409 protein-coding genes, 10 tRNA genes, 6 pseudogenes and 2 riboswitches (2 of these 427 running past the window's edge) are annotated in these 461,373 nt (G+C 64.2%); of the genes and pseudogenes, 172 read left to right on the plus strand and 253 right to left on the minus strand.

Annotation, left to right across the window (positions count from 1 at the left end):
* The 7 genes from DSM43276_RS19380 to DSM43276_RS19410 all read right to left on the minus strand — a co-directional run.
* A protein-coding gene (locus tag DSM43276_RS19380) for an SDR family NAD(P)-dependent oxidoreductase (protein ID WP_078327950.1) crosses the window boundary here: on the minus strand, positions 1-509 show its 5' portion. It extends 412 nt beyond the left edge of the window; the window shows 509 of its 921 coding nt (coding positions 1-509); it begins with the start codon at positions 507-509; its stop codon lies beyond the left edge, outside the window.
* A gap of 123 nt (positions 510-632) precedes the next feature.
* Positions 633-1,187: a pyridoxamine 5'-phosphate oxidase family protein gene (locus tag DSM43276_RS19385; protein WP_078327951.1), complete on the minus strand. Its 555-nt coding sequence runs from the start codon at positions 1,185-1,187 to the stop codon at positions 633-635.
* A gap of 51 nt (positions 1,188-1,238) precedes the next feature.
* A complete protein-coding gene (locus tag DSM43276_RS19390) occupies positions 1,239-2,813 on the minus strand; it encodes an AMP-binding protein (protein ID WP_078327952.1) in 1,575 nt (524 codons plus the stop codon).
* A gap of 24 nt (positions 2,814-2,837) precedes the next feature.
* The gene (locus DSM43276_RS19395) at positions 2,838-3,395 is read right to left on the minus strand and encodes a type III secretion system chaperone family protein (protein WP_078327953.1); all 558 of its coding nucleotides are present in this window, start codon (positions 3,393-3,395) and stop codon (positions 2,838-2,840) included.
* Positions 3,392-4,723, minus strand: coding sequence for a D-inositol-3-phosphate glycosyltransferase (mshA, locus tag DSM43276_RS19400; RefSeq protein ID WP_078327954.1), 1,332 nt, complete (start codon positions 4,721-4,723; stop codon positions 3,392-3,394). The genes DSM43276_RS19395 and mshA overlap by 4 nt, the downstream gene beginning before the upstream one ends.
* Before the next feature lie 64 nt (positions 4,724-4,787).
* Complete coding sequence (locus DSM43276_RS19405; RefSeq protein WP_078327955.1) at positions 4,788-5,249, minus strand: SRPBCC family protein; 462 nt, start codon at positions 5,247-5,249, stop codon at positions 4,788-4,790.
* A gap of 139 nt (positions 5,250-5,388) precedes the next feature.
* Positions 5,389-6,627 (minus strand): ROK family transcriptional regulator, encoded by a 1,239-nt coding sequence (locus DSM43276_RS19410; protein ID WP_078327956.1) that lies wholly within the window; start codon positions 6,625-6,627, stop codon positions 5,389-5,391.
* A gap of 300 nt (positions 6,628-6,927) precedes the next feature.
* Here DSM43276_RS19410 and DSM43276_RS19415 point away from each other — a divergent pair, with 300 nt between their 5' ends.
* Positions 6,928-7,677, plus strand: a complete 750-nt coding sequence (locus tag DSM43276_RS19415; protein ID WP_078327957.1) for an SDR family NAD(P)-dependent oxidoreductase — start codon at positions 6,928-6,930, stop codon at positions 7,675-7,677.
* Between the two features lie 2 nt (positions 7,678-7,679).
* Here DSM43276_RS19415 and DSM43276_RS23635 read toward each other — a convergent pair.
* From DSM43276_RS23635 to DSM43276_RS19475, 13 genes are all read right to left on the minus strand, one after another.
* Positions 7,680-7,740 (minus strand) — tRNA-Thr (locus DSM43276_RS23635).
* A 12-nt stretch (positions 7,741-7,752) separates the two neighbouring features.
* Positions 7,753-7,827: transfer RNA gene (locus DSM43276_RS19420), tRNA-Arg, on the minus strand.
* A gap of 17 nt (positions 7,828-7,844) precedes the next feature.
* Positions 7,845-7,917: transfer RNA gene (locus tag DSM43276_RS19425), tRNA-Arg, on the minus strand.
* 2 nt (positions 7,918-7,919) lie between these two features.
* Positions 7,920-7,993, minus strand: a tRNA-His gene (locus DSM43276_RS19430).
* 33 nt (positions 7,994-8,026) lie between these two features.
* A tRNA-Gln gene (locus tag DSM43276_RS19435) sits at positions 8,027-8,098 on the minus strand.
* A gap of 40 nt (positions 8,099-8,138) precedes the next feature.
* Positions 8,139-8,210: transfer RNA gene (locus DSM43276_RS19440), tRNA-Asn, on the minus strand.
* Positions 8,196-8,711, minus strand: a complete 516-nt coding sequence (locus DSM43276_RS19445) for an HNH endonuclease (RefSeq protein ID WP_078327958.1) — start codon at positions 8,709-8,711, stop codon at positions 8,196-8,198. Before DSM43276_RS19445 ends, DSM43276_RS19440 begins: the two co-directional genes overlap by 15 nt.
* 41 nt (positions 8,712-8,752) lie before the next feature.
* Positions 8,753-8,829 (minus strand) — tRNA-Ile (locus DSM43276_RS19450).
* A 13-nt stretch (positions 8,830-8,842) separates the two neighbouring features.
* Positions 8,843-8,914, minus strand: a tRNA-Lys gene (locus tag DSM43276_RS19455).
* Between the two features lie 4 nt (positions 8,915-8,918).
* Positions 8,919-8,992: transfer RNA gene (locus DSM43276_RS19460), tRNA-Leu, on the minus strand.
* A gap of 435 nt (positions 8,993-9,427) precedes the next feature.
* On the minus strand, positions 9,428-10,792 hold the full coding sequence (locus tag DSM43276_RS19465) for a L,D-transpeptidase (RefSeq protein WP_078327959.1): 1,365 nt from the start codon (positions 10,790-10,792) through the stop codon (positions 9,428-9,430).
* A gap of 99 nt (positions 10,793-10,891) precedes the next feature.
* A complete protein-coding gene (locus tag DSM43276_RS19470; RefSeq protein ID WP_078327960.1) occupies positions 10,892-11,335 on the minus strand; it encodes a hypothetical protein in 444 nt (147 codons plus the stop codon).
* A gap of 84 nt (positions 11,336-11,419) precedes the next feature.
* Positions 11,420-11,854 carry a winged helix-turn-helix transcriptional regulator gene (locus DSM43276_RS19475; RefSeq protein WP_078327961.1) on the minus strand — a complete coding sequence of 145 codons (435 nt, stop codon included), beginning with the start codon at positions 11,852-11,854 and terminating at the stop codon, positions 11,420-11,422.
* Positions 11,855-11,941: 87 nt separating this feature from the next.
* Here DSM43276_RS19475 and DSM43276_RS19480 point away from each other — a divergent pair, with 87 nt between their 5' ends.
* Positions 11,942-13,180 (plus strand): MFS transporter, encoded by a 1,239-nt coding sequence (locus tag DSM43276_RS19480; RefSeq protein WP_078328030.1) that lies wholly within the window; start codon positions 11,942-11,944, stop codon positions 13,178-13,180.
* Here the strand turns inward: DSM43276_RS19480 and DSM43276_RS19485 are convergent.
* From DSM43276_RS19485 to DSM43276_RS19505, 5 genes are read right to left on the minus strand one after another with little or no spacing between them, the layout of a single operon-like run.
* Positions 13,069-14,622 (minus strand): radical SAM protein, encoded by a 1,554-nt coding sequence (locus DSM43276_RS19485; protein WP_078328029.1) that lies wholly within the window; start codon positions 14,620-14,622, stop codon positions 13,069-13,071. The genes DSM43276_RS19480 and DSM43276_RS19485 overlap by 112 nt on opposite strands.
* A gap of 11 nt (positions 14,623-14,633) precedes the next feature.
* Positions 14,634-15,089, minus strand: a complete 456-nt coding sequence (locus DSM43276_RS19490) for a hypothetical protein (protein WP_078327962.1) — start codon at positions 15,087-15,089, stop codon at positions 14,634-14,636.
* Positions 15,086-15,421 carry a hypothetical protein gene (locus DSM43276_RS19495; protein ID WP_136629125.1) on the minus strand — a complete coding sequence of 112 codons (336 nt, stop codon included), beginning with the start codon at positions 15,419-15,421 and terminating at the stop codon, positions 15,086-15,088. Before DSM43276_RS19495 ends, DSM43276_RS19490 begins: the two co-directional genes overlap by 4 nt.
* Positions 15,418-16,194, minus strand: coding sequence for a prolipoprotein diacylglyceryl transferase (locus DSM43276_RS19500; protein WP_078327964.1), 777 nt, complete (start codon positions 16,192-16,194; stop codon positions 15,418-15,420). The genes DSM43276_RS19495 and DSM43276_RS19500 overlap by 4 nt, the downstream gene beginning before the upstream one ends.
* Positions 16,195-16,254: 60 nt before the next feature.
* Entirely contained in the window at positions 16,255-17,340 is a 1,086-nt protein-coding gene (locus DSM43276_RS19505; RefSeq protein ID WP_234802936.1) for a UDP-N-acetylmuramate dehydrogenase, read from the minus strand.
* Between the two features lie 98 nt (positions 17,341-17,438).
* Here DSM43276_RS19505 and DSM43276_RS19510 point away from each other — a divergent pair, with 98 nt between their 5' ends.
* Positions 17,439-17,942 (plus strand): DUF2505 domain-containing protein, encoded by a 504-nt coding sequence (locus DSM43276_RS19510; protein WP_078328031.1) that lies wholly within the window; start codon positions 17,439-17,441, stop codon positions 17,940-17,942.
* A 10-nt stretch (positions 17,943-17,952) separates the two neighbouring features.
* Complete coding sequence (locus DSM43276_RS19515) at positions 17,953-18,468, plus strand: DUF2505 domain-containing protein (protein WP_078327966.1); 516 nt, start codon at positions 17,953-17,955, stop codon at positions 18,466-18,468.
* A gap of 27 nt (positions 18,469-18,495) precedes the next feature.
* Here DSM43276_RS19515 and DSM43276_RS19520 read toward each other — a convergent pair whose 3' ends face one another.
* The 3 genes from DSM43276_RS19520 to DSM43276_RS19530 form a co-directional block, all read right to left on the minus strand.
* On the minus strand, positions 18,496-19,947 hold the full coding sequence (locus DSM43276_RS19520; protein WP_136629126.1) for an amidase: 1,452 nt from the start codon (positions 19,945-19,947) through the stop codon (positions 18,496-18,498).
* Between the two features lie 96 nt (positions 19,948-20,043).
* Positions 20,044-21,123, minus strand: a complete 1,080-nt coding sequence (locus DSM43276_RS19525; RefSeq protein WP_078327968.1) for a hypothetical protein — start codon at positions 21,121-21,123, stop codon at positions 20,044-20,046.
* The gene (locus DSM43276_RS19530) at positions 21,120-22,448 is read right to left on the minus strand and encodes a hypothetical protein (RefSeq protein ID WP_078328032.1); all 1,329 of its coding nucleotides are present in this window, start codon (positions 22,446-22,448) and stop codon (positions 21,120-21,122) included. The genes DSM43276_RS19525 and DSM43276_RS19530 overlap by 4 nt, the downstream gene beginning before the upstream one ends.
* A gap of 68 nt (positions 22,449-22,516) precedes the next feature.
* Between DSM43276_RS19530 and DSM43276_RS19535 the strand changes: the two genes are divergently transcribed.
* On the plus strand, positions 22,517-22,954 hold the full coding sequence (locus DSM43276_RS19535; protein ID WP_078328033.1) for a hypothetical protein: 438 nt from the start codon (positions 22,517-22,519) through the stop codon (positions 22,952-22,954).
* A gap of 1 nt (position 22,955) precedes the next feature.
* On the opposite strand, the gene DSM43276_RS19540 is transcribed toward DSM43276_RS19535, so the two are convergent.
* Genes DSM43276_RS19540 through DSM43276_RS19550 form a run of 3 tightly spaced genes read right to left on the minus strand, consistent with a single transcriptional unit; the run spans position 22,956 to position 26,346 of the window.
* Entirely contained in the window at positions 22,956-24,164 is a 1,209-nt protein-coding gene (locus DSM43276_RS19540; RefSeq protein WP_078327969.1) for a CHAT domain-containing protein, read from the minus strand.
* On the minus strand, positions 24,146-25,831 hold the full coding sequence (locus DSM43276_RS19545) for a hypothetical protein (protein ID WP_078328034.1): 1,686 nt from the start codon (positions 25,829-25,831) through the stop codon (positions 24,146-24,148). Before DSM43276_RS19545 ends, DSM43276_RS19540 begins: the two co-directional genes overlap by 19 nt.
* A 56-nt stretch (positions 25,832-25,887) precedes the next feature.
* Positions 25,888-26,346, minus strand: a complete 459-nt coding sequence (locus tag DSM43276_RS19550) for a lipoprotein LpqH (protein ID WP_078304730.1) — start codon at positions 26,344-26,346, stop codon at positions 25,888-25,890.
* A 128-nt stretch (positions 26,347-26,474) separates the two neighbouring features.
* Here DSM43276_RS19550 and DSM43276_RS19555 point away from each other — a divergent pair, with 128 nt between their 5' ends.
* From DSM43276_RS19555 to DSM43276_RS19565, 3 genes are read left to right on the plus strand one after another with little or no spacing between them, the layout of a single operon-like run.
* Positions 26,475-27,263: an SAM-dependent methyltransferase gene (locus DSM43276_RS19555; RefSeq protein WP_078323261.1), complete on the plus strand. Its 789-nt coding sequence runs from the start codon at positions 26,475-26,477 to the stop codon at positions 27,261-27,263.
* A gap of 10 nt (positions 27,264-27,273) precedes the next feature.
* The gene (locus DSM43276_RS19560; RefSeq protein ID WP_078328035.1) at positions 27,274-28,062 is read left to right on the plus strand and encodes a carbon-nitrogen hydrolase family protein; all 789 of its coding nucleotides are present in this window, start codon (positions 27,274-27,276) and stop codon (positions 28,060-28,062) included.
* Positions 28,063-28,077: 15 nt separating this feature from the next.
* Positions 28,078-29,031 carry an LmeA family phospholipid-binding protein gene (locus tag DSM43276_RS19565; protein WP_078327970.1) on the plus strand — a complete coding sequence of 318 codons (954 nt, stop codon included), beginning with the start codon at positions 28,078-28,080 and terminating at the stop codon, positions 29,029-29,031.
* Here the strand turns inward: DSM43276_RS19565 and deoC are convergent.
* Positions 29,028-29,720 (minus strand): deoxyribose-phosphate aldolase, encoded by a 693-nt coding sequence (deoC, locus tag DSM43276_RS19570; RefSeq protein WP_211196738.1) that lies wholly within the window; start codon positions 29,718-29,720, stop codon positions 29,028-29,030. The genes DSM43276_RS19565 and deoC overlap by 4 nt on opposite strands.
* An 18-nt stretch (positions 29,721-29,738) precedes the next feature.
* Between deoC and DSM43276_RS19575 the strand changes: the two genes are divergently transcribed.
* Both DSM43276_RS19575 and DSM43276_RS19580 read left to right on the plus strand, forming a co-directional pair.
* Positions 29,739-30,557, plus strand: coding sequence for an isocitrate lyase/PEP mutase family protein (locus tag DSM43276_RS19575; RefSeq protein WP_078327972.1), 819 nt, complete (start codon positions 29,739-29,741; stop codon positions 30,555-30,557).
* A 70-nt stretch (positions 30,558-30,627) separates the two neighbouring features.
* Positions 30,628-31,242, plus strand: coding sequence for a GNAT family N-acetyltransferase (locus tag DSM43276_RS19580; RefSeq protein ID WP_078327973.1), 615 nt, complete (start codon positions 30,628-30,630; stop codon positions 31,240-31,242).
* Here the strand turns inward: DSM43276_RS19580 and DSM43276_RS19585 are convergent.
* The 9 genes from DSM43276_RS19585 to DSM43276_RS19625 all read right to left on the minus strand — a co-directional run bounded on the left by DSM43276_RS19585 (position 31,239) and on the right by DSM43276_RS19625 (position 38,539).
* The gene (locus DSM43276_RS19585; protein ID WP_078327974.1) at positions 31,239-32,414 is read right to left on the minus strand and encodes an acyl-CoA dehydrogenase family protein; all 1,176 of its coding nucleotides are present in this window, start codon (positions 32,412-32,414) and stop codon (positions 31,239-31,241) included. The genes DSM43276_RS19580 and DSM43276_RS19585 overlap by 4 nt on opposite strands.
* Positions 32,411-34,054, minus strand: a complete 1,644-nt coding sequence (gene mbtM, locus DSM43276_RS19590; RefSeq protein ID WP_078327975.1) for a long-chain-fatty acid--ACP ligase MbtM — start codon at positions 34,052-34,054, stop codon at positions 32,411-32,413. The genes DSM43276_RS19585 and mbtM overlap by 4 nt, the downstream gene beginning before the upstream one ends.
* A gap of 31 nt (positions 34,055-34,085) precedes the next feature.
* Positions 34,086-34,361, minus strand: a complete 276-nt coding sequence (locus DSM43276_RS19595) for an acyl carrier protein (protein WP_078327976.1) — start codon at positions 34,359-34,361, stop codon at positions 34,086-34,088.
* A gap of 200 nt (positions 34,362-34,561) precedes the next feature.
* Positions 34,562-35,023 carry a transglycosylase family protein gene (locus DSM43276_RS19600; RefSeq protein WP_078323254.1) on the minus strand — a complete coding sequence of 154 codons (462 nt, stop codon included), beginning with the start codon at positions 35,021-35,023 and terminating at the stop codon, positions 34,562-34,564.
* 356 nt (positions 35,024-35,379) lie between these two features.
* Complete coding sequence (locus DSM43276_RS19605; RefSeq protein ID WP_078327977.1) at positions 35,380-35,760, minus strand: DUF2599 domain-containing protein; 381 nt, start codon at positions 35,758-35,760, stop codon at positions 35,380-35,382.
* Complete coding sequence (locus DSM43276_RS19610) at positions 35,760-36,038, minus strand: DUF2516 family protein (RefSeq protein WP_078300852.1); 279 nt, start codon at positions 36,036-36,038, stop codon at positions 35,760-35,762. The genes DSM43276_RS19605 and DSM43276_RS19610 overlap by 1 nt, the downstream gene beginning before the upstream one ends.
* 48 nt (positions 36,039-36,086) lie before the next feature.
* Positions 36,087-36,734: a heparin-binding hemagglutinin gene (locus tag DSM43276_RS19615; RefSeq protein WP_078327978.1), complete on the minus strand. Its 648-nt coding sequence runs from the start codon at positions 36,732-36,734 to the stop codon at positions 36,087-36,089.
* A gap of 32 nt (positions 36,735-36,766) precedes the next feature.
* The gene (locus DSM43276_RS19620) at positions 36,767-37,183 is read right to left on the minus strand and encodes a helix-turn-helix domain-containing protein (RefSeq protein WP_078327979.1); all 417 of its coding nucleotides are present in this window, start codon (positions 37,181-37,183) and stop codon (positions 36,767-36,769) included.
* Between the two features lie 99 nt (positions 37,184-37,282).
* Positions 37,283-38,539, minus strand: coding sequence for a DUF445 domain-containing protein (locus DSM43276_RS19625; protein WP_412458625.1), 1,257 nt, complete (start codon positions 38,537-38,539; stop codon positions 37,283-37,285).
* A 154-nt stretch (positions 38,540-38,693) separates the two neighbouring features.
* Here DSM43276_RS19625 and DSM43276_RS19630 point away from each other — a divergent pair, with 154 nt between their 5' ends.
* Positions 38,694-39,413, plus strand: coding sequence for a TetR/AcrR family transcriptional regulator (locus tag DSM43276_RS19630; RefSeq protein ID WP_078323250.1), 720 nt, complete (start codon positions 38,694-38,696; stop codon positions 39,411-39,413).
* 25 nt (positions 39,414-39,438) lie between these two features.
* Positions 39,439-40,278: a polyphosphate kinase 2 family protein gene (locus DSM43276_RS19635; protein WP_078327980.1), complete on the plus strand. Its 840-nt coding sequence runs from the start codon at positions 39,439-39,441 to the stop codon at positions 40,276-40,278.
* Between the two features lie 25 nt (positions 40,279-40,303).
* On the opposite strand, the gene DSM43276_RS19640 is transcribed toward DSM43276_RS19635, so the two are convergent.
* Positions 40,304-41,173 (minus strand): cyclopropane mycolic acid synthase family methyltransferase, encoded by an 870-nt coding sequence (locus tag DSM43276_RS19640; protein ID WP_078327981.1) that lies wholly within the window; start codon positions 41,171-41,173, stop codon positions 40,304-40,306.
* Between the two features lie 74 nt (positions 41,174-41,247).
* The gene (locus tag DSM43276_RS19645; RefSeq protein ID WP_078327983.1) at positions 41,248-41,907 is read right to left on the minus strand and encodes a helix-turn-helix domain-containing protein; all 660 of its coding nucleotides are present in this window, start codon (positions 41,905-41,907) and stop codon (positions 41,248-41,250) included.
* A gap of 260 nt (positions 41,908-42,167) precedes the next feature.
* On the opposite strand from DSM43276_RS19645, the gene DSM43276_RS19650 reads away from it, so the two are divergent.
* Genes DSM43276_RS19650 through DSM43276_RS19665 form a run of 4 tightly spaced genes read left to right on the plus strand, consistent with a single transcriptional unit; the run spans position 42,168 to position 47,144 of the window.
* The gene (locus tag DSM43276_RS19650) at positions 42,168-43,721 is read left to right on the plus strand and encodes an amino acid permease (protein ID WP_078327984.1); all 1,554 of its coding nucleotides are present in this window, start codon (positions 42,168-42,170) and stop codon (positions 43,719-43,721) included.
* Positions 43,718-44,551, plus strand: a complete 834-nt coding sequence (locus DSM43276_RS19655; protein ID WP_078327986.1) for an urea amidolyase associated protein UAAP1 — start codon at positions 43,718-43,720, stop codon at positions 44,549-44,551. The genes DSM43276_RS19650 and DSM43276_RS19655 overlap by 4 nt, the downstream gene beginning before the upstream one ends.
* Positions 44,548-45,156: an urea amidolyase associated protein UAAP2 gene (locus DSM43276_RS19660; RefSeq protein ID WP_078327987.1), complete on the plus strand. Its 609-nt coding sequence runs from the start codon at positions 44,548-44,550 to the stop codon at positions 45,154-45,156. The genes DSM43276_RS19655 and DSM43276_RS19660 overlap by 4 nt, the downstream gene beginning before the upstream one ends.
* Before the next feature lie 26 nt (positions 45,157-45,182).
* Complete coding sequence (locus DSM43276_RS19665) at positions 45,183-47,144, plus strand: 5-oxoprolinase/urea amidolyase family protein (protein WP_234802937.1); 1,962 nt, start codon at positions 45,183-45,185, stop codon at positions 47,142-47,144.
* A 219-nt stretch (positions 47,145-47,363) separates the two neighbouring features.
* Here the strand turns inward: DSM43276_RS19665 and DSM43276_RS19670 are convergent, their stop codons facing one another.
* From DSM43276_RS19670 to DSM43276_RS19685, 4 genes are all read right to left on the minus strand, one after another.
* Positions 47,364-48,233: a 3-hydroxybutyryl-CoA dehydrogenase gene (locus DSM43276_RS19670; RefSeq protein ID WP_078327989.1), complete on the minus strand. Its 870-nt coding sequence runs from the start codon at positions 48,231-48,233 to the stop codon at positions 47,364-47,366.
* 212 nt (positions 48,234-48,445) lie between these two features.
* Entirely contained in the window at positions 48,446-49,738 is a 1,293-nt protein-coding gene (aceA, locus tag DSM43276_RS19675; RefSeq protein ID WP_078327990.1) for an isocitrate lyase, read from the minus strand.
* 283 nt (positions 49,739-50,021) lie between these two features.
* On the minus strand, positions 50,022-50,840 hold the full coding sequence (locus DSM43276_RS19680; protein WP_078327991.1) for an acyl-[acyl-carrier-protein] thioesterase: 819 nt from the start codon (positions 50,838-50,840) through the stop codon (positions 50,022-50,024).
* Positions 50,841-50,915: 75 nt separating this feature from the next.
* Positions 50,916-51,608 carry a hypothetical protein gene (locus DSM43276_RS19685; protein WP_157896007.1) on the minus strand — a complete coding sequence of 231 codons (693 nt, stop codon included), beginning with the start codon at positions 51,606-51,608 and terminating at the stop codon, positions 50,916-50,918.
* A gap of 383 nt (positions 51,609-51,991) precedes the next feature.
* Between DSM43276_RS19685 and DSM43276_RS19690 the strand changes: the two genes are divergently transcribed.
* Positions 51,992-52,894, plus strand: coding sequence for a CPBP family intramembrane glutamic endopeptidase (locus DSM43276_RS19690; protein WP_136629128.1), 903 nt, complete (start codon positions 51,992-51,994; stop codon positions 52,892-52,894).
* On the opposite strand, the gene DSM43276_RS19695 is transcribed toward DSM43276_RS19690, so the two are convergent.
* Positions 52,808-54,190 carry an MFS transporter gene (locus DSM43276_RS19695; RefSeq protein ID WP_078328039.1) on the minus strand — a complete coding sequence of 461 codons (1,383 nt, stop codon included), beginning with the start codon at positions 54,188-54,190 and terminating at the stop codon, positions 52,808-52,810. The genes DSM43276_RS19690 and DSM43276_RS19695 overlap by 87 nt on opposite strands.
* Before the next feature lie 28 nt (positions 54,191-54,218).
* On the opposite strand from DSM43276_RS19695, the gene DSM43276_RS19700 reads away from it, so the two are divergent.
* Entirely contained in the window at positions 54,219-55,166 is a 948-nt protein-coding gene (locus DSM43276_RS19700) for a GlxA family transcriptional regulator (protein ID WP_078328040.1), read from the plus strand.
* Positions 55,167-55,171: 5 nt separating this feature from the next.
* On the opposite strand, the gene DSM43276_RS19705 is transcribed toward DSM43276_RS19700, so the two are convergent.
* From DSM43276_RS19705 to mtf2, 6 genes are all read right to left on the minus strand, one after another.
* Positions 55,172-55,975, minus strand: coding sequence for a GAP family protein (locus DSM43276_RS19705; RefSeq protein WP_078328041.1), 804 nt, complete (start codon positions 55,973-55,975; stop codon positions 55,172-55,174).
* Between the two features lie 166 nt (positions 55,976-56,141).
* Positions 56,142-63,872, minus strand: a complete 7,731-nt coding sequence (locus DSM43276_RS19710; RefSeq protein WP_078328042.1) for a non-ribosomal peptide synthetase — start codon at positions 63,870-63,872, stop codon at positions 56,142-56,144.
* Positions 63,869-74,254: a non-ribosomal peptide synthetase gene (locus DSM43276_RS19715; RefSeq protein ID WP_078328043.1), complete on the minus strand. Its 10,386-nt coding sequence runs from the start codon at positions 74,252-74,254 to the stop codon at positions 63,869-63,871. Before DSM43276_RS19715 ends, DSM43276_RS19710 begins: the two co-directional genes overlap by 4 nt.
* A 23-nt stretch (positions 74,255-74,277) precedes the next feature.
* Positions 74,278-74,508 carry an MbtH family protein gene (locus tag DSM43276_RS19720; RefSeq protein ID WP_005062145.1) on the minus strand — a complete coding sequence of 77 codons (231 nt, stop codon included), beginning with the start codon at positions 74,506-74,508 and terminating at the stop codon, positions 74,278-74,280.
* A gap of 938 nt (positions 74,509-75,446) precedes the next feature.
* Complete coding sequence (locus tag DSM43276_RS19730; protein WP_078290307.1) at positions 75,447-75,692, minus strand: hypothetical protein; 246 nt, start codon at positions 75,690-75,692, stop codon at positions 75,447-75,449.
* Positions 75,693-75,766: 74 nt separating this feature from the next.
* A complete protein-coding gene (gene mtf2 / locus DSM43276_RS19735) occupies positions 75,767-76,546 on the minus strand; it encodes a fatty-acid O-methyltransferase Mtf2 (protein ID WP_078328131.1) in 780 nt (259 codons plus the stop codon).
* Positions 76,547-76,726: 180 nt separating this feature from the next.
* Here mtf2 and DSM43276_RS19740 point away from each other — a divergent pair, with 180 nt between their 5' ends.
* Positions 76,727-77,980: a glycosyltransferase gene (locus DSM43276_RS19740; protein ID WP_078328044.1), complete on the plus strand. Its 1,254-nt coding sequence runs from the start codon at positions 76,727-76,729 to the stop codon at positions 77,978-77,980.
* A 9-nt stretch (positions 77,981-77,989) separates the two neighbouring features.
* On the opposite strand, the gene DSM43276_RS19745 is transcribed toward DSM43276_RS19740, so the two are convergent.
* The 8 genes from DSM43276_RS19745 to DSM43276_RS19780 all read right to left on the minus strand — a co-directional run bounded on the left by DSM43276_RS19745 (position 77,990) and on the right by DSM43276_RS19780 (position 87,050).
* Positions 77,990-78,778, minus strand: a complete 789-nt coding sequence (locus DSM43276_RS19745; protein WP_078308001.1) for a TylF/MycF/NovP-related O-methyltransferase — start codon at positions 78,776-78,778, stop codon at positions 77,990-77,992.
* Between the two features lie 114 nt (positions 78,779-78,892).
* Positions 78,893-80,017, minus strand: a complete 1,125-nt coding sequence (locus DSM43276_RS19750; RefSeq protein WP_078328132.1) for an acyltransferase family protein — start codon at positions 80,015-80,017, stop codon at positions 78,893-78,895.
* Positions 80,014-81,282 carry a glycosyltransferase gene (locus DSM43276_RS19755; RefSeq protein WP_078328045.1) on the minus strand — a complete coding sequence of 423 codons (1,269 nt, stop codon included), beginning with the start codon at positions 81,280-81,282 and terminating at the stop codon, positions 80,014-80,016. Before DSM43276_RS19755 ends, DSM43276_RS19750 begins: the two co-directional genes overlap by 4 nt.
* Before the next feature lie 50 nt (positions 81,283-81,332).
* Entirely contained in the window at positions 81,333-82,133 is an 801-nt protein-coding gene (locus DSM43276_RS19760; RefSeq protein WP_078328046.1) for a TylF/MycF/NovP-related O-methyltransferase, read from the minus strand.
* Between the two features lie 220 nt (positions 82,134-82,353).
* Positions 82,354-83,088 carry a class I SAM-dependent methyltransferase gene (locus tag DSM43276_RS19765; RefSeq protein ID WP_078328133.1) on the minus strand — a complete coding sequence of 245 codons (735 nt, stop codon included), beginning with the start codon at positions 83,086-83,088 and terminating at the stop codon, positions 82,354-82,356.
* A 190-nt stretch (positions 83,089-83,278) separates the two neighbouring features.
* Positions 83,279-84,412, minus strand: coding sequence for an acyltransferase family protein (locus tag DSM43276_RS19770; RefSeq protein ID WP_078328047.1), 1,134 nt, complete (start codon positions 84,410-84,412; stop codon positions 83,279-83,281).
* A gap of 164 nt (positions 84,413-84,576) precedes the next feature.
* The gene (locus DSM43276_RS19775; protein ID WP_078328134.1) at positions 84,577-85,650 is read right to left on the minus strand and encodes an NAD-dependent epimerase/dehydratase family protein; all 1,074 of its coding nucleotides are present in this window, start codon (positions 85,648-85,650) and stop codon (positions 84,577-84,579) included.
* Positions 85,651-85,790: 140 nt separating this feature from the next.
* Positions 85,791-87,050 (minus strand): glycosyltransferase, encoded by a 1,260-nt coding sequence (locus DSM43276_RS19780; RefSeq protein WP_169053072.1) that lies wholly within the window; start codon positions 87,048-87,050, stop codon positions 85,791-85,793.
* Between the two features lie 464 nt (positions 87,051-87,514).
* Between DSM43276_RS19780 and rfbA the strand changes: the two genes are divergently transcribed.
* Positions 87,515-88,381 carry a glucose-1-phosphate thymidylyltransferase RfbA gene (gene rfbA / locus DSM43276_RS19785; RefSeq protein WP_078323228.1) on the plus strand — a complete coding sequence of 289 codons (867 nt, stop codon included), beginning with the start codon at positions 87,515-87,517 and terminating at the stop codon, positions 88,379-88,381.
* A gap of 137 nt (positions 88,382-88,518) precedes the next feature.
* Positions 88,519-88,857 carry a hemophore-related protein gene (locus DSM43276_RS19790; protein ID WP_078328135.1) on the plus strand — a complete coding sequence of 113 codons (339 nt, stop codon included), beginning with the start codon at positions 88,519-88,521 and terminating at the stop codon, positions 88,855-88,857.
* A 98-nt stretch (positions 88,858-88,955) separates the two neighbouring features.
* Here the strand turns inward: DSM43276_RS19790 and DSM43276_RS19795 are convergent, their stop codons facing one another.
* The 3 genes from DSM43276_RS19795 to DSM43276_RS19805 are packed head-to-tail and all read right to left on the minus strand — an operon-like array spanning position 88,956 to position 95,205.
* A complete protein-coding gene (locus tag DSM43276_RS19795) occupies positions 88,956-91,901 on the minus strand; it encodes an MMPL/RND family transporter (protein WP_211196739.1) in 2,946 nt (981 codons plus the stop codon).
* A gap of 11 nt (positions 91,902-91,912) precedes the next feature.
* Complete coding sequence (locus tag DSM43276_RS19800; protein WP_078328050.1) at positions 91,913-94,792, minus strand: MMPL/RND family transporter; 2,880 nt, start codon at positions 94,790-94,792, stop codon at positions 91,913-91,915.
* Positions 94,789-95,205 (minus strand): MmpS family transport accessory protein, encoded by a 417-nt coding sequence (locus DSM43276_RS19805; RefSeq protein ID WP_099051349.1) that lies wholly within the window; start codon positions 95,203-95,205, stop codon positions 94,789-94,791. The genes DSM43276_RS19800 and DSM43276_RS19805 overlap by 4 nt, the downstream gene beginning before the upstream one ends.
* A 538-nt stretch (positions 95,206-95,743) precedes the next feature.
* Between DSM43276_RS19805 and ramB the strand changes: the two genes are divergently transcribed.
* Positions 95,744-97,174, plus strand: a complete 1,431-nt coding sequence (ramB, locus tag DSM43276_RS19810; protein ID WP_078328051.1) for an acetate metabolism transcriptional regulator RamB — start codon at positions 95,744-95,746, stop codon at positions 97,172-97,174.
* Entirely contained in the window at positions 97,171-97,737 is a 567-nt protein-coding gene (locus DSM43276_RS19815; RefSeq protein WP_078328052.1) for a carboxymuconolactone decarboxylase family protein, read from the plus strand. Before ramB ends, DSM43276_RS19815 begins: the two co-directional genes overlap by 4 nt.
* Before the next feature lie 17 nt (positions 97,738-97,754).
* On the opposite strand, the gene DSM43276_RS19820 is transcribed toward DSM43276_RS19815, so the two are convergent.
* Both DSM43276_RS19820 and DSM43276_RS19825 read right to left on the minus strand, forming a co-directional pair.
* Entirely contained in the window at positions 97,755-98,744 is a 990-nt protein-coding gene (locus tag DSM43276_RS19820) for an aldo/keto reductase (RefSeq protein ID WP_078328053.1), read from the minus strand.
* A gap of 1 nt (position 98,745) precedes the next feature.
* Positions 98,746-99,165 carry a MerR family transcriptional regulator gene (locus tag DSM43276_RS19825; protein ID WP_078323223.1) on the minus strand — a complete coding sequence of 140 codons (420 nt, stop codon included), beginning with the start codon at positions 99,163-99,165 and terminating at the stop codon, positions 98,746-98,748.
* Between the two features lie 231 nt (positions 99,166-99,396).
* On the opposite strand from DSM43276_RS19825, the gene DSM43276_RS19830 reads away from it, so the two are divergent.
* Genes DSM43276_RS19830 through DSM43276_RS19845 form a run of 4 tightly spaced genes read left to right on the plus strand, consistent with a single transcriptional unit; the run spans position 99,397 to position 104,772 of the window.
* A complete protein-coding gene (locus DSM43276_RS19830; RefSeq protein ID WP_078328054.1) occupies positions 99,397-100,938 on the plus strand; it encodes an APC family permease in 1,542 nt (513 codons plus the stop codon).
* Positions 100,935-102,194 carry an acyl-CoA dehydrogenase family protein gene (locus DSM43276_RS19835; protein WP_078328055.1) on the plus strand — a complete coding sequence of 420 codons (1,260 nt, stop codon included), beginning with the start codon at positions 100,935-100,937 and terminating at the stop codon, positions 102,192-102,194. Before DSM43276_RS19830 ends, DSM43276_RS19835 begins: the two co-directional genes overlap by 4 nt.
* Entirely contained in the window at positions 102,191-103,372 is a 1,182-nt protein-coding gene (locus DSM43276_RS19840) for a GNAT family N-acetyltransferase (protein ID WP_078328056.1), read from the plus strand. The genes DSM43276_RS19835 and DSM43276_RS19840 overlap by 4 nt, the downstream gene beginning before the upstream one ends.
* A gap of 41 nt (positions 103,373-103,413) precedes the next feature.
* A complete protein-coding gene (locus DSM43276_RS19845; RefSeq protein WP_078328057.1) occupies positions 103,414-104,772 on the plus strand; it encodes an NtaA/DmoA family FMN-dependent monooxygenase in 1,359 nt (452 codons plus the stop codon).
* Here the strand turns inward: DSM43276_RS19845 and DSM43276_RS19850 are convergent.
* The 5 genes from DSM43276_RS19850 to DSM43276_RS19870 are packed head-to-tail and all read right to left on the minus strand — an operon-like array spanning position 104,769 to position 108,969.
* The gene (locus DSM43276_RS19850; protein ID WP_078328058.1) at positions 104,769-105,269 is read right to left on the minus strand and encodes a beta-class carbonic anhydrase; all 501 of its coding nucleotides are present in this window, start codon (positions 105,267-105,269) and stop codon (positions 104,769-104,771) included. The two genes, DSM43276_RS19845 and DSM43276_RS19850, sit on opposite strands and share 4 nt — an antisense overlap.
* A 31-nt stretch (positions 105,270-105,300) precedes the next feature.
* Complete coding sequence (locus tag DSM43276_RS19855; protein ID WP_078328059.1) at positions 105,301-106,440, minus strand: SMI1/KNR4 family protein; 1,140 nt, start codon at positions 106,438-106,440, stop codon at positions 105,301-105,303.
* 54 nt (positions 106,441-106,494) lie between these two features.
* Positions 106,495-107,898 carry a dihydrolipoyl dehydrogenase gene (lpdA, locus tag DSM43276_RS19860; protein ID WP_078328136.1) on the minus strand — a complete coding sequence of 468 codons (1,404 nt, stop codon included), beginning with the start codon at positions 107,896-107,898 and terminating at the stop codon, positions 106,495-106,497.
* Positions 107,899-107,936: 38 nt separating this feature from the next.
* Positions 107,937-108,698, minus strand: a complete 762-nt coding sequence (locus DSM43276_RS19865; protein ID WP_078328060.1) for a hypothetical protein — start codon at positions 108,696-108,698, stop codon at positions 107,937-107,939.
* Positions 108,691-108,969 (minus strand): putative holin, encoded by a 279-nt coding sequence (locus DSM43276_RS19870; protein ID WP_109555898.1) that lies wholly within the window; start codon positions 108,967-108,969, stop codon positions 108,691-108,693. The genes DSM43276_RS19865 and DSM43276_RS19870 overlap by 8 nt, the downstream gene beginning before the upstream one ends.
* A gap of 78 nt (positions 108,970-109,047) precedes the next feature.
* On the opposite strand from DSM43276_RS19870, the gene DSM43276_RS19875 reads away from it, so the two are divergent.
* From DSM43276_RS19875 to DSM43276_RS19885, 3 genes are all read left to right on the plus strand, one after another.
* Positions 109,048-111,084, plus strand: coding sequence for a prolyl oligopeptidase family serine peptidase (locus tag DSM43276_RS19875; RefSeq protein ID WP_078328061.1), 2,037 nt, complete (start codon positions 109,048-109,050; stop codon positions 111,082-111,084).
* Between the two features lie 59 nt (positions 111,085-111,143).
* Positions 111,144-111,581, plus strand: coding sequence for a PNPOx family protein (locus DSM43276_RS19880; protein WP_078323213.1), 438 nt, complete (start codon positions 111,144-111,146; stop codon positions 111,579-111,581).
* Between the two features lie 450 nt (positions 111,582-112,031).
* Entirely contained in the window at positions 112,032-112,223 is a 192-nt protein-coding gene (locus DSM43276_RS19885) for a hypothetical protein (RefSeq protein ID WP_078323212.1), read from the plus strand.
* Between the two features lie 8 nt (positions 112,224-112,231).
* Here DSM43276_RS19885 and DSM43276_RS19890 read toward each other — a convergent pair whose 3' ends face one another.
* From DSM43276_RS19890 to DSM43276_RS19910, 5 genes are read right to left on the minus strand one after another with little or no spacing between them, the layout of a single operon-like run.
* Positions 112,232-113,068, minus strand: coding sequence for a hypothetical protein (locus DSM43276_RS19890; RefSeq protein ID WP_078328062.1), 837 nt, complete (start codon positions 113,066-113,068; stop codon positions 112,232-112,234).
* Positions 113,069-113,078: 10 nt separating this feature from the next.
* On the minus strand, positions 113,079-113,945 hold the full coding sequence (gene ppk2, locus DSM43276_RS19895) for a polyphosphate kinase 2 (protein WP_078328063.1): 867 nt from the start codon (positions 113,943-113,945) through the stop codon (positions 113,079-113,081).
* Positions 113,946-114,003: 58 nt separating this feature from the next.
* Positions 114,004-115,533: an aldehyde dehydrogenase family protein gene (locus DSM43276_RS19900; protein WP_078328064.1), complete on the minus strand. Its 1,530-nt coding sequence runs from the start codon at positions 115,531-115,533 to the stop codon at positions 114,004-114,006.
* A 38-nt stretch (positions 115,534-115,571) separates the two neighbouring features.
* On the minus strand, positions 115,572-116,102 hold the full coding sequence (locus tag DSM43276_RS19905; protein WP_078328065.1) for a mycothiol transferase: 531 nt from the start codon (positions 116,100-116,102) through the stop codon (positions 115,572-115,574).
* The gene (locus DSM43276_RS19910; RefSeq protein ID WP_078328066.1) at positions 116,099-117,292 is read right to left on the minus strand and encodes an MFS transporter; all 1,194 of its coding nucleotides are present in this window, start codon (positions 117,290-117,292) and stop codon (positions 116,099-116,101) included. Before DSM43276_RS19910 ends, DSM43276_RS19905 begins: the two co-directional genes overlap by 4 nt.
* Positions 117,293-117,489: 197 nt before the next feature.
* On the opposite strand from DSM43276_RS19910, the gene DSM43276_RS19915 reads away from it, so the two are divergent.
* From DSM43276_RS19915 to DSM43276_RS19925, 3 genes are all read left to right on the plus strand, one after another.
* On the plus strand, positions 117,490-117,828 hold the full coding sequence (locus DSM43276_RS19915; protein ID WP_078328067.1) for an ArsR/SmtB family transcription factor: 339 nt from the start codon (positions 117,490-117,492) through the stop codon (positions 117,826-117,828).
* Positions 117,829-117,886: 58 nt separating this feature from the next.
* A complete protein-coding gene (locus DSM43276_RS19920) occupies positions 117,887-118,330 on the plus strand; it encodes an SRPBCC family protein (protein WP_078328138.1) in 444 nt (147 codons plus the stop codon).
* Between the two features lie 229 nt (positions 118,331-118,559).
* On the plus strand, positions 118,560-120,173 hold the full coding sequence (locus tag DSM43276_RS19925; RefSeq protein WP_078328068.1) for a PE-PPE domain-containing protein: 1,614 nt from the start codon (positions 118,560-118,562) through the stop codon (positions 120,171-120,173).
* Positions 120,174-120,296: 123 nt separating this feature from the next.
* Here the strand turns inward: DSM43276_RS19925 and DSM43276_RS19930 are convergent, their stop codons facing one another.
* Complete coding sequence (locus tag DSM43276_RS19930) at positions 120,297-120,653, minus strand: cupin domain-containing protein (protein WP_078328069.1); 357 nt, start codon at positions 120,651-120,653, stop codon at positions 120,297-120,299.
* 76 nt (positions 120,654-120,729) lie between these two features.
* Between DSM43276_RS19930 and DSM43276_RS19935 the strand changes: the two genes are divergently transcribed.
* Entirely contained in the window at positions 120,730-120,894 is a 165-nt protein-coding gene (locus tag DSM43276_RS19935) for a hypothetical protein (RefSeq protein ID WP_109555886.1), read from the plus strand.
* Positions 120,895-120,933: 39 nt separating this feature from the next.
* Positions 120,934-122,445: an alpha,alpha-trehalose-phosphate synthase (UDP-forming) gene (locus DSM43276_RS19940; protein ID WP_078328070.1), complete on the plus strand. Its 1,512-nt coding sequence runs from the start codon at positions 120,934-120,936 to the stop codon at positions 122,443-122,445.
* Here the strand turns inward: DSM43276_RS19940 and DSM43276_RS19945 are convergent.
* The 12 genes from DSM43276_RS19945 to DSM43276_RS20000 form a co-directional block, all read right to left on the minus strand.
* On the minus strand, positions 122,442-122,945 hold the full coding sequence (locus DSM43276_RS19945; protein ID WP_078328071.1) for a mammalian cell entry protein: 504 nt from the start codon (positions 122,943-122,945) through the stop codon (positions 122,442-122,444). The two genes, DSM43276_RS19940 and DSM43276_RS19945, sit on opposite strands and share 4 nt — an antisense overlap.
* Positions 122,924-123,640: a mammalian cell entry protein gene (locus DSM43276_RS19950; RefSeq protein WP_078328072.1), complete on the minus strand. Its 717-nt coding sequence runs from the start codon at positions 123,638-123,640 to the stop codon at positions 122,924-122,926. The genes DSM43276_RS19945 and DSM43276_RS19950 overlap by 22 nt, the downstream gene beginning before the upstream one ends.
* Positions 123,637-125,166 (minus strand): MCE family protein, encoded by a 1,530-nt coding sequence (locus tag DSM43276_RS19955; protein WP_078328073.1) that lies wholly within the window; start codon positions 125,164-125,166, stop codon positions 123,637-123,639. The genes DSM43276_RS19950 and DSM43276_RS19955 overlap by 4 nt, the downstream gene beginning before the upstream one ends.
* Positions 125,166-126,374, minus strand: coding sequence for an MCE family protein (locus DSM43276_RS19960; RefSeq protein WP_412458626.1), 1,209 nt, complete (start codon positions 126,372-126,374; stop codon positions 125,166-125,168). The genes DSM43276_RS19955 and DSM43276_RS19960 overlap by 1 nt, the downstream gene beginning before the upstream one ends.
* Entirely contained in the window at positions 126,371-127,777 is a 1,407-nt protein-coding gene (locus DSM43276_RS19965) for an MCE family protein (protein ID WP_078328075.1), read from the minus strand. The genes DSM43276_RS19960 and DSM43276_RS19965 overlap by 4 nt, the downstream gene beginning before the upstream one ends.
* On the minus strand, positions 127,774-128,832 hold the full coding sequence (locus DSM43276_RS19970) for an MCE family protein (protein WP_078328076.1): 1,059 nt from the start codon (positions 128,830-128,832) through the stop codon (positions 127,774-127,776). The genes DSM43276_RS19965 and DSM43276_RS19970 overlap by 4 nt, the downstream gene beginning before the upstream one ends.
* A complete protein-coding gene (locus tag DSM43276_RS19975; protein WP_078328077.1) occupies positions 128,825-129,859 on the minus strand; it encodes an MCE family protein in 1,035 nt (344 codons plus the stop codon). Before DSM43276_RS19975 ends, DSM43276_RS19970 begins: the two co-directional genes overlap by 8 nt.
* Positions 129,859-131,058: an MCE family protein gene (locus DSM43276_RS19980; RefSeq protein WP_078328078.1), complete on the minus strand. Its 1,200-nt coding sequence runs from the start codon at positions 131,056-131,058 to the stop codon at positions 129,859-129,861. Before DSM43276_RS19980 ends, DSM43276_RS19975 begins: the two co-directional genes overlap by 1 nt.
* A 7-nt stretch (positions 131,059-131,065) precedes the next feature.
* Positions 131,066-131,872, minus strand: coding sequence for an MlaE family ABC transporter permease (locus DSM43276_RS19985; RefSeq protein ID WP_078290273.1), 807 nt, complete (start codon positions 131,870-131,872; stop codon positions 131,066-131,068).
* A 53-nt stretch (positions 131,873-131,925) separates the two neighbouring features.
* Positions 131,926-132,693, minus strand: coding sequence for an MlaE family ABC transporter permease (locus DSM43276_RS19990; protein WP_078290254.1), 768 nt, complete (start codon positions 132,691-132,693; stop codon positions 131,926-131,928).
* Between the two features lie 236 nt (positions 132,694-132,929).
* The gene (locus tag DSM43276_RS19995; RefSeq protein WP_078328079.1) at positions 132,930-133,835 is read right to left on the minus strand and encodes a 3-oxoacyl-ACP reductase; all 906 of its coding nucleotides are present in this window, start codon (positions 133,833-133,835) and stop codon (positions 132,930-132,932) included.
* 94 nt (positions 133,836-133,929) lie between these two features.
* Positions 133,930-134,121 carry a ferredoxin gene (locus tag DSM43276_RS20000; protein ID WP_005062259.1) on the minus strand — a complete coding sequence of 64 codons (192 nt, stop codon included), beginning with the start codon at positions 134,119-134,121 and terminating at the stop codon, positions 133,930-133,932.
* 251 nt (positions 134,122-134,372) lie between these two features.
* On the opposite strand from DSM43276_RS20000, the gene DSM43276_RS20005 reads away from it, so the two are divergent.
* From DSM43276_RS20005 to DSM43276_RS20020, 4 genes are all read left to right on the plus strand, one after another.
* The gene (locus DSM43276_RS20005; protein WP_078328080.1) at positions 134,373-135,551 is read left to right on the plus strand and encodes an acyl-CoA dehydrogenase family protein; all 1,179 of its coding nucleotides are present in this window, start codon (positions 134,373-134,375) and stop codon (positions 135,549-135,551) included.
* Positions 135,552-135,567: 16 nt separating this feature from the next.
* The gene (locus DSM43276_RS20010) at positions 135,568-136,665 is read left to right on the plus strand and encodes an acyl-CoA dehydrogenase family protein (RefSeq protein ID WP_078328081.1); all 1,098 of its coding nucleotides are present in this window, start codon (positions 135,568-135,570) and stop codon (positions 136,663-136,665) included.
* A 9-nt stretch (positions 136,666-136,674) separates the two neighbouring features.
* On the plus strand, positions 136,675-138,216 hold the full coding sequence (locus tag DSM43276_RS20015) for a long-chain-fatty-acid--CoA ligase (RefSeq protein ID WP_078328082.1): 1,542 nt from the start codon (positions 136,675-136,677) through the stop codon (positions 138,214-138,216).
* A 96-nt stretch (positions 138,217-138,312) separates the two neighbouring features.
* Positions 138,313-139,170 carry a DUF559 domain-containing protein gene (locus DSM43276_RS20020; RefSeq protein WP_078328083.1) on the plus strand — a complete coding sequence of 286 codons (858 nt, stop codon included), beginning with the start codon at positions 138,313-138,315 and terminating at the stop codon, positions 139,168-139,170.
* Between the two features lie 106 nt (positions 139,171-139,276).
* Here DSM43276_RS20020 and DSM43276_RS20025 read toward each other — a convergent pair whose 3' ends face one another.
* A complete protein-coding gene (locus tag DSM43276_RS20025) occupies positions 139,277-140,392 on the minus strand; it encodes an NAD(P)H-dependent flavin oxidoreductase (protein WP_078323185.1) in 1,116 nt (371 codons plus the stop codon).
* A gap of 36 nt (positions 140,393-140,428) precedes the next feature.
* Positions 140,429-142,090: an acyl-CoA synthetase gene (locus tag DSM43276_RS20030; protein ID WP_078328084.1), complete on the minus strand. Its 1,662-nt coding sequence runs from the start codon at positions 142,088-142,090 to the stop codon at positions 140,429-140,431.
* 81 nt (positions 142,091-142,171) lie between these two features.
* Here DSM43276_RS20030 and DSM43276_RS20035 point away from each other — a divergent pair, with 81 nt between their 5' ends.
* Positions 142,172-142,981 carry a crotonase/enoyl-CoA hydratase family protein gene (locus tag DSM43276_RS20035; protein ID WP_078323183.1) on the plus strand — a complete coding sequence of 270 codons (810 nt, stop codon included), beginning with the start codon at positions 142,172-142,174 and terminating at the stop codon, positions 142,979-142,981.
* A gap of 32 nt (positions 142,982-143,013) precedes the next feature.
* Positions 143,014-143,631: an LON peptidase substrate-binding domain-containing protein gene (locus DSM43276_RS20040; protein WP_078328085.1), complete on the plus strand. Its 618-nt coding sequence runs from the start codon at positions 143,014-143,016 to the stop codon at positions 143,629-143,631.
* 3 nt (positions 143,632-143,634) lie between these two features.
* On the opposite strand, the gene DSM43276_RS20045 is transcribed toward DSM43276_RS20040, so the two are convergent.
* Positions 143,635-144,666 (minus strand): LLM class F420-dependent oxidoreductase, encoded by a 1,032-nt coding sequence (locus DSM43276_RS20045; RefSeq protein WP_078324024.1) that lies wholly within the window; start codon positions 144,664-144,666, stop codon positions 143,635-143,637.
* 77 nt (positions 144,667-144,743) lie between these two features.
* On the opposite strand from DSM43276_RS20045, the gene DSM43276_RS20050 reads away from it, so the two are divergent.
* The 4 genes from DSM43276_RS20050 to DSM43276_RS20065 are packed head-to-tail and all read left to right on the plus strand — an operon-like array spanning position 144,744 to position 148,397.
* Positions 144,744-145,733: a Zn-ribbon domain-containing OB-fold protein gene (locus DSM43276_RS20050; protein WP_109555888.1), complete on the plus strand. Its 990-nt coding sequence runs from the start codon at positions 144,744-144,746 to the stop codon at positions 145,731-145,733.
* Entirely contained in the window at positions 145,733-146,800 is a 1,068-nt protein-coding gene (locus DSM43276_RS20055) for a thiolase domain-containing protein (RefSeq protein WP_078328087.1), read from the plus strand. The genes DSM43276_RS20050 and DSM43276_RS20055 overlap by 1 nt, the downstream gene beginning before the upstream one ends.
* Before the next feature lie 2 nt (positions 146,801-146,802).
* Positions 146,803-147,999, plus strand: a complete 1,197-nt coding sequence (locus DSM43276_RS20060; RefSeq protein ID WP_109555889.1) for a thiolase domain-containing protein — start codon at positions 146,803-146,805, stop codon at positions 147,997-147,999.
* Positions 147,996-148,397, plus strand: a complete 402-nt coding sequence (locus tag DSM43276_RS20065) for a nuclear transport factor 2 family protein (protein ID WP_078328089.1) — start codon at positions 147,996-147,998, stop codon at positions 148,395-148,397. The genes DSM43276_RS20060 and DSM43276_RS20065 overlap by 4 nt, the downstream gene beginning before the upstream one ends.
* A gap of 62 nt (positions 148,398-148,459) precedes the next feature.
* Here the strand turns inward: DSM43276_RS20065 and DSM43276_RS20070 are convergent, their stop codons facing one another.
* On the minus strand, positions 148,460-149,806 hold the full coding sequence (locus tag DSM43276_RS20070; RefSeq protein ID WP_078328090.1) for an FAD-dependent oxidoreductase: 1,347 nt from the start codon (positions 149,804-149,806) through the stop codon (positions 148,460-148,462).
* Between the two features lie 122 nt (positions 149,807-149,928).
* On the opposite strand from DSM43276_RS20070, the gene DSM43276_RS20075 reads away from it, so the two are divergent.
* Complete coding sequence (locus DSM43276_RS20075) at positions 149,929-150,417, plus strand: nitroreductase family deazaflavin-dependent oxidoreductase (protein WP_078328091.1); 489 nt, start codon at positions 149,929-149,931, stop codon at positions 150,415-150,417.
* A 6-nt stretch (positions 150,418-150,423) separates the two neighbouring features.
* On the opposite strand, the gene DSM43276_RS20080 is transcribed toward DSM43276_RS20075, so the two are convergent.
* The gene (locus tag DSM43276_RS20080; protein ID WP_078290238.1) at positions 150,424-150,945 is read right to left on the minus strand and encodes a gamma carbonic anhydrase family protein; all 522 of its coding nucleotides are present in this window, start codon (positions 150,943-150,945) and stop codon (positions 150,424-150,426) included.
* Positions 150,946-151,086: 141 nt separating this feature from the next.
* Here DSM43276_RS20080 and DSM43276_RS20085 point away from each other — a divergent pair, with 141 nt between their 5' ends.
* On the plus strand, positions 151,087-152,286 hold the full coding sequence (locus DSM43276_RS20085) for a 3-ketosteroid-9-alpha-monooxygenase, oxygenase component (RefSeq protein ID WP_078328139.1): 1,200 nt from the start codon (positions 151,087-151,089) through the stop codon (positions 152,284-152,286).
* A 52-nt stretch (positions 152,287-152,338) separates the two neighbouring features.
* Positions 152,339-152,776: a hypothetical protein gene (locus tag DSM43276_RS20090; RefSeq protein WP_078328140.1), complete on the plus strand. Its 438-nt coding sequence runs from the start codon at positions 152,339-152,341 to the stop codon at positions 152,774-152,776.
* A 1-nt stretch (position 152,777) separates the two neighbouring features.
* On the opposite strand, the gene dtd is transcribed toward DSM43276_RS20090, so the two are convergent.
* The 5 genes and pseudogenes from dtd to DSM43276_RS20115 form a co-directional block, all read right to left on the minus strand.
* Positions 152,778-153,209, minus strand: a complete 432-nt coding sequence (dtd, locus tag DSM43276_RS20095; RefSeq protein ID WP_078328092.1) for a D-aminoacyl-tRNA deacylase — start codon at positions 153,207-153,209, stop codon at positions 152,778-152,780.
* Between the two features lies 1 nt (position 153,210).
* Positions 153,211-154,513: pseudogene (locus DSM43276_RS20100) on the minus strand (FAD/NAD(P)-binding protein).
* 61 nt (positions 154,514-154,574) lie between these two features.
* Entirely contained in the window at positions 154,575-155,750 is a 1,176-nt protein-coding gene (locus tag DSM43276_RS20105) for a sulfotransferase family protein (protein ID WP_078328093.1), read from the minus strand.
* A gap of 16 nt (positions 155,751-155,766) precedes the next feature.
* On the minus strand, positions 155,767-156,552 hold the full coding sequence (locus DSM43276_RS20110; protein ID WP_078328094.1) for an SDR family oxidoreductase: 786 nt from the start codon (positions 156,550-156,552) through the stop codon (positions 155,767-155,769).
* Positions 156,552-157,724: a DUF1214 domain-containing protein gene (locus tag DSM43276_RS20115; RefSeq protein WP_078328095.1), complete on the minus strand. Its 1,173-nt coding sequence runs from the start codon at positions 157,722-157,724 to the stop codon at positions 156,552-156,554. Before DSM43276_RS20115 ends, DSM43276_RS20110 begins: the two co-directional genes overlap by 1 nt.
* A 119-nt stretch (positions 157,725-157,843) precedes the next feature.
* Here DSM43276_RS20115 and DSM43276_RS20120 point away from each other — a divergent pair, with 119 nt between their 5' ends.
* The 3 genes from DSM43276_RS20120 to cysC all read left to right on the plus strand — a co-directional run bounded on the left by DSM43276_RS20120 (position 157,844) and on the right by cysC (position 161,783).
* Entirely contained in the window at positions 157,844-158,755 is a 912-nt protein-coding gene (locus tag DSM43276_RS20120; protein WP_078328096.1) for an IclR family transcriptional regulator, read from the plus strand.
* A 173-nt stretch (positions 158,756-158,928) separates the two neighbouring features.
* Positions 158,929-159,882 (plus strand): sulfate adenylyltransferase subunit CysD, encoded by a 954-nt coding sequence (cysD, locus tag DSM43276_RS20125; protein WP_078328097.1) that lies wholly within the window; start codon positions 158,929-158,931, stop codon positions 159,880-159,882.
* On the plus strand, positions 159,882-161,783 hold the full coding sequence (gene cysC / locus DSM43276_RS20130) for an adenylyl-sulfate kinase (RefSeq protein ID WP_078328098.1): 1,902 nt from the start codon (positions 159,882-159,884) through the stop codon (positions 161,781-161,783). Before cysD ends, cysC begins: the two co-directional genes overlap by 1 nt.
* Here cysC and DSM43276_RS20135 read toward each other — a convergent pair.
* The 4 genes from DSM43276_RS20135 to DSM43276_RS20150 form a co-directional block, all read right to left on the minus strand.
* Positions 161,780-162,901, minus strand: a complete 1,122-nt coding sequence (locus tag DSM43276_RS20135) for a glutamate--cysteine ligase (RefSeq protein ID WP_078328099.1) — start codon at positions 162,899-162,901, stop codon at positions 161,780-161,782. The genes cysC and DSM43276_RS20135 overlap by 4 nt on opposite strands.
* An 8-nt stretch (positions 162,902-162,909) precedes the next feature.
* The gene (gene sodC, locus DSM43276_RS20140) at positions 162,910-163,629 is read right to left on the minus strand and encodes a superoxide dismutase[Cu-Zn] (RefSeq protein WP_078328100.1); all 720 of its coding nucleotides are present in this window, start codon (positions 163,627-163,629) and stop codon (positions 162,910-162,912) included.
* A gap of 63 nt (positions 163,630-163,692) precedes the next feature.
* Positions 163,693-164,157 (minus strand): LytR C-terminal domain-containing protein, encoded by a 465-nt coding sequence (locus tag DSM43276_RS20145; RefSeq protein ID WP_078328101.1) that lies wholly within the window; start codon positions 164,155-164,157, stop codon positions 163,693-163,695.
* Between the two features lie 61 nt (positions 164,158-164,218).
* A complete protein-coding gene (locus DSM43276_RS20150) occupies positions 164,219-164,566 on the minus strand; it encodes a DUF3263 domain-containing protein (protein ID WP_078301118.1) in 348 nt (115 codons plus the stop codon).
* A gap of 177 nt (positions 164,567-164,743) precedes the next feature.
* On the opposite strand from DSM43276_RS20150, the gene DSM43276_RS20155 reads away from it, so the two are divergent.
* The 3 genes from DSM43276_RS20155 to DSM43276_RS20165 are packed head-to-tail and all read left to right on the plus strand — an operon-like array spanning position 164,744 to position 167,061.
* A complete protein-coding gene (locus DSM43276_RS20155; RefSeq protein WP_078328102.1) occupies positions 164,744-165,337 on the plus strand; it encodes a peptide deformylase in 594 nt (197 codons plus the stop codon).
* Between the two features lie 14 nt (positions 165,338-165,351).
* Positions 165,352-166,251, plus strand: coding sequence for an N-acetylglutamate synthase, CG3035 family (locus DSM43276_RS20160; protein WP_109555892.1), 900 nt, complete (start codon positions 165,352-165,354; stop codon positions 166,249-166,251).
* 9 nt (positions 166,252-166,260) lie between these two features.
* Complete coding sequence (locus DSM43276_RS20165) at positions 166,261-167,061, plus strand: exodeoxyribonuclease III (RefSeq protein ID WP_078328103.1); 801 nt, start codon at positions 166,261-166,263, stop codon at positions 167,059-167,061.
* A gap of 167 nt (positions 167,062-167,228) precedes the next feature.
* Here DSM43276_RS20165 and DSM43276_RS20170 read toward each other — a convergent pair whose 3' ends face one another.
* Entirely contained in the window at positions 167,229-170,657 is a 3,429-nt protein-coding gene (locus DSM43276_RS20170) for a nucleotide-binding protein (protein WP_078328142.1), read from the minus strand.
* 208 nt (positions 170,658-170,865) lie between these two features.
* Between DSM43276_RS20170 and DSM43276_RS20175 the strand changes: the two genes are divergently transcribed.
* The 4 genes from DSM43276_RS20175 (at position 170,866) to DSM43276_RS20190 (ending at position 173,487) form a co-directional block, all read left to right on the plus strand.
* Entirely contained in the window at positions 170,866-171,630 is a 765-nt protein-coding gene (locus tag DSM43276_RS20175; RefSeq protein WP_078328104.1) for a DUF5336 domain-containing protein, read from the plus strand.
* 166 nt (positions 171,631-171,796) lie between these two features.
* Positions 171,797-172,096, plus strand: coding sequence for a hypothetical protein (locus DSM43276_RS20180; protein ID WP_078328105.1), 300 nt, complete (start codon positions 171,797-171,799; stop codon positions 172,094-172,096).
* Between the two features lie 38 nt (positions 172,097-172,134).
* Entirely contained in the window at positions 172,135-172,449 is a 315-nt protein-coding gene (locus tag DSM43276_RS20185; RefSeq protein ID WP_078328106.1) for a hypothetical protein, read from the plus strand.
* Positions 172,450-172,677: 228 nt separating this feature from the next.
* Positions 172,678-173,487: a DUF6585 family protein gene (locus tag DSM43276_RS20190; protein ID WP_078328107.1), complete on the plus strand. Its 810-nt coding sequence runs from the start codon at positions 172,678-172,680 to the stop codon at positions 173,485-173,487.
* 169 nt (positions 173,488-173,656) lie between these two features.
* Here DSM43276_RS20190 and DSM43276_RS20195 read toward each other — a convergent pair whose 3' ends face one another.
* From DSM43276_RS20195 to DSM43276_RS20240, 10 genes are all read right to left on the minus strand, one after another.
* Entirely contained in the window at positions 173,657-174,388 is a 732-nt protein-coding gene (locus DSM43276_RS20195) for a hypothetical protein (RefSeq protein ID WP_078328108.1), read from the minus strand.
* 100 nt (positions 174,389-174,488) lie between these two features.
* Positions 174,489-175,652 carry a hypothetical protein gene (locus DSM43276_RS20200; protein WP_136629130.1) on the minus strand — a complete coding sequence of 388 codons (1,164 nt, stop codon included), beginning with the start codon at positions 175,650-175,652 and terminating at the stop codon, positions 174,489-174,491.
* A complete protein-coding gene (locus DSM43276_RS20205; protein WP_078328110.1) occupies positions 175,649-176,368 on the minus strand; it encodes a glycohydrolase toxin TNT-related protein in 720 nt (239 codons plus the stop codon). Before DSM43276_RS20205 ends, DSM43276_RS20200 begins: the two co-directional genes overlap by 4 nt.
* Positions 176,365-177,576, minus strand: coding sequence for a hypothetical protein (locus DSM43276_RS20210; protein WP_136629131.1), 1,212 nt, complete (start codon positions 177,574-177,576; stop codon positions 176,365-176,367). The genes DSM43276_RS20205 and DSM43276_RS20210 overlap by 4 nt, the downstream gene beginning before the upstream one ends.
* A gap of 254 nt (positions 177,577-177,830) precedes the next feature.
* A complete protein-coding gene (locus DSM43276_RS20215; RefSeq protein ID WP_157896008.1) occupies positions 177,831-178,595 on the minus strand; it encodes a sensor domain-containing protein in 765 nt (254 codons plus the stop codon).
* Between the two features lie 606 nt (positions 178,596-179,201).
* Positions 179,202-179,765, minus strand: coding sequence for a hypothetical protein (locus tag DSM43276_RS20220; protein WP_157896009.1), 564 nt, complete (start codon positions 179,763-179,765; stop codon positions 179,202-179,204).
* Between the two features lie 11 nt (positions 179,766-179,776).
* A complete protein-coding gene (locus tag DSM43276_RS20225) occupies positions 179,777-185,479 on the minus strand; it encodes a putative adhesin (protein ID WP_157896010.1) in 5,703 nt (1,900 codons plus the stop codon).
* Positions 185,480-185,571: 92 nt separating this feature from the next.
* The gene (locus DSM43276_RS20230) at positions 185,572-185,859 is read right to left on the minus strand and encodes a hypothetical protein (RefSeq protein ID WP_078328115.1); all 288 of its coding nucleotides are present in this window, start codon (positions 185,857-185,859) and stop codon (positions 185,572-185,574) included.
* A gap of 108 nt (positions 185,860-185,967) precedes the next feature.
* Positions 185,968-186,477: a YbaB/EbfC family nucleoid-associated protein gene (locus tag DSM43276_RS20235; RefSeq protein ID WP_078328116.1), complete on the minus strand. Its 510-nt coding sequence runs from the start codon at positions 186,475-186,477 to the stop codon at positions 185,968-185,970.
* A gap of 28 nt (positions 186,478-186,505) precedes the next feature.
* Positions 186,506-186,769 (minus strand): hypothetical protein, encoded by a 264-nt coding sequence (locus DSM43276_RS20240; RefSeq protein ID WP_078328117.1) that lies wholly within the window; start codon positions 186,767-186,769, stop codon positions 186,506-186,508.
* Positions 186,770-187,128: 359 nt separating this feature from the next.
* On the opposite strand from DSM43276_RS20240, the gene DSM43276_RS20245 reads away from it, so the two are divergent.
* The 3 genes from DSM43276_RS20245 to DSM43276_RS20255 are packed head-to-tail and all read left to right on the plus strand — an operon-like array spanning position 187,129 to position 189,752.
* Positions 187,129-187,491: a hypothetical protein gene (locus DSM43276_RS20245; RefSeq protein ID WP_078328118.1), complete on the plus strand. Its 363-nt coding sequence runs from the start codon at positions 187,129-187,131 to the stop codon at positions 187,489-187,491.
* Between the two features lie 41 nt (positions 187,492-187,532).
* A complete protein-coding gene (locus DSM43276_RS20250) occupies positions 187,533-188,927 on the plus strand; it encodes a hypothetical protein (RefSeq protein ID WP_136629132.1) in 1,395 nt (464 codons plus the stop codon).
* Positions 188,928-188,963: 36 nt separating this feature from the next.
* Positions 188,964-189,752: an ESX secretion-associated protein EspG gene (locus DSM43276_RS20255; protein ID WP_078328121.1), complete on the plus strand. Its 789-nt coding sequence runs from the start codon at positions 188,964-188,966 to the stop codon at positions 189,750-189,752.
* On the opposite strand, the gene DSM43276_RS20260 is transcribed toward DSM43276_RS20255, so the two are convergent.
* The 11 genes from DSM43276_RS20260 to DSM43276_RS20310 form a co-directional block, all read right to left on the minus strand.
* Entirely contained in the window at positions 189,749-191,125 is a 1,377-nt protein-coding gene (locus DSM43276_RS20260) for a hypothetical protein (RefSeq protein WP_157896012.1), read from the minus strand. The two genes, DSM43276_RS20255 and DSM43276_RS20260, sit on opposite strands and share 4 nt — an antisense overlap.
* 151 nt (positions 191,126-191,276) lie before the next feature.
* Entirely contained in the window at positions 191,277-192,065 is a 789-nt protein-coding gene (locus tag DSM43276_RS20265; RefSeq protein ID WP_136629134.1) for a hypothetical protein, read from the minus strand.
* Between the two features lie 13 nt (positions 192,066-192,078).
* Complete coding sequence (locus DSM43276_RS20270) at positions 192,079-192,918, minus strand: hypothetical protein (RefSeq protein WP_078328124.1); 840 nt, start codon at positions 192,916-192,918, stop codon at positions 192,079-192,081.
* Positions 192,919-193,435: 517 nt separating this feature from the next.
* Positions 193,436-194,038 carry a hypothetical protein gene (locus DSM43276_RS20275; RefSeq protein WP_157896013.1) on the minus strand — a complete coding sequence of 201 codons (603 nt, stop codon included), beginning with the start codon at positions 194,036-194,038 and terminating at the stop codon, positions 193,436-193,438.
* 88 nt (positions 194,039-194,126) lie between these two features.
* On the minus strand, positions 194,127-194,939 hold the full coding sequence (locus DSM43276_RS20280) for an ESX secretion-associated protein EspG (RefSeq protein ID WP_078328126.1): 813 nt from the start codon (positions 194,937-194,939) through the stop codon (positions 194,127-194,129).
* Complete coding sequence (locus tag DSM43276_RS20285) at positions 194,936-196,024, minus strand: PPE domain-containing protein (RefSeq protein WP_078328127.1); 1,089 nt, start codon at positions 196,022-196,024, stop codon at positions 194,936-194,938. The genes DSM43276_RS20280 and DSM43276_RS20285 overlap by 4 nt, the downstream gene beginning before the upstream one ends.
* A 42-nt stretch (positions 196,025-196,066) precedes the next feature.
* Positions 196,067-196,354 carry a PE family protein gene (locus tag DSM43276_RS20290; RefSeq protein WP_078328128.1) on the minus strand — a complete coding sequence of 96 codons (288 nt, stop codon included), beginning with the start codon at positions 196,352-196,354 and terminating at the stop codon, positions 196,067-196,069.
* 41 nt (positions 196,355-196,395) lie between these two features.
* Positions 196,396-197,742 (minus strand): hypothetical protein, encoded by a 1,347-nt coding sequence (locus tag DSM43276_RS20295; RefSeq protein WP_078328129.1) that lies wholly within the window; start codon positions 197,740-197,742, stop codon positions 196,396-196,398.
* Between the two features lie 83 nt (positions 197,743-197,825).
* Entirely contained in the window at positions 197,826-198,140 is a 315-nt protein-coding gene (locus tag DSM43276_RS20300) for a hypothetical protein (RefSeq protein ID WP_057964170.1), read from the minus strand.
* An 83-nt stretch (positions 198,141-198,223) separates the two neighbouring features.
* On the minus strand, positions 198,224-198,604 hold the full coding sequence (locus tag DSM43276_RS20305; protein WP_078307834.1) for a YbaB/EbfC family nucleoid-associated protein: 381 nt from the start codon (positions 198,602-198,604) through the stop codon (positions 198,224-198,226).
* 41 nt (positions 198,605-198,645) lie between these two features.
* Complete coding sequence (locus tag DSM43276_RS20310; RefSeq protein ID WP_234879380.1) at positions 198,646-199,023, minus strand: hypothetical protein; 378 nt, start codon at positions 199,021-199,023, stop codon at positions 198,646-198,648.
* 149 nt (positions 199,024-199,172) lie between these two features.
* Between DSM43276_RS20310 and eccA the strand changes: the two genes are divergently transcribed.
* The 3 genes and pseudogenes from eccA (at position 199,173) to DSM43276_RS20325 (ending at position 202,805) form a co-directional block, all read left to right on the plus strand.
* A complete protein-coding gene (gene eccA / locus DSM43276_RS20315) occupies positions 199,173-200,987 on the plus strand; it encodes a type VII secretion AAA-ATPase EccA (RefSeq protein WP_078328143.1) in 1,815 nt (604 codons plus the stop codon).
* Between the two features lie 94 nt (positions 200,988-201,081).
* Positions 201,082-202,248, plus strand: a pseudogene (locus DSM43276_RS20320) (MinD/ParA family ATP-binding protein); the annotation flags it as partial.
* Positions 202,245-202,805 carry a hypothetical protein gene (locus DSM43276_RS20325; RefSeq protein WP_078328144.1) on the plus strand — a complete coding sequence of 187 codons (561 nt, stop codon included), beginning with the start codon at positions 202,245-202,247 and terminating at the stop codon, positions 202,803-202,805. The pseudogene DSM43276_RS20320 and the gene DSM43276_RS20325, both read left to right, overlap by 4 nt.
* A gap of 130 nt (positions 202,806-202,935) precedes the next feature.
* Here DSM43276_RS20325 and eccE read toward each other — a convergent pair whose 3' ends face one another.
* A complete protein-coding gene (eccE, locus tag DSM43276_RS20330) occupies positions 202,936-204,585 on the minus strand; it encodes a type VII secretion protein EccE (RefSeq protein ID WP_078328145.1) in 1,650 nt (549 codons plus the stop codon).
* 189 nt (positions 204,586-204,774) lie between these two features.
* On the opposite strand from eccE, the gene eccB reads away from it, so the two are divergent.
* Positions 204,775-206,280: a type VII secretion protein EccB gene (gene eccB / locus DSM43276_RS20335; RefSeq protein ID WP_078328146.1), complete on the plus strand. Its 1,506-nt coding sequence runs from the start codon at positions 204,775-204,777 to the stop codon at positions 206,278-206,280.
* Between the two features lie 3 nt (positions 206,281-206,283).
* Here the strand turns inward: eccB and eccD (DSM43276_RS20340) are convergent, their stop codons facing one another.
* Positions 206,284-207,777 (minus strand): type VII secretion integral membrane protein EccD, encoded by a 1,494-nt coding sequence (gene eccD, locus DSM43276_RS20340; protein WP_078328147.1) that lies wholly within the window; start codon positions 207,775-207,777, stop codon positions 206,284-206,286.
* A gap of 116 nt (positions 207,778-207,893) precedes the next feature.
* Between eccD (DSM43276_RS20340) and eccCa the strand changes: the two genes are divergently transcribed.
* The 3 genes from eccCa to mycP are packed head-to-tail and all read left to right on the plus strand — an operon-like array spanning position 207,894 to position 214,866.
* Positions 207,894-211,928: a type VII secretion protein EccCa gene (gene eccCa / locus DSM43276_RS20345; RefSeq protein WP_169053074.1), complete on the plus strand. Its 4,035-nt coding sequence runs from the start codon at positions 207,894-207,896 to the stop codon at positions 211,926-211,928.
* On the plus strand, positions 211,925-213,424 hold the full coding sequence (gene eccD, locus DSM43276_RS20350; RefSeq protein WP_078328149.1) for a type VII secretion integral membrane protein EccD: 1,500 nt from the start codon (positions 211,925-211,927) through the stop codon (positions 213,422-213,424). Before eccCa ends, eccD (DSM43276_RS20350) begins: the two co-directional genes overlap by 4 nt.
* On the plus strand, positions 213,421-214,866 hold the full coding sequence (gene mycP / locus DSM43276_RS20355; RefSeq protein ID WP_078328246.1) for a type VII secretion-associated serine protease mycosin: 1,446 nt from the start codon (positions 213,421-213,423) through the stop codon (positions 214,864-214,866). The genes eccD (DSM43276_RS20350) and mycP overlap by 4 nt, the downstream gene beginning before the upstream one ends.
* A 165-nt stretch (positions 214,867-215,031) precedes the next feature.
* Here the strand turns inward: mycP and DSM43276_RS20360 are convergent, their stop codons facing one another.
* Both DSM43276_RS20360 and DSM43276_RS20365 read right to left on the minus strand, forming a co-directional pair.
* Entirely contained in the window at positions 215,032-215,844 is an 813-nt protein-coding gene (locus DSM43276_RS20360) for an SDR family NAD(P)-dependent oxidoreductase (RefSeq protein WP_078328150.1), read from the minus strand.
* Positions 215,738-216,541 (minus strand): 2OG-Fe(II) oxygenase, encoded by an 804-nt coding sequence (locus tag DSM43276_RS20365; protein ID WP_234802941.1) that lies wholly within the window; start codon positions 216,539-216,541, stop codon positions 215,738-215,740. Before DSM43276_RS20365 ends, DSM43276_RS20360 begins: the two co-directional genes overlap by 107 nt.
* 46 nt (positions 216,542-216,587) lie before the next feature.
* Between DSM43276_RS20365 and DSM43276_RS20370 the strand changes: the two are divergent.
* From DSM43276_RS20370 to DSM43276_RS20385, 4 genes and pseudogenes are all read left to right on the plus strand, one after another.
* Positions 216,588-216,776 (plus strand): annotated as a pseudogene (locus DSM43276_RS20370) (exodeoxyribonuclease III); the annotation flags it as partial.
* 82 nt (positions 216,777-216,858) lie between these two features.
* Complete coding sequence (locus DSM43276_RS20375; RefSeq protein ID WP_078328152.1) at positions 216,859-217,557, plus strand: hypothetical protein; 699 nt, start codon at positions 216,859-216,861, stop codon at positions 217,555-217,557.
* Positions 217,554-218,162: a hypothetical protein gene (locus DSM43276_RS20380; protein ID WP_136629136.1), complete on the plus strand. Its 609-nt coding sequence runs from the start codon at positions 217,554-217,556 to the stop codon at positions 218,160-218,162. The genes DSM43276_RS20375 and DSM43276_RS20380 overlap by 4 nt, the downstream gene beginning before the upstream one ends.
* A complete protein-coding gene (locus DSM43276_RS20385; protein ID WP_078328154.1) occupies positions 218,162-218,719 on the plus strand; it encodes a hypothetical protein in 558 nt (185 codons plus the stop codon). Before DSM43276_RS20380 ends, DSM43276_RS20385 begins: the two co-directional genes overlap by 1 nt.
* On the opposite strand, the gene DSM43276_RS20390 is transcribed toward DSM43276_RS20385, so the two are convergent.
* Positions 218,689-220,002, minus strand: coding sequence for a hypothetical protein (locus tag DSM43276_RS20390; RefSeq protein WP_078328155.1), 1,314 nt, complete (start codon positions 220,000-220,002; stop codon positions 218,689-218,691). The two genes, DSM43276_RS20385 and DSM43276_RS20390, sit on opposite strands and share 31 nt — an antisense overlap.
* 232 nt (positions 220,003-220,234) lie before the next feature.
* On the opposite strand from DSM43276_RS20390, the gene DSM43276_RS20395 reads away from it, so the two are divergent.
* Positions 220,235-221,467, plus strand: a complete 1,233-nt coding sequence (locus DSM43276_RS20395; protein WP_078328156.1) for a DUF7373 family lipoprotein — start codon at positions 220,235-220,237, stop codon at positions 221,465-221,467.
* Positions 221,468-221,482: 15 nt separating this feature from the next.
* Here DSM43276_RS20395 and DSM43276_RS20400 read toward each other — a convergent pair whose 3' ends face one another.
* The gene (locus DSM43276_RS20400; RefSeq protein ID WP_078328157.1) at positions 221,483-223,225 is read right to left on the minus strand and encodes an MFS transporter; all 1,743 of its coding nucleotides are present in this window, start codon (positions 223,223-223,225) and stop codon (positions 221,483-221,485) included.
* A 246-nt stretch (positions 223,226-223,471) separates the two neighbouring features.
* Positions 223,472-223,580: riboswitch (TPP riboswitch) on the plus strand.
* On the opposite strand from DSM43276_RS20400, the gene thiC reads away from it, so the two are divergent.
* The 3 genes from thiC to DSM43276_RS20415 all read left to right on the plus strand — a co-directional run bounded on the left by thiC (position 223,572) and on the right by DSM43276_RS20415 (position 226,712).
* Positions 223,572-225,212 carry a phosphomethylpyrimidine synthase ThiC gene (thiC, locus tag DSM43276_RS20405; protein WP_078328247.1) on the plus strand — a complete coding sequence of 547 codons (1,641 nt, stop codon included), beginning with the start codon at positions 223,572-223,574 and terminating at the stop codon, positions 225,210-225,212. It overlaps the preceding riboswitch by 9 nt.
* A gap of 2 nt (positions 225,213-225,214) precedes the next feature.
* Positions 225,215-226,045: a bifunctional hydroxymethylpyrimidine kinase/phosphomethylpyrimidine kinase gene (gene thiD / locus DSM43276_RS20410; RefSeq protein ID WP_109555902.1), complete on the plus strand. Its 831-nt coding sequence runs from the start codon at positions 225,215-225,217 to the stop codon at positions 226,043-226,045.
* 31 nt (positions 226,046-226,076) lie between these two features.
* Positions 226,077-226,712 carry an alpha/beta hydrolase family protein gene (locus DSM43276_RS20415; RefSeq protein WP_078328158.1) on the plus strand — a complete coding sequence of 212 codons (636 nt, stop codon included), beginning with the start codon at positions 226,077-226,079 and terminating at the stop codon, positions 226,710-226,712.
* 6 nt (positions 226,713-226,718) lie between these two features.
* Here the strand turns inward: DSM43276_RS20415 and DSM43276_RS20420 are convergent, their stop codons facing one another.
* Both DSM43276_RS20420 and DSM43276_RS20425 read right to left on the minus strand, forming a co-directional pair.
* Positions 226,719-227,339, minus strand: coding sequence for a TetR/AcrR family transcriptional regulator (locus DSM43276_RS20420; protein WP_078328159.1), 621 nt, complete (start codon positions 227,337-227,339; stop codon positions 226,719-226,721).
* A 106-nt stretch (positions 227,340-227,445) separates the two neighbouring features.
* Positions 227,446-228,963: a PucR family transcriptional regulator gene (locus DSM43276_RS20425; RefSeq protein WP_078328160.1), complete on the minus strand. Its 1,518-nt coding sequence runs from the start codon at positions 228,961-228,963 to the stop codon at positions 227,446-227,448.
* 158 nt (positions 228,964-229,121) lie between these two features.
* Between DSM43276_RS20425 and DSM43276_RS20430 the strand changes: the two genes are divergently transcribed.
* The 6 genes from DSM43276_RS20430 (at position 229,122) to DSM43276_RS20455 (ending at position 237,850) form a co-directional block, all read left to right on the plus strand.
* On the plus strand, positions 229,122-230,558 hold the full coding sequence (locus DSM43276_RS20430; protein WP_078328161.1) for a gamma-aminobutyraldehyde dehydrogenase: 1,437 nt from the start codon (positions 229,122-229,124) through the stop codon (positions 230,556-230,558).
* A 2-nt stretch (positions 230,559-230,560) separates the two neighbouring features.
* On the plus strand, positions 230,561-232,504 hold the full coding sequence (locus tag DSM43276_RS20435; protein ID WP_078328162.1) for a primary-amine oxidase: 1,944 nt from the start codon (positions 230,561-230,563) through the stop codon (positions 232,502-232,504).
* 2 nt (positions 232,505-232,506) lie between these two features.
* Complete coding sequence (locus DSM43276_RS20440; protein ID WP_078328163.1) at positions 232,507-233,397, plus strand: universal stress protein; 891 nt, start codon at positions 232,507-232,509, stop codon at positions 233,395-233,397.
* Positions 233,390-234,931 carry an APC family permease gene (locus tag DSM43276_RS20445; protein WP_078328164.1) on the plus strand — a complete coding sequence of 514 codons (1,542 nt, stop codon included), beginning with the start codon at positions 233,390-233,392 and terminating at the stop codon, positions 234,929-234,931. Before DSM43276_RS20440 ends, DSM43276_RS20445 begins: the two co-directional genes overlap by 8 nt.
* Before the next feature lie 118 nt (positions 234,932-235,049).
* Positions 235,050-236,396: a 4-aminobutyrate--2-oxoglutarate transaminase gene (gene gabT, locus DSM43276_RS20450; RefSeq protein ID WP_078328165.1), complete on the plus strand. Its 1,347-nt coding sequence runs from the start codon at positions 235,050-235,052 to the stop codon at positions 236,394-236,396.
* Positions 236,396-237,850, plus strand: coding sequence for an NAD-dependent succinate-semialdehyde dehydrogenase (locus tag DSM43276_RS20455; RefSeq protein WP_078328166.1), 1,455 nt, complete (start codon positions 236,396-236,398; stop codon positions 237,848-237,850). Before gabT ends, DSM43276_RS20455 begins: the two co-directional genes overlap by 1 nt.
* Before the next feature lies 1 nt (position 237,851).
* Here the strand turns inward: DSM43276_RS20455 and DSM43276_RS20460 are convergent, their stop codons facing one another.
* Complete coding sequence (locus tag DSM43276_RS20460; protein ID WP_078328167.1) at positions 237,852-238,802, minus strand: TauD/TfdA dioxygenase family protein; 951 nt, start codon at positions 238,800-238,802, stop codon at positions 237,852-237,854.
* Positions 238,803-238,897: 95 nt separating this feature from the next.
* Between DSM43276_RS20460 and DSM43276_RS20465 the strand changes: the two genes are divergently transcribed.
* Positions 238,898-239,614: an NUDIX hydrolase gene (locus DSM43276_RS20465; RefSeq protein WP_078328168.1), complete on the plus strand. Its 717-nt coding sequence runs from the start codon at positions 238,898-238,900 to the stop codon at positions 239,612-239,614.
* A gap of 9 nt (positions 239,615-239,623) precedes the next feature.
* On the opposite strand, the gene DSM43276_RS20470 is transcribed toward DSM43276_RS20465, so the two are convergent.
* The 8 genes from DSM43276_RS20470 to thiO form a co-directional block, all read right to left on the minus strand.
* The gene (locus DSM43276_RS20470; RefSeq protein WP_078328249.1) at positions 239,624-240,019 is read right to left on the minus strand and encodes a hypothetical protein; all 396 of its coding nucleotides are present in this window, start codon (positions 240,017-240,019) and stop codon (positions 239,624-239,626) included.
* Positions 240,020-240,058: 39 nt separating this feature from the next.
* Positions 240,059-241,558, minus strand: a complete 1,500-nt coding sequence (locus DSM43276_RS20475) for a M28 family metallopeptidase (protein WP_078328169.1) — start codon at positions 241,556-241,558, stop codon at positions 240,059-240,061.
* Positions 241,559-241,760: 202 nt separating this feature from the next.
* Positions 241,761-243,260, minus strand: coding sequence for a M28 family metallopeptidase (locus DSM43276_RS20480; RefSeq protein WP_078328170.1), 1,500 nt, complete (start codon positions 243,258-243,260; stop codon positions 241,761-241,763).
* A 20-nt stretch (positions 243,261-243,280) separates the two neighbouring features.
* A complete protein-coding gene (locus DSM43276_RS20485) occupies positions 243,281-244,033 on the minus strand; it encodes an ABC transporter (RefSeq protein ID WP_078328171.1) in 753 nt (250 codons plus the stop codon).
* On the minus strand, positions 244,033-245,007 hold the full coding sequence (locus tag DSM43276_RS20490; protein WP_078328172.1) for an ABC transporter ATP-binding protein: 975 nt from the start codon (positions 245,005-245,007) through the stop codon (positions 244,033-244,035). Before DSM43276_RS20490 ends, DSM43276_RS20485 begins: the two co-directional genes overlap by 1 nt.
* A 17-nt stretch (positions 245,008-245,024) precedes the next feature.
* Positions 245,025-245,747 (minus strand): thiazole synthase, encoded by a 723-nt coding sequence (gene thiG, locus DSM43276_RS20495; RefSeq protein WP_234802945.1) that lies wholly within the window; start codon positions 245,745-245,747, stop codon positions 245,025-245,027.
* A 65-nt stretch (positions 245,748-245,812) separates the two neighbouring features.
* Positions 245,813-246,010, minus strand: coding sequence for a sulfur carrier protein ThiS (thiS, locus tag DSM43276_RS20500; RefSeq protein WP_078328174.1), 198 nt, complete (start codon positions 246,008-246,010; stop codon positions 245,813-245,815).
* Positions 246,007-247,068: a glycine oxidase ThiO gene (thiO, locus tag DSM43276_RS20505; protein ID WP_078328250.1), complete on the minus strand. Its 1,062-nt coding sequence runs from the start codon at positions 247,066-247,068 to the stop codon at positions 246,007-246,009. Before thiO ends, thiS begins: the two co-directional genes overlap by 4 nt.
* Positions 247,066-247,181: riboswitch (TPP riboswitch) on the minus strand. It overlaps the preceding gene by 3 nt.
* Before the next feature lie 24 nt (positions 247,182-247,205).
* Here thiO and thiE point away from each other — a divergent pair.
* The gene (gene thiE, locus DSM43276_RS20510) at positions 247,206-247,880 is read left to right on the plus strand and encodes a thiamine phosphate synthase (protein WP_078328175.1); all 675 of its coding nucleotides are present in this window, start codon (positions 247,206-247,208) and stop codon (positions 247,878-247,880) included.
* Positions 247,881-247,884: 4 nt separating this feature from the next.
* Here the strand turns inward: thiE and DSM43276_RS20515 are convergent, their stop codons facing one another.
* Both DSM43276_RS20515 and DSM43276_RS20520 read right to left on the minus strand, forming a co-directional pair.
* Positions 247,885-248,250 (minus strand): hypothetical protein, encoded by a 366-nt coding sequence (locus DSM43276_RS20515; protein ID WP_078328176.1) that lies wholly within the window; start codon positions 248,248-248,250, stop codon positions 247,885-247,887.
* A gap of 9 nt (positions 248,251-248,259) precedes the next feature.
* Positions 248,260-248,799 (minus strand): NUDIX domain-containing protein, encoded by a 540-nt coding sequence (locus tag DSM43276_RS20520; protein WP_078328251.1) that lies wholly within the window; start codon positions 248,797-248,799, stop codon positions 248,260-248,262.
* 77 nt (positions 248,800-248,876) lie between these two features.
* Here DSM43276_RS20520 and DSM43276_RS20525 point away from each other — a divergent pair, with 77 nt between their 5' ends.
* Genes DSM43276_RS20525 through DSM43276_RS20535 form a run of 3 tightly spaced genes read left to right on the plus strand, consistent with a single transcriptional unit; the run spans position 248,877 to position 253,479 of the window.
* On the plus strand, positions 248,877-250,205 hold the full coding sequence (locus tag DSM43276_RS20525) for a hypothetical protein (RefSeq protein WP_078323135.1): 1,329 nt from the start codon (positions 248,877-248,879) through the stop codon (positions 250,203-250,205).
* Positions 250,202-251,185, plus strand: coding sequence for a glutamate ABC transporter substrate-binding protein (locus DSM43276_RS20530; RefSeq protein ID WP_078328177.1), 984 nt, complete (start codon positions 250,202-250,204; stop codon positions 251,183-251,185). The genes DSM43276_RS20525 and DSM43276_RS20530 overlap by 4 nt, the downstream gene beginning before the upstream one ends.
* Positions 251,185-253,479 (plus strand): serine/threonine-protein kinase PknG, encoded by a 2,295-nt coding sequence (locus tag DSM43276_RS20535; RefSeq protein WP_078328178.1) that lies wholly within the window; start codon positions 251,185-251,187, stop codon positions 253,477-253,479. The genes DSM43276_RS20530 and DSM43276_RS20535 overlap by 1 nt, the downstream gene beginning before the upstream one ends.
* On the opposite strand, the gene DSM43276_RS20540 is transcribed toward DSM43276_RS20535, so the two are convergent.
* From DSM43276_RS20540 to fgd, 5 genes are read right to left on the minus strand one after another with little or no spacing between them, the layout of a single operon-like run.
* On the minus strand, positions 253,468-254,619 hold the full coding sequence (locus DSM43276_RS20540) for an acetate kinase (protein WP_078328179.1): 1,152 nt from the start codon (positions 254,617-254,619) through the stop codon (positions 253,468-253,470). The genes DSM43276_RS20535 and DSM43276_RS20540 overlap by 12 nt on opposite strands.
* Positions 254,616-256,703, minus strand: a complete 2,088-nt coding sequence (gene pta / locus DSM43276_RS20545; protein WP_078328180.1) for a phosphate acetyltransferase — start codon at positions 256,701-256,703, stop codon at positions 254,616-254,618. The genes DSM43276_RS20540 and pta overlap by 4 nt, the downstream gene beginning before the upstream one ends.
* On the minus strand, positions 256,700-259,693 hold the full coding sequence (locus DSM43276_RS20550; RefSeq protein ID WP_078328181.1) for an alpha-mannosidase: 2,994 nt from the start codon (positions 259,691-259,693) through the stop codon (positions 256,700-256,702). The genes pta and DSM43276_RS20550 overlap by 4 nt, the downstream gene beginning before the upstream one ends.
* A 30-nt stretch (positions 259,694-259,723) precedes the next feature.
* On the minus strand, positions 259,724-260,074 hold the full coding sequence (locus DSM43276_RS20555; protein WP_078323129.1) for a nitroreductase/quinone reductase family protein: 351 nt from the start codon (positions 260,072-260,074) through the stop codon (positions 259,724-259,726).
* A 60-nt stretch (positions 260,075-260,134) separates the two neighbouring features.
* A complete protein-coding gene (fgd, locus tag DSM43276_RS20560) occupies positions 260,135-261,148 on the minus strand; it encodes a glucose-6-phosphate dehydrogenase (coenzyme-F420) (RefSeq protein ID WP_078328182.1) in 1,014 nt (337 codons plus the stop codon).
* A 134-nt stretch (positions 261,149-261,282) separates the two neighbouring features.
* Between fgd and DSM43276_RS20565 the strand changes: the two genes are divergently transcribed.
* Entirely contained in the window at positions 261,283-262,014 is a 732-nt protein-coding gene (locus DSM43276_RS20565) for an MBL fold metallo-hydrolase (RefSeq protein WP_078328183.1), read from the plus strand.
* On the opposite strand, the gene DSM43276_RS20570 is transcribed toward DSM43276_RS20565, so the two are convergent.
* From DSM43276_RS20570 to DSM43276_RS20580, 3 genes are read right to left on the minus strand one after another with little or no spacing between them, the layout of a single operon-like run.
* Positions 261,976-263,334 (minus strand): NtaA/DmoA family FMN-dependent monooxygenase, encoded by a 1,359-nt coding sequence (locus tag DSM43276_RS20570; RefSeq protein WP_412458628.1) that lies wholly within the window; start codon positions 263,332-263,334, stop codon positions 261,976-261,978. The genes DSM43276_RS20565 and DSM43276_RS20570 overlap by 39 nt on opposite strands.
* The gene (locus DSM43276_RS20575) at positions 263,319-264,431 is read right to left on the minus strand and encodes an LLM class flavin-dependent oxidoreductase (protein ID WP_078328185.1); all 1,113 of its coding nucleotides are present in this window, start codon (positions 264,429-264,431) and stop codon (positions 263,319-263,321) included. The genes DSM43276_RS20570 and DSM43276_RS20575 overlap by 16 nt, the downstream gene beginning before the upstream one ends.
* Positions 264,428-265,468, minus strand: a complete 1,041-nt coding sequence (locus DSM43276_RS20580) for an LLM class flavin-dependent oxidoreductase (protein ID WP_078328186.1) — start codon at positions 265,466-265,468, stop codon at positions 264,428-264,430. The genes DSM43276_RS20575 and DSM43276_RS20580 overlap by 4 nt, the downstream gene beginning before the upstream one ends.
* Positions 265,469-265,586: 118 nt before the next feature.
* On the opposite strand from DSM43276_RS20580, the gene DSM43276_RS20585 reads away from it, so the two are divergent.
* The gene (locus DSM43276_RS20585; RefSeq protein ID WP_078328187.1) at positions 265,587-267,497 is read left to right on the plus strand and encodes an HNH endonuclease signature motif containing protein; all 1,911 of its coding nucleotides are present in this window, start codon (positions 265,587-265,589) and stop codon (positions 267,495-267,497) included.
* On the opposite strand, the gene DSM43276_RS20590 is transcribed toward DSM43276_RS20585, so the two are convergent.
* From DSM43276_RS20590 to DSM43276_RS20605, 4 genes are read right to left on the minus strand one after another with little or no spacing between them, the layout of a single operon-like run.
* Complete coding sequence (locus tag DSM43276_RS20590) at positions 267,494-267,982, minus strand: GNAT family N-acetyltransferase (protein ID WP_078328188.1); 489 nt, start codon at positions 267,980-267,982, stop codon at positions 267,494-267,496. The genes DSM43276_RS20585 and DSM43276_RS20590 overlap by 4 nt on opposite strands.
* Before the next feature lies 1 nt (position 267,983).
* On the minus strand, positions 267,984-268,886 hold the full coding sequence (locus DSM43276_RS20595) for an ABC transporter substrate-binding protein (protein ID WP_078328252.1): 903 nt from the start codon (positions 268,884-268,886) through the stop codon (positions 267,984-267,986).
* A gap of 26 nt (positions 268,887-268,912) precedes the next feature.
* Positions 268,913-269,674, minus strand: a complete 762-nt coding sequence (locus DSM43276_RS20600) for an amino acid ABC transporter ATP-binding protein (protein ID WP_078328189.1) — start codon at positions 269,672-269,674, stop codon at positions 268,913-268,915.
* Entirely contained in the window at positions 269,671-270,552 is an 882-nt protein-coding gene (locus tag DSM43276_RS20605; RefSeq protein WP_078328190.1) for an amino acid ABC transporter permease, read from the minus strand. Before DSM43276_RS20605 ends, DSM43276_RS20600 begins: the two co-directional genes overlap by 4 nt.
* A gap of 123 nt (positions 270,553-270,675) precedes the next feature.
* Between DSM43276_RS20605 and DSM43276_RS20610 the strand changes: the two genes are divergently transcribed.
* A complete protein-coding gene (locus DSM43276_RS20610; RefSeq protein ID WP_078328191.1) occupies positions 270,676-271,071 on the plus strand; it encodes a PPOX class F420-dependent oxidoreductase in 396 nt (131 codons plus the stop codon).
* Here DSM43276_RS20610 and DSM43276_RS20615 read toward each other — a convergent pair.
* A complete protein-coding gene (locus tag DSM43276_RS20615) occupies positions 271,068-271,688 on the minus strand; it encodes a TetR/AcrR family transcriptional regulator (RefSeq protein ID WP_078328192.1) in 621 nt (206 codons plus the stop codon). The two genes, DSM43276_RS20610 and DSM43276_RS20615, sit on opposite strands and share 4 nt — an antisense overlap.
* A gap of 96 nt (positions 271,689-271,784) precedes the next feature.
* Between DSM43276_RS20615 and DSM43276_RS20620 the strand changes: the two genes are divergently transcribed.
* Positions 271,785-273,290: a carotenoid oxygenase family protein gene (locus DSM43276_RS20620; RefSeq protein ID WP_078328193.1), complete on the plus strand. Its 1,506-nt coding sequence runs from the start codon at positions 271,785-271,787 to the stop codon at positions 273,288-273,290.
* Here the strand turns inward: DSM43276_RS20620 and DSM43276_RS24115 are convergent.
* Genes DSM43276_RS24115 through DSM43276_RS20645 form a run of 5 tightly spaced genes read right to left on the minus strand, consistent with a single transcriptional unit; the run spans position 273,279 to position 277,166 of the window.
* Positions 273,279-273,836, minus strand: coding sequence for an NUDIX hydrolase (locus tag DSM43276_RS24115; RefSeq protein ID WP_078328194.1), 558 nt, complete (start codon positions 273,834-273,836; stop codon positions 273,279-273,281). The genes DSM43276_RS20620 and DSM43276_RS24115 overlap by 12 nt on opposite strands.
* Complete coding sequence (locus tag DSM43276_RS20630; protein WP_136629137.1) at positions 273,727-274,410, minus strand: hypothetical protein; 684 nt, start codon at positions 274,408-274,410, stop codon at positions 273,727-273,729. The genes DSM43276_RS24115 and DSM43276_RS20630 overlap by 110 nt, the downstream gene beginning before the upstream one ends.
* A gap of 32 nt (positions 274,411-274,442) precedes the next feature.
* Complete coding sequence (locus DSM43276_RS20635; RefSeq protein WP_136629138.1) at positions 274,443-275,387, minus strand: hypothetical protein; 945 nt, start codon at positions 275,385-275,387, stop codon at positions 274,443-274,445.
* On the minus strand, positions 275,384-275,614 hold the full coding sequence (locus tag DSM43276_RS20640) for a ferredoxin (protein WP_078328196.1): 231 nt from the start codon (positions 275,612-275,614) through the stop codon (positions 275,384-275,386). Before DSM43276_RS20640 ends, DSM43276_RS20635 begins: the two co-directional genes overlap by 4 nt.
* 1 nt (position 275,615) lies before the next feature.
* Positions 275,616-277,166, minus strand: coding sequence for a cytochrome P450 (locus DSM43276_RS20645; RefSeq protein WP_078328197.1), 1,551 nt, complete (start codon positions 277,164-277,166; stop codon positions 275,616-275,618).
* A gap of 127 nt (positions 277,167-277,293) precedes the next feature.
* Between DSM43276_RS20645 and DSM43276_RS20650 the strand changes: the two genes are divergently transcribed.
* Positions 277,294-277,920 (plus strand): TetR/AcrR family transcriptional regulator, encoded by a 627-nt coding sequence (locus DSM43276_RS20650; RefSeq protein ID WP_078328198.1) that lies wholly within the window; start codon positions 277,294-277,296, stop codon positions 277,918-277,920.
* Between the two features lie 38 nt (positions 277,921-277,958).
* On the opposite strand, the gene DSM43276_RS20655 is transcribed toward DSM43276_RS20650, so the two are convergent.
* The 7 genes from DSM43276_RS20655 to DSM43276_RS20685 all read right to left on the minus strand — a co-directional run bounded on the left by DSM43276_RS20655 (position 277,959) and on the right by DSM43276_RS20685 (position 285,385).
* On the minus strand, positions 277,959-280,952 hold the full coding sequence (locus DSM43276_RS20655; RefSeq protein WP_078328199.1) for an MMPL/RND family transporter: 2,994 nt from the start codon (positions 280,950-280,952) through the stop codon (positions 277,959-277,961).
* Between the two features lie 10 nt (positions 280,953-280,962).
* Positions 280,963-281,436 carry a hypothetical protein gene (locus tag DSM43276_RS20660; RefSeq protein WP_078328200.1) on the minus strand — a complete coding sequence of 158 codons (474 nt, stop codon included), beginning with the start codon at positions 281,434-281,436 and terminating at the stop codon, positions 280,963-280,965.
* A 62-nt stretch (positions 281,437-281,498) separates the two neighbouring features.
* A complete protein-coding gene (locus DSM43276_RS20665) occupies positions 281,499-282,731 on the minus strand; it encodes an O-succinylhomoserine sulfhydrylase (protein WP_078328201.1) in 1,233 nt (410 codons plus the stop codon).
* Entirely contained in the window at positions 282,728-283,153 is a 426-nt protein-coding gene (locus tag DSM43276_RS20670; protein ID WP_078328202.1) for a rhodanese-like domain-containing protein, read from the minus strand. The genes DSM43276_RS20665 and DSM43276_RS20670 overlap by 4 nt, the downstream gene beginning before the upstream one ends.
* A gap of 11 nt (positions 283,154-283,164) precedes the next feature.
* Complete coding sequence (locus DSM43276_RS20675; RefSeq protein ID WP_078328203.1) at positions 283,165-283,617, minus strand: Rv0361 family membrane protein; 453 nt, start codon at positions 283,615-283,617, stop codon at positions 283,165-283,167.
* Complete coding sequence (purT, locus tag DSM43276_RS20680) at positions 283,614-284,996, minus strand: formate-dependent phosphoribosylglycinamide formyltransferase (protein ID WP_078328204.1); 1,383 nt, start codon at positions 284,994-284,996, stop codon at positions 283,614-283,616. Before purT ends, DSM43276_RS20675 begins: the two co-directional genes overlap by 4 nt.
* A gap of 71 nt (positions 284,997-285,067) precedes the next feature.
* Entirely contained in the window at positions 285,068-285,385 is a 318-nt protein-coding gene (locus DSM43276_RS20685; RefSeq protein ID WP_078328205.1) for a UBP-type zinc finger domain-containing protein, read from the minus strand.
* A gap of 60 nt (positions 285,386-285,445) precedes the next feature.
* On the opposite strand from DSM43276_RS20685, the gene DSM43276_RS20690 reads away from it, so the two are divergent.
* Positions 285,446-287,026, plus strand: a complete 1,581-nt coding sequence (locus DSM43276_RS20690) for a Na+/H+ antiporter (protein ID WP_078328206.1) — start codon at positions 285,446-285,448, stop codon at positions 287,024-287,026.
* 4 nt (positions 287,027-287,030) lie between these two features.
* Here the strand turns inward: DSM43276_RS20690 and DSM43276_RS20695 are convergent, their stop codons facing one another.
* Both DSM43276_RS20695 and DSM43276_RS20700 read right to left on the minus strand, forming a co-directional pair.
* Positions 287,031-287,693 carry a PaaI family thioesterase gene (locus tag DSM43276_RS20695; RefSeq protein ID WP_078328207.1) on the minus strand — a complete coding sequence of 221 codons (663 nt, stop codon included), beginning with the start codon at positions 287,691-287,693 and terminating at the stop codon, positions 287,031-287,033.
* The gene (locus tag DSM43276_RS20700) at positions 287,690-288,985 is read right to left on the minus strand and encodes an adenylosuccinate synthase (protein ID WP_078328208.1); all 1,296 of its coding nucleotides are present in this window, start codon (positions 288,983-288,985) and stop codon (positions 287,690-287,692) included. The genes DSM43276_RS20695 and DSM43276_RS20700 overlap by 4 nt, the downstream gene beginning before the upstream one ends.
* 169 nt (positions 288,986-289,154) lie before the next feature.
* Between DSM43276_RS20700 and DSM43276_RS20705 the strand changes: the two genes are divergently transcribed.
* Positions 289,155-289,826 (plus strand): peptidase M50, encoded by a 672-nt coding sequence (locus tag DSM43276_RS20705; protein WP_078328253.1) that lies wholly within the window; start codon positions 289,155-289,157, stop codon positions 289,824-289,826.
* A 9-nt stretch (positions 289,827-289,835) separates the two neighbouring features.
* Positions 289,836-290,600, plus strand: coding sequence for a site-2 protease family protein (locus DSM43276_RS20710; protein ID WP_078328209.1), 765 nt, complete (start codon positions 289,836-289,838; stop codon positions 290,598-290,600).
* A gap of 90 nt (positions 290,601-290,690) precedes the next feature.
* Here DSM43276_RS20710 and DSM43276_RS20715 read toward each other — a convergent pair whose 3' ends face one another.
* The gene (locus tag DSM43276_RS20715) at positions 290,691-291,119 is read right to left on the minus strand and encodes a DUF3151 domain-containing protein (RefSeq protein WP_078324013.1); all 429 of its coding nucleotides are present in this window, start codon (positions 291,117-291,119) and stop codon (positions 290,691-290,693) included.
* A 104-nt stretch (positions 291,120-291,223) separates the two neighbouring features.
* Here DSM43276_RS20715 and DSM43276_RS20720 point away from each other — a divergent pair, with 104 nt between their 5' ends.
* Positions 291,224-292,003 (plus strand): Rv0361 family membrane protein, encoded by a 780-nt coding sequence (locus tag DSM43276_RS20720; RefSeq protein ID WP_078328210.1) that lies wholly within the window; start codon positions 291,224-291,226, stop codon positions 292,001-292,003.
* Here DSM43276_RS20720 and DSM43276_RS23640 read toward each other — a convergent pair.
* The 3 genes from DSM43276_RS23640 to fbaA all read right to left on the minus strand — a co-directional run bounded on the left by DSM43276_RS23640 (position 292,000) and on the right by fbaA (position 304,030).
* A complete protein-coding gene (locus DSM43276_RS23640) occupies positions 292,000-302,070 on the minus strand; it encodes a hypothetical protein (RefSeq protein ID WP_078328211.1) in 10,071 nt (3,356 codons plus the stop codon). The genes DSM43276_RS20720 and DSM43276_RS23640 overlap by 4 nt on opposite strands.
* Positions 302,071-302,425: 355 nt before the next feature.
* Positions 302,426-302,920, minus strand: a complete 495-nt coding sequence (locus DSM43276_RS20745; RefSeq protein WP_234802943.1) for a hypothetical protein — start codon at positions 302,918-302,920, stop codon at positions 302,426-302,428.
* Between the two features lie 51 nt (positions 302,921-302,971).
* Positions 302,972-304,030 (minus strand): class II fructose-bisphosphate aldolase, encoded by a 1,059-nt coding sequence (fbaA, locus tag DSM43276_RS20750; RefSeq protein ID WP_109555904.1) that lies wholly within the window; start codon positions 304,028-304,030, stop codon positions 302,972-302,974.
* Between the two features lie 119 nt (positions 304,031-304,149).
* Between fbaA and DSM43276_RS20755 the strand changes: the two genes are divergently transcribed.
* Together DSM43276_RS20755 and DSM43276_RS20760 are read left to right on the plus strand one after the other, a co-directional pair.
* Positions 304,150-304,809, plus strand: a complete 660-nt coding sequence (locus tag DSM43276_RS20755) for a DedA family protein (protein ID WP_078328256.1) — start codon at positions 304,150-304,152, stop codon at positions 304,807-304,809.
* 102 nt (positions 304,810-304,911) lie between these two features.
* Positions 304,912-305,376: a hypothetical protein gene (locus DSM43276_RS20760; protein ID WP_136629139.1), complete on the plus strand. Its 465-nt coding sequence runs from the start codon at positions 304,912-304,914 to the stop codon at positions 305,374-305,376.
* Positions 305,377-305,423: 47 nt separating this feature from the next.
* Here the strand turns inward: DSM43276_RS20760 and DSM43276_RS20765 are convergent, their stop codons facing one another.
* Genes DSM43276_RS20765 through DSM43276_RS20790 form a run of 6 tightly spaced genes read right to left on the minus strand, consistent with a single transcriptional unit; the run spans position 305,424 to position 309,885 of the window.
* The gene (locus DSM43276_RS20765) at positions 305,424-305,855 is read right to left on the minus strand and encodes an acyl-CoA thioesterase (protein WP_078328213.1); all 432 of its coding nucleotides are present in this window, start codon (positions 305,853-305,855) and stop codon (positions 305,424-305,426) included.
* Position 305,856: 1 nt separating this feature from the next.
* Complete coding sequence (locus DSM43276_RS20770; RefSeq protein ID WP_078328214.1) at positions 305,857-306,954, minus strand: glycoside hydrolase family 76 protein; 1,098 nt, start codon at positions 306,952-306,954, stop codon at positions 305,857-305,859.
* Between the two features lie 32 nt (positions 306,955-306,986).
* Entirely contained in the window at positions 306,987-307,670 is a 684-nt protein-coding gene (locus tag DSM43276_RS20775; RefSeq protein WP_078328215.1) for a TrmH family RNA methyltransferase, read from the minus strand.
* A complete protein-coding gene (locus tag DSM43276_RS20780; protein ID WP_078328216.1) occupies positions 307,663-308,565 on the minus strand; it encodes a hypothetical protein in 903 nt (300 codons plus the stop codon). The genes DSM43276_RS20775 and DSM43276_RS20780 overlap by 8 nt, the downstream gene beginning before the upstream one ends.
* On the minus strand, positions 308,562-309,134 hold the full coding sequence (gene pyrE, locus DSM43276_RS20785) for an orotate phosphoribosyltransferase (RefSeq protein ID WP_078328217.1): 573 nt from the start codon (positions 309,132-309,134) through the stop codon (positions 308,562-308,564). The genes DSM43276_RS20780 and pyrE overlap by 4 nt, the downstream gene beginning before the upstream one ends.
* Positions 309,121-309,885: an SDR family NAD(P)-dependent oxidoreductase gene (locus tag DSM43276_RS20790; RefSeq protein ID WP_078328218.1), complete on the minus strand. Its 765-nt coding sequence runs from the start codon at positions 309,883-309,885 to the stop codon at positions 309,121-309,123. The genes pyrE and DSM43276_RS20790 overlap by 14 nt, the downstream gene beginning before the upstream one ends.
* Positions 309,886-310,092: 207 nt before the next feature.
* Between DSM43276_RS20790 and DSM43276_RS20795 the strand changes: the two genes are divergently transcribed.
* Positions 310,093-310,560 carry an MmpS family transport accessory protein gene (locus tag DSM43276_RS20795; RefSeq protein ID WP_078328219.1) on the plus strand — a complete coding sequence of 156 codons (468 nt, stop codon included), beginning with the start codon at positions 310,093-310,095 and terminating at the stop codon, positions 310,558-310,560.
* Positions 310,560-313,358, plus strand: coding sequence for an MMPL/RND family transporter (locus tag DSM43276_RS20800; protein WP_078328220.1), 2,799 nt, complete (start codon positions 310,560-310,562; stop codon positions 313,356-313,358). The genes DSM43276_RS20795 and DSM43276_RS20800 overlap by 1 nt, the downstream gene beginning before the upstream one ends.
* On the opposite strand, the gene ttfA is transcribed toward DSM43276_RS20800, so the two are convergent.
* The 6 genes from ttfA to DSM43276_RS23645 all read right to left on the minus strand — a co-directional run bounded on the left by ttfA (position 313,355) and on the right by DSM43276_RS23645 (position 319,206).
* Entirely contained in the window at positions 313,355-314,089 is a 735-nt protein-coding gene (gene ttfA / locus DSM43276_RS20805) for a trehalose monomycolate transport factor TtfA (RefSeq protein ID WP_078328221.1), read from the minus strand. The two genes, DSM43276_RS20800 and ttfA, sit on opposite strands and share 4 nt — an antisense overlap.
* Positions 314,090-314,256: 167 nt before the next feature.
* On the minus strand, positions 314,257-316,803 hold the full coding sequence (gene clpB / locus DSM43276_RS20810; RefSeq protein WP_078328222.1) for an ATP-dependent chaperone ClpB: 2,547 nt from the start codon (positions 316,801-316,803) through the stop codon (positions 314,257-314,259).
* Positions 316,804-316,945: 142 nt separating this feature from the next.
* Positions 316,946-317,863 (minus strand): SRPBCC family protein, encoded by a 918-nt coding sequence (locus DSM43276_RS20815; RefSeq protein ID WP_078328223.1) that lies wholly within the window; start codon positions 317,861-317,863, stop codon positions 316,946-316,948.
* 39 nt (positions 317,864-317,902) lie between these two features.
* Entirely contained in the window at positions 317,903-318,439 is a 537-nt protein-coding gene (locus DSM43276_RS20820; RefSeq protein ID WP_078328224.1) for an SRPBCC family protein, read from the minus strand.
* A 37-nt stretch (positions 318,440-318,476) separates the two neighbouring features.
* Positions 318,477-318,986 (minus strand): SRPBCC family protein, encoded by a 510-nt coding sequence (locus DSM43276_RS20825; protein WP_234802944.1) that lies wholly within the window; start codon positions 318,984-318,986, stop codon positions 318,477-318,479.
* A 70-nt stretch (positions 318,987-319,056) separates the two neighbouring features.
* Complete coding sequence (locus DSM43276_RS23645; protein WP_157896016.1) at positions 319,057-319,206, minus strand: TetR/AcrR family transcriptional regulator; 150 nt, start codon at positions 319,204-319,206, stop codon at positions 319,057-319,059.
* A gap of 346 nt (positions 319,207-319,552) precedes the next feature.
* Here DSM43276_RS23645 and DSM43276_RS20830 point away from each other — a divergent pair, with 346 nt between their 5' ends.
* A complete protein-coding gene (locus DSM43276_RS20830) occupies positions 319,553-320,707 on the plus strand; it encodes an FAD-binding oxidoreductase (RefSeq protein ID WP_078328225.1) in 1,155 nt (384 codons plus the stop codon).
* Here the strand turns inward: DSM43276_RS20830 and DSM43276_RS20835 are convergent.
* From DSM43276_RS20835 to dnaK, 4 genes are read right to left on the minus strand one after another with little or no spacing between them, the layout of a single operon-like run.
* On the minus strand, positions 320,704-321,096 hold the full coding sequence (locus tag DSM43276_RS20835) for a heat shock protein transcriptional repressor HspR (protein ID WP_078328226.1): 393 nt from the start codon (positions 321,094-321,096) through the stop codon (positions 320,704-320,706). The genes DSM43276_RS20830 and DSM43276_RS20835 overlap by 4 nt on opposite strands.
* Positions 321,093-322,280: a molecular chaperone DnaJ gene (gene dnaJ / locus DSM43276_RS20840; RefSeq protein ID WP_078326054.1), complete on the minus strand. Its 1,188-nt coding sequence runs from the start codon at positions 322,278-322,280 to the stop codon at positions 321,093-321,095. The genes DSM43276_RS20835 and dnaJ overlap by 4 nt, the downstream gene beginning before the upstream one ends.
* Before the next feature lie 45 nt (positions 322,281-322,325).
* The gene (grpE, locus tag DSM43276_RS20845; protein WP_078328227.1) at positions 322,326-323,048 is read right to left on the minus strand and encodes a nucleotide exchange factor GrpE; all 723 of its coding nucleotides are present in this window, start codon (positions 323,046-323,048) and stop codon (positions 322,326-322,328) included.
* Complete coding sequence (gene dnaK, locus DSM43276_RS20850) at positions 323,045-324,913, minus strand: molecular chaperone DnaK (protein WP_078326052.1); 1,869 nt, start codon at positions 324,911-324,913, stop codon at positions 323,045-323,047. The genes grpE and dnaK overlap by 4 nt, the downstream gene beginning before the upstream one ends.
* Positions 324,914-325,142: 229 nt before the next feature.
* Here dnaK and DSM43276_RS20855 point away from each other — a divergent pair.
* Positions 325,143-325,860: pseudogene (locus DSM43276_RS20855) on the plus strand (oxygen-binding di-iron domain-containing protein).
* Between the two features lies 1 nt (position 325,861).
* Here the strand turns inward: DSM43276_RS20855 and DSM43276_RS20860 are convergent.
* Together DSM43276_RS20860 and DSM43276_RS20865 are read right to left on the minus strand one after the other, a co-directional pair.
* Positions 325,862-326,713 (minus strand): cytochrome c biogenesis CcdA family protein, encoded by an 852-nt coding sequence (locus tag DSM43276_RS20860; RefSeq protein ID WP_078328228.1) that lies wholly within the window; start codon positions 326,711-326,713, stop codon positions 325,862-325,864.
* Between the two features lie 15 nt (positions 326,714-326,728).
* The gene (locus tag DSM43276_RS20865; RefSeq protein ID WP_078328229.1) at positions 326,729-327,220 is read right to left on the minus strand and encodes a redoxin domain-containing protein; all 492 of its coding nucleotides are present in this window, start codon (positions 327,218-327,220) and stop codon (positions 326,729-326,731) included.
* A gap of 139 nt (positions 327,221-327,359) precedes the next feature.
* On the opposite strand from DSM43276_RS20865, the gene DSM43276_RS20870 reads away from it, so the two are divergent.
* From DSM43276_RS20870 to DSM43276_RS20880, 3 genes are read left to right on the plus strand one after another with little or no spacing between them, the layout of a single operon-like run.
* The gene (locus DSM43276_RS20870) at positions 327,360-328,295 is read left to right on the plus strand and encodes an LLM class F420-dependent oxidoreductase (protein ID WP_078328230.1); all 936 of its coding nucleotides are present in this window, start codon (positions 327,360-327,362) and stop codon (positions 328,293-328,295) included.
* Positions 328,296-328,320: 25 nt separating this feature from the next.
* The gene (locus DSM43276_RS20875) at positions 328,321-328,800 is read left to right on the plus strand and encodes a hypothetical protein (protein WP_078328231.1); all 480 of its coding nucleotides are present in this window, start codon (positions 328,321-328,323) and stop codon (positions 328,798-328,800) included.
* Between the two features lie 57 nt (positions 328,801-328,857).
* Entirely contained in the window at positions 328,858-329,334 is a 477-nt protein-coding gene (locus DSM43276_RS20880; protein WP_078328232.1) for a hypothetical protein, read from the plus strand.
* On the opposite strand, the gene DSM43276_RS20885 is transcribed toward DSM43276_RS20880, so the two are convergent.
* From DSM43276_RS20885 to DSM43276_RS20910, 6 genes are all read right to left on the minus strand, one after another.
* Entirely contained in the window at positions 329,328-329,711 is a 384-nt protein-coding gene (locus DSM43276_RS20885) for a hypothetical protein (protein ID WP_078328233.1), read from the minus strand. The two genes, DSM43276_RS20880 and DSM43276_RS20885, sit on opposite strands and share 7 nt — an antisense overlap.
* Before the next feature lie 77 nt (positions 329,712-329,788).
* Positions 329,789-330,442 carry a hypothetical protein gene (locus DSM43276_RS20890; RefSeq protein WP_078328234.1) on the minus strand — a complete coding sequence of 218 codons (654 nt, stop codon included), beginning with the start codon at positions 330,440-330,442 and terminating at the stop codon, positions 329,789-329,791.
* A gap of 19 nt (positions 330,443-330,461) precedes the next feature.
* The gene (locus DSM43276_RS20895) at positions 330,462-331,118 is read right to left on the minus strand and encodes a hypothetical protein (protein WP_078328235.1); all 657 of its coding nucleotides are present in this window, start codon (positions 331,116-331,118) and stop codon (positions 330,462-330,464) included.
* A 4-nt stretch (positions 331,119-331,122) separates the two neighbouring features.
* A complete protein-coding gene (locus tag DSM43276_RS20900) occupies positions 331,123-332,625 on the minus strand; it encodes a dynamin family protein (protein ID WP_078328236.1) in 1,503 nt (500 codons plus the stop codon).
* The gene (locus tag DSM43276_RS20905; RefSeq protein WP_078328237.1) at positions 332,622-334,481 is read right to left on the minus strand and encodes a dynamin family protein; all 1,860 of its coding nucleotides are present in this window, start codon (positions 334,479-334,481) and stop codon (positions 332,622-332,624) included. Before DSM43276_RS20905 ends, DSM43276_RS20900 begins: the two co-directional genes overlap by 4 nt.
* A 125-nt stretch (positions 334,482-334,606) precedes the next feature.
* Positions 334,607-335,818 carry an IniB N-terminal domain-containing protein gene (locus tag DSM43276_RS20910; protein ID WP_078328238.1) on the minus strand — a complete coding sequence of 404 codons (1,212 nt, stop codon included), beginning with the start codon at positions 335,816-335,818 and terminating at the stop codon, positions 334,607-334,609.
* A gap of 341 nt (positions 335,819-336,159) precedes the next feature.
* Between DSM43276_RS20910 and DSM43276_RS20915 the strand changes: the two genes are divergently transcribed.
* From DSM43276_RS20915 to DSM43276_RS20935, 5 genes are read left to right on the plus strand one after another with little or no spacing between them, the layout of a single operon-like run.
* A complete protein-coding gene (locus DSM43276_RS20915) occupies positions 336,160-336,849 on the plus strand; it encodes a DsbA family protein (RefSeq protein WP_078328239.1) in 690 nt (229 codons plus the stop codon).
* Entirely contained in the window at positions 336,846-337,727 is an 882-nt protein-coding gene (locus tag DSM43276_RS20920; RefSeq protein ID WP_078328240.1) for a cytochrome c biogenesis CcdA family protein, read from the plus strand. Before DSM43276_RS20915 ends, DSM43276_RS20920 begins: the two co-directional genes overlap by 4 nt.
* A 17-nt stretch (positions 337,728-337,744) precedes the next feature.
* On the plus strand, positions 337,745-338,107 hold the full coding sequence (locus DSM43276_RS20925; RefSeq protein WP_078299665.1) for a BlaI/MecI/CopY family transcriptional regulator: 363 nt from the start codon (positions 337,745-337,747) through the stop codon (positions 338,105-338,107).
* Positions 338,104-339,027, plus strand: coding sequence for a M56 family metallopeptidase (locus tag DSM43276_RS20930; protein ID WP_078328241.1), 924 nt, complete (start codon positions 338,104-338,106; stop codon positions 339,025-339,027). The genes DSM43276_RS20925 and DSM43276_RS20930 overlap by 4 nt, the downstream gene beginning before the upstream one ends.
* Positions 339,028-339,074: 47 nt before the next feature.
* A complete protein-coding gene (locus tag DSM43276_RS20935; RefSeq protein WP_078328242.1) occupies positions 339,075-339,500 on the plus strand; it encodes a DoxX family protein in 426 nt (141 codons plus the stop codon).
* On the opposite strand, the gene DSM43276_RS20940 is transcribed toward DSM43276_RS20935, so the two are convergent.
* Positions 339,497-340,141 carry an Rv0340 family IniB-related protein gene (locus tag DSM43276_RS20940; protein ID WP_078328243.1) on the minus strand — a complete coding sequence of 215 codons (645 nt, stop codon included), beginning with the start codon at positions 340,139-340,141 and terminating at the stop codon, positions 339,497-339,499. The two genes, DSM43276_RS20935 and DSM43276_RS20940, sit on opposite strands and share 4 nt — an antisense overlap.
* A 180-nt stretch (positions 340,142-340,321) precedes the next feature.
* Between DSM43276_RS20940 and DSM43276_RS20945 the strand changes: the two genes are divergently transcribed.
* The 4 genes from DSM43276_RS20945 (at position 340,322) to DSM43276_RS20960 (ending at position 349,182) form a co-directional block, all read left to right on the plus strand.
* Positions 340,322-342,169, plus strand: coding sequence for an Hsp70 family protein (locus tag DSM43276_RS20945; protein ID WP_136629140.1), 1,848 nt, complete (start codon positions 340,322-340,324; stop codon positions 342,167-342,169).
* Positions 342,170-342,231: 62 nt separating this feature from the next.
* Positions 342,232-344,640, plus strand: coding sequence for an isoniazid response ATPase/transcriptional regulator IniR (gene iniR, locus DSM43276_RS20950; RefSeq protein WP_211196782.1), 2,409 nt, complete (start codon positions 342,232-342,234; stop codon positions 344,638-344,640).
* Positions 344,641-344,801: 161 nt separating this feature from the next.
* On the plus strand, positions 344,802-347,864 hold the full coding sequence (locus DSM43276_RS20955; protein ID WP_136629141.1) for a (Fe-S)-binding protein: 3,063 nt from the start codon (positions 344,802-344,804) through the stop codon (positions 347,862-347,864).
* A 7-nt stretch (positions 347,865-347,871) separates the two neighbouring features.
* Positions 347,872-349,182 carry a pyridoxal phosphate-dependent aminotransferase gene (locus DSM43276_RS20960; protein ID WP_136629142.1) on the plus strand — a complete coding sequence of 437 codons (1,311 nt, stop codon included), beginning with the start codon at positions 347,872-347,874 and terminating at the stop codon, positions 349,180-349,182.
* A 17-nt stretch (positions 349,183-349,199) separates the two neighbouring features.
* On the opposite strand, the gene DSM43276_RS20965 is transcribed toward DSM43276_RS20960, so the two are convergent.
* The 5 genes from DSM43276_RS20965 to DSM43276_RS20985 form a co-directional block, all read right to left on the minus strand.
* Positions 349,200-350,543, minus strand: a complete 1,344-nt coding sequence (locus DSM43276_RS20965; RefSeq protein ID WP_078328259.1) for a UDP-glucose dehydrogenase family protein — start codon at positions 350,541-350,543, stop codon at positions 349,200-349,202.
* Between the two features lie 97 nt (positions 350,544-350,640).
* On the minus strand, positions 350,641-352,377 hold the full coding sequence (locus DSM43276_RS20970) for a DUF7159 family protein (RefSeq protein ID WP_136629143.1): 1,737 nt from the start codon (positions 352,375-352,377) through the stop codon (positions 350,641-350,643).
* A 117-nt stretch (positions 352,378-352,494) separates the two neighbouring features.
* Positions 352,495-353,064, minus strand: coding sequence for a dCTP deaminase (gene dcd / locus DSM43276_RS20975; RefSeq protein WP_078326030.1), 570 nt, complete (start codon positions 353,062-353,064; stop codon positions 352,495-352,497).
* 51 nt (positions 353,065-353,115) lie between these two features.
* Positions 353,116-353,796 carry a L,D-transpeptidase family protein gene (locus tag DSM43276_RS20980; protein ID WP_109555910.1) on the minus strand — a complete coding sequence of 227 codons (681 nt, stop codon included), beginning with the start codon at positions 353,794-353,796 and terminating at the stop codon, positions 353,116-353,118.
* Positions 353,797-353,839: 43 nt separating this feature from the next.
* The gene (locus DSM43276_RS20985) at positions 353,840-354,472 is read right to left on the minus strand and encodes a L,D-transpeptidase family protein (RefSeq protein WP_412458631.1); all 633 of its coding nucleotides are present in this window, start codon (positions 354,470-354,472) and stop codon (positions 353,840-353,842) included.
* A 98-nt stretch (positions 354,473-354,570) separates the two neighbouring features.
* Between DSM43276_RS20985 and DSM43276_RS20990 the strand changes: the two genes are divergently transcribed.
* The gene (locus DSM43276_RS20990) at positions 354,571-355,470 is read left to right on the plus strand and encodes an alpha/beta fold hydrolase (protein ID WP_078328262.1); all 900 of its coding nucleotides are present in this window, start codon (positions 354,571-354,573) and stop codon (positions 355,468-355,470) included.
* Here the strand turns inward: DSM43276_RS20990 and DSM43276_RS20995 are convergent.
* Entirely contained in the window at positions 355,463-355,882 is a 420-nt protein-coding gene (locus DSM43276_RS20995) for an MmpS family transport accessory protein (protein WP_078293142.1), read from the minus strand. The two genes, DSM43276_RS20990 and DSM43276_RS20995, sit on opposite strands and share 8 nt — an antisense overlap.
* A 77-nt stretch (positions 355,883-355,959) precedes the next feature.
* On the opposite strand from DSM43276_RS20995, the gene DSM43276_RS21000 reads away from it, so the two are divergent.
* From DSM43276_RS21000 to DSM43276_RS21010, 3 genes are all read left to right on the plus strand, one after another.
* A complete protein-coding gene (locus DSM43276_RS21000; protein WP_078328263.1) occupies positions 355,960-357,387 on the plus strand; it encodes a DoxX family protein in 1,428 nt (475 codons plus the stop codon).
* A gap of 17 nt (positions 357,388-357,404) precedes the next feature.
* Positions 357,405-358,283: a formylglycine-generating enzyme family protein gene (locus DSM43276_RS21005; protein WP_078328264.1), complete on the plus strand. Its 879-nt coding sequence runs from the start codon at positions 357,405-357,407 to the stop codon at positions 358,281-358,283.
* Positions 358,284-358,411: 128 nt separating this feature from the next.
* Positions 358,412-359,215: a transglutaminase-like domain-containing protein gene (locus tag DSM43276_RS21010; protein ID WP_078328265.1), complete on the plus strand. Its 804-nt coding sequence runs from the start codon at positions 358,412-358,414 to the stop codon at positions 359,213-359,215.
* 31 nt (positions 359,216-359,246) lie between these two features.
* Here the strand turns inward: DSM43276_RS21010 and DSM43276_RS21015 are convergent, their stop codons facing one another.
* A complete protein-coding gene (locus DSM43276_RS21015; RefSeq protein ID WP_078307379.1) occupies positions 359,247-359,459 on the minus strand; it encodes a CsbD family protein in 213 nt (70 codons plus the stop codon).
* 347 nt (positions 359,460-359,806) lie between these two features.
* Between DSM43276_RS21015 and DSM43276_RS21020 the strand changes: the two genes are divergently transcribed.
* Entirely contained in the window at positions 359,807-362,314 is a 2,508-nt protein-coding gene (locus tag DSM43276_RS21020; RefSeq protein WP_078328266.1) for an arylsulfatase, read from the plus strand.
* Here DSM43276_RS21020 and DSM43276_RS21025 read toward each other — a convergent pair.
* From DSM43276_RS21025 to DSM43276_RS21050, 6 genes are all read right to left on the minus strand, one after another.
* A complete protein-coding gene (locus DSM43276_RS21025; protein WP_078328267.1) occupies positions 362,311-362,583 on the minus strand; it encodes a DUF2218 domain-containing protein in 273 nt (90 codons plus the stop codon). The genes DSM43276_RS21020 and DSM43276_RS21025 overlap by 4 nt on opposite strands.
* Before the next feature lie 32 nt (positions 362,584-362,615).
* Positions 362,616-365,225 (minus strand): LuxR C-terminal-related transcriptional regulator, encoded by a 2,610-nt coding sequence (locus tag DSM43276_RS21030; protein WP_078328268.1) that lies wholly within the window; start codon positions 365,223-365,225, stop codon positions 362,616-362,618.
* A gap of 57 nt (positions 365,226-365,282) precedes the next feature.
* Positions 365,283-366,560 carry a S1C family serine protease gene (locus tag DSM43276_RS21035; RefSeq protein ID WP_078328346.1) on the minus strand — a complete coding sequence of 426 codons (1,278 nt, stop codon included), beginning with the start codon at positions 366,558-366,560 and terminating at the stop codon, positions 365,283-365,285.
* A 636-nt stretch (positions 366,561-367,196) separates the two neighbouring features.
* Positions 367,197-368,285: an MlaD family protein gene (locus DSM43276_RS21040; protein WP_109555913.1), complete on the minus strand. Its 1,089-nt coding sequence runs from the start codon at positions 368,283-368,285 to the stop codon at positions 367,197-367,199.
* 303 nt (positions 368,286-368,588) lie between these two features.
* Positions 368,589-371,489, minus strand: a complete 2,901-nt coding sequence (locus DSM43276_RS21045; RefSeq protein WP_078328270.1) for an MMPL/RND family transporter — start codon at positions 371,487-371,489, stop codon at positions 368,589-368,591.
* Positions 371,486-371,917: an MmpS family transport accessory protein gene (locus DSM43276_RS21050; RefSeq protein ID WP_078328347.1), complete on the minus strand. Its 432-nt coding sequence runs from the start codon at positions 371,915-371,917 to the stop codon at positions 371,486-371,488. Before DSM43276_RS21050 ends, DSM43276_RS21045 begins: the two co-directional genes overlap by 4 nt.
* Positions 371,918-372,072: 155 nt before the next feature.
* On the opposite strand from DSM43276_RS21050, the gene DSM43276_RS21055 reads away from it, so the two are divergent.
* On the plus strand, positions 372,073-372,741 hold the full coding sequence (locus tag DSM43276_RS21055) for a TetR/AcrR family transcriptional regulator (protein ID WP_078328271.1): 669 nt from the start codon (positions 372,073-372,075) through the stop codon (positions 372,739-372,741).
* A gap of 20 nt (positions 372,742-372,761) precedes the next feature.
* Here DSM43276_RS21055 and DSM43276_RS21060 read toward each other — a convergent pair whose 3' ends face one another.
* Positions 372,762-373,916 carry a serine hydrolase domain-containing protein gene (locus DSM43276_RS21060; protein WP_234802948.1) on the minus strand — a complete coding sequence of 385 codons (1,155 nt, stop codon included), beginning with the start codon at positions 373,914-373,916 and terminating at the stop codon, positions 372,762-372,764.
* A gap of 209 nt (positions 373,917-374,125) precedes the next feature.
* Between DSM43276_RS21060 and DSM43276_RS21065 the strand changes: the two genes are divergently transcribed.
* From DSM43276_RS21065 to DSM43276_RS21080, 4 genes are all read left to right on the plus strand, one after another.
* The gene (locus tag DSM43276_RS21065; RefSeq protein WP_157896019.1) at positions 374,126-374,737 is read left to right on the plus strand and encodes a TetR/AcrR family transcriptional regulator; all 612 of its coding nucleotides are present in this window, start codon (positions 374,126-374,128) and stop codon (positions 374,735-374,737) included.
* 93 nt (positions 374,738-374,830) lie between these two features.
* Positions 374,831-375,277, plus strand: a complete 447-nt coding sequence (locus tag DSM43276_RS21070; protein ID WP_078328274.1) for a DUF3887 domain-containing protein — start codon at positions 374,831-374,833, stop codon at positions 375,275-375,277.
* A 228-nt stretch (positions 375,278-375,505) separates the two neighbouring features.
* A tRNA-Gly gene (locus DSM43276_RS21075) sits at positions 375,506-375,579 on the plus strand.
* A gap of 338 nt (positions 375,580-375,917) precedes the next feature.
* Positions 375,918-376,436 (plus strand): hypothetical protein, encoded by a 519-nt coding sequence (locus DSM43276_RS21080; RefSeq protein WP_211196740.1) that lies wholly within the window; start codon positions 375,918-375,920, stop codon positions 376,434-376,436.
* 130 nt (positions 376,437-376,566) lie between these two features.
* Here the strand turns inward: DSM43276_RS21080 and DSM43276_RS21085 are convergent, their stop codons facing one another.
* Positions 376,567-376,932 (minus strand): hypothetical protein, encoded by a 366-nt coding sequence (locus DSM43276_RS21085; protein ID WP_234802949.1) that lies wholly within the window; start codon positions 376,930-376,932, stop codon positions 376,567-376,569.
* A 151-nt stretch (positions 376,933-377,083) separates the two neighbouring features.
* On the opposite strand from DSM43276_RS21085, the gene DSM43276_RS21090 reads away from it, so the two are divergent.
* Positions 377,084-377,815 carry an LpqN/LpqT family lipoprotein gene (locus tag DSM43276_RS21090; RefSeq protein WP_078328276.1) on the plus strand — a complete coding sequence of 244 codons (732 nt, stop codon included), beginning with the start codon at positions 377,084-377,086 and terminating at the stop codon, positions 377,813-377,815.
* A 3-nt stretch (positions 377,816-377,818) separates the two neighbouring features.
* Here the strand turns inward: DSM43276_RS21090 and DSM43276_RS21095 are convergent, their stop codons facing one another.
* The 6 genes from DSM43276_RS21095 to DSM43276_RS21120 form a co-directional block, all read right to left on the minus strand.
* Positions 377,819-380,872: an ATP-binding protein gene (locus DSM43276_RS21095; RefSeq protein ID WP_078328277.1), complete on the minus strand. Its 3,054-nt coding sequence runs from the start codon at positions 380,870-380,872 to the stop codon at positions 377,819-377,821.
* Between the two features lie 124 nt (positions 380,873-380,996).
* On the minus strand, positions 380,997-382,346 hold the full coding sequence (locus DSM43276_RS21100; protein WP_234802951.1) for a neutral zinc metallopeptidase: 1,350 nt from the start codon (positions 382,344-382,346) through the stop codon (positions 380,997-380,999).
* A gap of 39 nt (positions 382,347-382,385) precedes the next feature.
* Positions 382,386-382,922 (minus strand): anti-apoptotic protein, encoded by a 537-nt coding sequence (locus tag DSM43276_RS21105; protein WP_078328278.1) that lies wholly within the window; start codon positions 382,920-382,922, stop codon positions 382,386-382,388.
* Between the two features lie 158 nt (positions 382,923-383,080).
* Positions 383,081-384,067 (minus strand): GNAT family N-acetyltransferase, encoded by a 987-nt coding sequence (locus DSM43276_RS21110; protein WP_234802956.1) that lies wholly within the window; start codon positions 384,065-384,067, stop codon positions 383,081-383,083.
* A 113-nt stretch (positions 384,068-384,180) separates the two neighbouring features.
* A complete protein-coding gene (locus tag DSM43276_RS21115; RefSeq protein ID WP_078328280.1) occupies positions 384,181-385,260 on the minus strand; it encodes a hypothetical protein in 1,080 nt (359 codons plus the stop codon).
* A gap of 105 nt (positions 385,261-385,365) precedes the next feature.
* Positions 385,366-385,776: a DUF6188 family protein gene (locus DSM43276_RS21120; RefSeq protein ID WP_078328281.1), complete on the minus strand. Its 411-nt coding sequence runs from the start codon at positions 385,774-385,776 to the stop codon at positions 385,366-385,368.
* A 261-nt stretch (positions 385,777-386,037) separates the two neighbouring features.
* On the opposite strand from DSM43276_RS21120, the gene DSM43276_RS21125 reads away from it, so the two are divergent.
* Positions 386,038-387,222, plus strand: coding sequence for an alpha/beta hydrolase family protein (locus DSM43276_RS21125; protein ID WP_078328282.1), 1,185 nt, complete (start codon positions 386,038-386,040; stop codon positions 387,220-387,222).
* Here DSM43276_RS21125 and DSM43276_RS21130 read toward each other — a convergent pair.
* From DSM43276_RS21130 to DSM43276_RS21140, 3 genes are all read right to left on the minus strand, one after another.
* Positions 387,219-388,121, minus strand: a complete 903-nt coding sequence (locus DSM43276_RS21130) for a class I SAM-dependent methyltransferase (RefSeq protein ID WP_078328283.1) — start codon at positions 388,119-388,121, stop codon at positions 387,219-387,221. The genes DSM43276_RS21125 and DSM43276_RS21130 overlap by 4 nt on opposite strands.
* Positions 388,122-388,183: 62 nt before the next feature.
* Positions 388,184-389,707, minus strand: a complete 1,524-nt coding sequence (locus tag DSM43276_RS21135; RefSeq protein ID WP_234802952.1) for a sugar transferase — start codon at positions 389,705-389,707, stop codon at positions 388,184-388,186.
* Positions 389,708-390,330: 623 nt separating this feature from the next.
* Positions 390,331-391,128: an oxygenase MpaB family protein gene (locus DSM43276_RS21140; RefSeq protein ID WP_234802957.1), complete on the minus strand. Its 798-nt coding sequence runs from the start codon at positions 391,126-391,128 to the stop codon at positions 390,331-390,333.
* 208 nt (positions 391,129-391,336) lie between these two features.
* Here DSM43276_RS21140 and DSM43276_RS21145 point away from each other — a divergent pair, with 208 nt between their 5' ends.
* Complete coding sequence (locus DSM43276_RS21145) at positions 391,337-391,939, plus strand: TetR/AcrR family transcriptional regulator (protein ID WP_078328351.1); 603 nt, start codon at positions 391,337-391,339, stop codon at positions 391,937-391,939.
* Here DSM43276_RS21145 and DSM43276_RS21150 read toward each other — a convergent pair.
* The gene (locus DSM43276_RS21150) at positions 391,929-392,510 is read right to left on the minus strand and encodes a VOC family protein (RefSeq protein ID WP_078326141.1); all 582 of its coding nucleotides are present in this window, start codon (positions 392,508-392,510) and stop codon (positions 391,929-391,931) included. The genes DSM43276_RS21145 and DSM43276_RS21150 overlap by 11 nt on opposite strands.
* Before the next feature lie 118 nt (positions 392,511-392,628).
* Here DSM43276_RS21150 and DSM43276_RS21155 point away from each other — a divergent pair, with 118 nt between their 5' ends.
* The 6 genes from DSM43276_RS21155 to DSM43276_RS21180 all read left to right on the plus strand — a co-directional run bounded on the left by DSM43276_RS21155 (position 392,629) and on the right by DSM43276_RS21180 (position 399,376).
* Entirely contained in the window at positions 392,629-393,240 is a 612-nt protein-coding gene (locus DSM43276_RS21155) for a TetR/AcrR family transcriptional regulator (RefSeq protein ID WP_078328352.1), read from the plus strand.
* Complete coding sequence (locus DSM43276_RS21160; protein ID WP_078328285.1) at positions 393,241-394,365, plus strand: alpha/beta hydrolase; 1,125 nt, start codon at positions 393,241-393,243, stop codon at positions 394,363-394,365.
* A gap of 1 nt (position 394,366) precedes the next feature.
* Entirely contained in the window at positions 394,367-395,329 is a 963-nt protein-coding gene (locus DSM43276_RS21165; protein WP_078328286.1) for a 2-hydroxyacid dehydrogenase, read from the plus strand.
* A gap of 65 nt (positions 395,330-395,394) precedes the next feature.
* Positions 395,395-396,246: an SDR family oxidoreductase gene (locus DSM43276_RS21170; RefSeq protein WP_078328287.1), complete on the plus strand. Its 852-nt coding sequence runs from the start codon at positions 395,395-395,397 to the stop codon at positions 396,244-396,246.
* A 15-nt stretch (positions 396,247-396,261) separates the two neighbouring features.
* Positions 396,262-398,445: an acyl-CoA dehydrogenase family protein gene (locus tag DSM43276_RS21175; protein WP_078328288.1), complete on the plus strand. Its 2,184-nt coding sequence runs from the start codon at positions 396,262-396,264 to the stop codon at positions 398,443-398,445.
* On the plus strand, positions 398,435-399,376 hold the full coding sequence (locus DSM43276_RS21180) for an alpha/beta fold hydrolase (RefSeq protein WP_078328289.1): 942 nt from the start codon (positions 398,435-398,437) through the stop codon (positions 399,374-399,376). Before DSM43276_RS21175 ends, DSM43276_RS21180 begins: the two co-directional genes overlap by 11 nt.
* A gap of 29 nt (positions 399,377-399,405) precedes the next feature.
* Here DSM43276_RS21180 and DSM43276_RS21185 read toward each other — a convergent pair whose 3' ends face one another.
* The 3 genes from DSM43276_RS21185 to fadD2 are packed head-to-tail and all read right to left on the minus strand — an operon-like array spanning position 399,406 to position 402,821.
* Positions 399,406-399,870, minus strand: coding sequence for an SRPBCC family protein (locus DSM43276_RS21185; protein WP_078328290.1), 465 nt, complete (start codon positions 399,868-399,870; stop codon positions 399,406-399,408).
* Positions 399,871-399,899: 29 nt separating this feature from the next.
* The gene (locus DSM43276_RS21190; RefSeq protein WP_078328291.1) at positions 399,900-401,147 is read right to left on the minus strand and encodes a saccharopine dehydrogenase family protein; all 1,248 of its coding nucleotides are present in this window, start codon (positions 401,145-401,147) and stop codon (positions 399,900-399,902) included.
* A 3-nt stretch (positions 401,148-401,150) separates the two neighbouring features.
* Entirely contained in the window at positions 401,151-402,821 is a 1,671-nt protein-coding gene (gene fadD2, locus DSM43276_RS21195; protein ID WP_078328292.1) for a long-chain-fatty-acid--CoA ligase FadD2, read from the minus strand.
* A 121-nt stretch (positions 402,822-402,942) separates the two neighbouring features.
* On the opposite strand from fadD2, the gene ligD reads away from it, so the two are divergent.
* Positions 402,943-404,139: a non-homologous end-joining DNA ligase gene (gene ligD / locus DSM43276_RS21200; RefSeq protein WP_078328353.1), complete on the plus strand. Its 1,197-nt coding sequence runs from the start codon at positions 402,943-402,945 to the stop codon at positions 404,137-404,139.
* On the opposite strand, the gene DSM43276_RS21205 is transcribed toward ligD, so the two are convergent.
* The 5 genes and pseudogenes from DSM43276_RS21205 to DSM43276_RS21225 all read right to left on the minus strand — a co-directional run bounded on the left by DSM43276_RS21205 (position 404,136) and on the right by DSM43276_RS21225 (position 409,565).
* Entirely contained in the window at positions 404,136-404,531 is a 396-nt protein-coding gene (locus DSM43276_RS21205) for a hypothetical protein (RefSeq protein WP_078328354.1), read from the minus strand. The genes ligD and DSM43276_RS21205 overlap by 4 nt on opposite strands.
* Positions 404,532-404,658: 127 nt before the next feature.
* The gene (locus DSM43276_RS21210; RefSeq protein WP_078328293.1) at positions 404,659-406,542 is read right to left on the minus strand and encodes an acetoacetate--CoA ligase; all 1,884 of its coding nucleotides are present in this window, start codon (positions 406,540-406,542) and stop codon (positions 404,659-404,661) included.
* Positions 406,532-408,172 (minus strand): AMP-binding protein, encoded by a 1,641-nt coding sequence (locus DSM43276_RS21215; protein ID WP_078328294.1) that lies wholly within the window; start codon positions 408,170-408,172, stop codon positions 406,532-406,534. The genes DSM43276_RS21210 and DSM43276_RS21215 overlap by 11 nt, the downstream gene beginning before the upstream one ends.
* An 86-nt stretch (positions 408,173-408,258) precedes the next feature.
* A pseudogene (locus DSM43276_RS21220) lies at positions 408,259-409,077 on the minus strand (HpcH/HpaI aldolase/citrate lyase family protein); the annotation flags it as partial.
* Positions 409,074-409,565, minus strand: coding sequence for a MaoC family dehydratase (locus DSM43276_RS21225; RefSeq protein ID WP_211196741.1), 492 nt, complete (start codon positions 409,563-409,565; stop codon positions 409,074-409,076). The gene DSM43276_RS21225 and the pseudogene DSM43276_RS21220, both read right to left, overlap by 4 nt.
* 154 nt (positions 409,566-409,719) lie before the next feature.
* Here DSM43276_RS21225 and DSM43276_RS21230 point away from each other — a divergent pair, with 154 nt between their 5' ends.
* Positions 409,720-410,478, plus strand: coding sequence for an IclR family transcriptional regulator (locus tag DSM43276_RS21230; RefSeq protein WP_078328296.1), 759 nt, complete (start codon positions 409,720-409,722; stop codon positions 410,476-410,478).
* Here DSM43276_RS21230 and DSM43276_RS21235 read toward each other — a convergent pair.
* Positions 410,475-411,350, minus strand: a complete 876-nt coding sequence (locus DSM43276_RS21235) for a LysR family transcriptional regulator ArgP (RefSeq protein WP_078328297.1) — start codon at positions 411,348-411,350, stop codon at positions 410,475-410,477. The genes DSM43276_RS21230 and DSM43276_RS21235 overlap by 4 nt on opposite strands.
* Positions 411,351-411,421: 71 nt before the next feature.
* Here DSM43276_RS21235 and DSM43276_RS21240 point away from each other — a divergent pair, with 71 nt between their 5' ends.
* From DSM43276_RS21240 to DSM43276_RS21285, 10 genes are all read left to right on the plus strand, one after another.
* Positions 411,422-412,015, plus strand: coding sequence for a LysE/ArgO family amino acid transporter (locus DSM43276_RS21240; RefSeq protein ID WP_078328298.1), 594 nt, complete (start codon positions 411,422-411,424; stop codon positions 412,013-412,015).
* 66 nt (positions 412,016-412,081) lie between these two features.
* A complete protein-coding gene (locus DSM43276_RS21245) occupies positions 412,082-412,549 on the plus strand; it encodes a DUF4334 domain-containing protein (RefSeq protein WP_078328299.1) in 468 nt (155 codons plus the stop codon).
* Entirely contained in the window at positions 412,546-413,613 is a 1,068-nt protein-coding gene (locus tag DSM43276_RS21250) for an NAD(P)-dependent alcohol dehydrogenase (RefSeq protein WP_078328300.1), read from the plus strand. The genes DSM43276_RS21245 and DSM43276_RS21250 overlap by 4 nt, the downstream gene beginning before the upstream one ends.
* A 41-nt stretch (positions 413,614-413,654) precedes the next feature.
* Entirely contained in the window at positions 413,655-414,200 is a 546-nt protein-coding gene (locus tag DSM43276_RS21255; protein ID WP_211196783.1) for a TetR/AcrR family transcriptional regulator, read from the plus strand.
* Positions 414,201-414,269: 69 nt separating this feature from the next.
* Entirely contained in the window at positions 414,270-415,250 is a 981-nt protein-coding gene (locus tag DSM43276_RS21260; RefSeq protein WP_078328302.1) for an ABC transporter substrate-binding protein, read from the plus strand.
* Positions 415,250-415,639: a hypothetical protein gene (locus tag DSM43276_RS21265; protein ID WP_078328303.1), complete on the plus strand. Its 390-nt coding sequence runs from the start codon at positions 415,250-415,252 to the stop codon at positions 415,637-415,639. Before DSM43276_RS21260 ends, DSM43276_RS21265 begins: the two co-directional genes overlap by 1 nt.
* A 10-nt stretch (positions 415,640-415,649) precedes the next feature.
* A complete protein-coding gene (locus DSM43276_RS21270; protein WP_078325994.1) occupies positions 415,650-416,363 on the plus strand; it encodes a queuosine precursor transporter in 714 nt (237 codons plus the stop codon).
* A gap of 39 nt (positions 416,364-416,402) precedes the next feature.
* Positions 416,403-417,038, plus strand: a complete 636-nt coding sequence (locus tag DSM43276_RS21275; protein ID WP_078325993.1) for a 5-oxoprolinase subunit B family protein — start codon at positions 416,403-416,405, stop codon at positions 417,036-417,038.
* On the plus strand, positions 417,035-417,910 hold the full coding sequence (locus tag DSM43276_RS21280) for a 5-oxoprolinase subunit C family protein (RefSeq protein ID WP_078328304.1): 876 nt from the start codon (positions 417,035-417,037) through the stop codon (positions 417,908-417,910). Before DSM43276_RS21275 ends, DSM43276_RS21280 begins: the two co-directional genes overlap by 4 nt.
* A 3-nt stretch (positions 417,911-417,913) precedes the next feature.
* Complete coding sequence (locus tag DSM43276_RS21285; protein WP_109555916.1) at positions 417,914-418,483, plus strand: GNAT family N-acetyltransferase; 570 nt, start codon at positions 417,914-417,916, stop codon at positions 418,481-418,483.
* Between the two features lie 59 nt (positions 418,484-418,542).
* Here DSM43276_RS21285 and DSM43276_RS24025 read toward each other — a convergent pair.
* From DSM43276_RS24025 to DSM43276_RS21295, 3 genes and pseudogenes are all read right to left on the minus strand, one after another.
* Positions 418,543-419,103, minus strand: a pseudogene (locus DSM43276_RS24025) (VC0807 family protein); the annotation flags it as partial.
* A gap of 44 nt (positions 419,104-419,147) precedes the next feature.
* Positions 419,148-419,816, minus strand: coding sequence for a VC0807 family protein (locus DSM43276_RS21290; RefSeq protein ID WP_078328306.1), 669 nt, complete (start codon positions 419,814-419,816; stop codon positions 419,148-419,150).
* A gap of 20 nt (positions 419,817-419,836) precedes the next feature.
* Positions 419,837-420,496: a VC0807 family protein gene (locus DSM43276_RS21295; RefSeq protein ID WP_078328307.1), complete on the minus strand. Its 660-nt coding sequence runs from the start codon at positions 420,494-420,496 to the stop codon at positions 419,837-419,839.
* Positions 420,497-420,681: 185 nt separating this feature from the next.
* Here DSM43276_RS21295 and DSM43276_RS21300 point away from each other — a divergent pair, with 185 nt between their 5' ends.
* Positions 420,682-421,143 (plus strand): Hsp20/alpha crystallin family protein, encoded by a 462-nt coding sequence (locus DSM43276_RS21300; RefSeq protein WP_078328308.1) that lies wholly within the window; start codon positions 420,682-420,684, stop codon positions 421,141-421,143.
* Between the two features lie 27 nt (positions 421,144-421,170).
* Here DSM43276_RS21300 and DSM43276_RS21305 read toward each other — a convergent pair whose 3' ends face one another.
* On the minus strand, positions 421,171-422,139 hold the full coding sequence (locus DSM43276_RS21305) for an acyl-ACP desaturase (protein ID WP_078325988.1): 969 nt from the start codon (positions 422,137-422,139) through the stop codon (positions 421,171-421,173).
* 351 nt (positions 422,140-422,490) lie between these two features.
* On the opposite strand from DSM43276_RS21305, the gene DSM43276_RS21310 reads away from it, so the two are divergent.
* The 3 genes from DSM43276_RS21310 (at position 422,491) to DSM43276_RS21320 (ending at position 427,410) form a co-directional block, all read left to right on the plus strand.
* The gene (locus DSM43276_RS21310; protein WP_078328309.1) at positions 422,491-423,237 is read left to right on the plus strand and encodes a cutinase family protein; all 747 of its coding nucleotides are present in this window, start codon (positions 422,491-422,493) and stop codon (positions 423,235-423,237) included.
* 183 nt (positions 423,238-423,420) lie between these two features.
* Positions 423,421-426,606 carry a bifunctional cytochrome P450/NADPH--P450 reductase gene (locus DSM43276_RS21315; protein ID WP_078328310.1) on the plus strand — a complete coding sequence of 1,062 codons (3,186 nt, stop codon included), beginning with the start codon at positions 423,421-423,423 and terminating at the stop codon, positions 426,604-426,606.
* A 75-nt stretch (positions 426,607-426,681) separates the two neighbouring features.
* Positions 426,682-427,410: an isochorismatase family protein gene (locus tag DSM43276_RS21320; RefSeq protein ID WP_078328311.1), complete on the plus strand. Its 729-nt coding sequence runs from the start codon at positions 426,682-426,684 to the stop codon at positions 427,408-427,410.
* Between the two features lie 61 nt (positions 427,411-427,471).
* Here the strand turns inward: DSM43276_RS21320 and DSM43276_RS21325 are convergent, their stop codons facing one another.
* Positions 427,472-427,999, minus strand: coding sequence for an alkyl hydroperoxide reductase (locus tag DSM43276_RS21325; protein ID WP_030097265.1), 528 nt, complete (start codon positions 427,997-427,999; stop codon positions 427,472-427,474).
* 15 nt (positions 428,000-428,014) lie between these two features.
* Complete coding sequence (locus tag DSM43276_RS21330) at positions 428,015-428,602, minus strand: peroxiredoxin (RefSeq protein WP_046255069.1); 588 nt, start codon at positions 428,600-428,602, stop codon at positions 428,015-428,017.
* A gap of 96 nt (positions 428,603-428,698) precedes the next feature.
* Between DSM43276_RS21330 and DSM43276_RS21335 the strand changes: the two genes are divergently transcribed.
* Entirely contained in the window at positions 428,699-429,637 is a 939-nt protein-coding gene (locus DSM43276_RS21335) for a hydrogen peroxide-inducible genes activator (protein WP_078328312.1), read from the plus strand.
* Here the strand turns inward: DSM43276_RS21335 and DSM43276_RS21340 are convergent.
* From DSM43276_RS21340 to DSM43276_RS21355, 4 genes are read right to left on the minus strand one after another with little or no spacing between them, the layout of a single operon-like run.
* The gene (locus DSM43276_RS21340) at positions 429,634-430,389 is read right to left on the minus strand and encodes an isocitrate lyase/PEP mutase family protein (protein WP_078328313.1); all 756 of its coding nucleotides are present in this window, start codon (positions 430,387-430,389) and stop codon (positions 429,634-429,636) included. The genes DSM43276_RS21335 and DSM43276_RS21340 overlap by 4 nt on opposite strands.
* Before the next feature lie 29 nt (positions 430,390-430,418).
* The gene (locus DSM43276_RS21345; RefSeq protein ID WP_078328314.1) at positions 430,419-431,111 is read right to left on the minus strand and encodes a GntR family transcriptional regulator; all 693 of its coding nucleotides are present in this window, start codon (positions 431,109-431,111) and stop codon (positions 430,419-430,421) included.
* Positions 431,092-431,838, minus strand: coding sequence for a maleate cis-trans isomerase family protein (locus DSM43276_RS21350; RefSeq protein WP_078328315.1), 747 nt, complete (start codon positions 431,836-431,838; stop codon positions 431,092-431,094). The genes DSM43276_RS21345 and DSM43276_RS21350 overlap by 20 nt, the downstream gene beginning before the upstream one ends.
* Positions 431,831-432,592 carry a maleate cis-trans isomerase family protein gene (locus DSM43276_RS21355; RefSeq protein WP_078328316.1) on the minus strand — a complete coding sequence of 254 codons (762 nt, stop codon included), beginning with the start codon at positions 432,590-432,592 and terminating at the stop codon, positions 431,831-431,833. Before DSM43276_RS21355 ends, DSM43276_RS21350 begins: the two co-directional genes overlap by 8 nt.
* A 184-nt stretch (positions 432,593-432,776) precedes the next feature.
* Here DSM43276_RS21355 and DSM43276_RS21360 point away from each other — a divergent pair, with 184 nt between their 5' ends.
* The gene (locus tag DSM43276_RS21360; protein WP_234802958.1) at positions 432,777-433,691 is read left to right on the plus strand and encodes a D-2-hydroxyacid dehydrogenase; all 915 of its coding nucleotides are present in this window, start codon (positions 432,777-432,779) and stop codon (positions 433,689-433,691) included.
* The gene (locus DSM43276_RS21365) at positions 433,684-435,075 is read left to right on the plus strand and encodes an amidase (protein ID WP_078328317.1); all 1,392 of its coding nucleotides are present in this window, start codon (positions 433,684-433,686) and stop codon (positions 435,073-435,075) included. The genes DSM43276_RS21360 and DSM43276_RS21365 overlap by 8 nt, the downstream gene beginning before the upstream one ends.
* 7 nt (positions 435,076-435,082) lie before the next feature.
* Here DSM43276_RS21365 and DSM43276_RS21370 read toward each other — a convergent pair whose 3' ends face one another.
* Positions 435,083-435,577 (minus strand): DUF3830 family protein, encoded by a 495-nt coding sequence (locus DSM43276_RS21370; RefSeq protein WP_078325977.1) that lies wholly within the window; start codon positions 435,575-435,577, stop codon positions 435,083-435,085.
* Complete coding sequence (locus DSM43276_RS21375; protein ID WP_078328318.1) at positions 435,577-436,854, minus strand: aspartate aminotransferase family protein; 1,278 nt, start codon at positions 436,852-436,854, stop codon at positions 435,577-435,579. Before DSM43276_RS21375 ends, DSM43276_RS21370 begins: the two co-directional genes overlap by 1 nt.
* 66 nt (positions 436,855-436,920) lie before the next feature.
* Between DSM43276_RS21375 and DSM43276_RS21380 the strand changes: the two genes are divergently transcribed.
* The 9 genes from DSM43276_RS21380 (at position 436,921) to DSM43276_RS21420 (ending at position 444,603) form a co-directional block, all read left to right on the plus strand.
* On the plus strand, positions 436,921-438,381 hold the full coding sequence (locus DSM43276_RS21380; protein ID WP_078328319.1) for an NAD-dependent succinate-semialdehyde dehydrogenase: 1,461 nt from the start codon (positions 436,921-436,923) through the stop codon (positions 438,379-438,381).
* On the plus strand, positions 438,378-439,430 hold the full coding sequence (locus tag DSM43276_RS21385; RefSeq protein ID WP_078328320.1) for an isocitrate/isopropylmalate dehydrogenase family protein: 1,053 nt from the start codon (positions 438,378-438,380) through the stop codon (positions 439,428-439,430). The genes DSM43276_RS21380 and DSM43276_RS21385 overlap by 4 nt, the downstream gene beginning before the upstream one ends.
* A 110-nt stretch (positions 439,431-439,540) precedes the next feature.
* Positions 439,541-439,813 (plus strand): hypothetical protein, encoded by a 273-nt coding sequence (locus DSM43276_RS21390; protein ID WP_078281168.1) that lies wholly within the window; start codon positions 439,541-439,543, stop codon positions 439,811-439,813.
* Between the two features lie 28 nt (positions 439,814-439,841).
* Complete coding sequence (locus tag DSM43276_RS21395; protein ID WP_078325973.1) at positions 439,842-440,651, plus strand: hypothetical protein; 810 nt, start codon at positions 439,842-439,844, stop codon at positions 440,649-440,651.
* A 36-nt stretch (positions 440,652-440,687) separates the two neighbouring features.
* A complete protein-coding gene (locus DSM43276_RS21400) occupies positions 440,688-442,613 on the plus strand; it encodes a fumarate reductase/succinate dehydrogenase flavoprotein subunit (RefSeq protein WP_078328321.1) in 1,926 nt (641 codons plus the stop codon).
* Between the two features lies 1 nt (position 442,614).
* Positions 442,615-443,361, plus strand: a complete 747-nt coding sequence (locus tag DSM43276_RS21405; RefSeq protein ID WP_078328322.1) for a succinate dehydrogenase/fumarate reductase iron-sulfur subunit — start codon at positions 442,615-442,617, stop codon at positions 443,359-443,361.
* 24 nt (positions 443,362-443,385) lie between these two features.
* The gene (locus DSM43276_RS21410; protein WP_078328323.1) at positions 443,386-443,994 is read left to right on the plus strand and encodes an SRPBCC family protein; all 609 of its coding nucleotides are present in this window, start codon (positions 443,386-443,388) and stop codon (positions 443,992-443,994) included.
* Positions 443,995-444,068: 74 nt separating this feature from the next.
* Positions 444,069-444,224, plus strand: a complete 156-nt coding sequence (locus DSM43276_RS21415; protein ID WP_099051656.1) for a hypothetical protein — start codon at positions 444,069-444,071, stop codon at positions 444,222-444,224.
* An 82-nt stretch (positions 444,225-444,306) separates the two neighbouring features.
* Positions 444,307-444,603 carry an ArsR/SmtB family transcription factor gene (locus tag DSM43276_RS21420; RefSeq protein WP_078328324.1) on the plus strand — a complete coding sequence of 99 codons (297 nt, stop codon included), beginning with the start codon at positions 444,307-444,309 and terminating at the stop codon, positions 444,601-444,603.
* Positions 444,604-444,628: 25 nt separating this feature from the next.
* On the opposite strand, the gene DSM43276_RS21425 is transcribed toward DSM43276_RS21420, so the two are convergent.
* On the minus strand, positions 444,629-445,096 hold the full coding sequence (locus tag DSM43276_RS21425) for a winged helix-turn-helix transcriptional regulator (RefSeq protein WP_078328325.1): 468 nt from the start codon (positions 445,094-445,096) through the stop codon (positions 444,629-444,631).
* Between the two features lie 89 nt (positions 445,097-445,185).
* On the opposite strand from DSM43276_RS21425, the gene DSM43276_RS21430 reads away from it, so the two are divergent.
* Together DSM43276_RS21430 and DSM43276_RS21435 are read left to right on the plus strand one after the other, a co-directional pair.
* Positions 445,186-445,881, plus strand: a complete 696-nt coding sequence (locus DSM43276_RS21430) for an SDR family oxidoreductase (RefSeq protein WP_078328326.1) — start codon at positions 445,186-445,188, stop codon at positions 445,879-445,881.
* Positions 445,882-445,909: 28 nt separating this feature from the next.
* Positions 445,910-446,344: a tautomerase family protein gene (locus DSM43276_RS21435; protein ID WP_078328327.1), complete on the plus strand. Its 435-nt coding sequence runs from the start codon at positions 445,910-445,912 to the stop codon at positions 446,342-446,344.
* Here the strand turns inward: DSM43276_RS21435 and DSM43276_RS21440 are convergent.
* Complete coding sequence (locus DSM43276_RS21440) at positions 446,341-446,829, minus strand: flavin reductase family protein (RefSeq protein WP_078325966.1); 489 nt, start codon at positions 446,827-446,829, stop codon at positions 446,341-446,343. The genes DSM43276_RS21435 and DSM43276_RS21440 overlap by 4 nt on opposite strands.
* A 28-nt stretch (positions 446,830-446,857) precedes the next feature.
* Between DSM43276_RS21440 and DSM43276_RS21445 the strand changes: the two genes are divergently transcribed.
* Together DSM43276_RS21445 and DSM43276_RS23650 are read left to right on the plus strand one after the other, a co-directional pair.
* On the plus strand, positions 446,858-447,655 hold the full coding sequence (locus tag DSM43276_RS21445) for a crotonase/enoyl-CoA hydratase family protein (protein WP_078328328.1): 798 nt from the start codon (positions 446,858-446,860) through the stop codon (positions 447,653-447,655).
* A 6-nt stretch (positions 447,656-447,661) separates the two neighbouring features.
* Positions 447,662-448,366, plus strand: a complete 705-nt coding sequence (locus tag DSM43276_RS23650) for a hypothetical protein (RefSeq protein ID WP_078328329.1) — start codon at positions 447,662-447,664, stop codon at positions 448,364-448,366.
* Between the two features lie 45 nt (positions 448,367-448,411).
* On the opposite strand, the gene DSM43276_RS21455 is transcribed toward DSM43276_RS23650, so the two are convergent.
* Positions 448,412-448,723 carry a hypothetical protein gene (locus DSM43276_RS21455; protein ID WP_078328330.1) on the minus strand — a complete coding sequence of 104 codons (312 nt, stop codon included), beginning with the start codon at positions 448,721-448,723 and terminating at the stop codon, positions 448,412-448,414.
* Between the two features lie 88 nt (positions 448,724-448,811).
* Positions 448,812-449,777, minus strand: coding sequence for an isopenicillin N synthase family dioxygenase (locus DSM43276_RS21460; RefSeq protein ID WP_078328331.1), 966 nt, complete (start codon positions 449,775-449,777; stop codon positions 448,812-448,814).
* Between the two features lie 110 nt (positions 449,778-449,887).
* Here DSM43276_RS21460 and DSM43276_RS21465 point away from each other — a divergent pair, with 110 nt between their 5' ends.
* A complete protein-coding gene (locus tag DSM43276_RS21465) occupies positions 449,888-451,612 on the plus strand; it encodes a serine/threonine-protein kinase (RefSeq protein ID WP_078328332.1) in 1,725 nt (574 codons plus the stop codon).
* Here DSM43276_RS21465 and DSM43276_RS21470 read toward each other — a convergent pair.
* Positions 451,609-452,178 (minus strand): DinB family protein, encoded by a 570-nt coding sequence (locus DSM43276_RS21470; RefSeq protein WP_078328333.1) that lies wholly within the window; start codon positions 452,176-452,178, stop codon positions 451,609-451,611. The genes DSM43276_RS21465 and DSM43276_RS21470 overlap by 4 nt on opposite strands.
* Before the next feature lie 266 nt (positions 452,179-452,444).
* Here DSM43276_RS21470 and DSM43276_RS21475 point away from each other — a divergent pair, with 266 nt between their 5' ends.
* The 4 genes from DSM43276_RS21475 (at position 452,445) to DSM43276_RS21490 (ending at position 457,872) form a co-directional block, all read left to right on the plus strand.
* Positions 452,445-454,280, plus strand: coding sequence for an acyl-CoA dehydrogenase (locus DSM43276_RS21475; RefSeq protein ID WP_078328334.1), 1,836 nt, complete (start codon positions 452,445-452,447; stop codon positions 454,278-454,280).
* A gap of 211 nt (positions 454,281-454,491) precedes the next feature.
* Positions 454,492-455,748 (plus strand): aminotransferase class I/II-fold pyridoxal phosphate-dependent enzyme, encoded by a 1,257-nt coding sequence (locus DSM43276_RS21480; protein ID WP_078328335.1) that lies wholly within the window; start codon positions 454,492-454,494, stop codon positions 455,746-455,748.
* On the plus strand, positions 455,745-456,704 hold the full coding sequence (locus DSM43276_RS21485; protein ID WP_078328336.1) for an NAD-dependent epimerase/dehydratase family protein: 960 nt from the start codon (positions 455,745-455,747) through the stop codon (positions 456,702-456,704). Before DSM43276_RS21480 ends, DSM43276_RS21485 begins: the two co-directional genes overlap by 4 nt.
* Before the next feature lie 31 nt (positions 456,705-456,735).
* Entirely contained in the window at positions 456,736-457,872 is a 1,137-nt protein-coding gene (locus tag DSM43276_RS21490; protein ID WP_078328337.1) for an acyl-CoA dehydrogenase family protein, read from the plus strand.
* A 41-nt stretch (positions 457,873-457,913) separates the two neighbouring features.
* Here DSM43276_RS21490 and DSM43276_RS21495 read toward each other — a convergent pair whose 3' ends face one another.
* Entirely contained in the window at positions 457,914-460,109 is a 2,196-nt protein-coding gene (locus DSM43276_RS21495) for an MMPL family transporter (RefSeq protein WP_078328338.1), read from the minus strand.
* Positions 460,110-460,257: 148 nt separating this feature from the next.
* Between DSM43276_RS21495 and DSM43276_RS21500 the strand changes: the two genes are divergently transcribed.
* Positions 460,258-461,211 (plus strand): alpha/beta fold hydrolase, encoded by a 954-nt coding sequence (locus tag DSM43276_RS21500; RefSeq protein ID WP_078328339.1) that lies wholly within the window; start codon positions 460,258-460,260, stop codon positions 461,209-461,211.
* A 33-nt stretch (positions 461,212-461,244) separates the two neighbouring features.
* Positions 461,245-461,373: the start of a DUF1361 domain-containing protein gene (locus DSM43276_RS21505; protein WP_078328340.1), read on the plus strand. The gene runs 561 nt beyond the window's last position; 129 of the gene's 690 nt are visible here — the first part of the coding sequence; the start codon lies at positions 461,245-461,247; the stop codon falls past the right edge of the window.

Here is a 461,373-nt window from a genome sequence, read left to right on the forward strand (position 1 = left end):
ACGTTGTACGGACCCATCAGTGGCGCGGCCGCGAAACTGGCGGCCGACGATACATTGATGATGCCGCCGAATCCCAGCTCACGCAGCCGGGGGGTGAAAACCTGGCAACCGTAGATCATTCCCCACATGTTGATACCGATGGTGGCGTTCCAGTCGTCCATCGACACCTCGCCGATGGGTTTGCCGCCGGTACCGATACCCGCGTTGTTGATGACCAGATCAGGGGCATGCCCCAGCCAGGCGGTCGCGGTATCGGCGAGCGTGACTATCTCGTCGTACGAACTGACATCACACACGACGGGGTGCGCGTTGTCAGATCCGAGCTTGTCGGCGGTCTCCCGCGCGCTGGCCAGGTTGATATCGGCACACACCACTCGGCCGCCGCGGGCCACGATGGCCTCTGCGAAGGCGCGTCCAATACCGCTGCCCGCGCCGGTCACCACCGCGCTCGCCCCGTAGCTGACCTTTGGACGTCGGCGCGGGTAGGCTCCCGCGTCGGGTGCCGTCATTGGCATCACCCTTCGCTTGTCGCTTACGCATCACTCGTAAACGTAAACCAAGCGTGTGTCACGCCCGCCCGCTTGTCAAGGGTCCGGCGAGATTAATGTCGGGTTAGTCGTACCGCGCGAAGATTACTGCAACGCGGGCAGGCCATCAATCGAGCTGCCGTTCTTCTCCAGCGCGCTCTCCAGGGTCATCTTCTCCGCGGGCACCTTCTCGATATGCTTCTCATACACGTCTCGATGACCCACGAAATCCATCAGCGGAACCGAGTAGCCGCAGGAGTCGGACACCCGGGTGACGTCAACCAAAATGATTGAGCGCGTACCTTTTTCGAGCTTCTTGTCGAAGTGGCTACGGAGCTTCGGATAGTCGGATTCGTTGAACTGCACCACACGGGCGCGGCCGTGCAACCGGATGATGCGGCAGCGCTTGTCGAACGAGCAGAACATGAGCACGATGCGCCCGTTATCGCGCACGTGCGCGATGGTCTCCGCACCGCTGCCGAAGTAGTCCAGGTAGCCCACGTGGCGTGGCCCGAACACCGCGAAGGTCCCGGCCATCCCCTTGGGAGACACGTTGACGTGCCCTTCGGGACCGCTCGGTGCGGTGCCCACGAAGAACACCGGCTGCTCGGTCAGCCATCGAGCGAGCGTGTCGTCGATCTCCTCGTACACCTGACCCATACGGTCCAGGATGCCACTCGGGTCTGACAACCCGCCACTGGATTTCGCAGGTCAGGTGCGTGCGCGCAGGTCCTTGCGCAGGATCTTGCCCGCAGCGCTCTTGGGGATGGCGTCGATGAACTCCACCTGTCGAATCCGCTTGTGCGGAGCCACGTTCTGTTGGACGAAGGTCATGACCTCCTCATCGGTGAGGTCCTGATCGGTGCGGACCACGAACGCCTTGGGAATCTCACCGCTGGACGGGTCGGGAACGCCGATGACGGCAGCGTCGCCAATACCCGGGTGAGTCAGCAGCAACGCCTCCAACTCGGCGGGCGGCACCTGGTAGCCCTTGTACTTGATGAGCTCCTTGAGCCGGTCGACGATCGTCACCACTCCGTCGGCGCGCACGACCGCGATATCTCCGGTGTGCAGGAACCCGTCGGGTTCGATCGTCGCTGCGGTGGCCTCCTCGTTGCCGAGGTAACCGGCCATCACATTGGGGCCGCGCACCAGCAGCTCGCCGGGCGCGCTCTCGCCCTCGGCAGGAATCTCGATCTCCGCGCCGGTCTCGGTGTCGATGAGCTTGTTCTCAGAATTCGGCACCGGGATACCCACCGAGTTCAGCGGGATATCGGGCCGACCCGGTGGAATGAGGTGGCTGACGGGGCTGAGCTCGGTCATCCCGTAGCCCTGGCTGACGCGGCAATTCAGACGCGCGGCAACGGCATTGCCCAGCTGCTCGTCCAACGGGGCAGCGCCCGAGAACACCGAGCGCAGGCAGGAGACGTCGTACTTGTCGACGTCCGGGTGCTTGGCCAGCACCACCGCCACCGGCGGGGCGACAAAGACGTGGTCCACGCGGTAGTTGGCGATGGAGCCCAGGAAGGTGTCGAGCTCGAACCGGGGCAGGATCACCAGCTCGGCGCCCAGCTTGAGTTGCACGTTGAGCAGGACGACCAGACCGTAGATGTGGAAGAACGGAAGGACGGCCAGCACCCGGTCGCCTCGTTCCACCCCGTAGAGGTGCTTGGCCTGAGCGATATTGGCGACCAGGTTGTAGTGGGTGAGCATGACACCCTTGGCCTTACCGGTGGTTCCCGAGGAGTACGGCAGCACCGCCAAATGCGTTGCCGGGTCAAAGGAAATCTCCGGCGGCGCCAGATCGGGCCGCACGATATCGGCGAGCGAGAGGCGCCCCTCGACGGGGTCGACGGTGATCACGTCGACGGCATCAATACCCGCGATCTCCGCGGCCTCCAGCGCGCGCGACAGCAGCGGCGACACCGTGAAGACGAGCTGCGCCTTGGAGTCAATGAGTTGCTTGGCCAGTTCCTCGGCGGTGTACAACACGTTGACGGTGCTCGCGGTGCCGCCCGCGCGCAGGATGCCGTGCAAGACCACGGCGAAGGCCGAGCAGTTCGGCAGGAAGACCGCCGCGACGTCGCCGAGACCAAATCCGCGGGCGGCCAGACCCGCCGCCGCCGCGTCAATCTGCGCACGCAGCTCGCCAAAGGTGGTCTGCGCCCCGGAAAGCCCGTCGATGAGCGCGACACGGTCGTCGTCTCCGCTCGTGTCGCCGAACACGTACTCGTAGACAGAGCAGTCGGGAATGGAAACGTCGGGCAGAGGGCTACGGAACGTCACGCCGGACAGTCTTGCACGCCGCGTCTAGTCCGTGCCGATAGTCCTTGCCTCTTCTGGGCCTCGACTGGTCGACGGGGGTCCATCCTCGATGAGGTGCTCGAAGGCCTCAAGGTTTTTCAGCGACTCGCCCCGCGAGGTACGCCACGCCCACTCCTTCTGGATGGAGGTCTTGAACCCCAACTCCAGCAAGATGTTGAAGTCGTTGTCCACGGCCTCGAGCACCTGTCCGAGCAACCTGTCGATCTCATCGGGGGTGATCGCGGGCAGCGGCAGGCGACCCACCAGGTAGATGTCGCCCGTGTTGTCGATCGTGTACGCGACGGCATACAGCCGGCGGTTGCGTTTGAGCAGGTATCGATAGACACCCTCGATGTTCTCGTCGGGGCGGCGACAGACGAACACCTCGACGCGCACGGCGTGCTCGCCCGGGCTGAGCATCGTGGTGATCTTTTGCTTGCGCTCACCCGGCAGCTCCACGATCAGCGCGGGCTTGCCGTCCGGTCCGTGATGCTCGGTGAAGACGATCTCCCGCTCCACGAGCGTCCGCACGATGGTGGCGTAGGCGTCCCCGGCCGTGGTCATCGCCGTAGCCCCGACAGCCGACGCGACCGAAACCGCGAACGCGGCGGACGCTGCGTCAAAGGTCTTTGTGGCGCACGGTAATCAGAGATCGCATGACTGTAACTGGCCAGCAGGGCATCGGCGGTGCTGGACCAGGAGAAGCCGGCGGCATGCGCGACGGTCGCACCGCTGAGTTCAGCCCCGGTGCGCATCAACAACTGCCCGATGGCGTCCGCCCAGTCCTCGGTGCGGTGGGTCGGAACCAGCAGGCCGGTGCGTTGGTCGGCGACCGCGACCGGAAGACCCCCCACCTCGGCAGCCACCACCGGGGTCCCGCAGGCCTGGGCTTCGATGGCGACCAGCCCGAAGGACTCTGAATAGCTGGGCACCGCAACAATATCGGCCGCCCGATACACCTGGGCGAGCCGTTCTCGCGACTGCGGCGGCAGGAAGGTGACCCGGTCTGCGATCCCGAGGTCCGCAGCGAGATCCTGCAGCGCCGTCGGCTCGTCGAGACCGCTGCCGGACGGCCCACCAACGATGAGAACACGAACCCCGGGCAGCTTCGCGGCTGCACGTACCAGCAGGTCGGGGGCCTTCAGGGGCTGGATGCGTCCAACGAAGGCGACGATCCGCTCGTCGGCCCGCAGGCCCAACTCGACGCGGGCGGCCGTCTTGTCTCCAGGCGTGAACACGTCCAGGTCGACGCCGGGGTGAACGATATCGATGCGACCGGGGTCCGCACGATGTATCGAAATCAGTTGCTCGGATTCGTCTTTGGTGTTGACGATGAGCCTGTCCGCCTCGTCCACCACCTGTTGCTCCCCCACCGCGCGCAGCGCGGGCTCCGGGCGGTCCCCCTCGGCGAGCGTCTGATTCTTCACCGCGGCGAGCGTGTGCGCGGTGTGGACCAGCGGGACGCCCCAGCGGTCGCGAGCCAGCCAGCCCGCCTGACCCGAGAGCCAGTAGTGCGAGTGAACCAGGTTGTAGTAGCCGGGCTCGTGGATCGCCTCGGCGCGCAGCACCCCGGCGGTGAATGCACAGAGTTGGGTGGGCAGGTCGTACTTGTCCAGGCCTTCGAACGGGCCGGCGACAATGTTGCGCACGGTCACCCCGTCCGCAACGGCCACCACCGGCTCATCGGAGGACGCGGTGGCACGCGTGAAGATGTCGACGGCAACGCCCCGGCGGGCCAGCTGAAGGGCTGTCTGCAGCACGTAGACGTTCATGCCGCCGGCATCGCCGGTACCCGGCTGGGCCAGTGGCGAGGTGTGTACGGATAGGACGGCGATGCGGCGCGGCTTCAGCGCCGAAACCGCCCGGCGCGCGAACTCATCGCCACTAAGCACACAGCCATCTTGTCACTTACGCACAAGCTGTCGACGCGCAGTACTCCTACCAGCGGTTTGCACCTCAGCGCGACGTGATCTTCTGGCGATATCCCTCTTCCAGGATTTTGCGCAGCTTTTCGTCCGAATGCGTGATGGCCAGCGAGATGAACGGCGAGATGACCTTGCCCAGGGCGCGTCCGGCGAGCCCGCCGGGCAGCCGGTAGTCGATGTTGATCTCCAGCTCGGTCTCGTCGTCCGAAATGGGCCGGAACCGACATTCGACCTGGTTGTCGATTCCCGAGCGCGATGCGGTGGTGAACAGGGTGTCGGGATCCCACTCCGTCACCTCGATCGTCGACCGGAGTGTGGCGCCGAGGTTGATGGCGATGTCGTACTTCGCCCCCAGCCCCCGTGGCACGTCGTTGACAAATCGAACGTGCTCGATCCCGAACATCCACTCCGCCAGATGGTGCGCATCGCCGATGTAGTCGAAGGCGTATGCCATCGGCACCTTCGCGGAGGACACGTGGTGGATATGCGTCATATGCACATACCTATCACTTTTTGGCCCCGCGTCGCAGATTCGCGGCCAAAACGCCAGCAACCACCTCGCTCAGTGTGAAGCTACGGCGGAAATTCACGGGAAATCCCGCCATAGCGTCACACTCGGCGTGCCGAGAGCCCTAGGCCAGCGCCGAGGTCTCCGAGCGGCGGGCCGATGCCCGCCGCATGGCGCCCAGCGGATCGGCGAACAAGCCACCGAGGGACACCACACCGGCGCCGGCCTCCTGCACGCGGTTGCCGAACGCTGTCACACGAATATCACGCTTGGACAACGTCGATCGATCCAGGAACGCGGTCTCGACGTCGTTCATCACCTCGGGGTATTCCGTAAAGGCCTGCCCACCTACGATCACCTCGTCGGGGTTGAGGATATCGCGCAGCAGCGCCACCGACTGGCCCAATACCCGGCCACGTTCGGAAAGCAGTTGGCGCGCAGACTCATTGCCGCCGCGCGCGGCCTTGTACACCGCGCTCACCGAGACACCATCACCTGCAGGCACGATGCGTAGTCTCCGCGCGGCGGCCAGCACTGCCTCGTCACTCACGGTGGTTTCCAGCTTGCCGGTACCGCCCAGCAATTCGGAATCAACCGGCAGCGCCGCGATGGTGCCCGGGCCGCTGGACGGGCTGTGCACCCGTCCGTCGATCGCCAGCGCGAAACCGACTGTCTCACGGGTGTATACGTACAGGCTCGTCAGCGAGCGGGCCGCGAAGCGCCGCAGGCCCAGTAGCAGCTCGGCTCCGGCCATCGCGTCCACGTGCGAGGCCACCGATACCGGCAGACCCAGTGTGTCGGCGAAGACGCGGCCAACGGGGGCCTCGGTCCAGCCCAAACGCGGGTGATCCACCGTCCCGGCCGGTCCGTCGACCACACCACCAGTGGCCACCCCGATCCACAGCGGCCGACGCCGGTGCCAGCGGGCCAGGTACCGCTGCGCGCTCCCGGCCAGCGAGGCCAGTGCGGCACCCTGCGGGCCGTTTGGCGTGGGGGTTTCCACCACATCAAGGGTTCGGCCGAACAAGTCGGTCGCCACAATGCTGGTGGCCCGGGCGCCGATGTGGATGCCCAGGGTCAGGAATGGCTCATGGTTGAGCTCCACCGGCACCCGCGGACGACCGATGGCGCCGGAAACCGCCAGATCAGCACGTTCACGAAGCAGCCCGGCGTCCAGCAGCGCGGTGACCTGCCGGTTGACAGTGGCGATGGAAAGGCCTGTGACCTGGGCAATCGCATCGCGGGCCACGGGTCCGCGCACACGGGCCGCGCGGAACACCGAGGACGCGGCGCTATCGCCGATGTACAGGGCGGGGGGATGAATCTGGTGACGGGAAACAGGTCGGCGAATCGGAGAAGTCATGAGAGGGGTCCTTTGGCGGAAGGCCGGATTCAGACGAAGGCTGAAGCGCGGGCTACAGATGGCTATTGGTGTTGTGAACTGGGGCGATACCGCACCCGAGACGTCAGGAAAGACGTGCAGAAACTAGGCGCAGCGACAGACGCAGCGACAACACAGCTCGCGAGCCAGCGGCAGCCGAGAACCAATACCCGCGATCACGAAAGTGACCCGGGGTTCGGCGGCACGCTTGATGGACACAGGCGCAATTTAGCATCCCTACGAGCCGATGTCCTAGTAGGACTTCTGACTACAGTGGCGTCCATGACCAATCCCACGTTCGACGACCGGGTCGCGGTCGTTACCGGCGCCAGCTCAGGAATCGGTGCGGCAACCGCTAAATCCCTTGCCGCCCTTGGATTTCATGTTGTGGTTGCGGCTCGGCGCGAGGACCGCGTCAACGCTCTGGCCGAAGAGATCGGGGGCACCGCGGTTGTGCTCGACGTCACCGACGCCGATTCGGTTGCCGCCCTTGCGCAGAGCCTGGATCGGGTGGACGTGCTGGTGAACAACGCCGGCGGCGCGTGGGGCCTGGAAACGGTGCTCGAGGCGGACCTGGAGCACTGGCGCTGGATGTGGGAGACCAACGTGGTGGGCACCCTGCAGGTGACCCGCGCCCTGCTGCCCGCACTGATTGCCTCCGGCGACGGACTCATCGTCACCATCACCTCCATCGCCGCGCTCGATGTGTACGACGGCGGCAGTGGATACACGTCAGCCAAGCATGCACAGGCGGCGTTACACCGCACGCTGCGCGGCGAGCTTCTCGGAAAGCCCGTGCGGCTCACCGAGGTCGCACCGGGCGCGGTGGAAACCGAGTTCTCGGTGGTGCGCTTCGACGGTGACCAGGACCGGGCGGACGCGGTCTACCGGGGCATCACCCCGTTGGTCGCCGAGGACGTCGCCGAGATCATCGCGTTCGTCGCGTCGCGGCCCCCGCACGTCAATCTGGACCAGATCGTCGTCAAACCGCGAGATCAGGCCTCATCCACCCGCCGCGCGACACGCGACTGAGCCTCCGGCAGGACTCGAACCCGCTCCACCTGTTTACAAGGCAGGCGCTCTTCCCGTTGAGCTAATTCGGCATTGTGGTCCCCCCGGGAAGAATCGAACTTCCATCCTCAGCTTCGTAGGCTGTCACTCTGTCCGTTGAGCTACGGGGGTGGGGCACCGCTGTTCGGCACCCCCGGCGGGGTTCGAACCCGCAACCTCCGGTTCCGGAAACCGGTGCGCTATCCATTGCGCTACGGGGGTATTGGGGCGACCGAAGGGAGTTGAACCCTCGACTGCGGAGTCACAGACCGCTGTGTTTCCGTTACACCACTGCCGCCATGCCGATGGGATGATCCTGTTGATCGGGCCGCTGCCTCACCAGGACTCGAACCTGAACTCCCGGATTCAAAGTCCGGTGGGCTACCGATTACCCCACGAGGCACTGTTGGTGCATGCGGAGGGATGCGAACCCTGCACCCACGCTCCCCGAGCAGGATTCGAACCTGCAGTCGCGGATTAACAATCCGCTGGTTTACCGGTTAACCAACCGGGGAAAGCGCCTGTGGGACAACACCGGAAGCCGACGCATAGGTGAACCTGTCTCGTTCCTTCGGCTCGAAAGGCTCACGCGCCAGCGTCATCCCGGCTTCCTGCGGAGTGCGGTCTCCCTTGAATCCGTTGCAGGACCGACAGGCCGCAACCGTGTTGAGCCAGGAGTCCACTCCCCCGCGGCAGCGCGGCAGCACGTGATCCCACGTATCGGCCCTGGACCCGCAGTACACGCAGGTGTAGCCGTCGCGACGCAGCACTCCCGCGCGGGTCACGCGGTGACCCGACCGGTAAGGGATGTACACATACTCGCGCAGCACGATAGAAGTCGGGAGTTCGACAATCAGCGACGCACTGCGTACATGCACTGCGGGGTCGTGGGTGTCGATGGCGTACACGACTCCCTTGAGCATGAGCTTGACCGCGCGCTGCCACGGGATCAGGTGCAGTACACGGTAGTCTGCGTTGCAGAACTGCACGGTGTGATTGGGCATGAAAGTTGACATTGCCGCGTACCTCCTTTCTTTGTTGAACGGTCGTCGGCAGATGGTCGCGCGGGCAGGATTCGAACCTGCGACTTTCGGGTCATGAGCCCGCTGGACTACCGGACTGTCCTACCGCGCATCGTTTTTCGTCGTACGCCGTGGAGGTTTCGATCCCCCGTCCCCGGATTAAGAATCCGGTGCTATCCCTACTCAGCTAACGGCGCGTAGTACCCCTCCCTGGATTCGAACCAGGAACCTTCCCGCCCTGAACGGGACGCCTCTTCCAGTTGGGCCAGAGGGGCGCATGCCACCACTATAAAGTTTTCAAATAACTTGCAGCACAATGCCTTTCATATCTACCACGCTACACATCGGACCTCCCGGCCCCGTACCGCAAACAATGATGCATCGGCCATGAGCCAATGTAAACCCTATTTATCTGGGTTAATATGTTGCGCTTCAGTAGTTTTGAGCGCACTAAACTCTAGGAATGTCTAGCGACATTCCTAGCAGCGCAAACCACAAGACTAAGATGCTTATGAGAATTTCTCGCCGGCAATCGCCTGTCGCCGGATCGTTCACCCATTGCCTGGGTGCTAAGTCGCAGCGACCACGACGAAACCGCCGGCGACGCTATGCGCATCCCGGCAATCTGCTCGTCATGGAACTGTGCGGACATGGACGCGACGGTACCAGCCTCCCTCGGCTGGTACGGCATGGTTTTTCTGCGCGCGGAACTATCGGGGCGTGGTTGTCGGGGTACCCGACAGCGAGGGCGCGCCCGACGGGGTCAACGGCGCTGACGTCGGCGTCCCCGACAGCGTCGGTGCACCCGACGGGGTGAGCGGGACTGAAGTCGGGATGGACGAGGTCGACGGCGTCGACGTGATCGTCCGTTCCTTCGGATTCGGGGGGAGCGCCGACATCGATTGCCAGGTCGGCCAACTCACCACCCAATCCCACAGGTCGCCGTCGGCGTACGACAACTCGATCGTGGTGCCGGTCACCTCGACGGGATCACCGTAGATGGCGGTGCGGAAATATGACTCGGCATCACCCAACGACAAGTTGATGCAACCGTTCGTGACATTGTTACTGCCTTGCTGACCAACGGTGTTGGGATTGGCGTGGATGAACTCGCCGTTGTTCGAGATCCGGACGGCGAAACGTTCGTGAACGTTGGTGTACCCGGCCGCCGGGTTGGACATCCAGAAATCCTCGTACTTCTCGGTGACGACGTGAATTCCGCTGCGAGTCACGTTGCGCGGCAGGTCCGCCTCGCCGTAGCTGCACGGCAGGTCCAGGATGGTGCCCTCGTCGGTGGTCACCCGGATGCGGTGACTCTGCGCATCGGCATAGACAATCTGACGGCGCCCCACGCTGAAATCCAAGGACATGTCCTCGTTCCCAAACGCCCCATCCCCCAGGGGAATCCCATAGAGGTTGGCCTTCACCCCGACCTTGGTGCCGGCCTTGAAGTACTCGCGTGATCGCCAATGCACTCGGGAACCCTGCTGCTCGTCGGGCAACCAGGCCCAACCGCCTTCGGTGGGCGGGTCGCACACGATGCTCAGCGACTTCTCCGCCGCGGCCTTGTCGGCAATATGCGCATCGAACTGGATGATCACGGGAGCCGCGATCCCCACCGTCTGCCCATCGGCGAGCTGGAACTGACCGTTGACCGTCGCCGTCGGCACCAGGGTGGTGAAGGTGCCGGACACCGCAACGGCCTTGCCGTCCAGCCCTACCGCCGCGCCCTTCCAGGTGTACGTCACGTCGAATCCGAGGGGCTCGGTGGTGCGGAACCTCGTTTGGTCGCGACTGAGCGCTCCGGCGACGACCTTGCCGTCGGCGTTGACCAGCTTCACGTCCTGGAACCACCCGTTGGCTACGGTCACACTGACCGGCGCGGTCGGGTTGACCTCCTTGGCCTTGTCGTCGGGCAAGAAGGTCAGGACGGCCCCCGGTGACGGGGCATCTTGCGGCGCATTCGAGCCGACGGTCGTGCAGGCGGCAGCAACAGCGGGCACCGTCAGACCCAACATCGTGAGCGCGCGCCGTCGCGTCAGCGCATCACGGAGATCTGGTCTGGGGTACTTCACGACACCCCACGATACGGCCCGCCGCGGACAGCTTCGCCCGGCCCGACCAGGATCACACATCGGATCATCCGGGACCTGCAGTTTTGTCGGCTCTCGCGGCTAGTAGACCGGGATATCGAAGATCGCCGCGGGCGCACCGTACTGCGTACCCCAGCCTGCCCAGGCGACATCACTCGGTCCCACCCGCTTGTCGACGAGCACCCAGCCCTGCGCGTCCTGATGCAGCAGGGCTACGTATTTCTTCGACAGGACGCCGTTGGCGGAGGCTTCGGCAAAGGGCGTACCGGTGTAGTCGACGGGACCGCCGTCGGGCGCCTGCATGGCCGACCAGAGGAAGACCCAACCCTCGGCCGACTTGAGGCTACGTACATCCAAACGCACCGGCTTGCCGAGCTGGGCCGTCACGTCCGCGAGCGCCGGCGCCAGGATTGCGGCCGCTTCCGGGGACGCCGGGTCCACCGGCGTCGCACCAGGGTCAGCCGTCGCGAGCGGCGCCGCGAGCAGCCCGACCCAGACCAACAACACCAGGAATCCGATCCGCATGGGCCTCCTTCGTTCCGTGACATTCGAACGGTAGACGACCGCCACGCGCATCTGCGGAAGGCGCGAATTCTGGCTCAACCAGAACTAGACGTCGATCACGGCCGTATCTTCCGGGGTCAGTGCGCGGCCATCGGCCGCGCGCAGCTCGAAGCGTTGCACCGGACGAGATGTCTCGCGATCGACCAGGGAAACACGCGGTTCCCCGGGGGCGAAACAGAACTCGTCGCTCCACTGCCTCAGTGCCACCAAGACAGGGAACAGCCCGCGGCCCTTGTCCGTCAGTTGGTATTCATGGCGCGCCCCAGCGGGAACAACCTCGAGGATGCCGTTGTCCACCAATGTCGCCAGACGCGAAGCCAGGATGTTCTTTGCGAGCCCAAGACTCTTCTGAAACTCCCCGAACCTGCGTAGTCCGTCAAACGCGTCACGAACGATCAGCAGTGACCAGCCGTCCCCGATCTCACCCAGCGGGCGGGCCAAGGTGCAGCTGGAGTCCGCGTGACTGGCGCGACCCACCATGGACAGGCTCCTTTGGTTGCAATATGCAACCATTCATGTCAGGGTTAAACGGTTGCGAAGTGAAACCAACTCTACCGAGGGGTGTCCGTGTTGACCAGACCCGTCATCGTGTTGTTCTCGATTGCCTGCGGGCTCGCGGTGGCGACCATCTACTTCTCACAACCGCTACTGGACACCATCGGCGCGCAATTCTCCATGCCCACAGCACAAGTCGGCATCGTGCTAACCCTCACTCAGGTGGGGTACGCCATCGGCCTACTGCTGATCGTGCCGCTCGGAGATACCGTCAACCAACGCCGGCTCATCGTCGGGCAGACCGTTCTGCTGGGTGTTTCCCTCCTTGCCACGGCGATATCGCCCAATGCGTGGACATTCCTGCTCAGCGTCACCGCGGTCGGTGCGCTCGCGGTGGTGACGCAGGTGATGGTCGCCTACACGGCGGTACATGCCGCGCCAGAGCGACAGGGATGGGCCGTCGGCGTGGTCACCGGCGGCATCATCAGCGGTATTCTCTTGGCACGCACGGTATCCGGCGCCCTGTCCGATATGTTCGGCTGGCGAGCGGTGTATGTGGTGGCCGCCATCGCCGCAGTCGCGACCGCGGCGATGTTGGCGCGCGCACTGCCGCACTCCACGCGCCCGCCTCAGGGGCTGCCCTACCGGCGACTGATCGCCTCCACGCTGCGACTCCTGCGTGACGTGCCGGTGTTGCGCTCGCGGGCCATCATCGCGATGCTCATCTTCGCCGCCATCACCGTGATGTTGACGCCCATGGTGTTACCGCTGACGTCCGCCCCATATCACTTGTCGCATACCCAAGTCGGGTTGTTCGGGCTGGCCGGGGCAGCGGGTGCACTGGGCGCGTTCAAGGCCGGATCATGGTGCGACAGGGGGTGGGCCAATCGGGTTACCGGCGTGGGCCTGTCGCTGATGCTGGCCGCATGGGCATTCGCGGCGACCCTGCGCTGGACCCTGCTCGGACTGACCATCGCAGTCGTGATCATCGACTTCGGGCTGCAGTCGGTACACGTGGCGAATCAGAGCCTCATCTACCGGCTGGATACCGAACTCCGCGGCCGACTCACCGCCGCCTATATGACGTTCTATTCGATCGGCAGCGCTGTCGGCGCCATTATGTCGACCTGGGTGTACGCGGCCCACGGATGGGGCGGAGTTTGCCTGCTGGGCGCCGCGATAAGCCTGGGCGCACTGTGCTATTGGATCGGGAGCAGCACCAGCTCTGGCGTGGTGGCCGCCGCGGACACCGACAACCGCTGCCGGGAAAGTGCCGGCCATGCCTGCACGGCACAGAACGGCGCGCACTGATCCTGTGCGGCGTGCGTCGCGACATGCACACAGCACTGGGTGAGCCGCTCCTCGATCATCGTCGACATATCCATGAACGGCTTGACGGTGATCCGCACTATGCGCTCTCCGAGCATGCGCCGCAGCTTCTCCCGGCGTCCCGGTAACGCCGAGGCGGCGAGCGTCATCAACGTGGAGATTCCCAAATCACAGCTGTCACAGATGGTCTTCCACACATCGCCGATCGTCGGATGCGACAGGGAGGATTGCTCGGAAAGCAGGCCCAACAGCGACTCCTTGACCGCCAGCCGCAGCTGCTGCGGAACCTCCTGATCGGCAATACGATTGGATACCAATCCGAGGTTCTCCTTGAGACGATCGTGTCCGATAAGGGAGGTCAACGACCGCCACACTCCCGCATCATCGCGCAGCAGGTATCCCACCGAGCAGCAGTGGGGATGCGAACACGGCAGGGCCGTCAAGTCGCGCCAGGTGACAACGTCACCCGTCTGCGGGCCAAGACGTTTCAGCACACCGGTATGGGTGAGCCGTTGCATGGGGTCGATCGCGCCTGCTCGGCCCGACCCGAACTGTGGCTGTATCGAGACACCTCCCACGTAGGGCGTGTCGAGGGCCAGCCGGATGACCGCGCCGATGTCCGCGTCGTTGACACCGAGCGCCGCGGTCATGACCAATGTCGTGAAGATCTCGCTGTCCGAGAGACGTTGCACCGCCTCGGCTTTGATTCTGGTCAGATCGCCACCTCGGTGATGGCGCGAAGCGTCGGCCGACGGGCCGTCGTACTGGAGATAGACCTCCACGCGCTCACGGTGACGAGCCAGCAGCTCCAGCAGGGCATCGTCGCGGGCAATGAGAACCCCGTTGGTATTGATCAAGATTCGGGTGATCGGGCGAGCCATCAGCTCGTCGAGCAGCTGGGCAAGATTCGGGTACACGGTGGGTTCGCCGCCGCTGAGCATCAGGACGTCTAGCCGGCCGTTCTCCCGCGCAAGCCGCTGGTCGACGTTGGCGAGCACCCGTTGCACCGGTACCACACCGTGCAGGTCCGGTGAGGAATCGGCGAAGCAGGTTGGGCAGCGTAGATTGCACGCCTCGGTGATGTCGGCCAGCAGGATGCAGGTGTGCTGGGTCTGCATCTCAGGCAACCCGCGCAGATACGCCATCGGGATGGGATCGAAATTGCCTGGCGCATCCGGAACATGGGTCTTGGTGGGAGCCGTCCACTCCTCCAGGTACTCAAGGATCTCTGCGTCCTCGTCATACAGCGTGCGCACCAACCCGTGTGTGCGGCAGGCTCGTTCGAGCCACACCCGATCGTCACGGTGTGCGAGCCAGCCCGAGAGCCGTTCCACCTGCGCAAGCGAGCGCTCCGGGTTCGACTCGTGACACTGAGGACAGAAGGCGTTGACGTACCGCAGGATGCGATCCCCGCGCAGACCCATACCCGCCACGTCTACTCCAATCCGTCCAACATCGAAAGGCAGCCCACGATGAACCCCGTCATGATCGCCACCGTCGCCCACCCGATCATGAAGCCGATTCCCAGCCCACGGACCCAATCTCGGCCCCACACTGTCAACGCGAGCCCGCCACCCAGGCCAATGACGGACATCACGATGGCCACCACGGTCGCCCGGGTGTCAGGTGAAAACCCACCACTCATCGCGTTCTCCAGGACCAGAAAGGTCCCGAATGTCATCATCCAGAACACGAAGATGCCGACGAAGGTCATCCCCACCACCGTGCCATTGCTCGACTTCGGCGGCGGCCGCCGATAGGGGTAGTAACCCGGCGGATACTGCGGATAGCCCGGCGGTGGTGGGTATCCGGCGGGGCCGTACGGATGCGGGCCATATGGGTACGGCTGAGGTTGCTCACCTTCGGGCGGCGGCAGCGGCGGGGTGCTCATTGGTACAGCACCGGATTAAGCCCCGTGCAGATTCCGACCGTGAGCATGGATACCAACGCCCAGCCGACCATCAGGCCCACCCCCCAACCGCGCTTGTCGCGATCCCCCGTTCTGATGAGCACCGTGCCCACGCCAAAAGCAACCGCAATCCCCATCACCGCAACAAATCCGGGTACCGCCTCGAAGCCGGTGCCATACCTGTCGGCCAACGATCCACCGACCATCAGGGCGAGAAATCCAAACACCGCGTTACCGAAAATGAAGGAGAGTGCACCGGCGACCATTGTCGCCCCGCTCGTCCCGGGTTTGGGCTGTTCGGGTGGATAGCTCATGCCGTCGCCACCTCGGCAAGGCGCCTGCGGAACATGCCGTCGTAATACCCCGCACGGTGACCACGCCACAACCGCCACGCGGCAAGTGTCATGCCCATCAGCAGAACCCATTGCGGGCGAGTGAGATTCAGCCAAACCGTTTCGTTGGCGCGGGTGAACTCGACGAAGAACCGGAATACCGCGTACGCGGACACGTAGAGCACGAAGAGCTCACCGGGATGTGTCACACGCGGACGCAGCCACCACCACAGCACGGCGAAAGCCACCAACTGGAAGGCGATCTCGTACAGGAAGGACGGATGCATGGCCACCCCGGTCAGGCATCCCGGACAGTTCGGCCGCGTGGCCGGAGCGTGCACACCCCACGGCAGCGAGGTGGGTCGGCCCGGAGCCTCGGTGAGGTGACATCCGATCCGGCCCACGGCCATACCCAATGCCACCGCGGGGGCGAACAGATCGCCCGTCTTGGCCTGGTAACCGATAAGCCGCTTGGCCACCAAGACGCCGACGTACGCCCCCAACAGCCCGCCGATGATGCTGCGCGACCCGAACATCCACGCCTCGACAAGGCTGGGATTGTGCGCCGGGTTGAGATGTTCGATCCAGCCCGATAGCCGCATACCGATCGCGCCGCCGACCAGCGCACCCGCCACCGCGATCAGCGACTGTTCCGCGGGAGCACCCCTGCGCCGCGCTTCGCCGGCGAAGACCAGGGCGGCAACCAGCACTCCGAGCCCTACAAAGAGCCCGTGCACGCCAATTCCCAGCCCCATCGGCTCACTGTACGAGCCAGCACCGCAGATACGCAGGGCAAACGCGCGGATTACCGGAAGTTACAGCGCGCAGCCCACCAGCACCGGCTCGGGGACCAGACGGACGCCAAAGGCATCCAAGACCCCGTCGCGAACGGTACGTGCGAGCTCCAGCAAGTCGCCGGTGCTCCCTCCCCCGCGATGAGTCAGTGCCAGTGCATGTTTCGTGGACACCCGCACCGAAGACTGCGCGTTCGGATAACCCTTGACGAACCCGGCTCGCTCCACAAGCCAGCCAGCCGAGAGTTTCACCCCATCCGGGGCCGGATACTGCGGAATGGCGACATCGGGCCCTAGTCGTTCGCGGACGTGTGCCCGAACGGCGTCCAGATCATCCTCGGCAACTACAGGATTCGTAAAGAAGGAACCGACACTCCAGGTGTCGTGATCGGACTCGTCGAGCACCATGCCCTTGCGCCGGCGCAGGCCGAGCACCGCCTCGCGCACCGCCAGCGCATCGGTGCGTTCCCCGGGCTCCACCCCGAGTTCCTTGGCAAGCTCCGGGTAGCGGATCGGAGAGCTCAGACCGTCGGTGGACAAACCGAACTCGACCCCGAGCACCACGCGTGCATCGGTGCCCTTGAGAATGCTGGTGCGATAGCCGAACCCCAGCTCGCCGGGCTCATACCAACGCGCCTGTCCGGTCGTCCGGTCCAGCACCCGTACGCGCCGCAGCAGCGCGGCCACCTCGACGCCATAGGCACCCACGTTCTGCACCGGCGTGGCCCCGGCGGTGCCCGGGATTCCCGACAGGCATTCCAGTCCCCCCAGACCGGCCCGCAGCGAGAGCGCCACCACCTCGTCCCAATTGGTTCCCGCGTCCGCCCGCAACAGCGGCCCATCCACCGTCACACCGGCCGAGGCGATGTGCACCACCGTGAGGTCCGGAAGGTGGTCGGCCAACACCAGATTCGAACCGCCCGCGAGGAGCAGGGCGGGTTGGCCGTCAAGCGCGGCCAGCACGCCGGTCACCTGCGCGCTGCTCTCGCACCGAATGAGCGTGGCTGCCACCGGACCCAGCCGCAAGGTCGTCAACGCGGCAAGCGGAGCATCATCGGTCACCAGGGCGCCGAGATCCTCGATCTTCGCGCGCGTTGTTGGTGCCAGCCTTTTCGGTCTTCGCGCAAGCGGCTCATCCGCGCCCAATGGTCTTCGCGCAAGCGGCTCATCCAAGCTCACGGGCGCTAACGGTAGCCTTGCCACCCATGGCACGCTCATTTGACCTGTCAGTGGAGTATTCGGCCAGCGTCGAACAGGTCCATGCGGCCTTCGCCGATGAGGGCTACTGGAATGAACGTCTGGCCGGCTCCGGCGCCGACACCGCCACACTGGATTCCCTGAAATCCGATGGCGGCGCCCTTGAAATCGTCACCACTCAGGTGCTGCGCAGCGATCGGCTGCCGGGCATCGTGTCGCAGTTTCACCGAGGCGACCTGCGGATCGTCCGCACCGAGAAGTGGAGCGCCATCTCCGACGGTGCGTCCGAGGGAACCGTGGTGGGCTCGATACCGGGTGCACCCGTCACCCTCGCCGGTACCGCACGGCTGCACACCGGCGCCAAGGGCTCACGTCAGGACCTGAAGGTCAGCGTCGAGGTGAAGATCCCCCTGGTCGGCGGCAAGATCGAGGGCTTCGTCGGCGGAAAACTCATGGACCTGTTATCTGCCGAACAGCGATTCACCTCGGGGTGGATCGGCACCCACGGCTAACCTGGGTCCGATGTCCAGGCGTTCGGTGTTCACGGTGAATTTTCCGGCTCCGGCCGAGAAGATCTACCAGGACTTTGCGAGCCGGGACTACTGGGAAACCCTGATGTCGGCGTATGGGTGGCTCACACCGGTCTCGGAGATTCACACCCTGACGGTGACCGACCGCGGTATCGATGTGGTCATCAAACAGAATCTGCCCCGCATGTATCTGCCGCCGATCGCGCAGAAGGTGATGCTCACCGACATGATCATCACCCGGACGCAGCATTTCGACCCGTTTGATCAGGGCAAGGGGTCCGCGATGGGCAGCTACGGTGCCTCCGTGCTCGCCGGACCGGGCGCCTTCACGGGGGTCTGCACGCTGTCCGATACCGATCAGGGTTCTCAGCTGAGGCTCTCCAGCACCTGCAAGGTGTACATCCCGTTCATCGGGGGCAAGCTCGAAGACCTGATCCTGTACCACGTCAGCGACCTGTTCCGCGTGGAGGAAGGCTTCATCGCCGACTGGATCTCGAAGCACCACTAGCGGTGTTGTCTCGTGAGGTTGCCCGCACTATTTCGGAGCCTCGAAGCCGCCGATTTTCTGCTCGAGCAGTTCGGCCATCCGCAGCGGGGTGCGGTCCTCGAACATCGGACCGATGAGCTGCACCCCTACCGGCAGCCCTGCCGAGGATCGGCCCGCTGGTATTGCGGTGGCGGGCAGGCCGGGCATGGTCGCCAGGCCGGCCCAGACCAGCTGATTGACGAACGGGTGCTCGATGCCGTCGATGGTGATATGCCGTTCTTGCAGATCCAGCTCGTGATCGTGCGGGAAGGCAGGAGTCGGCGTGATCGGACACACCACCACATCGAATTCGGCGAAGAGCTGCCGCCAGCCGTGGCGATGAAGTTCGCGACGGCTGTTCGCCTCGATCCAGTCGCGGTGGCTGAACACCGGGCCGCGCAACCATGCTGTGTCGAAACCCCGGTCATCTGTATTCAGCGTGGCGGCCAGGATCCGTAGTTGGTCGTACCTCTCCACGGGATAACCTGCCGCGAGATTCGACGTGAGTAGCTCGGCATAAAGCCCTGCGGCGTCGGCCAGATCGGGCAGCAGCGGACTGTACCGTTCGACGCGGGCGCCGCCGTCGACGAGCGCGTCAAAGACGCGGTTAACGGCGGCCCGCACGGCGGATCCGGTGGGGATGAGTGGATGCTCGTCCAGGACCAAGACACGAAAGTCGCAGAGACGTTCGTGGCGGGCGGGTGGTAGAGCCACGTCGAATCCGACGCCCAAGGTGAGCGGGTCCGGCCCTGCCATCACCTCCAAAAGCAGTGCGAGGTCGCGGGCAGTGCGTGCCATGGGGCCGACCACGCTCAGATCGCGGTCGGTGGGCAACGGCGGATTGGGCGGCGGAAGATGACCGCGATTCGCCACAAGTCCGAGTGTCGGCTTGTGCGCGTAGACACCGCAGAAATGAGCGGGTGTGCGCAGTGAACCCGCGATGTCGGAGCCGATGGACAGCGCGCCGAATCCGGACGCCAGTGCGGCCGCTGATCCGCCCGAGGACCCGCCCGGCGTTCGACCGTGATCCCATGGGTTGTTGGTGGTGCCGTAGATCTCATTGAAGCTCTGCAGATCTTGGAGCATTAAGGGCACGTTGGTCTTTCCGAGCACGACGGCGCCGGCGGTCTTGATCCGCGATACCTGCACCGCGTCGTCCGTCGGCAGGTAGTTCCGGTACTGGGGCATACCCCAGGTCGTGGCCAGCCCTGCCACGTTGTAGGACTCTTTGACTGTCATCGGGATACCGAGCAGCGGCCGGTCCTCGCCGCGAGCACGCGCCTGATCGGCATCGCGCGCAGCGGCTCGCGCCCGATCGAAGTCCGGCACACAGATAGCGTTGATCACCACGTCGTCCTGCTCGATACGGGCGATTGCCTCGTCAGTCAGTGCTACTGAGGTGACCTCACCGGCACGCAACGCGATCGCGAGTCCCTCGGCCGACTCAAAACTCCATTCCATGAATCTGACGCTATCCGCCTGCCGCGGAGGACATAAAATACCGCTGAGCGCAACAGGATCGGTGTTTTCTCGCCACGATGGCCCACGACGCCAACGTCAGTAGTCCGATTCGGCGGCCAGTAACTCGGCGAGGAACGCGTCACCGGCAGGCGTGGCCAGTCGGGCGCGCGCGAATGCCCGGACCCGATCGCGCAACTCGCTCGATTCCGCGGCCTCCCCGACACCCACACTCACCCGTGCCGCCGACCAGTCGGCATTCCAGGCTTGCGCCTCATCGGCAGGCCGACCGTCGCCATCGAACACCGGCAGCACCGCACCGCCTTCGGCATCCAACGCACCGGCCCCATGAAACGCACCGCAGGACAACGAGACCGGAATACCCGCGGCCGATTCGGGGCCGGATAGCGCCGCTCGCAGCTGGGCGATTACCGTCGCGCCCTCGGCGAGCACCCTCCAGGCCAGATTGCGTTCGGCCGCGTCGAAGATCCCCGGTGGCACGTCCGACCAGGCGATGGTCGCGTCCCCCGAGGCGATCACGCCCGAGGGCCTGGACTCATCGTCCAGGCCGGCGGCCAGCGCATAGTCCTCGCGTCGCGCGGCCGTGGCGCCGTGGGCACCCCACTGGAGTTCATCATCGTCGGACAGCTCACGACACCGCGCCACCAGCGCGTCCACTCGCGGGTCGCCATACGAACCGAGCGCCGCACCGTGGGGCGCCAGCAGCTCGGCCACATCGGCGTCCAGGGTGTCGTCGGTGAAATAGTCCTCGGCAGCCGCGGTCAGCACCGCGAGCTCAGCGTCGAGCACCGGCCGGTCCAGCGCGACAATGCCGTCGCGGCGACTGGCCGGCCACCATCGCCGCAGCCAATGCCCCAACGCCAGCCGTCGCAAGGAATCTGTCGACCCGGCCAGCACGGTCACCGACTGCAGCTCGATCACCTTGGTGGGATCAGGATCACGCAGCGCCTCGATGACCGCGACGTGCCCGGCCTCACCGAGAACCCTCCACATCCAGTCGGCCCGGGCCGCGTCGGTGAAGCTGATCACCGGAGAAAGCGACGGGTCGTCAATCGGCCACGACAGCACAGCGCCACTGACCTCGAGAACGGCGACCGCACCCACCGGCGCAGGTGCCGGACCCGTTGCCCAGACACCGGATTCGTTGATCAGCTTCATGCGGTAACCTGCAATTCCAGCATGGCCTTGATCCGCTGCCGGTGGTCCAGGCTTACCGAGCGCGCCACCCCCTCCAGCAGTGACCGAAGGTCATCGACGTCAGCGCACGATTCCTGCCAGACATCGCGACCGTGCAACCTGGCCCACAACCTGCTCACGTAGGGCCGCGTGAACGCGGCGAGGTCGTCGACAACCTGTCGCTGCCGGGGATGGATGGGTTCACCGTCGGCGAGATAGCGCCGGGCATGCATCACGTAGGCCTCTTTCACCAGCCGGGCCTGAACGCGCCCGGAGAGTTCGTAACGCGTCGTCACCGAATCATCCAGTGGCCGCAGGTCCGTCGCCATCTCAACACCCGCCAGCAGGGCGGCCTGTTTGTCCTCGCTCATCAGACCCCATGGGGCGCAGGCCCGGTCGACCTCCTCGGCACACAGCAGCGGAACATCGGGCAGCTCGTCGTGGTCCAGCGCCCGGCGCAGTGTGGCCCGCACCCGATCAACGACGCTGCGATCCATCGGACGGTCGCCTTCGGTGTCTCCATCGATCGCCGGGGGTAGTTGTGGTTCGGCCGAACTCAATCCGATCTCGACAATGGACCACGGCAGCGTGGCGACCGTGCCGTGCGCGCTCGCACCCAGGTTGTACGGCGTGGCATCGGCGATCAACGCCGTCCACACCCGTTGGCGCGCAGACATCTCACGATGACTGCTGGCCGCACCGAGCACCGTGGTGAGTCCCGTGAAGAACGGGCCGGTGATGGTGTCGTCCGGCCGCACATCGCGCCAGCTCCGGTCCCGCAAGGTGGCGAGTCTGGCCACCACGTCGGGGTCATCGACATGACGGTTGAGCACCTCGATCGCCGTACGGTCCCGATCGTGGTGCAGATCGTGCAGCACAACCGTCGCGGTGCGCTGATCCTCAACCTGCGGAAAGCCTTTGGTGACGGCCAATTCGAAACACACCGGGAAGTAGAGCTCTTGGGCATTGCCCGTGGTAATGCGCTGCCTGCGCCGCTCGGCCTTGAGCATCACAAACCAGTCGGCCGTGGCCCGCAACTGCGGACCGTGCCCCACGATCAGAGCGTGCATGGCCGCGGCCACCTCGGGATCCAGCACGGGGGCCGAGAAGGCGGCATTGCTACGCAGCCTCAGCACCAGAGGGTCCAGGATCCGTTTCACGGTCCGACGCAGCGGCCCACCGTCGTCGGCACTGAGCACCTCGACACCGGAGCCGATCGCGCGCCAGGCCCGGTCGATCACGGCACGCCGCGGCACCGACGACCGCACCGTGACGGCGGCCTCGGATGTTGCCGACCCGATGCTCACCGTCACAAGGGTAATCGTTGTCGGCCGCCCAAAAGTTGGGTTCGGTAGCGGGCGGCCTGGTCGACGATATCGACATGACCACAGGACGATTTCCCACCATTGCCAGGGTCTTCGGTGGATGCGCTGCGTTGCTGTCCGGCCGCCGGAACACCTCGGAGCACCCTGGTCCGGAGGCCGACGAGCGGCTCGTCACGATCGAGGAATTCGCCGCCGAATTCGACCACGTGCTGATCCGCAAGCGGCTGCTAGCCGGGGCACAGCGCGCCGTGATCGACGGGGGCACCCGCTCGCGCGGGGTGGTCACCGGGTTGAGCGCCACCGGTTCAGGCCGCGAGATGCAACTGGACCTCATGGTGACCCGGCCGGACGGCCGCCAGTTCCCGGCGCGCGAAACTGCGGTGATACCCGCTTCCGCACTGCCGAAGATGGCACCGGGCAGCGTGATCGACGCCTACTACCGGCCTGGCGACCACAGCATCATCGCGGTCCGGGCGTGTTCCGACTGATTCAGCGGGCACCGTCGACGGCGAAACTGACCACGGCCGCCCAATGCAGCGGAGTCGCCGCGCGGTCACCGTCGCGCCAGCGCCGCAACTGAGCCCGCTGCCAGCGGTTCACCGCACGGCCCGCATCCTCGTCGCAGTGCGCCCGGTCGACCTCGGCCACTGTATCGGCCATGGGATCCGTTGTGTGTGAGCCAAATTGGCGGTAAGCCGCCGCAGTCGGCAATGACCACAGGGTCGCGGTCACCAACTGCGCACCCCCCAGGATCATCGCCGCGGCGAGCCCGGTCGCCTCATCGAAGCGGTAATCGCCTCCCGATGAGCAAGCCAACAGCGCGACTCGGGGCGGGATCGAAAGCCGCGTAGCCATCATGTCGGCCGCGGTCAGCGGACGATCCTCGGCCAGGTGCAGGGCGGCCCGTTCGGCGTGGCCTACGGCGCCCTCGGCCGCGCTGGCATGCCCGACGTAGAGCAGCCGGGCCGGGTGTTGTGCACACGCCCGGGCAAGCCAGTCCCGGTCGATATCGTTCCGGCGGAACAGGTCCACCGGCGCGCCAACCGCGGGCAGCACCCGGTGGCCGTCCATCAGCTCGCCGAAATGACGAGTCAGCACGGCCTCCGGCAAGGGACGCCCCAGCACCGAACCCAACGTCGAATCCGGGCGCTGCCCGGGGATGCGCGGGTCCAGCAGAAGCACCACCGGACCGTGCTGACGATCGCACCACCGAGCCGACGCTCGTGGCGTATGCACGATGTTCGGTGGCACGGCCATCAACACGTCGGCCAATTCCATCAATCGGAAATCCTCCGCACCCGGCATGGCCAGCTGCCCCCAGGGCACTCGGGCGAGCCGGGGGCTCGGTGTCACGAACAGCACCGCACGCGGAGATGCCACGCATTCGGACAACAGCCTCCAGCCGTCGGCTGCCACCAACTCAGAACCGAGCATGTGGGCCAGGTCGAACTCGGCATCAAGACTGGTGAAAGCCCCTGTGGTCAAGGCCCGTTCGATGGCTACGAGTGCGGTCTCCGCCCCAGAGGGATCCGGTAGCGCGGAATTCAGGGCATCGCAGGCCGTTTCCATCGCCTGCTGCTCGACGACCCAGGTGATGGTTCGCGACGGCTCCCCCACCACCCGCAGGCTGGCGTAGGTGGCTACGCCGACGTCGGCGAATCGCAGGACCAAGGTATCGGTCACGGCCACGTCGACCATTCGTCGTCGGCGGCGGTTACCTCACGGCCGTATCGCTGCCAGGCCAGCTCCCGGTAGTTGCTCATGATCTGGTCACCGGCTGGATCCATCCTCATCGGCGGCAGCGGCCCGAGACGGGTGAGCCCACCGTCTGCCTGCACCGGCGGTGCCGCGGCGACGAGCGCCAGGTCGCCGTCGACGGGAACCGCCGCAGTGGCCGTGGCCGCCCACGCTCCCGATGACGGACCTACCCGGGTATCGCCCAGCTCGGTAGTGAAGGCCCCTCGCGCGCTGTGGTATTCGATCAACTCACTGACCAGTTCGGCGTTATCCCATTCCTTCGCCACCGCGAAGGCGCCCGCGAGCAGCGGCGCCGAGACGCACCTGGCCCAGCGCATCCGCGCCCCCGCGTCGGGGATGGCATAGCGCACCGCGTCGACCGCCAGCGCCGCCGGCACCTTGAGCTCGGCGGCCCGTTGGAGCTTGGACATCCCGCGCCGGTATTCGGGACTGTCCGCACCACCGGACATCACCCCGGTCGCAGGATCCAGGCCCAAGTCGGCGAGCGCGTCGGCGCGCCAGATGTTGCCCAGCTGATCGTCGAGCCGGGCGTACTGCAGCCAGCTGTGCCGCGGATACGAGTCCAGTAGCTCCCTGGCCTGCGCCACCTTCGCGGCCGCTTCGGCAAAGTCACCACGGAGGATGGCGATCCAGCTGCGCTGTAACAGGATTCGATGAATATGCAGTGGCTTTTCGATCTCGCGCCAGTGCCGCTCGGCATGTCCCCAGCATTCGTCGGCCTCATCCAGTGCGTTCATCCGGAATCTGATCAAGCCGAAGTACAGCCAGCTGCGGGACACGTCGTGCGCCCGGACATGCTCGGCGATCGCCGGGTATGCCTGGTGGACCAGCGTTTGGGTTTCGGCGATATCGCCGTCTGCCCATCGGGCCGCGGCTCGTTCCAACTGCGCACGGGCGCAGGCCAGTTGCCAGCCCCGCGCCCCCGCGCGCGCCTCGGCCCGCCGCAGCCACGGTTCGGCGTCGTCGAGCCGGCCGGTCTCCACACAGAATCGGCCATACGAGAGCGCGCCATTGACAAACAGATGGTCGGACTCGGGGTCGCCCTCGCGCACATACTCCTCGAGTGGATCGAGAACCTCGGCCCATACCGGCACCGAGTCCGCGTACATGTCGTCATCGCACAGGCCCCGGGCAATCAAGATCCTGGCGTAACAGACGAGACCGCGGTGTTCGGCGGCCAAATCCTCGAAATCCCCGGCGGTTTCGATCAGTGCTCGCAGGCTTGCCGCGGCCCCGTCGTGGTCACCATTCGCCGCGGCCAGTCCCGCCGCGAGGAACTCAGCGCGCCGGGTGTAGCGGCAGATCAGGTGGTCGACCTCGGCATCGGACAGGGTGACCTGCGCGGCAAGATCAGGCCGCAGCCCCGAGCGGATGTCGGCGTAGGTCGCCAGGCATTCACGGATCCGCCGCACACCTTCCACCACACCGTCGTAGGCGGTGCGCACCAGGTAGATCTCGGCGAGTTGAGCCAAGACCTCGCACGCGAGATCGTCACGGTCGGCTTCCTCGGCCTGAGCCAGCAGCGACAGCAGGATTTCCTTGGCGGCCTCTTCCTTGGCGGCCAAGGCCAGGCGACGGGCCTGCTCCAGGTCGCCGATGATCGTCACCTTCGAATAGTAGGAAGCGGCGGGCGTGCTGTGCACGCCCGCCGCTTATCGAGATGTCAGCCGCAGCTCACCTTGATGGTGAACGGCTTGGTGATCATCCCGGCCATCGGGTTCTTCACATCGGCACCGGAGGCCTCTCCGGTGATGGTGTACGTCTTCCCGTCGACCTTGACATCGGCGGAGCCGACGCTGGCCCCCATGCCGCTGCTGACCGCGAGTGCGGCGCCGTCGTACACCAATCCCAGCGACTGCACCTTCGGAGGCGTCTCGTCGGTCATGACGACGCCCAGGCCCTGCTGACCGTTGACGGCGCCGCTGGCCACATTGATCTTTCCGCCCTGCTTGACGCAGGTCACGGACTTGAGGTCGAGGCCGGCCAGGTCCTTGCCGTCCACCTTGATCTCGGCATTGCTGCCCGAGCTCACCTGCGATCCACCCGGCTTGTCGGTCGAGCAGCCGACCACCACCGCTCCGGCAGCGAGGAGTCCCATGGCGCCCACGATCACTCGATTCATCATCTGTCCCTTCGTCGTCCGTCGCCCCGATGGCGCCGTCATGGCTCAAGTGAAGGCGGCCCGTGGCGCTACCGATCCCAAGAAATCCCGATTACCGCAGGCAGCGGCCGTCCAGGCACCATGGAGACGTGGCACCCTCACCCACCCCCCGACCGCACGGGACCATCACCCGTGGCACCACGGGGATCAACCGGCTGCGCCGCAGCGACCGCTGGCTGGTCCATCACCCCGATGTGCAGACGGTGCTGGCCGATGCCGCCGATCCCCTGGTGGTGGACCTGGGATACGGCGCCATGCCCACCACCACGCTGGAGCTGGCCTCGCGGCTGCGGACAGTTCGGACGGATATCCGGGTGGTGGGCCTGGAGATCGATCCGGAACGGGTGGTGCCGCCACGCGACGGGGTCCACTTCGCTCTCGGCGGGTTCGAATTGGCAGGCCACACACCGGTTCTGGTGCGTGCCTTCAATGTGTTGCGCCAGTACCCGGAATCGGAGGTGGCGCAGGCCTGGGCCGCGATGACGGCCCGGCTCGCGCCCGGCGGTCTCATCATCGAGGGCACCTGCGACGAGCTCGGCCGCCGCTGCGCGTGGTTACTGCTCGACGCGACCGGACCGCGAACCCTCACCCTGGCCTGCGACCCCTTTGGCATCGACAAGCCATCCGACCTGGCCGAACGGCTACCGAAAGCCCTTATTCACCAAAATGTTCCGGGCCAACCCATCCACGATCTACTCATCGCCGCCGACCGCTACTGGGCGGCGGCGGCCCCACACGGCGTCTTCGGCCCCCGAGTCCGCTGGCGAATGATGTTGAAATCACTGCGCGACAATGGCTTTACCGTCGAGCAACAGCGACGGCAGGTCCGTGACTGCATCTTGACTACACCGTGGGCAGCCGTCGCGCCACTGGCCTAGGGTGGAACACATGCGGATAGTGTTGGCGCAGATCAGCAGCAGTGCCGATCCCGCCGAGAACCTGGCCACCGTCGCGGCCACGGTGCGCGATGCCGCCGCACAGGGCGCCACACTGGTCGTCTTCCCGGAAGCCACCATGTGCCGGTTCGGCGTACCCCTGCGCCCCGTCGCACAGCCCGTCAACGGCCCGTGGGCCGACGGGGTCCGCACGATCGCACACGCCGCGGGCCTCACCGTTGTGGTCGGCATGTTCACCCCCTCCTCCGACGGTCGCGTCCACAACACGCTGCTGGCCACCGGCCCCAGCGCGGAGACGCACTACAACAAGATCCATCTCTACGACGCGTTCGGCTTCCGCGAATCGGCCACCGTCGCGCCCGGCGGCGAGCCGGTGCTCATCACGGTCGACGGCGTGAGCGTTGGGCTGACCACGTGCTACGACATCCGCTTCCCCGCCCTGTACACCGACCTGGCGCGTCGCGGCGCGCAGGTAATCACGGTCAGCGCCTCGTGGGCCGCCGGAACCGGCAAATGGGATCAGTGGACGCTGCTGGCGCGGGCGCGAGCAGCCGACTCGACATGCTTCATCGCCGCCGCCGACCAGGCCCTGCCCGCGCTGGAGGCGCCCGCCAACGGCTCCCCGACGGGAATCGGCGGCAGCCTGCTGGCCTCACCGACCGGCGAACTCATTGCCCAGGCCGGTCCAGAGCCGGAGCTCATCGTGGCGGACTTGAACCTGGACGCGGTCGCCGAGACCCGCAAGATCTTGCCCGTCCTTAACCCGTCCTCAGTCGAATAGGGCACAATCGCGCGGGTGACGACACCGCCTCAGCCGCCGCTCGGCCCACCCGGATCGACACCTCCCGAGCCTTCGCCGTGGCAACCGCCGTCCCAGCAGGTGCCGCCCCCGCGGCAAGAGCAGGTACCGCCCCCGCTGCCAGAGCAGCCGCCGACCCTGCAGAGCCCGGTGCCTCCGCCCCCGGTCTCCCCCCCGCCCTCAGACGCGCCGCCAGAACCTGCCGAGCCCAAGAAGGGCCGCGACTATCGATCGCTGGTACTGATCGCCGTCATCGTTGTTGCCGTGTTCGTGGCCGCTGTTCTCGGCATCGAGCTCTACGCGCGCCAGCGGACCAGCAGTGAGGTGAACGCCGCCACGTCGTGCCTGGTGCAGGACGGCGCGACCGCATCCTTCGGCCCGATGCCACTCGTCGTGCAATATCTCGGCAATCACATCGACAAGCTCACGATCAAGACCGCGGGCAATCAGATCGCGCAAGCCAAGAAGATGTCCGTCGCCATCACGGTGCGCGACATCTCGCTGAAGAAGACGGCCGACTCGCTCGGCACCATCGGACGCCTGGACGTCGAGGTGTCCTGGCCGACCGCCGGCATCACCGAGAGCGCCCGTGACCTCGTGCCGGGAATGCTCGGCTCGTTGGTGGGTGATGCCACCACCAACGAATCCACTGGCGAGGTGACGCTGAGCGCTGCCGGAGGCCTGGCCCAGATCACCACCAAGCCCGTCATCAAGGACGGCATGGTGACGCTGCAGTCCGAGAATGTCTCCGCGTTCATCGGCCTGCCGCGCGAGATCATTCAGCCGGCGCTCGACACCTTCTCCAAGGGGCTCGTCGGCGGCCAGTACCCGATGGGGCTCAAGGCTCAAGAGGTCAAGGTCACCAACGACGGCATCACGGTGAAACTGTCGAGCACCAATCAGCCCATGAAACCGGTCGAGAATCCCTGCCTGCAGAACCTCTCGTTCTAATGCGGGAAGCCGTCCAAGACGGCCCGGCTGCTCGATAGGCCGAGCCGGGTCGCACCGGCTTGGAGCATGGCCGCAGCATCCTGTGCCGTGCGGATTCCGCCGCTCGCCTTGACCTCGAGCCGACCGTCAACGGTCTCGGCCATGATGCGCACGGCCTCCACGGTCGCTCCTCCCGATGGGTGAAATCCGGTGGAGGTCTTCACAAAATCCGCTCCGGCGGCCTCGCTCACCCGACAGGCCTCACGGATCGCCTCGGCACCTGAATGTTCCAGCAACGCCGCGGACTCGATGATGACCTTGAGCGTCGCGGCCGGGATCGCCTGCCGAACAGCCTCGATATCGGCGAGCACTGCCGTGAAATCGCCTGCCACCGCGACACCCACGTCGATCACCATGTCGACCTCGGCGGCACCTGCGGCCACCGCGAGGGCGGCCTCGTGCGCCTTGACGGACGAGAGATGTTTTCCCGACGGGAATCCCGCCACCGCCGCAACAACCAGCCCGGGAGCCTCAACCGGCAGCATCGACGGCGAAACGCACACCGCGAGCACTCCGAGATCGATGGCCTCCGCGATGAGGGCTTGCACGTCCCCGGGTGTCGCTTCGGGCTTGAGCAGGGTGTGGTCGATACGTGCGGCCACCTCCCGCCGCGTGGGCCAAACCGCCGGTGTGCCTACAGAATCCGTCATGGGCGTAGCGTCCCACACATGACCTCCCAGCATGAGCGTGCGGTCGTGTTCGCAGCCCTTCACCAGTCCGGGACGTTCGTGGTCCCCAACCCGTGGGATGCCGGTTCGGCCCGAGTCCTCACCGATTGTGGCTTCCCCGCGCTGGCCACGACCAGCGCCGGGTTGGCCTTCTCCCTCGGTCGGCAGGACGGCGCCAATCTGGTCAGCCAGGCCGAGACGTTGGCCAACGCCTCCCACATCGCGGCGGCCACGCATCTGCCGGTTTCGGCCGACCTGGAGAACGGCGGCCCCACCATGGGCGACATCGCCATGACCATCCGCGAGGCGGCGGCCTCGGGGTTGGTCGGCGGGTCGATCGAGGATGCCACCGGGATTCCCAACGTCCCGATCTTCCCGCTCGCCGAAGCGGTGGATCGCATCACCGCTGCAGCGCACACGGTGCGCGATCTACCCTTTCCGTTCACGCTGACGGCCCGCGCCGAGAACTTCCTGTACGGCCGACCGGACCTCGCCGACACCATCACACGGCTGCAGGCGTACGCCGAGGCCGGCGCCGATGTGGTGTACGCGCCGGGCCTGCCCGATGCCCACGCAGTCCGCGCCCTCTGCGCGTCGGTGGATCGCCCCGTCAATCTGCTCGCCACCGGTTTCGTGCTGAATCACTCGGTCGAGGAGATCGCACAGTGGGGCGTGCGCAGGATCAGCCTCGGGTCCGCCATGGCGCGCTCTGCGCTCGGGGCGTTCGTCGACGGGGCCCGGGAGATCGCACAGCACGGCACCTTTGGATTCGCAACCCGCACCATCCCCTATGCGGAAGCCAATGCCCTGTTTCCGTGAACCTTGCGGTGCACCTACTTCTGGCCCAGGCCGCGCCACTCTTCCAGTTGGGTAGCCTATCCTTATATTTATGGAACGTCCCTGGCCAGTGCTGTACCGCCATGTCGCCCCCGACCCCTCGGTGCCCGCACCTCCGGAACCGAAGCTCGTGAGCCCATTCGGTGTGAGGCTTGTGGACCCCGATAGCGATGACACAGCGCTGATTGCCCGATGGATGCGCCTGCCGGCACTGGTCAACGGCTGGGAGCAAGACTGGCCGGATGAGCGTTGGTACGACCAGCTCAAGGCCCAGGTTGAGAGCACCTATTCGCACCCATACCTGGTGCTGTTCCGGGACGAGCCCGTCGGCTACCTGGAGTTTTATCGGGCGGCTCAAGATTCGATCGGCGAAAAGTACGACGCCGACCCATATGACCTGGGAATACATGGTGCTATCGCCAACCAGGCCATGGCCAGTAAGGGCTTCATGATCATGATCCTGCCCAAGCTGATCAAGAGCTTCTTCGAGCTGGAGCCGCGATGTAAGCGGATCATGTTCGACCCCGAACACCAGAATGTTGAGACGCGCAGGGTCTTTGAGCACATCGGCTGCACCTTCCTGGGCGAGCACGAGATGCCCAACCGCCGGATGGCGCTGTACACCACACCGCGCACCCCGGCGGATGTACCCGCCCCGCTGGCCTAAACGCCCAGGGAGCGATAGCCCTCGACATCGGGTTTCAGGGTGGCGGCGACGAACTCCCAGAGAGTCTCGTCGGTACCGCCGCCCACCCGGGCCAGTTTCATATCGCGCCACCAGCGGCCGACCGGCGTCTCGTCGGTCAGGTATCCCGAGCCGCCAAAGATGTGGAGGCACTCGGAGAGCACTTCTTCGCCGAGTCGGGCGGCGGTGACTTTCGCCGCGGCTGCGGTACGCAGGTTCATCTGCCCTGTCGCCGCGATGCCCTCAAGCGAATAGCGCATCATGTCGACCCGGGACTGCAGATCCGCAACACGCAGGCGCAATGCCTGGTGCCCTAGCAGGGTGCTGCCGAACTGCACCCGGTCCACCATGCGGGCAATGGTGATCCCGAGAGCCTTCTCGCAGAGCGCCACCACCTGAGCCGCGATGCCGAGCCGCTCATGCGACAGACCCCAGCTGATCGCGGCGAGCCCCGCACCGGGGCGGGCGATCAGCGCGTCTGCTGGAACCCACGTGTCGATATCGATCGGCGCGGTATCGAGCGGTCCCGCGCTGAGCTTCCGGTACCGCTCGTGCACCACCACCTGAGCGGTTGGCACCAGCAGCAACATGACATTGCCGTGCTTGCTGGCGGCATCTCCGTCGGCGCCGCGGGCGACAACGACGATGTGATCCGAAATCGGGCCGAGCGAGACGAATTTCTTGCTGCCCCGCACGTGGTAACCGCCGTCGACGCTGCGGACGAAGGTCTCCGAAATCTGGAGATCAGAGCCGCCGGCCTCTTCGGATGCGCCGATGCACAGCACCGCCTCACCGCGGATCGCCTGCTCGGTGATCTCACGCAGATAATCGGTCCTACCGAACCGGCGCAAGATGGAAATCGCTGAGTCGTGCAAGCTCGCGCCGATGCTGATTCCCATCGAACCGAGTCCACCCAGCGCAAAGCCCAACGAGACCAACTTCGCTACATCGGGCAGCGCTCCGGACGACCACTTGTCGGCCAGCACCCCGGTGCTACCGAAGCGCTCGATCAGCGCGCGGGGGAATCGCTCGGTCCTCTCGGCTTCGTCCACCCACGACGTCACCTCGTCATCGATGACTGAACTCAGCAGCGCGCGAAAACCTTCGATAGACAGCGGGACCACGGTCGGGTTCTCCGGGTCAGCCACGGTCATCGCAGGCCTCCACCGGTTTCGATAAGACGCTTGACCTCGAGGCGCCGCAGCTTGCCCGACGTCGTGATCGGCAGATCACCCGGAGGAACGAACACAACTTCTGAGGGGACGACCCCGCAGTCGGCGGTGACTCGCTGGACAACCTGTCTGCGCGCCGCCTCGAAGTCGGTGCCTTTGTACTCGACGGCCAGTGCAAGCCGCGGTCGGAGACCGCCTTCGTCGAGTCCTACGGCCGCAACTCTGCCTGCCCGCACCCCTTCGACCGACGCAGCTGCCCGCTCGACGTCGATGGGATACACATTGCGCCCGGCAAGAACGATCAGTTCCTTGAAGCGGCCGACGATGACCAGGTCACCGTCGTGGAAATAGCCCAGGTCGCCGGTGTTGAACCACTCGTTCCTGTCAATCGCCGGGTTGCCCAGATATCCGTTCATCATGCAGGCGCCCTTGATTTCGACCTGCCCGACTTCCCGGCCGCTGATCGCCGGTACCTCGCGCGCGGCAGGCACCACCCGGACCTCCATCCCATCGAACGCCGAGCCGACCAGTGCGTACCTGCGGGGGGCCTGGCCTCCATCCGGGGTGGCGACCAGCACGTCGTCCGACCGTGCTCCGACACCGGGCCGGGTCATGGTGACGACACACGTCCCTTCCGCCAGCCCCCAGGCCGCCACCGCCGCGCCTGGGGAAAAACCATGGGGAGTCGCCGCCGTGAGGAAGCGCTCGAAACCGTCGCAATTAATCAGCTCAGCCGCGCTGACCGCCGCACGCAGCTTGCCGAGATCGACTCCACGCTCGATCTTGTCGACGTACCGGCCGATGATGTCGTAAGCGAAGTTCGGCGCCATCAGATATGTCGCGCCGCTCTCGGTGAGCCAGTCCAGCCACCTGATCGGCGAGGCCGCAAAAGCGCTATTGGGCGCCAGCCACAGCGGCATGCCCGTCCAGAACGAAGCCAGTAGCGTGATCAGGCCCATGTCGTGGTAGAGCGGCAACCAGCTGCAGGTCAGGTCTTCCCCGGTCAACTCCGCGCGGCGCACCATGGCGCTGACGTTGCTCATGACCGCTCCCCGGGAGAGGACAGCGGTCTTGGGCGTTCCGGTGGAGCCGGAGGAGTTCTGCAGGACGGCAGGGGTGGTCTCGTCTCCGGTCTGCACGGGCGTGAACGCCTGCGGCCGGGGCCGCGCTCCGATCTGCGCCACATCCTCGATTCGGATGCTGGACTCCACCGCGCGCAGCTGCTCCAGCTCCCGACCATTGCTGTAGATCGTGCGCACCCCGATCGCCGCGCAGCGCTCCAAGGTCGTATGGGCCCAGCGGTCCAGATCCGCCCCGCGCACCAGGCCGGGAAAGAACGACACGCTCGTGCCGGCCAGCCAGGCACCCTGAACGCTGGCCACCAAGTCGACGGTGGGACTGCCGATCAGCCCTAGCGCTCCGACGGGTCCGTGTGCGTTGTCGAGCAGGTCGACGGCGACAGTCTCCGCTCGCGCATGCACCTCCGCCCAGGGAAACCGATGCCATTCCCGTGCACCATCCATAACCACCAGGTCGGCGGACGAGGTCAGCATCGCCTGGGAAACCTTCTCCGCCAATGCATTCCCCTGCACCGCAGGCACGTTCGTCGTGGGACTGCTCATGACTCTCTCGCCTTTCTCGTCCTGCGAACGTCTACTCGGCGAGCGCGCTGGTGGTTGGGGACGGGGCCGTGACCTGCCCCGCCGAAACGATGTCGACAAGGTCGCCGAAGGAATCACACACGAGTAGCTGATCTTCAGTAAGAGTGACGCCGAACTGCTCCTCGATGAGGACGAGGCCCAATGCGAATCCCACAGAGTCGAGCCCCAGGTCGTCAATCAGCAATTTGTCGCGGGTAATCTCATTCGCGCTTACTGCGAGCTCTCCCCGTAGGATCTTCTCAAGTTTCTCGGCAACTTCAGTCGACATGTTGACTGCTCTCCTTGTGGCTCAATACAGGTGGGCGCGAGGGCTCCAGCGCTCCGCAGCACCGACTATACAACTGGAATTAGGTAAGCCAAACCTACTATCCCGAGGCCTTCACCGGGTTCCCACCAGTTGTCGCGCGCGCACTCCCGTAGGCCCCCCGATCGAGGTACGAGACGGCCACAACGGGGACCCACCCCCAACTAGCCGGCGGGGGGAATCAGACCGACGACTCCGCTGCACATCTGACGGAAGTTGACGATCCCGAAAATGCTGCCACCGGGGACGAATTGGCACCCCGAACGCCCGGTCATCGGGCCGGTGCCGCCGCCGCCGCATTCCGGCCACGCCCCAAGGCCTTGCGTCTGCATAACACTCTCGGCGACGGCGATCTGCTGCTCCCGGGAAGCCTCGGCGGGATTCCCGACACCACCGTGGGATGCCCAGGTGGACGGCTTGAATTGCAGTCCGCCATAGAATCCGTTTCCCGTATTTGCGGACCAGTTTCCGCCGGATTCACATTCGGCGATCGCGTCCCAGTTCACAGAATCGGCGGAGGCGACGCTTGCGGTCATGGACAACGACATCACGAACAGCACGTTGACGATCAGACACACCGCGCGCCTGTCGCGCACCCATCGCGCCCGGTCCATGACGACCTTCATGTCACTGCACCCCGATCCTCTGTCACCGGAGAGATCACGTGATGCGTGATGTACCACCTGCCACTCCGGTCGTGATCAGATTGTGATCACTGTTGTAATCGTTACTCACGAGGTGTGCGTTACGCAAGCGGAGAATGGTAAGAAAAGTTGCCACTGCGCCGCCTGAGGCTTTAGTGATTTCTTACTTCCACCAATAACGTCGAGATAAACCGGTGGTCTCGGAGGAATTACATGTTTGTCATTTAATCGCGCAATTGATTCATGTCACAGTGCAATTTGCCCACCTATACGGCGCAGACCGCGGACCCATCACTGAGGCCCGAGATTTTGCCGCTGAGAGCCGGGCGGGTCGGGGTCTAGATCTCAGGTCCACCCGGGTTGCACTGGGACACCGTCATCAACGCCCCGTCCACCGGCGGCCGCCACGGTTCCAGGTTCCAGCTCGGCTTGTTCGGGATGAACACCCGCCCGTACCAATGGCAGTCGAACTGCATCCGCATACCGGGCGACTGCGCGTCGGGGGCCAGCGCGAGGACCTCCGCCCAGGCGACGTCTGCGCCGTCGGGTGCCTCGTATGTACGTCCCAGCGGCGTCGGGTAGATACGCAGCGTGCGCCCCAAAGATGTTGCACCCCAAGACACGTGATCAATAAGTGCGGGCTCTACGGCGGCCGCGGGCACCGCATTCGCGACCAGCAGAGCGGCCGTCAACGCAACCAGCGCCGCAACCGCGCGCATTACCGCGACTTGCCCTGCACCTCAAGCACGCGGGGACGAACATCGACGAAATACACCCCGGCCGCCACGGCGGCGATTCCGGCGGTCAACAGCTCCAACCCCGGAATCAGGGTGAGCACGGCCGCTCCGGCAAGGATGACTATCCAGGTGGTCTTGGTCTGCTTTTCTGCCGCCACAAACGCGTCCGCGGGCTGAATCGCGGCATGGACCAACCCAACGATCGCCGCGATAAGGGCGACGAGCGAGATCAGCGCGAAGACATGAAAAGTGAAAGCCACCCGATCAGCCTACGTGGCTGATCGGGTGGCTGTCAGAGCTGGAACTGCCTACTTCTGGGTGATGGTGCGAGTCGCCGCCTTCTTGGCCGGAGCCTTCTTGGCGGGCGCGGCCTTCTTGGCAGCAGCCTTGGCCGGGGCGGCCTTCTTGGCGGGCGCGGCCTTCTTGGCAGGAGCCTTCTTGGCGGGGGCCTTGGTGGCCGGAGCGGCCTTGCTCGACAGGTCGATGCCGACCAGCTTGGCGGCACGCTCACCGACGGCGCGAGTCTGGCTGGCCACGGTGCCCAGCGCCTGCTCGGTCAGCTCGGCATAGTTGCCGACCAGACCCTCGGCGCGGGTCACGTTCTCCTCGATGCCGGGGGTGCTGCGGATGCGCTCAATGGCCCCTTCACCACGCTCAGCGAGGTTGTTGTAGATGTCGGTGGCCACCTGCAGGTAGGCCTCGGCAACCTTGCGCAGCTCCTCGGGGGTGAACCGGTCGCGCAGCTCGTTGACGTCAGTGGGCAGCTCAGCCGACAGCTCGCGTAGCCGGTCGCGGGTCTCGTCCACGCGGGCACCGGCCTCAGAGGCGGCCTCTTCGGCGCGCTCCCGCAGCTTCACGACGACATCGGCGACCGCGGCCAGCGCCAGGTCACCGGCGCCGACGGCTACGTAGAACGGGGTCTTCAGGTCGTCGAACGAGGTGTTCTTCTTGGTCATGCCAGATTCCTTTCGGGGATGGGGAAAGTTATTCAGTTGTCGCCAGTAGATTCGGGGTCGGATTGAGTCAGATCCGAATTGGCTTCGGCGTTTTGCTGAACGAATGAGCCGTAGACGTCCAACAACACCTGCTTCTGTCGCTCGGTGATGACGGTATCGGCAATGATGGCGTCCCGTACCGGGCTGGCATCACTACGATCCAAAATGCCCGCACGCACGTACAACACCTCCGCCGAAACCCTTAGCGCCTTTGCGATTTGATTGAGCACCTCCGCCGACGGACGACGCAGTCCGCGTTCGATCTGACTGAGGTACGGGTTGCTTACGCCGGCCTTCTCGGCCAGCTGACGCACGGACACCTGCGCCGCCTCACGCTGCGCCCGGATGAAGCCTCCGATATCGGAAGCGGCGTTGCTCACAGCGGCGGCGAGGTCTGATTCCTGCGACATAAGAACCACCGTAAGCTGCAGTGCTAGCTATTGCAAGCACTTCTGTTAGCAATGTGGTCCACGTCACTTCAGCCCGGGAATGGCCGGGTCAGGGCCTTTTTAGAAGAGCACCTGCGCCACGGTATAGATGACCAAACCTGCCAGCGAACCCACTACGGTGCCGTTGATACGAATGAACTGCAGGTCACGGCCGACATGCAATTCGATCCGGCGACTGGCCTCCTCGGCGTCCCAACGCTCGATCGTTTCGGTGATGACGGCCGTTATCTCCGCGCCGTACTGATCCACCAGATGCCGGGCCGCACGTTCCACCCAACCGTCGACCTTGTCGCGTACAGAGTCGTCGTCGCGCAGCGTCTCCCCGATCCGCACCACGGTGTCCGCAATCCGGGTGCGTAGCTCGCTGGACGGATCGTCCACGGACTCGGTGATCATCTTCTTGGCGGCGGACCACGCTGTGGCCGCGGCGTTCTGGACTTCCGCGCGCGCCATCAACCGCGACTTGATCGCCTCGGCCTTGGCGATGGTCAGGTCGTCGTGCTGAAGATCGTCGGCGAACTCGTACAACAGCCTGTTCACGGATTGACGCAGGTCATGATCAGGATTGCGGCGCACCTTGTCCGTGAAGTCCACCAACTCGCGATAGATGCGGTCGCCCACGAAATGGTCGACGAATTTGGGTGTCCAGCCGGGCGAGTCACGCACCACCACTCGATCGATGGTGTCGCTGGCACCCAGCGCCCACTCAAAGGCACGGTCGCACAGCAGCTGGATCACCGGCGCATGCCGGTCCTCCTTGAGCACCGTCGAGAGCACCCGCCCCACCGGCGGACCCCATGTGGGTTCGGCGATCCTTCGCACGATCACGCTGTCTATGGCCTGCTGCACGTCCTCATCGCGCAGCATCTGCGCGCCGACGCGGAGCACCGTGGAGGCCTCGGCCGCGACCCGCTCGGCATGCGACCGGTCACTCATCCACTTGCCCAGCCGGCCCGCGATCTGCGCATCCCGCACCTTGGCAGTGATGACGGCCGGCGACATGAAGTTCTCCCGGACGAAGTTCCCGAGCCCTTCCCCTAGCTGATCCTTCTTGCGCTTGATGATCGCTGTATGCGGGATCTTTAGCCCAAGCGGATGCCGGAACAAGGCGGTTACAGCAAACCAGTCTGCAAGCGCACCGACCATGCCCGCCTCTGCGGCCGCTCCGACATAACCCACCCAGCCCGGCGCACCGACCGACTGCCACCAACGACAGGCCAGAAACAACACGGTGGCCGCGACCAGGAACCCCGTAGCCACGGCTTTCATTCGGCGAAGCTGCTTCTGGCGCTCCTCGTCGACGGCCGAATTACTCATCGCGAAGACGCCGCCGGATGCATTCCGCGTGCGCGGCTGATCGCTATGCTTGCCTGCCACTCCTCCATCATCCGGTATCGAGCGCGTCACGCATCCCCGAGGGCCCCGTGAAGTAGTATCGGTTACAGATAACTAAGGGAATGTGGCGATAACCGTGGCAAGTAAAACGCAGCCTGCGGCTATCAAGACTGATGGTCGCAAGCGCCGCTGGCATAAGCACAAGGTCGAACGACGCACCGAACTCGTGGACGGCACCCTCGATGCCATCAGGCACCGGGGGCGCGATATCAGCATGGATGAGATCGCCTCCGACATCGGCGTCTCCAAGACGGTGCTCTACCGGTACTTCGTCGATAAGAACGATCTGACGACCGCCGTCATGACACGGTTCGCGCAGACCACCCTCATTCCCAAGATGGCCATGGCCCTGTCGGCCCGGCTGGATGGCTACGACCTCACCCGCACCGCGATCAAGGTGTACGTCGAGACCGTGGCCGCCGAGCCCGAGATTTATCCGTTCGTCATGGCCAACAGCTCCACCAGCCGCAGCAAGGCCATCGCGGATTCCGAACGCATCATCGCCCGCATGCTCGCCCTCTCTCTGCGCCGCCAGATGTCCGAAGCGTCCATGGATACCCGCGGCGTGGAGCCATGGGCGTACATGATCGTCGGCGGCGTGCAGCTGGCCACCCACTCGTGGATGTCGCACCCTCGGATGAGCTCCGATGAACTCATCGATTACCTGACGATGATCTCCTGGAACGCGGTGCTGGGCATCGTGGGTGTAGGTGGATCCCGGGAGAAGTTCGTCGACATGCCACACCCGTCACCGGTTCCTCCTCCACCACAAGCGCGTCAAACCCACTCCGCGTAAGCCGACCTCGCTAGGGTCACAGGGCATGACCCCCAGGATCGACACGTCCGCACTGCGCTACCGACCCGGCCTGTTGTTCGCCGATGTCGATACCCGGTCCACACCCGGGTTCGACGGGTCGCGAGAGGACGGCGAAGCCCTGCAGGCCGAACTGTCCGAGCGCCTCGGGGGGCTACAAGAGATGCTGTACGCCAATGGGCGCAGCGGCGACCACCGCTCGGTGCTGCTGGTCCTGCAGGGCATGGATACCGCCGGCAAGGGAGGTATCGTCAAACATGTTGTGGGACAAGTTGATCCGCAAGGAATCGAACATGCGAGCTTCGGGGTTCCCACGGAGGAAGAACGTAAGCACCACTACCTGTGGCGCATTCGCAACGCATTGCCTGCAGGCGGGCAGCTCGGCGTCTTCGACCGTTCGCATTATGAGGACGTCCTGGTGGTGCGGGTGCACGACCTGGTGCCGCCGGAGGTCTGGGGCGCCCGCTATGACGAGATCAACGCCTTCGAGAAGGAGCTGACCGAGGCAGGGACGACAGTCCTCAAGGTCGCCCTCGTGGTATCACTCGACGAGCAGAAGGAGCGCCTCGCCGAGCGGCTGGACCGTCCGGACAAATACTGGAAGTTCAATCCCAACGACATCGACGAGCGTGCGTTCTGGTCCGCCTACCGGGACGCGTATCAAGCGGTGTTAGAGAAGACGAGCACCGAGTACGCGCCCTGGCACGTCATCCCGTGCGACCGAAAGTGGTACAGCAGGCTCGCGGTCACTGCACTTCTCGACGAAACACTGGACGGCCTAAATCTCTCGTGGCCACCCGCCGATTTCGATATCGAGGAACAGAAACGCCGCCTCGCGCAAGCGTGAGACGGCGTTGACCTGTTAAGTCTCGCTATTTGACGAGGGTGAACTGACCCACGTTGGTGATACCGCGGCGGAAGAAGTCCGCGCAACCGGTTAGGTAGCGCATGAAGCGGTCGTAAACCTCTTCGGACTGAATCCTGATGGCTTCCTCGCGGCGCTGTTCAAGATTCTGGGCCCAGATATCCAGAGTCTTCGCGTAGTGCGGCTGCAGCAAATGCGCACGCTCCAGCGTGAACCCGGAGCCAGCAGCTAGTTTCTCGATATCCTCAACCGCCGGCAACTGGCCACCGGGGAAGATCTCCTCACCGATGAACTTCATGAATTTCAAGTCACTAATGGTGAGTGGAATTCCATTTTCCCGGAAGAATTTCTGGGTGTGGGCCAGAATAGTGTGCAAAAGCATTCGACCATCATCGGGAAGAATGTCATATGCGCGTTCAAAAAAGATCGGGTACCGCTCTTGCTTGAATGCCTCGAATGCACCGATCGTGACAATTCGATCGACTTTATCGTTGAATTCTTCCCAGCCCTGCATGCGAATATCGGCGGTACGACCAGTCTCCCCGGCCACCTTCGCCAGGCGCGCGCGGCTGTACTCGCTCTGATTCTTACTCAAGGTAATACCGACGACGTTGACGTCGAACTTCCGCATGGCGCGCTCCAAGCAGGCGCCCCAACCACAGCCGATGTCCAGCAGGGTCATCCCCGGCTCGAGGTTGAGCTTGCCGAGCGCCAGGTCAAACTTCGCCAGCTGCGCCTCGGCAAGAGTCAGGTCGTCACGCTCGAAGTACGCGCAGGTGTAGCCCATGGTTTCTTCGTCAAGGAAAAGGCCATAAAATTCGTCCGAAATGTCGTATATGGACTGAGATTCCTCGTAGTACGGCTTCAGATCGGACATTTACTGCAGCACCTAATTCCCATCACATTTTGGCTACTTTGTACTGGCCCGCAGACTAGCACGGTCAACTGTGCCTATCTCTTAGGAACGGCCACCGGCCAGTCCAACTGCCCCAACAGCGCTCGAGCCGCCCCATCGACCAGTTCAGCATCCCCCGTGACCCCCAGAACGCGCAAGGTCGCATCGGCCAATGCCTCCGGAGCTATGGAATCACCGTCGGCGCGGAGCATGATCACCGACTCGACGAGCCGGAAGGGGAGGCGCTCCACCCCATGGCGGATCATCTCCGTACGGCACGCGGAGGCCGCCAGATCCTGATAGTGCGCGCGGAGCTGGTCTCGCTTGCGCCGGAACACGACGAATCGATCGGCACGCAGATCCGGTAATAGATAGAGAGCGCCCAGATTCCACCGGCTCGCCGCCAGCTGGGCGGCGTCGGCGAGCGCAAGGGCATAGAGGCGCACGACCGGAGGCTCCGGGCGATCGGCAATCAGCGCCGCGTAATGCAGCGGCTGGTCGATCGTCATCGCCAGCAGCGCATCGAGGATGTCGTCCTTGGTCTTGAAGTGGTAATAGAGCGAGGCCTGCTGCACGCCCACCGACTCGGCGATGCGCCGGGTAGTGGTTGCCGCGAACCCGTCGGTGGTGAACAACTCGGCCGAGGCATCGAGGATTTCGTCGCGCGTGGTGTTCCCCTCGCGAATGGGACTGATACGCCGCGGTCGCCCTGACATGGTGCCGACCCTTCCATGTACCCCTCGGCAACGCCCCGATTCCATCACCTGGTGAGCGTTTCGTCATCGCTCCGACATCTGCGCAACGACAATGTTACACCGCGCCCCCGTTCCGAAACGGCACTGTCACCCATGCGTACCGGTCGCCCGTCAGACTCATTACCTATCGCATGACAGATATTTCCTCCCACATAGACGTGGGTTTTTCCGACCACACAGGGCGCAAAACATGCTGCCCGAGGACCGACCAGGGAGTGCCCATGAACGCCCCAACGGCCACCCAATCCGCGGCTCGGTCCGCGGCGAGCATCGCCGGCTCCGACTCCGACGACCTTGCCGCGTTCGGCTACAAACCTCAGCTGCATCGCAGCCTTGGCAAATTCGCGTCCTTCGCGGCAGGATTCTCATTCGTCTCGATCCTGACGACAATCTTCCAGCTGTTCGCCTTCGGGTTCAGCTTCGGCGGCCCGGCCTTCTTCTGGACCTGGCCGATCGTCTTCGCCGGGCAGTACATGGTGGCTCTGAACTTCGCCGAGCTCGCCGCGCGTTATCCGATCTCCGGCGCCATCTATCAATGGTCGCGCCGACTCGGTGGAGCCGTGGTGGGCTGGTTCGCCGGCTGGTTCATGATCATCGCCCAGATTGTCACCGCGTCCGCGGCCGCGATCGCGCTGCAGGTGGTGCTGCCCACGGTCTGGACCGGATTTCAGCTGGTCGGTACCGATTCCTCGCTGACGAGTGTCAGCGGCGCGTCGAACGCCGTGCTGTTGGGATCGCTGCTGCTGGTCGTGACCACCGCCATCAACGCCGTCGGCGTCAACTGGATGTCCCGGATCAACTCCATCGGTGTCACCTGCGAAATCGTCGGCGTGATCGCCGTGGTCGGCATGCTCTTCGCCAGCGCCGAGCGCGGCCCCAGCGTGGTGCTGCACACCGGCGACGCCGGCAGCGGATATCCGTGGGCGTTCCTGGCGGCGGGGCTCATGGCCGCCTACGTGCTCGTCGGATTCGGGTCGGCCAGCGAGCTCGCCGAGGAGACCCGCAACCCGCGTCGGGTTGCCCCGCGCACCATCTTGTCCGCGATCGTGGTGTCGGCGATCGGCGGGGCACTGATGATCCTGGGCGCGCTGATGGCCGCCCCCAGCCTCACCGACGGTCAGCTGGCCACCGGCGGCCTTCCTTATGTATTGGACAGCAAGCTGGCGTCCCCGTTCGGCACCCTGCTGCTCATCGACGTCGCGATCGCGGTGTTCGTCTGCACCCTCGCCATCCAGACCGCGGCCTCCCGGCTGATGTTCTCGATGGCCCGCGATGGCAAGCTGCCGTTCTCCACAGTGCTCTCGCACGTGAACCCACGCACCGGTACACCGATCGCTCCGGCCGTGGTCGTCGGGGTCTGCTGCGTCTTGATCCTGGTGGTCAACTTCGGCAACGCCGCACTGTTTACCAGCCTGTGCAGCGTCTGTATCGCCCTGATCTACCTGGCCTACCTGATGGTCACCACGCCATTGTTGTTGCGCCGCCTAGGGATCGGCGGAAGCAAGTGGGACGCAAACGTGGGGCAGACCGATGCCGACGGGCGCAAGCTCTTCTCGCTCGGACGATTCGGGCTCCCCATCAATATCCTCGCCGTCGGCTATGGCGCCTTCATGGTCCTCAATCTGTCCTGGCCACGCTCGGCGGTTTTCGACCCGACGGGTGCACACCCCTATCTGGTGTGGATAGCCCCCATCTGCATCGCCGCGGTGCTCATCGCCGGGATCTTGGCCTATCCCCGGCGCGCCGATTCCACCACCAAGGAGACCTCCCAATGACGACCGCGACCACCAAGGGAGCGCGGGATCACGCCCGCTCGCAGGCCGGCCAGATCACCGACGCGATGCCGGTGCTCCCCGCGTCCAACTGGCCCTGGACCCCCGATGATGTCGATCCTCTGACACTCACCTGGGCCGAGACCATCCCCGGAGGCCGGTACGCCGGCAAGGTGCTCGGTCGCGGCACCCGGTTGCGGCTCACCGACGTCACCGGCTCCGCGTGCGTGAGCGTAGTGCTGCTGCGTGCCGACGCCCCATGGGAGCGACTCAACGTCGCCGACACCGTCAAGGTTCCATGGCAGGCCTATCTCGGCGCCGGGCATCCGCTGCTCTCGGATCAGGGTCGGGTGCTGGCCACCATCGTCGCCGACAGTTCCGGACATCACGACACCTTCTGCGGAACCAGTACGTTGACCGCGAACACCGCCAAATACGGTGCGGGTGATCTCTATTCAGCGAGCCCGGCCGGGCGCGAACTGTTCACGCTGGCGGCGGCCAAGCATGGGCTCGCCCTCCGCGATATCGGTCCATCGGTGTCGCTCTTCCACGGCGTCCGCGCCGAAGCCGACGGTACGCTGCGCAGCTCCGGCACCGCGGGGCCGGGGGCCGCGGTGGATCTGCTGATCCACCTACCGGTGATCGCCCTGCTGGTGAACACCGCGCATCCCCTCGACCCATCGGACACCTTTGACACCGGGCCCGTCCAGGTGCTGGCGTGGCCCGCGCTCGATGAGCTGGTCGACCTGCCCAACAAGGACCCGGAATATCAACGTGCCGTGCTCAATACCGAAGACGCCTGGGCCGCGGCACAGAATGGAGATTCCCTGTGACAAGCACGGTTCTCGACCAGGTAGTACCCGCCCGCGCACCCTGGAGCGCCGTGGTCGCCGCGGGAGATGTGTTGACCATCATCGACCTGTTGGGCAACCAGGCCGTCGACACCCTGTTGTATTCGGCGGCCGATACCGCGGTGCGCTACTCGGCGCAGGCGACCATCGCAGCACAAGGAAACCTGTTCCTGCGCAGCGGAACCGTACTGCGCGCCGAGGACGGCAGCCCGCTGATGACGATCGTCGAGGATGAGGTGGGCAGCCACGACACCATCGGCGGCGCGTGTTCCCAGGAATCGAACACCCTGCGCTACGGGCATCACACCAAACACCAACACGCATGCGTGGAGAACTTCCTGCTCGAAGGTGCCAAATGGGGCCTGGGTAAGCGAGACCTGGTGTCCAACATCAACTTCTATATGAATGTCCCGGTAGACGAGGACGGAACCCTCGGCATCGTTGACGGCCTCTCCGCACCGGGCAAGAAGATCAGGCTCCGGGCCGAGATCGACACCCTGGTGCTGGTGTCGAACTGCCCGCAGATCAACAATCCGTGCAACGGATTCGATCCCACGCCGGTGCGGATGACGGTGGAGAGCGCATGAGCACCATCTCAGTCACGGCGCCCGGCATGTTGACCACGGTGCAAGACTGGCCGGGACGCACCGGATACTGGCAGGTGGGCGTGCCCCCGTCCGGCCCGATGGACGACCTGTCATTCCGGCTGGGCAATCGTGCCGTCGGCAACCCCGAGGGCGCCCCGGGACTGGAGGCGACACTCGCCGGTCCCACACTGCATTTCACCGAAGCAACCCTGGTCTGTGTGACGGGCGCACCGGCACTGGTCACCGTCAACGGCCGACCGGTCCCCCAGTGGCGCGCCGTCACCGTTCCCGCTGAGGGCACGCTCGCCGTGGGCGCCGCCGCAGATACCGGGATGCGCATCTACGTGCTGATCGCCGGCGGGATCGAGGTTCCGCACTTCCTGGGCAGCGCCGCCACCTTCACCCTCGGCGGGTTCGGCGGTCCCGCGGGACGCGCCTTGGCCGCCGGCGACGCTCTCACTCTGGGCAGCTCTCATGACGCTGAGCCACAATGCATTCCCGGTGCGGCACAGCCGGCGATCGGTCACCATTGGGAGCTCGCGGTCACCGAGGGACCGCATGGCGCACCCGAGTTCTTCACCCGCGGCGATATCGACGAGCTGTTGTCCACGGACTACGAGGTCCACTTCAATTCCGATCGCACCGGAGTGCGCCTCATCGGACCCAAACCGCAGTGGGCACGCACCGACGGCGGCGAGGCGGGGCTACATCCGTCGAACATCCATGACAACGCGTATGCGATTGGTGCTCTGGACTTCACCGGCGATACTCCGATCTTGCTAGGCCCCGACGGCCCCAGCCTGGGCGGGTTCGTCTGCCCGGTTACGGTGGTCTCGGCCGACCGGTGGAAGCTGGGGCAGCTACGCGCGGGCGACACTCTGCGATTCGTCCGAATCGAAGCATCTCGGAGCGCCTCGCTGCGCTCGATCGGTATCGATCGCCGCGGGCACTGGCCCTCGGTGTTCTCCACCCGGGGCGATGGTGACGACGGCGTCCTGGCGTATCGGCCGACCCGAGACGACGCGCCCGCTGTGACATACCGCCGCAGCGGCGACGACAATGTCCTGGTTGAATACGGCGACCTCACACTGGATTTGGCGCTACGTGCGCGCGTCCACGCGTTACACCAACGACTGGAGGACACCCATACCTCCGGGATCGTCGATCTGACGCCGGGCATCCGGTCGCTACAGGTGCACTTCGATCCCGACAGGCTGCCCATGGGCAAGGTGCTGGGGCTGCTGGACGATATCGACGAACACCTTCCCGCTTCCGGCGAGCTCGTCGTGCCGAGTCGTCGGGTGGCCATGCCTCTTTCCTGGGACGATCCGTCCGCCCGCGAGGCCATGGAACGGTATCGCCTGGGTGTGCGCGCGGATGCCCCATGGATGCCCTGGAACATCGAATTCATCAGGCGCATCAATGGCTTGGGCACTGTTGACGAGGTGCATCGCACGGTCTACGACGCCTCGTATCTGGTGCTCGGCCTGGGCGATGTGTACCTCGGCGCGCCGGTGGCGACCCCGGTCGATCCCCGGCATCGGCTCGTCACCACCAAGTACAACCCCGCACGTACCTGGACACCGGAGAACGCTGTCGGCATCGGCGGGGCGTACCTGTGCATCTACGGCATGGAGGGCCCCGGCGGATACCAATTGGTCGGCCGGACCGTACAGGTCTGGAACCATCGGCATCCGGACAACGCCGGCGCTTTCGAACCCGGAACACCCTGGCTGCTGCGGTTCTTTGACCAGATCAGCTGGTACCCGGTGAGCGCCGAAGAGCTTCTTGAGCTACGCGATGAGCTCACCACCGGACGCGGGAGCGGCGGTGTCACGATCACTGAGGGTGAGTTCTCCATGGCGGAGTACTCGACATTCCTTGCCCAAAACGCGACGTCAATAGGCGAGTTCCGTGGCCTCCAACGCGCGGCATACGCGACGGAGCGGGAAGCATGGAGTACTGCGGGCGAATTCGCCCGGGTCTAGCAAGTGAGCGCCCCGAACCCCTCGCTCGCGAATACCGGGGCGTGTCACTTTGCTGTCTGAATTAACCACCCCTGGCGATCTTGGTCAAGAGAAATGGGCACACTGACATTTCCTGCGGCCATCAGGCGACGCTTTCGCCGAACGCGGCGAAGGCACGCCGCACGCACACAATCGGGCTGAGATTTGTGCGCACAACGTGCCCTCGCGCAGTTGGGTGGCTTATTTTGCGTTGTACTCGTAAAACCCGACACCGCTCTTCTTGCCGAGACGCCCGGCCTCGACCATCCGGAGTAACAGCGGCGGGGCCGCGTACAGCGGCTCCTTGTACTCGTCGTACATCGAGTCGGCGATGAGCTTCAAGGTGTCGAGACCAACGAGGTCCGACAGCCGCAGCGGGCCCATCGGGTGCGAAAGTCCCGCCACCACAGCCTTGTCGATGTCTTCGACTGTGGCAAAGCCGGATTCGGCCATCCGGATCGCCGCCAGCAGGTAAGGAACCAGCAAGAAATTGACCACGAAGCCGGAGCGGTCGGCGGCACGCACGACCTGCTTGCCCAGCACCTCGCTCGCGAAGGCCTCCGTGCGCGCGGCGGCCCCGGGCGTGGTGACCAGCGTCGAGATCAGCTCGACGAGCGGCAGCACGGGCACCGGGTTGAAGAAGTGCAGTCCCAGCACGCGCCCCGGATTTTTGGTTGCCGCAGCGATTTTCATGATCGGGATGCTGGAGGTGTTGGACGCGAGAACCGCGTCGGGATCGGTGATCACCTCGTCGAGCTTGGCGAAGATCGAGGCCTTGATGGACTCGTCCTCGATGACGGCCTCGACGACGAGCTGGCGATCGGAGAAGTCGGCCAGGTCAGTGGTGAACTTCAGGTTGGCGACGGCGGCATCGCGCTCACGCTCGGTGATCTTCCCGGCGGAGACGCCGCGGTCCAGTGACTTGACGATGCGGGCAGACCCCGCCTTCACCAGCTCCTCGGTGGTCTCGAAGACCAGCACGTCGACACCGGCACGTGCCGATACCTCGGCGATACCCGCGCCCATCTGTCCAGCGCCGATAACTCCTACCCGCGTGATTCCATCCGTCATCTTCGTACTACTCCCTGAACATCGTTGTTAGTTTTGGTCGTATCTGATGGTCTTCGCGCAAGCTGGGGGTACCTCCCGCTTGCGGGGGCCTCATCCATCCAGCACACAGGCCCCGCCCAACGGGATACGTGGGCGGGGCCTGTGCTGTCAACTCAGTGGGTCACACCGAGAGTCTTGACGTGGGCGCATTGCCCGGCTAGAGCAGGCGTGACTTAGTGGAACTGGCCCTCTTCGGTCGAGCCCTTCAGCGCCGCGGTCGAGGTGTTCGGGTCCACGGTGGTGGCGATCCGATCGAAGTAGCCGGCGCCGACCTCACGCTGGTGCTTGGTGGCGGTGTAACCACGGGCCTCGGCCGCGAACTCGCGCTCCTGCAGGTCGACGTAGGCCGTCATGCCCTCGCGGGCGTAGCCGTAGGCCAGGTCGAACATCGAGTAGTTCAGGGCGTGGAAGCCGGCCAGGGTGATGAACTGGAACGTGAAGCCCATGGCACCCAGTTCCTTCTGGAACTTGGCGATGGTCGAGTCGTCCAGCGCCTGCTTCCAGTTGAAGGACGGGCTGCAGTTGTAGGACAGCAGCTGGTCCGGGAACTCGGCCTTGACGGCTTCCGCGAACTTGCGGGCGACCGCGAGGTCCGGCACGCCGGTCTCCATCCAGATGAGGTCGGCGTACGGGGCGTAGGCCTTGGCACGCGCGATACAGGGCTCGATGCCCTTCTGCACGTTGTAGAAGCCCTCGGCGGTGCGCTCACCGGTGACGAAGGGCTGGTCGCGCTCGTCCACATCCGAGGTGATCAGGGTGGCGGCCTCGGCGTCGGTACGCGCGATGACGACGGTCGGGGTGTTCGCGACGTCGGCTGCCAGACGAGCCGAGGTCAGGGTGCGGACGTGCTGCTGGGTGGGGATCAGCACCTTGCCACCGAGGTGGCCGCACTTCTTCTCCGAGGCCAGCTGGTCTTCCCAGTGGGTACCGGCGGCACCCGCGGCGATCATGGCCTTCTGCAGCTCGTAGACGTTCAGCGCGCCACCGAAGCCGGCCTCACCGTCGGCGACGATCGGCACGAGCCAGTTGTCGATGCTGGTGTCGCCCTCGACGCGGGCGATCTCGTCGGCGCGCAGCAGGGCGTTGTTGATGCGGCGCACGACGGCCGGCACCGAGTTGGCCGGGTAGAGGCTCTGGTCCGGGTAGGTGTGGCCCGAGAGGTTGGCGTCGCCGGCGACCTGCCAGCCGGACAGGTAGATGGCCTTGAGGCCGGCACGGACCTGCTGCACGGCCATGTTGCCGGTCAGCGCGCCCAGCGCGTTGATGTAGGAGCCGTCGCCCTTGGTGACGCCTTCCCACAGGATTTCCGCGCCACGGCGCGCCAGGGTGTTCTCTTCGACGACGCTGCCCTGCAGCTCCTCGACCTGGGCTGCGGTGTAGTCGCGGGTGATGCCCTTCCAGCGGGGGTTGGTGTCCCAGTCCTGCTGGATTTCGGCCGCGGTGCGCGGCTTTCCGACGTTCGACATTGGTACTCCTTGCTATGACCCTGAGTTACGCGCCTCAGCGTTTTTCTGACCCTGACGGATTGTTAACGCTCAGGCACGTTCACTCTGTTGACTGTTACGACGATGTCACAGACCATATGCGCAGGTCCACCCGCTCCCAGTGCCAATTTTCGCTAGGGATTAACGGGCTTTTGCAAACTTTGCGAAGCGGCTAATCGTACGCTCGTACTGTTGCTACCGGTCGGTAACCAACAATCCCCTGTTCAGAACGCTCGTACTGTTAAACGACCGACGCCGTGTCTAGTTATCGAGCGAATATCGAGGCGAGGGCCTTCACCTCGTCGCCCACGACATATGTGAGCGTTGTAACACTGCGACCGGGGACGCCGAACGCGGTTCCGTCCTCGTAGACGTTGGTGATGATCTCGAGCTTGTCGCCGAGCGCTACCGCGGAGTCATGCTCGATGCTCACGCGATACGGGGCGGACAGCAGCTCAGGATGCCGCGAGAGATGGTCTTCCACGATGCTCCAGTAAACAGAGTTGTTCATGTGATCGAACAGGTCCATATCGGTGAATCGCACCGGGAAGTCCCGGATATCGGTCGCGGTATCCCGGCTACCGGGCTTGTTGTAGGGCTTCCACCGCAACCGGTCCACATCCGTCGTGGAGGCGACCGTAGCCAGGAAGTCGTCTTCGATACGGGCCGGCCCCTGGGTTTCACGGCTGACGTGAATCCAGAATGCCTCGGACTCCACCAGTCCCCCGTCCCGACCGTCGAGCCGCACCCGCATCTGGCACCACCGGTTGGACGTGGCCGAGCACCAACGGCGCAGCCACAGGGCCTCCCTGAACTCAATGGGCTTGATCACGTCGATCATGGTGCGGCGGACGACCCAGTGCGGGTGAGTCTCCTCGGCCTCCACCCCACGCAGGTGGTCCTGCCCGATGTCCTGAATATGCCGAGCGGCCCCGTCCAGCCGCAAACGCCCGCCGGAGTCGACGTCGGCGATGCGAACGGGCCAACGACCCTCGTAGACGTGGGGATGCGCGTGGGGCACGGGCATCATGTCTTTGTCGAGGCCGGTGCTCGGTTCGGTGCTCACGCCCCGATCATCACACATCAATCCTGCCTCGGTGCCGGATGGCGCATGCCGGAACGGCGGGTGCGGCAATACCTGCCACACCCGCCGAGACCGCTACAACCGCCCGGCGGTGAAATCCGACAACAGCTGCGGCACAGCCGAATCGAATCCCGATACATCCAGCTGACGTGGATCCGAGGGATTCGCAATCGAGTTGCTGGTACCGGTCATCCCGACCACCACCAGACGGGTGTCCAGCCCCATCTTCTGGCGGTATTCGGCGAGCGCCTGGTGCGGGTGAATGTCCCCATACCAGGTCTCGTTATCCGTGTAGAGGTGAATCGCATCGAACGCCAAGCGGTTCTTCAGCGCCCACACCATCGGCAGCGCACAGTCCGTGCCGCCCATGGGCAATCCGGCCGTGTACCTGCAGACATCGTCGAGCCGGCGCCGCGCCGTGATGTCCAGCCGCGTGATGCCCGGCTTGCGCCAGTTCGCACCGGCCGTGAAACCGATTGCCTGGTAATCGGTTTCGACATTGGCAGACACCAACGCCAGCGCAGCCGATGCCTCGCGGCAGGTCAGCGGCATTCCCGAGATCCGGCAGTCCATCGATCCCGAGATATCCAGCGCCAGCAGCACACGTCCACCGGAAGGCTCCACGGCGCCGTAGGCGGCGTAGGCGCCGTAGAACGCAGCATCCAGCGCATCCACAATCCGGGGCTCCGGAGTCCAGGTGCTGGCACCGCGGTCCGAACGCCCGGAGGCGTACGTCCGCGCGGCCACCAGGACGTTTACCGGATGCACCCGCGCCTTGCGCAGCCGCGCGGCATCATGGCTCTACCACGCTGAGCTACAGGACCCTTAAGGCCCTGACGGGATTCGAACCCGCGACCTATGAATTAACAGTTAACCGATCCACATCCGGCCCGCACCACCAATGTTCTGTTGTTAGTGCAGAACTGTACGGTCATTTCGCCTGCTGTCCAAGGGATTATTTGGCGAACTCGGCAAACCGGAAGTCAGCAAGGGCACATCACGGATGCCGGGGCGGCCCTCACAGGTTCTCATCGTCGGTCGCCTGATCCGCTCGGCGTGTCACACCGTATTTGATTGGTACCCAATCGGTCTCACGATGTTCGCAGCGTGATCTCACCACAATCCGATCGTGGTGACCATACGATCGTCTGGTGGTAACCAGCCGGCCGGACCCCGACAGCGGAGTCGCCCAGGCCCTGCTCGCAGCCGCCGGTCTGTTGTTCACGATCGCCATCGGCGGGCTCGTGATCAGTGGGCACACCATGGTCCGGTTCTCTTCGGACGAGGCCGCCGAGCCCTATCCGCTGTGGATGCCGTTGACCTCGTCCCTGATGGTGCTGCTGCTCACCCGCCTGGTGCCCATGCGCCTGGCGGCGATCGACCCGCTCGCCGACATCGGTAGAGAGCGCCTCACCCGCGAAGTGCGGGTACTGGTGTGTGCCGCCCTCGCGTTCCCCGTCCTGGTCGTCGCGGCAGCGGTCACCGAAATACCACGGGATGCCGTGTACAGCCCGATCAAGGTGTTGATGTTCCTGGTGATTCCGCTGCTGGCCTTCCGCGTCTTCCGGGGCGGTGTGCCACAGGGACCGAAGGCGCGGTGGACCTCTCCGCTGGACCGCACCCGCCTGCTGGCGCCGATAGTCCCGGTTGTCGCGTGGATCGCGTTGGCTCGACTCGGGCCCCTCGCACCGCCCGCTACCTCCCTGGCGAGCCTGCCCGATCCCGTGACCATCGCCGTGGCCTCGCTGATCACACTGCTGACGGCGGGCGTGCTCGAGGAGGTGTTCTACCGCGGGTTCCTGCAGACCCGGCTGGAATCACTGGTTGGCCGTTGGCCGGCCATCGCTACGTCGTCAGTGCTCTTCGCCGCGATGCACATCGCCTCACACGTGCGGGCCGACACCGTGGCCGTGGACCTCGCGACGATCGTGGCGGTCCAAGGAACGTTCGGCGTGATGCAGGGCTACCTATGGAGCCGGTATCGAAACATCTGGGCGCCGATAGCCATTCACATCGCCGTCAACTTGATCTACCTCGACATGCTCATCAGCTGATGACCGCTCCCGCACCGAGAGGCACATCACCGCGGCAATGACGCAGAGCCCGGCAGCGAGCCGGAATGCGTTGTCGTAGTTGCCCTGCTGGTCGCGCAGCCATCCCGCACCCGCCGCCGCGATGGCCGCCCCGATCTGATGCGAGGCGAAGACCCACCCGAACACCACGGGTGTGCGTTCACCAAAGTAGTTACGGCACAGCGCGATGGTGGGCGGCACGGTGGCCACCCAATCCAGTCCGTAGAAGATGATGAACACCCATGTAGAGGGCTCAGCGCGAGGAGAGAGCAAGGCCGGCAACAGCATCAGCGAAAGACCGCGCCCAAAGTAGTAGATACCCAACAGGATGCGCGCATCGACCCGGTCGGTGAGCCATCCGGAGAACACCGTTCCCGCGACGTCGAAGACCCCGATCAGCGCCAGCAGGCTTGCGGCCATGGTGGTCGGCATCCCGTGGTCGTGTGCCGCAGGAATGAAGTGGGTGCCGATCAATCCGTTGGTGGTCATTCCGCAGATCGCGAAACTGCCCGCCAACAGCCAGAAGACTGGTTGCCGCGCACCGATGAGCAGCCCTTCGAACGCCGCACCGAAACCCCCGGATGCAGCCCCCGGTTCGTCGGTATCGGCACCCAACGGGCCAACTCCCTTATCGGCAGGCCGGTTTCGCATGAACAGCACCACCAGCGGAACCACGGAAACTGCCGACGCAGCAACGATCACCGCGGCCCACCGCCAGCCGTACGCGCCACTCACCACCGCCACCAACGGCAGGAAGATGAGCTGGCCGGTGGCGCTGGCAGCCGTCAATATGCCCGTGACCAATCCCCGGCGCGCGATGAACCACCGGGTCGCGACGGTGGCCACGAATCCCATCGAGATCGACCCGGTACCGACACCCACCAGCACACCCCAGAGCAGCAACAACTGCCAGGACGCGGTCATGAATACGCTCAGGAAGGTGCCCGCCGCGATCAGCGTGAGCGCCACCGCCAGCACCGGACGCACTCCGAACCTGTCCATCAGCGCGGCCGCGAACGGCGCGGTCAGCCCGAACAGCGTCATGTTGATCGACATCGCCAGCCCGATGGTGCCGTGCGACCAGCCGAACTCGGAGTGCAGCGGGTCCATCAGAACGCCTGGGACGGATCGGAACCCGGCCGCGGCGAGTACCGCGACAAAGGCCACCACGGCGATGATCCAGGCGGGGTGAACCCGGCGGCGGCCGGGCGTCTTGGGCACCAGGGACTGCGTCACCTGCCCAGACTGACCGATAAGGCACCGTCCCACAATTGGCATAAATGCCAATAGGTGTAAAGATCATGCCATGGTACATACGGTGGCCGTCCTGATGCTGGAGCCGCTGATCGGGTTCGACGCGACCATTCCGTCGCTGATGTTCGGCCAGGCCGGCACCGACCGCTACCGGGTCATCACGTGCGGATTGTCCAGTGCCCCGGTCAAGACCACCTCGGGGTACGCGATCACCCCGCAGGAGGGGCCGGCCGCGCTGCGCCGTGCGGACACGGTCGTCGTCCCCGGCACCCAGTACCCGCCGGCGCGGCTTCGGGGCGAGCTGGCCGGGGAACTCCGCGCCGCACTCGACACCATCAGGCCGGGCACCCGTATCGTCTCCATCTGCACCGGGGCCTTTGTGCTGGGTGCCGCGGGACTGCTCGACGGCCGCCGCGCCACCACCCATTGGCACAAGGCGGACGATTTTCGTGCGCTGTACCCGCGCGTGCTGCTCGATGAGACGGTCCTGTTCGTCGACGACGGCGACGTTCTGACGTCGGCGGGGCTGGCCTCGGGAATCGACTTGTGCCTGCACATTATTCGACAAGACCACGGCACGACGGCGGCCAACGATGTGGCCCGGTATTGCGTGGTACCGCCGTGGAGGGAGGGCGGCCAGGCACAGTTCATCGACCGTCCGCTCCCCGAATGCACCGGGGAATCAACGGCATCCGCCCGCAACTGGGCCCTGGAGAACCTCACCGAACCGTTGACGGTGCGGCAGCTGGCCGACTATTCCCGGATGAGCATGCGGACCTTCAATCGGCGTTTCCGCGACGAGACCGGGCTCTCCCCCGGCGACTGGGTGCGGCAGCAGCGCGTCGAATGCGCACGGGCGCTCCTGGAATCACACGATCTTGCCGTGGACGAGGTGGCTCGGCGGTCGGGCCTCGGCTCGGCCGCCAATCTGCGGCATCACCTGCGCCGTGGGTTCGGCATGAGTCCTACCCACTACCGAAAAACGTTCCGGGGCAGTTGACTCGGCTAGACGATGCCTATACCCGTCAGCACTTGCCAGATCCCGACCACCGCGAAAAGGACGAGCAGCACCACTTGCCGGTGGGCAAGTGCCCAGTTGTGAATCGGTTCGAGTATCGCCTGGGTTCTCGACGGAGCGATCACGTAGCTGATGAGCGCTACCTCGAACACGGCAAGCATCGCGAAGACGAAAACCACGGCAGCGAGAATCTGTGTGCCCATCGCGGTTCCCGACCCGACGATGATGGTGTCGACCAGGAGAACCAGTGGAGGCGGAGGCATGTATCCGATGCCGAGCACCAGCGCGACCCACAGCGCCCCGTTCTCCCAGGCGCCCTTGCCGTGATGGAAAAGGCGTCGAAGCTTCGTCACCACAACGGCGATCGCACCCCTGACACGGCCAACCGACCGGGGTTCGGCCGTCGGCGTCTCCGGATCTAGTACCAAAACCGACGAATCCCCACCCGCGCCGGCGGCCACAGGCTGATTCTCTCGCTTACGCGACCGAAGACGCACCGCGATCACCACGGCCAGCACGATGCACAGCACGCCGGTTCCCAATTGGAGAGGTTTGACGGACGAGCCCGGGTCTGCCGTCGCAAGGTTCTTCGCGAAGGACGCAAAACTCGGCACCATATGCAAGGCGAAAAGCGCTATCACAAAGGACGGCACATTCACCATCAGCGCACCGACCCAGAAGGCCAGGAGGTTTTGCACCGGCCGAGGCCGCGAGATGACCACCAGGATCAGGCCGAGTAGCACCGGATTGAGTGACATCAAAAATGCCAACCCCAACAGTTCGCGCCACATATCGATAACCCTACTCTGTTTGCTCACGAATGGCAGCGCCAGCCGTGAGGCAACGAATTGCGCTGGCTACATTAGTGAGATGGCTAATCATGCGGGCAGACGACAGCCCAATTGACTTAGCCATCATGAAACAACTTGCGTTGCGACCCCGACCATTTCTCGCACGCTAAAGCAATCCCTGCAATCGCAAGTCGCTCGCATATTTGGCAATGATCTGCGCCGAGACTTGCGGAATGTCGTGACCGGAGCCAATCTTGGCCTCGCGCACCGCGGCCTGGAATCGGTCGGCCGGAGCCATGGACCCCCGCGAGGGGTCCGGCGGCTGCCCGTCCCACCCGTGATCCTGCAAGATCTTCAGCATCTGCAACACCGAGCCTTGACGTTGATGATCCGGCAAGTCGTGCAGGCCGGACTCGAAACGCGTCACCCACTCACTGAAATCGCTGATGCGTTCAATCGGGTGGCCGGCCTCGATCAACCAATCGACGTACTCGTCGATTCCGATGCCGTCGTCATGCGGGTTCATCACGTGATAGGTCTCGAATCCCGTGAATGATCCGGCGGACGAGCCGGCCGCCCGGCCGCCAAGCGTGGTGATCGCCTCGGCAACGAATTCCACGGGTAGCCCGTCGAAATGCGCGCGCTGACGATTCCCGTCATCGGCAAGTCGGTACACGGAATGGGGCGCGACGCCGGTGGCGACAATGCTCAGCACCATCCGGGCGACCGTGTCGGATGCATTCACTTGGCCCGCGTAGCTGGTGCCGACCATGATCATGCCCGAACGGAACACCGTGACCGGCAAGCCAACCTGCTCGTGGGCCTCGCGGAGCAGCACCTCGCCGGCCCACTTGCTGTTGCCATAGCCATTCGCGTAGCTCCCGTCGGAAGGCCGAATGGCGCTGATGAGCCGGATATCGGCATCCTCGATGAAGGTCGATTTTTCGATCTCTCGTCCGACGTCGGCCGTCGAGACGAACGTGTACGGCTTGAGCTTCGTGGTCAACGCGAACCGGATCAGCTCCGCCGTGCCAACCACATTGGGTCCAAACAGCTCGCTGTAGGGCAGCACGCTATTGACCAGCGCCGCGGAATCGACGATCAGGTCAACGGTGTCGGCCAGCCGCTGCCAGGTCTCGTCCTCCAGACCGAGGCCTGATTCAGCCTTGTCACCGGCGATCACCTGCAGTCGGTCAGCGGCGAGCGCTTCGTACACCCGGATCAGTTCCGCGTCGCCGCTGTCGAAGGTCCGGTCGAGTCGGCGTCGGGCATCTTCGTCGGACTTGGCACGCACCAGGCAAATTAGCGTGCCATCGACCTGTTCCAGCTCCTTGAGCCATTGCAGCACGAGGTAGCGCCCCAGGAAGCCGGTCGCTCCGGTCAGCAGCACCGTCCGCGGACGCGCATCGGCGCGCGGCAGCGTCGGAGCCGCCTGCAGCGTCGCCTCATCGATGAACTTGTCCAGCGTCAGGTCACTGGCCCTGACCTCGGAGGCACCGGGTCCATGCACCGATGCATAGGTCGGCCCGCTGCTCCCCGAGCCTGCGGCGCCGTCCAGATACGCACTCAGGCTTCGCACCGACGGCGCCTCGAACAGAGTTCTCACCGCCAGCTGAGCATCGAGCGAGGTGTTGATCGCGGCAACCACCCGCATCGCGGAGATTGAGTCCCCACCCAGATCAAAGAACGAATCGTCGGTGCCGACCCGCTCTACGCCCAGTACCTGGGCGTAGATGCCAGCGACCGTCTCCTCCAGTGCATTGGCCGGAGCGCGGTAGCGGGTCACGTCGTCGTACTCGGGCACGGGGAGGGCCCGCTTATCGAGCTTGCCGTTGACCGTCAGCGGCAACGCCTCCAGCTTGACCACCGCGGACGGCACCATGTAGGGCGGCAGTCGCTTGGCCAATGAACTGCGCAGTTCGGCGGGCTCACCGGCCCCGATGAAGTACCCGACCAGGCGCTTATCGCCGGGGCGGTCCTCGCGGGCGATCACCGCCGCCTGCTCCACCCCGTCCAGATCGGCAAGGGCTGCCTGAATCTCACCGAGCTCGATGCGGAAGCCGCGAATCTTGACCTGCTCATCGGCGCGGCCCAGATACTCAAGCTGACCGTCGGCGGCCCAGCGCACCAAGTCCCCGGTGCGATACATACGCGCCCCCGGCTCCCCGAACGGGCACGCCGTGAATCGTGAGGCGGTCAGTGCTGAGCGGCCCACATAACCGAGGCCAACACCAAGTCCGGCCACATACAACTCGCCGACCACACCCGGTGGCACCGGTCGCATCCACCTGTCCAATACGAACAGCGCGGCATCGGGTACCGGAACGCCGATCGGCACCACACCCGATCCGGCGATCAACTCACCGAACGTGGCATAGATCGTCGTCTCCGTCGGACCGTAGCCATTGATCATCACGCGTCCGGGTGCCCACTTCTCCACCACTTCGGTGGGGCAGGCTTCACCGGCGACGATCAACGTCATACCGTCCAGTCCCTCCGGCGACAACATCCCCACCGCCGAGGGGGTCTGGAACAAAACGGTGACCTTTTCACGAATCAGCAAATCGCGGAAATCATCCGGAGACCGCACCACCGAATCGGGCACGATCACCAACCGGCCACCGTGCAGCAGTGCCCCGAAGATCTCCCATACGGTGATGTCGAAGACCAGCGACCCCGCCTGCGTCCACACCTCACCCGGCCCCGTGGGCATGTGGGTGAGCGGGAACTTCAGCGCTTGAGTCACATTGCCGTGCGCGATGGCCACGCCTTTGGGGACACCCGTCGTTCCCGAGGTGTAAATCGTGTACGCGACATCATCAGGTGCCGGGGTGAGCAACGGCGCATGGCCGTAAATGGCGCCCGTGGGATCGTCTTCGGCATCGTCGAACTGGACGACCGAGACTCCGGACCCGTCGAATCGTGCGCGCAGCTCGGCGGTCGTGACGGCCGCGATGGGCGCGGCATCGGACAGCATGAACTCCAATCGCGTGTCCGGTACCGACGGATCGATGGGCAGATACGACGCCCCGGTCTTGAGAATCGCGAGGATCGCGACAATCGCCTCGTCGGAGCGGGGCATCAGGAGCGCCACCGACTCACCCGGACCGGCGCCGTAGATCGCCAAGAGATTAGCCAACCGCGTGGCGGCCTCGTCGAGCTCGCCGTAGGTCGTCGAGCGGCCCTCGAAGGTCAGCGCCACCGCCTCCGGGGCATGCGCGACCTGCTCGGCGAATGACTCCGGAATGGACAACACGGGCTCCGGTCCCCGCGCCAGAACCTTGCGATTGCCCCAGCCATCGAGCTGTTCGCGCTCACTGGTCTTCAGCACATCGAGCGACGAGAGTCGTTGCGAGGCATCGGCAACCATCGACGTCAGCACCCGCTCGAACCGCTCGAACACGGCCCCGATACCGGCCGTATCAAACTTGTCGGTATCAAACTCGACGCGAATACCCAGCTCATGACCCGGTAGCGCCATCACCGACAGGGGGTAGTGGTTGTACTCGCGGGTGACGAACTCGGTGATAGCCAGCTCTTGCACACCCGTGAACGCACTGGTGTCAATCGGGTAGCTCTCGTACAGGAACAGCGTGTCGAACAGTTGCTCGTGGCCCGTGATGTGATGGATCTCGTTGAGTGCCAGATGCTCGTGCTCGATGGTGTCGTTGTGGGCACTCTGCAACTGCCCCAACAATTCGGAGACTGTGGTGTTCGCGGTGGCGCGCGCCCGCACCGGCACCGTGTTGATGAGCAGACCCACAATGGAGTCGGACCCGGCAAGCTCTGCGGGCCGCCCCGAAACCGCCGTACCGAACGCGACGTCCTGCTGTCCGGTCACCACCATCAGCAGTTGTGCCCACGCGGCCTGTAACACCGTGCTGATCGTGGTGTGCTGCGACCGCGCAAGATCGGCAAGGGCTTTCGTGGTCTCGGCCGACACCCGATAGGACTCGACGCCCCTGGCACCCGGAGGCGCCGGCGGAGCAACGAGGGTGGGAGTGTCGAAACCGGCCAGCACCTCGCGCCAGGCCGCTCGGGCGGCGTCTTGATCCTGCTCGGCCAGCCAGCTGACGAAGTTGCGGTACGAGGATGGCGCCGGGAGCCGCTGGCCGAAGTAACCCGCGAAGATCTCCTGCAGCAGGATCGGCAACGACCAGCCGTCAATCACGACGTGGTGGAACGTCAGCACGAACCGGTGTTTGTTCCCTTCCGTGCGAATCAACGCCGCGCGCAGCGTCGGTCGATCGGCAAGGTCGCAGACCGCGGCACGCTCGGCGGCGCAGAGCCGCTGAATCTCTTCGTCGGGAGTCAGATCGTCCCCCCGAAGGTCGAGGTATCGCCATGCGATCACCGGTTCGGCGAGAATCACCTGTACCGGGTCTCCGAACTGTGTGCAGAACCGGGCCGCCAGGTTGGGATGCCGGCGGACGACGGCATGGACCGCGTCGCGGAGCCTGAGTTGGTCGACGAGACCGGTCACCGTGATATCGAGCTGCACCGCGTAGAAGTCGATTCCCGCCGCGTCGTCTTCCAGTACCCCGGCCGCGCGCGCGAATGTGGTGTGGAAGAGCAGACCCTGCTGAATGGGTGTCAGCGGGAGCACGTCAACGATGTTGTGCTGCTCGTGTAACTCATCGATCTGCTGTTGACTCAACTGTGCGGGAACGATGTCGGACGGGGTCAACCCGCCGCCGCCACCGCGGACGTACGCGCAGATCCCGGCGAGGGCCTCGAACCACAGCTGACTCAGTCGCTGCACCTGCGGCTCGGTGACCGACGAGGGCGCCCACGTCCAGCCGGCCCGCAGATGTGCGCCGGACTCGTCACCGAGTCCACCCTCCACGATTCCGGCATTGAGGTCGACCGTGTACATCAACGGCATGGACACCGAAGAAGCCACGCTGGTCGAGGTCAGGCTGTCCTCGTTGATCCGCCACAGCTCGTCGGTGAGATCCGCAGCACCGGCGCCGAGGCGACCGAGATAGTTGAATCCGATCACCGGTTCCGCCACCGCCAGGTCCACATCACGGTTCAGGTAGCGCAGCAGTCCATAGGTCAACGGATCAGGAAGCGCGCGCAATTGTTCCTTGGCGCCCTTGATGATTGGCCCCAACTCGGCAGCTCCACCGGAAACTTCCTGCCAGGACAGCCCACCGACACTCAGCGCCACCGGGTACTTGGTGGTGAACCAGCCGACGGTACGAGACAGGTCGATATCGTCCGCCAGCTCTTCGTGACGCCCATGGCCCTCGACGCCAATGCCGACCGACGCCACATTGGAATCCAGGAACTCGTTCCAGGCCAATCCGAACGCGATCAGCAGAATGTCTTGCACCCCAGCGTGAAACGCCGCCGGGACCTCACTCAGCAGCTCCCGGGTGGTCTCGGCATCGAGGGACACGGACAGAGTCTTGGCAGTCGCATAGGTGTCCAGCCCGGGTAGCACTGCGGGCAGCGCCGCGGGAACCGCCGCCACCTCTCGCCAGGCGTCTGCCGTTGCGACCACCTCGGCGGAACGCGCGTGCTCGTCGAGCAGCGAGGCCCAACGAGCGAACGAGGTCCCTCCCGTCGGCAACTCCACCGGTTGCCCGCCGCGATGCTGCGCCCAGGCAATATTCAAGTCTTCCAAGAGAATTCGCCACGAAACGCCGTCGACAGCCAGGTGGTGGATCATCAAGGCCAACTGCCGGGTGTCGGGGACCCACACCGCGCTCAGCTCAGATCCCGCGGCCGGATTCAGCCGCGCACGAGCTGCCACCAACTCCGCGTCAGACAAGGTCTCGGCAACACGCAGGCAATCACGCGCATTCACCGCACCCTTCTCCGGGACGGTCAGTGACCATGCCCCGGTGTCGGAAGCGCCGTCGTCCTCGGCACGCAACCGCAGGGTGGCATGCCGGTCCAGCAGCGCCTGTAGCACGACGACAACGTCGTCCTCCGCCACCCCGGCGGGAGCCTGCAGGACGATGGTCTGGTTGAACTGGTCGGTGGGACCTTGCACGCCGTGCAGCCAGTGCATGATCGGGGTGGCCGACAGGGGGCCGATGCCCTCGTCGACGACACCCGCCTGGCCGTCCGAGAGGGAGGCCACCGCTGCCACCCCACTGACGGACTGCTCGACGAAGATGTCACGGGGCCGGCACAACACCCCGGCCGCCCGCGCCCGCGACACCACCTGCATCGACAGAATGCTGTCACCACCGAGATCGAAGAACGACTCGTCGACGCCCACGCGATCCACTCCGAGAACCTGGGCGTAGATATCGGCCAAGATCTTCTCGATCGGCCCGGACGGTGCGCGGTAGTCGGTACCGACACTGCGGTATTCAGGTGCGGGCAGGGCGCGCTTGTCCAGCTTGCCGTTCACCGTCAACGGCAGTGTCTCCAGCACCACCACGGCGGCCGGAACCATGTACGCCGGGAGCCTTTCCGCGAGCGCGGTGCGGGCCTCGACCGGATCGGCGCTTCCCATGATGTAGCCGACGAGGCGCTTGTCGCCGGGGCGGTCCTCGCGGGCGATCACCACCGCCTGCTCGACGCCCTCCAGGCGCGCCAGCGCGGCCTGAATCTCACCCAGTTCGATGCGATAGCCGCGAATCTTCACCTGCTCATCCGCGCGGCCCAAGTACTGCAGTTGGCCGTCCTCGCCCCACTGCACCAGATCTCCGGTCCGGTACATCCGCGAGCCCGGCCCACCGAACGGGCAGGCGAGGAACCGCGACGCGGTCAATCCGGATCGGTGCGCATAACCGGGCGCGACCCCGTTACCGGCGACGTAAAGCTCGCCGACCACGCCTTCGGGTGCTGGCCTGAGCCACTTGTCCAAGACGAACAGCGCGGCCCCGGGCACCGGTGAACCGATCGGTGTCACATCCGAACCCGGCCGCAACGGCCCACTCATCGCCGCGTAGATCGTGGCCTCGGTCGGACCGTAGGCGTTGATCATCGTTCGTCCGCTGGTGGCCCACCGATCCACCAATTCGGTCGGGCAGGCCTCACCGGCGACGATGAGCGTCGTCGACTCCAGCCGTTCGGGCGATAACATCCCTGCGGCCGAAGGGGTTTGGCACAGAACGCTGACCTTCTCGCTGATCAACAGTTCGTGGAGTTCGTCCGGTGACGACGCGATCGATTCTGGCACCACCACCAGGCGGCCGCCGTGCAGCAGCGCGCCCCAGATCTCCCACACCGAAACGTCAAAGACCAACGAATGCCATTGCGACCACACGTGGCCGGGCCCGGCCGGCAGATCGGCCCGCACCGCGTCCACCAACTGCGTGACGTTGTGGTGGGTGACCGCAACCGCTTTGGGGACACCGGTAGTACCCGAGGTATAGGTCATGTACGCGAGGTCATCGGGTTCCGGCACGGAGAGCGCGGAACTGGGCTGGCCATCGATGAGGGGATCGTCGATTTCCGTCACCCGCACATCGAGTCCGTCGAATCGCGAGCTCAAGTCGGCGGTGGTGAGAATCGCTACCGGTCCCGCATCGGACACCATGAACTTGATGCGCTCGTCGGGATGGGCGGCGTCGATCGGCAGATAGGCCGCCCCGGTCTTGAGCACTGCCAACAGCCCGATGATCGCCTCGCCCGAGCGCGGAACAAGCAGCCCCACAACCTCTCCCGGGCCGGCTCCATTGCCCGCCAGCAGGTGGGCGATGCGGTTGGTGATCAGATCCAGTTCCCGATAGGTCCAGGACCTGTCCCTGCACACCAGCGCGACAGTCTCCGGCGCGCGCTCCACCTGGACTGCGAACAGCACCGGGATCGAGACGGGTTCGGCAGTAGGCTCGGTGAGCACCGCCCGGTTGCCCCACTCGTCGAGTCGGTCGTGATCGTCGTCATCGAGGAGATCCATCGACAACAAGGTCCGGGTGGGATCGGCGCTCATGAGGGCTCCTTCTTCTTCCCTTTGACATCGGACGTCATGGCCTCCAGCACGCGCTGGAACCTCTTGACCAACTTTCCAATTCGGACAGCGTTGAAGACATCGGTGTCAAATTCGACGCGAAGCCCCAGCTCGTGGCCCGGTGTGGCTTGCACCGCGAGCGGGTAATGGTTGTACTCACGATTACTGAACCCGGTGATAGACAACTCATGCACGCGCGATAGCGCTGCCGCGTCGATGGGGTAGTTCTCGTAGACGAACATGGTGTCAAACAGCTGATCATGCCCGACGGCATGATGAATCTCGTTGAGCGCCAAGTGCTGATGCTCCAGTGTGTCCCCGTACGCGCCCTGCAGCTGGTTCAACAGGTCGGCGATGGTGGTGGCCGAGGTGATGGTCGCGCGGACCGGCACCGTGTTGATCAACAGGCCCACCATCGATTCCGCCCCGACGAGATCGGTGGGCCTACCCGATACCGCGGTGCCGAACGCGACATCGGTCTGGCCGGTCAGCCACATCAGCAGCTGCGCCCATGCGGCCTGCAGCACCGTGCTGACCGTGGTGCGGCAGGAGCGAGCGAGCTCGCCGAGTGCCTGTGTGGTCTCGGCAGACACCTCGAAGGACTGAACCCCTCTTCGTCCCAGCACCATTCGCCCGGGCGGGCCCACCAAGGTCGGGGTCTCGAAACCTTCGAAGACCTTGCCCCAGGCCGCGCGTGCAGTGCTGTTGTCCTGTCCGGATAACCAGGTCACAAACCTGCGGTAGGCCACCGGTGCCGGCAGGCGTTCCCCGAAATAGCTCGCGAAGATCTCCTGCAGCAGGATCGGCTTTGACCACCCGTCGAGCACGATGTGGTGATTGGTGACCAGGAACCGGTACTGGTCCTCCCCGGTCCGGGCCAGCGCGGCCCGGAACGCCGGTTGCGCGGCCAGGTCGCAGACCGCGGCCCGCTCCGCGGCGGAAAGCCGCTCAACCCGCTGCTCGACATCAGCGCCGCCGTCCGCGTCGAGCTCGATGTACTGCCATGCCAGTTCGGGATCGGCCGGAATGAGCTGCACTGGAGCGCCGAACTCCTCGTAGAACGTGGCGACGACGTTCGGGCGACGTTTGATCGCGGTGTGCACGGCTTCCTCGAGCCGCTTCGGATCCAGCGGGCCACTCAAGGCCACATCGAGCTGCACCGCGTACAGGTCGTCACTGCCCTCCATCGCATGTGGTGCCAGATTCGAGTGGAACAGCAGCCCCTGCTGCAGCGGAGTCAACGGCAGGACATCGGCGATCTGATACTGCTCGTGCAGCTGGTCGATCTGTTGCTGGCTCAGTCGCGCCGGAACGACGTCGGACGGAGTGAGCCCGCCACCACCCGAGCGCACATGCGAGCAGATCCCGGCCAACGCGTCGAACCAGAGCCGGCTGATCCTGTCGACCTGGTCGTGGCTCAACGCCGATAGCGCCCAGGTCCACGTCGCATGCAAGCGACCGGAGTCGGGCCCGGCGCCTTCCATCACACCGGCATTGAGCTCCACGGTGTGCCCCAACGGAGTCGGTACCGACGTCGCCGCGGCAGTGATCGACACCCCGCCGGAGTCGATCCGCCACAGATCCTCGGAGAGGTCGGCTCCGCCTGCACCAAGCCGGCCCAGGTAGTTGAACCCGATCGCCGGGTCCGGTCCCGCGACGTCAACATCGGGGTTCAGGTACCGCAACAGCCCGTAAGTGAGTCCGTCGGGCAGGGCACGCAGTTGTTCCTTGGCGTCCTTGATGATGGGAGCCAGCGCGGAATCACCGGCAACCACGTGTGCCCACGACAGTTCACCCACTGCCAACGACACCGGATACTTGCTGGTGAACCAGCCGACGGTGCGCGACAGATCAATGTCTCGCTCGAGAGTTCCGCCCAGTTCTTCGTTGCGGCCATGGCCTTCCACGTCGATTCCGATCGGCGCACCACCGGAGCCGAGAAACTCGTTCCACGCCAAGGCGAAAGCGATCAGCAGGATGTCCTGGACACCAGCGTGGTACGCGGCGGGCACCTCACCCAGCAATTCCCGGGTGAGGTCAGCGTCCAGCGATACCGACAACTGTCCTGCACTGACATAGGTGTCCATCGTGGGGTGTGCCGGCGGCAACGCGGCCGGGATCGCCTCTACCTGGCCCCAGGTGTCGGCCAACGCCACCACGTCGGCCGAACGCGCGTGCTGGTCGAGCAGTGTCGCCCATCGGGCAAATGACGTTCCGCCCGACGGCAGCTCCACCGGTTGTCCACCGTGATGCTGCGCCCAAGCGATATTGATGTCTTCCAACAGAATTCGCCATGACACCGCATCCACCGCCAGGTGGTGAATGATCAGCACCAGCCTGCTGTTGCCGCGTTCCCACAGTGCGCTCAGCATCGAACCGGTAGCGGGGCTCAGGCGCGACCGCGCCTGATACAGCGCCTCGTCGGTCAACGCATCAACCGCGAGCAGGCAATCGTTCGCGTCTACCGCCCCTGTCTCTGGGACCAGAAGCGACCAATCACCGCCGGCGCCCTCGGCACGAAGCCTCAGGGTGGCGTGCCGATCCAGCAAGGCCTGCAGCACGATGACCACATCGTCGTCGGTGACTCCCTCGGGAGCTTGCAACACCACGGTCTGATTGAACTCGTCGACCTTGCCACCAAGCCCTTGCAGCCACTGGATGATTGGTGTGGCCACCACCGGACCTGTGCCCTCGTCGACGACTGCCGTCGCTCCGTCGGCGAACACTGCTACCTGCGCCAGCCGCGACACGGTCTGCTCGACGAAGATGTCGCGCGGCCGCAGCAACAGACCAGCGGCCCGGGCGCGGGCTACCACCTGCATCGACGAAATACTGTCCCCGCCAAGGTCGAAGAATGAATCGTCGACACCGATCTGTTCTACGCCGAGCACCTGGGCATAGATGCCGGCCAAGATTTCCTCTACCGCATCCTCCGGTGCCCGGTAGTGGTCGGCGTCCTGGTACTCGGGTGCGGGCAGTGCGCGAGTGTCGAGCTTGCCGTTGACCGTCAACGGCAAGGCACTCAACACCACGACGGCCGCGGGAACCATGTACGCGGGCAGCCGCTCGGCCAGCACGGAACGCACCGCTGCGGGATCCAAAGTCCCCGCGATCGATTCGGTGATGTAACCCACCAACCGCTTGTCGCCGGGCCGGTCCTCGCGTGCGATCACCGCCGCTTGGTCCACGCCGTCCACACGGGCCAGTGCCGCGTGCACCTCACCGAGTTCGATGCGGTATCCGCGGATCTTGACCTGCTTGTCGGCGCGTCCCACATACCGCAGCTGGCCGTCCTCGCCCCACTGCACCAGATCTCCGGTGCGATACATCCGCGATCCGGGCGCCCCGAATGGGCAGGCGACGAAACGTGTTGTCGTCAGGTCCGAACGTCCCAGGTAACCACTCGCCTGGCCGGACCCCGCCACATACAACTCACCGACGACACCAACCGGCACCTGGCGCAGCCAACCGTCCAAGACGAAGAAGGCGAGATGCTCCAACGGCACACCGATCGGGCTGCTGGTGCTGCCGACGTCGCCGCTGCCGATCTCCCGGAAGGAGGCGTGCACTGTCGTCTCGGTGATGCCGTACATGTTGATCATCCGCGGCAGCCCCGGGTGGCTGTCGAACCATGGCGACAGACGCTGCGGTTCAAGTGCCTCTCCGCCGAAGACCACCGTCTGCAGCTTGAGCTGCTGCCCCACTTCGGGTTGCAGCGCATCCGCGGTTTGCAACGCGTAGAAGGCCGAAGGAGTCTGACTCAGCACGCTGACTTCTTCGCTGACAAGCATGGCGTGCAGTTCTTCCGGGGAGCGCACCACCGCATCGGGCACGATGAGCAGCCGGCCGCCGTACAGCAGTGCACCCCAGATTTCCCACACGGAGTAGTCGAAGGCCAGGGAGTGGCATTGTGTCCAGACCTGGCCCAAATCTAGTTCTGCGTCCAGCGATTCCAACAATTGGGCAACGTTGCGGTGGGTAACCGCCACACCCTTCGGGGCGCCGGTGGTTCCCGAGGTGTAGATGATGTACGCGATGTCGTCCACCGCGGGGACAGGTAATGCGTTCTCCGACTGCTGATCTACGGCAGGATCATTGATATCAATAGCCGGCACCCCGGACCCGGCCAGGCGCCCCAGCAGGTCCGCCGTCGTGACCGCGGCAACCGGCGCCGCGTCCCGCAGTACGAATTCCACCCGAGAGTCGGGGTGTGCGGGGTCGATCGGCAGATACGCCGCTCCAGTCTTGAGCACGGCCAGAATCGCCGCGATCGCCTCACCGGTACGGGGAAGCAGTAGCGCCACCCGCTCACCCGGGCGGGCGCCACGGGTCACCAAATGGTTCGCCAATCTGTTGGCGCTCGCGTCCAATTCGCCATAGGTCCAAGAACGTTCACCACAGGTGATCGCGACTGCCTCCGGTGCGCGCGCGACCTGAGCGGCGAACAGTGCCGGGATCGAGGTCAACGCCAGCTCCGGACGGGTCAGCACTGCGCGGTTACCCCACGTGTCCAACCGATCGTGTTCGCCGGCATCGAGTAGGTCGATGGAAGACAACCGCGTGGTGGGGTCCGCGACCATGGCCGTCAGCACCTGCCGCAGTCTGTCCACGATGATCTCGATCGCCGCCGGTTCGAATACCTCGGTGTCGAATTCGACACGCAGGCCCAACTCTTGCCCCGGCATGGCCACGACGGACAGGGGGTAATGGTTGTATTCGCGGCTGCTGAAGTCGGTGATGGCCAGCTCTTGCACACCCAACTGCGCACCGACGTCGATCGGGTAGTTCTCGTACACGAACAGCGTGTCGAAAAGTCTGTCCAGACCGATCGCGTGGTGAATCTCGTTGAGCGCCAAGTGCTCGTGCTCGACGGTGTCGTTGTGGGTGCGTTGCAGCTGGTCCAGCAGATCGGCGACGGTGGTGGCCGCGGTGATGTTTGCGCGTACCGGCACCGTGTTGATCAACAGGCCAACCATCGAGTCGGCTCCAGCCAAGTCCGCGGGACGCCCCGACACCGCGGTGCCGAACGCCACATCGTGGTGACCGGTCAACCAGGTCAGCACTTGAGCCCACGCTGCCTGGAGCACCGTGTTGACGGTGGTGCGCTGGGCACGGGCCAGCTCCGAGAGCGAACCGGTGATGTGCTCCGGTATCCGATAGGACTCGACGCCGCGGCGACCCGCGGTAGCAAGCGAACCGACCAGCGTGGGGGTCTCGAAACCGTCGAGGGCCGCACCCCATGCCGATTGCGCCGCAACACGATCCTGCCCCGCCAACCAGGTGACGAAGTTTCGGTACGGTGCGGCCGAAGGCAGGCGCTGCCCGTAATAGGCGCCAAAGACTTCCTGCAGCAAGATCGGCAGCGACCAGCCATCAATCACGATGTGGTGAGCGGTCAGGACGAGCCGATGCCGATTTTCCGTAGGACCACCGAGCCCGGAGATGAGCGTCGCCCGGAAGACCGGCTCGGTGAAAATCCTGCAGGCCGCCGCGCGCTCTGCCGCACACAGCTGCTCAACCTGCGCATCGACATCGCCGACCAATTCAACATGCTGCCAAGCAATCACAGGATCAGCCAGGATGATCTGCAGGGGCTCCCCGTACTCCTCACTGAAGACGGCGGCCAGGTTCGGATGGCGTCGCACCACCGTGTACACCGCGGCACGCAAGCGACCCGCATCCAGCGGCCCGGTCACCGTCAGCCCCAACTGGACCGCGTAGACGTCATCACCTACGGAATCCCCAGTGGCCTCGGCAAATCCGGCCTGGAACAACAGCCCCTGCTGCAACGGGGTAAGCGGGAGCACATCGGCGACCTCGTACTGCTGCACCAGCGTGTCGATCTGCTGCTGGGTCAGGCGCGCGGGCGCCAGATCCGACGGCGTCAGGCCGCCTCCACCCGAACGCACGTGAGCGCATATCCCGCTGAGCGCCTCGAACCACAACTGGCTCAGCCGATCAGCCTGCGCATCGTCCAAAGCTGAAGGCGCCCAAGCCCAGTTGGCCCGAAGCTCCGGACCGGACTCGGTGTCCATTGTCCCGGCGTTGAGCTCCACCGAGTGGGCCAGCGGCATCGAAATCGCCGCAGCCACATCGGTCATCGACAAACTCTCGTGGCTTATCCGCCAGAAATCCTCAGAGAGCTCGGCCGCTCCCGCACCCAGGCGCCCGAGGTAGTTGAAACCGATTGTCGGCTCCGGCCCGGACAGGTCGATATCGGGGTTCAGGTAGCGTAGCAAACCATAGGTCAATCCGTCGGGCAAGGCACGCAGCTGCTCCTTGGCCGCCTTGACCACCTGTCCGAGTGCAGCCTCGCCCGCCGTCACCTGCCCCCACGACAGTTCGCCTACCGCCAATGACGCCGGGTACTTGGTGGTGAACCACCCGACCGTGCGCGACAGGTCGATGCGGCGATGAACAGCTTCGCCGATCTCCTCCTGTCGCCCGTGCCCCTCGATGTCGAGCGCGATCGGCGCTCCCCTGGTGCCAAGGAATTCATTCCAGGCCAAACCGAAGGCGATCAATAGAACATCTTGCACCCCAGCGTGAAACGCCGCAGGCACCTCGCCGAGCAGTTGTCTCGTGGTCTCGACATCCAATGACAGAGATAGTCGTCCGGCGTTGGCGTACGTGTCGGTGGCGGGCTGGACCGCGGACACTCGTGCAGGTGCAGTCAGTACCTGCTTCCATGCATCGGCGTGCTCCACCACATCCGTGGACCGCGCGTGTTCGAACAGCAGCGAGGACCAACGGGCGAAGGACGTCCCACCGGTCGGCAGCACCACATCCGCTCCACTGTGATGCTGCGCCCACGCGATATTCAAGTCTTCCAAGAGAATTCGCCACGACACTCCGTCGACAGCCAGGTGGTGAATCACCAACGCCAGCTGGCCGGCACCGGGGACCCATACCGCGCTCAGCATCGATCCGGTGGCCACATTCAGTCGAGAACGGGCCGCCACCAACGCCTTATCCGACAAGGCATCGACGACGTACAGGCAATCACGGGCCGCTATCGCGCCCGCCTCCGGGACGAACAGTGCCCACGCGCCGTCATTGTCCGTGGCGCGCAGCCGCAGCGTGGCATGCCTGTCCAGCAAAGCCTGCAACACGACAACCACGTCGTCCTCGGAAACTCCCGAAGGTGCCTGAACCACAAGTGTCTGGTTGAACTCATCGACCGCACCCGCCGAGCCCTGCACGCTGTGCAGCCAGTGCATGATCGGCGTGACTTCCACGGGTCCGAGGCCTTCGTCCACCACATCGGCTTCGCCGCCGGAGATTTCGACGATCGCGGCCAGTCGCGACACGGTCTGCTCGATGAAGACATCACGCGGCCGGCACAACACACCCGCGGCGCGGGCGCGGGCGACCACCTGCATCGACAGGATGCTGTCGCCACCCAGATCAAAGAAGGAGTCGTCGACTCCGACACGGTCAATACCGAGCACCTGGGCGTAGACACCGACCAGGATTTCCTCGACGGCAGTACCGGGTGCCCGGTAGTCAGCACCCAGACCGCCGTATTCGGGAGTCGGCAACGCGCGCGTGTCCAGTTTGTTGTTGGACGTCAGAGGCAACGCCTCAAGCACCACCACCGCCACCGGAACCATGTAGGGCGGAAGACGTTTCGCCAAGGTGCTGCGCACATCGGCGGGGCCTGCCGTCCCCGTGACATAGCCGACGAGGCGTTTGTCTCCGGGCCGGTCCTCGCGGACGATCACTGCTGCCTGGTCCACCCCATCGAGCGCACTCAACGCGGCTTGGACTTCACCGAGTTCAATGCGGTACCCACGGATCTTGACCTGCTCATCGGCCCGGCCCAGATACTGCAGCTGTCCGTCATCTCCCCACGACACCAGATCCCCGGTGCGATACATGCGTGTACCCGGCTGCCCAAAGGGGCACGCCACGAAGCGCGAGGCCGTCAGGTTGGAGCGGCCGATGTACCCGCAAGCGACACCCTCACCAGCGACATACAGTTCCCCGACGACGCCGGCCGGCACCGGTTGCATCCAGGTGTCCAACACAAAAAGCGCCGCACCGGGTACCGGCGCGCCGATCGGAACCACAGAATCCGGCGACCCTGCTTCCAGCGGGGCACTGATCGCCACGCACATCGTGGTCTCGGTCGGTCCGTAAGCGTTGATCATCACCCGGCCGGGTGCCCACCGCTCGACGACCGCCGCAGGGCACGCCTCACCCACCACGGCAAGCGCCGTGGACTCAAGGCCTTCGGGGGAAAGCATCGCCACAGCCGACGGCGTTTGCGTCAGGACGGTGACCTGTTCGGCGACCAGCACATCGTGGAAATCCGCGGGTGAGCCCGTGATCGATTCAGGTACCACCACCAGTCGGCCACCGCGCAGCAATGCGCCCCAGATCTCCCATACCGAAACATCGAACGCCAACGAATGGCAGAGCGGCCATACCCCGGGGTTCGGCAGACCGGCATCGAGCGTCACCATCAACTGGGTGACATTGTGGTGCGTGACGCCAACGCCCTTGGGGGCTCCCGTGGTGCCCGAGGTGTAGATGATGTAAGCGATGTCATCTGGACTCGCGCCGAGCCACGGAGCCGCCGGCACCGTATCGAGTGAGGTATCGGCGGCGGGATCGAGGTCGATGATGGCGAGATCAAAACCGTCCAGCCGCGCCCTGAGCCCAGCGGTGGTGATCGCGGCCACCGGTGCAGCATCACCGAGGATGTACTCCAGCCGCGACGCCGGTACCGCCGGGTCGATCGGCAGGTATGCCGCCCCGACCTTCAGCACGGCCAGTATTCCGATGACCGCCTGAGCAGAGCGGTCCGACAGCAGAACCACGCGGTCGCCGGGACCCACGCCGTGCGATACCAGCCGAACCGCCAGACTGTCGGCGGCCGCGTCGAGCTCGCGGTAGGTCAGCGTGCGGTCTGCGAAGGTCAACGCGGCAGCATCGGGATCCGCGGAGACCTGGGACGCAAACAATTCCGGAATCGACACGCGGGTACCGGCCGGACCGGTCAATGCGGCCCTGTTGCCCAGCATGTTCAGTCCGGTGAGCTCCTCGCGCAGGAGCGAGTCCAGTGAGGAAAGTCGACGCTCCGGGTCGGCGGCCATCTCCGAGAGCAGGCGCTGCAACCGAAGCGCCAGATTCGGCACTCCAAAGTTGGCGAACGGCTCCCCATCACCCGAGGAGCTGAGAAGTAGTTGGTCACTGGCTCCGATAAAGAAGAGTCCGAAGTGCCCCATGGGGCCGTGGTTGGTGTAACTCGCCGTGGCGGGCACGCCGGCGAGGTCCAAGGTGAGCCTCATGGGAATGAAATTGATGGCGACGCGATTTCCCGCCTGGCGGGGGCCCCGGAGACCGAATTCGCCGCCATCCAGAATGTGCGCGGGGAACCGTTGATGCTTCAGCAGTTCGCGAATGCGTACATCAACGTGCTGGCAGAATTCGGCGACCGTGGATTCCGGCGGAGCACTGAGCACCAGCGGCACCACGCCGGCCAGCATGCCCGGGAGCATCTTCGACTCGGGCCGAACGCGTCGGCTCACCGGAAAGTCAAGTGCCACTTCCGACCCGCTCGTAGACCATCCGCGCACCAACAACGCGCAGGCCGCCGTGATAACCGAGTACCGGCGGACACGCAAAGCCTTTGTCAAGTCTTTGATTTGACCTACTACGGCGTCATCGATCTGAACCGACGCGGACGGTGTGTAGCCCTCATGGCCCTCATGAGCATGCGGCGGACGAGGATCGAGCCCGCTGTCCGGTGGAAGGTTACGGCTCCAGTAGTTTCGATCCTCTATGTAGTCGGCGGACGCTTCGTACTCGGTCTCCAGATCGACCAGGTCCTGCAGGGTGCCGAAGTAGGCGTCGGGAATCGGATCCCCCGCGACCAGCGCGGAGTAGATCGACGCGATCCGACGGCTCACGATCGCCATACCCAAGCCGTCCAGGTTGATGTGGTGGCACAGCCCGAACATGTAGTACTCATCGTCCGCGGTCCGGATCAATGCGAATTTCAGCAGTTGGCCGGTCAACGGCATCAGTGTGCGTTGTATCGATGAGGCGATCTGGCGAGCGTGCCCCACAGGATCTTCTGAATCGCGCACGTCGTGGAAGGCCAACACGAGCTCCGAATGGTCAATCGCCTTCTGAACGATCTGACCATTGACCTCAAGGAAGGCGGCCCGCGCAGGTTCAGCTTCACAGATTGCCTGACGGACGGCCTGCTCAAGTAGAACTCGTTCTACTTTTCCTTCGATTCGAACCAAGAGGCCAAGCTGCCACTCCGCACCGACAAGACCGCTTTCCTGTGAAAGCCAGATATCCAATTGTCCGCGCGAAAGCGATAATGCCCCGTCCTCAGACTCCAACATTCGCCTACCCCCTCTCCGAAGGTTCAGCGCCCAAGACCCCCACCCTGCGCCAATCTCTCACGCAGGCTCTTCGGCCGGATATCGGTCCAGTTTTGTTCGATGTACTCCAGGCAGGCGGCACGGTCCGCTTCACCGAATACAACCCGCCAGCCATCAGGCACATCGGCAAAAGCCGGCCATAGGCTGTGCTGCTCCTCGTCGTTGACCAAGACGAAAAAGCTTCCCTTGTCATCATCGAATGGATTGATGCTCACGCTTTCTCCAGGTTGCTTCGGTGGACATCGCAAACATACGGCTGAATTTATAGCGGCGTAGCGGGTTTCACAAAGTTCTAATCTTCGCAACTTTGACACATCACGGTTCGCTGCCGCAACTAATTAGCCAAAATATCAGTATGAATGTATTTATCCAGGTCAAATACGGTTATAGAGGTCTCTATCTGTTGCGAAGATCGCGCACATGAGTATACCAAGTCTGAGCACGCCACGTAAGTCGAGCGTCACGCCACGCGCGAGAGCAATCAGGTTTCCGTGCCAACCCGCGCCCCACAGCAAAGTATGCCACCAACACTGGATACGCATGTTACCCAATATCCAAGTCGACCCCAGATCTTAATCAAGTAGCTTGAAGAAGTAGCCGAAATATCGACATCGAGAGGTTTATCGAGTTCAGGTAACAAATCGATCCATTCCGTTACATTGCGCGCCACACCACGCGCGTTACTCCCACGCGCGCTCAAAATGAACTCACGACGACCTGAATTAGGATTCATCCCGAAATCGATGACACCGAAGCCTCGCTAGCAACACAGAGCGGGGGAACAGTCAAGGCCCGGAAGTAAATGTGGTGACAAACCACTACGAATTAAGTTCTCATCTATAAGAAATACCGTAGATATCCGACATCGTTTGACCACCTCAGCGGCATCTGTCGGCGTCACAACGAATTCCACGAAAAACAATGTTATGAGCGCGTCGCCCATAACGTAACGGTCGCTGCGAAGATCGTCCATACCTGCATCCATTGGGTGGAGCACCACACGCTCACAGCATCCCTCGGCGCACATCGACAGAAGTGTGCGGAACATCCCGAAAGCCCTGCCTGGATGAAGCCTACGACCGCCAAGAAGGCGAGACGCAAAGGAACGTATCTGACAAATGATTGATACGTGCCGCAGCGTTACGAAATTAGATTAGTCATCCTGCTGTTCGGGGCGAGCGTGAGTTCCCTCGATGGGAGACGATCCAGCCGGCATCAGCATGACAAATACCGGGAGCCGCACCACCGCGCCATTGAGGATCGGCAGCCGAATCGCGACAGACACGACCTCAAGCTCCAAACGCCTACCCCGTCGAGTCTCCATCTCCAGACGCCCGGGTAACTGCCTGGGCGTGGCGAGCCAGTCCAGCCCACGCTCTATCGACTCGACGACGTTCATAATTCGACTATACCCACACGACGGAACTCACAAACGATGAAATTCCTTGTCGGAAGAGGAATCTGCCGCACCGATTACGCCTTGGTGAAGCTGTACATCCGGTACTCCACCGCCCCTCCACTGCGCAGGTCGTCGTAGGCACGCTGGGCCGGCGCAAATCTACGGACCACGCCGCGCAGGATTGTGGGCGTGGCGCGATCGATCACGTACCGCCAACGCTCCAGGTTCTTCTCCATCCCCCGTCGGACCTCGACATTGATCCCCCGCTCGGACACCATTCGCAACGGCGCGTTCGCGAGCGCCACCTTCCAACCGGCGACATCCTGAGCACTTCGCGCGTCTGCGTAAAGAAAATGGCCCCCTGGGCGGAGCACACGTGCTACCTCCGTGAGGAACACCGAGAATTGGGGGTATAGGTGGGACGACTCGATGTTGATCACCGCATCGAAGGACTGATCGGTGAATGGCAGGTTCTGCGCGTCCCCCTGCGTGAACTCCAGGCCCGGCAGATTGTGCCGCCTGCGGCAGTACTCGATCCCGTCCGGATTGAGGTCCAGCCCCGTATAGGAAGTCGGATGCAAGGTGCGTATGAGGTACGAGGCACCGCCGCCATGGCCACAACCGACCTCCAGTACCCGCCTACCATCGAGCTCCGCCTGAGTGGCGGTGCTGTGGTACAGCTGAATGGAATACCGATCGGGCTCATCGGAAGCCGACAGCGGGACACCCATTGCCGGATCCTCTTCGTAGCCGTAATTGAGGAACACGACGTTCTCTGTTTCGAGCTTACGGGTGGCATACCGGTAGATGAACTTCTGCACCCCCTGAGTGAACTGCGCGTTCAGCTTGAAGATAACCCAATCTCGCGACTTCCGAACCGGATGACTGCGCACCATAGGCGAATTATGGCAGAGTTCTGAGTTTCAGACCGGCTTATCGAACTCCGAACTGCCTTGCGACAGTTGGAGAACCAGAGATAATGACTCGGTGTTCGGGTCCACCAACGCAACAACAACTGAAGGGCCAGGAACGGAATGAAGTTTGCGCTGGCGTGCTACGGAACTCGCGGCGATGTCGAACCGTCGGTCAGCGTCGGATGCGAGCTGACCCGAAGAGGGCACGACGTTTGCCTAGCCGTCCCCCCGGACCTCATTGCTTTCGCGGAATCGGCTGGGCTGGCTGTAGTTCCTTATGGCCCGGAATTGCAGGATTTTCTGCAAGACGAGTTCCTCCGAAACTTCTGGACCCAGTTGGTACGCAATCCTGTCGGTACGCTGCGTGAACTGTGGGCACCGATCGCCCGGTACTGGAGTGACACCAGCGCGACGCTCGCCTCCGTGGCGGAAGGAGCAGATCTGCTGTCGACGGGTCTCAACTTCGAACAATCGGCCGCCAACGTCGCCGAGTACTTCGACATCCCGCTGGTGATGCTGCACCACTTCCCGATGCGACCCAATGGTCAACTGCTTCCCATGCTGCCCGCACCGCTCGTACGATCGGGCGGAATGCTGTCGGAATGGCTGCTCTGGCGCGCTACGAAAGACGCAGAAGATGCACAGCGGCGCCATCTCGGCCTGCCACCAGCAACCGGACCCTCACCACGTCGAATCGCACGCGGAGAAGCCATCGAAATCCAGGCGTACGACGCAGTTTCGGTCCCAGGACTGGCCCACGAGTGGGCGAAATGGAATGGCAAGCGGCCCTTCGTCGGAGCGCTCACGATGGGGCTCTCCACCGAAGCCGACGAGGACGTCGCGTCCTGGATCGCTGCGGGAACGCCACCGATCTGCTTTGCCACCGGCAGCATTCCGCTCGAGTCGCCGGCCGAGACGATCGAGATGATTGGTTCCGCATGCGCGGAACTGAACGAGCGGGCGCTGGTCTGCGCCGGAGGCACCGATTTCCGCGATATCAGCCACCCCGATCATGTCAAGGTCGTCGGCGCCGTCAACTACCCCGCGGTTTTCGCGGCCAGTCGGGCCGTCGTTCATCACGGCGGTTCAGGCACCACGGCCGCGAGCCTGCGGGCCGGTATCCCCACCCTGATCCTGTGGAGTACCGCCGATCAGCCGTACTGGGGAAACCAGCTCGGCAGATTGAAAGTCGGTGCTGCTCGCCGCTTCTCGGCGACTAATAGGAAGACACTGGTCGCCGACCTGCGCCGGATCCTGGCCCCGGAGTATGCAGTGGCGGCCCGCGAGCTTGCCACTGCAATGACCAGCCCCGAAGAGAGCGTCTCCAAGGCCGCCGACCTCTTCGAAGGCGCCGTCCGCCGGAAAACCCAGTGAGGAAGGCCGCTACTGCGGTGGCTTGATGATCAAACCCTGCCCCGTGGGCAGGGCGACGACGCTTACACCCAATTCGCTCGCCACCTCATCCATGGCGATGCGCTGCTCATCGCGGCCACGGTTCGCGTAGTCGTCCAAAAGCACAAAAGCGCCCGGCGACAATCGCGGCCAAAAATACCGCAACGTCTCCACTTCTGGTGGAGCACAGTTCATATCGATATGGAGAAACGCCACAGCATCGGTGTCGACCTCGGCCAGCGTCTCGGGAACGGACCCGACGATGACGCGCTGATTCTTCCATTGCGCGAAGTTCGCCTTCACGCTATCCACCGAGCTCACGTACATGCCATTTTTCACAAGCTTGTCGCTCTTTTCGAGCGCGCCTGCGCTGCGTTCACCCGCGCTGACGAAGCGCGGATCGAGACCGGCGAAAGTGTCGAGCAGGTAGAACGTCTTACCCAACTGATCCCAATCGAGGTACTCCATGATCGCGCTGCTCAAGAATCCGTAGCTGACTCCACACTCGACGAAGTCGCCCTTCACCTTGTTGGCACTGGCCGCCGCCCAGAGCCCGACATGCACCCGCCAGTGCCACTGGTACCAGTCCGTGCCACCCAGGGCACGAACACCGCGTTGATACGCACGCTGAAAGTCCGGATCATCAAGGAACGCATGACTGTTGAAACAGATCAGCGCATCGTTCGAATAGACTTTAGGTAGAAGCGTGCGCGCAAGCCAATACTCCTTGCGGACCGCCCACAGCTGGATACGGGTACGGAGCGATAGCTCATCTGCCACAGCGGAAACGATAGCATCCGCCGTCGGTATCGAGACGAGAAAGGCGCGTAGCGAATCGATTCAATCTGATCGAATAGTTATGGCTCACAAGCTGATCGATGCCAGTTCTTGTCGTCACACCGCATCACGATCAACAGGTATCGGTGGCGACTCGTCTACCGCTGCCGTCTTCTTCCGAGTCAGCCTGGACTTCAGTGAGATCGCATGCTTTTCCACCACGAACCAACTGAAGGCCGCTAGTGGCACGGTGGCCGCCGTCGCAATAGCGAAGAACAGCAATATATTCAGGCTACCCAGGCCCACGATGACCAGCAGCTGCTGTATGGGATAGGCATAGATGTACGTGCCGTACGACAGGTCGTTTCGTAGATTCAACCGTGGATTGTGAATGAGCGAGCCCGATACGATGACCGCATAGGCCAAGGGCAACGCCGCGATATCCCGATAATTTTCAAGCAGTCCAGAGGCCAGCACGATGACGACGCTGAGCGCAACAAGCGACCACCGCGCAGGGATAACGTCCTTGTACTGATTCAGCAAGGCCCCCGCCGCGAACATCACGGCGAATCGGGCCACCATCTGCGCGATGGACGTCGCGGCGAAGACCGGATACGAGAGATATGCGGTCGCACAGAGAAAAAACACGAACGCCGCCGGAACGACCCACCGTCGCTTGAGCAACCCCGCGACACCCAGCACCGCCACCGCGATGTAACAGATCATCTCGAAGACGAGCGTCCAGATCGATCCATTCCACACTCCCGGCCACGGGACACCTCGCGGCGTGCCGTCAACGCCTGCGTAGTACACGTTCAGCAGACCGTTGTTGAGGACGTACTCGATCGGCTTGTGTGAGGAGAACAAATCCGCGACCGATCCACCCTGGATGAGAACGCTGATGGGGGCGATGACGAACGCGATGATCAGTAGACACACCCACAGGCCCGGGAAAATGCGAAGGCCTCGGGCAATGGCGAAATCTCGAAGCTTGGGCTTGCGCAGCCAACTCGCGGTGATGAGGAATCCCGATACCGCGAAAAAGCCGTCTACGCCCACTTGCTCGATGAGCTGCTCAAAGGGCCGGTAGCTGATCGTTCGACCGGTGAGCGGCCAGGAATGCCAGAAGATGACACTCACCGCCAGGATCAACCGCCACGCGTTCAACGCATTGTTTCGCGGGTCGAACACCTGGCCGAGCGTCGAACCCCCGGCTTGCCGTGAGCCGCCACTCCCGCTCACGCGGAACACCGCGCGCGTGCGAACTGCTCCATGGCATCGGCTGCGGCTACCGCACTTTCACCGGGTTTGGACATTCCGTCCGCGAGCTCGCGGGCCCGGTCGACGTAGTCCGGAGCAAGGATCCGCCTCAGGTCTGCAATGAGAGATTCTCGAGTAGTGGTCGAAAAACGCCGCGTGGTACCCACTTTCAGCTTCTTAATCTGGCCACCCCAGAGCGTTTGATTGGCATCCATCGACAAGATCAACGTGGGGACCCCGGCACGCAGACTGGCCGCGGTGGTGCCCGAGCCACCGTGATGCACGACCGCCCGGCACGCCGGAAAAACCGTCGCATAGTTGACCGCCCCCACGACCTTCACGTGGTCGGGAAGCTGCGCATCGCTGAAATCGGTCCATCCGGCGCCCACCAAGGCCCGCTCACCCAGCTCCGCACACGCCGATCCGATCATTTCAAGTGCGGCAGTGGGAGATTCGACCGGCATGCTGCCGAAACCGAAAAAGATCGGCGGGGTTCCCGACGAGATCCACGACGCGACGTCCTCATCAGCTTCGGCGGTCAACGCCATGGTCAGCGAGCCGACAAACGGCCGCAAACCATCCCACTTCTTCCACTCTGCGGCCAGCCCGGGGAAACACACCTCGTCATAGCCCTGGATTTCCAGCGAGCCGCGCTCTGCGATCCGCTGAGGCGACGGTCCGGACGCCTTCGGCAGGCGGAGTTCACGCCGCTGCGCGTCTTCCACCTTCTTGTTCAGGCGCCAGGCCAGCCAATCGAAGGCCGTCATTGCCGTGCGCCCCAACCGGGACGGCAGAATGGTGACAAGCTGACCATTGGGCCGCATCGGAATGTGATGGAGCGTGACCAATGGAATGTCGTGGTACTCAGCGACATTCGCGGCCGGCTCCTGATAGCTCTGCCCTGCGAACAACACATCGGCACCCTCGGCCGCGGACATCAGCGTGGTGTTCATCTGCGCCCAGCACTCATCGCTGAGCTCCCACATCTGACGCCACATCCTCCGAATCTCCCGCACCTTCCAGAAGGTATGGAAGAAGAAGGTCCAGAAATTGCGATACACGTCCAGCCAGGTCTTCGTATCCAACCCGTAGGAGACTGTCTCCAGCCCGGCGGACTCCGTAAAGCTCATCAGGTCGGGCGGCACCGCCATGACCACGTCGTGGCCCCTGAGCTGCAACTCGCGAGCCACGACAACAGAGGGCTCGATATCACCCCGGGTTCCGTAGCTCGCCAGCACAAACTTCATCGCCTCTAACGCCTTTCGGGTATCGCGGGTTCAGTGGAGTCCGGCTGCCCTCAGTCCTTACGCCAAAACACGCCGGTACCGTCAATTTCGGCGATCTCCGCGGTTATCCCATGCTTCGTGCGGTAATCCGTGACGGCCTGTTTGCACGAGTCAAGCGCGTGGTAATCGTCGATGATGCAAAAGCCTCCGGGAGACAAACGCTCGTAAAGCCCATCGAGCGCCTGGATTGTGGATTCATAGAGGTCACCATCAAGCCGCAATACGGCGATTCGTTCAATCGGGGCATCATGCAGCGTGTCTTTGAACCAGCCGGGAACAAAACGGACCTGGTTGTCCAACAAGCCATAGCGCTGGAAATTGGCCCTGACATTCTTTTCGGTCACCGCAAGGATGGGCGCCGCAAGGTGCAGCCTATCCCCCTTGTCCGCCTTGTAATGCGCGGTATCCGGAGGAGGTACACCCTCGAACGAATCGCAGAGCCAGACGTTTCGCGTCGTGTCCCCATACGCGGCGAGAACTCCACGCATCAGGATGGACGCACCACCGCGCCATACTCCACATTCGACCAGGTCGCCAGGCACGTCATCGGCAAGTGCCGTCTCCACGCACTGCTGCAGACTGGTGAGTCGCTGCATCCCAATCATCGTCAACGCATCCGCCGGCCAGTCCAGACCCAAGTCGCGCTTGTGCGCGTCAAACGGACGCTTGCGCACGAGCACGTAGTCGCCAAATTTGAAAAAGGGGCGGTGCAGCCAGTTCCAACCCACTGGCACAAGTTCGTCAACTCCGTATCTGGTGAGATCCTGCCGAAGCAGGTTCAGATAAGCGGATCGAGTGTCGTAATCGGTCACGGTCAAGAACTGCCCCTATCTCGGAAATGCTGGTGTCCCGTCCCAGCGCTAACAATAGCCGTCTGCACGACTCCGTCGACACGTTTCGGACCGGGCTACTCCCCTTGTCGGGGCTGCATTTTCGGTGGAATCTGTCAAGAATTCTTATGCACGAATGTCGCCAAATATCTGACGCTCGCTTGCCGGCGAAGATCCCACGGCCCTGCATTGGTATTCGGTGTCATCGGAACACGGCGCGGGGCAGCCGCTTGGGCTCTTCTGCCCGGTGAATCACGACCACGGAGTCAAACACCTCGATCCGGTCGATGATGGTGGCCGCGAACGGTACCTGGACTTCCTCGAGCCGCTTGGGATGGTCCTCCATGATCTGGTAGACCGAGCTCATCTCGAGATAGTGAGCGTGCATCGAATCCATCAGCCATTTGGTGAAGTCGATGAAAGATTCGCGCTGATCGCGATAGATCGTCCAGTAGTTGGCGCAGACGTCCTCAACGATGTAAACCCCGCCGGGGCGCAGGCGCGGGAACAGATACCTGAACGACCCGATCATCTGTTTAGGAGTGTGGCCACCGTCATCGAGGACCGTGTCGAACGGCCCGAACTCGTCGACCACTGTGCCGAGAAAGTGCGCGTCAGTCTGATCACCGATCCGCACATGGATATCGCGCCCGGGGTCGTCGTGCTGCGCGGACTTGGGGCTGATGTCGAGACCCACGATGGTGGCTCGTGGCAGGTGTTCCCGCCACATCCGCAGAGATCCACCCCGATCCACCCCGATCTCCAGCATTCGCTCGGTCCGCGTGAGAGCGCCCTGGTAAATGGGCAGGTAATGACGCAGCTTGTGGACGTTGTCGGCTTTCTCGAATATCCCTCCGATCGGGGTATCGGCGGGTTCTGAGTCGTCGGCCCGCATCGAGACCGTCTTGGCTAGGTCTGGGCCCAGCGCATCAAGCATGCGACGGCGACCTCCGTAGGGATAACGCCGCGCGATGAACGGCGGTTTGCGCTGCAACGCCAGACGAAAGAGCGGCATGATCACGAGATCCTTTGCTGTCCTAGGATGTTCGAAGAACATCGCCCATTCTCAGAATCCCGAAAAGCCATGCAAATCAGCCTACCGACATGTTGATGGCGACACCTCTGTGTTAACTGTCCTCGCGCGGCGAGAGAGCTCGTTCGCGCAGTTCCGGGCTATCCGAACCGGTCGGTCCGGCCCGGGTGGCCACCGCCGCCGGATCGGTGTTCTTGCGGTTGAGGCGCGATTTGAACGCCAGTGCGCGCTTCTCGACCAGAAACCAACTGAATGCGGCGGGCACCAGCGTCGCGCCTGCCGAAACAACAAAGAAAGCAAACGGATTCAGGCTGGCCAGCCCCGCAACGGCCAGAAACTGCTGTGTCGGCGAGGCATAGATATAGACGCCGTACGACAGGTCCGTGCGTATGTTCATGCGCTTGTTCTTGATCAGCACACCCGAAACGACGACGGCATAGGCGAGCGGAAGGGCGCCGATCACCCGATAGTCGGGCAGCATGCCCGAGGCCAGAACAATCGCGATGCTCACGCCCACCAGTGACCATCGGGCGGGTATCACGTCTCGCCACTGATACAGCAGCGCGCCGGCAGAAAACATAATGGCGCTCCGCACCGCGAGCTGCGGGATTGTCCATAACCCGGGGAAGGTCAGGGGTGGCAGGAGAATTGCCGCGATCGTTGCCAGTATCAGTATCACCGGCGCTGTCCAACGGCGGCTGGCGAGCCCGAGTAACCCGAGCCCCGCAACGGCGATGTAGCACATCACCTCAAAGACCAGCGACCACAAGGATGCGTTCCAGATTCCCGGGTATGGGATATCGCGCGGCGTCCCACCCACATCGAACTGAAGCTGCACCAATGCGCTGTTCTTCAGCATGTATTCGATCGGTGCACTGGAGAACAGCAGCCTGGCGGCTGAGCCACCCTGGATCGCAACACTGAGCGGAGCGATGACAAAGGCCGTCACCGCCAGCACGACGTAGTACCCCGGCAAAATGCGGAGCGCTCGTGCGATGAAATAGTCGCGCGTGCTGGGGTTACGAAGCCAACTCGCAGTGATCAGAAACCCGGAAAGAGCAAAGAATCCGTCAACTCCGACCGAGAACAGTAGTTGGAGTATCGCCTTCGATTCCACGACGTGCCCCGTCAGTGGGAACGAGTGGAAAAGAATGACCTCGGTCGCCAAAGCGAGTCGACATGCGTTCAGCGCGTTGTTTCGCGGATCGAATACAGAACCGAGCTTCATGCGCCTCCACCACTCTTCGCCGGAAGCGTCATCGTATCGTCATCTCAGTCCGAGATCAGGCTTTCCGGTGTTTCCATATGTAGTTGGAAAACATTGTCACAACTGATGATTCATATTCATGAGGGGCGCTCTCGCCACTAGACCACGATCAGGTGACGATGTGCTCAAAAGCGATTCGGGCAGTCCTTGTCGATCCATTCGAGAAGTGCCTGCAGGCCGTCCTCAAGCGTCCACTTCGGGCTCCACGCGAGCTGTTCGATTGCCGGCTCGATATCGCAGCTCGCGGCGCGCACGTCGCCGTCTCGGAATTTCCCCACAACGGTGGGCTCGGGTGCGGCACAGATGTCGGCGACCTTGCGGGCCAGCTCGTGAATGGTTGTTGCGGTGCCAGAACCGATGTCAAGGGTGCGCCGCTCGACAGCGGGTGCATGCACCGCCGCGAAGAGCGCATCGACAACATCGTCGATAAAAACGAAATCACGGACTATCTGTCCGTCCTCGTAAACCTCCAGCGACTGTTTCCCGCGAGCCAGACGCGCGAAGAGGGTCACGATTCCGGTGTAGGAATTGGTGAGTGATTGGCCCGGTCCGTACACATTCTGCAGGCGCAAGACGCTGAGGTTGGTGTCGTGGGCGGCCGCCCACGATGCCAACAGATGTTCCTGGGCCAGTTTGGTGCCCGCATAGACGTTGGTCGGGCGGGGCTCAGTCCGACCGGCACAGCTGGGAAGCGGCTCCGACGGCTCGCCAGCAGGACCCTTCGGATCCCACTCACCGGCAAGCAATTGAGCGTGGCTGCGCGGGCGCGGATAAAAGACCTCGGCACTGGACTGCCATGCACCTTCGCCATACACCGCCCGCGACGAAGCGAGTACCAGCTGGTCGGGCACAAGTGCCGCACGGCTCAGGGCATCAAGGAGTTGGGTTGTGCCCACCACATTGACCGAACCGTGGCGCGTCGCTTCCGAAAGCGACTGCGCCGTACCCGTCTCCGCAGCCAAATGGACAACCTGCGAGGGTTCGAACAACCGCAGCACGGCGTCCCAGTCAGGGGCATGCGTGACGTCTCCGGTGAACAGCCGCACCGACGGTGGGAGGTCGATCGCCCGGCCTCTGGCGTGCACTTGTGGATGTAAGACGTCCATCACCGCGACGTCGTATCCCGCTTGGACGAGACGGTTGGATAGCGCGGATCCAATAAATCCCGCCCCACCAGAAATGAGTACAGATTTCGACAACGCCAACGCCTCCCGTTCCTTACAGAGCAGCTCGGTAACCTGCACGCACCGGTAATGCGTTCCGGGTCAATGATATCGATGGTCTACGTGTCACCGCGCGGGGTTCTTCCGGCATGGGCCGCCGCGACGGGACCACTGACCTAAGCACGGGCAGCCCTCTCCTCCAACAGGTCGGCTGCCTTGTTCACACTCTCGTACGGCTTGGACATGTGGGGAGCGATCGCCCGGGCCCGAACCGCATAGTCCGGGCTGAGGATCTCGCGCAGGTCCGAGACCAGCGTCTCACGGGTCGTGGTCGAAAAGCGCCGGGAGGCGCCCACTTTCATGCGTTTGAGCTGATTTCCCCAAAATGGCTGATCACCAACAGTCCAGAGGATCAAGGTAGGCACACCGGCGCGCAGGCTCGCCGCCGTGGTGCCCGAGCCGCCGTGGTGAACGATCGCTCGACTCACCGGAAAGACCGCCGCGTAATTCACCACTCCGACCAACTTGACGTGTGGGGAGGTGTGAACGTCGCTGAAGTCTGTCGCGCCGGCGCACACCAACGCGCGCTCCCCCAATTCTGCGCATGCTGAACTGATCATCTCGACTGTCTCCGCGGGAGATTCAACCGGGATGCTCCCCGAGGCGAAACAGATAGGTGGCGGCCCCGCGGCGATCCACGACATGACCGCATCATCGGCCTCTGTCGTCAACTCCATGGTGAGTGCACCCACGAAAGGCCTTCGTTCGCCGTACTTCGCCCATTCGTCCGCCAGTCCGCGGAAGCAAATGCTGTCGTAAGCCTGGATTTCCAGCGACCCGCGCTGGCCGATCCGCCGCGGCGAAGGGCTCGCCGCCTTGGGCAAGCCGAGCTCGCGCCGTTGCGCATCCTCCGCCTTCTTGGTCACCCGCCAGGTCAGCCAGTCATAGGCAGTCATTGTTGTACGTGTCAACGGCGGTGGTAGGACCGGAAAGAGCTGACCATTGGGGCGCCACGGCATGGTGTGCAGGGCAACCAGGGGGATCCCATAGAACTCGGCAACATTGGCGGCCGGTTCCTCATAGCCCACGCTGGTCGACAGTAGGTCCGCACCCTCTGCCACCGATACCAGGGCCTTGCTCATTTCCGACCACTGTTCGGTGACCAGTTTCAGGGCCTGCTGACACAGCGCGACCAGATCCTGGACCCTCCAAAAATGACGAGTCCACGACATCCACAAGTCGCGGTATTCATCGAGCTGAGGCCCCACATGAACGCCGTATGGCACCGCCGAGAGTCCAACAGACTCCGCGAAGCCGATCAAGTCAGGCGGAACTGCCGTGCGCACTTCGTGACCCCTGCGCTGAAGTTCCCGTCCGACAGCAACGGCAGGTTCGATATCGCCGCGCGTGCCATAACTTGCCATGGCAAATTTCATGACGGTATCGACCTCCCCGATATGTTAGGTACTCGCAGAATGGCCGTCAGTGCTGCCGGTCATTATTACCGATCTTGTGCGTCACGGATAGCCTCAGGATGATGGGCACACATGTGTCTCCAAATTCCAAAACGTCAATACAGCTACGGCCGAAAGAATTCCGTTTCACGGGTTGCCACACGTAAAATCGCTATCTCGGATGAAGTGGCAATGCAATATGGGCCGGGCCGGGTTCAGCAGATCTCACGATATCCGTATACGGCTGCGGGCGTGCCGGATCGGTCTCGACAGACTTTGTCACGACTCACCGTTCACCGAGGTCACCCGCCCGCCCCCGCCCCGCGTTTGATTCCGTCGGCATTCCTTCTTCATACGCGATAGGGTGGCCTACGGGTTGCGCCGCGGCAGCGTAGAAAATGTCGCCGCCGCAACCGAACTCGGATTGTCGTCGAGTAGGAGCACACATGCGCGGCATCATTCTCGCGGGCGGGTCGGGCACTCGCCTGCATCCGATAACGACGGGCATCAGCAAGCAGTTGCTGCCGGTGTACGACAAACCTCTGATCTATTACCCGCTATCCACGCTGATCATGGCCGGAGTCCGCGACATTCTGGTGATCACCACACCTTTTGACGCCCCGGCATTCGAGCGACTTCTCGGGGACGGCTCGGCATTCGGCATTAGCTTGAGCTATGCGGTCCAGCCCAAACCCGAGGGCCTGGCACAGGCTTTCGTGATCGGCGCCGAGCACATCGGCACCGACACGGCGATGCTTGCACTGGGCGACAATGTGTTCTATGGGCCCGGCCTGGGCACAAGCCTGCGCCGGTTCGAGAACATCAGCGGGGGAGCGATTTTCGCGTACTGGGTGGCCAACCCGTCGGCATACGGCGTGGTGGAGTTCGATGCCGCCGGGGTTCCGTTGTCCCTGGAAGAGAAGCCCGCGAATCCGAAATCCCATTACGCGGTGCCCGGCCTGTACTTCTATGACAACGACGTCATAGAGATCGCACGCTCGCTGCAGAAGTCCGCACGCGGTGAGTACGAGATCACTGAGGTCAATCAGACCTATCTGGATCAGGGACGCCTTTCCGTCGACGTGCTGCCGCGTGGAACCGCGTGGCTGGACACGGGAACCTTCGACTCACTGCTGGACGCGAGCGATTACGTACGCACCATCGAACGCCGCCAGGGCCTGAAGATTGGCGTACCGGAAGAAATTGCGTGGCGCGCCGGTTTCATCAATGACGACCAGCTCGCTGCGCGTGCCCAACAGCTACTCAAATCTGGATACGGAAGTTACCTACTTGAGCTCTTGCAGCGGAAATAGTGCGATGTTCTGGTCGGCGGTAACACAATGGATTGACGGACGTATAAATAGTCATGGGCCCTAAGTGCATCCTGGGCCTTGTTTTTCGATGAATACGTAAAGTTGATGTGGTCGGTACGAGGGAGGCAATTGAGAACATGAACAAACTGTCACTGACGAAGATTGCGGCGGCCGTTGCCGGTACCACGCTGGCGTTGACCGCCGGCGCTGGGCTCGCATCCGCGGACCCCGTTACGGACGAGATGGTGAACAGCACCTGTACATACGATCAGGCGAATGCGGCGCTACACGCGGAGAACCCTACGGCCGCAGAGTATTTTGACCAATCGCCCCCGAATCAGCAGTTCATGCAAGAGTTCCTCAGTTCACCGAAAGCCAAGCGTGTGAGCATGATCAACCAGGTCAGGGGCAATCAGGGCATCGAGTTCGTCATACCCGTCTTCCAGCAGATGGTGCGCAGCTGCCACAAATACTGAGTCTTTACCCACAAAGGCCGGGACGAGGTGAACCCTCGCCCGGCCTTTTGCGTGTACGACATTGCATCGAACACCAAAGCTGTTGAACTAGAGCGTGATTAGCCGTTGAACTTCGGCAGCTCGGTGGTCGGATCGTCATCGCCGAGTCGAGCCGCGGCGGGCGGTGCCGGGCGGGCGCCCGCGGGCTCCAGCAGAGCACTCGGCGGTCGCGGCCGTACTCGCTGCGGCCACCAGAACCACCGGCCCAGGAGCGCCGCGATGGACGGAGTCATGAACGAGCGCACGATCAGTGTGTCGAACAATAGGCCCAGCCCGATGGTGGTGCCGATCTGGCCGATGATCTGCAGATCGCTGACGACCATCGAGGCCATGGTGGCCGCGAACACCAATCCCGCTGATGTGACGACCTTTCCAGTGCCGCCCATCGCGCGGATGATGCCCGTATTCAGCCCCGCACTCAGCTCCTCTTTCATCCGAGAGACAAGCAGCAGGTTGTAGTCGGACCCCACCGCCAACAGGATGATCACGGACATCGCCAGCACCATCCAGTGCAGACTGATGCCAAGGATGTACTGCCACAGCAGCACCGACAGGCCAAAGGACGCGCCCAGCGAGAGCGCCACCGTACCGACGATCACCAGCGCCGCGATGAAGCTCCGGGTGGTAATGAGCATGATGATGAACACCAGACAGATCGCTGCGATGCCCGCGATCAGCAGGTCATAGGTCGAGCCGTCCTTCCAATCCTTCGCGGTTGACGCGGCACCGGCGAGGTAGATCTTGCCCCCCACCAGAGGTGTTCCCTTGAGCGCCTCCTCTGCCGCGTTCTGGATCTGCTCGATCCGGGTAATGCCCTCCGGCGACATCGGATCACCATTATGGGAAATGATGAACCGCACCGTCTTTCCGTCCGGCGACAGGAATGAACTCATCGCACGCTGGAAGTCGGGGTTTTTGAACACTTCTGGAGGCAGGAAGAACGAATCGTCGTTCTTGGAGGCATCGAAGGCCTGCCCCATGGCCATCACGTCATTGGTGGATTCGTCCATCGAAGCGAACTGCCCGGACATGGTGGCGTACATGGTGAGCACCGAGGTTCGCATGCTCTGCATGACCTCGATCATCTGAGGGAACTGGACGAGCAGCTGCGGCATGATGGCGTCCAGCTGATCCATGTCCTTGACCAGAACCATCAGCCCGTCGTCAAGCGCGTCGACTCCGTCCATCGCATCGAAGATCGACCTGATCGAAAAGCAGATGGGGATGTCGAAACAGTGCTTTTCCCAATAGAAGTAGTTGCGGATCGGTCGAAGGAAGTCGTCGAACAGCGCAATGCTGCCGCGCAAGTCGTCGGTGAGTTGCTGCACCTCATGCGTATGGGCCGTCATTCGGTGTGTGGTCTCGGACATCTTCTTCATCACGAGGTACGTACGCTGCATCGTCGCGATCATCTTCGACATGTCCTCGGCCTGCTGTTGCATGTCGGCGATGCGCTTCTTCTGGAATCGAGTCGCCTGAACCTGGCCGGCGCTTTGCAAGCTGAGCAAGAAGGGCACCGATGTGTTGGCGATCGGCGTTCCCTCGGGGCGGGTAATCCCCTGCACCCTCGACACCCCACGCACCTTGAAAATGGCCTTCGCCACCTTGTTCAACACCAGAAAGTCGGCAGGGTTCCGGAGATCCCGGTCGGTTTCGATCAACAACACGTCGGGCGTCAGGCGCGACTCGGAGAAGTGACGTTGTGCGGCAGCGAATCCCTGATTGGCCGGGATATCACCGGAGATGTACAGCCGATCGTTATAGCTCGTCTTGTACCCCGGCAGCGTGGATAGTCCAACCAATGCCACTGCCAACGAGGCGACCAGGATGGGTGCGGGCCAGCGGACGACTGCGGTACCCAGCGCACGCCACCGCTGAACCCGCAGCTTGCGCTTGGGTTCGAGCAGTCCGAATCGGCTGGCCACCACAATCCCCGCAGGAACCAGGGTGACCGCGACCGCGACGGCCGCCAGCATTCCGATGGCGCACGGGATTCCCATGGTTTGGAAGTAGGGCAGCCGCGTGAAATGTAGACACAGAATGGCTCCGGCGATGGTCAGTCCGGAGGCCAAGACCACGGGAGCCACGCTGCGATATGTGGTGTAGTAGGCCGTTTCCCGGTCTTCACCGGCCTGGCGGGCCTCTTGATATCGACCGAAGAAGAAGATCCCGTAATCGGTGCCGGCGGCAATGCTCAAGAAAACCAGCATGTTGACGGCGAACGTCGACAACACGAAAACATCGTGGTAGCCGAGAAACGCCACAATGCCGCGGGCCGCGGCCAATTCGACACCCACCATGATCAGCAGCAGGATCACCGTGACCACAGAGCGATAGAGGATCAACAGCAACGTGAAGATGATGACCACGGTGACCGCGGTGATCTTCAGAATCGATTTGTTGCCCGCATGCTGCATATCCGAGGCGAGCGGCGCCGCACCGGCCACATAGACCTTGACGTCGGCAGGAGCCGCAGGCGACGTCCGATTGACGATCTCGCGGATCGCGGCGACCGATTCGTCCCCCAGGGCGGTGCCTTGATTACCGACGAGATTCAACTGCACGTATGCAGCCTTCTCGTCGGGACTCTGCACACTCGAGGACGTCAGCCGATCGCCCCACAGATCCTGCACGTGCTCTACGTGTTTGGGATCGTTACGCAGCTCACGGATCAGTCCGGCGTAGTACGCATGCGCGTCCTCGCCGAGTGGCGCCTTCCCCTCGAGCACGATCATCGCGGAGCTGTCCGAGTTCGATTCGTTGAAGTCCTTGCCCATGCGCATGATGGCCTTGACCGCCGGCGCATCCTGCGGCATGAGCGACACCGACCGCGCTTCCGCGACGTTTTCCAACGCGGGGATCGCCTTGGCCCAGTCCCAACTGACCGACGCCAACGTCGTATACAGAATCAGCGCCAGCCAGCCCAGGATGATCAGGGGCGACAGGTTTCGTATTGTTCGCGCGATGAACGGCCGCGAATGCGCTGAGTTTGTCTCAGCACTCATACCCGGTCTCATCAGTTCCTCTGCAGCACGGAGCGGACGAGGCGCGGTCCCTTCCACCCGTGCACCGCACCGACCGGCCGGGGAGACACCTGCAGTGGCCACCAGAACCACCGGCCCAGGAGGGCAGCGATGGCCGGCGTCATGAACGCTCGCACAATCAAGGTGTCGAACAACAGGCCCAAGCCGATCGTGGTTCCCACCTGCCCAAGGGTGAGCAAGTCGCTGACGATCATGGAGCCCATGGTGGCCGCGAAGACCAGGCCGGCGGCGGTCACAACCTTGCCGGTACCACCCATCGCTCGGATGATGCCCGTATTGAGGCCGGCGCCCAACTCCTCTTTCATGCGCGAGACAAGCAGCAGGTTGTAGTCGGACCCCACCGCGAGCAGCACGATGACCGACATGGCCAACACCACCCAGTTGATCTGGATGCCGCAAATGTGTTGCCAGACAAGAACGGACAGACCGAACGACGCGCCCATCGACAACGCCACGGTTCCGACGATCACCAGGGCCGCGACCAAGCTCCGCGTCATCAACAACATGATGATGAAGATGAGGCACAGCGCCGCAACACCGGCGATCAAGAGATCGTATTTCGATCCGTCGACCAGCTCACTGACCCCTGCCGCCGTACCCGCCAGAGAGAGCTTGGCGTGCTCCAGCGGGGTTCCCTTGAGCGCTTCCTCCGCGGCGGTCTTGATCGGCTCCACCCGCGAAATGCCTTCGGGTGTCGCGGGATCTCCGCGCTGAGATATCAGCATGCGCGTGGACTTGCCGTCGGGCGACATGAAGATCTTCATGACCCGCTTGAAGTCCTTGTTGTTCAGAACATCCGGCGGCAGATAGAAGGAGTCATCGTTCTTCGACGCGTCGAACGCCTTGCCCATCGCCGTCGAGTTCTCGGTGGATTCATCCATCTGGGCGAAGATGCCGGACATCGTGCTGTGCATCGTCAGCATCGATTCGCGCGTGCTCTTCATGGTGTCGATCATCACGGGGAACTGCTCGAGCAGCTGCGGCATCAGCCTGTCCAGCTCGTCAAGATCGCCCACCAGAGTCTGCATCTTGTCGGTCACCTGGTCGACACCGTCGAGCGCATCGAAGATCGACCTGATCGAAAAGCAGATGGGAATGTCGAAGCAGTGCTTCTCCCAGTAGAAGTAGTTACGGATCGGCCGCCAGAAGTCTTCGAAATTCTCGATGTGGTCCCGCAGCGTGGACATATCTTTCTGAAGATCGTGCGTGGTGCTGACCATCCGGTGAGTCGTCGCCACCATCTGTTTCATCAGATCGAACATGCGCTGCATGAGCGCGATGGTCGTTCCCATGTCATCGGCCTGCTTGAGCATGTCGTCCATGCGCGCGCGCTGGAACGGCAGGCTCAATCGCTGGCTCGCATTCGACATGCTGAGCATGAAGGGCACCGACGAGTGCTCGATCTGCGTTCCCTCGGGACGCGTGATGGACTGCACGTTGGCGATGCCGGGTACTGCGAACACCGCCTTGGCCAGCCGGTTCAACACCAGCAGATCGGCGGAGTTGCGCATATCGTGATTGGCCTCGACCAACAGGATGTCGGGCGTCGACATTTTCGATTCCGGGAAGTGCCGTGAAGCGGCGACGAGTCCCTGGACCGCGGGGATGTCCTGCGGTATGTACTTCGCGTCGGTATAGCTGGGGTTGTATCCCGGCAGCGTCAAGAGCCCGATGAGCGAGATCGCCACCGTCCCGGCGAGAATCGGTCCGGGCCAGCGCACGATCGCGGTGCCCAGCCGCCGCCAGCGGCGCGTCGTCACCTGCCGCTTGGGATCGAACAGCCCGAAGCGACTACCCGCGGCGATGCAGGCCGGTACCAGGGTGAGCGCCACCGCCACCGCGACCAGGATGCCCACCGCGCCCGGGATGCCCAGCGGCTTGAAGTACGGCAGCCGGGTGAAGTGCAGACACGCGATCGCACCCGCGATGGTCAGGCCGGATGCCAGGACGACCTTGGCCACCCCGCGGTAGGCGGTGTAGTAAGCGGTCTGGCGGTCCTCGCCCGCCTGGCGCGCCTCCTGATACCGCCCGGTGAAGAAGATTCCATAGTCCGTACCTGCGGCAATACCCACAGACACCAGCAGGTTGACGACGAAGGTGGTCAGACCCACGATCCCGTGCATGCCGAGGAATGCGACGAGTCCTCGCGCAACCTGCAGCTCGATGCCGACGGTGAACAGCAAGATGATGACCGTGATGAAGGACCGGTAGAGCAGGAGCAGCATCAGGAAAATCACGCCGACACTCACCAGAGTGATGAGGACGACCGTCCGGTTTCCGCTCTCCGACATATCGGAGACGACGGCCGCGGGACCCGTGACATAGGTCTTGACCCCCGGCGGCAGCCCCGGAGTGTTCTTGACGATCTTCTGGACGGCTTCCACGGATTCGTTCGCGTCGGCCTGACCAAAGCGTCCGGTGAGATTCAATTGCACATACGCGGCTTTTCCATCAGCACTCTGGGCGGCACCCGCGGTGAGCGAGTCACCCCAAAAGTCCTGGATGTGCTGCACATGTTTCGGGTCGTCTTTCAATTGACGGACGACGGCGTCGTAATACTTGTGCGCGTCGTCGCCGAGGGGGTTCTCACCCTCGAGCACGATCACCGCGACACTCTCGGAATTGGATTCCTGGAAGACCTTCCCCATCTGCGTCATCGCTTTGACGGAGGGCGCATCCGGTGGGCTGAGGGAGACCGAATGTTCTCTTTCGACGATCTCCAGTGGCGGCACCTTGACGGTCAGCACGACAGTGATCGCAAGCCAGCCCAGGATAATGAATACCGCACCCTTGCGGATAATGGTCGCCATTATCGGCCGGTGTGATTGACCTTTGCCGCCGTCCTCGCTCATGCGGCCTTCAGCAGGCATGAGGTAAAGGCATTGGTCTGAGTACTCACCTTCTCGGACTTAACCTCATCGTCCACGATGATGCGGCAGCCGATGCTGCGACCATCTCCCTGCGCCATGATGCTTCCCACTGCGGTCGTCTTCCCGATCTCGAATTTCACCGACCACGGCAATGGGATTTTTTGAATGTACAGCGGATCGCCATTGACATCGAAATAGCTGATATCCGCCACATTTCCTGGCGATCCAAAAACCTCATACGACATCTTCTTGGGATCAAACGATTTGGCGTCACTGACATTCGTGTCGGCATACGACGGGCGGTTCTCGGAACCGAATACACCGTGGAGCCGTGACACCGTAAATCCACCGACACCAATTACCGCGAGCACCAGCAGCGGAATCCACAGACGCATCAAAAGCCGAAGAATCGTAACCCTCCTCGTCTATCGCCGCATCCGGCACCATGCTCGGACATGCCCATCCCAAATTGCAAAACGCGGAACACCTCAGCGGTGCTCCCCGGCCGTTAAAGATTAGACCATGCATGAGAGTCGCGTATGTACCCGTTGCACACCCGATATGGAATGAGTAGCACGCTATGTGGGATACATGCGTGTACAGATTTACTGCATGGCATCTTGGGCAACTCCAGTGACCCGATTTACCATTCCGCACAAATGAGTGAACAGATGGCTAATCAGCAGCTGGAGCCCCTCTTTGTGACCTCAGCGCCCAACCGCCAACCACAGTGGTGTCGGTCATAGCGAGAAGCAGCTCAGCTGGCCATGTTCGCCGGTGGCCTCCGCCGCGGTACATCCAGAAAGCAAACCAGCTTGATTGCTCGGTGACATTCGGCCTCCACTTCCCCCGCCGCGGACCGGAGCCTGGATGGATCCGCATTTTTGCCAAGACTGCGAAGTTGGAGTTCGCAAGGCGCGTAGGCTGGTCAGCGTGTCCAAAACGTATGTTGGAGGGCGCCTTCGTCAACTCCGGAGCGAACGCGGGTTCAGTCAAGCCGCGCTCGCCCAGATGCTGGAGATCTCCCCGAGCTATCTGAACCAGATCGAGCATGACGTTCGACCACTTACCGTCGCGGTATTGCTGCGTATCACCGAGGTGTTCGGTGTCGACGCGACGTTTTTCTCGTCCCAGGACGACAGCCGCCTCATCGCCGAGCTGCGCGAAGTGGTGCAGGACAAGGACCTGGACATCGACGTCGATCCCGCGGAGATCGCCGATGTGGTCGCCGGGCATCCCGCGTTGGCCCGTGCCATGGTCAACCTGCATCGGCGCTACCGGATCACCACTACGCAGTTGGCGGCGGCCACCGAAGACCGCTACACCGACGGCAGCGGCAGTGGTTCGATCACCATGCCCCATGAAGAAGTACGTGACTACTTCTATCAGCGGCACAACTATCTCCATGAGCTCGACACCGCCGCCGAAGACCTGACGGTTCGGATGCGCATGCACCGGGCGGACCTGGCCAGGGAGATCGCCGACCGGCTCACCGAGGTGCATGGCGTGCACATCGCCCGGCGCATCGATCTCGGTGAGAGCGTCCTGCACAAGTACGACCCCGGAGCCAAGACACTCGAGATCAGCAATCACCTCTCCGGCGGCCAACAGGTTTTCAAGCTGGCCACCGAGCTGGCCTATCTGGAGTACGGCGACCTCATCGACACCATGGTCGACGACGGCAAGTTCACCTCGGAGGAATCACAGAAGCTGGCGCGCCTGGGCCTGGCCAACTACTTCGCCGCTGCCACGGTCCTTCCCTACCGTCAGTTCCACGGGGTGGCCGAGGATTTCCAGTACGACATCGAACGGCTTTCCGCGTTCTACTCGGTGAGCTACGAGACCATCTGTCACCGGCTGTCCACCCTGCAGCGCCCCTCGATGCGTGGGGTCCCGTTCTCGTTCGTGCGGGTTGATCGTGCCGGAAACATGTCCAAACGTCAGTCGGCGACCGGTTTCCATTTCTCCTCCAGCGGTGGCACCTGCCCGCTGTGGAACGTCTACGAGACCTTCGGCAACCCGGGCAAGATCTTGGTCCAGGTGGCGCAGATGCCCGACGGGCGCAACTACCTGTGGGTGGCGCGCACCGTCGAACGGCGCGCGTCACGGTACGGCCAACCAGGTAAGACGTTCGCGATCGGACTGGGTTGCGAGTTACGGCACGCGCACCGCCTCGTCTATTCGGAGGGTTTGGATCTGTCCTCCGAAGGTGCGACCACGCCCATCGGCGTGGGTTGTCGTGTATGCGAGCGCGACAACTGCCCCCAGCGCGCCTTCCCGGCACTCGGGCGGGCACTGGATCTTGACGAGCATCGCAGTACGGTGTCGCCATACCTTGTTCAGCAAGAAGGAGCCCGACAGTGAGTGATGAGCCGCTTGCGCGAAGAGCAGACCGTGCCGATGGCCGTATCCCATCAGGTGGTCTGCGTGAGCTCGGACCGGTCAACTGGGTGATTGCCAAGGGCATGGCACGCGCGATCAGCGTGCCGGAGATGCACCTGGCGACCACGCTCGGGCAGACGGGCGTCCGATTCTGGCCGTGGCTGGCATACTCCGGTGCGATTCTGCGCGGCACCAAACTCTCTGCCCGCGATACCGAAGTGGTCATCCTGCGCGTGGCCCACGTACGCCAATGCGAATACGAACTACAGCACCACACCCGCATCGCCAAGAGCGCCGGTATCGATCCCGCGTATCAGGAGCGGATCTTCACCGGGGCCGGCGCCGAGGGACTCTCCGACAAGGAACGCGCACTCATCACCGGTGTTGACGAGATCCTCACCACCAGAACACTTTCCGATGCAGCGTGGGAGGGACTTTCGAAGTTCCTGGACCGCCGTCAGCTCATCGGCTTTTGCCTGCTCGTCACGCAATACGACGGCCTCGCCGCCACCATGTCGTCGTTGCGCATCCCGCTGGACCACTGACGTACCCGCGGTGTGCGCTACCGGTCCAGCAGCGCCGTGTGCTGCGCGGAGTAGCGCTCCCCGGATGCAGGTGCCAAACCATCTAGCCGGGCAAGCTGTTCCGCCGACAGCGCGGCGTCCACCGCGCCCGCGTTCTCTTCTACGCGCGCGGCCTTAGTGGTCCCGGGAATCGGCACGATGTCCTCACCGTGAGCCAGCAGCCAGGCCAGTGCAACCTGCGCCGGAGTCAGGCCGGCTTCGGCGGCGACCGCCTGCACCTGTTCGACAAGGGCCAAGTTGGCGTCGAGGTTGTCCGCGCTGAACCGCGGCAGGTTCTTGCGGAAGTCACCGTCCGAAAGCTGATTCGCCGACTGGATGGCACCCGTCAGGAAGCCCCGGCCCAGTGGTGAATACGGCACGAGCCCGATGCCCAACTCCCTCAGGGTCGGCAGCAGCTCCGACTCGACGTCGCGGGTCCACAGTGAGTACTCCGACTGCACCGCGGTGACCGGGTGTACCGCGTGTGCCCGGCGCACCGTGGCCGCAGAAGCCTCGGACAGTCCGATCCGGCGGACCTTGCCCTGGCCCACCAAATCCGCCAACACCCCTATCACCTCTTCGATGGGCACCCTGGGGTCGACGCGATGCTGGTAGTACAGGTCGATGTAATCGGTATCAAGGCGGCGCAACGAACCCTCGATCGCGACAACGATATTCGCCGGCGAGCTGTCAGGGCTGAAGAGCGCGCCGGTGCTGTGCGACACCAGCCCGAACTTGGTGGCCAGCACCACCTCATCCCTGCGGCCCGCGATGGCCTTGCCCACAAGCTCCTCGTTGGCATAGGGGCCGTAGATCTCGGCGGTGTCGATGAGGGTCACACCGAGATCCAGCGCCCGTCGCAGCGCCTCAATCGAGGCCTGCTCGTCGGGGCCCGCATCCGAACCAAGTGGCTGGTAGCCGGAGGACATCGACATGGCACCCAAGCCGATTCGCGATACCGACAGGCCACCGATCTGTGTGTATTTCATGTCAACCCTTCTTCTGTCCCACTGCGGCAGTCGGGGCGCCATTGACCGACTCGGTGTAATACGCAACCTTGAAATCGACAACCTTGAGATCTTCGGTGAGCCGCTCCATGGCGGCCATAATTCGCACACGCTGCGCGAACAGCAGCTCCAGGCGCTCGGCATGGGTCTCCTCGCCGCCCTCCAACAGCTCGATGAACCGCCGCATATCGCGCACCGGCATGCCCGTGCGACGCAACCGCAGCATCAGCTGGACACGCTCGATATCGTCGTCACTGAATCGGCGGCGACCACCACCGTCTCGCGGTACCCGGGGGAACAAACCCTCGCGCTCGAACCAGCGCAGCGCGTCGATCGACAGCCCAGTCCGTTGGGCAACGTGCGAGATGGGAAACCCTCCACGCTGCGGTTCACTTGTGCTCACAGAGCCACGGTAGAACCTGGAGTCGACTCCAGGTCAAGTGGGAGATACGCGCAGGGCGAGCCCTAAGTCATCGCAGGTACCGGCCGCGGCGTCGCAGGTGCCGTTGACACGTTCTTGATGCGACCTCACCATCGGAATATGCGCTTGGCCCCGGACTGTAGGTAGGCGTGCAATTTCGTTTGCGCGCTGCCTGTTTCAGTCCATTTTCCGCCAAGCGAAGGTATTTCCCGCATGTCCGCTCCCGCTCACCAGCTCACCGTCAACGGCAGATCCCTTCAGAACAGCGAGTCCCACGGACTCGAGCGCGACGCCGTCGGCTCCTGGGGAGTCTTCGCTCAGGGATTGGCGGCCGCAGCGCCCAGTGTCGCGGTCGCGACGGTGCCGTTTTCCCTGTTCGTGGCGGCCGGTAAGGGCGCGGCCTGGGCGGCGGTGATCGGCCTGGTGGCGGTGATCCTGATCGCCACCACCATCAGCTTCCAAGCCAAAAGGACGGTGTCCTCGGGCTCACTCGGGACATACGCCGGCAACGGACTGGGCCCCGGTGCGGCGTATGCCGCCGGTTTCAGCCTGCTCATCGGGTACATCACCTTCGCCACCACGGGGACTCTTGGCGGCGTGCTGTACTTCGAATCCTTCCTCGACGCGATCGGAATCCACTCGGAGACAACCGCGTTCAAACTCGCGCTGGTGGCAGTGGTCGTCGCGGTCGCCGTCTATCTGCCCTACCGCGGCGTGTCCATCTCGGCCAAGTATGAGCTCGTCTTCGAAATCATTGCCACCACACTTATTCTCATCATCATTGTGGCCTCGTATGTCAGCTACGGCTGGCGCATCGACACCGAGCAGTGGGCGCTGTCCAACCTCGGCAACAGCACCACCTTCATCGCGGCGGTGACCGCCGTCGGCGCGTACGCCGGGTTCGAGAGCGTCGCATCCCTGGGCGCAGAATCGCGGGACGCACACCGCACCATCGCCCGCTCATTGCTACGCGTCGTACTGATCATCGGCGTGCTGTACATCCTGGCCACCTACCCGCAGATCCTGCAGTTCCGGAACATCGACGGCGACAGCGCGATACTGCCTCAGGTCGCCACGAATTCCGATGTGGCATGGGCGATCTACCCGATAAGCCTGGCGGTGGCCATCGCGTTCGTCGTGTTCGTCACCGCAGTCATCAACTCGGCGGCGCGGGGGCTCTTCACCCTCGCCCACGAAGGAGCACTCCCGGCGACCCTCGCGCGAGTGCACCCTGTCTACAAGACCCCCGTCGCCGGCATCTTTCTCATCGGAATCATCGCGGTGGCCTTTTCCGTGACCGCCACGCTCAGCTCGGTGGGCCGCTTGGTGTTCGATGTGTACGGAAACTACGTGGCCAACTGGGGCTTCCTCACCAGTTACCTGCTCGTGGTGGTGGCCACCCCAATCTGGCTGTACCGCATCAAGGCACTTACCCCGGCCCGGCTCGCGGTATCGGCCGCAGCCACCCTGGCCATCGGGTACGTGATCTTCAGCAATTTCTATCCGGTGCCCACGTTCCCGTTCAACATCCTGCCACTCATCTTCGGTGCGATCCTGCTCGCCGGACTGTTGCGCTACTGGTATCTGCGGGCGCGACGGCCAGACGTCGCCGCCCGGATCGGCTCTATCCAAACGCTTTCCGAATCCGAGAAGCAGCGGTTGGCAGACCTCGGCATCCTTGAGGTACTCCACGAGGAACCGGCCGCCGAACCCGAGCCCGCCACGCCCAGTGATTCAGGAGTTCTCGTCAGATGACTGCCGCCACCACGTCACCAGTCCTTGCCTACCAAGGGGCCAGCGATACCGACTTCGCCGCGTGGACGCGGATCGCCGAGCGTGTCGCCAACGAGCTGGCGGCCACCACACTGGAACGAGACCGCGCCAACCAAAATCCCGTCGCCGAGATCGCGCTGCTACGCGAGCACGGCCTGCTGTCCTTCGCCACCGCCCGCGAATTCGGTGGCGCCGGAGGAAGTCTGACCCAGGCGCTACAGCTCAGCCGGATCATCGCGGCCGCCGACGGCTCCATCGGTCAACTGCTTGCCTACCACTTCTCCAACGGCGTATGGACGCACATTCTCGGGTCGCCGGCTCAGCGCGAGCACATCGCGCGCGGTGTGGGCGAGCAGGGCTGGTTCCAGGGCAGTGTCAGCAATCCACGTGACCCGGGCATCACGGTGACCCGGACAGACGAGGGCTATCGGGTCAACGGCACGCGGACATTCGCCACCGGGGTCGCGGTCGCCGACCTGATCACCGTGCTGCTCTACGAAGAGGAGCCGATCAATGCGATCATCCCCCGTGACCGAGAAGGCCTGCGGTTCAACGACGATTGGGACAACCTCGGACAACGGCTTACCGCAAGCGGCAGTGTCGAATTCGACAATGTGCTGCTCCGCCATGACGAGGTACTCACCGGCCTTGTCGAGTACGGTGACGACCGCGAGTATCGGGATGGGCTGCGGGCGTTGTTCAGCCAGCTGATCTTCGTACACCTGTACCTCGGGATCGCCGAGGGCGCACTCGCCGCCGGCGTCACCTACGTCAGAGACAAGGGCCGTCCGTGGCCCGAGGCGCACTCCACGGAGGTGACCGAGGATCCGTACCACCAGCAGCTGCTAGGGCGCCTGTCGGCCGGTATCGCCGCGGGAATCGCCCTCGGCGACGCGGTGACCAAGGAGTTCGAACAGATCCTGGCAGCCGATCGAGGGCTCACCGCGGCTCAGTGGGGCGCGGTGGCCATCCGGGTGGATCAGGCCAAGTCCGTCGCCACCGAGGTGTCCTTGGATGTGACACACAACATCTTCCAGGCCACCGGCGCTCGGTCGACAGCCAATTCGGTTGGACTGGATATTTATTGGCGCAACGCACGCACACACACCACCCACGATCCGCTGCCCTACCGCCAGCGTGAGATCGGGCGGTACCTGTTGACCGATGAGTGGCCGTCACCACGCAGCCTCACGGGCCTTGGGCGCCTCGCCGCTACAACACAGGGCAAGGGATCGTGACGGATATCCGCTTCCTACAGACCTCCGCGGAGCGTGAGGGTGCCTTCAGGGTGTTCTGGAGGGCCATGGTCGGCTTGCCTCCCCTGGGCGATATCGCGACCGACCAATTGCTGGAAGCGGGAAGATATCTAGGTGCTTTCGACGATGCGGAGCTCGTCGGCGGAGCCGATTCCTACACCAGCTGGCTCACCGTCCCCGGCGGCGCACGGGTTCCGCACGCCGCTGTCACACATATCGGTGTGCTGCCCACCCACACCCGGCGCGGAATACTCACCTCTTTGGTCACCCGGCAGCTCACCGATATCGCCGGACGTGGAGAGCTCGTCGCCAGCCTGCGCGCCTCCGAGGCGGTGATCTACCGCCGCTTCGGCTATGGGGCCGCGACCAGCAGCGCAACGTACCGCATCCAGCGACGGCGGGCAGTGGCGCACAGCCTCATTGACGCCGGGCCCATCACTTTGCTCGATACATCCTCCTCACCGGAGCAACTCGCCGCGATCTATGAACGTGCGGCGTGGACCGGGGCGGTGGCACGTCCGCCATATTGGTGGCGGCTGCACGAACTATTCGACGCCTCCGACCCGGTGAAGCCTTACGTGGTCACTCACGCCGAGGGCTATGTCAGATATCGGCCGCGGGACACTTCCGAATGGTTCGCCAGCGACACCCGGACAATATCTGTCGATGATCTTGTCGCACATAGCGATAACGCCTACCGTGCACTAGTTGGCCACCTATTGGATCTGGACCTTGTCGATGTCATCGAACTCGGCCCGCGCCCCATCGATGACCCTCTCCCCCACCTGCTGACCGACCCCCGCGCGGTGGCCGTCACCGGTGTCCGCGACGAGACCTGGCTCCGGTTGGTCGATGTCGAGGCGGCATTGGCAGCGCGCACGTACGCGGACACTGCACCCGTGGTGATCGAGGTCCGGGATGACCTGCTGCCACACAACTCGGCACGGTTCGCCATAGGTTCCGACAAGGTCCGTCGCACCCAGCACACCCCTGATGTGTCACTCGATGTCGCCGCCCTGGGGTCGATCTATCTCGGCGGCAACTCGTGGACGCAACTGGCACGTGCCGGCCTGGTATCCGCGCAGTCAACGGGGGCCATCAGCGCGGCGGACGCCCTGTTCTCCACCGGTGCACAGCCCTTCGCCGGTACCAACTTCTAGGAGAACCTGTGTCAGATGGTCTTCGCGCAAGCGGCTCATCGGTGTCTGATGGTCTTCGCGCAAGCGGCTCATCGGTGACTGACCGCCAGCTGCACCTCCTTGCCTTCGGCAACGTGCGCTCGGGCGGCGCGTGGCGACTTCCCGGCGTACGGAACGGCCCGGCCAACCAGCTCGACACGTTGGTTGCCACCGCGAGAGCAGCTGAGGCGGCCAAGTTCGACGCCATCTTCTTCGCCGACGGCCTCAACTTCGGCCCGGAGGCTACCTGGGCCCACAAGTCCACCGAGGACTTCGAACCGCTCACGGCCACCTCATACCTCGCTGCGGTCACCGACCGCCTGGGCCTGGTAGTCACCGGATCCTCGACCTTTCAACCGCCGTATCACCTGGCGCGCCAACTGCTATCGCTCGATCATCTGAGCGCGGGGCGCGCGGGATGGAACCTCGTGACGAGCTTCGCGCAGGCGGCCGCCGCCAACTTCGGCGAGCGGGGCTTCCTCCCACACGACGAGCGCTACCGACTGGCGGAAGAGACGCTTCAGGTGGTGAAGGCCCTATGGCATTCGCTCGAAACGGATGCTGTCATCGAGGACCGCGCCACGGGAATTTACAATGATGTCCACAAGATTCATGTCGCCAACCACGAAGGCGAGTTTCACAAGGTCAAGGGACCGCTCGGCGTCACACCCTCCCGCCAGGGACGTCCGGTGATCTTTCAGGCCGGATCATCCACCACCGGAAGGGCCTTCGCCGCCAAACATGCCGAGGTGGTCTTTACCGGGCAGACCGACATCGACCGCGCCAAGAACTTCTATCAACAACTCCACCGGGAAGCCCGCGCTGCCGGACGAACCACCGCCCCGTTGATCACCCCCTCCCTCGGCGTCGTCGTCGGCTCCACCGAGGCGGAGGCACATGCCGTGGAAAGCACTGTCTACGAACACTTCATCCCCGAATACCAGGCGGGGTGGCTCCTCGAAGTGGATGTCAACGTCATCGGAGCCGACCTGGACGGTCCGGTGCCGGCGTCCGCATTCCCGGAGAGCACCGAGACCCATCAAACCGCGCTGGCCGGATACAAACACCTTGCCACCGTGGGCAATCCGACGGTCCGGGAGTTCCTCTACCGTACGTTGAACGCGTTCGGTACGAGGTTTGTCGGCTCCGCTGAGCAGGTAGCCGATCAGATCGAACTGTGGTTCATCGAAGGTGCGGCCGACGGGTTCATTCTGAGCACATCGGGACTACCTGGCCAATTCGAACTATTCACCGAACAGGTCGTGCCAATCCTGGTGCGTCGCGGCATTTTCCGCGCCGAATACACCGGGTCCACATTGCGCGAGCACTTGGCCTTGCCCTGGCCGGCCCCGCAGCGCGCACCGGTCCTTCTTGCCCATTAGTCCTGGGCGAGCACCTCACGCAACGTGCCGTCCGTGACGTCGTAGACAAATCCCCGCACACTGCCTGTGCGTGGAACAAACGGGTTGGCCTTGATCCGGGCCACCGACTGTCGGACGTCCTCGTCCAGATCGGTGAAGGCCTCGGCAGACCAGGGCGGCTTGATCCCCGTCTCGTCCTGAATCGAACGCTTGAAGGCATCGTCGGTGAAGGTCAGCATGCCGCAATCGGTGTGATGGATGAGAATGATCTCCTCGGTGCCCAGCAGCCGCTGCGAGATGGCCAGTGACCGGATCTCGTCCTCGGTGATCACACCTCCCGCGTTGCGGATGACGTGAGCATCGCCCTCGTGAAGACCAAGCAGTCCATACGGATTCAGACGCGCATCCATGCACGCGACAATCGCAATCTTGCGGCCGGGAGGTAGTGGCAGATTGCCCTTGTCGAAGTTGGCCGCATAGGCCTGCGCGTTGTCCAGCAGTTCGTCAGTGGTCGACATGGCGCGAAGCTACGCGCGAGCATATATTTGGTCAACGGTTACGAGCGGTCTGATCCCAGATGTGATCGCACACCTTCAACAAGTACTCACGGACAGATCCGTGCGGCGGATGCCAACCGCCGTTCAACTCGGACATTGCATCGCGAACCAACCCACGGACCTCGCCGTCCGGCCCGACAGCAAGCAGTTCGCCGGGCGCAACAGCGAAGGGCACGGCAGAGCTCGAACCCACGATCTGGAGCACCGACGGCCGCTCGCGCGTTCGAGGTCCGAACATGGCCACGCTTTTACGTTCGAGTTCGTCATGGAACTCCTGCGCGCTGAGAATTCCTTCCCGCCAACGACTCCCGTCAAGGATCTGTTCTATGGATAACACCTCGCCGATGTAGCTGCTGGTCAATCCGTTGGCGGCCGCCAACAGTTCCCGATGTTCGGAATCCAACGCCGCACCGAGATACGATGTCAGCAAGTTCAATTCGGACTGACTGGCACCGGGACGACGCTGCGCAGGGGTCACGGACTTAACACGCGCTGTCAGCTCAGCGAGCTTAGCGACGATCTCGACCATCGTCGGTGGTGACGGGCGGATATCGCGCCCCCAGGTTCGGGCGTGGGGACCCATCTCCTGCTCGGCCAGGTACATCCCTTGCTCAAGATTCTCGTGATGTAGATAGGAGTACAGATCCGGCCACATCGTCCGCGAATCGATGTCGAGCCGGAACACACTTCCCCCTCGTGCTTCATCGGACTGCCCGGTGTAGAGATAGAGGCAGCCGGCATAGCCGTTGCCGGTATCGGCGATCGGCGCGAACTGGGTCGAATCGTCGGCGACACCCAGGTCTTCGGCGGTATCGGTCTCATCAAACCACTGCGCGATGGTGCGAGCAGTCTCATTCCAACGATCGCCGACACCAATATCGCTGGTGCCCAACAAGTTCGTACTGAAATGATAGCTCTCCCAGCCATTAGCCACACCGAGGAACTCACGGTACTGCGGATCTAACGGGCGGCCGAGCCGTTCCTCGGCATCGTGAAGTTGTTCCTCAGTAGCACCAGGATTGGGGTGGGTCACCGGATACAGACCGTCGTCCACCGAGGCATGCCGCCGCTTGTTATCGATCATTGCGTCGAGTAATTCACGCCAGGCCTGAATTCCCACCGGTTCCGCCACGTTCCCCCCTTTACCGCCCAGCAGATTACGACGGGCCCCCCAGCCCGCGACAGATCAGAAGTTGATCATGTGCCCCGCGAGTCCGTGGAACGCCTCCTGCAGCGCCTCGGACAGCGTCGGGTGCGTGTGCACGTTGCGGGTCAGTTCGTTGACCGTGAGGTCCCACTTCTGTGCGAGCGTCAGCTCGGGCAGCAGCTCGGAAACATCGGGACCGATCAGGTGTCCGCCGATCAGCTCGCCGTACTTGGCGTCGGCGATCAGCTTCACGAAACCGGTCGGGTCCGCGAGGCCGTGTGCCTTGCCGTTCGCGGTGAACGGGAACTTGGCCACCTTGACGTCGTATCCCTCGGCACGAGCTTGCTCCTCGGTGAGCCCGAAGCTGGCGACCTGCGGCTGGCAGAACGTCGCACGGGGCATCATCCGGTAGTCGCCGAGCTCCAGCGTCTCGGCGCCGGCAATGGTTTCGGCGGCGACAACACCCTGCGCCTCGGCAACGTGCGCCAGCTGCAGTTTGGAGGTGACATCACCAATGGCGTAGATGTGCGGCACGTTGGTACGCATCCGCTCGTCGATGGCGATGGCGCCGCGGTCGGTGAGCGCGACACCGGTCTTATCCAGGCCGAAGCCCTCGACGTTCGGGGCAAAACCGATGGCCTGCAACACCTTGTCGGCGACGAGCTCGCTTTCCTGCCCGTCCTTGCTGACCTTGACGCGAACGGGACCGCTGCCCCCTTCATCCTGGATCGATTCGACCTTGGTGCCCGTGAGGATCTTGACGCCCAGCTTCTTGTACTGCTTCTCGATCTCCTTGGACACCTCGGCGTCCTCATTGGGCAGTGCGCGTGGGAGGAACTCGACGATGGTGACGTCCACGCCGTAGTTCTTGAGGACGTAGGCGAACTCCATACCGATGGCGCCGGCGCCGGCGATGATGATCGATCCGGGGAGCTCGCGGGTCATGATCTGCTTCTCGTAGGTGACCACGTTCTCCGAGAGCGCGGTCCCGGGTACCAGCCGCACGCTGCTACCGGTGGCGATGATCACATTGGCGAAGGTCAGCGTCTCCGTCGAGCCATCGGCCTTTTTCACGGCGAGCGTATTGGCATCGGTGAAGGTGCCCACACCCTCGTACTCGGTGATCTTGTTCTTTTTCATCAAGAAGTGCACGCCGGCCACGCGACCCTCGGCGACCTTGCGGCTGCGGTCGAACGCGGCACCGAAATCGAAGGTGGCCTCACCACTGATGCCGAATGTCTTGGCTTCCTTGGTGAAGATGTGGGCCAGCTCCGCGTTGCGCAGCAGCGCCTTGGACGGGATACACCCGACATTGAGGCAGACCCCGCCCCAATACTTCTCCTCGACGATGGCTGTAGTCAGACCCAACTGGGCTGCGCGAATGGCCGCGACATAGCCACCGGGACCTGCTCCGAGAACGACGACGTCATAGTGTGCAGTCACGCACTCCACCCTAGTAGGACGACCTCAGGCGGGGAGCGTCAAGCCCGGTCTCGGTACTGAATACCCCAACTGCGCAGCGGTTCCGGGCACAGTGACTGCACCCCGGGCACCGAGGGTGCGGTGCACGCCACATAGCCGTACTTGACTCCGGCAGCCGCCACCGAGATCGCGGGCGCCGTCAACACGGCAAAAGCGAGGGCGACAACTATCGGGAGCGGTTCAGCCATGGCCAGCAGCAGCGCGACCACCACGCAGACAAACACCCAGATCAGCACGTAGGTGACGGCGACTGTCCGGTCGTTCGGCAGCAGAGTCTCGAACCAGTGCTGGTAGAGCAGCAGCCCGACCGCGCCGGCCGGAATCCATACCGCCAGCAACAGCAACAGCAACACCCAGCGCTTCAGGAAGGCGGGTTCCCGCTCCGCGGGTACCCGTACCGGCTTCGCCGGCTCGTCGGCGACAATCGGAACCGCGCCGGTATAGGGGTCGGGCGTCATCGATTCAGCCGAGGTGATCGGCATCGCGCCGGTGTGGTCGCTGCCAACGTCGAACGCCGCAGTCAGTGGCAACGCATCGGTGTCGATGCGGCCGGTGGTTACCAGATCTTCGTCATCCTTGAACGCCGAGAACGCGGTGAAGGTGGCGGTATCCAAACCGTCTCTGTTCCTACCGCCATCGATCGGCACGGCCAGCGGGTCGGCGAGGTCGCCCTCGACGATGCTCGGCCTCTCCGTGCCGTCCACGAGCTCGGTCTCAGCACTCGTCTTTTCGACGGTGTTTTCTGCATTTTTGTCAGACACTGTGAATCACCTGTATCGCCGCAAGAATCCCGAACCACCCGGGAGAAATCGCCAGTACGAATGCCGCCAGGGCCGTCATCCATTTACGCGTGGACGCGATCAAGATGAAGAACCCGATCAGGCTGGGTACCGCGACGACAACGCCAATGAATAGGTCGGGCCGCACTGGTTCGTGCACGATGAACACGCTAGACATCCCAGCGACAAGTCCAACTGCTATCCCCAGCAGCATCGCGCTAGCTACAACCTGCGCGCGTGGCAGTGGTATCACGAGAAAACTCCTGCTCGGTGTTCTGTCCGCCCCCGGGCCACCTTCGACCATACTGCGATCACTGGCACACTGGCTCAAATGACGTCGGCGCGCCGCTCCCCGGACCCACATCTCTGGCTCGAAGACATTGGCGGTGACGAGCCGCTGAACTGGGTGCGCGAACACAACTCGATAACAACCGGCGAGTTTTCCGGTACGCGTTTTGACGATATGCGGGCCGAGGCGCTGGCCATTCTCAATACGGATGCACAGATCCCCTATGTGCGCCGGCGGGGCGAGTACCTCTACAACTTCTGGCGCGATGCCCACAACGCCCGCGGCCTTTGGCGCCGAACCACTTTGGATCAGTACCGTCTGGAAGATCCCCAATGGGACGTCATCATCGACGTCGACGCCCTGGCGGAGACCGAAGAAGAAAACTGGGTTTGGGCTGGCGCGACCGCGCTTCGCCCCGAATTCCGCCGGGCACTGGTCAGTTTGTCGCGCGGCGGGTCGGACGCGGTGGTGGTGCGCGAATTCGATCTGGAAACAAGACAGTTCGTGCCGGACGGTTTCGTGCTGCCCGAGGCCAAGACGCAGATCGGCTGGATCGACGCGGACACCGTTTTCGTGGGCACCGATTTTGGGCCCGACAGTCTCACCGATTCGGGGTATCCCCGTCTGGTCAAACGCTGGAAGCGCGGGCAATCCCCGAACGATGCGGAGCTGGTGTTTAGCGGTGAATCCTCAGACGTGATGGTGGGTGCCAGCTTTGACGACACTCCGGGCTTTGAACGCACCCTGATCAGCCGGGCCACCGACTTCTTCAACTCCGAAGTACACGAGTTAAGCGTCGACGGAGAGCTGCTGCGCATCGACGTCCCCACCGATGCCTCGGTATCGGTACACCGCGAATGGCTCCTCGTCGAGCTCAAGTCGCCGTGGCTTGTGGATGGCACCGAGCATTCGGCCGGGACGCTGTTGGCCGCTCGCTATGCGGACTTCCTCGCCGGCGATCGCGCCGTCACCCCGGTATTCGTTCCCGATGAGCATGCGAGCCTGCATCACTACGCGTGGACCCGGGAACGGCTCACCGTCGCGATCCTGCGCGATGTGGTCAGCGAGATCCTGGTCTTCACCCCGGGCACCTGGGACTCCGAACCACTGGCCGGTGTGCCGGTCAACACCACCACGCAGATCGTCGCGGTCGATGACCTGGGCGACGAGATTTTCCTCGACACATCAGGATTCACCCAGCCGTCGACGCTGCTGCGCGGTGAAGTGGGCACAGCGAGCGCCACCCAGGCCTGGGTGTCCACCATCAAGTCGGCGCCGTCGTTCTTCGACGACGCATCCTTTGAGGTGGCCCAACACTTCGCACGATCCGACGACGGGACATCGATTCCGTATTTCGTGGTGCGCGCCAAGGGATCCGATGAGGCGGGACCAACTCTGCTCGGCGGTTATGGGGGCTTTGAGGTCGCCCGGACTCCCGGATACGACGGTGTGCTGGGCAAGCTGTGGCTGTCTCGCGGTGGCACGTACGTGCTGGCCAACATCCGCGGGGGCGGTGAGTACGGCCCCGTGTGGCACACCCAGGCCATGCGTGAGGGACGCCATCTGGTGTACGAGGACTTCGCCGCTGTCGCGCGCGATCTGGTGGCTCGGGGCATCACCACCGCGACACAGCTGGGCGCACAGGGCGGAAGCAACGGCGGCCTGCTGATGGGGGTGATGCTCACGGCATACCCAGAGCTGTTCGGCGCGTTGGTGTGCCAGGTGCCGCTGCTGGATATGCGGCGCTACCACCTGCTACTGGCCGGCGCCTCCTGGGTTGCCGAGTATGGCGACCCCGACAATCCCGACGACTGGGAGTTCATCTCCAAATACTCTCCTTACCAAAATATTTCGCCCGAGAAGCGTTATCCACCGGTTCTGGTGACCACCTCGACCCGCGATGACCGCGTTCACCCGGGGCACGCGCGCAAGATGACCGCCGCATTACAAGAGGCCGGGCAACCCGTCTGGTACTACGAGAACATCGAGGGCGGCCACGGCGGTGCGGCCAACAACGAACAGTCGGCATTCAAGGCAGCGCTGGCCATCGAGTTCCTCTGGCGCCAGCTCGCACCCTGACCTGAAATCTCAGGGCAATCCCCGATGCCGTGACACCACTCGCGACGGACAATGGCCGTATGAGCGAATCCAACACCGTTCCACCGTGGGTTAACAAGATGGTCAAGGGCCTGCTCCGCAGCCCGCTGCACCCCGTACTCAGCGGCAACATCGCGTTGTTCACCTTCACCGGCCGCAAGAGTGGCAAGGAATACAACATCGCCGCCACCTACGTACGCGATGGCGATGTGTTGACCGTCTTCACCGATAGGGCGTGGGCCAAGAACCTGCGCGACGGTCGTCCTGTCACCGCCCTGGTGCGCGGCAAGCGGCTCGATGGCACCGCCGAGTTGTCCACCGGCCCGCAGATCGCCGCGCCGCTTGCCGAGCTGCTGCAGCGGGTGCCGCGAGATGCCAAATATCACAACGTGCGCCGCAATCCGGACGGCAGCTTCAACCAATCCGATATCGACCGGGCCGCCGCCAGTGAGAGCATGGTGACCGTGCGCCTGTCATGACGTACGTCACTCCCAGTGGGAACAGTCTCGCAAATCACCTACCCGAGTCGGCCCGTCACGCGGTAACGACACACTCACACACATGCAGTTTGCTCAATATGTTTTCAGGTCCGCAAATCGCCATGAACAACTGACCACAAAACTGCAGCTCACAGGTGCTAACTACTGCAAGCACTCTCTGGAGCGATCCTTAATTTCGCAGTTCAGAGGCATACAGATATCGAGGGTTGGCCGCTCCCGCCACAGGCTCCGTTACCGAAATCGAGACCGATCCGTGACCGTGACGGGTTGTTGCCATCGAGTACGCTCGGGTAGCTTGGCAGTTAGCTGAATTATTGGCCTTGGCAAAGTTGCCCGGCAGGCCGCAGTTATTGACCGACCGTGACGTGAGCACATTGATGCGCTTGGCGAATAGTCGGTAGTTGGAGCCAGATTGCCGTGAGGTGCACGATGAGAAACGACCTGTTCATCGGGTTGAGCGAGAACGGGTGGGACCGTGCTCCGTGGGATACCGAACCGGAGTTTTCCCCCACCGAGCTGGACATCCTGTTGGATCGTCGGCTGTCCGTCAGTGACGCTGCCGAACGCGTCGGATGTGTCGAGCACGACGTGCAGCGCCTCCGCGACGCACACGCCGCCTGACGTTCACGTCAGCGCCGCAAGAGGCCGCCCACCAACCCGGCGGCCACCCCGATCACGATCACCAGGCCGCCGGCGGCCATGGTGAGGCTCAGCCAGTGGTGGGCATTGCTCACCGCCTGGGTGACCAGTCCATCGGCCACGTCGCGGAGATTGTCGGTGACGCGGTTCAACGGCCGGTCCAGATAACGGCGACCGATCTCCAGCCCGGCCCACCCAGAAGCACCCACGAGTAGTGCCGAAATACCCAGCCCGGCAAGACCCTTGGCGCGGCTGCGCACCGCCAACTGAGTCAAACCCGCGAGAACAAGGGTCAGGCCGAAGGATATCCAGACCGCAAGCTGGCCGAAGCGTGCCACCGGCACTAGTCGTCCTGGCGTCAATCCGGCCAGATTGTCCTCCGTAACCGAGACCTTCAGCGTCTCCGGCGCCTCGATGGAAAGACCTTGCGGCACCAGGCTCTTGATCATGGGAGCCACGTCGATCTGCCAGCTGCCCTGCGAATCACGCTGCGCTGAGCTCGAGTTCGTGAACAACCACTGGTGTGCCATCCGATTCACCGATGCGAAGTCGGCACCGAACTGCGGACCACTGGTGTACGCAGCGGTCAACTCCGCGACGTGAGTCTCGTTGACGCGCGAACCCTGCTTCTTACCCAGCGACACGATCTGGGTGGTGAGTTCCGCGGCGATCGCGCGCTGAACCTTCGGATCGGCCGCCGTCGGCCCCGTCAACGCCACGTAGCCGTTCTCATTGACAATCCTGGACTGTGTCCAGGCCGCCGTCACCGTGACAGCCAGTGCGGCGGTGGTGAGCAGCCACAGCAGGACCGCGAACAGGAAGCGCATCCCGTCGAGGTTAGTCCGTGAGCGCGCGTCCCAGGATCAGCGGATCGGCCTGGCCGACGACGTCGGTGTCCTTGTCGTCGTAGTCGAATTTGCCCAGGACATGCCGCATCGCGTTGACACGGGCCCGCTTCTTGTCGTTGCTCTTCACCACGATCCACGGCGCGTGATCGGTGTCGGTCAGCGAGAACATCTCTTCCTTGGCCTTGGTGTAGGCGCCCCACTTGTCCAGGGATGCCAAGTCCATCGGCGAGAGCTTCCACTGCCGCACCGGGTCAACCTGCCGGATCGCGAAACGCGTGCGCTGCTCGGCGGCCGACACCGAGAACCACAGCTTGGTGAGACTGATGCCGTCATTGACCAGCATCTGCTCGAAAAGTGGTGCCTGGTGGATGAATTCGGAATGCTGTTCGTCGGAACAGAATCCCATGACCCGTTCGACGCCGGCGCGGTTGTACCAGGACCTGTCGAAGTACACCATCTCTCCGGCCGCCGGCAGATGCGGAACATACCGCTGGAAATACCACTGGGTGCGTTCCCGCTCGGACGGCTTCTCCAGTGCGACAACCCGGGCACCACGTGGGTTGAGGTGCTCCATGAACCGCTTGATGGTGCCGCCCTTGCCCGCGGCGTCGCGCCCCTCGAAGAGGATGACGTGCCGGGCACCGGTGCGCTTGCTCCAGTTCTGCAGCTTGAGGAGCTCGATCTGCAGCAGCCGCTTCTCAAGCTCGTACTGCTGGCGGCTCATCCGCTCGTCGTACGGATAGTTTTCCCGCCAGGTATCCACCGCGACGCCGTCAGGCGCAATGAGTATCGGATCGTCGTCATCATCATCGTCGACGGTGTAGCCCTGCGCGGCGGCGGTAATCGTCTCGGTCACCAGCGGAAACTATCCCCGGCAATCGTCGCCACGATGGACGGCGAGTGAACGGCTGGTGTCAGCGACGGAAGGGGCGCAAGGCCTTGTTCGAGAGCTTGGTGAGGCTCTTGAGCGCGACCGGAGCCAACCAGCTCGGTCCGCTGTACCAGAGCGGCTCACTGGGCAGTGTCACCCGGGTGTCGACGATGGCCTCGGTGCGGCAGTACTTGAGCAGACCGCTGGCGCCCCCAAAACGCGAGCCCATCCCGGAACCCTTCCAGCCTCCATGCGGCGCGGTGAGACAGGACAGGTTCATGATCACGTCGTTGATGTTGACCGTGCCGCAATCAAGTTGCAGCGCAATACGTTCGGCACGCTTTCGGTCCTTGGACCAAACGCTGGCGGAGAGCCCGTACACACTGTCATTCGCCAGGGCGATCGCCTTGGATTCCTCGGAGAACCGCATGATCGGCAGCGTCGGGCCAAAGGTCTCCTCCCGCATGCAGTCCATCGAATGGTCCACGTCGACCAGCACGGTCGGCGCGTAGAAGGTGCCGCCCCCCGGAACCCGTGCTCCGCCGGTGAGCGCGCGAGCACCCGCCGAGACCGCTTGACGCACATGCTGGTCCACGATTTCGAGCTGATTCTCATCGATCATGGCGCCGACGCTGTGATCCAACCCGGCGCCAATCTCCAAGCTCCGCACCTCGTCGACCACCAGATCGACGAACTGCTCGTAGACCGAGTCGTGCACATACACCCGCTCGACGGATACACAGGTCTGGCCGGCGTTGAACATGGCGCCCCATACCGCTGCGTGCGCGGCGCGTTTGACGTCGGCGTCCGACAGCACCAGCATCGGGTCCTTGCCGCCGAGTTCCAGGCTGACGGGGGTGAGCCGGCGCGCGGCGCGCTCCATGATCTTCTTGCCGGTGGCCGTCGATCCGGTGAACTGGATGAAGTCGACGTTGTCGATCAGCGCCTCGCCTACCTCACGTGCGCCCTGGACGATCTCGAACACCGGCGGCGCCCCGATTTCCTCCCAGCCACGTGCGATGAGTTCGTCGGAGAGCGGCGTCCGCTCCGAGGGCTTGAGTAGCACCGAACAGCCCGCCAACAGTGCCGGAATTACATCCCAATATCCAAGTGCCACAGGGTAGTTCCAGGGTGAAATGACACCTACAACCTTACGGGGCCGCTGATGCAGCGTGATCTTCTTGGTGTTCATGGCCATCGACGACGCCGGCCGCGACTCGGGTGCCAAAAACTCCGCCGCGCGCGGCGCGTAGTACGCGATGATCGCCAGAATCGACGGAATCTCGATCCCCGCGTCGATCTTGGACTTGCCGGTCTCGGCGATCAGTTGGGCCTCGATACGGGGTGTGTTATCGGTCAGCCACTGCGCGAAGCGCGCCAGTACCTTGCCACGCCCCTCGGGGCCCAGACGTTCCCACGACGGCTGCGCCTTCGCCAGTTGCGCGGTGATTACGGGGACATCCGAGGGATTGGTCCAGTTCACCTGCCCGACAACCTGTCCATTCGCGGGATTGCGCACGTCGCGAGCGGCGTTGTGGGCGGCAGTGGCGAGATTTTCAGACGTCGTTGTCATTAGAGGAGTCTAGGCACGAGGTGACCCACGTCGCATCCCTACCGGTTGGTTGGGGCGATCCCGCGCAGGTAGGCAGCTTGGCCCAGATGCTGGGCACAGTCGTCGACGATGCTGACCAACCGGACACTCGCGGTGACCGGCGGATCCCAGTGGCTGTCCACGACGCGCGCGAGTCCGGAATCGGTAAGACTTTCGATGTAGCGCAGCGTCATCTCGTGCACGTCCCCGTAGTAGCCGCTGAGCAGATCAACCGTCGCGACGACCTTGGCCACGTCCTGCGGCGTGTGCCCGTAGCCGTTGGAGTCGGCGGGCAGGTCGAGGCCGAATCGCGGCTCCCAGCCCCGGGCGGTCCACAACGGCTCGTCCCCCGTGATGGCACAGATCTGCGCATCCTGGCATCGGGCTGAATGCCAGATCAGCCAGGCGATGCTGTTCGCATCGGGCGTGGGGCGATAGGTCAACCAGGAATCAGGAAGGCCGTCGGTCACCTCACGCACGTGTTCGATGATCCGAGTAAAGCTGTCACGCAACAGTTCCCGCGCCGATGCGGCCGCCGCTAAGTCCGTCATGGTTTGACGGTACGCCCGGGCTTGGGCACCGCCTTGGTCGCAGGTGCGGTCATCGTCAACGCGCCCGCGGCACAGCCACAGACAAGTACCGCGAAGATCGGCAGTACCAAAGCGGTATTGAGCGAGAGGGCATCGGCCACCCAACCGATGAGTGCGGGTCCGCCCAGCACCGCCACGTAACCGGTGCCGACAACCCGCGACAGCACTCGGCCCTCGTGTTGCTCGTCGATATTGCCCGCGACGGTGAATACCTGCGGGACGCCACCGGCGAGCCCGAGTCCCACCGCGGCCCAGCCCGCCAACGTCAGCGGCAGCACCGGAGAGGCGATGACGATCAGCAGCCCGACAGCCGCCAGGGCGCAACCCCACCGCAACACCGGAACCCGCCCCACCCGCTCCACGAGCTTGTCGACGGTGAACCGGCCCACCGTCATCGCGAGCATGAACACCCCGAAGGCGAACGCACCCTGAGAATGGGAGGCGCCCAGATGCTCCTGCGCGTGCAAACTGCTCCAGTCTGTTGCCGACCCCTCCGAAAGCATGAGCAAGAACGCCAGCAGGCCGAGCGTCAGCACCTGGCCCCGGCGACACGTCATGGGTGGCGGAAGCGTGTACGGCACCGTGTCCGGCGCCTCTACCTCGCCAGCCCGCAGCTTGTCGCGAAGCAGCACAGTGGCCGAGCATGCCAGCAGCGCCAGGCACAGCACGGTGACACCGAGCACCGTCTCCCAGACCTTGATGTGCAGCGCGAACGCGGCCGACCCGATTCCCGCGCCCACCACGTTGCCCACGGAGAACACCCCGTGAAATGAGGCCATGATCGGACGGCCGTGGAAACGCTCGACATCGACCGCCGCGGCGTTCATCGCGACATCGGTGACACCCACGGCGACGCCGCACAGGACCGCACCGAGGCCCGCGACCCACACGGCGTGGGCTGCCAGCGGAATGTTGACGCCGAGGGCCATCGCCGCACCGCCCGCGACCGCGATCGGACCGCTTCCGAATCGGTCGACAAGCACACCACTGAGCTGCATGCCCAGCAGCGCGCCGACCCCGAGCCCCAACACCACGAAGCCCAGCACCGTAGAAGACATCCCCGTGGCCTGCTTCATGGTCGGCAGGTGCACGGCCCAGGTGGCCACCACAAGCCCAAACGATGCGAATACACCGATTACGGCAATCCGCATCCGCAGCGGCTTCGTCAAGAAAAAGTCCTCACCTAGGGCATTGAGCCAACGACCGCGCGCCCACCACGACCTCGGCGAGCAGCACTCACCGGCACCTCTTGACCACAGTACTGATCAGCGCTACGCAAGGCCGAGTCGCCACATGACCGCCACATATATTCCTTGACATTCATATGACGCGATGGTGATATGAAGTCATGGATGCCTTCATGGTGATCGCCGATCCGACCCGACGCCGGATCATCGACACCTTGCGTGAGGGGGCGGCCGATGTCACGACCCTGATAGAACGGCTCGACCTTTCGCAGTCGCTGGTGTCCAAGCACCTCGGCGTCCTGCGCGACACCGGCACAGTTCGGGTCGAGGTCGCCGGGAAACGCCGCGTCTACCACCTGGCGGACGATCCCCTACCCGCCGTGCTGGCCTGGGTGACGCCCTATCACCGCACGTGGGCCAACGCGTTCGATCGCCTGGCGTTTCTCATGGACAACGACACGGACACCCACGACAACAAGAAAGAGGACAACCGTGACTAATCCGCTGGCCGCCACCCTCGCACCGTGCGATGACCACGAGGGCAAATGGGTCCTCACCATGTCCCGCGACTTACGCCATCCGCCGGAGAAGGTCTGGCCGTGGCTCGTTGACCCCGACAAGTTGCGCCAGTGGTCGCCCGCCATACCCGATCGCCCCTTGGATTCCGTGGGAGCCGCTCAGGTTCAGGAGACCGCCGCCGATCCGGTGCTCGACGGCGAGGTGCTCGCCGTCGACCCACCTCGCGAGCTCATCCATCGCTGGGGTCCGGACGACACCCTGCGCTGGCGAATCGAACCCACGGAGGATGGGTGCCGGCTGACCCTCGAGCATTCGATGTCCGATCGCGACAATGCCTCCGGAAATGCCGGCGGTTGGCATATCTGCCTGGACACTCTCACTCTCGCCATCAACGGGACGCCGCGCGGCCGGGTCGTCGGCCTTGATGCCATGACACATGACTGGCAAAGCCTCAATGATAGGTACGCGGCGATACTCGGCTGAGCCCTCGCAGAATTTGCGGGAACCCCTCTCGCACACCCCAGGGTCGGCCAGTTAATTTGGGTATGAATCTGCACCAAAAATGGCGGTTGAACAGGCACTACGTGCGTAGTGGCCAATATCTCCGAGTGGCCTGATCTGAGGGATTTGGGCATTGGCGAAATTGCTTTGCCCAAATTACTCTCAGGCCACCGCATTTGGCATCGGCGCCGAATGCACGGGAGGGGTCCTGATGGCTGCGCAGTATTCGGTTTTGGGGAAAAGTCACTCACTCAAGCGCTCGATAGCCACTGCGGCCGCGGTGGCGGCGACATGCACGGTTCTGGCACCGGTTGCGATGGAGTCGCGAACCATCGCCTCGACGCTCGTGTCCTATGTCATCGGAGTCGGCGGCAATAACGACGGCGCCAGCGCCAACATCCCCGCCAAGATCGGCCATAAGTTCGTCACCGGGTCCGACATCTACCAGCCAGTGTCATATCCGGGCGCCGTCTGGCCGGTCAGCGGCATCACCGCGCCCACCTTCAAGACATCGGTAACCGAAGGCAACGCCAACCTCAATGCGGCGATCGATCAGGCCCCCGCCGGACACGTCACCGTCGTCGCCTACTCCCTGGGTGCGGTGGCGGCCAACAAGTCGTATCGACAGCTCGCAGAGAACGATCCCAACGCCGACATAGATTTTGTGTTCCTGGGCAGCGCCAATACGCCGAATGGCGGAATCTTCGCCCGGTTCCCTTGGCTGAAGGTTCCGTTCGTCGACATCGAGTCCGACGGCGCCCTGGAACCCGGACCTATCAGGTCGACGGTGATCAACACCGAGTACGACACCTACGGAGACTTCCCTGCCTACTTCAATCCGCTCGCACTCGCGAATTCGATTGCGGCGATTCAGTATGCGCATCCCGACAAGTACTACGACGAGGTCGACCCTGCCTCGCTCGATGATCCCAACAAAGTGATCAAGACACAGGTCGGCAACACCACCTACTACCTGGTTCGCGCCGAACATCTCCCGCTGCTGCAACCGCTGCGCGATCTCACCAATCCGATCGGCGCGTCCTTCGTACTCGATGCCATCGAACCCACTCTGCGGCTGTTCATCGACATGGCCTACGACCGCGAGACCAGCCCAGGCACCGTCACACCGTTCAGTATCTTCACTCCGCCGAAGAACATCGTCGACGCATTCAAGAAGCTCCCCGGCGCCATCGAGGAAGGCGCCGAGAACTTCCAGAACGGACTGCCCGGTGCGGCGCCCAAGCAACCCGCACCGGCCGACAAGCCGACCAATCCACCTGTCCCCCAGGCTGATCCCGCGAAGGCCACGCCGCCCGCAGCCCGGACACCCGAGGCCCCCAAGGAAACAGTCCTCACCCTTACCACGTCCGGGCCGACCACTCCGCCGGCGCCGGCCAAGGTCACCGATCCCACCGCTATCGCGGTCAGCGCCACCACCGCGGCGACACCGGAAATCGTGAGCTCCGCCCCCGCGCTACAGCCGGAGACAAAGCCGGAAGCAACGCCGGATGAGAAGCCCACATTGACGTCCGTCAAGGACACCGCCAAGCCGAAGGACACCACGAAGCCCACCCTGCGGCTTCCGAAACTTCCCGCAGCACGGCCCGGGACGACACCGAAAACCGCGAAACTTCCGTCCATCAGAGACAGCCTCAAGTCGATTCCCGGCCTGGGCATCGGCAAGGCACCCAGCACCACCGGTGGTAGCACCGACACAAACACGAGCACCACCAAGGCGACGGGCGACACCGGAAAGACCGCTGGCTCCGGAACCGGCGACCACGCCAACTCCGGCGACAGCCACTCAGCGAGCAACGCGGCCTAACGCCGCTGTGGCCGGCCCCGCGCGATCGGTTCAGCGCCCCGGCGAGCGGAGCAGGTTCCGGGGATCGCCAGACAAATCAGCCAGATCAAAACCCGCGGGTTCCGCATGGCCCCCAGTCACACGTCAGCCCTCCGGATAGAAGAGAAAATGCACGCAACCCTGCTCGGACTGGGGAATGTGCCAGGACCGCGCAGGTGCATGCAGGAAGGTGCCCGCCGGATAGTCATTGACGCCGTCGTTGAGCACCCCGGAAACGACGTACACCTCCTCCGGCCCGGGGCTATGGTGATCTTCCCCGGCCCACACCGCTCCCGGCGCAATGGTTGTGATCAGGGCTTTCGCGCCGTTCTCGCCCTCCCAGAGCGGTTGAATACTCACCCCGGCGAACAGCTCGATCGGCTCGACGTCGGCGGCCGTTTTCCACGCGTACCCCGGAGCATGGGGACCGAACTGAGCCGGATCCCCTTGGCTGCTCGTCATGCGTGGAGCAACCCCATCCGGGGGTGTGGGCATTCCTCATGTGAGCACTCGGCGCCGCGTCGCCTAGAATGGGTGTATGCCAGCCAAGACCGAACCAGCCGCGATCGACGATATCGAGCCGCTGGCCGACGAGACTGCCCACCAGGCGCAGCGCGTCGTCGCCGCCTACGCGAACGATGCCGACGAGTGCCGCATGCTGCTCGCGATGCTGGGTATCGGGCCAACCAAGGTCGACGCGTAACTCGATACGTCTCCTCGCGATTGGTTCTGAGAAACACACATGGTGCCTCCCTCGGATGACCGATCGCCGGTAGAGGCTGTCGCGGGCACGTCCGACTTCGTCGTCGTGGCCAACCGCCTCCCGATCGACCTGGTGAAATTGCCCGACGGATCCACGACGTGGAAGCGCAGCCCTGGCGGACTCGTCACCGCGATGGAGCCGCTGCTGCGCAAGCGCCGCGGCGCCTGGGTGGGGTGGCCCGGAGTTCCCGACGTCGACGTCGACCCGGTCTCCGAGGACGACATGGTGCTGTATTCGGTGCGCCTCTCTACCGACGAGGTCGCCGAGTATTACGAGGGTTTCTCCAATGCCACCCTGTGGCCGCTCTATCACGATGTGATCGTCAAGCCGGAATATCACCGTGAGTGGTGGCAGGCCTATGTCGACGTGAACCGTAAGTTCGCGGAGGCAACGGCAGCGGTCGCCGCCGAAGGCGCGACGGTATGGGTCCAGGACTACCAGCTGCAGTTGGTACCCAAGATGCTGCGCATGCTGCGTCCGGATCTGACGATCGGTTTCTTCCTGCACATTCCGTTCCCGCCTGTGGAGCTGTTCATGCAGATGCCGTGGCGTACCGAGATCGTGGACGGCCTGCTGGGCGCCGACCTCATCGGTTTCCACCTGGCCGGCGGTGCGCAGAACTTCATGTACCTGGCGCGAAGGCTGGTGGGTGCCAGCACATCTCGCGCATCGATCGGCGTGCGCTCACGGTTCGGTGAGATCCGGGTGGGCTTCCGCACGGTGAAGGTGGGCGCCTTCCCCATCTCGATCGACTCGACGCAGCTCGACAGTGTGTCCCGCAGCAAGCAGATCCGTCAGCGCGCCAAAGAGATTCGCGCCGAGCTCGGCGGACCACGCAAGATCCTGCTGGGCGTCGACAGACTCGACTACACCAAGGGCATCGATATCCGGCTGCGCGCGTACGAGGAACTGCTCGCCGAGGGCCGCGCCAGCAGCAGCGACACCGTCTTCATCCAACTCGCGACACCCAGCCGCGAACGCGTCGACAGCTACAAGAAGATGCGTGGCGACGTGGAACAGCAGGTGGGACACATCAACGGCGAGTTCGGCGAGGTCGGACACGCGGTAGTGCACTACCTACACCGCCCGGTGCCCCGCGAGGACCTCATCGCCTTCTTCGTCGCCGCCGATGTCATGTTGGTGACACCCCTGCGCGACGGGATGAACCTGGTGGCCAAGGAGTACGTCGCGTGCCGCAGTGATCTGGGCGGCTCACTGGTGCTTTCCGAATTCACCGGAGCCGCAGCAGAATTACGTCAGTCTTATCTGGTCAATCCGCACGACATCGACGGCGTGAAGGACGGCATCGAGTCGGCGCTCAACCAGAGCCCGGAGGAAGGGCGGCGCCGGATGCGGGCGCTGCGCCGTCAGGTGCTCGCCCACGATGTGGATCGGTGGGCGCGTGCCTTCCTGGAGGCGCTAGCGACACCAGCCACCGGCGATTCCATCGCACCGGAGCAGCCCGCGGTGTTGGGCGGCGAACCCCTCTAGAGCGGCGTGATGTAGGAGATCAACCACTTGTCTCCGGAGCGCGTGTAGTCCACCTGAATCGATGACGAGTCGTACACAGGAGTGCGTGACTGGTCGGTGATGGTGCGATTCATGTACACCACCACTTGCGCCGAGTCTCTATGCGCGGCAATGATCCCGGTGCCCACGACACTGGTCTGGCTGACGATCTTGCGCTGCTTGGCCTGCGGGATGATTTCCCTGTTCGCCTTGTCTTGGAACTCACGCCGGTACTCGGGGGTCAACCCCCCGTACTGCTCGTCGAGGCTGCGCTCGACGGTCTGGTAGTCGTATCCGAAGATGCTTCCCACCTGCTTGCCGGCCTGTTTGATCAGCGTCTCACCCGCGGCCCGACTGGCGACCGTGTCGACCCTGTGCCAGTACATGCCGCCGGCCACGGCGGACAACCCGATCACGGCCAGCACCACCACCGCGACGAAAGTTCTTGTCAGCCAGCGCATCAGCTCTGTCCGTCCGGCCATCGCAGGTCATATGCGGTCATGTTGCCTTGCTGATCCTCGGCGACGATCATCCGCATACGGTACGACTTGGAGGGCTCGTTGACCCCCGAGTCGGCGTTGGTGAGCGTCACACGTGCAGAGATGAGTATCGACGCCTTCTTACTTATCTCGTCGACGCTCTCCAGGCTCGCCTTCTTGATCACCACCTCGGAACTGGTCCCGGTTTGGTGGTACAGCGCTTTGAGATTGGCGGTGTTGTCGGGGTTGAACGTGCCGCGCAGCGGACCGCTGGTGCTGTTGACGAACTGGTCGACGTTCTTGTCGATGCTGTCCTGGCTATAGGTCATCATGTTCGTCACCGTCTGCACGGCGGTATCGACGAATCGCTGATCGCGCGCGGCCATGAGGTCGTCGCGATGCTGCGCACGCCCCATGAGCGCCAGCGCCACCCCCAACGCGCCGATGAGCACTACCGCGAGCACCGCCGCCGCCCACGCGACCCCGCGCGCGTTCCCTGGCCGACGGGAGTCGGCAACGGAAGGCTCGGCCTTCGACCGCACCTCGGTGCGGCCCAAGGACACACTGATGGTCTCGGCACCGACCTCGCTGGTCGGGCCGGCCGGCCGAGCCGCCCGACGCCGGGTTGTCGGTGCGGAGCCGCCCACGCGAACAGCCTCGGGCTGCGATGGCGGAGTCGTCGTCTCTTTGTCGGTCATACCGGCTTGGGTCCCAACATCAGATCCGCCCATGTCTCCGCCTCGCTACCACGCTCCAACGCGGGCGCGTACACGCTGGGCTGATTGTTGGCATCAAGAAAAACACCGTTCTTCGGATCGTAAGCACGTGTCGCCATCGGCTCCGATTTCGCCGCCACCGGCATCACATCCCCACCGGCCGGGGGTGCTTCCGGAGCCGGTGGAGGCGGCGGGGGCAGGGTCGGAGTGCCCGGATCGGGCTCGACACCCGGCGGTATGTTCGGGAATTTATTGGGCGGCAGGATATTCCGTGGGTCCTCCACCGGGGTGCCGTACGGAGCGGGCGGGCCACGCCACGGGTTGCTACCAATCGGCACATATCCGCGCGGGTCGCGGCACAACTGAATGGTCGGCGCCCGCTTGCCGGGGAACTCCTGGCACGGGTAGTTGCGCGCACCGCGCACCGCGCTCGGATCGTTCTGGGCCGTCTTGCAATACATGTCGCTGGGCAGCTCGCGCAGGGTCTCGTCGGCCGGGGTACGCATCAGCGGCGCCGGCACGAAACCGGTCAGGCACGGCGGGGGGTCGCCCAGGTTCAGCCGGAAGTCCAACTTCGCACCCTCGTCCATCGGCGCACCACCGGCGACGGTCAACAGCGCCGAGAACAGCGCGGGCAGGATCACCAACGACTGCTCGATCGACTTGTTGTAGATGACGCCGACACGACCCAGATTCGCCAGGCTCGCCGCGAGCACCGGGAACGACGGGCGGATACCCGCGAACAGTTCGGAGGCTTCCCCGGCGGCACCCGGAGCCACCGTGAGGAACTGACGCAGTTGCGGATCGGCCTTGGCGAAATGCTCGGTCAGTGCCGCCAGACTGGAAACGGATCCACGGATGTTGTCACCACTGCGAATCTGGGCGTCCAGCAGCGGCCCCACCTGATCGATCAGCTTGGTGGTGCTGTCGTAGTTGGTGTTGGCCTCTTGGATCAGCAGCCGCGACGAGTCGATCAGCCGGGAAAGTTCCTGACCGGATCCGTTGAACGCCTTGAACGCCTCGGCCAGCACCTCCCGCAGCCGGGTGTCCGCAACGGTGTTCACGAGGCCGTCCGCCTGGCGCAGCAGGGTGGAGACGTCGGTGGGGATGGACGTGCGATCGGCACCGATGACATCGCCTTGCCGCAGGCTCCCGACAGCACCCGTCGGGGGCGGCACCAGATCCACGTACTGCTCGCCGATGGCGGACACGCTCTTGACGACGGCCCGCACATTGCCCGGCACCGTCACGTTGTCGTTGAGCCGCATCCTGGCGGTAACGCCCTCGGGGGTCAGCTCGACATTGGTGACACGACCGATCTGCACACCGCGGTAGGTCACGTTCGCGTTCTGGTACAGACCACCCGTGGCAACGAACTGTGCCTTCACATCATGGTTTCCGATGCCGAGCGCGGTGGGCACCCGCAGGTAGAAGATCGCCATCAGCGTCACGCTGATCACCGTGACGGCCGCGAAGATCATCAGCTGTATCTTGATCAGCTTTTCCATCAGCGACCACCTCCCTGCGGGGCAGCAGGAGCCGACGGTGCAGGCAGATCGAACGGGCTGGTCTCCTTGCCGTTCAGGTTGGCCATGGATCCGATGAGCCATTCCGGAGGGTTCACCACGTCGTTGAAATGCTGCATGTTCGGATCGAAGAACGATGTGGTGAACAGCGTTTCACCCAGGCGCCGAGCGGTCAGGTCAAACGTCACGAAGACGTTCAGGTAGTCGCCGCGCACCGCGTTCCGCAGATACTTGGTGCTGAACGGGAATGTGGGCAGGAGGTCAAGGCTGTCGATCAATACGTCACGGTTTTCTGCCAGTGCCCGAACCACCGGGTACAACCCCTTGAGATCAGCGACGATGTCTTCCTTGGTGGTTCGCAGCACCCGGTCGGTGATCTTCGCAAGGTTTCCCACCGATCGGAACGCCTCGATGATGTTGGCGCGATTCTCGTTGAGCACCTTCAGCGCAGGCTCGATCGAATCGATGGCGCGTCCCAGGCTTTCCTTGTGCTCGGCCAGGACGCGCGAAAACTTGTCGATGCCCTCGATGGCCGAGATGATGTCGTTCCGCTGAGAGTTCAGCGACGAGATCAGCGTGGCGAGTTTGGGCAACACCTGGGTCAGATTCCCGGTACGTCCCTTGAACAAGTTGTAGGTCTCGTCGGTGATGTCTTGTATCGCACCGAGATTGCCCTTATTGACCACGACGGACAGCGCAGACAACACCTCTTCGGTGCTGGGGTACTTGCCTGTCCGGCTCAGGGGGATGGTGGATCCGCCGACCAGCCGACCCACCGCGGGTTCCCCGGTGGGGGCGGCCAGCTCGATGTGCTGCGAGCCGAGCAGGCTGGTCTGGGCAACCTTCGCAACGGCGTTGGCCGGCAGCTGCACCTCCGGCCCCAACGACACTTTGACTCCGGCATACCAAGAACCATCTGGCTTTTGGAATGCGTCGATACCGGACACGCTGCCCACGGTCACGTCGTCCACCATGACCGGAGAGTTCTGCGGCAGCGTGGTGACATCGGGCAGCTCCACGGTGATGGTGTAGGACCGCGCGCCGTGACCGGCCGTCCCGGGCAGGTTCAGCGAGTTGAGTCCATTGAACTGGCATCCACTCGCCACGACGGCGACACCGACACCGATCGCCATGCCGCGCAGTGTGCGATGAGAGCCTCGCGCGAAGAGCGTTGAACTCAGACGACTCATCGCGGACCTCCCGGAGCAGCCGGTGGTGCGGGCTCGTCCGCGGCGGCAGGGAAGCCCGGCGGCACCGGCCCCGGCTCGGCGGGACGCAGCTCCGTGCCCGGGGGCGGCGGGGCGTTGATCTCCTCTGGCCCCAGCATCAATGCACTGAGGTCCTGCGGCGACGGCTTCGGCGGCGGCGGTGCGCCATTGGGCCGGACCCACACCAGGTCCTCGCGCGGCGCCTCGGACTTCGCCTCGGTCTCGGGGGTGTCGTAGATGATCTGTCCCTTGTACGCCGAGATCTGATTGATCGGGTGCAGCAAGATCGGGGCATAGTTGAAGGTCGCGCGGCGCAACACGGGACCCATGCGTTCACGGCAGATCTCGGCCCGCTTCAAATACTCGGTCTTGGTGCCCGTTTCGAACACACCACCGCAGATGAATTGCACCGGGTTGGCCAGGTTCGGAATCGAGAGCATGCCGTTCAACGTGCCTGCCGCGGGGTTGTAGATATTGTAAAAGTTGGCCAGGCCGTTGGGCGCGACGTGCAGGATCTGTTCGACGTCGTCGCTCTGGTCGGAGAAGATCTTCACGAAGTCGCTCAGCTTGTTCACCGAATCGATGAGCGCGGAGTTGGTGTCTCCCAGGAAACCTCGTACATCGGTGAGCGCCTGATTGAGTGCGCCCAGGGTGGCGCCGAGGTTCTCGGTGCTGGCCGCCAGGACCTTCGACACCGAGGCCAAATGCGTGCTGAATTGCACGATCTGCTCGTTGGAATTCGCCAGCGCGTCCACCAGTACCTGCAGGTTCTTGATGGTGCCGAATAGATCAGTGCGCGAGTCGCCGAGCCGCCCGGCTGCCTGCGAGAGCTCGCGCACCGCATTCCGGAACGAGTCGCCGTTACCGTCGAAGGTGCTTGCCGCCTGGTTGATGAAATCGCTTACCGGCCCCTTGGATTCACCTTGCGGTCCCAAGCTGTCGCTGAGCTTGGCCAGCTCGGTCTTGACCTCGTCCCATTCGATCGGGACGGCGGTCTTGTCCAGACCCAACGAGGCGCCGTCGGCGAGAGCCTGCCCCTCGGTGTAGGCCGGGGTCAGCTGAACGAATCTGGCAGTCACCAGATTCGGAGCCATGATGATCGCTTGCGCACCCTCGGGAACTTTGAACTTGTCCGGGAGCTCCATGGTGACCTTCACGTCACCCTCGCGCGGCTCGACGGCGCTGATGTGCCCGGCCTTCACACCGAGAATCCGAACGTCATCACCCGGGTACAGCCCGACGGCCGACGCGAAATGCCCGACGATCTTGTAGGTTCCGCGGCTGGGCCACACCCAATACAGCAAGCCACCCACGAGTGCCACAGCGAGCATCGCGTAGACACTCTTCTGAATCCAGGGTCTGAAACGGGTCTGTTGTGTTGTCATGGCGATTTCGGCCTCATGACTTGGCGTTCGCCGATAAGACCGTTCAAGTAGTCCGAGAGGCTGGCGGGCAGCTTGCCGGGCTGGAAGTAGGTGTCGAACATGACGGCGGTCAGTGTCGCGGGCGGGAAACCGTAGACGTTCACGTGGAAGCCCGGTCCCGAGGAGACGACCTCGCCCAGTGCGGTGCCGTATCCGGGTAGCCGCTTGAGCGCCTCACTGATATGAGCCTTTCGGTCCAAGAGATCGTCGAGCACGACGTTCAGCTTCTCCATGGTGGGCCGGAACTCTTGGCGGTTGTCTGCCACGAATCCACTGAGCTGCTGCGAGAGTCCCTGCACTCGATTGATCAGTTCGCTGATGGCCAGACGCCGCTCATCGAGCGCGGCGAACAGTTGATTGCCATCGGTGACAAGCTTGTTCACCTGCCCGGCGCGCTCGGAGAGAATCCCACTCACGGACTTGGCGCGGTTCAACAGCTGTTCGAGGGCAGCATCGCGGTCATTCAGCGTGCGTGAGAGCGAGGCGACTCCGTCCAGGGCACCGCGCAGCTGCGGGGTGGCATCGCGCATCGCGTCGGTGATGACTTGCAGCGACTGATCGAGCTGCGCCTTGTCTATCCCGCCCGCCGACGCGCCCAGGTCGCTCAGCGCGCTGTTGAGCGTGTACGGAGTTCTGGTGCGGCCCAAAGGGATCTCAGTAATACGGCCCGACCCGGCAGGCGTCACCGACAGCGATTTCTCACCCAACACGGTGGTGGTCCTGATAGCGGCCAGCGACTGGTCACCCAGGCGGATCGAGCGATCCACGGTGAAGTCCACGCGAACCTTGTTGCCCGCCAAGGACACATCCTTGACCTGGCCCACCTTGATGCCCGAAACGAAGACGTTACCGCCCGGCTCCAGGCCTCCAGAGTCCGCGAAGAACCCCGTGTATTGCCTGCCCTGCGGCCAGAACGGAAGACCCGTGTAGCCGAACGCGACCAGCACCAGCATCCCCACCACGGCGATACCGAAGATTCCGGTGCGTACCGGATCCTTCTCCTGGATGTCACTCATTTTTGAAGGAACACCTGCCCTTCGATGGGTCGGGCGGGCCACCGAATGGGATCAGCCAGTCGGTTCCGACGGGTCCGTTGACCTTGATGCGGATGGAGCAGTAGTAGATGTTAAAGAACGATCCGTAGGCACCAAGAGCGTTGAGCCGCAGATAGTTCTCGGCCAGGTTCTCCACAACCACATTGACGTCGGCCTTACGCTCATCCAGCCGGGTTGCCAGCTGGCGAGTCTGCTCAATGGTGCCCTTGATGTACGGGCGAGTGTCCTTGAGTACCGATTCCAGCGATGAGGCCGTCGAGGCGAGCGGGGGTAGCGCTCCGGCCACCACATCGCGCTGTTGCGCCAGGCCCGAGACGAGCTGCTGCAGCTGGTCGACGCTCGAAGAGAACTGGCTGCTCTTCGAATCGACGGTACCGAGCACGTCGTTGAGGTGGTTGATCACATCGCCGATCAGCTGATCGCGTTCGGCCAATCCCGAGGTAAACGAGGATGTATCACCGAGGAGTTGGGAGAGCGTTCCCCCTTGTCCCTGCAGGATCTGGATAAACGCGTTGCTGATCTCGTTAACCTTCGCGGCGTCAAATCCCTTGAGCACAGGCCGAAGTCCGCCGAGCAACGCATCCAGATCGAGAGCCGGCTGGGTGTGCTCCTTATCCAGCGTTCCTCCGTCGGGCAGCTTACGCAGCTCGCCAGGGCCCGACGAGATCTCCAGATACCGGTCACCGACCAGGTTCTCGTATCTGACGATCGCCCGGCTGGAGCTGTAGAGCTGATACTTCGAATCGACGTCGAAGGTGACCTCGACAGTGTTGTCCGGATTGAGCGATACGTCCTTGACGCGGCCCACCGGCACGCCGGCGATGCGGACCTTCTGGCCGGACCGCAGGTCGGATGCTGTGCTGAAGATTGCGTGATACCGCTTGCCGGAACCGAATCGGAACTCACCGAAGGTGATGATCAGACCCGCCGCCACCAGCAGCATCACCACGGTGAAGACGGCGACCTTGATCTGTGTACCGCGCACCATCAGAACTCACTTCGCTTCGCGAAGGCACCGTTGTAGAGGTACTGCAGAGTATCGGGGGCGTTGACTTGCAGCTCCTCCAACGGCTTGTACGGGATGTACGCGTTGTCGGTCACCAGGAAGGGCGATCGGTACCATGACCCGTTTTGCGCCTTGGTCGGAATGTTCGGCAGGCCACGACAGTTGGGTCCACCGGAGCCGTTCACGATCGGCAGGCTGTCCGGATAGGTGTACACCGGCGCTCCGAGTGGAAAGCTGTTGCTCAGGAACAGACCGGGCCGCACACCACCAATGAGCGGGGTGAAGGTCACCAATGCCTTGGAGATCGCCTGCAGCGTGCATGGAATCTCCGGCGAGTATCTGCCGAGCAGTGTGATGGGGGCGCGCAACCGCTGCAGCGCCGCGGTGAGGTCCTTCTCGGCAGGGGCCAGGGTTTCGTATCCGTTATTACCCAGCCCAATTGCCGCGAGCAGCGTGGCCTTGAGATCCTGCTGCTGATCCACGATGGTGCGGCTCAGTGTCGGCAGATTGTCGAGGATGCGCACGATGTTCGGCGCGGCATCACCATAGATCTGCCCCACCTGTCCGGCCTTCTGGAAATCCTGTTGCAGGGCAGGAAGTTTGGGATTCAATTGATCCAGGTAGTGGTCGAGCTCGATCAAGCCCTGTCCGAAATTGTCCCCGTTACCGCGCAACCCTTCGCCAACGGCGGTCAGGGTGGCGTTGAGGTTGACCGGGTCGATCTTTCCGAGCAGTCGGGTCAGGTTCTCGAACACTGTGTTGACTTCCAGGGCCACCGCCTCGGCGGTCACTGTCGCCCCCGGCCTCAGCGACGAGCCCGACGGCTGTTGCGGGGCAAGAAATTCCACCGATTTCGCGCCGAAGATGGTGGTGCCCGCGATGCGGACGGTGGCATTGGACGGAATCAGCCGCAGATCCTTGGCATTGACCGCGAGCTCCAGCTTTGCCTGCTCGTTGGCGTAGGAGATCGACTTGACCTTGCCGATCTGCAGTCCATGGAACTTGACCTTGCCGCCCTCCTCCATCACCAGGCCCGCGCGGGGCGAGACGACAGTGATGGCCTTGGTGTCGGCGAAGGCATCGTTGTACGCCAGGTAGGTCAACACAGTCAGCGCTACCAACACGGCGGCGAGCACCGTGCCGGCTAGCCGGACGGACCGGCGCGACGAGTCTCCTGACATGTGGTTCCTAGCCCGAGAGATTGAAGTTGCCGGACCCGCCGTAGACGGCAAGTGAGATGAACAGGGTGACAAGCACAACCACGATGAGGGAGGTACGTACGGCCTGGCCGACCGCGACACCCACGCCCACCGGGCCACCGGAGGCATTGAATCCGTAGCTGGTGTGCACCAGCATCACGACCACCGACATCACAATCGCCTGCAGGAACGACCACAGCAGGTCGGTGGGCACCAAGAAGGTGTTGAAGTAGTGGTCGTACACACCCGGGGACTGGCCGTTGATCATCACTGTGGTGGCGCGCGATGCGAAGAACGCCGCCAGCACCGACAGCGAATACAGCGGGACGATGGCGATGAGCCCGGCCACCAAGCGGGTGGACACCAGATACGAAACCGCGTGGACCGCCATCGTTTCCAGCGCGTCGATCTCCTCCGAGACGCGCATGGCGCCGAGCTGGGCGGTCGTTCCGGCACCGATCGTCGCCGCCATCGCGATGCCCGCCACCACCGGCGCGATGATGCGCACGTTCAGGAACGCGGACAGGAAGCCGGTGAGCGCCTCGATTCCGATATTGCCCAGCGAGGAGTAGCCCTGTACCGCGATGACGCCACCGGAGGCCAGGGTAAGGAAGACGGCCACGCCGACCGTGCCACCGATCATCACCAGGGCACCGGTGCCCATGGTGATCTCGGCGAGCACCCGGATCGTTTCCTTGCGGTATTTCGTCAGCGCCGCGGGGATGTAGCTCAGCGACTGCGCGTAGAAAAGTGCCTGCTCGCCGAATTTGTCGAACGAGCGTCCCAGACCACGCATATACCGAACGGTATAGGAGGTCACGGTGTGCGTCGAAAGATACGGTCCGGTCACTAGTGCTTCACCAGGACCCGCACGCCAATGGCCGTCATGACGACGTTGATGACGAACAAACAAATGAAGGCGTAAACCACGGTCTCGTTGACCGCATCGCCGACGCCCTTGGGTCCGCCCTTGACGGTGAGCCCGCGATAGCAGCCGACAAGGCCCGCGAAGATGCCGAACAGGAAGGCCTTGATCTCCGAGATCATCAGCTCGCCCAGGCCGGTCAGCACCGTCAGACCGTTGATGAAGGCGCCGGGGTTGACTCCCTGCAGGAACACCGAGAACACGTAGCCGCCGACCATGCCGATGGCACACACCAGGCCGTTCAGCAGCAGCGCGACGAACGTCGACGCCAGCACCCGCGGCACCACGAGCCGCTGGATCGGATCGATGCCCAGCACCTGCATCGCGTCGATTTCCTCGCGAATGGTGCGGGCACCCAGGTCGGCGCAGATCGCCGTGGCACCGGCGCCCGCGACAACGAGCACCGTGACCACGGGCCCGAGCTGCGTCACCGTGCCGAAGGCCGTCGCCGCACCGGACAGGTCCGCCGCACCGATCTCGCGTAGCAGGATGTTGAGCGTGAAGGCGACCAGGACCGTAAACGGGACGGCGACCAAGAGCGTCGGCAACAACGAGACCCGCGCGATGAACCACGTCTGATCCAGGAATTCCTGGCCCTGGAACGGGCGGCGGAACATGTTACGGAACGTGGCCAACGACATGGAGACGAAGCCGCCGACGGCGCGCGCCGGCGCCGCGAGCTGCTGCTTCAACCTTTGCTCCTGTCTCACACATCCCGGTACTGCCGAAGACTGGCCCCTATGATCCGGTTAACGATCGACGTGTACCTACCACGCTGTGAGGCGCATCATATTAACGAGAAAAAATTCTTAGTGTCAATTCTTGTACGGGCAGGCAAATCGCACGCCACGTCCACTTTGTCCTGCGATTTTGGTGCGATAAATAGAACTGGTTCTATTTAGTGCCGCACCGCCACCCTCGGCGTTGCTCAATCTTCGACCATCAGTGCGGTCGCGGAAAACGTGCGCTTGGGATCGTGTCCAGCAAAGAAATCAGCAAGGGCTGAATTGAGTGCTGACGGATCCCATGCGCCGGAATCCGCGGTGAACTTCGCTTCTACAGTAGGCGCCGCCAACAACGTCACGGTCGGTCCGTACACGATGAACAACTGACCGTTCACCGCCTCCGCCGCCGGCGAGGCCAGGTAGCGCACCAAAGTCACGACATGTTCAGGGGAAAGAGGATCAATCGAGTCCTCGGGTGCGTCGCCAAAAACGTCCGCGGTCATCGCCGTACGCGCGCGTGGGGCGATGGCATTGGCCCGCACCCCGTAGCGCCCGAGGGCACGCGCAGCCGACAGCGTCAGCGCGGTGATGCCGGCCTTGGCGGCGCCGTAGTTGGCCTGCCCCTCCGGCCCCAGCAGGCCGGCTTCAGACGACGTATTGATCAGGCGGCCGTACACCGGGGCTCCCGCAGTCTTCGACGCACCACGCCAGTAGGTGGCGGCGTTGCGAGTCAGCAGGAAGTGACCGCGCAAGTGCACGTGGATGACGGCGTCGAACTCCTCGTCCGACATGTTGAAGAGCATCCGGTCGCGCGTGATACCCGCGTTGTTGACCACGACATGCAGACCACCGAGCGATTCGGCGGTGGAGATCAGCTCGTCCGCGGTCGCGCGCTCACCGATGTCACCGGCGACGGTCACGCCCTTGGATCCCAGCGCGGCGATCTCGTCGAGCACATCGCTGCGCTCCAGAGCGGGCGCGATGTCGTTCACGATGACGGTCGCTCCGGATCGGGCCAGACCGATCGCCTCGGCGCGGCCGAGTCCCGCGGCGGCTCCGGTGACAATGGCGACGCGGCCACTCAGGTCGGCATCAGCAATCGCGCTCATACAAATTTCCCTTCAGTCCCATGCTTTCGACGCACCCCAACCGAGCCGGCTCCGCTCCGCCGAGCGCGGGCGGGCCGGTGATTTACGAATGCCTCTAGTCTTTGCGGATCAATGCGGCACGCGGGCACTCCGCGATCGCCTGCTCGACCAGATCTTCCTGATCGGCCGGTACTTCCTCTTGCAGGATGACGACATAGTCGTCGTCGTCGACGTCGAACACCTCCGGAGCGATGCCGAGACATACCAAGTTGCCTTCACAACGGTCAGGAACTACACCGACACGCATTGGAAACCTCTTTCCGGCGCTGTATGACGCCTCAAGGCTCGGCGAGCCGACGTCATCGTCTATTTGGGCTGTATCGCCAGACTACGACACGTGACCCACGACACAACCCGGGTAACACCAGGATCTCTGGGCTGAGTTTGTGCCGTGGCGCCGCGCCTGGACTCCCTAGACTAGAACGTGTTACAAATCTTGTGTCAACGTGGGTCACACCTGAGGGCCACGACAGCCGACGGGCAGCAGAAGGAACACACATGCATATCGCCTACACGCCCGAGCAGGAAGAGCTGCGCCGCGAGCTACGCGCATACTTCGACACACTGCTGACCCCGGAGCGGCGCGAGGCCTTGGCGTCGAATCAGGGTGAATACGGCAGCGGCAACGTCTACCGCGAGACCGTCGAGCAGATGGGTGCCGATGGCTGGCTCGCGCTGGGCTGGCCCCAGGAGTTCGGGGGCCAGGACCGTTCGGTGATGGATCAGCTGATCTTCACCGACGAGGCAGCGATCGCCGGCGCTCCGGTGCCGTTCTTGACCATCAACAGCGTCGCGCCGACGATCATGCACTACGGCTCCGACGAGCAGAAGAAGTTCTTCCTGCCGAAGATCGCCGCGGGCAAGCTGCACTTCTCCATCGGCTACTCCGAGCCGGGCGCCGGCACCGACCTCGCCTCGCTGCGTACTTCGGCCGTCCGTGACGGCGATGACTACGTCATCAATGGCCAGAAGATGTGGACCAGCCTCATCGAGTACGCCGACTACATCTGGCTCGCGGTGCGTACCAACACTGAGGTGAAGAAACACCGCGGCATTTCCATGCTCATCGTGCCCACCACCGCCGAGGGCTTCTCGTACACCAAGGTCCGCACCATGGCCGGACCCGGCACCAGCGCCACCTATTACCAGGATGTCCGGGTACCGGTGACGAGCCGAGTCGGTGAGGAGAACGCGGGCTGGAAGCTGGTGACCAACCAGCTGAATCATGAGCGGGTGGCTCTGGTTTCCTCGGCGCCGATCATCACTGCGCTGCGCGAGGTACGCGAGTGGGCACAGAACACCAAGGGCCCGGGTGGCCGGATCATCGATTCCGAGTGGGTTCAGCTGAACCTGGCCCGCGTGCATGCCAAGGTCGAGTACCTCAAGCTCATCAACTGGGAGCTGGCCTCCAACACCGATGCCGCTCCCTCCCCCGCAGACGCCTCCGCCACGAAGGTCTTCGGCACCGAGTTGGCCACCGAGGCCTACCGCCTTCTCATGGAGGTTCTCGGGACGGCGGCAACGCTGCGTCAGGACTCCCCCGGCGCGCAGCTGCGCGGCCGCGTCGAGCGGATGCACCGGGCCTGCCTGATCCTCACATTCGGCGGCGGCACCAACGAGGTTCAACGCGACATCATCGCGATGACCGCCCTCGGCCAGCCCGCCGCGACACGCTAGAAGGGACTGCACTGCAATGGATTTCTCCCTTACCGAGGCACAGACCGATCTCGCCGGTCTGACCCGCACCATCGCGTCGGCGATCAGTACGCCGGAACGTCAGAAGGAACTCGACAAGCAGGACAGCCGGTTCGACTGGCAGCTGTGGACCAAGCTGGTCGAGGCCGACATCCTGTCCACCGCGGCACCCGAGTCGGTGGGCGGCGGGGGTTTCGGCGTCCTCGAGCAGTCCTCGATCCTCGTCGAGCTGGGCCGAGAATTGGGCGCCGTGCCCTACCTCGAGTCTGTCGTACTCGCGGCCGGTGCGCTCGTGGCATTCGGTTCCGAGGTGCTGCAGAACGATTGGGCTGCACCGGCTGTCGCCGGCAAGAAGGTGCTCACCATCGCGCTCGAGGGTGAGCCGGGCGAGGGATCGGTCGCCGCCCGCACCGAAGGCGCCGGCTATGTCCTGACCGGTAATCGCGTCCTGGTGCCGTTCGGCGTCGAGGCCGACGCCTACCTGGTGCCTGCCGAGACCGAGACCGGCACCGCAGTATTTCTGGTGGCAGCCGACGACGCGGGCGTCACCCAGGAAACGTTGTACACCACCGGTAAGGACAGTTCCGCGGAGCTCATCTTGTCCGAGGTTCCCGTTCCGGCCGACCGCAAGGTCGGCGGCATCGAGGTCGTGGAGTGGCTCCGGCTGCGGGAATCTTTGGGCCACAGCGCCTATCAGCTAGGCGTGTTGGAGCGGGCCCTAGAGCTGACCGCCGATTACGCGCGCACTCGCGAGCAGTTCGGCAAGCCCATCGGCGGCTTCCAGGCAGTGGCCCAACGACTGGCCGACGGATACATCGACGTCAAGGGGCTGCGCCTCACCTTGTGGCAGGCCGCATGGCGGGTCTCGGAAGACCTACCCGCCGATGTCGACGTCGCGACCGCCAAGTTCTGGGCCTCCGATGCCGGTCACCGTGTCGCGCACACCGCGGTTCACGTACACGGCGGCGTGGGTATCGACGAGGACCATCCGGTGCATCGCTACTTCCTCGCCGCCAAGCGGGGGGAGTTCGCCTCCGGCAGCGCGACGGAGCAGCTGCGCCGCATCGGGCGCGAGCTCGCCGACACACCTGCCTAGTATCTGGTTGTGAGCACCCCGGAAGACGCAACGGTCACTCAGCTGCTGGCGAGCCTGGCCGATGTCGAGGACCGGGGGCTGCACTTCGAAGGTTCGTTCACGCCGTGGCGTGATCATGTGGCCGAAAGTCGCCGCCTGGCTTCGGTATTGCGCGCCCGGCTGGATCCTTCGAAACCCCCGCATGTCGGTGTGCTGCTGGAGAACACGCCGGCGTTCTCGTATCTGTTGGGCGCCGCGGCACTCGGCGGACTGGTACTGGTGGGCCTCAATCCCACCCGGCGCGGCAGCGCGTTGCGGCGAGACGTTGACTTGGCCGACTGTCAGCTGATACTCACCGATTCGGCGAGCGCTCCCCTGCTGGATGGAGTCGATCACATCGACATCGATTCCCTCGCTGGGCAATCCGCAGCGCCGGTGGATGTTCCCGACATTCGGCCGGATGACCTGTTCATGCTCATCTTCACTTCGGGCACCAGCGGCGACCCCAAGGCCGTCCAGATCACCCACGCCAAGGTTGCCTCTGCGGGAATCATGCTGTCCTCGCGCTTCGGCCTCGGTCCGGCGGATGTCTGTTACCTATCGATGCCGATGTTCCATTCCAACGCGGTGCTCGCGGGCTGGTCGGTTGCGCTCGCGGCGGGAGCGTCGATTGCACTGCGGCGCAGATTCTCCGCCTCGGGCTTCCTGGACGACGTCCGCAGGTACGGAGCCACATACGCCAACTACGTGGGCAAGCCCATGTCGTATGTGCTGGCGACACCGGAACAGCCCGATGACGCCGAGAACCCGTTGAAGATCATGTACGGCAACGAAGCCGCCGCTGGGGACACCGATCGATTCGCACAACGGTTCGGCGCGTTCGTTATCGACGGATTTGGTTCGACCGAGGGAGGCGTCGCACTGGGGTGGGCACCCGGTACTCCCCCGGGCGCGATCGGGCCGCTCACTCCCGACGTCCGCATCCTGGATATCGAGACCGGAGAGCCCTGCCCCCCGGCAGTTTTCGACGGTAGCGGCAAGGTGGTAAATGCCGCACAGGCCACCGGCGAGCTGGTGAACATCGCGGGACCCGGGCGATTCACCGGCTACTACAAGAACCCCGAGGCCGATGCCGAACGCATGGTCGAGGGTAAGTACCGCAGCGGCGACCTCGCCTACGCCGACGAGAACGGATATGTGTATTTCGCCGGACGCCTGGGAGACTGGCTACGCGTCGACGGCGAGAACCTGGGCACCGCCCCCATTGAGCGGGTACTACTGCGCCATCCGGACATCACCGAGGTCGCCGTCTACGGGATCCCCGACCCCACCGTGGGCGATCGGATCATGGCGGCACTGGTGGTACGCAACGGTTTCCAGCCGTCCGAACTCGGCGGATTCCTGACCGCCCAAGAGGATCTCGGCCCCAAACAATGGCCCGCACTTATCAGGGTGAGCCAGACTCTGCCACGTACCGCGACGTTCAAGGTGATCAAGCGTCAGCTGTCCGCCGAGGCGTTGGAGACCAGCGACCCGCTGTGGCGGTTGAGTGACGGGGCATATATCCCATAGCACCGCCGAGTGTGCCGATCCGGTCGAAATCTCGCCAATGTTCGACACTATCCACACACTCGAGAGGCTGTCGGTGGTCGGTGCAAGGCTGCCATTATGGGGGACGTACCGTGGCCGTTCATCAGGGATGAGGCGCTCGCGAATCATCTGATCACTGGGTACGCCCTCCGCGGATTCACCGCGCTTTACCCCGCCGTATATGTGCCGCCGAGTGCCGAAGTCACACCGCTCAAGCGAGCCGAAGCGGCATGGCTATGGTCGAGGCGCCATGGTGTGCTTGCCGGCATATCCGCGGCCGCCGTCCATGGCACAAAATGGTTGCCACCGAGCGGTCCCGCCGAACTCATCCATACCAATCGTCGTGCTCCGCAGGACATTTCGGTATGGAGCGACCGTCTGCGCCGTGACGAGCAGACGGTCATCAACGGACTGCCCGTAACCACGCCCGCACGTACCGCGTTCGACATCGGACGACGCACCACGGTTGACCTGGCAATAGAACGTCTCGACGCCTTGATGAACGCCACCGGAACGTCCGTCGCCGACATCGAGACCGTCGTGGCACGGCACCGGGGTGCGCGAGGTCTGACCAGGCTCGCTCATGTCCTCGACCTGGTAAACGGCGGCGCAGAGTCACCCTGGGAGACACGCACCAGACTCATCGTGGTGCGCGCGGGCTTTACGGCTCCACAAACTCAGCTCGTTGTGCGTAACCGATTCGGCGACTTCGTCGCCCGCCTCGATATGGGATGGAAAGACCACAAAGTGGGTATCGAGTTCGACGGTGCCCAACATTGGACGGATGCAGGCCAACGCTCCCGCGATATCGATCGCGCCAAAGAACTGGCAGACGAAGGGTGGCGCATCGTTCGCGTGAGCTCCGACATGGTGCGCCATCGTGCGGGAACGATCGTCGCCAGGGTCGCGGAAGCATTCGCCACACCGACCGCGTAAGTCGAGTGTGCCGATCCGGTCGAAATCTCGCCAATGTTCGACACTATCCGCACACTCGGCGGCCCTGGGAGGCGCGCTAGCGAGGCTCCGGGAGTGGCGCGAGAACCTACCCGCGGATCTGGTTCAGCCTGTCAACCGTGCTCTCGAAACCCGCCACCAGATCGGCCACGATGTCCGCAGCGGGCCGAATCTCATTCATCCGCCCGACGATCTGTCCCGCCGGGAAGCAGACCGTCTCCGGATCGTGTGCACGATTCATCCGCTCATGGGCCCCGCTGACGAGGATGTTCTGCAGCGGCATGGGCAGCGGCGTCGGTGCGTCCTCGGCATCCCAGGCCTGCGTCCACTTGGTCTTCAGTAGTCGCGCGGGTTTCCCGGTGTAGATGCGAGTGCGCACGGTGTCACTGGAAGTCGCCTTCAGCAGTGCCTGCTGCACGACGGACTCGCCACCAGCGGTGACGGTTCCGAGGTCATACTCGGCAGCGGTCAGCCAGATCGAGCCGGTCCAGACACCCGAGGCACCCAGCGCCAGGGCCGCGGCAGCCTGTCTGCCGCTTCCGATACCGCCCGCCGCCAGCACCGGGGCGCTGCCGTCAAGTGCGTCCACGATCTCCGGCCAGAGCACCATGGATGCCACGTCACCGGTGTGCCCACCGGCCTCATAGCCCTGGGCGACAACGATATCGACGCCGTTTTCGACATGTCTTCTGGCATGTTCGGCCTTACCCGCCAGTGCCGCGACCGGCACGCCATGTTCATGGGCCTGGTCGATGACGTCCTTCGGCGGCGACCCGAGTGCATTGGCGATCAGCTTGATCGGATGCTTGAGCGCGACCTCCACATGCGAGCGTGCCACCGAATGCAGCCAGCCCAGCACACCGGCCGACTCGCGTTCGCCCGGCAGCGGTGGCACGCCCAACTCGGCAAGCGTCTTCTCTACGAAGTCCTTGTGTCCCTGTGGAATCAGCTTGTCGATATCCACTGCCGTGCCCTCGGTGGGCACCTTGGCCGGCATCACGATGTCGACACCGTACGGCTTGCCGTCGGTGTTCTCGTCCATCCAGTTCAGGACCGCGTCCAACTCGTCGGGGTCGTTGAAGCGGACGCAACCAAGCACACCCATGCCGCCCGCGCGGCTGATGGCGGCGGCGACCTTCTCCGACGGCGTGAAACCGAATATGGGGTAACGGATTCCAAACCGCTCGCAGAGGTCGGTATGCATAGATGAGCCGCTTGCGCGAAGGCCATCAGGCATGGATCAGGCTCCCGTGTTGACGTGCTTGGTGTTCACGAGGTCTACCTTCTCGGTCTCCGAGACCTCCTTGGCCCAGCGGTAGTCGGCCTTGCCCGCGGGGTTGCGCTTGACGGTGTCCACAATCCAGACGCTGCGCGGCACCTTGTATCCGGCGATCTCCTTGCGCGCGTGGCTGTCCAGGTCCTCGAAGGTGAGCGGTACACCGTCGCGCACCGCGATCACGGCACCCACATGCTGTCCCCACTTCTCGTCGGGCACACCGACGACAACCGCGTCGAACACGGCGGGGTGGCCCTTGAGAACGCTCTCGACCTCTTCGGGGAACACCTTCTCGCCGCCGGTGTTGATGGAGACGGACCCACGGCCGAGCATCGTGACGGTGCCGTCGGCCTCCACGGTCGCCCAGTCACCCGGAATCGCGTACCGGACCCCATTGAACGTCTTGAATGTCTCGGCGGTCTTCTTCTCATCCTTGAGGTATCCGACCGGGATGTGGCCGCTCTTGGCGATGAGGCCGCGCACCCCGGAACCGGGCGCGATCGGGTTGCCTTCTTCGTCGAGAACCGTTGTGGTGGAGCTGATCTTGACGGTCGGGCCGCCGGGGTGCATCTGCCCCTTTGCCACGCTGCTCAGGCCGCCGGTGCCCGTCTCCGAGGAACCGATGGCATCGGTGATCATGCGGTTGGGCAGCAGCTCAAGGTAGCGCTCCTTGACCGTCTGCGAGAAGAGCGCGGCGCTGCTGGCCAGCACCCACAGCGAGGACAGATCGCGCGCCCGGCCCTTATCGGTGTCCAGCGCATCGATGAGCGGGCGGGCAATGGCGTCCCCGGCGAAGAACAGCATGTTGACCTTGTTCTTCTCGATGGTGTCCCACACACCGTCGGGATCGAATTCCGGTGCCAGCACCGTGGTCCGGCCGCTGAACAAGGCCATGAACGTGGCGGCCTGGGTGGCGCCGTGGATCATCGGTGGGATCGGGAACCCGATGAACGGCGCGGCCTCAGCGCCCTGCGTGGCCAGATCCCATTCACCCTCGACAACCTCCCCGGTGACGTAGTTGATGCCGCCGAACAGAGATCGGTAGATATCCTCGTGCCGCCACATCACGCCCTTGGGGAAGCCGGTGGTGCCGCCGGTGTAAATGAGGAAGATGTCGTCGGGGCTGCGCTCCTCGAAGTCGCGTTCCGGAGATCCCTGTGCGAGGGCATCCGCGAACGCGACACCGCCGTAACTGCGGAAGTCCACGCCTGCGCCGTCACTGCCGTCTTCGACGACGATCGCGGTCTTGACGTTCGGCGTGCTCGGCAGCACGTTTGCGACCTTGTCGCTGTACCGCCGCTCGTGCACCAACGCGACCATGTCCGAGTTCTCGAACAGGTAGTGCAGCTCGGACTCGACGTAGCGATAGTTGACGTTGACCGATATCGCGCGGATCTTCACGATGGCGACGAGCGCGACGACGATCTCGATACCGTTTCGGCAGTACAGGCCAACCTTGTCGCCGGGGCCGACACCCTGGCTCTGCAGGAAATGACCTAGACGGTTGGCCTGCTCCTCAAGCTCGGCGTATGTCAGCTTCCGATCGCCAGAAATGATGGCAACACGATCGGGCATAGTGTCGATTGCATGCTCGGTGAGGTCGGCAATGTTAAGGGCCATGTCCATAAATTAGAACGTGTTACATTTTTAGACAAGCCCCGGCCCCACTGAGGGGTTCCTCTTGGACGGAAACACGGAGGAAAGACCATGACCGAGACAGTGACCGAGCAGGACGCACCCCACGCTCTGGTGGAGTTACGCGACCACGTGCTGATCGTGACGATGAACCGTCCGCACGCGCGCAATGCCCTCTCGGGCGACATGCTGGAGATCATGACGCAGGCGTGGGACCGCGTCGACAATGATCCCGAGGTTCGCGTCTGCATCCTGACCGGCGCCGGCGGGTACTTCTGCGCGGGGGCCGATCTCAAGGCCATGAACAAGCGCGCCCCGGGTGATCAGTTCTCCGACGGCAGCTACGACCCCTCGGTCATCCCCGGGCTTCTCAAGGGCCGCCGCCTGACCAAGCCGCTGATCGCCGCGGTGGAGGGACCCGCGATCGCCGGCGGAACCGAGATTCTGCAGGCCACCGATATCCGCGTCGCCGGCGAGAGCGCCAAATTCGGTGTCTCCGAGGTGAAGTGGAGCTTGTACCCGATGGGGGGATCGGCAGTGCGCCTCCCCCGCCAGATCCCGTACACCGTCGCCGCCGACATTCTGCTGACCGGACGGCACATCAAAGCTCCCGAGGCCAAGGAAATCGGACTCATCGGGCATGTGGTCCCCGATGGGCAGGCACTGGAGAAGGCACTGGAGCTGGCGGCGATGATCGCGGCGAACGGACCTGTCGCCGTGCAGGCCGTGCTCAAGACCATCCGCGATTCGGAGGGCCTGCACGAGAACGAGGCGTTCAAGGCCGATACCAAGGTGGGCATCGGCGTCTTCACCAGTAACGACGCCAAAGAGGGCCCGCGCGCCTTCGCCGAGAAGCGCGCACCCAACTTCACCGGGACATAAGCCAGCACGCATAGTGTGGGCGGGTGACGCCCATGTTCCCGCTGCAGTCGGTACTGCTGCCCGGTGAGCCCCTACCGCTGCGCATCTTCGAGCCGCGCTATGTCGCTCTCGTCCGCGATGTGATGGCCGCCGACCACACCTTCGGTGTCGTTCTGATCGCCCGCGGCCGGGAGGTCGGTGGTGGAGACATCCGGCATGACGTGGGGACCGCCGCCCGGGTTCTCGACTGCGAGTCGCTCGGGGCGGAGCGTTTCGCGTTGCGCTGCGAGGGCGCACATCGGATACGAATCACCCGGTGGCTCGAGGACGATCCGTATCCGCGCGCCGAGACCGAACCCTGGCCCGACGAACTCGATGATCGGGTGCTGCCGTTGAGCGCCCTCAATGAGGTGCAGGCACGTATCGAGAACTTGCTGCGACGGGTCGCAACCGCGCAGCAGGTCCGACTCCCCCGCCGTTGGTCGATCGCCACCGGGCTGCCGAGCGGCGCAGAAAAACGGTTGTACGCATTAGCATCTCGCGTGCCCATGGGTCAGGCCGACCGGCATGCCGTGCTGGCCGCACCCACCCTGGCGACGCGGGTCACCGCACTGAACGAGGCCGTCGACACCGTCAACGCGATGCTCGACTTCCGCGAGTCCGAACGCTAGCTGCTACGTCAGCGCCGACAGTTGCTTGATGTGCTCGACGCTGCGGCAGCCGACCACCAGCATGGTGACCCCGGCGGCTTCCCACGCCTTGATCTGCTCGCGCACCTCGGCCTCGGTTCCGACGATCGTGGTGTCGAGTACCAGCTCGTCCGGAATCGCTTCGGCCGCTTTGTCCTTGCGATTGGTGCGGAACAGCTCGGTGACCTCGTCCACCACCTCGCCGTAACCCATGCGCCGATACACCTCGGCGTGGAAGTTCAGTTCCACCGCACCCATGCCTCCGATGTACAAGGCGGAGAACGGCTTCAGCTGATCGAGCACCGAGCGGCGATCGTCGGTGACGATGACCTGTGCGGTGGCGGCAATCTCGAAATCCGCACGGCCACGCCGGGCACCGGGACGTGCGAAGCCCTCATCGAGCCATTCGTTGTACATGTCGGCCAGTCGCGGCGCGTAGAACATGGGCAGCCAGCCGTCGGCGATCTCAGCGGTCAGCGCGACGTTCTTCGGGCCCTCGGCCCCGAGAAAGATGGGGATATCAGAACGCAGCGGATGCACGATCGGCTTGAGGGGCTTGCCCAGCCCGGTGGCCTTATCCCCGGTCAGCGGCAGCGGATAGTGGGGACCGTCGCTGCGCACGGGCGCCTCACGGGCCAGCACCTGCCTGATGATGTCGATGTATTCACGAGTCCGAGCTAGGGGCTTGGGGAACGGCTGTCCGTACCAGCCCTCCACCACCTGGGGTCCCGATACGCCCAGCCCAAGGATGTGGCGGCCGCCGGAGAGGTGATCCAGGGTCAGGGCCGCCATGGCGCACGCCGTCGGCGTTCGCGCCGAAAGCTGAATGACCGAGGTGCCCAGCCGGATACGACTGGTGTCCGATCCCCACCAGGCCAGCGGGGTGTACGCGTCGGAACCCCAGGCCTCGGCCGTGAAGACGGCATCGAATCCGCCCTCTTCGGCGGCGGCCACCAGTTCGGCCGCATTGTCCGGCGGAGAGGCCGACCAGTATCCCAGCTGCAATCCGAATTTCATGGCCCGACTGTAACCGGCCGGATATGCCGCGACCACCACCCTTGCGAAAAAAACTAGAACTTGTTCTACTCGGGGGTGTGACAGTCAGCCAAAGCAGCACAACCGGGCAATTGCCCCTCCTGACGGCACCCCTCGAACTGTCTTTTGATTACACCCGTTCGGTGGGACCGACCCTCTCCAAGTTCTTCACCGCCCTACGCGATCGGCAGATTGTCGGCACCCGTGGCAGTGACGGCCGGGTTCACGTACCCGCGGCCGAGTACGACCCGGTGACCTACGCGCCACTGAGCGATGTGGTGCCGGTGTCGAGCGTGGGCACGATCCAGTCCTGGTCGTGGCAGCAGGAGCCGCTGGAGGGCCAGCCGCTGGCCAAACCGTTCGCCTGGGCGCTCATCAAGCTCGACGGCGCGGACACCTCGCTGCTGCACGCTGTTGATGCGGGGGCCACGGGTTCCGCGGGAATCGAGACCGGTGCCCGCGTGCACGCGGTGTGGGCCGACGAGACGGTCGGCGCGATCACCGATATCGCCTACTTCGCACTCGGGGATCGGCCGGTTGACGTGCCGGCCCCCGCACCGGATCAGGAGCCGGTGACCATGCAGGTCACTCCCATCCGGCTCGAAGTTCAGCACATCACCTCACCCGAAGAGAGTGCCTACCTGCGCGCACTGGCCGAGGGCAAGCTGCTCGGCGGCCGCACCGGCGCGGGCGGACGGGTCTACTTCCCTGCTCGGGGTGCCGATCCCCTGACCGGTGAGCCCACCTCCGACCTGGTGCAAGTGGCCGACAAGGGCGTCGTCACCACCTTCGCGATCATCAACATCCCATTCCCCGGGCAGCGCATCAAGCCGCCGTACGTGGCCGCCTACGTACTGCTCGACGGTGCCGATATTCCGTTCCTGCACCTCGTCTACGACATCGACCCGGCGGATGTCCGCATGGGCATGCGGGTCGAGGCAGTGTGGAAACCCAAGGAGGAGTGGGGATACGGGATCGACAACATCCAGTACTTCCGCCCCACCGGTGAACCCGACGCCGACTACGAGACCTACAAGGACCGGATCTGATGAGTTCCGCTGCCCCCGCAGTAGCAGTTGTGGGCTTCGCCCATTCCCCTCACGTTCGCAGTACCGAGGCCACCACCAACGGTGTCGAGATGCTGGTGCCCTGTTTCCGGCAGATCTACGCCGACCTCGGAATCAGCAAGTCGGATATCGGTTTCTGGTGCTCCGGGTCGTCCGACTATCTGGCCGGGCGTGCCTTCTCGTTCATCTCGGCGATCGACTCGATCGGTGCGGTACCGCCGATCAACGAGTCTCATGTGGAAATGGACGCGGCGTGGGCGCTGTACGAGGCCTACATCAAGATCCTCACCGGACAGGTCGAGACCGCGCTCGTCTATGGATTCGGGAAGTCCTCCGCCGGCACTCTGCGCAGAGTCCTTGCCCTGCAAACTGATCCGTACACCGTTGCGCCGCTGTGGCCCGATTCGGTGTCCATGGCCGCACTGCAGGCGCGCCTCGGCCTGGATTCGGGCAAGTGGACCAAGGAGCAGATGGCACAGGTTGCCCTCGACGCCTTCGGCCGCGCTGCGCGGGTGGACTCCGAGGCCGCGGCATCGAGCATCGACGAGCTGCTGGCGCGAGAATATTTCGCCGATCCGCTACACAAACACGACATCGCGCCGATCTCCGATGGCGCTTCGATCATGGTGTTGGCCTCTGCGGACCGTGCCCGCGAGCTGCGCGAAAACCCCGCGTGGATCACCGGATTCGAGCATCGCATCGAGACACCGATACTCGGCGCCCGTGACCTCACGACCTCTCCGTCAACAGCCGCGTCGGCGGCCGCCGCGACCGGCGGCGATACCGGGTCGATCGAGGTGGCCGAGTTGTACGCCCCGTTCAGTCATCAGCAGCTGATCCTCGCCGAGGCCATCGGCCTCAAGGACTCCACAACCGTCAACCCCTCGGGTGGCGCGCTGGTGGCCAACCCGATGTTCTCGGCCGGGTTGGAGCGGATTGGCTTTGCCGCACAACATATCTGGAATGGTTCGGCACAGCGCGTGCTGGCTCACGCGACCAGCGGGCCAGTACTTCAGCAGAACCTGGTCGCTGTGCTGGAGGGTAAGTAATCGTGGGTGCATCAAAGAACCTCGCTGCCGTCATCGGCACCGGGCAGACCAAGTACGTCGCCAAGCGCCACGATGTCTCCATGAATGGCCTTGTCCGCGAGGCGATTGATCGAGCGATGGTCGATGCGGGTGTCGACTGGGACGATATCGACGCCGTCGTCGTGGGTAAGGCCCCCGATTTCTTCGAGGGCGTGATGATGCCCGAGCTGTTCATGGCGGACGCGATCGGCGCGACCGGAAAGCCCATGATCCGGGTGCATACCGCCGGCTCGGTCGGCGGCTCCACCGGTGTGGTGGCGGCCAGTCTGGTGCAGTCGGGCAAGTACCGGCGAGTCCTCGCGCTGGCGTGGGAAAAGCAGTCTGAGTCGAATGCCATGTGGGCGTTGTCGATTCCGGTGCCGTTCTCGGTGCCGGTGGGTGCGGGCGCGGGCGGCTACTTCGCCCCGCATGTGCGCGCATACATCGAGCGTTCCAAGGCCCCACTGGATACCGGAGCCATCGTCGCGGTGAAGGACCGGCTCAACGCGGCGAAGAATCCGCTGGCACACCTGCAGCAGCCCGATATCACCGTCGAGAAGGTGATGGCCTCGCCGATGCTGTGGGACCCGATCCGTTTCGACGAGACCTGCCCATCCTCGGACGGCGCCTGTGCGATCGTGGTGGGAGACGAAGAGACTGCCGATCGCCGTATCGCCGATGGCCATACGGTCGCCTGGGTGCACGCCACCGCGCTACGCACGGAGCCGCTCGACTACACCGGGCGTGACCGGGTGAACCCGCAAGCGGGACGTGATGCCGCGGCGGCGCTGTGGCGCGATGCGGGAATCACCAGCCCAATCGACGAGATCGACGCCGCGGAGATCTACGTGCCGTTCTCATGGTTCGAGCCGATGTGGCTGGAGAACCTGGGGTTCGCGGCCGAGGGTGAGGGCTGGAAGCTGACCCAAGCCGGCGAGACCGCCATCGGTGGCAAGATCCCCGTCAACGCCTCCGGCGGCGTGCTCTCCTCGAACCCGATTGGGGCCTCGGGCCTTATCCGGTTCGCCGAGGCCGCTATCCAGGTGATGGGCAAGGCCGGTGACCATCAGGTGCCGGACGCGAAGAAGGCATTGGGTCACGCCTACGGCGGCGGCTCGCAGTACTACTCGATGTGGGTCGTGGGGAGCGAAAAGCCCGCAAGGAATGGGAGTAAGGCATGAGCCTCGCAGATGGAGCGGGCAAGCGGTCCCGCGCAGCCGTCGACGCCCGCGACAAGCAGGCCTGGGTCGACAACTTCGCCGAGGACGGCGTGGTGCAGGATCCAGTGGGTCCATCCCCCTTCGATCCCGAGGGCAAGGGTCATCGCGGCAAGGAGGCCATTTCGGCCTTCTGGGACAACATCATCGCGCCCACCGAGAAGCTGGATTTCATCTTCGATGCCACCTATGACTGCGGCACCCATCAGGCCAACGTCGGCCGGATCGTCACCACGATGAACGGCTACCAGATGACGGCCGAGGGCGTGTTCACCTACGAGGCCAACGACGAGGGCAAGCTCGTCGTGTTGCGCGCCTATTGGGAATTCGACAAGGTCGCCGGGACCGCACGCAAGATCTAACTCCGCCGGACACACGTCAAGGCCCCCGCGCCCGCAGCGACGGAGGCCTTGACGTCTTCGCGCTAAGAGGCCTGGCGCCCGGCGCTGATCATCTCCTCGCGCGGTACCACTTTGATGCGTTCGCGACCCTGTTCCTCACCGAGGGCTACCTCGTGAGCATCGAGCCGTTCCCACTCCTCCCAGGTGGTGTAGTCAATCCCGCTTCCCCGCAGATGCGCGAAAATCGCATCGGGGTCGGAGATTTCGGCGGGTTGAATACCCGGGAGGTCTGCAAGAAGGCTGGCAATCGTCTCGGCGGCATCGGATTTGGTGTGTCCGATCAATCCCACGGGTCCGCGCTTGACCCATCCCGTGACGTAGGTCGATTCGACCGGAATTCCGTCGATATCGAGCACCCGCCCGGCATCGTGCGGGACGACCCCGGCGTGGTGGTCGAACGGCAGATCCGCCAGGTGTGAGGAGATGTACCCGACTGCGCGATAGACCGCCTGCACCGGCCAGTCAGTGTATTCCCCTGTACCCCTGACAGTTCCGTCGCCGATGAGCTCGGTGCGCTCGGTGCGCAGGGCCTCCACCCGGTCGATTCCCAGCACCGCCGCGGGTGCCTGGCACAGGTGGATGTGAATGCGATGCGGGGCGCCGGTGGGCTCCTGATCCAGGTACTTCATCATGGTGTCGACGACGAGTTTGGTGGCCTTACTGGAATTGATGGCCTGCTGGCTTCCCTCGTCGATCTCAAACCCCTCCGGATGCACGATGACGTCCACACTCGGCGAGTGCGACAGCTCGCGAAACTCCATGGGGCTGAACTTGATCTGAGCCGGACCGCGCCGCGCGAAGACATGCACATCGGTCGCCTGGTTGAGGGCCAGGCCCTGATAGACGTTGGCGGGAATCTCGGTGCCGAGCTGTTCATCGGCGGGTTTGGCCAGCATGCGCGCGATATCCAGGGCCACATTTCCGACACCCAGCACGGCGACGCTCTTGGCGTTCAGCGGCCAGTCCCGTGGAACATCGGGATGACCGTCGTACCACGAGACAAAGTCAGCGGCGCCGTAGCTTTCCGGAAGATCGATACCGGGGATCTCAAGCTCACGATCGGCGCGCGCACCGGTCGAGAAGATCACCGCGTCATAGAAGCGCCGCAGATCCGAGAGCTTGATGTCGGTGCCGTAGTGGACGTTGCCGATGAACCGAATCTCGTCACGTGCGAGCACCCGGCGCAGCGCCTTGATGATCTCCTTGATGCGGGGATGATCGGGAGCCACGCCGTAGCGCACCAGGCCATAGGGCGCGGGCAGCCGATCGAACACGTCGACCTGGGCCTGCTCATACTCCTTGGTGAGGATGTCGGCGGCGTAGATACCGGCTGGACCAGCGCCGATAACCGCGACTCGGATCTTCCTCATGCCATCCCCTTTGATTCGGACATCGATTAGGTAAGGCAAGCCTAAAAAGGATTCCGAAGAGAGTGGGACGTACGTCCCGAGATCCCGGTCACACTCCGATCGGATCTCAGTAACCTGATCACGTGGTCATCGTGTTGATCGTCGTCGCTGTTGTCCTCGTGGTGCCCCTTGCCCTGTTCGCCCTGCTCGTAGCGGGCATCCGTCTGCAGATCCGCCCGATTCTCAACGCAATCCGCCGGTTCAATCGCGCCGTAACCAACCCGAAGGTCATGTCTGCCGCCGGAACCGATGCCACCTCCACTGCCGTCATCCGGCACAACGGCAGGCGCAGCGGCCAGGCCTACGAAACGCCGGTGGAAGCCTTCGACGCCGTGGACGGCACTGTGCTGATCCTTCTGCCTTATGGGCAGTCGGCCGATTGGGTGCGCAATGTGACCACCCAGGGCGGAGCCGAGTTACTCCGGGCAGGCGAGCGGCTCGCACTGGCCAATCCGCGGGTGGTCCCCACCGCGCAGGTGCGATCGCAGCTCCCGGCCAAGGAACTGCGGATGCTGCGGGTGTTCAATGTGCCCGAATGCCTGCAGCTGACTAAGACGCCGGGGCCGGCGTAGCGGCTGTTACGTGTCCAAACCGGCCAGATAACGCGTTCCCAGCGCCTGGTACGCGGCGGGAACACCCTTGGTCAGGAACTCCGCCGCAGTGCCCGCGACGGGCCCCTTGACCTTGGCGGGCGACCCCATGACCAGCACGTCCTCGGGGATCTGCGTGCCGCCCAGCACCAACGAACCCGCGGCCACCATGCTGCGCGAGCCGATGGAGGCGCCGTCGAGCACCGTCGCGTGATTTCCGATCAGGGCGCCGTCACCCACCGTGCAGCTGTGCACCAGACACATATGAGCCACTGTCGCGCCTTCACCGATATCTACCGGCATCCCCGGGTCGCTGTGCAGCACTGACCCGTCCTGAATGTTGGCCCCCGCCCGGATCACAATCGGCGCGTAATCGGCGCGGATGACCGTGTTGAACCAGATCGAAGCACCGGCTTCCACCGTGACATCTCCGATGAGACAGGCGGTCGGCGCGACAAACGCCTCCGGGTGGACGCTCGGGCTTTTTCCGTCGAGTGAGTACAAAGGCATGCGCAGACACTAGCCAAAGCCACTATTTCCGCTTGTGGCAGGCATATTTCTTGCGCTTCGGGGGCGCAAAACTGTAACATGTTCTAGTTGAAGATGGTCGCCACAGCGACCAGCATCGAAACACTTGGAGGCAGCCCCGCCATGAGCACAGATACCGCAGGAATCGGCGTTCGCGAGATTGACGTCGGCGAACTTCCCACGCGCTATGCCCGTGGTTGGCACTGCCTCGGCGTCGCGGAGTCGTTCCGGGACGGGGAGCCGCACTCCATCGACGCGTTCGGCACCAAGCTGGTCGTCTTCGCCGATACCCAGGGCAATATCAAGGTGCTCGACGGCTACTGCCGCCACATGGGAGGCGACCTGTCCCAGGGAACCGTCAAGGGCGACAACGTCGCCTGCCCGTTCCACGATTGGCGCTGGGGCGGTGACGGCAAGTGCAAGCTTGTTCCTTACGCCAAACGCACCCCCAAGCTGGCCCGTACCCGCAGCTGGACCACCGACGTGAAAAGCGGTCTGCTGTTCGTCTGGCATGACGCCGAGGGCAACGGTCCGACGGATGACGTTGAGATTCCGGAAGTTCCGGAGTTCGCCGATGACGGCTGGACCACCTGGGACTGGAACACCATCGTCATCGAGGGTTCCAACTGCCGCGAAATCGTGGACAACGTCACCGATATGGCGCACTTCTACTACATCCACTTCGGATTCCCGACGTTCTTCAAGAACGTCTTCGAGGGCCACATCGCCTCGCAGTACCTGCGTACCGTCGGTCGTCCCGACGTGCAACTGGGCGGTTCCTCGCAGTACACCGGCGAGCAGATCCTGGATTCGGAGGCCTCGTACTTCGGGCCGTCCTTCATGATCAACTGGCTGCACAACAACTATGGCGGCTACAAGGCCGAGTCGATCCTGATCAACTGCCACTACCCCATCGACCAGAACTCGTTTGTGCTGCAGTATGGCGTCATGGTCCAGAAGCCCGAGGGCATGGACGAGAAGATGACCGGGAAGCTCTCGCGCGCCATGACCAAGGGTGTGGGACAAGGCTTCCTGCAGGACGTCGAGATCTGGAAGAACAAGACCCGCATCGACAACCCGCTGCTGGTCGAGGAGGACGGCGCCGTCTATCAGATGCGCCGCTGGTACTCGCAGTTCTACGTCAACAAGGCCGACGTCACGGCGGAGATGACGGACCGCTTCGAGCTCGAGATCGACACCACCAAGGCCAACGAGTTCTGGCACGGTGAGGTCGACGAGAACCTGAAGCGCCAAGCGGACGAAAAGGCTTCCGCAGAATCTCAAGCCGAGACCGAAGCTCCCGCCGAGGCGACGCAAAGCTAGTGCTATGACCGAAGTTTCAGAATCGACTGAGGCCAACACCAGCCCTCCCAGCGTGGAGGAGCTGGCTCAGTCGATGCTGGCACTGCATGGCGCCCACGGGGAAGACGATCACGATCATCCATCGACGGGGCGCCCGAACGGCCACTGGTCGAAGGCGCCGGCATTCGAACACGAACCGGATCGGGCCGCGCAGCTGCACGAGGCCACCGAGGGGGACAAGCAGCGGTATCTGACCTCCGGCCTACAGGAAGTCGACTGCCGGTTCTGTCATGGCTCGGTGATGGTCAAGAAACTCAGCATCAATCACACTGCTGTGCAATGGAATACCGCAGCGGCCGGGCGATGTGCCTTTTTCGCGCAGATGCGTGAGGAGGGCACCAACACGGCTCGGGTGCGCGGATGCCCGCGTTTGTCCGACAGCATCGCGCATGCCGTCGCCGAGGGTTGTCTCGATCAGATCTGCACGGCCGCCCCTCCCGGGGACGGCTGACCTACAGCTCCAACAGCACGGTCACCGGACCGTCGTTGATCAGTTCGACCTGCATGTGCGCACCGAACACCCCCGCTTCCACGTGTGCGCCGAGGTTCCGCAGGGCCTCTGCGAACGCCGTCACGATAGGTTCGGCGACACCTCCGGGCGCCGCCGCGTTCCACGCCGGACGACGCCCCTTCTTTGTGTTGGCGTACAGCGTGAATTGACTGATGACCAGTATCGGGGCACCGAGATCGGCAGCGGACTTCTCGTCGTCGAGAATGCGCAATTGCCACAGTTTTTCCGCGAGCTGCGCGGCCTTGTCGCCATCGTCGTCGTGGGTGACACCCACCAGCGCCAGCAGACCCTGACCTTCGGGGCGGATCGCGCCGACCACCGCCCCGTCCACGGACACCGACGCCGAGGCGACTCGCTGCACCAGAACACGCACGTTATGACCCTATCAGCGCTGCCAATCGTTCCGCCTGCGCCCTGATCTCCACGAATGCCGTTGTTTCCCAGAGGTTCCCGCGCCGCAGCGGCCCGAGTGTCCACATCGGCGCCACCCCCGGAAGAATCCTTCCTTCGGCGTCGGTATCCAATCCGAGGTTCAGTGGGCCGGGTTTCACCAAGCCGCCGGCAAGGAGTTGGCTCCACAATGGATCGGCGCCGGTAGTGATGTCGTATTGCGGGCCGGTGCAATTGATCACTGCGCGTACTTCCAGGACCTTCCCCGTCGACAAGGTCGCCCGGGCTCCGGTACCGGCGGCAACGGTATCCAGCAATTCCGCACGATGGATCTGCAACCCCCCGTCACCGAGGTACTGATCGACCTGGGCGGCGGTCCGCGGTGCCATCCGGTGACGGTGAATGTCCCATAGCCTGCGGTACTTTCGCAGGAATCGGGCGCGCTCATCGTCTGTCATCCCCGCCCAGAGCGCGCCGGCATGGGGACGCAGCGCATCCACGGCAACGCACGCGTCACCGCCCTGAGCGATCACATCCTGGACATAGCGCACCGAACGTTCCAGCACCTGCCCGCGATCGATAGTGAAGGCGGGGGCCGACACCGGCGAGGGCGGATCCAGTCGATGCGCTCGTGGCAGGAGCCCACTGCGTGAGATCGCGTGCACGACGCGATCGGGCCGCCGTAGCGTGCAGGCGAGATCGGCCATCGTCAGACCCGTTCCGACGAGCAGTAGATCGCCGTCTTCCGGAAGGCCGTCGAGTGCACCCGGGCGCCAGGGATCGTTCACGAACAGCGCGCTATCGCAACCACGTTGACGCCCAGTCTGTTCCGGGAGTATTCGGGCCGGCCGCCAGAACTACGGCGTCAGCCTGCACGCTGTCGCCATTGCACAGGGTGACCGTGAGCCCATGGCCGTGCACCGCCACCGCGACGGCTCGGCGATGGATACGGGTGACACGATCACCGCGCGCTCCATCGAAGGCTCTGGAGAGATAACGTCCGAACAGTCCCCGGGGAACGAAATCCTCGGGGCCCGCGCCCGTGAGGCCATTGCCGCCCAGCCAGTCCACGAAATCCAGTGGCTCGCTGGCGTCGGCGCTGAGCCTGCCCGCGGGGACATTCAGGAGATGGCGCGGATCGGTGGTGCGATAGGGAACTCCCGGCCCGGTACTCGCGTCGGGGTCGATCACGGTCAGACGTAGCGCCCGTGAATCTTTGTGCCGCAGTAAATGCAGGGCAGCCATCGTGCCGGCCGCGCCCGCCCCTACGACGGCGACATGGGTCATGGATGAGCCGCTTGCGCGAAGACCAACAACACAGGATTAGCCGCTTGCGCGAAGAACGACATCACAGCCCCGCGAAGCGCTCCATTACCGCTTCCTTGCTCAGCCCATAGTCGGCGAGCGAGTACACATGCTTGGGTGCGCGCGGGCCCCTTTGGCTTTCATCGTTCATCTTCTGCATCTCGACCAGCGCGGACGCCGACAGCTCCAGTCCGAAGTGTCGATAGATGGATTCGACGGTGCCAATCGGGTCGGAGATGAAGTCGAAGTAGTCGACATCACAGAACTGTGCCTCGTCATACTTGCTGCGCGCGGACTTGAACGACTCCAGGCCGCGGGCCCAGGTATCCAGCTGGTCGGCGCCGAGGGTGGCCCCAACGAAGGTCTCCGACCACCCCGCCGTCGCGTGCTCGTTGAGCGAGCAGACCGAGGCAATGATGGTCTCGGCCGGGCGATGTGTCTGGATGACCAACGCGTCCGGGTACACCTCCATGAGCGCATCAAGGGCGAATAGATGGCTCGGATTCTTGAGTACCCAACGCTTTTCGATGTCGTTGAGACCGATCAGCTGCAGGTTGGCCTTGTAACGCCGATATGCCGGTGTCCAGTCCTGCTGCGACAGCCACTGAGCATAGGTGGGCACGTGCGCAAGACATTCATACGACACCGCATGCACCGACTGTCGCAACAACTGCCAGCATTCCTCCACCTCGGTGGCCGACATGTAATGCAGGCCCATGAATTCCGGGTTCTCCACATGATGCTTGGAGAACTGCTCTTCCAGCTGCTGGTACACGGGGTTGGTATCCCAGGTGTCGCGTGCCGGCCGGGGCTGCGGGAAATCGGCCAGCCACATCTCCAGACCCTGGTGCATCGGGTCGGCGTTGAGGAGGCGATGCAGCGCGGTGGTGCCGGTGCGAGGCAGGCCGGTGACGAAGATGGGCCGATCGATCGCCACCTGCGCATGATCCGGATGCGCCTTGAACGCGGCTTCGCTGAGCAACCGGGCCCCCAGCGCGCCACGCAGGAAGACCCGAGACATCTTGGAGCCCAACGGGGTCAGCCCGGCCTCGCCGTGATAGGAGTCCAGCAGCACTCCGAGCGCTTCGCGATAGTTATCGACGGACCCGTCCCCGAAATCATCCAGACCGATGAGCCGGGTCGCCGACTCGTGGAGATCGTCGACGGTGCCGACGCTGGTGCGCTGTGCGTTCGATACAGCGTTCTCGTCAAAACTCATACTGATCTCCTTGTGGCTAGGCGTGGAATTCGCCGCAGTTGACATCGAGGGCCTGGCCGGTGATGCCGCTCGCCAGGTCGGACGCGAGGAAAAGCACGGCGTTAGCCACCTCGTCGGTGGTCGGCAGCCGCTTGAGATCGGAGTTCGCCGCCGTGTACTCGTAGATCTGCTCGACGGTGCCGCCGTACTTCTTGGCCTGATGTTCGAAGTAGCCCTTGAGGTTTTCACCCCACATATAACCGGGCACCACTGAATTGACCCGAATTCCTTGTGGCCCCAGTTCCGTGGCCAACGATTGGGACATGGCCAGCAGCGCTGCCTTGGCAATCTTGTAACTGCCATAGCGGATCTGCGAATGCCGGATGACCATCGAATTGATGTTGACCACCGCACCCTTCGATTGGGCGAGCGCTGCGGCCAATTCTTGCGTCAGCCGCAACGTACCGACCACGGTGAGTTCGACGCTATCGCGAATGTGTTGATAGTCCGTCTTCTCCAGGGATTTCATCGACGGAATGCTGAAGGCGTTGTTGACGAGAACATCAACGCTGCCGAAGGTTTCCGTCGCACGTTCGACAAGATTCGCGACGCTGGCCTCGTCGGTGATGTCCGTTGCCACCGTAAGGGCCGTGCGTCCGGCGGCGGTGATCTGTTCGGCGACCTCGTCGAGGCGTGATTGCGTGCGGGCCGCGAGAACGACATCCGCGCCGGCCGCGGCGAACTTGGTGGCCAATGTGGCGCCGAGACCCGGACCGATACCGGATACGACGACAACCTTGCCGGCGAAGTCGAGGAGACTCATCAGCCCAACATCCTTGCACCGATGGCCCTCTGGCGTTCAGCGATACGGCTGCGCCAGCCCTCCGTGTCGATCTGATTCAGCGCGTAGTGCGGCAATTTCGCGGAGACATCACCGGTCGCGACCACCTCCACCTTCGGGCCGTCGGCGGCCGTGAGCTGCCGATCGGCCCGCTGCCACCGGAACTGAAGGTATGCACGGCGGTGCCCCAGCGTCTCAATCCAGTTGGTGACACCGGGATTGGCATTACTCACCACCATCCGAATGTTGCCGTCCGGGTCCACCTGAGCCTGGCTGGAATTCAGCGAGGTCTGGTGGTTGATGTAGTCGAGCGAGATGTACCAGAGGCTTCCGAGCTGGAAACCCTGGTACGGCGCATCGGATTGAGGAACGGTGATAACCATGGCCTGGTCGTCCGCCAGGTCGTAGTGGCCCACCGAGGAGAACTGGGTGGCCAGACCACCGGGAGTGAGCCGCGGCTCAGTCATGGTGTTGACAGGCAGGTTGTCGTAGAACCATTTGGGGAACTGCAACCATGTCTTGACTCGGTTGACCAGCTGCTTACCCGCACTTGCATAACGCTTTTCGATCTGTTCCTTCGTCAGCGGGGCCGGCGCCGTGCCCGCGGTGTCCACCCGCGCGATGGCAAGACTGCCGCGCTGCTCACGCCAGTCGCTGTATACCTCACGCATGACCAGCTGCGCTGTCCCCGGCCCGAGCGTGAAGTAGTTGGGCCGAGACGCACTGACCGGCCCCGGGCCAAAACGGACCTCGAAGCTGCCGTCGCTCTCGATGTGGATGTCGCGATCGTCGAAGGCAATGGCGCTTCCGGGCACATTCTTGTCGGTATAGTCGCCGCCGCCGAGCACCTGGAAGCTCAAATCGGTAGTGGTGCCGCGCTTTCCGGTGACCACGTATTCGTGCTCACCGTTGACGCGGGCGCCGAAGTAGAGGGTGTCGGGGTTATCCAACCCCATCTTCGTGAACGGCCCCGTGCCGGAAAGCAGGAATGGATGATCACGGTCGGTGTGAAACGCCATGTGGGTGCAGGCCGCGATCCCCTGCGCCAGATACTGGAGCCCCTCAAGCAGATCGGCTTCGGTTTCGATGTGGGGTGCCGCGACGATCAGCTCTTCGGCCTCCGCGATCGCGGACGTGAATGCCTCGCTGTACATGGCGCTCCTGACTGGTACAAATTTGTACCGCAGTGGTAGAATTCTCTCCGACAGTAGAGTGCTGCGCCCAGGTACGTCAAGAATGCCAGGAACTGCGCAGCGACACAGGAGGTTTCAGGTTGGCCGAAGATCGAGGTAGGACGTCCCCGCCCACCGAACGCGTCATGGCCGTACTCAATTTCATGGCACAGCACCGCACCGAACGCTTCGGACTCTCCGAATTGGCACGTCGCCTCGGCCTGAGTAAGCCCACCTGCCTGGGCATCGTGACCACCCTTGCCGAATCCGGGTATCTCATCAGGGACGACCGCGACAAAACGTACAGCCTGGGCCCCGCGCTCATCCGCGTCGGCAGAGCAGCCCAGGAGTCGCTGCGCGCCAAGCCCGCGAGCCGGGATCAATTGCTCACGCTTACGCGAGAATTCGGGCATACCGCAGCGCTGTCTGCGGTGGTCAGCGACCGGGTCACCGTGCTGGAAGTGGTCAGCGACCCCGACCACCCCGTGCGGGTCGAGGTCGGCCAGAGCTATCCGTTCACCCCGCCGGTGGGCCTGATGTTCGTGCTCTGGGATACCGATGACACCATCACCTCCTGGCTGGCCAAGGACCCGACCGCGCCCGGCCGCACCGCGGATGAGCGGCTGCGCAAGGTGATCGAGGAATGCCGTGCCGATGGCTACCTTGTCGAACTACTGACACCCGCCGGCCGGCAGCTGTACTCACTCATGGCCGGGGTGCCCGGCGACATCCCCAACGAGCTACGCGCACTGCTCGGGGAGATCGTGTCGGGTATCGGCGAGCGGGTGTACCTGCGCAGCGAGAACTACACCGTGGGCTCGGGGGCAAAGGTGCGCCATCGGGTGAACGTCATGTCGGCGCCGGTCTACGACCACAACGGCAAGCAGGCGATGGTCGCGAGCCTCTATATCGGCGATGACCTCACCGATGCGGAGATCACCGCCCGGGCCAAGGCGCTCGTGCACACCGCGGACGGAATCACCGAACACATCGGCGGCATCAAGCCCGCCTGACGTCGCCCTTCACGCCCCCCTCTCTCTCCTTCCGCCGAGCGTGCGCACCACTGCGCACACTCGGCGGTTTCGTCCGTGCATCCCATTGACACCCAACGAGAACACGTTCTACTCTGGGCTGGACCGAATACGAACCGATACGGTACAGATTTGGACCGAATGGAGTTGTGGAAATGCCGACATCGCCCGATGTTCTTCGCCCAAGAGGCTCATCACCAGCCGAGTCATACGAGTTGTCGCACTTGAATGCCCTGGAAGCGGAGGCGGTCTACATATTCCGCGAAGTCGCAGCAACCTTCGAAAGGCCCGTATTGCTGTTCTCTGGCGGCAAGGATTCGGTCGTCATGCTGCACGTCGCCGCCAAGGCGTTCTGGCCATCCCCGCTGCCCTTCCCCGTCATGCACATCGACACCGGGCACAATTTCGACGAGGTCATTGCCTTCCGCGACGAAACCGTCAGCCGCTACGGCCTGCGTCTGGAGGTCGGCAGCGTGCAGGACGACATCGACTCCGGTGCGGTCGTCGAGGAGACCGGGCCGGGCGCCACTCGTAACCGTCTGCAGACCGCCACCCTGTTGCGCAGCATCAACGAGCACCGCTTCGATGCCGTGTTCGGCGGCGCGCGCCGCGACGAGGAGAAGGCTCGCGCAAAGGAACGGGTGTTCAGCTTCCGCGATGAATTCGGCCAGTGGGACCCCCGCGCACAGCGCCCGGAACTCTGGAACATCTACAACGGCCGCCACCGCAAGGGTGAGCACATCCGGGTGTTCCCGCTGTCCAACTGGACCGAGCTGGACATTTGGCAGTACATCGAATCAGAGAACATCACACTGCCTCCGCTGTACTACGCGCACAAGCGCAATGTGGTGGAGCGTGACGGAATGTTGTTGGCAGACACCAGGTTCCTTACCCTTCAACCAGGCGAGGAGCTTGTCGAGAAGTCGGTTCGGTTCCGGACCATTGGCGATGCCACCTGCACGGGAGCCGTCGAATCCGTCGCGACAACCTCCAGCGCGGTGGTGGAAGAGGTTGCCGCCACCCGTATCACAGAGCGGGGAGCCACCCGCGCCGACGATCGGATCTCCGAGGCCGGTATGGAAGACCGCAAGAAAGAGGGCTACTTCTGATGACCATCGAAACCACCGAGCCGGCCCAGGAGCTCATCCGTATCGCCACCGCGGGCAGCGTCGACGACGGCAAGTCGACCCTCATCGGCCGCCTGCTGTACGACTCGAAGTCGATCTTCGCCGATCAGCTGGCCGCCGTGGAAGCGAGTAGCAGGGCCAAGGGCGAAACACACACCAACCTTGCGCTGCTGACCGACGGCCTGCGCGCCGAACGTGAGCAGGGCATCACGATCGACGTCGCACACCGCTATTTCTCCACGCCCGTGCGTAAATTCATCATCGCCGATACCCCCGGGCACGAGCAGTACACCCGGAACATGGTGACCGGCGCATCCACCGCCGACCTGGCGATCATTCTTGTCGATGCCCGTAATGGCTTGACCCAGCAGACCCGCCGGCATGCATTCATCACCTCACTACTCGGTGTGGAGCACGTGGTGTTGTGCATCAACAAGATGGACCTGGTCGACTGGTCGCCTCAGCGATTCGACGAAATCAAAGAGGAGTTCCGCAGATTCGCCACCAAACTGGAATTGCACGACCTCACGGTCATTCCCGTGTCGGCATTGCTCGGCGACAATATCGTCACCCGGTCCACCAACACACCGTGGTATGAGGGCCCGTCGTTGTTGCATCACATTGAGCAGGTGCACATTTCGTCAGACCGCAATCTCATCGACGCACGGTTCCCCATCCAGTACGTCATCCGCCCTCAGGGCGGCGCAGCGGCACCCGGTGCCGATCGGATCACCGATCTGCACGACTTCCGGGCAGTGGCTGGAACGGTCGCCAGCGGTGTGTTCAAGCCCGGCGATGAGATCGTCGCGCTGCCATCTGGTTTCACCTCAACGGTGTCGGCGATCTGGGGCCCCGGCGGGTCCGTTGTGGACGAGGCATTTGCCGGGAGCGCAGTGAACGTGCAACTGGCCGACCAGCTGGACCTGGGCCGCGGCGACATGCTCTGCCGTCCGAACAACCGGCCACTGGTCGGAGCGCAGGTCGATGCCATGGTGTGCTGGTTCACCGATGTGTCCACACTGTCCGAGGGATCGCGATTCGTGATGCAGCACGCGAATTCGACCGTAAAGGCGGCCATCGCCGGGCTTGACTACCGGCTCGATGTGAACACCCTGCACCGCGATCAAGAGGCAAAAGAGCTGAAGCTCAATGAGATCGGACGCGTGCAGCTACGACTGCAGCGACCGATCATGTTCGACCCCTACCGGCGCAACCGGACCACGGGCAGCTTCATCCTGATCGACGAGGCCACCAACAACACGGTGGCGGCGGGCATGATCTCCGGACCGACACTGCACCAATCCAAGGTGGTCTGGCACTCCTCCGCGGTTTCGCGCGACGAGCGCTCCACCAAGGGTGGCACAATATGGATCACCGGGCTCTCCGCCTCCGGAAAGTCCACCGTGGCTGTCGAATTGGAGCGGCGGCTGGTGGCGATGGGCATCCCCGCCTATCGACTCGATGGCGACAATCTACGACACGGTCTCAACGCCGACCTCGGGTTCTCCGCGGCCGACCGCGCCGAGAACGTGCGCCGCGTCGGTGCCGTCGCCCAGATTCTTGCCGACTCCGGCGTTGTCGCGGTGGCCGCACTCATCAGTCCGTATCAGGCCGATCGGGACAAGATCCGATCCCAGCATGATGTGGCCGGGCTGCCGTTCGTCGAGGTGTTCGTCGACACCCCCGTCGAGATCTGCGAACAGCGTGACCCGAAGGGCATGTACGCCAAGGCGCGTGCCGGCGAGATCAGTGATTTCACCGGAGTCAATGCGCCCTACGAGGCTCCCGCGAAGGCCGAGTTGGTGCTGCGTCCCGACGATGAATCAGAAGGAAACCCGGAGCAGCAGGCAGCCGCAATCCTGGATTACTGGTTGTCGGTTTAGCGCTCGGGCTCCAACTCGTTGACCACAGAGTCCACTACCGCACCCAGATCGCCGTCATGCTCTTCAGCCACGCGCCGCTGGCGCTGATAAGACCCACCGTGGCGGTAGATCTCCTCCACTGCGGCCAGCTCCGTCTCGCATTCCAGCAGCCGCGCGATGGGTTGCAGCCGAGTCAGTAGATCGTCGAGGTCCTCGGTCACCAATCTCTCGTTACTGTCCTCGTCCAGGATGATGACCGCGTCGAGGCCGTAACGCGCACTGCGCCATTTGTTTTCCTGCACATGCCAGGGCGGCATGGTGGGCAGGGATTCCCCCGCCTCCAGCTTGCGATCCAAGTCCACCACCAGGCAATGAGTGAGCGCGACCAGCGCCTCAAGTTCTGCGACATTGGAAATCCCGTCGAAGATCCGAACCTCGACCGTGCCCAGCGCCGGTGAAGGTCTGATATCCCAACGGATTTCATTGAGCTGGTCGATGATTCCGGTCTTCATCTGATCATCGACGAAACCCTCAAACTGCTCCCAGGTCTGAAAGTGGAACGGCAGACCGGCGGTGGGCAGCTGCTGGAACATCATGGCCCGGTTGCTCGCGTACCCGGTATCTTGCCCCTCCCACATCGGGGAGGACGCCGACAGCGCCAAAAGGTGCGGGTAGTAGTTGAGCATCGATGTGACGATCGGCATCACCTTGTGCTTGGAGGAGACACCGACATGCACGTGCACGCCCCAGATCAGCATCTGCCGGCCCCACCATTGGGTGCGGGCGATCAGCTCGTCGTACCGCGGCGCGTCGGTGAGCTGTTGCGCCGACCAGCGGGCGAAGGGATGGGTACCGGCACAGAACAGCTCCATGCCCAGCGAGCGCACGGTCGGCCGCACCGTCGCGAGAGTTGCCTGCAGGTCTTGCATCGCTTCGGCGACCGACCCGCAGATGCCCGTCACCACCTCGATGGTGTTGCGCAGCAGCTCCTTGTGAACGTGCGGAGTCTCACCGATTGCCGCCAATACCGCGGAGGCTTCATTGGTGAGGTCCCTGGTCTGGGCGTCGACGAGCGCGAACTCCCACTCCACCCCCAGCGTGGGCCGCGGTGACCCGCGAAATTCGATCGGACGGGCCACCCTGACGGCTAGCCCGCGTCGATGAGACCGCAGGCAACACGCTTGCCCGCGTCGCCGGTCGACTTCGTGGTGTCATCGGGGCCCGCTGTGCCGTTGGCCTGGGTGTACCGCTCCGGTGGAATGTTGGCGAAGTTGTCCGCCTTCTCGTGGATGATGATCGCGGTGCCGTTGCCAGTGGTCAGATCGTCCTTGGTGAACGAGTCGGCAATGGTAACCAGCTCACCGGAGCCGTCCTTGAGGATATTCAGTGATACCAGGTCGCCGCTGGACGGATGACCGGTATATCCGGGCACATTGAAATGCCCGCCCGCGGACAGGAAGTCGCCCGGGGTGCCGCCGGCCGGCGCGGTGGAGTTGGGCTCGCACTTCTTGAAGGAGTGAATATGCAGTCCATGGAATCCCGGGGTGAGCTTGCCGTTCTCCGTGGTCTTCACCGTGATGGTGGCGTACCCGTCCTGGAAAACGAACTCCGCGGATGCCACCGGGGTGCCGTCGGCGAGCTTGAGCGTGGCATTGAGCTTTTCGCCCGACGGGATCGGCCGCTCGCCTCCTCCATGGCCGCCGTGCTCGCCCGCGGCCGACGGCGCGGTGGAACCTGTCCACACCGGAGGGGTGGTGCCGGGCGTGGTGCTGGCCGGCTGATCCGGGGAGCATCCACTCACGGACAAGGCAACGGCAGCAAGGGTTCCGGCGGCGAGAACGGCGGGCTTAACCATGGGCCTCATCATGCCATCTCTCCTACAGCGCGTAGCACCCAGTGGTAGACCTGAAGTGCTGATCCGTCAGATCAGTCAGATGGCGACAGCGACCACGACACCCGGCGGCTGTTCGACGAGCTCAGGTGCGCGCGGTACGGCTTGAACGCCCAGCACCTTGGCGATTTCGTGGGCGGCTTCTTCTTCTCCGGCAGTCTTGCCGAAGAAGACCGTCGTCACGTTCACCTCGGGCATGGGCAGGTTGCCTACTTCGGCGACCTTCCAGCCTGCGGCCGCGACCTGGTCGGCAGCGCCGCGCGCCAAGTCCGGCACTGAGGTGGTGTTGTAGACACGAACCTCGGGCTTCGGTGCGGGAGGCGGTGTCGTCGACTTAGGGGCCGCAGCGGCGCTGACCGACGTGGACGTCGAGTCCGACGATGCGGACTTATCAGATCCGAGGGCATTGAATCCGACCAGCAGGAAGATCACGCCGAGAAACAGCAGCACCATCACCATGGCACGTAGCGGCAGGCCATGGGAATCGGGTACGCGTTCGTTCATCGTGAATCCACAATACGGTTCGTGGGCGCCAGCACCTATTCAGCCGGCTACGCCGAGACCGCTATGTGACCTCAAACCCCAGGCGGCGTGCCGCGCGGGCCTTCTGACGGCTCGCACGCAGCCTGCGGAGCCGTTTGACCAGCATCGGGTCCGCTGCCAGGGCCTCGTGACGGTCCACCAGGGCATTCAACACCTGGTAGTAGCGGGTGGCCGACATGCCGAACAGCTCCTTGATGGCGTCTTCCTTGGAGCCCGCGTACTTCCACCACTGCCGTTCGAAGGCCAGGATGTCATGCTCGCGCCGGCTCAGACCGGCCGCAATCTCGACTCCGTCCGAGCCGACGGCAGGCGAGTCCTGACCAGCGTCTGCAGCCTTTGACTGCTCAGCTCGCGCCTGGGCGCCGTCCATAAAAGCTCCTGACCCAACCTGGGCGTTCGTTGTCTTGTCTGTGGATCGATCGCGTTCACTGCAACATCAAAAATTACAACACTGTGGTTCGGCGATATTTAACCACGCGCAAACCGCAACTGCGGCTAGCCAACCCCGCGCGTCGGCCGCCAATACCAAGCCGATAGCTTGCCTTCCGTGGCTATTGTTCCTATTTGCATCGTCGGCGACCCGGTGCTGCACACGCCTACCGAGCCCGTCCCGGTCGGTCCCGACGGTTCGCTGCCCGCCGATCTGCCCGAGCTGATCGCGAACATGTACGAGACCATGGACGCCGCCAATGGCGTCGGACTCGCCGCCAACCAGATCGGTGTGCCCCTGCGTCTGTTCGTCTACGACTGCGCGGACACCCGTGGCGGCGGAACCCGCCATCGCGGCGTGGTGATCAACCCCGTCCTGGAAACCTCCGCGATCCCCGAGACCATGCCCGACCCGGACGACGACGAGGAGGGCTGCCTCTCGGTGCCCGGCGAGTCCTTCCCCACCGGGCGCGCGGACTGGGCACGGGTCACCGGTCTGGACGCCGACGGCAAAGAGATCACCCTGGAGGGCAACGATCTGTTCGCGCGCATGCTGCAGCATGAGACCGGACATTTGGACGGCTTCCTCTATATAGACACGCTGATCGGGCGGAACGCCCGGGCGGCCAAGCGCGCGGTCAAGTCAAATGGATGGGGTGTGCCCGGATTGAGTTGGACGCCAGGGCAAGTCGCCGATCCATTCGGGCATTAGGACGGCACTGCACCGTGTCCCTGCCCGAACTCGGAGCGCGGGTGGCCATCCGCAGCCGGCGCCCGGCCGGTTCGGTGCCCCCGTTCACCGACACCGTCGGCGAGTTGGTGTCGACCGATCCGGCGGTGCGGATACTTCATAAATCCGGTGCGGTGGTGGATATTTCATCCGCCGACATCGTATCGGTGCGCGTGCTGCCGCCGGTTCCGGTGCTGAATCGGGACATCAGGTCGGCGCAGCGAGCCGCGGCCTTTGCGTGGCCGGGCATCGAGCACGATTGGGTGGACGGATGGTTCGTCAGAGCCTCAGGGGGACACACACATCGCGGTAACTCCGCTGTACCACTGGAGCATTCGGCATCACCACGCTCGCTCGGCGACGTGGCCGCGTGGTACTCCGAACACCGGCTGCCCACCCTGTTATGCCTGCCCGACCGGTTGATCCACCCGCCGGATGAGCTGGCCACCAGCGGCGAAACCGTGGTGATGGTGCGCGATCTCGGCGCGGCCCGGTCGGAGCCCCTTCCTTCCAAGCCATCCTCTGGTTGGCTTGCCCTGCATGGAGATAACCACCCCCTGACGGTGCAGGTGCTGACGGCGGTGGTCGACGGGATGCTGGGCTTCGCATCCGTCACCGATAACGGTCCCGCGGTCGCCATCGCGCGGGGAGCCGTCACCGAGGGCTGGCTCGGCATCTCCGCGGTGCGGGTGGCCGAGACCCATCGACGTCGCGGGCTGGCGCGGCAGGTGTGTGACGTACTGCTGGGCTGGGGTGCCGCACAGGGTGCCCGTCGTGCGTACGTCCAGGTGCGCGCCGCCAACGCCGCGGCGTTGGCGCTCTATCCGACCTTAGGTTTTGCCGAGCAGCATCGCTACCGGTATGCGCATATCGAGGCTGTCAGCATCGAAAAGTAGGGTGACGTCATGCGATTGGCCACCTGGAATGTGAACTCGATCCGTGCTCGTGCAGACAGGGTGATCTCCTGGCTGGAACGCTCCGGCACCGACGTGCTCGCCATGCAGGAGACCAAGTGCTCCGACAAGCAGTTCCCCATGCAGGCGTTCACCGATGCCGGGTACGAGGTGGCGCACGTGGGTCTTAGCCAGTGGAATGGCGTCGCCATCGCGTCCCGCGTCGGCCTGGACGATGTGACCGTGGGATTCGAGGGTCAGCCCGGATGGGCGTCCGGCGCGGATGTCGAGGAGGCCGCCGAGGCCCGCGCGATCGGCGCCACCTGCAACGGGGTACGGGTGTGGAGCCTGTACGTCCCGAACGGCCGGACGCTGGAGGATCCGCACTACCAGTACAAGCTGCGGTGGCTCTCGGCTTTGCGTGACGAGGCCGCCGGCTGGCTCGCGGCCGATCCCGCAGCACAGGTCGCGCTGGTCGGCGACTGGAACATTGCGCCCACCGACGACGACATCTGGAGCGTCGAGGCCTATCAGGGCAGCACCCATGTGTCCGAACCCGAACGCACCGCGTTCACCGCGATGAACGACGCCGGATTCGCCGATGTGGTGCGCCCGTTCACCCCCGGTCCGGGCGTCTACACATACTGGGATTACACGCAGCTGAGCTTCCCCAAGAAGCGCGGGATGCGCATCGACTTCGTCCTCGGCTCACCGGAGTTCGCCAAACGAGTCGGAGACGCCCACATCGACCGCGAGGAACGCAAAGGCAAAGGCGCGAGCGACCACGCACCCGTCGTCGTCGATCTGGACTGACACCGGCGCGACCTAACCCGCAGCGAATCCTCCCGCGTTACCGTCATGACACTGAGCGACCGAAGGGGTAGCGCATGATGCGCCGGTTCCACGTGTGCGACTGCCTCCCCCAACGGATTCAGCTGGCGCACAACGTGAGCAGTTTGCCCTGATTGACCACGAGCGAGTTACGGTCGTTCTGCGGGGCCCCGGAGTCGGCCGAAATCCTCTGAAACCGACGCCGCCAGATCGAGGTAGGCATCCATAGTCTGCTGTCGGAGCAGCCCGAAATCGATATCGGCGCCCTCGGATAGATGCGGGTCGAATGGAATCGTGTGCACCGATCGGCACCGCGACTCGAAATGCTCGTAGAGCTTGTCGATTTTCAAGTTCGCCGATCCTGGACGCGACGTGCTGAGCACCACATGCGCGCCCCGCACTAACCCCGAATAACCATGCTGCATCAGCCAGTCCAGCGTTGCCGATGCGCTCCGGGCAGCATCCATCGCGGGCGCGCTAACCAACACGATGGTGTGCGCCAGGTCGAGGACTCCCGCCATCGCCGAATGCATGATGCCGGTGCCGCAGTCGGTCAGGATGATGTTGTAGTAGTGCCGCAGAATCTCGACGGTGCGCCGATAGTCGCCCTCACTGAACACCTCCGACACCGCTGGCTCCTGTTCGCTTGCCAAAATTTCCAGCCGACTGGTAGCCATCAGCGTGTGGTTGCGAACATCGGCATAACTGTGAAGATTGGGGTCCGACAACAGGTCGCGCACAGTTGATTGCGTCGACTCGTCGCGGACTCGTTCTGCCAGAGTGCCGCGGTCGGGGTTGGCGTCGACAGCGATGACGCGATCATGTCGCACCATGGCAAGTGCCGACCCCAACCCAAGCGTGGTCGTGGTCTTGCCAACCCCACCCTTGATGGACAGCACGGCGATACGGAAGTCGCCGACGATCGGCTGCCGGATCTGTTCCTCAAGCTCCTGCCGTAGGCGATCCCGACGGGACAGACCAGGGTTGACGTGACCACCCGTGGCCATACGTACCCTGCGTCGCCAGCCGGATTGCGGTGCATTCGGATGCTGCCCCGTCAGCTCCGCTTCCTCTAGTGGCGTGGGCACTCGAAAGGCTTGCGGGGGCCGATAATTCGCCGGAGGCGCAGCTCGGTGTTCCTGCGGCGGCGGTCCAGGCGGCCCGGGATGACCGGCATCCGGACTCGGTTGATGGGCCACCCAGCCCGGCGGAGGGGGTGGAGGCTGGGGTGGACGCCACCCCGGCGGCGGAGGCTGCGGGGGACGCCACCCCGGCGGCGGAGGCTGCGGGGGACGCCACCCCGGCGGCGGAGGCTGGGGTGGACGCCACCCCGGCGGCGGTGGAGGTGGAGGCAATCGCGGGTCCTGCATCGGCGGCTGCGGCGCATCGCGCACTACCGCTTCCGGGGATTCGCCTAACGGCTCCGCGGGCGGCTTTGACGGTGCGGCCTTGTCCGCGTGCTCTCTGCGCAACCGAGAGAATGGGCCATCGTCATCGAACGAAGACGGTTTGTGGGGCCCGAAACGCTCGAACTCCACTGATGTGGCCGCTCCAGGCAATTGCCAGGGCGGCAGCGCCAGCCTCCGGGTAGGCGGGCGCTGCGACTGAACGTCCTCTGCGTCAGCGTCAGGGGAGTCTTCGTCGATGTGTTCCGGGTAGCCCTGGGCAGTCTCGTGATGTTCCGAGAGGCCCTGGGCAACTGCGTCCGACCCTGTTGCGCTGTTGGCATCGACCTCGGACGGCTCGTCCGTCTCGACTTCGCCGCTGTCGAAATCGGGGGGTGACGGGAGATCGTGGACCTCGTCCAACTCCGTTGGATGATCGAATGATAGATCCGGCGCCGGTTCATCATCCCGCTCGGGCTCCGAAGCGGGAGCTGGAGCCTGCTCTGTTGAATCCGATTCAGACGCAGCAGACTGAGACCGCTTCGCCTCCATGGCCGCAAGGAGCGCGGCTGCGCGTTGGTCGATCTCATCGACCGCGGGAACGTCGCCGGATGGTTCCGCCTCTGGCACATCGGAGTCCGCAGCCTGGGTCGGCGGCTCGTCCAGCTGGCTCAAACCATCAGCCTCGGTTGCGGGCTCGGCAACGCTATCCGCAGCGGACTCCCGAGCCCTCGCAACAGCCTCAAGGAGCGCTGCCGCGCGCATTTCGACCTCATCGAGTTCGGGGGCATCGGCCGATGACACACTCTCAGCCGCAACAGGCTCTGGTTCAATCGATTCCGACTCCGCAAGCGGAGCGGGAGGATGCCACGCCGCGACGACATCCTCGACAGGGGCAGGAGCCGCCTCGACCGCCGAAGAAATCTCCGGCACCACAGGCTCCCAAGGCGTATCGACCCGCTCCGACACCGGCTCAGGCACCACAAGCTCAGGCCCAGTAACCGCGATCGCATCGTCGGTCAGTGCGTGCACGGGCGGACTCACCGGCTCATCAACATCAGCGGGCGCAACCCGTTCACTCTCACCCGCAACAGGTTCTGGCTCAATCGATTCCGACTCCACAAGCGGAGCCGGAGGATGCCACGCCGCGACAACGTCCTCAACTGGGGCAGGAGCGGCCTCGAGCGCCGAAAAAATCTCCGGAACCTCAGGCTCCCAAGGCGTATCGACCCTCTCCGACACCGGCTCCGGCGCCACGACCGCATCGTCAGTCTGCGCGTGCACGGGCGGACTCACCGGCTCATCAAGTTCAGGGTTATCGGCCGATGACTTGCTCTCAGCCGCAACAGGTTCTGGTTCAACCGATTCCGACTCCACAAGCGGAGCCGGAGGATGCCACGCCGCGACAACGTCCTCGACTGGGGCAGGAGCGGCCTCGAGCGCCGAAAAAATCTCCGGAACCTCAGGCTCCCAAGGCGTATCGACCCTCTCCGACACCGGCTCAGGCACCACAAACTCAGGCTCAGTAACCGCGATCGTATCGCCGGTCTGCGCTGAATCCACCTCGGCGGCACCCGGACGATCCTCGACCACGTCGTCCCCGGTACCGGGTACCTCGATGTCGTCAACGCGGTCAAGCGCCGATGACGACACCGCCGGCTCCGACACCTCACCCCAGGCCGGAACCTTCATCTCCCAAGGCGTATCGACCTGCTCCGGCACCACAGGCTCAGATACCGACGGAACCACGGCCGAGTCCTCTCCGATGCCGGGTACCTCGGTGTTGTCAACGCGGTCAAGCGCCGATGACGACACCGCCGGCTCCGACACCTCACCCCAGGCCGGAACCTTCATCTCCCAAGGCGTATCCACCTGCTCCGGCACCACAGGCTCAGATACCGACGGAACCACGGCCGAGTCGTCAGTCGCCGTGCGCCGGGGCTGACTCACCGGCCCATCAACGTCGGCAGGCGTAATCACCCCATCCGCCTCAACGTTTTCCACGGTCGTCGTTTCTGGAACAGCGGCCGCCGACGCTTCGACCACCCGATCATCGTCCTCGTCGAGGTCGACGACTTGGGCAGCCTCGCGATCACGGCCAGGCTCGCGTTGATCTTTCTTCTTACTGCCGAGCCCCGACAGTGACCAACGCCGCTCTTTCTCCGGTGGCGGCAGCCACGGGGGACGCGCGATGGATCCCTCGTCCGGCTCCGCCGTGGGCTTGTTCTTAGCCAACGCCCCCCCTTCCAGGTACTGATACCACTCCTAAACCTATGGTAGTGGTGGCCGACGGGCACTCCCAATTCGAGATTGCTACGCCCGCTATCGGTCAGGCAAGACCACGTTTGAGTTAGCCTAAACACAGTGGCCCACATGCCGGGCCGGGCGATGTAGGAGGGCCATGTCCTATCCGTCGGGAAACCAGGGGTACTACACCGCCGCGTATAGCGACAGTTTCGGCACTGATCACAAGCGGCTGTTGCCTCGCTACATGGCACTGGCGGTTCTCGTGCTCGGAGCCGCGTCATATCTACTGAGTTTCGGCCCAATGCCCGAAGGACATCCTGGCGCGTGGGGCGTGCGGTTTGCGGTGCTTGCAGCCCTATTATCGGGCTTCGGGCTGATCCCGCGGCAAGATTCAAACCACCAGGTGATCGCCGTACTGGCGGTGGCCGGGTTCCTCGACGCACTGGCGGCGCTGATCAGCGCCACAAACAGTGGCTGGGCCCTGACGGTGATCGTCGTGATCAACGGGCTGCAGTCCGTGGTGGCCATCGGCGCGCTACTGCAGGCACATCCGGCCGGCGATACGGAACAGGGCTCGCAGGAGGCCTACTCCGAATACTGGGCGCAGATGGCGCAGTACTACAACCAGTACCCGGACCAGAATTCCCAGCCCGCCGAGACAGCGGAGCCATTGCAGCGAGGAGCACACGGGCAAGCGGCAGCACGTGCTGTGCAGCACGCTGCCGACCAGTCGGCCAGCTACTCCGACTACGTCGATAATCAGAATCCTCGGGGCGCGACTGTCGATCGCTACGCGCCCCAGACCTCCCAGCCAGCGCAGACGGGGCTGCCAAGCTTCGCCCGGGCGCCGGGCCAGGCTCCGGTCCAGCGGTACGGAACACAAGGTCAACATGACCCCGGCCCCTCTGCGACCCGGTAAATCTGCACGATGCGCAGGTTTGCGCGCCGAGTTTTGAGTTACCTGCTACTCTCGTGCTAGTTAGGGCCTTCAAGGGGGAGGACAACGTGAATGCTCCTCATCCGGCGAACGCTCATCAGTGCGGTCGGAGTTCAGCAGTACACATTGGAAGCAAAGGAAGGACACCATGGAAACCACCGGTAACGAGCTCGACAATGACAGTGGCCTGGCAGTAAGCCCGGCCGAAGCGATGGCAGCTTTCCAGGTCGCCCGCCAGCATGGCGAGAATGCACACCGCATTTTCCAGGGCATCGAGGATGAGCAGCGCGCGATGGCAGCCAACTGGGGCGGCAACAGCCACGGCACGTACATGAACGCGTCAGCGTCATACAACGATGAGGCCTCTGAGATCACCAAGGGCCTGTTCAACTTCATCACCGTCAGCGAAGAGGGCGTCAAGCAGCTCCAGTCCTCCGACGACGTTTAGCCCACCCAGACCACAACGGATTAAGCAAGGAGACGAACATGTCCGACTCAATTCAGTACGGCAAGGCTGCTTATGGCAACCTTGATGAGCTCGCCAGCCACGGCACGAAGCTCGACGCTGCGACCCAGGAACTGCGCGACGCATTCCGTACGCTGTACAGCGTCTTTGCTGGTCAGGGTGCGGCCGCGGTCGCCGAGGTCGAGACCGCGGTGGGCCTGAACCTGCAGGACTGGATCGCTCGCCACAGCCAGCAGACCCAGAATGCTGTCGATCAGCACGACGCAATGCATGCCCAGGATGCTTCCGTCCGCGATGCCGTGGCCGGTAGCTACGGCGGAGGCCGCGGCCTCTAACGGCTAACATACGGAATTGCCCGCCTCGTTTTACGAGGCGGGCAGTTTTGTTTCCGGGGCGGAGCGGAACAACTTCGCAGCGGTGGCTTCAAAAGCCGCCTCCCACAACGGACCCTGGGTCTCGCCGGCACCCGGAGTTCGATCGTGTGAACTCACCGAGGTGCACGCTAGGATGCGGTCGGAACCACTGCGGCCGGGGGGCGTGGACTGAAACGGAGGGAGCAGCAAATGACCGAGTCGAGGTTCCCGAGCCCTGCAGCCGGCGCGGCGTTGATGAGCGCGATCCACACCGCCGCCACCGATGCCGGTCTCGGCGCCCACGCCGGCGGCTACCTGTGGCGCCAATCGTGGTTTTCGGTGCCGTTCGCAGGTTTTTTCGGACTGCTGGGCCTGTACCTGGCTATGACGCCCGGCGCGCACCTCATCGGCGTGATCGTTTTAGTCCCCGCCCTGCTGGGCCTGGTGTCGTTCGTGCGGGGCCGCATTCGCATGGCCAAGGGGGATCGTCGGTTGGATCTGTTCGAGCGCGGCGCCATCGTGACCAATCGCGAGCAGGACATCGCGGTGTTCCGGTACGCCACCGCGCGAGTGACACGGGACATCGTCCGACGGACCAGCTCGATGGGCAGCGCCATGGAGTACAGCTACACCCTGAGAGAACCGGGCGGCCCGAAGGTGTTCGCCAACGGCGGAACAAGGCTGCACAGCGGTTTTGATGGTCCCGCCGAATGGGGTCCAGCCATTGTCAGCGGAATCGCCAACACCCAGCTACCCGCTGCGCGTCAGGCGATCGCGGCCGGAAACCGTCTCGATTTCGGCCCGGTCTGGCTCAGTGCAACGGAAATGGGGGACATTCTCCACACCTGGCGGTGGCCGGAAATCGCCACGATCTGGATCAACAACAACGTCAACAAGGGTCACGTCGAGCTGTTCTTGCGGGTAAAACCCAAAAAGGCGGTGATGGTCGAGGCGGCAAAGCGTGTCGAGAACCTAGCCATATTTATGACTCTGGCCGAGGAACTGATCGCGTCCGGATGAGTCAGCGCGCACACCGTCTGCCAGCCCGGTGATGCGGCCGAAGCTTCTTCAACGGTCACGCCGGTCATCTCTTCCGAGAACCCTCGTTCGATCAGTTGCCGGTATCGAGGGTGGTGTTCATCGGGTCAGGCCGGTAGAGCTGCACAACGTCAGTGGCTCCGGAAGCCAGCTAGTTGGCCAGGCCGAGATCGGAACGACCGATGATCACCCAGTCGTCATTGTCATTAACAATATGAATACCCTCTAGGGCCGGAGTACTCGCAACCATGCCGACGATGGCCCGCCAATCCATCTCGCCATAGACATAACCGGGCCGACTCCGGCTCGTATAGGCCTGCACGAGGTTGTCGACGCCACCAGCTGAGGAGGTGACCAGCGTCGGCTGTCCGGATCTCGCCGATTCCGGAGTCAGACGTACGAACAGCTGTGTTTCGCTGAGCTGGGATTCGAGTGAGGTGAACGGTTGTGCCTGCGGTTCGTTCGCAATTTTGGCGATCCGCGCGTCGAGTGTCGTCGCCGACTCGGGCGGCAAAATACCCAGGATGACCGCGATCTGGCTCTTGCGGATCGGTACGCGGCTTCCGGCATCATTCTTGATGATCACCCACTGCACCGGCGGAATTTCTGCGGCCAGTTCCAAAACCTGGCGCCACGGCGCTCCGGCATACTCTTTCCATAGTTCAGGATTGGCTCTAGAGGTAAAGACTTCCAGGGCATGGGTGCCGTCGGCCAGCTCGAGCAACGGCGTCTTGATCTGCGGTTGTCCGTCGACCTCTTCGACATCCAATGAGTAGAAGATCTCGTGTTCGTTGAGGGCAATCACGAGATCGCTGACCAACGACGCATCCTGCTGCCCCGCGGCCCGGGTGACGAGGTCTTCAATCTCTGCTGCGGTACGCACGTCAATTCCTTCCCGGACACGCCGGCATCGACGCGGATATCTGCTCGATGATACCGCCATCGGAGACTGAATACGGTGCAGCCGATCGCGGCCTCACCGTTCAGTCGGTTGGCGGGCGGACCACGGCGGTCGCGTCGAGTTGTGCCATCGCCTCGGCCATGTCGAAAGCGTCAGGGACAACCTCACCAAACAGCCGGAGCAGGTGGCCCGGCGTCGCAATGCCCGACTCTGCCGCGAAAATCAGGGCGGTGGCAGCCGCAGTCCGATCGGACAACGCGACACCGATGTCTCTCAATAGCTCTACCGCAGCAGCGGCGGTATCGTTCGCCGTCCATACCTCGGGCATCCCGGCGACAAGGTCGTCTTTAGGACTCCATGAACGGCCATTGTCGTTCAGCCCGACCGCCTCTGGTAGCTCACTGCGATACCAGTGCTGGCCGTCGAACCAATAGCAAAACGACAACATGCCCCGTGCCGCACGAGGATCCAGGTACAGGTTGTGCACCCAGGTGGGTGCCCCTTGGTACAGATCCGGCCACGAGATAGCGCCCCGATAAGCCGCCGACAGTAAGGGTGAATCGTTGCGGCCACCCGAGAGCACCGCTCGACCGCCGGGTAACCGCGCCAATGTACATCCGCCGCTATCACCTTGATGCACTTGGTATGTGGGGTCGCAGCGTGGTCCCACTGCAGAATCGGAGCCGCGACACACCGCCGCCAATACCGCGGTGCGTGCCCACAGCAACGGCAGAGCTGGGATTTCGTCATCGGCTTCACGGGCGCCACGGACCCCGTCGTCGGCTTGCTGGAAGGCAACGCCCGCAGGGCGCAGCTGGCGGCCCTCGTTGCCCATATGCGCCAGCAGCCACACTGGCGGGCGATCACGCGGATACTGCTGGAAGTCGCGCAGATACGCATCAGCGGGCAGTAGTTGGCTGGGTGGGAGTTCGGCGTCGCCATAATCCGGGGCCGCACTGTAATTACCGTTGCTATCGCAATCGATTAAGAACCGCAGCCACGGCCCATCTCGACCAACAGTCACTAGCCGATGCTCACGCATGGGCTGCATCATCTTCGAGGTCGCCGGAATCGTGACGCTGCCGTCGGCAGTCACGGCGACGGCCTGGGCGATCTCTTCCCCACCGGCCATGCTGAATGCGGCGTGCACCGTCTGCCAGCCCGGTGACGCGGCTAACACCAGCGCTTCCAGCACTTTCTCGATTAGCGCTCGGCTGTCTGCGCCCATAGTTTCCTCGACAGTCACGCGGACGCCTCTTCCAAGAACCCTCGTTCGACGAGTTGTCGGAAGGTGGGGGTTTGACCGTCGGGCGCGATGAACACGTATTGGGTGCCCCCACCGGGGCCGGCTGCTTCGCCTGCAATCTCGGATCTTTCGATTCGCCAGCCGGGTGGCAGTCCCTTGTCGGCACGCACTGTGAACGTACGGTGTTTGGCCTGGAACAGGTCTCGGGGAATCGCACGTTCGCGACGGGGGGTGGCCGTCGGTGTCAACGCGGTTCGGTCTCGCCATCCGAGGCCGTCGTCGAGTCTTAGTCCATCGAGTTCGTCGATCTCGGAGTCAGCGAGGTTGTGGATAGTTCCTTGCACCGCATAGCGTTTGACCACATCGCGGCGGCGGGGGGTGACGTATAGCTTCGCATTTTCAAACCAAGTGTCGATGACGGTTGCGATGGCCCACCAGGATGCGCCGCCGATGGCCAGGGTGATCCACGGGTAATAGAACGTGATGCCAGGGTTTCGCCAGGCCAACACGATGCCGATGAGGTATTCGGTAACGACCACCACCGGGGGAAGGATGACGGCGACGACGACCAGGTAGGACTGAATCGCCGGGGAGTCCTTGTGGACTGCATCACCCATAAGTATGGCAAACGGTGCGATGCTGATGACCACCGCGACTCCAATGAGCACGGCGACGAATCCGGCGATGGTCAGCACGGTATCGAGGGTGGGACTCATCCGGTCACACCGGCAAGGCGAAGTTGGTCATGCGCGGCCCGCAGGTCGACGTTGGGGCAGCCAGCGAACACAGCGGTGAGTAGATCTGGGGTAACAGTGCGAGCCTCTGCTGCGGCCAACAGTTGCCCGCAGGCCCATTCGGCACCCGAGCCGACCACGGTCGTCATGGCAGCAATGCATTCCTTGGGGGTCCAGATCGGCGGCAACGGGTCGTCGAGTTCGTCGAAGGTGTCGGTGTCTCCGCGCCACCACTGCCCCTCGGTCCACCAATAGCAAAAACTCAGCAGTCCGTTTTGGTTGCGGCTGTTGAGCACCGTGTCGTTGACCCAGTCCGGGGCGCCGCGATACAAGTCTGGCAGTGGTTGGTGTCGTTGGTAGGCTGCGGCGAGTAGCGGTGAGTTCCATCGCCCACCCGAAAGTACTGCCCGCTGAGCGGGCAGTAGATACAGGGTGGAGCCGCTGCGTGCATCGGATTCGTACCAGGCGACACCGGCGTCGATCCGCGGGCCCCACTGCGAGCGGGCTCCGCTGTATACCGCGGCCAGCACGGCCCAACGGATGAACGTCTGCGGTAGGGGTTCGATGTCGTCGGTGTTGACGCCGTGTCGACCGGCAGCGGTATCGGCGACCGCGTCTGCTGCGGCTTGGGCCGGTGTGCGGCCTTGGGCAGCTGGCCCAGCCATATAGCCAGCCAGCCAAATCGGCACTTGAGGGCGCGGGTAAGTGGCGATATCGGCGCGGTAGTTCTCGGCCGGTTGTAGCTGGTCATCGGGAAAAGGCTGGTCGCCGTAGTCGTAGCTGACCTGTAGCTGACCCTGATTGGTCACCTTCAGCAGTAGCCGCCACCATGGTCCAGCCGACATCTGCGCACTCACGTCGCGTTGTTGGGCAACCTGCGCCATGATCGACGCGGGCACCGTCACCGGCTGCGATCCCTCGGCCGTGATGAACCCGCAGGTGGCACTGCCTGCCCGGATCGTCAACGCAAACACCGCGGTGAACTCCAACCACCCCGGCGGGCCCAACGCCGCGACGTCCCGGACGATCGGGTCGACCATCGCCGAAGCCTGCGACCCGACCTCCGCGTCATGGGCGGCCGTGCCGGGATCAGAGGCCCCGTCGTCGACGAACGAAACGCCGCGCACCGCGGGCCGGCCGTCGGCAGCTTCGGGGGGACGCCCGTCAGGGCTTTCATAATCAGATGGCACAGTACCGCTCCCCTCGCCTGATCAGGCATGATCTGCTGATCAACCCTTCGTGGTCACCTGCAATTTTCATCTGCACGTCGTCGTCCAGGTTGCGATACGACAGCGGGATCTCCCTCAGGTAGCCAGCGTTCGCCAAGTCTACAAGCGAGTACGGGAAGTAATGCTGAATGCCACCACCCCGCCGCGGGTGCGACCCGACCGGGTTTATCTGAACAACGAGGAGTAAGTGATCGTCTGCTCCGCGCAGCAGTTCACTAGCCAGAACTGATGGTGGCGATAATGACCTCGAGGAGTTGACGAGCCTGATCGGTGCCGCTCCAGGAACCGCTGACTTGAACGTCGATGATGACGGTGTCGCAGGCGGCCAGCGCGCGTTGCACGGCCCAGCCGCCACCGTCCTCTTGAGTGCGGCGGATCGCCAGCGTCGGCCCGGTGTTACTCAAGGGTCCGAACAGCCACGAACTGTCCCGCTCGCCGTGGCGGTAGGTGACAGTGCAGCTCGCAGCGGCAGCCCACAGCTGTGCCTGGGTGCGTTGCGCCTCCGTCGCCGCCGCAGCAGACGGGAAGTCGATGACCGCCTCGATAATTTGCGCAGCCGAGGTACCGGGGCGGCCATCGGTGTTTTCGATCAGGGTATGAATTCGCGTCCCAGTCCACCCGCTCTGGCGGTAGGCGGCCAGCTGCGCCGGGATGAATGCAGCCAGGCAATCCCGGGCTGTTAGACATGCCGAATCGTCGAGCAGAGCGTCGCTGGACTCCGAAAGTTCCATGCTGGACACGCCAAGTAGTACGGCGGCCTGCGCGGGCGTCACGAGGAACTCGTCGAGTTTGCGTTTCGGCCATATCTTCAAGCGGCCGACCACGACGAATGACAGAAAGACGGCACCGATCAAGGAAAGCAGCACACCGAACCCGATTTGGACTTTGGCGCCGTGGTGTTCGTAAGCCAGCTGAGCGTCGTAGTCGTTTTCCCGGTGAACGCGGTATTCGTTAATCTGGCAAGTATCGCCGCGGCTCATGGCGACGCCGTAGCAGTAGGGCTGATCGCGGTGCAGACCATCCAGACCCCAATGTATAAGCGCGATTCCCAGGGGCAACGCGCCAAAGAGGAAAACCCAAACCACGACGGTGACTATGGCGACGAGGACCGGGGAGGGTGTGCGTTCGTTACCCGACGACATCACCGCAGCCTAGCTGTCGGCGGACGGCACATCCGGCCCGAGCGTAGACGGATTCGAAGTCCGGTTGCCAGGCTCCAGTGGTGGTGCCGGCCGCGCATGGATTCACCTCGATAACGCATTCCATCACGCAGGCACCTCCGCCGCTTACGGGCAAGCCGTCCGACCGCGAAATACGCTTCGTCACAAATTCAAATTTCCCTTGCCGGACAGCCACTACGTGCATCTACATGTCAATCAGCGATGAACGATACAGGTTAAGTGTCACCCTTCATACGGACAACGAACTGAGTATGATTCATCGGTGAAGGCCTCCCTGACTGTCGATGCGAAGAGACCCTGAACTGACCGCTGGCATCATCCGTACAGGCCCCCGAGACCTCGCAGCATCCCTCATGCCAGCGCGCATCCCGACATCTAGGTGTTATTCAACTTCGAAGAGTCGAGTCACAACTGAGAGACGATCGAGGCCGGGAATCCATTCAGCAGCAAGTAATCCAACTGCCCGTAAGTCAGTGGCAGTAGATGATTTTCAGGTCGAATACCTCCAGCCTGTAATACAAAATAGCGGCTCGGGTCAGATTTCAGCTCGAATTTCGACACATAACGCTCAAGTGGAACCTGAGACACCCGGGCATCGAGTCCCTCATCTTCCCAAGCCCATTGAACGGGATCCAGACGGAGGGCCATACGTAGGCTCTCGCCGAGATCCCAGATGATGTACTTTCCGGCGTCGTCAATGTCGGAAAAGAAGGCGACCAAGCCCTCGTGGGGCTCGTTGCGACGTTCTGTTGTGGCTCGCCAAACGTTGCATCCACCGTCTTTCGGTTCGACTATTAGCGACGTCCAGCCCTCGCAGGGGTAGCCGTCGCGGAGGTGAAGTCTGTCGTCTTCCCACACTGGCTCGTTCAGTGAGAGCCGGCCAACGTAAGAGTAGATTCGTCGCCAATTCTCGTACTGGCTGATTAGCTCAACAAATCTACGATCAGCAGCTGCGGCACCTGAGTTCATGACGATCTCTCTCATCTACCAGTGGTCTCACGAATCAGTCGGTTCTTTAGTAACTGATCAACCGGCACTGGATCTCCAGTGGCTCTGTCGATGACAGCCAATTGGTTAGCTCCACCTGGCTGACCGAAAGCTGACTTGGCCTGACCGTAGTGCACTTCCCAGTCTAGTCCATCAGGTATTGGTTTCCCGGTGCCTTCGAATGTGTGGTACTGGTTAGCTACGCCTGGTGGCATGGCGCGCATAGCCAGTGGCGCGCCTTCATCTGCCATGAATCCGCCTCCATTGGAACCGAGTCGGTCGAGCTGATATCCCTGAGGAATCCGGTCGGTAATGGTGGGCGGTCCGGCGAATCCATTGTTGGGCGCTTGTCCATCCCAGTCCCATCGGGGATTTCCGTCTCGTCCAGGGACTGTGAATTCGTGTTCGAACTGATCGATGGTGCGGCCAGCGAGTGGGTCGTAGCCGTCGGTGACCGTACTGGGGACGCCACCTTCATGAAGGCGCGCTACATCGTCCGCAGGGTTCTGCATAAGCTCAAAGGCATGCTGAGGCGATAGACCGTAGTCTTGGCCTTCCACGGCCGGAGCCTTCGCTGGCTGTGGCAGCGGGTGCTCGCTCGCGTTGGGCGCAGCGGGACTGCCCGAGTGGTCGCCAGTGTGCTCGCCGGATGCGGCGGGTTGCGAGCTACCGACGTTGTCGGCAGTCGCCTGCCCCGGCTCTGGCTCCCGGTATCCATCATGCCAGCGCGGATCCCAGATCCTGCGATCCGATGAATACTGACCGCTGACATCGTCAAGCCGCAAAGGCCGACCGGCTGCAGGTTCGTCGGTGCGCCAACCCGGCTTCCATCCGGGGCGGTCGTCAACGGTGCGAGGGGCCTCGTGATGGACCTGGTCGAACTGGCCCGCCCCGATGCGGCCGAAATTCGCCAACGATTCAGTACGCCCGCCCAGGATCGGATCGAATTTGTAGTAGGCCGTATGGGTGCTGACGGTACCGTCTTTTCCGAGAAGATGATCCATATGTTGGGGGAATTCGGAAGTGACTCGCTGCCCCTTGAACCCTTCCATGGCAGGATCGAAACCCAGACCACGCCCAAAAAACCGCCCCGCCGAATCGGCGGTGCGGCCACCGAGCATGGTGACCGGGTCTCGCGAGGACGATGCGACGAATACCTTGTCGCCGACACCGAAATCAGCAGCTTTGTGGAGGGGTCCCGCCCCCGGCGATCCGGCCAGCGTGATGCTGCGCACCTCGTTGCCCAACCTCGCCTCGTGGCCAGCGAAGCTGGTGGTGGTCGTCCCATAGGAGTGGGCGAATATGTCGTTGGTGGAAAAGTGGCTGCCATCCCCGGCGATCACATCGCGCGCGGCGTTGAAGGCGGTGATGTCGCCGTGCAGGATGTCACCACCGGTGCTGGCCAGTTTCGTGTGCGCGACATCCCATAGTCCCTTGATGCCTTGGGGTGCGTCATAGCCGATCCACGCGATCGACGACACCTTGGTGCCGCCTTGCTCCCAAACAGATTCCAGATGCGCCCTCGCGTTTTCGAGATTGCCCCCAATGCTGTCGATCGTCGTCGAATAGCCAGGTACGTGCCAGGACACTGCATCCGCATGGAAGGGGTTCTCGCCGACGCTGACAACCATCCGACCGTCGCCGCCGAAAGCGTGCGGGTCAAACGCCAGGATGTTCACCTCGCCGCCGTGCTCCCGTGCCCAACTGTGCGCGTCATCAAGGGCTCGCTGGATTCCCTCGTAGCGCTTCAGCTCTTTACGCTCGTCGCGGGTGAGGTGCTCCCCAGCGTCTTTGCGGGCTTGCAACTCGTCGTGCAGTCGGGTCAGCTCGTGCGTGCTGGCTTCAGTACGAGCCCACAGCGGAATGCCCTCAGCGTTGCCGATCTCACGGGGGTAGGTGTCGATCAACGCACGTTGCTCTTCACCACCCAAGCGCTCCCACCAACGTGCGTTGTCGGCTGACCGCCGCTCGCCAAACGGGTCGTTACCCAGCTGACGTCGAATCTCATCGGGGGAAACCGGTGGATCCCGCCGCCACAGCGCGTCGTTGGCTATCTCGCGGGCGTGCTCGGCATCGGGATGCGATGCCACGTTCCGGCCGGCCTCGCTGGGGTCGCTGCCAACACTCGACTCGGAGCGGGCCGAGGGATCGTGACCCGGGGATGCCGCCGACTCTTCCGGTGTCGAGTCGCGGCCCGCGGGCGGCTGCTCCGAACGCTCCCGCTCTGTTCGAGCTGGCTCCGAGGACACGGGCGGCTTGGTATCCGGTTCGGCTGCAGCTGCCGGTTTCGTCTCCGGGCCGGATCCCAACTTGCCGCCGTCCGGTTGCGTGTAGTGGATCATGTTCCCGGTCATCTTGTTGCCGATGCCGTCAACCCCGAACGACATATGCCTGCCGGGTGCGTCGGCATAGCCAGGGGTGAATACGCCCTCGACGCATGCCGCCCAGTCGACCGGTCCCATGTTCTCAGTGAGCAGGTGGCTGAGCTGTGTCGGACTCTCAACGGTGTGGGGCGTCCCCTGGACGTCCAAATCTTTGGGAGGGTGCAGCGTGTAGTTGGGCATCTGCTCGCCGGAGGTGTATGTCCGCGAATACACGCCGGAAACGTCCTGACCGGTTTCGATCCGTTGGCCCAGCGAGTCAGTGATGGTCCCGCCATGTTCGGCGTACACCGTGACCGACGTGCCTTCGGGGATCACGGTCGTGCCGTTCTCCGGATTATACGTACCGTGGCCACTGACCTTTGTGCGCCCGTCAACGGCCCTGGCTTCTTCGCCAATACCAGGCGGCGGCGCGTCAGATTCGCTTTGCCGGGGCGGCTGCTCCGAACGCTCCCCCTCTGCGCGGGCTGGTTCGGGCGGGGCGGGTGGCTTGGTGTCCGGTTCAGCTGCGACTGCCGGTTTAGTCTCCAGGTCTGTCACGGTGTAGCGATCGGGACCCAGCTTGCCGCCGTCGATGACGGCTTCTGACGCCCCGTCAGGCAACTTGCCGCCCGGAAGCCACTGATCGTTGGCGCCTGCCTCGTTACCCGAAGGTATGCGCGCATTGGCGTCGTGCGGTTCGGGGATGTCGATGCGGACCAGCTTGTTAGAGTCCAGGAACCCCTCAGGCAGGCCCAGTTCCCGCTCCATCGCCCGCGGATCGCCTTGGGTTCGGGCGAGCATCGCATCGGCTTCGGCCTTAGGCATAACGAAGGAAGTTCCGTCGCGCTGCGCAATCCCGTACTTGTTCAGATTGCTCTCGGGCATGAACCGAGTGGCGCCCTCGCTGAATCTGTCCAAATGCTGCTTGATGTATTCCTGCGGCAGATAGCTCTCTGGGGGCGGACGGTCACCCTTCTCCATCGCTCTAATCTCATCCGACATTTCCTTACTGATCGGAATGTCGCCGAGTGGTTCATTGGGGTCACGAGGCTGCTCACCCCCGGAGTCGTCAGTACCGGCGCGTTTGGGTTCTGCGGCGGCGCCGGGGTCTCCGGGGCGAGCCGACGATCTGTTGGGATCGGCGGCGGTTCTGGCTCCCGACGGTGTAGCGCCAGCGCGACCTTCCTGTGCCCGTGCCACCGGTTCACCGCCGATGCCGGGCATCGCCGGTGGAGCCACCGCCGGCACAGCGGGATCAGCCGATTCGGAAAGCTTGGGGTCCGCCGTTGCCGGGTCTCGCTTGCCGACCTGCCCCACCTCGGAGTCCGGGGTTTGCTTGGCGGCGTGGGCATCTGAATCAGCGGAAAGCCGTGCCCCCGATTTACTTTCCGGTGGTACCGGACCCTTCTGCGCCGCAGGTTGGCTTTCGGGCGTGGGCCGGGACGCCGCGGGCTGGTTGTCCGGCGCCGTTTTGGGCGCCGCCGGTTGGCCGTCGGATGCGGTTCGGGGCGCGGCAGCCGGATTATCCACCGGGGTTCTGGCTGCAAGATCATCGGCTGACCGCGGGACGAGCTGCTGCCCATCGAGTTTAGGCGACTCCAGTTGCGCGGCGGGTCGGTCGGCCGGCGCCGACGGTTCGCTGGGTGCCCTCGGCGCTTCTGTTGGCAGGCCGCTCTTGCTTGGTGATGCGGTGGGCTCGACGCCGACGTGGTCGGGGCGCAGCGAGCGGGGCTGCACAGGGTCGCCGCCCGATGGTGGTTGGCGGTGAGTATCGGCAGCATGCGCAGGCTCTGCAGCGCGGTCGCCGCTGTTCGCCGGGCGGGGCTGGGCTTGCTCTCCGGCCGGGGCAGGCCGGTCGGCGGCGGGCGCCGGGCGATCGGAGGCCTCGCTGCTGGGTGCGGGGCGATCGACTGCCTCGCTGCTAGGGGCTCGTGGGGTTGGCTCGCCGGTGGTGGCCGGCACTACCGGACGATCACCGGTGGTGGATGCCGCCGGGGCAGGTCGCGCAGCGCTGTCAGCAACGTGCGCGGCTGGACTAACGGGGTGCGCTGCCGATGGGGAAGCACCCGTCGGTACCACGCCCGCCCGGGTTCCGGTCGGGGTGTTGGTCGGAGTGTTGGTCGAGCTGCTGTTGGATGGCGGGCTCTCGGCCCTTGGCGCACTTGGTGCCCCCGCCTCGGCACGCGGGCCTGACGGCGCGGCAGCTGGGTTCGACGCGGTATGACCGTTCGGGGTGCTCTGTGTGGTGTGCTGGCCGGCGCCCGGGTCGGCGACGGTTGGGCCGCTGGCCTTCGGCGGATCCGATCCCAACGGCGCACCCGCGTCACGCGAACCGGTGACCTGCGCGGTGGAAGTGGCGCGGGCCTCGGCGGGCGCCGGTGACGTCGAACTGGACCTGTCCGAGGCAGCCGGATGTACCTCACTGACGTCACGGTAGCCAGTGGAACCGTCGGCATGTGTGGGGTGACGGTAGCCGCTGACACCGTCGACACCGGCGAAGGCAACACCCTGGGCGAAGGCTTTCCCAAGGTTGAATTCCTCACCCATGATTGGCTGCGCGGCCAGCCCGCCGAGGGTGTTTGCGACGGTGCTGACACCAAAGTCCTTGGCGCCGTTCGCCAGCGGATTGCCAAGTTTGAAGTTCGCACCGAGACCCGTGATCGGCGCAGCAACCGCGCCCATGACCGCCCCGCCCGCCACCGCTTTGCCGAACTCGCCCCAGTTGAATCCACCCGGCGGGTGCGTACCAGTGGCAAATTGCAAACCCTGTGAAGTGAGGTCGCCCGCGATCGCCCCGACAACGCCCGCAAAAGCACCTTCGAGAATCCGCGCCGCAATCGCAACGATGACCTTCGTGGCGACCTCGCCTACCACGCGCGAAACGGCCCACCGCAAGGCTGCGAGAAGTGTGACGCGAGTCGCAGCCGCCGCCACCGCCGCACCGCCGCCAAAGGTCCACCAAGCTGTAGCTGCGATGGTGGCGGCCAACGCGGTAAGTGCGATCCAGAACGTAGTCTTGGTGTCATCGATCGTATTCGCGACGTTATCGACGCTGTCAGCTATCGCATTCAGCTGTCCGACCATTTTGCTGACATCGCCTGGAATGTCCTGGAACAGCCGGACTAGCTTTTCGTGGTACTCGCCGGAGGAGAAACCCTCCAGGGCCAACTGCCGCCCATCTTTAACGACGTCTTCGAGTGCCTTCAGGTCCGCTGCAAATTTACGCCACTGGTTCGCCTGCTCGGTACAAGCATCCTCGTCACCATCGGGATACCGCATCCCGACAAGAACCTCAAGTATCCCATTCAGGGGACCTGGGAGACCCTGACTCATCCTAGAATGTCCCCCTCAGCAATCCCCGACCACTGCGCCAATGAGGTTCGCGGTGCAGCGTAATACCGCGATCAGACCAATTCGCGGGGAGTTTAGCCGGCCTCGCCGCCGGTCTGGGCGATGATGGAATTGATCGCCGCTGTGAGGTTTGGCTCGATTGTCCCCAGGCCTTTGGCCAGATCCTGCACATTCTTGATGGCTTGTGCACGGTTGGGGTCGAACTTCTCGGCGAACGCAGCGCCGATTTTATCGTTGCTCCACGGCGAATCGGTCAACCCTCCAACCCCTGTGGCCGCTGCCGATGCGCTCCTGGCAGCCTCAGCCCACTTGGTGGCTCCCGCCCGGGCTGGCCCCTGACTGAACTCGAACTTATCGGCCATCGTGATCTCCTTGCCCCTGCCTGAATACGAGTCGTAGCTAATAGACTACGACATCCCCCGTGGGAAGGAGGTTCCTACTCGGTTTTTCGAAGCCCATGGCCTTGGTGGTTACCGGTGATGGAACACCGTCATCGGCGGTTCCGGATCTCCACTCCCATCGCCGTCATCGAGCTGCTGTGCCATAGCTTGGCGTTCCCGCGAATTGGGCGGCGAGAGAGGCACGGTCGGTTGCAGTTTGGCGAAGTCGTCAATCGTCCCCATGGTCCCGACACCCGGTATGCCTGCCCCGAGAGCCGACGTCTGCTTCAAGATGTCGGCCTGAAATACCTTCGACTTGTCGTTCATCTTGGCCGCCGCAGCCTGAGTAGCCTCTAACATCGAGTCCGCCACCTGGGTGCTGGTGGCGCCGGCGAACACCTCGTCATCGACCTCGACTTTTACGACGATCCCCTGCGCGTTCACCCACACCCGCACCAAATCGTCCTTGGATCGAGCATCGGCGGTCTCTATGGCCATCCGTTGAGCGGACTCGGCTATGGCGCCCAGCGCCTTGTCCATATCGGACATGATCGTTTCGAGATCGACATCATCCGAATCCTGGAACAGGCCGTCGAACATTCCCACGACAACTCCTCGGTGTCTCGTGTTAAACCGGCGTCCCGCGGTTACCGCCCGGTTGCTGTAAGAGCAACCCATCACACTCGTGGCGACGGCACGCTTCGACGAATGCAAGTGCCGCAGCGCAGTCGACCAGGAACTCGTGGTACTGAGCAGGGCTGAGTTCGTAATACTCTTCGTAGTCGACGATTCCATTACTCACAGGTATCGACGCGTAGTAGCGGCCCGAGGTCGATTCGACGCCGAGGGAGTACCTGTCCTTCTTGGAAAAGTAGGTGTCGTCGAACTTCATCGCCCCTCCGTTTGCCCGCCCTGGGCTGCGGCCAGTCTATAGCGTCGCACTCCGAAGTTCCCGAACTTTGGTGCGCGTGGCCGACTAGGCTAGGTATGCCTGAAGGTAAGGGCCATGGTGGCCGGAAAGACAGGAACTACGACAACAGCCGACGTCGACGATGAGGTGCAGATGGTCAGCCCAAAGCAGAGGGCTGGCGATGACGGGCGAGCTGATGCGGCAAGCCCAACCGGTCCGGCGGCACCCGGGTTGGAGCGGCTTGTCCGGCCAGGACACGGAGCGTTTGAGAAGCGGCAGCTAGCGCCGCTGACTCGCAATAGCTATCCTAGGCGCATCCGACGAGGTGAGGGGAAATAGACATGGGAAATCCACCGTCGAATGAGGATGTGGCGGGCTGGACGAATCAGCTGCAGCAGTGGAAAACCAGTGTGCCCGACGACATCGTGGCCCTCGACCCGGGCGTTATCAGCGTTCTGATGTCCAAGATGGGTGAGATCCTCGCGAAGCTCGATACGGCCACCACCTCGACGGCCGGCTTGAAGATCAATCCCGGGGTGGTGGGCAAGTTCCCCTCAGCGATCACGACCGCAAATAATGTGAACACAAGCGCGGATGGTTTTCGGGACAGCCTCAAAGATTTTAAGGAATTTGCCCAATCATTTCAGGATCTGATGCAGGCGGCTTTGGTCAAGCAGCTGCCCGCGCAAACCGGCCAGCGCTGACCAGCGTATAGCGCACGTCAACCGCGAGAGCGAGGTCATACATGGCACCCGGCGACCGGTTTTGGACTCCAGGGAACGACGGCTACGCACCCAACGCGACGAATTCCTGGGATACGCCAGTTATTAATGGCAATGTCAATCTAGGTCGGGGCAGTACCAATAGCTTCATCAATACGCACATGCTACCGAGTCTGGAGAAGAATCTTCAGACTGACGGGAGTACGAGCCCCAAGGCTTCTCCGTTGGAGCACATCAACCTCTTCAAGGAGGGGTTAGATGCGCTCAAGCCTGCGAACGAAGATATCGCGGTGAATCAATTCCAACTGTGGAAGCAAGCCGGTGAGGCTTTGGATGCCGCCGGAACCAAGATCGGCGAATGGCTGAACACCGCCAAGAACAGCCAACAAAGCCTCTCTGGACACACGGTGCAAAAACTCGTCACCATGATCAACGACGCAGCTCCTGGCGTCACAAAACTTGCTAATGCAGCACACCGCATGGACTACCTAGTCAACATATTCCGCACTACTGTCGGAGACAGCCGGACTTACTTCGTAACGAGTGAAGATTCATATAATCAAAACCTGAAGCTTCCGGACGACGATCCATCCAAGGACGCCAACTTGAAAGAGTTCGATGCCGGAGCGCGCGCCCTGATTCACAATTTTTATAATCCGATGATTAATACTGTCAACGGCAATCAGCCTGATGTACAAGCGACTCCACCACAGGCGGATCCGTCGCCCGGTGGGCCGCCTACAAACCCGCTGGCGAGCGGGGGGCCGGGGCCAGGCGGAGGTATACCCTCGATTCCACAGATCCCTAATATCCCCTCGACCAAGACGCCCAGTACCAAGACGCCCAGTACCGACCAGTCATCACAAAACGGTGCGGCCAACGCCGCGCAGCAAGCGGCGCAACAAGCCGGCAACACCGCCCAACAAGCAGCCCAAGCCGCGCAACAAGCAGGGCAGCAAGGCGCCCAGGCCGCCCAGCAAGCCTTGGACCAGCTCCTCAAAGGCCAACCAGGTGGCAAAGATAACCCCGAAGGTCTGCTGGGTTTGGGATCCAACGGCCTCGCGGGGGCTAAACCCGCCGGTGGAGTCGGCGTCGGCGGTGGCAAGGGCGGTGGAGTCGGCGGCGGTGCCGGATCAGGCAAGGGACTGGCTGCGGCCAACCCGGCTGCCCGGACGGTCGCAGCCACCAAACTCGATACCCCCGTTTCCCGTGCCAGTCTGAGCAACACCGGCGCCAACGGGGCTGCCGGCTCCGGTGCCCCCGCCGCCGGACAACGCGGCGGTGCAGGCGGTGACAAAATACACAAAGCCGCCAAAGCACTCCGACACGACAAACACGGCGTCATCGCCGAAAGCGACGCCGTCGTCCAAGTCATCGGCGAAGAACCCAAAGAACCACCCCCCACCAAAACAACCTAACTTCCGGCCAGAAATCACAGAAAGGGTGGTGGCCGCGTGGAGCGGGTGGGGCTCAATCGGGTAGGAAGTATCGAAACGTTCGGCGTAGAGGCCCTGAGTGAGTTCCATGGCCGCGATTTCCTACCACATCCGTTCGCACACACGCGGCCGTCGCCGTTCGCGGACTACGACGCGTACCGCGGCTACGCAGCGGCAATGCTCGACCGGATCAATCACTCTGAATACAACGGTATCCAGCAATGGTTCGCCACCTATGTGAATGCCGATCTACGCGTGGAATGCACCATCGATCGCCGTGACGCGCCAAGAGTCCGGCTCGTAGCGCACCGGTCGGGTCCGCTTGGGTATCTGGCGACACAAAAACCCGACGATGACGTCATCGAGGTGTACAGCGTCTCTCCTCTCGAATTAGGTGCGGCACTCGCCGGGTGGAGTGCGCTGACTAGGCCCGGCTCCCATTCGAAGCTAAACATCCCCGAATACGCGCCAGATCCGCCGCGCTTAGCCGACAGCGACGGGGACACCGTCGGTATTCGTCACAAGGTAGAGACCTCGGATGTCAAGGTGGCGCCACGCTCGCATGCGGTGGTGTTAGGCCGCGTACAGAGTCACTGGCGGCCAGCGCGAGAATGGGGATTCGATCGCCACACCCGAGGTGTGGTGTGGGTGCGGATCGAAGGTGACGGCGAGTATATCTATACGCCGGACTATAGCCATCTGACGCCGCTGACCACCCGCAACCTGGCCACGCGTATCGATGAACTCATCGCGGCCGACGTGCAGGCGGTGCGGGAGTCTCGGGATGGATACCGCGATAGGAGCTAGCGGGGTTGCTGTAGCGACATGATGCTATCGGCCGGGTTATTGCGCTGGATCAGGCCGTTTCCGACTTTCCAGAGCATGGTGTAATCCGGAGTTTGCCAAAGGGTCTGACAAGTCGTTGGATCGTAAGCCAGGAAACGCGGATCGGTACCGTCCCGAGTGATGATTATATTGCCGTCCGAGCCGACATAGGATCCGCCAAGGTGGGCGGCGCAGGTAGGACCTGGCTCGTTGGTCAGCAGGTCCCACTGCTGCCACTTTTCGTCGCTGTAGCTCTCCGGGTCTTCGGCGTAAAGTTTACTGCCGATCGTGCGAAAATGCCTCGCCGAGCTACTCGGTATCTGGCTAGCTAACTTGCCCGCGGCGGTGTAGATGTTGAAACTGGCGCCCTGCAGCAGCGTTGGCATCGCCCTATTCGATTGCAAGCGACCGTTATCGGGTTCTTCGTGGATGAGCTTGCCGGAGGTGTCATAAAAGGCCGTCCACCGCTGGGTGCCTTTCTCCATTTCGTAGGCGAAACCACCGCTATACACGGTGGCCTCCACGAGGCGGGTTCCGTCGGGCGGGGCGGGAGTCAGATCCACACCATCGACCGAGAAGATCCGAGTCACTCCGATCGTCGCGGGATTCGACAGATCAGGGTTTTGGATGGCGAGGGTCAGCGGCGGGAGATCTTGTACCTCGCTGTCCCAGGGCTGGGTTACTTCTCCGGTTCCGGGCAGGAACCAGGTGAACTCGGCGTGCGGTCCCAAGCCGTACACACCCTTACCCTTGACGGCCGCCACCAGTCGGGTCTCGCCCAGGTGATTTCCTACCGGTACCACTGTCTGTTCACTGAGGCCGCTGCCGTACGTGTGTAAATCGGTGGGGCCGCTGAAGCTCAGACTGCCGTTTTGCAGGTCGACGACCCACACCCGCTGCAAGTCCTTGCAGAACGGGGCGTAACAGTCCAAATTCACACACACAGCGGTGCTGGGACCATTGCTGTAACACTGATCCGCGGTTCCGAAGAACCCGGCCAACGGTACCGGCGCAAACAACCGGGCTCCCGTCGCGGTGTCGACCCCGTACACCCAGCCCCTCGGATCGCTACAGCCAGGGCCGCACTGCTTGGCCACAAAATAGGCTTTACCGCCGATCGCGGCGAACAACTCTCCCACCTCGACACCGGCGGGCAGGCCGATATCGGCGGAGCTAAGCCGCCATCCGGGCACCGGCTGGCGGCTTAGCGGAAAAGAAATCAGCATGTCCTTGGGTGTACCGATGAGCGCTTGCTGCGAAGGCTCTCCCCGGGCGTGGGTTCTTGTTCTGAGCAGCACTATCGCCGTGATACCCGCAACGACCACAGCGACCACCACCAGCATGGCCCCCCACACCCACCATCTGCGTGGCCGCCGTGGTGCGGGCGGCAGTGAGTCTGCGTTGCCCGGAGCCGGCTCGGCCGACTCTACCCATCGAAAACCGCCTGGCGGTACCGAACCTGTCACTGCCGTCCCTGCCCGCACTCCATGATTGTCGACATCTGCATCAGGGTATCGTCGTCGGCCCAAAAGCACAGACCCGCAATACGCCGTCCTGAACCCTCATGAAGGTCATGACGCTTCGGGTATGCGGAAACCGGGTGGGCTCGAAATGGGTGTTGAGCAACCATGCCGGGCCGTCCCGAAAAAAATTCCCGAAGGCGACGATGCGTAGCTCCTTGGCCACCGGATCGTGATTCTTGACCGCCTCGACCTCGCGAGCGACGGTACCTTGGCGATCAGAGCACGACAACGCCTCCAAATTCGCCAGATGCCGCTCGTTGCGTTCCCGCAGCCAGACCAGCATTGTGGTCTCCGAAATTGCGCGGGCCTGCTCGTCGGACATCGATTCGTTGGCTACCATCGCCCGCAGAGTCGGCCCATCCCCCCGATCGCGCCCCTGGATCGCCACCAGTAGCACAGCCACCGAGGCCACTGTCAACGCCGCCGAAACACCGATCGCCAGCGCACCGCAGCGCCGACGATTGCCCGATGCGGCGCGGTGCGGCGGATCGGCATGCACCGCCAGCGCCCCAGTGTTGTCATACTCGACCACGATACGAGGTGCGCCGGCCGCTGCGCGCCGACGATATTCGATCACCAGGTCAACAGCCCCCGCCGGTACTAGTAGCGGCGCCGCCCCAGAAGCGTGCGTCACCTGCCCCCGTGCTGCTACCGGCGTCGACTCCAGATCGAATTCCGCCCGCAGCCGTTTCCATCCCGGCGGTGCGTCCGCCGTCAAAATAGTCACCGCGCGCTCGATCAGCGCTCGAGTGTCGGTCTGAACATCACCCACGGGTGGCCGTTCCTCACTCATGGGGTCCGGTCGGCTGGTCACAGATCTTCAGCCCGCCTGCCTCATCGAGCAACGTGAATTGCCCACCGAAATAGCCGTTATCCTCCCGCTGCGCCCGTTCCACATCCAGCTTCATCGCATCGTCCAGCGGCCGGATACGCAATACCACCCCGGCCCACACCTGCCCGCCCTGGTCACTGAATGCGACGATTGCGTCCGGAAACACCAACCCTGAACGCTCGGCGACCCCGGCGATCCGATCGCGCACTGCGGCGCTGGGGTTCGCGCAGGTTACCGCCCACATCCCCACAACATCGCCTCGGTTCTGCGCTTCGTACCATTTGCCGATTACCTCGAACGATTCCTGCTGACGCGGCGGCGGATCCGGCAACGACATCAACTCCACCCGCGGCGGGGGGGCCCATCGCCAACTGGCTGCGAACACTATCGCCGCCGCGGCTAAACACCCCACCGCTAAGGCAGCCATCACCGCAATCAACCATCGCCTTGGCCTTAGCCGCCGCGATGGCGCGCCCGTCGGCTCGGAACGCACCGCCAATCGCCCGTCAGAATGGCAATCCAGGATCAACCGCCGCCACGGCACCCCCGCCGCCGCCGCCCGACGCTGATGCTCGGCCAACACCCCCAGCACACCCGCCGGCACACCTATCGACGAAGACTGTCCATGGGGCGTCACCACCGACACCGCTGCCAGCGCAGGCTTACACAAAGGGTCGAACTCACCGTGCACATGCGTCCACCCCGCTGGCACCCCTTCCAGCAACAACGTGACCGCATCCTCAATCAAGGCGCGATCACCCACCACCTGACCACCGCTGCCGTCTCCGGACACTGATCAAGACTAGCCCGCCCCTGGCACCCGGAGCTCGTCTATCTCGTGAGGGGCGTTTCTGCGTTTCCTTCGTTTGTACGGTTTCTACTGCGGAGCAGCCGCCAGACAAGGTGGTCGCGAACGGGTTGAGCACGTTTTTACCGTGTTATCCATCACGCCCGACTGTGGCCGTCGGTCCTAGCGCGTGTCACCGAGTGCAAGCATGAGCGGCCGTGGCTGCCTAGGGGGAAATGGCCCCGGCTCTCCATAGCCCGCCGGTATCACTCGTTCAAGAGCAGAACAACTCGCCTAATTTTGATGTCGTATTCAGACAGAGTAAAAATGTTCACGGTTTCCTCCACCGGAGGATGGTCGAACATCGGGCGCCTAATTGGCGGTCAAATCGCCCAGAGCCTCGCGGGCGGCCGAGATATGAGCTAGGTGTCGCTGTCCAGACACCGACGCTAGGTTCTGCCCTGCAAAAGAATAGTAAGCGCTGCGTCGAGCCCCGACCGGGGCCCGACGCAGCACATCTTGACTAGCTGCCCAGCTGCCGGTCGAGCGCGAACAGCTCGTCCATCTCACCCGGGGCGGTTTCGCCCAGCAACTTCAGCAAGCCTTGGTGCGCTTCCTCAAAGTTTGAGGTGATTTCCCCCTGGTGCTTCACGATCGACGTCGAGGCCTGGCTGTCGAATGCGGCAGGGATCTTGTTCTGGAACAGATCGTTGATTTCCGTAACGATCGTTCCGGCCTGCTGAGCGGACGCGTGCGCCTCCTCGTAATGCGCCAGGGCCTGCGGGTCGTAGACGATGTCGTCACCGTTATTTCCGCCCGGACTTCTTGCTGCCCATGGCGCGGGGGTGTCAGGCTCTGCTATCGGAGCCTCGCCCGCCCTTTGTAGCAGCGCATTCCCCTTCTGATAAACCTCGCTATGAGTCTCCTTCATAGCCTTGTAGGCTTCCCTGAGATCCTCGTCGATCTTAAGAACGTCCTGCTGAATCGCATGCGAGTTTTCGCTCTTGTGAGCGTTCGCCACAGTGTCAAGAGCCTCATTCATCTTGTTGAACTGCACGAGCATGTCCTCGAGGCACGTGTGCACGCTCTCCATCGCACTCTTGATCCCCGGTACATTGATATTCACGGGAGCCATGTATTTCCCCTAACTTCTGTGATCTGAATACTGGTTGGTTGTCAGTCGATTACGTGCGGAAATGATCCATCGTCGCGATTTACGTTGTCCCCCATCCTTCATCGGACAGCTCCACCAACTGGCGAACTGCCTGCCCGATCGTGTGATCTGAACCCGGCTTGAGGGTAGACCAGATCTGTCCATTGGGTGAGGTGCTTGGCGCGCCGACAATCCGACCGCGCTTGGTGTAGAAGATGCCGATCGCAGCCGGCGCCCGCGCAATGCGGTCATCCTCGGCCGACAGTGCGTAGTAGACGATCTCGGCGAACGCCGCGCGGGATCCGAGCGCCGATCCGAGCAGCATCGCGGTCTGGGAATCGGCGCCGAGCGCCCGAATACGGTCGGCCAGCTCCGCCGAATCGTGTGTGCCGGTGAGCCGCTCGCGCATCTCCTGCTGCGGGGCACCTACCGGGGTGATTTGCGCCGCCTCCGACCGCGGCAGCTCAGCGACCAACGCCGCCACCGCAGCGTCGAGCCTGGCCTCGCCCGCAATCCCCCGCAGCTCGATATCGTCGCCGATCCGCCGTGCCGTCACCACCCGGGTACCACGGCGCGCCACCGAGACCCGGGAAATACCGTCGGGCGTAACCAACCGCATGGCCAGCTCCCGGTCGGGCCGCTGCAGCACCTGCAGCAGCTCCAAAAACTCGTCAGCGACTACGCCGTCGACAACCAGACCACGTGAAACCAGCATCCCGGTCGCACGATCGATCGCCGCGTCCAGTGCCTCATCGGTGCTGTGCCGTAGCCGAATCGCCAACACCGCGGGCAGACTCTGTATCCCCACCCGCTGCGCGACAACCCGCAACTCGTCTTCGCTGACGTTGAACCGGGAGTCGAGCACGGCTGTCACCGGACCGGATCCTTGTCGTCGGCTCCGATCACCGGCGGCGCCACCCAGCGATCAGAAACCTGCTGCAGTGTGCGCGCAGGTTCTTCGGCAAAGCTCTCGGCTGTGGGTTCCGGCGTAGCCAACTCATCAAAGATGGCAGTGTTGGGGCCCCAACTTACGTTCGCCACGGTGAACGGTGCATCGCTCTGCTGCGCAGCTGGCAGCCACGACGACCCGCTCACTTCCGAGAGGCGCGCACCCGGCTCACCGCCACCTTCCAGTGACTCTGCCGGACGGATTGACTCGTGCTCGCGGTCCTGACTGCCACCCCTGCCCATCATGCCCATGGGACCCATGGCGCCACGGCCCATACCGCCGCTGCTGCTCCCCGCACCACTGCCGAATGGCGTCTTCTTCAAGTCCTTCGCGGCTTCGCTGTTCTTGATCGGCGACGCAGCCATGGGCGCCAATGGCCTCGCAGTGCCGCCACCGCCACCGCCGCCTCTGCCGCCGCCGCCCTTGCCCTCGGACTTGCCTTCTTTCTCGGCCTTGAGCGCGTCACCCTTGACCACCTGGGGCGGCGGCAGCTGCTCCCATGGCTCGGCAAACTCGGCGACAGCCTCTTCGTAGCGGATCATGACCGCGGCGGCATCAGCCTGCTGAGCGGTGGCTGCCTCCTCGAGCTCGGCAAACTTACCGTCGAGAATCGCGCCGTTATATGCGCCAAGTGAGGCCATCATGTCCGCAGAAGCCTTGGCTTCCACGACATCTGACACGCTTGGCATCGACAGGATCGCGACGGTGTTGGCCACCGCGGCTTCCTCGATCTTCTGCCCATTGCCGGCAGCGTTCAGCGCAAGCGACTGGATCCAGCGGCCGAATTCGACGAGCTTCTGCGAAACCGCATCCGACCCCCCGCTATCCCATGATGCCTTGAACCGTTCGACGATCACATCGAAATCGGTCGACACACGGGCCAATTCGTTGGCAACCCGAACCCACGCAGCGCCCGCCTCACCGACTGAACCTGGGCCAGGTCCGTCTGTGAGGTCACGAGCCAGCTGTTCAGCGCTCCGCGACTCCCACACCACATTGGTGAACCCCATGCCGTTACCCCCTTCCCGTCCCTAGCTCGAATTCACGGCTGATCAAGCCAGATCGGTTTCCTGGATCTTGCCCGAGTGCGCCCGGAGCGTCGCGGCTACCTCACGAATCTCGGTGGAACCCAAGGCCGCAGCCTTACCGAAAGACTCGTGTACGGCATTAGACGTCCGTGCGACACGCTGGGACACTTCGTCGCTGCCCGGTGCCACCGTGGTCAGATGCGGCGACTCGGCTTTCAGAACGGCGTCAACCCGGCCGGCAAGCTCGTCAAGCCGCTTGATGACATCGCCCACTTCGCCGGGTTGGATCTTGATATCTCTTATGTCGGCCATTTCATTACCCCTCTGATTGGTGTCTGATTGATGCGGTTTTCTCAGGTAATACGCAGTTCTATGTCCACCTCGGCGTTGGGATCGTTTTCGCCGATCACCGCAGGTGTGACGGTGCCCAGATCGCCAACGATCTCACCACCCTGATCACTCGTGTGTAGGAAGGTCGCCGCGGAATGATCGCCGCTGCCGGCCCCGGCACCGCGGCCGCCCGCACCGCCCATCGGAGCGCCGCCGCCCATCATGCCCGCGCCGCCGGAGCCCGCAGCTACTATGCCCGCACCCCGCACTGCGGCAGACTGCGCCGCGGGAGCCGTCTCACTCGCACCTGCCAGGTTGGTCGACACTGCCGACGGCAAGGCGCGCGCCGCCAGCGTTCCCGCCGAACCGCCACCACCGATACCGGCCCCGCCACTACCGATCTTGGCGGCACCCGCAGAACCCAGCCCAGCCGTCGACAGTCCCTTGGCGGCTGCACTCACGCCCTTGCCGGCGCCTTCCTTCCCCATCGCCTGCGCCATGCTGGTGGCGGCCTTGACACCCCCTTGGACCCCCTGGGTCAGCAACTGGGTACCCATCGTCAACGGCATGGTGGCCATCTGCATCGCGGGGCCCATCATGCTCATCGCAATCTGCATCATCGGGCCCATCATGCTCATCATGGAGGTTGGGCCCTGAGCGAGCGCCACCGGCGCACCCGTGGCCGTCATGTTGGCCGACTGTGCGGTGAGCGCAGTTTCCAACTCGGTGACGATCTCGACCGCGCGCGCCGTCGCGGAGCCAGCCGTTTCGCCCATCTCTGGAGCAGTAAAGGGAATTCCGCCGGACAACGCCTCGAGTCGATGCTGGGTCTCTTGGATGAGTTCAAGCAGCCGCGTGTAGCCCTGAGACGTGTCGGCCCCGGCTGTCATCCCCTGCCCGCCGAGTGCCGCGCCTTGCGCCGACACAGCCGCACCGTTACCCAGCGTCTCCGCGGTCTTGGCCGCAGTCCCGGCTGCACCGGCACCCGCCCATCCGCTGCCGCCCTGCCCCATCTGCCCCATCAAGCCCTGCAGACTCTGCGCACCCTGCTGGAACGCCTGGGTCATAGGCTGGAACATCTGTTGCGGATTAAGGCCCTGGAAGATCCCGGTACCCAGCGTGCCGAGCATCTCGAGCATCGGCGACATCAGCCCGGAAACCATGTCCCCACCCCCGGCCCCACCCGCATCGGCGGCGGCCTGATCCTGGGCGTTGCGGTCCTGGGCGTTCCGATCGGACGGATTCAGATTCAGTTCGTCCAGAATGTTCCGGGTTGGCTTGTTCAGCCAGTCTTTGAGCCCGTGCTCAAGAGCGTTGAGGTGCGGCGTCGGGTCGAAAACGACGCCACCCGCAGCGGGTGCCGCGCCCATGGATCCTTGCATGGGCGAAAGGGGCCCTACAGGACCCGGGGGTACCTGTCCCTCTGGGTTGGTGACGGCCATGATCTCGCCGGTCAGACGGCAGTCGTCGGTCCGGAACCAGCGCCCTCGTCAACCTTGACGTAGCCGGCCTGGGCGACCTCTGTCGACGTACCCAGCAGTGCATGGTTGACAGCCGTCCCCAGCCCACTGGTGACGTTGCTGCTCGTCGACGCAAAGAAGGCCGGAATCACGTTGGCGACGCCGAGCGGCCCGATCGCGCTGGCAAATCCGGACAGCGCGCCAGGCGTGACCACGGAGAATGCGGTGGTGATCGCCGTGGAAACGCCCTCCTGCGCCAATTGCATTGCGGACATATACGCGGGTTGTGCCTCAAAATCTTCGGTCATGATTCCCTCCTGAAATACGGCCAAAGGGCGAGCCCCGCCCCTCCTGACAGCAACGATAACTCCCCCAGCGGATGTTCTGGCTACTATTTTGCCGGATCCTTAGGGGACCCGGCAACTTCTCGGGCATCTTTTTCTGCGTCCGGATCCTCGCCGGGCACGAAGGTACTGCCATCCCAGCAGGTCAAAGGGGTTTTTTCTAGCTCGGCCATCCGGGTATTGAACTCGTTGAAAAGAAAAGCATGCCGCTCCATGGCGAGGCGCGCGGCTTCCTGCGCAGTGTCAACGATCAGCTTTGCCAACGCATCAACCCCCAATCGTGCCGCGGAGGGGCCCAGCCACAGCCCGGACAACGCACCGTGCGCATCGACCTCGGCGCTGACCGACTGATCGCGACTGGTCACCCGCACACTCACCGCGGCGGTGTGCTCGGCGAGGGACTGCATGAGGTCGCGCTGCTTGCGCACCCGAGCGAGCAAAGACGCTGCAAGGCTTGTGCCTGGGGCGCTCATACCGAGCGCATCCAACTGTCGGGCATGTCCTCGTCACCGAATATGCGCTCCTCGGCGTTTACCACGTCGGATTCGGTGGCCAAGCCCATGATTTCGATCGTCGGGAGGTCAATGCCCTGCGCCTGCATCTCACGGCGGTGGGCCACCTGGGCACGCATGCCGGACAGACGGCAGAGCGCGAGAATCTCGTTCGCCAGATGCTGCGGCGACTTTTTCAGCTCGCGTGGATCGATCTTGAGAGCTACCGGTAGACCCTGCTCAGTCGTGACCACTGAAATGCTGCCGCTGGGCGACCGCGCGGCACCCTGACGGCCCTGGCGGGCGCGGGTACCCGCGCCCGCGCCTGGCGGCGGTGTGACGTTATGGGCTGGCATGCGGCCAAAGTTAGTACAATGTTCTGAGCCGTGCTAGCAATACAAGGGGAATGCAAAATGGGTGGGCGCCACGGAAAACCGATCTCCTTGGTTGTGCCGGGAATTCTGTTGTCACAGAACGTCACTGACGAAGTAAGGATAACCAGCCGATGAGTGGGTCGAGGGACGCACAACGGGTGTTCGATGCTGGCGTGCTATCGCTGGGGATCCCGATCGACGGCTTGGAGACCGACCGCGACGTGCAATACGCGGGCATGGCGTTCAAGCGGGCGACTGAGTACGACCCCGAGATGAGCGACGCGTGGTTAGGCCGTGCGGCCGCCGGTGAGACCACCCCTGAGGTCTTCTACCACCTGTACCGCACCAGCAAGGCCAACCTTGGACGTGACCAGCGTCGCCTCGGCCTGCCTCGCAACGCCCTCGCTGGGCGCTTCCAGACCGGGCTGTATCTCGACTACGGCCTGAGCACACTCACCGAGGTGGGGCTGGCCTACGCGGCGGGACTGATCCAGGGTACGGACTACGGCGAGGCCGAGAGGGTGCTCAACGAGCTCGACGCCACCCGTAAAGCGATGCCCGGTGGCGATACCGAGGCCGCCGAGATCTGCGCCTATGTCCGTGCGGTACTGCATTTCACCACCCAGCGCTGGCCAGATGTGCTCTCCGCATTGGCCCACTCCGCGGTGTTCACCGACGAGTACCTGGCAGCGGGCGCGCACCTGATGGTCGGCTCGGCGTGCGCCCAGATGGGCCTGTTCGCCGAAGGTATCCGGCGCCTGGACCAGGCGATTGAAGGACCGATCCCCGCAGCGCGGCAGGCAGCCGAGTTCTGTAAGGGCCTGACACTGCGCGAGATGGGCAAGGAACCGGAAGCCCGGATCATCTTCGAGCGCATCTACAGCGAGGATCCCGGGTTCGAGGCCAACGCGGCCGCCCTGCACGACCCGAAGTATCGGTTGATCATCAGCACCAAGGAATCGATCGACTCTCGCACCGACAAGTGGGATCCGAGCACCGCACGCGAGAACACTGACGACGCGGACGACATCGCCGAACGCAGCAACAAATACCTGCGTGAGGCCGAGGAGGAACTGAACCGCCAGATCGGTCTCAACGATGTGAAGCTCCAGGTGGCCAAGCTGAGGTCGGCAGCCAAGCTTGCCAAGGTCCGGGGCGATAAGGGGCTCAGTGCCGCATCGCGCAGCCTGCACCTGATCTTCACCGGACCGCCTGGGACTGGCAAGACCACCATCGCCCGGGTGGTAGCACAGACCTACTGCGGGCTGGGGCTGCTCAAGACGCCCAACGTCGTCGAGGCCAAGCGCAGCGATTTCGTCGGCGAGCACCTGGGCAGTACCGCGATCAAAACGTCTGCGTTGATCGACTCCGCGATGGATGGCGTGCTGTTCATCGACGAGGCGTACACACTGATCCAGACCGGGCTTTCCGGCGGCGACGCCTTCGGTCGGGAAGCGGTGGATACCCTGCTGGCCCGGATGGAGAACGACCGCGACCGCCTGGTCGTCATCATTGCCGGCTACGACGCAGAGATCGACCGATTCCTAGCGTCCAACGAGGGCCTGGCATCGCGGTTCACCAAACGCATACGCTTCGACTCCTACAACCCGGCCGAACTGGGCGACATCGCTCGACTCACCGCGCAACGACGCGACTCCGAGCTGTCCGAACCCGCGTGCGACGAGCTGGTCAAGGCGTGCGAGGCCCTCTACGAAACCACCTCTGCCGACGACTCCGGCCAGACTCGGCGGGGCATCGACCTGGCAGGCAACGGGCGCTTCGTCCGAAATGTGATCGAGGCCGCCGAGGAAGAACGGGAACACCGGCTCGCCGAAGAACACGAGGCCGCACTGGAGGACCTTGACGAAGCCGAGCTGATGCGCATCGACGCTGTGGACATGCGGGCTGCCCTCAAAAACGCGTTGGCCATGCTGAAGCGCGACTGAGCCATCGGAGCCGACAGTGAGTAATTTCGACAATTCCCGTGGGCCACTGTCCGGCCATAGCGCGCAGCCAGATGACGCCGACACCATGCCGCTGCGGATACCACGATTTACCTCGTCGACAGTCCCGACGCAGCGTCAGCCACCGCCTACCTCGCCTGTAGCACCGCCGCATCGCCAGTCACCGTTTACCCCACCGACAGCACCACCGCAGGCACCGCCCACGTTTGAGCCAGTGGCGACGGCGTTCACGACCGCCGACCGCGGAAACCCGTCCGGTTCGCCGGATACCCGGCAGCCACGGCTGCCGACCCCCGGTGAACTCGGCCTGATCCGGCGCGTTCAGGCGGCCCCAGAACGCGGCTGGCGCAGGGCTATTCACCGAATGACCGGCATCAACCCGGGAGAATCAGACAAGGCACATAGTCACAAGCGGTTGACCGCGCGGGTCAACCAACCCGTGCGCGGCGACTACAGCATCGCCGTGCTCTCGTTGAAGGGCGGAGTCGGCAAGACCACAACCACGGTCGGGCTGGGGTCGACATTCGCCGCTGTCCGCGGCGACCGGGTCATCGCCGTCGATGCCAACCCTGACTTTGGCACCCTCGCACAGCGCGCGCCGAAACAGAGCAACTCCACCGTGCGAGATTTGCTACTCGACGAGCGCCTGTCTCGCTATTCCGATATCCGTCGGCACACTTCACAGAACTCCAGCCGACTGGAGATCCTGGCCTCCGAGCGAGACCCCGCAACATCCGAGTCGTTCTCCGAGGCCGACTATCGGGCCGTCATGCAAACGTTGAAGCGGTTTTACAACATCATCCTCACCGACTGCGGTACCGGGCTGGTGCACTCGGCGATGGCCGGAGTACTCGATGAGGCAGATGCACTGGTGCTGGTGATTTCTCCGGCGATCGACGCCGCCCGCAGCGGCCTGGCCACCCTGGACTGGCTGTCCAAAAACGGTCACGCCCACCTGGTACCAGGTGCGGTCGTGGCCGTCAGCGCCGCCCGACCGGGCGCAGTGTCTGTCGATATCGACCTGCTGGCCCGCCAGTTCCTGACCCGCGCCCGCGCTGTGCACGTCATCCCCTACGATGACCATCTCGCGCAGGGCTCCGAAGTGGTCCTCGACTTAGTGGGGTGGAAAGCGCGGCAGGCCTTCCTCGAACTGGCCGCCTCGGTGGCCGACGGCTTCTCTCATCCGAACAAACGTGACGAGTGGAACGCGTCAGGCTGGTCAACCGAAAGGCGGCGTCGATGAATGCGGGCAAGCTGTACCGGGCACCACGCCGCTGGCCAGGGATCGTCGCGGCTGCGAGTGCGGGCGTGCTGGTGGGCGCAGCGGTCGGGGTAGGCGCCACGATATTGACGCGTGAGCGCACCGCCGCGGCAGTTACAGTCACCGTGACCCCGGAGCCTTCCGCGCCGACCGCCGCAAAGCCCCTTGAGCGGGCTAATCGTCAGACCTGTGAAGGCTGGGACGTTTCCGGCAAACTGATCAACGACGCGGCTGACGCGCTCACGGCAATCCCGGAGGGAACCAGCATCCTTGATCCCGCGGTGCGCAACAATCCGGAGCACGTGAGCGCTGTTATGCACGCCGGTGATCTATTCCAGCAGGCCGCCGACGCGCTGAAGCAGCGCATTACACCCGGTGCCGCCGAGATCCTGACGCTGACTTCTCAAACAACCGTAAGTTCGCTGGCCGCGTTGGCCACCGCCTATCGGAGTTTCGACGAGTCCAGCGGGGACTCCATCACCACCGCCCGCACCGCCGCACACAACATGAGTGCGCTGTGCAAACGCCTCGTCGGCTGACATACACAGCGAGCCGCGCCATTCGTCTCCGACCCCGGCGTTTACGACTTGCGGAGGGCCGGAAGGGGATGTGGTGATCGTTGACGCCGAGCCCAACGTCTAACCTGAGCTGTCAAAGCCCGTGAGCCTGTCATGCCTTGGCGCCGCTCCGCTCGGCGGCAAATGAATCCCTGATATAGCGCACTTCCTCGTCGGTGGCGACCATCGTAACCACCGATGAGCCGGCCCGAGTGGACACCTTAACGACGTCGGCCTCGGCATCGAGCAGTTCCAGTGCCACGTCCGCGTTCGGACTCACGGCCGAGTTCGGCGGCGTGATGACCATCGCGGTGACGCCGATTCGGACCGACTGCTCGACCACTCCGTCGAACACCTCGACCGTGTAATTGCGGTCCGAACCTGCCTGCATGGTGCGACGATTGGCGTCGGCGACCCAGAGCAGGTCGTGGTCGTCGACTTCCTTGATCATGCCGTGCCACAACCGCGGCCGATGGCTGTGCACGCGCACCCGGGCACCGAGCGCCAACGACCGCAGTACCGCCAGCTGCGCCAGGTGCAAAGTGCCGACGATCTCCACGCGATTGATCTGTGACCCGAAAAGAGGCAGCGCGACCGCTCGGCCATGCTCGTCGGCACCGATCACCTGCCCGCAACCAGAAGCCGGAACCGCGATGTTGTCCACGGCGCCATCTGCGGCCGCATACGCCCAGCCGTTGATCTGGCGGCCCGGCTGGGGCACAGGCAGGCTCGAAGCCAGCGCCGAGTACTGGAAGCCGCGCAAGTGGTTCAGACCCCGCAGGTGGATGCGGGCACGGTCGTGAGTGTCGAAGCGGGCCAACCCTCGCACCTGGGTGACGTCATCGGCGTCTCGCCGCAGCGACAGGCAGACCGTGGTGGAGTAGCTCGGAATAGTCCAGACCAGCCCCAATCCCGCGGTCGTCAGCATCGCAGGCTTGATCGCGAAGCTGCGAAGCTTGAACCGGCCTTCCTGGCAGGTCCGCCATGTCTCCTCGACACTGGCCAAGTTGACACCATCGGACAGCTGGTTGACCGCCTGTCCGATCTCGCTGGCGGTCTGCACTCGCGAACCCAGCCCGGCCTCGGTCAGCCGATTGGCCACCCGCCGCGTCGCCGTCGTGGCGGCGCGCAGGATGCCCTCGCGGCCGCCGCCACGACGGCGCACCGCGTCAGCACATCGCGACGGATCGAAGCGGATCGCGACCCACACGGTGCGCTGCGCGATGGCCGGCAGTGGGCCCAGCACCGCGTCGTACACGGCGGCCATCTCGGTGTGGCCGTGCGAGCGAGCACCCTGACTCAGCACGTCGATGGAGTCGAGGGTGATGTCGAATTGCCGCAAACATTCGACCAACGCGTCGACCGGGACGATATCGCCGGAAACGGTGACACCGGGCTCCATCACCGTCATCGCCTTCGGGTTCTCGTCAATTTTCAATAGCGACAGCAGCGTGCGCCCGTCCCAGCGAAATCCGATCAGGGTCCCATCCGAAGCGGGCACGTCGAACGGTTCTGCCGGACCTGCGTGCTTCCGTACACGTTTGCGGCGTTCCAGTAAGTACCTCAACCGCAAGCCAACCAGCCGCGGCAGTGTGGTACCACGTCCGCGCACCACCAGTACCAGCGCAACGACCAGACCCACCGCCGCACCCTGCCACCCGGGGAACCCAGCCAGCAGCGCGATGGTCAGCCCGGCCGCGATCAATACCTGCAGCAACACCAAATCCCACAGCGGCAGGACGCGCTGCGCACGAATCTCCACCGTTGAACGCAAACGGCTCGACTCCGGCGGCCTCCGTCGTTGACGACGGGGAGTACCCGCACCGCGACCAGGCAAGTCGGCTTCCTCAGCAGCTGATGGGGCGGCACCTCGCGAGTGCGGTAAACCCCCGTGACCATGTTGTACGCTACCGACGGCTTCGATACGGAACCGATGCCGAGGGGAGCGGCAATGCCAGCGCAAATTACCACACGCGCGCAAGTCAACGGCTATCGCTTCCTGCTGCGGCGCCTCGAGCATGCGCTGATTCGGGCCGATTCCCGAATGATCCACGACCCGATGCGTGGCCAGATCCGATCACTGATGGTGGGCTTCGTCATCGCCATCCTGATCACGGGAGCTGCCGCCGTCCTTGCCTTCTTCAAGCCGACGCCGAATATCGGGAATGCGCAGATCCTGATCAGTAAATCCAGCGGCGGGATGTTCGTGCAGATCGGCGACCGAGTACACCCCGTGCTCAACATCAGTTCCGCCCGGATGATCACCGGTTCGGCCGACGCGCCCAAGCAGGTCGATGACCGCTTCCTCAACCAGCTACCACGTGGCCCGATGGTGGGCATAGTCGGAGCGCCGGCAGCGATTCACGGCGCCGACAACCTGGATATGTCGTCCTGGACCGTATGCGACTCGGTGACGACGCCGGATATCCGCTCGGGCCCGGGTCCCGGCGGACTGGAGACAGCCGTCCTGGCCAATGATCCGGCGCTGGGCGACGGCGTCCGTGCCGCCTCAGCGGCCGAGATGCTGCTCGTTATGTCCGGGGACACCGTCTACCTCGTCTACGACGGGGTACGCGCCATGGTCGACCCGCGTGACAAAGGCGTCGTCAACGCTCTGCACTTGCAGGATGTCTATCCGCGGCCTGTCTCGCCCGGGCTGCTCAACTCGTTCCCGCTGGCACCACCGATCCGCCCGGTCATCATCGAGGGGATCGGTGAGCCAACACCGTACCTGCCGGCTCAGTATCCGGTGGGGTCGATGATCAAGGCTTCCGACTCCACCGGCAATCAGCTGTACGTGGTGCTGCGCGACGGACTACAGAGGATCTCGGACGCGACCGCCGACATCATCCGGTACGGCGGCCCCGCGAACGACCCGCAGGGCACCCACGAGGTCTCACCCTCGCTGGTCAGCAACGCACCCATCGTGCACACACTGCCGGTGGATCACTATCCAACAGTGTCACCTCGGATCGTCGACCTAGAGCCGGACCGGGTCGCCTGCATGTCCTGGCAGCGGCCCAAGAACGCCGCCCAAGCCACGATACGACTATTAGTCGGGCATCGGCTGCCGTTGCCGTCCGGTGCGAAACCCGTCCCGCTGGCCAGCGCCGACGGAACGGGTCCGGGCGTCGACTGGGTGTATCTGAAGCCCGGCACCGGCGAGTTCGTCGAGGCGACCGGCAACGCACCGGAAAGCAAGGCCGCCGGCGCACTGTTCTACGTCGCCGACACCGGTCTGCGCTACCACATCAAGGACTTGCCCACAGCTGCCGCGCTCGGGGTAAGCGGGGTGACCGAGCCCAACAGCGATGCCATGTACCCGCAGCTGGCCCCGTGGTCAGTGCTCTCCCTACTGCCCGCTGGCCCGGAGTTATCTCAGGAGGCGGCGCTGGTGGCCCACGACTCGCTCGCAGCCGACCCGGCCGGGACGAAGGTTAACCCGCCCAAGCAGTGACGATCAGATTCGCAGTTCGCGAAAGAACTCGTAGACACGCATGATCCAGAAACACAGCGGGAACACCATCGCGATGGCGACGTACTCGAGAATCTCGACCTGACGGCGCATCACGGGCGAGAACACCAGCCGGGGTGCGACGATTCCGCACAGCACGATCAGCGCGATGAAACCAATCATGGCCGCCGCCGCTGCCACCTGGCCATCCCGCACGTACAGGCCGTTCTTGGTGATCGCCACGACCGCGATCATCAGGCCACCGCCAACCAGCGTCGCCGACTGGATCAGATCGTGATGACTGCGCCCACGAAGGCAAAGCACGGTTGCCACCGCGGCGCAGAACGCCGAACCCTGCCAATAAAATCCGTCGCTGACATCGACACTCAGGTAGCAGCCGGCGGCGGCCGCAATCGCGGCAGCCACCAGCATGCCGGTCAGGTACGCGTTGGCGCGCCGCAGCTGCCCGACCATACCCTCCTCGGTGGGGATGATCTGCTTGCCAACGGCGTTCACGCCTTCGACCGTGGTCCCACCCTGGGTTTCGATGTCGTCGAGCGGCTCACCGGCGGTTGGCACCCGCGGTATCGGCAGCTTCGACAGCATGATGGTGATCCGCGGCGAGATGTAAACCACCACAACCGCCAACGTCGCGACCGCGGCGCCGACCGCACGCTGCGGCGGGTCCCACAACAGCGCGGCCGTAGCGCTGGCCCCACCCAGCGCGGATAGGGTCATGACGGTTGTGTGCAGCGCGCGGCCGCTCCCGGTGATCAGAACCATCGCCAGCGAGGCCAGCGCCGTCAGCCCGAACGCCATCGGCAAGGCCTTCACCCCGAATGCCTCCGGCACCATGTACAGGGAACCCGCGAAAAGCAGCGGTGTCGCAACGACCGCCGCCCACTGCGAACGCACTGCCCCGCCAGATCGGTGGGCGAGCACGCACGCGATAACCACACCCAGCACGCCCAGGCCGAGCACAGTCCCGGCGAGGTACCGGTCGCCCGCGTGCCTTGGCAAGAGCAGCGCGACGGTGGTACTGGTGGCCAATCCGACCGCCAAGTAGCCGAGCATCTGCCGGTTGTCGACGAACCACCTGGTCCAGGGCAGGTCGGTCCACGCCCCAGCTTCCCCGAGTTCTTCGACGTCATCGAAGAGAAGCGGGCTCGCAGGCTGACCGATCTCCCGGATCGCCATCAGCTCCCCGGCGTAGATGTTTGCCTCCGACAACGACCGGCTCGGATCAATCGGATCGGAACCCAGGCGCGCCAGCGTCCACTTGTCCTCGGAGGCGTCGAACTGGGTTCCCGCCAACTCGGGCCGCGTGGCTATCTGGTCATTGGCGATGTCGATGACGTCGTCGATAAAATTGGCGATGCTGACGTTCGGCGGCAAGCCCACGTCGATGCGCAGGCCACCAACCACCAGAGTGATCCGGCTCAGCTCGAGTTCGGGTTCAGATTCCGCATCAAGCTCCGACAGCGAAGGCGGTAGAGTCAACGCGGTGGCCCCCTCTGGCTATATTGTCGCGCCTGCGACACTTAAGCTGCTGACAATACCGAAGGGCGCCGTAGACGACCGTCGCGGACCTGCCGGGGGGGAGGAGTTAGTAAGAGGTGAGCACCCAGGGTTTCGTGCGTCGCACACGGATGCAGCCGCCCCGAATGCCCGGGGGCGAGGTGAACCTCCAGCCTCCCCCTGAAGTGCCACGGGTGATTCCCGGCAACCTGCTGATGAAGCTGATGCCGTTCGTGATGATCGTTGCCGTGGTGGGGATGATCGCGCTAATGGTGACCGTCGGTGGCCGCGATATGACCAAGAACCCGATGTTCATGATATTTCCGATGATGATGATCATGTCGATGGCCGGCATGTTCATGGGTGGTGGCCAGCGACAGGGCAAGGCCGCGGCAGAACTCAACGAGGAGCGCAAGGACTACTTCAGCTACCTCGCGAACCTGCGCGACGACGCGGACTCCACCGGCGACGAACAGCGCACGGCCCTGGAATGGAGCCACCCGGACCCGCGGGCCCTCGCCGACGTCGTCGGGACCATCCGGATGTGGGAACGCCGCCCGGGAGATACCGATTTCTGCCACGTCCGTGTCGGGATCGGCACGCATCGACTTGCCACTCGTTTGCTGGCGCCCGAGACCGGCCCCCCCGAGGACCTCGAGCCGGTGTCCACGGTGGCGCTGCGCCGCTATGTCAAGACCCATTCGGTGGTGCACGCACTACCGACCGCGGTGTCCCTGCGGTCGTTTCCGGTCATTTCGTTCGAAGGCGACCGCAAGCTCGCCCAGCAACTGGTGCGTTCGATGTTGCTGGAGCTGTGTAGTTTCCATGGGCCCGACCACGTCCAGGTAGCGGTGGTGACAGCCAACCCGGATGGGGACAACTGGAGTTGGGTCAAGTGGTTGCCACACGCACAGCACCCGACTACTCGTGACGGTTTGGGGCCGATGCGGATGCTGTACCCCACGCTGGAGTTGCTGGAACGCTCGCTAGCCGACGACCTCGCCCAGCGTGGACGGTTCTCCCGCAATTCCGAGCTGCCTCAGGGGCTCAAACGCTTGATCGTCGTGCTCGACGACGGCTACATCACCGGCAACGATCGGTTGTCTGCTGATGCCGGCCTCGACGGCGTCACCGTGCTGCAGCTCAACGGCCCCGCGGAGGGGGCGGCGGCCCGACGAGCTCTGCAACTGGTGCTGGAGGGCGACGACGTCGGCGCCCGGACCGCCGTCGGGGTCGAGCGGTTCGCCACCCCGGACACCATCACCGTCGCCGAAGCTGAGGCCACCGCCCGACGCATCGGCCGCTACCGGCTGGCCAGCGCAGCGCACATCGTCAACCTGGAGTCCGACAGCCGCAACGCCGAGGACCCCGGTCTGATGAGTCTGCTGAAGATTCCCGATGCCGCCGAGATTGTGCCCGAGCAGGTTTGGCGTCGGCGCACACCGCGCGAACGACTGCGGGTACCGATCGGCTACACACCCAACGGCTTGGCGCTGGAGATCGACATCAAGGAGTCTGCCGAGGCTGGCATGGGGCCACACGGCCTGTGCATCGGCGCTACGGGTTCGGGCAAATCTGAGTTCTTGCGAACGCTGGTTCTGTCGATGATCGCCTCCCACTCCCCCGATGCACTCAATCTTGTGCTGGTCGACTTCAAAGGCGGTGCCACATTTCTGGGGCTTGAGGGTGTTCCGCACATCGCCGCGATCATCACCAACCTCGAAGACGAACTGATCCTCGTCGACCGCATGCGCGACGCCCTGGCCGGCGAGCTCAACCGCCGCCAGGAGCTGCTTCGCAAGAGCGGCAACTTCCCGAATGTCACCGAATACGAGCGCGCTCGCACCAACGGTGCCGAGCTTGAGCCGCTGCCGGCGCTATTCGTCATCGTCGACGAGTTCTCTGAGTTGCTTTCCCAGAAGCCGGACTTCGCCGAGCTTTTCGTGATGATTGGCCGCCTCGGCCGGTCCCTGCACGTCCATCTGCTACTGGCTTCGCAGCGTCTGGAGGAAGGTAAGCTCCGCGGGCTCGACTCCCACCTGTCGTACCGCATCGGTCTCAAGACGTTCTCTGCCAGCGAGTCGCGCAGCGTACTGGGCGTGCCCGACGCGTACCACCTGCCCAGCGTCCCTGGCTCCGCGTTCCTCAAATGCGATGCCTCCGAACCGCTCCGGTTCAACGCCAGCTACGTATCCGGGGAATACGTACGGCCGCGGCGGTTGGCCCAGACTGGGCGCGCGGCAAAGCTCGGCGTGCTGGCGCCGAAACTTTTCACCGCCAGCCCGGTGAAAAAAGACGAGGCCCCAGCCCCATTGGCGCCCGCGGATACTGACGCCCCGGAGAGCCCCTCGCTGGCCTCGTCGCCCACCAAGGTCACCCTGCTGGACATGGTCGTGTCGCGATTACGCGGACACGGCCGACCCGCCCATGAGGTCTGGTTGCCGCCACTGGACGAAAGCCCGGCGGTCAACGAGCTGCTCCCCGTGCCCAACTGGGATGCCCCGGAGAACCTGAACGGGCGGCTGTGGATGCCGATGGGCCTGGTCGATCGCCCCTACGACCAGCGGCGCGATGTGCTGGCGGTAGATCTCGCCGGCGCCCAGGGCAACATGGCGATCGTCGGCGGCCCCCAGTCTGGAAAGTCGACGGCATTGCGGACGCTGATCATGTCGGCCGCCGCTACCCACACCCCCGAGCAGATCCAGTTCTTCTGCCTGGACTTCGGTGGCGGCACCCTGATCAGCCTGGCCAACCTGCCGCATGTGGGCGGCGTGGCGGGTCGCATGGATGCCGACGGAATCCGGCGTACCGTCGCCGAGGTTTCCGGGGTACTGCGCTCCCGGGAATTGCTGTTCCGCGATCTCGGCATCGAGTCGATGCGTGACTTCCGTCAGCGCAAGGCCCACCTGGCCACGCTGCCCCCGGAGGTCGCCGCGCAGGATCCGCTCAGCCAGGATAAGTTCGGCGACCTGTTCCTGGTCGTTGACGGCTGGGCATCGATCCGCAGCGACTTCGAATTGCTGGAGCCGACGTTGCAGGCGCTGGCCATCCAGGGTCTGTCCTACGGTGTGCACCTGGTGATCTCGGCAACCCGCTGGTTCGAGATCCGTGCGGCGGTCAAGGACATGCTCGGTACCCGCATCGAGTTGCGGCTCGGTGATCCGCTCGACAGTGACGTGGGCCGCAAGTTCGCCGAGCTGGTTCCGGTGGGCCGGCCCGGCCGCGGTATGACACCCGAGCGGCTGCACCTGCTAGTCGCGCTGCCGCGACTGGATTCGGACTCCGATGTGGAGAGCCTTCCCGCCGGGGTGTCGGCGTCAGTAGAGGCGGTACGCGCCCATTACGGCAACCGTCAGGCGCCCAGGGTGCGCATGCTGCCGCACCGGGTGGACCGCAACATGGTTGTCCAGGCCGCGCGGTCGGCAGGGATGCTGAGCAAGTCTCGCATCGCGATCGGCATCAACGAGGAAGAGCTGCAGCCCGTCGTTATCGACTTCGATACGCAACCGCACCTGGTGGCCTTCGCCGACATCGAGTGCGGCAAGTCGGGCCTGCTGCGGAACATCGCGGCAGGGGTGATGGAGAACGCCACGCCTGAGGAGGCCAAGATCATCCTCATCGACTATCGGCGCTCGCTGCTTGGAGTGGTCGACAACGACTACTTGGGTGGCTATGCGACGGCGTCGCAGTCCTGTTCGGAGCTGCTGACAGGATTGGCCGCCTCGCTCAAGGACCGGCTGCCACCCAGTGACATAACCCAGCAGCAGTTGAAGGACCGATCCTGGTGGTCGGGGCCGGACCTCTTCGTGATGATCGACGACTACGACCTCATCGGAGGTGGCGGCCTCAACCATCCACTGGGCCCGCTGATCGAATATCTACCACAAGCACGGGACATCGGGCTGCGAGTCATCGTCACCCGACGCAGTGGTGGTGCCGGACGCGCCATGATGGACGCATTCATCGGGCGGCTGCGCGACCTGTCCTGTAACGCTCTGGTGATGAGCGGTTCTCGAGAGGAGGGCGCCCTGTTCGGGCACAAGCCGTCTCAAATGCCTCCCGGCCGAGGAATGCTGGTCTCTCGCAGCATGAAGAGCGGCGTGATCCAACTATCGACGATGCAGGACCTATGAACGACCTCGATGAATCGAACAGCCTCCAGGTGATCTCGGCCGAACCCGAGCAGATCAGGGTGTCGGTCTTCGGCGGCAACACGCAGCTCGACATTGGCCTACCGCTGGACCTCCCGGTGTCCAGCTTCATTCCGGACCTGACCAAGTTGGTCCGTTCCCGCGACGCAACGCCCAGCGACGATTCGCGGGGCAAAGAAGAACGCCGAACATTCGGAGTGCTGAGCCGATTCGACACCGGCGTCGAGATCAGCCCCGATAAGACGCTGCGCGAGGCCGGGGTTGTCAACGGCGAATTGCTCCGACTGTCATCGCAGCGGGCGCTGTCCCCGCCGACGCTCTATGACGACGTCGTCGATGCTGCCGCCCAGTTGAACAAGGCCGCCTACGCCGAATGGGATTCGCGTTCAGCCCGATGGATGGGCCTGGCGGGCGCAAACCTCAGCGCAATTGCACTGGCACTATTGATGATTCAGCCACTATCGCAGGTGCAGCGCGTGACTACGACCGGGCTGGGTGTGATCGCAGTGGTGGGTTTGACGACCTTCGCCGCGGTGGCGCGCCGTAGTTTCGCCCTCGACGATGTCGCCGTAGCGCTCGGTGCGGCCACTATCCCCATCAGCGCAACCCTCCTGGGAGTGCCGCTCATCGCTTTTGGGGGTTACGGGTTCGTGGGCGCGTGCGCGGCGCTATTGCTGACCAATTACGTGTGTTACCGCGTGATCGGCACCGGCCATTGGGTATTCCTGGCCAGTTCATTGGCCGCAGGCCTGTGCGGGGTCGCGGTGCTGATTCATTCGATCGGTGTACGCACCGACATAGTGTGCGTAGCGTCGGCAATCGTCACCATCCTGATGTGCGCGGCAGTGCCCCGATTGACTGCGGGTATCGATCACTTTGAAGCACCGACCGCCGCAGTCGACCCGGAGCGTTCCGACGACGAATGGGCCCTGGAGAATCCGTTCCCCACAGAGACGCCCCAGGTCGCCAATACCACCAACTCCGGAACAAATATGCCGACCGCGGAACAGGTTTGGGCCCGGGTCCACCAGGCGGCGCTGACCCGGTCCGCGCTGCTGATGGGTTTTGCCGGTACCGCGGTTGCGGCGGGCGCGGTGCTGCTGCTCAACGGCGGCGTCGTAGCGTGGCAGGTCTTCGCATTTGCGCTGACGTGCGCCGTAGCGCTGGGTCTGCGCAGCCGCCATCCGCGCACCTGGGCCGAGCGGATCGCTCTAGCCTTGCCTGCCACCTCCCTTGCGGTCCTCACGTGCGTGATTTCGCAACATGGCATCCTCCCGATGCCGCTGGGCTCCATGGGGGTGTTACTGACAGTGGCCGTCGGCGCCGTCGTACTTGGTCTCACTGCCCGGCAGACACCGACGCCGACCTCTTGGCGTACGACAATGCTGGAATATTTGGATTACCTGGCCGTGGGGGCGCTGATCCCATTGGGACTGTGGGTGCTCGGCGTCTACGAACATCTGGGCCCCTGGTGGTGAAGACGCTGCGGCAGCTGGGTGCCTTAGTGTCCGTGCTCGCGATCCTCGCTGGTCATACGAGCCCTGTGGCCGGGGCCATTCCGCCACCAGTAGTCGAGCCGGGGCCACCCCCGAGCGGGCCGGTGGGGCCATCAGAGCCGACCGAGCAGAAAGCCATCTGCGGGATTCCGACCGGGGTGCTTCCGCACACCGATTTCTCCGTGCAAACCACCGCTGAGGCCATGCTCGACTACAGCCGAGCCTGGCAGTACACGCGGGGCGCAGGTCAGAAGGTGGCCGTCATCGATACCGGGATAAACCGGCATCCGCGCCTGCCGTTACTGGAGGGCGGTGGGGACTATGTCTCCCACACCGACGGACTTCAGGACTGCGACGCCCACGGCACACTGGTGGCCGGGATCATCGCGGGATCACCCAGCCCCTATGACTTGTTTGCCGGTGTGGCCCCCGAGGCGACCATCCTGTCAATTCGACAAAACAGTGCCGTTTTCGGGGTCACCGGTTCTGGCGGCGGTCAACGCAACGATGTGAACGCGGTGTCGACCGGATACGGCAACACACTGACGCTGGCGTATGCGATCACCCGGGCCGTCGATCTGGGCGCAACGGTCATCAACCTATCCATGGCGGCGTGCACCCCCGCGAGCGCAAAACCCGACGACGCAGCGCTGGGTCGGGCGGTGCGCTACGCGTTCGAAAGAAATGTGGTCGTGGTCGCTGCCGCCGGCAATCTCAGCAAACAAGGCGGACAGGGTGGACTCTGTTCGGTTCAGAACGGCATGACTGATCCGAACCGGCCATTGGAAAATGCATGGGAGACGGTGCACACCGTCGCTAGCCCAGCCTGGTTCGACAATTACGTTCTCACTGTCGCCGCAGTCACGCCAGAGGCACTGCCTGCAGATTTCAGCCTGCGCGGCCCATGGGTTGCCGTCGCCGCGCCGGGTGAGCGAATTACTTCACTCGATGCCAACGGTCCGGGACTGATCAACGCCGAGCCGGACCAACAGGGGGCCCTGTCCCCCATCAACGGCACGAGTTTCGCCGCACCGTTTGTATCCGGGCTGGCCGCCTTGATCCGCGCGTATCGACCCGATCTGAACGCCAGCCAGGTGATGGACGTGATCAAGCGGACCGCCCGGACCCCCGATTCGGGCCCTAACCTGGCCACGGGTTGGGGCGTGATCGATCCAGTCGCGGCGCTTACCTACGAGCTGCCGCCGTCAGACCAGCTCCCCAACGTCGAGGCCGGTATCCAGATTCCCGGCCGCGCCGCCCATGTGGATAGAGGGCGGACCGCCCGGATGATCGTCTACTCGGTGACGACAGGCAGCATCGTGCTGATGGCAATCGCGTGGGCACTCGGAAGTGCTCGGCGCCGCCGGCCGGCGGCGGAAGGTGGGGGTCGGAAGCAGACGAACAATCCGGAGATGGACGGCTAGTGCTGTAAGTGACGCGCCGAGCTACGTGGGTGGGTTCGCGAGAGTGCGAGTGCTGCGATGTTGGCGTCGCAGGCTCGAATTGTGTTGGCGGCGGCCGGTGGTGGGATCCGACGCGGATGACGCCGTCGCGGACCACTGACCGGTCGATCTCCACAGCGTGGAGGTCTATATATCGACCTTCACGGTGGACCCGGTCGCGGTGCCGCGATCAAGTTTGATAACGGCCTCCGCCACACTCTCGGTGCTCACGAGGGAAGGAAAAGAGTTTGGCGCAACAACATTCACACGCACCCCGAACGAGTCGAATTCGGCGGCCATATGTCCGGTCAATGCGTCGAGCGCCGCCTTCGACGCGGCGTAACCGGCCTGTCCTTGAAAGGGGTATACGGTAGATGCCGAAGTGCTTGAGATGTTAACGATGTTGCGGTTAGCTGCGCGGTTCTCCGACGCTCGACTGGTCCAGAACTGTTGCGCCAGCCGGACCGACAACCGCAGTGGCGCAATGACATTGGTTTGCATGTGCTGCACCAGATCGATCAGGGCCGTATCGCCATCGATCATCGTGTTTGTGTATCTGCCCATGTATGCCGCGTTGTTCACCAAGAGGTCGACCCGTCCATAACGGGCCAGTGCGACATCAACCACCCGCTCGACGTCGTGGACGTCGCAGAGGTCTGCGTAGACGATATACACGGATGCGGCGGCGTACGGTACATCTGGTTGGAGCGGGTCGACGTAAGACTCGTACTGAGACGGAACTCCGGGCACGCGCGTCCTGCACACCGCGAGAATGTCGTACTCGCCGGCATACGCACTGCAGAACTCGTTGCCCAGCAGCCCACCGGCTCCGGTGAGCAGGCAGACTCGGCGATCACCAGTAGACAATGCTTGCCTCTCCGAACGTCTCGATGATGTCTTGTTTCGGTCGATGTAGCCACATCGCCACACAGTTGCGCTCGTTGCGCGATGCTCCCGCATAGCCGTGCCACGAAAATGGCGTGCATTCAAACATCACCATCGAGTTGTTGAGCGGTGGAATCAGTGCACCGTCACCACGTTGGCCAGCGGCGAGGCTAGCGAAAAGTCCAGTCTCACCGCCGTCCTCGGGCTCCCAGGGTGGGTTTGCCAGGTAGAACAGCACCGCTACCGCGCGAACAGTTTCGCGCGCCTCGACGCCATCGGGTCGCTTGCCGGTGCGGTAATCGACGCCGTCGGTACCTTCGTACCGGGTCTCGGTGTCATTCGGAGTGGGCCCAGCGAACCAACCGGGGTTTAGGTCGTTGTGTGGCCAACCAGCGTTACCGCCGGGTTGGTGCTGGTGCAGGCTCGCCGAGACGTCGCCGGTGCATACGACACCAGCGATACCAGCGATACCAGCGATACCAGCGATCATGTCGTGCCACTCGCGGGAAGTGAACACCGCGAGTGGGCCATCGAGATTGTCACGGATGAGCGCCATCGACGCGTCGTACCCAGGTGTGCTGGTGTTGAACTTGGTCCCGTCGGCCGCGATACGCCGATAATGGTCTTCGAGAGTGTCGTAGAACGCTTGGTTGAAAACGTTCTGAACGGTCACATACGGGAAGGGTTTGAGGCGTCGCACCCAGTACCGGTGCGCGATCAATTCATCCATCGGCCAACGCCGTGTCGGCGCGGATCCCCCCTCAGCGGTCACATCGCAACACGCTACCCAAGCGCAGTCGGCCTGACCTACTGCTGTCGAGCTGCGGTGGCTCTCGGCTTTGCGTGACGAGGCCGCAGGCTGGCTCGCGGCCGATCCCGCGGCGCAGGTCGCGCTGGTCGGCGACTGGAACATCGCGCCCACCGACGACGACATCTGGAGCATCGAGGCCTACCAGGGCAGCACCCACGTCTCCGAACCCGAACGCACCGCGTTCACCGCGAGGAACGCAAAGGCAAAGGCGCGAGCGACCACGCACCCGTCGTCGTCGAACTGGACTGATTTCCGCAGCCTCGGTTTATGATTTGCCCATGGAGGGGGCAGTCGCGGACAACCCGAGTGAACCGGGAATGTCCAACCCGAAAGATCAGGGGTTCCTCGACCGCTTGTCGCTCAAGAACCTACGGCGAGCCGGGATCGTCGCCCTGCTGGGCGTCACCGCGGGCTTCGGTGGTCTCGACACCGTGGAGCCGATGACACCCGTGTCGTTGGGCGAGACCTATTCCAACGGTCCCCTTGAGATCACCCCGCATCGCGTCACGAAAGTTTGCGGTATCAGGAACCCCGAGGTTGGCGTATCGACTAACGCCACGTTTCGGACGCGTCTACAGCAGGCTGACCTCTTCGTCATGACCGCTACCGTCAAAAACACTGAAGACACAAGCGTTCCCGCGAACAGGAACAACTCCGACGGGGAAATCGATTGGAGCACTGCATCACCGACGGGGCGTGAACTGTTCGAACTGGACATACCCACCGAGCATTTCAGCCAAGGCACGGTGGATCGAGATAGCCTGGAGGAGACCATTCCAGCCGGGGCAACGGTGGATGTTGTCACAATATGGGGCGTTCCAAAGGGGCAACTCAAGCCACAACAGGATGTGGTCATACGCATCAACGACTTCCGCTATCAACAGCGATTGAGCGCCCCGGTCAAAGAATGGTATCTGGACGTTGCGAACCCGAGCTACGGAGAGCTACATGCACACGTGTCCGGATGCCTGTCGTGACGCGACTGAAGCTGATACTCGGCATCCTTACTCCGGTTGCGCTCCTGGCGATCACCGCCATCGCATACGGCGCAATCCCTGAACGGGTTGATTCCTACGCGCCCATAGTGATTGACACGAGAGCCCCTGGAACTGCCCAGGGCAGAAACATCGCCGTAACGATCAACCATGTCTACTCGACCCCCAAGCTGCTGGTAGGTAGTACGGTCGAAAAATCCGTGGTGAAGCTCCCCGCTGCGGTCTTCATCGTTCTCGATGGAACCTACGAAACCACCACGAGCCCTGATCGGATCAAGGCGACGCTGCAAGCCGACTCGCGAACGGTAGATATTGAGCCGGACGTCACCGGACGACCATTCGGCAATCCTGGACTCGCGCGTAGGTTTTCCATGGTGTTCAACCTGCAGGAAGCACCAAATCGCCTGACGTTCTTGGTGAGTAACACCCCGGAGTTCTCGCATGACAGTTCAGGTAACGCCATCGACGACCAATTCAAGCTGGTCAATCCGTCGATCGACTCGCAACTCGCCTTCCATATCAATGTGGATGCCATTGAGCATCGCAAGTCAGTCTTGTTCTTCAGGGGCGGCAAGGGGGCTCAGTGATGACATGGGTTCGCGCCAAGGCTGTTGGATTGACGCTTTGGGTGGTGTCCGTCCTACTTTTCGGATTCACCGTGACGTACCCGGCCTGGCGACATTCCGTGGGATCGACGATGCCCGTGGTCACAGTCCCGCTGGGCAACGTAGTGAAGATCGCCGGCACACTGTGGCGACTTCGCCCCCTGGACATACCGCCACAACGGACACAGTCAGACGCCCCACCGCCACCCCCCAACTCTCGGGTAGTGGCGTATGCCATCGACCGTAGTCGCGATGGCGCGCACTTCCCGCCGACTGACATCGGAAAGTCATGCGACTACTCGGTTGTCGACAAGATCGGACGACGTTGGGGACACCAAGCGAACGAGGGGCCGTACTCATCGCAAGGCTGGCTGTCTTCGCAAAAGTACGTCGATGCGTGCAACGAGAAGGGCGCACTCGGCGTGCTTGTCTTTGTCGCCCGTGACGCGGAGATCATCGGTGTCGACATCGACTTCCAAGGATCAAAGGGGCTGGCGTGGAATCAACATCAGATCGTGCGATTCAGCACTATGTCCTGATTTTCTTTCTTCCCTTGTAGGGCATGGACGCAGTGCCCGTACATCGCCGCGACGAACGTAATGCGTACAGGCTCAACACATGCGTTGATCCCGGCTCGAATCGTGTCCCGATAGGCCTGCCACCACTCCCAATCGTGCGGCCCAATTACCTCGACAACAAGGCGCCATAGGTACCCGTCACTGACACGGCCATTGAAATATGCCCCGGTAGGGTCAAGAAGCACGAGTAACGTGAACACGCAGACAAAGAAGCTGCCCACCAACGGCCCGGAGTGCAGCACCAAACGAATGGTCCCGGCCAATGTCTCCAGTATCCCCAGAAGACTGCGGAAAAGCTCCGCCCCCTTACTCTGCACGAGCACAGGAAACCTCCGCCATCGAGCCGTCAACTTGTCGCCGGCCTGCCCTGCGCCACGCGCCAACCGTTCTCCGTGGCGCTCACCAAACATTCCATGACCGGCCTCAACCCACGTCGCCGATGAGCGCACCGCATAGATCGCGCCGGCGATCGCGATCCAGGTCATCGCCAGCAGAACTGCGGGTACAAGCAAACCCACTGTCTTGGTAAGCAGTTCCCACCCATCTGCCAACACCCCGAATCGTGCGAGGAGCTCGTCCTTCTGAGTGTTGTACCAGTGCACTACTCGGCGCTGGCCGAACCATACCGGGCTACCGATCAAACGTTTAGACGCTGCTTGCACCACCAGCCACACCCAAAGCGCTTCAAAGTAGACGGTGAGAAACCTTGTCCACGAAGGGATCCTGTCCTTGAACTTGGTCAAGGTGGCGCGTGCAAGAAATGCAACCACGATGATGGCGTACAGGCGCCAATCCCCCGGCTCCAGGTAGGCCATCAGCTGATCCGCGGACAGCCCCGTCGACTCGTCAGACACCAGGTACTCGAACGAGGACTGTGACACATAGGAGCGATAGTCCTCCAGGATCAGACGCCAAGCGGCAAACAGCGTGAACACTGGCAACGTCGATCTAAGCACCACATTAACGAATGGCTGCCTGACAGTACCCAGACCGCCGTCCTCTGACGGTCCCGTTCCGGCCGCGAGTACCCAAAACATCGAGATATAGGTGACCAGTCGCGCCAAGACCGCCAAAGGCATGATCAGCATGCCCCAGAAGCCTCCGAAGTGAACCGTCACGACGACCGCAAGCTCGATCAGCCAGTGCCTGGCCAGCCAGCCGAGCAGGTAGATTCCGATCAGCATCGGCCAGCATCGCCACCACAGCACACCCGTTCGTCTCAGTACCGCCAGCACGCCGCTCACCCCCTGACCACCATGGGCAAATGGTAACTACCCAACGCCGTCCGCGTGCACAGTCATCAATACAGGTCAACGAACGGGGGGGCGCTATCCCAAAGGTGCGCACGGCGAAGCGGTGAACGTCGGACAGAAGCTAGAACACCCGCACGCCGTCATCCGCCGATTCAGCAACACGGAGCTCCCACGCCAAGCACTCGCGCTACCCTCGGGTGACCACTGACCGAGGGGGCTCATAATGCGTCGGATTTGCTTGCTGGCGATAGTTCTCATCACCATCCTCAGCGCATGCGTATCCACCCCCGACGACATCGAGCTCCTCCCCAGCGGGGAGACCCCGTTTGCGTTCCCACCACCCTCGACCACCACCACAACCTCGAAACCTAAAGCTACCGTCGAGCTACCAACTGCCACAGGATCAATCGGAGATATTAAGCGCGGCAAGCTGTTCCATGAGGCCGTGCGGCTCAGCAGCGTGATCGTGTCACCTACGCTCATCGACTCTCGATTCAACAGCGGTGCGTGGGGCGCGGTTCTGATGTACAGGCCAGACACAATCGGCGACAGCATCAGCCCAACCGATGGCATGCTCGACGCGGTGCTACGCGACTACGGGTATGTCACGGGTGCTCGAATCGAACGAGAGCCCTCTGGCGACAGCACCATCAGTGTCCTACTGCAGGACATGGTTCTCATCTTCAAAGACGACGCTTCGGCCGCCGCAGCCACCGAAGTCGGGTTCCGTCTTCGCGATGAGCAGAGTTCCGGAACCAACAAACGCGTACGCCCTATAGAGATCCCTGACTTCCCCCAAGCCAAGGCGTATGCGGAGCGTACGAACGGAACCGACGCGGGGGCCACGATTGCATACGTCCAACGCGGACCCGTCGTGGTGCGGATCGCGACGCACTCGATCCCAGATGACGAGGCAGCTAAAACCATCTCGCGCTACCTCGCCAGTCAACTTTCCACACTGGAGCGTTTCGCGCCGACGCCCGTGGACAAGCTGAGTTCACTCACTCCACCGTTCGACCCCGATGGTTCCCTCCTCAAGCTCGCGTCCGATTCGACCACAGTCAATCCGCTCGGAATCGGCGGCGTCTTCGATACCAACGGCGCTCTGTTGCGCCAGGACGACTTTCAGGGGTGGTCTGAGGTCTACGAGGCAAGCGGAGTTGACAGGCTCATGGTCAGTGACACCGGGGAAGTTATCCGAGCCGCCGACGAAAGTGGTGCCACGCGTGTACTCGCAAAGGCCCGCCCCGAGTTCGTGGCAAGGAAAGGCTACAAACCAACGGGCCCACCGCCTACGTTGCCGAGCGCGGACTGCATTCAGTACGTGTCCTCCGCACCCGATGATGACCCACTCCGGCGATGCCTTTTCACACGCGGCCGTTACGTGACATGGGTTGAAGGCAAGCAGTCCGTCCTCGGCCAGCGAGTCCAAGACCAGTGGAATAGGCTGGGCTGAAAGGTAATACCTCGCTCAAGCAGTCTCTTCCACGTGGGCGTACTTGCCGCCGGTGCCCAGCGAGGCGAGCGCCGCCACCGCCATCATCAGTGCCGCGGCGATGAACACGACCACCAGACCGGTATGGAACGGCTCGGTGATGAGATTCGGGAAGAACGACTGCCCCGTCAACTCGCCCGCGTTGACCCCCGGCTGGTCCAGAACCCCTGACGGAGCAAGCAATTCGCTGACCGGGTTGTAACCGAGGAACGCCGCGAACAGGCTGCCTACCGGCGGCAGACTGGACACCTCGGCTGCGGTCGAGGCGGGTACGCCCTGGGCGGTCAGCCCCGATTGCATCGCAGCGGGCATCGTGGCCGAGAGCCCGACGATCATGAGCGAGAAGAAGATTCCGATGGACAGCGAGCTGCCCGCGTTGAAGAAGGTGCCACGCACACCGGAGGCCGCACCGCGCTGATGAGCGGGCACGCTCGACATGATCGCCGCGGTATTCGGTGCGGTGAAGATGGCCGACCCCAGCCCGTTGAGGAAGATGAGCGCCGCGAAGGCCCAGTAATTGAAGTTCACCGGAATGGCGATGAGCGCCAGGAATGTCAGCGCCGACAGCACCATGCCGCCCGTGGCGAAGGGTCGGGCCCCGTAGCGGTCCGACAGCACGCCGGCGATGGGCCCGGCCAGCAGGAAGCCAAGCGTCATGGGCAGCAGGAAAATTCCCGCCCACAATGGGGTCGACTCATAGCTGTATCCGCGCAACGGCAACCAGATGCCCTGCAGCCAGATGATGAGCATGAACTGCAGGCCGCCGCGGCCCACCGATGCCAGCAGGTTGGCCAGATTCCCCAGACCAAACGCACGGTTCTTGAACAGCCGCATGTCGAGCATCGGGTCGGCCACCCGGGCCTCGATCACGCAGAACAACACCAGCAGCGCCACACCGGCGATCAGCGACCCGCAGACCAGCGGATTACCCCACCCGGTGCTCGAATTGCCGTACGGCTGAATACCGTAGGTGATTCCGGTGAGCAGCACCGTCAGCCCCAGCGCAACGGTCACGGTGCCGGCCCAGTCCAGCTTGCCGGGCGTGGGTTCGTCGATCTCGACGAGCGAGCGGTACGACCACACCGTGCCCAGCAGGCCCAGCGGCACACCCACCCAGAAGATGGCGCGCCAATCCCATTCGGAGAGCACGCCTCCGATCAACAGTCCCAGGAATGACCCTGCCACCGCGGCCACCTGGTTGATCCCCAGCGCCAATCCACGCTGTGTGGACGGGAAGGCGTCGGTGAGGATGGCCGAGGAGTTGGCCATCAGCATGGCCCCGCCCACCCCTTGCACCACGCGCCACGCGATGAGCCATACGGCGCCTCCGCCGTAATGGAACGGGTCGAAGGACAGCACCACCGCCGCGACGGTGAAGACGACGAAGCCCATGTTGTAAATCCGGACCCGCCCATACATATCGCCGAGGCGGCCGAACAGCACGACGAGAACCGCGGAGGCCAGCAGGTAGCCCATGAGCATCCACAGCAGATAGCTCACATTTCCGGCGGCTAGCGGGTTCAGACCGATACCGCGAAAGATGGCCGGCAGCGAGATCAAGACGATCGACGAGTTGACGGTTGCGAGCAGCACACCCAGCGTGGTGTTCGACAGGGCGACCCATTTGTAATGCGGGTGATCGCGATCCACCCGCAGTCGACGTCGTGCGGTCTCGATATCCGCAGGTGTGTCGTCGGTCTGTGTCATCAAATCAGTCATCGTCACCCTTATTGCGCGCTTCTCCCCGACGCGGCCAGCAGGGCACCCCAGCCCGGCCGTCTGTGGATACCACCGTGGGTAACTTTAGCAAGGGAAACTATATTCCCGAACCTTCGAGGCCCCCTCTGTCATGTTGGGCCGAATCCGGGGCTCGCACAGAAATCTCGCCATCACGTCACGCTTGGCGCGACGGGCCGAGGTAGCGTTGGCCGGTAGCCCGTCTCCGAAGGCGGGCACAGCCCCAAACACACAAAACACGGGAGCGCGCACCAGTGCGCTGAGAGGACGGCTAGGGCCGTCGACCGTATGAACCTGACCGGGTAATGCCGGCGTAGGGAGGAAAATCATGTCGACTCAATCAACCCGTTCTCAGGCCCCGGAAACCGTCACCACCGGCCCCATCCAGGGCAGCGAGAAGATCTACCAGCACCTCGACAGTGGCCTGCGCGTGCCGCAGCGCCGGGTGAACCTGACCAACGGTGAGCACCTGGACCTGTATGACACCTCCGGTCCGTACACCGACTCGGGCGCCACCATCGATCTCCAGAAGGGACTGCCACCGCGCGTCGGCATCGTCACCGATCGCGGCACCCAGCTGCAGCGTGCTCGGGCCGGCGAGATCACCGCCGAGATGGAGTTCATCGCGGTCCGCGAGGGTGTGCCCGCCGAGCTGGTGCGCAGTGAGGTCGCGATGGGCCGCGCCGTGATCCCCGCCAATCACAAACACCCCGAGAGCGAGCCGATGATCATCGGTAAGGCCTTCGGCGTGAAAATCAATGCCAACATCGGCAACTCGGCCGTCACCTCTTCGATCGCCGAAGAGGTGGAGAAAATGGTGTGGGCCATCCGTTGGGGTGCCGACAACATCATGGACCTCTCCACCGGTAAGGACATCCACCAGACCCGTGAGTGGATTCTACGCAACTCGCCCGTCCCAGTCGGCACGGTGCCGATCTACCAGGCACTGGAGAAGACCAACGGTGATCCGGCCGCGCTGACCTGGGAGCTTTACCGCGACACCGTGATCGAGCAGGCCGAGCAGGGCGTCGACTACATGACGGTGCATGCCGGTGTGCTGCTGCGCTACGTGCCGCTGACCGCCAAGCGTGTCACCGGCATCGTCTCGCGCGGCGGTTCGATCATGGCCGCCTGGTGCCTGGCCCATCACCGGGAGTCGTTCCTGTACACGCACTTCGAGGAGCTATGCGAGATCCTGGCGCGTTACGACGTGACCTTCTCACTCGGCGACGGCCTGCGTCCGGGGTCCATCGCCGATGCCAACGATGAGGCCCAGTTCGCCGAGCTGCGCACGCTCGGCGAGCTGACGAAGATCGCGAAATCCCATGGCGTGCAGGTGATGATCGAGGGCCCCGGCCACGTGCCGATGCACAAGATCGTTGAGAACGTGAAGCTCGAGGAGGAGCTCTGCGAGGAGGCTCCGTTCTACACCCTCGGGCCGCTGACCACCGATATCGCACCGGCCTACGACCACATCACCTCGGCCATCGGAGCGGCGATCATCGCCCAGGCCGGGACCGCGATGCTCTGCTACGTCACCCCCAAGGAACACCTGGGGCTGCCGGACCGCAAGGACGTCAAGGACGGGGTGATCGCCTACAAGATCGCCGCGCACGCGGCCGACCTCGCCAAGGGGCACCCGCGCGCCCAGCTGAGGGACGACGCGCTATCCCGTGCTCGTTTTGAGTTCCGCTGGGATGACCAGTTCAATCTCTCGCTGGACCCGGACACCGCCCGGGAGTTCCACGACGAGACACTGCCCGCCGAACCGGCCAAGACCGCACACTTCTGCTCCATGTGCGGCCCGAAGTTCTGCTCCATGCGCATCACCGCCGATATCCGGGAGTTCGCCGCCGCGAACGGGCTCGAGACGCAGGAGGATATCGACGCGATGCTGGCACGCGGCATGGAGGAGAAGTCCGTGGAGTTCGCCGAGCACGGCAACCGGGTCTATCTGCCGATCGCGTGAGCATGGCCGCCTTCCTCCCCATCCCGGAGCCGGGCGCTACCCCGGTGCGCGTGATGACCATCGCCGGGTCCGACTCCGGGGGCGGGGCAGGCATCCAAGCCGATATGCGCACCATGGCGCTACTCGGTGTGCACGGGTGCGTGGCGGTCACCGCCGTAACCGTGCAGAACTCGGTGGGTGTCAGGGATTTTCACGAAATCCCACCGCAGGTGGTGGCAGCGCAGATGGACGCGGTGATCACCGATATCGGCATCCAGGCCGCCAAGACCGGGATGCTGGCCTCCGCCCCGATCATCGAGGCCATCTCGCAGACATGGTCGCGCCTGGCAACGAATGTCCCGCTGGTCGTCGATCCCGTCTGCGCATCCATGCACGGCGACCCGCTGCTGCACCCGAGCGCGCTGGATGCCATCCGTGAACAACTCTTTCCGTTAGCGACGCTCGTCACCCCCAATCTGGACGAGGTACGGCTGTTGGTCGATGTAGACGTCATCGATGAGGAGGCCCAAAAGGAAGCGGCGCGAAAACTGCATGCCCTCGGCCCGCAGTGGGCTCTGGTGAAGGGCGGGCACCTTCGATCCAGCGACACCAGCACCGATCTGCTCTTCGACGGCACCGAGTTTCACTACTTCCCCGTCGAACGGGTGGACACCGGACACGACCACGGCGCCGGGGACACCCTCGCCGCAGCCATCAGTTGCGCACTGGCACATGGACTTTCCGTAACCGAGGCCGTCGCGTTCGGGAAACAGTGGATCACCGAGTGCCTGCGAGCGGCCTACCCTCTTGGCCACGGCCACGGCCCGGTATCGGCCCTGTTCAGGCTGCGATGAGCGCCCGCGCGACGAGCCCTAGGCTGAGTGCGTGAGCACCGAGGAACTTCCGGATATCGCCGGAATCGCCCACCACCCCGACGGGCACCCCCACGGTGCGGTAGTGCTGACCCACGGCGCCGGTGGCAGCTGCCACTCCCCCATGCTGCGGCTGCTGTGCACGGCGTGGGCCGAACGCGGTTGGCTGGCGATACGTTTCGATATGCCCTTCCGGCGCAACCGGCCAAGCGGTCCCCCCTCGGCCTCATCGGCCGATAAGGACCGCGCGGGCATCGCCGAGGTGATCAACAAGGCTCGCGCCCTGGTGGATGGCCCGCTCGTGGCGGGCGGTCATTCCTACGGCGGACGTCAAACCTCGATGCTCGTGGCGGAAAAGGGGCCGATCATCGACGTCCTCACCGTGTTCTCCTACCCGCTGCATCCGCCCGGCAAGCCCGACCGGCTGCGCACCGAGCATCTGCCGGGCATCCAGGTTCCGACGGTGTTCACTCACGGCACCTCGGATGCGTTCGGCACCATCGCCGAACTCAAGGAGGCATCGATTCTGATACCCGGCGGCGCGACAATCGTGGAGATCACCGGTGCGCGCCATGACCTGGGCTCCAAGACAATCGATGTCCCGAAGCTCGCCATCGATGCCGCGCTGGTCGCCCTGAAAGCGAACTAACAGAACCTAACGCTCGTCCACCACGCGCCAGTCGCGCATCAACAGCTGTGCCGCCCGACGCAGATCAGCCTCCGCCTGCGCCACGGTGAGACCACCGTTGAGACACACCTGAATACAGCCGAACCACTGGTGCACCAGCAGCCTGATCACCGCCTCATCCTCATCGACCGGATCCGAAAGACCGGCCACCTCGGATATCAGCTCGTGGAACCGCTTCTCGACCTGCATCAGATCGGGCACCTCGGCCAGTGACGCCGAGTTCGAGGACCTGATCATCGCGATCGCCAGCATGCGACGCCGCGTCAATCCGCGCAGCGCCCGTACCAGTGCTTCACCCACCCGGTCGGCCGCCGTTTCCTGCCCATCGGGAGACAACGGGATGCGCCCGACAAGTCGTTCCGACTCACGCACCAGAGCCGAGACGAACAGATGACGCTTCGTCGGGAAGTACCGGTACAACGTGCCAATGGCAACGTTGGCGTGTTTGGCGACATCGTGCATCTGGACGTGATCGAGCTCGCGCGTCATGGCGAGTTCTTCGGCCGCATCGAGCATGCGCTTGTACTGCTCATGTTGACGCCTGGTCGACGGCATGGCGGCGGGCCGCACCGGTGACGCTTCAACCATGGCGCTCACGATCTTTTCACCTGCATAAATAACCCCGAAACTGGAACCTGTTCTAAATAAGGTAGCACTACCGTAAGCCCGCGCACTGCGAATTAGTAGTCCTGGTTCAGTTCCCGGCGCTCGGCGTTCCCGCCAGCATCGCCAGCAGCAGCTCAGCGCGCACCCTTGCGATATCAAGGTCGCAGGCCAGCAGCGACTGGACGGTTTCGACGCGTTTCCGCAGCGTGTGTCGGTGCACACCGACAGCGGTGGCCGCCGACTCCCAATGGCCGTTCGCCTCCAGATAGGCCCGTAAGGACACCAGCAGTTCCGTGCCGTGAGTGGCGTCGTGCTCGGCGACGGGGGCCAATGTCGCGTTCGCGACGGCGACCAGCACCTCACGACTCGCACCGAAGGACAGCAGTGCACTACCCGCCAGTGAGGTGAACTCCAACGGTGTCCCGCCGCGTTCGGCCACCGACGCGGCGAGCTTCGCATTCTGCGCCGCATCGCCGAGCCGCCCCACCGGATGCGCTCCGCTCAACCCGGCCCGCAGCCCCTTCCTGGTGCGCCCGTCCACGTCCACGAACAACCGCCGGGCGAATTCGGCAGTCTCCGACCCCGGGATCACGACGGTGAGCTGGGCCTCGGCGGTATGCGCGAAGACCGGGTGGCCCGCGGACTCCATGGCCCGGGTGACTATGGGCTGCACCCGCCGCAGCGCTGCCGGGGATTCGGCATCCACCACCAACACCCGGATCCGGCCGCGCCCGTCGGCCGCCGGTGCCAGTTGCACCCACACCGAGTCCAGGTTCCGTTCATCGCCGAGCAGCAGCCCCAACGCCTGCCCATTCAACTGACGTTGCGCATCCTGCAGCCGCGACGGCTTGTCAAAATCCAAGGCCAACAAGGAATTTGCATGCCCCAGCAGTACCTGGTCCACGAAGGTCAACGGCGCCTTACTGACAACAGCCAACACTCCGTACGACGTACCACCCACACCGATCGTCTGTTGCGCGACCGCGATTCCCGGGTCCAGTTGTTGCGCGCCGGCCGATGCGCCCGGGGTCAAGGCACCCCGGACCAGATTCACCGTCGCGACATCCAGATTGCGCGGATGACTCGCGATCACCGTGCCACCGGAGTCCAGCACCACAACGTGGGCCCGCAGCGACCGTCCGAGTTCCGCGGTGACCGCCTGCACACCACCATTGACAATGGCTCGGGTAATCCGGGGCTGAGCCCGCGATACCCGCAGCACCGCGTCGTATTCCAGTTCGGCGATGCGGGTGCTCACCGCCTTGACCACCGCGGCGAACGGGGTGCGCAGCGGCACCTCTATCAGCGGCATACCCAGCTCGTCGGCGGCTGTCACCAACTCCGACGGCACCTCGTCGAACGTCAATCCGGTACCGAATCCCAATGCGGCAACGCCATTCTCGTCAAGCGCCCGTAAGTAGCGCAGCCGTTCCCGGGCACTACCGGGTAGGCCGATCCCGGTGGTGAGCACCAGCTCTCCACCGGATAGCCATCGCGCGGGGTCGGCGAGTTCTGTGGTGAGCGCCAGATTGATCGTGCGCCCCAGACCCGCAGCGCCGCCCTTCAGGGTGAGTTTCAGATCCAGCTGATCCAACACCCAGCGCACCGCAACAGTCACCTCACGGGACTGTACAGAATGGTGAAAAACACCGCGAAGATTCCCGGAATTGTCGGATGATCAGGCATGTGTCTCAGCGCACACTGGTTGTCTGCGTGTTTTCTTGACGTGCTTAGACGGATTCCCTCGACGGATGGACATGCGATATGCCGGATTCGGTACTCCAGAACTACATCGACGGCCAGTTTGTCGATTCTTTGTCCCTGCAATCCTCCGAGCCCATCGACCTGATCAGTCCGGTCGACGAATCGTTGGTGGGCCGCGCCCCGGTGTCCAATGCCGATGACGTGAATGCGGCGGTGGCCGCCGCCGAACGTGCCTTCATCTCCTGGGGTAAGTCCACACCGAGCGTCCGGCAGCAGGCGCTGCTCAAACTCGCCGACGCCATTGAGGCGCATATCGACGAGATCGTCGAGGCCCAGTGCCGCAACACCGGGCAGCCGAAAGCCGTCATCGCCGCCGAAGAGGTGACCGTGAGCGCCGACCAGCTCCGGTTCTTCGCCGGTGCCGCACGACTCGTCGAGGGCAAATCGGCCGGCGAGTACATGGAGGGATTCACGTCCTACGTTCGGCGCGAGCCCATTGGCGTCGTCGGGCAGGTAACCCCGTGGAACTACCCGTTCATGATGGCGATCTGGAAGATCGGCCCCGCGTTGGCGGCCGGGAACACCATTGTCCTCAAGCCCAGCGACACCACCCCGGAAAGCACACTGGTGCTGGCCCGTTTGACCAAGGGCATCCTGCCCGACGGCGTCTTCAACGTCGTACTGGGCACCGCTACTACCGGCTCCGAATTGGTGAGTCACCCTGCCATTGGCCTAGTGTCGATCACGGGGTCGGTGCGGGCCGGCATCGCCGTCGCCGCCTCGGCGGCCGAGCAGCTCAAGCGCAGCCACCTCGAACTCGGCGGTAAGGCACCGGTTGTGGTGTTCGGTGACGTCGACATCGACAAGGCGGCCACCGGGATTGCGCAGGCCGCCTTCTTCAACGCCGGCCAGGACTGCACGGCTGCCACCCGGGTGATCGTGCACCGGTCGATCCATGACGACTTCGTGAACGCCCTCAACGCCGCGGCGCAGACGTTGCGGCCGGGCCTGCCCGATGACCCCGACAGCTTCTACGGGCCGATGAACAACATCAACCACTTCACCGCCGTCACCAAGAAACTCGACAACCTACCCGCGCACGCGACGATCGTGACCGGTGGAAAGCGCTGGGGCGACAAGGGTTACTTCATCGAGCCCACCATCGTCACCGGTGTCCGACAGGATGACTCGATAGTCCAGGAAGAGACCTTTGGGCCCATCTTGACCGTCCAATCCTTTGACGATGCGGACGAGGCCGTTCGCCTGGCCAATGGCGTGCGCTACGCGCTGGCCTCCAGTGTGTGGACCAAGGATCACGAGACCGCCGAAAAGTTCACTCGTGAACTCGATTTCGGCTGTGTTTGGGTGAATTGTCATATCCCATTGGTTGCCGAGATGCCACACGGCGGGTTCAAATACTCCGGGTACGGCAAGGACCTGTCGGCCTACGGCGTGGAAGACTACACCCGCATCAAGCACGTGATGAGCGCACACTAGACATGGCAGCCGACACGTTCCACCCTCTCGATCCCCTGACCGCGGACGAATTCACCGCGACAGCCAAACTTCTGGCGCAAACGCACGGCGTCGGGAACGACTGGCGGTACACCTCCATCGAGCTGTCCGAGCCCTCGAAGGCCGAGATCGCCCGATTCGACGACAACGGCACACGCCCCGAGCGTCGGGCACTCGCCAGGTGTCTGGACACCCAACGAAACGCCACCTATAAAGCGGTCGTCTCGCTGACCGCCGACGAGGTGCAATCCTGGGATCACATTCCCGGCGTGCAACCCAACTTCACAGTTGACGAGTGGGAAGAGGCCGATACGGCCCTGAGACGCCATCCGGATGTGATCGCCGCCCTGGCCGCACGCGGCATCACCGACATGGACCTGGTGTTCATGGATACCTGGACCTATGGCGATGCGGTCATGCCCGAGAAGTACAAGGGCAGACGCCTCGGGTGGTCGGACACCTGGGTGCGTTCCACCGAAGGCGCCAATCCATACGCGGGCCCCGTCAACGGATTTCACTGCGTCATCGACATGAACAGCATGGAGCTGCTGGAGATCGAGGACACGTTCACCGTCCCACGGCCCGAGATGATGGGCGAATATGTGCCCCGACACGTACCGGAACGCCTGCGCCGGCAGAGCACCCGGGAGTCGCTGCAACCACTGCATATCACCCAGCCCGACGGCACCTCCTTCACCATCGAAGGCAACAAACTCGAGTGGCAGAACTGGTCGTTGCGGGTTGGCTTCAACTACCGCGAGGGCATGACACTGCATGCGGTGACATACAACGACAACGGCCGGGTGCGATCGGTGGCCAACCGCATGTCCTTCGCCGAAATGATGGTGCCCTACCGGGACCACTGCGAAGATCACTACCGAAGAACAGCTTTCGATATCGGCGAGTGGGGCATCGGCTTCATGACCACCTCGCTGGAACTTGGTTGCGACTGCCTCGGCGAGATTCGCTACCTCGATGCCGTGCTACACAACAGCAAGGGCGAGCCGTACACCATCAAGAACGCGATCTGCATTCACGAAGAAGACAATGCGGTCCTGTGGAAGCACGTCGATCACGACCACGGCGCCGAGGTACGCCGGATGCGTCGGCTCACGGTGTCCTTCCACGTCACCGTCGCCAACTACGAGTACCTCACGTACTGGCGGTTCTATCAGGATGGAAACATCGAATGTGAGGTCCGTGCAACGGGAATCATGGTGGTGAGCAACTTCGCCGAGGGTGCCGCACACCCACACGGAACCCTGGTCGACAACCGGACCTACGCGCCGTACCACCAACACTTCCTTGTCGCGAGACTGGACCTGGACGTCGATGGCACCGAGAACACCGTGTACGCCACCGAAACCGAAATCGAGCCGGTCGGCCCCCACAACCCGTACGGACTGTCTCTGCGGCAGCGCAATACCCCGTTGCGCACCGAATCGGAAGGCAAGCAGGACTTCTGCTGGCAGACTCAGCGCGCCTGGAAGGTCGTCAACGACAACACCCGCAACGGCATCGGCACCGCCCCGGCCTACAAGTTGGTACCCGGTGCGGCCATCCCGGCCATGTTCGATCCGTCCTCACCGGTGCTGGCACGCTGCCGTGCCATTGAACACACCCTCTGGGTGACCCCCAATTCACCCGAAGAACGCTGGCCTGCAGGAGAATTCGTCACGCAGAGCAAGGAAGATCACGGCCTGCCCGCCTGGACTGAGGGCAACCGCTCCATCGAAAACACCGATGTGGTGCTCTGGTACGTATTCGGCATCCACCACATCACCCGCCCCGAAGACTGGCCGATCATGCCCGTCGACACCGTGAACTTCTGGCTCAAACCGGTCGGGTTCTTCGACCGCAACCCCTCGCTCGACGTCGCACCCACCCCGCCGAAGAGCTGTCACACATCCGGACACCAGGAGGCTTAGCCATGAACACCGCCGCCAAGAGGATTGCCGTTGCGTACCTGGCCACTCCGGGCGGCGATGACGCTCTAGCGGTGGGAGCACAGATCGCGCGCTCGCTGGGCGCGCACCTCGATCTGTGCATGGTGCTCCCCCAGGACCGCCCCATCCTGGCGCCGCTTCCCCAAAAGGAGCGCCAGGACATATTGTCCGAGAATGCCACTCACTGGTTGAAACATGCCGAGGCCACCATTCCGGACGACCTCACGGTGCAGACACATATCGGCTTCCACGAGTCGATTGCCGAGGGACTCATTGCGCAGTGCGAGGCCCTGGGGGCCGAGGCGGTCGTGGTGGGTGGTTCCGGTGGCGGCCTGGTCGGCAGCCTGTCGCTGGGATCGGTGGTGAACGAGCTCGTGCACTCCTCTCCAATACCTCTGGTGATCTCGCCGCGAGGTGCGCGCTATCAGAAGAACCTCCGTGTCCGCGAAGTCACCTGTGCCATGGGAACCCGGCCGGGCGCACGTGTGCTGCTGGACACGGCATTACGAGCCTGCCAGCGCGCCGGCACACCGCTGCGCCTGGTCTCGCTGGTGTCGTTCGACCCGATCCCCGGGGGTGACGACGATCAGTCGGCGCGAGAACGCGCCACCATTCATGCACAGCAGTCCCTTGAGACCGCCAAACTGGTGCTGCCACCAGAGTTCCCGGTCACGTCAATCGTCGCCGAGGGGCCCACCGTCGAGGCCGCCGTGAACAAGCTGGACTGGCACGAGGGCGACATCATCATGGTCGGTTCAAGTCGTCTGGCGCAGCCACGACGACTCTTCCTCGGCTCGACGGCCGCGAAGATGCTCCGCGTGCTGCAGGTCCCGATGGTCGTGATTCCTAAAGAAGAAGGGGGCGATAGTGACTGAGGACGTCGCTCACGCCGAACTGGAGCATGCCGAGCGGTCCGAGGGACTTGTCTCAAAGGGCTTGGCGGCCGGACGTATCGGCACCTTTACCGGCGCAATCCTCGGTATCTCTACGGTGGCACCGGGATACACGCTCACGGCCAGCATCGGCCTGATTGTGGCCGCGGTCGGCCTCAAGATGCCGGCCATCCTGATCGCGGGTTTCATCCCGATGTTCCTCACCGCGTACGCCTACCGCGAGCTCAACTCGCGCGCACCCGACTGCGGCGCCTCCTTCACCTGGTCTACCAAGGCATTCGGCCCGTACATCGGCTGGATGTGTGGCTGGGGCATGGTCATCGCCACCATTATCGTCTTGTCCAACCTGGCATCCATCGGTGTGCAGTACGGGTATCAGTTTCTCGGCGCCATCTTCCACAATCAGACACTCGGCGAGCTCGCCAACAACAAGGCCGTCAACATCATCTCGACCGTCGCGCTGCTGGCCATCGCCACCTACATCTCCAGCCGGGGCATCACCACGAGCGAAAAGGTGCAGTACGTACTCGTCGGGTTCCAGATGATCGTGCTGGTGATCTTCGCCGTTGTCGCCATCACGAAGGCACCCGGCGCGGCCGGGCATCTCGACTTCGATCTGGACTGGTTCAACCCGCTGACGGGATTGACCCTGAGTGCCTTTGTCATTGGGCTCGTCGGCTCGATCTTCGCGTTCTGGGGTTGGGATACCTGTCTGACACTCGGCGAGGAATGCAAGGACCCGACAAAGGTGCCCGGCCGTGCCGGCCTGCTGTGCGTGCTGTCGATCTTGCTGACCTACCTGCTGGTGGCGGTCGCGGTGATGATGTTCGCCGGTGTCGGCGACACCGATCTGGGGCTGGCCAATGAGCAGAACAAGGACAATGTCTTTGGCGCCCTTGCCAATCCGGTACTGGGCAGCTGGTTCGGCCCGCTGCTGCTGTTGGCGATATTCGCCTCCGCGGTGGCGAGCCTGCAGACCACCTCCCTGCCCGCGGCGCGCACCATGCTCGCCATGGGCACCTATGGCGCTTTTCCGAAACGGTTCGCCAGCGTGAGCCCGCGATTCCTGACGCCGACCTTCAGCACCGTGGTGGCCGGTGCGATTACCGCGGTCTTCTACACCGTTGTCAGCCTGCTGTCCGATCGCACGCTGCTGGATACCATTGCGGCACTTGGCATCATGATCTGTTGGTACTACGGCATTACTGCCTTCGCCTGTGTCTGGTACTTCCGTTCGGAGCTATTCCAGAATGCCCACAACGTGGTGTACAAGTTCCTCTTTCCGCTCCTGGGCGGGCTCATGCTCGCCGCGGTGTTCGTCATCTCCGTGCGCGAGAGCATGGATCCGGAGAAGACCGGCAGCGGTGCCTCGATCGGCGGCATCGGCCTGGTGTTCTATCTGGGCTTCGGCATCCTGGCGTTCGGCGCGGTGCTCATGCTGATCATGCGCGTCAAGAGCCCGGACTTCTTCCTCGGGCGCACCCTGACTCGCGACACCGCGCCGCTCGTGGAATGAGCGGTGACCATGCACTCCAGAACGGCGTATCCAGGGGCCCTCGGTAGACAAACCGTCCATTCCCAGAAACACCCCGCGGCGGCAGACTGAGATCGCCGGATCGACGACAGGAAGCGCCATGACCGACATCGCCTACCGCCTCGCCCAGAAGCGCAATATCGTGACACCACTGCCCGGGCCCCGGTCCAGCGCCTTGGCCGAGCGCCGACGCGCCGCGGTATCCGCGGGCGTCGGTTCCACCGCACCGGTGTACGCCGTCGACGCCGACGGCGGGGTGATCGTCGACGCCGACGGCAACTCCTTCATCGACCTCGGATCGGGCATCGCGGTCACTACCGTCGGTGCCTCACATCCCGCGGTTGCCGCGGCCATCGCCGACCAGGCAACCCATTTCACCCACACCTGTTTCATGATCACGCCCTACGAGGGGTACGTGCGGGTCGCCGAGCTCCTCAACGACCTGACTCCCGGCGATCACGAGAAGCGCACCGCATTGTTCAACTCCGGCGCCGAAGCCGTGGAGAATGCCATCAAGGTGGCGCGGCTGGCCACCGGCCGCACGGCAGTCGTCGCCTTCGACAACGCCTATCACGGCCGCACCAACCTGACGATGGCACTGACCGCCAAGTCGATGCCCTACAAGTCGCAGTTCGGGCCCTTCGCGCCCGAGGTCTACCGGATGCCGGCCTCCTACCCGTTGCGTGACGAACCGGGTCTGTCCGGCGAGGAAGCGGCACGGCGAGCGATCTCCCGCATCGAAACCCAGATCGGTGCGCAATCGCTGGCCGCGATCATCATCGAGCCCGTCCAGGGCGAGGGCGGATTCATCGTGCCCGCACCCGGATTCCTGTCCACGCTGACAGCCTGGGCCCGGGAGAACGGCGTCGTCTTCATCGCCGACGAGGTGCAGACCGGCTTCGCGCGTACGGGTGCCTGGTTCGCCTCCGAGCACGAGGGCATCGTCCCCGACATCGTCACCATGGCCAAGGGCATCGCCGGAGGCATGCCGCTGTCCGCCGTCACCGGGCGCGCCGATCTCATGGACGCCGTGTACACCGGCGGCCTGGGTGGAACCTACGGCGGCAACCCAGTGACCTGTGCGGCCGCGATCGCCGCACTGGGCGTCATGCGTGAGCTCGACCTGCCGGCACGGGCCCGGGTCATCGAAACCTCGGTGGTGTCGCGCTTGAGCGCGCTTGCCGAGGAGGTCGACGTCATCGGCGAAGTACGTGGCCGCGGCGCCATGCTGGCCATCGAGATCGTCACACCCGGCACTCTCGAACCTGATGCGGCCCTCACCAAAGCCATTGCCGCCGAGGCGCTCTCCCAAGGTGTTCTGATCCTCACCTGCGGAACCTTCGGCAACGTGATCCGCTTGCTGCCCCCGCTGGTGATCGGGGACGATCTCTTGGACGAGGGCATCACCGTCCTCACCGACATCATTCGCGAGAAGGCGAGCCGCTAGTGACTGATCACTCAGCCCTGATCGATGCCATCCCCACCGATCTATGGATCGGCGGCAAGCAGGTCCCGTCCTCGACGGGCGCCCGGTTCCCCGTACACAACCCGGCCACGGGTGCCGTGCTGACCACCGTGGCCGACGCCTCGGCAGCCGACGGTGCCACCGCACTCGATGAAGCCGTGGCGGTGCAGCAGTCCTGGGCGGCGGCCGCACCCCGTGAAAGAGCCGAAATCCTGCGGCGGGCCTGGGAATTGGTGATGGCGCGACGCGATGATTTCGCGCTGGCCATGACGCTGGAAATGGGTAAGCCGCTGGCGGAAAGTCAGGGCGAGGTCGCCTACGGCGGCGAGTTTCTGCGCTGGTTCTCCGAGGAAGCAGTGCGCATCAACGGCCGGTACACCTCGTCGCCGACGGGCACCGGCCGGATCCTGGTGACCAAGCAGCCCATCGGCCCGGCGCTGGCCATCACTCCGTGGAACTTTCCGCTGGCCATGGGCACCCGCAAGATCGGCCCGGCGTTCGCCGCCGGATGCACCATGATCGTCAAACCCGCTGCTGAGACACCACTGACCATGCTGCTGCTGGGCCAGGTATTCGCCGATGCGGGACTGCCTCCGGGCGTGCTGTCGATACTCCCCACCACCAGCGCCTCGGGCCTCACTGGCCCGTTGATCGACGATCCAAGGCTGCGCAAGCTGACCTTCACCGGCTCCACCGGCGTCGGGAAGGTACTGCTGTCACAGTGCGCCACCAGGGTATTGCGCTCCTCTATGGAGCTGGGCGGCAACGCACCGTTTGTGGTGTTCGACGACGCCGACGTCGACGCCGCGGTCGACGGCGCGATGGCGGCCAAGATGCGCAACATCGGCGAGGCATGTACCGCGGCCAACCGCTTTCACGTCGACAACGCGGTGCGCGCCGAGTTCACCGAGAAGCTCACTGCCCACATGAGTGCACTCACCATCGGCCCCGGTGACAAAAACGGCGTGCAGGTGGGTCCGCTCATCACCGCCAAACAGCGCGCCTCGGTCGACGAGTTGGTGCAGGACGCCGTCGGCAAGGGGGCCGTCATCACCACCGGAGGCGTCATCGCCGACGGAGAGGGCTACTTCTATCCGCCGACCGTGCTCACCGATGTGCCTTCGAACGCAAGAATTCTCCGCGAAGAGGTATTCGGCCCGGTGGCCGCTATCACCGGGTTCGATGGCGAGGACGCCGGAGTCGCCGCCGCCAACGACACCGAGTATGGGCTCGCCGCCTACGTGTACACCGCCAACCTGGATCGTGCGCTGCGCGTCTCGGAGTCCGTCGAGTCGGGGATGATCGGCATCAACCGGGGCGTGATCTCCGACGTGGCCGCGCCATTCGGTGGGATCAAGGAGTCGGGCATCGGACGGGAAGCCGGCAGCGAGGGCATCGAGGAATACCTCGAAACGAAATACATAGCGCTGCCCTAGATCAGGCGGCGAACAATTCGAGTCGCCGTGGCTCCTCGATACCCGAGTAGTGACTGGCATCGCCGCTGAGGACCTGACTTCGCCGGCCGTAGATGTCGACCGGCACATCCCCGGCCAGCGTGACGCGATGTAGCTCGCGCTGTTGTTGTCCGAAGTCGGCGATTCCGTAATGCTGGGTGGCCCGATTGTCCCAGATGGCCACGTCACCCAGCCGCCAGTTCCATCGGAAGGTGTTCTCCAGCTTGGTGATACGTGACTGCAGCAGCTGAAAGAGCGCCGCGAACTCGCCGCCGTGCAGGTCTTGGAAACTCTTGACAAACTGCCCGAGCAGCAGGCTGCGCTCACCGGTCTCCGGGTGCACCCGCACCACCGGATGCAACGTTTCGTACAGAGAGCTGGTGAACTCGCTGTAGTACGCGGCCCGGCGTTCGGCGCTCACTCCTCCCGAGGCGCCGGCGCCCACGTAGTCGTACAGGTTTGTGTGCGTGGCCCACAGGTCGTCGGCAAGTGCGCGCAACGGTGTGGGCAGCTGCTCGTACGCGGCGACCGTCGACGCCCAGGTGGTGGCGCCACCGTAGGACGGCAAGGTCACCGGGCGCAGCACCGACGCCTTCGGGATGCGGTCGACGAAGGTGACATCGGTGTGCCAGCCGTTGGCCGCCCCTTCGAGGTTCAGCAGCTCGCTGCCGTGCGAGGTCACCGTGGGGTGCGGCAGCGTCGGCTCCCCGAGCAGACCGGCGAACGCATACTGTCCCGCGTCATCCAGCTGATGCTGCCCGGTGAACACCAGCACCTTGTTGACCGCCAGCGCGAGGCGGATTGCCTCGGCCCGTTCGGCCGGCACAGCGGCCCCGAGCTCCACACCGTCGACCCGGGCACCGATGTGTTCGCCGAGCTTTTCGACGGTAATTCCGGCGTCACGATAGATACGTCGTGTGTGGTCGTCACTCATTCCCGCATCACAACAACCCCGACGCCGTAAGCCCAGGTATAGAGCCAAGTCGATTCGAAAGGGCTGCCGTAGGCGCCGGCAGATATGGTCGGACGGTGATCGCGTACGACGAGGAACTGCGGGACCGGATTCGCGAGCACCTGGCGGGGCACGAACGCAGGAGCGTCGAGGACCCGGAGAAACGCCGCGCCGCGGTGGCCGTGGTGCTGGTCGACTCGGATCTGGGCGAAGACCGCATCGACCCGGCGCCGGTGGACGAGTGGATCGGCGGCCGGGAGATAGCCGAGCAGGGCCTGGACGGCAGGATGGTCGACGTCTCGGGCGGCGCGGCATTCCTATTGTGCCGCAGAACCTCCCGGCTCAACTCCCACGCCGCGCAATGGGCGCTGCCCGGCGGACGGCTGGATCCGGGCGAGGATGCGGTGCAGGCCGCGCTGCGTGAGCTGGATGAGGAACTGGGCGTCACACTGCCCGATTCGACGGTGCTCGGCCTGCTCGACGACTATCCGACACGTTCGGGATACGTGATCACCCCGGTGGTGGTGTGGGGTGGCGGGCGTCTGGAGATGCGCCCCTCGCCCGACGAAGTGGTGGCCGCCTACCGGGTGGGATTGCACCAGCTGCAGCGCGAGGATTCACCGCGCTACGTCACGATTCCCGAGAGCCCGCGCCCGGTGGTGCAGATCCCGCTGGGCAATGACCTCATCCACGCCCCGACCGGGGCCGTCCTGCTGCAGGTGCGGTGGCTCTGCCTGGAGGGCCGCGCAGACCGCGTCGATGAGCTGGAGCAGCCGGTCTTCGCCTGGCGATAGATGCCAGTCCTAGGACACTCCGGCGCGCGCCAACAACGTCGGTGTCCCATAGGGCGCGTCCTGCTCCGCCACCCAGCCCGGATCTAGATACACCGCGTTGGATGCGATCACATTGCCGTCGCGCAATATCTCGCCAAGGTAGTTGCCGCCCTGATCGCTGAATATGCTCACCTGCGCCTCACGAGCTGTCATCGATATGTCATGCGTCCACGGCACGAAGGGGTCGAGCCAGGTGTACTTGACCGCCTTCTCCCCCTTACCCGTGCGGTAGGAGATGACCACTTGGCGATTGCTCCCCGGATCCTGCGCAGTCACGCGGTAGGTCATTTTCACCCCTGGATCGGCCTGCGCCACCGCGGCAGCTGGCAATCCCAGCACGGCGCTCGACGCCAGAGCCACCAGCAACGCGAGAATTCTTCTCATGCGCTGGGATGCTAGCTGGATCTAGCGCTGCTGTGGAGAGTGTCGCCGAACTTTGCGCTCCGGTACCCCATTGGGTCCCGTGGTGGACAGCGCATAGGTGCCGACCGCAAAGGCCACGGCCGAACCGTTGATCCCCAGCGCCTGCTTGCCGACGTTCGCGAGGTTGTCCTTCGCGCTGTGGTAGTTGGGGTCGAAGGGTTGGCCCGCGCGGCCCTGCCACATCTTGGCTTCCGGACCGCTCATTGTCTCCAGCGCACCCGAGCTGATGCCGCCGACAGGGATACCCGCGGCCAGGAACGGTCCGTAATCGGATCTGCCGTTGAACTCCTCGGCGGCCGGTCGCTTGCCTGCCAGGTTGAGATATCCAGCGAAGGTCCGTTCGATCCCCGCGGATCCTTCGGGTACGTCCAAGGGCGGCCGGTTCGGATCCGGTGTGGTGGCCGATTGGTCACCGTCGAGCACGAAGTAGCCGGCATTCGGCGAGCCGAGCATGTCGAAGTTCAGGTACAGCGCGATGTCGTTGAGTTCTTCGGCGCTGCGGCCCTTGGCATATTCGATCGACCCGGCCAGTCCGTCTTCCTCGGCAGTCCAGAACGCGAACCTGACGGCGTTGTTGACCACCGGCCTGGGCCCCAGCTGCAGTGCGGTCTCCAACACCGCGGCCACACCGGTTCCGTTGTCGTTAATCCCCGGGCCCTTGGCCACACTGTCCAGGTGCGCTCCGGCGACCACCACATTTGCCGGATCACCCGTTGCGGTCTGGGCAATAATGTTGCGTGAGCGCACCTTCGCGATGCTCATGTCCAGCACCAGGGTTATCGGCGAGGAATTGCGGCGCAGCAAAGTGTCGACTCCCGAGTCGATGATTCCGACCGGAATGGACAGCTGCTCATAGTAATTCGGGGTGAACAGACCCTCGCCGGCGCCCGCCTGCATCGTCACCAGCACGGCCGCCGCGCCCTTCTCCTTGGCGACATTGTGCTTGTCGACCACCGAGCACCCGGCACCGTCGACCACGGCGATCTGACCATCGAGCTTGAGGGTGCCGTAATCCGCCGCGGCGCAACCACTGGCCTTGCCCGAGGGACGGATGATGTTGGCCTTGAGCCCACCCTTGGGGGTCTGGGCGAAATAGGAGGCCTGATCCACCGCGTAGGGCCGCCCGCCGATGTCGACGAGCGGTTTACCCTCGGTAAGCACCTTGAGCCTGGACAGCTCCGGCGCCTGAACCTCGAATCCGCGATCTTTCAACGCCTTTGTCACGTAGTCGGCGCTGGCGTCGTAGCCCGGCGTGCCCTCGGCGCGGTTCCCGCCGTGGGCATCGGCGGCCTGCTGCAGCTGTTGCAGGTGCGCCACCATGGCGTCCACGGTGACCATGCGTGCAAGATCCGCCGCCAAGTTGGGGTTGGGCGTCGCAGCGGTGGCACCCGGTGGGGTCGGGTGCGCACAGCAGCTGGCCACCGCCGCAATCGCGAGTAGGACGCAACCGCGCGCTATCCCCCGCGCGCGAAATAACGCCATCAAATAAACCTCAATGGAACCTCAGTGGACTTGTGCGAATCGAGCAATCGCACACGCTACCGCACCAACGTTGATTCCCAAGGCCTTTCGGGGCGTTGCAACGAAGCTGTTACCGCGGATTCGGCGGGCAGAAGCGATGGGGGTACGCCCCCGCAAGCGGGAGGTGCCCCCACCCGCTCGCGGGGGCCGACTCGGGGCTGTACTAGTCCTTCAGCTTGTGACGGGTGCGGTCCTCGTGAACGGGCACCCCGTTGCGTCCGTCGATGCTCTGCGCATACAGGCCAATCGTGTACGCGACTCCGCCCGCGTTGATCTTGAGCGCGTCCTTGTTCACGTTGGCCAGGGTGTCGCCCGCCTGGTGGTAGTTCGGATCGAAGGGCTGATCCGCCTTGCCGCCCCAGTCCCGTGCTTCCTCGGACGACATCTTGTCCTCAGCGCCGGAGAAGATGCCGCCGGTCGGTATGCCTGCCCGGCTGAACCCGTCGTAGTCCGAACGGCCGTCGTACTCCGTGTCATGAGCCTTCTTGCCCTGCTCGGCGAGGTACGCGATCTCTGTCCGCTCGATACCGGCCGACCCCTCGGGGATCCGCACCGGTACCTCGTTCGCGTCGGGTGCTTCGGACTGGTCGCCGTCATAGGTGAGGTATGCGGCGTTCGGGGACCCGAGCATGTCGTAATTCAGATACAGGGCAATATCTTTCAGTGCGTCCACGTCAAGGGATTTGACGTAGTCGGTGGAACCGATCAGCCCTTCCTCTTCCGCACCCCAGAACGCGAACCGCACCGCGTTCTTGACGTCCGGGCTCGGCCCCAGCTGCAGTGCGGTCTCCAGAACTGCCGCGGTACCCGTGCCGTTGTCATTGATGCCCGGCCCCTCGGGAACGCTGTCGAGGTGAGCGCCGGCCATCACGACATCTGTCGTGGCACCCGTCTTGGTCTGCGCGATCACATTGCGCGCCTTGACGTCCTTGGTCTCCGCATCGACCTTGAGGACAACCTGATCGGGATGCGCCCGTAGATCGGCCCCGGTCGACTTCGTGACACCCACCACGGGGATCTTCGGGGCGGCGTCCTCACCGAGGGTCCCACCCGACTGGCTCTCGTCGACGTTGTCCGCGACGATCAGGCCCACCGCACCGCGCTCGGCGGCAGCCCTCTCCTTCTCGGAGAACGGGCACGATCCACGGTCAACCAGGACCACCGCACCCTTGATGTCCAGTCCGTCGTAATCCGCGGCCGTGCAGCCCGGCGAGTCTTCCGCACGGGCCGCGACCAATCGTCCCCGCACCTGACCACCCGGCGAGTACGAGAGCACCGCGGCGTCGACCTTCTTGGGACCGGCCGTCAACTCAAGGGATTTGGCCTGAAAGTACTTGAAGCTGAACTCGGGCGTCTGTACGTCGAAACCCTTGTCCTTCAGCGCTTTAACCACATAATCGACACTTTGGTCGAAGCCGGGAGTACCCGCCGCCCGGTTGTTCTTGTTCTTGTCGGCAATCTCTTGGAGCGCCGAGAGATGCTTCACGACATTGTCGACGGTCACCTTCTCGTGCAGGGAGTGCGCGAAACTGACCGCCTCCTGGGATCCGGCCTGCGGCACCGAGCGGGGTGCCTCGCCGCCGTCCCGATCGCATGCCGTCACAGTCGCCAATGCACAAGCCGCGGACACCGCGACCGCGTACACAACCCGCTTAGTCCCCATCGTTCTCCCTTGTCCCGACCTTAAACGTCGCGTCGCTGCACCACGGCCAGGGCCGCGGCGAGCGTGATGACAACCACGGTAGCAAAGTAGATGAGAGAACCGGTCGTGCCCCAAACAAAGTCGACACCGTCCGAGGTGTACCACGGCACACCGGTAAACCTGATGCCGTTGGCGAAAGGAAGGAAGGGCTGCAACGCCTTTCCAGCATCAGTGAGCCAGCCCAGCATCAACTCGAGCACTGTCGGCCACAACAGGAGCACCGCGACAGCGCCTGCGGTGTGCTTCAGCAACACTCCCACTGCCACCGCGAGAACGGCACACAAGAACGCGTACACAGTCACCGCGCCCATCGTGTTCCACACGCCGGGGCCGTCGAGCGCCAAGTTCGCACCGGCCACCGGACCCGCCATGGCGCGTACCAACACGATCGAGATCAGCACGGTGACCGCAGTGACCACCGCCACCCAGACCCCCGCCACCAGGGCCTTGGCGCCGATGACCGACAACCTGTTGGGCGTGGCCTGAAAGGTGGTTCGCACCATTGCGGTTCGGTTCTCGTTGGTCACCGTCATGGCGGCCAGCACCATCAGGAGCGGGATCCCGACGACGGTCGCCCCGCCCGCGGCGTCGCCAGGAGAGATCGGCGTATAGATGGAGGCCGATCCGCCCTGCAGGCCCGCCAATCCCACACCCAATGCCAGGGCGAGCAGGCTGCACCACACCGCCGAGCGAGAGGTGCAGACCTTGATCCGTTCGGCCGCGATGACCCCCATCAGCGAGCACCCTCCGCGTCCGCGGGCACATCGGTCGTGGTCTCCGTCACCGGGTCATCGACCCGGCTGCGGTACTGCACGGCATCATCGGTCAACGACAGATACGCGTCCTCCAACGAAACCCGTTGTGGGGAAAGTTCGTACAACGTTACGCCGCGACGTGCGGCGAGCTCGCCGACCTGCTCGATGAGAACACCGCTGATTTCCAGCACACTTTCTTCCCCACTGCGTTCCGAGACTTTCACCGAGAAGCCGCTTTCCTCCGCCGCCAAGCGCAGGGTATCGATCTGTGGGCTGCGCACCCGCACCACGTCGGCACCGGCCCGGCTCACAAACTCATGCATGGATGTCGCAGCGATCAGGCGGCCTCGGCCGATGACCACCAATTGGTCTGCGGTATTGGCCATTTCGGACAGCAGATGACTTGAGACCAGCACCGTGCGCCCCTGCGCGGCCAGGCTCTGCATGAGCGTCCGGATCCAGTGGATGCCTTCGGGGTCCAGACCGTTGACCGGCTCGTCGAACAACAGCACCTGGGGATCACCGAGCAGCGCCACGGCAATGCCCAACCGCTGGGACATGCCCAGCGAGAAGGTACCGGCATGCCGATTGGCCACCTCGGTAAGCCCGACCATCTCCAGCACTTCATCCACCCGTTGGGAGGCAATGTCATTGGCGGCGGCGATCCACCGCAAGTGATTGCGCGCCGACCGGTTGGGGTGAAACTGCTTGGGATCCAACAGTGCACCGACCTCGCGAAGCGGATGGTCGATCTCGTGGTACTGCTTGCCACCGATCGTCGCCGTCCCCGAGGTGGGTCGCGCGAGCCCCACGATCATGCGCAGCGTGGTCGACTTACCTGCCCCATTGGGGCCCAGGAACCCGGTCACGACGCCCGGCTCGACGGTGACGGAAAGATCGTCGACCGCCGGGGTCTGCCCATATACCTTGGTCAGCGACCGCAGTTCGATCATGCGGCCCACTATGCCAGCTATTGCCGTGTGGTTCCGTCCGGATCCGGGCTGGAGGCCTGCGCCCAAAAACGCCGGGGTATGCGACCAGCGTGACGAGCCAAGTGGCCGGCGGTCACGGCCGCCGCCATGGCCGCCGCCATACGTTCGGGATCGGCAGCGCGGGTCACGGCCGTCGCGAGCAGCACGGCATCGCAACCGAGTTCCATCGCGAGGGCGGCGTCGCTGGCCGTGCCGATTCCCGCGTCCAGGATCACCGGTACGCCCGCGGACGCCACAATCATCTCGATGTTATGTGTGTTGGTGATGCCCAACCCGGTGCCAATGGGGGCCCCGAGCGGCATCACCGCCACGCATCCCACGTCTTCCAATCTGCGAGCCAGCACCGGATCGTCGTTGGTGTAGGGCAGTACCACGAACCCGTCGTCGACGAGCTGTTCGGCGGCGCGCACCAACTCGACGGCGTCGGGCAGCAGCGTGCGCTCGTCGGCGATGACCTCCAACTTGATCCAGTCGGTCTCCAGGGCCTCGCGCGCCAGCTGCGCGGCCAACACGGCCTCGGCCGCACCCCGGCATCCCGCGGTATTCGGCAACGGCATGATGTCCAGCCGCTTGAGCAGATCCAGCACTCCGGTGCCGCCGGCGGCATCGACCCTGCGGATCGCCACGGTGGTCAACTCGGTACCGGACGCGAGCAGTGCCCGTTCCAGAATCGAGAGGTTCGCGGCACCCCCGGTACCCATGATGAGCCGGGAACCGAAGGCGCGGCCCGCGATACACAGCGGTTCATCTGCACTGACCACGGTGTCTAGCCCCCCTGCACTGCGGTGACGACTTCCACCAGGGCACCGTCGGAAACCGTGGTGCCCCAGTCGGATTTGGGTACCACGGTGTGATTGATGGCCACGGCGATACCGCGCTCGGGAAAGCCCAGCTGGTCGAGCAGCTGCCAGATGTTGGCACCCTCGGCAACCTCACGCGCGTCACCATTTACCTGAATGTTCATCGGGCCTCCTGACTATGTGCCTTCTGGAACCGGCGGGGATCGACGGCGGCGGGCGACTCGCCACCGTCGAGCAGCGCCCCTATCGTCTTCGCCGTCCACGGCGCGAGGAGAAATCCGGACCGGCCATGCCCCGCGGCCACCAGCGTGCGGTCATCAATCCTGCCCACCAAGGGCAGATTGTCCTCGGTCATCGGGCGCAGGCCCGCCGCGCATTCGGCGAATTCGTACTCGCCCAGGCAGGGCAGCACCGCGCACGCGTCGTCGAGCAGGTCCCGCACTCCCGCGACAGCGGGCGCGGTGTCGTGGCCATGCTCGTACTGCGTGGCGCCGACGACGACGCCGTCCTCCCGGGGCACCAGGTAGACGTGTCGTCCATGGACCCGTGCCCGGATGACGTGGGTGGGGGGCGGCATCGCACCGGGACGTCGCCGCAGCCGCAGCACCTCCCCCTTCACCGGGCGAACCGGCAGGTTCGCGAGTGTCGCCGCCGCTACCCCGTTGGCGACCACGATCTGGTCGGCGGACGCCTCATCGAGGTTGGCAACCGGAGGGCCCCTTCGTATGCCGAGCGCCGCGCAGTCGGCGGTCAAGGCGTGCAGCACCTTGCGATTGTCGACGGCGAGTTCCTCCGGCGCCGTGAATCCGCGGCGGATGTTCTGCGCCAGCAGCGGCTCGAGGTCCCGGGCGTTGGTGGTCTCTGCGACGGCATGGCCCCGCCCGGCCAGCCAGTCGATCATCGTGCGCAGCTCGCCGACATCGGCGGTGTCGACGGCCACGGTAAGTGACCCACGCGCGGTGATCACGGTGTTGTCCACGTCGCCATCGATGAAGCCATCACGCCAGATCCGGAGGGATTCGATACCCAGATCCAGCAGGTCAGCCTCGCCGGGCCAGGCCTCGCTGTAGGGCGCGAGCATTCCGCCCGCCACCCAGGACGGGCCCTTGCGGCCGTCATCGTGAACGGTGACCCGCCAACCGCCGCGGGCGGCTTCACGTGCCACGGATAGCCCGATGACACCGCCGCCGATCACGGCGACCGAGCCTTGTTGAGACGACATCACAACGGAGTCACTCCCTTCGCCGGCATGACCCGGATCAGGTCGGACGGTCAGGGCCGGATTCGTTGGCCCACTCTCAGCCCGCTCATCCCGGGGCTCCCGCGTTACTTACACCCACAACGCTAGCGTCTTCGACTATGCACCCGCGTTCGGCCCGGCTTGAGTCCGCTCACCTCTATCTCTGCACCGATGCCCGGCGGGAACGCGGCGATCTCGCCGAGTTCGTCGACGCCGCCCTCGCCGGCGGGGTCGACATCGTGCAGCTGCGCGACAAGGGGTCGGTGGGTGAGCAGCAGTTTGGCCGGCTCGAGCCCAGCGAGGAGCTCGATTGTCTGGCGATTCTCGGTGCGGCCGCCGCCCGTCACGGTGCGCTGTTCGCGGTCAACGACCGCGCCGATATCGCCCGGGCAGCGGAGGCCGACATCCTGCACCTCGGCCAGGACGATCTGCCTCTTTCGGTCGCCCGGGAGATCGTCGGACCGGATGTACTGATCGGCCGGTCGACCCACGATGCCGATCAGGCCGCGGCCGCCGCCGATGATGCCGAGGTCGACTACTTCTGTTGCGGACCATGCTGGCCGACACCCACGAAACCGGGCCGCACCGCGCCCGGCCTGGGTCTGGTGAGAACAGCCTCTGAACTAGGGGCTTCTCAGCCCTGGTTCGCGATCGGCGGCATCGACGGGGCACGGGTGCCCGACGTGGTCGCCGCCGGAGCCTCACGCATCGTCGTGGTGCGCGCGATCACCGCGGCAGCCGATCCCCGCGCCGCGGCGGCGTCGCTTCGCGGGCTGGTCCTTCACCGAGCGTGAAGCGTCAGGGCCAGATCTGCGCGGGGGCGTCCGGATGCTTCGGCTTCCAGCTCACCCACGGCACATCGGTGGGACCGATCGCGCTCTCAAGAATGGTCCACTTGGGGCCGGTCTTCCTCAGTAAGCCCTCATACCCCGTCGGGTGGGTGCCATCTGTGTCCTGAAGCCGGCTGTCGATGAATGCCCAGCCGTCGACGATGTTCAGCTTCTGCACATCGAGCGTGGCGGGTTTACCGAGGTCGGCCTCGATGCGAGCGAGCACCGTAGCCACCACCTCATTGCGGTCACCGGACTCGGGTTCGGCCGGTGAGCAGGCGCCCATCAGCACGCTCGTGATCATCGCCAACGTGAGAAAAAATCCGATGCGCATGACCGCACGCTACGGCAGTTGCCAGGCGAAACGCCCGGGCTCAAGCTCGACAGTGCCCAGCCCCTCCACGCCACGTGGCAACATTTCGACAACCCTCAGCATCGGCCAGGCCGACTTGAACCCGGGATGCAACCGCATCCCCTCGATTTTTTCCTCGGGCACCCACCGCAGCTCGGTGCTCTCGTGATTGGCCTCTGTGGGCAACAACTCGGCAGCATCGGCAACGACTGTGGTGTACGTCCAGTGCGCCTGACCATCAATGCGTTTCGTTACCACCGAAGAACGGATGGTCATCGCACCGGGCGCGATGCCCGCCTCTTCGGCCGCCTCCCGAAGCGCGGCCTGCTCGGCGGACTCATGGCTGTCCCGCGCGCCCCCGGGCAATGCCCAGGTACCGCCCTGATGGCTCCACCAGGCCCGATGCTGCAGCAGGACAGCGGGCTGACCGCTCGCCAGTGGTGCGCGCAACAGCAAACCCGCCGCACCGAACCGTCCCCAGAATCGTGCACCCGTGTCAGCGACAACCCATCCGTCACCGTCGCCACGCACAGAGTCCACAGTAGAGCCACCAAAGGCTAAATATGCTCTTAGACTTTCCATTAAGGCCGGGGAGAGGAAGGTACGAGGTGACTGTCGGGACGACGCGGTTAGCGCACCCGTCGACCGAGCCCGTCGGCGCGACCACACCGGTCGTGCCAGCTCATCCGTGGTGGTGGTTCCTCAAGTCCACACCCGGCAAGATTCTGATGCTCGGTATCGTCCTGGCCACCGCCGGCGTGCTGTCCGCGGTGGCCACTTCGGCGAGCGTGCAGAACCGGCAACTCGCCCTGAGCACGGTGCTCAACCACACCGAACCCCTGGCGTACTCGGCCGGACAGCTGTACAGCACCCTGTCGGTCGCCGATGCCGCCGCGACCACCGCGTTCATCGCAGGCACCGAACCTCAGGGTGTCCGGGAACGGTATGAGCAGGCGATCACCGATGCCTCGACCGCGCTTGTCGCCGCGTCCAGCGGTCTGACCGACAGACCGATGCAGGAGCTGCTGAGTCGGATCAACGCCGAACTGTCCGTCTACACCGGATTGGTCGAGACCGCACGCACCAACAACCGGGCAAGCAATCCCGTCGGCGCCTCGTATCTGAGCGAGGCGTCCGCACTGATGCAACACACGATCCTGCCCGACGCGCAGCGTCTCTACGAGGAAACGTCCAACCGCGTCGACCAGGAGACGAGCGCGTCCACGCGGGTGCCCTTCCCGGTGATCGTCATCGTGCTGGGCACCATGATCGGCGGAGTCTTCGGCCATCGCTGGTTGTCCAAGAAGACCCGGCGCATGGTCAATCCCGGCATGCTGGCCGGTGGCGCGGCGCTACTGCTTATGGTGGTTTGGGTGGGTATCGCATTGGCCGTCTCCGCCTCGCTGGGCACCGACGCGCGCAATGGCGGCGCTCATTCACTAAAAACCATCACCCAACTGGTCATCTCGGCCCAGCAGGCCCGCGCCGATGAAACGCTTGCCCTGATCCGCCGCGGCGACGAGAGCGTCCGCAAGAAGTCGTACTACGACCGCATCGACGAGATGGAACACAAGATCGGCGAGTACCTGACGAATCCGGATGCCATCGCCCGCGCGGACCTGGAGCGTGCGCAGCAGCTGCTCGGCAGGTGGCGACAGGCGGATGACCGCATCAACGCCTACATCGGCGTCGGCAACTACCAGGCCGCTACCCAAGTCGCCCTGGGCAGCAGCGAATCGGACTCGACGCCGGCCTTCGACAGTCTCGACGCGGCACTGCGCAACGGTGTGCAAGACAGCCGGCGTCAGCTCCGATCCGGCGTCCTCAACGCCGAGCGCGCCTTGACCCTGTCCTCGGCGGGAGCGTTGATCCTCTCGGTGAGCGGTGCGATCTGCGTGGGAGTCGGCCTGTGGCCGAGACTGAGCGAGTATCGATGATGAGAACCGCGACACAGGGCACCGCACGCAGACTCGCTGTGTTGGCGGTCATCGCCACCGTGTTGGCCGGATGCTCGACACCCGAGAACTCCATCCCGCTGCCGCAACTCACCGTGCCGAGGCCGACCCCGGCCGAGATGACCGAACAGGAACCCAACCGGGCGCACCTGGACAAGGTGGACACCTCATGTGACCCCACCGCGAGCCTGCGGCCCACCAATGACAGGGCCGCCAACGACGATGCGGTCGCGGCGATCCGCAAGCGCGGCAGGCTCGTCGTCGGGCTGGACATCGGAAGCAACCTCTTCAGCTTCCGCGACCCGATCACCGGTGAGCTGACCGGATTCGACGTCGATATCGCCGGAGAGATCTCCCGCGATATCTTCGGCACCCCCGAGCGGGTTGAGTACCGGATCCTGTCCTCGGCGGATCGGGTCGCCGCCTTGAAGAACTCGACCGTCGACATCGTGGTGAAGACCATGACCATCACCTGCGCACGCCGCAAGGAAGTCAACTTCTCGACGGTTTATCTGATGACCTACCAGCGGATTCTGACCTCGCGGGATTCAGGCATCACCAATGCACAGGACCTTTCCGGCAGACGCGTGTGCGCCGCGCGCGGCACCACCTCCCTGAACCGGCTCTCGCAGATCACGCCACCCCCGGTCATCATGTCGGTGGTGACGTGGGCGGATTGCCTTGTGGCACTGCAGCAACGGCAGGTCGACGCGGTGAGCACCGACGACTCGATTCTCGCCGGCCTGATGTCCCAGGACCCCTATCTGCATATCATCGGGCCCAACATGAGCGATGAGCCGTACGGAATCGGCATGAGGCTCGAAAACACCGATCTGGTCCGGTTCGTCAATCGCACCCTGGAGCGCATCCGGCGCGATGGAACATGGAATGCCTTGTACCGCAAGTGGTTGAGCGTGCTAGGGCCCGCACCCGCACCTCCGAGCGCAAAGTACCGGGACTGATGAGTGAAGATCCCGATGGCCGGGAAGACCCCGATGAACTGGCCGACGAGGCACCCGTGGAGGGCGGCCCCGGCACGCGGCCCGCATCCCTCGCGGACCTAGACGCCGACTCCGCCTCCACGATGCGGCCCATGGCCACCCAGGCCGTGTTCCGCGCCCCGGACTCCACCCAGCCCACGACGCAACCCACCACCCAGCCGGAGGCCCGCGCCACCACCACCCGGGTCCGGCTATCCCCCACCCGCCGGCTCGGTGGCGGACTGGTCGAGATCCCCCGCGTTCCGGAGATCGATCCGCTAGCCGCCTTGATGACCAATCCCGTTGTCGAGGAATCCAAACGGTTCTGCTGGAACTGCGGGAAACCGGTGGGCCGCTCCGGCCAGAAACCCGGGGACGATCACCCCGCCCAGAGCGACGGCACCTGCCCGGCCTGCGGCTCCACCTTCTCTTTTCTGCCACAACTGAATCCGGGCGACGTGATCGCCGGGCAGTACGCCATCAAGGGCTGCATCGCCCACGGCGGACTGGGGTGGATCTACCTCGCGGTGGATCGCAACGTCAACGACCGGCCGGTAGTGCTCAAGGGCCTGGTGCACTCCGGCGACGCTGAGGCACAGAACATCGCGATGGCCGAGCGACGATTCCTCGCCGAGGTGGCCCACCCCTCGATCGTGAAGATCTTCAACTTCGTCGAGCACCCGGACCAGCATGGGAACCCGGTGGGGTACATCGTGATGGAGTACGTCGGCGGCACCTCGCTCAAGCAACCCAAGGGCAGTACGCTTCCCGTCGCGCAGGCGATCGCCTACATGCTGGAAATCCTTCCCGCACTGGGATTCCTGCATTCGGTCGGACTCACCTACAACGACCTCAAGCCCGAGAACATCATGATCACCGAGGAGCAACTCAAACTCATCGACCTCGGTGCGGTGGCCTCACTGAACGCCTACGGCAACCTGTATGGAACTCCCGGCTACCAGGCACCCGAGATCTCCAGGACCGGCCCCACGGTCGCCTCGGACATCTACACGGTCGGACGGACCCTCGCGGTGCTGACCCTGAGGATGCCGACCCGCAAGGGCCGCTACAAGGACGGGTTGCCGGGCGAAGACCCGGTGCTCACCAAATACGATTCCTACCACCGACTCTTACGCCGCGCCATCGATCCCAATCCCGCCGCGCGATTCGGCAGTGCCGAAGAGATGGTCACTCAGCTGGTGGGGGTGCTTCGCGAGGTGGTGGCGCTGGACTCGGGCACCCCACGGCCGGGTATGTCCACACTGTTCAGCCCGTCGCGATCCACGTTCGGGGTTGACCTGCTGGTGGCGCACACCGACGTGTACGTCGATGGGCTGGCTCATCCGCCGAGCCTGACGGCACCGGATATCGTGACGGCCCTTCAGGTTCCGCTTCTGGATCCCACCGATGTGGGCGCCGCGATCCTGCAGGCCACGGTGCTGAGCCAGCCGATACAGACCCTCGAATCGCTGAAGGGCGCGCGCCTGGGCCGGATCGACGCCGATGGCGTTGATCTGACCGAATCGATGGAGCTACCGCTGATGGAGGCCCGCGCGCTTCTCGATCTGGGCGATGTCGCCAAGGCCAACAGCAAGCTCGATCAGCTCGAAGACCGGGTGGGTACACCGTGGCGGTTGACCTGGTACCGCGGTATGGCGGCACTTCTCAACGGTGACTACGACCAGGCCACCAAGCATTTCACCGCCGTCCTGGACTACCTGCCGGGCGAGATAGCCCCCAAGATGGCACTGGCGGCGACCGCCGAACTTGGCAGTGACGAGAAGAATCTCGACTTCTACCGCACCGTGTGGTCCACCGACAACAGCGTCATCTCCGCGGGCTACGGGCTGGCCCGCACCCTGGCCGCACGCGGGGAACGCGCCGAGGCGGTGCGCATGCTCGACAACGTGCCCCCCACCTCACGCCATTTCACCACCGCGCGCCTCACCAGTGCTGTCACGCTGTTGTCCGGTCGCACCCTCTCGGAGGTCACCGAGGACGATATCCGCGAGGCGGCCCGCAGAGTCGAGGCACTTCCCGAGACCGAGCCGCGCGTGCTGCAGATCAGGGCGCTGGTGCTCGGGACGGCGCTGGACTGGATCAAAACCAATCATTCGACCGGACACCACATCCTGGGTGTTCCGTTCACCAAACGCGGCCTGCGCCAGGGTGTGGAGCGGAGCCTGCGGGCACTGGCACGCCGCGCCACCGAGCGCACCCATCGCTATGCACTGGTCGATCTGGCCAACTCCACGCGCCCGACGTCACTGCTCTAGAGCCGCCACCACCGCTGCCCTGGCGATGGCCAGTTCCTCGTTGGTGGGCACCACCAGCACCGTCACCCGCGAAGCATCGGTGGAGATGCGGCGAATCTCGCCGGATCTCACCAGGTTTCGTTTGGGATCGATCTCTATGCCGAGCACTTCGAGCCCGGCCATGGCATCGGCGCGCAGCACCACATCGTTCTCCCCCACCCCGGCCGTAAACGAGATGACATCGGCGCCACCCAATGTCGCGATGTAGGCGCCAATGTACTTGCGGAGCCGATGCACGTACACGTTGTAGGCGAGCTGAGCCGCAGCGTCCCCGGCCTCGATCAGGCGATGAATCTCGCGAAAATCGTTGGCACCGCAGAGCCCGAGCATGCCCGAGCGACGGTTGAACATCGTGTCGATCTCGTCGATGCTCATGCCATTGCGGGCCAGATGGAACACGATTCCTGCGTCGATATCGCCAGTGCGGGTGCCCATCACGAGACCCTCCAGCGGAGTGAGCCCCATCGAGGTCTCTACGGCACGGCCGTGCAGGATCGCCGACGCCGACGCCCCGTTGCCGAGATGCAGCACGATCTGGTTGATCTCCGCGTACCCCCGCCCCAGGAAGCCCGCCGCTTGCTCGGACACATACTGATGCGAGGTGCCGTGGAATCCGTAGCGCCGCACGCCGTAGCGTTCGGCGACCTCGCGATCGAGCGCGTAGATCGCCGCAGCGGGCGGCAGGTTGTAGAAAAACGCGGTGTCGAACACCGCCACCTGTGGCACGTCGGGAAGCAGGCGCCGGGCGACCTCGATGCCCTGCACACCCGCCGGATTGTGCAGTGGCGCTAGTGCGGCCAGCTCCGCGATCTGCGTGACGACGGCGTCGTCGAGCAGCGTCGGCTCATGGAACTTCTGCCCGCCGTGCACCACACGATGGCCGACCACTTCCACGTCGTCGGTGTCGATGGAATCGAAGACGAGCCGCAGCGCCTCTTCGTGATTACGAATGGGATCCTCACCAATGCGCTCCACCAGCCCATGGGCATCCACCCGACCCGAATCCGGTTCGATGAGCTGATATTTCACCGAGGACGAGCCGCAGTTGAGAACGAGTACCGCACCTGATCCTCTTCGCCCAAGTGGCTCATCAGCGCTCATCGGGTCAGGTCCTGCGCCTGGATCGCGGTGATGGCGACGGTGTTGACGATGTCCTCCACCAGGGCCCCACGGGACAGGTCGTTGATGGGCTTGCGCAACCCCTGCAGGACCGGCCCGATGGCGATGGCGCCGGCACTGCGCTGCACGGCCTTGTAGGTGTTGTTCCCGGTGTTGAGGTCCGGGAAGATCAGCACCGTCGCACGTCCGGCGACCGGGGAGTCGGGCATCTTGGTGGCCGCCACCGAGGGCTCCACTGCCGCGTCGTATTGGATGGGGCCCTCGACCAGCAGCTCGGGCTGCCTGGCGCGCACCAGTTCGGTGGCAACGCGCACCTTTTCGACCTCGGCACCGCTGCCCGAGGTTCCCGTCGAGTAGGACAGCATCGCGACTCGCGGGTCGATACCGAACTGTGCCGCGGTCCGCGCCGAGGAGATGGCGATATCGGCCAGCTGCTCGGAGGTCGGGTCGGGCACGATGGCGCAGTCGCCGTATGCCAATACCCGGTCGGCCAGGCACATCAAGAAGATGCTGGACACTGTAGAAACATCCGGGTTGGTCTTGATGATCTCGAAGGCCGGGCGCACGGTATGCGCGGTGGTGTGCGCCGCACCCGAGACCATGCCGTCGACGATGCCGTTGTAGACCAGCATGGTGCCGAAATATGAGACGTTGCGCATGATCTCGCGCGCCCGATCGGCCGTCATGCCCTTGTGCTTGCGCAGCTCGAAGTACTGACCCGCGAACCGCTCGGCAAGCTCGCTTGTCTTGGGGCTGACGACCAGGGCGTTCGAGATGTCGACACCGAGCTCGGCCGCACGAGAACGTATTTCGGCCTCTTCACCCAGGATGGTCAGATCAGCGACCTGACGTTGCAGCAGCCGCCCGGCCGCCTTGAGGATCCTGTCGTCATCGCCCTCGGGGAGCACAATGCGCTTGCGATTATCCCGCGCCCGGTCCAGCAGCTGATATTCGAACATCTGCGGTGTGGTGACCGACGGTATCGGAATGGCGAGCTGCGCAATGAGATCTGCGCCGTCGACATATCTGTCCATCAGGGCCAGCGCGGTGTCGATCTTGCGGGCGGAGGCGACGGTCACCCGGCCACGGGCATGCGCTGCCGCACTCGCCGTCTCGAACGTCCCCGAATCGGTCTCGATGATCGGCAGTCGCAGTCCGATGCCATCCACCAGGTCGGCGATCCGCGGGTGCAGCTTGAGCCCGCCGTTCAATATGATGGCGGACAACGACGGAAATCCCTCGGCCACATGAGCACTCGCCACCGCCAGCAACACATCGGACCTGTCCGCGGGGAAGATGACGGCCTGGCCCTCCTGTAGTCGTTCCAGGCAGTGTTCGGCGGTCATGCCCGCCACCATGAAGCTGGTGGCCTCGCGTGACATCAGCGCCTCGTCACCGCTGACCAACGAGCCATTGACCGCCTTCATGAGTTCTTCGACCGACGGCGAGAACAACAGCGGCACCTCGGGCAGCACCCAAGCGGGCTTGTCGAACCGCGACAACGCGTGGCGGACCTCCTCCAGCTGTGCCGGGGCGCACCGGTTGGCGACGATGGCCGCGGTGTGCGCACGCTGCGCCTTGAGCTCTCCGAGGCAGACCTCGGCAAGAGCCGCTATCTCTTCCGGGGTCCGGTCGAATCCCTTGATGGTCAACAGGACCGGGGCACCGAGATTGACGGCGATGCGTGCATTGGTGCTCAGCTCGCTGGGGCTGGCGACATCGGTGTAATCGCTGCCGACAATCACCACGGCATCACAGCGCTCCGCGACCGCGTGGTATCTGTCGACGATCGCGGCGATCGCCGCGTCCGGATCCTGGTGCACATCGTGGTACGAGACGCCGAGACAGTCCTCATACGCGATGTCGGCGGTGCTCTGCTCCAGCAGCAGTTCCAGGATGTAGTCCACGCTTTCCCCGGACCGCGCGATGGGGCGGAAGACACCCACGCGTGCCACCGTTGCGGCCAGCCGATGCATCACGCCCAGTGCGACAGTGGACTTTCCGGTGTCACCTTCGGGCGAGGCGATATAGATACTCGATGCCTTCAATGCTCTAGCCTCGGTCATGCGCGCCTTTCTACGCTGCGGTAGCGCAGCGTCACGATGCGGAATGGTCGCATAGTCAGTTCAATATCGTTGACCCAAAACTTAATGGGATCCGCGTAGTCGATTGGTCGTTCAAGTAGATCGGTAACGTCCACCCCGTCGTGACTGAAATGCGAGGTAACGGTCACATCGGCCCGTCCGCCGCGCGACTCGTACAACCGCACGATGACATCGCCCGAACCGTCCAGCGCCAGCTTCACCGATTCCACCACCACGGCCGGATTATCCAGGCTGACAAGCGGTTCAATGTTCTCCACGGCACCGTCGACGATCCGTGGGGTGAGGTTGCGTCGGTATCCCTGCTCGACGGCGTCGCCGATCGTCGCGGCCGGCCGCACCGAGAACTTCAGCTGATGATGCCCTTGGTCGCAATCGGGATCCGGGAAAAGCGGGGCGCGCAGTAGCGACATCCGCACCACGGTGGTGGATCCGCGTCGGCCGATGTCATGCCCGTAGGTGGAGTCGTTGGCCACCGCCACCCCGTATCCGGATTCGCCTACATGTACCCACCGGTGCGCGCATATCTCGAACTTGGCTTCGTCCCACGAGGTGTTGGCATGAGTGGGCCGATAGACATGGCCGAACTGGGTTTCCGAGGCCGACCGGTCGGCCTGCACATCGAAGGGGAAGGCCAGCTTGAGTAGCTTTTCGGTTTCGTGCCAGTCGATGTCGATATCGATGTCCAGTGCGGGCGACCCGTCTCGGAGCGTGATCCGTTGCACCAGACGCGAATTCCCGAACGTCCGCTCGATGACCAGCGCGCCGTCCACGACGGTGACCGAGTCCGCCGACGTGAGATTGGTGACGGTGTTCCGGTAGAAGCCGTCGATATCCCAGGCATCCCATTGGTTCGGCGTATCGCGATGCAACTGCAGCAGATTCCCGGGCGCGGCCATGGCCTCCCGGCCGGTGGCGGCGTCGACGAGCGACACCAACAGGCCGTCGGCGTCGAAGGTGGCGGCGAGAATCCCGTTGTCCAGCAGGAATCCTTCCCGGGTTGTCGTGGGAGTGACCGGCCGCGGCTCGTCGGCGGCAGCAGCGCCCAGCGCGGGTACCCCGTCGCGATCGTGCGGCGCGGCATTGAAGATCAGCCTGCGCTCACCCTTACCCGCCAAGGCCCGTATCGCCGAGTCGACGATGGTTTCAAGTCTTGTCGCGATCGCCGCGTAGTTCCGCTCGGCGTCCCGGTGCACCCATGCTATGGAGCTGCCGGGCAGGATGTCGTGGAACTGCTGCAGCAGCACCAGCTTCCAGATCTCGTCCAGCTCGGCATGCGGGTACTCAAAGCCGGTGCGCACCGCGGCCGTGGCCGCCCACAGCTCGGCCTCACGCAACAGGTGCTCGCTGCGACGGTTGCCCTGCTTCGTGTTCGCCTGCGAGGTGTAGGTGCCGCGGTGCAGCTCCAGGTAGAGCTCACCGGACCAGCGCGGCGGGTTGGCGTACTCGGCTTGGGCCGCGGCGAAGAACTCCGCCGGGGCGCCCAGGGACACCGTCGGCGAACCTTCCAGGGAACGCTTTCGCGTTGCGTAGGCCAGCATTTCACGGGTCGGGCCACCGCCACCGTCGCCGTAGCCGAAGGGCACCAGCGACATGGTGCCGGCGCCGGAGTCACGATAGTTGCGCTGGGCATGGGCGAGGTCGCCGCCACCGAGGTCGGAGTTGTAGGTGTCGACGGGTGGGAAATGCGTGAACACCCCGGTACCGTCGATCCCCTCCCAGATGAAAGTGTGATGAGGCATCCGGTTGACCGAATTCCAGGAAATCTTCTGTGTCAAAAAGTATTCCGAGCCGGATGCGGTGACGATCTGGGGCATTGCCGCGGAGTAGCCAAACGAATCGGGCAGCCACACCTCCGGGGTGTCGATGCCGAACTCGTCGAGAAAGAACTGCTTGCCCGCCACGAACTGGCGCGCCATTGCCTCCGCACCGGGCATGTTCGTGTCGGCCTCTACCCACATGCCGCCCACCGGGATGAACTGTCCCGCAGCGACCTTCTCCTTGATACGGGCGAACAGGGTGGGGTATGTGTCCTTGATCCATGCGTACTGCTGTGCCGAGGAGCAGGCGAACCGGAAATCGGGGTGCCGGTCCATCAGGTCGACCATGTTCGAGAAGGTCCGCGCGCACTTGCGGACCGTCTCACGCACCGGCCACAACCAGGCCGAGTCGATATGGGCGTGCCCGACAGCGGTGATCCGATGGGCACTGGCGTAGGCGGGGCGGGCCAGCACCTCGGTAAGTTCGGCGCGCCCGGCAGTCGCGGTACCTGGGAGATCATCGGGATCCACCGTGTCCAGCGCACGTTCCAGGGCGCGCAGGATCTCGTGGCGACGGGGCAGATCCTCGGGGAGCGTGTGCATCAGCCCGTCGAGGGTGGCGATGTCCTGTTGCAGCCCCCACAGGTTCAGGTCTCGTAACGCAAGATCGATACCGCCCAGCCGATACAGCGCCTCGTCACCGGAAGTAGCTTTGTCCCCCAATGGCATTGGTGACCAGAAGTGCTTGCCGATGTCCGGGTTGGCGGCGGCCTCGATATAGAAGTCCACCGGGGCATCCGGATCGTCAATGGGCACGAACGCGTTGCGCGGTGCGATCCCCTTCACCACGGTGCCGTCGGGCCGGTACACCAAACCCTCGGCGTTGAAGCCCGGTCCTCCGGTGAAGCCGAGTTCCACCCGCATCTCTGGGGCGCCCTCGGAGCGACCACGCCACCGTTCCGGAACGGTTCCCGTCACGTGTAGCCACATCGTCGACCACGGTGGCCCCCACGGCGTCCCGGGAGTGATCTCGGTGAATTCCTGCGTTACCGCCTCGGCGAACGGCACGGGCTCCCCGGGCACCGCCCACGCCGTCAGCGTCAGCGGTGCCGAATCCACATAGACAGCACCGTTCAGGCGCTTGTCGACGAAACGCCGAATGCGGTCCTCAACGATGCGCCGGTCGTCATGCATGACCTGACCCTATCGGCTAACTATTTCGCTCTAGGCAGTCTCACCCAGACGGACCGTCACCGTCACGCGGCCACTGTCATCTTTTCTCGCGATTCCGTAACCGGGCACGTCAACTCCATTGAGCCGGAGCTGCAGCGGCCTGCCTTCTCCGAGGAAGTTGCGCCACCACTTCTTCGTTTCGGGGATGCCCACCCAGATCACGATGTCGTCTCCCGAGCGCCAATAGTTCACCGGCGTGCTGAAGATCTGTCCGGATCGGCGGCCGGTGTAGGTGACAACGGTGAAGTATCGGCCCGCCAGGCTGCGCAGCCCGGGCACGTTCAGCGCTATCACCGGCACGGTGTTGACCGCGTCGACAAAGCGTCGAAGTAAGGAATTCATCTGTGCCTACAGGTCGTCGCGCGAGCGCTCATCTGTGCCCAACGGTCTTCACGCAAGCGCTCATCCCAGCTTCCGTAACCGGGGTTCGAGGTCGTTCTTGAACAGTTCCAGGAACCGCTTCTGGTCGTGACCGGGCGCGTGGAACACCAGGTGGTTCAGGCCCCAGCCCACGTAGTCGGCGACCTTGGCGACCGCCTCGTCCGGGTCGGAGGCGACGATCCAGCGTTTGGCGACCTGCTCGATGGGCAGCTCGTCGGCGGCGCGTTCCATCTCGATGGGGTCGTGGATGCTGTGCTTCTGCTCGGGGGTCAGCGACAGCGGCGCCCAGAAGCGGGTGTTCTCCAACGCCTTCTCCGGATCCGGGTCGTAGGAGATCTTGATCTCGATCATCCGGTCGATGTCGTCGAAGGTGCGCTCGGCCAGCGCAGCACCCTCCTTGACGGCGGGGATGAGCTTGTCCTTGTACAGCTCCTCGCCCTTGCCGGAGGTGCAGATGAATCCGTCGCCGGCGCGTCCCGCGTACTTGGCGACGACGGCGCCACCCGCGGCGATGTAGACGGGGATGCCGTCCTCGGGCACGTCGTAGATGGCGGCACCCTTGGTGCGGTAGTACTCACCCTCAAAATCAACGCGCTCACCGGTCCACAGTTCGCGCATGAGCCGGACGGACTCGCGCAGCCGTGCGAAACGCTCCTTGAACTCCGGCCACTCACCGATGAACCCGGTGGCGATCTCGTTGAGCGCCTCACCGGTGCCGACACCCAGGAAGATGCGGCCCGGGTACAGGCAGCCCATGGTCGCGAAGGCCTGCGCGGTGACGGCCGGGTTGTATCGGAACGTCGGGGTCAGCACCGACGTGCCGAGCTGCAGGCGCTGGGTGCGCTCACCGACGGCGGTCATCCAGGCCAGTGAGAACGGGGCGTGACCACCGTTGTATCGCCATGGCTGGAAGTGGTCGCTCACGGTCGCACTGTCAAAACCGTGCGACTCGGTGGCGACCGCCAACTCGACGAGCTCACGCGGCGCGAACTGCTCCGCCGATGCTTTGTATCCCAGCTTCAGTTCCCGTGCCATCCGCGCGCTCCTCGCCTCAAGGGTGCTTACCGCTCTTCGCGCAAGCGGCTCATCGGTGCTAGACGCTCTTCGCGCAAGCCGCTCATCGCAAGTTCTCCAACCACCCTAACCAAACCCCGGATAGTCTCATTTCCATGGTCGAGATCACCCAGGTCAGCGACGCCGTGCATGTGGTCAATGGGGAGGCGGTCAACTGGGTGATCGCCTCGGATGATTCGGGCGTCACGCTCTTCGATTCCGGTTATCCGGGCGATCGCGAAGATGTCCTGAAATCCATTGCGGCGCTGGGACACAAGCCTCAAGATGTGCGCGCAGTGGTGCTCACGCACGGACACATCGACCATATGGGCACCGCGATCTGGTGGGCCGCGGCGCACGGGGTCCCGGTGTATGCCCACAACGCCGAGTTGGGCAATGTGCGGCGCGACTACGTGGATCAGGCGCAGCCCTTCAAGGTGGTGCTGAATCTGTGGCGGCCCGGATGGCTGCCGTGGGTCATCCATGCGATGCGTCTCGGAGCCGGGGTGCGTGACGGCATTCCGACGGCGGCTCCGATCGGTCCGGAGCTCGCGCATCTGCCGGGAGCGCCCGTTCCCATCCCGACTCCCGGGCATTCCGGGGGTCACTGCTCGTTCCTGGTTGCCGGTCACGTGCTGGTGGTCGGGGACGCCATCATCACCGGGCACCCGATCGCGACCCGGTCGGGACCTCAGCTGCTGCCCACTCCGTTCACCAAGGACATGGAGCAGGCGCGCCGCAGCGTCGAGGCCCTTGCCGATGTGGACGCCGACGTGCTGGCTCCCGGGCACGGTCCGGCATGGACGGGCTCACTGCGCGACGCGGTCGAGATCGCCCTGCGCCAGTGAGGTGACGGCGTCGAGCCCGAGATGTTCACGCAGGGTTTCGCCCTCGTATTCGGCGCGGAAGGCGCCACGCTCCTGCAGCAGCGGCACCACGGTGTCCACAAAATCGTCCAGGCCGGCCGGCGTCAGATGCGGGACCAGGATGAATCCGTCGCAGGCATCGGCCTGGATGTAGCGGTCCACCTCCGCCGCCACCTGTGACGGGGTACCGATGAACTGCTGGCGCGAGGTGACCTCCTTGATCAGCTCACGGATCGACAGGTTCTTGGCCTCCGCGAGCTCCCGGTACTTCGCGGCGATCTCCCGCGGGTCGCCGTGGCGCGCCTTGCCGCGGGTTATCGAGTCGTCCCCGGTCGGCTCCACGTCCGGCAATGGCCCATCCGGGTCGTACCCCGAGAGATCACGACCCCACACCTGCTCGAGATAGGCCAGCGCCGTCTGCGGGCCGACCTGCTGGTCCCTGATGTACGCGGCCTTCTCGATCGCCTCCTGTTCGGTGTCACCGAGGACGTAGGTGACGCCAGGAAAGACCTTGAGTTGATCCGGGTTTCGGCCGTGCGCGACGGCGCGGGCCTTGACGTCGGCGTAATACTTCTGCCCCGCGGGAATCGAGGAGTGGATGGTGAAGAGTGCATCGGCATGCTTGGCGCCGAAGTCACGCCCATCCGCCGAATCCCCGGCCTGCAGCAGCACCGGATGCCCTTGCGGAGACGTCGGTGCGGTCGCCACACCACGGACGGTGAACTGCGGCCCCTTGTGGTTTACCGGGTGGATGTCGTTGTCCCAGCTGTCCCAGAATGTGCGGGCCACCGTGATGAATTCCTCGGCCCGGTGGTACCTGTCTGCGTGCTCCAGGAATCCCCCGCGCCGGAAGTTCTCACCGGTGAACGCATCGGACGAGGTGACCATGTTCCAGCCCGCGCGCCCGTCCGTCAGATGATCGAGAGAGGCGAACTGCCTTGCCACATTGAAGGGTTCGTTGAAGGTGGTGTTGATGGTTCCCACCAGTCCGAGGCGGTCGGTGACAGCGCCCAGCGCGGAGAGCACCGTGAAGGTGTCGGGCCGACCGACCACATCGAGGTCATGGATCCGGCCCCGGTGCTCGCGCAATCGCAGGCCCTCGGCGAGAAAGAAGAAGTCGAACAGCCCACGCTCAGCGGCGCGGGCCACATGCACGAAGGAGGCGAAGTCGATCTGGCTCCCCGACGCGGGATCAGACCATACCGTGGTGTTGTTGACCCCGGGAAAGTGCGCGGCGAGATGGATCGGCTTGCGGTGTATGCCTTCCCGGACCTGGGTGTCTGTCATCAGATCAGTCCCCATTCCTTGGCGATGAGCTCGTAGGACCTGCGCCGGTCCTCGTGCCGGTGGGTGATGGAGGTGATGACGAGCTCGTCGGCACCGGTGACCCTGGCCAGGGTGTCCAGCCGCTCGGCGACCTGGCCGGCGTCGCCGACGAACTGGGTGGCGACCCGGTCCTCCGAGTGGTGGCGTTCCTCGTCGGTAAGCGGTTGCGCACCCTCGGGATCGGGGTACGGAATGGCGCCGTGCCCCGACCGAATCGAGTGCACCCAGCGGCCAAACGTACTGGTGAGGTGGGCAGCGGTCTGCTCGTCCTCAGCGGCCACGGCATCAGCGGAGACGATGACATACGGCTCTGTCAGTGCCTTCGAGGGGCGGAACGCCGCACGGTACGCCTGCACGGCTTCCACCGTGGACCAGGGCGTGACGTGGTAGTTCGCCACGAACGGCAGACCACGACGCGCCGCGACCTGAGCCGATTCACCCTTGCTGGAACCGAACAGCCATAGCGGCAGATCGGCGCCCTCTCCCGGACGGATATGCAGCGCAACACCTTCCGGACTGACATAGGTGCCGTCGAGGAATGCCTGGATATCGGACACCTGTTGGTCGAAGTCGGCGATCTGGGCGCCCGGCTGCTGCAGGGCGGCGACGGTGGCCCGCAGCTTGGGGTTGTCCTTGATGCCGAACTCCGTCGGCGCCTGCGGGATGAACAACCCATCAACGTCATGTGCCGGTGCCGGTTCGGGCTTCTGCTCGTTTCCGGCGAGACGGTCCCTGATCCGATGGCCCGTGCGCCCCAACCCAAGGTCGATACGCCCCGGGTAGAGCGCATCGAGAATGCCGAAGCTCTCCACGATCGCGGCGGCCGTGGTCGACGCGACCTGAACGGCACCGGCGCCCACCCGGATCCGACGAGTAGCGGCGGCAATATGCGCGATGACCAGTGCGGGAACCGTGCTCGCCACCGCGACGAAATGATGCTCGGCGAGCCAGTATCGCCGGTAACCCCACTGCTCCGCGTGCTGGGCCAGGTCGATCGAATTACGCAGTGCCGCGGTGGCATCCGATCCTTCGCTGACCGGGGACAGGTCGAGAACCGAGAGTGGGACGTTCATGCCGACTTCCTTGCGTAGCGGTTGGTGGCGGTGGGCAGGCCGAGCCGTTCGCGCAGCGTTCCGCTCTCATACTCGGCGCGGAACCCCTGATGGGCCTGAAGGAGGGGCACGAGTTCGTCAACTACGACGGGGATGTCGAGCGCGTTGACCGCCGGTCGCAGGCGCACACCGTCGATACCCCATTCATGCCACTGTGCGATGAGGTCGGCCAGCTCAGCGGCCTGCCCTGTGAATATGGCTGCATCCGAGTGGAATTCGTCATCACGACCGAACGAGACCACCAGATCTGCCAGCACCTTGATGGTGCGGTGCCCCGCCGTGTTGTGCAGGCGTGCCGGGATCTCGGCAGCGGAGGCGCCGTCATGCGGGGTGACAAAGATCAGGTCGGCGTTCTTCGCGGCGAAGGCCTGCCCGGGACGGCTACGCGCGAGTGCTGCCACCACCGACTGCCCCTGCGGGGACCTCGGGGTGATGGACGGCCCCTTCACCGAAAAGAACCGGCCCTCGAAGTCGACGTAGTGCAGCTTGTCCCTGTCGATGAAGCGCCCCGTCGCCACGTCTCTGATCTCGGCGTCGTCCTCCCAGCTGTCCCATAACCGTCGAACCACCTCCACGGAGTCCGCGGCCTCCTCCAGCAGGTCGTGCAGTGGCAGCACCTTGGTGCGGCCGAACGCGTCCGCCTCGTCCCCGGTATCGGCGATGGTCACCTGCCACCCGGCCCGGCCGCCGGACACGATATCCAGGGTGGCAATCGATTTGGAGACGTGAAATGGCTCATTGTGGGTGGCCGGCGCGACGGGGATGAGTCCGATATGCGTTGTCGTCGGGGCCACGCGCGCGGCGGTCAGTATCGCGTCAAGACGGCCGCCGGAAGTGCGCGCGAACGAGTCCTCGAACGTCACGAAATCCAGGAGCCCGCGCTCGGCGTGCTGAACTTGTTCGGCCCAGTACTTCCCGGTGAGCGCGCCGCCGGTGTGCTTGCCCTGCTCGGGATGCCATCCATACCCGTCCAGGGCCAGGCCGAGAAGTGTCGTCACAGTGGGCTCAACGTCCGCGAACCGCGTGACAACGGCGTTAATCTCACCCTGAAGGAAACAGAGCCCTGGGCACGCAAAAATCGTTCTTGACTAAGGCGAGCATCCCCGTATCGAACATATGTTCGATACGGGGATCGGGCCTCCCTCCTCCGATGAGGCGGACCTCATGATGGCCACGCAGGCCGCCGAGGAGGACGCGGCGCGCGCGGCGTTCATCGATCCCATCGAACGATGGTTGGCCGACGAGGCAGCACGGGCAGATTGGGAGTCCGGCAAGGAGTCGCGGCAGCGCCTCGGACGCGACGAGCTGTTCCGGCGGATCGATGCCGGCGAGGGGGTCTGCCCGCCCGACGCCGGGATAGACACCGCTTTCGAACCAGACACGGACCCCGACACGCTGGTGGCTGGGCTGCTGGATCAGATGCGCGAGCGGTCCCGCCATGAGAATCGCGCTGCGGCGCAACGAGTTCTCCTGGCTCTACGGGTTCTCGAAGAGCGCATGTGTCAATCGCTGGCCGAGTACGGCGAAGAGCTGACGGGCATCAGGCTGGCGCGTGCTGAGATCGGTTTGGCACTGGGATTATCGCGGTCGGCCACCTCCACCTTGATCACCTGCGCCGAGCAGATCGGTCGACGGATGCCGCTGGTGGAGAAGCCGTTTCTCGATGGCGAACTGTCCTATGCCCATGCGTGCGTGATCAGCTCGGTACTGGCGGCCGCCTCACAAGAGACCGTTGACGCGATCAGCGCCGAAGCAGTTGAGCTTGCGAAGACGCTTCCACCGCAACGCCTCCGGTCTGCAATCTGGCGCCGGTGGATCAGACACAACGCCGACGAGGCGGCCCGCGCTCGCGAACAGGCATCGGGCAATCGCTACGTCCGGGTGCAGCCCAACCCGGACGGCATGGCCTTCCTGACCGCACATCTCACGCTATTGGAGGCCAGGACGGCCGAGCGGCGGATCGAAGACGTGGCGTCCACCGTGTGCCGGCATGATCCTCGGACACGCGGGCAGCGTATGGCGGATGCCTTCATGTCGGTCCTCGCAGGCGGCCACCACATCCCATGCCGGTGCGACATGAGCGATTGCCCGTACCTAGGCATCAAGGCGCCACCTCAGCATCTGCATCTCGCCCAGGTAGTGGTGGATCTGGAGACGCTGCTGGGGTTGGCCAACAATCCTGCGCGGCTCGGTGACGGCTCAGTCATCGATCCGGAACTGGCGCGCAAGATCACCGAAAATGCGCACTGGCAGGCGATTTTCATCGAACTGCGCAAGATGGTGCCGACCGTGGTGGGACGTTCCAGGGTCAAACGCACTCCATTGCCGGCACCGGTCGTTGATGCGCCACCGGGCAAGGTCGCCCCGCCGGAGCCCGGGCCCGCCGTGCCCGCGCATCCCGACGGTCACGGCGGATATGGCGACCCACCAGTAGGTGCGCTCACCTATCGGCCCGGGGCCGCCCTTGCCGATGCGGTGCGCACGACCTTCTCCACCTGCACCTTCCCTGGCTGTTCGGCGTCGTCAGCGCGCTGCGAGCTGGACCATATCGTCGAGTTCGATCATGACGCCCCCATGTGCGGTGGTTGGACGATCTTCGAGAACCTGCATCCGGTGTGCCATGACCACCATGACCTGAAGACGCGTCGGCGTCTGCGTGCAAGCCGGATGACCCATGGCGCCATCCGCTGGGCCGCGCGCACCGGCGACTGCGGGGTAACGCAACCGGAGCTCGGCCGGGTCCCGGCGGGGCCGCAGATTGTCGACGAGCTTCCGCTCGCCCGTGTCGACGGATACTCCTGCCCCGATGACCTCACCGTCGCCGAGGGAGAAGCGCTGTACTTCGAGGAGACGTGGTGGGAAGTGCACTACGGCAGTGAGACCGGCCCTTCACAGCGCGAGGTGGATCGCACCCTCGATCCCGAGGTGCGCGCCGAGTTGCAGAGCCTTGCCGATCGCTACCACGACCACCTCATGATCATGGCGCGGCGGCGGCAAGCCAGCCCGCGGTGGGCCAGGGCCGCCTAGAGGTCCTTCTCGAACGGATGAATACCGACCTCATCGGCGGACAGGGTCTGGTCGTAGAGCGGTCGATACCCCGCAGAGAGGTACAGCGCCTTGGCCTCGGGCTGGCGCGGGCCGGTGGTGAGGTAGATGCGCCGGTATCCGCGACCGCGGATCTCCTGCTCCAGTGCGGCCAGGGTGCGCACCGCCAGGCCCTGACGGCGATGCGCGCTCGACGTCCAGATGCGTTTGAGCTCCGCGGTATCGGCGTCATACCGCTGGAACGCGCCACCGGTCACAGCCACACCGCCCTGCACGCCGATCAGCAGCCCTCCGTCGGGAGCGCTGAAGTGGACGGCCGGATAGTTGACCAGGAACTCGTGATGCTCGTCGAGAGTCCCGCCGTATCGCGTGCTGTATTCCACCGCCAACTCGGCGAGCAGCGGAGCGGCCAGCGGGTCCTGTTGCTGCACCGTCGTGAACTGCAGCAGATCCTCACACGCCGTCATGTCATCCCTGCCTCGGTAGTCCGCGGGGGTTCACTTCGGACCGACTCACTGCTTCGTTCTCCAATCCCCAGCGCTGCAACACCTTACGATACGTGCCGTCGGCAATGGCATGGTTGACGGCATCGGCGATGGCGCGCACCAGTCCATTGCCCTTCTTGGTGAGCACCGCGATCTCCCCCTGCAGCGCCGCCCCCGCACCGGAAAAGGTACCGACCAACTTGGTTTGCCCGGTAGCCTGAGAATGAAACACCGCCGTCGGGTTGGGACCCACGTACGCATCGATGCGCCCCGACGCCAACGCCAGGTAATAGCCGGTGGTCTGCTGGAAGTACTTCAGGTCGGCGGCGGGAAGACCCGCCGCGACATTCTGTTCGTTCCACTGCACCAGCAATGCTTCCTGGTTAGTACCTGACCCGACGCCGATGGTCTTACCGGCGATATCCCTGGCACCCTTGACCTTCCAGTCCAGGGATCGCCGGGCCTCAAAGGAGACGTTGTCCAACCGGTATGTGGCGAAGTCGAACTTCTCCTTGCGCTCCTCGGTCACCGTCACATTCGAAATGAACGCGTCGACCTCGCCCGAATCCACCTTGACGAAGTTCTGCGCCCAATCCGCCGAACGCAGGTCGACCCGCAGCCCCAGAATGTCTGCCACCAGATAGGCGAAATCCGTCTCGATCCCGATCATCGTCTTGTCGTCATCGGCGTAGAAGCGCAGCGGCGGTGCGGAATTGGCATCGCCGGTGACAATCAGGGTGCCACGCTTGCGGATGGCATCGGGCACCTCGGCGGCGATGGCGTCCGCCGTGGCGGCACGCACCCGATCCTGGTTCGGGCTCAGATTGAACGACGAGGATGCGCCGGGCTCCGCGCCCCCGGCACAACCGGTGAGGACAACCATCATCGTGCAGAACAACGCGATACAACCCTTCACGCCAGCACCTTTGACAGGAAGCCGACGGTCCGCGGATGCGATGGGTTGTCCAGCAGCTCTTCCGGCGGACCCTGCTCGACGATGGCGCCATGATCCATGAAGACCACGGTGTCGGCGATCTCCCGGGCAAGCCCGATCTCGTGCGTCACGATCACCAAGGTGGCACCGTCACGGGCCAGCTGGCGGATCACATCGAGCACCTCGGTGACCAACTCGGGATCCAGAGCCGACGTGGGCTCGTCGAACAGAATGACCTTGGGCCGCAATGCCAAAGCGCGCGCGATGGCCACCCGTTGTTGCTGGCCCCCGGATAGCCGGCGCGGATACTCTGCCACCTTGTCGGCAACCCCCACCCGTTCGAGCAGCCGGGTCGCCTCGGCCACCAGCTCAGCACGCGGCGCCCGCCGCGCTGCCAGGGGCGCCTCGATGACGTTCTCCAGCACCGTCATATGCGGAAACAGATTGAAGTTCTGGAACACGAAGCCGACCTGCGAACGCTGCCGCAGAATGGCCCTTTCCGAGAGCTCGTAGAGCACCGATCCACGCTGCCGGTAACCGATGAGCTCGCCGTCGATGCGGATGGTCCCGCCGTCCACCTTCTCCAAGTGATTCAGGGTGCGCAGCAGCGTCGACTTCCCCGAGCCCGACGGCCCGATGATGACCGTCACCTCTCCCTGCCGCACAGTCAGATTCACATCGCGCAGCGCAACCACCTGGCCGTAGGACTTGCGCACCCCACGCACCTCGATGGTGCTCATCGGTGTGCGCCCCGGGCGTAATGCCGTTCGATGTAGTACTGCACGATGGTCAGCACCGACGTGATGACGATGTACCAGACTGTCGCCACCATGAGCAGCGGCACCACCCGTCCGTTACGCCCGAATATCACCTGCACCTGGTAGAAGAGATCGGCGATGGCCATGGTGGACACAATGGACGTGCCCTTCACCAGACTGATGACCTCGTTCGCAGCGTTGGGCATGACCGACCGCATGGCTTGCGGCAGCACGATCCGAAAGAACTGACGGCGCCGGGGAATCCCCAGGGCCGCCGCGGCTTCCAATTGCCCCTCGTCGACGGACAGGATGCCGCCCCGAATGATCTCGGCGAAGTAGGCGCCCTGATGCAGAGTCAACCCGATCACGGCGGCGGTCAGGCCGCTCAACAGCTCGTTGGTGTCGACGGTGATCAGGCTCGGCCCGAACGGGATCCCGAAGCTGATGCTGTCGTACAGGTAGGCGATGTTGAACCAGAACAGCAGCTGCACGATCAGCGGTATGGACCGGAATATCCACACGTAGGTCCACGAGATGACCTTCAGGACGGGATTGTTGGACAGGCGTGCGGCCGCCAGCGCCACCCCCAGGACGAACCCGAGCACCGTGCCGTAGATGGTGAGCCGGATGGTCAGCCATAGCGCCGCCAGCACCGACTTGGCGGTGAAGTACCGCGCGAACGTCGGCCAGTCCCACCCCGGGTTTCGCACCAGACCGTGCACGAACATGGCCACGAACAGCAGCGCGACGGCAGAAAGAATCCAGTTGCCCGGACGTGCCCGGCGCCGTACCCGCAGCACCGCCTCGGCATCGTCGTCGGACGCCCGGGCGCGCGGCGGCGCAGCGGGTGCCGATGTCATGCGGTCGAACCTAGGAACACCGACCAGTGCACAACAGTCTTTGGCTCCCGGCGAATCGAACGGCGGCTATCCGTCATGTTCGACCGGGGAAGCATCCGCGCCGCTCGAATGTTCAAATAGGACATGCCAGAAATCCCCGCGGGCTTTGACGATCTCCTGAAACAGCAGCTCTACGGCCACCTAGCCACGGTCGGTAGCGACGGTTCCGCGCAGTCCAGTCCGATGTGGTTCAGCTGGGACGGGGAGCGGGTGCGCTTCACCCATACCAACAAGCGGGCCAAGTTCCGCAACATCCGGTCCGAACCCCGGGTCGCCTTTTCCATCCTGGACCCCACCAATCCGTACCGGTACCTGGAGGTGCGCGGCACCATCGACCAGATCGACGACGATCCGACGGGGTCATTCATCCAAGAGCTTGCCCACCTGTACCAGGCACCGTGGGCCGGAACGAGCACCGGCGACGAGGCAGACCGCGTCATTCTGTACCTGCGGCCCACCAAGTTCGTGAGCCACGGCTAGGCCAGCGGCCCCAGCAGGCGCATACACATATCGGTGGCCTTGGCTCCCAGTTCGCCAGCACTGCACCTATTTTCATCGGCAAGCCAGTCCTCCATGAGGAGAGTCACACCCCCGACGCCGAAGACGGCGGCATCGAGCAGCGCCGGCTCTGGCTTGGACACCTCAGGCGCGATGGTCAGGAGAATCGCCCGCGCGACGCGGTGCTGAAGACTTCGGCGCTTGGCGGCAAGTCCGGGATATCCGGCCAGGTCGGATGTCAGAATCCGCAGTACCGCCCGGTCCGCGACGGACTGCTCCAGGTACGCCGTGAGCCCCGCCGTCAGCTGGGCGTGCGGATTGTCGCCGGCCACCCGGCCGGCTTCTGCCATGGACGCGAACAGTTCGGCGAACACGTCGTCCACGATCTGCAGAACCAGATCACCGATCACCTCGAACTGCTCATAGAAGTACCGATCGGTCAGCCGGGTCCGGGCACACACACCCCGAACGGTGACCGCGGCCAGGCCCTTGTCACTCCACAGCTCGCGGCCCGCACGCAGCAGTGCCACGCGCCGCTCATCACGGCGCTGCTCTCGCGTCTTGCCACCGTACGTGCGGTGAGTCTGACCGTTCGTCACGCGTAAACGCCCTTCGTCTTGACATAGGCAACCTACTCGCTAATGTTGAGGACACACGTCATCAGAAACTACCGACAATGCGGTCTAGGAGATTTCATGACACTTGCGCCCGAGCATTCAGCCTCCGATACGGACTTTGAGGAGCTCATCTCGCGTCCCTTCGAGTCCCAGCTGCGCGAATACGACTACGAGGTCACCGAGATCGACGGCACGCTGCCACCGGCGTTGACCGGCACGCTTTTCCGCATCGGTCCCGGCAAGTTCGAGGTGGGCACCACCGTGCTGCGCACGATGTTCGACGCCGACGGCATGGTGTCCCGATTCATCCTGGACGGATCCTCGGTCCGCTTCACCAACCGGTATGTACGCACCCAGCAGTTCCGGGATGGGTTGCAGCAGGGCCCGATGCGCAGACCCGGGATCACCACCCAGGTGCCCGGGAAACTATTCGCCAACCTCCAATTGCCGGCGAACACCGCGAACACCAATATCGTGTCACTGGCCGGGGAAATGCTGGCACTCTGGGAGGGCGGGCCACCACACCGGCTGGACCCCGACACACTGGAAACGCTGGGCACCAACGACTTTAAGGGCAAGCTCGGGTATGTCGGCGCCTTCTCGGCACACCCCAAATGGGATCCCGTCACCGGCGAGATGTTCAACTTCGGTCTGGACATCTTTCCCACACCACGACTGCGCTGCTACCGGGTGAGTCCCAGCGGACAACTCTCGCAGATCAATTCGGTAACCCTGTGGGATATGGGCTGGAACCACGATTTCGCGCTGACCGAAAAGTACCTGGTCTTCGTCCTCGATCCCATCCGCCCCAACATCGGCCAGCTGCTGCGCGGCAAGCGTTTCGACGAAAGCCTCGAGTACCAGCTGACCAATGGCAGCACCAAGTTCATCCTCGTGCCCCGCGATGGATCCAAACCACTCGTTATCGAACACGCCCCCCAGACCCATATCCATGTCACCAACGCCTTCCAGGATGGCGCCGATGCGGTGGTCGAGTTCGTCAGATATGAAAGCCTTGAGTTTCTGCGGCGGACACTGAACGCCGCCATGGGGCCCAAGGACCACCCAAATCCTCATCACCATCTGGTAGTCCGCGAATGGCCGGACAGCCACCTGGTGCGCTTCCGCATCTCACCCAGCGGCAAGATCACCGAGGAAGTGGTGTCACAGTCCGCGAAAATCGAATTTCCGCAATATGACTGGCGCCAATCCACCCGCAATCATCAGATCACCTATACCGCCGGGACGCTGGAACCCAAGGGTCACTACAACGGCATCTTCAAGTTCGACCACCGCACCGGCGCCATGACACACTGCGACTTCGGCAAGGCCTCGGTGTGCGAGCCCATCTTTGTGCCACGCGACAAAGACTCCGCACAAGATGACGGCTGGCTACTCGCGGTCAATCACGATCTCGTGGAAAATCGTTCGCAGTTGGTCATTCTCGACGCGCGTGATGTCGAGCATGGCCCAGTCGCGGTGGCGCACCTGACGCATCACTTGCCGATAGGGTTCCACGGCACATTCAACAGACGGATCGCCAATCCCGATGCGCCGCTGCCGCATCCGACGCTAGTGGCCTAGCGGGCCGATCCCTGTTAACAACGCCATTAGTCCAACAAGGGACCCCGCTCCAAGGATCTCGCGCTCCCTGATGAGCGCGGGGATGTCGGCCATGGGAATCCACCGCACCACACTCGGGTCAACATGGTTAGGCGGCCGATCAACCATCACGGCCCTGCGGGCAACATACACTTTATGAAGTGCGTCCATCCCGTGAGATGTCGACTGAAAAACAATCAGCTGCTTCAAACCAATTGGTTTCCAACCTGTTTCTTCGATGGTCCTGCGAGCTGCAGCCTCCGGGCCGGTTTCGCATGCCCGCGCGCCGCCGCACGGAGCCTCCCAGCCCCACACGTCTGCGAGTTGGCAACGCCATACCAAAAGCACGCAACTCCGTTGATCGACCATGATCGCTGTAGACATTGCCGGCGGGAACACGACGTTACCTACAGGGCTGTCAGAAGACGGGTGTGTGGATCGGCAGCAGTTGCACGAGGGCTTGCGCCATGTCCCAGTCAGTGTCAATTCGGGCGATTCTCCACTCACCGTCTTGATGGCGCATGACATAACGATCCATTCCTGTGATCAACCAGCATCGCCGAAGTGGTCCAACCTGAAGGAATCTCGGAATCCACCTGCTCCACGCGGCCTCGAACGGTATGCCCCACGGCATCGCGATCCGGACGATGTTGTCATGAAAGTCAAACACCGGCAGGTCGTCGCGTGAATCGCTCATGGGCCCGAAGATCACCTCACGGCTAAGCGCATACAGCAGCCAAGAGGACACCGTCGCCAGTCGAGAGCTGCTCCAGCCCACTTTGTGGTTCTTCCATTGGAACTTGAATGTCGCGGACAGGGTAAACACCATGTCTTCGGTGACGCACGCCAACGCTCTTCGTAGATCAAATTTGGTGTAATCGTCTTGGTCCCAGGCATGCATGTAGTCGCGAAGGAAGGCGGCTAATCCTTGCGCGGGCAGCCCAGCGGCCGAAAATGCATCCTCTTGCTCTTGGACCCGCTCGAAGAATTGCGGAAGTATTGAATAATACTTCAGTGCGACAGGCGATTTGTAGCGACTGACGAAGGTGAACAGTTCATGCTCATACCCGGTTTCTCTGAATTCCTTTGTACTTGAGGTCATTTCGCAGTTCCTTTCCAACACTGTTTGAGAGATCAACTTCGGGCATGCGTCGACTCGTCTGCGCTGGAGACCAGCGCGTAAGAAGGGTCATCCTTGGGTGGGACCATGAAAAGCATTGCCGAAGCTAGCTCCTCATTAGTCGGCTGGCGACGTTCGCGGATTCTAGTGACAATGGGGTTGTAGATGAGCAGCAGCGGCAGCGCAATGTTGAGCAATACGCTTCCAGCCGTGGTAAACCAGAGCGCGGGACCGTACGTTTGTGTGTGGATGAGGAGATAGGACCCGCCCGTTGCGGCAATGGCGTAGATCATCAGCCCGAACGGCGCTACGAACGGGGTCAGGATCCAGCGCCATAGTCCGGCGCGCTTACCGCCAGGATGCAGGGCCAGCATTAGCCATCCGATGACGATCATGAAGCCGCCGTTTTGCACGATTGACGATGCCGGAACACCGAGGATCACGTTGTTTCCGTAGTAGTGCATAACATTGAGCTTGGTCGCGATCATCTCGGCGGCTATCTCGGGAACTGCCAGCAGCGCCCACATGCCAATGAGTAGCTTCGCGGACGCGCCCGCACGCATCAAGGCGTACATCGAACAGGTGATGATGGGTATGCCAGCGACGTAGAACAGAAACACGAACAGAGGCATGGGTCGACCGAAAAATTGACCGACGATGTACATGTGGTTCCTGGGATACCATGTCGCGCCGATGATGTCGCCGAGTGGCTCCACGATCGTCGGGAACGTGATGGCCCCGAGAAGCACTAGAATAAACATGGGGCTGCGGGTTTGTTTGGTGACAAACACGCCAAGAATCACAGTAATCGTCAGCAAGATCGCCGTTCCGATAACGGCAAGCGACGCCCATGTTGGCCCCACCTGCAGATCGGTTGGCGGCGGTAGGAATCCGCGCTCACCCGCCGGGGTCAGGTTTGCGATGTAGTGCATCAATACCTCCCGGTCAAAAGCAATCATCGGTCGCTTACATTGATGGCCGCAGCGGGGCAGATCGCGGATGCATCTTCAGCCGCCTTACGAAACTTGTCCGGAACAGCTGATAGGACTGGCTTTTTCGTGCCCCAATACAGCTCCGCTACACCTTCGGTGGTCATCCGAAACAACTCTGGGTGTTCTCGCACGCAGTACCCAGAACCCATACAGACGTCGTGGTCGATGCCGACCGTTACAGAATCCATGGGCATCTCAGGCTCGACTCACGTTGACAGGTAGCCCGCCATCAACCGTGACTGAGAAGGAGAATTTGTGCTGCGGAGACCAGCCGCGCTGTAGATGCAGGCGATAGCGCTGGAAGATAACGGTGAGCAGGAATTGCGCGTTCATATATGCCAGTCCGGTACCGACACAGTGATGCGGGCCGGATCCGAATGGCATGAAGGCTAGCCGCGGGCGTGCTCGTGTGAGCGCCTCGTCGGTGAAGCGTGTCGGGTCGTAGGCATCGGGGTTGGGCCACCAGCGCGGATCACGGTGAATGGCATACATCGGGGCACCCACGACGGTGAACTTTGGGACGACGTAGCCACCAAGCTCGTTGTCTACCATCGAAAATCGAGGATTTATGGGGTGCCCCTGCAACCGTTGTCCCTCATCGAAACAGGCCTTGGCCCACGGAAGACGGGGAAGGTCCGCGGCGGTGGGCACTGCGCCACCGAGTGCGTCAATCTCGTCGTAGAGCTTGGCAAGGTGCTCGGGGTGGGCCAGCAGCAGCGCCAGCGTCCAGGACAATGACGCGACGACCGTTTCGTAGCCGCCGCCGATCAAAATGATCAGCTCCATCGCCAGATCTCGCTCCGAAATCGGCGATCCATCCTCGTAGCGTGCGTCAAGCAAGATATCCAGAAGATCTTTGGTGTCCACGGGGCTCTCACGCCGACGGCGAATTAGCTTCCTGGCCAGCATGTATATCCTCGCCACGGACCGGGGCACACTTTGGCGGCCGGGCCACGGGAACAGCGGGGGTATCGGCATCATCATCGACGCGGCACCGGCAAGCGCCATCCCCATACGTATGTCGATATCGGTGTTGCGTATCTCATCCTCGCTGATGGAAGAGGAGAACATCGCCCGCAGAAAGGCCGGCAGCGTCACTTTCGCGATCTCGTGCTGAAGGTCCACCACCTGCCCCGAGTCTGCCCAACCCGACCACAGATCGACCCGCTTGACGAACTCGTCCGCTATCACATCGCCGATTCGTGACAAATGTCTGCGAGAGAACATGGGCAGCAGCATCTTTCGGCGCTGTCGAAACTTCTCTCCTTCGAGCATCGGCACGGCAGCGCCCACGATCTGTGTGGCCCACCGGCCCGGCCCCGCCATGCTGTAACGCCCAGTGGGCTCATCCATGAATGCGCTCACTAGATCCGGGTGAGTCACGGCGATCATGTCCATGAACGGCAATGGAACACGGAACACGTCGCCGTACTCGGCGGCACTACGCCGCATGTACTCAAACGGGTTCCGGCGCAGCTCGAACAATGACCCAAACACCGGCAGACCCTTCGGCCCCGGGGGTAATGGTGTCGGCCTACCCACGCCGCGTATTGCCCCGAGAATGGTTGGTACCGCCAGTCTCGTTGGCCAGTAGGGATCTTGGTTCAATGCGCTCAGAACACTCGAGCGACCAATCGCAGGTCTCGCCCGCCTCTCCGGGCTGGTCGCTGATGGTGCGACCGGTGCAGCATCGGCGAGGCAACCAACGTGAGAGTCCGCGGGTCGCGTCTTATGCGGTTGGTTCATATCGGCCTTTCCCCTTCTGTACGCAATGGGTGAGCCGGATCATAAGCACACAAAGGCAGGCAATGCAACACTGCAACATTTATGACAGATGATGCATCTGCTCTAGCGAACTGCTACAGTTCCGTACATGTCTGAGGCTCAAACTGGCACTGAATCACCACAATTCGGCGCCCTGCTGAAGTTCGATCCCGAGACTTCGCGGCTGCTCGATGTGGCGCGATCGGAGTTCGTATCGCACGGAATCCGTCGCGCCTCTATCAGCGAGATCGCTCGGCGAGCCGGCGTATCCCGCCCCACTCTCTTCCGGCGCTGCGGCGACAAGGACGACATTGTCACGGCAGTTGCCGCCCGCGATCTTGTTGAGTTTTTCGCTCGAGCGCAAGTGGCTCTGAAAGCTTTAGAGTCGTTGGAAGACAAGGTTGTCGAAGCGTTCGTTCTCGGCGTACGCGAAGCGCGTGAGCACCCCATGATTCAAGCTCTCAAGGAATTCGACGACCGGATGTTGCTGCAAAAACTGCTCGATACAAACTCGCCTAGTGCACGCACGATGCTGCACGCCATCGCTCAGCTCGTCCAGGATGAAGGCGTAACACCGAGCACCGCAATCGAGAATGCCCTTGAGATCTCGCTGCGCATCACGGCAACACTTCTCGCCAGTCCATCGACAGCATTGCCTACCGATTCGGATGAGAGCGCCCGTGCGTTTGCACGGCAATACCTCACGGCAATAGTGCATGCAGCATTACAGACCTAAACCAACGCTATGGCTCGCGATTCAAGCTTGCCGCCCTGTCACGCCTTGGAGGGCCACCAGCTCAGCTTGCCGAAGGCCTGAGCCAGCGTCGGCACCATCAGGGTTCTGACGATGAAGGTGTCCAGCAGGATACCCACACCGATGATGAACCCCATCTGCACCATCTGATTGACCGAGCCGACCATCATGCCCAGCAGGCTGGCGGCGAACACCAGTCCGGCCGAGGTGATCACCGACCCGGTCTGACGCACGGTCCGGATGATGCCGAGCCGCATGCCGCGGGCGCTCTCCTCCCGCAGGCGCGAGATGAACAGCATGTTGTAGTCGGCCCCGACGGCCACAACCAGCACAAAGGTCATCGCGGGGACGGCCCAATCCAGCTGTTGCCCAAGGAGAACCTGGAACACCAGCACGCCGATGCCCAGTGACGCGATATAGGTGAGCAGCACCGTGCCCAGTAGGTACAGCGGCGCGATCACCGCCCGCAGCAGCAGACACATCACCAGGAAGATGATGAGCAGCGTGACGACGATGATCTCGCGCAGATCACTGTCGTAGGCCTTCTTCAGATCGGCATTGATAGCGGGGAATCCGCCCACCGACACCGTGGCACCGGCCAGCGCGGTGTTGGGCGTGGCCTCGTTTCCGACGCGCTCCATATCGCGGCTCAGCTGCATCGCCTCGGGCCCATAGGGGTTGAGCGGCGACTGCACCAGATACATGGCGGTACGCCCACCATCCTGCAGGAATGCCGAACTCAGCTCCTTGAATCCGGGATTCTGCAGCATCGCCCCCGGCACGGAGAAGCCGGATGCCGCAGGAGAATTGGAGTCCTTGCCGATGGTCTGCAGGGTTACCGCGGCCTCACCCATGGACCGCACGGTGTCCTCGAGTTGGGTGTTCAAGTCCCGGATCCGCACGCCCATCGTCTTGACGGAGTTCATATCCACGCCCAGCCCTCGCAGCTGCTGGAAATAGCCCGATATGCGTTCGAATTTGCGTTCCATCTCGGGCAATTTCGCGAGCAGACCGCGAATCTGCTTGAACTGATTGTTCATATCGCCCAGCAGCTGTGTGATCGTCTTGCCGCCGGTGACCGCCCGCACCGACTCCCGCAGGCCTTCCACCGAGGAGAGCGGACCCGTGTCGCGCAGCTCGACCAGCTGGTCGCGTAGCTTCACACAATCGGGCTGCACGGGGCAAAACGGCGATTCGGCAAGCGTCTTGATCAACGACACCCCGGCATCGAGCGCCGAGAAGGTCGCCTCGACCGAGGGACCCATCTTGGCCAGCTGATCCACCATCCCCGCCACGGTGCCCATTTGGGATATCAGCGACTGATACCGATCGAGTTGCCCCTCAAGCTCTTTGGCCATTGACAACATCTGCGGCATCATCTGCTGCATCCGGGCCAGGTCCCCGTCACCCAGCTCGTTGGTCATGGCCGACATGACGTCGGCGAGCTTCGACATCCGTTCGAGCTGTGGCCGCAGGTCGGCGTTGACCTGCCCGCTTGTCTTGTCGATCTGCGTTCCCATGTACCCGATCTGCCACGCCAACGTGGCCTGGGTGAGCTTGTTCCCGTCGGGCCGGGTGATGCCGACGACCTTCCCGACTCCCCCGAGCTGGGAGATCCGCTCGGCCATCTGGTCAAGATCGCCCAGCGCACGCGGATTGCGCAGATCCGACGGCGACTGGATCAGAAGATACTGCGGCATCACCGAATTGGTGGGAAAATGGGCGTTGAGGATGTGCATACCCTGGTTCGACTGCGCCGAATCGGGCAGCACCCGCGACATGTCGAAACTGGGTCGCATGAAAGGGACGAAGGACGCGGCCGCCAACAGGATCACGATCGCCACACCGAAGACGGGCCACGGGTGCCGCACGATGGTCACACCCATGCGGTGCCAATAGACCCCCGCCCGATCCGGCCCCGGCAGTCCCAACCCGCGCTTGGCCGCCAGGCTCAACGTCGCCGGCAGCAGCGTGGTAACCACAAAGAACGCGACGATCACCCCAATCGACACCGCCGGACCGGCCGCCGCGAGGAAGGCCAGCTTGGCGGTCAACTGCGCGATGTTGGCAATCGCCACGGTCGCCGCCGTCGCCAGGATGACCCTGGTCATCGAGCCACAGGCATGCGCGAGTGCTTCAGGTGGGGCCTCCCCCGCGCGTATTCGCTCGTGGTACCGACTGACCAGGAACACCGTGTAGTTGACGCTGGCCCCCATCAGGACGGCCATCATCAGCCCGGCAGATACCGATGACACCGGAATCAGGCCCCGATCGGCGAGCCCGGCTATGACGCCGCGCGCGATCAGCAGGCTCATTCCCATCACCAGCAGCGGCAGCATCGCGGTGAACCACGATCGGAACACCAGCAACAGGATGAGACCGATGACCACCACGGTCACCGCGCCGATCTTGGGCAGGTCGCCCAGCGCGGCATTGCCCATATCGGTGATGGTCCCCGCTGCGCCGGTGATGTTGGCCGTGGTGGACGAACCGGCGAAGGTCTGTTTCACCAAGTCATCAACCGATCGATATGCCCGCTGCGCCAACGGAGTACCGAGATCCCCCGCCAATCCCGCCATCGCGTACCAGGTGGTGCCGTCCTCGCTGAGCACTTGCTTACGTGCCACCGGGTTGTTGCGCATCCGGGGATCGCCCAGCTGATCCTGGACGAAGGTGACGTACTCCTTGTTCCCGCCCAGCCGATCGATCAGCGCGGAGTACCGGGCCTGTGCGTCGGCGTCAAATCCCTTGTCGCTGTGCATCACGATGATGACGGCGTTATCGATACCGGGGCGGCCGAACGCCTTTCCCATCTCCTTCATCGACGCCAGTGCCGGGCTCACCTCACCCGTCGGCAGCGGACTGACCGAGCGCTCGTTAGCCACCCGCTCCAGTTGCGGCCAGGCGGTGTTGACCAGAACCCCGACCGCAATCCAGGCCAGTATCACCAACTTTGCGTGCTTGGCCACCAGGCGTCCTGCCCGCTCGAACGCCGGACTGTATTGGTGCGACATGGTCGGCTCCTCAGATCAACGGCGGGAAGGTGACACTGGGCATGCCCGGCACACCGGTCATCGGCATCACGGTGTAGCGCAGCGTGAAGGCTCCACCGAGGTCGTCGCCGACCACCAGCACGGTGTACTTGTTGTTGAGATAGGCGTCCTGGCCCATCACGGTTTGATGTTCGAATCCGGCGTCGGTCAGCAGCTTGCCCGCTGCGGCCGTGGCCGATGCGTCCACACCGCTGACCGCCAGGGTCCGAGAATCACCCCCCGCGTCTTGGCGATACGTTCCCTTGACGACCGGGATGTCGCGCGGAAAATCCACAGGCAGAACGCTGGCACCCGGCGGGGGCGGCGGAATGGGTGTGATCGGCGGATATGTGGTGCGCTCCACGGCGCCGCCCACGAAATCCGACATCGAGCAAGCGCTCAGGGCCTGCGACATCATCACGGCGGCAAACACCACTACCGCGACATGAACGCTTCGTTGCGTCATGACGGGATACTACAAAGGAACTTCCCGGAGTGCTAGCCCCTGCTAACTGAAGCTAGCCCGAGTTAGCTCAGCGCCCGATCCAGGTCCGCGATGACGTCCTCGGCGGACTCCAGCCCGACCGACAAACGCACCACACCGTCGGAGAGCCCGATCGCCGCACGGCCGTCCGGGCCCATGGCGCGGTGGGTCGTGGTGGCGGGGTGCGTGATGAGCGACTTGGAGTCGCCCAGATTGTTCGAGATGTCGATGAGCGAGGTCCCGTCGAGCACCTGGAAGGCGCGCTGCTTGCCCGCATCGCCGTCGGCGTCGAGTTCGAAGGTGACGACGGTGCCGCCGCCGCTCATCTGCCGCTTGGCCAGCTCGTACTGAGGATGGCTCGGCAGGAACGGGTAACGCACCCAGCGCACCGCAGGATGCTGTTCCAGGTACTGCGCGATCTTGGAGGCGGACTCGTTGGCATGCCGCACCCGAAGATCTAGCGTTTCAAGCCCTTTCACGAGCGTCCAGGCATTGAACGGGCTGAGCGCCGGCCCGGTGTGCCGCATCAGCGTCTTGACGGGGCCCTCGATGTAGTCGGTGTCGCCCAGGATGGCGCCACCGAGCACCCGGCCCTGCCCGTCGATGTGCTTGGTGCCGGAGTAGACCACCACGTCGGCACCCAACGGAATGCCCTGTTGCAGCAGCGGGGTAGCAAAGACGTTGTCCAGCACCACTTTTGCACCTGCGGCATGCGCCAGGTTGCATACCGCCTCGATGTCGACCAGCGATTGCATGGGGTTGGAAGGGGTTTCGAAGAACACGGCCTGCGTGGGAACGGATAGCGCCTCCTCCCATTGGGAGAGATCCTCGCCGTCGACGAACACGGTCTCCACGCCCCAGCGAGGCAGGATCTCGTTACACACCACGAAACAGGAACCGAACAGACTCCGCGCGGCGACAAGTCTGTCACCAGCACCGAGTAACGCACCCAGTGCGGTGAACACCGCCGACATCCCTGTTGCCGTCGCAAACGCCGCCTCGGCGCCCTCGATGAGCCGCAGCCGCTCCTCGAACATGGAGATCGTCGGGTTGCCGTATCGCGAGTACACATACCGGTCGACCTCGCCGGTGAAGGCGCGTTCCGCGGCGGCCGCGCTCTCGTAGACGTACCCGGAGGTCAGGTACATCGCCTCGGCAGTCTCCTCGAACTCCGAGCGCAGCAGTCCGCCGCGCACGCCGATGGTCGCCTGGCTCACGCCCTCGGGCAGCGCCCTGGGAATGCGCACCGAGGGAACGCCCTCGGGAGTCTGGTTCATGACTGCCGCCACGGCAGACCGATGGCCCGCCAGCCGACGCCGCCACGGTGCCGGTTCTCGTCGAGGTTGCCCTCGAATCCGTCAAGCACGTTGTAGGACGGGGTGATCCCCGCCTCGGTGGCCAGTTCCGCCGAGCCGATCGACCGGTTGCCGGATCGACACAGGAACACCACCGGACGGCTGTCTCCTTGGGAGGGCCCGGTGACACCCGCGGCGGCCAGCTCGTCCAGGAACTGCTCATTGCGTTCGCCGTTGGAGCGCACCCACTCGATGTACACGACATCGCGGCCGAGCTCGGTGAGGTCGGGAACCCCGACCCACTTCCACTCCGCCGACGTGCGCACATCAACCAGCACGGCTTCCGGGTTTTCCTTCAGCAGCGCCCACGCCGCCTCGGGGGTGATATCTCCTGCGTAGCCCACGAAGAGCCAGTCTATTGGTACTGACTGCAGACCCTCCACGAGCCGTCTTCCTTGGCGAAGGAGACGTCCGCGGTGAGCTTGTTGTCCTCGGATTTCATGTAGTGATACGTCACCGTCGCGGTGGCGGTGTCCCCGCTGATCTTGACGTCCTTGACGTCGTCCACGTACCGGTTTCCGTGCGAGGCCTCGGATTTGTCCTGTGCGGCAATCACATTCTTTTCCGGCGTGACAATGGCCCGACAGCTGTTCGCCACATAGTCGGCGTACGCGCGCCGCTGCAGCGCGTCGTTCTGCGCGACGACGGACTGCCCCACCCTGCCCTCTTCGGTAAGGCCGTCGCCCGTCCGGAAGAACGTCGATACCGCGATACCGATCACCACGATTCCAAAGATCGCGGCCCCGACGATGAACGGTGCCGGACTCCCGGCGTCCTCGCGATCTGCCGCCTGCTCGTCGGGTGTCACCGCAGATGCCGGGCGACCTGTTGCGCACGGCTCAGCGCCAGCGCGGTGTTGGGCGCCGTCGCCAGTGCCACGCCCACACGGCGACGCCGGTGGATCTCCGCATGCCCGAACATCCGAACATCGCTCTCCGGTATCTGCAGCGCCTCGTCAAGCTGCCGTGACGACGGACCAGGACCGTCGCCGTAGACCACCTCAGCAGCCGCCGGCGACACCAGAATGGTGTCGATCGGCACACCCAGCACCGCGCGCGCGTGCATATCGAACTCGGACAGTCGCTGTGATCGCACGGTCACCAGCCCGGAGTCATAGGGCCGCGCACTCACGTCGCAGAAGTACACCTCGTCGCCCCGGACAAACAGTTCGACGCCGTAAACACCATGCCCACCAAGGGCATTGACCGCCCTGGCGGCAATGGACCGGGCCAGCTCCAGGGCCGCCTGACTCAACGGCTGCGGCTGCCACATCTGCAGCGCATCGGTTCCGCTTTGCCGGTGTGCGATGGGCTCGCAGAAATACAGTCTGGTCGCACCGCCGACCCCGGCTGTCCGCACCGTGAGCAGCGTGATCTCGTAGTCGATCTCCACCGCCGTTTCCACCAGAACCCGCTGATTGCCGCCGATGTTCGATGCGACGGCCTGATCCCATGCCGGTTCGGCGTCGCTGTCCCGCAGCACCACCGATTGGCCTTGGCCGTAGGCGGCCGACACCGGACGCACCACCGCCGGAAAACCCGCGGTCTCGAGGACCTTGTGCAGCTCCTCGACCGAGTTCGCGAACCAGTACGCGGGCGTGGGAAGGCCGAGTTCCTCGGCGGCCATCCGCCGCATCGCCTCACGATCACCGGCCAGGCGTACGGCCTTAGCGGTCGGAATCACCTGGGTGACCTTGCCCTCGGCCAATTTGTCGAGCGCCTCGCCCGACGCCGTTTCGACCAGCGGCACCACGAATCGGGGCCGTTCCTTCTCGACAAGCGCGACCAGGCTCTCCGACTCACCGATCGGTGCGACCACCGAACGATCTGCCGCACTATGGGCCGGCCCGCCCTCGTCGGCGTCCACCACGACCACGTCAGCACCCAGACGCTGGAAGGAGATGGCCAGTTCCCTGGCCAGTTCACCCGAACCCAGCAGCATCACGGTGGTGCCATTCGCGGCCACGCGTTCCGGCGCGTCCGGTGCCGGGGCTTGAGTCCCGGCCAGTTCGGAGACGGGTTTCACGCTGTTGGCGACCTTCGAGGCCTTGGCGGACTTGGCGCCATTGGTGGCACGCACGGCGTCCTCGGTCACCGGCGCCGCCTCGGCGGGCCCGGGCTCAACGGTGTCGGTGGAACCCGTCGAGCCGTGCTCGCTGGGGGGCGAACCCTCCTGCGTCACCACGATGCCTTTTACGCCTTCCGGTCGATCTGTCGCCCTATTGGACCGTGCCTAGCGTGCCAGATTGCCACACATCCTCAACCGAGAGTGCTGTGGACATAACACCAGCGCCAATCCTCACCGGGCTCGTGTGAACGCATCACCGGATGCCCCGAGGCGTGAAAATGTGCGGTGGCGTGCTGGTGGGGGCTGGAATCACAGCAGCTCACCCGGCCGCATTCCAAACACAACCGCAAATGGGCCCACACCTGCTCACCCAGTGCCGCGCAGTCCTCGCACTGCCCCGGGGTCCGGGGTTGTGGGTCTTGCCCGGTGGCGGCGGCCAGCTCAGGACAGGGACCTTCGCCCTGTGTCGACTCGGGAGCGGCGGATCCACGCCGGAACAGCCGCTTCATATATGCCCTCTCTACATGCCCGCTTAGGCGCCAGAACCGCTCTCCGCACAGAATACGAAGGTGAACGTTTCCCTGCTGGCGGTACTGACGGTTGCCCTGGTCCTGGCCGCGATTTCCCGGCGATTTGGGCTTCCAACCCCGTTGGTGCTGGTCGTAGCCGGATTGGCGGCCACCGCCATCCCCGGCCTGCCGTCCATCGAGATGGATCCGGACCTCGTCCTGTTCGTGATCTTGCCGCCGCTGCTGTACACGACGGCGCTCGAAAGCTCCTACGTCAACCTGCGCAAGAACATGCGGGCGGTCAGCAGCCTCGCCGTGCTGCTTCCGCTGCTCACCACCGTCGCGGTCGGGTTCGTGGCCTTCTACACCGTCCCCGAGCTGCCGTTGGCCGGCGCACTGGTGCTGGGTGCCATCGTGGCACCGCCCGACGCGGTATCGGCCACCGCGATCGGCCGGCGCCTGGGACTACCGCGCAACATCATGACGCTGCTGGGCGGCGAGAGTCTGCTCAATGACGCGACCGCGCTCACCGCGTATCGGGTGGCGATAGCCGCGGCGATAGGGCTCGGCGCCACCGTGGCCGACGGGCTCAAGATTTTCGCGCTCGCGGCCATCGGTGGGGTGCTGGTCGGGTTCGTCATCGGCAAATTGGTCAACATCATCCGGTGCAAGCTCGACGATCCGCTGTCCGAAAGCGCTATCGGCCTGGTGGTGCCGTTCTTCGCGTACCTGCTCGCCGAGGAGATTCATGGCTCCGGCGTGATCGCCGTCGTGGTCGCCGGGCTCATGCTGGGACACCGCTCGGTGCACGCCGGATACGCGACCCGGCTCCAGGACGACGCGGTGTGGAAGGCCGTGCAGCTGCTACTGGAATCCTTCGCGTTCCTGCTCATCGGGTTGCAGCTGCCCAAGGTCGTCGAAGGACTGCGAGGCCTGTCCTTCGCCACCATCGTGCTGTCCTCGATCGCGGTGCTGTCCACGGTGATCGTGGTGCGCATCCTGTTCGTCTTCGCATTCGCCTATATGCGCCCACCCGGCCAACGCCCCTCGGCGCGAGGGGTTTTCGTGGTGGCATGGGCCGGAATGCGGGGCGTGGTGTCGCTGGCGATGGCCTTCGCGGTGCCGCTGACCACCATCGCCGGCGAGCCCCTACCCGGGCACCCGCACATCGTGTTCCTGACCTTCGTCGTGGTGGTGGGAACCCTTCTGTTGCATGGGCTTACCCTGCCGTGGGTGATCCGGGTACTCGGTGTGCAAAGCGATGACGAACGCAAGGACGCGCTCGCCGAGGCCGCCGCTCAGGACAAGGCCGCCCGCGCGGCCGCGGACCGTCTTGAGGAGCTGCTCGATGACAACGACGGCATCGAGGACACCAACGTGCGCAGCCGCGCCGCCGAAATCCTGCGGCACTGGAACACCCGTCGCCGCAACGCGGCATGGGAGCGCCTCGGACGCAGCGACGAGGACGCCGGCGAGAGCCCCATGGCGGCATTCCGGAATCTGCGGCTGGAGATGCTCGAGAAGGAGCGCGAGGTGTTCATCGCCGAACGCGATGCGGGCAACATCGATGACGAGGTGCTGCGCACCGTGCTCCGTGGACTCGACCTCGAAGAGGCCACCATGAATCAGGCCGACCGGTAGCCGCTCACGGCTGGCCGGGCAGTAGCTGCACCATCAGCCCATTCGCATCGGCCAGCACCGTCCCCTGCGCGTCATAGAGCTCCGCGGAGACGAAGGCCTTGCGACGATCCACCTCGTCGATGCGGCTGCTCGCCGTCAGCGGCACGCCCACCGGCACCACCTGGCGATAGTTGACGTGCAAGAAGGCCGTGCGGCTGATGGTGCGGCCCGCCATGATCACCGTCATCCCAAAGAGGTGATCGAACAGCAGCGGCAGGATCCCGCCGTGCACGGCGCCGTTACCGCCGAGGTAGAACCGCGGGAAGTCGCCGTGAGCCGCTATGCCGTCCGGGCCTGCCTTGTCGATGAACCACGGCGGCAGCAGCAGGTGCCCGTTGGCGGGTTCGTCGGCAACCCGGTTGGCGGGTCCGACGCCTTCGGGCGCCTCATGCGGGTCCATGAGCTCGACGAGCTTCTCGGTGAGATCGGCCGCCTCGTCCCAGTGCGGATCGTCCATATCGGCGGATACCGCCAGATCCTGCAGCCGCCGCATGGCGGTCAGGAAGCGCCCGAACCCCGGCCCCACCGAGGACGGCGAATACTGCGGGAAACCCCCGCCACGGATTTCACGGATCGCCCGATTCATCTCTTCATGCAGTGCGGCGAGTCTGTCCCCGTCGGCGGTCATGACCTCGAGAGTATGTCGCGCCGCACGATCGTCTGATCCCGGCCCGGCCCGACGCCGATGCACGACATCGGCGCACCGGCCAGCTCTTCGAGACGAAGCACATAGTCCTGCGCCTTGGCGGGCAGATCGCCGAACTCCCGGGCAGCGGAGATGTCCTCCCACCAACCCGGAAGCTCTTCGTAAACCGGTGTGGCGCGGTAGATCTCACTCTGCGTCATCGGCATCTCGTTGGTGCGCTTGCCGTCCACCTCGTACCCGACGCAGATCGGGACGGTCTGCAGGCTCGACAGCACGTCCAGCTTGGTCAGGAAGTAGTCGGTGATGCCGTTGACCCGGGTGGCATATCGGGCGATGACAGCATCAAACCAGCCGCAGCGCCGGGCACGCCCGGTGGTGACGCCCACCTCGCCGCCGGTCTTGGCCAGGTAGGCGCCGTGCTCGTCGAACAGTTCGGTGGGGAACGGACCCGAGCCCACCCGTGTGGTGTACGCCTTGAGTATCCCGAGCACGGTGGTGATCCGGGTGGGGCCGATACCCGATCCCACGGATGCGCCGCCCGCCGTCGGATTCGAGGACGTCACAAAGGGGTACGTGCCGTGATCGACGTCGAGCAGAGTGCCCTGCGATCCCTCCAGCAGTACCGTCTCACCACGTTCCAGCGCCCGGTTGAGCTCAAGACGCGCATCGGCGATGCGGTGCTTGAATCCCTCGGCCTGCTCCAGCACGCCGTCGACCACCTGATCCGGGTCGAGCGCCTTGCGGTTGTAAATCTTGACCAGCACCTGGTTCTTGATTTCCAGTGCCGCATGGACCTTTTGGCGCAGAGATTCCTCGTCGAGAACATCGGCGACCCGGATCCCGATGCGCGCCACCTTGTCCTGATAGCAGGGGCCGATACCGCGACCAGTGGTGCCAATCTTTTTGGATCCCAGGTACCTTTCGGTCACCTTGTCGATCGCCACGTGATACGGCATCAACAGATGCGCATCCGCGGAGAGGATGAGCCCCGAGGTATCGATACCCCGCTGCTCCAGACCCGCGAGCTCGGTGAGCAATACGCCGGGATCGACAACGACCCCGTTGCCGATGACGTTCGTCACTCCCGGGGTAAGGATTCCCGACGGGATGAGATGCAGGGCGAAGTTCTCGCCGTTGGGTAAGACGACGGTATGTCCGGCGTTGTTACCGCCTTGGTAGCGGACTACCCATTGAACCGAGCCACCGAGCAGGTCGGTTGCCTTGCCTTTCCCCTCGTCGCCCCACTGGGCGCCGATCAGGACTATTGCCGGCATGTGCGTTCTCTGCGCTTCCCTGTTGGCAGCACACACTGTCCTTCCGGCTGGGCGAAGGCGGCGCGACGCTGCGCGTGCAAAATGTTGTTCAGCCGGTGAGCCACTGTATCGCAGCATGCGGGCCCGCGAGGACCCTGTACGTATTCGCCACCGACGAAGGAGATCCATGGTGAGCACCCCGAGCGGCACCGAAGCGGCGCCCGCGCGGGTTTTGCTGTTCGGGGTACGCCGACTGCCCCGTGCCCTGCGTGGCCTCCCCGTGGATCGGGTGGCGGATCCCGACGCCGTGCGCGCGCTCGTGGACGCGCTTCCGGACGGTGTGACGCGGCTCGTCGTGGTCGGCGCGGACGCCGATCTCGGGCAGGTGCTGACCCGGCTGATGCGCGCCGAAAAACTGGACGTGGAACTGGGTTTTGTGCCGGACCGCCGTTCACGCACGCGCCGGATCTATCGGATCGGGATCGGTGCGGCACGACGGGCCCGCACGGGCCATGCCCACCGGGTGCCGCTTATCCGGGATGACACCGGCATTGCCCTCGCCGGACGTGCCTCATGGCAAAACACCGACGGCGTCGGGGTCATCGGCGAGGCCACCGTCGATGACACCCTGCTGTTCGAGGGCATCGCCGCCGTCGATGTCGAGCCCATCGAGTCGCTGCCGGGCCTGCGGGCCTCGGTGCGCGGCCGAGCGCGGCTGGTGCCCCGTCGTTGGGTGACCGGACGTGCCGCTCAACTGGGCTCCGAGGGTGCCGTCGTCGTCCGTGACGGTGTCGTGGGCCCTCGTCCGGTCACCCGGTCCACGTTCTATCGCCACCAACAGGGCTGGTTGCTCGTCCGGTAGCTTTTGCCCGTGAACGTCAAGCAGTCGGTCCGGCCCAGCCCTGTCTTTCTCGCGCTCGTCGCACTCACCCTCGCCGGGGCGGTGCTCGCATGGCTAGGCGGCAATTCGACCGAGCCGCTGGCCCGCGGTGGGGTATTTGTCTTCGTCTTCGCCGGCTGGGTGGTGTCACTGTGCCTGCACGAGTTCGGGCATGCCTATACCGCCTGGCGTTTCGGCGATACCGGTGCGCGCGGATATCTGACGTTGAACCCGCTGCAGTACACCGATCCGGTGCTCTCCATCGTGCTGCCCCTCGTGTTCATCGCACTCGGCGGCATCGGGCTTCCTGGTGGCGCCGTGTACGTGCACACCGCGGGCATGAGCAATCGGCAGCGCACCCTGGTGAGCGTGGCCGGGCCGAGCGCGAATGCCCTACTCGCAGTGCTGATTCTGGGAACGACTGCGCTTTTCGCCGACCGCGAGCACATCGTGTTTTGGGCGGCGATGGCCTATCTCGGATTCCTTCAGGTGACGGCGGTGGTGCTCAACCTGCTGCCGGTACCGGGCCTGGACGGCTACGGCGCGCTCGAACCCCATCTGAGCCCGAATACACAGCGCACGCTTGCCAATGCCAAGACCTTCGGATTCTTAATCCTGTTCGTGCTGCTGATGTCGCCGCCGATCAACAGGGCATTTTTCGACGCTGTCTACTGGATCGTCGCGTCATTGGGCGTCGACCCCGATCTCTCCCGCGTGGGTGGCTGGCTGTTCCGCTTCTGGGGCAAGCTGCTCTAGCTGCGACGTACCTCCGCGTCGACACGCCACGTTATGGCGGGTCCGTATCGCACATTGCCGCCATAACGCGGCGTGTCGACGGAAGTGACGTTAGGACCGAAGCAGCGCGGGCCGGGCCGCCGGATCGCAGTCGTCGAGCAGATCGCAGCAGCGCGCGAACTCATGGTTCTCACCGATCAACTGGGCGGCACGCGCCAGGGCCGCCACGGCGCGCAGGAAGCCGCGATTGGGCTCATGGGCGTACGGCACCGGGCCGAAGCCCTTCCACCCGTTGCGTCGCAACTGGTCCAGACCGCGGTGATACCCGGTACGCGCGAAGGCGTAGGCGGTCACGGTGCTGCCCACGGAGCCATCACCGTCCAACGCGTTCTCGGCCAGTTCGGCCCAGGCGATCGAGGCGGACGGATACGCCGCCGCCACCGCAGCCGGATCCTGGCCGTTGAGCAGGGCCGATTCGGCGTCCTCGTCTCCGGGTAGCAGCACCGGCTCGGGACCCAGCAGATCATGCATTGGACTCATGGATCCCATTCTGACGCCAACCGCCTCCCGCGATCGCGATAGGGTGGGCGCGGTCGATCGCGCCTGCGCACAAGAGCGCTCAGCACGGATAAGGAACGAGACGCATGGCGAACCCCACCGGTGGAAATTCCGAGGCCAAGCCCGACGCACAGGGCGGCAAGTCCGCGGACCCCGCCGAGCAGTCGGATAGCGCCGCGAACACCCCGGAGATATCCGATACCGCCGACACCGGCCCGGTTCCCCCGCTCGATGATGCCCAGACCGTCGTGATGGCTCCGGCTAAGCCCGACGTTCCGCGCTACACGGCACCGGGATTCGACGCCAACAAGACCGAGATGATCGCGCCCGTCGGCGAGGATCCGAAGACCGAGCTCATGGCGCCGCTGGCGACCCAGGCGCGCCCCAAGGTTGCGACCCCGGAGACGATCGCACCTCGCAAGGAAGAGAAGCGCAGCTGGGGCTGGGTGATCGCGCTGGCACTCGTCGTCGCCGCGCTGGCTGCGGTGATCGTCCTCGCCGCGGTCGTCATCTCGCGCACCAGCGCACCGAAGGCGTCACAAGAAGAGCTGGTGCGCACCAGCATTCAGAACTACGACAACGCCATCCAGACCGGCAACCTGGCCGCGCTGCGGACCATCACATGCGGCGAAACCCGCGACGGTTATGTCCGCTACCCCGACGCCGAGTGGTCCCAGACGTACCAGAAGGTGGCGGCTGCCAAGCAGTACCCGGTGGTGGCCAGCATCGACGAGGTTGTGGTCAATGGCGAGCACGCCGAGGCCAACGTCACCTCGTTCATGGCGTTCGCGCCGCAGACCCGGTCATCGCGCAGCTTCGATCTGCAGTTCCGCGACAAGGAATGGAAGATCTGCCAGTCCGACTAGCTCCCGGACCCCGACGACGAGCCGCCGCCACCGGATGACGTGCTGGCCGACTTCGAACTGCTCGACGTGCCGGCACCCGACTCACCGGCGCTACCGGGTGTGCCCTTCGTACCGCCTCGACCACCGGGGCCGCCCGCGCCCGCAGTGTGTGAACCCTTGACGGACGACGAGTTGCCGCCATTTCCGCCGGTGCCGCCCCGATGGATCGGACCACCGGCACCGCCGGTGCCTCCCGCACCACCCTTGCTGTCCCCGTCTGTCGACTGGGAGTGACCACCACGGCCTCCGCCGCCGCCGTCGCCCAGGCCCCGGGAATCGCCTCCGACACCACCCTTGCCACCGGTATTGGTCTTGCCGGTATCCCCGTTACCGGAGGCATCGCCCCCGGCACCACCCTTACCGCCGTTACCGATCGCACCCGAGGTTCCGCCGGTGCCACCGTTTCCACCGGTCGCGGGTCCGGTCTTCACAACGCCGTTGGTGGTCTCGGCCTTGCCTCCGGCACCTCCGCTACCGCCATTGCCGACGACGGCGTGCGAACTCGCGCCATTACCGCCACTGCCGCCCACCGCCGTACCTCCCAGGCTCGACGAGGCACCGCCCGCACCACCGGAACCTCCGTCGCCGGCAAGACCCCCCGAGGCGCCGCCGGTACCACCGGTACCACCCTTGGTTTCCCCGTAGGTCGTCTTGGCCTCACCACCGGCGCCACCGGTGCCGCCGGTGCCCGCAATCAGGCCGCCGCTACCACCAACACCGCCATTTCCACCGGTGCCCGGCTCGGATGTCCGGGTATCAAACGAATTGGATGTGCCACCTTGGCCACCCACTCCACCGTTCCCCAGCATGCCCGCACTGCCGCCGTCACCACCGGCACCGCCGGTCGAGGTCCCGGTGAAGAAGTTACTGCCCTCTCCGCCCTTGCCGCCGGCACCGCCGTCACCCGCCAGCGCACCACCCTTGCCGCCGTTACCACCCGCGCCGCCGACACCCGTCTTGCCATCGGCCGTCGCGGATGCGTCGCCGCCCTTCCCGCCCGCGCCGCCGGTACCGACCAAGCCGGCATTGCCACCGTCGCCGCCCTTCTGACCGGGCAGACCGTCACCACCGGCACCGCCGTTACCGAACAGCAGGCCAGCGTTACCACCCTTTTGACCGGGTAATCCCTTGCCGCCGTTACCGATCAGCAGACCACCGTCCTGGCCCAGTCCGCCGTCACCGATGATCAGGCCGCCCGGGCCGAACAGCGGACGCTGGGTGTACACGCCCGCGGCGTTGGGTGAACCATCGCCGATGATCAACCCACCCGGTCCGAACAGCGGACGCCCACCGAACAGATTCCAGGCCGATCCCCCATTGCCGACATTGGTGGCTCCACACTTGCCCGCAGCGCCCGAAACACAGTCGGCATAGGCCTGTTCCGCGATCGCCTTATCCGCAGCCGATTTCGCCGAAGCGAGCCGATCCTTCGCAGCGGCGGCGGCGTAATCCGCGGCGACCTTGTCGGCGGCCGCCTTGGCGGCGGCATAGCCGTCGGCCTTCTGTTGCGCGGCGGCGAGCTCATCGGCGGCCTTCTGCGCATCCGACCTCGCCGCTGCCGCCTGATCGGCGGCGGCCTGGGCGGCTACCTCCGCGGCCGCCCGGTCACCCGCGGCCGTCTGTGCGGCAGCTGTCGCCTGTGCGGCCAACGCCTCCGCGGCTTGGGCGGCACGCTCGGCCTCATCGGCCTGCTCGGCGGCGATCCGGGCCGCGTTCTGTGCCTCGGCAACCTCGGGCCCGGGAACCCCCGCGTTCACCGCGGTATCGAGCGCAATCTGCCCCGCCGCAGCCTGTTTCGCGGTCTCGACGGCCTTGGCGCGGGCGGCCGATGCGTCGGACACGGCCGTTCCGGCAGCGATACCCGTGCTCTCGGCGACACCCGTCTTGTCGGTGACCGCGCGCTGGGCGGATGACTGCTGGGTGTCACGTGCCTGTGCCAACTGAGCGGCAGCGCCGACCTGGATCTCGGTGGACTGGACCTTCTGATCTGCCTGTGCTTGCGGGTCGGTCTGAGCTGCCGCCGCCGCTTCGGCGAAGATCGGACGGCAGTCGGCGGCAATGACATTGAGACGCTGCTTGGCTTCCTCCGCGGCCTTGTCCATCGCTACCCGGTCCGCAGCGGCCTTCTCGGCCGCCAGCTTCTGGAACGCCGCCTGCCCCTCAGCCGCCTGGACGGCCGCCGCGCTGGAGGCACTTGCCGCCTCAATTTGCGCAGCCGCCGCACGATCCTCGGCGGCCTTGGCGGAATCGACTGCCGCCGCCTGGGCCGAAGCATCCTTATCCTTCAGCGCCTGCTCGGCCGCGGCCCGGTCACGGTCGGCTGCGGCCTGCGCCTCGGCGAATATCTTGGCGGCGTTGGCAGCACGCGCAGAGGACGCGGCAGCAGCCTCCGCGGAACGCAGGGCATCGGCCGCGGCCTTGTCGACGGCGGCCTTGTCGACTCCCGCCTGCACCGCCGCATCGATGACGGCCTTCTGATCACCGACTGCCTGCTCTGCGGCGGCCTTCGCCGCGGCCGCCGCATCGGTCGCCGCCTGCACCGCATCAGCGGTCTGGGTGGCTTTAACCGCAGCCGCATCCTTGGCGGCCTGCGCATCCTGGGCGGCCTTCGCCGCGTCGGCCAGTGCCTTGTCGGCAACGGCTTTGGCAGCCTGCGCATCGGCGGCGGCCTTGGCATCCTGAGCAGACTTGTCGCCAGCAGCCGTAGAGGCATCCACTGCGGCCTTTGCCGCAGTGGCGGCATCAGCCAACGCCTTATCAGCTGCGGCCTTTGCCGCGGCCGCCGCGTCAGCCGACGTAGACGCGCCGGAAAGCTTCTGGTCCGCAGCATCTTTCGCAGTGGCAGCATCTTTGGCGGCCTGGTCCGCGCCGGCCAGCGCGCCATCGGTGACGGCCTTGGCCGCCGCGGCGGCATCGGCAGCCGTCTTGGCATCGGCCGCGCTGCGGTCCGCGGCGTCCTTGATACCGGCGGCATCGGCAGCAGCCTTCGCCGCATCGGCTGCCTTCTGATCGGCGGCGGTCTTGGCCGCCGCGGCATCGGCGGCGGCCTGACTCGCGTTCGCCGATGCCTGATTTGCCGCATCGGATGTCGAGAGAGCGTCCTTGGCCGCTTGATCGGCCGCAACCAATGCCTGGTCGGCGGCCGCCTTCGCGGCTTGTGCAGCGGCGGCGGCCTGCGCCGCCTGCCCGGCCTGTACGCCCGCCGCATCCGACGCGGACACTGCACCCTGAACGGCACTGTCCGCACCCGCCAACGCCTGGTCGGCACTGGCCTTCACCGCCGCGGCAGCGTCGGCCGCCGCCTTGGCCTCAGCAGCCTTCTGATCCGCAGCAGCCGTAGCCGCCACCGCATCCGAGGCCACCTTCGCCGCATCGGCCGCCTTCTGATCAGCGGTCTCCTTGGCGGACGTCGCATCGACCGCGGTCTGGATGGCGAGTGCCGCTTTATCCGCGGCATCCTTCGCCGCGGTGGCCGCGTCGGTCGCGCCCGTATTTGCCTCTGTCAGCGCCTGGTCCGCGCTGGCCTTTACCGCCGCGGCAGCGTCGGCCGCCGCCTTGGCCTCGGTAGCCTTCTGATCCGCAACAGCCTTGGCCGCCACCGCATCCGACGCAGCCTTGCCCGCATCAGCGAACGCCTTGTCCGCCACAGACTTGGCCGCCCCCGCCGCATCATCGGCAGCCTGCGCGGCCACGGACTTGTCGGCAGCATCCTGTGCCGCTGCGGCGGCATCCGCGGCAGCCTTCGACGTATCCGCAAATACCTTGTCAGCGGCCACCTTTGCCGCCGCCGCCACGTCCGCGGCGGTACCCGCTTCGGTGGCCCTCAGATCCGCAGCGGAGGTAGCGACAGCGGCATCAGCAGCGGATTTGCCCGCATCGGCCAATGCCGCATCCGCAGCGGCCTTCACCGCTGCTGCCGCATCGGCAGCAGTCTTGGCAGCAGTTGCTGTGCCGGAGGCCTCATTGGCGCTCGCCGTCGCATCGGTAGCGGTCTTACCCGCATCGGCAAACGCCTTGTCCGCCACAGACTTGATCGATGCGGCCGCATCATCGGCAGCCTGCGCGGCCGCGGACTTGTCGGCGGCATCCTGTGCCGCTGCGGCGGCATCAGCGGCAGCCTTATCGGCGTCTGCCAATGCCGTGTCGGCTGCCGTCTTCGCGGCCGTCGCGGCATCCGACGCCGTCCGGGCATCCACGGCCTTCTGATCGGCCGCGAGCTTGGCAGCAGCCGCATCCACAGCCGCCCTGTCCGCATCTGCCAACACCCCGTCGGCCGCCGCCTTGTCCGTGGTGGCAGCATCCGCCGCGGCCCTGGCATCGGCCGCCTTCTGATCGGCGGCGGTCTTGGCAGCAGCCGCATCCACAGCCGCCTTATCGGCATCCGTGAGCGCCGTGTCCGCAGCGACCTTCACCGCCGCAGCCGCATCGGCGGCCGCCTTCGCCGCAGCGGCCTTGCCAGCGGTATCGTCGGCAGCCGCCGCCGCATCACTGGCCGTCTTGGCTGCGTCGGTCAAAGCCTTGTCCGCATTGGCCTTTACCGTCGCCGCGTCCGAGGCCGCGGCACTCGCTTCGGCGGCCTTCTGATCGGCGACGGTCTTGGCCGCGGCCGCATCGCTCGCGGCCGTGTTCGCATCCGAAAGCGCCTTGTCCGCAGTGACCTTCACCGCCGCAGCAGCATCGGCCACCGTCTTCGCATCCACGGCTTGTTGGTCTGCGACGGTCTTGGCGGCAGCCGCATCCGAGGCCGCGTTACCCGCGTCAGCCAACGCCTGATCCGCGGCCACCTTCACCGCCGCAGCCGCATCGGCAGCCGACTTAGCCACCGCAGCATGCTGATCCGCGACCATCTTCGCCGCCTGCGCATCCGAGGCGGCCGTGTTCGCATCCGCCAGTGCAGCATCGGCAGTGGTCTTCGCCGCATCCTTGGCCGACTTGTCAGCGTCGGCGGCCGCCTGCGCCGCCGTGGCATCGGTCAGCGCGGAGGCGGCAGCAGCAGCCTTGGTCTGTGCGTCACCCAGCGCAGCGTCCGCCGCCAACTTAGCCGTGGCGGCGGCCTGCGCGGCAGCCTTGGCGCCGGTGGCGTTTTGTGCGGCCGCAGCGGCGGCATCCGCCGCGGTCGTGGCCGCTGCGGAGGCATGCGCCGAGGCTTGATCGGCGGCGGCCTTGGCCACATCGGCATTGGTGGCGGCCGTGGCCGCGTCGGCAGCCGCTTGGTCGGCAACGGTCTTGGCGGCGGCAGCATTACCGGCAGCTGTGTTCGCATCGGCCAACGCCTGATCTGCCGTCACCTTCACCGCCGCAGCCGCATCAGCAGCCGTCTTCGCCGCCGCCGCATTCTGATCCGCGACCGTCTTCGCCGCGGCCGCATCACTAGCGGCCGTGTTCGCATCCGAAAGCGCCTTGTCCGCAGTGACCTTCACCGCCGCAGCCGCATCAGCAGCCGACTTCGCATCCACGGCTTGTTGGTCTGCGACGGTCTTGGCCGTCGCAGCGGCCGCAGCGGCATTCGTCGCGTCGGTCAAGGCCTGGTCCGTCACCACCTTCGCCGCCGTGGTGGTGGTGACGGCCTGCTGTGCCTCGACGACCTTCTGATCGGCGAGGCTCTTGGCGGCGGCGGCATTACCGGCAGCTGTGTTCGCATCGGCCAACGCCTGATCTGCCGTCACCTTCACCGCCGCAGCCGCATCGGCGGCCGTCTTCGCCGCCGCCGCATTCTGATCCGCGACCGTCTTGGCCGTCGCCGCGGCCGCAGCGGCATTCGTCGCGTCGGTCAAGGCCTGGTCCGTCACCACCTTCGCCGCCGTGGTGGTCGTGACAGCCTGCTGCGCGGTACTGACCTGCTGCGCGGCAGCCGTGACGTTGTTGTTGGCGGTGTTCGCGGTGGTCTGTGCCGCATTGCGCGCCGCGATCGCCGCGGGCTCCTGGCTGGTGGCCGTCGCCGCCGCGGCATCGGCAGCCGTCTTGGCAGCAGCGGCGTTGTCGGCGGTGGTCTTGGCGGTGGCCTCGGTGGCCTGCGCCTGAGTCACCGCGATATTGCCCGCCGTAAGCCGCTGCTGGGCTCCTGCCAGGAGCGTGCCCAGCGATACCAGGTTCGCGGCGATGCCGACGAGGTTGGTTGAGTAGTAGGTGACGTCTGCCTGGGCCTGATCGCGCTGCTGCTGTGCTGTGACCGTAGCGGCGTGGGCATTTTGATAAGCGGTCTGTGTGCTCTGAGCCGTCGCGGCGGCGGCCACTGCGTCATCCTTGGCCTTCTGAATGGCATCGACGACCTTCTGTGCATCGTTTAATGCCTTGTCCGCATTGACCTTCGCTGTATCAGCGTTCTGCTTGGCGGTGTTGGCCGCGGTCAGTGCGGCCTGCGCGTTGGACACCGCCTGGTTACTTGCGGTGGCGTTGGTTTGCGCGGTCGTCAGCGCGGCATCAGCGGCGTTCTTCGCCGCCAACGCATTGGCAGCAGCCTGATCGGCGGCGGCCTTGGCCGCATCCTTAGTGGCCTTATCCGCATTCGCCGCATCCGCAGCAGTCTTGGCCTGCGCCGCTGCTTGATCGGCGGCTATCTTGGCGGCGTCTTTGGTCGTCTTGTCGGCGTCGGCAGCGGTCTTAGCAGCAGTGGCATCGGCCAACGCCTGATTACTCGCAGCAGCGTTCGTCTGCGCGCCAGTGAGCGCGGTATCAGCAGCAGTCTTCGCCGCAGCAGCATTGGCAGCAGCCTGATCCGCAGCGGCCTTGGCAGCATCCTTAGCAGCCTTATCGGCATTCGCCGCATCCGAGGCGGTCTTAGCCTGCGCCGCCGCCTGATCCGCAGCCGTCTTGGCCGCCACCGCATCCGCAGCCACCTGATCGGCAGCCACCCGCGCCGCATCCTTAGCAGCCTTATCCGCATTCGCCGCATCCGACACCGACTTCGCCTGCGCCGCCGCCTGATCCGCAGCCGTCTTGGCAGCAGCAGCATTCGCGGCAGTCTGATCGGCAGCCGATGTGGCCGCATCCTTCGCGGCCTTGTCCGCATTCGCCGCATCCGAGACAGTCTTGGCCTGCGCCGCCACCTGATCGGCAACCGTCTTGGCCGCCACCGCATCCGCTGAGGCCTGCGCCGCATCGGCGTCCTTCTGATCTGCAATGGCTTTGGCCGCGGCGGCATCTGCGGACGCCCTGCCGGCGTCGGCCAGTACGCCATCGGCAGCAGTCTTGGCCGCGGCGGCGTCGCTCGCCGCCTTGCCCGCATCTATTGCCCGTTGGCCTGCTGCCACCGCGGCGTCCGCGGCCGCTCTGGCAGTCGTATCTGCCTGTGCTGCCGCCTGATCGGCGGCTATCTTGGCGGCGTCTTTGGTCGCCTTGTCGGCGTCGGCGGCCGCCTTGGCGGCAGCGGCGTCGGCCAACGCCTGATTGCTTGTGGCAGCGTTCGTCTGCGCGCCAGTGAGCGCGGTATCAGCAGCAGTCTTCGCCGCAGCAGCATTGGCAGCAGCCTGATCCGCAGCGGCCTTGGCAGCATCCTTAGTGGCCTTATCGGCGTTCACTGCATCCGAGGCGGTCTTGGCTTGCGCGGCTACCTGGTCCGCAGAAGTCTTGGCGGCCAACGCATCCGCAGCCACCTGATCAGCAGCCACCCGCGCCGCATCCTTAGTCGCCTTATCGGCGTTCGCCGCATCCGAAGCAGTCTTGGCCTGCGCCGCCGCCCCATCCGCAGAAGTCTTGGCGGCCAAAGCATCCGCAGCCACCTGATCAGCAGCCACCCGCGCCGCATCCTTCGCAGCCTTATCGGCATTCGCCGCATCCGACACCGACTTCGCCTGCCCCGCAGCCCCATCCGCAGCAGTCTTAGCAGCCAACGCATCCGCAGCCACCTGATCAGCAGCCGACTTCACAGCGGCGGCCTCGGCCAGGGCCGCATCACTCGCGGCCGCCCTGGTCTGGGCATCCGTCAACGCGGTGTCGGCGGCGGCCTTGGCAGCGTCCTTGGCCGCTTTATCCGCCGTAGCCGCATCCAGTGCGGCCTTAGCATCCTGATACGCCTTGTCCCCCACCGCCGCATGACTCTGCGCAGTAGCAAAAGCCTGCTCCGCCGCCGTCTTCGCTGCCGCCGCATCCGCAGCAGCCTTGGCAGCATCCGCCGCCCGCGACGCCGCAGCATCCTTGGCCGCCGCCGCATCCGTTGCCGCCTTTGACGCATCGGTCAATGCCGCTTCCGCGGCAGCCTTCGTGGCATCTTTGACGGCCTTATCGGCATCGGCAGCGGCCTGCGCGGCATCCTTCGTGGCCTTGTCCGCGGCGGCCGCATCCGCGGCCGACTTCGCTTGTGTAGCCGCCTGATCGGCCGTGGTCTTGGCCGCCAACGCATCCACGGCAGCCTTGTCCGCGGCCGATTTGGCGGCAGCGGCATCGACCGAGGCCGTGGCGGCGACTGCAGCCTTGGCCTGCGCGTTCGTAGACGCGGTGTCCGCCGCGGTCTTGGCCGCCAGCGCATCCACGGATGCCTTGGCCGCATCGGCCGCCTTCGACGCCGCAGCATCCTTCGCCGCCGCGGCATCGGAAGCAGCCCTTGAGGCATCCGCCAACGCAGCATCCGCGGCCGTCTTCGCCGCATCCTTGACGGCCTTATCGGCATCGGCAGCGGCCTTGGCCGCACTGGCATCCGCCAGTGCCTTATCGCCGGCCGCAGCCTTGGCCTGCGCATCAGTCACTACCGCATCGGCAGCTGTCTTGGTGGCCAAAGCATCCGCGGAGGCCTTGGTGGCATCCGCCGCCCGCGACGCCGCAGCATCCTTCGCCGCCGCGGCATCGGAAGCAGCCCTTGAGGCATCCGCCAACGCGGCATCCGCGGCCGTCTTCTGTGCTGCCGCGTCAGTGGCCGCCTGCTGCGCCGCGGCTGCCTTGCCCGCAGCATCGTTGGCTGCCACGGCCGCTGCTTGGGCGACCCTGTCGGCGTCGGCGCGCGCCGCGTCGGCGGCGGCCTTGGCGGCGTCCTTGGCCGCTTTATCCGCCGTAGCCGCATCCAGTGCGGCCTTAGCATCCTGATACGCCTTGTCCCCCACCGCCGCATGACTCTGCGCAGTAGCAAAAGCCTGCTCCGCCGCCGTCTTCGCTGCCGCCGCATCCGCAGCATCCTTGGCAGCATCCGCCGCCCGCGACGCCGCAGCATCCTTGGCCGCCGCCGCATCCTGGGCGATTTTGTCCGCGTTGACACGCGCGGTATCGGCGTTGGTCTTGGCCGCCAAAGCATCCACGGCGGCACTGGCAGCTGCCGCTTGGGCGGCCGTGGCATCGGACAAGACCTTGTCGTTGGCCGCGGCCTTGCTCTGCGCGTCGGCCAGTGCAGCATCGGCGGCGGCCCTGGCCGCGTCGGCGGCCTGCTGCTGCGCGGCGGCCGCGTCAAGTGCTGCCTTGGCGTCCTGATACGCCTTGTCACCCACCGCCGCATGGCTTTGCGCGTCGGCAAAAGCCTTCTCGGCGGCGGCCTTCGCCGCATCGGCCGCCTGCTGCTGCGCGGCGGCGGCATCGGCGGCAGCCTTCGCATCCTGGTAGGCCTTCTCATTGGCAGCCGCGGCCGCCTGCGCGCTGGTTTGGCTGGCGGCCGCGGCCTCCAGAATCGCCTGCGCATCCAGCGCTGCCCGAGCCGCATCATCGGCGTCATGACGCGCCTGTTCGGCCGCTGCCGCGGCCGCGGCAGCCTGCGCTTGTTTCTCGGCAACCGCCGGATTGGCGGCGGCATCGGCTGCCGCCCTGTCCGCTTCCGCCTTGCGCAGTGCCGCACGAGCAGCAGCATCGGCAGCGGCCTTGGCCATCAGGTCGGCAAGTGCGGCGGCACCGGCTGCGGTGTCCGCATAACCCTGCGCCTCGGAGGTCGGCGTCGAGCCCGGCGTCACGGCAACTGCGGGCAAGGATCCCGCGTAGGCCGTCAGACTGGTGTCACCGCTGAAAAGTAGGCGCTGCTTCTCGATGAGCGACTTGGAGACGGAGCTACTACCACCTGCCAGAAGGACAGCTGTCGCAAATATTGCGATGGCAGTTTTGGATCGCGATGACTGCATGGCTGCCTCACTTGCCTGGCAATCCGGCACACGCCAATGTGGGCCGGTAGACGGAGAGTAGACGCAATGAGGCATATATGCGCTGGGTATCGAAGAAATTACCTGAGAAAATCATAAACATGCATTTAAGAACGTATAAATACTAGATTTAGTGAAATTTAAAGGATTTGCTATCTATCTGACTCCAGGGTCAGCTAATGGACAATTGACAACCGTGTCTACTAAGGATGTAGTGCCGTCGCCAGAGGGGACCCGCCTGGGATCCGAAGTCCCACGAATTCCGAAAACGCGGGCACTCACAGCGAAATATGAACGGAGCGAACATGCATGATCACTGCACACGTGTCAGATAGGACTACTTGCAGAGGTCGACGATGTGCTTGCTCAGCTCGTCAGCCTTACTGAGGCGCTGCGCCTGCTTCGGATCGGTATTCGGTGTCTCAGCGATGGCCGCGGCACCGACGTCCATCAGCGCGTTGCCGAAGTCACGAATGCTCGCCGCAAGATCAGGCGGCGTCGCCGGGGTCAGCCGCGCCAGCAGATACTGGCCGCCGTTGAACAGCGCGATTCTCGCGTTGGCGGCGGTGGCCACCGTCCCCACCGTGCCGGCGTTCTCGGGAAGCGCCCGGTTGGTGTTCAGCATGACGGCGTTGCGCACCAGACCTGCGTTGGCGCACGCCTGCGCTTTCGCGTCGGCGCGCTGCGCCGCGGTGTAACTCTCGTCGGCCGGCGCATGCCCCCGCCACAGGGTGAGCACCAATGCTGTCACCGCGACCGCCAACGCGAGCAGGGCCAGAACTCCGGCCGCCCGCTCGACTGCCGCCACAAGATTTCGCCAAAGCGCCGCCACGGCGAGAAGTCTCCCACCAGTGGTTGGCCACTGGTGGGAGAACGCGGGCGACTACGCCATTCCGGCGGAGACCGACCGGCCCGCCGACTTCAGGTCGTTGCAGGCCTCGATGACCCGCTCGGTCATGCTGGCCTCGGCCTTTTTCAGGTAGCTGCGCGGGTCGTAGGTCTTCTTGTTGCCCACCTCGCCGTCGATCTTCAGCACACCGTCGTAGTTGGCGAACATGTGCCCGGCGATCGGCCGGGTGAAGGCGTACTGGGTGTCGGTGTCGACATTCATCTTCACCACGCCGTAGCGCAGCGAGTCCTCGATCTCCGATTTCAGCGAGCCCGAACCGCCGTGGAACACGAAGTCGAACGGCTTGGAGCCCTCAGCCAGACCAAGCTTGGCCGAGGCAACGCGCTGCCCCTCTTCCAGCACCTCCGGCTTGAGCTTGACGTTGCCCGGCTTGTAGACACCGTGCACGTTGCCGAAGGTGGCCGCCAGTAGGTACCGGCCGTTCTCGCCGACACCAAGCGCATCGACGGTCTTCTCGAAGTCCTCGGACGAGGTGTAGAGCTTCTCGTTGATCTCGGCTTCGACACCGTCCTCTTCACCTCCGACGACACCGATCTCCACCTCGAGGATGATGTGTGCCTTTGCCGTCGCCGCCAGCAGTTCCTGCGCGATCTGGAGGTTCTCACCGATCGGCACCGCCGAGCCGTCCCACATGTGCGACTGGAACAGCGGGTTCTGGCCCGCGGCCACACGCTCCTGCGAGATGGCGATCAGCGGACGCACAAAGCTGTCCAGCTTGTCCTTGGGGCAGTGGTCGGTGTGCAGCGCGACGGTGATGCCGTACTTGGCGGCGACGACGTGCGCGAACTCGGCGAGCGCGACCGCGCCGATCACCATGTCCTTGATGCCCAGACCCGAACCGAATTCCGCACCACCGGTGGAGAATTGGATAATGCCGTCGCTACCCGCGTCAGCGAAACCCTTGATCGCGGCGTTAATCGATTCCGACGAGGTGCAGTTGATGGCCGGGAAGGCAAAGGAATGCTCCTTGGCCCGGTCCAGCATTTCGGCGTAGACCTCGGGCGTGGCGATGGGCACTTCGATGACCTCCATGTCAGCTCTGCGGATTCGCCCCTCACCATAAGGCAGCCAGGTTGCCGACAGATATCGACGGTACTGTTGGCGCCGTGAACTTGCTGGCAGCACCGGAATCCGTCACCACTTTGGCACTCATGCCGGATTTCCTGGATCCGATCAAACTGCTCGGTCACTTCGGAACCTTGGCGCTGCTGGGGTTGCTGGTGGTGATCTTCGTGGAATCGGGCGTGCTGTTCCCGGTGCTGCCCGGCGATTCGTTGTTGTTCGTGGCCGGGATGCTGGCCGCCGGCACCGCTGCCGCAGCCGCCGACGGCGCTTCGCAGGCCAGTTTTCAGCTGTGGCAGCTGCTGGTCTTCATCCCCATCGCGGCCATCCTGGGCGGCCAGGTCGGCTATTGGATCGGTCGGGGCATCGGCACGTCGATGTTCAAGCCGGAGGCCCGCTTCCTGAAGCAGAGATACCTCGACGAGGCGCATGCCTTCTTCGAGAGGCGCGGACCGTTCGCCATCGTGATCGCCCGGTTCGTGCCGATCGTGCGGACCCTGGCTCCGATCACCGCGGGTGCGGCGAAGATGAGCTACCCGATCTTCGCGCTGTACAACATCCTGGGCGCCGTGGTGTGGGGTGTCGGTCTCACGTTGCTCGGCTACTGGCTGGGCCAGTTCGAGATCATTCAGAAGCTGCTCGAACCGATTTTCATCCTGATTGTGCTGGCCTCGGTGGCCCCGATGTTCTTCGAATGGATGCGGCGCCGCAAGGCGGCGAAGAGCCCGGAGGCAGCACCCGAGGCCTAGTAAGCAGTCGAAATCACTCGCCGGCAAGACCCACGGCTATCCGCCAACTACGGGGAAAGACGGCCAAGTGCGCGCCATAGCAAACTACGCTAATGTCGCGCCGTGGGGAAGATCAGCAGTTGTCTGACAGCGTTGACGGCGATCGCGCTAACGGGTTGGAGCTTTACGGCGTCCGCCGGCGCGGAGCCCGCACCGGCGGATCTCGCAGGTGCGTCAGAGGCCGTACAGACATACATAAGCGCAACGAACAACGTCGACGTGCCCCTGATGCGTGCCACGGTGTGCGGTCGCCTCGCCGCCACCACCTCCGTCGGCACCGACGAACAGATCCGTCAGGTCATGCAGTCTCAACGCGACCTCATCGGGCTAGCACACATAGAGGTCTTGCATCCAGTGGAGCTGGGATCACCGCCCGGCCAGGTCGATCTGCTGGCCCAGTTGACTTCCGAGCACCACCCGCAGGATCCGGGCGGCAACGGGATCAACCTCGTGTATCACACCGAGAAGGTCAATGGCGCGTGGAAGGTATGCCATGCCCGCAACGAGGGACACCTCGACGAACCCTGATAAAGCCCGGCCCACATCGAAGCGGCGGCGACCCTCAATGTTCTCAGCTAGGCACGCTCCACGGGCGTCGTCTCGAATTCGGCCACCTTGTCCCGGAAGGCATCCGGAAAGGGGGCGGAGTTGCCGTCGATCGCATGCACGTACACCGTCTCACCGGTGATGAGATGGTCTACGCCGCGGTGAATTTCAAAGTGACAGGCCATGCTCGCCGTGCCCATCCGGGCGATGCGGACCCCGATATCGACGACATCATCGAAACGGGCCGGCCCGTGATAGTCGATGACCGACCTCACCACGTACATGTGCTCAAAGATCCCATCGCCGGTGGCGTTGCGCGCACCGGTCAGCGCCGCCCAGTACTCGGTGAGCGCGGCATCGAAATACGCCAGATAGTGGGCATTGAAGACCACGCCCTGCATATCGACCTCGGCCCACCGGACCCGCAACGGATGGAAGAAGCTGAAGTCCTCGCGCGCCATCTCAGGCGACCACGTGCGCCGCTTCGAACAGCATCCAGCCGGACAGCTGTACCGACAGGTCACGTTCGGGCACCTTCGAAGGATTGACCGCACCGGCGATGAACTGCGACGCCGGCGCGTGCGCGGTCGGCAGATCCGCCGTCCGCGTCCAATCCGCACCGAATAACGGAAGGTCCTCCACGCTCAGTCGATTGGCCCAGGCCGCCTCCGCAGAGGTCAGCAGGATGTCGCGGGCGGTAGCGCGTGCATCGGTGTCCTGCGGGGAGTTCTCCGGCAACATCGTGGCCACCAGCGCCAGGTAGCGGGCGAGAATGCCGTTGAACAATCCCCCGTCTCCACCACCGCTGCCCCGGATGACGCCCTCCTCGGTCATCCGATCCCTCACCGCGTGGACGAGACGATGTACACGCTCGGCGTGCCGGGATTCGCCGGTCCGCACCGCGAGCTCGGTCTCCAGCCCCAGGACCACGCCCTGGCAGTAGGTGTACGTAGCCCGTTCCAGGGTGCCGTCCTCCTGTATGCCGTCGATCACCAGATGCGATTCGGGGTCGACGAGAGTCTGGTCGATCCAGTCCGACATCACCTCGGCACGCCACACTCTTCCCGTGCGCGCCAACACGATTGCCGCCGGGCCGTTGGCAGGGGTGTTGAAGAACCTGTCCTGCTTACGCCACGGTATGCCGCCTCCGTACTGCGGCATCCATGCGTCGAGGAACTGCTGACGCAGTCGATTCAGCGCGCGGGGACGCTCCACGCCCAACAGCTCGGAGGCTCGTTGCATTGCCAGCGCCAACCAGGCCATATCGTCGTAGTACTGGTTGGTCCACATAAAGACGTTGCGGAAGCGGTGTGCGCGTTGCATATCCGCGATGTACTTGAGCCGGTCGGGGCGCGGGTCGCGCAGCTGCGCATCGATCAGGCAGTCCTGCAGATGCGCCTGCCACCAGTAGTGCCAGTTCTTGAACCAGGTGGCACCCGGCGCGGGCGGCCAGGTGACGATGCCCAGGCGCATGCGCGGCAGATGCCACAGCGGCGAGAAGTGTCTGGCGGTGATTGCGGCTTCGGCGCTACTGGCGCGGTTGGCCCACAGCACATCCATGCACTCGATACTAGGGGTGCCCCATCTAGGGATCACCACGCCTTGGTCAAGTCGGCGTGCTGGCGGACCCACGCGTGCATCGCGATACCCGCGGCAACTCCGGCGTTGATGCTGCGAGTGGATCCGAACTGGGCAATCGAAACCGTCATCACCGCACCGCCTTTCGACACATCGGTGACGCCCGGCCCCTCCTGACCGAACACCATCAAGCAGTCCGCGGGCAATACCGCGGTCTCCAGAGGTACCGATCCGGGGACGTTGTCCACGGCCACCACCGTCAGGCCGGTCAGCTTCGCGTACTCCAGAAGCTCCTCGGTGCTGTCATGGTGCATCAGATGCTGGTAGCGATCGGTGACCATGGCACCACGCCGATTCCAACGGCGCCGGCCCACGATATGCACGGTGCGCACCGCGAAGGCGTTGGCCGTGCGCACCACCGTTCCGATATTGGCGTCGTTGTCAAAGTTCTCGATGGCTATATGCAGCCGGTGCCGCCGCGTATCGATATCCGCGACGATCGCCTCACGTCGCCAATACCGGTAGGCGTCAACCACGTTGCGGGCGTCGCCATCACGCAGCAGCTCCGGGTCATAGCGCGCGTCCGTCGGCAGCGGCTGCCCCCGTTCGGCCGCCCACGGCCCCACTCCGTTGCCGGTGGCGCCCCATAGGGATGGTTCAGCGGGGGCGTCCTTCTGATCCTTCGAGTCCTCACTCACGGGTCATCCAGACCGCGGCGTGGGTGCCGATCACCGAGAGCGTCCCGGCGAGCACCGCGGCGTTGATCTCCCCCTGGAGGCACAACGACGGCTGCAACTGCACGGCGTCGAGGGCAGCGTCCGGAAGCACCAACACCGACGCCCCGTAGATCGCACAGCTGCGCGTCAGCCCCTCCCCGGGCAGCGTCGGCGCCACCGTCACCATGAGTGGACCACCGCGCTCGGCCGACTCGTCGCGGTAGCGTGGCGCCACCCCCGAGATGTTCAGGCCCAGCAATGCGAATCCGTTGCCGGTGAAGGCATTCGGATCCCCCAGATCTACCTGGCTGATCTGCTGCCCGCTTGCCCGCCAGGCCTCCATGCTCTTGGTGACGATCACCAGACCGGAGTCGTTCTGTGGGGTGGGCAGCAGCCCCATCGGGTAGGCCACCGGATAGGCCACCGTGGTTCCCGCGATGCGATCCTTCGCCGAATACGCGTACACGCCGCGTACCGCGCTCTGGTTCTGCATCGGCCCCAGGCACACCGTGCCGGTCAGCCGATCGGGAGTCGGGGCCGTCAGCGGATGCACGGACAAGTCGGCCATGTCACGACAGCCGTTCAACGCCGGCACTTCCTGTGGATGCGCCAGCGACCCGTACAACCCGAAACGTAGATCCTGGGCGGCGGCAGGCTTCTCCCCCGGTGTGGCGGCGGCCCCCGTGATGTCGACCAGCACATACCCGTTCTGGAATCGCAGGTTGGCGACGCTGAGATTCCAACCCAACAGACTCTGTGTTTCACCGACTTTGGCGGTCTGGGCGCCGTACACCAGCTGTTTGTCAGGGTCTTTCGAGCAGCCCGTCAAGATCAGGGCCCCGGCGACCAACGCGACGAGGGCCCGACGGAGGGTCACGATCCGGCCAGGCCGAGATCCGCCAGTCCCAACACATACCGATAGGGAACACCTTCTGCGCGGATGGCCTCGGCGGCACCGGTGTCACGGTCGACAACGGTGGCCACCCCGATCACCTCGCCACCGGCTTCACGGACCGCATGCACGGCCGTGAGCGCGGACCCGCCGGTGGTGCTGGTGTCTTCGACCACCAGGACCTGTTGCCCCGAGACCTCGAAACCTTCGATAAGCCGGTGCATGCCATGGGCTTTCACCGACTTGCGCACCACGAACGCGTCGATGGGCCGTCCGGGAGCGTGCATGACCGCCGTCGCGACGGGATCTGCGCCGAGAGTCAGTCCACCCACACCGGCATAGCCCCAGTCGCTGGTCAGCTCGCGTACCAGTCGCCCGATCAACGCACCGGCACGGTGATGCAGTGTGGCCCGTCGCAGGTCGACGTAGTAATCAGCTTCCTTGCCCGACGACAACGTGACCTTGCCATGCACCACCGCGATATCGCGGACCAAGGCCGCCAACTCGTCGCGCTCGGCCGGGTTCAGATCCGGTCCTAAATCAAGTTCTGCCACGACCCCGTCCTACCACGCTGTTGAATTTCCGCACCAAACCTCTTGGTATTACCCGCGTTACCGAGGTGATCGCCTTGTATTGCACCCCGGGAACGCTGAGCACCTTACCCGCGGCGATGTCCTGCAGGCACGCGTTGACCACATCGTCGACCTGGAGCCACATGAATTCCGGGATGGTGCCCATCTCGATTCCGGCCCGTTCGTGAAACTCGGTATGGATGAATCCGGGGCACAGCACGTGCATACCAATGCCGGTGCCCAATAACCCATTTGCCAATCCTTCGGTGAAGGAGACCACCCAGGCCTTGGATGCCGAGTACGTCGAGCCGCGTCCGGACACCAGGCCCGCCACGCTCGCCACGTTGATGACCGTGCCAGAGCCGGCCTCGACCATCGAGGGCAGGGCCGCGCGGGTGAGCTCCATGACCGCGGTGACATTGACGTCGAGCTGCGCGTGCAACAGCTCGGGCGCTGCCGTCCAGAACTCGCCGGCGGTGGCGAAACCGGCATTGTTGACCAACACGGATACCCCGGCCGCGACGTGCTCGGCGACCTTCGCGCGGTCGGCGGCATCGGCCAAATCGGCAGGCAGCGCCTCGGCGTGGACGCCATACCGGCAGGTGAGCTCGTCGGCGAGTGCGCTCAGGCGCTGTTCGTCACGGGCGACCAGCACCACGTCGTATCCGAGGGAGGCGTACTTGCGGGCGAAACCGCCCCCCAGGCCCGAGGTGGGGCCGGTGACCAGCGCCACGGGGCGTACGGAATTCGCGGCAGGGTCGCTTGCGTAAAGACCGTCAGGCGCGGATGAACCGCTTGCGTGAAGACCATCGGTCATGGTTGGTCAGCGTACCGGCTGGCCGCATACCTCTCACCGACCGTATAACCGGTACTAAAAGTTACTAGTACAAATTGTCCGGAATCTGCCGCTTGCGCGAACAAGCGTTGCTAGCATCGCAAAATGTTTGACCGGCTAGTGGTGCGGCTCATCGCGCGTCAGCGCTGGATTTACCCGGTACTCATCGCATTGTGGATCGCCGCGGGCACCTACATAACCACCGCCCCGAAGGTTGCACTGCCTACCCCAGAGGTCACCCCGACCGCGCAGGCCATCAGCGCCATGTCGCTCAGCCAGCCGAAGACGGTGAGCTACGAGGTGTCCAGTAATGGCCAACCCGTCACGGTGTCCTACCTCGACGAGAAGGGCCAGTCCAAGCTCTTCAACGGCCCCGCACCCTGGCGCACCAGCTTGACCACCAGCGACCTGGGATTCGCGGCGGGCGTGACCGCGATATCGACCGACACCGTCACCTGTCGCATCACCGTCGACGGCACGGTGGCCGACGAGAAGACCGACGCCGGCCGCACCCCCTCGGTGAGCTGCAATCTCGTCGCATTTCAGAAACTCGAACCACAAGGCGGCCACTGATGCACGACAGCCCCATATTCGGACGCTTCGCCGGTGTCATCAGCAGACATGCCGCGGTGATCGTCGGGCTCCTGATGATGGTGGCCGGCGGTCTGATGGCATCGGCACCCAACCTCGAAGAACTCGCCCTGACCCACGGCAGCCCCATGATGCCGACCAACACCCAATCCGCCGCGGCCCTCAAACACATGGCCAAGGCGTTCGGGGAGTCCGAGTCGAACAACACCGCCGCGGTCGTCGTCGTCAAGGACCAGCCATTCACCGAGGAGGATCGCCAGTTTCGTGCCCAACTGATGAAGGAGCTGCGAGCCGATACCGCGCACGTCGAACCGGGTATGGACATGTGGTCCGATCCGCAATTCGCCACCGCATCCGAAAGCCCGGATAAGAAGGTGGCGCTCGCCCAGCTGCAGCTGGCCGGGGAGATCGGCGGACCCAAGGCCATGGAATCCGCAAAGGCCGTGCAACACATCATCGATAACATCGCGAAGCCACCAGGCACCACCATCTATGCCACCGGAACGAGCCAGGCCGCCGCAGACCAGATCAACACGATGATGCGAGATGTCGTGATCATCGGAGGGCTGTCGCTCGTGCTGGTGGGCGGTCTGTTGCTTTTGGTCTACCGCTCGCTGGTGGTCGCGTTCCTGCCACTGATCACCGTGGGCGTTGCCGTCGGTATCGCGACCCCGGTGACCAGCTTCCTCACCTTGGCAGGGCTGATTCCGACATCCATGATGACCAACGCGTTGATGGGCGCGCTGGCGCTGGGCGCCGGCACCGACTACTCCATCTTCTTCATCGGCCGCTATCAAGAGGGCAGGCGTGCCGGCCTCAGCGTCGACGATGCGTTCCGCGCCAGTTACCGGGGGGTGGCACCGGTCGTGATCGCGTCCGGGCTGACTGTCGCAGGTGCGTTGTCCTGCATGTCATTCGCGCAACTGGACATGATGAAATCCATGGGTCTACCGGGGGCCATCACGATGATCTTCACCGTGCTGTCCGCGGTGACAGTGACGCCCGGTGCACTGCTCATCGGGGCTCGCAGATTCGGCTGGTTCGAGCCCAGATCGACCATCCGGTCGACTCGACTGTGGCGCCGGGTCGGCATCCGGGTGGCGCGTTGGCCCAAACCGATATTCATCACGACCTTCACCGCCTTGATCCTGCTCATGATGGTGATCCCCAGCGCCTCGTTCAACTACGACGAACTGCAGTTCATCCCGAAGGACATGCCCAGCGCGGCCGGTATGAACGCGATTCAGGAACACTTTCCCGCGGGACAGATGAACCCCGACATGATCTTGATCCGGGCTCCGGAAGACCTGCGCACCTCGGCCAATATCGGACTCCTGGAGAAGGCCGCACAACAGATCACCAAGCTGGACAGTGTGGCATCGGTGCAGTGGATCACCCGGCCCACCGGCATGCCGATGGATCAAACCTCACTCATGTACAGCGTGAGGATGGCCGGAACGATGATGTCGCAGAACAAGATTGTCATGGAACAACGGCAGCAGCGGATGCACACCATGACCAACGACATGAACTCGATGATGAGTACGCTCCAAGGCCTGCAGGGCACCTTGCGGACCGCGCAGCAGGGTGCCAAGCAATTCAGTGCCGCCGCCCAACCCATCCAATCCAGCCTGAATCAGCTTAAGTCACAGATTAATTCGGCAATGGGACCCGTTCGTGAAGCAGTGCGTGCCCAACCCAACTGTGCCGCCGATCCGATGTGCGTAGGTGCGCAATCGACCTTGTCCAACTTCGAGAACATGTCGAGCGTCACCGACCAGATGCGCAGCCTCGTCAGCACTTCGGGTTCCATGACCGGGGGCTTGACCCAGGCCGCGCGCACGATGCCGCGCATGGTCGAGTCCATGTCCTCGATGCAGGATTTGATGACCGAGACCAACGAGCAGATGACCCAGATGATGTCGCAGATCGACACCATGACCTCGCTCATGCAGGACCTCGGCCGAAGCAGCGCCGGTACCGGAGACTACTTTTACTTCCCCGCACAGATGCTCTCGGACCCGCGATTCAAGCCATACCTGAAGATGATGTTCTCCGAGGACGGCACCACCACCCGCATGATCGTCATCGGCAGCGGGAGCAGCTACGGCGACGAGGGCATCCAGCGCGTCCGAGACCTGGCGCACGAGATGAAGTACGCGCTCAAGGGCACTCGTCTGGAGGGCAGCGTGATCGAAATCGCCGGGCCGGCAGCCCTGATCGGCGATATGCGGGTGATGCTCGACCGCGACGAGAAGCTGATCATGATCGGCTGCCTGACAGTGATCTTCACCGTGGTGCTGCTTCTGCTGCGCGGGCTGGTGGCTTCGTTGATCGTTATCGGCTCGGTCTTGGTGTCCTTCGCATCCACCCTCGGGCTGGCCCTGGTGATCTGGCAGCATGTGCTCGGCATTCAGCTGCACTGGTCGGTACCGGTCGCGGTGTTCGCGATCCTCATATCGGTAGGCGCCGACTACAACCTGCTAGTCGCATCGCGCTTCAAAGAAGAGATGAGCGCCGGCATCCGCACGGGGGTCGTCCGGGCCATCGCCGGCACCGGCGGCGTGGTGACCACGGCGGGACTGGTGTTCGCGATGACACAGTTCGCCATGATGGGGTCGAGTCTGGTCAACATCGCACAAATGGGTTCGACGATCGGGATGGGCTTGATCATCGACACGTTCGTGGTGCGCACCTTCACGGTGCCGACACTGGCGGTAATCCTCGACAAGAAGTTCTGGTGGCCGCTGCCGATGAACCAGCTCTGGCGGCGTTCCTAACGGACGTGCGGCTGACTGCCCTGACCCACGGGGGCGGGCTGCCGGTCTCCGGCGGGCGCGGAACTGCTGCCGACGGGCCGGCTGGGTCGCTCCGCGGCCTGGATGGGCGAAGGCGCCGACTCCCCGGACGGGGGCAGCACCCGCAGCAGGTCGTTGAACTGGCGGACGGCCTTGAGGCCCTCGTCCCACTGCTCACGGTTGCTGTTGATCGGCAGCGCGGCCAGCGTCCAGTGTTGTTCGTTCCACAACACCTCCGCCGTCTCGGTCGCCGTGTGGGCGAAGGTGACCATGCGCCGGTCGCAAGCCCTACGGGCGGCATCCAGGTTGGTGGAGTAGACCATGCGCGGGCCGATGGCGCCCAGCAGCCAGATATCGGATTCGCGGGGTTCCTGCATCACCTTGAGCCGCAGGTCCACCATGACATTGGTGCCCACCTTGCGGTGCAGCGCAATGATGGTCGCGACATCCTCCAGGTCGAAGACGTAGACGGCCTCGCCGCGGATCTGCCCGAGCACCACGTTGGCGGCCGCGGCCGCTCCCGCGCTCGACATCACGCCGCGGTTCCAGCGCTTGACGATCTCTTTGTCCTGCGACATGTAGTCGAAGCCGTGAGATCGCGCCCAGGCCTTCCGGCGGTGTCCGCGGCCGCGGCGGCGGCCGATATCGACGTACAGCAGCACGCCCGCACAGACGAAGCAAAGTGCGGACAGCGTGAACCAAAGTAGAGCCATCCGCGACAGCCTAACCGGTACCGGCCCAACTACCGCGCGGAGCGCTCGGATCGTGACCGAGAGTTACCGGTCCGTGATGGGCCGAACAGCGCCGCGAGTGTGCGCTCACGGGGAGATATCCGTCGAAATCTCGCAGTGAGCGCACACTCGCGGTTCCTGTTGAGGCGTCAGCCCAGGATGAGCGAGTCGCCGTCGGCGCTCACGTTCACCGGAACGACGTCGCCGTCGTGCACCTCACCGGCCAGCAGCTGCTTGGCCAGCTTGTCGCCGATCGCCTGTTGCACCAGGCGCCGCAACGGACGCGCCCCGTAGATCGGGTCGAATCCGCGCTGGGCCAGCCAATTCTTGGCGGGTCCGGACACCTCGAGTGTCAGCCGCCGCTGGGCCAGCCGCTTCTGCAGCTGTTCCAGCTGGATGTCGACGATCCGCACCAGCTCTTCGGGGTTGAGCGGCTCGAAGATGAGCACGTCGTCGAGCCGGTTGATGAACTCCGGCTTGAACTTGGCACGCACCGCGGCCATCACCTGCTCTTCGGAGCCACCGGCCCCCAGGTTTGACGTGAGGATCAAGATGGTGTTCCGGAAGTCCACCGTGCGTCCCTGACCGTCGGTGAGACGTCCCTCGTCGAGCACCTGCAGCAGCACGTCGAATACGTCCGGGTGCGCCTTCTCCACTTCGTCGAACAGCACCACTGTGTACGGGCGTCGCCGCACCGCCTCGGTCAGCTGACCGCCGGCGTCGTATCCGACGTATCCGGGCGGGGCACCGACAAGCCTTGCCACCGAGTGCTTTTCGCCGTACTCGGACATGTCGATGCGCACCATGGCGTGCTCGTCATCGAACAGGAAGTCCGCGAGGGCCTTGGCCAGCTCGGTCTTACCCACGCCGGTGGGCCCCAGGAACAGGAACGAACCGGTGGGCCGGTTGGGGTCGGCGACACCGGCCCGGGCACGGCGCACCGCATCCGAAACCGCCTCGACGGCCTTTGCCTGTCCGACGACCCGCGCCCCCAGCACGTCTTCCATGCGCAGCAGCTTGGCGGTCTCGCCCTCCAGGAGCCGCCCGGCCGGGATACCGGTCCAGGCCGACACCACGTCGGCGACATCGTCCGGTCCCACCTCTTCCTTGAGCATGACGCTTTCGCGCGCCTGGACTCCGGGAAGCGCGGCCTCTAGTTGCTTCTCCAGGTCGGGGATGCGCCCGTAGCGCAGCTCCGCGGCCTTACCCAGATCGCCGTCGCGCTCGGCGCGATCGGATTCACCCTTGAGGGTTTCCAACTGCTCCTTGAGATCGCGGACCACGTCGATGGCGTTCTTCTCGTTCTGCCAGCGAGCGGTGAGCTCCGCGAGACGCTCCTTTTTGTCAGCCAGCTCTTCACGCAGCTTCACCAGGCGTTGCTTGGAGGCCTCGTCGTCTTCCTTGGACAGCGCCATCTCTTCGATCTCGAGACGGCGCACGACGCGCTCGACCTGATCGATTTCGACAGGGCGCGAATCGATTTCCATCCGCAGACGGGACGCGGCCTCGTCGACCAGGTCGATGGCCTTGTCCGGCAGGAAGCGCGAGGTGATGTACCGGTCGGACAGGGTGGCGGCCGCCACCAGCGCGGAGTCGGTGATCCGCACGCCATGGTGGATCTCGTAGCGCTCCTTGATGCCGCGCAGAATGCCGACGGTGTCCTCCACCGAGGGCTCGCCCACCAGGACCTGCTGGAACCTGCGCTCCAGGGCAGCGTCCTTCTCGATGTACTTGCGGTACTCATCGAGAGTGGTGGCGCCGACCAACCGCAGCTCACCGCGGGCGAGCATGGGCTTGATCATGTTGCCGGCGTCCATCGCCGACTCGCCGGTCGCGCCCGCACCCACGATCGTGTGCAGCTCGTCGATGAACGTAACCAATTGTCCCGCAGAGTTCTTGATCTCATCCAGGACCGCCTTGAGGCGTTCCTCGAACTCGCCCCGGTACTTGGCGCCGGCGACCATCGAGCCTAGGTCCAGCGATACCACGGTCTTGCCGCGCAGGCTTTCGGGCACGTCGCCGGCGATGATGCGCTGCGCCAGTCCCTCGACGATGGCGGTCTTACCGACACCCGGCTCGCCGATCAACACCGGATTGTTCTTGGTCCGTCGACTGAGAACCTGCACGACGCGGCGGATCTCGGTATCACGACCGATGACCGGGTCGAGTTTGCCCTCGCGGGCCAGAGCAGTCAGGTCGGTGGAGTACTTCTCCAAGGCCTGGAATGTCGCTTCGGGCTCGGCGCTGGTCACCCGCCCGCTCCCGCGCACCTGCACAAAGGCATCGCGCAGCGCGTTCGGCGTGGCGCCGTTGTTGGCGAGCAACTTGGCGATATCGGAGTCACCGCTAGCCAGGCCCACGAGCAGGTGCTCGGTGGATACGTAGTCGTCGTTGAGCTCGGTGGCGAGCTGCTGTGCCGTGGTGATCGCAGCGATGGAGTCACGCGAGAGCTGCGGGTTGGCGCTGGCGTTGCTGACCTGGGGTAGCCGGTCGGCAATGGCCTGCGCCTCGTTGCGCACGGTCGCTGAGTCGACGCCCACAGCCTGCAGCAGTGGCGCGGCGATGCCATCGGTCTGGCTCAGCAGCGCCACCAGCAGGTGTGCGGGACGGATTTCAGGATTGCCCGCTGTGGTCGCTGCCTGGAGGGCAGCTGTCAGCGCGGCCTGGGTTTTGGTGGTCGGATTGAACGAGTCCACAACACCTCCGTTGGGTTGAGAGAAATGCTTGTCAGTAGTTCCAACGTCGTCAGCCTTGAGTCTGTTCCGCTCAACTTTGAGAATTTTCGCGGTGCTGTGTCTAGCTCATCACACCTACGGGCACTCTGAACTAAATCCGGAATCACACGCGGTGGCCGCGACCCTCCAGCAGCTCGCCGACTCGCGACAACACCGGAAGGACCCCGCCGCGCAGAACCGATCGGAGCTGGCGATTAAGGGGGGACTGGGGATCGAATCCACTCAAGGTGAACCACAGCTGGGTGCCACCAATCCGGGGAATCAGTCGCCACGTCATGCGCAGAGCGGTGATTCCGCCCAGGATCGGGATCGTGAAGGTGGACACGATGAGCTCGGGCTCACGCACCTGCAGAAATTCCATATCCACCCTTCCGGCGAATCCCAGAAGCGGAATCGGATAGGTGGTTATGGACAGCCGGCCACCGGTTTCCACCGACACCACATCGTGGTCGTTCACCAGGTCGCCGACAAACTCCTTCGAGGTAATGACCTGCCACACAGTGCGCGATGAGTGGCGATAGAACTCGCCCAGGCTGAATGCCGTCGCGTCATCGGGCGGGGGATCCTCACCCGGCTCCGGAACAATCAACAGCTCTTCGATGCGCGACATGACCAATGCCCAGATATCCCGAACCAGAACGCGAAGGCGCCCGTGAGCTGGATTGGCGAGGTCAAATCCACTGTGCACAACCAGTAATCGCGTCCCTCCCGGCTCGGGATGGAGCGTCCACGTGACGCGCAAATCCCAGGAGTCCTCCGGCGTGGAGAATCGATAGACCATGCGTTCACCAGGCACGACGTCGGTGAACTCGCACTCACCGCGCCCGCCGAAATTCACCTCCGGCATCGGGAAGGTGGTGAACGTGAAGGACTTACCGGCCGCCACCGAGTCCTCGCCGATGTCGGTGGTCCAATCAGAGATCGAGGCGGCCGACGTGATGACGCGCCACACCTGCTCGGCCGGATACGGGAAGAACTGCCCAACCGTCACCGATGTCAGGTCGTCCCGCGACGCGGTCATACCCCTGAGATACCGCAGATACGTGATCTGCGTGGGCGATCAGGCGGATACATCAGTGACCAGACAGTGCGGAGGCCAATCCCGGCGGGACGGCGCACTGTCGATACATCGCCCGAGCTTGCCCATCGTTCCGGGCCAGCCACGCTCGGAAATCATCCGATAGATGCGCGAGGCGGAATCGCTCATATCGAACCCGTCGTGACGCAACGTGACCATGGTGCCGCCGGGAACCTCGTGCAGTGTCCACGTCACCGTCCACTCCGTCTGCTTCGACGACTTCATATCCCACCAGCGGATCGACAGCACCCTACTTGGGGTAGCCGCGAGCACCTCACAGGACAGCGCGCCCGAGAAGTCGGCCATGGGCAAGGGAAACGCATTGAAACGGAACCTGGTGCCCACCTGCGGCCGAAATCCAATCGGATCCATCAACCATTCCTCCATGGCATCGGGACACGCCATCACGGCCCACACTCGCGCGGGCGGATGCGGATAGAACTGATCCAGGATGATGGTGGCGATGTCGTTCACGTCGTCGGGCACAGCACTCTCCAGATTGATTGGGTTATCTTTCATACCCCATCAATCTGGGTCACCGCCGTGTTCTCATCTGTTAGCCAGGCAAACTCGGGCCGGAGGAGGGTTCGATGGCGCCGCCATCGGTGGGGATAGCCGCTGCACGATCGATGAGACGCCCGAACTTGGTCATCGCAGTCGGCCAGAATCGATCAGAGAGGGCCGCCATCCGCCGCACAGCAAGGTCATCACTACTGAATGCCGGCCGGCTCAAAACCACCCTGGTTCCGTTCGGCACCGCGCTCAGTGTCCATGAGGTTCGCCAGGCCACGGGGGCGGGAACTTTCGTGTCCCACCACAAAATCGCCAGCATTTCGTTCGGCGTAGCCACCAAGACCTCACAGGCGATGTTCCCGGAATAGTTGGCAATCGGCACCGGAAGATCCATGAGCCGGTACCGCGTACCCGCCACCGGACGGAACCCGACCTGTTCGACGAACCAATCCCCCATGACATCGGGGTCGACCAAGACACTCCACACCCGTTCGGGCGAGTGTGGGTAGAAGAAATCGGCGACAACGTCCGTCGGATCGGGTAAATCGCCCACAGCGCTCGCTCCAATGTCGGTGGTGACACCTTTGTACTCCACGGAGCTGGCGAGCGCCCAATTGAATCGATTAGCTAAGCAAACCTAATTCGGAAGCATCGGCCGTAAGGTGCCGGTCGACGGTCGGAGCCAAGATGGCGACCAGCTGCTCCCTGGTGAGCGCAACCAGCGGACCGATCTTGAGGGCGTATCGCAGGAGCGCCAGCACGTAGTTCTGCATGAACTCGCAAAACGCGCGATGCGCGTCGTCGTTGGTCGTTGCGGACTGCTTGCATCCGAACGGGAACCCGGAGCTGATCTAGCTCCACCCGAGGTGCCGACACGAATTTCGTGATTCCCCGTACACCTGCACCAACCGATACCGGCAAACACCACAACCGCGCACTCCACCGGTCCTGTAGTCGCAAAAGCGTGCAGAGTCGGCGATTCCCAGCACATGATTGCTGCGGTGCGGAACTGCTCTCTTTTCGATCTGACCTCACGCAGTCCCAGACGGGCCGGGAACTTCCCTCCTAGACTGGCGTCTCGGTAGGCAGGACCCCGGAAAGGTGAGGCAACGGAAGCTCGTGGGCCTTGAGGACGTCGAAGCGCTGCACGACTTGGTCGGTGGGGTCGAGCTATCGGGAGACAAACTTGTCAGAAGTTTCTATAGCCGCTGGTTCGCCACCGACCCCACCGTCGGCGATCTCTTTCCCGCCGACATGTCATCGCAACGCGCGCATTTCCGTCAGGCACTGCAGTTCGTACTCTGGGAGATGGCGGCGTACCGCACCGAAGGCCTGGTCAACTTCCTGGCCCAGTTAGGTCGCGACCATCGGAAGTTCGGGGCCACCGACAGCCAATACGGCACCATGCGCCAGGCCCTGCTCGACACCACACGCGAGGTGTTGCAACCAATTTGGGACCAGCGGATGGAGGCCACCGCCACCGAGGTCTACACGGTGATGATCGAGGTGATGCGCAGCGCCGCGGCCTCGGATAGCGGCCAGCCTTGGTGGGACGGGAAGGTCATCGAATACCACCGAACCTCAAGAGATCTCGCCTTGATCAGGCTAAAACTCAACGCGCCGATGAACTACCACTGCGGGCAGTACGTCCATGTACAGGTGCCGCAGAGTCCGCGGAACTGGCGCTATCTCAGCTTGGCTATTCCACCAGACCCCGAGGGATACATCGAATTTCACGTCAAGGCCGTACCCGGCGGACTTGTCAGCGGCGATATGGTCAACAAGACGAAGGTGGGCGACACCTGGCGGATTTCGCCGCCGCTCGGCGCACTGTCGGTGAACCGTGACGGTGGAGACGTGCTGATGGTGGCGGGCAGCACCGGTATCGCACCGCTGCGGTGCCTCATCATGGAGCTGTCCCAGTGGGCCGAGAATCCACGGGTTCACCTGTTTTATGGGGCACGCTATCCGCAGGAACTCTATGACCTGTGGACGCTGTGGCACATCGCCTCGACGAATCCGTGGCTGTCGGTCACACCAGTCACCGAGTACTCACGAAACCCGGACTGGGCCAACGAATACCACGATCCGACACCGCCCCGCGGTCTCCATGTCCGCCAGACGGGGCTGCTCTCCGAGGTAGTGACCGCCTATGGAGGTTGGGGTGATCGCCAGATTCTGCTCGGCGGCTCGGCATCGATGATCCAGGCCACCAAGGAGGCACTGGTCTCAAAGGGGGCCGATGCCTCCAGAATTCAGCACGACCCGGTCTAGCGTTGCCGACGCGGCTGCCAGACGACCACAGCCGTGCTCTTCGGAATGATCGCGACCTCGCGACCTGATGTCGCCGCGCGCAGCTGGGCTACCTCGGCCGCCAATTCGGACACCTTGGCCTGCAGGGCCTCTACCTGGTTGGCCAGTTCGATAACCCGCTTGATACCAGCGAGATTGACGCCCTCGTCCTGTGACAGGCGCTGCACTTCGCGCAGCAGATCCACATCACGCTGCGAGTAGCGCCGACCGCCACCACTCGTGCGCTCGGGGCTGACCAGCCCAAGCCGGTCGTAGGTGCGCAGCGTCTGCGCGTGCATTCCGGCAAGCTCGGCGGCCACGGAGATCAGGAAGGTGCGAGCACCCCGCTCGGGCTGGCGGCGGGACGTCATCGCGCACCCGCCCAGCCGGCCCGCGGATCGAATCCGCTCGCTTTCTCGGCCACCTGGTAACGCTGCAATGCCTCCAGGGCACTGTCTTCCAGCTTCGAGGGCACCGCGACCTTGACAGTGACCAGCAGATCGCCGTTACCGCCCGCACGCTTGGGGATACCGCGACCACGCACCCGCAGGATGCGCCCGTCGGAGGTGCCCGCAGGCACCTTCACCCCGACACGGCCTTCCAATGTGGGGACGGAAACCGTGGCACCCAAAGCCAATTCGGTGAAACTCACCGGAACGGTGAGGGTCAGATCATCCCCATCGCGGGTGAAAACCTTGTCGGGCCGCACATGCACGGTGACGTACAGGTCGCCGGAAGGAGCGCCGCGCAGACCGGCCTCACCCTGTCCGGCCAGCCGAATACGTTGTCCGTCGTCGACTCCCGGCGGAATCCGCACGGTGATGGTGCGGGTTCGGGTGGTCACCCCGGTGCCCTGGCAGTCCGTGCAGGGGTTCTCGATGATCGAGCCCGTGCCGCGGCAATCGGCGCATGGTTCGGAGAACCCGAAGGCACCCTGGTTGCGATTGATGACTCCGCTGCCGTTGCACGCGCCGCAGACCTTCGGGCTGGTGCCGGGGCGAGCACCGCTGCCGTGGCAGGTGGTGCATGGCGCCGGACTGGTGAGCCGCAGCGGAACCGACACGCCCTTGCACGCCTCGACGAAGTCGAGCTGGGTTTCGGTCTCCAGATCGTTTCCGCGGCGCGGACGACTGGCACGCGGCTGCGCACGCTGGCCGAACAGGCCACCGAACAAGTCTCCGATTCCGCCTCCACCGGAGGTGTCGGCATTGCCGAAGAGGTCATTCAGGTTGAACTCGGCGCTGTTGTTGCTGCCACCGCCAAATCCACCGCCACTGCCAAATCCGTTGTCGCCAAATCGCCGTCCGTACCCGCCACCGGCGAAGAGCCGACGGGTCTCGTCGTACTCCTTGCGCTTGGCCGTGTCCGACAGCACATCCTTGGCCTCGCTGACGGCCTTGTACCGATCTTCGGCGGCCTGGTTACCCGGGTTGCGGTCCGGGTGATTCTCGGCCAGCAGCTTGCGCGCGGCCTTCTTGATCTCGTCTTGGGTCGCGGTGGAGGAGATGCCGAGCTCCTTGTAGAAGTCTTTCTCGACCCATTCACGTTGCGTCACCCGACATCACCTCCTTCGCGTCCATCGGGTCGTGCTGTGCAGTTCTTACTCTGATTCTGTCTTGGATTGCGTTTCGGCACCCGCTGTTTCGGGCTGATCCTGCGCCGTGTCGCCGCTTTCCGGCGTGGCCGGATCTTTCGGGCTGCCGTCGGTCACCACGACCATCGCGGTCCGGAGTACCCGATCGCCCATCTGATAGCCCTTGCGCAGCACCGCGGCCAGTACGGGGTGGCCATCCTGGCCATCGTGCTGAACCGCCTCGTGTAACGAGGGATCGAAGTCGTCCCCCTCGGCACCGAATGTCACCAACCCCAGCCCTTCAAAAGCTGCGGTCAGCTTGTCCGAAACACTGCGCAGCGGACCTGATTCCAGGTCGCCATGCTCCCGAGCGCGGTCGAGGTCATCGAGCACGCCCAGCAGCTGAGTGACCACGGATGCCTTGGCCGAATCGATGACGGCCTGCCGGTCCCGTTCCACCCGCTTGCGGTAGTTGGCGAAGTCGGCGTGCGCACGCTGCAGGTCGGCCGTCAGTTCGGCCACCTTGGCATCCACATCCGATTCGCCCTCGGAGGCCGCGGCCCCGGGTGCCGAAGCACCCGGTTCCGCTGTGGCAGCCTGCTTTTCGGGGTTGGATGTCGCCGACCCCGCGGCTCCGGCCACCTTTGCCTCCTCGCGAACCGCGCCGGTGTTGGGATCGATCCGGCGCTTATCGGTAACGGTCACCGGTTCGCGTTCGTCATCCCGATCTTGCCCACCTGACGGGGTCACTTGCTGTCCTTCTCCTCGTCAACTACCTCGGCGTCCACGACATCACTGTCGGCGGAGCCTGCGCCACCTTCGGCACCGGCGCCCTCGGCCTGAGCCTTCGCGGCCGCGGATTCGTAGATGGCCTGACCCAGCGCCTGTGACTGCTCGCCGAGCTTCTCCATGGCCTCCTTGATGGCGCCGATATCGGTGCCTTCCAGTGCCTTCTTGGCATCGGCGATGGCGTCGTCGACCTTGGCGAGGGTCTCGTCGGAGACAACCTTCTCGGCGCCTTCGGCGGGCTCACGCTGCTCCTTGACGAACTTCTCCGTCTGGTAGACCAGCGACTCGGCCTGATTGCGGACGTCCGCCTCTTCGCGACGCTTCTTGTCCTCGTCGGCGTGCGCCTCGGCGTCCTTGATCATCCGGTCGATCTCCTCCTTGGAAAGGCCGGAGCCCTCCTGGATCTTGATCGTGTTCTCCTTGCCGGTGCCCTTGTCCTTCGCGGTCACGTGCACGATGCCGTTGGCATCGATGTCGAAGGTGACCTCGATCTGCGGCACACCGCGCGGGGCCGGCGGGATGCCGGTCAGCTCGAAGGAGCCCAGGAGCTTGTTGTGCGAAGCAATTTCGCGCTCACCCTGGTACACCTGGATCTGCACCGACGGCTGGTTGTCGTCCGCCGTGGTGAAGGTCTCGGACCGCTTGGTGGGGATGGTGGTGTTGCGCTCGATCAGCTTGGTCATCACGCCGCCCTTGGTCTCGATACCGAGGGACAGCGGGGTGACATCCAGCAGCAGAACGTCTTTCACCTCGCCCTTGAGCACACCGGCCTGCAGCGCGGCACCCACGGCGACAACCTCATCGGGGTTGACGCCCTTGTTGGGCTCCTTGCCGCCGGTCAGTTCCTTGACCAGATCGGTGACCGCGGGCATGCGGGTGGAACCACCCACCAGCACCACGTGGTCGATATCGGCCACGGAAACGCCCGCGTCCTTGATGACCGACTGGAACGGCTTGCGAGTGCGGTCCAGCAGATCCTGAGTGATCTTCTGGAACTCCGCACGCGTCAGCTGCTCGTCGAGGAACAACGGGTTCTTGTCCGCGTCCACCGTGATGTACGGCAGGTTGATCGAGGTGCTCTGCGAGCTGGACAGCTCAATCTTCGCCTTCTCGGCAGCCTCACGCAGACGCTGCATGGCCATCTTGTCCTTGGTCAGGTCGATACCGGCGCTGGCCTTGAACTTGTCGACGAGCCAGGTCACGATGCGCTCATCCCAGTCGTCACCACCGAGGTGGTTGTCACCGGAGGTCGCCCGCACCTCGACGACACCGTCGCCGATTTCCAGCAGCGACACGTCGAAGGTGCCACCACCGAGGTCGAAGACCAGGATGGTCTGTTCCTTCTCGCCCTTATCCAGGCCATAGGCCAGCGCGGCCGCGGTCGGCTCGTTGACGATGCGCAGCACGTTCAAACCGGCGATCTGGCCGGCTTCCTTGGTGGCCTGACGCTGGGCGTCGTTGAAGTACGCCGGCACGGTGATGACCGCGTCAACGATGTCCTCACCCAGGTACGCCTCCGCGTCGCGCTTCAGCTTCTGCAGCGTGCGGGCGCTGATCTCCTGGGGGTTGTAGTTCTTTCCGTCGATTTCAACGGACCAATCGGTGCCCATATGCCGCTTGACCGAACGAATGGTCCGGTCGACGTTAGTCACCGCCTGGTTCTTGGCAGGCTGCCCGACCAGCACCTCGCCATTGCGCGCGAACGCAACGACAGACGGGGTGGTACGAGAGCCTTCCGAGTTCGCGACAACTACCGGGTCGCCGCCTTCGAGGACGGCGACAACGGAGTTGGTGGTCCCGAGGTCGATTCCGACCGCACGAGCCATAGTTCATTCCTCCTGTTTGTTACCTCATTGCCTTCAGTGAGATCCACTCAAGTTTGCCTTGCCCAGATCTTTTCGTCAAGCCATAGTTGAGCCTACATGACTCAAGTTCGACATACAGCTCAACGGGTCACTGCGCGTATTTGTTCCCACGGCTCCGAGCTGGGGTTTTGGTCACCCCGCCGCAGCCGATTCTCTGGCCCCGCGGCATGCGCGGGCGCAGACTAAAGCCATGGACACCGCCGTCGATGAGATCGCAGAGGGGCGTCTTCCGGTTCTCGACCTGGATCCCGGATATCACCGAGCACGGCTTCACCTTCAACCAGTTTCTGCTCACCGGCGACCAACCGTTCCTCTTTCACACCGGCCAGAAATTCCTCTATCCGAACGTCTCCCAGGCCGTGTCACGCGTCATTGCGCTGGAGTCACTGCGCTGGATCTCGTTCGGTCATGTCGAGGCAGACGAATGCGGCTCGACGAACCAGTTCCTCGCCGCGGCCCCGCACGCCGAGGTCATCCATAGTCCGTTGGCATGCATGCTCTCGCTCAACGACATGTGCGACCGGCCACCCGTCGCCGTGAGTGAGGAGGCGCATGACATCGGCGGGCACCGTCTGAGGTTCCTTGCCACTCCGCATATCCCCCACAACTGGGAGGCCGGGCTCTGGTTCGACGACATCACCGCGACGCTGTTCTGCGGAGACCTGTTCACCCACACCGGGCAGGGCCCGGCGCTCACCGCATCCGACTGCGTGGCGCCGGCCCTGGCGGCCGAGGGGGTCTTCCACGCGACCGGCCTGACCACCACGCTGACGCCGACGCTTGATCAGCTCGCCGACCTCGGGCCGACCACGCTCGCCATCATGCACGGATCGTCGTACGCGGGCGACGGGGCCGCGCAGCTGCGCTCACTGCGGGACGGATACGCAGAACTCGCGGAGCGCGGGTAGCTCAGCGTCCTCTTCTGACGGCATACGAACTCAGCGCCGCGACAACCACAATCAGCGCGATGCCACCCACCAGCGGCCATATCCCGATGTCGTCGACCACACTCACCAGCCAGGTCTGCACCTCGCTCGCCGCACTGATCACCGGATCGTCGGCGCTCCCGTCGCCGAAGTTGAGCCGGATCTCGTAGTAGCCGTAATAGGTGACGTACAGGCCGGTCAGCAGCACGATCACCCCGGCGATGCGTCCCACATAGGGCAAGACCGTCCGCATCGTGGTCTGTACCGAATTTCCCAGCAACGCAACGGCTAATGCCGCGACACCGACGGTCACCGCCATACCCGCACCGTAGGCGATGAAGGCCAGCACCCCTGAGACGATGGACCCCTGTTTGAAGGTGGTGCTGATGACTGCCAGGAACGGCCCCACGGTGCAGGACAGCGATGCCACCGCGTAGGTGAGCCCATAGCCGTACATCGAGAGCAGTGAGGCTGTCGGCGTCCCGCCGGAGACCCCGGGCAGCACAACGGTGAGCTCACGCCCGGATAACAACCAGATCGACAGCGCCACAAGCGCAATACCGATTACCACAGTCGCGAAGGGCATGTACCGACCGGCCGACGCGATCACCGGCGAGATGACAAGCCCAAAAATCCCGAACACCGTCAGGAACCCAGCGGCCATCGCCACGGTCGCGGCCGCCGCCCGGGCGACCGCCGTCAGCCTCGACGTCGTGCCATCGCTACCGGCGATCACCAGTCCGAGATAACCCGGGAGAAACGCGAAGCCGCACGGATTGAGCGCGGCCACCAGCCCGGCTCCCAATGCGAAAGTGAGTGCTGCAGTATCAATCACGTCAGTACCGCAGCGTCAGCGCAGCTGCCCGATTCTCTTGTCGAGATCTGGCCCCGATAGCGGGCTCTTGACCACCTCGGCCGTGCCTTCAGATCCCAGGAACGCGAAGGCCGGCTGGTGGGTGACGTCGTACAGTGCCCACACCTTGGCGTCGGTGTCTGCCAGCTGAACAAAGGTGAGGCCGTACTTGGTCACGAAATCGCGCATCGCGGACACCTGGTCTTGGGCGGCCACTCCCACAAAGGTGACATCCGGATGCGCGATGGCTGCCTTCTGTAGATCGGGGGCTTCCTTCTGACACGTCGGGCACCATGGCGCCCAGAACCACAGCACCGCCTTCTTTCCGGTAAGGCTGCTGCCGGCGAAGTCGGCCCCGTCGATGGTCTTGGCATTGAAGTTCAGCAATCGCGAGGATGGGGCCTGCGAGCTACCGGAGGACGTCTCATTTTTCTCGGCTCCGGAACAGCCGGCCAGCCCCACACCTAGAGCCAGAGCCAATACGGCCATGGCCGAAAACGCAACGCGTGATATCACTTTCCCTCTTCTCACCGCATACTCGTCAACTCACGCAGATCCTGTCCACCACCGTAACGATCCGTGCAAGTCGCCGGCGCCCGGGGATGGGACCTTACGTACGCTGGCGGTCATGGACTTCCGGGTATTCGTTGAACCGCAGCAGGGCGCCACCTACTCCGATCAGCTGCGCGTGGCACAAGCCGCCGAACAGCTGGGGTTCACCGCGTTCTTCCGGTCCGATCACTACCTGGCGATGGGCGGTGCCGACGGGCTGCCCGGCCCCACCGACGCCTGGGTGACACTCGGGGCCATCGCCCGGGAGACGACCGCCGTCCGGCTGGGCACCCTGGTCACGTCGGCCACCTTCCGGCATCCCGGACCACTAGCCATCACGGTCGCGCAGGTCGACGAGATGAGTAGCGGCAGAGTCGATTTAGGTCTTGGTGCGGGGTGGTTCAGCGAGGAGCACGAGGCGTACGCGATTCCCTTCCCGCCGTTGGGTGAACGGTTTGACCGCCTCGAAGAACAGCTCGACATTCTCACCGGACTGTGGACCACCCCCACCGGCGACACCTACTCCTATACCGGCAAGCACTACACGGTGACCGACTCCCCCGCGCTGCCCAAGCCCGTGCAGGAGCCGCATCCACCCATCGTCATCGGCGGTCTCGGCGTCAAACGCACTCCGGCTCTCGCCGCTCGATTCGCCGCCGAGTTCAACCTGCCATTTCAACCCGTCGACGTCATCACCGATCGGTACGCACGCGTGGCACAGGCGGTGGAAGCCGCTGGACGGCCAGCGGATTCGATGATCTACTCGGCGGCCTTCGCGGTCTGCATCGGCGATACAGATGCCGATGTCGCCCGCCGCGCGGCGAACGCGCGCCGCGAGGTGGACGAGATCACCGAGAACAGTCCCCTCGCGGGCACGCCCGACGCAGTGGTGGACAAGCTGGGCGCCTACGTGGACGCCGGTGTCCAGCGGGTCTATGTCCAGCTGCTGGATATGCAGGATCTTGATCAACTGGAGTTCTTCGCCTCCACGGTGATCACGCAATTCGGCTGACTTTCTGGGTTAGGCTCCGCACCTGATGAGTGAGCACCAGACACCGAACGCTCCCGATGACGACGAGAGCTACTTCTCGGGGTTGATCGAGGAGAGCGAGAAGCCGACACCCTGGTACCGGACCGGACCGGCAATCGTGGGCACCATTGCCGCGATCATTGCCATCGTCGCGGTGCTCATGACGATCGTGTTGTCCACGGATAAGCGTGTGGTCAACGACAACACGCCGTTGACGTCGACACCGAGCACCACCACCACCACAGAGCCTTCACCTGAATCGTCGTCGACCACCACCGCGACCACGACCACGACCACGACCATCGAATCGACGCAAGAGCCGGTGCCGCCCGCGCCGACCTCCGAGCCGACGTACTACGACACTCCGACCTCGACGACGTACCAGTGGCAGGCACCCGCGATCCCCTCACCGCCAGCTATTCCGCCGATTCCGCAGATCCCACAAATCCCGCCTATTCCACAGATCCCGCAAATCCCGGGCCTCTAAGGGAGTTGGGTTACGCTCCGGATCATGTCCTACCCGGAGCCGCCAGAAGACCCGACGATGTACAACGAGCAGTACCACGATCAGGGACCTGATGGGCCCAACCCCTGGTACAAGCAGCCGGCCGTGCTCATTGCCCTGGCAGGAGCGGCGGTGGCGGTCATTGCGGTGATCATCGCCTTCGTGATTACCCGAAGCGACAAGCCTGCCCCCGCCGGGAGCACCACCTCGGTGACATCCTCGACGCCCAGCAGTTCGGCACCGGCCAACTCCGGCGGCCACGAGGGACATGGCGGCTCCGGTAGCACCACCGGCGGCAACTCCACGGTGACCGAGACCGTCTCCGAATCGCCGAGTCAGAGCGCCGAAACGACGACCACTGCGCCGACGACCACGACCACGGATACGACAACCACCACGACCACTCAGCCGACGACTACCACGACGACGGCCCCGCCGACCACCACGACCGGACGCTCAGTGGTGATCCCGATTCCCGGCGGCGGCAACGTCCAGGTGCCTGTTGGCGGTCAGTGAGCCATCCGGATTCCCGGCGGACCTGTGACGCCCTGACGGGTCCTGCCGGGTTTTTCGGGGGAAGCCTCGTTCCATAGGTGACCTGCCGCGCATAGCGCAATCACGAACGACAGCACACCGATCGGAATAGCCCAGATGCGCCGCGTATCGAGCTTGGCCGCGCACTGGTCGTGGTAATTCGTCGACTGGTTCGCGGCGGAACTGATCTTGTCCAGCTCCGCCGAGCGGGTAAGTCGGGGGCCAACTGGCATACCGCAGGTCACCGACTGCGATCCGCCGCCCGTATCGACCTGAATCGACACCGGTGTCAACAACACAGCCATCGCAATGATCGTCGCGATACCGCATACGCCTGAAAGGACTCCGCGTCCGTGCATACCCCGGACGCTACGCCGTCAAGGGCACGCGTTGATGGTGATTCGGTATCCGAAGCGACAAAAATTGAACGCAAATTTCAGCAGGCGGTGCTCTTGGCGGTCCGGCAGATCGGTGCTGCCACATTTCGCAGAACCTGCTGGTCGTCGGCGTCTACCCAGGGCGAACCGACGGCACCGGTGATGGCGTTTGTCACGGTCAGTTCGGCCACCGTCCCGGTGCCCGGCGGCTCCACGACGTATAGCCGGTACTGAGGTTGCTTGCCGCCCTGCGCCGGCAGGCTCACGGTGGCCGCATGCCCGTTGGGTAGGTCGGCCACCGTGACCTGAGCACCGATGGCGTTGAAGCAATGATCCAGCCTGGCGCGTAGGGACCGATAGACGGTCGAGGCGTACTGATCGGTCACCGAGGTGTCGCCGGGCCAGTGCGCGATCACCTGCACCGCCGTCCACCCGGACTCGTCCGAGCTCACCGACGACGACGCCGATTCGGGCGATTGCGGCAGACTCTCTCCCAGCGAGAAGCAGATATTCGCCGACCAGAAGGCCGGGCGGTCGACCGAGGTTGCGTTGCGCGCCAAGGGAGCCCAGTGTGAGACGTGGTCCATGGGAATGTCCCGCGGGTTGGTCCACACGGTGTCGGGCAAGGGCTTTGGATCCGCCGCCGCCGGAACCGCATTCCCCACGCAGGCAATCACGGCCATCGCCGAAACTGCCCGCAGCCACCCGCGCATCGTCACACGAAATCCCGCCTTAGCAGGAGCCCTTGCACAACGGCTGGGCGAGCGCACGCAAGACCGTCGCATCATCGACGGGCTTCCACGGCGAGGGCTCGCGGCCCGTGCGGGGCACCGTGACCGCAAGCTCCGAAACGGTGCCCGACTCCGGCGGAACCACGTTGTAGATGTGCACCTCGCTGGTGGGGTTGTCGCGCTCCTTGCCTACCAGCAGAGTCGCCGCAAAGCCGTACCACGAAGGCGCAGGGCGCAAGTCGACGCTGATGACGTCACCGACTCCCGGGCAGTAGTTGAGCTGAGACCGAATAGCGCTCTGGAAGGCCGAGGCTCCATCGGTGTTTCCTTCGGGCCACTGCCCCGCCGCCTGCACCACGGACGCCGCGGTGCCGGACGCGGCCTGCGTGGCAATGGCTGAGGCCGGCGGCAGCACGTCCGCCGACGTGGTGCCACAGAGCCGCATGCTGAGGAAGGAAGCCCGGCCCGTTGCGGTCGGGTTGGCCGCTGACCAGTGGTATTCGCCGTTCATGGGAATCTCGCCGGGGCTGATCCACACACTGGCGGGCACGGGCCTGGATGCGGGCCCGGCCGGATTAGGGGTGGGATCGGCCGCTGCCGTCGCCGTGCTGAATCCGGCCGCGAGGACCCCGGTCGCGGCCAACAGACGCATCATCATGTGCTCAGTATGCCGGGCGCTCGTGCGTAGACAACTGGGTGAGTATGCCTTCGGCACTGCGGACCGCGGCCAAACACAGCCGGCTGGTGAACGGATCATTGAGCGGATACGCGGCCCGCGCCCGCCAGCGTCCCACCGCATCGAGGGCCGCACGCCGCGGATCCGGGCGCGTCTCGTCCAGACCCAATCGGGCAGCGGCATCCGTGCCGGACGCCCCCAGCAGCCTGCGAATGAGCACCGTCTCGTGTTCGGTGAGCGTGGTGGTCCGCGAGGAGAGCTCCGCCAGCAGCCGCAGCTCGTCGAAGGCGTGCGTGTCGGCGAGCAGCGGATCGATGTCCTCGATGACCTGGCGCCCGCCCTGGACCGGATGAGCGGTCAGTACCTGTCGAGCCGACAGCAGTGCGGTATGCGACTTGAGGATGCCCGCGCGCTGACCGAACCGATTCGCGATGATGTTGTACAGCTCCACCAGGCCGCTACGTTCGAGAAGTTCCTCGGCCAGCCCGGTCGCGGTGATCTCGGACGCGCCTCCGACCCGAATGACAGCCACCGCGATCCGGATACCGAACATGCCAAACCGATGCAGCAGCGCGGCCCGCGTCTGCGCATCGACCGGCAGTGAATCATCTTCACGCACAAACCTGTCCACCGACAGGAGGGCCTTGGCCAGCATCTGCGGATCCACTTCGGCCAGCTTCTGCAGCGCGAGGAACTCCGCCTGTCGCAGGGTGCGCGCGGTCAGCGCCAGCAGTCCCGCAACCGGCACAACGGCCTGACAGATCCCGGTGCGTTCCATCTCTCCGGCGAACCGGGCGGCCACCTCGCGCGCGGACAACATCGCATCGAGCCGCCCTACCCCAATCTCGTCGGCCCGCGAAACCACGCCGACCACCCCGACAGCTCCCCCACGCTCTCCACCGACCAGCTTGCCGATCTGGGTCAGCAGCCCGATATCGGCGGCGTTCAGGCTGCGCAGCAGAAAGATCACCGCATCGACCCGTGGCACACCGTCTTCGGGTACCAACAGCGCCAGGCTGCGTTCGGAGACATCGGTGGACAGCGACGATGTCCCCGGGGTGTCGATGAGAGTTATCTCATTCAATTCCGGTGCGGGCCAATGGACATCAAGGTCGGCCACCGAGGCCGGGTCGAGCCGGTCAAGCACGAAGGAAAGGCCCCCATCACGACGAATCGGAATGTCCTGGCGTGCGCCGCTGAACAGATTGGCAGTGACCTGCGGGACGGCGCCGTGGCGAAACCACGCCACGATTCGGGTGGCCTCCGTGGCATCCGTGGGTGCGATGTCTTCTCCGACAAGCGCATTGACCAGCGTAGATTTACCGGCGTTGAGGGTTCCCGCGATGGCGACCCGGAGCGGCTCGTCGAGCCTGGCCGCGATGCGCTTGAGTTCCTCATGCGGCTCGGCCACCCGCGCGTACCGCGGATCGCCCTGATAGGCGCGCATCGCGTCACCGATGATGACGCGAGCCAGATCAATGCTGCTCATGTGGACGGCCGCAGCCCTTCCAGTCCCTCAAGATGGGTACTGACCTGGCGAAGGATATGCAACTGGCGCTCCACCTCGCGGGTGCGTGCATCGCGATCCTCTGCTTCCAGCCGTGCCGACGCGATGGCCGCCTGCAGCGACTCGTTGAGCGAGCGCGTGGTCTGATTGGCTATGTCGCGGAAGTGATCCCGAAGCTGGCGCTGTACCAGTCGCAGCCGGTCCCGCGACTCCTTGAGCACCACAAAGGACACGTCATCGAGGAAACGGCGGACGTTGGTCTTGGCCTCGCCCCGGATGCGCAGCATCCGATTCTCCATGTCCTCGGTGTAGGTCTTCTTTCCCAGCATCGCGCCGGCGCCCAGCGAGATCAGGTTGAACATCCCGAGCCCGGCGACGGTGGTCAGCATGCCGAACATGATGACGCCGCCGTAGGACCCGCGCAGTCCGGTGACCGCCTTGTGTCCCAATTTGATCGGCTTGGCCTCCAGTTTCGACAGCGACTTCAGATCGCTGAGATCGGCGCCCATCTCACTGGCACGCAGGCGTGGCATTTTCACCGAGTCCAGGCCGGCGGAGGCGAAGGTCTCGGCCACCTGGGCAGCCAGGTGCGTCGCCCGCTGATGCGCCCAGACGAAATTGTTTCCCACCGAATTGGCCACGGCCTGCTCAAGTTTTGCGCCGACCTCCGCCCAGTTCTTGGTGGGGTCGGTGCGGTCGATAACCTCTTCTGTCCGCTGCAGGATGCGCCGGAATCGGGATTGCAGATCATGCTCGATATCGGTCGACACGTCGGTGATGCCATCACCGAGAACCTGCTGCCACAGCGCGGTATGGGCCAGCGCTTCCTCGGCTTCGCGCTTGCGCCGTTCCAGATCCGAGGTGAGCTCATCGCGGCTTTGGGGATCCTGCAATGCGCTGAGTTCGGCATCCAGGGTGAGCGTGAGATGCTCGGACGCCGAACCGATCTCAGCTACGGCCTGCTGCCGCGTGTTGGCTTGCTGATCGGCGATGGCATTGCTGAGGAAGGTCACCAACGCGGGGAAGTTCGACTCCGCGTTGAGCTCCTTGTCGTTGAGCTGCAACGCATGCGAGCGCAGCGCCGACGACACGGCGATGGCGGGCACGGTGATCTTGGCGCGCTGCAGATGTGCGGAGTTGGCGGCCACCACTGCCCGCCAGTGGGGGTACAGGTCGGCCTTGGTGTTGACGATCGCCGCGACAGGGCACAGGTCGAGCGCCTGCTGGATGAAGACCAGTTCGGGTTCGGTGAACTCAGAACTGAGGTCGCTGACCATGAGCATGACGTCGGCGTCGGGCAACAGCCCCAGTGTGCTCGACAGATGCGGCTGACCGAAACCGCCAACCCCGGGTGTATCCACCAGGCACAGACCACTTTTGAGCATCGGGCTGGCAACTTTGACTTCCACCCGCAGCACCTCACGGCCCTGGGCCTGCGGTGCTCGCTTGAGATCCTTGCCGATATCGGCGACCGGAATCGGGATGATCTCGGGCTCGCCGGCAAGCCCACCCCCGTCGTACTGTTCGGCGGGCGCCACCACCAGGGCGGCCGAGGGCTGCTCACCGTAGCCGATAACGGTTGTCACCGAGGTGGTTTCGTCATCACCCACCCGCGCTACCGGCATGTTGAGCAGCGAGTTCACCAGCTGACTCTTGCCCTGCTTGAGCTGACCGGCCACCACGACGCGCAGCGGACGGTCCACGAGAAGTTGGTCTACCCGGTCCAAGCGGTCGATCAGGTCCCCCCGATCGTTCTCGCCCGCGATCTTGCGCACATGCCCCAACAGCTCATTGACGAGCGCAAGCTGCTGCTGGCCATCCTGTGCGGTGTCAGACACGGCTCCCTAACCCTTCTCGCTCGAAATTCCTCATTACTGTGCCACTTCATCAGGCCGGCACCGTTTGATCCGGCAGCCATGCGGATGCCCCGCACCTCAGCGGTGCGGGGCATCGCGCCCGGGGATCAGTGGTGCTCGGTTCCCGGCAGGGCGGTGTGGTCGGTGGCCGACGCGTGACCCTGGGCCTGCGCCTGGGCCTCGAATCCGGTACCGGCCGCGCCATGCGAGCCCATCGAGGAGTTGAACGACTCGTTCATTGAGGAGCTGTGCGACGCGTTGAGCGGGCTGCTCAGCGAATCGTTGATGGCGCTGCTGTGCGAGGTGCCCACCGCGGTGCTGCTGGATGCGGAGTGCGAGGTGTTCAGCGAATCGTTGATCGCGTTGGTGTGCGAGTTGCTCAACGACGTGCCGGTGTGCGCCTGGTTGTTGGACGCGATATCGGTGTTCACCTTGTTGTGCGACGCGATATCGGTGCTGGTGCTCGTCTGGTTGTGCGAACCGATATCCGTCTGCGTCTTCACCTGGTTGTGCGAGGCGATATCGGTGTGGGTGGTGTTACCCGAGCCGATGTTCGTCGAGCGATCGGTGTTGAACGAATCGTTGATGTTGGTGGTGTTGCGCTGTGAGTGATCGTCGACGACGGTCACGCTCTTGTCGATGCCGGCCGAGCCGTGCCCGCTGACGTTGGTGTAGTCGCCGCCGACCCGGGTGTCGCTCTGGTCCACGTTGACCTTGCCGCCGTGGTCGGCGTTGATGATGTTGCTGTCGCGCACATCACCGTTGACCGCGGTGGAGCCCTTGCCGGAGGCGATGGGACCGGAGTTGCTTCCGCCCACGGCCACCGCACCGTCGCCGATGGCGTTGGTGTCGCGGTTACCGAACTGCAGATCGCCGAAGTTCAGGTCCAGCAGCGGTCCGCGGTTGAAGCTGTCCACGTTCCCGCTCGGGCTCATGACCTGGTTACCGCTCGCGATGGGGTTGTGGCTCGCGAACTCGGTGTCGTTGTGGCTCATGAAGTCGTTGTTGCGGGGGCTGAAGTTGTCCCGGGGGCTCAGCAGTGACGGCGACAGGATGCTCGGGGCATCGGGCTGCGCGGCGTAGTAGTTCTGCAGGTTGCCCGACAGGTCGTTCATCGGGCTGCCGGTGTTGACCCACTGCGACTGGTAGCCGTAGTTGGAGGCCACCGACTCGGCGACGACCGGCATGACCGCACCCACCTGCGCGGCGGTGACGGCCGACAGCCCGGCGTTGGCCAAAGAGGTCTGCGGGTCGGCGACGTAGCTTGCAGCCTGCACCGGGTCACGGAAGAGGTTGAGGATGAAGTCGATGATGGACATTGGGTCTCCTTGGGGGATCGGAGTCAACCGGGTCTGTCCGGTCGAACTGAATACAAACCTACGAACCTGCACGTGCCCTGAAAACGGGAGAACTTCCCCTTCTCCGCAGATCCCCCATGGGGGTCCGCGACCCTCCCCATTAGGGGATTAGGGGGTACCTAGGGGCACGATGCGCCGGCCGTCCATCACCCACGATCACCCACTTCTCGCTGCCAAAAACTAGGGCGACGTAACGCCCTGAACAGCAGAGACGGCGTAATTACGCACCAAGCTAGCAAGTACCTACTATCTTTCCTAGTAGTTAATTACTAAGTTGGTTAGTAGATCGAAAGAGGGAAATAGTGCGGCGAAGCGAAACCCGTCAGCGTGATATCTGGATCGCCGGGATCTTGGGCGTGGTGATCATCGTGCTGGTCACGTACCTGTTCTTCGATCTGAGCAGCAAGAGCACCGCATCGATCAACTCGCCCGCGGCCACCGGCCACCACAACAGCATGGCTCGGCTGCACGCGAATGATCCGATGGCACTCGGCCCCGTCGATGCCCCGGTAGTGCTGGTCATCTATTCGGATTACCGCTGCCCCTTCTGTGCGAAATTCAGCCGGGACACCGAACCGCAACTCGTCGAGCGCTACGTCAACACCGGGAAACTGCGGATCGAATGGCGCGATCTCCCGATCTTCGGCGCGCAATCGGTGCAGGCCGCCAAGGCCGGTCGGGCAGCAGCTGAACAAGGCAGGTTCTGGGAGTTCAACCGGGTCGTATTTCGGCACGCACCGGATCGCGGCCATGCCGAGCTGACCGACGAGGTCCTCCTCGAGCGGGCTCGCGAAGCGGGAGTCCCGGATCTGGCCCGCTTCCAGGCAGCGCTCGCGAGCGATCGGCTGCTGCCTGCCGTACAACAAGATATTCAGGAAGCAGTCGCGATCGGTGCGGCCTCTACGCCCGTGTTCGTGATCAACGACAGGCCCGTGGTCGGTGCCCAGCCGTTGGACGTCTTCGTATCCGTCATCGAGCAGGCGCAGCGGTGATCGATGTCGGAGTCCTCGGCGCCCTGCTCGGTGGGGTTCTGACCTTGGTCAGCCCATGCTCAGCGATGCTCCTGCCGTCGTTCTTCGCATACTCCTTCGACAGGGCCGGCCTGCTTCTGCGCAGGACCGGGCTCTTCTACCTGGGCATGCTGACCGTGCTGGTGCCATTGGGTGCGGGAGTGGGCGCGATCGGCGCGCTGCTGACCGAATACCGCGCCCAGGTGACAACGGCGGGAGGCCTGCTGATGATCGTGCTCGGCGTGGCGATCATCGCCGGGTTCGGCTTCCGCATCGGCCCGGCAGCGCGTGCGGCGGCTCGCCTCGACCTGTCTTCGGGCCTGTCAGTCCTGATGCTCGGCACCGTGTACGCGCTCGCGGGATTCTGCTCCGGGCCGATACTCGGGAGCGTGTTGACGGTGGCCGCCATCGGCTCCAGCCCGGTCTATGGCGCTCTGCTGATGGCGCTGTACTCACTGGGAATGGCGGCGCCCTTGTTCGTACTGGCATTCGCCTGGGGGCGGTTGGGGCTGTCGCACCGACGCTGGGTCCGGGGACGCGAGATCCGGATCGGACGGTTCCGGACCCACTCCACCAACCTCGTCTCCGGCGGGATGTTCCTCGTGATCGGGGTATTTTTCGTGGCCACCGACGGGACGGCCGCACTGGGCGGGATCACCGGCAGCGATACTCAGTTCGACATGCAGGCGCGGCTGCAAGATCTCACCTCCCACCTGCCGAACGCGGCCGTGGCGCTCGGGATCGCGTGTATCGCATTCGTGGTAGTCCTGATGCGCCTGCTGCATCCCCGCGCCACTGCGGCGAGCGGCACCCGAAAGCGAAGTGGCAGAACGAGAGAGGACGCCGATGACCGCGGCTAGACAGAAGGAGACTGCGCGTGCGTGACCTGTTCGGCCTCGGTGAGCGGGAGGCGACGATCATGGAGGTGCTGTGGTCCGTGGCCGAGCCAGTGACTGTCCGTGATGTCCTGGATCGGCTGGATCGCCCCTTGGCCTACACAACAGTCATGACGGTCCTCGACAATCTCCACAACAAAGGGCACGTCACGCGCGAGAAGGTGGGGCGGGCGTTCCGCTACCGAGCGGCCGAAACGCGCGAAGCCGCGGCAGCGCGGATGGTCCGGGAGGTCTTGGCCGCCAGCGGCGATGCGGAAGGGGTGCTCCTGCACTTCGCCGGATCTGCCTCCCCGGAGGAATCCACGGTGCTGCGCAGGATCCTCCGCCGAGGTGGCCTGACATGACCGTCGCCCTGGTGTTGATGACAAGTGCCGCCCTCATTGGTGTCGCCGGACCGGCATGTCTGCGACCGACCGTGCGTCCCACGTTGCTGCCCGCCGCCGCGCTGGCGGCATGGCTCGGAGCCCTGATGGCCTTCCTGGTGCTCACGGCGTTGTCCGCGACGTTGCTGCTCTTTCCTCACGTACTGGACACCCGCGGTGTCACGACGCTGGTGGGCGGATGCCTGAGCGGAACCATCCCGCACTCATCTTTCGGAACCCTTGTTCAGCTTGGGATCTCGCTGCTGCCGCTGACCATCCTGGCTCGGATCGCGTTCGTGGCAATGCGCAGCCTGCGCTCCGCGCGCCGGCTGCGCGCCCGTCACTTCTGGATGCTGCGGGCGGCAACGTATCGCTCCGGACAAGTCCATTGGATCGACGATCCCCGGCCGATCGCCTACAGCCTCGGTGGCGCTCGGCCAGCGGTGGTAGCCACGCATGGCATCCGCCGCCTCGGCGAAAAACAGTGCGCGGCAGTGATCGAGCACGAGTTGGCCCACATTCGCGGCAGGCACCACGTGGCGGTACTGTGCGCCGATATCGCCGCGGCGGCACTTCCGATGCTGCCGTTGATGCGCCGTGCGCCAGAAATGGTGAGGCTGATGGTGGAGCTGGCGGCCGACGATGCGGCGGCGCGGGCTCACGGGCCACGTACTGTGCACGCCGCACTGCTGGCAATGAGCACGTCAGGTGTGGCGGTGCTTGGTGCGCTGAACATGTCCAGCGAATCGGTGGCGGTGCGGCTCATCTGGCTGCGGGCCCAGGGACCCACCGGCCGCGCATCGATAGGGCGGGGCCGACTAAAGCTCGGCTTCGCATTACTTCCGACGGCTCTCACGGGCGCGGTACTGGTGGCGCTGTTCAGGGCGTATTGCACCTTCTGACATCCAGCGACGCCGCACCACGCCTATCGAACCAACGAGGAGAATTCATGAACGCTCGGCGTGCTGGTCAGATCGCGCGATGGGTCATTCCCACGGGCGCCCGCCTGGTGTTCGGGGTCATCTTCCTGTTGGAGGGAACTCAGAAGATCTTCGGCTGGTGGAGCGGATCACCCACCGGTTCCGGACATCCCGAGCCGTTCCTCAACTGGCCGTACTGGTGGGCGGGCGTGTTCGAGCTGATACTCGGCGTCCTGCTGACGGTGGGACTGTGGACACGAGTGTCCGCGGTCCTCGCGGCGGGAATGATGGCCTACGCATACTTCTTCGAACACCTGCCGGTGCATTGGGAACCTATGCAAAACGGCGGAGCCTTCGCGGCCACGCTCTGCTGGGGGTTCCTGCTTCTGGCGCTCACGGCAGATGACGCCCGGCTATCGCTCGACCGCGTGCTCGCACGCCGCGCTCGGCGCTAGAACTGGTCGATTCCGGGATCGTGATCGATGCCGGGGTGATGCCCAGGATCTCCATGATCGAAGAACGGATCCTGCAGACCCGCATCGCCGGAACCTCCGGCCCCCATGTCGGACCCGAAATGCGCAGGCTCGAACCCCGATGCGTCCAATCCCGACGGGGCCGCGTGCAACGGAGCCTGGAACTGGTCGATCGCGGCGACCGCACTGTCGGCCGATGGACTGAATTGGTCGGGGACGGTGATCGCGTCCTGACGAACGGCCAGATCCGATACCGCACTGGTGGCGGCATGCAGACCCGCATCCAGGCTCGGGTCATGCGTCGGCGCGGTGAACGGTGAATCGAACGCCTGGAAGGCACTGGTCGCGGCACCACTCGCCCAGATGTTGTCGGCTGGAATCGCCGTATGCACCGCGTGCGTCAGATCCGCCGCCGCCGGGTTCGCGGCGAACTGCGAGGCCTGTGTTCCCAGGGCGGCCGGTATCGACTCGCTGACCACCGGGATCAGCGCGGAGACATCCGCGGGCTGGACTCCGTCCAGGTGCGCATCGGCAATGACCTGTTCGGGATTGGCCGCGTATTGCGCGGCCATGTCCTGGTCACGGACCAGCGCCATGACGAAATCCAACAGGTTATTGCCCATGTCTGCGATGGTAGGAGCCACCCTGAGCCCCGGCTACGGGGCGCGTCCCGTTTCCCACCGGCACCCATTGGGGGACGCGCGTTAGGGGATGTGTCGTCATTAGGGGGTGTGACGACCGTCATCCCCTACTGTTGGGCTGCGGGGTGAAACACCACAGCGCCGCAAAACGAACGGATAGGTATGGCCAACGCACTGGGACTGTCGATCGGCGCCACTCAACTGGTCGCGACACCCGACGACCCACAGAGCCAACCCGTCGTACGCAGTTCGATCCTCACCCTGCATGAGGACGGTCCGCCCGAGGTTGGGGTACCCAGCCATCCAGGGTTGACGCTCACCGGATTCGTCGGCAGGGTCGGCGACCCCGTGGGCATCGTGGCCGCGGACGGATCGGTTCACCGGGCCGAATGGGCACTCACCGAGGCGATGCGCGTCTTGATCGCCGACGCGGCCTCCGCTGCCGAGTTCACCGCGCCTCCGGTGCTGTCCGCGTCGATCCCCGCCCATTGGAGCCCGCAGACCGTCAGCACGCTGCGGGACGCCATCGACCGCGTTCCCGCCCTTGCTCCGGGCGGGCGGCAGCTGACGTTGATCCCCGATGCGCGCGCCGCCCTCGAATCACTGGCCGCCGGACCCGGGGTGCCCGACCGTGGCGTCGTGGTGGTGTGCGATCTCGGCGGCTCGGGCAGCAGCATCACCCTCGCCGACGCGGCGCGCGGATTCCAGCAGATCGGGCAGACCGTCCGATTCGCCGAATTCTCCGGCCAGCAGATCGACCAGATGCTGCTGACGCAGGTGCTCACCGGTCTGAATCAGGATCCGGAGGGCACCACGTCGGTGGGCGCACTGACGAGGCTGCGCGAGCAGTGCCGTCTGGCCAAGGAGCGGCTCTCCGGCGAGACCGCGACCACGGTGCCGGTCGAGCTTCCCGGGATCACCACGGATGTCCGGCTCACTCGCACCGAGCTTGAGGACCATCTGCGTGGACCGTTGTCCAACCTGATCAATGCCATTCAGGACACCGTGGAGCGCAACGGAATTCATCCGGCGAACATCAACGCCGTCGCCTCGGTGGGCGGTGGTGCGAGCATTCCCCTTGTCACCCAACAGCTTTCCGAGCGGATGCGGGTGCCGGTCATCACCGGGCCCCAGCCACAGCTTGCGGCCGCGCGCGGGGTGGCCCTACTTGCCACCCGGCCTGACCTGCCCCCGCAGGACGCCACCGCGATGCGGCCGGTCGAGCAACCGCCGGGCGATGCCACCATGATGCGCCCGGCGCCAACCGGCACCGGAACCTTCGCCGCCCCGGTGGCCGCTGCCGCGGCCGCCAACGACGCGCCAGAATTGGCTTGGTCTCAAGATGATTCGGCTCCCGACCTCGCGCCGCTGCAAGAGACTGGCTACCAGAGCGGGTACGACACCGGATACACCGTCGACCTCGACGACGAGTACCACGGCCCCATCGAACCCACTACCGCCCGCCCCGAGCTTCAGTTCAGCCACGAGCCGTATGCGGCCAATGACGACTACGACGACTATCCGCCGCTGCCGTGGTATCGCCGGCCGCTGGTGTGGTTCATCGCGGCGGCCGCCGTGGCGGGCATCGCCTTCACCGGAATGATGGTGTCCCTGACCAGCAGTGAATCGCCTGCCCCCGCCCCGACGACACCCAGCGTGAGCGTGGTGCCGAGCACCGGTGACGCCCCGGCCGAGCCACCGCCATCGCCGGAACCCCCGCCACCCCCGCAGACCCACACCGTGACGCAGTCGGTGCAACCGCCGCCGCCATCGCCTGAGCCTCCGCCGCCGCCACCGCCCACCACGACGACGACCACGACGACGACACCGCCGACCACCACGACAACGACCACCACAACAACCACGACGACCACAACCACCACGACACCGCCGACGACGACCACCACCCCGCCGACGACCACGACAACGCAGCCCGTCTCCACGTCGACACCCCGACCGGCGATCACCATTCCGGGCCTGCCCCCGATCCCGATCGGTCCGCGCAACTGAACGCCCCTCGGGACAACGGGACATCCGGGACATTCGAAGGAATCGCCTCGGCGATAACGACTATCACGCAGGCGTTATCCGCTGGCGGCGCCGTGAAGGTGCTCATCAGCGGCACGGCGGGCAGCGGCAAATCGTCGATCCTGTCTCGGGTTCGGGATGTCTTGAGCAACAACGGTTCAGCGCCGGTCAACCATGTCCCCGAGACGGCGCCCGGCGGGAAAGTCGGCCCATTCGTCATCGACGATGCCCACTGTCTGACCGACCGCCAGCTCGACACCCTGCGCGCTGTCGTGGAGAACGATCCGGGGGCCATCGTGGTCGTGGCCGCGACACCCCGACGCAATCCGGCCCTGCGCGCCCTCTTTCAGGCTCTGGAGCGCGAGTCGCCCTCCATCACGCTAGATCCCGTCAACACGGGTGATATCACCCGGCTTTCACCTCGCTCAGCCGCTCATGCCGAGGAGATCGCCGCCGCCTCCGGCGGTGTGCTGGCGCTGACCGCAGCAGCCATCGATCATCTGAGCGGGGCAGATCCACTCGAATCGGCACTGCGCGCGATCGATACCCGCATTGACGAACACCTGCGCCGCCTATCGACGCCGGCTCAGGCCGCCGTGCTGCTGATGTCCCTGGACGCCGGCATCGGAGCCTCCGATATCGCTGCGGCGCTTACACTTTCCGATGCCGAAGATCTTCTCGACGAGGCACTGACGAGCGGATTGGTTCCCGGCCCCGGTCAGATCGCGTTCGCGTCGAGAGTGCACGGGTGCTCCGCGCGACTACTCGGAGCTGCACGGCACCTCGATCTTGAGCGATCGCTGTTGCGCACACAGCTCGATATCGGTTCGGTGTCCGCCGACTTGGCCCTGGCCCTGGTAGCGCACGGACTGCGCGACACGGCGATCGCCGGCCTGTTATCAGACTGGGCGGCAACCGAATCCGACCCCTTCAGCGCCGCCGACCTGTACCGGGCTGCCCTGACAGCAGGCGCCGATCCGGGCCCGCTCAGGGTGCCGTTGGCCGAGTCCCTGGCTCGCGCGGGTGACCTGGCCGCGGCCGCCGCCCAGGCCGACCAGGTGCTCACCGCCACCGACCCGGGACATCGCGCGGCAGCCGTGCGCATCGCGGCGGCCATCGCCTGCCATAACGGAGACTCCGGTCAGGCCGCGGCCTTATACGACTGGCTGGGTTCGGATCTGGACAGCCAGACGGCCCTGTCCGCGGCGCCCGTTTTCGTCGGCATCGGCCAGTTGGCGAGTGCGCGGAAAATTTTGGAAGACAACGTAGGAGCTCCACCAACGACATCGGCCACCGCGACACGAAACGCCGCGTTGGGGGTCATCGCCGCTGCCGAGGACCGGAGCCAGGAGGCACTGTCCCTGCTGGGACAGGCCGTCACGCAACAGCCATCGACGTCTTCCTTCGCCCCGGACAGCACCGTGGCGCTCGCGGCATTGACCATGCTGCACGGCGGCGACACGGCACGGGCCCGCAGCATTCTCACCGGAGCGATTCGCACCGACCTGCCGCATGACGTCTTCGCGGTGCGGCATCGGCTGCTCGCCGCCTGGATCGCGATGTTGTCCGGCGACCTGGGCGCAGCCACCCAATGGCTGCCCGGGGCCGATGCCGAACTCTCCCGCCGCGACCGCCTGTTCGCCGCATCGCTACGGACGGGCATCGCCCGCCGTCACGGCGACACCGGTCCGCTGCGTCAGCACTGGCAGGCCTCCATGGATGCCTTGTCGGCGTATTCGATCGACCTCTATACGCTGCTGCCCGTTGGTGAGCTCTGGGTGGCCGCGGCGCGGCTACGCACCCTGGACGCGATGGCACACCATGTCGACCGCGCCTTCGCGGTGCTGGCGCAGCTCGGCGATCCCATCGCCTGGTCCGCGCCACTGCGGTGGGCAGGGGTGCACGCGGCGATCCTGACCAATTCCCCCGAGAGCCTCGCTCCGCACGGGCAGGCGCTTGCCGCGGCCGCGGGATCCAGCCCGTACGCGCGCACGCTGGCGACCGCCGGGCGTACCTGGCTGCGCGTGCTCGCCCATCAGGTGGACGGCGCAGAGGTGGACACCGCCGCGCGGATGCTGGCCGATGCCGGTCTGGGCTGGGATGCCACCCGGTTGGCCAGCCAGGCCGCGCTGCATGCGAACGACCCTAAGGTGGCCGCCGCAATGCTCGCGCTGGCCCGCGATCTCCGGGCACCGTCGGCCGCGACCGACAGCCCCGACGGGACTGCCCCGCCCTCCTCGGCTTCACATTCGCCGACATCGACGCGTCTTTCCGATCGCGAGCGCGAGGTTGCCGAGCTGCTGCTCCGCGGCCTTCCCTATCGCGATATCGGTGCGCAACTGTTCATTTCAGCGAAGACGGTCGAGCATCACGTCGCCCGCATTCGACGTCGGCTCGGCGCCGAATCGCGCTCCGACATGTTCTCGATGCTGCGCGCAATTCTGGCGACATAAGTGCGAGAAAGTTCACCCATTCGGCGGGTTAGGTAAGCCTGACTAGGACTTTCTACCCTGTCAATGCGACGATGACCGGGCATCGGACATAAGTTACCCGCGAGTAACATTAGACTTGTTACTGACGAGTAACTTCTCGGGACCGGGAGGTCAGCACCACCGTGAGCACCGCGACGATCATTCTCGGAATTATCGGCGTCACCTTCAGCCTGGTTGCCTGGGGCTCATTCTTCGGCGGCGTCCTGAAGATGATCCGTGTCGTCCTCTCGGGCCAGCCCGATCGCACCCGCTGGCGTCCCATCGTCCCGCGCGTCAAGACCGTCATCGTCGAGGTGGTCGCGCACACCCGGATGAACAAGTTCCGCACCGTCGGCTGGGCGCACTGGCTGGTGATGGTCGGCTTCCTGGGCGGCTTCCCGCTGTACTTCGAGTCTTACGGCCAGACCTTCAACCCCGAGTTCCACTGGCCGATCATCGGCGACACATTCCTGTGGCACCTGTGGGACGAGATCCTCGGTATCGGCACCGTCATCGGCATCGTGACGCTGATCATCATCCGGCAGCTCAACCACCCTCGGAAGCCCGAGCGGCTATCGCGCTTCGGTGGTTCCAATTTCGTCGCCGCGTACACCATCGAAATGATCGTGCTGGTCGAGGGCCTGGGCATGGTGCTGGTGAAGTCCGGGAAGCTTTCCACCTTCGGTGGCGGCCACGCCGCGTCCGACTTCTTCACCATGAACGTCGCGCAGCTGTTGCCGGCGAGCCCGATCATGGTCTCGGTCTTCGCGTTCATCAAGATGGTGTCCGGCGGCATGTTCCTGATGCTGGTCGGCCGCAAGCTGGTCTGGGGTGTCGCATGGCACCGCTTCGCGGCCTTCTTCAACATCTACTTCAAGCGCAATGCCGACGGCAGCGTCGCGCTCGGCGCTGCCAAGCCGATGATGTCCGGCGGCAAGGTGCTGGAAATGGAGAGCGCCGACCCCGATGTCGACGCCTTCGGAGCCGGCAAGGTCGAGGACTTCAGCTGGAAGGACCTGCTGGACATCACGACGTGTACCGAGTGCGGTCGCTGCCAGAGCCAGTGCCCCGCCTGGAACACCGGCAAGCCGCTGTCACCCAAGCTGCTGATCACCTCGCTGCGCGACCACACCTACGCCAAGGCGCCGTACCTGCTCGCCGGTGAGGACAAGTCCAAGCTGAGTGAGGCCGAGATCGCCGAGGGCGAGCGTCAGCTGGTCGGCGGCGAGGGTGCCGTGATCGATCACGAGGTGCTGTGGAGCTGCACCACCTGCGGCGCGTGCGTCGAGCAGTGCCCCGTGGATATCGAGCACGTGGACCACATCATCGACATGCGCCGCTACCAGGTGCTCATCGAATCCGAATTCCCCGGCGAGCTCGCGGGCCTGTTCAAGAACCTGGAGAACAAGGGCAATCCGTGGGGCCAGAATTCCAAGGACCGCCTCAACTGGATTGACGAGGTCGACTTCGACATCCCGGTCTTCGGTCAGGACGTCGATAGCTTCGCCGACTTCGAGTACTTGTTCTGGGTGGGCTGCGCGGGTGCCTACGAGGACCGCGCGAAGAAGACCACCAAGGCCGTCGCCGAGCTGCTCGCGCTCGCCGGAACCAAGTTCCTGGTGCTCGGCGCGGACGAGACGTGTACGGGTGACTCCGCCCGGCGCGCCGGAAACGAGTTCCTGTTCCAGCAGCTGGCCATGCAGAACATCGAGCTGCTCAATTCGGTGTTCGATGGCGTGGAGCAGAAGCAGCGCAAGATCGTGGTGACCTGCGCGCACTGCTTCAACGCGCTCGGCAATGAGTACCCGCAGGTCGGTGGCGACTACCAGGTGGTGCACCACACGCAGCTGTTGAACCGGCTGGTGCGCGACAAGAAGCTGGTGCCCGTCGCACCGGTCTCACAAGATGTCACCTACCACGACCCGTGCTACCTGGGTCGCCACAACAAGGTGTACACGGCCCCGCGTGAGCTGATCGGCGCCTCGGGCGCCGCGCTGACTGAAATGCCAAGGCACGGAGAGCGTTCCATGTGCTGTGGGGCCGGCGGCGCCCGCATGTGGATGGAAGAGCAGCTGGGCAAGCGCATCAACATGGATCGCGTCGACGAGGCCCTGGCCACGCCCGCATCCAAGATCGCGACCGGCTGCCCGTTCTGCCGCGTGATGCTGACCGACGGCGTGACCGCCCGCGAAGATTCCGCGGCCGTGGAGGTCGTCGACGTCGCGCAGCTGCTGCTCGAATCCGTGGGCCGCACCGATGAGATCCGAAAGGCTTTGCCCGCCAAGGGAACTGCAGCTGCCGCGGCAGCCGAGAGGGCCGCCACCAAGGCCGCGGAGCCAGAAGCTGTTGTCGCCGAAGAAGAAGCGCCGGCGGCCGAAGCCGTTCAGGCCTCCGCACCCACGGCCGACGCCAAGCCCATCACGGGGCTGGGCATGGCGGGTGGTGCCAAGCGCCCGGGCGCCAAGAAGGCCACCGCCCCGGCCGCCGAAGCCACTACCGAAGCACCGGCCGCAGCAGCCGCTCCCGTCAAGGGACTCGGCATGGCAGGCGGAGCCAAGCGCCCAGGCGCCAAGAAAGCCACCCCGGCCCCCGCTGCCGAGGCCGCTACCGAAACATCGGCTGCACCCGCCGCTCCCGCTGCGGCCGTACCACCCGTCAAGGGACTCGGCGTGGCAGGCGGAGCCAAGCGCCCAGGCGCCAAGAAGGCCACCGCCCCGGCCCCCGCCGCCGAAGCCGCTGCTCCCGCAGCAGCCGAGCCTGCGAAACCAGCGGCCGCAGCTGCCACCCCCGTACCGCCCGTCAAGGGTTTGGGCATGGCCACCGGCGCGAAGCGTCCCGGCGCCAAGAAGGCGGCCCCTGCGGCGGCGGCCCCTGCGGCGGCGGCTCCTGTGGCACCGGCTGCCGAGCCGACGTCCGAACCTGAGGCGGCGACACCGTCAGCACCCGCGGCAGCAGCGGCCCCTGCCACGCCGGAGCCTCCGGTGAAGGGCCTCGGCATTGCCACGGGTGCGCGACGTCCTGGAGCCAAGAAGGCGGCTCCTGGCGCGGCCACCCCGGCGCCGGAGCCCGAGCAGCCCGCATCCACCCCCGAACCCGCCGCTGCGGCCCCGAAGGAAGAGGCCCCCGAGGCCAACACCGCCCCGGAGCCGCCGGTGAAGGGCCTGGGTATGGCCCCGGGAGCACGCCGTCCAGGCCGCCGAAATTAGATATTGGCTGGACAGCAATGCCACCATTGAGACCGTGAGTACCGATAACTTGCCGACTGACGTGCCCCCGCGCGTGCCCGGCCCGTCGCCGCGGCAGCATCAGCGGGTGTTTGCGCAGTCCACCAAGCTGCAAGACGTCCTGTACGAAATCAGGGGTCCGGTACACGCTCACGCCGCCCGGCTGGAGGCCGAGGGGCACCGCATCCTCAAGCTCAATATCGGCAACCCGGCGCCATTCGGGTTCGAGGCGCCCGATGTCATCATGCGCGACATCATCCAGGCGCTCCCTTACGCGCAGGGGTACTCCGATTCCAAGGGCATCCTGCCCGCGCGGCGCGCGGTGGTGACCCGCTACGAACTGGTCGAGGGGTTCCCGTACCTGGACGTGGACGACGTCTATCTGGGCAACGGGGTATCCGAGCTCATCACCATGACCACCCAGGCACTGCTCGACAACGGCGACCAGGTGCTCATCCCGGCCCCCGACTACCCGCTCTGGACGGCCGCCACCTCGTTGGCCGGCGGCACCGCGGTGCATTACCTGTGCGACGAGACCAACGGCTGGATGCCGGATATCGAGGATCTGGAATCCAAGATCACCGAGCGCACCAAGGCCCTGGTCATCATCAACCCGAACAACCCCACCGGCGCCGTGTACACCCGCGAAATCCTCACCAAGATGGTGGAACTGGCGCGCAAGCATCAGCTGCTGCTGCTGGCCGACGAGATCTACGACAAGATCCTCTACGACGATGCCGAGCACATCAGCGTCGCATCACTGGCCCCGGATCTGCTGTGCTTCACCTTCAATGGCCTGTCCAAGGCATACCGGGTGGCGGGCTACCGATCGGCGTGGCTGGCCATCACGGGGCCCAAGGATCACGCCGCCAGCCTGCTGGAGGGCGTCAACCTGCTGGCCAATATGCGCCTGTGTCCGAATGTGCCCGCCCAACACGCGATTCAGGTTGCACTCGGCGGGCATCAAAGCATCGATGACCTGGTGCTGCCGGGCGGTCGCCTGCTGGAGCAACGCGATGTGGCCTGGACCAAGCTCAACGAGATTCCCGGCGTCTCCTGCGTCAAGCCGAAGGGCGCGCTCTACGCGTTCCCGCGCCTGGACCCCGAGGTGCACGAGATCCACGATGACGACCAGCTCGTCCTGGACCTGCTACTCAACGAGAAGATCCTGCTGACACAGGGCACGGGCTTCAATTGGCCTGAGCCCGATCATCTTCGGATCGTCACGCTGCCATGGGCCCGCGACCTGGCGGTTGCCATTGAGCGGCTGGGCAACTTCCTGGCGAGCTACCGCCAGTAACGTTCCCTGCGCGCAGGTCAGGAAGCCTGCGGCAACTCTTCCACACGCTTGCCCAGGCAGAACACGCGCCATCCGGCGTTGACCCATTTGGCGGCATCCAGGCAATTGCGACCGTCCACAATGACTTTGGTGCGCACCACCTTGGCGAGCTCAGCGGGGTCGTAGTCGACGAACTCCTGCCATTCGGTCAGCAGCAGCACCGCATCGGCACGGTCGGCGGCCTCCAGCACCGAAGTGGCGTAGTTCAGCGTCGGGAACAGCCGGCGCGAATTGTCCAGAGCCTTGGGGTCGTACACATTGACTGCCGCGCCGTTGAGCTGCAGCAGACCGGCGACATTGAGTGCCGGCGAGTCGCGTACATCATCGGACTCCGGCTTGAACGCCGCACCCAGCACCGCGATGTTGGCGCCGAGCAGCGATCCACCGCAGGCCTTCGTGGCGAGCTCCACCATCCGGGTGCGGCGGCGCATGTTGATGCTGTCGACCTCGCGCAGGAAGGTCAGGGCATGGCTGGCGCCCAGCTCGCCCGCGCGGGCCATGAAGGCCCGGATGTCCTTGGGCAGGCATCCTCCGCCGAAACCCAAGCCCGCGTTGAGGAATCGCCGGCCGATACGCGGGTCGTATCCGAGCGCGTCCGCCAATGTGGTCACATCGGCGCCCACGGCCTCGCACACCTCGGAGATGGCATTGATGAAGGAGATCTTGGTCGCCAGGAAGGCATTGGCCGAAACCTTGACCAACTCGGCGGTTTCCAGATCGGTGACCAGGAAGGGAACCTCCTCGTCGAGGATCGGCCTGTACAGTTCGCGGACCAGCTTCTCGGCACGGTCCGAATTCTGCTGCACACCCAGCACGATGCGGTCCGGGTGCAGGGTGTCCTTGACGGCGAAGCCTTCGCGCAGGAACTCGGGGTTCCAAGCCACCTCGACATCAACCCCCTCGGCCGCGAATCCTGCTGCCCGCTGGCCCAGTTCGCGTGCGGTACCCACCGGAACGGTCGACTTGCCGATGATGACCGCCGTCCGTGAAAGCAGCGGCACGAGGGTATCGATCACCGCGTGGACGTAGCACAGGTCCGCGCCGTACTCACCCTTCTTCTGCGGCGTACCGACGCCCAGAAAGTGCACATCGGCGAATTCGGCCGCCTCGGCATAGCTCGTGGTGAAGCGCAGCCGGCCGGCTGCGATGTTGCTCTGCAAGATCTTTCGCAGGCCGGGCTCATAGAACGGGATGTCGCCGCCCGAGAGCTTGGCGACCTTGCCTGGGTCAATGTCGACCCCGAGCACCTCGTGGCCAAGCTCGGCCATGCAGGCCGCATGGGTGGCGCCGAGGTATCCGGTTCCGAAAACGGTGCATCTCATACTGCCTATATAGGCCTCCAGGGTTAGCAACCTGGATACGCCGCACCATCGGTGTCCTAACGCCGGATGTACGGCGAAAAGCACTGTGAATTACGGATTAATGCCCGCCAAACGGCCAGGGGAATCCCGAGTTCGACCCGCCGCCGGATCCGCTCGATCCACCGCCATGAGAGCCGCTGTTGCCACCCCACCCACCACGGGAACCGCCACTGTCGCCCCAACCACCGCGAGAGCCACCGTCCGAGCCACCACGCGAGCTTCCGCTGTCGCCCCAGCCACCGCGAGAGCCACCGTCCGAGCCACCACGCGAATTTCCGTCGTCGCCCCAGCCACCGCGAGAGCCACCGTCCGAGCCACCACGCGAATTTCCGTCGTCGCCCCAACCACCGCGACCCGAACCGCCACGCGATCCGCTGTGGGAACCGCTGTCGGAGTCGCCACCCCCGATCGGCGGCAGGCCCGGAATCGAGATAATCGGCGGCTGCTGAGTCTGGACCGGAGGCGTGTACGTCGGACGGTTGCGGTCCGGCCACCACGGATTCTCCTGGCGCCGCGGCTGCTCCCACACCGGCGGGAACAACGGAATCGGCACCGGCACGATGGCGGGCGGCGGCGCGACGGGCGCGGGCTCCTCCGGAGCGGGCGCGGCGGGCGGCGGAGGTGCCTCCGGTGCGGGTGCCTGCGGCGCGGGCTGAACAGGTGCGGGGGCCGCGGGCTTGGCGGCCGCCGGCGCGGGGTTGTGCTGCGGCGCCGGAGCCACCACCACCTGCTGCACCGGAGCGGGTGCGGCAGGCGCGGGCGCCTCCACCACGGGTGCCGCTGGGGGTTGCTTGGGGGCCTCGGGCGGCAGGGCGTTCTGCACCGGGTTCTGCACGACGGCGCGGTCCGGTGAGGACGGCCCCTGGTCCACCGTGGAGCGCACCGTCACTGTCAGCGAGACGGCAAGCGCTATCGAACAGATGCCGAATACCAACAGCAGCGGCGCACCCACCAGGAGGAACGGTTTGCGTTCGGCGGGTTGGTCATCAAAGTCCTCGTACTCGCGCAGGTCGGTCTGCGCTTCCCCCGCCTCGCTGGCACCCTCGGTGACCGCTCCGGGATGCGCGAAGCCCGTTCCGGTGGGCCCTTCGAGCGAGTAGGCCTGCCCCAGCAGCGCGGTGCTGGCCTCGAAATCCGGTTCCTGCGCCGACGCCAGCGCGGCACCACGGGCCAGCGCCAGCTCGGGCTGCTCCGGGGAATTCACCGGTAGCGAGATCGCCTCGCCCAGCGGATCGGTGAGATCGGAGACATCGGTACCCAGGCCCAGCAAGAACACCCCGTCGGGTGCGTTCTCGTGACCCTTGAGCGGATTCACCAGGCTTGCCAACACCCCGGGGGTAACTCCGGTGATGAGCGGCTCACTGGCCAGACCGACGATCGAGCCGTCGGCGGAGTCCACCACCGCGAGCGTCGCGTTCTCCGGCTCGATGACCAGCAGTGCCGATTTGTCGTACCCGGTGACATTGCTGGCCGCCTTGGCCAGCGCACCGCCGGCATGCAGTGCGGAGAAGAATCCGACACCGTCGATCCCGCGGCTGGCCAGGGAGTCGCGTAGCTCGGCGGCATCGGCGTGATCGCTCCACACCACGCCGGTGGACACCAGATGATGGCCGCCGTCGAGCATGCCGTCCCGGGTGCCCACGATGGCGGAAAGCACTTGTTCGGAGGCGGAGCCTTCGCCGTCGGACACGATGATGGTGTCGGTGTCAACGATCCTGCCGTCCGCACCCGCGCCCTCGACCAGTACCAGCCGGGCAGTCGTCGGTGTCATAGAGACACCAAGTACGACGTCCACGTCAGATCCTCCGCTACATATCGACAGGGTCACCCGAACAAACGCGCCAAGGCCGTCAAATAGTTCGAGTTGTTGCCGATTGTGTATCGGTACGGCGCGTTTCCCCGTTACCCCCGGTTAGGGGTCGATGAAGTTCTGGTAGGAGCGCGACGGGGTCGGACCGCGCTGCCCCTGGTACTTCGACCCTACCCCGGCACTTCCGTACGGGTGCTCGGCCGGAGACGTCAGGCGCAGCAGGCACAGCTGCCCGATCTTCATGCCCGGCCACAGCGTGATGGGCAGGTTCGCGACGTTCGAAAGCTCCAGGGTGATGTGTCCGGAGAAACCGGGATCGATGAATCCGGCGGTGGAGTGGGTCAACAGCCCCAAGCGCCCCAACGAGGACTTTCCTTCCAGCCGTCCGGCGAGGTCGTCGGGCAGCGAGCAGATCTCCAGCGTGGACCCGAGCACGAATTCACCGGGATGCAGCACAAACGGCTCACCCTTGTCCGGCTCAACCAGACTGGTCAGCTCGTCCTGGCGTTGCTTGGGGTCGATATGTGTGTAGCGGGTGTTGTTGAACACCCGGAACAGGCTGTCGAGCCGAACATCGATGCTGGACGGTTGGATGAGGGCGGGATCAAGGGGCTCGATGCCGAGGCGCCCGGCCTCGAGCTCGGCGCGAATATCGCGATCGGACAGCAGCACGCGAGCAGCCTACCGATGAGCCGCCCGCACGAAGAGGCTCGGTGGGCGCACCTACCCCTTGATGGCGATGACAGCCCCGGGCCGCAGCCAGCCGATGAGTCGCACGAGCGCGGCATCGTCCAGCGTCACGCATCCGGCCGAGGGGCCGCCGTCGGAGGCATGCACGAAGAACGCCGACCCGGCGCCGGGTGTGTGCGATGCATTGACGCCCATGACGATCGCGCGCGAGTAGCCATCGAGCTCTTCGCTGAGCGACGTGTCAAAGGCACACGCGGATTGAGCGCAACGCTGGTGCGTGTTGTAACCCGGGCTGGCGGGATCGCCGTCCCACCAGTCGTCGGCGTCCACCTGCAGATAGTTCAGGTCGTGCGCCACCGACGGTTCAGTGCCAAAGGCGTAGTCCAGGCTGAAGACGCCGGTGGGGGTCGCCGGATTGTCGTCGCTGGCGGTGTCCGCGAACCCGGCCGAGCCGACGTCGGAGGGAAGGTTCTGTTCGAGAGGTTCCCAGGTATCACCCGTCCGCTGCCAGGTACCGATGATGGCCTTGGTGCCGCCGGTTCCCTGGACCGACACCACTTGCGTTGCGGTACCGACAGATTCGGCAAACCACGGTGGTGGCGTGGCCTGCGCTGCGGCGGCGGGAACCACCGCGACCGGGTGCACCCCGGGACCGGTGCCGCACGCACCCGCCAGAAGCACAACACTCAGCGGCAGCAGACGGATCGGGGACACTCATCCATGGTGATGGCTCAACCTGGAAAACGCCTGTCAGTAACTAACCTTTAACGGCAATGACCGCACCCGGCCGCAGCCAGCCGATCAACTGCACGAGCATCCCGTCGTCCAGGGATACGCAGCCCGCGGTCGGTCCGCCGTCGGTGGAGTGCACGAAGAAGGCCGAACCGCCGCCGGGGACTCTGTCCTTGTTCACACCCATGACGATGGCGTGCTTGTACTGCGGGATCGGGAGGTTCTCGCTCTGCGAGGTGTTGAACGGGCACTCGGCCTTGGCGCACTGCTGATGCGTGTTGTAGGTCGGGCTGTTGCTATCCCCGTCCCACCAGTCGTTCGGTCCGACCTGGACGTACCGCAGCCCGCTCGGGGGCGGCGGCGCAGTACCAAAGGCCCAGTCCAGCGAGTAGACGCCATTGGGGGTGGCCGACGCCCCTTCGCGTGCCTTGTCGATGAATCCGGCCGAGCCCACATGCGCTGGGATTCCCGTGGACACAGCCTTCCATTCGTTGCCGCTGCGCTGGAACACGTCGATCTTGGCCTTGGAGCCGCCGGCGCCGTTGACCGCGACCACCTGCGTCGCGTTGCCGACGGACTGGGCGAACCAGGGCACGAAGGGTTCCGCCGCAGCAGATGTTGAGGTAGCCAGGGCGAGTACGGCCGCACACAGCAGCATCACAGGACGGAACACGACACCATCCTCGCCGATGTTGTTCTCGAATCCTTCAAGGTTGGGACACAGTTGCGCCACGGACCGATCGGTATAGTTCGGCCATGGACGCAGAGCTCGAAGAATGGAAAGCCGCCGGGCATTACTTCGATTACCTGGGTTTCGACATCTTCTACCGCATCGAGGGCAGCGGGCCTCCCCTGCTGCTCATTCACGGGTATCCCTTCAATTCCTGGGATTGGGCGCTGATCTGGCCCGAGTTGGCGCAGCGGTTCACCGTCATCGCACCGGACATGATCGGCATGGGATTTTCCGACAAACCCGTTCAGTACGGGTACTCGGTTCTCGATCACGCCGATATGCACGAGGCACTGCTGTCCTATCTGGGGATAGAGCGGGTGCACCTGCTCACCCATGATCTGGGCAACTCCGTCGGCCAGGAGTTGTTGGCGCGCTTCGAATTCGAGGAACAATCGCGCGGCCGGGTACCCATTGACTCGGTCACCTGGCTCAATGGGGGGCTCTTCATCGAGGCCTACCGTCCCCGCATCGCGCAGACCTTGATGTCGCGAACACCGTTGGGCGACTTGGTCAGCCGATTCCAGGGCACACCGCTGTCGCGCCGGATCCTGGATGCCGCCGTCAGTGAGATGTTCGGCCCCGACACCAAACCGTCGGCGCGGCTGCTGTCTTTGTTCCAGCAGGTGTTGGAGTACAACGACGGCGCGCGCGTCACCCATCAGGTGGGCCGATTCATCAACGACCGGTACGACAACCGGAGCCGATGGGTGCGGGCCATGCGCGAAACCGCCGTGCCGATGCGGATGATCGACGGACCGATCGACCCGAACTCCGGATTGCACATGGCCGAGCGCTATCTCGAGGTCATCCACGACCCCGACGTGGTGCTACTCGACGACAACATCGGCCATTGGCCGCAGATCGAGGCGCCCGAAGCGGTGCTCACGCACTTCCTCGCGCACATCGATCGGGTGACTACTTAGGCGGCGCCGGCGGGGCCATATCCAGGAACGACGAGAAGGTCGCGTAGTTACAGTCGGCCTCTCCGGTGCCGGTCGTGCTCTGGCAGACCACCTTGTCGTTCAGGTAGATGCGCACCGTCACGGCCGCGTCCGGGGTCGCGGTGGAACGCCAGTCGGCCTTGAGCTCCGCGTGGTTGGGAATCTTGGCGCCACGGGACAGATCGCCGACGGTCGCATCGACCTTCCAGGGCAGGGTCACGCCGTCGGCGGGCTGCATCTCGGTGCCGTCCCAGTACTGGACGTTGGCCGTGGTGGCGGTGGACGAGATGACCTCGTAGGTCACCGTCTTGTCATCCGCGTGTGCCGCCGCGGGGAAGCTAAGCGCGCAGGCTGAGGCCACGGCTGACGCGGCAAGTAGTCGACGGACAGTCATGGAACACCTCGAGATGTCAGTTAGGTTTACAGATCGTTAGGCACGCTACAGGGATTTTCTGGGCGTCTGCTGAGGCCGTGATCGAGAGCACTTCTGCCCGATTACTTGAGCAAACCCCGATAGGTCCGGACTATGGGGTGATGAGCATCGTGGGGGATGCCGACCTGGAAGACACGGTCGGCGAGAACGACAAAGGGCCGGCGTGGGGGCAGGCGACACTGGTCGCTTTTCGATTCGGGACCTGCTATTTCGGCGCATTCGGGCTGGTCGTGGCCGTCGGTCTCATCCCGGTCATCCTCAAGGGCATCGGCATCGACGGCCCGTGGTCGGTGATTCGCGGATTGTTCCACGCGGCCCGAGCCCCTATCGCATGGATCGGCGAACATCTCCTGGGTCTGAGCGTGCAGAGCACCCAGGTGGGTAGCGATAGCGCGTTCCAATGGACGGCGCTGTTCTGCATCGCCTTCTTGGCTGCTGTCGCGACAGCGATGTGGACCGTGCTCGATCGGGGACGCCAACGCTACGACCGCCTGCAGGCCTGGGTGTGGACCGTCCTGCGGCTCGTATTGGCCACCGCGATGTTCTATTTCGGGATGGCGAAGGTGATCCCGACGCAGATGCCCTTCGTGCTCAACCGGCTCGTGGAGCCGTACGGAAACTTCAGTCCGGCCGGTGTGCTGTGGGCACAGGTGGGCATTTCGCAGCCGTACCAAATCTTGCTCGGCCTGGCCGAGGTGTTCGGCGGCCTGCTCCTGCTGCTGCCCCGCACCACCGCGGCGGGGGCCCTGGTGTGCGTGGTCGACCTCACGCAGGTCTTCCTGCTCAACATGACCTACGATATCCGCCTCAAGACGGTGTCCTCCCAGCTGCTGCTGTTGAGCCTGTTCCTGCTGGCGCCCTATGCGCGACGGCTGTTGACGGCGTTCTTCACCGATCGTGCGGTTCCCGCGGCCACGATGCCGCAGTTGTTCGCCCGCCCCCGAGCCAACCGGATCGCGCTGGCGACCCAGCTGGCGGTGGGCCTTGCGCTGCTGGCGGCTTTCGGTGGACAGGGGTGGCAGCAGTTCACCAGACCCACCCCCAACCTGTACGGCATCTGGCAGGTGGAGACGTTCTCTTCCGAGGGATATCCGCGCGATCCCCTGATTACGGACAAAATCCGTTGGCGCAGAGTGATATTCGACAGACCATTCCACGTGTCTGCGCCAGTAATGGTAACGGTGCAGCGCATGGACGATTCGTTCGAGGTCTTCGGCGGCACCATCGATCCGCGCAAGCACTTCATCGACCTCACCCATCAGATCGAGCTGGGCACGTACAAGGAGACCCCGGTGCGGATCCGGCTCACCTATTGGTGGCCCGGACAGCCGAATCAGATGATCGTCGACGGTGACGATTACGCCGGCCACACGGTCCATCTGCGCGTCACCAGGATGGACCCCGCCTCGTTCCCGCTTGTCGAGCGCGGTTTCAACTGGGTGCAGGAAGCGCCCTACAACCGCTGATCTGATAGAACGGGTGGATGGCACTGACCGAGCTAGTGGAGCTACCGGGTGGGCCATTTTCCATGGGCTGCAACAATTTCTACCCCGAGGAACGGCCCGTACGCGCCGCGAGGGTCGATGCCTTCGCCATCGAACGGCACCCTGTCACCAACGCTCAGTTCGCGGAGTTTGTCACCCAGACCGGGTATGTGACCGTCGCCGAACGTGCCCCCGATCCGGCCCTCTACCCGGGCGCCTCGCCCGAGGATCTGGTCCCCGGGGCCATGGTGTTCCGGGCAACCAGCGGCCCGGTGAACTTGCATGACTGGCAGCAATGGTGGGACTGGGTTCCAGGTGCCTGCTGGCAACGGCCCACCGGACCGGACAGCGATATCGATAGCGCCGCAGATCATCCCGTCGTCCAGGTGGCGTACACCGATGCGGCGGCCTATGCCCGCTGGGCGGGCAGGCGGCTGCCCACCGAGACCGAGTGGGAGTACGCGGTGCGCGGTGGCGGCGATACGACCTACGCCTGGGGCGACGAGGTGTCCCCCGCAGGACAACTGATGGCCAACACCTGGCAAGGCAGGTTCCCGTATCGCAACGACGGTGCGCTGGGCTGGTGCGGTACGTCTCCCGTCGGCACGTTCCCGCCGAACGAGTTCGGCCTTCTCGACATGATCGGCAATGTCTGGGAATGGACCTCGACGCGATTCGAACCCGGCGCGCACACCCCCACGTCATGCTGCAGCCCTTCCGATAACCCCGACACGTCGGTGATCCAGGCACTCAAGGGCGGCTCACATTTGTGTGCACCCGAGTACTGCCACCGCTATCGTCCTGCGGCGCGCTCGCCACAGTCACAGGACAGTGCGACGACCCATATTGGATTCCGCTGCGTGGAGAGCCGGGCATAACACATACGCTGTAGTGGCACCCACACCGCAGGGCGCCACTAGCAGCAAGCGGGCCGATGGTTCCGATGTCAGACTGATCCGGTCTGACGGCAACGCACATCATCGTATTGACTTGTGGGAGGAACGGTATGAAACGTGATGTTGGAGCCCAACTCGACGTCGACATCTTGGCGCCATCAACATTGGAGTTCCAGATCGCTGTGTCGCCGCTACCCGGCGCCCAGGTGACGGAAAGCTTGTCACTGGAGCTGAACGGACAGCAGGTGCAGGCCCAGGAGGTAGCGGGCGAGCACGGCAACCGTATTCACCGGCTCTACGTCGGGCAGGGAAACCTCAAAGTCTCTTACACGGCAACCATTCTCGGACAAGCCGACGAAGTGCCCGTCGAGGCCGCGGACCTGTCGACGTACTTGCGCCCGAGCCGCTACGCCGAGGCCGACAAGTTCTACGGTTTCGCGGCAACCGAATTCGGTGATCACACCGACCCCACGGTGCTGTTGGAGAAGGTCTCATCCTGGGTCGGCTCCCGTTTGACGTATTCACCGGGATCGAGCGATCCCATCGATGGCGCCGTCGACACCCTCCTGGCGGCGGCAGGGGTCTGCCGCGACTACGCACACCTCGTGGTGGCGCTGCTTCGAGCCGTCAAGGTACCGGCCCGGCTTGTCGCCGTATATGCGCCGGGTTGCGACCCCATGGACTTTCACGCTGTTGCCGAGGCAGTCGTCGACAACCGTTGGCAGGTGGTGGACGCGACCTGTCTGGCGCCGCGACAAACGATGGTTCGCATCACCACCGGTCGCGACGCCGCAGACACGGCGTTCCTCGACAACCACGGTGGGCAGATCGTATTGAACCAATCGTTCGTCACCGCCGTGGTCGACGGTGACCTACCCGAGGATCACGTCGATCAGCTGGTCTCCCTGCGATGACACCCGAAGAGAGACCAGCTGAGACAGAGGGCTAGGAGTTCCCGGTCAATTTGTCCTTGACCGCGTCCACGCCTTCCTTGAGCTTGTCCGCGGCATCGGTCAGCTTCTGCTTGACCGATGCGATGCCCTGATCGACCTGGCCTTCGGCCTTCAGATCCTCATCGCCAGTGGCAGCCCCAACGGCTTCCTTGGCGCGGCCCTTGAGATCCTCGGCCGTGTTCTTTGCGTCGTCAGCAATTCCCATGTGTTTCAAACCTTTCTGTATTCCACTCGAGACAGGCGCGAGCCGAAGGTTCATCACATCGATTCCCGGCAGTTATCGTCAACGCCACTTCCGACACTACGCACGAAATCTCCCCAGTGCGGCGAGTTCAGTTCACGGGCTTCCTGAAGAATCACCCGAAAAGGGTGATGCTCACCCTCGCGCTGCTGACTAGCGTCGATATGAGCATGTCTCTTCACATCGTCGCGCCGTTCTTCGTGATCACCTTCCGTTTCCGGATCTTGGCGAGACACAATGAATCACGTTGATGAATAGCGCCGCGGTGACGCCACCGCTGACCCAGATTCTTCGCTCCGAGAGGACTACCCATGGAACCCACCAACGGGGACACCGCCCAACCCACCGATAACGGCACAAGCGGACGCTTCTCGCGGCGTTCGATTCTGGGTGGAATCGCGGCCGCCGGTGTCGGCGCCGCCGCGGCAACCGCCGTAATCAAGGGGTTCGAGGACACCGATCACACGACAAGTGCCGGTACGCCGGGCACCGGGCCAACCAACGAGGACTTCCACGGGAAGATCGCCCTCGACGTTCGCGATTCCACACCCGACTGGACCCCTTACGAGCTGAAGCGCGCGCCCGAGGGGGCGCCCAACGTGCTGGTGGTGCTCTACGACGACACCGGACTGGCGGCCTGGTCGCCGTTCGGCGGGCGCATCAACATGCCGGTCATGCAGCGCCTCGCCGACAACGGGCTGCGGTACTCCCAATGGCACACCACGGCACTGTGCTCGCCGACGCGGTCGTGCCTGTTGACCGGACGCAATCACCACGTGAACCGCTCTGCTTCGATTACCGAGGCCTCCAACGGATTTCCCGGTGCCGCGGGCCGTCTGCCCGCGGAGTGCGCCACCATCGGTCAGGTGCTGCAGGACAACGGATACAGCACGTTCTGGGTGGGCAAGAACCACAATGTGCCCGTCGAAGACATCGCCGGCGGCGGCAGCCGATCCGAATGGCCACTACAGAAGGGCTTCGACCGCTATTACGGGTTCCTGGGCGGGGAAACCAACAACTGGTACCCCGACCTGGTCGAGGACAACCGGTTCATCGAGCCACCGTCCACTCCCGAGGACGGCTATCACCTGTCGAAAGACCTTGCCGACCAAGCACTTCGGATGCTGCGCGACCAGCGGGCCACCAACCCTTCCAAGCCCTGGTACCTGTGGTACTGCCCCGGTGCCAACCACGCACCGCATCACAGCCCCGCCGAGTACACCGAGAAGTACAAGGGCAAGTTTGACGACGGCTACGAGGCGTATCGCGATTGGGCGCTGGCCCGCATGGTCGAGAAGGGCGTCATCCCGAAGGACACCAAACTCACCCCGCTGACCCCCATGCCCGCGGACGTCGCCAACGAGGCGGACTCGGTGCGGCCGTGGAACACCTTGAATGCCGATGAGAAGCGTCTCTTCTCGCGGATGGCCGAGGTGTACGCCGGGTTCTCCGAATACACCGATGCCCAGGTCGGAAGGGTCATCGACTACCTCGAGCAGAGCGGTCAGTTGGACAACACCATCGTCTTCTACTGCGCCGACAACGGCGCCTCCGGTGAAGGCTCCCCGAACGGCTCGGTGAACGAGAACAAGTTCTTCAACGGTTATCCCGACGAGCTGTCGGAGAACATGAAGTATCTGGACACGCTGGGCAGCCCCGACACCTACAACCACTACCCCACCGGATGGGCGGTGGCCTTCTCCACCCCGTTCCAGATGTTCAAGCGCTACTCACAGTTCTCCGGCGGAACCTGCGATCCCCTCGTGATCCACTGGCCCAAGGGCATCAAGGACAAGGGCCAAGTGCGCCACCAGTATCACCACGTCACCGACATCGTGCCCACCATCCTCGATGTCACGGGTCTGAAGATGCCCGAGACCTACCGCGGCGTCACGCAGTACCCGGTGAACGGGGTGTCTATGCGGTACAGCTTCGAGAAGGCAGATGCCCCCACCACCAAGAAGCGGCAGTATTACGCGATGCTGGGCACCCGCGGAATATGGGAGGACGGCTGGAAGGCGGCGGCCCTGCACGCACCGATCAGCGGCAAGGGTCATTTCGACCAGGACAAGTGGGAGCTGTACCACGTCGATGAAGACCGTTCCGAGTCAACGAATCTGGCCGACAAGTACCCCGACAAGCTCAAGGGGCTGATCGCCGCGTGGGCCGAGGAAGCCGACAAGAACTTCGTGCTGCCCCTCGACGACCGGTCAGCCACCGAGCTGCTGACGATCGAGCGGCCCTCAACCGAGCCGAAGCGCAGCCGCTACATCTACTACCCTGATACGGCACCCGTTCCCGAAGCCGTGGCGGTCAGTATCCGTGGCCGGTCCTACAAGATCATCGCCGACGTCGAAACCACCAAGGATTCACAGGGCGTGATCTTCGCGCATGGCTCACGCTTCGGAGGGCACTCCCTGTTCATCAAGGACGGCCGGCTCCACTACGTCTACAACTTCCTCGGCATCAAGCCTGAGCAGGTGTTCGTCTCACCGCCGCTGACCCCCGGCAAGCGCACACTCGGTATGGAGTTCGTCCGCCATGACAAGGGAAAATACGGCGAATCCTTGGGAACAACAACGCTATACCTTGACGGGAAGGCGGTGGCGAACGGCCCCATGCGGACGCAGCTGGGCAACTTCACCCTTGCCGGCGACGGTCTGTGCATCGGTTACGACAGCGGCGACAACGTCTCGCGGCTCTACAAGCACCCCGGGACGTTCACCGGGGGCACCATCAAGGGTGTCGCGGTCGACGTCAGCGAGGAGACCTTCGTCGATCTGGAGCAAGAGGCACGCGCAGCATTCGCGCGGGACTAGTCGCTCGCCCAGGTGAGCGTGAGCTCGTCGCGGATGCCGAACCGCTCCAGGTGACGTTTCACGACGTCACCGAATTCCGCGGAGCTCGCCTCGACATGCAGTTCACCGTCCTGTGGGCGCAGCACGGTGATCGCATCGGGCGCCAGCTCGATCTGTATCGCACCGCCGTCGAGCTCGGTCACCGTGCTCTTGGCCGCCCAGTGCTGCGCGAGTTGTTTCGCGTAGCGCTCGGGACGGTCGGTGACGATCACGCCGTGAACAGTGGCCATCTCACGATTCTTCCAGGTTCTGCGCGAGGGTGTCAGTGCGGCGCAATACCGATGGCCTCGCGGCGGTTCGATGCCTGGAGTTTCCGGTAAATAGAACGCTGATGCGTCTTGAGGGTGTTGACCGACACCGAGAGCTTCGCAGCGATCTCCGCCGTGGTCATGGGAGTCCGCAGGTACGCCAACACTTCTCGCTCCCGCGAGGTGAGTGCCACCGCAGGGTTCTCCGATGCGCCCGTCTCGCACGCCAGCAGGCACTCGGCGAGAAAATCCGGATATGCCGTGCGGGAGCTGTGCGCCCCCAGTAGCTCGCGGCACGGCTGGTCCGCGTTGTCCAGGAACGGGTAGCGCACGGATTCGGGGGCGGCCAGTGCCAACGATTCCTCCAGGAGCTGGTGGGCCTGGGTGCTGTCGGCACGCTCCCACGCCAGCAGTGCACCGATCAGCAGGGCATAGGCGCGCGTGTATGGAGCCACTGACTCGCCACGCGCGTTGTCGACCAAAGCCTGTGCCAACTCGGGGTTCCCGAGTCGCCGACATATACCGGCGACGATCGCAGAGGCCATGGGCAGCGGTGTCACACCAACGAGCCTCGCCGCCAACTCGAATGCCTCCCCGGCGTGCCCGCGCATCTCGGCGATCCTCGCGAGTGCGGCTGTGCGGAAACTGCCCAACGGGACGGCCCTGTTGTCTCCCTCACCGATACGCATGGCAACCGCCTCCAGGTGCGGCATGGCGGCATCGCGCCCCTGGTTACGCAGCGCCGCAGCACTGAACACCAACATCATGCGACCGATGTCCGGATAGCCCTCCCCCACCGCCGCATCCACCACGGTGAAATCCTCGACTGACCCGGCCAGCTCGCCCTGCCAAAACTGTATGAACCCCTTGGTGAAACAGGCTATTCCACCACCCTCGTGGGAAAGCCACGGAACCTCTGCCATGCTCAGCGACCGCTGGGCGCGGCCGAACTGTCCGGCATGGACATGGGCGAAGGCCAGGCTCTCGGTGGCCCTGTCCGCGACCGCTGTCAGGGCCAGCGCGCGGCATTCCTGTGCGGCCGATTCCAGCAGCCGCATCGAGTGACCGACATCGCGTCGGAGCCGGGTTTCAGCCCAGCCCAACAGGAACAGCGCACACGCATACACCCGATCGGGCACAAGCGCCCGATCGGTGAGGGCCTCGGAGACCGCGTCCACGGCGCCCGCCATGGTGCTGTGGTCATCGGAGATCAGAATGCGGCTCAGGTCCGCGACTAGGCGCACACGCCGAGATTCGGCGTTGTTATGTGTCAGGGTCTGAGCGCGTTCGAAATGCAGTTGTGCCCCAAGGCGGTCGCCCGCGACCTCTCGGCAGCATGAACGCACCATCGCCACATCGGCGCTCTCCCCGAATGCCTCGGCCACCTGGATACACGCGCCCTCCAGTGCCACAGATCTGGCCTCCAGCAGCAGCTCGAGCCAGTGATCGGTGATGGTCTCCGCGGCCAGCTGCGCGTCCTCCCCGCGGACGGCATGCTCGACGGCATCCAAGGGGTAGCGGTCCCGCAGTTCGCGTGCGGCTAGCAGATTCAAGGCGCTCCACCGCGCGGGATCCGATTGCCTCAGCACTTCGCCGCAGCCCTGCGCGAACATCGAATGCCATTGGTAGACAGCATCTTCGCCAGATCCAAAGCGTTCGATGAACAGGCTCGATGACGCACATTCGGCGAGGAGCGCGGCAGCATCGGCACGCCCGGCGAGCACACCTGCCAGGCGTTGGTCCACCCGCGTACATACCGTCACCGCAAGCACGAACTCGGCTAGCTCCGGGCGCAGCCGTCCGAGAACAGCGGCACGGATGTACTCGGTGAGATCGAGATCATCTAAGGCACTGAGTGTTTGGCCGTCCAACAAGGCCAGTCGCACGGCCGCGGGCCAGCCTCCGGTGCTTTGCACGATCTGTTCGGCATCCCCGGCCGAGAGGTTCTGGCGTCCATGGCCGGCGGCCGTGAGCACATCCGCAGCGGTGAAAGCCAATTCGCCCGCCGCGATGACTGCCACCTGGCCATGTACCCGCAACCGGGTGAGCAGCGTCTCCGGCGCCTCCGTGGTGATCAGAACCAGTCGCAGCCAGGGCGGGCCGTGCTCAACGAACTCGACGAACTCCGCGGACTGCGTGACGGCAATGGCCTTCTGGAAATCGTCGAGCACGATGGTGACCGGGCCCGACATGTCGATCGTGGACAGGGCGGTGAACATCAGTCCCGGAGACGGCAGCTCGAAGGCGGTGGCCAGAGCCCGCCGGACTTGGGTATCGGCGCCGTCGCCCACCGCGTGGCGCAGCGCGGTCATGATGCCGCGAACCAATTCCGGGAAGTCTGCCGCCTGCTCTGTCACCGTCAGCCATCCGACCGAACCCGGCCGCCGCAGCCGGCGGCCCGCAGCCCATTGCCCCACGGCGACGGTCTTGCCGAAACCCGATGGTGCGAGCACCACGACGGCCCGCGACTGCTGAACATGCACGTCGAGAGCACTATGGACGCCCGTACGGGCGATCATCTCGGGGCTCGCCGCTGGCGGTGTGGCCAGGAACCACGGTGCCGGGCTCCACGCCGTCGAACCGGTCGGCTTGCCGCCTGCGGTCAGATCGTCGCGGTCAGCCATCCACTCATTCTCGCCGGAACCGGCTCACGCGAGTTGGCCGGTTCCGGTACGGCGCTGTCACGTCTGCGACTGCCCCAGGGTGACCTGGACCGTGCGCGAGGTTCCCGACGGGTCGTCGTAGGTGAGCGCCATGGTGTCCCCAGGAGCCTTGGAGCGGACCGCGGCCACCAGGGCCTCGGGACCGTCGATCACCTGGTCGTCGACCTTGGTAATCACCGAACCCTTAGGCAGACCGGCGGTTGCCGCCGCGCTGCCACGCACCACACCTGCCACGAGCGCGCCGCGTGCGTCCTGGTCGGAGCCGAGTTGGACACCCAGCGAGGCTTGCCGGACCGTTCCGGTGGCCACCAGTTCATCCGCGATGCGCTTGGCTTGATCCACCGGGATGGCGAAGCCCAGGCCGATCGACCCGGCCTGTCCGCCGCCCTGCGAGTCCTGGCCCCCACCCAGCGACGCTATCGCCGAGTTCACACCGATGAGGGCACCGTTCATATCGACAAGCGCACCACCGGAGTTGCCCGGATTGATCGCCGCATCCGTCTGGATGGCACTCATCACCGAATGCTGGCCACTCTGCTCATCGCCGGTAGCGACCGGGCGACGTAGTGCGCTGATGATGCCGGTGGTCACCGTCCCCTGCAGGCCCAAGGGCGAGCCGATGGCGACAACGTTCTGCCCCACCTTCAGGTCTTTCGACGAACCAATGGTGATCGGGGTCAGGTCGGAAACGCCTTGAGCACGCACCACCGCGATGTCATCGGCGGGATCGGCGCCGACCACGGTGAACGGCACCGTACGGCCGTCCGCCAGGGTCACCGTTGCCTTGACACCGTCACCGGTCCGGGCCGAGGGCCGAGTGGTACGCCCGTCGGAGCCGTCCAGTTCTGAGCCGTCACGCCCGTCCCGGTAACCGCCGGGAAGCTGTTCGCCGGGGAGGATGCCGGGCGGAAGGTTGGAGAGCGGCCCGCGGGGCGCGGGAGCCGAGGGCGCAAGATCGCCGCTGCCCGACATGGCCGCGGCCACCACGTGGTTATTGGTCAGGATCAATCCATCAGAGCTCAGGACTACGCCGGACCCTTCCTCACCCTGTTGTCCGCTTTGGATCTTTAGTTGCACCACACTGGGCAACACCTTGGCCGATACCTCTTCGACCGAGTTACCCGCGGGCGTGCTGCCAGGTTTTCCCAGTATCGAACCCGTTGGCAGCGAAGGCTTTCCGGCGACTCCTGGGCTCGACACCTGCGCTACGGGGGCGGGGTGCCCGGAGCGGTTCACCACGACCACCGCCGTGGTGGCGCTGGCGGCGATGGCCACCACAACGGCGCCGCACGTCAGCCCCATGGCGCGAAGACGTTTCCGGCGCACAGGGTTCGGAGCCAGTTCGGCACGGTCCGGGAATGTCTCGCCATACGCGTAGCGCGTCCTGGTGTCGGTGGATGCACCATGCACCTGCCGATAGCCGTGCTGGCCCAGCGGGAATTCGTTTCCGTACGGCGGATGCCCAGGCTGGTAGTTCATCGATCGTTCCTTCTTCCTCAAGATGCAGTCAGGGCACTGTCCGCCTCTGGTACGCACTGTCACAGTGCCTGCATCCACTGAGGCCAGGCTGAGAATTTCCTCTCTGCAGCCCAAGACTTTTCTGGGGGTAGCGGCCCGCGTGTGAAGTCAGGGTTGGTGAACACATCGGGCGGTAGACAGAAGAGGTCGTCGTTCTTGGCCTGATCGAAGTACAGACCGATTTCCGTTGCGCCCTAGTGCAACCATGGCCAACCGCCTTTGATGCCCTGTTCCTCGAAGCCGTATGTACGGACGGCCCAGGCAAGCAAGCCACCAGATCACTAGCCCGAGTACGCGGACGTCATTCCGCGCGATCAGCGGAATATATGCGGGGAACCAGGCCCAGCCGAGGCCGAATTACATTGCGATGCAGATAGATTCGACCAACTGCTGCTACTTGCTGGCCAGAAGTGGTCACCGGCCTGGTCGTGACGGACTATCGGCGGGCGCCGGAGGATTCGGGCCTTGCCCCACGACGCGTTCCTGCAGGCGGTACAGGGTGTATTTGAAGCTACCGACAAAGTAGCCCCAGTCTGCCTGCTTGGGTCCGTGGTAATCGTCGGAGCCCTTGTTGCCCGCATCGTCGATATTGCCCAGCGCGAGCTTGGCAATGTTGACGTCATGTGCCTGCGCGCTGCCTGCGTTCGCCTTGATGAGCATCGGTATCAGCCGGTTAAGTGCGACCAGGCTGGTGTCGGGGCTCACCGCGATGTCATTGAAGCCGCGGGCGATCGAGTTGAGGTCGGCGACGGTGCTGCGACCGTCGGTGCCCTGAATCGATGGGAGCTTCGCAAGTTGGTCGCTGATCTGCCCGCTCGTGTTGGCCAGGTCGCTGATCTGGTTGGCATCGATGGCCCGCACGCCCGGAGCCGATGCCTCCAGCAGATTATTGATCGTCTTCTCTCGTGACGAAATCGAGGCAGCCAGTTGCGATGTCTTGTCCAAGGAGTTTTGAATCTGTACCGAACGCCTATTGAGGGTGTCCAGCAGCTGATTCGATTGCCCCACGATGTTTCCCAGGGTTTGACCATTGTCGGCCGAAGCCTTGCCGAGCCCGTTGACCAGGTGGGTCAGGTTACGCACCACGCCGCCGTTGACCAATACCGCTGCCGAACTCAGCACACCTTCTACGGTGGCAGCCGACGACGTGGTTTGTAGGTCGAGAGCGTCGCCGTCCTTGAGGAGTTCCGTAGCCGGATGATTGGGCGGTTCGAGAGCCACGAATACATCGCCCAACGGGGTCGCACTGCGCAGCTGGGCGGTTGAGCCAACGGGCAGTCGCACGCCCCTGAGTATCCGCAGCTTGACGACGGCCACATAGTCGATTGCGTCGATGGATTCGACCTCGCCGATATCGGCACCGTTGAGGCGCACCTTCGCCCTGTTTGGGAGGTTCAGGGCATTGGCGAACTTGCCGGTCAACGCATATGCGTCGGAACCGATGCCTGGCGCCGGCAGGTTAAGACTCTCCAGCGTCGGCGGATCGCAGGCCGACACCGTCATTGCCAACAGGGCTGCTGCGGTGGCCTGAATGACTGTGCGGACACGAAGAGACGCCTCTGGCGCTATTGAGCGAAGCGGTGCACATCGGCGAGAATTTACCTGGGAATGAGCGTCCCATGTCATCGCGCAACGGTATCAAGAGAGTTTGCAGGAATCGCATCGTGAAGCTAACGAGACCAGTGATCTCCACTACATAACGCTATATAAGTTGAGCGATCTCACAGTGCCGTCCGGGTCGAACGGGTTCACGTGATCGCCTGCCAGCATTTGCTGTGGCGCCACGGCGCCCACCGAGGTCAGTTGCTACAACCGGCCGTCAGGGGGCGAATGCGGTCCCGCATCCACTACAGGAAGCGGTGCCGTCGTCGGTTCCGGTGATTGAACGTCGCGGCCACGCCGAACGATTTCGAAGGTGTTGATCGGCCACCAGAACCAGCGCCCCAGTGCCGCGGCGATCGCCGGCGTCATGAAAGCCCGCACGATCAGCGTGTCGACGATCAGGCCGATACCGATGGTCATGCCGAGCTGACCGACCACGCGTAAGTCACTGACGATCATCGACATCATGGTGAACGCGAACACCAGTCCGGCGGCGGTCACGACGCGGCCGGTGGCGCCCATGCCGCGAATCATGCCGGTGTTGAGCCCGGCGTGGATTTCCTCTTTGAGTCGCGAAACCACCAACAGGTTGTAGTCCGAACCCACGGCCAGCAGGATCACCATCGACAATGGGATCACGATCCACTGCACACCCAGCCCAAGGATGTCCTGCCACAACAGTACTGACAGGCCACAGGCCGTACCCAGGGATGCGGCAACGGTGCCAACGATCACCAAGGCGGCCACCACACTGCGCGTGATCAGCACCATGATCACGAAGATCAGGATCATCGATGCGAGGATCGCGATCGCCAGATCGACGGTCACGCCGTCCTGCATGTCGGCATACATCGATGCGGTGCCGGCCAGTGAAACCTTCGCATTGGCCAGAGGTGTGCCCTTCACCGCGTCGGCGACAACACCTTTGATGTCACGGACGTGTTCAATGCCTTCGACCGACGCCGGGTCGCCCTGGTGGGTGATGATGAATCGAACCGCCTTGCCGTCCGGCGATACAAACATCTTGAGCCCACGTTTGAAGTCCGGGTTGGTAAACACGTCCGGCGGTAGATAGAAGAAGTCGTCGTTCTTGGCTTGGTCAAAGTAGAGGCCAATTTCCGTGGAGCCCTTGGCCAATTCTTGTTGTTGGGCCTGAGTGCCGGCCTGAGTGCTATGCATGGCGATCATGAAATCGCGCATCCTGCCCATCGAATCAATGGTCGTTCTCAGAACCGGCAGCATCTGGGGCATCAGCTGATCCATGTGATCCATATCGGCGACAAGGCCGCGCATCTGGTCGGCGAGCACGTCAACACTGTCCAAAACATCAAAGATCGACCGCAGCGACTGGCAGATCGGGATATCAAAGCAATGCTTCTCCCAATAGAGGTAGTTGCGCAGCGGGCGGAAGAAATCGTCGAAATTGGCCAGGTTGTCACGCATCTGCTGGATGGTTGCCTCCATCTCGTGAGTCCGGCCCACCATGCTGTGCATGGTGCCCGTGAGCTCCTGCATGATGCCGTACATCCGCTCCATGCTGGCGAGGGTCTTGCTCAGCTCGTCGGCCTGCTCAAGCATCTGGGCAGAGCTGTCGTTGTTGAACTTTGCGGCCTGCAGCGTGCCCGCATTCTGGGCACCGAGCAGGAACGGGATCGAGCTGTGTTCAATCGGCGCACCGAGCGGACGGGTAATCGTCTGCACCCGTTCGATACCGCGCATATGGACGATGCCCTTGGCCACCCTGTCGATGACGAGCATGTCTGCCGGGGTGCGTAGGTCGTGGTCGGCCTCCAGCATCAACAGTTCCGGGTTCATGCGGGCCTGAGAGAAGTGGCGGTCGGCGACATCCATCGCGCGGTTGGCCGGCATATCGGCGGGCGTGAACTTCTGATCGTTGTACTGCGGCACATAGGTCATCAGGCTGACGAAGCCGATGATCGCAATCATGCTGGTCACCAAGACAATCGGAATGGGCCAGCGCACCACCGAGGTACCGACCTTGCGCCAACCTGTGGTGGAGAGCTTGCCCCTGGGTTCGAGAAGCCCGAACTTCGAGGCCACCGTCAGGACGGCGGGCGCCAGCGTCAGCGCCGCGACAACGATCACCAGAACCGAGATCGCGCACGGCAAGGCCATGCTCTGGAAGTACGGGAGCGTGGTCATGCTCAGGCACATGCAGGCGCCGACAATGGTCAGACCGGATCCGAGAATGACGTGCGAGACGCCATGGTAGGCAATGTAATACGCGTCTTCGCGACTGCGTCCCTTTGATCTTTCCTCGTGATAGCGGCCGAATAGGAAGATCACGTAGTCGGTACCGGCAGCCAGTGCCAGCATCGTCACCATGCTCACCGCATAGGGGGTCAGACCGATAATGTTCAGGTAGCCGGCAGTAGCCGTAACGCCTTGTGCAGCAAACAGTTCCAAGCCAATGATGACCATGGATATGAGCATCGTGACGATGGAGCGGTAGATGAACAGGATCATCACGATGATCACGCCCACTGACACCAATTCCATCGTCGCCATGCTTTGGTGACCGGCAACCTGGGTGTCGGCGTTCAGCACGGAGGTGCCGGCGATATGAGCCTTGATGCCCTGCGGCGCGGGCACGGAGCTGACAATCTCGCGCACCGCGGCGACAGACTCGTAACTGGCACTGGTGCCCTGTGATCCGTTGAGGAAGATCTGCACATAGGCGGCTTTACCGTCCACACTCTGCGAGCCCGCCGCGGTCAACGGATCACTCCAGAAGTCCTGGACGTTCTGCACGTGCTCGTGATCGGCCTTGAGCTTGGCAACGATGTCGTCGTAGTACTTGTGCGCGGCATCGCCGAGTTTGTCGTCGCCTTCCAGGACGACCATCGCCGAAGAGTCCGAGTCGTACTGCTGAAACACCTTGCCGATGTTCAGCATCCCCTGGTACGACTCCGAGTTCTGCGGGCTCAGCGGCACGGACCTGCTGGCCGCCACTTCGTTGAGCGACGGCGTGACCGTGCCCAGGACGACCGCCAGCCCGACCCAGAACAAGATGATCGGCAGGGAGAAGATCCGGATCAGGTGGCCGACAAACGGCCGGTGCGGCTTCGCGTGCACGTTGCTCATACGGATTTCACCAAGCAGTAGATGAACGGTTTGACTTGGTCCGTGCTGGATCGGTCGTCACGCACGCCCCCATCGACCGTCACGCGGCACCCAAGACCGCTGACGTTGCGATCGCCTTGGGCGACGATGTTGGCCGACATGGACGGCATGGTTGTCACGATCGTGAAAGACCAAGGGAGTGGGGCATTCTCAATGAGATGGGGTTGCCCGTTCTCATCGAGGTAGTTGAGGTTCGCAGTGCCGCCCGACCCGACGACCTCATAGGTGATGTGCTTCGGGTTGAAGTTCGCGGTGATGCCCGATCCCTCGCCCGGCTTGGGAGGAGGCGGATTTATGGAGCTACGGATCTGCGAGATCGCGTATCCGCCAATCCCGACGACGACTGCCAGCAGCAGCGGAATCCAGAACCGCTTCAACAGTCGATACACCGTGCGCATCCCCTTCCGCACCTGCCGATGAGGCGACTACCGAAGGACCGGCGACACCACTTTGTGTACCGCCGGTCTATTACGGCGGGAACCGTACCACGGTAATAGACCGGCGGTTCACTATGAGGTGACCGGCGGCGCACTAACATCGGGCCATGACCTTCCGGCGCGCACGCAGTGAGGAGCAGCGCGAGATCCGCCGGCAAGCCATCCTGGAAACCGCATCGTCGATGCTCAGCGACATGCCGGTCAGCCAGATAACCCTCAATGAGCTGAGCCGACGCACCGGCCTGGCAAAGTCGGCGATGGTCCGCTACTTCGAGTCCCGCGAGGCCGTATTGCTGGAATTGCTCGATGGCGCGCTGCGGTGCTGGGCAACCGAAATTGTGGCGGAGCTCTCTCACGACACGCACTCCGGTACCGCGCAGGAGAGAGCCGACCACCTGGCCACCCTGCTCAGCAGGTCGCTGCGGCAGCACGCGGTGCTGTGCGACTTGATGACCGCTCAGCCAGGCGTACTGGAGCAGAATGTCGCGGACGAGACGCTGCTGTGTTTCCGGCGATCCGCCCGCGACAGCATCACCGCGCTCACTGCGGCCATCCGCAGCTACATCCCCGAGCTCGGTGAAGATGCCCAGAGCGTGTCCCTGTCCATCCTGGTCACGAGCTCCGCGCTGTGGATGTACGCGCGACCGTCAGCCAGCGCCATCGCCGCCATTGAGGCCGACCCCACACTGGCAGATATCCATTTGAACTTCGACGCCGACCTGGAATCCATGCTCGCCCGACTCATCGCCGGCGCCCTGGTGAAGCGCAGTTCCTGATCGCCTGTCCGTCCCAGATCTCAGCGTCGAGGTACGGCTCGGGCCGCGAGCGGAACGAGCCACAGGAACGCGAGTAGGTCGAAAAGTAGGGTCGACGGCAGTCTGTTGTGCACCAGCGCTATCGACAACTCACGCGTGGGATCTGCCCACCCGAAGCACCCGTTCAGTCCCACATGGCCGAAACCACTCGACAGCAGAGGCAGCGGCATCGAGTGAAATCCCATGTGCCACATCATCGGAACGTGTAGGACGCCATCGACACGAAGACTTGGCTTTCGCGTGAAGGAGGCTACCGCGGACGGCGACAGTAGCCGCACGCTATCCACACTGCCGTCGCCTGCCACCGCCGCGTACAACTTGGCCAGCGACTCCGCTGATGCCACGGCGTTGACAGCGGGCATCTGCGCATCGAGGGCTACGGAGTCGGCGTCCACAATCGCCTGGGACATACCGGGACCGGCGTAGAGACTGCCCGCCAGTGATCTGACGAAACCGGGGCCGCGCGCGACACGAGCAAGCCAGCGTTCCGAGAAGACCCTGGTGAAACCGCCTATCGGGTCCACGAATTGCGCCAGCGGGATGCCTTGTAGCCCCGGTGGGCGACCCAGGTGCAACTCGGCAAGACCCAACGGCGCAGCCAGTTCTTGGGCATAGAGGTCGCGCATATCTTGCCCGGTAACCGCTCGTGCCAGACCGGCGAGCAGCCAGCCGATGGTCAGCGCGTGATAGGCCGGTTTTCCGGCCAAGCGGTCCAGGGGTGCCGCGGCCAGACGCTCCTCCATCAGACGGTGATCGAGCTCCTCCTCGAGACTCTCGGCTATTCCGACGATTTGCGATAGTCCGGCCGTGTGGTTGAGCACGGCACGTACCGTCACGGCGCCTTTGCCGTTGGCGCCGAACTCGGGCCAGTACTGCGCCACCGGGGCGTCATAGTCGATCAGGCCGCGGTCGGCGAGACGGTGGATGACCAGGGACGAGAGCCCTTTGGATGCCGAATAGATGACGCCGGACGTCTCCGGCAACCACGGACGGGTGCCGGCTCGGTCGCTGGTACCCGCCCAGAGATCGACAACCTTCTCACCCCGGTAGTAGACGGCCAAGGCCCCGCCGCCACGCAGCCGGTTGCTAAAGAGCGCATTAAAGGCCTTGCCCAACAAGCGGAATCTATTGTCCACCAATAGCTCCCGAGGGGCTCGGGGTGCGATCCCCGGCAGATCGGGAGAAAATTCGGGCTCGGATGTCATCTACTGACCCAATCGATTGATGAAGGAACTTCGGCGGTCCTGCCACATCAGCTTTACCCGAGAGTAAAGCTAGTGAGATGTTCCGTCAAGACTGCTCACAGGTGCCGGATCACGGAAGTCATTCATGCCATCCTGTGACGATGCCACCCACCCATCGCAGGCCGTCCGATGACGAGCTGCTGGACGGCGCCCGTGACGTATTTGCCGAATATGGTTACCAGGCAGCGAGTATGGCCGAGATTGCCCGGCGTGCGTCGACCACAAAGCCGACGTTGTACGCACATTTCGGGTCGAAGGAGGCGATGTATTCGCTGGTCTTCCAACGCGAGGCCCAGGCCATTCAGAATCACCTGTTCGCGGTGTACGAGAACCTGCCGGAGGGCGACGTCGAGGGGTGGGTGAAGACGGCACTGGACGCCGGAATGAGCTACGTCGCTGACAATCCCACCAGCTTTCGCGTCTTGGTTGGTACCTCAGAGGCCGGGACTCCGGCGGCCGAATCGATGCGGTCGATGCTTGACCGCTTCATTGATCGAATCGCCCAAATCGTCGATGACGCGGTCCGTCGTCGCGGCGCCGTACCGGCGCTACCGACGCGAACGGTGGCGGCGATGGCTGTTGCGAGCGGTCTGGAAGCGGCGCGTCAGGGAATCCTTGTCGACGGGCTCAGTCCCGCGCATGCCGCCGAGCTGGCGACCGCCTACATCGCGGGCGGAATAGCCGCGATAGAAACAAGACTGCTGACCAAGTAGCGTCCGCGAGCCCACAACGGCCACCCATCGTGTTTCGCTGAGGCGGCAAGCCTACGGAGTACGCCGACACACGATGGGGAGTACCGTCGGCCTATGCGGCAAACACAAAGGCTCCGTAGCTTGCAGCCGCGAGCACTGGCGACTCTGGCAGTGCTCGGCGCTCTTGCCATGAGTACGAGCGCCTGCGGTGGGGCGGACACACCACCAGCGAGCACTGCCGGTAGCCCGGACAAACTGGCATTAGCAACACTGGATCAGATCGTGCAAGGCGACAATGCAGCCGCCACCGCCCATTTCGACCAGACCATGGCGGATACGCTGTCGGCTCCTGCCCTGGGGCAAGCATGGATCACCTACCAAGAACTGCTGGGCACATACCAATCACACGGTGATCCGCAAGACGTCCAACGCGGAGAGCTGACCGTGGTCAACGTGCCGCTCCAAATGGAACACGCGCCTGGCCAGTTCAGGCTGACCGTGCACCCCGACGGCACCGTCGCAGGTCTGTACTTCCTCAAAGAGGGCGTCCCCGTACCCTGAACTCGTCGGTCACACACCAGCCCCGACCAGCGAACAGCTCCCCAAGCATCTCGCTTCTGGGCCAGCGGGGGTCAACACCATCCCTGATACACTCCCGTCGCAGTCTGAAACGCGAGAAAACACCAACACTCGGTGGCATTTTCTCGCGTTTCATCGCCGCAGCAACACCGCAGACCGGTACGAAAACACCTGGCAGGGATTGTCATCAGGGTTTTCATCTAGTCTCCCGCCGATGTAGTTCAATGGCAGAACATCAGCTTCCCAAGCTGAATACGCGGGTTCGATTCCCGTCATCGGCTCCATAAGTGAGCGGCGGTAACGCCGTTCGATCCTGTTGGACCGGGGCCCTCAGGGTCGCCAAAGATCACAAGTCAGATGACACTCTTGTCGGCCGTCGAGTGATGCCCCCGCTCTCTTACGGATGGGCTTTGCCGTACTCCAGAACGGAGAGTACCGCCCCCATCTGGGGGGTTCCGAGGAACACGGGGGCGGCACCAGCGATGATCCTGGCAGATTGCTGACCGATTCGCCCAATCCACGCGCGACACTCACAACTAGGAGCAACTAAACCGATCTAGCAAACATTAGATCCTGGACAAGTGCAGGTGCGATGTGTGCAGTACTACAAGACGGGATGCCCATGACGATTACCCCCACAGTCCGTCGGCGATCCGCTGTTGTGGCGGTCGCGTTGACGGCCGTATTTCTGAGTTGCTGCGCTAGCCCGCCCAACGCGACTGGAGTGCCAGACGGTGATCGTGATCTCTGGTGGCTGGTAGATCAGGCCGAACAGAACGTCCCGCTGACGATTGATAAGACCCAGGACATCCTCGGCATACCGCTCAAACAGGTGAGCGATCAACGGTGGCGTGGCGACAAGTCGGTTGAATTGAGTTCAAAACTCACCGTGCAGAACGTCGAGTCCTTCGCGAATGACAACGACAAACAGCGACTCACATTTTTCATGGTGTCAACCCGGCCATGCATCACAAAGGCCGATGTCGAATCCAGGTACAGCACCCTCGAGCGATACTACGTATCACCGCACAATCCCCACTTCAAAGAGGGCTGGGCGCAAAACCGGGCGTGGGGAAAGCTCATTTTTCTGATCGGCCGCGGCTCGGGCTGCGTCGCGGAAGTCTCACTAGTCGACAGATAGCAGAACTGTGCCTCTGGATAGCCGTTAGGCGATCCCGCAGCACCGCGTCCGTATGAGCCACCGGAGGGGCTTGATCGGACGTTGCCTTCCCCAGCTGAATACGCGGGTTCGATTCCCGTCGTCGGCTCGACTAGTTCCGGTACTTCCTCATGGTGGCTTCGTACTCCTCGGGATTGGTGCGCTTGACCCAGGCGCGCACCGGCCAGAACAGCACCCACAGCACCCCATACCCCGCCCAGTAGATGGGCAGCATGATCATCAACGCGAAGAGCCAGCCCGGATAGATCAAGATCAAGCAGAACTGTGCGAACTGCTTGATCCCCACCGGCTGTCCCTCGGCCATGGAGATCAAGAACCCGGGCCGCATAGCCTCCAGGATCCATTTGCCGGCGGGCTTCTGCGTGGTGGCCGCGCCCTCGATCTGCGCGGAGGTCTGCTCGGAGGCTGTCGACACAGGCTCGATACCCGCGGATCCGGTGGGCTCATAGGCGGTCATGTCATTGACGCTAGGTACGCACGTTGGAGATCCATTGAATGCCTGCACACAGCACCCGGACGGGGTCCAACCGATTTCCAATCACCCCTTCTTATGGTGACGTTCCCTGGACGCGCGCGGCGTCCACCGGTCAGATGATCAGGAGAACACCATGCGCACGGAGCGCCCCCCGGTAGCCCTTGCATTCGCGGCACTGTGTCTGTCCGTCACCCTCGCCGCGTGTGGCGGCGGTTCCAAGGACAACGCGGCGACGTCGTCGTCATCGAAGAGCTCGTCCTCATCCACTACTACCTCGGCGGTGGCCCAGCCGGACAAGAGCAAGTTGGCACCACGCAATCTGCAGAGCAAGGCCGGTGCGGCCAACTACACCATCGCCGACTACATCAAGGATCAGCGCATCACCGAAACACCTGTCCACCAAGGTGATTCGGGTGCGCCACAGGTCGATATCCAGTTCCCGGACGGCTGGGTCAGCGCCGGGCCCGACACACCGGACTACGCCTATGGCGCGATCGTGTACACCGGCCCTGAGGCACAAGGGGCCAACTACACCCCCAACATCATCGCGATCCTGTCCCGGCTCGAGGGCAATGTCGACCCCCAGCAGCTGCTGACACTGGCCGGCGGTGAGATGAAGAACCTCCCCGAATTCGTGCCCGTCGGTGACGGATCCGCCGAGGTATCTGGATATCCCGCCTATCGGATCGCGGGTTCCTACAACCTGGAGGGCATCAAGGCCGCCTCCGGCCAAGAGACCGTGTTGATCACAAGCAACGGCGCGCTGTACATCCTGCAGATGAACGCCACCAGCAACGAAGAACAAAGCGATGCGCTGTTCACCGCCATGAGCGCCATCGACAAGTCGATCACCATTACCTCCTGACCATCACCTGCTTACGGGTGCCAGCCTGCGCGTGATCTGATCGTCCCAGGCATGCTCGCCGGTCACCTGCGCGATCGAATGCGCACGGGTGAGCAGGTCGTGTGCGTGCTGGATGCGTTTGTGCCGCTTCTCGATATCGGCCATGAGGCACAGCCAGAACGGCATCATGACGGTGCTGCCGTCATAGGAGATGGCATCCAGCGCTTCAAATGCCTCGGCCACCAGATCCTCCCCGGTGCTCAAGGTGCGCGCCCATAGACTCACCAGCCGGGCACATCCGGCCCACTGATGCGCCCCGGCGGCGGCCATGTCGTTGTAGATGGTCTCGGCCTCGCCCGCGATGCCGTCGTGAATGCCGAGGATCGCATCCACCTCTACCAGGGCGAGTTTGGCTGCCAGCACATTGAATACATCGCCGTGCGACCGCGCGAGGTCCAGGCTCAGCTGGCAGTTGCGCCGAGCGGCCTCGCGATCGCCACGGTTGGCCTCGGCGACCGCGACAAAGCAGTACGCGCGTGGATGCAGAAAGTGCAGCGGATCGGCGACGGTCACCGGCGCGGGAAACGTCGCGAACATGCTCTTGGCGGTGGACAGCGTGTCCTCGAACTCGCCGCGCAGACCGTGAATCATCATGCGCACAAAGTGACTCGCCTCGCCGATGTCCGAGTCACCGGTCGCCGCATGCCGATCATCGAGGCCCTTGGCCATCACCTGCGCCTCATCCAGCCGACCGCGTGCACACAGCATCATGATCTGTAACACGATGGCGCCGTAGAAGTTCCGGCCGCTGCTGGCACTGCCGAGCTCGAAGGCGCGCTGCACCGCGTCCAGGGCGGGCTCGCTGGAGTGTCCTTCACGGATGCCGCGTGCCCCGGCCAGGTGCAACCACAGGGTCGCTTGGCGTCCCAGCAGCTCCGGCTTGGGCGGCAGCCGTCGGCAGATCGCTATCGCATGGTCGCAGAGGACGGTGACATCCTCGTACGCCGACCGGTCCACGGCCCGCTGCACCACGCTCTCGTGGATTTCCAGCGCGGTGTGCGGGTTGATTTCCACCCCGGCGCGCCAGGCATGATCGGCCGCGGCAATGGCCTCCTCATAGGCCATGGTGACAATGCCTGCCGACTGGCTGCGGGCGATCGCGGCGTGGGCGTTCATGCGATCTGTGCCCATCGTGTGCGCCAGCACCGCATCCCGAACGAGGCCGTGGCTGAAGCGGTACACGCCCGGGTTACCCGGCACCTCGTCGAGCAACCCGGTCTCGTAGGCGGGACGCAGGCGCCGCTGCACCACCGACACCGGCAGATCGACGATGTCGGACAGGGCTGCCACATCGAAGACCGGGCCCAGCACGGCCGCCACCGACAGTGTGTGGCGGCAGGCCGTGTCAAGGACCGACAGCCGTCGGCCGACCGCGGCCGAGATGGCGTCCGGCACCGTCACTCCATCGGGCACCAAGGTGCTTTGGGAACGAGTCTTGGCGTCGAGAACGCGGACGAACTCCGTGATGTACAGCGGATTTCCGCCGGTGTGCTCCCAGATCAGGTTGGCGTTCACGGTCGACGGCGCTGAGCCCGTGAGGATCTCGACAAGGCCGGCGGTCGCGTCAAGGTCCATCCCGTCCAGATGAATGGTGGTGGTCGCGCAGCTCCGCACCACCCGTTCAAAGGAACTCCGGTTCACCGGCCGGTCACTGCCGAAGTAGGTCCAGTTTCCGATCACCTGGATGGGCAGCCAGGGCAGCTGTTCCTGCAGCAGGATCAGTGCATTGCACGACGCCGGATCGGCGCGCTGAACATCGTCGAGCACCAGAAGAAGTGCTTGGGCAGAGGATAATTCGCTGAGCGCCGTGACCAGACCTTCCACCAGCTGAAACCCGGAGGCGGCGGCCCGGGCCTGCGGGGCCGGGGCGTCCGTACCGTTCCATTCGGGCACCAGCGCGTCCACGACACCCGGTGCCGCGCGCACCACCGACTCGCGTGCCGACGGCCCCAGCGCACGGCCCAGCCGCCGAAGAATCTGAATCCAGGTCCACAGCACCGGCAGCCGTATTCCCATCGGATGGGTGGCCCATGCCGTGGCCAGCCCATCGGCACGGGCTTGTTCCGAAACGGCCTGCGCCAGCGATGTCTTGCCGATCCCGCTCTCCCCGGCGAGCAGAACCAGGCCACCGGATCCGTCTCGGGTCCGGCCCACCGCATCGGCGATGACGGACAGCTCCGCGTCCCGCCCGACCAGCGACTCCCGTTTCCCGGGCCGGGAGCCGGTCGTGGTCATCCGACGCCCGGCCAGACTGACCTTGAGCTCGGGAGCGTCGCGGGATATCTGGCGGTACAGGGTCTGCAATCCCTCTCCGGGCCGCGTTCCGATCTCGCGGTCGAGAATGACGCGCGCCCGGTCGAACGCGCGGATGGCCTCGGTGGTGCGTCCCGCCCGGTACAGCGCCAGCATGAGGTGCCCCCAGAGCCGCTCGTGCAATGGCTCCTGCGCGAGGGCTTCCTCGATCTCGGGAATGCAGGCTCCGCCGTCACCGATCTGCAGCAGCGCGTCGAACCGCGCCTCGATCGCGGTGGTGCGCAGCGCCGCGTATCGCTGGGTGTCCGCATGCGCAAAATCGTGGTGAGTGAACTCGCCGAACGGATCGCCCCGCCACAGTGCCAGCGCAGCCCCGAGCGTGTCCGCCGCCGATCGCGCCTCACCCCTGATCAGCGCGCCGCGCCCGTCGTTGACCAGCCGCTCGAACTGGTGCAGGTCGACGGTATCGCCGGGCAACACGTTGAGTTGATAACCGTGCTGTCGCGATTCGAAGCGGGGGCCACCGGACTCGGTGCCCGATGTGAGCACCCGGCGCAGGTTTGCGACGTAAGAGCGAAGGGAAGCAACAGATTTCGCGGGCGGATCGTCCGCCCAGATAGCGTCGGCCAATCTGTCGATGCTCACGACGGTGCCGTGACTAGCCAGGAGCACAGCCAGCACGCATCGCTGCTTCGGCCCCCCGAGCGACGGGACACAACTGTCGACGTGGGCTTCGATCCCACCCGACAGGAAGTACCCGACCATTAACCCTGACTATCGGCGGCTGTTCTCACGCGCTGAGACGATACTCCGAGGTCAGGCGATTGGCGGGCCAACGCGATCTTGAATTCGCGCAAGTTCGAAACTGGGGTTACCCGCGATACTTCTCTCAGTTCGCCAGACAGCTCTTGGCGCCGTTGTACACACCGTCGCGGTACGCGTCGACACGATCCGAACCCTGCCCCTGCCGTTCCACGTCGCCCGATCCCCGGAAGATGAGCAGCGCCGACACCGCCTTGTCCAGGTCGCCCGGAGACAGCCGGTAGGCGCTGCCGGGGCGATCCTCCAGCAGGATGCTCGCCGCCCACGCCCCGGCGAGGCAGTCCGCGCGCAGCGATACCTTCTTGTCGGCGGAGTCCTGTCCCATCCTGGTGAGAACGGCCAGCCCGTACTGCGTCGCGATGAGCGTGGCCACCGCGAAATCCCCGCCCTGACTATAGATCTGGGGCATGAACCCGGCGGCGTCGAATCCGACGTAATCCTCGGGGACACAATAGAACAGCACGTAGCCCGACGTGGATTGACGGCCACACGCGGGCGCCTCCGACGGATGGAACGCACGCATCGGCTGCAGCGGAACCCAGGGCTCACCGGTGAGTCTCGGATAGACCTGCGTCCAGTAATCCTCGAGGTCTACCGGGACACCCGCCACGATGTCCTCGTAGGGGGCGTTCCCCCCGGCCGCCGCGTCGGCAGCATTTCGGAATGGAACCTCCACCACCACGGGATCACCGTTGCGATAGCCCTTGCACGCCTGGACTCCCTTGTCGAAACCGGTGCGAAACGAGTTGACTCTGTCGAATCCGCTGCCGTGAGCACTCGGATCGGCCTTGGCGGTGCCCGGTTCGTCACGCAGGAACAGGAACCCGGCCAACGCCCGGTCCAACTCGTCGTCGGTGGGCCTGAAGGTCTCGGCCTTCGCGTGCGCCGTCCACGCCCCGGCGAAGCAGTCGGCCTGTATCTCCTTGGTCACCGTCGCGCCCTCGAAGCCGGCGCGTGCCTGTATCGCATGTCCCCATTCGTGCGCGAGGACCACCGGTATCACGAAATCCCCGAATCGCTTGCGTAGATCCGGAAGTAGCCCTTCTGCATCCCATGCGACATTGTCGGCCTTGGGGCAGTAGAACGCGTTTCCCGCAACATCGGCTGCTGCGGCAGCGCACGGAGGCAGGTCGCCCGAGGACGGCGTCACGGCGAAGAAGCCACCCGTGACCGGCGTGTACTCCTTGCCGTAGAGCTTGGGGAACTCACCGCCCCAGAAGTCCTGAAGATCCGAGATCGACTGGAGTGCAATCTGGTTCACCGGAGCGGATGCATCGCCGTGTATCTGCACGGTCGACGTCGGTGTCACCGTCGAGGTTTTACCGACGATAGTGTCCGATTTCGCACACCCAGCACCCACTAACGCGACCGCCGAAACCACCGCCAGCGTCCTGGACATCACTCCAACCGTTCGCATCTCATACTCCCTAGGTGATCGAATGACCTTGTCGGACCATTACTTAGGCTGTTCGTCGACCTTGAAGTTGTAGCGGACGTCTCCACCCTGGACATCGGTGACCGTCACGGTCACGCCGTAGGTCTGCCCCTCGTCCTTGATCTCGCATCGCAGCGTCGCGCCCGTGAAACCCTTCAGGTTGTCGGGGCACGTCACCGAATCCGGTTTGTGGAACTGCTGCGTGATCTGATCGTTGATGCCGGCGGCGACGGCCTCTTTGTCGAGCGTCTCGACCATGTCGAAATTGACACTGTCACCCTTGATCTGGGTGACGGTCACGTTGACGTTGTAGGGCTTTCCCTTGACCTTCATCTGACAGTTGGTCTGCGCCCCCACTTCTGCTTTCAGCGCATCCGGGCATGCCACCGTCTCGGGCTTGTTGCCGTCCGCATCGGTCATCTTTGCCGTGATCTGGCCGATGACATCCGACTTCTTGACATCTCCCGAACCCAGGGAGAAGGAACAGCCCGGCAGACCAGCAATCAACCCGGCTCCGAGACCGGATACGAGTAGTGCGCGTGTGACGGAGATGGTCATGACACCCCTTCCTGTACTGAGCGATCCCCGAACCGCATCACCGTGGCGCGCAGCGACGTCCGCGCCGCCGACACACACCGATCTTGCGCAGCGCCGTTGGAAATTGATTGGACCGTCGGTTGGAGATCGTTAGGAAGCCGGTTCGGTCGAGTGCAGCGTTAGAACTGCTTCACCAGACTGACCGAGCGATTGACCTCCGAGAACCCCAGCCCCTCATAGAGTCCCACGGCACCGGTGGGGCTATCCGCGTCAACGTCAAGAACGGCCCGCTCAAGCCCTTCGTTTTTGTAGGTACGCATGGCGTACGTCAACACCGCCTGCGCGAGTTTGCGTCCACGCCAGTCGCGCCGGACACCCACCAAGTCGATGAACCCGAACGAGTAACCGTTCGCCTCCCACTCCTCCTCATTGACCTCACTGAGCAGGTACGCGGCGACGGTATCCTGTCCCGCGGCATCACGTGCGACGACGACGAATGAGAGGTCAGCGCGGAACGCCTTCAGCCTGTGGTCCGATTCCCAGTCCACGCGGGCGATCGGCTGGCTGCCCCAATGATCACGGAACGCCTCGTTGTGGGCGTCCCGGGTTGCTTCAGACCATTCGGGACCATAGGTCTCGATCCGCATGCCCTCAGGAAGAGTGACGTCAGGGATGGGTTGACTGAGATCGCGCTCGAGCTCATGCCACCACCTCACCGATTCGTATCCGTTGCGGTGGAACAAATCGATCGTCCAGACAGCGTGTTCCTCCGCGAGTCCGGCGAGCCAACCAGGCAAGCATTCATCCGATTCCACGAGATGCTGCAGCCCGCGCTGCTCCTGCCAACGGAGCAGACTGGTCCCGATTCCTTCGCCGCGCCGGTCGGGATGAACGGTGCCATCCAACGTCACCCATACGACAGTTTCATTGCTGGACTTCACGGTTGCCGAGCCGAACGCAACCGCTCGCCCCGATTGGTCGACGGCGATGACCGAGTCGAGCGCCGGATCGAAGTCGTCGTCATCGAATTCTTCTACGAGTTCGTCCATCATGACCAGACTCGTGGGGTGATCAATCGCTCCCGAGGCTCGCCAGAGGTCGAACAGCAGCGGTATGTCATCTTCGGTTGCTACCCGCCACGTCAAGTCATCTCCGGCGCTTGGCATTTCCACCACGGCCGGGGCACTGACTCGTTCGCTCAGCGGGATGGGTGACGCGTGCAGCTCTTTGGACGTCATCGGTCCAATCTATTTCTGACCCCAAAAATGCCGCAACGGATTTAGTCGCCCGTGGCCTTCTTCGCGGGCTTGTCCGGGGCGCTGGGCTTCTTTCCCGAGACGTCTCCCAGCACCTTCTTGATGGCCCCACCCAGACCGCGCATCACGTTCGGCTGCTTGGTGGTTGGGGATGTTCCCGGATCAGGTTTCGACATCAGCACCGGCGGCTTCGTCAACATTGTCGGCAGCTTCGGTGCGAGATCGGGCCGCACCGTAGGCGCCTTCGTCTGCGGGGTGGCCTTGATGGCGTCCGCCGCCTTGTCCGTTGCCTTGGCGTCAGTCGCCTTGTCCGTTGCCTTCACATCGGTTGTCGTGACGGCTGGCTTCTCCGCCGGCTTGGACGCCGCCACCGGCGTGATCGGGATGGGCTTGGTCAGCGCATCACGGATCGGCGCAACCGACTCGGAGACCGTCGTCACCACCGCCTCCCCCGTAGCCTGCACCGCCTTTCCGACATCTCCGGCATTTCCCAACGTGGTCAGAAACACATTGGGCACCCGCGTCACGATGAGCGTGAGCTGCTCTGTCGAATGAAAGGCCACCGCCCAAAACACCTCGGTGCCGCGCACCGCGGCCGCCTCCAACGGCGTATGCACGACAGGCACGGACTCGGGGCCCGGCGGGTTGTTCAACGCATCGAAGAGATCGGAGCGCGCCTGCCCAAGAACCCCCGGGAGCTGACCGGGCTGGGTGAGCGCCGCCTCGCCGATCCGCACGAGCCCCACCGCGATCACCTCGGTGCCGAACTGAGTGCGTGGCACCACCTGGTCCAGGTCGGTGCGAATGAGCCCGGTCCACACATCGTTGGCCGCGCCGCTCACCGTCGCGCCGGCCAGTCCGAGTGCCTGCACCAGAGGCTGTCCCGACTGCAGCTGGGTCACAAACGTCCCCGGCGCGAGCAGCGCCGCCGTCGGCACCTGGACGGCACCCTGGACGACGAAGGGACAGATCAGCGAGCAGTTCTGTACCTGATTGGCCAAGAACTGGGTGATCAACGCACCGGGCGGAGGCTGCGCCGACGCCGCGGTGAGATCGACGTCGAACCGTGCGCTGCGCGCGGACGGACCCGGCGGAGCATTCACTCCTACGGACGTCGCGAGTACCGCTGACGCACATGCCACCGCGAGAAGTCTCACGCAGTAACCACGAGCCAACCCACCGTCGGGTTCGATCGCGGCGAAAGCCGGTTAAGCCCCGGCCTCCTCCGGCACATCGTGACGCACCACGCGGACCTTGCCGCGCGGCAGGCTGGCCACGTACCCGTGGTACTTGCCATAGACCTCCCACGCCGTGTCGAAGTCGTGATGCGGCACGTCGATCGCGTGGTCGTCGGAGAACTCCATGTGCAGATCACCCTTGTCGTTCCACCTGGCCTCGATGCACGTAGCACCCGAGATGCTGAAGAGCGGACGCTCCTCATCCAGGATCGCCTTCGGATCGACGCAGACGATTTCCCGTGGCCACCTCCCCGCCGGGGGAAGCGTGAGCCACATCGGCACAGCGATAACCACCTCGTTGTAGTCACCCAGGCTGATTACCAATCCGTCACGGAACATGATCCGCTGGACCGGCAAGCCCTCAATCCATGCTTCGGACATACCTTCACTCTGAACCCACCCAAGAGGCCCGCACAAGGGGTTGACGCCACAAGTTTTATTGTCGAAACTGGACGAAACGTAAACGTTATTTGTGCTGCCCGCGGACCGTGGGCAGCCGTTAGTTTTGCTTGGCTTTCACGCCATTTCCGGGCTCTGCCGAGACCGCGGCGTCACCGTACTTGACGAACGAATTTCGCTTGGGTGCCCTAGCATTCGCTGTGAGCTAGCAGCGTGGCTAGCACGCGGGCGAAAGGTACACCCATGACAGCGGAGCTATCGGAAGACATCGACCAGCCGCGAATTACCCCGCGCCCCGCACCCACGGCACGCCCACAGCTGCCGCGTCGCGGCGACCTAACCCTGCGAGAACGCGCGCTGGTCGAGACCTCCGCGCTCACCGATATCGCCCTGCGCACCGTTGGCGCCCTCTCGGTCATGGGAGTGGTGGCGCCGAGCCTGCTCATCGACCGCGAGTTCGTGGCGCGTGAACGCGACAACCTGGCCTTCTACGGCGAGCTCGCCGCGATGGGCGATGCGGATCTTTCCTTCCCGGCGCCGGAGACCACGCCCGTGGTGTTCTCCCGCCCCGCGGGACCGGTCGCACAGGCCCTGGCCAAGGGCACCGTGGAAAACCTGGACTTCGAAAGCCCTTACGTGGCACGCAATCCAGCGATGCGCGACCTCTGGAAAAGCTTTCCGCACAACAGCGTCGCGCGCGCCCAACACTGGCGCCATGACGACGGACCCCGCCCCACCCTGTGTGTCATCCACGGATTCTTCGGATCGCCGTACCTGCTCAACGGTGTGTTCTTCGCACTCCCCTGGTTCTTCCGCAACGGCTACGACATCTTGTTGTACACCTTGCCTTTTCATGGACGACGTGCCGAGAAATACTCGCCGTTCAGCGGGGCCGGGTACTTCAGCCACGGGTTCACCGGTTTCTCCGAGTCGATGTGCCAGGCCGTACACGACTTTCGGATATTCGTGAACTACCTGCGCGGCACCGGAGTGGAGAAAATTGGGCTCACAGGTTTGTCGCTGGGTGGATACACCACCGGATTGATCTCCACCGTGGAGCACCGTATCGATGTCGCCATTCCCAACGTGCCCGTGGTCGACGTGAAATCGCTTCTGCACGGCTGGGTTCCGGCGGAGCCCACAATCAAGCTTGCCGCCAAGCTCGGCCACCTCGATCAAAACCAGCTGGACGGGGCCCTCTCCTACTCATCACCGCTGACGTATCGGCCGGTGGTACCCAAGGAGCGGCGTCTCATCATCACCGGGCTTGGCGACCGTCTAGCACCCCCGGAGCAATCCGAGATGCTGTGGGAGCACTGGGATCGCTGCGCACTGCACTGGTTCCCCGGAAATCACATTCTGCACGTGAATCAGGGCGACTACCTGCACCAGATGACCGACTTCCTGGATCGATATCTCGCCACCTAACCCTTGACGGCCGACACCAGGCTGATCGAATTGAACATGTACCAGGCGGGTTGACTGGGCTCCGGCAAAGCACGCCCCGAAATGTTCAGGTAGTCCAGCAGCTCGGTGCGCTCCGAATCCCAACCGTGGCAATGGAACCAGGTCGAGGCTTCACTGCGCTGCTGGTTGTAGATCAGGGAGAAGAAGTCCGAGTTCGACTGGTCTCCACTTTCCTTGGCGCCCGCCACCAACATGTCGAAGACCACGTCGGCGTACGTCGTCATCTGCTCAATACCCACGAAGCTGCCCGGTGCGGCCAGCTGGTCGATGGACTCAAAAAGTCGCTCCTGGGCATCGGCAGGCAGATAGATCAACAGTCCTTCGACAATCCACGCTGACGGCGCCGATGGATCGAAACCCTTGTCCTGCAGCGCCTTGCCCCAGTCCTCACGAAGGTCTATAGAGATTTCCTGGCGAGACGCCTTGGATTCGGCGCCATGCTCGGCGAGTACCTCACGCTTGAACTGATGCACCAAGGGCTGGTCCAACTCGAAGATCGTCGTCCCAGGAGCCCAGTCGAGTCGATAGGCCCGCGAGTCCAGCCCCGCGGCCAGGATCACCACCTGCTTGACTCCGGCCTCGATCGCCCTACCGAAGTAGTTGTCGAAGTAGCGGGTGCGAGCGCCTTGAAAGCTCACGAAGTACTGCCCGAATTCCTCTGAACGCAAAGGGTGTTCGGGTACGCCACCGGCGACCAGGTCGGCCCACTCCCCGCCTGCGGCACGACAGAACACCTCCGCGTACTGATCGGCGGCCAGCGGCGCGGGTTTCGTGGCCTCGAGCGCTCGGCTGGCCGCCACGAACAGCGCGGTCGAGCCGACGCTGGTGTTGATGTCCCAATGATCGCGATCGGTACGCATGGTCGCGACAATACCCCGCGACTGTGACAACTAGGTTGACATGCGTGGGCGCGTGGATGGCGCTAGTACGCACCGTCGCTGCGCGCCACCGCGCGGAACGTGCGCCACAGGATCGACACGTCGGACACCATGGACCAGTTCTCGACATACGACAGGTCCAGTCGCACCGCTTCATCCCACGGCAGGTCGGAACGCCCACTGACCTGCCACAGACCGGTCATCCCGGGCTTGACCAGAAGCCGGCGCCTGACGACGTCGGTGTACTCCTCCACCTCACGCCGCAGCGGCGGCCGCGGGCCCACCAGACTCATCTCACCCCGCAGCACATTGAACAGCTGGGGCAGTTCGTCGAGGCTGGTGCGGCGCAGGAATCTGCCCACCATGGTGACCCGCGGGTCTTCGCGCATCTTGAAAAGCGGTCCGGCGCCGTCATTTTGCGCCAGCAACTCGGCCACCATCTGGTCGGCGCCCGCCACCATGGACCGGAACTTGATCATGCGGAACGGCTTGGACCGCACACCGATGCGTTCGGCCGAGTAGAACACCGACCCACGCGACTCCAGCTTCACAGCAAGGGCGCAGGCCAACAGGATGGGACTGAACCCGATGATCAGCAACAGCGCACCCACGCGGTCGAACAGAACCTTGTGCATGCGCGAAGCACCCTCGTACTGGGGCTCCGCGAGATGGATTAGCGGCACGGACCCGGCCGGTCGCACTCGAACCCGAGGCTGGTCGACGTCGAAGACACCGGGCGCTACCAGCAGATTGACACCGATCTCGCTGAGGCGCCAGGCCAGTTCGCGCATCTTCTCCGGGCCGAGCTGCTCGGTGGCCGTCACCGCCACGGTGTCCGCACCGGCCTCCAGCACCGCGGCGATAATGCGGTCCTCGGAGCCCAGGATGGGGATCACCCGGTCGATGACCTCAATGTTCTGGCCTGGTGCACCCAGATATCCGGGAACACACACGCCGACGACCCGATACCCGAGCGCGGTGTCACGCCCGAAGGCCTCGGCGAGGTTGAGCGCCGCGGCGTCGCCGCCGAGCACCACCACCCTGAAGATCTGCTTGCCGCGGGCACGCTGGCGGTTGAGCCAACTACGACTGAGTTTCCGGTTGAGCAACAGGAACACGATCCCGACGATGAGCGACATCCCCATCGCGAAACGCGAGACATTGAATTTGAACAGCACGCTGACGATGGCGAAAAGACCGAACATGTGGAATGTCGCGCGCAGTACCCGCTGATACTCCTCGCCACCACTGCCCATGAGGTGCGGTTCCCTGCTGCGGTACACACCGAGCAGCAGCGCCCAGTAGGAAAAGAAGCCAATCCTGATCCACAGCTCGGTGGCGTTCATCGGGTTGGTCGCGTTGCGCAGTTCGATCCAGGTCCAGCCGGCGACCGCGACGATCAGGGTGTCCGTGAGCATCAGCCACCGGGTGTAGCGCTCGCCCCACTGCGCAGCCCGGTGCCCCGCGGAGGTTTGACCGGCCGCTTGGGATCGGCGCGGGCGCCGCACGCTGCCGATCCGGCCCCTCAGCCGGGTCGGCGCAGGCGAGCCTTCGTTCACCGCGACCACGAGCGTGTCCTTCCAGAACAACCCCAACAGCAAAAACCAAAGAGCCTTGTGTCATGAAGCGCCAGGCGCCGAAGTATGCGTGCAACCCGACGATGACAACCATCGCGCGAACGAATCGGGTCGGTGGCCAGGCCAAAGATGAAACACCCGTTACCCAGTTTCGTACGGAAGGAAATGTATCCAGAGAACCGCCGTCGGGCAACATCTCACTGCCGGTGGCCTGCAATTGTGATTGAGGTCACTAGCACTCAGGGTAAATGAACAGCTTGTTCTTATCGGAAGGCGGCTAAAGCCGCTGTGAGCTGCGGAAACAATGGACTCTGTCAAGTTGAAGCAAAGTTCATCATGTACAAATTAGCTCACTACAAACGCCGTAGTGCACAACGGCAGCAATGTCAGCGTTAATCGACGGAGGCGGCTGTGCAACATCTAGAAGACGAGACAAGGGGGCGTCGACGGCAGCCTGAGAGTCGTCGGGTCACCCATTTTCGACCTGACAGATTTTGCTCACCAGCAGAAGAAGCGTCCACTAACTCTGGTAACGACAGTGAATCACATGGTCAGCACGTCGATGTGGCGCAAGTCGCACCGCTAATTGGATACGTGCGTTAGCCCAATATGGTTCACACCAGCGCGCGGCCGGTGCGGATTCTCCAGTCGAGATCGATCATCAGCACGTTGAACGGGAAGCGTCGCAGCCCGTTAGGTAGGAGGCGATTCACCACACCAAGAAGCGTGACGACGGCCCGGAAGGTTCGCTCACGCGCAGGACTCCAGGGCAGCCGCATCTCATCCCGGAACCGCTGCGGCAAGAATCCCGTCGAGATGAGTCGCGAGAAGGCACCCACCGGCCGACGCATGAACCGCGGTACCGCAATGGCCGCGGAAATGATCCGATACAGGTAAGGCCGCACGTGATCATCGATATGGACCAGGTCCAGGGATTGCTCCCAGTACGCGTCGAACTCCGCACAGGACTTCGGCCACATCGCGAGGGGCATCTGCAGCGTCGTCCCCATGACGGCCCCCTCTTGCAAGCACCGCTCGGCCATATCGGCCGACATCGGACCTACGAAGGCCTCATACACATCGACGAATCCCTTGTAGAGGCAGATCGCCACCCATTTCTGCAGATCCGGGTCGAAGGCGTTGTACTGCACCGCGTCCCCCGGGGCCGAGCGAACCTGCGCATGGGAGCGATTGGTCGCCTTGCGGAATGCCGCCTTCTGCTCCGGGCTCCCCAAGGACGACACCGCCAGGAAGGTGAAGGTGGTACGGGCCCGCTTCACGGGGTGCAGATCGGCGCGGCCACTTTCCACCTTGCTGTCGACGACGCCGTACCCGACGCCGGGGCGTGCCAACTGCATGACGATGTTGGCCGGACCTCCCAGCAGGGCCAACCCCATCAGGTTGTCGGCCATAGTGCTCTGACGGCGCCAGGACCACCACGGCGACAGACGCGCGGCGGGAGGCACCGGCTCGTCACGGCGACTCCGTGTACCCGGACCTCCGTCGCCGACGATCGATTGATCGACCTCTGACACCCGTTCGATTGTCACCGTTGACCCCTTAATCTGCGAACGCTTGTTCTCAAATATCTTCCAGCGGGGTGCCACCTGTCAAGATGTACTGGTGACGTCATCGCGGGTTTATGGAGGCGTGCAGGCCCCTGACCGCCAGGCCGAGCGCCGAAACCGGCTCCTGGAGGCAGGCCTGGACCTGCTGACCTCCGGTCCCGCACCCAATGTGACGGTCCGCGGCGTGTGCAAGCACGCCGGTGTGGTCGCCCGGTATTTCTATGAGAACTTCACAGATCTCGACGAGCTGACGGCGCAGGTCTACGACGGCGTGATCGGCGAGGTCGCCACCTCCACCCAGAAAGCCGTGGACGCCGCGCCGCTGCGCAAGAAGACCGAGGCAGGCATCGCCAACATCGTGCATGTTATCGCGGCTGATCCCCGGATCGGCCATCTACTTTTCGGCAGCAATCCCGCTAATTCGGTGATCGCACAACGCCGTAGCGCGGCAGAACAGCTTTTTGCCGCCCTCTCCGGCCAGCACCTGAACAAGACATATCAGCTCCCGAACGACGAATCGATGCGCGCCGCAGCCTATTTCGCTGTTGGCGGCGTCGGCCAGACGCTCGCGGCCTGGGTGACCGGCCAATTGAAGCTCAGTGCAGACGAGCTTGTCGTCGTACTCACCCGACTACTCGATCCGGTCAGGCGGTAGCGACTTCCCGCGGGGTGCGCTCGGCGGCCGTCTTCGGTGCAACACGGACATCCGCTGCGCTGAACTCCTTGGTCCAGCATGCGAATTCGAGTGTAATTCCGTCAGGGTCAAGGAAGTAGAACGACCGCACGTACACGCCCGGGTGTAGTTCCTTCGACACCTGGAACTCACTCTCGTCGTGGTTGAGAATGGGCCCCACCCGCACACCCTTGGCCTTGAGCTTGACGCGGTACTCATCGAACTTCTCGGCGGGAACATGCAGCGAGATGTGGTTCATGGAGCTGACGGCGCTGATGATGTCGCCGATTCCCGGGATGGCGGCCGGGGCCGAAATGCCCGGGACGCCGTCCGGCGCATCCTTGAACCAGAAGAAGGCCAAACTGTCGCCACCACCGGCGTCGAAGAAGAAGTGTTGACCCTGCCCCATGGGCAGATCGAGCGACTTGATGAGCGGCATGCCCAGCACGTTGGTGTAGAAGTCCACCGTGCGCTCCATGTCCGAGCACACAAGCGCCACATGGTTAAAACCGCCGAACTCGAATTCGGAGTTGGGGTTGTTCGGTTTGATCATCGTCATGGGGAGCCTCCTTGATCCGACCGCATGACTGCCTTGCGTTTTACGCTAACCTGAATCTAACATCAGATTCAGAAACGGGTCAATAGCGCATGACGAGCAGACAGGGGTGAGCGTGGTCCAACCCACCGTGCGAGGCCGTCAAACCCAGGCTGCGATCGATGAGGCTGCGCGAACTGTGATCGCCCGCAAGGGAATCCTTGCCACCACCGTTGCCGATATCGCCAGCGAGGCCGGCCGGTCCACGGCGTCGTTCTATAACTACTACGACTCCAAAGAGGCGATGGTCGCGCAGTGGGCCATGCGATTTCGCACCGAGGCGCAGGAACGGGTCTCCTCGCTGGTCGCCGAGCCACGGGCACAGACAGATAAACAGCGCGCACGAGACATCGCGACCGCGCACTGGCTCACCTGGCGCCACCAGTTGGCCGAGATGATCAGCGTCTCGCAGATGGCCATGATCAGTAGTGAGTTCGCCGAGTTCTGGAATCAAATATGTTCCGAACCCATTGATTTCCTGACAAGCACCATCAAACGGGCACAGCGTGACGGCTACAGCCCCGGCAATGATCCGCATCTCATGGCCACCGCGATCGTCTCGATGATGAACCAGTTCGCCTACAACCAGCTCAGCCAGGGCAATGCCGCCACCGTCGACGACGACGCCTGCATAGAAACCCTGGCCGGAATCTGTTACCGCGCCATCTATTCCAAGGAGGTCTGCTGAATGCCCACCGAACTGACCGTCGAACGAGAGTTCGTCGGGCTACCATCGCCGACCGCCGGACGCAACGGTGCCGGTGGGCATCCATGCCAGGGTCTGTATCACCGGGCGGCCGGAACCACACCCAAGGTCGCCTTCATCGCCACCCATTATCAGATCGACTTCTCCGAGCACTACATCGCCGAATACCTGGCCCGGCACGGGTACGGATTCCTGGGCTGGAACACCCGATTCCGGGGATTCGAAAGTCACTTCCTACTTGACCACGCGCTGGTGGACATCGGCGTGGGGGTGCGCTGGCTGCAGGAACAGGCCGGCGTGGAAACGGTGCTGCTGCTGGGTAATTCGGGGGGCGGATCGCTGATGGCGGCCTACCAGTCGCAGGCGGTGGCTCCCAAGGTGACACCGCTGGAGGGGATGCGCCCGGCCGAGGGCCTGGACAGCCTGCCCGCCGCGGCGGGCTACGTGGCCAGCGCCGCCCATCTCGGCCGCCCCGATGTGCTGACCGACTGGATGGACGCCTCGGTGATCGACGAGGGTGACCCGGCCTCCACCGACCCGGCCCTCGACCTGTTCAACGAGGAGAACGGGCCCGCGTACTCCCCCGCCTTCGTCGCCAAGTACCGCGAAGGCCAGGTGGCGCGCAATCACCGGATCACCGCGTGGGCACTCGACGAGCTCGCCCGGGTGCGCGCGGCCGGGTTCAGCGACCGTGCCTTCGCCGTGCACCGCACCTGGGCCGATCCCCGCATGGTCGACCCCACCCTGGAGCCCACCAAGCGCCCGGCCAACCTCTGCTACGCAGGAGTACCGGTTAAGGCCAACCGCTCCACATTCGGAATCGGTTGTGCCACCACGCTGAAGAACTGGCTCGGCATGTGGAGCCTGTCGCACGCCCAGACCCGCGCCGAGCCACATCTGGCCGATGTCACCGTCCCTGCCTTGGTCATCAATGCCGATGGTGACACCGGAGTCTTCCCCGCAGACGCCCAGCACATCTACGACGCACTGGGCTCGACCGACAAGTCCCAGGCCTCCATCGACGCCGACCACTACTTCCAGAACCCCGGGGCCCGCCAGGAGCAGGCAGATACCATCGCAGAGTGGGCAAGCACGCGGTGGGGCTGAGATGAGCCACTCGCGCGAAGATCATCGGGTGAGAGTCCTCGCGCACTTTCTGGGCGGGCCGCGCGTCCGTGAACAGCTTGCACCACACACCGATTGGCTTGACGTCCATTTCTGCGCCGAAGACGACGACGACGCCTTCTACGCCGAACTGCCGCACGCCGAGGTGCTGTGGCATGTGCTTCGTCCACTGTCCGCCGACGACGTCGCGAAGGGCGAACGGCTACGGCTGATCCACAAGTTCGGCGCGGGCGTGAACACCATTGCCCTGGACGCCGCATCCGCGCAGGGTGTCGCCGTCGCCAACATGCCGGGCGCCAATGCACCGTCGGTCGCCGAGGGGGCGCTGCTGTTGATGCTGGCGGCCCTGCGACAGCTGCCACGGCTGGACCAGGACATTCGGGCCGGTCGCGGGTGGCCCACAGATCAGTCCCTCGGCGACACCGTTCGCGATATCGGCTCCTGCACAGTAGGATTGGTGGGATACGGCAACATCGCCAAGACCCTGGAACGGATCTTGCTGGCGATGGGAGCCACCGTGGTGCACACCAGCACCCGCAATGACGGCTCTACCGGCTGGCGCAGCCTCGATGACCTGTTGACCAGCAGCGATATCGTGTCGCTGCATCTGCCGCTGACCGAGGCCAGCTCCGGCCTGCTCGACGCCGCGGCGCTGGCCCGGATGAAACCCGGATCGGTTCTGGTGAATACCTCCCGCGGCGCGGTGGTCGACGAGGCGGCGCTGGTCGAGGCGCTACGGCAGGGGCCGCTCGGTGCCGCCGGTCTCGATGTCTTTGCACAAGAGCCGATCTCGCCAGAGAATCCGCTGTTAACCCTGCCCAACGTGGTGCTCACGCCGCATGTCACGTGGTTCACCGCCGACACCATGACGCGCTACCTGGAGCATGCGATAGACAACTCCCGGCGTATACATGAGGGGATGCCGCTAGCTGACCGCGTGCGCTAGGCTAGCGCCCGGAGATTTACACTAGAGAGTATTCGTAAACGAACCACAATGGCGTGGGAGGACGAATGGGAACAGCTGTACAGCTCGCGGGCAAGGTCGTCGCCATCACCGGCGGAGCACGCGGAATCGGCCGGGCCATCGCCACGGCGTTCGCCGCCGAGGGCGCGAAGGTCGCGATCGGCGATATCGACAAGAAGCTGTGTGAAAACACCGCCGCCGAGATCGGAAACGGCACCATCGGTCTGCCGCTCGACGTGACCGACCATGGCAGCTTCGAGGCCTTTTTCGACACCATCGCGGCCACCGTCGGACCTGTCGACGTGATCGTGAACAACGCGGGCATCATGCCGATCACACCGTTCGGGGAAGAATCGCTCGAATCCATCCAGCGCCAGCTGGATATCAATGTGCGCGGCGTCATGTGGGGCAGTCAGCTCGCCGTCCAGCGGATGAAGCCGCGCGGTGGTGGCGTGATCGTCAACATCGCGTCGGCAGCAGGCAAGATGGGCGTGCCCGGACTCGCCACCTACTGCGCGACGAAGTGGGCGGTGGTCGGTCTCTGCGAGTCACTGACCCTCGAACTCAAGGATGACAACATCTCCGTTGTCTGCGTGATGCCGGGCGTAGTCAACACCGAGTTGGTGGCCGGCCTCGACGAGCACTGGCTGCTGGGAATCGTTCAGCCCGAAGACATTGCCGCCGGCGTACTGAAAGCCGTGCGCAAGGGCAAGTTCCCCGTCATGGTGCCCAAGAAACTCGGCCCACTGCTGCGGACAACCGCCATGCTGCCCCGAGCGCTGTACGGTCCCGCGGCGCGATCATTGGGGATGGACCATTTCATGCTCGACGCCCATGGCACCTCGGCGCGTGCCGCCTATGAGGACCGCGCCAGCCACAGCGAGCCCAGCGCCGACTAGTTAGGAAGCAGCCCCATGCCTATCGCCATCAACAGTGAGCATGTAGCACTTGCGGATTCCGCGCATGCGTTCGTCGAACGTGTGGCGCCCTCCGAGCTGCTCCACGAAACACTCGAAACGCCATTGCCGTGGCCGCCCCCATTCTGGAAGGCCGCCGCCGATCAGGGTCTTACCTCCGTACATCTCGCCGAATCCGTTGGCGGCCAGGGATTTGGCGCACTGGAGCTCGCGATCGTGGTGGCCGAGTTCGGACGGGGAGCCGTCCCCGGACCGTTCGTCCCGTCGGTGATCGCGAGCGCGCTCATCAGCGCCCATGATCCCGACCATCCACTGCTCAACGATCTCGCCTCGGGCGCGTCCATCGCCACCTTCTCCTCCGCATCATCGTTCACCGGAACAGCTTCCGACGGCGGCCTTACCGTGGACGGGCAGGCCCGTTCGGTGCTGTCTGCCGCGTCGGCGGCGTATGTGGTGGCGCCCGTTTCTGTCGACACCGATCGGGTGTGGGTGGTCCTGAGCGCCGATGACCTCACCCTCGCCCCGCAGCAGAGTGTGGACCGGCTGCGACCGGTCGCGCACGTGACGGCGACCGGGGCGCAGGTTCCCGCCGACCGCGTGTTGTCCAACCTCACCGACGCCCGTGCCATCAGCATCATCTCCACGATCGTCTCGGCCGAGGCCGTCGGTGTCGCCCGCTGGGCCACCGATATCGCATCCGAATACGCCAAGGTGCGTGAGCAATTCGGCCGTCCCATCGGACAGTTCCAGGGCATCAAGCACAAGTGCGCCACCATGGCCGCCGTCACCGAGCGCGCCACCGCGGCCGTATGGGATGCCGCGCGCGCCCTCGATGATGCCGATGAGAGCGCCGGCGTAGTGGAGTTCGCGGCCTCCGCGGCTGCCACGCTGGCACCGGCGGCTGCCCAGCAGTGCGCGCAGGATTGCATTCAGGTGCACGGAGGCATCGGCTACACCTGGGAACACGATGCCCACATCTACTACCGCAGAGCGCTGGGTCTCATTGCCGCCCTGGGCCGTTCCGGCAGTGCACCGGCGACCGTGGTGCGCACCGCCGTCGAGCACGGCCTGCGCAAGGTGGACATCGATCTGGCACCGGAGACCGAGGCGCTGCGCGAAGAGATTCGCGCCGAGGTCGCCGCGCTCAAGGAGATCCCGTCCGGCAAACGCAACACGGCCATCGCCGAGGGCGGGTGGGTGCTGCCGTACCTGCCCGCGCCGTGGGGACGCTCCGCGTCGCCCATCGAGCAGGTGATCATCTCCCAGGAGTTCCTCACCGGAAAGGTGCGTCGGCCGCAGCTCGGCATCGCGACCTGGCTGGTGCCATCCATCGTCGCGTATGGCACCGAGGAACAAAAGCAGCGGTTCCTGCCTCCCACGTTCCGTGGCGAGATGATGTGGTGCCAACTGTTTTCCGAGCCCGGCGCAGGGTCGGACCTCGCGGCTCTGTCGACCAAGGCCGTCAAGGTGGACGGCGGCTGGCGCCTCACCGGCCAGAAGATCTGGACCTCGGTGGCGCAGTTCGCCGACTGGGGCGCCTGCCTGGCCCGCACGGATCCGTCCGCGCCCAAACACAACGGCATCACGTACTTCCTCATCGACATGAAAAGCGAGGGCGTCACCGTTCGGCCGCTGCGGGAGATGACCGGCGGCGCACTGTTCAACGAGGTGTTCATCGACGACGTGTTCGTGCCGGATGAGCTGGTGGTCGGTGAGGTCGACCGCGGCTGGGAGGTCAGCCGCAACACGCTGACGGCGGAACGGGTTTCGATCGGCAGCTCGGATCTGCCGTTCCTGGCCAGCCTGGACGACCTGGTGGCCTTCGTCGGCAAGAGCGAGCTCAGCGAGGTCGCGCGCGACCGGGCCGGACAGCTCATCGCCGAAGGGCACGGGGTGAAGCTGCTGAACCTGCGCTCCACCCTGCTGACCCTTGCCGGTGGCGACCCGATGCCGTCGGCAGCGGTCTCCAAGCTCCTTGGCATGCGCACCGGACAGGGATATGCCGAATTCGTCGTGAACCATTTCGGACCGGATGGCGCCATCGGCGATTCTGAGCAGGAGCAAGGCCGCTGGGCGGACTATCTTCTCGCCAGCCGCGCCACCACCATCTACGGCGGCACCTCCGAGGTGCAGCTCAACATCATTGCCGAGCGACTGTTAGGACTGCCACGTGACCCGTAATTCCGCTATTGAAACCGGCTGGCGCCTGAACGAGGGATTTTTCACCGCCGCCGACGGCACCCAGATTGGATTCTCCGATACCGGGAATCGTGCGGCGCCTGTGACAGTCCTATTCCTGCACGGCTGGACCCAGAATCGCGAGGCCTGGGACGACGTCGCGGGTCCCCTGCACGAGCGCAATCCCGAACTACGCGTCATCGCGCTCGACCACCGGGGCCACGGGAAGTCTGATCCCGCGCCCGGGGGCACCGTGAATGTTCCCCAACTGGCCACGGATGCTGCCGATTTCATCAATGCGGAGATCCCCACGGGGCAGATCGTGATCGTCGGCCACTCGATGGGCGGCATGACCATGATGGGTCTGGGTGAATATCACCCAGAGCTCGTGGCCCGGCGGATTTCCGGTGCGGTATTCGTCGCCACCTCCGCGGGCAGGCTTCTGCACCGGCTCCGGGTCGTCCCGCCGGTTTTCGAGGTCGTCAAGGCGGTGATCCTGGGTGTCGTGGCGCAGGGCTGGTTCCTCCAGCAGGGCTACCTCATGCGCCCCATCATCTCGACGCTGGTGTTCGGACGCGACCCACGGCCCTATGACGTCAGCCGAGTCTGGGACCAGATCCGCTCGGGTACCCCGCGAAGCTACAAGGATGCCGCCGAGAGCATGGTGCTCCACGAGGATTTGACCGAAGGCCTGGGCGCCTACCGCGGCAAGCCCGCTGCGGTGCTCGCAGGCGCGCGCGACTTCCTCACTCCGGCCGGCGATTCGCGCATCATCGCCGCGGCCCTGCAGACCAACGAGCTGCGCACCTATCCGGGTTCGGGCCACATGCTGCCCAACGAACGCGCCAGCGAGGTCGTCAACGAGATCGTGACCGTGCTGGAGGCACTACGTCAGGAGCCAGCCACCAGAGTCACCACGGAGTCTGCCGGGTAATCGGCGTCCCGGCGGCAGGCTGTTGTCGGCTAGCTGTACCGACTGTGAAGTCGGGTCAACGTGGCCTCAATCCCTCGGGTGTTTGCCTTGATAAAGCCGGCTAGCTTGTAGTTCAACAGGAGTTGGATCGGGCCGGCATTGCGGAAGTCGAACGTCTCGGTGACACGCGTGCTGGTCGGCGACAGTGCGTCAAACTCCCAGCGCCACCGGTGGCCCAGAGGATGCCGCCATTCGATAACCCTGTCGGGTTCGAGCGCCGTCACGGTGCTGGTGATGCGGTAAGGAAGCCCGAACATCCGCATTCCTGTGGAAAAGCGCGAGCCAACCTCGAGATGATCAGGCGTGCGGATATTCTCGCCGACAGTGCCCGACCCGTCGAGTTCGTGGTGACGCCGCGGGTCCGCGACGATGCCGAACAATTCCGTTGCCGGGGCAGACACCTCGACTGAGCGACTGATCTGCTGAGGCCCCGCCTCTGCCACTGATACAGACATACATCCACTCCTTCGTTTAGCGGAGAAACCTAGAGCCGTTCGACTTCGACCGTCACGCCCTGGGCCACCCGCAGCCGCTTCAGCAGCGGATCACCCATGGCAGCCGCGGGCGTCAAAACCCCTAGCCGGTCTGGTAATTCGCTGCGATCCAGAGCCAGGGTCAAGCCACTCTCGCCCAGCAGCACCGCGGTCGCCTTGTAACCGGGATCGCCTTCCTGCGCGATGACCGCCCGATAACGCGCCCCCTCGGTTGTGGTGGTGTAGGTCTCGACCCGATAGTGGCCCTTGTTCCGGGTGCGCTCACTGGGACCCGAACCCGGCTTCGGTAGCAGGCGCTGGGCAACGAATTTCGGCATAGGCACCCGCGTCCCCAGACCGAAACCCGCTGTCAGGAAACCTGTGACGGCGGCCGCGGCGATTGGCGCGACCACCGAACTTCCCAGGCTCATGACCTCGCGATAACGTATCCGGGTTCCGTATCCCCAGTCCAACAATGCATTGCTACGTCGCACAATCCGGGTGTTGACCGGCCCCATGAAGAAGGCACCCAGCCACTTGCCCGCCAACTCCGGTGCCACGGATTCGCCACGGAGCGTTTGAAATTCACGCTGCCGCCCCACCTCCGGCTCGGCCGGGCGGTCCGGGCTCAGCGAGTAGGGGTCCTGAGAGTTGCGACGCACCTCCGGATCCTCGGCGCTCGCCTCCATCACCTCGACCATCGACGCCGCCGTACCACCGCTGACACCGCCGCGGAACTTGCTCAGCACATAGGTCGTCTCGAGCAGCTCGCCCGTGCCGTCTTCCTGAGCCCGCCGATACAGGGCATACACACTCAGATCCGAGGGAATGGAATCGAATCCGCAGCAATGCACGATCCTGGCACCGGTGTCCGCGGCCTGCTTGCCGTAGACGTCGATGCTCTCCCGGACGAAGTTGACCTCACCAGTCAAGTCCGCGTAGTCGGTTCCCACCTCGGCGCACGCGGCCACCAACGGCAGCCCGTATTTTGTGTACGGCCCGACGGTGGTAACAACCACCTGAGTAGAAGCCGCCATGGCCGCCAGCGTCGCCGGTCGGGTGGCGTCAGCCTCGATCAACGGCCAGTCCCGCGCCGCCGGACCACACGCAGCACGCACGGCGGCAAGCTTTTCGGTGTTTCGCCCGGCCAGCGCAATCCGTGCCCCGGTGGCCTCAACCCGTCCGGCCAGATAGAGCGCGGTCAGTTTCCCCACGTATCCCGTTGCCCCGTAGAGAACGATGTCGTGTTCCCGAGACATGCGCTACACCTCCAAGTCGCGTAGCTGGCGCTTGAGGATCTTGCCGGAAGGATTGCGCGGCAAGATATCCAGGAAGACCACGTCACGCGGCACCTTGTATCGCGCCAGGTTGTCGCGTACGTACGCGCGGATGCTGTCGGCATCCACCGTCGATTCGGGGTGACGAACCACGAACGCCCGCAACCGTGCTCCCCAATCCGGGTCGTCGACACCGAGTGCGGTGGCCTCGATGACATCCGGGTGCCCGCTGATGAGGTCTTCGACCTCGGCGGGGAACACGTTCTCGCCGCCCGAAACGATCATCTCGTCATCGCGCCCGGACACATACAGCAGTCCGTGCTCGTCGAAATAGCCGACGTCACCACTGGACATCAGACCGTCGATGATCTGCTTGTGCCCACCACCGGTGTAACCGTCGAACGGGATCGCGTTGCTGACGAAGATCCGCCCGACGGTGCCCTGCGAGACCGGCTTTCCTTCGTCGTCAAGGATTTTGACGGTCGCACCCTTGACCACGGGGCCCACTGTGGACGGGTTGATGGCGAGATCTTGGGGCCGCGCGATGGTGGCGAAGGCGACCTCGGTGGATCCGTACAGGTTGTAGATCACCGGTCCCAGCGTGTCCAGCGCCCGGGCGGCCAGCTCGCCACCGAGTTGCGAACCGGACACGAAAACGATGCGCAGCGCGGACAAGTCGGGCTTGCCCTCGGCCTCATCGAGAGCGTTGAGCAGGCGATTAAGCATCACCGGCACCACCACGATGGCGGTGACCTTGAACTTCTCGATATCGGCAAGCACGTTCTCGGGCTTGAACTTCCGATGCAGGATCAACGTGCAACCCAGTGTCAGCGCCAGGCTCTGATGCAGATAGCCCAGCGCATGGAACATCGGGGCAGGCACCGACGTCACCTCGCCCGAACGGAAGGGCACATGCGAGAACATGCCGCCGACAGGCGCCAGGGTCAGCGCCAGCTTGCGCGGGGCGCCCTTCGGGGTTCCGGTGGTGCCGCTGGTGAGAATCACCAACGAGGAGTACTTCGACGGACGCGGCGCCGGCGTGGTGCTGTTGCGCTTGATCACCGACGCGATGGTCTCGTCGGTGGAGGCGGGCTGGTCCGGGTTCTCGGGGTTGGTGGGCAGCGCCATGATCCGACCCAGCTCGGGGCGGTAACCGTCCAGGAACTCGGCGTACTCGGCGTCGTAGATCAGGACGCGGGCACCTTCACGCTCAGCGACCTCCTTGGTCTGCGGTCCCGAGAAGTCGGTGTTGAGCAGGATCACGCGGGCGCCGGCACGATGTGCGGCGTAGTTGGCAATGATGAACCAACGGTGGTTACGCGCCAGGATCGCGACGCCGTCGCCGCCCTTGATACCGAGACGACTCAGGCCGTGAGCCAGGGCGTTCACCGCGTCGTTCAGCTCTGCGTAGGTGATCGAACCCTCGTCATCGATGATCGCAGTCCGCGACGGGCTGCGATGGGCGCCGAACGCCGGTACCGCACCGATCTCGCCGAACCGGTAGAAGTCGCGGACGATCCCTGCCAGCACGTTCGGCGGGTCCAGTTTGAGCATGCCCGCCTCGATGACCTTGCGGAGATAATGCAGCTCAGCGCCACCGCGCTTCGCAAGAGTCTGAAGTTTCGAGAAGAGCGGCCGTTCGGCGGTGATCGACATGATCGACAGCCTATGTGACCTCCCTCTCAGCAGCACAGCCAACCGGTCGGTCGGGGGCACGTCACCAAGTACCCCCGGGAAAGTCGGTCTGCAGCCCTACGATGACGCCATGGCAGACGTCGTGCTGCAGGTCGCGGGGCGCGAGGTCACCATCACGCACCCCGACAAGGTGATATTTCCCAGCGGGGAAAACACCGCGGCCATCACCAAGGGTGACCTGGTCCACTACTACCTCGATGTCGCCGACGGGGCGTTGCGTGGAGTACGTGACCGGCCGATGATCCTGAAGCGATTCGTCAAGGGCATCTCGCAGGAGGCGGTGTTCCAAAAGCGCGTGCCGGAGAAGCGGCCGGACTGGATCGCCTCCGCCGAGTTGCACTACGCACGCGGCACCTCCGCCCGGGAAGCCGTCGTCACCGACGCGGCTTCGCTGGCCTGGGTGGTCAACCTGGGGTGTGTCGATCTCAATCCGCACCCGGTGCGCGCCGACGATCTGGACCATCCCGATGAGCTGCGCATCGACCTCGACCCCGTTCCGGGGGTGCCGTGGAGCCAGATCCTCGATGTCGCGTTTGTCGTGCGCGGGGTTCTGGAGGATCACGGTCTGACCGCGTGGCCCAAGACGTCTGGGTCGCGCGGCTTTCATATCTACGCGCCGGTCGCCCCGCGATGGACATTCCGGGAGCTACGGCTGGCCGCCGAGACGGTGGCCCGTGAGGTGGAACGCCGTGCCCCGGAGCTGGCGACCAGCCGGTGGTGGAAGGAGGAGCGTCACGGGGTGTTCGTCGATTTCAACCAGAACGCGAAGGATCGCACGGTGGCCTCCGCCTATTCGGTGCGTGCCGTCCCGGACGCCAGGGTGTCGACGCCGCTGCGGTGGGACGAGGTGGCGGGCTGCCGCCCTGCGGAATTCACGCTGACCACGGTGCGGGAGCGATTCGCCGATATCGGCGATCCGTGGCAAGGCATGGAAGGCGCCACCGGCACGCTGGATCAGCTGCTGGAACTGGCAGCAGAGCTCGGACCCGCCGAAAAGGCGCCCAAGGGCACTTCCCGCGACGGACGGCGGCAGTCGATGATGCCGTTGATTGAGATCGCGCGGACGAAGACCAAGCCGGAAGCCGAAGCAGCCTTGACCGAGTGGCACGACAAGTATCCCGATGTCTCGAAACTCCTTGAACCGCAGGATGTTCTCGTGGACGGCATGCGTGGCCCGAGCTCGGTCTGGTACCGGGTGCGGGTCAACCTCGTACACGTACCGGAGCCGGAGCGCCCGCCACAGGAAGAGCTGATTGCCGACTACTCGCCCTGGGGCTAGCCCTGTGGTGCCGGTAACGCGGCCAGCGAGGCAACACCCACCGCGACGGCCGATAACGCCACCGCGGTGCCGAGAGTGGACGTGAGCGTACTGATTTCGCCGCGGCGCCCAGCCGAGACCAACACTGCCGCGTCAACCGCATCGGTCAGTACGTTCAGCTTCAAGAACGTGCCGGGGGCGCTGAATGCCCCCAGGCGCGACAGACCAAGAGCCAGCAGCGCGTTGCGGATGCCGAACATACGACCCATGGGTACCGCGGCCGTCCCAGCGACCTCCATCCGGAAAACACGCCCGAATACGTTCGGAGTCAGCAGGCTGCCCGAGGCGACGAGTGTGCGCCCCAGGATGAGAAGTTTCAAGGGACGTGAACGGTCGGCCGCTCGTGCTGGCATGGAATCCTCCTCGTTGAGTTCTGCCGATAAGACGCTGTAGTACAAGAGAATCGACACATCGGCAGATGTATACCGATTGGTATACTAGGCGGCATCGCGGGCGCCCGCAAGATGCCCTCGGGCGCCACTACCAGCGATGGTCGCGCCCCTGCCCGCGGTACCAGTCGACAAGATCCGGATTATCGATCGACCGCGGATCCAAGGACACATCCGCGCGTCCGGCCAGCACGCCGCAGATGGGGACCTCGAGCTTCTTGCCGGTACGGGTGTGCGGAATTCCGGGCGCCTCGATCACTTCGTCGGGAACGTGTCGGGGCGACAAGCGGGCACGGATCTCCCGCGCGATGCGCGCGCCCAGATCCTCATCAAAGGTGTGCCCCGGTGCCATGGTCACGAACAGCGGCATCCAGTAGGCGCCGTCGGGACCATCGACGCCGAGGACGAATCCCTCGGCGATCTCGTCCATCGATTCCACGACCTCGTAGATATCTGCCGACCCCATCCGGATTCCATTGCGGTTCAACGTTGCATCGCTGCGGCCGTGGATCACCAGCGATCCCCGCTCGGTGACGGTGACCCAATCGCCGTGCCGCCAGACCCCAGGGTCACGACCATCGGTCCACTCGTGGTCGAAATATGCTGCTCGATAACGTGATCCGTCGGGGTCGTCCCAGAATCGGATCGGCATGCACGGCATGGGCTGTAGAATCACCATCTCGCCCACTTCCCCGATGAGAGACCGGCGCTCGGGTGACCAGCTGCGCAGATCCACCCCCAGGTAGCGCGCGGGCAACTCGCCGGCCCGGGCATGCACCCCCGGTGTGCCGCCGGCGAATGCGGTGCAGACATCGGTACCACCCGAGAGCGAGGACACTGCGACGCCGACACACGAGCCCGCCCATTCGAACAGATCGGGCGAAAGGGGCGATCCGCTGCTACCCAGCGTTTTTAGCGCACTCAGGTCGTGCTCAGCCGACGGCTCCAGCCTCGCCTTCTTGGTTGCCTGCAAGTGCCCAGGGCTGGTGCCGAAGTAGCTGACCTTTTCAGATTCCAACAGCTCCCATAGCCGATCGGCATTGGGATACAAAGGATGTCCGCTGTAACAGACCACAGTGGCACCGACCAGCAGACCGCTCAACCGGAAGTTCCACATCATCCAGGACAGCGCCGTCTGCCAGAAGAAGACGTCACTTCGCCCCAGATCGCAATGCAGCCCGACACCCTTGAGATGTTCCAGCAGCATGCCCCCGTGACCGTGCACGATGCCCTTGGGCCTACCGGTGGTACCCGAGCTGAACAAGACCCAGATCGGATGATCGAATGGCACCATATCGACGACAGGATCTGCACTGCCCGTGGGTAATTCGAGCATCAGCGCGGGGTCACCCGGCAAGAGACGATGCAGTTCTGCGGTATCGGCCGCCTTGTCCACCCACCGACCGTTGTAGCGGTACCCGGGACCAGAGATGAGCACCTTCGGATTGAGCTGCCCCAGCCGCGATGCCGCGCCCTCAGGGGCGTAGTCCTGACCACATCCCGCCCACACCGCACCCACCGCCGCGGTGGCCAGGAAGGCCACCATCGCGTCGGGCACGTCCGGCAGATACGCGGCTACGCGGTCACCGCGACCAACACCGAGACGACGCAGCTCGGCGGCCACCGCACCAACCCGGCCGGGCAATTCACGCCAACCGATCTCGGTGCGCTCCCCCGCCTCGTCGACACCCACGATGGCGGCCCCGTCTTGATCCGCGTGGCGCAGGACCGGATCCACATAGTTGAGCTCGGCACCCGGAAACCATTGCGCCCCAGGCATCACCGCACGTGAAAGCACACCTTCGTCACCGTCACGCAACCCGCGTCCCGGAACATCGAAGAACTCCCACAACGCGCGCCAGAACTGGGGAACGGAGTCAACCGACCAGCGCCTCACGTCTTCGTAGTCCGTGAGTGACAACGCATACCGTCGCTCGACGTGGTTGACGAATCGTTCGTAGGTACTACTTCCCATGTTTCTGGCCCGGCTCTCGTAATCCCAGAAGTTCCATGGCCTGCTCCCGCATATCGATCTTGCGCACCTTTCCCGTCACGGTCATCGGGAAGCCGTCGACCACGTGCACGTAACGCGGGATCTTGTAGTGAGCAAGGCGCCCCGAGGCGAAGGTACGGATAGCACCGGCGTCGAGCGGCGCACGGCCTGTCCGCATCCGGAGCCACGCGCACAGCTCCTCGCCGTACTTTTCATCCGGCACCCCGACCACCTGCACGTCCTCGATGTCCGGGTGAGTGAGCAGGAACTCTTCGACTTCGCGCGGGTAGACGTTTTCGCCGCCGCGTATCACCATGTCCTTGATTCGCCCAATGATGGTGCAGTAGGCATCTTCTCGCATCACCGCCAGATCACCGGTATGCATCCAACCCTCGGCATCGATCGCCTCCCGGGTATGGTCCTCGTCGTTCCAGTAGCCGAGCATCACCGAGTACCCACGGGTACACAGCTCGCCGGATTGGCCGCGCTCCACCATCTCTCCGGTGCCGGGGTCGACGACCTTGACCTCGACGTGCGGATGCGCACGTCCAACAGTCGCGGTGCGCCGATCCAGGTCGTCGTCGACGAGCGTCTGGCAAGAGACCGGCGAAGTCTCCGTCATGCCATACGCGATGGCGACCTCAGCCATGTGCATCTCGTCGATGCACCGCTTCATCACCTCGATGGGGCACACCGAACCCGCCATGATTCCCGTCCGCAACGAGGACAGGTCGCGCCGCGTGAAATCGGGGTCTGCGAGCATCGCGATGAACATGGTGGGCACCCCGTACACCCCGACACAGCGCTCACGTTCGATGCTTTCGAGAGTGCGAGCGGCATCGAATCCCGGTGCCGGTATCACGATGGTGGCCCCGTGCGTCGTGCATCCGAGATTGCCCATGACCATGCCGAAGCAGTGATAGAAGGGCACCGGAATACACAGCCGGTCAGCCACTTCCAGGTGGATCGACTCGGCCACGAAGTATCCGTTGTTGAGTACGTTGCGGTGTGAGAGCGTCGCCCCCTTGGGATAACCCGTTGTCCCCGAGGTGTACTGGATGTTAATGGGATCGGTGTTGGACAGCTGCGACATCCGGTCGCGCAGCGCGGCCAAGGGAACCTGTTCGGCTCCCGCCACCAGATCGGTCCAGCCGTCCGTCCCGATGAACACCACATCGAGCAGGGTGGAGACATCAGGACGCACCCGGTCCACCATCGTCGTGTAGTCGGAGGACTTGAACGCCGTGGCACAGATCAACGTGCGAACCCCCGACTGATTGAGCGCATAGGCCAGCTCATGGGTTCGGTAGGCCGGATTGATGTTGACCAGAATTGCGCCGATCTTTGCCGTCGCGTATTGCACCAGAACCCATTCGGCACAGTTCGGCGCCCAGATCCCGACTCGGTCGCCCGCCGCGATCCCGCGCGATATGAGACCGCGCGCCACGAGGTTGATCTCCGCGTCGAGCTCCCGGTAGGTCCATCTCCGCTCGCCGGCCACATCGACGAGGGCATCGACATCCGGATGGGCGCCGACTATGCGCTCGAAGCTCTCGCCGATCGTCTCCTCGATGATCGGCGACGCCGACGACCCGGCGTCATAGGACTTCATCGTCGCGCTTCACCACCTGCACCGCCGCCCTCCGCCCGCCGATCAGCGGGACGGATCGAGCCCGACTCTAATGACTCATTCGGACCACCACCCTGAATTCCGGTGCTCAGTTCGACAATCCGTTCAGCATGTCTGAGCACGGGCGCATCCACCATCGCACCCTCGAACTGAAAGACACCACGTTCCCGGCCTGCCAGCTCGAGGACCCCGCGCGCCCACCGTGCCCGCTCCTCGGTCGGCCTGTATGCCTGCCGAATGACGTTCACCTGGGTGGGGTGGATGGCCACCTTGGCATCGAACCCGACGGCCACGGCATCATCGGCCTCCGCACGTAGCCCGTCGAGGCCCTTGATGTCGAGGTACACCGAATCCAGCGCCATCCGGCCACATGCCTTTGCCGCCAACAATGTTTGAGAACGAACATGTCGTGCCACATCGCGGTAGCTGCCATCGGGCCACCGGTTGTTGGTACCCCACATCGCGGCGAATAGGTCCTCCGCGCCCCACATCGCCGCGACGACGTTCCCGGGCCGCACCAACTCGGCGACATTGAGCGCCCCCAATGGAGTTTCGACGAGCACCACCACGTCCAGCGGCGCCAGAGCCGCAACCTGATCGGCATGCTCACTCTTGGCCAGCATCACCGTGGTGTACGCGGTCCGCGCGATCGCTTCCACGTCCAGCAGGTGATCGGCGGTGCCTGCGGGATTGAGGCGAATCACCGTCCGGGCGGGATCCAGCGGGGTACTGATCAGCGCGTCGCGGGCGGCGGGACGATCGGTGGCCGCCACCCCGTCTTCGAGGTCGAGAATCACCACATCCGCGGCGATGGAGGCCTTTTCGAAGCGCTCGGGACGATCGGCGGGACAGAAGAGCCAGCCCGGTCCCCGCCTGGTAAGTGTCATTGCCCCTGTCCTTCAGCACGTTTGCGCACCATGGTCTGTCGCGACGCCGTGGCCACCACATCACCGTGCTGATTCCTGCCGGTGTGCGCAAAGGTGACGATGCCCTCTCCCGGGCGGCTCTTGGACTCGCGCTTGTCGATTACCTCGGACTCCGCGTAGAGCGTGTCTCCGTGGAACAGCGGTTTGGGAAAGGCGATGTCGGAGAATCCGAGATTCCCGACGATGGTGCCCTGGGTGAGTTGCGCGACCGACAACCCGACCAACGTCGACAGCGTGAACATCGAATTCACCAGGCGCTGATTGAACGGTGGTAGTGCCTCCGAGAACGCAGCATCGAGGTGCAGCGCCTGGGTGTTCATGGTCAACGTCGTGAACAGAACGTTGTCGGCCTCGGTGATCGTCCGACCGGGTCGGTGCAGATACAGCACATCGGTCTCGAATTCCTCGAACCACAGACCACGCTGCTCGACGGTCCGCTTGACGCCCACAACCACCTCCATGCCCAGCCGGGCGTCCACTTACCGGTGTCACGAAACCATGGACGAAAACCATGTTGCACGGCAAGGATGGTGCACGAAGCTCCCACCCGATGAACACGAGAGGGTATAAACGTCCATTCAGCGGACGCGTATCGTGAGCGGGGTGACCGAGGCACCCAGCGTGGTACGCCGCACCGCGGCGCTCCTTCGAGCGGTCTCGGCCGACACCGCAAGCGGTGTCAGCACCACCGAACTCGCTCGCCGTACCGACATCCCACGGGCCACCGCACACCGCCTGCTGGAATCGCTTGCCACCGAGGGGTTGGTGGAACGAGACACCCGCTCCGGTCAGTGGTTCCTGGGGCCAGAGATCTACCTCCTCGGTGCCACGTCCGCGCCCCGATACAACATCACGGAGAAGGCGGCCGCCGTTGTGACGGCACTGGCACGTGAAACCGGCGAGAGCGCGTTCTTCTCACTGCGCCGCGGTGATCACACCGTCGTACTACTGAGCGAGGACGGCGACTTCCCGATCCGGTCGCATGTGCTGTACGAGGGCGCACGCTTTCCGCTCGGCGTCGTCTCATCCGGAATGGTCGTCCTGGCCTACCTTCCCGACGAGACGATTCATGCGTATCTCGACAGGGCCGACCTACAATCTCAGTGGGGCAAGGACTTTCGCGCCGATTCCGTCTGGGAGCGCATCGCTGCCACCCGACAAATCGGCTGGGCCGTCAACCCTGGTCACGTAGTCGAGGGCTCCTGGGGGATGGCCGCCTCGGTGTTCGATGCCCACCACAACCCCATCGGCGCGCTCACGTTGACGGGTATCGAGTCCCGGTTCAACGCCGCACGCCAGCCAGTTCTCGGACAGTTACTCCTGCGGCACGCGCATCGACTCAGCCGCACCGTACGCCGCTAGCTTCCGCGCCGCAGAACGGAGGCCGCCTCACGCACCGCCGAGGTAATCGCGCTCAGTGTCGAGGACTCGAACTTCCAATGCTGCCAATACAACGGCACATCGAGATGCAGCCCCGGCGCTAGATCGACGAGGCCGTCGCGATCCAACTGCTCGGGCATCATTCCCCAACCCAGCCCCACCCGCAGCGCCTCGGTGTTTCCGCCCGTCGTCGGCACATAGTGCTCCGGCACGGTGACATCCCGGCGAAAGAGCTTGCGCAAGAACTGGTCTTGGAGAGCATCGCGCCTGTCCCACCGCATCATCGGCGCCTGCCGCACGGCGTCGATCCCCGAGTCGAGCAGCCCACCCGGAAGGTAGCGCGCGACGTACTCCGGTGACGCCATCCCGAAGTACCGCATGGAACCCAGCGGTTCGGAGCGGCATCCGGCGATGGGCTTGGGTTCGGTGGTCACCGCCGCCATGACGACGCCCGCGCGCAGCAGTTCCGCGGAGTGATCCTGATCCTCGATACGGATATCGACCAGCACACCGTCGGGAATCCACGCCAAGACCGACCCCATCCAGGTTCCGAACGAGTCGGCGTTCACCGCGATCGCTACCCGTATCGGCGCGCCGTAGGCCCCCATCTCGCGCAGCGCCTCTCGCTCCAGCGTGCCGACCTGGGCCGCCAACCTCATCAACGAGGCACCCGCATCGGTTGCCACGCAGGGCTTTTCCCGGCGAACCAGCACCTGCCCCACCGATTGCTCCAGTGCCTTGACGCGTTGACTCACCGCCGAAGGGGTGATGACAAGCCGCCGGGCGGCGGCATCGAAGCTGCCCTCCTCGATGACGGCGGCGAAGGCAATCAGCTGTTGCGAGTCCAGACTCACATTAGCAATTCTAATGCATAGTAAGAATCATTAGCTGGACTGCATATCGCCGCGACCCTAGCGTCGATGTTGTGACCGTTATCTTCCTCGGCTTTCTCACCGGAATGTCCCTCATCGCCGCTATCGGCGCCCAGAATGCCTTCGTGCTCCGGCAGGGGATCCGCAGTGAACACGTGCTGCCAGTGGTCGCCGTGTGCATCACCGGCGACTTCCTCCTCATCGCCGCGGGCATCGGCGGCCTGGGAGGCCTGATTGCCGCCACGCCGAGCCTGCTCACCGTGGCCAAAGTGGGTGGCGCGGCGTTTCTGATCGGCTACGGATTGTTGGCCGCCCGCCGCGCATTACGCCCCGGAACTTTGGTGCCTGCCGAATCCAATCCGGCCCGCCTCGGCGCGGTGCTGACGACCGCGCTGGCCATCACCTTCCTGAACCCGCATGTCTACCTCGACACTGTGGTACTGCTCGGCTCCCTGGCCAACGCACACCAGGACGCACGCTGGCTGTTTGGTGCGGGCGCCCTGACCGCGAGTGTCACCTGGTTTGTGGCACTCGGATTCGGCGCACGGCATCTTGCCGGACTGTTCCAGCGTCCGGGAACCTGGCGCGTGCTTGATGCAGGGATCGCCGTCGTGATGATCGCATTGGGCATCTCACTGGTCATCTGATCACCCTTGCCGAACCATTTGGTTCGGTGTTAGCGTCCTTCCCGAACCAACTGACTTGGGAGAGACATGGACGTCGACAAGGCCCGCACTCGTTTCGCCGAACTTCGCAGCCAGCGGGACGTCAGCCCCGCCGATCTCGACGAGATCTGGGCCGCGCTCGACACCGTTCGACCCGAGGACATGCTGGGCAGGTGGAAGGGCGACGAGTTCCACACCGGGCACAAGATGAACGGTCAACTGGCCGCCGCACGCTGGTACGGCAAGATCTTCACGTCCATCAACGATGTCGAACCCATCGTCTGTTACGACGACGACGGAAAACTGTTTTCCAATAACGCGTTGAGCCTGGGCGGTGCGACCCTGTGGGATATCGAGTTCCGCGGCGAGGTCACCGGCACCATGGTCTACGACGGCCAGCCCACCTTCGATCACTTCAAATGGGTCGACGAGAACACGCTGATGGGCATCATGAACGGCAAGCGCCAGCGTGCCAGCGGCAACTACCTCTATTTCCTACTCGAACGCGATCAGTGAAAGTCACTGCAGCACTGAGCCGTTCAGCAGAGTCTCCCTTCACGCTGGAAGAGGTCGAACTCGACGGACCGCGCCCCGATGAGGTGCTCGTCAAGATTCACGCCACCGGCCTGTGCCATACCGATCTGACCTTCAAGGCACAGGTACCGATCCCTGCGGTGCTGGGCCACGAGGGCGCCGGGATTGTCGAGGCGGTGGGCGATGAGGTGACCAGCATCCGTCCCGGAGACCACGTGGTCTTGAGCTACCGCAGCTGCGGCGAATGCCGACAATGCGGTTCAGGTGAGCGGGCGTACTGCTCCCGTGCCGCCCGGCTCAACCTCTCCGGCACCCGGCTCGATGGCTCATCGACACTGTCCCAGAACGGGAACGGCTTGTTCGGCTCGTTCTTCGGGCAATCCAGTTTGGCGCAGTACGCACTGGCCGCGGCCGACAACACCGTCGTGGTCGATGCGTCGACCGATCTCGCAACTGCCGCACCGCTCGGATGCGGTCTGCAGACGGGCGCCGGTGCGGTGCTCAATGTACTGACACCCGAACCAGATTCGCGTCTTGTGGTATTCGGCGCGGGCGGTGTCGGCCTGGCCGCGGTGATGGCCGCCAAGGCCATCGGGGTGCACACGATCATCGCGGTGGACCCGGTGGCCTCACGACGCGCCAAGGCCGTCGCGTTGGGCGCGACCCGCGCCGTGGACCCGACGACGGAGGACGTGTCCTCGGTGGCACGCGGGGCCACCCATGCGCTCGACACCACGGCGAACACCGACGTCATCGCCACGGCGCTCGGTCTGTTGCGGCAGCGCGGTGTGCTGGTTCTGGTGGGGCTGGGGGCTTCCCGCGGAACAATCGACCTCACCGATCTCATGTTCGGCGGCAAGATGATTCGCGGCTGCATCGAGGGCGACGCGAACCCACAGGAATTCATTCCGGAACTGCTGCGCATGCATGCAGAGGGCCGCTTTCCGATTGAATCGCTGATCACTAGATACCCGGCGCGCGCGATCGATCAGGCCGTGGCGGATGCGCGGTCCGGTGCCGCGATCAAACCGGTGCTGCTCTGGTGAGTGCCATGCGCGCTGCGGGTCAGGCCACCCACGATCGGATCATGGCCGCGGCCAAGGCCGAATTCACCGAGTACGGCTTCGCCGGCGCACGGCTGAACCGGATTGCCACCAACGCGAACGCGAGCAAGGAACGGCTGTACAGCTACTTCGAGAGCAAGGAACAGCTGTTTGAAGCCGTTGTGGCGCAATGGATCGATGATGCACCGTACAAGGTGCCGTTTAGCGCCGGTGACGTGCCCGGGTACGTCGCGGGGCTGTTCGACAACATCGTCGCCGATCCGCAAGGCGCACGGTTACAGCGCTGGATCGAGCTGGAGGCCCCCGACGGGATGTTCGACAACCACGTGCTGCGCCGCATCTTCCAAGCGAAACTCGATGAGGTACGCCAGGGGCAGCAGACCGGGCTCATCGACCCGACGTGGGATCCCATGAGTCTGCTCATGATGCTGATCGATATCGCCTACTCGATGGCGGCCAGCGGGTTCGGCATCGACCGGATTGTCGGTGAACCGCTCGCCGAGCACACGCTCGCGGATCGCCGCGCCGCCGCCGCCGAGGCAGCGCGGCGGCTGGTGGGCTGTCCGTAAGACATCGCCGCGCATCGGAAAAGCACCTGGGTTGCGTGCGCCAGCTACTCTCGATGTGTGCCACCTGGGATGATCACTCGCCGCGGGTTTCTGGCTGCCGGCGCCACCCTCGCTGCGGGCGCGGCGCTGGCCGCTTGCACGGAAGACTCCTCCCCCACCTCGGAGCAGAACGGCGCCGCCGTCATCAAGCATGCATTCGGTAAGACCGAGGTCAAGGCTCCGCCGAAGCGCATTGTCAGCGCCGGATACACCGAACACGACTACCTGTTGGCGCTGGGCATCGTCCCCATCGCGGTCACCGAGTGGTACGGCGGCTTCCCGTTCGCAACCTGGCCGTGGGCAACCGACCGGCTCGGCGCCGCCACCCCCGAGGTCCTCACGCTCACCGACGGACTGATGGTCGACAAGATCGCCTCCCTAAAGCCCGATCTCATCCTCGCCACCGACGCCGGGCTGGACCAGGACACCTACAACAAGTTGTCCGGTATCGCACCGACGATCGCACAATCGGGCAAGTACGCGTTCTTCGAACCGTGGAAGGACCAGGCCAAGGCCATCGGGCAGGCGGTGTTCAAGCCGTCGGAGATGGCTGCGGTAGTTCAGGCCGTCGACAACACGTTCGCTTCGGCCGCGTCCGCGCACGCCGGCTTCAAAGACAAGAAGGCCATTTACCTGCAGGGCGAACTGCTCGACGGGCAGGCCATCGCCTACCGATCCGGACCGCGCACCGGGTTCCTCACCGCTCTCGGGCTGACCGTTCCCGCCGAGTTGGAGAGCTACGCCAAGGGCGACCAACTTGCGTATCTTCCGGCCGACCAGCTCTCCAGCCTCCTTGGCCAGGCCGATGTGCTGGTGTGGGGCACCGAATCCGATGAGCAGAGCGCCGCGCTGCGGGCCGATCCGGTGATCACGAAGCTGAGCTCCTCGCTGCTGAACCGCAGCATCTTCGCCAGTAAGGAATTGGCGGGGGCCATCAACTTCAGCTCTCCGCTGAGCCTGACGTACGTGGTGGACAGCCTGGTCCCCCAGCTGGCCCGGATACTGGGCTGATGTCGGTTCCGGGCACACGCCCAGGGCCGTATTGGGGTGACGTCGCGATTCGCGTGGTGGGCGGTATCGTCGGCGCGACCGCTCTGGGCATCTTCGGACTGGCGGCATGCATGGTGTTGTCGTCGCGGCTGTCGTCGGATCCAGTCGCCGACCCTCACGGCTATGGGCTGATCTTCGGGATGATGCTCGCCATCCCCTTCGGACTGTTAGCCGCGGGTACGTTGCCTCTGGCGTTTGCCCGCGGACAACGGCTCCGCACCGTGACGATCGGTTTCATCGTGTATCTGGTCTCAGTGGCACTGTTGATCTACGCGGCCGCCACCATGCCCAACCGCCCACCGCCCTGCGCGACAAATCCACCCGCACCCCAGTGCAAGCACGCACCTTAGACTTCGCGGAATGGAGACAAGCGAGGTCGAGAAGACTCCCCAGGATCAGGTGGTCTTCGCCCAGGTCGGTCGCAGCTACTATCCACTGCTGTCAGCCGTCTTCGTCGGCGTGGTACTGATCTCGAATGTGGCTGCCACCAAGGCAATCGGCTTCGGACCCGTCATCGGCGATTGGTCGCTGATCACCGACGGTGCGTTCGTGCTGTTCCCGCTGAGTTACGTGATCGGCGATGTACTCAGTGAGGTCTACGGATATCGCGCCACCAACCGGGTCATCCTGCTGGGATTCGCGATGGAGCTGCTGGCCTGCGTGGTGCTCTGGACCGCAATGGTGCTGCCCGCCGCCGATTTCTACCCCAACCAGGAGGCCTTCGCCACCATTGTCCGGAGCATCACCACGCTGATGGTCGCCGGACTCGCGGGATACCTTGTTGGGCAAACGCTTAACGCGCTCGTTGTGGTGCGGATGAAGAAGCGCTCCAAGGAGCGCCACCTGTGGGCCCGGCTGGTGGGCTCGACGGTCGTCGGCGAGTTCGCCGATTCGCTGGTGTTCTGCTCGATCGCGGCCACCGCGCTGGGTATTCACACCCTCGGCCAGTTGGCGACGTACACGGCTTTGGGTTGGATCTTCAAGTCCGTCGTGGAGATCGTGATGCTGCCGATCACCTATCGGGTGATCGCCTACATCAAGAAGCACGAGCCGACTTATACACAGGCGGGATAAATACGCCCCTAGGCGTGCCCGCGGGAGTACCGTCGAAATATGAGTACCGCAACAGATTTGAAGGTGCGGGATCACGGGGATCGGGCCTTGTTGCTCGAGTGCACATCCGTGCAGGAAGTGCTGGCGTGGACGTCAGCGCTGAATGCCGACCCTATCGATGGCGTCACCGATATCGTTCCCGCGTCCAGCACCGTCCTGCTCAAGCTCCACAGCCCGGCCGACCAGGCGATCGTTCGGCATCGGCTGACACAGCGCGCGGCGCCGCCGGATACGACGGAGGACACCACATCACCACCGGTGACCATCCCGGTCCGGTACGACGGTCTCGATCTTGAAGAGGTTGCCGAGCACACCGGCCTGGGAGTGGACGGTGTGATCGCGGCACACACTGGAACGGTATGGACCGTCGGATTCTGCGGATTCGCACCGGGATTCGCGTACCTGGTAGGAGGGGACTCGCGTCTGGCCATCCCCCGCCGCGCCGACCCGCGCACCAAGGTGCCCGCCGGTGCGGTCGCGCTCGCCGGCGAGTTCAGCGGGATCTACCCGCGTGAATCTCCCGGCGGCTGGCAGCTGATCGGCAGCACCGATGCTGTCGTCTGGGACCTTGACCGCAACCCACCGGCGCTACTCACGCCCGGTACACGCGTCCAGTTCCAGGAGGTGACGGCATGAGACCCACCCTGGAAGTCATGCGCACCGGCCCACTGGCGCTGGTCCAGGACCTCGGCCGGATCGGCAAGGCGGCCATGGGTGTCGGACGTTCGGGGGCCGCGGACCGCGCATCGCATTCCCTGGCCAACCGGCTGGTGGCCAATCCCGACAACCTGGCCACCATCGAGGTAACCCTCGGCGGTATGTCATTCCGGGTATCCGGCGGTGACGCGGTGGTGGCCGTCACCGGTGCCGACACCGATCCATCCGTCAACGGGATTCCCTTTGGCACCAACAGCATTGCCCAGGTACAGGACGGCGACGTAGTGTCACTCGGCGCACCGCGCAGCGGACTACGCAGTTACGTGGCGGTGCGCGGTGGGGTCAGTGTGGCGCCGGTGATGGGCTCGCGCAGCTTCGACATCCTGTCTGGCATCGGCCCCTCGCCACTGCAGGCCGGGGACAGGCTGCCGGTCGGACCACGGTCCCCTTCCTTCCCGGAGGTCGAACTGGCGCCGGTGGCCCCCATCGCCGATGACACCGTCGAGCTCAAGGTGGTACCCGGTCCACGCGACGACTGGTTCGTCGATCCCGACGCACTGACACACAGAGCCTGGATCGTCTCGGACCGCAGTGACCGGGTGGGCACTCGACTCATCGGCAAGCCGTTGGAGCTGCGCGACCCGGCCAGGCAGCTGCCGAGCGAGGGTGTGGTCCGCGGTGCCATTCAGGTGCCACCCGGCGGTCAGCCCGTTATCCTGGGCCCTGACCATCCGGTGACCGGAGGCTATCCGGTGATCGGGGTGATCACCGATCACGATGTCGATCTGGCTGCCCAGGTGCGGCCCGGACAAACTGTCCGGTTCCATTGGTCACGACCGCGCATCAATTAGGAGATGTCGGCTGTGTCCAATATGCCAACCGTCCCCGTCATCCGGACTCACACCGCGCGACTCATCCACACCGCCGATCTGGATAGCGAAACACGTGACGCTGCAAGAGAATTACTGATCGATGCATTCGAGGGTGATTTTACCGAAGAAGACTGGGAACACTGCCTGGGCGGTATGCACGCGCTCATCTGGTACCACGGCACACTCATCGCCCACGCCGCGGTGATCCAGCGCCGACTGCTGCATCAAGGACGGACGCTACGCACCGGATACGTGGAAGGTGTTGCGGTGGATAGCGATTGGCGCGGAAACGGGCTCGGTTGCGCGATCATGGATGCCGCCGAACAGGTCTTGCGTGGCGCCTACGAGCTGGGTGCGCTGAGCGCCGACGACGACGTCGCCCCGTTCTATCAGGCCCGCGGCTGGGTGCCCTGGCTCGGAACCACTCCCGTGATGACGGCAGAGGGCATTGCGCCCGCCGAAGATGAGGGTGTGCACGTGCTGCCGATGAGCTCCGGGGTTGACCCATCGGGCTCGCTGACCTGTGATTGGCGCGGTGGCGACGCGTGGTGATGCCCGCGACGGCGCAGGAAAACCCAGATCACGGCGATGACAAATGCCAACCGCGCGGCACTCCCGACCGTCGCCAATAGCCCGTTGGCCACCTGCGCGATATCAACGGAGTACCGCAGGACGATGCCCGTCATCACCGCGGCCTGCACCAACTCCAGCGTGCCGACGATGACGCACAGCCGCACATGCATCCGGTGATAGGCGCGCAGATCCGCGTCGGTCCAGTGATGTCGTGCCACCCAGCCGGGGCGAATCAGGTCGATGACGACTTCGGTGAGTGGTCGTTTCGTCAGACAGCTGCCGATGTAGAACACACCGAACAGCACCACCGGGACGACATGGGTGAGCTGAGCAAGCTGCGGTGAACTGGTCAGGAGCGCAACCACCAGCGTCGCGCCGTGCATCAGCATGATGAATCCCGCGACGATGTCGAAGCGCTTGTCCCGCACCGCGGTGTAGATGACGCGCAATGCCGAGACCACCGCCGCGGCCATCAGTGCATGCAACTCCGAGGCACCCAGCAGGCGCATCCCGTAGTACGTTCCCAACCCGAGCGCGGCGCTGACCAAGGCGTGCCCGAGCGTGAATTTCCCTGCACCCTTACCCAACCCACTCACCACAGCGACGGTACCGACGCAATCTGAGAGAGCCTGAGAAAGTGGATCTACCGGCCCGAGAGGGCTCGTTCCTTGCGGCGCAGGTACATCCGGATCGCAACGACAACACCCACGATGAGTCCGCCCGTGGTGAGCATCGACACCACCGGGTTGACGGCCTGTACGACGTCGACGGAGAACGTGTAGATGATCACCACCATCAGGGCGCAGAACAGCAGACTGAAGATCCCGCACCAGAAGCTGACATAGACATGCAGCCGGTGATACGAGCGCTGGTCCTCGTCGGTCCAGCCCTGTTCCTCGGCCAGTTTCTCCACGCCGCCGGGCCACAGCTTGGTGACCAGTAGCTCCGTCAGCGGTTTACCGATGAGCGCGCTGACCAGGAAGTAGGTGGCCAGCAGCATGCCGGGCACTTCGTTGGTGACCTGCGACAAGCGTGGGTCACGGGTCAGCCACGCCATGATGAGGCTGACCCCGAAGATCGGCACCACCAACAGCGAAACCGGGTCGAGAGCCCGTTTCCACGCCATCTTGACCAGTGCCTGGGTGGCAGAGACCGCGGTCGCGGCCATGAGCGCGTGCAGTTCCGGGAATCCGGCCAGGCGCAGCCCAAAGTAGGCGCACAGGGCGGGTCCGACATTGAGCAATCCCTCGATCACGAGTTGGCGAGGCGAGATCCCGCTCTCGGTTTCGGACTGCTCGGCGGTCAGGGACACCGCGCGACTGTAACCGGTCGTCAGGCCGCGGGCGAGTCGTACGTCATGCGCTGCAGGTAACGCCGGATGACCACAATGATGCCGATGATCAGGCCCATTGTGGTGACCAGAGAGAAGATTTGGTTGACGGCCTGGGCGACATCCACCGAGAAGCTATAGATGATGACGATCGAGATGGCCGCAAGCAGCAGGCTGATGACACCGCACCAGAAGCTCACGTGGACATGCATCCGGTGATACGACCGGAAGTTGTCCCCTGTCCAATGGTGCTCGGCCGCGATCTCTTCGATGCGTCCGGGCCGAGCCTTCGCGATCATCAGCTCGGTGAGCGGCTTGCCGAACAGCGCGCTTCCGATGAAGAACAACGAAAGCAAGATGCCGGGAATGGTGTTGGACACCTGAGCCATCCGCGCATCGGAGGTGACGAGCGCGATCACCAGACTCAGCCCGAAGTTGAACATCAAAAAGCCCGACAGGACGTCGAACTTACGGTTCTTCACCACCTTGACGAGCACCTGGAGGCCGGACACCACCGTGGCGGCAATCAACGCGTGAATCTCGGGCTGACCCAACGCGCGCAGCGCGTAGTAGGTGCCCAACGAAGGCCCGACACTGACCAGGACCTGTCGCAACACCTCACGCGCGGAGGACTTCTGGGTTTCGCCGGTCTGGTCGGGCACGGCGCGAGGCTACGCGACGAACCTGGGAATCCCGGGCTGGCACGCAGCGCCGACGCTCCACCGTTTACCTCTGGGGCCGTCCTGTTCGCCGTCGGCGTACGGAAATCGGAACTTTAGCGTGTGTCACTCAAGTTTGTACGAGTGACGGCCGGTTGAGACTCCGGCCCTGTATTGAGGAGAGAGCTATGAGCAATGTGGTGTGGACACGACGCAGCCCGTTCGCCGAGTTCGACGCGCTGGTACGCCAGTCCTTCGGCCCGGCCACCAGCTGGCCCAGCCCGGGTTTCGTTCCGGCCGCCGAGGTCGCGAAGGACGGGGATGACGCCCTGGTCCGTCTCGACCTTCCCGGCGTCGATGTCGACAAGGACGTCACGGTCGAGGTGGAGCGCGGCACGTTGGTGGTATCCGGCGAGCGTCGCGATGGGCGGGCCGAGCAGACCGGCGAGGAGCCACTCGCGCGAGGAGCGTCAAGCACTGGACGCGTATTGCGGGAGGTCCGCTACGGCAAGTTCCGTCGCACCTTCACCCTGCCAACCCATGTGACAGGTGACGTGATCTCGGCGAGCTACGACACGGGCATCCTGACCATCAAGATCGCCGGCGCGTACGCCACTGCCGAGGCGCAGAAGATCCAGATCACCAAGTAAGCAGGAGAACGAGACGAGGGGCCCGCGCTATCCGGCGCGGGCTTCTCTCTTCTTCGCCTCACGGGCCAGCATGCGGTCGCGCTGTTCTTCGAACTTGACCACTTGGCACTTAAGGTCTTCCACATACGCGGCGAGTTGCTCGCGTCGTTGTTCACCCTTGGCGCTGAAATCATTGCGCTCGAAAATCTGCCACTTACGCAGATTCGGCGTCACCACCTCTTCGAGATGCTGCCGCGGGTCGTAGATGCCGTGCTTGGCCATCAGCACACCGTTACGGCGGAAGTTAGGCATGCCCTGCCCGGGCATCCGGAAGTTCTCGATCACCGCGCCGATCGCTTCCAGCGCCTGATCGGGCACGAGATCCAGTGCCGCACTGCACATATTGCGATAGAAGATCATGTGCAGGTTCTCGTCGGCGGCGACGCGCTGCAGCATCCGGTCCGCGATCGGGTCATCGCACACCTTGCCGGTGTTGCGGTGGCTGACGCGAGTCGCCAGTTCCTGCAACGTGGTGTACGCGACCGACAGCAGGAAGTCGGTCTTGTGGACCGACTCCTCTTCATCGGTGGTGTCGAAGCCTGCCGTCATGTGCTCCATGCGCGCGCGTTCCAATGCCACCGGGTCCACACCGCGCGTGACGACGAGGTAGTCGCGGATGACGATGCCGTGTCGGTTCTCCTCGGCGGTCCAACGGCCCACCCAGGTGCCCCAGGCACCGTCCAGGCCGAAGTATTTGGCCGCCTGACGGTGATAGGACGGCAGGTTGTCCTCGGTGAGGAGGTTGGTGATCATCGCCGCCTTGGCGACCTCGCTTAGCTGCGACTGCTCCGGATCCCAGTCGTCCCCACCCATTTGCGCAAAATTGCGGCCGCGATCCCAGGGAACATAGTCATGTGGGTGCCACTCCGTCGCGACCGACAAATGCCGGTTGAGGTTGGCTTCAGCAATCGGTTCCAAATCGCTGAGCATCTCAAGGTCGGTCAGCTCTCTAGACATTTCACCTTGTCTTTCGCGTTGGAACCCCGAGCTCAAGGACAGGGTAACTTAATCTGAGCAATGCTCAGATTGGTCGTCAGTCACGACCGATTGCCTGCAACTTCCGCCCCGACCACACAGCCGGACGGGCCACCATGCCCGTTTGGGCCCCACAACTGGGCAACGGCTTGCTACAGACCCGATATTCGAACCGACTGCACAGCACCATAACCCGGTGAGAGCAACATCACTAATTCGGCCGTGTCGCTGCCCACCGCCAAATCCAGGTAGCGCGGCGTATCGGTGCAGTCGGTAGTTTGGGTGATTCAACGACCAGTCGCGAGAGCCGCGCACGTCACGAAAGGTGCAGTGATGCGAACTGCAATGTGTCGCGCAGCGGCCGCGACGGCTGCCTTCCTAGTGCTGTTCGGCGGGTACGGGCTGCAGTCGCCGCAGATGGCCCACGCGGAGAGCTGCGCCGATATCGACCTATCTTTCGCGCGCGGCACCAATGAGCCTGCAGGCCTGGGCGACGTCGGCAAGCTGTTCACCGACGCTGTGAAGAAGCGACTCCAGGGCGCCAAGGGGATGAGCATCTCCACCTATGGCGTGGACTACCCCGCGAGCATCGACTTTCTCCAGGCTGGCAAGGGATCGGACGACCTGAGCAAGCACATCCAGAAAACGGCCGCCGACTGCCCGAAGATGAAGTTCGTGGTCGGCGGGTACGCGCAGGGCGCGGCGGTCGTGGATGTGCTGTTGGGGAACACCCCGCCGGGGACCTACGCCCTGACCAATCCCCTGCCCGCCGGACTCGAGCAGCGCATCGTCTCCATCGTTCTGTTCGGCGATCCCAAGAACATCCGACCGCCCGGTGTAGACACGAACCTAACGGTCCGCGAAGACCTGCTGCCCAAGGTGATTGACGTCTGCAACCCCGGAGACTTCTTCTGCGATCCGCAGGGTGGAGACATCATCTCGCACACCACCTACGCCAAGGACAAGCTCACCGACGGCGCGGCGGACACGGTGGTCCAGCGACTGGTCGCCGTACTGGGAAACCGTTGCGTGAGCAGCGAATCACCCGACGCCTCCACAACCTGCTCCCCCAGCGCGTAACCGACGGCCCCGCATCGGGAGTAGCCATTTCACCGGTTACCGCGTGCGCTCACGCCCCCACGCAGGACAATCGGACCCACCCCAACCACGGCATTGGCTGGACTGTAGTCGCATGTGTACAGTCATGGATGGCCATGGCGTAGACGAATGACTACACCGGCGGGAGCGAAGGGCTAAACGCACATGAGCGGCGATACGCACGTGGTGGAGCCGGGCGAATACACGTCACCCGCCCGCCCGCCGGAGATCGACGGCATTCCCTGCGCCGACGGGCACCCACTGCCATCCGGTCCGTTACCCGGCCGCCCTTACGCCCTGCCCGCAGATCTGCTTGTCGAAGAGCTCGGGCCACTCTTCTACGCGGACTTCGGGGTTTCGCGCCGGCTATATGCCTGCTCGCTGGACCTGGTCGAGGAGCTCTGCGACGAGAACCGGTTCATCAAGGGCATCACCGATCGGCTGGAGCGGTTCCGCCCCCTTGCGGGGGACGGATTGTTCACGGCCTACCCGGGCGAGCCGAACTGGCAGAAAGCCCACGATGTTCTGCTGCCCGGCTTCAGCTTTAGCGGTCTGCGCAACTACCACCCCGCCATGCTCGATATCAACCGCCAGCTCCTTACCCGCTGGGACGAGAGCGCCGGCGAGCACCCCGTGGACGTGGTCGAAGATCTGGGCAAGCTCGCCATGGACACCGTCGGGCTGGCCGGGTTTGGGACAAGGTTCGACTCCTACCAGCAGGAGGGGCTTGCGGCCATCCCGGCGAGCTTCGCCGCTGCGGTGCAGCAGATGTTGGCTCCGGGAGGTGGCAATCATGATCTGTTCACGGCCGAGCAGCGCAAGCTACACACCTTCATCGACGAGCTCATCGCCCGGCACCGCGACGGTGCGGACGAGCATGCGAACCTCCTCGGACTCATGCTCGCGCCCGGGTCCCCGCAGACTCCGGCACTGGAGCTGAGCAGCGTTCACTCTCAGGTCCTGACGTTCCTGATCGCCGGCCAAGACACCACCTCCACCGTGATGCCTACCGCGCTCTACAGCCTGGTCAAGAACCCTGCCGTGCTCCACCGGGCGCAGAGCGAGGTCGACGGGCTATTCGGGCCGGGAGACGAACACACCCCGACGTTCGATGAGATCGGCAAGCTGCGCTACATCCGCCAGATCGTGGACGAGACGTTGAGGCTCTCGCCCCCGGTCCGGGAATTCGACCGGATGGCCACGGAAGACACCCTGCTGGCGGGTCGCTACCCGGTACGCAAGGGCGAGGTCGTCACCGTCCTCACCACCGCGCTGCACCGGCAGCCGCAATGGGGAGACAACGTGGAGATCTTCGACCCAGACCGATTCTCGCCGGAACGATCGGCCGGGCGGCCGGTGAACCTGTTCAAACCCTTCGGCACCGGCGCGCGGTCCTGCATCGGGCGTCAGTTCGCGCTGCACGAGGCGACGATGGCTCTCGCGACGCTGGTACACAGATACCGCTTCATCGACTCCGAGCATTATCAGCTGCGCACCCACAGCGACCTCATCCGGAAACCTGTCGGCTTTCGGATTGGCTTGGCGCGGCGCACTTCCCAGGACCGTCAGCATGAACCAACCGCCGTACCCGCCGTCACACCGCAAGAGATGCGACACCCGGCGGCCACCGCCGCACCGGGGTCGGCACTGGCCGTATTCCATGGCTCAAATCTCGGCACCTGTCGAGCGCTGGCGCACCAGCTGGCCGAGGAAGCATCCGATCTCGGGTACCGCACAACCGTTGCCCCTCTGAATGAAGCGACACGAGCCCTGCCCACCGAGGGCGCCATGGTCGTGGTCGCCGCGTCCTACAACGGTCAACCGACTGACGACGCTCGCCATTTTCTCTCCTGGCTCGATAGCGCAGATGCTCGCACGGACAGTGGGCTGCGCTACGCGGTACTAGGGGTCGGGGACCGCAACTGGGCTGAGACCTACCAGGCTGTGCCCAGGAAAATCGACGAGCACCTCGCCGCGATCGGCGGTACGCCGATTCTTCCCCGTGGTGAGGCAGACACTTCCGGCGATTTCGCGGGCAGTGTCGAAGCCTTCTCGCAAGCCCTCTGGACATCGTTGGGCGGTGTCACTGGCACCGATACTCTCACCGACCCCGCCGAGGGGCCCCTCTACGAACTGCGCGCCATCGACGGGCCGGTGACGGCGGCGATCGATGCCCGGTTCGAGGTGATGCCCATGACCGTCCTGGAGAACCGGGAATTGGTCAGCGCCAACAACACACTGGGACAAGCTAAACGGCTGGTACGTGTCGTATTGCCTGACGGCGTCGACTACCGCACCGGGGACCATCTCACGGTCCTCGCCGATAACCAGCCCGAGATCGTGGACAAGGCAGGAGAACTGCTCGGTCTCATCCTGGACCGGCGTATCTCGATCAACACCCGGCGCAAGACCCGGCGGGCCATCGCCCTGGACCGCGAGGTAAGCGTGCGGGAGCTACTCACCCACTTCCTCGAACTACGTAAGCCGGCCACCAGAACCCAGCTGCTCCGGCTGGCGGCGGCCAATCCCTGCCCACCGGAACGGTCCGCGCTGGAGGCACTCGCCGAGCATCCGGAGACCCGCTCTCTCGGTATCGCAGGCTGTCTCCTGGAATTCCCCGCCACCAAGCTGTCCCGCGCCGAGCTGCTTGAACTGTTCGAGCCGATGACGCCGCGGCACTACTCCATAGCCTCCTCGGCCCGCCAGAGTCCGGGGATCGTCGAGCTGGTGGTCAGCGTGCTCGACGCTCCGGCCCGATCTGGATTCGGCGATTTTCAGGGCGTGGCATCCAACTATCTCGCCAACGTCCAACCGGGACAACGAATCCGGGCACGGGTCGACCAAGCCCGGCAAGCATTCCGGGCCGGAGCCGACCCCTCCCGCAATGTCATCCTGGTCAGCGCCGGTACCGGAGTCGCACCCTTCCGGGGATTTGTCGGTGACCGGCTGGCCGCGCAGAGCGCTGGTGAGCCGTTCGCCCCGGCGCTCTGCTTCTTCGGCGTCCGGCATCCGGAAGTGGACTATCTCTTCCGCGACGAGTTCGAGGCCGCGGAACTCTCGGGTGTGGTCCAGATGCGCCCGGCGTTCTCCCGCGCATCCGAAAACGGTGTCAAGTATGTGCAAGACCGGATTGCCGCCGACGCGAACGACATCTGGCGGCTGCTAGGAGATCCCGCCAAGCAGACACATGTATATGTCTGTGGCGACGGCGGCAAAATGGCGCCCGCCGTTCGAGATGCGTTCTTGCACATCTACCGGGAACACGCCGGCGCCAACGAGTCCCAGGCCCGGGACTGGCTCATTGACCTGGTCGAGGCCGACCGCTATGTGGAGGACGTCTGGACGGAGTGAGGCTTGCCACGACCGAGTCGCCTGCCGGCACCGCCCCCCATTCCCCTGCCCGCGTTCAGGTGGGAGAGTGACCCGATGCGTAGACGTACCTTCCTTCGTTCCGGCTCTGTAGCGCTACCAGCCGCCGCGCTGGGCCTCACCGCGGCCGGGAGCGCCACGGCCGACGTTCGCCCCACCGGCTCAATTACGTACCCGTTCAGCGCCATTGATGTACCCGCGAAAAGCGCACCCTGGTCCCTGGAGACGGACCGCGCTGTCCTGCTGGTCCACGACATGCAGCACTACTTCGTGAAGGCCTACACGCCGCAGGCTGATCCCATCGCGACCGTGCTGAAGAACATCAAGAGCCTGCTCGACACCGCGCATGCCCACGGCGTGCCCGTGCTCTACTCCGCGCAGCCGGGGGGCATGACACCGGAACAACGTGGACTCTTCGGCCAGCTCTACGGACCCGGCATGCCAGACGACGATGCCGAGCGAGTGATCGTCGATCCCCTAGAGCCCGCGGCGACGGATACTGTTCTGACGAAATGGAAGTACAGCGAGTTCTTTCGCTCTGAGCTTCTAGAGATACTGCGCAATGCCAACCGGGACCAGCTGATCATCGTCGGCGTCTACGCCTTCTCGGGCATCACCGCAACCTCCACCGATGCGATCCAGAACGACATCCAGGCATTCATCGTCTCCGACGCCGTGGCGGACTACACCTCCACGGGGCACAGCCAGGCGCTCACCTGGTGTGCGGAGCGCACCGCGAGAATACTGAGCACCCGGTCGGCGCTAGCGGCACTTGATCATTCGTAGTAGTTGACGGCACGACAAAGGCCGCCTGCGTAACACGCGCAGGCGGCCTTATGTCTTGTGCTTAAACCAGCGCGGGCACCGTGGCCAGCGCCTGGGCGACGCCAGAGACGATCGCCGCGATCTTGAGCGCCTCGAGAATCTGCTCGCGGGTCAATCCGGCCTCACGCAGCACCTTCTCATGTGAGCCGACGCAGAAGTGACAGCCATTGATGGTCGATACCGCGAAGGACCACAGCTCGAACTCCGCCTTGTCGACGCCGGGGTTACCGATGATGTTCATGCGCAGACCCGGGCGCAGATCGTCATAGGCACCATCGAGGAAGCCCCGCCCGCGGTAGAACACGTTGGTCATCGCCATGATCGAGGCGGCGCCGAGCGCGGCGTCAAGTGCCTCGGGCGACAGGACCGTCGCGGCCTCTTCGCGAATTTCCTTGAACACCTGGTCGTTCCGGGTGGCCGCCGCTGTCGCGACGAGAGTGCCCCACAGCTGGGCCGGCGACAATACCGTGCCACGGGCCACCGTGCCCAGGTTGAGCTTGAGATCCTTGGCGTACTCGGGCAGCGCCTCTTTCAGGTTGTCGATAGACACAGTTACCCAATCCTCCTAGACGCCCGCGCTCATGAGCTCGCCCGCATCGATCGTCGGGTCACCCTTGCGCCAGTTGCAGGCGCACAGCTCATCGGACTGCAGTGCGTCGAGCACACGGAGCACCTCATCGACGTTGCGGCCCACAGAACCCGCCGTGACGGAAACGAACTGGATGATGTTGTCGGGGTCAACGATGAAGGTCGCGCGGTCGGCGACACCATCGGAGTTCAGCACGCCGGACGCCTCGGCCAGCTCGCGCTTGAGGTCGCTGAGGATCGGGAACGGCAGGGTCTTGAGGTCCTCATGCTGTGCCCGCCACTGGAAGTGCACGAACTCATTGTCCACCGATGCGCCCAACACCTGGGTGTCGCGGTCGGCGAACTCGTCGTTCAGACGGCCGAAGGCGGCGATCTCGGTGGGGCACACGAAGGTGAAGTCCTTGGGCCAGAAGAAGATCACGCGCCACTTGCCGGGGTGGTCGTCGCTGGTGACGGTGGTGAAGTAGTCGTCGGGCTGCTGGGCGTTCACCTTCGACAGATCGCCGCCGATGACCGCAGTCAGGTTGTAGGCCGGGAATTCATCGCCGATGGTCCGCAGAGTCACGATTCTCCTTCACGTATTCGCTGAATGCTTACTGGCACCATCGTGCCGGAAATCTTTCAAAAACAAAACGTGATTGTTGGCACTATATTGATAGGTATGTCCGATCGTAGTTATCAGCCGACCGTGGTCGGTCTGCGCGCCTTTGTGGCTATCGCCCGTAAACGCCACTTCGGTAGCGCTGCGGCCGAGCTCGGCGTAAGTCAGCCCTCCCTCTCACAGGCCCTGTCCATGCTCGAAGAGGGGCTGGGTGTGCGGCTCGTCGAACGCAACACCCGCAAGGTGTTGCTCACCCCCGAGGGTGAGGCATTGTTGGAGAAGGCCACCGCCGCACTGGACGCGGTCGACGAATTTACCGCTGCCGCAAGCGGTGTGCGCGATCCCTTCGCGCAAACGCTGCGCCTCGGCCTCATCCCCACGGTGGCCCCCTATGTGCTGCCCATGGTGCTCAGCGGGCTGTCCCGCGAGTTCCCGGAGATGTCCTTGCGGGTCACCGAGGACCAGACCGTACGGCTGCTGCGGTCCCTGGCCGAAGGGTCACTGGACGTCGCGGTCATGGCACTGCCCGCGCAAACACCCGGCATGGCGGAGATTCCCATGTACCGGGAGGACTTCGTTTTAGCCCTACCGACGGGGCATCCGCTGGCCGGTAGCCATGCGGTCGATCCTGCGGTGCTCGCCGAGATGCCGCTGTTGTTGCTGGATGAGGGACATTGCCTGCGCGATCAGGCCCTGGAGGTATGCCAACTCGCGGGAGTACGGCCCGACCTCGGTCACACCCGCGCGGCCTCGCTGGCCACCGCGGTGCAGTGTGTCGAGGGCGGTCTCGGGGTCACCCTCATCCCCGGCACCGCCGTCACCGCCGAAACCGCGAGCGGCGGACTGGCCACCGCCACCTTCGCGGCGCCGGTCCCGGGGCGCCGGATCGGCCTGGTGTACCGCGCGATCAGCGGCCGCGAGGACGCCTACCGGCAGCTGGCCCAGCTGTTGACTCGCCTCGTCGCGGCGGTGCACCCGGTCTCGGCAGAAGCCGCCTAACGCCAGCGCGCGAGGATCTCCTCGGCCCGCGTCGACAGCGCCCGCTGCAGGAACGGACCGAAGCTGATCCGTCCCACACCGAGGGGACCGAATGACGCCGGGTCGTCCACATCGGGTACCGCGATCGCATTCACCGGGAGTGGAAGCTCAGAGGTCAAGCGCCGCTGCACCTCAGGATCGTGACGGCCCACCGGGTACAGCGAGTCCGCACCGGCCTCGGCGGCCAGCGTGAGCCGCGCGATGGCTCGATCCACTCGATCCGACTCGTCCCCGATCTGGCGCAGGAGGATATCGGTCCGTGCGTTGATCACCACCGGTACGCCTGCCTGGTCGGCGGCAACACGAAGTGCGCCAACAAGATCCGCATGCTCCTGGGGCTCGCGGATTCGACCGCCCTCGCTATGCACCGAGTCCTCGATGTTCAGACCCACCGCGCCCGCTTCGATCAGCCCCTCGATGAGTCGCTGAGGTGTCTGGGCATAGCCGGACTCGATGTCCACCGATACCGGCAGGTCGACAGCGGCGGTGATCTGCGAGACCCGGGCCAGCACTTCCTCGTACGACATCCCCTCCGCATCGGGCTTGCCCACCGAATCGGCAAGCGGATGCGAGCCCACGGTCAACGCCACGAATCCGGCGTCCGCGGCAAGCCTCGCCGACCACGCGTCCCACACCGTCGGCAGAAACACCGGATCGCCGGGGACGTGCAGAGACTTCAGCAGGGTGGCCTTGGCAGCGAGGTCGTTGGACATGCCTACATCCAACAGTGTCTCGCTCGGATTTACTCCACCGATGTGCCCGCGGCACCACGGCGTGCCATGAGGCGCGCGACCGCGTCGTGCATGTGCTCCTCAATGAGTCGATACGCGGCAGGCGCATCGCCGGCCCCGATCGCCGCGCAGAGCACCTCGTGTTCACGAACCTGCTCACGCAGGTCCGGGTAGGTGCCCTGCAACTCGCCCAGCAGCATCCGCGTCTCCAACAGCAGCGTGCGCATCGCGCGGCGCAGCCGCGGGCTTCCCGAGCAGTCGACCAGCACCTCGTGAAAGTCCTGATCGGCGTCGGTCACGGCGACGAGATCGCCGCGGGTGGCGGCCTCCGTCATCACCGCTACCGGCACCAGCAGCCGCCGGTAGGCGGTCACGGTGTCGCCGGACATGATGCACTCCAAGGCCGCTCGCTCGATGGCGGCCCGCGACCGGTAGACGTCGAGGACGTCTTCGTCGGTCAGCTCGATGACGAAGATGCCGCGATTACGCTCGCTGCGCAGCAGGCCCTCGGACACCAAGCGCTGCATGGCTTCGCGCAGCGGTCCGCGGGATACCGCGAACTGTGCCGCCAGCGATGCCTCTCCCAACTGAGCACCCGGTGGCAGGACTCCGCGCATGATCGCGATCCGCAGCCGCTCCGCGATCAGCTCAGCGGTCGATTGCCGCTCCAGCGGAGCGAACTCCTCAGGTACCAGCGTGGTCATGTCGTCTCCTGAAAAGCCGCCCCAAACCCGGAGCTGCGCCCGCCTCGGGTACCTCGTCGATTAATCGCAAACCTTCCCACACCGTCACCTGGTTCGCGGTCAATACCGCCTTGTCCAGCCGCGATTCGAGGCGCTCCACATGCGCGATGGTATGCATGGCGGTATCCGGGATCAGCAGTGCTTCGGCCTCGGGATGGTCGTTGGCCTCCGCCAGCTCGTCGACCCGCTCGGCGGTGAGTCGGCCCACCTCCGCAGCCGTATCGATGCCCGCCTCCCCCATCGCCACCACCTCAATGCCACGGGCGGCAAGGAAGGCGACGAACAGCTCAGCGATATCGCGCGGATAGCTCGCCGCCACTGCGACCTTCGAAACCCCCAGTGCGGTGACAGCATTGACGAAGGCGAAGGATGTGCTCGATGCCGGGGTGCCACTACGCTCAGACAGACCTGCCACCTGCTCGGCCGCACCCTGCGGGCCGTATACGAAGCTGCCCGAGGTGCATGCCCATACGACGGCACCCGGCTCGTGTGGGCCCAGCAGCCGCACGCCTTCCGCGAGTCTTTCGGGGCTGCCCAGATCAAGCAGCTCGGGTACCGCGTGCAGGTCGGTGCCGTAGATGTGCACGACGGGGAAGTTCATATCCAGCTGGCGCGCCACCAGCGGGTAGTCCGATTCAGCCGCATGGTCCGGGTAGATGAACCCCACCGTCGGACGCGTATTACTCACTCGAACCTCCTCCGAAGACATCGCGGAGCCACTTTCCGGGCCCCATCATGGGAAGACTCATCCGGTCAAGACAGGCCCAGATGGTCAGTTGGTTGGCCGTCAGCACCGGCTTACCGAGCAGGCGCTCCAACGGGTCGATCACGTCATAGGTGCGCAAATTGGTGCAGCTGACGAAAATCGCCTCGGCATCGTCGGTGTCGGCAGCCAGTATCCGCTCGGCGACAGTGCGGTAGTTGACCTTCCAGATGCCCCCACCCAGGCCCAAATGGTCGGTGCGCACCACCGTGACGCCCAACTCCCCCAGGAACTTTGCGAGCAGTTCGGTGAGCTCGGCATCGTACGGGGTGATCACGCTGATCCGGTTGATGTTCAGCGCGGTCACCGCCTCGGCCAACGCCCCCGAGGTGGTAACGGCAGACTTGGCGCCGGCCGCCATGATGGCCTCAACCAATTCCCGCTCGCGCTCGACGCCACGGATGAAGCTTCCCGAAGTGCACAGGTACGCAACGACTTCCGGCTCCACGTGCAACACGTCTCGGGTGGCTGCTTGCAGGTGGCTGGTGTTGGACACCAGCTCCGCCATGGCCCGGCTCACCGGCACCGGCTCGTACGGCGTGCGGGCGAGATGCAAAGACACCTCAGCAGGAACCCACCGCCACAGCTCACGCTCCAGCGCGAGATCGAAGGGCGCAATGATGCCGATACCTCGCTGATCAGCCGACTCCGCGAAGTCGGGAAGTGACGAAAGATCCACCGGCAGGGCCTAACACTCGCAGCATCGCTTCGCGCCTGAGCCAGACCTCGTCATCACTCAGATTGTTGACAATCATACGATATCTTCTTACGGTGTCAACGTGAGTGCCCGCCGGATCGACGCGGATGAGCCCCTTGCGCGAAGACAGACAGTCCCTGGTGAGCCGCTCGCGCGAAGACCAGTAATAGCGGTGCAGCATGCCGCGGGCAAGGTACCGGACCGACTCTCCTCCGTGTCCACGGCCGCCGAGCTACGACTGGTGGAATCGGGCCAACTCGCCACGGCGCTGCCCGGAGCCGAAATTCTCTTCGTCTACGACTTCCGGTCCTCTGCACTGCGCGAAACCTGGTATGCCGCAGACTCGCTGCGCTGGGTACAGATCGCGTCCACGGGCGTCGATCCCGTGCTCTTCGACGAACTCGTCACGAGCGACGTGGTGCTCACCAATTCGCGCGGCATCTTCGAACGCCCCATTGCCGAATATGTGCTCGCGCAGATTCTGGCCTTCGCCAAGGACATTCGCCGATCCACCCGTGCGCAGGCGGCACTGAGCTGGCGGCATTTCGAATCAGAACCCATTGAGGGGGTCCCCGTCGCGGTGCTCGGCACCGGGCCGATCGGGCAGGCTATCGCCACACTGTTGAGTGCCGTGGGCATGCGGGTCACGGTGCTTGGCAGGGCCGAGTCCGTGGACTTAGCCTCACACGCCGGTGATGTCGAGTACCTGGTGCTCGCCGCGCCATTGACGGCACAGACGACGGGTGTCGTCAATGCGCGTGTCCTCTCGGCAATGCGACCCACCGCCCGTCTGATCAACGTGGGTCGCGGTGAACTGGTGGGCACCTGGGATCTGGTGTCCGCACTGCATCGGGGAACCATCGCCGGTGCCGCGCTGGACGTCACCGACCCCGAGCCATTGCCCGTCGGACATCCGTTGTGGCGCACACCGAATACGCATATCACGCCGCACAACAGCGGTGACGTCCATGGCTGGGCCGATCAGCTCCAGGACCAATTCGCCGCCAATGTCGAGCGCTATCTCCGTGACGAGGAACTTCTGAACATCGTCGACAAGGACAGGATGCACGGCAATGCATGAACCGACCGACCCCACCGAGATGACGGCGCTGGAGCTCGTGGCCGCCTACACCTCGGGAGAGCTTTCGCCGGTAGAGGCGACGGCGGCGGTGCTGTCGCGGATAGCCCAAACCGACAGTGCCATCAATGCTTACTGCCTCGTCGACGAGGAAGCGGCGCTGGCGGCGGCCACCAAATCCGAAGAACGCTGGCGCGGCCACTACACCCGTGGGCTGCTCGACGGTGTGCCTATCTCCATCAAGGACGTCTTCCTGACCCGAAACTGGCCCACTCTGCGCGGCTCCGGGCTGGTGGACCCGGCCGGCCCGTGGGAGGTGGACTGCCCTGCCGTCCAGCGCATTCGGGCCGACGGCATGGTCATGATCGGTAAGACCACCACTCCCGAGCTTGCCTGGAAGGGGGTCACCGACAGCCGACAGCGCGGGATCACCCACAACCCGGCCGACCCGCGCCGCACGGCCGGCGGCTCTTCGGGCGGCAGTGCCGCCGCGGTGGCCGCGGGTATGGCGCCGATGTCGATCGGCACCGACGGCGGCGGCAGCATCCGGATACCCGCCAGTTTCTGCGGGATTGTCGGATTCAAACCCACCCATGGCCGAGTTCCGATGTATCCGATCAGCCCCTTTGGCCCACTGGCACATGGTGGTCCGATCACCCGAACGGTCGAAGACGCCGCACTGCTGATGGACATCATCAGTCTGCCGGACCATCGCGACCCTACCTCGCTGTCGCCCACGCTCACCACCTACCGCTCACAGGTGTACCGGGACATGACCGGCCTGGACATCGCGTACTCACCCACACTCGGATATGTCGACGTCGACCCCGAGGTGGCCGCCCTGGTGGAGAACGCGGTGAACGCCCTCGATGCGGCCGGGCTGCCCGTGACGCACGCCGATCCGGGATTCTCCGATCCGATCGACGCCTTCGAAACACTGTGGGCCGCAGGTGCAGCCGCCAGCCTGAACACCTATGGCTCCCGCAAAGAGGTACGCGACGGCATCGATCCCGGGCTGGCGCAGATGTGGGAGACCGGGGCCGGTGCCTCCGCCACCGAATACCTGGCGGCGCGCAACACCTGCGTGCAGTTGGGCATCGCCATGGGCGGTTTCCATGAGATGCACAACGTCCTCATCACCCCCACCGTGCCGATCCCCGCGTTCCCGTTGGGCGCCGACGTTCCGCCGGAATCCGGGATGCGCTGGTGGGCACAGTGGACGCCATTCACATACCCGTTCAACATGACTCAGCAGCCGGCACTCTCCATCCCGGTGGGCAGCACCTCCGCGGGGCTGCCGGTGGGCATGCAGATCATCGGCCCGCGCCACAGTGACGACCTGGTGCTCGCGGTGGGCCACTTCGCCGAGCGGGTGCTCGCGGGCTAAGCGCAAACTAGGCCCGCGCGAAGGCCAACTGCTCTCCCTGAACCCCGGTGAGCCACAGGTCCTGGCAGGCCCCCGCGATATCGGCCAGGCCCTCTTCGATGGTCGCGAAGACGTTCCCGGGCACCCAACCGGCATCACCGTTGATCAAGAGATTGTTCCGGCCGTAGAAGATCGCCAGATCGGTGGCACCTTGCGCCGAATGAGCTTCCGATCCCGGCTCGTATCCGTACGCGGGGTTGCCGATCTCCCACGGTTCGAAACCGAAGAAGCACACATCGCCGGGGATCGGGGTGACCGTCGGGTTCTCGCGGCCGGGCGCCGGCAGCAAGGGTGGCAGCAGGGTGTACACCTCATTGCGCGCATACTTGGCGTGATAGGCCTGGCCGAGGAGCGGTAGTGAATTCCACACCGTGTCACAGGTTCTGGGCGCCTCGGCGTCCAAGAGCCGCGCACGACAGGTGATGTCCCGCTTGGTCAGCGTGATCGAGATGTAGCGATCCATCACAGCCCCGCCAACACGGTGCTCCAGATGCCGAGTGCATCGGATACCTGGTCGGCCGTCACCACCAACGGCGGAATCATGCGCACCACATTCATATGCGGCCCGCACATCAGCAGGAGCAGTCCGCTCTCGGCGGCAGCGGCCTGCGCACGGGCGGCCAACTGCGGCGCGGGACGGCCATCCCGACTGAACTCCACGCCAACCATCAATCCCAGTCCGCGCACGTCGCCGTCAATCCCCCGTTCGGCGGCGATCTTCCGCGCACCATCGAGAAGCTCCTGGCCGCGCGCCCGAGCGTTTTCGACGAGCCGTTCCTCGTCGATCACGTCGAGGGTGGCCACCGCGGCCGCACATGCGACGGCATTGGCACCGTAGGTACCCCCTTGAGAGCCGGGCCAGGCGCGCCCCATCAACTCCGCAGATGCCGCGATACCCGAGATGGGAAAACCGCTGGCAATCCCCTTGGCCATCACCAAGATATCTGGCGTCACGCCAAAGTGCTGATGCCCGAAATACTCTCCGGTGCGGCCGAATCCGGTCTGGACCTCATCGAGCACCAACAGGATGCCGTGCTCACGAGCGCGCTCGGCGACCCCGGCGAGGAACTCGGTATTGGCGGGGATGTACCCCCCCTCGCCGAGCACCGGCTCGATGACCATCGCCGCCACCTGGTTGGGCGCCGTCGCCGTTGCGAACAGGTAGTCAAGCTCTTGCAACGCGAATCGGGTGGCCTCGGCCTCGCTCCAACCGTATCGATATGCCGTCGGGAATGGAGCGGTGTAGACGCCTGCCATCAAGGGGCCGATTCCCGAGGAGAATCGCGGTCCCGACGTCGTCATGGTCGCCGCTGCCAGCGTGCGTCCGTGGAATCCACCCTGGAACACAACAATATTCGGGCGACCGGTGGCCTGCCGCGCCAGCCGCACGGAGGCCTCGATGGCCTCACTACCGGAATTCGCGAAGAACAACGAGTCCAGACCTACCGGCAGCACGTCACCAAGACGGCGCACCAGGTTCTGCAGCGGACGGTGCATCACGGTGGTGTATTGCCCGTGGATCAGCGTGGCCACCTGCCGTTGCGCGGCCTCGACCACGTGCGGATGGCAGTGACCGGTACTCACTACGCCAATACCGGCAGTGAAATCCAGGTATTCACAGTCACTTTCGTCGTACAGATAACAACCCTGGCCTCGCGCGGCCACCACCGAGGTGGCCTGCTTGAGCACGGGCGATAGCGCGGTTGCGGATGAGCCGCTTGCGCGAAGACCCACAGTCACGGCACCCCTTCCCTTGATACGTTCGGAACTATTGTCGATTGTTGACAATCTCCCTAGCATGGTGGCATGCATCCCGGCACAGTGTCTACCCCCCTGTCCACCGAGACCGCGGTGATCGCCACCGCGCTCGCCCAGCAGGTCCGCCACGGTCCCACCTTCCCTGTCGTCGACCCGGCCACCGAGGAGGTGCTCGCCGATGTCGCCAGCATGGACGGCCCCGGGGCCCTCGCCGCCTTGGATAATGCCGTTGCGGTACAACGCTCCTGGGCCGCGACATCGCCGCAGCAGCGTTCCGATGTGCTGATGCGCGCGTACACGCTGATGGTCGAGAGCACCGAAGACCTGGCCCTGCTGATGACCCTGGAGATGGGCAAGCCCCTGGCGGAGTCACGCGGGGAGGTCGCCTATGCGGCGGAGTTTTTCCGCTGGTTCGCCGGCGAGGCGGTGCGCCAGGACGGGGGCATGATGCTGGCACCTGACGGCGGATCACGATTGATCGTGACGCACCGACCGGTGGGACCGTGCCTGCTGATCACTCCGTGGAACTTCCCGTTGGCCATGGGGACGCGAAAGATCGGTCCCGCACTCGCCGCGGGCTGCACCTGCCTGGTCAAACCTGCCGAACAGACACCACTGTCGATGCTGGCCCTGCTCGGGATCCTGCGCCAGGCCGGAGTGCCCGATGGGGTGGTATCGGTGATCACCACTGACGATCCCGGATCGACCATGGCGCCGCTCCTGGCCGATCCCCGGGTTCGCAAGCTCTCGTTCACCGGATCTACCGAGGTCGGTCGCTATCTGCTGGCGCAGTGCGCCCCCACCGTCAAGCGCACCTCGATGGAGCTGGGCGGAAACGCGCCGTTCATCGTGTTCGACGACGCCGACCCCGACGAGGCTGCCGCAGGCGCGCTGATCGCGAAGATGCGCAACATCGGGCAGGCCTGTACGGCCGCCAACAGGATCTACGTACAGCGCGCTATCGCGGGGCCGTTCACCGACGCACTCACCGAGCGACTCGCCGCATTGCGCATGGGACGCGGCACCGAATCGGGAGTAGACGTGGGGCCACTGATTGATCCCGACGCCGTGGCCAAGGCCGACCGCCTGGTCAGGGACGCCCAGAATCGGGGAGCCACAGTACGACTGGGTGGCGAGGCGCCCGGCGGTACCGGTTATTTCTATCCCCCGTCGGTGTTGACCGACGTGCCCGATGACAGCGACATGATGCGCACCGAGATCTTTGCACCGGTTGCCGCAATAGCGAGCTTCGACACCGAGGAGGAAGTGATCGCCCGCGCCAATGACTCCGAATTCGGTTTGGTGGCATATCTATACACCAATGACACCCGACGCGGATGGCGTGTGTCGGAGCAGCTGGAGACCGGCATGGTGGGCCTGAACCGGCCCGTCGTGTCCACCCCCGCCGCACCATTCGGCGGCGTCAAACAGTCCGGTATCGGGCGCGAAGGGGGCTTCGCAGGAATCGAGGAGTTCCTGGAGACCAAGTACATCGGTGCGGCCGTATGAGCGCCCGGATGAGAGTGGCGACCATTCCGGGTGACGGGATCGGCGTCGACGTGACCCGGGAAGCCGTCAAGGTGATGGACGCAGCCACCGGTGGGCGCATCGAATGGACAGAATTCGACTACTCCTGCGAGAGATACGCCAAGACCGGCGCCATGATGCCCGCCGATGCGCCCGCGATATTGGCCGGATTCGACGCGATTCTGCTTGGCGCCGTGGGCTATCCGGGCGTCCCCGATGACGTCTCACTGTGGGGCCTGCTGATCCCGCTGCGGCGCGCCTTCAACCAGTACGTGAACCTGCGACCGGTGCGTCTGCTGCCCGGCCTCGCCTCACCCCTCGCTGGAGTCTCCGCCGACGCCCTCTCGATGGTCATCGTCCGCGAGAACTCCGAGGGGGAATACTCCACCATCGGTGGCGTACACAACCGCGGCAGACAGCACGAATTCGCGCTACAGGAATCGGTTTTCACCCGTATCGGATGCGAGCGCATCATCCGATACGCGTTCGAACTGGCCGCCTCGACGGGAATGCGGGTGTGCTCGGCAACCAAGTCGAACGGCATTATTCATTCAATGCCGTACTGGGACAGCATCTTCAATCAGATAGCGGCCGAGTACCCGCAGATACCGTCCATGTCGATGCACGTCGATGCGCTCGCCGCACGCATGGTGAGCGACCCGGGAAGCTTGGATGTCATCGTCGCTTCCAACCTCTTTGGCGACATCCTGTCCGACTTGGCGGCGGCGGTCACCGGCGGACTCGGGCTCGCGGCGTCGGGAAACATCAATCCGGAGCGCACGGCCATCTCCATGTTCGAGTCGGTCCACGGCTCTGCGCCCGACATCGCCGGACAGGGCATCGCGAATCCCGTCGCGCAGATACTCGCCGGGGCAATGCTCCTGGACCATCTCCACGAGTCCAGCCCAGCGAACAAGATCCGCCGCGCCGTCGACCAGGTATTGGCGGAAGGCCGGGTCCGTACCCCGGATCTCGGCGGTGGCGCCACCACCGAACAGCTCGGCACAGCAATCGCAGAATCCGCTCGGTGATCGTGAATTAACCAAAGACATCAGTGACTTGTGTCACTTCCCGTTCGGCTGTCCTGGCAAGATGGGTGTCGTAGCCTGTGATCCACGACACCTTCAGCCCAAGGAGTCCGATGTCGACGAAGACGGAGCTCACCGAGCTCAACCAAGCACTTGGCAGCCTGCGCCGCTGTGTCCACTCTCTGGAGTCTCGGTACGGCGACCTGCCGGCCGTGCGCCGCATTGTCAATGACGTAGAGCGGCTGGATATCGACGCCGCCGACCTGGACCTCTCGCCCCATGAGCACCGCCATGGCAGTAACGAGAAGATCCAGATCCCCGACACCGAGTACGACCGGGAGTTCTGGGGCGATATCGACGACGAAGGCGTGGGGGGCTATCGATGAGCCGCTTGCGCGAAGAGCAAGGAATCAGATGAGCCAAGCCACCGGGGTCTTCTCGCCTTCGCGTGCCCACATTCAGCAGCGCACGCTGCGCACCGACAAGTGGTGGCTCGCACCATTACTCACCAACCTCGGCCTGGCGACCTTCGTCATCTATGCCACCGTGCGGGCATTCTGGGGTAGCGCGTACTGGGTACCGCAGTATCACTACCTGACGCCGTTCTATTCGCCATGCGTCAGCACCGCCTGCGCCCCCGGTGCCAGTCACTTCGGGCATTGGGTGGGCGATCTGCCCTGGTTCATTCCCATGGCATTCATCTCGCTGCCATTCCTGTTGGCCTTCCGGCTGACCTGCTACTACTACCGCAAGGCCTATTACCGGTCGGTCTGGCAATCGCCCACCGCCTGCGCCGTCGCGGAGCCGCACGCGAAGTACTCCGGTGAGACCAAGCTGCCGCTGATCATGCAGAACATTCACCGGTACTTCTTCTACGCCGCCGCGATCATCTCGATCGTCAACACCTACGACGCCATCGTCGCCTTTCATTCGGAGAAGACCGGCGGCTTCGGATTCGGCCTGGGCAACGTGATCTTGGTGACCAACGTCGTCCTGCTGTGGGTGTACACGGTGTCATGCCACTCCTGCCGGCACGTCACCGGTGGGCGGCTCAAGCATTTCTCCAAACACCCTGTCCGGTATTGGATCTGGACACAGGTGAGCAAGCTCAACACCAGACACATGCTGTTCGCCTGGATCACGCTGAGCACGCTGATTCTCACCGACCTGTACATCATGCTGGTCGCCAGCGGCACCATCTCCGACCTGAGATTTGTTGGTTAGCAACCACATCCATTCGCAACCAAATGGGGTTAATTAATGGCTGAACTCGAACGGCACCAATACGACGTCGTCGTGATCGGTGCCGGTGGTGCCGGCTTGCGCGCCGTCATCGAGGCCCGTGAACAGGGTTTCAAGGTCGCGGTGATCTGCAAGTCTCTGTTCGGCAAGGCACACACCGTGATGGCCGAGGGCGGCTGCGCGGCCTCGATGGGTAACGCCAACGACAAGGACAGCTGGCAGGTGCACTTCGGCGACACCATGCGCGGTGGCAAGTTCCTGAACAACTGGCGGATGGCAGAGTTGCACGCCAAGGAGGCTCCGGACCGGGTCTGGGAGCTGGAAACCTACGGCGCCTTGTTCGATCGCACCAAGGACGGCCGGATCAGCCAGCGCAACTTCGGTGGCCACACCTATCCTCGGCTGGCACACGTCGGTGACCGCACCGGCCTGGAGATCATCCGCACCATGCAGCAGAAGATCGTCTCGCTGCAGCAGGAAGACTTCGCCGAAACCGGTGACTACGACGCACGTATCAAGATTTTCGCCGAATGCACCATCACCGATCTGCTCTTAGACAGCACCGACGGTGGCTCCAGAATCTCGGGCGCCTTCGGATACTGGCGCGAATCGGGACGGTTCATCCTCTTCGAAGCTCCCGCAGTGGTTTTGGCCACGGGCGGTATCGGCAAGTCATTCAAGGTGTCATCGAACTCCTGGGAGTACACCGGTGACGGTCATGCCCTGGCGCTGCGCGCCGGAGGGACCCTGATCAACATGGAGTTCATCCAGTTTCACCCGACCGGCATGGTCTGGCCGCCGTCGGTCAAGGGCATCTTGGTCACCGAAGGTGTGCGCGGTGATGGCGGAGTACTCAAGAACTCCGAGGGCAAGCGGTTCATGTTCGACTACATCCCGGCGGTGTTCAAGGGTCAGTACGCCGAGACCGAGGAAGAAGCCGATCAATGGCTCAAGGACAACGACTCGGCACGGCGCACTCCCGATCTGCTACCCCGCGATGAGGTCGCCCGGGCCATCAACTCCGAAGTCAAGGCCGGTCGCGGCACCCCGCACGGCGGCGTCTACCTCGACATCGCTTCGCGCATCCCCACCGAGGAGATCAAGAGGCGGCTGCCGTCGATGTACCACCAGTTCAAGGAACTGGCCGAGGTAGACATCACCAAAGACGACATGGAAGTCGGGCCGACCTGTCACTACGTGATGGGTGGTATCGAGGTCGATCCCGATTCCGGCGCCGCGACGGTGCCGGGTCTCTTCGCCGCAGGCGAATGCTCCGGCGGCATGCACGGCTCAAATCGATTGGGCGGCAATTCCCTATCGGACCTGCTCGTGTTCGGGCGGCGCGCCGGCCTGGGCGCCGCCGAGTACGTCAAGGGACTCGCGTCGCGTCCGCAGATCTCTGAATCAGATGTCGACAAGGCCGCCGTCCTGGCATTGACGGCCTTCGGCGACCCCGCGGCCGAGGGCGCCGAGAATCCGTACACCCTGCACACCGATTTGCAGCAGGCGATGAACGACCTGGTCGGCATCATCCGCAAGGAAGAAGAGGTCGAGCAGGCCCTGGTCAAGCTCAACGAGCTCAAGGAGCGCTTCAAACACGTTGCGGTGGAGGGACACCGACAGTTCAACCCGGGCTGGCACCTGGCGGTCGACATGCGCAACATGCTGCTGGTCAGCGAATGCGTGGCCAAGGCGGCCCTGCTGCGCACTGAGAGCCGCGGCGGGCACACCCGCGACGATCACCCGAGCATGGATGCCACCTGGCGCAAGACGCTCCTGGTGTGTAGCACCACCGGTGGCGATCCGGCGGTTCCCGACGTGCTTGTCACCCCCGAACCGCAGACCCCTTTGCGCCCAGATCTTTTGGAACTATTCGAGATCGGCGAGCTGGAGAAATACTTCACACCGGAAGAACTGGCAGAACATTCGGGAAGGAAATCCTGACGTGAGCTACGACGCACAACTCCGGGTCTGGCGAGGCGACGAGGACGGCGGTGAGCTCATCGACTACACCGTTCCGGTGAGCGAGGGCGAGGTGGTGCTCGACATCATCCATCGCATCCAGGCCACTCAGGCCTCGGATCTGGCGGTGCGCTGGAACTGCAAGGCCGGCAAGTGTGGGTCCTGCTCGGCCGAGATCAACGGCCGTCCACGGCTGATGTGCATGACCCGGATGTCGACTTTCGATGAGTCGGACACCGTCACCGTGACCCCCTTGCGCGCCTTCCCTGTGATTCGCGACCTGGTCACCGACGTGTCGTTCAATTACCAAAAGGCCAGGGAAGTCCAATCATTCACCCCGCCTAAAGACTTGAAGCCCGGCGAGTACCGGATGCAGCAGGAGGACGTGGAACGGTCACAGGAGTTCCGCAAGTGCATCGAATGCTTCCTCTGCCAGAACACCTGCCACGCGGTGCGCGATCATGAGGAGAACAAGAAGGCCTTCGCCGGCCCGCGATATCTGATGCGCGTGGCGGAGCTGGAGATGCACCCGCTCGATGTCGCCGACCGCCGCGAGGCGGCACAGGAGGAACTCGGCCTCGGCTACTGCAACATCACCAAATGCTGCACCGAGGTGTGCCCGGAAGGCATCCACATCACCGATAACGCGCTGATCCCCATGAAGGAACGCGTTGCCGACAGCAAGTACGACCCGATTGTCTGGTTGGGCAATAAGTTGTTCCGCCGTTAGCCGGGTTTGGCATAGGAGAAACGCATGGAAACCTGGCTCGTCATCGTCATCGCCGCTGTCTGCCTGGCAGCCGCAGGTGCCGTCGCGGGCTTGATCCTGCTGGCAATCCTTGCCGCGGGGGGTATCTCCGCCGCGCGATTCAACCTCACCCCAGTGGCCGCCGGTCAGCTGCGCGAGTACCTGGACTCCGAAGCCTCCTTCGCGCTCTCCGTCCAGCGCGACTTCTTCAATCCGCCCGATCAGGTGTTCAAGGCCCTGCTTGACGAGCGGTTCATGAGCTGGACCCCGTTCACCACGGGCGTGGACTACGCCGGCACGGCATTGCGCGAGGTGGGAACCAAACGCGCGTTCGTCAACACCTTCGTCGTACTGGCCGAACAGATCGTCGTCCATGAGCCCAACCGCGTACTGGGTGTCACCATCACCGCGTGTTCCATTCCGCTGGCTCTGAATTCGGCCGCGGAGATCTTCGAGGTGGCGGACAACGGCACGGGCGGCACCCGACTTACCTGGCATGTGGGCGGCACCCCGAAGTGGGTGGGTTGGCTGCCACTGCGCCTGGCCGCACCCTTTATCCGCCCCATCGCCAGATGGCAGATCGGCAAGCTCCGAACCATCATCGGCCGCCGCTGAGTTCCAAGTTGTTGGCCGGGACTTTGTGACTGGTTGCCAATGCCCATTTCACGCAATGCGGGCAGCATCGGAATATGGGTGACACCGTGAGCGTGGCCGATATCCGCACCGCCATCAAAGAACTCTCGTTGCGCGCCGATCTCGCTGACCGCGAAGGTCGCGCCGATGATGCACGCGAGCTCCGTGATCGCATCCGCGGATACCAAGAAGAACTCGCCAAGCGTCCCTAGGCCGTTCTGGCACATGGAGCGCGCCTCGGCAGGTATCTTATATCGCATTGTGTCTATATAGATGAAGTGCGATACTTAGGAAATGGACGCCTTCGAAGCGGTCGCAGAGCCAAGCCGCCGCATTCTGCTTGATGCCCTGGCCGGCGGTGAATGGACCGCCGGGGAACTCGTCGCGACACTGCCCGGCCTGACACAGCCCACCGTCTCGCGGCATCTCCGCGTGCTGCGCGAGGCGGGTCTCGTCGATGTCAATCCCGACGCACAACGCCGGATCTATGCGCTGCGCGCCGACGGCCTGGTCCAGATCGACCAGTGGATCGACCCATACCGACATTTCTGGAGTGACCATCTGAACGCGCTGGAACGCCACCTGCCCTAGCGACAGTGACGGGGCGGCTAGCGGACTAACGGCCCGCCCACCGGACCTCGATGCCTTCCGCATCCACCTGCTGACCCGGTCGGGACGTCACCTGCACCTCAACTTCCCGCCCGGTCTGCTTGTCGATCAATTCCAGCGGCTTACGCCCGTCCTGCAAGTACTCGTCCCCCCACTTGAGCAGGGACAGCAGCACCGGAAGCAGATCCTCGCCCATCCGGGTCAACACATACCCGTCTCGTTCCCGCTGGCCAGGTTCACGGTAGGGCACCTTCTCGATGACGCCCGCCGTCTCCAATTGCTTGAGTGCACGCGATACCGCCGGCGCCGATACCCCGATGCGCTCGGAAAACTCGTCGAATCGGGTTGAGCCGTAGAAGCATTCGCGAACGATCAGGAATGCGGTCTTGGTACCCAGTAAGTCCAGGGCCTTCCCGATCGAACACTCATCGGTGTTCCAGCGGGAGCGGTCCCGCAGCAGCCGCTCGAACTCCATGGTCACCTGCCCATTGTAACTAACGCTTGCGTTATTCAGCTAGTCCCGCTAACGTCCTAACTAACGTAATCGTTAGTTAGGAGATGGGAATGATCGAAAACAAGGTCGTACTGGTCACCGGAGGACGCCGTGGGTTGGGTGCCGCCATCGTCGACGAGGCACTGAGCCGCGGAGCCCGCAAGGTCTACAGCACCGCGCGCCAACCATTCGAGGACCCGCGCGAGCAGGTGGTGACCAAGCAGCTCGAGGTGGTCTCCGAGTCTTCGGTGCAGGCCCTGGCCGACGAGCTCACCGACGTCGACATCGTGGTCAACAACGCCGGTGTGCTGTATCCCGATTCGCTGCTCACCGGCGACCTCGATCGAGTCGACGCGACGTTCCAGACCAACGTATTCGGCCCGCTGCGGGTCATCCGGGCGTTCGCGCCGATCCTCAAGGCCAACGGCGGCGGTGCGATCGTCAACATCCACTCGGTGCTCTCGTGGCTGGGCGGGGCAGGCGCCTACGGGGCCTCGAAGGCGGCCATCTGGTCGGTGACCAACACGCTGCGCCTGGAGCTGGAACCCCAGCACACGCATGTGCTCGGCGTACACGCCGGATTCATCGACACCGACATGGTGTCCGCCCTTGACGTTCCGAAGACACCGCCCGGCGTGATCGCGGCACGCATCATCGATGCGCTGGAGAAGGGCGACAACGAGGTGTTGACCGACGATCTCACCGCCCAGGTCAAGTCCCAGCTGTCCGGGCCGGTCGAGAACCTCGCCTACCGCCCCAGCCACTAGTCCGCGCACCGACAAGGAGACGATCGAGATGCCCCTGTGGACGATTTATCACACACCACATGTGTTCTCCGACAACGAGAAATCCAAACTCGCCAAGAGCATCACCGAGGTGTACGTCACCGTGGGACTTCCGCGGTTCTACGTGGTCACGGTGTTCAAGGAGATTGAACCGTCCGACTTCTATGTCGGCGGGGAACAAACCGGGACCGCGGTGCGGATCGTCGTGGATCACATCGCTCGCACCCTGCCCGACAAAGCAGGGCGCGAGCGCATCACCCAGTATCTCGGCCGGGTCCTGGCACCACACCTGGACAGGGCGGACGTGCACTGGGAGTTCCACATCGATGAGACCAGCGAGGAACTCTGGATGATCAACGGGCTGGTGCCGCCACCGATGAACTCAGACGCCGAACGTGAATGGGCCCGGACCAACCGGAGCAGTCCCTATCCGGCGCCCGTCTAACCGATCAGCTTGCGGAACTTACTGCGGTGGAACACGATCGGTGCCACCGTGGAGTGCACGGTCAACCCGTGAATGTTGAGGATGACGATCGCGTGGTCACCGGCGGGCACCTCCGACTGGATGGAGGTCTCGATCCAGGCGGTGGTGCCGCCGATGAACACGGCGCCGCTCTCGGTGGTCGAGGTATCCAGCCCGGCGAACCGGTCACCGGTCTTGGCGGCCAGGGTGCGGGCGGCATCGTCATGCGCCTCTCCCAACACGCTGATTCCCAGACGGGGGGCCACCCGCAGGTTGGGCCACGTGGTCGAAGAATTCTGCACGCAGAACGCCACCAGCGGCGGATCCAAGGACACCGGCACGAAGGTGCTGGCCGCTAATCCGGTTCGGGTTCCGCCGATCTCGGCGGCAATGGCAACCACGCCGGTCGGGAAGTGCCCGAACGCCTCTCGCAGCGTCGCCGCGTCCAAAGTGGTATCGCTCGTCATAACTGGATGTCACCTCTAGTCTTGCTTCATGACGTCACATGTGACCCTACGCGTCGATGGCGAGGTAGCTCGCGTCACCTTGTCTCGGCCCGAGAAGCTCAACGGTCTCACCATCGACATGCTCAACGGGCTGACCGCCGCCGCACGCCATATTGCCTCCGATACCTCGATCCGGGTGGTGGTGTTGTCCGGTGAGGGGGACACATTTTCTACCGGACTGGATTTCGCGGCCGCCGGGAAGGACCCCGCGCGCGTCGTCGCGAACTTCATTCCGCTCCCCTGGCTGGGTACCAACGGTTTTCAGGAGGCTTGCTGGGCATGGCGCCGGTTGCGCATCCCCGTGATCGCCGTCATTCAGGGTCGTTGCTACGGCGGCGGGCTGCAGCTGGCGCTGGCCGCCGACTTCCGGTTCACCACGCCCGACGCCGAGTTCTCCATCCTGGAGGCCAAGTGGGGTCTCATCCCCGATATGTCCGGAAGCGTCACGCTGAGTCAATTGATCGGAATTGATACCGCCAAACGACTCACCATGACCGGCGAGATGTTCGATGGCTTCTACGCCAAAGAGATCGGCCTGGTCACCCAGGTGAGCGCCGACCCGGAGGCCGATGCGCAGGAACTCATCGACCAAATCCTGTCCCGCTCCCCTGATTCGGTAGCGGCGACCAAGACCCTGTTCGACAGGGCATGGTCGATGGTGCCGCGACGCGCCTTCGGCCTGGAGCGGCGCCTACAGCTGCGGCTCATGCGTGGGCCCAACTTCGCCATCGCGCGCAAGGCCGGCATCGAGAAGTCCGAACCGCAGTTCAAGGCTCGCAGTATCTAGGCGTCCGTGAACGACAAGAGCGCCGCCCGACAGGTACTGACGGGCCTTGTCTTGCTGCTCGCCACGGCCGGCGCCGTTTTGGCCGTCACCCTCATCTGGCCGCGGGCGCACGCCCCGGTCTCCGAGGCACCCAGCGTCTCGACGGCCGCAACACCACCGATTGACCTTTCGGTGTATCTCCCCAGCCCGTCCGAGTACCCACCCGGATTCACCGTGCCCAACGACACCGGGATCGCCCACGCCGAATTCGCATTCACCACGGCCGTCCCCGGTCAACCCACGCCCGCACCCTGCGCTCCTGAGAGTTCACTGCCCGCGCAATTACCGACCGGAGATACCCCGGCGCAACTGCACATCGCACACCTGCAACCGGCAGGCAGTGCGAGCCTGTCGATCGCCATTGCCGATGCGGGCGAATGGAAGGACCTCTCGCCGATCCGCACGCGGTTGGCGCAATGCCCCCATCAGGACAGCAGCGGAATCACGTGCACGGATACCGAATACCAGCCCGTGCCGGCCGTTTCGGCCGACGATGTCATCGTCGTCGAATCACGCTGTCGGAGCGGCTTCGACTTCCGATATCGGACCTACTACGCCATCACCCGGGGACGGCTGGTGTACATATCCGCATCGGGTGACGACCCACGACCGGCCGAAGGCGTCCTAGGACTCGTCGTCACCAAGATGCACGGCGCAACAGCACCGCATTAGCACGTTGCCCATGCCCACGGTGTGTATGTGATCTTGTTTCGCTCGTTACGCCGCGGGTACGCAGTCGCGGAGCTCGGGCGCCATGCCGTACGGGCCCCACATCTGCCGCTCGGCATCCTGACGCGCCTCAGCCTCGTTACCTCCGCGGCCGATTACTGCGCCCGCCCACTGCTTCATGCCGAAGCCCATGCCCGGCATGCTCCCCGGGCCAAATCCAGGTGGGCCAAAGTTGTTGTTGGCATAGACCTGACACTGGACCGCAACGGGCCCCTCGCCAGGTATTGCCGACGCGATGGGTGCAGCGAACATCATCGCCGCACATCCGATCCCCACAGCCATCGAACAGATCGTCCGCATGGTTCCTCCTCCTCGGTATCTGGCAATAGTTTGCCACAGTCCGAGTATTGCGCGTAGAGGTGGTTCGCGGGGAGGAACCGCAGGATCGCTAGTCTCCGAGGTGGCCGTGCGCTGCGGCCACATCGGGATGGGCCCGCAGCCGGCTTTTCCAGGCGTTCTCGCCGTACGTCGCGTGGATCGGATCGGCCGGATCGGCCGTGACACCGCGCGACCGATCCCTCAGTTCCGGCGGCAGGTCCAACGTGGGGATCTGCGCGTCAAGCCTGGGATTGAAGAAGTAGGCAATCGAGATGCGGGGCTCCCCGGTCAGCGTCACCCGATGCCGAGTAGCGCGTAGATACCCGCCACTTGCCCGTTCAAGCAGCTCGCCGATGTTCACGATGAAGGCGCCCGCCCGCCCAGGCGCGTCCCGCCACACCCCGTCCACCTCGACCTGCAGACCTCCGATGTCCGGCTCGGCCAGCAGCAGGGTCAGCACGCCGGAATCGCGATGCGCGCCCACTCCCTGCTCAGTCGTTCCGCTGGCGGGATATCGGATGACCTTGATCAGGGTCGCGGGTTCGACACCGAATGCCTCGTCGAATACTCCCTCCGCCGATCCGAGAGCAATAGCCCACTCCCGCAGTAGCTTTCGCCCCACTGCGGCCAGGGCGACATCCCAGCTCGCGAGGGTCGCCCTCAGCTCGGGAATCGCGTCAGGCCACTGGTTGGGCCCCTGCAGCCACAGGTAATCGGGTCCCTCGCCCCGCACAGCGGCCCGGCGTTCCGGCCCGATGTCGATCTGCTCGCGCCAATCCGTCAACCCACCGGTCAGCTCTCCCCCCAGCCGGGTGAATCCACGAAAATGGGGGCTCCGCACCATGGCGATGGCGTCCTTATCCGCTGCCGGCAACGCAAAAAGCCTGCGAGCGGCCGACAGCACGTCATCGACCAGCCGGGGTGAAACGCCATGGCCTGTGAGATAGAAGAACCCAACCTCATGGGTGACCTCACGCAGCGTCGCGCGTAGCTGGCCCGGATCGCCAGAGAGGTCGACGACGGGAAGATCAGCCATGCCCCCAATGGTCCTCGGCAAGCCCCGCGAGGGCCACGGTCTTGACCGCCATGAGGAAATATCCCAAGTACGATGGCCAAACTGTCGGGCGAGAGGGACGCACAGGGGACATGACGTCATCGGAGAGGCCGCCGCCGGGTCCGGGTAACCAGCAACCCGGAGATCTTCCACCGGGGACAGTCATATCCGGTTACACGGTGGAGCGCGTCCTCGGCCGCGGCGGTATGGGAACCGTATACCTGGCCGCCAATCCGAACCTGCAGCGTCCCGAAGCTCTGAAGATCCTCAGCGCCCAAGCCTCCCGTGATCCGGCCTTCCGGGCACGGTTCATGCGCGAGGCCTCGCTCGCCGCCTCCCTGGACCACCCGAACATCGTGACGGTGCACAACCGCGGCGAAACGCCGGAGGGCGATCTGTGGATCGCCATGCAGTACGTCCAGGGCAGCGATGCGCAGTCGGAGTCTACGAGTGGGCGCATGTCGCTGACCCGCGCTGTTCACATCATCAGCGAGGTCGCCAAGGCCCTCGACTATCTGCATGCCCGCGGTCTGGTGCACCGTGACGTAAAGCCGGCCAACATCCTGTTGTCCGAGGGAGATCGACGAATCATGCTGGGCGACTTCGGCGTCACCCGCGCACTCGACGACAGCAACACCGTCACCTCGGCGGGGAACGTGACTGCGACGATCGGGTACGCCGCACCGGAGGTCTTGTCGGGCGCGGCCGTCGACGGCCGCGCCGACGTGTACGCCTTGGGCTGCACCCTCTTTCGGATGCTGACGGGTCAGCCGCCATTCGGTTCCGGCGCCTCACTACCCGCGATCATCAACGCACACCTTTCGGCACCGCCGCCCCGGATCTCCCAATTTGCCTCTGTACCTGAGTCAATGGATGCCCTGATCGCCAAGGCGATGGCCAAGAATCCCGCGGATCGGTATCAAAGTGCCGGGGAGTTCGCGCTCGCCACGCAGCAGATCCTGGCGGACCCGCATCAGCACAGGCAGACGGTGCCCCAGCCCGTGCCGACCGCGACACCGCTGCCCGACTCGGCGCGAACGTTGGTCAGACACCAACGCATTGCGGCGATCGTCGGCACTGTTGTCCTGCTCGTCGCATCAGCCGTGGTGGCCGTCGTGATCTGGCCCCGCCATGACAGCCCCACAAAACCCGCACGCCCGTCCGGCACGAGTGCGGGCACGGTGAGGCCGGGCGAATCGCTGGCCGGACAGCAGAACAACGTCCTCGACACCTTGTTACCCGGTCAGTTCGACTATCCCGACGGGTGGGAGAAGAATCCCTCGCCCACCTTCAGGTCTGGGGAGTTCAATCCGGCGGTGCCGCCCGGCGCTGCCACCACCATCGGCGGTACCCCGTTGGGCTGCAACACCATTGACCCCGTCTGGGCACTGCGCCCCCGCGAGACGGCGACGCTGTACCTGCGCGATCGCAAAAAGCCCGAGCGCGAGATCCTCATCCGGGTCGTCCCGGCATCCGACGCCCTCTCCACGGACGGCGCGTCCGATGCGTTGAAGAAGTGCGACGCCATCGCGTACACCATCCCCGGCGCGAGCACCACGTGGCGATGCTCGTTCGAGTTCGATGAGCCGGCGCCGGTCCAGAATGCCCACAAGGAGCTCACCGCAACGGAATCGTGCTTCATGTTTCCGTCCGGGGCGAACAGTATTCGCCAGCACGTCTCATTCAACGTCGTGCGTGGACTACTCGTGTACATCCTGGCCAGCGGCGCCTCCAACAGCAACGACGCGGCGGGCTCCCTCAGCGCGACCGCGTTGAATTTTGCGACCGTCATGCGGATTCTGCGTTACGGCCGCTAGCTCTTGGGCGACCAGGGCGTGAGCCAGTCGGTGGGCTCCCAACCCTCGGCCGCCGCCAGCAGCTCGTACATCGTTGCGCCATCGATGGACTCGCGAACGATGTCCGCGTGACCAGCGTGCCGTGCCAGTTCCTCGATGATGTGCAACGCCACCCACCGCACATTCCAGGCATCGACGTCCTTGGGGAACCACGGCGCGGAAGGGACGGGCACCGGAGTATCCAGTCCCTTCTGCTTGATCGCGGCCAGTGTCGCCTCGCTCTGCGCCGAGAACGCGGCCACGGCTTCAGCAAGTGTTTCGTCGTCGCGCAAGGTGAATTCGTCATCGGCGCGTTGACGGTCGGATCCGGGGTTGGGCGCGGCGACAATCCTGTCTGTCCAGCCCGCCAACATGTTGGTGACGTGCTTGATAAGCCCACCGATCGACAGCGTGCCCGCCGTCGGCGTCAGACGTGCCTGATCGTCGGTTAGCCCAAAGGCCACAATCCGGAAGGCGTCCTGCTGCGCAGCGATGTACTCGATCAGCCCGTGCAACTCAGTCGGAACGGGTGGGGGCATGGCGGGCATAGAAGTTCCTCTCAGGGCTGTGAGCTGGCATGCACAAGCCAACACCACACCACCGACATCACTCTCCAGAACCATGAAAAAACGCCCCCTGACCTGCGATATCGAATTGTGATGACAACCACAAGGCCAGGACTTTTGTCACACGCTACTCAGCGGTATAGTTCAGTTGTTACCGGTGGGTAACTTAATCAGAAGTAAGAACCCAACCGAATATCAGAACAGCCCCACGAGACCACGGTCAGACCCAAGAGAAAGCAATGACGCACATGGGCCACTACAAGTCGAACGTCCGCGACCTGGAGTTCAACCTCTTCGAGCTCTTCAACATTCAGCAGGTATTCGGTGGTGAGGAATTCCCCGAGCTGGACGAAGAGACCGCTCGCACTTTCCTTTCCGAGATGCGCACCCTCGCTGAGGGACCGCTGGCCGATTCTTTCGCCGAGGGCGACCGCAACCCGCCGGTCTTCGACCCGGAGACCCACTCGGTGGCTATCCCCGAGGCCTTCAAGAAGTCCGTCAAGGCAGTCACCGACGCAGGCTGGGATCGCCTCGGCCTGATCGAAGAACTGGGCGGCAGCCCGGTTCCACGCTCACTGATGTGGGCCATCCAGGAGATGATCCTCGGCGCCAACCCCGCGGTCTGGATGTACAGCGGCGGTGCCGGTTTCGCGCAGATCTTCTACAACGTGGCCACCGATGAGCAGAAGAAGTGGGCCGAGTTCGCCGCCGAGCGCGGCTGGGGCGCCACCATGGTGCTCACCGAGCCCGACGCCGGTTCGGACGTGGGCGCCGGACGCACCAAGGCCGTCAAGCAAGATGATGGCTCCTGGCACATCGACGGTGTGAAGCGCTTCATCACCTCGGCCGACTCCGATGACATGTTCGAGAACATCATGCATCTGGTGCTGGCGCGCCCCGAGGGTGCCGGCCCCGGCACCAAGGGTCTGTCGCTGTTCTTCGTGCCCAAGTTCGTCCCCAACTTCGAGACCGGCGAGCCGGGCGAGCGCAACGGCGTCTTCGTCACCAACGTCGAGCACAAGATGGGCCTGAAGGTTTCGGCCACCTGTGAGCTGAGCCTGGGACAGCACGGCGTTCCCGCCAAGGGTTGGCTCGTGGGCGAGGTGCACAACGGCATCGCGCAGATGTTCGACGTCATCGAGCAGGCCCGCATGATGGTGGGCACCAAGGCCATCGCCACCCTCTCGACCGGCTACCTGAACGCCCTCGAGTACGCCAAGACCCGCGTACAGGGTGCGGACATGACGCAGCTGACCGACAAGACGGCCCCGCGCGTCACCATCACGCACCACCCGGACGTGCGCCGCTCGCTGATGACCCAGAAGGCCTACGCCGAGGGCCTGCGCGCGCTGTACCTGTACGCCACCACCTTCCAGGACACCGTGGCTGCCAAGGCCATCAACGGTGTCGAGGCCGAGGAAGCGGTGCGGCTCAACGATCTGCTGCTGCCGATCATCAAGGGTGTGGGTTCCGAGCGCGCCTACGAGAAGCTCACCGAGAGCCTGCAGACCTTCGGTGGATCCGGCTTCCTGCAGGACTACCCGATTGAGCAGTACATCCGTGACGCCAAGATCGACTCGCTGTACGAAGGCACCACGGCGATCCAGGCCCAGGACTTCTTCTTCCGCAAGATCGTCAAGGACCAGGGCAAGTCGCTGGCCTTCATCTCCGGCCAGATCGAACAGTTCGTCAACAGTGAGACCGGCAACGGCCGCCTCAAGGCCGAGCGTGCGCTGCTCGCAACGGCTCTGGAGGACGTGCAGGGCATGGCCGCGACCATGACCGCCAACCTGATGGCCGCCCAGCAGGAGATCACTCAGGTTTACAAGGTGGGCACGGCCTCCGTGCGTTTCCTGATGAGCGTGGGCGACCTGCTGATCGGCTGGCTGCTGCAGCGTCAGGCCGCCGTGGCCATCGATGCTCTCGATGCCGGCGCGACCGGTGCCGAGAAGTCCTTCTACGAGGGCAAGATCGCGGTTGCCTCGTTCTTCGCCAAGAACATGCTGCCGCAGCTCACCTCGACCCGTGCCATCCTGGACAACGTCGACAACGACATCATGGAACTCGACGAAGCCGCCTTCTGATCCATTAATCACGAAGCCCCCGTTTCCCGCTGGGAGACGGGGGCTTCGTGCATTCCGGAGTACCAAGAGTGAGGAGTCTGAGCGCTCACTGATTGGCCAATACAGATTCTTTGGCCAAACCATCTGAACCACGCACAGCTACGAATCGTTAGTAGAGGTATGCCTGCAACGGCGCCAAGCGTTCATGGCCACAAGCCAGGATTGGATGTAGATGGTTCAGAGCGAAAGTGCGACGGAGTATGCCGAAACCGGTGACATCGCGAAGGACGTTGGCCAGCGGATAGCCATGGTGCGGCATTTCGCATCCACCGGACAGCTTCCTTTCTTTCAGCAGATTGACCCCGGCGTCCCGCCGAGGGTCGAGGTCCGAGGCCACGAGTGTGTGCTACTGGGCTCGAACTCCTACATTGGTCTCTCGACTCACCCCAGCGTGATCGCCGCATCTGTCACCGCGACACAGAACTTTGGCACCGGCACCACCGGCAGCCGATTACTCAACGGCACCTATCCCGTGCATGTCGCTCTCGAACAGCAGCTCGCGATGTGGCTCGGCCGCGAGGACGCGGTGGTGTTCACCACCGGCTATCAAACCAATGTCGGTGCGATTCAAGGACTTCTCGGCCCCGATTGCCTCGCTGTAGTGGATTCCTACGCACACGCTTCGATCCGTGACGGAGTGCGGCTCAGCCAGGCGGTAGAGGCCAAATTCGCCCACAACGACGTCGCATCCCTGGCTGCCGCCCTGCACAGTCACGCCCAGACACCATTCCGGCGCAAGCTGGTGCTTGTTGACTCGCTGTACTCCATGGAGGGTTCCACCGCCCCGCTGGAACAGATCGTTGCGGTCTGCAAGGAGGCCGGTGCTTTGCTCATGGTCGACGAGGCGCACGGGATCGGCGTATTCGGCCCCACGGGGGCGGGCCTGGCGGAACGCAACGGCGTCGCACAAGACGTCGACATCCTGATGGGTTCGTTATCGAAGGCCATCGGCGGGCTGGGCGGATTTATCGCGAGCTCGCAGGACATTGTCGACGAGATCCGGCTCAGCGCCCGATCCTTCTGGTTCAGCACCTCCGGCACGCCGGCCTCCATGGCAGCAGCGACCGCGGCGATCGAGGTCATCCGCGGGGAAGAGGGCAGGGAACGTCGAGGAAGGCTCGAACGCAACGCCCGGCTCATGCGTCAGTCGCTCGAGCCCCTCAATGTCGTCTTGCACCGCCCAGATGAACTCAGTCCCGACTGGTCGCCCATCATTCCCATTCGCTTGTTCGACGAGCTGCGGACCGCACTGAGTTGGAACAAGCTGAGAGACGCGGGAGTGTTCGTCACCCCAGCCATCTATCCAGCAGTGCCACTTGGCAAACCGATTCTGCGTGTGTGCATGACCTCGGAGCTAAGCGAAGAAGAAGTCATCTGGTGCGCAGAGGTGCTTACCAAAGAACTCTCGTGGGCTCTGGCTGCTGCATGAGCGCAGACTTCCGCCTCGCCATCACCGGCGCAACGGGAGATTTCGGCAGGGCCATCCTCACCTGGGCACTGCGCAACGAAGACATCGCCGAGGTGACGGCCTTGGGCCGACGACAGACCGGCCTGCAACACCCAAAGCTACGCGAAATACCTCTGGACCTGAGCGGCCAGATTGACCTCGAGCCGATCACCGGCTACGACGCACTCGTCCACCTCGCGTACTGCGTCGAAGAGCCTCGGGACAAGCGCCACGCCTACCAGGTGAATGTGACGGCCACCCGGACACTGCTCGAGCGAGCGAATCGAGTAGGCATCGGGCAACTCATCCTGACCTCAAGCGCCAATGCGCTGGGCGTGACAGCCTGTGGTACCGGCACACAGTTCCCAGAGCAGAGCTATCCGGCCGGAGACAGCGACCCCCAGCATTACTACTTTTTTCACAAAGCACTCATGGAGCACCTGGCGAACTGGCACTGGGCGAACGCCGACAAGGGAGACACAAAGCTGGCCGTCGTGCGGCCCTCTTACATAGTGGGCGAGCATTTCGCCAACTCGGGCCTCAAGGCACTCCTCGCTAAGCTGGTGCTTTACCCGGAGCCGGCACGCTCCTTCTACCAATTCCTTTGGGATACCGACCTAGTGGACGCCTACGCCACCATCCTCAAACACGGATTGACGGGCATATACAACGTCGCCCCAACGGACTCCACGAGTGTCACAGAGATCTGTTCCATGAGCGGGGCGCGGCTGATCTCTGGTCCATTGCCTCTCTTGAAGATTGGCGCGGACCTGATGTTCCGGTTGCGTCTTGCTCCGTTCTCCGGTCACTGGGTGACGCTGGGCGACCCGTTGCTCGACTCTCGCCTATTGCAATCGACCACCGACTGGCGACCGACCATGACCTCCGCCGAGGCACTGAACCAGTACATCTCTGTATCCCGCTCGCCTTCACCGTAATTCACACCCAATCGACCAAGAGGATGTCAGCATGGACCGCACCGCACTCGAATCGCGACTGTCTCACGTCGCCGCCGTCCGCAGGCATCTCCCGGAACTCGCGGACAAGCTGGAGTCGCTTGGTCTCATAACCGCCGAAGACCCAGGAACGAACGTCGTCGAGATCTGGAAGAAGCACGACGGACCCCGATTGACCGCGCCCAAGGACCTCGGCGGACTGGGTGCGACCTGTGTGGAAACACTTGAGCTGCAACGCGGTATCGGTTACCTGAGCCCGTCGCTCGCCGCCGCGACCACCATGCACTACCTCTCCGTCGCGGGCCTGGCCGACTTCGCCACGACAACCGATGAGGCGACCGTGGGTCTGATCAAGTCGCTGATCGAGAACCGGACCGTGTTCGCCTCAGGTTTCTCGGAAGGCACCATCGCGGGCAGCGTGTTCCGGCCGACAATGGAAGCGGCACCGGCCGACGGCGGCTACACCGTCACCGGACAGAAGAAGCCGTGCAGCCTCGCCGACAGCATGGATTGCATCATGGCAAGCGTGCTTCTCAATGACACCGGGCAGCGGGCGATCACGCTCATCTGGAACGGCAGCCCCGGGCTCAGCGTCGCACCGCTGTGGACCAGCTCGCCGCTGTCGGCAGCACAAACTCACGCGGTGATCTTCGAGGACGTATTCGTCCCCAACGAACTGATGATGGTCAGCGATGTGGAAGATCCCGACGGCCGGAACGAGAAGTCGGGCTACGTCCTGTTCGGTCTCATCATCACTGCGGGCTATGTCGGGGCCGCGACGCGCCTTGCGCTCAAACTCGCCGACCGCAGCGACTTCACCGAGGCCGACTTCGTCGAACTGTTCTCACCGATCGAAGGAGTCTGGCGTGCGCTGCGCATGGTCGCCGAACGCTACGACGCCGGAGACCGAAGCGACGCGCTGTTCGCTGATCTGTTGTGGATCCGGCTAGGTCTGCGCGACCAGCTTCAGCCGAGTGTGGCCCGCATCGTCTCAAGGGTGGGTGGCGTCGCCTTCGCCACCGATCCCGAGATCGCCTACCTCGCGTCGTGTATCTCGGCCTACTCGTTCCACCCGCCGACGATGCGCGAATCCGGCGCGTTCCTACTTGACCACGAACTGCGCGGCGAGATCAGCCTGACCGTCGAATAGAGCCCTATCTCAACCAGATCCGTCTCACCTCAAGCCGCGTCTCAACCCTCGTTAAGGCCCACCTTGGCATGGAGTTTCACCAGCGGCGCAGGAGCCCACCAATTCCATCTGCCTGCCAACTTCATGACTGCCGGCACCAACACCATGCGAACAAGCGTCGCGTCTACCACAACCGCAAGTGCCAGGCCCACTCCGATCATTCGCATGAAGGACACCTCACCGCTGCTCAGCCCCACGAAGACGATCACCATCAGGGTGGCGGCCGCAGTGATCACCCGCCCAGCGCCCGCTATGCCGAGAGCTACTGCCTCGGCGTTGTCCTCGGTGCGCTGCGGCGACGCGAGCCAGTGTTCGCGGATCCGGGACAACAGGAACACCTCGTAGTCCATGGACAAACCGAATGCTGTCGCGAACAAGAACACCAACACATCCGCTACCAGCGTGCCGGTCGCCGTGGTTCCGAGTCCCCCAAGATGCCCCTCCTGGAACACCCACACCAGCGCGCCCAGCGTGGCCGACAACGACAACGTATTGAGCACCAGAGCCTTCAGCGGAAGCAGGAGGCTACCGGTGAGCAAGAAGATCAGCAGGAAAGTCGTTGCCGCAACGAGGATCAGCACCACCGGCAAGAGACGGACAATCTCGTCCACCGAATCCTGGTTGAGCTGTTGAGGACCCGTGAACAGGGCCTCGGCACCATGCGGTACGGGGACCGCCCGCAGCCGGTCGAGTTCTTGTCGGGACTTCGAGTCGGACGACGGATCTGCGATCACCACCGAAAGCCATACGCTGCCGTCCTTGACCCCAGTCGGGGACTGCGGCAGACCGACGGCGCTCCCCTGGACATAGGAGCCGCCGGGAGCCGAGACCTCAACGACACCAGAGACTTTCGATAGCTCGGCGGCATAACTGGCGATATCGCCAGCGGCAAGGTTTCGCGCGTCCGGGATCACGATCGACGTGGCCATCGCCTCGTTGCCAGGGAACTCCGTGCGCAGCAGATCACCGACCTGTCGCGACTGGGCGCTCGTCGGAAGCACCCGATCGTCGGGCAGCCCGAAACGCGCGCGAACGAACGGCGCCCCGAGGACGAGCAGCACCACCACGACCACCAGGGTGCACGGAATCGCATGACGCATCGCGAAAGAGGCGGTCGAATACAGGAAACTCTGCTTGACTTCCCTAGTTTCTACCTTGTTCTGCAACAGTTTACGTATATTCAGCGATTCAATTCGGTCACCGAGGAGCTTGATCAACGTCGGGGCTACGACGACAGCGTAGAGGCCAGCAAGCGCAACCACACCGCAGCCCGCATACGCCATCGAGCGCAGGAAGTACATCGGGAAGACCGCCAACGCACCCACCGCGAGGAATACCGTGCAGGCCGAGAACAGGATCGTGCGCCCGGCCGTGGCCACCGCGTTGCGTAAGGCTTCGTCGCGATCCCCGAGCCGGCCGTATTCCTCCCGATACCGGCTCACGAGCAACAACGTGTAGTCGATCGCGAGGGCCAAGCCCATGGCCGTGGTGAGTTCGAGCGCAAAGACGGATACGTCGGCGAAAATCGTTATTCCCCTGAGCAATCCAAAGGTGCTTAGTATTGCCATGACACCGACGACGAGCGGTAGCAGCGCGGCGAACAGACCACCGAACACCCAGATGAGTGCGAGGAACGACAATGGCAAGGCAATGGCCTCGGCAGTGACCAGGTCCTTCTCCGACTGCTCGTTGATCTCCGAGGCCACCATCGCCGTGCCGCCGGCCAACACCGTGAGACCGTCGCGCTCACCGACAACTTTGTCGGCCAACGCATTTCCATACTTTGGCGCGCTGTTCTCCCCGCCAAGGACCTGCGCGACCACCAACGCCGTCTTGCCGTCCCTGCTGATCAAGCTCTCGGCCTGCGGCGAAGCGTCCCAGGGGGACAAGACCGCGGCGATGTGCGGGGAATCCCGCACGGTGCGCACGAGGTTCGCGCCCGCCGCCGCCGCTGCCGGGTCCCGGACATCACCGGGGACACGGACCACGAGCATCAGGTCCATATCGCCTTGACCGAACTTTTCGGTGAGCAGCTTCATTCCACGCGCGGAGGAAGAATGCGGGTCTTGGAAGCCGGCGGCACCGAGATGTTCGGCAACGTTGGCGCCGAACCCCGCGACGAGCATGGTCAACAAGACAACGCCGAGTAGCACCCGCTTGGGCGCTCTGATAATCACGCGGGACAGCGCGGTAAGCACATGCAAGATCGTATCCGTCCGCGCCGCGGGGATTCACACCTCAGAAATCAGGTGGCCTCGCACTGCCGTCGGGTCGGGGGCGCTGGGAGACGAGGGTTTCGTGCATTCCGGGGTACCGCCGTTGTCAGACCACGCATAGGGTTGCCGTATGCCTCGTTACTACCGCGACCAGCAAGCGTGGAAAGACCTCCAGATGTTCCTTCCCGAGCGGCTACGCCTCGACGAGTCGACGGTGCCGCAGGAGGAGTTCTGGGATTGGCACGGTAACCAGGTGCACCTCGACCGGTACCCCAACCCCGCGGCAGCGGTGAAGGTGGTACTGCTGCACGGCGTCGGCACCAACGGCCGTCAGATGTCGCTCATTCTCGGTGCACCGTTGGCGCGCAGGGGCTTCGAGACCGTCGCGATCGACAACCTCGGCTACGGGCTTACCGATGTGGCACCGGGGGCGGTACCGGGATACGGCGACTGGGTGGACCTGGTGGTCGACTATCTGGAGTATGAGCGGCGCCGCGATGTGCGACCCATCGTGCTGTACGGGCTCAGTGCCGGCGGCATGCTCGCCTACCACGTAGCGGCCAAGGCGCCGCGCGATACGGTACGCGGAATCATCGGCATGACGTTCCTGGATCAGCGGGTGCGTGAGGTGGCCGATGGCACCGCCCACGACCTGCTGACCGCACGCGTCGGCGTGCCCTTCCTGCGACTCGCGGCCAAGACACCGGCCCGGCGAGTCCGCTACCCCATGTGGTTGGCATCGAAGATGAGCACACTCGCGAATAACCGCGCGGCGATGAAGGTCTTCATGAAGGACCGCACGTCCGCGGCCAACTGGGTCAGCGTGAAGTTCCTGGCCGACTACATGAGCTACGCCCCCGCCGTCGAGCCCGCCGATTTCGACGTGTGCCCCATCATCCTCACCCAGCCTGACGAGGACCGATGGACACCCTACGAGTTCAGCCGGCCGGTACTCGACCTCATCACCAAGGTGCCGGTGACGGTGGTACCGCTGGAGCGCACCGGCCATTACCCGCTGGAAGATCCGGGACTGAAGCAATTGGAAGATGCGGCGGCCGGATTCATCCGCGCTGTCGCAGGCTGACCGCTTCGGTCAACCTTCGGGCAAACTTGACGCATGACCGAAGCCCGACGTGCCGTGCTGGTTCTCTCATTGGTCGCAACCAGCCTGTTGACCTTCCTGCTCGGCGTCACGGATCCCGCGGCACCGATGTTCTACCCCACCCGCTTCCTGATCTGGAATCTG

This window comes from Mycobacteroides salmoniphilum, assembly GCF_004924335.1.
GTDB lineage: Bacteria > Actinomycetota > Actinomycetes > Mycobacteriales > Mycobacteriaceae > Mycobacterium > Mycobacterium salmoniphilum.

What these genes read in the sequence shown, in the direction of transcription:
- DSM43276_RS19385 (WP_078327951.1), bottom strand. Translation starts at nt 1,187, where the DNA reads ATGGGTCAGGTGTACGAGGAGATCGACGACACGCTCGCTCGATGGCTG.
- DSM43276_RS19395 (WP_078327953.1), bottom strand. Translation starts at nt 3,395, where the DNA reads ATGACCACGGCCGGGGACGCCTACGCCACCATCGTGCGGACGCTCGTG.
- DSM43276_RS19405 (WP_078327955.1), bottom strand. Translation starts at nt 5,249, where the DNA reads ATGACGCATATCCACCACGTGTCCTCCGCGAAGGTGCCGATGGCATAC.
- DSM43276_RS19410 (WP_078327956.1), bottom strand. Translation starts at nt 6,627, where the DNA reads ATGACTTCTCCGATTCGCCGACCTGTTTCCCGTCACCAGATTCATCCC.
- DSM43276_RS19415 (WP_078327957.1), top strand. Translation starts at nt 6,928, where the DNA reads ATGACCAATCCCACGTTCGACGACCGGGTCGCGGTCGTTACCGGCGCC.
- DSM43276_RS19445 (WP_078327958.1), bottom strand. Translation starts at nt 8,711, where the DNA reads ATGTCAACTTTCATGCCCAATCACACCGTGCAGTTCTGCAACGCAGAC.
- DSM43276_RS19470 (WP_078327960.1), bottom strand. Translation starts at nt 11,335, where the DNA reads ATGCGGATCGGATTCCTGGTGTTGTTGGTCTGGGTCGGGCTGCTCGCG.
- DSM43276_RS19475 (WP_078327961.1), bottom strand. Translation starts at nt 11,854, where the DNA reads ATGGTGGGTCGCGCCAGTCACGCGGACTCCAGCTGCACCTTGGCCCGC.
- DSM43276_RS19485 (WP_078328029.1), bottom strand. Translation starts at nt 14,622, where the DNA reads ATGGGTCTGCGCGGGGATCGCATCCTGCGGTACGTCAACGCCTTCTGT.
- DSM43276_RS19490 (WP_078327962.1), bottom strand. Translation starts at nt 15,089, where the DNA reads ATGAGCACCCCGCCGCTGCCGCCGCCCGAAGGTGAGCAACCTCAGCCG.
- DSM43276_RS19495 (WP_136629125.1), bottom strand. Translation starts at nt 15,421, where the DNA reads ATGAGCTATCCACCCGAACAGCCCAAACCCGGGACGAGCGGGGCGACA.
- DSM43276_RS19500 (WP_078327964.1), bottom strand. Translation starts at nt 16,194, where the DNA reads ATGGGGCTGGGAATTGGCGTGCACGGGCTCTTTGTAGGGCTCGGAGTG.
- DSM43276_RS19510 (WP_078328031.1), top strand. Translation starts at nt 17,439, where the DNA reads ATGGCACGCTCATTTGACCTGTCAGTGGAGTATTCGGCCAGCGTCGAA.
- DSM43276_RS19515 (WP_078327966.1), top strand. Translation starts at nt 17,953, where the DNA reads ATGTCCAGGCGTTCGGTGTTCACGGTGAATTTTCCGGCTCCGGCCGAG.
- DSM43276_RS19520 (WP_136629126.1), bottom strand. Translation starts at nt 19,947, where the DNA reads ATGGAATGGAGTTTTGAGTCGGCCGAGGGACTCGCGATCGCGTTGCGT.
- DSM43276_RS19525 (WP_078327968.1), bottom strand. Translation starts at nt 21,123, where the DNA reads ATGAAGCTGATCAACGAATCCGGTGTCTGGGCAACGGGTCCGGCACCT.
- DSM43276_RS19540 (WP_078327969.1), bottom strand. Translation starts at nt 24,164, where the DNA reads ATGGTCGACGTGGCCGTGACCGATACCTTGGTCCTGCGATTCGCCGAC.
- DSM43276_RS19550 (WP_078304730.1), bottom strand. Translation starts at nt 26,346, where the DNA reads ATGAATCGAGTGATCGTGGGCGCCATGGGACTCCTCGCTGCCGGAGCG.
- DSM43276_RS19560 (WP_078328035.1), top strand. Translation starts at nt 27,274, where the DNA reads ATGCGGATAGTGTTGGCGCAGATCAGCAGCAGTGCCGATCCCGCCGAG.
- deoC (WP_211196738.1), bottom strand. Translation starts at nt 29,720, where the DNA reads ATGACGGATTCTGTAGGCACACCGGCGGTTTGGCCCACGCGGCGGGAG.
- DSM43276_RS19575 (WP_078327972.1), top strand. Translation starts at nt 29,739, where the DNA reads ATGACCTCCCAGCATGAGCGTGCGGTCGTGTTCGCAGCCCTTCACCAG.
- DSM43276_RS19580 (WP_078327973.1), top strand. Translation starts at nt 30,628, where the DNA reads ATGGAACGTCCCTGGCCAGTGCTGTACCGCCATGTCGCCCCCGACCCC.
- DSM43276_RS19585 (WP_078327974.1), bottom strand. Translation starts at nt 32,414, where the DNA reads ATGACCGTGGCTGACCCGGAGAACCCGACCGTGGTCCCGCTGTCTATC.
- mbtM (WP_078327975.1), bottom strand. Translation starts at nt 34,054, where the DNA reads ATGAGCAGTCCCACGACGAACGTGCCTGCGGTGCAGGGGAATGCATTG.
- DSM43276_RS19595 (WP_078327976.1), bottom strand. Translation starts at nt 34,361, where the DNA reads ATGTCGACTGAAGTTGCCGAGAAACTTGAGAAGATCCTACGGGGAGAG.
- DSM43276_RS19600 (WP_078323254.1), bottom strand. Translation starts at nt 35,023, where the DNA reads ATGAAGGTCGTCATGGACCGGGCGCGATGGGTGCGCGACAGGCGCGCG.
- DSM43276_RS19605 (WP_078327977.1), bottom strand. Translation starts at nt 35,760, where the DNA reads ATGCGCGCGGTTGCGGCGCTGGTTGCGTTGACGGCCGCTCTGCTGGTC.
- DSM43276_RS19615 (WP_078327978.1), bottom strand. Translation starts at nt 36,734, where the DNA reads ATGACCAAGAAGAACACCTCGTTCGACGACCTGAAGACCCCGTTCTAC.
- DSM43276_RS19620 (WP_078327979.1), bottom strand. Translation starts at nt 37,183, where the DNA reads ATGTCGCAGGAATCAGACCTCGCCGCCGCTGTGAGCAACGCCGCTTCC.
- DSM43276_RS19625 (WP_412458625.1), bottom strand. Translation starts at nt 38,539, where the DNA reads ATGAGTAATTCGGCCGTCGACGAGGAGCGCCAGAAGCAGCTTCGCCGA.
- DSM43276_RS19635 (WP_078327980.1), top strand. Translation starts at nt 39,439, where the DNA reads ATGACCCCCAGGATCGACACGTCCGCACTGCGCTACCGACCCGGCCTG.
- DSM43276_RS19640 (WP_078327981.1), bottom strand. Translation starts at nt 41,173, where the DNA reads ATGTCCGATCTGAAGCCGTACTACGAGGAATCTCAGTCCATATACGAC.
- DSM43276_RS19645 (WP_078327983.1), bottom strand. Translation starts at nt 41,907, where the DNA reads ATGTCAGGGCGACCGCGGCGTATCAGTCCCATTCGCGAGGGGAACACC.
- DSM43276_RS19650 (WP_078327984.1), top strand. Translation starts at nt 42,168, where the DNA reads ATGAACGCCCCAACGGCCACCCAATCCGCGGCTCGGTCCGCGGCGAGC.
- DSM43276_RS19655 (WP_078327986.1), top strand. Translation starts at nt 43,718, where the DNA reads ATGACGACCGCGACCACCAAGGGAGCGCGGGATCACGCCCGCTCGCAG.
- DSM43276_RS19665 (WP_234802937.1), top strand. Translation starts at nt 45,183, where the DNA reads ATGTTGACCACGGTGCAAGACTGGCCGGGACGCACCGGATACTGGCAG.
- DSM43276_RS19670 (WP_078327989.1), bottom strand. Translation starts at nt 48,233, where the DNA reads ATGACGGATGGAATCACGCGGGTAGGAGTTATCGGCGCTGGACAGATG.
- aceA (WP_078327990.1), bottom strand. Translation starts at nt 49,738, where the DNA reads ATGTCGAACGTCGGAAAGCCGCGCACCGCGGCCGAAATCCAGCAGGAC.
- DSM43276_RS19680 (WP_078327991.1), bottom strand. Translation starts at nt 50,840, where the DNA reads ATGTGTGATGATCGGGGCGTGAGCACCGAACCGAGCACCGGCCTCGAC.
- DSM43276_RS19695 (WP_078328039.1), bottom strand. Translation starts at nt 54,190, where the DNA reads ATGCCAATTGTGGGACGGTGCCTTATCGGTCAGTCTGGGCAGGTGACG.
- DSM43276_RS19700 (WP_078328040.1), top strand. Translation starts at nt 54,219, where the DNA reads ATGGTACATACGGTGGCCGTCCTGATGCTGGAGCCGCTGATCGGGTTC.
- DSM43276_RS19705 (WP_078328041.1), bottom strand. Translation starts at nt 55,975, where the DNA reads ATGTGGCGCGAACTGTTGGGGTTGGCATTTTTGATGTCACTCAATCCG.
- DSM43276_RS19710 (WP_078328042.1), bottom strand. Translation starts at nt 63,872, where the DNA reads ATGAGCGCCGATCCCACCCGGACCTTGTTGTCGATGGATCTCCTCGAT.
- DSM43276_RS19715 (WP_078328043.1), bottom strand. Translation starts at nt 74,254, where the DNA reads ATGTTGGAGTCTGAGGACGGGGCATTATCGCTTTCGCGCGGACAATTG.
- DSM43276_RS19730 (WP_078290307.1), bottom strand. Translation starts at nt 75,692, where the DNA reads ATGAACGTCGTCGAGTCGATAGAGCGTGGGCTGGACTGGCTCGCCACG.
- DSM43276_RS19740 (WP_078328044.1), top strand. Translation starts at nt 76,727, where the DNA reads ATGAAGTTTGCGCTGGCGTGCTACGGAACTCGCGGCGATGTCGAACCG.
- DSM43276_RS19755 (WP_078328045.1), bottom strand. Translation starts at nt 81,282, where the DNA reads ATGAAGTTTGTGCTGGCGAGCTACGGAACCCGGGGTGATATCGAGCCC.
- DSM43276_RS19765 (WP_078328133.1), bottom strand. Translation starts at nt 83,088, where the DNA reads ATGCTTGATGCGCTGGGCCCAGACCTAGCCAAGACGGTCTCGATGCGG.
- DSM43276_RS19770 (WP_078328047.1), bottom strand. Translation starts at nt 84,412, where the DNA reads ATGAAGCTCGGTTCTGTATTCGATCCGCGAAACAACGCGCTGAACGCA.
- DSM43276_RS19780 (WP_169053072.1), bottom strand. Translation starts at nt 87,050, where the DNA reads ATGAAATTTGCCATGGCAAGTTATGGCACGCGCGGCGATATCGAACCT.
- rfbA (WP_078323228.1), top strand. Translation starts at nt 87,515, where the DNA reads ATGCGCGGCATCATTCTCGCGGGCGGGTCGGGCACTCGCCTGCATCCG.
- DSM43276_RS19790 (WP_078328135.1), top strand. Translation starts at nt 88,519, where the DNA reads ATGAACAAACTGTCACTGACGAAGATTGCGGCGGCCGTTGCCGGTACC.
- DSM43276_RS19795 (WP_211196739.1), bottom strand. Translation starts at nt 91,901, where the DNA reads ATGAGTGCTGAGACAAACTCAGCGCATTCGCGGCCGTTCATCGCGCGA.
- DSM43276_RS19800 (WP_078328050.1), bottom strand. Translation starts at nt 94,792, where the DNA reads ATGAGCGAGGACGGCGGCAAAGGTCAATCACACCGGCCGATAATGGCG.
- DSM43276_RS19805 (WP_099051349.1), bottom strand. Translation starts at nt 95,205, where the DNA reads ATGCGTCTGTGGATTCCGCTGCTGGTGCTCGCGGTAATTGGTGTCGGT.
- DSM43276_RS19820 (WP_078328053.1), bottom strand. Translation starts at nt 98,744, where the DNA reads ATGAAATACACACAGATCGGTGGCCTGTCGGTATCGCGAATCGGCTTG.
- DSM43276_RS19830 (WP_078328054.1), top strand. Translation starts at nt 99,397, where the DNA reads ATGTCCGCTCCCGCTCACCAGCTCACCGTCAACGGCAGATCCCTTCAG.
- DSM43276_RS19835 (WP_078328055.1), top strand. Translation starts at nt 100,935, where the DNA reads ATGACTGCCGCCACCACGTCACCAGTCCTTGCCTACCAAGGGGCCAGC.
- DSM43276_RS19850 (WP_078328058.1), bottom strand. Translation starts at nt 105,269, where the DNA reads ATGTCGACCACTGACGAACTGCTGGACAACGCGCAGGCCTATGCGGCC.
- DSM43276_RS19875 (WP_078328061.1), top strand. Translation starts at nt 109,048, where the DNA reads ATGACGTCGGCGCGCCGCTCCCCGGACCCACATCTCTGGCTCGAAGAC.
- DSM43276_RS19880 (WP_078323213.1), top strand. Translation starts at nt 111,144, where the DNA reads ATGAGCGAATCCAACACCGTTCCACCGTGGGTTAACAAGATGGTCAAG.
- DSM43276_RS19885 (WP_078323212.1), top strand. Translation starts at nt 112,032, where the DNA reads ATGAGAAACGACCTGTTCATCGGGTTGAGCGAGAACGGGTGGGACCGT.
- DSM43276_RS19890 (WP_078328062.1), bottom strand. Translation starts at nt 113,068, where the DNA reads ATGCGCTTCCTGTTCGCGGTCCTGCTGTGGCTGCTCACCACCGCCGCA.
- DSM43276_RS19900 (WP_078328064.1), bottom strand. Translation starts at nt 115,533, where the DNA reads ATGACAACGACGTCTGAAAATCTCGCCACTGCCGCCCACAACGCCGCT.
- DSM43276_RS19905 (WP_078328065.1), bottom strand. Translation starts at nt 116,102, where the DNA reads ATGACGGACTTAGCGGCGGCCGCATCGGCGCGGGAACTGTTGCGTGAC.
- DSM43276_RS19910 (WP_078328066.1), bottom strand. Translation starts at nt 117,292, where the DNA reads ATGCGGATTGCCGTAATCGGTGTATTCGCATCGTTTGGGCTTGTGGTG.
- DSM43276_RS19915 (WP_078328067.1), top strand. Translation starts at nt 117,490, where the DNA reads ATGGATGCCTTCATGGTGATCGCCGATCCGACCCGACGCCGGATCATC.
- DSM43276_RS19920 (WP_078328138.1), top strand. Translation starts at nt 117,887, where the DNA reads ATGTCCCGCGACTTACGCCATCCGCCGGAGAAGGTCTGGCCGTGGCTC.
- DSM43276_RS19925 (WP_078328068.1), top strand. Translation starts at nt 118,560, where the DNA reads ATGGCTGCGCAGTATTCGGTTTTGGGGAAAAGTCACTCACTCAAGCGC.
- DSM43276_RS19930 (WP_078328069.1), bottom strand. Translation starts at nt 120,653, where the DNA reads ATGACGAGCAGCCAAGGGGATCCGGCTCAGTTCGGTCCCCATGCTCCG.
- DSM43276_RS19935 (WP_109555886.1), top strand. Translation starts at nt 120,730, where the DNA reads ATGCCAGCCAAGACCGAACCAGCCGCGATCGACGATATCGAGCCGCTG.
- DSM43276_RS19940 (WP_078328070.1), top strand. Translation starts at nt 120,934, where the DNA reads ATGGTGCCTCCCTCGGATGACCGATCGCCGGTAGAGGCTGTCGCGGGC.
- DSM43276_RS19945 (WP_078328071.1), bottom strand. Translation starts at nt 122,945, where the DNA reads ATGGCCGGACGGACAGAGCTGATGCGCTGGCTGACAAGAACTTTCGTC.
- DSM43276_RS19950 (WP_078328072.1), bottom strand. Translation starts at nt 123,640, where the DNA reads ATGACCGACAAAGAGACGACGACTCCGCCATCGCAGCCCGAGGCTGTT.
- DSM43276_RS19955 (WP_078328073.1), bottom strand. Translation starts at nt 125,166, where the DNA reads ATGGAAAAGCTGATCAAGATACAGCTGATGATCTTCGCGGCCGTCACG.
- DSM43276_RS19960 (WP_412458626.1), bottom strand. Translation starts at nt 126,374, where the DNA reads ATGAGTCGTCTGAGTTCAACGCTCTTCGCGCGAGGCTCTCATCGCACA.
- DSM43276_RS19965 (WP_078328075.1), bottom strand. Translation starts at nt 127,777, where the DNA reads ATGACAACACAACAGACCCGTTTCAGACCCTGGATTCAGAAGAGTGTC.
- DSM43276_RS19970 (WP_078328076.1), bottom strand. Translation starts at nt 128,832, where the DNA reads ATGAGTGACATCCAGGAGAAGGATCCGGTACGCACCGGAATCTTCGGT.
- DSM43276_RS19975 (WP_078328077.1), bottom strand. Translation starts at nt 129,859, where the DNA reads ATGGTGCGCGGTACACAGATCAAGGTCGCCGTCTTCACCGTGGTGATG.
- DSM43276_RS19980 (WP_078328078.1), bottom strand. Translation starts at nt 131,058, where the DNA reads ATGTCAGGAGACTCGTCGCGCCGGTCCGTCCGGCTAGCCGGCACGGTG.
- DSM43276_RS19985 (WP_078290273.1), bottom strand. Translation starts at nt 131,872, where the DNA reads ATGCGTGGTCTGGGACGCTCGTTCGACAAATTCGGCGAGCAGGCACTT.
- DSM43276_RS19995 (WP_078328079.1), bottom strand. Translation starts at nt 133,835, where the DNA reads ATGAGCGCGATTGCTGATGCCGACCTGAGTGGCCGCGTCGCCATTGTC.
- DSM43276_RS20000 (WP_005062259.1), bottom strand. Translation starts at nt 134,121, where the DNA reads ATGCGTGTCGGTGTAGTTCCTGACCGTTGTGAAGGCAACTTGGTATGT.
- DSM43276_RS20005 (WP_078328080.1), top strand. Translation starts at nt 134,373, where the DNA reads ATGCATATCGCCTACACGCCCGAGCAGGAAGAGCTGCGCCGCGAGCTA.
- DSM43276_RS20010 (WP_078328081.1), top strand. Translation starts at nt 135,568, where the DNA reads ATGGATTTCTCCCTTACCGAGGCACAGACCGATCTCGCCGGTCTGACC.
- DSM43276_RS20020 (WP_078328083.1), top strand. Translation starts at nt 138,313, where the DNA reads ATGGGGGACGTACCGTGGCCGTTCATCAGGGATGAGGCGCTCGCGAAT.
- DSM43276_RS20025 (WP_078323185.1), bottom strand. Translation starts at nt 140,392, where the DNA reads ATGCATACCGACCTCTGCGAGCGGTTTGGAATCCGTTACCCCATATTC.
- DSM43276_RS20030 (WP_078328084.1), bottom strand. Translation starts at nt 142,090, where the DNA reads ATGGACATGGCCCTTAACATTGCCGACCTCACCGAGCATGCAATCGAC.
- DSM43276_RS20035 (WP_078323183.1), top strand. Translation starts at nt 142,172, where the DNA reads ATGACCGAGACAGTGACCGAGCAGGACGCACCCCACGCTCTGGTGGAG.
- DSM43276_RS20040 (WP_078328085.1), top strand. Translation starts at nt 143,014, where the DNA reads ATGTTCCCGCTGCAGTCGGTACTGCTGCCCGGTGAGCCCCTACCGCTG.
- DSM43276_RS20045 (WP_078324024.1), bottom strand. Translation starts at nt 144,666, where the DNA reads ATGAAATTCGGATTGCAGCTGGGATACTGGTCGGCCTCTCCGCCGGAC.
- DSM43276_RS20055 (WP_078328087.1), top strand. Translation starts at nt 145,733, where the DNA reads ATGAGTTCCGCTGCCCCCGCAGTAGCAGTTGTGGGCTTCGCCCATTCC.
- DSM43276_RS20065 (WP_078328089.1), top strand. Translation starts at nt 147,996, where the DNA reads ATGAGCCTCGCAGATGGAGCGGGCAAGCGGTCCCGCGCAGCCGTCGAC.
- DSM43276_RS20070 (WP_078328090.1), bottom strand. Translation starts at nt 149,806, where the DNA reads ATGAGGAAGATCCGAGTCGCGGTTATCGGCGCTGGTCCAGCCGGTATC.
- DSM43276_RS20080 (WP_078290238.1), bottom strand. Translation starts at nt 150,945, where the DNA reads ATGCCTTTGTACTCACTCGACGGAAAAAGCCCGAGCGTCCACCCGGAG.
- DSM43276_RS20085 (WP_078328139.1), top strand. Translation starts at nt 151,087, where the DNA reads ATGAGCACAGATACCGCAGGAATCGGCGTTCGCGAGATTGACGTCGGC.
- DSM43276_RS20105 (WP_078328093.1), bottom strand. Translation starts at nt 155,750, where the DNA reads ATGAGTTTTGACGAGAACGCTGTATCGAACGCACAGCGCACCAGCGTC.
- DSM43276_RS20110 (WP_078328094.1), bottom strand. Translation starts at nt 156,552, where the DNA reads ATGAGTCTCCTCGACTTCGCCGGCAAGGTTGTCGTCGTATCCGGTATC.
- DSM43276_RS20115 (WP_078328095.1), bottom strand. Translation starts at nt 157,724, where the DNA reads ATGTACAGCGAGGCATTCACGTCCGCGATCGCGGAGGCCGAAGAGCTG.
- cysD (WP_078328097.1), top strand. Translation starts at nt 158,929, where the DNA reads ATGCCGACATCGCCCGATGTTCTTCGCCCAAGAGGCTCATCACCAGCC.
- cysC (WP_078328098.1), top strand. Translation starts at nt 159,882, where the DNA reads ATGACCATCGAAACCACCGAGCCGGCCCAGGAGCTCATCCGTATCGCC.
- sodC (WP_078328100.1), bottom strand. Translation starts at nt 163,629, where the DNA reads ATGATGAGGCCCATGGTTAAGCCCGCCGTTCTCGCCGCCGGAACCCTT.
- DSM43276_RS20145 (WP_078328101.1), bottom strand. Translation starts at nt 164,157, where the DNA reads ATGAACGAACGCGTACCCGATTCCCATGGCCTGCCGCTACGTGCCATG.
- DSM43276_RS20150 (WP_078301118.1), bottom strand. Translation starts at nt 164,566, where the DNA reads ATGGACGGCGCCCAGGCGCGAGCTGAGCAGTCAAAGGCTGCAGACGCT.
- DSM43276_RS20165 (WP_078328103.1), top strand. Translation starts at nt 166,261, where the DNA reads ATGCGATTGGCCACCTGGAATGTGAACTCGATCCGTGCTCGTGCAGAC.
- DSM43276_RS20175 (WP_078328104.1), top strand. Translation starts at nt 170,866, where the DNA reads ATGTCCTATCCGTCGGGAAACCAGGGGTACTACACCGCCGCGTATAGC.
- DSM43276_RS20180 (WP_078328105.1), top strand. Translation starts at nt 171,797, where the DNA reads ATGGAAACCACCGGTAACGAGCTCGACAATGACAGTGGCCTGGCAGTA.
- DSM43276_RS20185 (WP_078328106.1), top strand. Translation starts at nt 172,135, where the DNA reads ATGTCCGACTCAATTCAGTACGGCAAGGCTGCTTATGGCAACCTTGAT.
- DSM43276_RS20190 (WP_078328107.1), top strand. Translation starts at nt 172,678, where the DNA reads ATGACCGAGTCGAGGTTCCCGAGCCCTGCAGCCGGCGCGGCGTTGATG.
- DSM43276_RS20205 (WP_078328110.1), bottom strand. Translation starts at nt 176,368, where the DNA reads ATGAGTCCCACCCTCGATACCGTGCTGACCATCGCCGGATTCGTCGCC.
- DSM43276_RS20215 (WP_157896008.1), bottom strand. Translation starts at nt 178,595, where the DNA reads ATGAGCCGCGGCGATACTTGCCAGATTAACGAATACCGCGTTCACCGG.
- DSM43276_RS20220 (WP_157896009.1), bottom strand. Translation starts at nt 179,765, where the DNA reads ATGAACTCAGGTGCCGCAGCTGCTGATCGTAGATTTGTTGAGCTAATC.
- DSM43276_RS20225 (WP_157896010.1), bottom strand. Translation starts at nt 185,479, where the DNA reads ATGAGTCAGGGTCTCCCAGGTCCCCTGAATGGGATACTTGAGGTTCTT.
- DSM43276_RS20230 (WP_078328115.1), bottom strand. Translation starts at nt 185,859, where the DNA reads ATGGCCGATAAGTTCGAGTTCAGTCAGGGGCCAGCCCGGGCGGGAGCC.
- DSM43276_RS20235 (WP_078328116.1), bottom strand. Translation starts at nt 186,477, where the DNA reads ATGTTCGACGGCCTGTTCCAGGATTCGGATGATGTCGATCTCGAAACG.
- DSM43276_RS20240 (WP_078328117.1), bottom strand. Translation starts at nt 186,769, where the DNA reads ATGAAGTTCGACGACACCTACTTTTCCAAGAAGGACAGGTACTCCCTC.
- DSM43276_RS20245 (WP_078328118.1), top strand. Translation starts at nt 187,129, where the DNA reads ATGGGAAATCCACCGTCGAATGAGGATGTGGCGGGCTGGACGAATCAG.
- DSM43276_RS20250 (WP_136629132.1), top strand. Translation starts at nt 187,533, where the DNA reads ATGGCACCCGGCGACCGGTTTTGGACTCCAGGGAACGACGGCTACGCA.
- DSM43276_RS20285 (WP_078328127.1), bottom strand. Translation starts at nt 196,024, where the DNA reads ATGGGGTTCACCAATGTGGTGTGGGAGTCGCGGAGCGCTGAACAGCTG.
- DSM43276_RS20290 (WP_078328128.1), bottom strand. Translation starts at nt 196,354, where the DNA reads ATGGCCGACATAAGAGATATCAAGATCCAACCCGGCGAAGTGGGCGAT.
- DSM43276_RS20295 (WP_078328129.1), bottom strand. Translation starts at nt 197,742, where the DNA reads ATGGGCGCGGCACCCGCTGCGGGTGGCGTCGTTTTCGACCCGACGCCG.
- DSM43276_RS20300 (WP_057964170.1), bottom strand. Translation starts at nt 198,140, where the DNA reads ATGACCGAAGATTTTGAGGCACAACCCGCGTATATGTCCGCAATGCAA.
- DSM43276_RS20310 (WP_234879380.1), bottom strand. Translation starts at nt 199,023, where the DNA reads ATGCCAGCCCATAACGTCACACCGCCGCCAGGCGCGGGCGCGGGTACC.
- eccA (WP_078328143.1), top strand. Translation starts at nt 199,173, where the DNA reads ATGAGTGGGTCGAGGGACGCACAACGGGTGTTCGATGCTGGCGTGCTA.
- DSM43276_RS20325 (WP_078328144.1), top strand. Translation starts at nt 202,245, where the DNA reads ATGAATGCGGGCAAGCTGTACCGGGCACCACGCCGCTGGCCAGGGATC.
- eccB (WP_078328146.1), top strand. Translation starts at nt 204,775, where the DNA reads ATGCCAGCGCAAATTACCACACGCGCGCAAGTCAACGGCTATCGCTTC.
- eccD (WP_078328149.1), top strand. Translation starts at nt 211,925, where the DNA reads ATGAACGACCTCGATGAATCGAACAGCCTCCAGGTGATCTCGGCCGAA.
- DSM43276_RS20360 (WP_078328150.1), bottom strand. Translation starts at nt 215,844, where the DNA reads ATGCGGGAGCATCGCGCAACGAGCGCAACTGTGTGGCGATGTGGCTAC.
- DSM43276_RS20375 (WP_078328152.1), top strand. Translation starts at nt 216,859, where the DNA reads ATGGAGGGGGCAGTCGCGGACAACCCGAGTGAACCGGGAATGTCCAAC.
- DSM43276_RS20385 (WP_078328154.1), top strand. Translation starts at nt 218,162, where the DNA reads ATGACATGGGTTCGCGCCAAGGCTGTTGGATTGACGCTTTGGGTGGTG.
- DSM43276_RS20395 (WP_078328156.1), top strand. Translation starts at nt 220,235, where the DNA reads ATGCGTCGGATTTGCTTGCTGGCGATAGTTCTCATCACCATCCTCAGC.
- DSM43276_RS20400 (WP_078328157.1), bottom strand. Translation starts at nt 223,225, where the DNA reads ATGACTGATTTGATGACACAGACCGACGACACACCTGCGGATATCGAG.
- thiC (WP_078328247.1), top strand. Translation starts at nt 223,572, where the DNA reads ATGTCGACTCAATCAACCCGTTCTCAGGCCCCGGAAACCGTCACCACC.
- thiD (WP_109555902.1), top strand. Translation starts at nt 225,215, where the DNA reads ATGGCCGCCTTCCTCCCCATCCCGGAGCCGGGCGCTACCCCGGTGCGC.
- DSM43276_RS20420 (WP_078328159.1), bottom strand. Translation starts at nt 227,339, where the DNA reads ATGGTTGAAGCGTCACCGGTGCGGCCCGCCGCCATGCCGTCGACCAGG.
- DSM43276_RS20430 (WP_078328161.1), top strand. Translation starts at nt 229,122, where the DNA reads ATGCCGGATTCGGTACTCCAGAACTACATCGACGGCCAGTTTGTCGAT.
- DSM43276_RS20435 (WP_078328162.1), top strand. Translation starts at nt 230,561, where the DNA reads ATGGCAGCCGACACGTTCCACCCTCTCGATCCCCTGACCGCGGACGAA.
- DSM43276_RS20440 (WP_078328163.1), top strand. Translation starts at nt 232,507, where the DNA reads ATGAACACCGCCGCCAAGAGGATTGCCGTTGCGTACCTGGCCACTCCG.
- gabT (WP_078328165.1), top strand. Translation starts at nt 235,050, where the DNA reads ATGACCGACATCGCCTACCGCCTCGCCCAGAAGCGCAATATCGTGACA.
- DSM43276_RS20460 (WP_078328167.1), bottom strand. Translation starts at nt 238,802, where the DNA reads ATGAGTGACGACCACACACGACGTATCTATCGTGACGCCGGAATTACC.
- DSM43276_RS20475 (WP_078328169.1), bottom strand. Translation starts at nt 241,558, where the DNA reads ATGGCGTTATTTCGCGCGCGGGGGATAGCGCGCGGTTGCGTCCTACTC.
- DSM43276_RS20480 (WP_078328170.1), bottom strand. Translation starts at nt 243,260, where the DNA reads ATGGGGACTAAGCGGGTTGTGTACGCGGTCGCGGTGTCCGCGGCTTGT.
- DSM43276_RS20485 (WP_078328171.1), bottom strand. Translation starts at nt 244,033, where the DNA reads ATGGGGGTCATCGCGGCCGAACGGATCAAGGTCTGCACCTCTCGCTCG.
- DSM43276_RS20490 (WP_078328172.1), bottom strand. Translation starts at nt 245,007, where the DNA reads ATGATCGAACTGCGGTCGCTGACCAAGGTATATGGGCAGACCCCGGCG.
- thiG (WP_234802945.1), bottom strand. Translation starts at nt 245,747, where the DNA reads ATGGGTACCGGGGGTGCCGCGAACCTCTCGATTCTGGAACGGGCACTG.
- thiS (WP_078328174.1), bottom strand. Translation starts at nt 246,010, where the DNA reads ATGAACATTCAGGTAAATGGTGACGCGCGTGAGGTTGCCGAGGGTGCC.
- thiO (WP_078328250.1), bottom strand. Translation starts at nt 247,068, where the DNA reads ATGTCGTCTCAACAAGGCTCGGTCGCCGTGATCGGCGGCGGTGTCATC.
- thiE (WP_078328175.1), top strand. Translation starts at nt 247,206, where the DNA reads ATGCACCCGCGTTCGGCCCGGCTTGAGTCCGCTCACCTCTATCTCTGC.
- DSM43276_RS20515 (WP_078328176.1), bottom strand. Translation starts at nt 248,250, where the DNA reads ATGCGCATCGGATTTTTTCTCACGTTGGCGATGATCACGAGCGTGCTG.
- DSM43276_RS20530 (WP_078328177.1), top strand. Translation starts at nt 250,202, where the DNA reads ATGATGAGAACCGCGACACAGGGCACCGCACGCAGACTCGCTGTGTTG.
- DSM43276_RS20535 (WP_078328178.1), top strand. Translation starts at nt 251,185, where the DNA reads ATGAGTGAAGATCCCGATGGCCGGGAAGACCCCGATGAACTGGCCGAC.
- DSM43276_RS20540 (WP_078328179.1), bottom strand. Translation starts at nt 254,619, where the DNA reads ATGAGCGCTGATGAGCCACTTGGGCGAAGAGGATCAGGTGCGGTACTC.
- pta (WP_078328180.1), bottom strand. Translation starts at nt 256,703, where the DNA reads ATGACCGAGGCTAGAGCATTGAAGGCATCGAGTATCTATATCGCCTCG.
- DSM43276_RS20550 (WP_078328181.1), bottom strand. Translation starts at nt 259,693, where the DNA reads ATGCATGACGACCGGCGCATCGTTGAGGACCGCATTCGGCGTTTCGTC.
- DSM43276_RS20555 (WP_078323129.1), bottom strand. Translation starts at nt 260,074, where the DNA reads ATGAATTCCTTACTTCGACGCTTTGTCGACGCGGTCAACACCGTGCCG.
- fgd (WP_078328182.1), bottom strand. Translation starts at nt 261,148, where the DNA reads ATGGCACGGGAACTGAAGCTGGGATACAAAGCATCGGCGGAGCAGTTC.
- DSM43276_RS20565 (WP_078328183.1), top strand. Translation starts at nt 261,283, where the DNA reads ATGGTCGAGATCACCCAGGTCAGCGACGCCGTGCATGTGGTCAATGGG.
- DSM43276_RS20570 (WP_412458628.1), bottom strand. Translation starts at nt 263,334, where the DNA reads ATGGGGACTGATCTGATGACAGACACCCAGGTCCGGGAAGGCATACAC.
- DSM43276_RS20575 (WP_078328185.1), bottom strand. Translation starts at nt 264,431, where the DNA reads ATGAACGTCCCACTCTCGGTTCTCGACCTGTCCCCGGTCAGCGAAGGA.
- DSM43276_RS20585 (WP_078328187.1), top strand. Translation starts at nt 265,587, where the DNA reads ATGTTCGATACGGGGATCGGGCCTCCCTCCTCCGATGAGGCGGACCTC.
- DSM43276_RS20590 (WP_078328188.1), bottom strand. Translation starts at nt 267,982, where the DNA reads ATGACGGCGTGTGAGGATCTGCTGCAGTTCACGACGGTGCAGCAACAG.
- DSM43276_RS20595 (WP_078328252.1), bottom strand. Translation starts at nt 268,886, where the DNA reads ATGATGGTTGTCCTCACCGGTTGTGCCGGGGGCGCGGAGCCCGGCGCA.
- DSM43276_RS20600 (WP_078328189.1), bottom strand. Translation starts at nt 269,674, where the DNA reads ATGAGCACCATCGAGGTGCGTGGGGTGCGCAAGTCCTACGGCCAGGTG.
- DSM43276_RS20605 (WP_078328190.1), bottom strand. Translation starts at nt 270,552, where the DNA reads ATGACATCGGCACCCGCTGCGCCGCCGCGCGCCCGGGCGTCCGACGAC.
- DSM43276_RS20610 (WP_078328191.1), top strand. Translation starts at nt 270,676, where the DNA reads ATGCCAGAAATCCCCGCGGGCTTTGACGATCTCCTGAAACAGCAGCTC.
- DSM43276_RS20620 (WP_078328193.1), top strand. Translation starts at nt 271,785, where the DNA reads ATGACACTTGCGCCCGAGCATTCAGCCTCCGATACGGACTTTGAGGAG.
- DSM43276_RS24115 (WP_078328194.1), bottom strand. Translation starts at nt 273,836, where the DNA reads ATGTCATGCGCCATCAAGACGGTGAGTGGAGAATCGCCCGAATTGACA.
- DSM43276_RS20630 (WP_136629137.1), bottom strand. Translation starts at nt 274,410, where the DNA reads ATGACCTCAAGTACAAAGGAATTCAGAGAAACCGGGTATGAGCATGAA.
- DSM43276_RS20635 (WP_136629138.1), bottom strand. Translation starts at nt 275,387, where the DNA reads ATGATTGCTTTTGACCGGGAGGTATTGATGCACTACATCGCAAACCTG.
- DSM43276_RS20640 (WP_078328196.1), bottom strand. Translation starts at nt 275,614, where the DNA reads ATGCCCATGGATTCTGTAACGGTCGGCATCGACCACGACGTCTGTATG.
- DSM43276_RS20645 (WP_078328197.1), bottom strand. Translation starts at nt 277,166, where the DNA reads ATGAACCAACCGCATAAGACGCGACCCGCGGACTCTCACGTTGGTTGC.
- DSM43276_RS20650 (WP_078328198.1), top strand. Translation starts at nt 277,294, where the DNA reads ATGTCTGAGGCTCAAACTGGCACTGAATCACCACAATTCGGCGCCCTG.
- DSM43276_RS20655 (WP_078328199.1), bottom strand. Translation starts at nt 280,952, where the DNA reads ATGTCGCACCAATACAGTCCGGCGTTCGAGCGGGCAGGACGCCTGGTG.
- DSM43276_RS20660 (WP_078328200.1), bottom strand. Translation starts at nt 281,436, where the DNA reads ATGACGCAACGAAGCGTTCATGTCGCGGTAGTGGTGTTTGCCGCCGTG.
- DSM43276_RS20665 (WP_078328201.1), bottom strand. Translation starts at nt 282,731, where the DNA reads ATGAACCAGACTCCCGAGGGCGTTCCCTCGGTGCGCATTCCCAGGGCG.
- DSM43276_RS20685 (WP_078328205.1), bottom strand. Translation starts at nt 285,385, where the DNA reads ATGAAGCGGCTGTTCCGGCGTGGATCCGCCGCTCCCGAGTCGACACAG.
- DSM43276_RS20695 (WP_078328207.1), bottom strand. Translation starts at nt 287,693, where the DNA reads ATGACCGCCGACGGGGACAGACTCGCCGCACTGCATGAAGAGATGAAT.
- DSM43276_RS20700 (WP_078328208.1), bottom strand. Translation starts at nt 288,985, where the DNA reads ATGCCGGCAATAGTCCTGATCGGCGCCCAGTGGGGCGACGAGGGGAAA.
- DSM43276_RS20715 (WP_078324013.1), bottom strand. Translation starts at nt 291,119, where the DNA reads ATGAGTCCAATGCATGATCTGCTGGGTCCCGAGCCGGTGCTGCTACCC.
- DSM43276_RS20720 (WP_078328210.1), top strand. Translation starts at nt 291,224, where the DNA reads ATGGCGAACCCCACCGGTGGAAATTCCGAGGCCAAGCCCGACGCACAG.
- DSM43276_RS23640 (WP_078328211.1), bottom strand. Translation starts at nt 302,070, where the DNA reads ATGCAGTCATCGCGATCCAAAACTGCCATCGCAATATTTGCGACAGCT.
- fbaA (WP_109555904.1), bottom strand. Translation starts at nt 304,030, where the DNA reads ATGGAGGTCATCGAAGTGCCCATCGCCACGCCCGAGGTCTACGCCGAA.
- DSM43276_RS20755 (WP_078328256.1), top strand. Translation starts at nt 304,150, where the DNA reads ATGCCGGATTTCCTGGATCCGATCAAACTGCTCGGTCACTTCGGAACC.
- DSM43276_RS20765 (WP_078328213.1), bottom strand. Translation starts at nt 305,855, where the DNA reads ATGGCGCGCGAGGACTTCAGCTTCTTCCATCCGTTGCGGGTCCGGTGG.
- DSM43276_RS20770 (WP_078328214.1), bottom strand. Translation starts at nt 306,954, where the DNA reads ATGGATGTGCTGTGGGCCAACCGCGCCAGTAGCGCCGAAGCCGCAATC.
- DSM43276_RS20795 (WP_078328219.1), top strand. Translation starts at nt 310,093, where the DNA reads ATGTTTGACCGGCTAGTGGTGCGGCTCATCGCGCGTCAGCGCTGGATT.
- DSM43276_RS20800 (WP_078328220.1), top strand. Translation starts at nt 310,560, where the DNA reads ATGCACGACAGCCCCATATTCGGACGCTTCGCCGGTGTCATCAGCAGA.
- ttfA (WP_078328221.1), bottom strand. Translation starts at nt 314,089, where the DNA reads ATGGCTCTACTTTGGTTCACGCTGTCCGCACTTTGCTTCGTCTGTGCG.
- DSM43276_RS20815 (WP_078328223.1), bottom strand. Translation starts at nt 317,863, where the DNA reads ATGACCGCGTCGCGGGACGACCTGACATCGGTGACGGTTGGGCAGTTC.
- DSM43276_RS20820 (WP_078328224.1), bottom strand. Translation starts at nt 318,439, where the DNA reads ATGAAAGATAACCCAATCAATCTGGAGAGTGCTGTGCCCGACGACGTG.
- DSM43276_RS23645 (WP_157896016.1), bottom strand. Translation starts at nt 319,206, where the DNA reads ATGCAGAACTACGTGCTGGCGCTCCTGCGATACGCCCTCAAGATCGGT.
- DSM43276_RS20835 (WP_078328226.1), bottom strand. Translation starts at nt 321,096, where the DNA reads ATGACGTCCCGCCGCCAGCCCGAGCGGGGTGCTCGCACCTTCCTGATC.
- dnaK (WP_078326052.1), bottom strand. Translation starts at nt 324,913, where the DNA reads ATGGCTCGTGCGGTCGGAATCGACCTCGGGACCACCAACTCCGTTGTC.
- DSM43276_RS20865 (WP_078328229.1), bottom strand. Translation starts at nt 327,220, where the DNA reads ATGGCCGTATTGGCTCTGGCTCTAGGTGTGGGGCTGGCCGGCTGTTCC.
- DSM43276_RS20870 (WP_078328230.1), top strand. Translation starts at nt 327,360, where the DNA reads ATGGACTTCCGGGTATTCGTTGAACCGCAGCAGGGCGCCACCTACTCC.
- DSM43276_RS20875 (WP_078328231.1), top strand. Translation starts at nt 328,321, where the DNA reads ATGAGTGAGCACCAGACACCGAACGCTCCCGATGACGACGAGAGCTAC.
- DSM43276_RS20880 (WP_078328232.1), top strand. Translation starts at nt 328,858, where the DNA reads ATGTACAACGAGCAGTACCACGATCAGGGACCTGATGGGCCCAACCCC.
- DSM43276_RS20885 (WP_078328233.1), bottom strand. Translation starts at nt 329,711, where the DNA reads ATGCACGGACGCGGAGTCCTTTCAGGCGTATGCGGTATCGCGACGATC.
- DSM43276_RS20890 (WP_078328234.1), bottom strand. Translation starts at nt 330,442, where the DNA reads ATGCGCGGGTGGCTGCGGGCAGTTTCGGCGATGGCCGTGATTGCCTGC.
- DSM43276_RS20895 (WP_078328235.1), bottom strand. Translation starts at nt 331,118, where the DNA reads ATGATGATGCGTCTGTTGGCCGCGACCGGGGTCCTCGCGGCCGGATTC.
- DSM43276_RS20900 (WP_078328236.1), bottom strand. Translation starts at nt 332,625, where the DNA reads ATGAGCAGCATTGATCTGGCTCGCGTCATCATCGGTGACGCGATGCGC.
- DSM43276_RS20910 (WP_078328238.1), bottom strand. Translation starts at nt 335,818, where the DNA reads ATGTCCATCATCGACTTCATCCTCAACCTCTTCCGTGACCCGGTGCAG.
- DSM43276_RS20930 (WP_078328241.1), top strand. Translation starts at nt 338,104, where the DNA reads ATGACCGTCGCCCTGGTGTTGATGACAAGTGCCGCCCTCATTGGTGTC.
- DSM43276_RS20935 (WP_078328242.1), top strand. Translation starts at nt 339,075, where the DNA reads ATGAACGCTCGGCGTGCTGGTCAGATCGCGCGATGGGTCATTCCCACG.
- DSM43276_RS20940 (WP_078328243.1), bottom strand. Translation starts at nt 340,141, where the DNA reads ATGGGCAATAACCTGTTGGATTTCGTCATGGCGCTGGTCCGTGACCAG.
- DSM43276_RS20945 (WP_136629140.1), top strand. Translation starts at nt 340,322, where the DNA reads ATGGCCAACGCACTGGGACTGTCGATCGGCGCCACTCAACTGGTCGCG.
- DSM43276_RS20965 (WP_078328259.1), bottom strand. Translation starts at nt 350,543, where the DNA reads ATGAGATGCACCGTTTTCGGAACCGGATACCTCGGCGCCACCCATGCG.
- DSM43276_RS20985 (WP_412458631.1), bottom strand. Translation starts at nt 354,472, where the DNA reads ATGCTGCTGTGTGCGGCCGTACTCGCCCTGGCTACCTCAACATCTGCT.
- DSM43276_RS20990 (WP_078328262.1), top strand. Translation starts at nt 354,571, where the DNA reads ATGGACGCAGAGCTCGAAGAATGGAAAGCCGCCGGGCATTACTTCGAT.
- DSM43276_RS20995 (WP_078293142.1), bottom strand. Translation starts at nt 355,882, where the DNA reads ATGACTGTCCGTCGACTACTTGCCGCGTCAGCCGTGGCCTCAGCCTGC.
- DSM43276_RS21005 (WP_078328264.1), top strand. Translation starts at nt 357,405, where the DNA reads ATGGCACTGACCGAGCTAGTGGAGCTACCGGGTGGGCCATTTTCCATG.
- DSM43276_RS21010 (WP_078328265.1), top strand. Translation starts at nt 358,412, where the DNA reads ATGAAACGTGATGTTGGAGCCCAACTCGACGTCGACATCTTGGCGCCA.
- DSM43276_RS21015 (WP_078307379.1), bottom strand. Translation starts at nt 359,459, where the DNA reads ATGGGAATTGCTGACGACGCAAAGAACACGGCCGAGGATCTCAAGGGC.
- DSM43276_RS21020 (WP_078328266.1), top strand. Translation starts at nt 359,807, where the DNA reads ATGGAACCCACCAACGGGGACACCGCCCAACCCACCGATAACGGCACA.
- DSM43276_RS21025 (WP_078328267.1), bottom strand. Translation starts at nt 362,583, where the DNA reads ATGGCCACTGTTCACGGCGTGATCGTCACCGACCGTCCCGAGCGCTAC.
- DSM43276_RS21030 (WP_078328268.1), bottom strand. Translation starts at nt 365,225, where the DNA reads ATGGCTGACCGCGACGATCTGACCGCAGGCGGCAAGCCGACCGGTTCG.
- DSM43276_RS21040 (WP_109555913.1), bottom strand. Translation starts at nt 368,285, where the DNA reads ATGACGGTGTCGGCCTGCGATCCGCCGACGCTGGAGAGTCTTAACCTG.
- DSM43276_RS21045 (WP_078328270.1), bottom strand. Translation starts at nt 371,489, where the DNA reads ATGAGCAACGTGCACGCGAAGCCGCACCGGCCGTTTGTCGGCCACCTG.
- DSM43276_RS21055 (WP_078328271.1), top strand. Translation starts at nt 372,073, where the DNA reads ATGACCTTCCGGCGCGCACGCAGTGAGGAGCAGCGCGAGATCCGCCGG.
- DSM43276_RS21065 (WP_157896019.1), top strand. Translation starts at nt 374,126, where the DNA reads ATGCCACCCACCCATCGCAGGCCGTCCGATGACGAGCTGCTGGACGGC.
- DSM43276_RS21070 (WP_078328274.1), top strand. Translation starts at nt 374,831, where the DNA reads ATGCGGCAAACACAAAGGCTCCGTAGCTTGCAGCCGCGAGCACTGGCG.
- DSM43276_RS21080 (WP_211196740.1), top strand. Translation starts at nt 375,918, where the DNA reads ATGACGATTACCCCCACAGTCCGTCGGCGATCCGCTGTTGTGGCGGTC.
- DSM43276_RS21085 (WP_234802949.1), bottom strand. Translation starts at nt 376,932, where the DNA reads ATGACCGCCTATGAGCCCACCGGATCCGCGGGTATCGAGCCTGTGTCG.
- DSM43276_RS21090 (WP_078328276.1), top strand. Translation starts at nt 377,084, where the DNA reads ATGCGCACGGAGCGCCCCCCGGTAGCCCTTGCATTCGCGGCACTGTGT.
- DSM43276_RS21095 (WP_078328277.1), bottom strand. Translation starts at nt 380,872, where the DNA reads ATGGTCGGGTACTTCCTGTCGGGTGGGATCGAAGCCCACGTCGACAGT.
- DSM43276_RS21100 (WP_234802951.1), bottom strand. Translation starts at nt 382,346, where the DNA reads ATGCGAACGGTTGGAGTGATGTCCAGGACGCTGGCGGTGGTTTCGGCG.
- DSM43276_RS21105 (WP_078328278.1), bottom strand. Translation starts at nt 382,922, where the DNA reads ATGACCATCTCCGTCACACGCGCACTACTCGTATCCGGTCTCGGAGCC.
- DSM43276_RS21110 (WP_234802956.1), bottom strand. Translation starts at nt 384,067, where the DNA reads ATGCCAAGCGCCGGAGATGACTTGACGTGGCGGGTAGCAACCGAAGAT.
- DSM43276_RS21120 (WP_078328281.1), bottom strand. Translation starts at nt 385,776, where the DNA reads ATGTCCGAAGCATGGATTGAGGGCTTGCCGGTCCAGCGGATCATGTTC.
- DSM43276_RS21125 (WP_078328282.1), top strand. Translation starts at nt 386,038, where the DNA reads ATGACAGCGGAGCTATCGGAAGACATCGACCAGCCGCGAATTACCCCG.
- DSM43276_RS21130 (WP_078328283.1), bottom strand. Translation starts at nt 388,121, where the DNA reads ATGCGTACCGATCGCGATCATTGGGACATCAACACCAGCGTCGGCTCG.
- DSM43276_RS21140 (WP_234802957.1), bottom strand. Translation starts at nt 391,128, where the DNA reads ATGGCCGACAACCTGATGGGGTTGGCCCTGCTGGGAGGTCCGGCCAAC.
- DSM43276_RS21150 (WP_078326141.1), bottom strand. Translation starts at nt 392,510, where the DNA reads ATGATCAAACCGAACAACCCCAACTCCGAATTCGAGTTCGGCGGTTTT.
- DSM43276_RS21160 (WP_078328285.1), top strand. Translation starts at nt 393,241, where the DNA reads ATGCCCACCGAACTGACCGTCGAACGAGAGTTCGTCGGGCTACCATCG.
- DSM43276_RS21165 (WP_078328286.1), top strand. Translation starts at nt 394,367, where the DNA reads ATGAGCCACTCGCGCGAAGATCATCGGGTGAGAGTCCTCGCGCACTTT.
- DSM43276_RS21170 (WP_078328287.1), top strand. Translation starts at nt 395,395, where the DNA reads ATGGGAACAGCTGTACAGCTCGCGGGCAAGGTCGTCGCCATCACCGGC.
- DSM43276_RS21175 (WP_078328288.1), top strand. Translation starts at nt 396,262, where the DNA reads ATGCCTATCGCCATCAACAGTGAGCATGTAGCACTTGCGGATTCCGCG.
- DSM43276_RS21185 (WP_078328290.1), bottom strand. Translation starts at nt 399,870, where the DNA reads ATGTCTGTATCAGTGGCAGAGGCGGGGCCTCAGCAGATCAGTCGCTCA.
- DSM43276_RS21190 (WP_078328291.1), bottom strand. Translation starts at nt 401,147, where the DNA reads ATGTCTCGGGAACACGACATCGTTCTCTACGGGGCAACGGGATACGTG.
- fadD2 (WP_078328292.1), bottom strand. Translation starts at nt 402,821, where the DNA reads ATGTCGATCACCGCCGAACGGCCGCTCTTCTCGAAACTTCAGACTCTT.
- DSM43276_RS21205 (WP_078328354.1), bottom strand. Translation starts at nt 404,531, where the DNA reads ATGCCAGCACGAGCGGCCGACCGTTCACGTCCCTTGAAACTTCTCATC.
- DSM43276_RS21210 (WP_078328293.1), bottom strand. Translation starts at nt 406,542, where the DNA reads ATGGGAAGTAGTACCTACGAACGATTCGTCAACCACGTCGAGCGACGG.
- DSM43276_RS21215 (WP_078328294.1), bottom strand. Translation starts at nt 408,172, where the DNA reads ATGAAGTCCTATGACGCCGGGTCGTCGGCGTCGCCGATCATCGAGGAG.
- DSM43276_RS21245 (WP_078328299.1), top strand. Translation starts at nt 412,082, where the DNA reads ATGGACGTCGACAAGGCCCGCACTCGTTTCGCCGAACTTCGCAGCCAG.
- DSM43276_RS21255 (WP_211196783.1), top strand. Translation starts at nt 413,655, where the DNA reads ATGGCCGCGGCCAAGGCCGAATTCACCGAGTACGGCTTCGCCGGCGCA.
- DSM43276_RS21260 (WP_078328302.1), top strand. Translation starts at nt 414,270, where the DNA reads ATGATCACTCGCCGCGGGTTTCTGGCTGCCGGCGCCACCCTCGCTGCG.
- DSM43276_RS21265 (WP_078328303.1), top strand. Translation starts at nt 415,250, where the DNA reads ATGTCGGTTCCGGGCACACGCCCAGGGCCGTATTGGGGTGACGTCGCG.
- DSM43276_RS21270 (WP_078325994.1), top strand. Translation starts at nt 415,650, where the DNA reads ATGGAGACAAGCGAGGTCGAGAAGACTCCCCAGGATCAGGTGGTCTTC.
- DSM43276_RS21275 (WP_078325993.1), top strand. Translation starts at nt 416,403, where the DNA reads ATGAGTACCGCAACAGATTTGAAGGTGCGGGATCACGGGGATCGGGCC.
- DSM43276_RS21280 (WP_078328304.1), top strand. Translation starts at nt 417,035, where the DNA reads ATGAGACCCACCCTGGAAGTCATGCGCACCGGCCCACTGGCGCTGGTC.
- DSM43276_RS21285 (WP_109555916.1), top strand. Translation starts at nt 417,914, where the DNA reads ATGTCGGCTGTGTCCAATATGCCAACCGTCCCCGTCATCCGGACTCAC.
- DSM43276_RS21300 (WP_078328308.1), top strand. Translation starts at nt 420,682, where the DNA reads ATGAGCAATGTGGTGTGGACACGACGCAGCCCGTTCGCCGAGTTCGAC.
- DSM43276_RS21305 (WP_078325988.1), bottom strand. Translation starts at nt 422,139, where the DNA reads ATGTCTAGAGAGCTGACCGACCTTGAGATGCTCAGCGATTTGGAACCG.
- DSM43276_RS21310 (WP_078328309.1), top strand. Translation starts at nt 422,491, where the DNA reads ATGCGAACTGCAATGTGTCGCGCAGCGGCCGCGACGGCTGCCTTCCTA.
- DSM43276_RS21315 (WP_078328310.1), top strand. Translation starts at nt 423,421, where the DNA reads ATGAGCGGCGATACGCACGTGGTGGAGCCGGGCGAATACACGTCACCC.
- DSM43276_RS21320 (WP_078328311.1), top strand. Translation starts at nt 426,682, where the DNA reads ATGCGTAGACGTACCTTCCTTCGTTCCGGCTCTGTAGCGCTACCAGCC.
- DSM43276_RS21335 (WP_078328312.1), top strand. Translation starts at nt 428,699, where the DNA reads ATGTCCGATCGTAGTTATCAGCCGACCGTGGTCGGTCTGCGCGCCTTT.
- DSM43276_RS21340 (WP_078328313.1), bottom strand. Translation starts at nt 430,389, where the DNA reads ATGTCCAACGACCTCGCTGCCAAGGCCACCCTGCTGAAGTCTCTGCAC.
- DSM43276_RS21345 (WP_078328314.1), bottom strand. Translation starts at nt 431,111, where the DNA reads ATGACCACGCTGGTACCTGAGGAGTTCGCTCCGCTGGAGCGGCAATCG.
- DSM43276_RS21365 (WP_078328317.1), top strand. Translation starts at nt 433,684, where the DNA reads ATGCATGAACCGACCGACCCCACCGAGATGACGGCGCTGGAGCTCGTG.
- DSM43276_RS21370 (WP_078325977.1), bottom strand. Translation starts at nt 435,577, where the DNA reads ATGGATCGCTACATCTCGATCACGCTGACCAAGCGGGACATCACCTGT.
- DSM43276_RS21380 (WP_078328319.1), top strand. Translation starts at nt 436,921, where the DNA reads ATGCATCCCGGCACAGTGTCTACCCCCCTGTCCACCGAGACCGCGGTG.
- DSM43276_RS21385 (WP_078328320.1), top strand. Translation starts at nt 438,378, where the DNA reads ATGAGCGCCCGGATGAGAGTGGCGACCATTCCGGGTGACGGGATCGGC.
- DSM43276_RS21390 (WP_078281168.1), top strand. Translation starts at nt 439,541, where the DNA reads ATGTCGACGAAGACGGAGCTCACCGAGCTCAACCAAGCACTTGGCAGC.
- DSM43276_RS21395 (WP_078325973.1), top strand. Translation starts at nt 439,842, where the DNA reads ATGAGCCAAGCCACCGGGGTCTTCTCGCCTTCGCGTGCCCACATTCAG.
- DSM43276_RS21400 (WP_078328321.1), top strand. Translation starts at nt 440,688, where the DNA reads ATGGCTGAACTCGAACGGCACCAATACGACGTCGTCGTGATCGGTGCC.
- DSM43276_RS21410 (WP_078328323.1), top strand. Translation starts at nt 443,386, where the DNA reads ATGGAAACCTGGCTCGTCATCGTCATCGCCGCTGTCTGCCTGGCAGCC.
- DSM43276_RS21415 (WP_099051656.1), top strand. Translation starts at nt 444,069, where the DNA reads ATGGGTGACACCGTGAGCGTGGCCGATATCCGCACCGCCATCAAAGAA.
- DSM43276_RS21420 (WP_078328324.1), top strand. Translation starts at nt 444,307, where the DNA reads ATGGACGCCTTCGAAGCGGTCGCAGAGCCAAGCCGCCGCATTCTGCTT.
- DSM43276_RS21425 (WP_078328325.1), bottom strand. Translation starts at nt 445,096, where the DNA reads ATGGAGTTCGAGCGGCTGCTGCGGGACCGCTCCCGCTGGAACACCGAT.
- DSM43276_RS21430 (WP_078328326.1), top strand. Translation starts at nt 445,186, where the DNA reads ATGATCGAAAACAAGGTCGTACTGGTCACCGGAGGACGCCGTGGGTTG.
- DSM43276_RS21435 (WP_078328327.1), top strand. Translation starts at nt 445,910, where the DNA reads ATGCCCCTGTGGACGATTTATCACACACCACATGTGTTCTCCGACAAC.
- DSM43276_RS21440 (WP_078325966.1), bottom strand. Translation starts at nt 446,829, where the DNA reads ATGACGAGCGATACCACTTTGGACGCGGCGACGCTGCGAGAGGCGTTC.
- DSM43276_RS21445 (WP_078328328.1), top strand. Translation starts at nt 446,858, where the DNA reads ATGACGTCACATGTGACCCTACGCGTCGATGGCGAGGTAGCTCGCGTC.
- DSM43276_RS21455 (WP_078328330.1), bottom strand. Translation starts at nt 448,723, where the DNA reads ATGCGGACGATCTGTTCGATGGCTGTGGGGATCGGATGTGCGGCGATG.
- DSM43276_RS21460 (WP_078328331.1), bottom strand. Translation starts at nt 449,777, where the DNA reads ATGGCTGATCTTCCCGTCGTCGACCTCTCTGGCGATCCGGGCCAGCTA.
- DSM43276_RS21465 (WP_078328332.1), top strand. Translation starts at nt 449,888, where the DNA reads ATGACGTCATCGGAGAGGCCGCCGCCGGGTCCGGGTAACCAGCAACCC.
- DSM43276_RS21470 (WP_078328333.1), bottom strand. Translation starts at nt 452,178, where the DNA reads ATGCCCGCCATGCCCCCACCCGTTCCGACTGAGTTGCACGGGCTGATC.
- DSM43276_RS21475 (WP_078328334.1), top strand. Translation starts at nt 452,445, where the DNA reads ATGGGCCACTACAAGTCGAACGTCCGCGACCTGGAGTTCAACCTCTTC.
- DSM43276_RS21480 (WP_078328335.1), top strand. Translation starts at nt 454,492, where the DNA reads ATGGTTCAGAGCGAAAGTGCGACGGAGTATGCCGAAACCGGTGACATC.
- DSM43276_RS21485 (WP_078328336.1), top strand. Translation starts at nt 455,745, where the DNA reads ATGAGCGCAGACTTCCGCCTCGCCATCACCGGCGCAACGGGAGATTTC.
- DSM43276_RS21490 (WP_078328337.1), top strand. Translation starts at nt 456,736, where the DNA reads ATGGACCGCACCGCACTCGAATCGCGACTGTCTCACGTCGCCGCCGTC.
- DSM43276_RS21500 (WP_078328339.1), top strand. Translation starts at nt 460,258, where the DNA reads ATGCCTCGTTACTACCGCGACCAGCAAGCGTGGAAAGACCTCCAGATG.